Genomic DNA, 461,373 nt, shown 5'->3' with positions numbered 1-461,373 from the left:
CCGGCGCCGACGGCGAGCTTGCTCCCGTACAGCAGGCCGCGGCGGGGCACCGCCAGCAGGGCGGGGAGGACCGAACCGGAGTTGAACTCCTGCCCGAGCAGCAGTACCCCGAAGCAGACGAAGGTCGTCTGGAAGACCGCCAGGCCGTAGTGGATGCCGACGCTCGGGTCCTGGATGAGCAGCTCCTGGACGTCCCCGATCAGCGCGCAGACCAGGGCGCTCGCCAGGATGCCGAGCAGGGTGCCGGCCAGCGGGACGGACCAGGTGGTCCGCAGGGTGGTGATCTTCGTCCACTCGGCACGCAGTGCGGTGCCGGCGGTGACCGTCATGGTCTCTCCCAGGGTGTCGGGCGTCAGTCGGACCCGGCCCCGGGGTTCGTGGCCGGGGCCGGTGGGTCACCGGTGGGTCAGGCGTCGTGCCGGCGCAGCGAGCGCAGCCCGCCGTACGCCGCCGCCGCGGCCCAGAGCGCCATGATCAGCAGGCCGGTCCAGTGCCCGTAGTGGATGCCGGCGGTGTCCTGGTGGCGCAGCGCGTACTGGCCGGCCCGGTCGGGCAGGAACTGCGCCACCTCCTTCACCCCGGGGACGGCGACCAGCACGGTGCTGCCGAGGAAGACCAGCGGGGAGAGCAGGCCCATCGCCGCCGTCAGGTTGCGCAGCATGGCGGTGGCGCCGAGGCAGACGATCACCAGCAGCGGGTGGTAGAGCACGCCGGCGACGATGCTGCGGACGGTCGCCGGGGAGTCAAGCGCGAGGTTCACGTTGGCGCCGGCGGCGAGGTAGGCCCCGGCGGTCGAGAGCAGCCCCGCCAGCAGGCCGATCCCGCCGCCGAGCAGGAGCTTGGCGCCGAACAGCCGGCCGCGGGCGGGCACCGCCGTGAGCGAGCTGCGGATGGTGCCCGAGTTGTACTCCTGGCCGATCAGCAGGATCCCGAAGCAGGCCGCCGCCACCTGGCCGAAGTTGAGGCCGTAGTAGATGCCGACGCTCGGGTCCTCGGTGAGCGAGGAGTCCGTCGCGCCGTACGCGTCGTTCACGGCGTAGCCGATGCCGACGGTGATCAGCACGCCGATCAGCGGGGTGATCCAGAGCGAGCGCAGGGTGGTGAGCTTGGTCCACTCCGCGCGCAGGACGCTGCTCAGGCGCTGTGCGGGGGCGGTCGCCGGCCGACCGCCGAGGGTCGGACGGCTACCGGATGCCGTGGTCGTCATGCCGCCACCGCCCGGTACTCGACACTGGCGGCGGTCATCCGCATGAAAGCCTCCTCCAACGAGTCCCGCTGGACCGCGATCTCGTACAGCACCACACCGTTCGCGGCGGCCAGTGCGGCGATCCGCTCCGGCTCGGCGCCGGTGACCTCCCAGGCGCCGCCCTCGACGGGCTCGGCGGTGAGGCCGGCGCCGGGACCGCGCAGCAGGGCGGACAGCTTGTCCGGATCGACCGCGCGGACCCGGACCCGGGTCCGGCCGTGCCGGTCGATGAACTCCGCGGTGCTCGCGTCGGCGAGCAGCCGGCCGCGCCCGATCACCACCAGGTGGTCCGCGGTCAGCGCCATCTCCGTCATCAGGTGCGAGGAGACCAGCACCGCCCGGCCCTCGGCGGCCAGGCCGCGCAGCAGGGTGCGGATCCAGCGGATCCCCTCCGGGTCGAGGCCGTTGACCGGCTCGTCCAGCAGCAGCACCGGCGGGTCGCCGAGCAGGGCGCCGGCCACACCCAGCCGCTGGCGCATCCCCAGCGAGAAGCCCTTGATCCGCTTGCGGGCGACCTCGGCCAGCCCGACCTGGTCGAGCACCGCGTCCACCCGGGAGTCCGGCAGGCCGTTGCTGTGGGCCAGCCAGCGCAGGTGCCCCCGGGCGGTGCGCCCGCCGTGCACGGCGTGCGCGTCCAGCAGCGCGCCGACCTGGTGCAGCGGGTCCGCGAGTTCGCCGTACGGCCGCCCGCCGATCAGTGCCCGGCCCGCGGTGGGGCGGTCCAGGCCGAGGAGCATCCGCATGGTGGTGGTCTTGCCGGCCCCGTTGGGCCCGAGGAACCCGGTGACCACACCGGGCCGGACGCCGAAACTGAGGTCGTCGACGGCGAGGGTCTCCCCGTACGCCTTGCTGAGGCCCTGGACCTCGATCATGACTGCCTCCCCTGCTCGTTGGTGACAGGCTCCATTCGACCCGAGGCGGCCCGGGCGGCGGATCCCGCCGGGGAGGGGACCGGCCTCCCTCCCGGGAGGGAGGCCCGCGGCGGCCGTGGCCTGGCACGATGGCCGGGTGCCCAGGATCCTCGCGCCGCTGTTCGCCGCCGCCACCTACGCCCGGTGGTTCCACCTGCTGATCGGCATGATCTTCGCCGGGGTGGTGCTGATGGTCTACCCGGGCATCGAGGAGGGCATCGGCCTGCTCCCGGTGGTGACGCTCGCGGCGCTCTGCGACAGCGTGCTGCTCACCCTGGCGGCGCTGGTCCCGGCGATGCGGCGGGCCGAGGGCGTCCAGGCCAGGCTGCTGCTGATGCCGGACCGCGAGGAGGACATCGGGGTCGAGCGCTCCCGCACCTGGGCCGACCGGCGTCGCACCGCGGCCTGGCTGATCGCCCGGGTGGCCCTCGGCATGGCGGTCGGCCTGCTGACCGTGCACACGCTGACGGTGACCGTCCTGCTGGCCGGCGCCCCCGGCCGGCAGGAGCCGCTGGTGCTGTACCGGCACGCCCTGCCGGTGGGCGGCGACCTCTGGTACCCGCTGCTCGCCCCGCTGGTGCTGTTCGCCGCCGGCTGGCTGGTGGTGCTCGCCGGGCGGCTGCAACTGACCATGGCGGTAAGGCTGCTGGGCCCGTCGCCGACCGAGCGGCTGGCCGAGGCCGAGCTGCGGGCCGAGCGGCTGCTGGAGCGCAACCGGCTGGCCCGCGAGCTGCACGACTCGATCGGCCACGCCCTGACGGTGACCGTGCTGCAGGCCGGGGCGGCCCGTGAGGTCGGCGATCCGGCGTTCGTCGCCAAGGCCCTGGAGGTGATCGAGGAGACCGGCCGGCGGGCGATGGACGACCTGGAGCGCACCCTCGTCCTGCTGCGTGACACCCAGGGCGGCGCCGCCACCGAGCAGCCCGGCATCGAGCAGCTGCCGCAGCTCTTCGACGCGGCGCGGGCGGCCGGCAGTTCGGTCGAGGCCTGGATCGACGTCCCGCAGGGGCAGCTGCCCGGGGTACTGTCGCGCGAGACCTACCGGATCGTCCAGGAGGCCGTCACCAACCTGCTGCGGCACGCGCCGGGTGAGCCGATCACGGTGCGGATCGCCGTCCGGGACGGCAGGTTGGAGCTGCGCTGCGTCAACGCGACCGACGGCGGCGGCCGTTCGCGGGCGAGCGGCGGCAAGGGGCTGCGCGGGATCCGGGAGCGGGCCAGCCTGCTGGGCGGGGAGGCGACGGCCGCGCGGCAGGACGACGAGTGGGTGCTGGCGGTGCGGCTGCCACTGAGGTTGGGGGCGTGATGATCAAGATCCTGCTGGTCGACGACGAGGAGCTGGTCCGGGCCGGGCTGCGGGCCGTGCTGGAGGCGCAGGGCGACCTGACGGTGGTCGGCGAGGCCGGCGACGGCAGCCAGGTCCTGGGCCTGGCGCGGACGTTGCGGCCCGACGTGGTGCTGATGGACGTCCGGATGCCCGAGGTGGACGGGCTGACCGCGACCCGCACCCTGATCGAGGGCTGCCCGGAGCCGCCGAAGATCCTGGTGGTCACCACCTTCGAGAACGACGACTACGTGTACCAGGCGCTGCGGGCCGGCGCCGACGGGTTCCTGCTCAAGCGCTCCCGTCCGGCCGAGATCGCGCACGCGGTACGGCTGGTGGCGGCGGGGGAGTCGTTGCTGTTCCCGGCCGCGATCCGCCGGCTGGCGGCCGGCCAGGGCAACCGCCCGGCCCGGGAGGCGATGTCCCGCGCCGCGCTGACCGAGCGGGAGTCCGAAGTCCTGCGCCTGGTGGCGCGCGGGCTCTCCAACGGCGAGATCGCCGAGCGGCTGTTCCTCGGCGTGCAGACGGTGAAGACCCATGTCAGCAGCGTGCTGGGCAAGTTGGGTGCGCGGGACCGCACCCAGGCGGTGATCGCCGCGTACGAGTCCGGGTTCGTCTCGCCGGACGGGGACTGACCGGGGGCGGTCCGGCCTCCCGGGGCCGGGGCGCCGAAGGCCGTCGGCTCAGGCAGGGTAGGCGTGGGTCTGGGCCGCCTTGACCGAGGCCCAGACCGCGCTGCCCGGGGCGAGGTCCAGTTCGGCGGCGGCCGCCGGGGTGAGGTCGGCGGCCAGCGGGAGTTCGCCGGTGAGGTCGACCCGGACCTGGTCGCCGTGCAGGTCGAGACCGGCTACGCGCAGCTGCCAGACGTTGCGGGCACTCGACTCCGGCCGGGCCAGGTGCAGGGTGACGGCGGACGGCGGGAAGGCCACGAAGGCCGGGCCGGTGAGTTCCTCGGTGGTGGCGAGCACCGGACCGTCCGCGAGGGTGACCCGGCGGCCGTCGGCGGTGCCCTGGTAGAGGTTGAGGCCGACCAGCCGGGCGATGTAGTCGGTGCGGGGGTGGCGGGCGATCTCGGTGGGTGTACCGGCCTGCACCTGGCGGCCGTCCTCGATCACCACCAGCCGGTCGGCCAGCACCATCGCGTCCAGCGGGTCGTGCGTCACCAGCACCGCGACCGCCTCGAACTCGGCCAGGTGGCGTCGCAGTTGCGAGCGGACGTCGAGCCTGGTCCGGGCGTCCAGGGCGGCCAGCGGCTCGTCCAGCAGCAGCAGCCGCGGACGGACGGCGAGGGCCCGGGCCAGTGCCACCCGCTGGGCCTGGCCGCCGGAGAGACTGCCCGGCTTGGCGCCCGCGTGGTCGGCCAGCCCCATCCGCTCCAGCCAGCCGGCCGCCTCGGCGCGGGCCGCCTTCTTCGGGCGGCCCTGGCAGCGCGGTCCGAAGGCGACGTTGTCGAGGGCGCTCAGGTGCGGGAAGAGCAGGTAGTCCTGGAAGACCACGCCGACCGGGCGGTCCTCCGCCGGGGTGTGCAGGTGCTGCCCCGGGTCCTCCAGGGTCCGGCCGTCCAGGCGGAGCCGGCCGCCGGTCAGCGGCAGCAGGCCGGCCAGTGCGCGCAGTGCGGTGGATTTGCCGGCGCCGTTGGGGCCGAGCAGGGCTATCACCTCGCCGGGGGCTGCGGTGAGCGTCAGGTCGAGCCGGAATCCGGCCCGCTCGACCAGCAGCCGTGCGTCCAGGGCGGCTTCGGCGGTGCTGTCGGCCGTTCCGGCCGTTCCGTCCGTTCCGGTGGGGCCGGTGGGGCCGGTGGGGCCTTCGGCATCGGCGGGGCCCTGGGCCTCGGGCTGGTCGGGGGCGTGCTCGGCGCGGGATTTCATGGCGTGGGCGTCCAGGGGCTGCGGGGGAGGGCCGGGGCGGGTGCCGGTTCGGGAGCGGGAGTGGGAGTCTCCACCGGGGCGTGGGTGCGCGCCGGACGGCGCCCGGGCGGCCGGTCTCCCCTCCGTACCGTCGCCCCCGGCTCCGTCCGACGGCACGTCATGGGGTGGACATCCAGCGGTCCCGCAGGCCGACCAGCACCGCGACCGAGACCAGCAGCAGCACCAGGCTCAGCGCGATCGCGGCCTCCGGATCGCGTTCCATCGCCAGGTACACCGCGAGCGGCATGGTCTGGGTCTTGCCGGGGAAGTTGCCCGCGAAGGTGATCGTCGCGCCGAACTCGCCGAGCGCCCGGGCCCAGGCCAGCACGGCGCCCGCGCCGATGCCGGGCGCGATCAGCGGCAGGGTGACCCGGCGGAAGGCCGTCAGCCGGGAGGCGCCCAGGGTGGCGGCGGCCTCCTCGTAGCGCGGGTCGGCGGCGCGCAGCGCGCCCTCGACGCTGATCACCAGGAACGGCATCGCGACGAAGGCCTCGGCGAGCACCACCCCGGAGGTGTGGAACGGCAGGGTGATGCCGAAGGCGGAGTCCAGCCAGCGGCCGACGATGCCCCGGCGGCCGAGCACCAGCAGCAGCGCCACGCCGCCGACCACCGGCGGCAGCACCAGCGGCAGCGTCACCAGCGCCCGGACCAGCCGGCGGCCCGGGAACTCGGTGCGGGCGAGCAGCCAGGCGAGCGGGACGCCGAGCACCAACGACACCCCGGTGGCCGCCGTCGCGCAGAACAGCGAGAGCCGCAGCGCCTCCCACACCTCGGGGCTGGTGAGCTGCTGGGGCAGCGCGCTCCACGGCGCCCGTACCAGCAGTCCGACCAGCGGCAGCACCAGGAAGGCGAGGCCGAGCAGGGCGGGCAGCAGCAGGGTGACGGGCAGTCGCGGGGCGGCGCGCCGCCGGCGCGGGCGGCCCGGGGAGGGGCCGTCCGCGCCGACGGGGACCGACTGCGAGGTGGTGCGGGTGCTCACGGGGCCTGGAAGCCCGCCGCGGTCAGCACCTGCTTGGCCTCGGCCGACTGGATGTAGGCGACGAAGGCGGCGGCGCCGTCCTTGTTCGGCGCCTTGGCGAGCGCGGCGATCGGGTAGTCGTTGACGGCCTTCTCGGCCTCGGGGAAGTCCACGCCGTCGATCTTCGCGGCGTCGGCCTTCACATCGGTCCTGTAGACCAGCGAGGCGTCGACCTCGCCCAGCTCGACCTTGGTGAGCGCGCCCTTGACGTCCTGCTCCAGGGTGACCGGGGTGAGGTCGACGCCGGCCGCCTTGAGGGCGGTCACGGCCGCGGAGCCGCAGGGGACCTCCTTCGCGCAGAGCGCGACCTTCACACCGGGGGTGGTGAGGTCCTTGAGCGTGGCGACGTGCTTGGGGTTGCCCTTGGGCACGGCGATGGTCAGCGTGTTGCGGACGAAGTTGGCGGCGGCGCCGTTGACGCCGCCCGCGTCGCTGACGGTCTTCATGGTGCTGGTGCTGGCGGCGGCGAACACGTCGGCGGGGGCACCGGAGTTGATGCTCTGGGCCAGCGCGGAGCTGCCGCCGAAGTTGAACTTGACCTTGACGCCCGGGTAGTTCGCCTCGAACTTCTTGCCCAGCTCGGTGAAGGTGCCGGTGAGGGAGGCGGCCGCGAAGACGTTGACCTCGCCGGAGAGCTTGGGGGCCGCGGCGGCGGGGGCGGAGCCGGCCGGGGTGGTGGCGGCGTCGGCGCCGGTCTTTCCGCCGTCGCTGCCGCAGGCGGTGACCCCGAGGCTGAGAGCGAGGGCCGCTGCGGCAGCGACGGCGAGTCTGCGGGTGCTGGTGGTCATGAGGTGTTCCCCTCCTGGCGCGCCGGGAGGGGCGCGGGCTGCGAGTTCTGTGGGCGGACCGGTCCGTCGCGGCGGTGGGACGGAAGAGGGCGGCCCTCCGGGACCAGCTGGCGGCGGACATCATGCCTGCCGCAGGTGCGGTCCATACGGCGATCATACTGCCGCAAATGCGAGGGTCCCGTCCTCTGTTCCATCGCACAGGTGGGCGGCCAGCAGGGTTGCTGCCCGGCTGTGCGAAGCCTCAAACCCGCCCGTAACCCGGGGGCGGGGAAAACCCGTCGCCCTCGCGGCGCCGACCGGGGAGAGTGGTCGCGTTCGATCAACAGGCCCGGTCGTCGAGGTCCGGCGCTCGGCGTGCCCGGCCGGTGCCGGCGCCCGGCCGTCCCGTCCGGCGCCCCGACCGTCCGACCCAGGGGGAGGTCCCACCATGTCCACACTGAAGGTGACCGCTGAGCGGCTCACCATCCTCGAGCACCCGAACGCCGACGCCCTGGAGCTGGCGCAGGTCGGCCTGTACCGGGCGGTCGTCGCCAAGGGCGCCTACCGCACCGGCGAGTTGGCCCTCTACATACCCGAGCAGGCCGTCCTTCCCGCCGAGTTGATCGAGGAGCTGGGGCTGACCGGCCGGCTGGCCGGCTCGCGGGCCGACCGGGTGCGCGCGGTACGCCTGCGCGGCGAGCTCTCCCAGGGCATCGTCTGCCGGCCCGCCGCGCTGGCCGGGGCCGACCTGGCGGCCGCCGCCGAGCGGGGCGAGGACTTCGCCGAGGCCCTGGGCATCGTCAAGTGGGTGCCGCCGATCCCGACCTCGATGAGCGGTGAGGTCGAGCACGCGCCCGATCTGCTGCCCTGGGTCGACATCGAGAACCTCAAGCGGTTCCCGGACGTCTTCGAGCCGGGCGAGCCGGTCGTGCTGACCGAGAAGCTGCACGGCAGCTGCTGTCTGGTCACGTACCACGCCGCCACGGGGCAGGTGCAGGTCTCCTCGAAGGGGATCGGCGCACAGGGGCTGGCGCTCAAGGAGGACGAGCGGAACCTCTACTGGCGGGCGGTCCGGGCGCACGGCGTCCCGGCGGTCGCGGCCCGGATCGCGGAGCGGCTCGGGGCCGAGCGGGTCGGCGTCTTCGGCGAGGTCTTCGGCGCGGGCGTGCAGGACCTGACCTACGGCGAGTCCGGCCGGGCCGAGCTGCCCGGCTACGCGGCCTTCGACGTCTCGGCGCTGGTGGACGGGCAGCTGCGCTGGCTGAACGCCTCCGAACTGCTGGCCGGGGAGCTCCCGCTGGTACCCGAACTGTGGCGCGGCCCGTACGACGCGGCAACCGTGCTGGAGCTGGCCGAGGGCCGCGAGACGGTCTCCGGACGTGAGCTGCACCTGCGCGAGGGCGTGGTGGTCCGCCCGGTCACCGAGCGCTGGAGCCCGCTGCTGGGCAGCCGGGCGATCGCCAAGGTGGTCAGCGGCGCCTACCTGACCCGCAAGGGCGGCACCGAGTACGAGTGAGCGAGCCGCGGCGGACCGGCCCGCGCCCACGGGGGCGCGGGCCGGTCGGCGTGCGCTGGGCCGGTGCGCGGGCCCGAATTATGGCCCGCTCAGGGAAAACTTAAGGCGGCCGGGCTTGCTCCGGTGGGCCCGGAGGGTGCGGGAACGCCGGCGGGGATGCCCCCTGGGGGGTGGGGGCCGCGGCCGGGGATGCGAGGATCGTCTTCCGCCCCCGACGGCGGGACTCGACCGACCGGCCGCCCACCCACCCCGTGGCGGCCGGATGGGCACCGGACGAGACCCGCGCTGCGCACACCCCAGCAGCCTTCCCGGTTGGCGCTCCTCCCCTCTCCTTCCCTCAGGAGCGAAGCACCACCATGTCCCGTACCCTCATCTCCGCGTGCCCTCCCGCACCTTCGAGACCCCTCCTCGCGCCCTCCCGGGCGCTGGCCGCCCTGGGCGTCGGCGGCCTGTTGCTCTCCGGTTGCGGCAGCGACCCCGTCCCGGCCGAAGGCTCCGGTGCGGACCTCCGCGGCAAGCTCCCGGCGTCGATCAGGGCGGCCGGCGTCCTGAGGATCGGCTCGTACCTGAACTACGTGCCGGTCGACTTCAAGACCCCGGACGGCCGTCCGGCAGGTCTCGACCCGGATCTCGCCGACGCCCTCGCGGGCTACCTCGGCCTGCGGGCCGAGTTCGTCGACATGCCCTTCGACCAGCTCACCCCGGCGGTCCAGACGAAGCAGGTCGACCTGGCCATGTCGGCGGTCATCGACACCCGCCAGCGGCAGACCGGCACCGACGACGAAGGTCGGCAGGTCGACCCCGGGGTCGACTTCGTCGACTACTTCATGAGCGGCACCTCGATCGTGGTGAAGGCGGGCAACCCGGCCGGTGTCAACACGCTGGACAGCCTCTGCGGTCACACCGTCGCGGTGCAGCGCGGCACCCTCCAGGACGCGATCATGGGGCGGCAGACGGTGGCCTGCGCCAAGCTGGCCAAGCCGCTGCAGCTCCACTCGCTGACCAACGACGACCAGGCGCTCACCGAGGTCGGCAACGGCACGGCGGTGGCGGGCCTGAACGACTACCCGGTGGCGGTGTACAACACCACGGCTCCCGAGCGCGGCGGCAGGTTCCAGCTGACCAGCGGGCACTTCGTGCAGTCCGGCCCGTACGGGATCACGCTGGGCAAGGAGAACACGCGGCTGCGGGACGTGCTGGCCAGGACGCTGGACCAGTTGCTCCGCAACGGGACCTACGACAAGGTCCTGACCAAGTGGAACATCGGGCCGGGCGCGGTCTCCAGCGCGATCGTCAACGGCGGGCTCTGACCCCGGGGGCCGCCGGGGCGGGTGATCCCGGCGCCGGCGGCCCTTCGACGTCCCCATGCCCCGGGCCCGGACCTCGGGGGCCCGGGGCGGCCGCTGCGCGGAACTCCGGGGGCAGGGCCTTCGTGCCGCTTCGCCGGTGCTGCCTGGTCGCGATGCCTTGTCGGGGCCGGTCGGCGGGTGCCCGGCACCTGGGTGCCGGTCTGTCCGGGCTGTCCGGCCTGTTCGGGAGGGGTGCGGGCGTTTCGTCGGCCCGGGCCGTCCGGGGCGCGGCGCGGTGCCGCCCGCCGGGGCCGGCCCGCTGCTCGCACAGGAGGAAACCATTCGAGCACATGGCCCACGCGAATCGGGCAGCTTTTCACATCTTCACCGGACCATTTCCGGCCGCTCGGTAGCGTCCCTCGGACCCGAGACCGAAAGCGCACGTGCGGACGGCATATGTCGAACTGACATGTGACGACACGTCGTCAGGCGATCCGCCGCAGACCGCACGGTCGAGGGGAGCCCGGGAGCGCAGTGCTCGCCCCCGGGCCCGACCGGTCTACCGGAGGTCCCATGGGCACCATGCACCACTTCAGTTTCGGCTGGCTGACCCCCACGCTCTCCTACCTGATGGCCTGCGTCGGCGCCGCGCTCGGCCTGCGCTGCACCCTGAGGGCGCTCTCCGCCACCGGCGCCTCCCGCCGCAACTGGCTGCTCACCGCGGCCGCCGCGATCGGCTCCGGCATCTGGACCATGCACTTCGTCGCGATGTTCGGATTCACCGTGGACGGCAGCGAGCTGCGCTACAACGTGCCGCTGACCTTCCTGAGCCTGGTCGTCGCCGTGCTGGTCACCGGTCTCGGGGTGTTCGTGGTCGGCCACGGCCGCCACCGGGGCCGCTCGTTGCTGCTCGGCGGCCTCACCACCGGCCTCGGGGTCGCCGCGATGCACTACCTCGGGATGGCGGCCGTCCGCATCCACGGCGGCATCGCCTACGACCCGGGCACGGTCGGCCTCTCGGTGCTGATCGCGGTCGGCGCCGCCACCGTCGCCCTCTGGGCCGCCGTCACCATCCGCAACGTGGTCGCGGCCGGCGGCGCCTCGCTGGTGATGGGAATCGCGGTGACCTGCATGCACTACACCGGCATGGCCGCCGTGCACGTCCACATGGAGCCCGCCCGCACCGCCCTCGGCGGAGCCGCGCCGATGGAGTTCGTCTTCCCGCTGGCCGTCGGTCTCGGCTCCTTCCTCTTCCTCACCTCCGCCTTCGTCGCGCTCTCCCCGACCGTCCAGGAGCGCGCCGCCTACGCGGAGGCCACCGAGCTGACGATCGAGGAGTTCCACCCGGGGGAGCCGGCCGGCCACACCGCCGTCTGACCCCGCCGCCGCACCGTCCACCACCGTTTCCTCCGTTCGTCCGCTCCCCCCGGTACCGCCCGCCCCCAGGAAAGGTCCCGCCCCATGCGAGTACGCCGCGGATCGTCCCGCAGCGCCTCGGCACCCGCGCCGGGCGCCGCGCGCGGCCCCGCCCGGCCGCCTGCCGCCGGTACCCGACGCGGCGCCCACGCCGGCCCGCCCGCCGAGGAGTTCCTCCCCGAGGACGGTCACCCCGGCCCGCGGCGCACCGGCCTCGCCCGGCTGCGGCCCCGTACCGTCCGCGCCCGGATCCTCGCCCTGCTGATGGTCCCGGTGATCTCGGTGCTGGCCCTCTGGTCCTTCGCCAGCGTGACCACCGCACAGAGCGTCTGGGACCGGACCAGGCTCCTGGAGGTCAGGACCGGCCTGCTCACCCCGCTCTCGGAGGCCGTCGCCGGCCTGCAGGCCGAGCGGGCGGCGGCCGGCCGGCTGCTGGCGGCCCCGGGCGCCACCCGGGAGAGCGTCCTGCGCGAGGCCGCCGCCGGCACCGACGCGGCCGCCGCCCGCCTCACCTTCGGCCCCGCGTACAACCGGGCCGACGCCCTGGGACTGGGCACCGAGGCCGCCACCCGGCTGGACGCGCTCGGCGCCTCGGTCGCGGGCCTGCCCGACCTGCGGACCAGGGTGCTGGCCCGCACCGTGGGCTGGACCGAGGCGTACGCCGCGTACGGCTCCGCCGTCGACCAGGCCTTCGAGGTGGCCGGCGCGGTGTCCCGGCTGCAGCAGGACGGCGCGGACGCCTCCGACGCCCGGGTGCTGCTCGACCTCGCCCGCTCGCGCGAACTGCTCGCCCGCGAGGACGCCCTGCTGCGGGCCGGCCAGAGCGCCGGCACGCTGCCGGAGGACCAGCTGCGCGAGTTCTCCGGAGCGGTCTTCGCCCGGCGCCAGTTCGAGCGCGGTCCGGTCGCCGACCTGCGCCCCGCCGACCGGGCCGCCCTGCTCGCCGTCCTCGCCGGGCCCGACTCCAAGGACCTCACCGGGTACGAGGAGAAGGTCCGCGGCGCGCCCGACGGCCGCGCCGCCGTCGCCGCCGTCGACCCGGACCGCTGGTCGGTGGCCGCCGACGGCGTCGCCCGCGCCCTGCGGACGGTCGACGGCGACGCGGACCGCGCGGCCGGTGAGCGCCTCGACCCGTACGCCTTCGGCCTGTTCGGCTCGTCCGGTCTCGCGGTGCTGCTCGGGCTGGTCGCGGTGATCGCCTCGCTGCTGATCTCCGTGCAGATCGGGCGCGGCCTGGTCACCGAGCTGGTCGGGCTGCGCAACTCGGCCCTGGAGCTGGCCGGGCGCGGGCTGCCCGCCACCATGCGACGGCTGCGGGCCGGCGAGGAGATCGACATCGCGACGGAGGCACCGCTGCCGCCGCACGGCAGCGACGAGATCGGGCAGGTGCACGGCGCGCTGGGCAGCGTCCGGCGCGCCGCCGTCACCGCCGCCGTCGAACGGGCCGAGGTGCTCTCCGGCGTCTCCGGCGTCTTCGTGAACCTGGCCCGCCGCAGCCAGGTGCTGGTGCACCGCCAGCTGACCCTGCTGGACGCGATGGAGCGCCGCACCGACGACCCGGCCGAACTCGACGACCTGTTCCGCCTCGACCACCTCACCACCCGGATGCGCCGGCACGCCGAGGGCCTGATCATCCTCTCCGGCGCCGTCCCCGGCCGCGCCTGGCGCCGGCCCGTACCGCTGCTGGACGTCGTCCGGGCGGCCGTCGCCGAGGTGGAGGAGTACGCCCGGGTCGAGGTGCACCGGCTGCCGTTCGCGGCCCTCGCCGGCCCGGCCGTCGCGGACCTCACCCACCTGGTCGCCGAACTCGTCGAGAACGCCACCGGCTTCTCCCCGCCGCACACCAAGGTGCACGTCCGGGGCGAGCGGGTCGGCAACGGCTACGCGCTGGAGATCGAGGACCGCGGCCTGGGGATGGGCGCCGAGGCGCTGGCGGACGCCAATCGGCGGATCGCCGCCGCCGAGCAGTCCGACCTCTTCGACAGCGACCGGCTCGGGCTCTTCGTGGTCAGCCGGCTGGCCAGGCGCCAGAACGTCCGGGTCTCGCTCCGCCCGTCCGCCTACGGCGGCACCACCGCCGTGGTGCTGCTGCCGACCGCCCTGCTGGAGGAGCGGGCCGAGGACGGCCTCCCGGCCCACCGCCCCGCGACCGGTGGGCACCCCGCCCATGACCGCACCCGGCGCCGCGATCCCGCCCCCGGGCACGCCCCCGAGCCGGCCGGCGGCCATGCCCCCGGCGGCCGTACCCCCGGCGGGGCGCGGCCGGGCCGACCGGCGCCGCTGCGGCCCTTCGGCGCCCTGGGCGACGACCCGGGCATGCTGCGCCCGAGCCCGTTCCGGGCCGACGGCGCCCGCGCGGAGGTCCCGCCGCCCGCCGCGCCCGCCGCGGCGGGACCGGCCGCCCCCGCCGCCCTCCACCGGGCCGGGCCCGCGCAGCCCGACCGCCGACGGCCCGCGCCCGCCGTACCGCCAGGCTCTCCGCCGGCCGCCCGGCCGCCCGCCGACGGGGCCGTCCGCCCGCCCGCCCCAACCCCGTCCTCGGGCCCCGAGCCCGAGGACGGGGACGAGTTGCCCCGCCGGGTCCGGCAGGCCAGCCTCGCCCCCCAGCTGCGCGAGGCCCCCGCCCGGCCGCGCCGGGCCGCCGCGGGCCGGGCCGGCGCCGCCGGGAGCTCCGGCCGCAACCCGGAGGAGGCGCGGGCCGCGATGTCCGCCCTCCAGCAGGGCTGGGCCCGCGGTCGCGGGCCGGAGCGCCCCGCCACCCCCGACCGTCCGTCACCCCGAGGAGAGATCCGATGATCGGCACCACCCACCAGGCGGGCGGCCTGAACTGGCTGCTCGACGAGCTGGTCTCGCGGGTCCCGCAGGTCAGGTACGCCGTGATGCTGTCCGGCGACGGCCTGGCGATGGGCACCTCGGCCGGGCTGGGCCGGGAGGACGGCGAGCATCTCGCCGCCGTGGCCTCCGGCCTGCACAGCCTGGCCAAGGGCGCCGGCCGCCACTTCGAGGCCGGCGAGGTCCGGCAGACCATGGTCGAGCTGGAGCACGGCTTCCTGTTCGTGGCGGTCGCCGGTGAGAGCAGCTGCCTGGCCGTCTTCTCCGGCGCCGAGGCCGACCTCGGTCTGGTGGCGTACGAGATGGCCCGGCTGGTCCGCCGGGTCGGCGAGCACCTGTACGCGTCGCCGCGCGGCGCGGTCCGGGAGTGAGCCCGGTGCCGTACCCGCACCGCCGCCACGAACCGGGCCCCGGGAGCCCGCCCGCCGGCGCCGACCCCGCGGGCCCGCCCGGGGCGCAGCACCTCCGCTGGTACGACGACGCCGCCGGGCCGATGGTCCGCCCGTACGCGATGACCAAGGGCCGCACCAGGCCGGGCGGCCGCGAGTTCGACCTGATCGCGCTGGTCGTCAGCGACCTCGGGGCCGACGGCGGCCCCGACGGCCGGGAGCTCCCGGCCGGCCCCGAACAGGGCCTGATCCTGGACCTCTGCCGGGGCAACGCCCTCTCCGTGGCCGAGATCGCCGCCGATCTCGACCTGCCGCTCGGTGTCGTCCGGGTGCTGCTCGGCGACCTGCTGGACGCCGAGCTGATCCGGGTCAGCCGGCCCGTCCCGCCCGCCCTGCTCCCCGACGAGCACATCCTCCAGGAGGTCGTCAATGGACTCCGTGCGCTGTGAACCGGCCGGCCCCGGCCACCCCGACTCCCCGGTGCTGGCCCTGAAGATCCTGGTGGCCGGCGGCTTCGGGGTCGGCAAGACCACCCTGGTCGGCTCGGTCAGCGAGATCCGCCCGCTGCGCACCGAGGAGCGGCTCACCGAGGCCGGGCGGGGCGTCGACGACACCGGCGGGGTGGAGCAGAAGTCCACCACCACGGTGGCGATGGACTTCGGTCGGATCACCATCCGCGAGGGCCTGTCCGTCTACCTCTTCGGCACGCCCGGGCAGGACCGGTTCTGGTTCCTCTGGGACGAGCTGGCGCAGGGCGCGCTCGGCGCGGTCGTGCTGGCCGACACCCGGCGGCTGACCGACTGCTTCCCGGCGGTGGACTTCTTCGAGCACCGCGGCATCCCGTTCGTGGTGGCGGTCAACCGCTTCGCCGGCACCCGGGAGCACACCCCCGAGGAGGTCTCCCGGGCCCTCGACCTGGACCCGGACACCCCGGTGGTGATCTGCGACGCGCGGACCCGCAGCTCCGGCAAGCGGGTCCTGATCGACCTGGTCGAGCACGCCGGCAAGGTGCACGCGGCCAGGCTGCTGGCGGACGTCGCCCCGGGGGCCTGAGCCGGGCACCGGGCCGGGGCCCGGGCGGGCGGCGACGCACCGGTCTGACGTCGTGTCAGCTGATGGGGTCCGCCGCCACGTACCCTGCGAAAGGTGATCACGTACCTGGACCGCAGCCTGAACGCGCTGGCCGAGGCGGGCCGCTGGCCGGAGCTGCTCGGCATCTACCGGCAGGTCAGGGCCGCTGCCTCGGCCCGGGCGGGCGAGGCCGGCGCGGCCGCCGAGACCGCGCCGCTGGGCCACCTGATCGCGCACGGCGCGCCGCCCGAGGTGGCCGTCCGGCTGTTCGACGAGGACGGCGGGCCGGGCACCGCGGCCGGGGTCGGGGACCACGACTCCGGGCCGCTCTGGGAGGTGCTGGCCACCCGGCACTCCTGGCTGCGGCTGGCCCCGCTGCTCGGGCCGGCGCCGGTGCGGCGGCTGGTCGCGCACACCAGGGTGCTGGTCGGTGAGGACCTCTCGTACGGCGCGGAGCCCGACCCGGACGGCGTGCCGCTGGTGCTGGAGCCCTGGGAGGTGGCCGGCTGGGGCGACAGCGGCCGGGTCCGCGACTACCTGCGGGCCGGCGGCTCGCGCAGCTCCCTGCTGGCGCTGCCCGCCACCCGGGAGGGGCTCGGCCCGGTCGACCTGCCCGCCCGGCGCGAGCGGATCGCCGGCCAGCGGGCGACCAGGGAGTTCGCCGCGCTCGCCGACTGGGCCCAGGTGGCCTGCGTGCGCGGCGCGGCGCCGGACGCGGCCGCCCAGTACGCCCCGGCCCGCCGGGTGACCGGCGGATATGTGCCGTTCGCCGCCGCGTACCCGGTGCTCGTCCAGGCCGGGGCCGGGGTCCGGGCGCACGGGGTGGCCCGCGGCCGGCTGGTGGTCTGGCGGGCACTGGTCGCGATGACCGGCGCCGCCGGGCCCGACCGGGCCGAGGTGAACGCCCTGGTGGCCCGGCTGCGCTGCTTCACCTGGTGCGATCCGGCGGACGAGCTGCGCTACCTGCACGTCGCCCTGGAGGACCCGGCGACCGGCCTGAGCTGGGCGGTCAGCGGCGACGACGTGGAGTGAGGCGGCCCCCGGGCGGTCGACGTGGAGTCGGCGCCGGGGGTGACGAGCGGCCGCCGCCCGGTTCAGCCTGCCGGGCGGCGGCCGCGGACCCCGGCCCGGCCGCCGCCCGGGGGTGGGAGCCGGCGGCCGGATCGGGGAGCGCGGGGGCGGGTCAGGCCGTGAGCTTCTCCTGGCCGGGGGCGCTGCCCTGGACGGGCACCTGGGCCTGGGGGTCGGCGGCGTGGCTGTCGACCAGCGTCTGCTCGTCGAAGGGCAGCCGGCCGGCCAGCACCTCCCGGGCCCGGTCGTGGTCGATCTCCTTGGTCCAGTGGCCGATCAGCACGGTGGCGACGGCGTTCCCGGCGAAGTTGGTCAGCGCCCGGGCCTCGGACATGAAGCGGTCGATGCCGACGATCAGCCCGACGCCGTCCACCAGCTCCGGCTTGTGCGACTGCAGGCCGCCGGCCAGGGTGGCCAGGCCCGCGCCGGTGACGCCGGCCGCGCCCTTGCTGGCGATCACCATGAAGAGCAGCAGCGAGAGCTGCTGGCCGATCGACATCGGCTTGTCCATCGCCTCCGAGATGAAGATCGAGGCCATCGTCAGGTAGATCGCGGTGCCGTCCAGGTTGAAGCTGTAGCCGGTCGGCACGGTGATGCCGACGACCGGGCGGCTGACCCCGAGGTGCTCCATCTTGGCGATCAGTCGCGGCAGCGCGCTCTCCGAGGAGGAAGTGGAGAGGATCAGCAGGAACTCGCGCCCGAGGTAGCGCAGCAGGGCGAACACGTTCACCCCGGCGACCAGGCGCAGCAGCAGGCCGAGGACGACCACGACGAAGAGCGCGCAGGTCAGGTAGAAGCCGATCATGATGACGGCGAGGCTCTTCAGTGCGGCCGTGCCGGTGGCGCCGACCACCGCCGCCATCGCGCCGAAGGCGCCGATCGGGGCCGCCCACATGATCATCGACATCACCCGGAAGACCAGCCGCTGGACGTGCTCGACGCCGCGCAGCACCGGCGCGCCGGCGGCGCCCATCGCCTGCAGGGCGAAGCCGGCCAGCAGCGCGACCAGCAGGGTCTGCAGCACCTTGCCCTCGGTGAGGGCGGACAGCATGGTGGTCGGGATGATGCCGAGCAGGAAGTCGGTGGTGTTCTGGGCCTCGCCGGCGGCGGCCTGGGCGTGCGCGGCCTTGGTGAGGGCCTGGGTGAGGTGCAGGCCGGAGCCGGGCTCCAGGAGGTTGCCCACCACCAGGCCGATGCCCAGGGCGACGGTCGACATGGTGAGGAAGTAGCCGAGGGCGAGGCCGCCGACCCGGCCGACCTGGGCGGCCTTGGTGACCGAGCCGACGCCCAGCACGATGGTGCAGAAGATCACCGGGCTGATCATCATCTTGATGAGGTTGACGAAGCCCGTCCCGACCGGCTTCAGCTCCACCGCGAAGCCGGGCGCCAGCAGCCCGACCGCGATGCCCGCGACCACCGCCGCGATCACCGCGAGGTAGAGGTGGTGCGTGCGGTCCCGTCGTCTCCCGTTTCCTGCCCCGGCGATCGTCATCTGCGGCTCCTTCGCCCTGCTGTCCTGGCGGCCCCGGGTGGTGGGCCGCTCCGACTATGGGCGCCGCAGTGACCGGGGTCACGTTTACGTTCATAGAGTTCACGCCGGGCCCGGCACCCCGGGCCTGTCCCGTCCGCCGTCCGGCAGTGCACACTGGCTGGCATGTCCGCGCGCCCGCTCCCCTCCTCGCGCCGGCGGGTACGCAGCCTCGCCGGGCAGCTGTTCGTCGTCCAGATCGTGATCGTCGCGGCCGTGGTGGCCGGCGGCGCGGTGCTGGCGTACCTGTCCACCGCCAGCCGCGCCGAGGACGCCGCCCGCAACCAGGTCACGGCGGTGGCCCGCTCGGTCGCGGACTCGCCGTCCGTCCGCGAGGCCGCTGTCGGCCCCGACCCCTCCGCCGTGCTCCAGCCGTACGCGCAGCAGGTCGTGGCGCACACCGGCGTCTCGTTCGTCACCGTGATGGACACCCACGGCCTGCGCTGGACACACCCCGACCCGGCCCAGATCGGCAAACCCTTCCTCGGCCACATCGACCGGGCGCTCGCCGGGCAGACCTGGACCGAGACCTACGCCGGCACCCTCGGCCCGTCCGTCCGGGTGGTGACCCCGGTGCTGGACGCCGACCGGCAGGTGACCGGGCTGGTCAGCGTCGGCATCACGGTCCGCTCCATCAGCGACGAGCTGCGCGCCCCGCTGCTGGCCCTGGCCGGCGTCGCGCTGGCGGCCCTCGCGCTCGGCGGCCTCGGCAGCTACCTGGTCGGGGCCCGGCTGCGCCGGCACACCCACGGCATGGGCGCCGCCGAGCTGAGCCACCTGTACGAGTACCACCAGGCCACCCTGCACTCGGTGCGCGAGGGCCTGGTGCTGCTGGACCGCGCGCACCGGGTCGTGCTGTGCAACGACGCCGCCCGCGAACTGCTCGGCCTCGAAGGCGAGGTGGAGGGCCGCCCGATCGCCGGGCTGGACCTCCCCGAGTCGTTGGTGGCGGCCGTCCTCGGTCCGGAGCCGGCCCGGGACGAGGTGCACCTCACCGCGGAGCGGGTGGTGGTGCTGAACACCTCCGCCATCGGGGCCGGCCTCGGCAGCGTCATCACCCTTCGAGACCACACCGAACTCCAGGCGCTGACGGGCGAGTTGGACTCGGTGCGCGGGTTCACCGAGGCGCTCGGCGCACAGGCGCACGAGGCGGCCAACCGGCTGCACACCGTCGTCTCGCTGATCGAACTCGGCCGCCACGAACAGGCGGTGGAGTTCGCCACCGCCGAACTCGCCCTCGCCCAGCGGCTCACCGACCGGGTGGTGGCGGCCGTCGGCGAGCCGGTGCTGGCCGCGCTGCTGCTCGGCAAGGCCGCCCAGGCCGCCGAACGCGGCGTGGAACTCACCCTCACCGAGGACAGCCGGATCGACGACGGCGTGCTCCCGCCCGAACTGCCCGCCCGCGACCTGGTCACCCTGCTCGGCAACCTGCTCGACAACGCGGTCGACGCCGCCGTCGAGGGCGCGGCCGACCGCGCCGACGCACCCGAGGTCACCGTCACCGCGCGGGTGGAGGACGAGCGGCTGCTGCTGCGGGTCGCCGACACCGGCGACGGCATCGACCCGCGGGCCGTCGAGGACGTGTTCCGGCGCGGCTGGACCACCAAGAGCAGCGGGCACGGACTGGGCCTGGCCCTGGTCGCCCAGGCGGCCCGGCGCAACGGCGGCACCGTGGAGGTGGGGCGCGACCGCGGCGCCGTGCTCACCGTCCGGCTGCCGCTGCAGCGCGCGGGGGTGGCGGCCCGATGACCCGTCCCGCACCCCGCCCGATCGGCGTCCTGGTGGTCGAGGACGACCCGGTGGCCGCCGCCGCGCACGCCCTCCACGTCGACCGCGCGCCGGGCTTTCGGACCGTCGCCACCGCGCACACCTGCGCGGACGCGCTGCGCGCCCTCGACCGGGCCCGGGCCGCCGGCACCCCGCTCGACCTCGTCCTGCTCGACCTCCACCTGCCGGACGGGCACGGCCTGCAGCTCTGCCGCACCCTGCGGGCCGCCGGGCACCCGGCCGACATCATCGCCGTCACCTCGGCCCGCGAACTGGCGACCGTCCGGCAGGCCGTCTCGGCCGGAGTCGTCCAGTACCTGCTCAAGCCCTTCGGCGGCGCGGCCCTGCGGGACCGCCTGGAGCGCTACGCCCGGTACCGCGAGACGCTGGGCCGCAGCGGCGAAGCCATCGGCCAGGACGAGGTGGACCACGCCTTCGCCGTGCTGCGCACCACCGAGCGCAGCGCCCTGCCCAAGGGCCTCAGCGCCCCCACCCTGGACACCGTCGCAGGGGTGCTGCGCGGGGCGGACGCCGGCCTGTCCGCCGCCGCGGCGGGCACCGCGGCCGGGGTCTCCCGGATCACCGCCCGCCGCTACCTCGAACACCTCGTCGACACCGGCCTCGCCGACCGCGAACCCCAGTACGGCCAGGTCGGCCGCCCCGAGCTGTGCTACCGCTGGCGGGTCGGCGCCTCGGGCTGACCGGGCTCCGGCGGCATCGCCGCGGTGCCCAGCCGGTCCGGGGGCGCCGCCCCGAGGCTCAGCCGGTCCGGCGGCCCAGCGCGAGGTAGCGGTCGTCCTCGTCCGCGTACGAGGCCAGCTCCCAGCCGGCGGCGGCCAGCAGCGGCCGCAGGTTGGGCTCGGCGCGCAGGTCGTCCGGGGTGAGCTGGCGGCCGTGGCGGGCGGCCAGGGCCGCGCGGCCGACCGGGTGGAAGAGCGCCAGCAGGCCGCCGGGCCGGGTGACGCGGGCGAGTTCGCGCAGGGCCAGGGCCGGGGCCGGCAGGTGCGAGATCAGGCCGGCGGCGAACACCGCGTCGAAGGCGGCGTCCGGCAGCGGGAGTTCCGCGCAGTCGGCGAGCAGCAGGGTGGCCTGCGCGCGGTGGGCGGCGGCCTCGGCCAGCATCTCGGGGGTGACGTCCACGCCGGTGACGGCGCCGTCCGGCCCGACGGCCGCCCGCAGCGCGGGCAGCGCGCGGCCGGTGCCGCAGCCGGCGTCGAGGACGCGCTGCCCGGGCCGCAGGCCGAGTTCGGCCACCGCCGCGGCGTAGCGCGGCCCGTCGTCGGGGAATTTGGCGTCCCAGCCGGCCGCGCGGGCGCCGAAGAACTCGCGGGTGCGGGCGAGTTCGGCCTGGTGGGCGGTGCGGGCGAGGTCGTCGCCGGCCGGGCCCGGGCTGCCGGCGGTGTCGGCGGGCTGGTCGGTCGGCGTGCTGCGGTCGGTCCGCTCCGGCATCGGTGGCTCCCTCGGTGGTCCCGGGGTCAGGGTACCGAGCGGCCGTCGGACCGGTGCGGACCTCCGGGGAGCGACTTTCGGACGGACTTCCAAACGGGCCGTGACCTTCCGTCGGCCGGCTCGTTGGTCAGCGCGGCACGTCACTCGTACGGGTGATCCCCGGCCCCCGCCGCCGGTCGGACCGGCGTGATCCAGTAAAGTTAGGCTTACCTAACTTTATGGGAGCCTGCCTGTGACCGTCACCGTCGAGCCTGCCGAGCCCGCCGCTGCCGCGCCCGCCCCGGGGGACGCCGTGCTGCGCCGCCAGCGCATCCGCGAGTCGGCCGCCCGCACGTACGCCCGGTCCTTCCCGATCGTGCCGGTCCGCGCGAACGGGATGACCGTCGAGGGCGCCGACGGTCGCCGCTACCTCGACTGCCTCTCCGGCGCCGGCACCCTGGCACTCGGCCACAACCACCCGGTGGTGCTGGAGGCCATCCGCCGCACCCTCGACAGCGGCGCCCCGCTGCACCTGCTGGACCTCGCCGCCGCCGACAAGGACGACTTCACCGAAGCCCTCTTCGCCGGCCTCCCGCGCGGCTTCGGCGAGAGCTCCCGGGTGCACTTCTGCGGGCCGGCCGGCACCGACGCCGTCGAGGCCGCCCTCAAGCTCATGCAGACCGCCACCGGCCGGCGCGGCGCCCTCGCCTTCACCGGCGCCTACCACGGCATGACCGCCGGCGCCCTCGCGGTCACCGGCAACGTCGCCGTCAAGGCCCCACTGCCCGGCGGCGGCGAGGTCACCCGGCTGCCGTACCCGTACGACTACCGCTGCCCGTTCGGCGTCGGCGGCGCCGCCGGGGCCGAACTCTCCGCGACCTTCACCGAGCGGCTGCTGGACGACCCGGCCGGCGGGGTGGTCAAGCCCGCCGCGATGATCCTGGAGGCCGTGCAGGGCGAGGGCGGCGTGGTCCCCGCCCCCGACGGCTGGCTGCGCGAGATGCGCCGGATCACCGCCGAACGCGGCATCCCGCTGATCGTGGACGAGGTGCAGACCGGCGTCGGCCGCACCGGCGCCATGTGGGCCGTCGAGCACAGCGGGATCGAGCCGGACGCGATGGTGCTCTCCAAGGCCATCGGCGGCAGCCTGCCGCTGGCCGTGGTGGTCTACCGCGAGGAGTACGACGGTTGGCGGCCCGGCGCACACACCGGCACCTTCCGCGGCAACACCCTGGCGATGGCGGCCGGCGCCGCCACCATGCGCTTCGTCGCCCAGCAGGGGCTGGTGGAGCGGGCCGCCGTGGTCGGCGCCCGGATCACCGCCCGGCTGCGGGCGCTCGCCCAGGAGTTGCCGGTGATCGGCGACGTCCGGGGCCGGGGCCTGATGATCGGGGTCGAACTGGTCGACCCGGACGCCGAGGCGGACGCCTGCGGTTCGCGGCCGGCCGCCCCCGAGCTGGCCGTCCGGGTCCGCGAGGCCTGCTTGGCCCGCGGCCTGATCGTCGAACTCGGCGGCCGCCACGACGCCGTGCTGCGGCTGCTGCCGCCGCTGACCATCACCGACGAGCAGACCGAGGCGGTGCTCGAGCGGCTCGCCGACGCCGTCCGCGCGGCGGCCGCCGCCGGTCCCGGCGCGCTGCCCGGGGCCCGCCCGTGAGCGGCGGCGGGCCGGCCGGCGGCCCGCCCGGCCGGCGCGCGGGCCTCGAGCTCGCGGGTGTCGGCGGGGGCGGCGGTGGCGCTGCCGGGGGAGCGGCGAGTGCCGGCGCGGAGGGTGCCCGGCCCGGACCGGCCGCCCTCTCCGGCGGCGTCCACGGCCCGGAGGCGCTGCGCCCGCTGCTGGACACCGTGCTCGACGCGCTGGCGGCCGGCGCCGCCCGCCGGGACGGGCCGGTGCCCGCCGGCAGACCGGGCCCGCTCGCGGAGCAGGTGAGCGCCGAGTTCGCCCGCCCGGCGGCCGGCCCCGAAGCGCTGCGCCGGCTCACCGAACTCCTCGCGTACGGCAGTGCCGACCCCGCCGACCCGGCCTGCGCCGCCCACCTGCACTGCCCGCCGCTGGCCGTCGCCGTCGCCGCCGACCTCGCCGTCAGCGCCCTCAACCCCTCCCAGGACTCCTGGGACCAGGCCCCCGCCGCCACCGCCCTGGAAACGGCCCTGCTCGCCGAACTCGCCGCCCTGGTCGGCTTCGATCCCCGGGCGGCCACCGGGGTGCTCACCTCCGGCGGTACCGAGTCCAACCTGATGGGCCTGATGCTGGCCCGGGACCAGATCCTCGACGGCATCGTGGAGGTGGACGGGCTGCCGGCCGGCACCCGGCCGCTGATCTTCGCCTCGCGGGCCGCCCACTTCTCGGTCCAGCGTGCCGCCGCCCTGCTCGGGCTCGGCGAGCGTGCGGTGGTGGCCGTCCCGGTCGACCGCGACCTGCGGATGGACCCGGACGGGCTGGCCCGGGCGCTGGCCGAGGCCGTCTGGGAGGGCGCCACCCCGCTGGCCGTGGTCGCCACAGCGGGCACCACCGACACCGGCGCCGTCGACCCGCTGCACCGGGCCGCCGACCTCGCCGCCCGCTACGGCGCCTGGCTGCACGTGGACGCCGCGTACGGCGGCGGCGCCCTGCTCTCCGACCGGCTGGCCCCCCTGCTCGACGGGATCTCCCGGGCCGACTCGGTCTCGCTCGACTGGCACAAACTGGGCTGGCAGCCGGCGGCCGCCGGGGTCTTCCTGGCCCGGCGGTCCGAGACCTACGTGTCGCTGCTGCGCCGCGCCGTCTACCTCAACCCGGCCGACGACGAGGAGGCCGGCTACCCGAGCCTGCTCGGCCTCTCGCTGCGCACCACCCGCCGGGCCGACGCCTTCAAGCTGGCCGTCACCCTGCGCGCCCTGGGCCGGGCCGGCCTCGGCGCCCTGGTGGACGCCTGCCACGAGCTCGCCCTGGCCACCGCCGAGGCGGTCCGCGTCGAGCCCGCCCTGGAGCTGCACGGCGCGCCGATCCTCAGCACGGTGGTCTTCCGCTACCTCCCGGCCGGCCCCGGCCCGGCCGGCGGTGCCGGGGCCGGCCGGATCGACCCGGACCGGATCGGGGCCGAGGCCGACCGGGTCAACGCCGAGCTGCGCCGGCTGCTGCTGCGCGAGGGCCGGGCCGTCGTCGGCCGGACGGAACTCCCGGGCAGCGGCCCGGGGCGGGTGCGGCTCAAGCTGACCCTGCTCAACCCGCACACCACCGCGGAGCAGACGGCGGCCCTGCTGCACGAGGTGGTCCGGGCCGGCCGGGAGGTCGAGCGGGCCGGGGCGTGAGACCGAGCGGGACCTGAGCCGGCCCGTGGGCGGGTGGGTGCGCCGGCCGTCCGGACCACGGCTTCCCCCCACCGTGGGCATGGTCACGGAAATGCAGTCACCGCCCTTTCAGGGCAGTGAACTTGGAGGAATGTACACTGGTGCGCGCGATCGCCGGATGGGAATGCGCAAGCGACCCGGCCGACCTGCGGAAATGTCTCCGTAGACATACCAATACGGGGTCGTACAGGCTGATTCAGGTCACCGGCCGATCGAATTCCGCCAACCCCCGGACAGGCCTTGCGGACCGCCCGAACAACGGCGGTAACTTCTTGTAGTCGCCGCCACACCAGGAGCACACGGCTCCTCGGGACTAGCGGCACAAGGGGGATCCACCGCCCGCGCCCGCGTTCTCCCGGGCGCCGCGCACTTGCATTCGCGTGTGACCCCGCCCAGGCCGCCCCACCGGACGGTCCTCCGCTTCTCGGCCCACCCGCCTGCCCGGCGCCGCACCGCGCGCCCCGGCCGGCTTCGCGGTGCCGTCACCCGGGCCGGATCCCCTCACCCGAGCCGGTGAATTCGGATCCACCCGGGTCAACTCCGCCGAACCACGGCGGACTTCCTGCCCCCAGCCGGCGCATGGCCCCGCCATGCCCCGCACCACCTTTCAGAGCACCGTGATTCATTCCTGCGAGCGCGAAGGCCCCGGCATGAGCGAAACGCTCCTCAGCACCATCCCGACCATGTTCGAGGCACGGCCCTTCTCCCCCCGCTGCCAGGCGATCTGGCGGCGCGGCGACCATCTGCTCATCGGCGTCAGCCCGGGGAACAGCTATTTCGGACCTCAGCGGATCAGCGAACTCGTCAGCTGGTCGGCGGAGTTCTTCGCCGCCGTCGACATCGTCTACGCCGACCTGCACGTCGAGGCCCAGTACGAGGCTTTCGGCCACCCGCCCGAGCAGGCGCTGCGCCGGGCGGCCAAGGAGGTCAAGGCCACCGCCCGCCGGATCCGGCGCGGCGTCGAGGAGTCCGGCCGGCCGGACGTGGGCGTCCATCCGCTCTCCTCCTTCGCCGACGACCCGGTCTACCAGCGCCTGCACCTGTCCGTGCTGGAGGCGCTGCGCACCGACCCGGTGCTGAAGGAGGCGGCCGAGGGCATGGCCCGCACCTTCCTGACCGCCAGGCTGGGCGAGGGCCTGCCGCCGACCGAGGACCAACTGGCCGCCGGACTGCGGTACATCGCGGCCGAGCTGCCCTTCTTCCTGGACACCCCGGCGCTGCTCCGGGTGCCCACCTCGATCAGCTGCTACCACGTCCAACTCCCGCTCACCCCCGTCCTCTTCGGCCGGGACACCGGACTTCGGGCAACCGCCGGGCAGGGCTACGCGGTGGTCCGCCAGGCCGCCGTGGCGGGCGCCCTGCCGCACGCCGCCGGCTGACCCGCCGCCGGCCCGGCCGTCGACGAGTTCCACCCTCACCACACCCTCAGGAGTTCCGTTCCATGACCACGAGTGCCCAGCGCGAAGCGATCTTCCCCCTCTCCCGGCGCGGCGACGTCCTGCCCGCCGAGGCGACCCGGCTGCGTGAGGAGCAGCCGGTGGCCAAGGTCCGCACCATGACCGGGGACGAGGCCTGGCTGGTCAGCAGCTACGCCCTCGCCAAGCAGGTGCTGGAGGACGACCGCTTCAGCCTCAAGGACACCGCCAACCCCGGGGTGCCCCGGCAGTACGCGCTGACCATCCCGCCCGAGGTGGTCAACAACATGGGCAACATCAACAGCGCCGGCCTGCGCAACGCCGTGATGAAGACCCTCTCGCCGCGCGCCGACAAGGAGTTGGACGGCTGGCTGGAGGCCGAGGCGCACCGGCTGATCGACACCCTGGTCGCCCACGGCGCGCCCGGCGAACTGCGTGACGGCTTCACCGAGCCGTACTCGGCGGCCCTGCACTGCCGGCTGCTCGGCATACCCGTCGACGACTGGCGCCGGCTGATGTCCGGCATCGACCTCGCCTTCATCACCAGCCCGGTGCCCTTCGAGGGCTCCTCGCCCAACTGGTACAAGGATCTCGGCTACATGGTGGAGCGGCTCAACGCCGACCCCGGGCCGACCGAGGGCCTGCTCGGGCGGTTCGCCGCGCTGCGCCGCTCGCCCGACGTGTCGGACCAGGTCGACGACGAGCTGCTGGCCACCGTGGCGCTCTCGCTGTTCGGCGCCGGCGCCGTCTCCACCTCGGCCTTCCTGCTGCACGCGATCATCGCGCTGCTCCAGCAGCCGGAGCTGGCCGACCGGCTGCGGGCGGAGCCGGCCGTGATCGGCCGCGCGGTCGACGAGCTGCTGCGGGTCAACCTCTCGATCGGCGACGCGCTGCCCCGGCTGGCGCTGGCGGACGTCCGCCTCGGCGAGGTGCTGGTGAAGGAGGGTGAGCTGGTGCTGGTCCTGGTCGAGGGGGCCAACTTCGACCCGGAGGTGTTCCCGCACCCCGAGAAGATCGATTTCGACCGGGAGAGCAACCCGCATCTGGCCTTCGGCGCCGGCCGGCACTTCTGCCCGGCGTCCGCGCTCGGCCGTACCCACGCCGAGATCGCGCTGACGGCGCTGGTGGAGCGGCTGCCGGGGTTGCGGCCGGCCCTGCCGATCGAGCAGCTGGCCTGGCGTCCGGGCTTCATCAAGCGGCTGCCGGAGCGCCTGCCGGTGATCTGGTAGCCGCCGCGGGGCCGGGCCCGCTCCGGCCTGGGACGGGGGCCGGGCCCGGGTGCGCCGCAGGTCGGGGACCGGCCGGCCCGGTCAGGCCCTGATCGGCCCCCGGTGCGGGCGGGTGCCCGGTCGGGGGCCGCTCGGCGTCAGGCCCGTACGCCGAGCAGGATCTCGCGGGTCCGCTCCCAGGTGGCGGGGTCGGCGGCGACCAGCAGGCCGTCCTCGCCGCCCGGCGGGTCGGGCCGGTAGGTGGAGCCGTCCAGTCGGGCGGAGACGCCGCCGGCCTCGGTGACCAGCAGCGAGCCGGGCGCGTGGTCCCACGGCAGGGTCCGCCAGTAGAAGATGAACTCCTGCTCGCCGTCCGCGATCTGGGGGTACTCCACCCCGGCGGCGTGCCGGCCGGGGGTGACCTCGCCGAAGGCGGCCGCGTTGGCCTTCAGCCGCTCGCGCTCGGCGGGGTCGACGAAGCGGCTCTTCACCGAGCCGCGCCAGTCACCCGGCCGGGCCGAGGCGGGCGTACGAGTCAGCCGCTCGCCGTTGCGCCAGGCGCCGGAGCCCAGCTCGGCGGCGTACGCCGTCGCGGTCATCGGCTGCCAGATCCAGGCCGCGACGGTCTGCCCGGCGCGCACCAGCGAGGCCATCACCGCGAAGTCGGGGCGGCCGGCGATGAAGTTGGAGGTGCCGTCCACCGGGTCGACCAGCCAGACGGCGGGCTCGGAGTCCAGGGCGCGGGCCAGCTCCGGGTCGGCCGAGACGGCCTCCTCGCCCACCACGGGGACGGGCAGCAGCTCCCGCAGCCGCCGGGCGATGATCACCTCGGCCTCCCGGTCGGCGACGGTGACCACCTCGCCGGGGGCCTTCTCCATCACCTCACCGGCCGCCAGCGCCCGGAAGCGCGGCACGACCACCTCGGCGGACGCCTCGGCGAGGATCTCCGCCACCTTCTCCATCAGCACGTGCCGCTCCCTTCGCTGACACCACTCTCGCACGGCTGTGCCACGTGGACCTGCGGCAGCCCCCTCGGCACCGGGCGGCGGGCGGCGGTCCGTGACCGGCCGGTCACGGACCGGTCCCGGTCACCCGCCGGCGGGCCCGTCCCCGGCCGCAAGCGGCGCCACGGCGTCCGGCCCGGCCGCCGGACCGTCCAGGAAGTGGAACCCCGGGCGAGGGTGCATCAGGAACTCGTGGTGCGAGATGTTCCAGGCGTACGCGCCGGCCATCGCGAACAGCACCCGGTCCCCGCTGCGCAGCCCGTCCACCGGGGCCCGGTGTGCGAGGACGTCCTTCGGGGTGCAGAGCTGGCCGGCCAGGGTGGCCCGCCCGGTGGTGGCGGCCGGCCGCGGCCAGGGGTGGTCCCAGCCGGCCACCGGCAGCACGTCGAAGGGCTGGTCGTGGCCCCGGGTGGCCGGGGTGCGCAGGTGATGGGTGCCGCCGCGGACGACGGCGAAGTCCTCGCCGTGGCTCTGCTTCACGTCCAGCACCTCGGTGGCGTACCACCCGCAGTACGCGGTCAGGGCCCGGCCGGGTTCGATCCGAAGGGTCAGGCCCGGGTGACGGTCGAGCAGCTTCTCCAGGCCGGTCCCGAAGGCCGTCCAGTCGAAGCGGGCGGCCGGATCGGCGTAGTCCACCGCCATGCCGCCGCCGACGTTGACCTCCGCCAGCGGGAACCGGTGCCGCCGGGCGAACCGCACCGACCAGTCCACCACCTGCTCGGCCAGCTGCAGCTGGGCCGGCGCCCGCAGGCCGCTCGCCAGGTGGGCGTGCACGCCGTGCAGCCGCAGCTGCCGCCCGAGCGGTCCGGCGAGCAGGGCCGCGCACGCGTCGGCGCGCTCCGGGTCCAGCCCGAACGGGGTCGGCCGGCCGCCCATCGCCAGCGCGACCGAGTCCAGCGGGCCGGCGCCCACCGGCAGGTTCACCCGCAGCAGCACGTCGACCACCGCGCCGGGCGTGTCCGCCAGGGCGCCGGCGAGCCGGTGCAGCTCCTGCTCGCTCTCGACGTGCCAGCGGTGCACCCCCAGGCCCACGGCGTCGGCGATCTCGGCCGGCGTCTTGCCCGGCCCGCCGAAGGCCAGCGCCGCGCCGGGCACGGCCGCCCGGACGTGCGCCGACTCGCCGCCGCTGGAGACCTCGTAGCCGTCCACCGCGCCGCGCAGCGCGGCCAGGACGGCGGGCTCGGGATTGGCCTTCGCCGCGTAGTACAGCTCCACCGGGTGGGGCAGGGCGGCCCGGACCGTCGCCGCATGCTCCCGCAGCAGGGGCAGGTCGTAGACGTAGGCCGGCAGTTCGTCGGCGGTCAGGGCGGCGACGTGCTGGCGAACCAGGGGGGTGACGGTCATCGGGGCCTCCGGGGGCGGGAGAGGGCGGGGGCGTGCGCGGGCAGGCGGACGGCCGCCGCCGGTGCGGCCCGGAGGAGGTCGGCGCGGCGGGTCGCGGGCGGGCGGCCCTCGGCCCAGGGCCGGGCCGGCGCGCCGGGCCCGGATCCGCGCCCGGTGGCCGGGGCGGGCGCCGACCCGCCGAGCGGGGACGGCAGCCGGACGTAGCCCGCCTCGCGGTCCGCCTTGCGCTCCCAGCGGGTCAGCAGATTCGCCTTGGCGGGCAGCGGCACCCCCGCCAGCAGGGCGCTCAGCCGGGGCGGGCAGCCGTTCGCGTCGGCATGGGCCCGCAGGGCGGCGCGGACGCTCCCCCAGAGCGCGCCCTCCAGCTCCGGGTGCAGGTCGGCGATCGCGGCCAGCAGCTCGGCGACGTGGTTGACCAGCAGGCAGTACACCACCCGGTCCCAGCCGCGCTGCGGGTCGTAGGCCATCGGCCCGGCCACCTCCGGCGGCAACCGGGCGAGCAGCGCCGCGTTCTGCCCGGGGAGGAGCTTGGTGCCCTCCAGATCGCGGAAGAGCACCTGCACCGGGCGGCCGTCGCCGTCCACACCGATCAGCACGTTCTGCAGGTGCGGCTCCAGCACCACCCCGTGGTCGAAGTAGGCGGCCAGCACCGGCGGCAGCAGCAGCCGCAGGTACGTCCGCCACCAGTCCAGCGCGGCCGCCGGGCCGGCGCCGGCGAGCAGCCGGGCGATGTGCGCGGAGCTGGTCGGGTACTCGTCGGCCACGGCGGCCGCCAGCAGCGGGGTGACGCCGGGGCGCAGCACCCCCGCCAGGCCCTCCCGGACGATCAGCCCGAAGCCCTCGAACAGGGTGACGTCCGGCGTCCCGTCCGGCCCGGGCAGGGCCAGCGTGCGGAAGGCCGGCTCGCGGAGCACGGCCGCGTCCGGGAACCGCCCGGCCAGCTCGTCGAGCGCCGGGGCCAGCAGCCTGGTCAGCGCGACCGCGCCGGTCAGCTCGTACGCGGCGTTCTTGCGCAGGCAGTTGGTGATCCGGATGTTCAGGCTGAACTTGAGGAAGGCGCCCTCGCCGTACAGGGTGCGCACCGAGGCCGTCGGGGTGAACGGCGCGCCGCCGGTGCCGAGGTCCAGCACCTTGCCGCGCGCGAGGGCGGCCCGCAGTGCGGGGGCGCCGCGCAGCAGCTCGTACTGCCAGGGGTGTGCGGGCAGCAGCCGGTACCCGGCGGGGACTTCGCGCAGTCCGTCGAGCAGGTCGGTGACCGCCGGGTCCAGGCTCTCCTCGGCGAGCAGGTCGGCCCGCACCGCGAGGTGGCGCAGCGGGAAGGCGGCCCGGGCCTCCGGCGCGTACGCGGCCCAGGCGGCCCGGCCCTCCGAGCGCGACTTGGGCGCCGGGTGGAACCGGTGGCCGAACAGCAGGGCCTGCTCGGACTCCAGGTACCGGTCCCCGCCCGGTTCACCCCGCCCGGACAGCGCGTTGCTGACCCCCTCGTGGCTGGAGGCCAGCTGCTCGGCGAACTCCTCGTTGTCGACCCCGCTGCGCAGCGTCAGTTCCTGCCCGATGTGGCCGGCCAGCTCGCGCCAGTCCAACTCGGCCCAGCCGTCCCCCCGTTCCTCGCTGACCGGGCCGGTGAAGCGGTGGGCGCCGATCAGCGAGGTGCGTCGCAGGGCGACCCGCAGCAGCGTTCCCCGCCGGGGGAGCCGGATCAGCAGCCGGCCGTCGGCGACGGCGCTCTGCTGTTCGGGCCCGGAGACCTCGCGCAGCAGGCAGTTGAGCAGGGTGTGCGCCACCGCCTGATCGGCGGAGGGGAGTTCAGGGGTGTCGGGGGTGGGCGGCGGTACGGGCAACGGCATCAACGACTCCAGCGGGTGCGGGGGAGGAGGGTGGGCGCGGCCGCACCGGCGGCCACCACGGCGTCCCCGGAGGCCGGGGCGGGACCCGGCCGGGCAGTGCCGGGGAGCGGGGCAGGCGGGCGGCCACGGCCGGCCTCCGCGGTCGTCATCGTGGAGTCCCTTGCCGGCGCAGGTAGTTGGGGCCGCTGGTGTAGTGCTTGTTGATGTCGGCGGCGCCGGAGCGCTCCTTGCTGAGCAGCGTCCCCGCGGTGACCATGGCCTTGACCGGGAGCCGGTCGGCCTCCAGCACGGCGGCGCGGAGCGCGGCGCCGTCCGCGCCGAGCCGGTCGAGGGCCTCGGTGAGGCGCCTGCGCAGCAGGCCCAGCGAGGTCTCCAGCGGGGCCCGGCCGTGTGCGGCCAGGGCGAAGGCGAGGGAGGCCGCGCAGAGGTGGACGGTGATGGTGGTGAAGAGGTCGGTGAGCGGCCGGTCGCTGCTCCCGGTCATCCGGGGGTCGGCGAACTCGCCCGGCGGGGGGCCCAGTTCGCCGAGGGCGGCGGCGAGGCGGGGGCCGTTGACCCGCAGTCCGTCGTTGTCCTTGCAGAGCAGCCGCAGCCGGGTGGCGCCGCCGGCCCGGTCGAGGACCAGCGAGGTGTTCTGCTGGTGCGACTCCAGCGCCACGCCGTAGCGGAAGAGGGTGGTCTGCCAGTCCAGCAGCAGGGTGAGCAGGGCGTCGTAGAGCGCGAGCGGGTCGCCGTCGTAGAACCGGTCGGCGAGGTGGTCGAGGACGAGCCGGCCGCCCGGAGCGGTGGCCGCCAGCGCGGCCAGCGGGACGTTGACGGCCTCGTCCAGGCCGGCCGGCTGGCGGCGCAGCAGGACGGCCAGCAGCTCGTGGCCGCCCTCGGTCCAGGACTGTTCGTCGGCGTGCAGGACGGTGCCGGCGAACCGCGGCTCCCGGCCGATCACGGTCTCCAGCAGCCGCTGCCCGGCGGCTCCGTCGGGCAGCACGCCGGCCTTGATGGTGCGCCGGTTGCGCCGGCCGAGGGTGGCGGTGGCCAGCGGCAGCTTGAGGTGGCAGCGCGGGTCCCGGGCCACGGCGACGGTCCGCATCGACAGGGTGGGGACCACCTCCAGGTACGCCTTGCGGCCCGGTACGGCGAGGCCCGCCAGGCCGGCGGCGCGCAGGGCCTCGGCCAGCGGCGGGCCGGCGGTCAGCGGATGGACGGGCAGGGTGAGGTGGTCGCGGGGCAGTTCGGGCAGGCCGATGTCGGCGGGGGTGGGCCACCAGTCGGGCAGCGGCCGCGGGCCGGGGGGCTCGACCGTGCCGGGCGGCAGCGCGATCCAGTGCAGTTCGAAGGTGGGGTGGAACTCGGGTGCGTGGCCGACGAGTTCGTCCTCGGTCAGACCGGAGCGGCCACGGGCGGTGGGGTACACCGGGTGGTCCAGGTAGGCCGCCAGGGTGTCCTGGGCGAGGGCGGCGGCCGGACCCGTCCAGTCGGCCGGGTCGGCGCCGTACCGGGCGGCGAGGGCGGCCAGCACCCCGGGCCGGGCCCGGTCGTGCAGCTCCATGGTGGCCAGCGTCTGCCGGCACTCCTCGGCGAAGTCCTCGTGGCCGCCGCGGTCCTCGGGGTCGGCGAAGTCCCGCACCCGGGCCAGGACGGCCGCCAGTGAGGTGAGGCGGACGCCGTCGGCCTCCAGCAGCGGCAGCCGGGCGGCGTACTCGCACTGGAACCCGTCCTCGGCCACCGGCAGCAGCAGGGTGCCGGCGTCGAGGTCGAGGCGCAGCCAGCGGCCGTCGGCCCGGTCGGTCGGCACGCCGCGGGTCCGCAGCCCCAGCACGTCCTCGCGCAGCAGAGCCGAGAGCACCCGGAGGGTCAACTGCTGTTCGGTGTTCACGGTGTGATCTCCCACCGCTGGGCGGCGGCGAACCCGGCGGCGGCCTCGCGGAGCGCGGCGAGGTCCGGGCCGAGGGCCCAGATCAGGCCGAGGTAGTCGCGATTTGTGCGGTAGTGGGGGTGCCGCTCGCCGAGGGCCCGCAGCGGGCGGTAGGAGAGCTGGACGCCGCCGTCGACCAGCTCGGTCGGCCCGGGGGCGGCGGTGAGGGTGCCGGCCCGGTCGGCGCAGACGGCCAGGTTGTGGGCGTGCAGGTCGCCGCGGGCGCCGAGGTCGGCGGGCAGCCGCTCGCCGAGGTGGGTGCGCAGGACGAGTTCGAAGTAGGGGATGCCGAGCACCCGGGCCATCGCCAGGTCGGCCCGGTCGCCGATGGCCCGGTAGTTGACCTCGACGATCCTGGCCCGGCCGTCGGCCTGGACGATGAACTCGGTGTGGCAGGCGCCGAGTCCCACGCCGAGTTCGTCCAGCTGGACGAGCACCTGGTCGACCACGGCCTTCGGGTGGGCGTGGACGAACTCCAGCGCCTCCTCGATGAAGCCGGGCGGCTGGGAGACCCGGGTGCGGAACCCGCCGAGCACGTGCCTGGTCCGCCCGTCGCCGAGCGTCTCCAGCGTGTGCAGGTCGCCGACCAGGAACTCCTCGACCACCAGGGCTGCGCCGCTGCGCCGCTGCTGGATCTCGGTGCCGAGCCTGATCAGCGCGTCGAGGTCCTCGGCCAGCACGACGTCCTCGCTGGCCACGCCCTCCCGGGGCTTGACGATGCAGGGGAACGGGACGTCCAGGGCGGCGAGTTCGGCGATGTCCTGCCCCGGGGCCAGTTCGGCCGACCGGACCGCGTCCAGGCCGGAGGCGGTGAGGTGGCGGCGCAGCTCGGCCTTGTTCTTGGCCCGCAGGGTGGCCTTCCAGTCCTTGGCCGGGAGGCCGAAGTACCCGGCCGCCAGGGCGGCCTGGGTCTGCAGGTGGTCGCTGTTGGTGAAGACCGCGTCCGGTGCGTGGTGGCGGGAGATCCGGCTGACGACCTCGCGGAAGTCCTGGACCTGGCACTCCAGCACCTCGACCGGATGGGGGAGCGCCGTGCAGGCGGCGCGGTGGGCCTCGGCCGAGTCGGTGAGGACGGTGACGTCGAGCCCCAGTGCCGCGGCGGCCGGCAGGAAGCCCTCGGTGACCGAGTCGGTGGGGTTGAGGGCGAGCAGGTACAGCCGCATGAGGGGCGGTCCTCTCCGGTGACGGTGACGGTGACGGGGGCAGGGACGGTGGCAGGGGCAGGGGCAGGGACGGTGACAGGGGCAGGGGCGGCGGCAGGGGCAGGGGCAGGGACGGTGACAGGGGCAGGGGCGGCGGCGTACCGGGGTGTCCGGTCGGTCGGCGGGCACCGGTGCCGGTCCTCCACGGCCTGCCCGGACGGGGGAGGACCATGCCGCGTGCGGCCGGGCTCGTTCCCCGCCGGTCGGTGCCGCTCCGGTGCCGGTCCGCCGGGTCGGTCGGGTCGTGGGGGAGGTCACCGGGGCGGGGTCGCTGCCGCCGTTCCGCCCTCCGGCCGACCTGCCGGGACCGGGGGCGTGGGCCGGGCGGCTCTTCGGCACTCCGCGAGTCCCGGCCCCGGCTGATCATCTTTCAGCACGGGACGGAATCCTAGGTTAGGTGTGCCTAAGTGCGTCAAATCCGAGCCGCGCCGCCGGCCCGCCGGGGTGGTGGGTGATGCGCAGTCACTTTCTAGCTATAAGGTGAGCCTCACCTTAGTAGACTGTGCTCGATGCTTCTGGAGCCCCCATGCCCGACATGCGGTCGATCCGGCCCGGTGCCGTCGATCTGCCGGGCGGGACGTACCACCGTCTCGCCGCCCGGTGCCCCGCCCTGCGGGTCGAACTGACGACGGCTCAGGGCCCGGCCGCGACCCCCGGGCAGGACTGGGCCGGCATGGCCGACGTCGAGCTGCACCTCGATCGGCTGATCGCCGGCGAGGCCACCCGCATCCTGGCGGGCCACGACTGCACCCCGCGCGACCACGTCGCCGCCTCCCGGCTGCTGCACCACTACCTGTGGACCGTCTGCCTGCTCGTCAGCGGCCCCTGGTACCTGGAGCGCCGGGTGCCCCGGATCCGCCCGGAGGACGTCTGGATCGACCCCGTCGGCGGCGGCCTGGCGCTGCGCCCCGGCGACTTCGCCTGCCTGCCGGACGACCCCGCGGCCGGCCTGCCGGGAGCGCGGGTGCTGGCCGGCGAGGCCGAGCTGCGGGCCGAGCTGCGGGCGGTCGTCGCCGGCCACGTCACCCCGGTGCTCGCCGCCTTCCAGGCCCCCCTGAAGCGCGGCCCGCGCGCGCTGTGGGGCATGGTCACCGACGACCTGGTCTCCGGCGTCTGGTACCTGGGCCGGATGCTCGGCGAGGAGGGGGCCGCCGTCGCGGCCGCCACCGCGCTGCTCCCCGGTGACACCCCGCCCTTCCCCGGCGCCGCCGCGTTCCGCACCCTGCCGGGCACCGAGGGGCGGCTGCACCGGACCCGCACCCGGCTCGGCTGCTGCCTCTACTACACCGTCCGGCCCGCCGAGACCTGCCTCACCTGCCCGCGCACCGGCGACGCCGAACGGGTGCGGCGGCTGGAACTGCCCGTCCCCTGAGGCGCCGCCGGCCCGGCGGGCGCCCCACCGCTCAGGCGGTGGCCGGCTCCCGCTCGACGGCGGGCCCGGCCGGCGCGGCCGGTTCGGGGCGGCGTCGGTAGCGGCCCTCGGTGGCGGTCAGTCCGGCCAGCAGCAGGGCCGCCCCGGCGGCCAGCACGGTGACCCGGAACGGGGCGCCCGGCCCCCATCGCTCGGCGGCCCAGCCGCCGGCCAGTGTCCCCGCGGACTGCGCCAGGGTGATGCTGCTGACCAGCGCGGCCATCGCCTCGCCCAGCCGGCCGGCCGGGACGGTCCGCTCGACCAGCCCGAACATCGTGATCATCTGCGGTGCGACGGCCACCCCGACGCACCCGATGGCCGCTGTCAGCGCTGCCGTGGTGTGCCCCGCGACCAGCAGCAGCAGCGAGCCGGCGAACAGCAGCGCGGTGCCCGTCCGCAGCCGCAGCGGCAGGCCCAGTCGGGTCGGCAGGGCTGCGGTGGCCACCCCGGAGAAGGCGCTGGTGAATCCGAGGAACGCGTACAGCAGCCCGGCGGCCCCCGGCTGCCCGAGGGCTTCGGTGCTCGCCGTGACGCCGACCTGCAGCGAGCCGAAGCAGGCCCCGAGCAGGGCCATGCCGGCCAGCAGCAGGACGTAGGGGGTGGTCAGCAGCGGCTCCGCCGACCGGACCCGGCGGGTGTCCTCGCCGGGGGAGGCGCTCGGGTGCAGGGCGAACAGGGTGGCGCAGACGCCGACCAGCGCGGCGCCGAGCAGCAGGCCGGCCGCCGGGTCGGCGAAGGTGGCCAGCAGGCCGACCAGGGCCGGTCCTGTGGTGAAGCTGATCTCGTCGACGATCCCGTCCAGCGACATCATCGAGGAGGTCAACTCACGCTTCCCGCCGGCGAGTCGTACCCATCGGCTGCGCGAGAGCGGCCCCACCAGCGGCATCGACAGGCCGACCAGTGCGGCCGGTGCGATCTGCCAGCCGAGCGGCGCGTCCCGCTCGGACGCCAGCACCAGGGCCAGGATCGCCGCGGTGTTCAGCACGGCCGCGGCCAGCCCCACCGGCCGCTGGCCGCGGCGGTCCGCGAGCCGGCCGACCAGCGGGCCGCCGATGCCCTGGCCGATCGCCAGTGCCCCGGTCGCCGCCGAGCCGCGCCAGACGCTGCCGGTGTTGCCGGTCACCAGCAGCAGCGTCCCGATCGGGCACATCGCGTTCGGCAGTCGTCCGAGCAGCGACCAGAGCAGGACCCGCCGCCCGGTCAGCCCCACGGCCGACCTGAACTTCTCCACCACGGCCATCGATCACCCTCACCCGGGCCGGTCCGGGGCGCCCGCCTCCCCGTTCGCCGGCCCTACCAGGAACGGACCTGCGGGTGAGCCTCGACCGTACGGGCCGGTGGAACGGCACGGTAACCGTGTGATCACCCAGCGCGCTCGGCGGCGTACGGACGGTGCGGTTGGAGGACCGGCCAAGCGGGTGGTGCGTGCGGGCACCGAGCGGTCCGGCCGGGCAATCCGCGGACGATCCGGGGTGAACGTCGGGGGCCCGGCACCGTGCGCGCAGGGGGCGGGATCAGGGCGCGGGCGTTCCGGTCAGGTCCCGCCGGATCTGGTCGAGGATCAGGCCGGCGCCGGTGTAGCCGATGCCGAGCATCCAGAGGTTGTCGTCGACCTGGAAGGTCCGGTTGTTCCGAACCGCGTCGAGGTTCTTCCAGAGCGTCCCGCCGGTGATCTTCGCCTGGTCGGACTTGGCTGCGTCGCCGTACGTCGACCAGAAGATCACGTCGGCGGCGGCCCGGTCGACCTGCTCCGGGCTGATCTCCAGCGAGAAGCCGGTCCGGTCCTGGTCGGCGGGCCGGCCGAGGCCGAGGTCGTGCAGGATCGAGCCGACGAAGGTGTCGTTGAGGTACAGGCGGGTGGGGGAGCCGGCCAGGAAGCGCGCCACCTCGACCTTGACGCCCTTGGCCTTCTCCGGGCCGCCCAGGGCGGCGACCAGCGCCTGGGCCTTCGCCCGGTACCCGGCCTCGGTGGCCGTCGCCTCGTGTCGCCGCCCGAGGGCCTCGGCGTGCAGCCGGAAGTTCTCCTGCCAGGCCGGGCCGGTGGTCTTCGTCAGGACGGTCGGAGCGATCTTCGCCAGGTCCTCGTAGTGCTTGTCGTCCCGGGCCTGGCTGCTGAGGATCAGATCCGGCCGCAGGGCCGCGATCGCCTCCAGGTTCGGCGATCCGATGGTGCCGACCGGCTTGACGTCCTTGAGCCGCTCCGCCGGCAGGTAGCCGGGGAAGGGCGCGCCGGCCGCCGTCGTGGTGGCGCCCACGGGGGTGATGCCGAGGGTGATCGCGGAGTCCAGCGAGTCGGTGTCGAGGACGACCACCCGCGCCGGCCGGGCCGGGACGGTGCTCTCGCCGCGGGCGTGCCGGACGACGTGGGAGCCCCCGGTCGTGGCCGCCTCCCCGCCGGGGGCGGCCGGCGTGCCGGACCCGCAGCCGGCGAGGAGGAGGCCGCCCGCCAGCGCGACGGCGACGGCGGCGGAACGGTGGGGCGTACGGGACATCGCGCGGCTCCAGGGCTCGGGGGCGCTCGGCGGCGGGGGATGCCTGCCCACCCGTGCCGATCGCTACGCGCGGGTGGTGCCCCCGGCCCGGCCGTTCGTCCCCGTCAGGTGCCGGCCGCGCCGCCCGCCGGGGCGGCTCCCTCGCCGCCGTCCTGCCGTCGCCGGCGCAGCACCTCGTCGTACTCCGCATGCACCCGGTGGTCCAGCGCCAGCGCGAACTGGGCGTCCGCGACCGTCCGGGCCAGCGGGCGGATCCGCAGGATCTGCTCGGTCAGGTGGGCGGCCTCGCCCGGGGGCAGCGGCCGGTCGTCGGCGAGGGCGCCGAGCAGGTGCTCCCGGACCAGGCCGACGAACAGTTCGGCGATCGCGTCCACGTGTTCCTGGGTGCGGCGGCTGGCCTCCAGGACGACGGCGAGCGGGACGCCCTCGGCCACCAGGGCGGTGGTGGCGTCCATCAGCCGGCGGCTGATGTGGGTGATGCCGTCCGCCCGCACGGTGATGAAGCCCTGGGCGACCGACTCGGCGGTGTTGGCCTCGGTCAGCTGGTCGCCGAAGGCCGCGTCGAGTTCGTCCCAGTCCAGGTCGACCGGGGTCTCGTCGGACCATGGGGCGATGATCGCGGCCTCCAGGCCGATCAGTTCGGCGACGTCGCGCCCGCTCTCGCCGGCGCCGATCAGTTCGGCGATGCCGCCGAGGGTGTGGCCGCGCTCCAGCAGTTCGGCGATCACCCGCAGCCGGGCCAGGTGGGCCTCGCCGTACCAGGCGATCCGGCCCTCCTTGCGGGGCGGCTGGAGCAGCTTGCGCTCGCGGTAGAAGCGCAGGGTACGGGTGGTGATGCCGGCGGCCTCGGCCAGCTCCTCCACCCGGTACTCGCGCCGCGCTGTCGCCGCTGCTGCTGATCGGAGCTTCTCCACGGCGCTCAGCATAGGCGTGGAGGGGGTGGAACCGGCGCTGCCGGGCTTCTTCCATGAACTGTCAACAAGAGCTACCCTGCCAATCGTGCCAGTGATTACTGGCGCGGATTTAATGGACGTGCGCACCTTCACCCCCACCCTCAGGAGGGACGCCGCATGGCACCCACCCCCAAGCGCGCCGAGCCGACGGCGCCCGCCACGCCCCACGTGCGGGTCGCCGTGATCGGCTCCGGCTTCGGCGGCCTCGGCGCCGGCGTCCGCCTGCGCCGCGCCGGGATCACCGACTTCGTCATCCTGGAGCGCGCCGACTCGGTCGGCGGCACCTGGCGGGACAACAGCTACCCGGGCTGCGCCTGCGACGTGCCCTCGCACCTCTACTCCTTCTCCTTCGCGCCCAACCCCGAATGGCCGCGCAGCTTCTCCGGCCAGCCGGACATCCGCGCCTACCTGGAGAAGGTCACCGACGTCTTCGGCCTGCGCCCGCACCTGCGCTTCAACGCCGAGGTGACCGAGGCCCGCTGGGACGTCGAGCGGACCCACTGGCGGATCACCACCAGCGCCGGCCGATGGACCGCCGACGCGATCGTCTCCGCCGCCGGGCCGCTCGCCGACCCGCAGATCCCCGACCTGCCCGGCCTGGACACCTTCCCCGGCAAGGTGTTCCACACCTCCCGCTGGGACCACGACTACGACCTCGACGGCAAGCGCGTCGCCATGGTCGGCACCGGCGCCTCGGCCGCCCAGATCATCCCCGACATCCAGCCCAGGGCCGGCCGGCTGACGGTCTTCCAGCGCACCCCCGCCTGGGTGCTGCCGCGCCGCGACCGCGAGATCACCACCGCCGAGAAGTGGCTGCACGACCGGCTCCCGGTCACCGCCCAGCTCCGCCGCGGCGTCCTGTTCGCCCTGCGCGAGCTCCAGGTGGACGCCTTCGTCCGGCGCCCCGGCGCGCTGCGCCTGGTGCAGAAGATCGCCGAGCGGCACATCGCGGCCGGCGTCCTCGACCCGGCGCTGCGGGCCCGGCTGACCCCCGACTACCGGATCGGCTGCAAGCGCATCCTGCTGAGCAACACCTACTACCCGGCGCTGGCCGCCGCCAACACCGAGGTGGTCGCCACCGGCCTGTCGCAGGTGCGCGGCTCCACCCTGGTCGCTGCCGACGGCAGCGAGCACGAGGTGGACGCCATCGTCTTCGGCACCGGCTTCCACGTCACCGACATGCCCATCGGCGCCCGGGTGTTCGGCGCGGACGGCCGCAGCCTCGCCGAGGAGTGGAAGGAGGGCATGGAGGCGCTGCGCGGCTCCACCGTCCGGGGCTTCCCCAACCTGTTCTTCGTGATCGGCCCGAACACCGGCCTCGGCAACAGCTCGATGATCCTGATGATCGAGTCGCAGCTGAACTACCTGGTCGACGCTCTCACCACCCTGGAGTCCGTCGGGGCCACCGCGATGCAGCCCACCGCCCGCGCCCAGCGGCAGTGGAACCTCGCCCTGCAGCACCGGATGTCGCGCACGGTCTGGTCCACCGGCGGCTGCACCAGCTGGTACCAGGACGCGGGCGGCAAGAACACCGTGCTGTGGCCCGGATCCACCACCGGCTTCCGGCGGGCCACCCGCCGGGTCGACCTGGCCGAGTACGAGCTGATCAAGCGCACCGCCGCCGAGCCCGCCCCGCACGCCCAGGAGGTCCTCGCATGAGCCCCGCGATCCCCGCCGACTGCGTCCCGCCCACCCCCGTCGAGGAGTTGCGGATCCGCTCGGCGGACGGCACCGAACTGCACGCCGAGGTGCACGGCGACCCCGCCGCGCCGACCGTCCTGCTCGCCCACGGCTGGACCTGCTCGATCGCCTTCTGGGCCCCGGTGATCCGCCAACTCGCCGGTGAGTTCCGCCTGGTGGCGTACGACCAGCGCGGCCACGGCCGCAGCGACGTCCCGGCGGGCCGGGCCGGGTACGGCACCCGGGCGCTCGCCGACGACCTGGAGGCGGTGCTCACCCGGGTGGTCCCGGCGGGCGGGCGGGCGCTGCTCGCCGGCCACAGCATGGGCGGTATGACCATCATGGCCGCCGGCGACCGGGCCGAGGTGGCGAGCCGGACGGCCGCCGCCCTGCTGGTCAGCACCGGCGCGAGCGACCTGGTCGCCGAACTGCGGGTCGCGCCGGACGCCCTGCGCAGCCCCCGCCTGCGGCGCTTCCTGCACCAGCGGATCCTGAAGTCCCGGCTGCCGCTCGGACCGGTCACCGGAGTGAGCCGGGCGGTGCTCGGGTACGCCACCATGGGCCCGTCCTCGCCGGCCGGCCGGGTCGAGGCGATCGCCCGGATCGTGCACGCCTGCCCGACCCCCGTCCGCGCCCACTGGGCCGGGGTGCTGGGCGAGTTGGACGTCAGGGGCGGGCTGGCCGCACTGGCCGCGCCGACCGCCGTGATCGTCGGCACCGACGACCGGCTGACCCCGCCGGTGCTCGCGCACCGGATCGTCGCGGGCCTGCGCGACCCGCAGGGCCTGCTGCTGCTGCCCGGCACCGGGCACATGGCGCCGGTCGAGCGGCCGGCCGAGGTCGCCGCCGAGATCCGCCGTCTTGCCGTCGCCCACCTGGGCGCCCCCGCCGAGAGGAGCACCGCCGCATGAGCGCCGTCCCGCCGCTGTCCGCCCAGGTCGTCGTCGTCACCGGAGCCGCCCGCGGGGTCGGCGCGACCCTGGCCCGCAAGCTCGCCGCGCGGGGGGCCAAGGTCGCCCTGGTCGGCCTGGAGCCCGCCGAGCTGAAGGAGGCCGCCGCGCTCTGCGGGCCGGACGCCTCCTCCTGGGAGGCCGACGTCACCGACCTCGAGGCGCTGACCGCGACCGCCCGGGCGATCCAGGACCGCTACGGCCGGATCGACGCGGTGGTGGCCAACGCCGGCATCGCGATCGGCGGCCCGCTGCTGGACAGCGACCACCGGGCGTTCAGCCGGGTGATCGAGGTCAACCTGCTGGGCAGCGTCGCCACCGCCCGGGCCTTCCTGCCCGCGCTCGCCGGGAGCGGCGGCTACCTGCTGCAGATCGCCTCGCTGGCGGCGATGACCCCGGCGCCGCTGATGAGCGCCTACTGCGCCAGCAAGTCGGGGGTGGAGGCCTTCGCCCACGCGCTCCGCGCCGAGGTCGCCCACCAGGGCGTCAAGGTCGGTGTCGGGTACCTGAGCTGGACCGACACCGACATGGTGCGCGGGGCCGACCAGGACGTCGTGCTGCGGCAGATGCGCTCCCGGCTGCCCTGGCCGGCCAACAAGACCTACCCGCTCGATCCGGCGGTCGACCGCCTGGTGGCCGGCATCGCCCGCCGCTCGGCGCACGTCTACGCCCAGGCCTGGCTGCGCGCCATGCAGCCGGTCCGCTCGCTGCTGCCCGGTCTGATCGCGACCGTCGGGGCCCGTGACATCGCCAAGCTCGCCCCGCAGTTGAGGGCGACCGCGAGCACCCGGCTGCGCCCGGTCGGGGCCGGCGGGGAGGCCGACTCGGCGGCCCGCTCGGCCGGGACGGCGGGCGGGACGGAGTAGGGGGCGGGAGCGGTCCCGGGCGGGCGAAGGAGAGCGCCGGCCCGGGGCCGTCGTCCGTCCGGCGGACCGTCCGCTCCCGAAGTCCACGGGGGGCTTCGTCCCCGTACCCGGTGGGGGCCGACGCCCGGGTGACGGGCCGTCCGGCCCTGAAGTCCGCGGGCCGAGGCCCGGGTGACGGGCCGTCCGGCCCGACTCCTCGCGGGGCCGCCATGGCGCCGGGGATCGCTGCCGCGGTACGCCCACGAGCTGGGAAGCGGCCCGGATGTCGGTGTGTTCGGGCAGCGGAATCGGTACCGTCGGGGACATGACCACTGCCCTCATCACCGGCGCCACCGCCGGCATCGGCGCCGCGTTCGCCGTCAAGCTCGCCCGCGCCGGCCACAACGTCGTCCTGGTCGCCCGGGACACCGGCCGGCTGGCCGAGTACGCCGAGAAGCTGTCCGCCGAGTACGGTGTCGAGGCCGAGGCGCTCACCGCGGACCTGGCCACCGACGCCGGTATCGCCGCCGTCGAGGAGCGCCTCGCGGACCCGGCCCGGCCGGTGGACCTGCTGATCAACAACGCCGGCTTCGGCAACAAGGGCGCCTTCCTCACCGTGCCGCTGCAGGGCGATCTGGACATGCAGAAGGTGCACATCGAGGCCGTCCTGCGGCTGACCGCCGCCGCCCTGCCGGGGATGCGCGAGCGCCGGCTCGGCGGCGTGATCAACGTGGCCTCGGTGGCGGCCTTCCTGCCGCGCGGCACGTACGGGGCGAGCAAGGCCTGGGTGGTGAGCTTCACCCAGGGCGTCGCCCGTGACCTGGGCGACTCCGGGGTGCGGATGATGGCGCTCTGCCCGGGCTTCACCCGGACCGAGTTCCACCAGCGGGCCGGCATGGGCACCTCGGACATCCCCTCCTGGGGCTGGCTGTCGGCGGAGCGGGTGGTGAACGAGGCGATGCGCGACTTCGCCCGCGGCCGGTCGCTGTCCGTCCCCGGCAAGCGGTACAAGGCGGCGGTGGCGGTGGCCAGGCTGCTGCCGTCCGGCGCGCTCGGCGGGGTGTCCTCGAAGGCGGCGCGGACGTACGGCAAGGAGTGACGGCGGGCGCGGGGGCGGGCAGGGGCCGCGGTGCGGGGCGGGTGCGGGAGCGGGAGCGGAAGGAATAGATCAAGCCTCATTATTAGCTTCGCTAACTATGAGCTATTCTCTGTATGCTGGCTCCCCGCCCGCCCCACCACCCTGCCCGAAACATCTGGAGGTCGAGGCTTGAGGCCCGACAGCACCGGCTGGACCCCGCCCACCCGCCCCGAGAGCGAGCCGCCCCCGCCCAGGCAGCTGCGCCGCATCCTGGCGCTGTTCCGCCCGTACCGCGGCCGACTCGGGGTGGTCGGCCTGCTGGTCGCCGCCTCCGCCGTGGTCTCGGTGATCTCGCCCTTCCTGCTCCGCGCGGTACTCGACACCGCGATCCCGCAGGGCCGGACCGGCCTGCTCAGCCTGCTGGTGCTGGGCATGATCACGGCGGCCGTGGTGAACAGCATCTTCGGCGTCGTGCAGACCCTGCTGTCCACCACCGTCGGCCAGCGCGTCATGCACGACCTGCGGACCACGGTCTACGCTCACCTGCAGCGGATGTCCCTGGCCTTCTTCACCCGGACCAGGACCGGCGAGGTGCAGTCCAGGATCGCCAACGACATCGGCGGCATGCAGTCCACCGTGACCTCCACCGCCACCTCGCTGGTCTCCAACTTCACCTCCGTGGTCGCCTCCGTGGTCGCCATGCTGGCGCTGGACTGGCGGCTGACCGTGGTGTCGCTGCTGCTCCTGCCGCTCTTCGTCTGGATCAGCCGGCGGGTCGGCGGCGAGCGCAAGAAGATCACCACCGAGCGGCAGAAGCAGCTGGCGCTGATGTCCTCGGCGGTCCAGGAGTCGCTCTCGGTCAGCGGCATCCTGCTCGGCCGCACCATGGGGCGCTCCGACTCGCTGTCCCGCGAGTTCACCGAGCAGTCCGACCGGCTGGCCGACCTGGAGGTCCGCTCCAGCATGGCCGGCCGCTGGCGGATGAACGCCATCCAGATCGTGATGGCCGCGATGCCCGCGCTGATCTACTGGGCCGCCGGGCTGGCCCAGGCGGGCGGCGCCCCGATCGTCTCGGTCGGCACCCTGGTCGCCTTCGTCTCGCTGCAGCAGGGCCTCTTCCGGCCCACCATCAGTCTGCTCTCCACCGGCGTCCAGGTGCAGACCTCGCTGGCGCTGTTCCAGCGCATCTTCGAGTACCTGGACCTGCCGGTCGAGATCGCCGAGCCGGCCCGGCCCGTCCACCTGGAGCGGATCACCGGGGAGGTCCGCTTCGAGGGCGTCGACTTCCGCTACGACCCGGCCCAGGAGCGGCCCACGCTGGCCGGGATCGAGCTGAAGGTGCCGGCCGGCGGTTCGCTGGCGGTCGTCGGCGAGACCGGCTCGGGCAAGACCACGCTCAGCTACCTGGTGCCGAGGCTCTACGACGTCACCGGCGGGCGGGTCACCATCGACGGCACGGACGTGCGCGAGCTGTCCTTCGAGACACTCTCCCGCGCGGTCGGCGTGGTCTCCCAGGAGACCTACCTCTTCCACGCCTCGGTCGCCGACAACCTGCGCTTCGCCAAGCCGGACGCCACCGACGAGGAGCTGGTCGCGGCCGCCCGGGCGGCGCAGGTCCACGACATGATCGCGGGCCTGCCGGACGGCTACGACACCATGGTGGGCGAGCGCGGCTACCGCTTCTCGGGCGGTGAGAAGCAGCGTCTGGCGCTGGCCCGGACGATCCTGCGCAATCCGCCGGTGCTGATCCTGGACGAGGCGACCAGCGCCCTGGACAACCGGACCGAGCTGGCCGTCCAGCAGGCGATCGACGCGCTGGCCGCCGGCCGGACCACCATCACCGTCGCGCACCGGCTCTCCACGATCCGCTCCGCGGACCAGATCGTGGTGCTCGACCGGGGGGAGGTCGTCGAGCTGGGGACGCACGATCAGCTGGTGGAGGCCGGCGGGCGGTACGCCGCGCTGCTGCGGCGGGAGGGCCCGGTGGGGGCCCCGGAGCCGAGCGGGGCCGGCCACGGGTGAGGCCGGGCCCCGGCGCGGGCGTTCTGGCGAGGGCTCGCGGGCTCAGGCGGCCTTGGGGAGCTCGTTGTAGCTGGTCGCGACCTCCTGGCCGGACAGCTCCTGGATGGCCCGCATCACCTCGTCGGTGACCTGCCGGCGGGCCTGCGCCGAGCGGGCCTGGCCGTGCAGCTCGGCGAAGTGCAGCGGCTCGCCGAAACGGACGGTCACCTTGCGCACGCGCGGGATCCGCCGGCCGACCGGCAGGATCTCCTCCGGGCCCTCCAGCGCCACCGGCACCACGGGCACCCCGGCGGTCAGCGCCAGCCAGGCGACGCCGGTCTTGCCGCGGTACAGCCGGCCGTCCAGCGAGCGGGTGCCCTCGGGGTAGATGCCGAAGGCCTTGTCGTCCTCCAGGATCTCCAGCGCCGACTGCAGCGAGGCCTGCGCCGAGCGGTAGGTGCCGCGCTCGACCGCCACGGCGCCGATCGCCTCGAAGAAGCCCCGGGACAGCGCGCCCTTGAGGCCGGTGCCGGTGAAGTACTCGGCCTTGGCCAGGAAGTGCACCTGGCGCGGTGCGGTCAGCGGGATGACCACGCTGTCGATGAAGGACAGGTGGTTGCTGGCCAGGATCACCCCGCCCTTGCGCGGCACGTTCTCCAGACCCTCGATCACCGGCCGGTAGACCGCCCGCGCGAGGGGTTTCAGCACCAGCTTGGTGAGTAGGTTGATCATGGTCCCTCCCTGGACGAATGACCGGGCCGTGCACCCGGGAGTGAGCGTGCGGAGTATCGGCGCGTCGGCGGGCCGAGATCAGATCGCAGGGTACGACATCCACCCCGTGACCCGTCCACTCCCTCCGCCGCCCGGCCTGTCGCGCCGCGGGGCCGGTGACCGGCCCGGCAGTCACCGGCCGGGCCGGGGCCGGTGACTGCGGCCGTTCGCGCCAGGTGCCCGGCGCAGGGCCCGGAGGGCGGACCCAGGGGGCGGGGCGGCCCCGGCCGGGCGGGCCGGTACTGTACGCCAGTCAGCACCACCCACAGGAGGGGACTCATCCCATGGCAGACATCGAGGCGGCCCGCCAGGCCTTCGAGCGTTTCGACATCAACGGCGACGGCCTGATCTCGGCCGCCGAGTACTCCCGCGTCATGGCGGAGCTCGGCGACCCGCACGTCTCGATCGCGGTCGCCGAGTCCGTGATCAAGGCGGCCGACAGCAACAGCGACGGCCTGCTCTCCTTCGAGGAGTTCTGGGCCTCGCGTCAGCGCTGAGCCCGCGCGCGAGGGCCGGCCCCGGGTCTCCGGGGCCGGCCCTCGCGTCGTCCGGCGCCCCGCCGCCTCCCGGCCGACCCGTCAGGACAGGTCGGGTCACGGGTCAGGACGGGTCGGTCGGGAACACCCGGCGCACCACCCGCTCGGCCGCGCCGCCGTCGTCCCACGGACAGAACCGCTTGCGGAACCTCGCCCGGGAGTCCGGCTCCGAGTCGCCGGAGAGCAGGGCCCGGGTCAGCCCCTCCAGGTCCGTGGTCACCGCGCCCGGCCGCTCGGCGAACAGGTCGAAGTACACCCCGCGCACCTGCTGGTACTGCTCCCAGTCGGGCGCGTAGACGACCAGCGGCCGGTCCAGCACCGCGAAGTCGAACATCATCGACGAGTAGTCGGTGACCAGCACGTCCGCCGCCAGGTAGAGGTCCTCCACGGCCGGGTGCTTGGAGACGTCCTGGATCTCGGCCGCGTCCTCGCCGGCCAGCAGGTCGCCCGGCCCCCCGGTGAGGAAGTAGTGGGCCCGCACCAGCAGCGTGAAGTCGGGGCCCAGCCGCCGGGCCAGCTCGGCGACGTCCAGCGGCAGGAACGCGCCCTGGCCCTCCCGGTGCGTCGGCGCGTACAGCACGGCCGTGCGCCCCTCGGGCAGGCCGAAGCGCTCGCGCATCGCGGCCACCTCGGCGGGCGTGGTGTTGGCCAGCCGGTCGTTGCGGGGGTACCCGGTGTCGAGCATCTCGTAGCGGCCGGGGAAGGCCCGGGCGAAGTGCTCGCTGGTGTGCGGGTTGGGCGAGACCAGGTAGTCCCAGCGCGAGACCGCCTCGCGCAGCCGGTCGAAGTCCATCCCGTCGGCGGCCAACGGGTGGTCGCGCAGGTCCATGCCCATCATCTTCAGCGGCGTGCCGTGCTGGGTCTGCACGTGCACCGTGCCGGGCCGCTTCACCATCGTGTGCGGGAAGTTGACGTTGTTGACGAAGTACTTGGCGGTCGCCATCAGCTTCAGGTAGGCGGGCGTGTTGAGGATCACGTACGGCACCCCGGCGGGCAGGGTGGCGGCCTGCGCCCGGTTCTCCACCACCCAGACGCCCCGGATCCGCGGTGACAGTTCCTTCGCCTTCTCGTAGATCGCGGCGGGGTTGCAGCCGTACCCGCGGTGCCAGTAGGCCGCGTACACGGCCAGGTGCTCGTCCAGCGGCAGCCGGCGGAAGGCGTTGTACGCGGTGAAGCGGGCACTGCTGCGCACCCCGCGGCGGACCGCCGGGGCGACCGCCCTGGCGCCGCGCTTCAGCTCGCGCGGCAGCCGGCCGCCGCGGCGCAGCTCGTCGTACGCGAGCCGGGAGCCGCGGGCGGCGAGCCGGTACTGCAGGCCGCTCGCCCCGCCGGGGAAGCGGTAGCCGGCCGGGCGGTGGCGGGCGAAGTGCTCGGTCGTCCGGCGGAAGAACTCCTTGCGCAGGGCGACCGGGACCAGCCCGGGGGAGTCGTAGACGGTGAGCGCCTGCTTGACCGTCCGCTCGAAGACCAGGGTGCGCAGCGGGTCGGCGGCGTCGAGGCCGTGGCGGTCCAGGAAGGCGAAGATCGCGTCGTACTGGGCGAAGGCGTCCGCGTGCTTGGGCGAGGCGGTGCTGGTGATCGCGCCGGGCCGGCCGCGGCGGTAGTAGTAGCAGGCGCGGTCGAGGTAGCGCATCCGCCCGGCGGCGACCAGCGCGGGGTAGGTGACCGAGATGTCCTCGTAGAAGCCGCGGCCGAAGGCGACACCGAGGCCTAGCAGGAAGTCCCGGTGGAAGACCTTGTTCCAGACCGACATCACCGCGCGCAGCAGCGCCGGGTGCTCGCGCAGGGTGGCGCCGGCGACCAGGGGGGAGTCGGTGAGCAGGTGGCGCCAGGGGTTGGGCTCGGTGGAGTCGTCCGGGTAGACGTGGGTGAAGCCGGTCAGCAGGATGTCGGCCGGCGCGGCGCCTTCGCGCTCCCGCTCCAGTTCCCGCTCCAGCTCGGTGGTGATCGCGTCGAGCGATCCCTCGGGGAGCCAGTCGTCACTGTCCACGAACCAGACGTAGCGGCCGCTCGCCTCGGCCAGGCCGGCCTCGCGGGCGCCGCCGAGGCCCTGGTTCTCGGCCAGGTGCAGGACTCGCAGCCGGGGGTCGAGGGCCGCGTACTCGTCGAGGATCTCGCCGCAGCGGTCGGGGGACCGGTCGTCGACGGCGATCAGCTCGAACCGGCCGTCGTCGGGCCCGCCGAGGATCGAGTCCAGGCAGCGCGGGAGGAACCGCTCCACGCCGTGGACGGGCAGCACGATGCTGAGGAGGACTGTCACGCTCGTTGGCTCCGCGCTCCGCGAGAGGGCCCCGGCGCGATCCGGCCGGGCCCGGGATTGCTGGGCCGTGTCGGACACGGCCGGGGGGAGGTGCGGGCGGGTCCGTCGCCGGCCACCCGGCGAGCACACTCTACCCAGTACGGGGCGATGACCAGGAGTTCCGGGGAGGGGACTGTCGAGGGGCGCGAAGCGGCCGCCGGTGCCGCGCCCGTGCGAGGGCGGCACCAGCGGCCTGGTGGTGGTCCGGCCGACCCTCAGCGGCCGACCACCAATCCGTACACCGCGCCGAGCCGGGCCGCCGCAGCGTCGAGGCAGCCGGACAGTGACTCACCGCGGGTGTCGGAAGTTCCTTCACCTGTCGAATTCAATCGACCAGCCAGGGTGGTGCATCTCTCACCGTCCCTGCCGATACAGATATTGCTTGTAGGTTTCGGCCACGTCAATCCCCCTGATGTGTTCACTTTCCGAAGCTATAGTCCGAAACACAGACCGGCTGCCAGGGGTCGGTCACCCGCGGTCACCCCGGCCCGGCCGCTGCCCGGCCCGCACCCGCCCGCCCGGCTCCGCCCCCGATCCCCCTCCCGGCCTGGGAGGATCCCCTCCCCGCGGCTGCCGCCCCTGGGTCGCGCGCCCGGCGTGCAGTCGTCGGACCGGGCGCCGGGGCCCTCACGCCGGGTGGGCCCGTGTTCAGGTCGTGCACCACCACCGATGCGCAGTCGTGACCGGGGCGACAGCCCCTGGTGAGGCGTCAGTTGTCGTCGCACGATACGGTGGCGGAACACCAGGACGGTTGCGCGAAGGCCGTCTGTCACGGATAGTCTTCGCCTCACGGCCCTGGCGCCTCGTAGGGGTGGGAAACTGATGGAACACATGCAAGTGCGGACTCGGCCCCGGGTGCCGGCGATCCAGTGCGGTGTCGGCGCGACCGGCCGTCGGATCGACCACCACCTGGCCGTGCTCGGCGCGCCCGCACTCCCGGTGGCAGACGCCGCCGAGGCGCTCGGGCTGATAAGGGAGCTGACACCGCGCGGTGTCAGCACTCCGACCGCGCCGCGGCGCACCGCGCGAGTGTCGCTGCTGGCGCCACTGCGTCGGCTGCGACGAAGCCTCTTCGGCGGTCGCGGCTAGCCCGCGCCGACCGGAACCGACCCGATGGACCGCATTGGTCCGTCGGGTCTTTGGCGCGCCCGGCGGCGGTCGGCCCCAGCACCCCGCCCGGTGAGGAACCCCCGGCCCGGCGGCCCGGTCGGCACCGCACCGATCGGCAGGGCGGGTCCGAGGAGGGGGCCGGGCGGCGGGACGAAAGGCGTACGCGGCCGGTCGCCCGCCCGGCGCGCGAGCGGGGAGCCGGTGAAGGTTTCCGGAGCAGCTGCCCGTCCGGCGGGTCGCACGCCCCCGGTGGGTGAGGATGGCGCCATGGCGGACACCTTCCACACGCTGACCTTCGAGATCACCACCGGCAACCGCGAGGTCGCCCTCGACATCACCGAACACTGCGCGGTGTTCCTGAACGAGCACGCGGCCGGGCGGGACGGCCTGCTGAACGTGTTCGTGCCGCATGCCACGGCCGGCATCGCCGTCCTGGAGACCGGCGCCGGCAGCGACGACGACCTGCTGGCCACCCTGCGCGAACTGCTGCCGGCCGACGAACGCTGGCGCCACCGGCACGGCAGTGCCGGCCACGGACGCGACCATGTGGTGCCCGGGCTGGTCGCCCCGCACGCGACCCTGCCCGTGATCGGCGGCCAACTCGCCCTCGGCATCTGGCAGTCGGTGGTGCTGGTCGACACCAACCGCGACAACCCCCGGCGGACCGTCCGGCTCTCCTACCTCGGCTGAGCACCCCGGTGCCGGACCGCGCCACGGCCGTGCCACCCGGGCCCGGCCGCGGCGCGGTCCGGCGGCGCGGCGCCGGACCGGACCGCTACCGCGTCAACGGGCCCGTACCGCGGCCGCCACGGCGACCAGGTACCGCTCGATCGCCAGGTGCTGCAGCAGCAGGGCCACCGGGCGGCCCAGCCGGGCGTACCAGGCGCTCAGCCGGGAGAAGGCGGTCACCTCGAACCACACCTCGCCGTGCTCGTCCAGCGACACCACGAAGGACTCCTCCCCCCGCTCGGGATGGCCCGGCAGCGTCCCGTACGCGAAGCCGATCCGGTCCGGCTCGCGGACCGTCCAGACCACCCGGCAGGGGATCACCAGCCGGGGCAGCCGCAGGCCCGGCAGGGCGAGCCGGATCAGCACGGTCGCGCCCGGCTCGGCCGGAGCGTGCGGATGCACAGCGAAGCCCGTACCGAGCTGGCTGCCCCAGGCGAGCACGTACCGGCCGGCCCGCTCCAGCACCTCGGGGCCGTGGCCCAGGTGCACCCGGCGGCGCAGGTGGGCGTACCCGGGCGGCAGCGCGGCCTGCCGGGTCGCGCCGACCTCCGGGTAGCTGGGGGCGGTGGCACGGGCCGCCCGCAGGCGGCGGGAGAGGTCGGAGGGCATGGGGGCAACGCTAGCCCCGGGCCGGCGGGCGCCGACGGGCACCCTCGGGCCCCGGCCCCGGGCGGCCCCCGTCCGCATCGCGGTACGCCGGCCGGTGCCGCCTTGCCCCGCGCCGACCGGCCGGAGTAGGAAGGCGGCATGAGTGACGAGACCCAGCAGATCTGCGCCGTGCCGCCGGTCGACACCGTCCGGGCGTTGACCCACGACCCGGCGCTGACCGGCCCGCGGGCCGACTGCGTCCTGTGCGGCGAGCCCACCGAACTGCCCGCCGACCAGCCCGGCACCACCCTGTGCCCGGTCTGCGCCTGGCAGGAGGCCCAGCGGATCGCCTGCTCCGGCTGAGCGGCTGAGCGGCTGAGCGGCTGGGCCGTCGGGTCACCGAGCGGTCGGGTGGCTCGGCGGTGGGCCGGCGGGCCCGGTCGGTCGTAGCCCGGCATCAACCGATCGGCTGATGCCGGGTCGAGCGGGACGGGCGATGCCGGGGCCGGCCCCGCGGCGGGATTCTCGGTGCATGGCAATCATCGAGGTGAACGGGCTGCACAAGGCCTACGGCGGCCGGCCGGTGGTGGACGGGATCTCCTTCGAGGTCGAGGAGGGCGAGATCTTCGGCATCCTCGGACCGAACGGCGCGGGCAAGACCACGACCGTGGAGTGTGTCGAGGGGCTGCGGGCGCCCGACGCCGGCACCGTCCGGGTGGCCGGGCTGGACCCGATCGCCGACCACCGACGGGTGACCGAACTGCTCGGTGCCCAGCTGCAGGAGAGCGAGCTGCAGTCCGCGCTGACCGTCCGGGAGGCGCTGGAGCTCTACCGCGGCTGCTACCCGCGCCCGGCCGACTGGCGGCCGCTGGCCGAACGGCTCGGCCTCACCGCCCATCTGGACACCCGCTTCGGCAAGCTCTCCGGCGGCCGGCGGCAGCGGCTGTTCATCGCGCTCGCCCTGATCGGCAACCCCCGGGTCGTGGTGCTCGACGAGCTCACCACCGGACTGGACCCGCGGGCGCGGCGCGACACCTGGGAACTGATCGAGGACGTCCGGGACTCCGGGGTGACCGTCCTGCTGGTCACCCACTTCATGGCGGAGGCCCAGCGCCTCTGCGACCGGGTCGCCCTGCTCGGCGCCGGCCGGATCGTGGCGCTGGACACCCCGGCCGGCCTGATCGGCCGCAGTGCCGGGGCCACCGTGATCTCCTTCGTCCCCTCCCGCCCGCTCGACGACCAGGAGCTGGCAGGCCTTCCGGGGCTCACCGCCGTCGGGCACCAGGACGGCCGGATGGTCGTCACCGGCACCGACGAGACCGCCGACGCGACGGTCTCGCTGCTGGCCCGGCACGGGATCACCGCCAGGCACCTGCGGATCACCGACGCCACCCTCGACGACGCCTTCCTCGACCTCACCGCCCAGGAGGCCTGACATGACCGCCACCACGCCCGTCCTTCCCGCCCGGCCCGGCGCCGGGCCCGCCGTGCGGCCCTCCGCCGCCTGGCGGGCCGTACTGCGGGCCGAGGCCCGCCTGTTCGGCCGCGAGCCGCTCGCCCTCTTCTGGATCGTGCTCTTCCCCGCCCTGCTGGTGACGATCCTCGGCCTGATCCCGGCCTTCCGGCATCCGCAGGCCGAACTCGGCGGCCGCCGGGTGATCGACCTGTACGTGCCGGTGGCCGTGCTGCTCGCCCTGATCCTCGCCGGACTGCAGGCGATGCCGCCCGTGCTGGCCGGCTACCGGGAGCGCGGCATCCTGCGCCGGATGTCCACCACACCCGTCCGGCCGGGGGCGCTGCTGGCCGCGCAGATCCTCCTGCACGGCGCCGCCGCGCTGGGCTCGGCGGCGCTCTCGCTCGTCGTCGGCCGGCTCGCCTTCGGGGTGGCCCTCCCGCGGCAGGCGCCCGGGTACCTGCTGGCGCTGCTCCTCGCCGCCCTCGCCGCGCTCGGCGCCGGCGCGGGCGTGGCCGCACTCTCCCGGACCACCAAGATCGCAAGCGCGGTGGCCGGGGCGGTGACCTTCCCGATGATGTTCGGCGCCGGGGTCTGGATCCCGGTCCAGGCGATGCCGGCCCTGCTGCGCGGCATCGTCGGCTTCACCCCCTTCGGCGCCGGGGCCCAGGCCCTCGGGCAGGCGGCCGCCGGTGACTGGCCGAGCTGGTCGCACCTGGGCGTCATGGCACTCTGGGCGGTGGTGCTGACCAGCACCGCGTCCCGCTGGTTCCGGTGGGCGTAGCGCGGGGGAGGGACGGACGGATGGCGGTCGGGGTCGGGCTCGGGGGCGCCGGTACGGCGGCGGTGGAGCAGGGGTGGAACCGGTTCTTCCGGCGAGGGCCGTACGCCCTGCTGGGCACGGCGGTCCTGCTGGCCGTCGCCACCGGTCCGGTGCTGATGACCCGTGACGAAGGTGTCGCCGCCGGGGTGCTGGTCGCGGCAGCGCTGGGCCTGGAGCTGTGCTGGAGCCGCACGGCGCCGGGCCGGCCCGAGCACGCCCTCGCCGGCCGGCTCCACTACGCCGTCCGCCTGCTGCTCGCCTTCGTCCTCACCTGGCTGAACCCGTTCTTCGCCGTCTACGCCGTGCTCGGCTACTTCGACGCGGCCCGGCTGCTGCCCCGCCGGGCCGCCCGGCTCGGCGAGCTCGCCACCGCCGTGACCATGGCCGGCTCGCAGTCCGGCGGCCTGCCGCCCGCCACGGCGGAGAACTGGATCGCCTTCGGCGCGCTGTTCGCGCTCAACTCCTCGCTGGTCCTGGTCTTCGGCCGGCTGGCCGCCCGGGAGAAGGACAGTGCCAACGCCCAGGCGGCGGCCATCGCGGCACTGGAGCGGGCCAACGCCCGGCTGGAGCAGGCGCTCGCCGAGAACGCCGGCCTGCACGCCCAACTCCTCATCCAGGCCAGGGAGGCAGGTGTCGCCGACGAGCGCCGGCGGCTGGCCGCCGAGATCCACGACACCATCGCGCAGGGCCTGGCCGGCATCATCACCCAGCTCCAGGCGGGCGCCGAGAGCGCTGACCCGGCGGCCGCCCGCGCCCATGCCGAGCGGGCCGCCGCGCTCGCCCGGGAGAGCCTCGGCGAAGCCCGCCGCTCGGTGCACGACCTCTCGCCGGGGCCGCTGGAACTGGGCACCCTGCCGCAGGCCCTGGCCGGGATCACCGACGCCTGGGCCGGTACCACCGGGGTGCCCGCCACCTTCACCCTCACCGGCCGGCACGAACCGCTGCACCGGGAGGTCGAGGCCACCCTGCTGCGGATCGCCCAGGAGGCGCTGGCCAACGCCGGCCGGCACGCCCGGGCCGGCCGGGTCGGCGTCACCCTCTCCTACATGGACGACGAGGTGACGCTCGACGTACGGGACGACGGCTGCGGGTTCGACCCGCTCGCCCGGCCGGTGCGGCCGGAGCGGGGGCCGACCGGCGCGGCCCGGGTCGGCGGCTTCGGACTGGGCGGTATGCGGGCCCGGGCCGAATGGATCGCCGGCACCGTCGACATCGAGTCGGAGCCCGGCGGCGGGACGGCGATCTGCGCCCGCGTACCCTTGGTCCGCCATGGCTGAACACATCATCACCCTGCTGATCGTCGACGACCATCCGGTGGTCCGGGACGGGCTGCGCGGCATGTTCGCCGCCGCCGACGGCTTCGAGGTGCTGGGCGAGGCCGCCGACGGCGTCGAGGCGGTCGAGCTCGCCGGACAGCTGGACCCCGACGTGATCCTGATGGACCTTCGGATGCCCGGCGGCTCCGGCGTCGACGCGATCGCCGAACTGACCCGCCGTGCGGCGCGCGCCAGGGTGCTGGTGCTGACCACCTACGACACCGACTCCGACACCCTGCCGGCGATCGAGGCCGGCGCCACCGGCTATCTGCTCAAGGACGCCCCGCGGGACGAGCTGTTCGGCGCCGTCCGGGCGGCGGCGGAGGGACGGACGGTGCTGTCGCCCGCCGTCGCCTCACGGCTGGTCTCGCGGGTCAGATCGGCGGGCCACGACGCCCTGAGCGGCCGTGAGCGCGAGGTGCTGCGGCTGGTCGCCAAGGGCACCTCGAACCGCGCGATCGCCGGGGTGCTGTTCATCAGCGAGGCCACCGTCAAGACCCACCTGACCCACATCTACGGCAAGTTGGGTGTCGCCGACCGGGCCGCGGCGGTCGCCGTCGGGTACGACCGGGGGATCCTCGGCTGAACCCGGGCCGTCGGCCCGGGAGGCCTGCCGCCCGGCCCCGCCGGGCCTGTCGCCCCGGGCGTCAGGCGTCCTCCCGGCCCACCAGGGACAGGGTCGAACCGTGCCGGTTCTTCCTGACCAGCAACTGAGCGGGGATCCGGGCGCGCAGGTCGGCGACATGGCTGACGATGCCGACCGCCCGGTCGCGCTCGCGCAGGCCGTCCAGCACGTCCATCACCTCCTCCAGCGCTTGTTCGTCCAGCGTGCCGAAGCCCTCGTCGATGAAGAGGGTGTCCAGCGGCATCCCGCCGGCCTCGTCCGTCACCACGTCCGCCAGGCCCAACGCGAGCGCCAGAGAGGCGAAGAAGCTCTCACCGCCGGAGAGCGTCGCGGTGTCCCGCTCGGTGCCCGTCCAGGCGTCCACCACGCGCAGCGACAGGCCCGAGCGCTTGCCGCCGGACGTCCGGTCGTCGCTGTGCACCAGGGTGTACCGCCCACCCGACATCCGGACCAGCCGGTCGCTGGCCGCCGCCGCCACCTGCTCCAGCCGGGCCGCCAGGACGTACGACTCCAGCCGCATCCGCAGCCGGTTCTCGGTGGAGGTGCCGGCGGCCAGCGCGGCCAGCCGGCTGATCCGGGCGTAGCCGTCCAGCACCGGGGCCAGCGAGGCGGCCAGCTCGCCCAGCCGCAGCCCGATCCGGGCCAGGTCGGCGCAGCGATCGCGGGCGGCGTGCTGCGCCGCGGTGGCGCGTGCCAGCCGGTCGGTCGCGGTCTGCGCGGCCGACCGGGCGCCCGCCGGATCCGCCGGCGGGCGGGCGGCGGCCGCCACCAGCTCCGGGGTGGCGAGCAGTCGCTGGGCGGCCGACAGCTCGCTGTGGTGCCGCTCCAGCCGCTGCTGCAGCGCGGCGCGTTCGGCGGCCGGCAGCAGCACCGCGGCGGCCTCCCGCGCGCTCGGGAAGCCGGCCGCGACGGCGGCGCCGGCCAACTCCTGCTCGGCCTCCTTCAGCCGGGCGCCGGCCTGGGCGCCGGCCCGCGCGGCGGCCAGCAGCCCGGTCACCGACCGAGCCAGGGCCGCCAGCGCGGCGGCCCGCTCGGCCACCGACCCGGCCTCGCCGCGGGCGGCGGCCACCTGCTGGGCCAGCTCCTGCCGCTCGGTGCGCACGGACTCCAGCCGGGCCGTCCGGACGGCGCTCCGCTCGCCGGCCTCGCGCAGCCGGGACTGCTGCTCCGCCTGCTGCCGGGTGAGCCCCTCGATCCGCCCGGTCACCGCCCCGAGCGCGTCGGCCGCGCGCAGGGCCGCGCGGTGCTCCTCGGCCAGGGCGGCCAGCGCGGCGCCCAGCGCATCGGTGCTCTCCTCGCCGGCGGCGCCGGCCGCGGCCGCCTCCTGCACCCGCAGGGCGGTGAGGGACTGATCGGCGAGAGTCAGCTTCCGTTCGGCCTCGGCCTGTGCGGCCCTGGCCCGCTCCTCGTCCTCGGGGCGGACCTGGCCGCCGGCCGGCCGGGCCGGTGCCGGGTGCCCGGGGGAGCCGCAGACCCGGCAGGCTTCGCCGGCCCGCAGCTGGGCGGCCAGCTCGGCCGCCATGCCGGCCAGCCGGCGCTCGCGGACGTCCTGGCTCTGCTCGCGGGCGTCCAGGAAGCCGGCGTGCAGCCCCAGCCGCTGCTCCTCGGCCCGCCCGATCTCCTCGCGCAGCCCGTCCCGGCGGCGGGCGGCGCCGAGCCGGTCGGTGACCTCCGCCCTGCGGACGTCCAGCTGCTCGACCTTCGCCGCGGCGGCCCGGGCGGCGGACTGCTCCTCCTGCAGGGCGGTGAACCGGGCATCGAACCCGGCCAGCCACTCGGCGGCCTCCTCGGCCAGCTCCTCGGCGCGGCGCCGCTCCTCGTCCAGCGCCGCCTCCTCCCGGACCAGCTCGGCGCAGCGCCGCTCCTGGACCCCGGCGGCCTCCAGTCGCACCACTTCGGCGCGCAGCCGCAGCTCGGCCCGCGCCAGCTCCTCGGCCTCGGCCCGGGCCAGCAGCGGGCCGGAATCGGGCACCCCGGCCGGGTCGCTCGGGTCGCTCGGGTCGTTCGGGTCGTTCTGGGCGGCCGGTCCGGTCCCGGCCGGGAAGCGGCCCAGGTTCTCCCGGTGGCGGTGCTCCTCGCGCCGGGCGTCCTCGTGCGCCCGCACGGCCGCGTCCCGCAGGCGCAGCACGGCCTCCACCCCGACGGCGGCCTGCGCCGCCGCCAGCCGCTCACGCTCGCCCGCCAACGCGGACTCCTGTTCGGTCAGCCGGGCGGCCTGCAGCACGGCCTCGCGGTGGCGCCGCTGGTGTTCCGCCAGCTCGCCCGCCGCGGCCTGCCGGCGCTGCGCCTCCTGATGCCGCTCCCGGGCACCGGCCAGCGCGCTCTCCGCCACGGTGAGCTGCTCGGCGGCACCGCTGCGCAGGATCGCGGCCCAGCTGAGCACGCCGGCGGTGAGATCCGCCGAGGCACCCGGAGCGTCGTCCTCGGCGGGCACCCAGCCCGCGGCCGGCTCGGCCGCCGGGCCGGCCGCCTGCTCGGCCTTGCTGGCCAGGTCGCGCAGCCCGCGCCGGCCGGCCTGCACGGCGGCCTCCTGGGCCCGCCGCCGGTCGGCCAGCCAGCTCTCGACCTGCCCGAACCGCCGGGTGTCGAACAGCCGCCCGAGCAGCTCGGCCCGCTGGGCGGCGTCCGCGCGCAGGAAGCGGGCGAAGTCGCCCTGCGGCAGCAGGACCACCTGGCAGAACTGCTCGCGGCTCATCCCGACCAGGCGGTGGATCTCCTCCCCGGTCTCCTGGTGCGACTTGCTGCCGGCCCGCCAGCCGGGGGTGCCGTCGCCGGTGTCGGCCACCCACTCCCGCAGCAGGGTCTGGGCCCGCTCCTTGGTCAGCCCGCCCGCCTTGGTCTTCTTCGGGCGGAGCTGCTCGGGCTGCCGGATGATCTCCAGCCGGCGGCCGCCGAGGGTCAGCTCCAGCCGGACCTCGGTCAGCCGGTTCGGGTCGGCGTGGTCGCTGCGCAGCCGGTTGGCGGTACGGGCCCCCGGCACCTCGCCGTAGAGCGCGAAGCAGACCGCGTCCAGCACGCTGCTCTTCCCCGCGCCGGTGGCGCCGCGCAGCAGGAACAGGCCGCCGGAGGAGAGCGCGTCGAAGTCCACCCGCTCGGTGCCGGCGAACGGGCCGAAGGCGGTGACCGTCAGCTGGTGCAGTCTCATCGGGGCGGCTCCTGGCGGCGGTGGGGTGCGGGCCGGCCCGCGGGGGCGGTCATGGCTGGTCCGCCCGCCGGTCGGCGCTCTCGCGGGTGCTCTCGAAGCCCTCGCGCAGCCAGCGCAGCTCGGCGTCGTCCGGCTCGGTGCCGGGCCGGACGTGCCGCACGAAGCCCTCGGCGATCTCCAGGTCGGTCCGCCCGCGTACCCGGGACGCGTAGGACCGGGCCGGGCCGGACTCGGTCTCGTCCGGGTCGAAGAGCAGCTGGAGGGTGTGCGGGAAACGCCGGCGCAGCCGCTCCATCGGCTCGGCGGGGCGGCCCGGATCGGTCAGGGTGACCTGCACCCAGGACTGCTCGTGCCCGGCGTGGCGCGGGTCGGCGAGCAGCTCCTCCAGCCGCCCGCGCAGGCAGGCCAGCTCCCGGGGGACGGGCGTGTACGCCCGCTCGGCGGTCACCGAGCCGTCCGCCGCCAGGTCGACCAGCCACATCGACTTGCGGTGGTCCACCTCGGAGAAGGAGTAGGCGAGCGGGGAGCCGCTGTAGCGCACGTGCGGGGCCAGGGTCTGGCAGCCGTGCAGGTGGCCCAGGGCGGCGTAGTGCACCCCGTCGAACACCGACAGCGGCACGTTCGCCACCCCGCCGACCGCGATGTCGCGCTCGCTGTCGCTGGGCGCCCCGCCGGTCACGAAGGCGTGCGCCAGCACCACCGCGCGGGTGCCCGCCGGCCGGCCGGCCAGGTCCGCCCGGACCCGCTCCATGGCGGCGCCGAGGACGGCCGCGTGGCCCCCGCGCTCCAGGCCGAAACTCTCGCGGACCAACGCCGGTTCGAGGTACGGCAGCCCGTAGACCGCCACCGGGCCGTGCTCGTCGGCCAGCAGCACCGGGGTGGCGCAGCCGGCCGGGTCCGTCCGCAGGTGGATGCCGGCCCGGTCGATCAGGCCGGCGCCGACGCCCAGGCGCCGGGCCGAGTCGTGGTTGCCGCTGATGAAGACGGTGGGCACGCCGAGCGCGGCGAGCCGGTGCAGGGCCTGGTCGAAGAGGGCGACCGCCTCCAGCCCGGGCAGCGCCCGGTCGTACACGTCGCCGGCCACCAGTACGGCCTGGACACGCTCCGCCCGGACCACATCCACCAGCTGGTCGAGGAAGGCGCGCTGGGCGTCGTGCAGGCTCTCCCGGTGGAAGGAGCGCCCGAGGTGCCAGTCGGAGGTATGCAGCAGTCGCATGGTCCACGACCTTAACGGCAGGCACCGACAACTCGGGGCGGAACGGGCGGGACGCCTGTCCCACCAGCCTCACCGGCCTCCGCGTTCTGTCGCTCTCCGTCGATTGTCAGTGACACTGCGTATGGTCTCGAACTGTCGGACACCCGGGTCCTCCGGGCCGTCCGGCGACCGTGCCGCGCCCCGATCCGGCGGCACGGCCCGGGCGTGCAGCCCGGGTGGACCGAGGACAGAGGGAGGGCCATGTCCGAGCCCGTCCAGTACCGCCGGCACCTTGAAGACCGTTCGTGCCTCGAAGAGCCCCAGGACCGCGCCGAGCGCCAGGAGCGCGAGGAGCGCGAGGAGCGCGAAGCCCCCGAAGGCCCTCGCGCCACCCCCGGGAGCCGCCGTGCGCCGGTGGCCCCGCCCGCCGGGCGGCCCCGGCGGGCGGGGCCGGCGGGGCGGGAGCGCCGTGACCGACGACACGGCCCCGGTCTCGCCGACCGGGGCCCCGGCCGGCCCGCGGCCCGTGGCGGACAGCCGGAACACCCCCGGCACCCGAGAGGCGCCGGGCCGGGCGCGTACCCCGGGGCCGTCCGCCCCGGGGCCGTCCGCACCGGGCCCGGGCGGGGGCCGGCCGATCCCGGCTCCGGGCCCGGCGGTCCCGGCCCCCGCCCGCGCGGCCGGGGCGGGCCGCGCGGGGGCCCGCCGCCGCAGCCGGTCGCCCTCGCGGTGGCCGCCGACGCCACCGACTTCGCCTGCCTCAGCCGGTACGGGATGTTCGGCCGGGCCACCTTCGAGGCGTACCTGCGGCGGACCGAGGGCCAGCTGCGGGCGCTCCGCGGCCAGGGCCTGGAGGTGCACCTGAGAGTCCTCGAACCGGCCGACTTCGAGGACTTCTGCGAGGAGTTCGGCCTCGGCCCCGACGACCCGGTGGCCCGGGTCGCGTACGCCGCCGATCCGGAGCTGGCGGGGGAGCCGTTCGTGTACGCGGGCGAGCGCCTCGGCGAGCTGCTCCCGGTGCTGGTCGAGGACCACCGGGCCCGGGTCCGGATCTCGATCGCCTGCTCGGCGCTGCTGGCCGCCCTGGAGGAGGACGAGGAGGGGGAGTCGAGGCTCACGGTGGTGCTCGGCCACGTCTCGGAGCTCTACCTGGCGCTGGCGGCGGGCGCCGGCGAGGGCTGCCACCTGCTGACCCTGCGCACGCACGGACCGGAGGACGGCGAGGCGCTGACGGCGGCGGCCGAGGTCTGCGCCGAGGACGGGCGGCTGTTCGTCGGCGGTCGGGAGGCCGAGGCCTTCTGCGTGACGCTGGCGGCGGGCATCGCGGCCGACGGCGCCGGGGAGCTGCTGCTGCACAGCGTGCCGGCGGCGGGCCGCCCGCCCCTGGTGTGCGGCTGGCTGCTGGTGGCGGGGCGGCTGCGGCCGATGACGGTGCCGGAGGTGTTCGCGGCGCTGGCGGAGGACGCCGTACGGGGCGTCGGGCTGCCGCACGGCGTGGCCGCCCGACCCGGCTTCGCGCTCCCCGAGCGGCCGGCCGGCTGCCAGGTTCCCCGGCCGGGACCGAGCGCGGGGCCGAGCGCTGGTCCGAGCGCGGGGCCGAGGGCGTCCGCCCCGGACGGGGGCGACCCCGACCCGTACGGTCCGGGCCCGTACGGTCCGGGCCCGTACGGTCCGGGTGGGTCCGGCGCGGGCGGGTCCGGGGAGGCGGGTGGGGCCGGGGGCTGAGTCGGGGTCCGCAGCAGGCCGAGCACCGGGGGCCGGTGCTCGGCGCGGCCCGGGGGTCCGCGACGGGCGCCCGGGCACCCCGGGCTGCCCTCGCCCGGTCGCCCCCGCGGCGGTCCGTGCTCGCGGTCCGTGCTCGCGGTCCGTGCTCGCGGGCCGCCCCCGGCCGTCCGTGCTCGCCGTCCCGTGCGCGGTGGTCCGGGCCCTGCCGGGCGGGTCGTCGCAGTACGAGCCGGTCGTCGTCCTGCGGGTCGGGGGCGCCCAGGTGTCCTGGACGTGGCGCCAGGGTGGCCGGGCAGTGGAGTGGCGCGTACGCCACGCGGGAGCCGGGGGCTGTTCATCGACCGCCTGTTCGGGGAAGATTCGTGGAAGATCAACAGTCGGAGCGCGCGGCGGCCCCACCCCGCCCGCTCCGCAGGCCATGCAGCAGACCGGGCCGCCCGCCGGCAGCCGGCCGCGCGGCGGGCCCCGGCACCGGAGGGGGGACGAATGGGCCGCATCGAGTACAGCGTGGAGATCGCCGACCTGCTCGGTCGCGTACGGCGCCGGCCCCCCGCCGGCTGGCCCTGGCGGCCGGGCGAGTCGGTGCCGCCCGGGCTGCCCGTCAAGCAGTCCTGGGGCTGGCTGTTCGCGCCGGACGGCCGGGTGCTGACGCTGGTGAACCCCCGGGACGGCATCGTCAGCCTGCCCGGCGGCTCGCTGGAGCCCGAGGACGACGGCGACCCGGCGACGGCGCTGGCCCGGGAGGCGGGCGAGGAGGCGCAGGCCGTGATCGGCCCGCCGCACTACCTGGGCTACCTCTACGACCGGGTCGGGTCCGCGAACGGCGGGCACGAGTGCGCGCGGGTCCGGATGGCGGCGGCGCTGCGTGCCGTCGGGCCGACCGCACCCGACCCCGCCTCCGGGCGGCACTACCGGCGCCTGCTGGTCGCGCCGGGCCTCGCGGTGGAGCTGCTCGGCTGGGGTCCGACCGGTCTGCGCCAGGCGCGTGCCGCGGTCGCGGTGGCCGCCGCGCAGTTCGGTGTCCCCACGGCCGCCAACGAGACGATCGAGGAGCTGCCCGTCCTCGGCGGCCCGGTCTTCCCGCTCGGCGGCTGAGCCCCGGCCCGACCGGCCCCGAGCACCTGCCGGTGTGCTGAGCGTCGGCCGATGCCGCGGCACCTGACGTCCGGACAGCACCCGGGGCCCGGGCCCGAGTGGAAGGCGTGCCGGCCCGCACCGGCCCGACCGGCCCGCGCCGGCCCGCACCGCACCGGACCGGCCAGCACCCGACGGGCCCGCACCGGACCGGCCCGCACCGCGCCGGTCCGCACCCGACGGGCCCGCACTCCCACCCGTACTCCGCTCGGCCCGCCCGCGCGGGTGCCCTTCGACCCCCTCGCCCGCCCCGTCGCCCGGGCGCCTCGTCCGGCTTCCCGGGCCGCTCGGCCTGTCGGCCGCCTGCCGAGGAACCGCTCTTCCGTCCGGGTGACGACCGGGAGTTCGGGTTCCGGGCGGGCCGCCGGGCGGGCCCGGTCCGACGCGCCGTCCGGCCCGACCGCCTTGGTCGGTGGCTCTGAGCAGGGCATCTCCCCTGCCGGGTGGCCCAGTTCACCGAATGGCCATGAGACGGACCGTCAATATCTTTGGCATGACCGCTTCCACTGAACACTACCGCCTGGTATCACAACTGTGACCCTTGTCACTCACGTGGAGGTGCCATGCGCCCCGCTCGTGCAATGTCCGTCGCCACACTGGCGATTCTCCTCACCCTGGCCAGTCTTTTCGTGGCCTCACCCGCCAGTGCCGCGGGGGTGCGCTACGCCGCCCTCGGCGACTCCTACTCCGCCGGCGTAGGGGCCGGCAGCTACACGAGCGAGAGCGGTAGCTGCAAGCGCAGCACCAACTCGTACCCCTACCTCTGGAAGAACGCCCACGCGCCGTCGGCCTTCGCGTTCGTCGCCTGCTCGGGCGCCAGAACCGGTGACGTGCTGAACAACCAGCTGTCCGTCCTGGACGCGAACACCACGCTGGTCAGTATCAGCATCGGCGGCAACGACGCGGGCTTCGCCAGCACCATGCAGACCTGCGTGCTCGACGATGACACGGCCTGCCTGGCCGCGGTGGCCGCCGCCAAGAGCTACGCGACAAACACGCTGCCGGCCCAGCTCGACAACGTCTACGCCCAGATCCACGCCAAGGCGCCCAACGCCCACGTGGTCGTGCTCGGCTACCCGCACCTCTACAAGATCGGCGGCAGCTGCATCTTCGGGATCGGGGACACCAAGCGGGCAGCCATCAACAGTGCGGCGGACACCCTGGCCGACGTGACCGCCAAGCGGGCGGCGAACGCCGGCTTCAGCTACGCCGACGTGCGGAGCGCGTTCACCGGCCACGAGATCTGCTCCGGCGGGACGGTGTGGCTGAACAGCACGGTGCTCCCGGTCGACGAGAGCTACCACCCGAAGGCGGCCGGCCAGTCCGGGGGCTACCTCCCGGTGTTCTCCGCCGCGGCCTGACCCGGCGTGACCTGACCGGCCGCGGCCCGATCCGGCCCGCCCGTCAGGGCCTGCCGTGAAGAAGGTCCGACCGGCCGACAGGCCGGCCGTTGCACGATCCGGCCCCCGCCGGCCGTCCCTCCGCGGAGGAACGCGCCGACGGGGGCCGGGGCACGAAGCGGGCGGCCTCCCGGTGCGGGCGGCCGCCCGCCGTCAGTGCAGGTACTCGGTGAGTCCGGCCGGCCGCAGGCCGGCGGCCTGAGCCGCCGCCAGGGCCCGCTGCAGGTCCCCCGCGAGGGTGTCCGTGAAGTGCATCAGCACCACGTCACCGGCCTGCAGCGGCCCGCCGTGCCAGACGTTGGAGGCACCCCAGCTGAAGTCCGCGGTCGCCGTCACGACGGTGCGGATGCCGCAGTTGGCGGCGGCCTGCAGGGTGTCGGCGTTCCAGGCGAGGTAGGGCGGGCGGAACACCGTGGTGGGTGTCCCGTAGACGCGGGCGGCCGCGTCCCGGGCGTCGCAGATCTCGGCCTGCTGCTCGGCGAGCGGGAGCGTGGTCAGGTCCCGGTGCGAGACGGTGTGGTTCTGCACCGAGGAGCCCGGTACGGCGGTCACCCGCTTGAAGAAGTCGGGCTCGAAGCCGGACGGCATCGGCAGCGGGAACGCCGTGATCGGCAGCTTGTTCGCGGTGATGAACTGCTCCGCCTCCGGAGTGCGCTGCCAGCCGTCGTCGATGGTGAAGAAGACCACGTTGTCGCTGGTCGGCACGTTCCAGGTGGCCCGGGCGGGAGCCGGCGCCGGGCCGTCGACCTGTACGTCGTCCGCCCCGAACGGGCCCTGGCCGTACCAGCCGTGCAGGTAGAGCCGGACCGAGGAGGCGTCGGCGCCGGTGGTGAAGGTGGTGGTCAGCCGCTGCCACTGGCCGCCGGTGTTCTCCACCCAGGACGGCGCCACGTCGTGGCCGGTCCCGGTCGCGCCGAGGAACACGTACGCGCCGCGGACCCAGGCGGAGACCGTGTACGTGGTACCGGGAAGCACCGAGACGGTCTGGGCGCACTCACCGGTGGAGTCGCCGGTGGCCGGGACGACGGACAGCGCGGAGTCGCCGGTGTGCGCCTGCCCGGCGGATACGGTGGCCTCACCGGCGCCGCAGCTCCAGCCGGGGACCGCGCCCCAGTCGGCGAGCGGGAGGGCCGGGATCTCGAAGCCCGGGTTGGTGGCCAGGTTGACGGTGGGGGCGGGCTCGGCCGAGGCCTGGGCGGCGGGCGCCGCGAGTGCGAGGGCGGCGACGGCCGCGCTCGCGGCGCACGCCGCGAGACGACGCAGGGGTCTGGACACCGGAGTTCTCCTGTGTGGGGGATGCGCCCGGAAGGGGCGCGCGTAACAGGGGGACGCTCCCCGAGGGGTGGGAGCCGTGGCGTGCCGCACTCAGGCCGTGGCAAACAATGGACTGGACCAGACGGTCAGTCAAGAGCCGGACGCACGGCGTGATCGGGTGCCGGGCGGGAGGGCCGCCCGCCGGCCGGAACGGATCAACGGGCCCCCGGTGCTTCCACCGGCCGGTCCGCAGGCGGAGAATGAGGGGACGTCGTCCCGTAGGAGGTCAGGGTGTTCCGCCGCTGGTGGTTCATCGGCCTGCTGAGCGGCCGCGCGGAGGAGCGCCCGGTGCGCGGCGGGCGCGTCGCCAAGGAACGGCAGGAGCTGGCGCTCCGCGAGTGGGAGGTGCTCCGGGAGCGGCTGGCGGGGTTCGCCGCGGAGCGGGTCGCGACGGCGGGCGAGGTCTTCCGGGCCGCCGAGCTGGACCTGCCGCCCGAGGAGGGCGCGGCCCGGCGGGACTACCTCTGGGCGCTGGACGCCTACCAGGCCGCCGGGAAGCTGCTGGACGAGGCGGCCGACCTGCCCGACCTGACGGCGGCGGTGGTGCTGGCCGAGCGGGCCGTGGAGCGGCTCGCCGCCGCCCACGCCGCGCACGCCGGCCGCCGGCCCGGCCCGCCGGTGCTGCGCTGCTTCTACAACCCGCTGCACGGCGCCGTGCCGGGCGCCCCGCCCAAGCAGTCGAACCGGGCCCGCCGGCGTCCCCGGACGGGGGCCCGGGAGGCGGCGGCCGACCGCAGGCCCGCCTGCGCCGCCTGCCGCCGGGCGATCCTCGCGGGGCAACTCCCGGACGTCCTGCCGGCACTGCTCCCGGCCGGCGCCGCCGGGCGCCGCTCGCCGGGCGTGCTGGTGCCGTACTACACCGTCCCGCAGCAGTGGTCGCCGTGGTCCGCCACGGCCTGCGGCGCGTACGGCGAGGACGGGCCGGCCCTGGTACTGCGCGGGGAGCACCGCCGCCGGGCCCCGCAGGGCCGCCGCTTCGGCCCGGGCACCGCCCGCCGGCCGGACTGACCGGCCGTCCGCCCGGCCGTCCGCCCGTCCGTCGGCCTGTGCGTCCGTCCGCCGGACCGGCCCCCCGGACGACGGGCCTCGTCGGGTCGGTGACCGTGGGCGGTCGGCCGGCAGCGGACCGGTCCGTGACCGGTGTCCGGTCAGGGGTGGTCGGTCCCGCTCATCGCTGGCAGGTGAACGGCTGCCTTCCGGTGGCCTCGCAGACGGCCATCCCCGCGGCGAGCCGGATCGCGAGGGAGTTGCCGCTCCGGCCGAGTCGATCCGCCGCCGACTGCGCCTGGACCTTCGAGCTGAAGGAGAAGCAGTCAGGGTTCTGCACAATGACGTCGGCCGCCGATCGGGCCTTGAGCAGCCGCCGGGCATCGTCCTTGTCGAGCTTGATCCACTCCTCGACGAAGCCGTTCACCAGTTGGCTCGCCTCGGCGCAGGACGGCCCCGCGGAACTGGGCGTCCGTGCTCCGGCGGCGTACCCGCCGCCGGCCGGAGCGACGGCTCCGGCCGCGATCAGGGCGATGGTCCAAGGTCTCTCATGGAAGATCACGATAGGGTCGGCGCAAGGTCCGCAGACAGTGCTTTTCACGAACTGCCGCTCGGGACAGGCCACCTGGGGGAGCGATCGCCTGGGGACAGGTCATCTGGCGTTCGGTCACCTAGGGCGAGTACAGCTCCTCGATGTCCTCGGCGTACCGCTCGGTGATCGCCGCCCGGCGCAGCTTCAGCGAAGGGGTCATCAGGCCCAGTTCCAGGGTGAACTCGCGGGGGAGCAGCCGGAAGGCGCGGATCGACTCGGCCCGGGAGACGGCGGTGTTGGCGGCGGCCACGGCCCGCTGGATCTCGGCGTGCAGCTCCTCGTCGGCGAGGATGCCCCACTCGTCCAGCTGCTCGCGGCCGTGGGTCTTCAGCCAGTGCGCCAGGGCGGGCCCGTCCAGGGTGATCAGCGCCGCGACGTACGGTCGGTCGTCGCCGACCACCAGGCACTGGGAGACCAGCGGGTGGGCCTGGACCCGCTCCTCCAGGCTGCTCGGCGCGAGGTTCTTGCCGCTGCTGGTGACGATCAGGTCCTTCTTGCGGCCGACGATGCTGAGGTAGCCGTCCTCGTCGAGGTGGCCGAGGTCCCCGGTGGCCAGCCAGCCGTCGTAGAGCGCCTCGGCGGTACATCGCGGGTGGTTGAGGTAGCCGCCGAACACCATCGGGCCGCGCACCCACACCTCGCCGTCGTCGGCGATCGAGACCGCGGCGCCGGGCAGCGGGAGCCCCACCGTGCCGAACTTGGCCCGGCCGGGCGGGTTGGCGGTGACCGCCGCGGAGGTCTCGGTCAGGCCGTAGCCCTCGTAGAGGGTCATCCCGGCGCCGGCGAAGAAGAGTCCGAGGTCGCGGCTGAGGGTGGACCCTCCCGACATCAGGTTGCGGACCCGGCCGCCGAGCACCGCCCGCAGCCGCTGGTAGACCGTCCGGTCGTAGGCGGCGTGCCGCAGCCGCAGCCGGGGGCCCGGCCCCGGTCCGTGCCCGAGCGCCTTCTGCTCCCGGGCGGCGGCCCATTCGACGGCCACCCGGGCGGCCTGCTCGAAGAGTTCGGACCGGCCGGCCTCCTCGGCCGCCCGCCGGGCCTGCTGGTAGATCTTCTCCAGCATGTAGGGCACGGCGATCAGGACGCTGGGCCGGTAGCCGGCCAGCGCGGGCAGCAGGGCGTCGGTGCTGATCTCCGCCAGGTGCCCGAGCCGGATGCCGCCGCGGACGGCCGCGATCTGCGCGACCCGCCCGTACACGTGGGCCATCGGGAGGAAGAGCAGGGTGGAGGGCGGTTCGGAGCCGGAGTCGTGGAAGACCTCGTGCCAGCCGTCGAGCAGGGTGTCGGCCTCGACGGCCAGGTTGCCATGAGTGAGCAGGCAGCCCTTGGGGCGGCCGGTGGTGCCCGAGGTGTAGATGACGGTGGCGATGGTGTCGGGGGTGACGCCGAGGCGCTGGCGGTGCACCAGGGAGTCGGGCACGCCGCGGCCGTCCTCGGTGATGGCCCGTACGCAGTCCTGGTCGAGCTGCCAGATCCCGTTCAGGTCGGGCAGCGCGTCGCAGACCGCGCCGACGGTCATCGCGTGGTCCTCGTCCTCCACCACGCAGGCCACCGCCTGCGTCTCGGCGAGGATCCAGCGGACCTGCTCGGCGGCCGAGGTGGGGTAGACCGGGACGGAGATCGCGCCGATCGACCAGAGCGCGTAGTCGAAGAGGGTCCACTCGTAGCGGGTCCGGGACATCAGGGCGACCCGGTCGCCGTACCGCACGCCGCGGGTGAGCAGGCCCTTGGCGAGGGCGAGCACCTGGTCGCGGAAGTCGGCGGCGGTGACCTCGTGCCACTGCTCGGAGCCGGCCTCGCGGCGGGCCAGCTGGATCAGTCCGGGGGTGCGTTCGGCGGCGTCGTAGAGCGAGTCGGCGAGGCCGCCGGCGGCGGTGGCGGGCGCGGCGGTGCTGATGGACTCGCGCACGTTCCCCCCGATTTCCGTGACGGCTTCGCCTGCCGGGGCCCGAGCGGGCGTCCGGTGCGGCGGCGCTGTGGGACGGGCAGGTGGGAGCGAAGGTATCGGATTGCCGTGTCACTGCCCAGGGCTGTAGCGGTCATGGGACGAGATCGGCACCTACCGATGAGGAAAGTGCCTGAGCGGTCGGCGGCCGGGCGCGCACCGAGGGCGCCAATCGGACTTAGCGGATCATACGGACAACCGCCTGTCAACGACCGGTTCGACCCTCGAACGAATGGTCAGGGCGTAGTAGGCTCTCGCAAATCCCGCGGCCGGGTCCTCCGGCGGCCCTGCCTGCCCGAAACCGATCCTTGTCCGCGCCTGGCATTTCCCGACCGAGGACCCCATGCGTCTGCGCAGCAGCTCGATCCGCGCGAAGGTCATCGCGCTGCTCATGGTGCCCATCGTCGCGCTCACGGCCCTGTGGGTCTACGCGACCCTGGTCACCACCGGTGATGTTTGGACCCAGTTCGAGGTCAGCAGCAGTTACCAGAGCTTCGGCGTCACGGTCGACCAGTACGCGCACGACCTGCAGAACGAGCGCAGCGCCGCCGTCCTGAAGCTCGCCGACCCGCGCTCGCAACCCGCCGCCGAGGCCTTCGACAAGGCCCGCACCACCACCGACCGGGAGGCCCAGGCGCTGCACGCCAAGGTCGGCACCGCGCAGGCCCGCAAGCTGGACGGCACCCAGCAGGCCCGCTTCCGCGAAGTCCTGGCGAGCTACGACCAGGTGGTCGCGGTCCGTGACCACATCGAGCGCTCGATGGTCAGCTGGACGTACATCCTCGACCAGTACAGCGACCTGATCAAACCCACCTTCGCGTTCCGCTCGGCCTTCGTCAGCCGGCAGAGCGGCCAGCTGCCCCGGCAGGGCACCATCCTGATCGAACTGGTCCGGGCCCGCGAGTACCTCGCGCAGGAGGACGCGGCGATGGGCGGCCTGAGCGCCTCCACCGCCAAGATCAGCCCGCAGCAGTACCAGGCCGCGCTGGACGCCCTGCACAACCAGCGCGCCCTGTTCACCGTCTACATCGCCGAGCTCGAACCCGCCGACCGCACCGACTACGTCGGCCTGCGCAGCGGCGAGAACTGGTCCGCGCTGGAGCGCGCCGAACGGGACTTCACCAACGCCGCCGGCTACGAGCGGGTCGCCGAGGCCATCAACGGGGACGACTGGCGGGCCGTCGCCGACCGCGCGCTGAGCGACCTCGACGCGATCAACGCCCGGCTGGCGGGCGGCATCGACGCCCGCGCCGACTCCTACGCCATGGGCCTGCTCTGGCGCGGCGGCATCGCCGGCGCGATCGGCCTGGCCGCGATCGTGCTCTCCATCGTGATCTCCTACCGGATCGGCCGCGGCATGGCCCGGGAGATGATCGGCCTGCGCAACGCCGCCCACGAGCTGGCCGCCAACCGGCTGCCCTCGGTGATGCTCCGGCTGCGCCGGGGCGAGCCCGTCGACATCGCCGCCGAGACCCCCGAGCTGCAGTTCGGCCCGGCCGAGGCCGGCCAGGTCGGCCGGGCGATCAACGCCGTGCAGCGGGCCGCCGTCGAGGCGGCCGTCGAGCAGGCCGAACTGCGCCGCGGCGTCTCCGCGGTCTTCGTGAACCTGGCCCGCCGCAGCCAGGTGCTGCTGCACCGCCAGCTCACCCTGCTGGACACCATGGAGCGCCGCACCGAGGACCCGGCCGAGCTGGAGGACCTCTTCCGCCTCGACCACCTCACCACCCGCATGCGCCGGCACGCCGAGGGCCTGATCATCCTCTCCGGCGGCTCGCCGGGCCGCGCCTGGCGCAAGCCGGTGCGGATGGTCGACGTGGTCCGCGCCGCCGTCGGCGAGGTCGAGGACTACGCCCGGGTGATCGTCCGGCCGTTCCCGGGCACCGGGCTGCTCGGCAGCGCGGTCGCCGACGTCACCCACCTGATCGCCGAACTGGTCGAGAACGCGGCCGTGTTCTCGCCGCCGCAGACCCAGGTCACGGTGCAGGGCGAGGTGGTCGCCCACGGCTTCGCGCTGGAGATCGACGACCGCGGCCTCGGGCTGAGCAGCCAGGCCCTCGCCGAGATCAACCAGCGGCTCGCCGTGGAGCAGGAGTTCGACCTCGCGGACACCGACCGGCTGGGCCTGTTCGTGGTCAGCCGGCTGGCCCGCCGGCACGGCATCCGGGTGCACCTGCGGCCCTCGCCCTACGGCGGCACCACGGCCGTCGTACTGATCCCGCGCGAACTGCTCGCCGAGGCGCCGGACGTGATGTCGGAGCAGCCGGCCGCCCCCGTCCCGGTCCAGGCCCGGACGGCGCCCGCCGCCGGCGCCCGGCGCGGCCAGCGCGAGCTGGTCGCGGTGCCGGCCCTGGCCGAGACCGGACCGCACGGGCGCCACGCCGGCCCGGACTCCGCCACGGACGAGCCCGAGCAGGACGCCGGACGCCGGGGCGGCCCCCGCCCGTCGGTGGCCGAGCCCGCCCGCGAGCCGGGCGGCCTGCCGCGCCGCCGGGCCGGCGGTCCCGTCCTGGTACCCGCGCCCGCCCCCGACGGCTCGGGCCGCGGCCGGCACCGGCGCGACGAGGGCCCGCAGGGCCGCCCGGCCGGGGTGCCGGACAGCGGGCAGCCGGACGGTGGACAGTCGGGTGCCGGACAGTCGGGCGGTGCGCTGCCGGGCGGCGGACTGCTGCCGCGGCGGGTCCGCCAGGCGAATCTGGCCCCGCAGCTCAAGGAGGCCGCCCAGGCCCGGGCCGCGGCCGCGCCCGGTGCCGCGCCGGGCGAGCCCGCCCGCGAGCGTTCTCCCGAGGAGGCCCGGGCCACCTTCACCTCCTTCCAGCGAGGGTTCACCCGTGGCCGGGGCGACCGGGCCAGGCCCGGTTCGCTGACCGCCGTGCCGTCCCCCGCCGTGCCCGCGGCCCCGGTGGCGCCCTCCCCGGCGAGTCCCGCGCTCTTCGACCCCTGGGCCGGATCGAACCGTCGGGCCCTCACCCCCGGCCCCCGTCCGGCGGCGCTGCCCGCCGCCCCGGCCGGCCCGGCAGCCCTCACCGGCCGCCGCCCGGGAGCCTCCGCTTCGCTCGTCCCGCCCGAAGCTTCTGCACCACCCGGATCACCGTCACCATCCGCATCACCCTCACCGTCACCATCCGCATCATCCGCACCACCCGCTCCAGCGGAAGGAACTGATTCATGACCAGTACGACGCAGCCGTCCGGGGACCTCAACTGGCTCCTGGACGACCTCGTGGGACGGGTCGCGGCCCTGCGGCACGGCGTGATCCTCTCCAGCGACGGCCTGGCCACCGGTGCCTCCAGCGGCCTCGGCCGCGAGGACGCCGAGCACCTGGCCGCGGTCGCCGCGGGCTTCCACAGCCTGGCGAAGGGCGCCGGCCGGCACTTCCAGGTCGGCGGGGTCCGCCAGACCATGGTCGAACTCGACGAGGCCTTCCTCTTCATCACCGCCGCCGGCGACGGCAGTTGCCTCGCCGTGCTCAGCGAGGCCGAGGCCGACATCGGCCTGATCGCCTACGAGATGGCCCTGCTGGTCAAGCGGGTCGGCGAGCACCTGGCCGCCGAGCCCCGAACCGCGCCGCCCGGGAGATGACCGAAGCGATGACCGAGGGGACGGGCCAGGAGCCCGAGGAGGGCGCGTCCGCGCCGCGCCCGGCCGCGGACGTGCAGTGGTACGACGACGACGCCGGCCCGATGGTCCGGCTGTTCTCGATGACCAAGGGACGGGCCAGGCCCACCGAGGAGGGTCTGTTCGACCTGATCTCGATGATCGCGGCCACCGACCGGGCCGAGGACGACGAGGACGAAGCCGCCCTCGACCTGGAGCACCACCGCATTCTCACCTGGTGCCGGCGTGAGCCGCTCACCGTCGCCGAGCTGGGCTCGTACACCGACCTGCCGGTCAGCGTGGTGCGGGTGCTGCTCGGTGACCTGTACGACGCCGAGCTGATCACCGTCACCCGTCCCGTCCCGCTCGCCCAACTGCCGGACGAGCGCCTGCTCCGAGATGTGATCAATGGACTCCGTGCGCTCTGACCCCGCCACCTCCCGAGCGCAGTGGCCCGGCGGCCCGGCCGTCGCCCTCAAGATCCTCGTCGCGGGGGGCTTCGGCGCGGGCAAGACCACCCTGGTCGGGGCGGTCAGCGAGATCCGCCCGCTGCGCACCGAGGAGCAGATCAGCGAACTCAGCCGGACCGTCGACGACACCTCGGGGGTCGAGGCGAAGCGGACCACCACGGTGGCGATGGACTTCGGCCGGATCGACCTGCGCGAGGGCCTGGCGCTCTACCTGTTCGGCACCCCCGGCCAGGACCGGTTCTGGTTCGTCTGGGACGAGCTCGCCCAGGGCGCGCTCGGCGCGGTGGTGCTCGCCGACACCCGCCGGCTGGCCGACTGCTTCCCCTCCGTGGACTTCTTCGAGCAGCGCGGCATCCCCTTCCTGGTCGCCGTCAACTGCTTCGAGGGCACCGAGGTCTTCGCCCCCGAGGACGTCCGGGCGGCGCTCGACCTCGACCCGGGCGTACCGGTGCTGCTCTGCGACGCCCGCAGCCGTGAGGACGGCAAGAAGCTGCTGATCGCCCTGGTCGAGCACGCCGCCGACCGGCGGGCCGGGGCGGTCGTCCCGTCCGTATGACGGACTCCCGGGCGGTCGCACCGTCCGCATGACGGACCCCGGCGCCCGGCGGGTTGCCCTGCCGGGCCCCCGCGTGGAAGGCTCTGTACGGAAGGTTCCGCCCGCGGTGCGCGCGGCGGGGCCGGCCCGGCGCCGCGGCGGCGCCCGGCCCGTGACTCGGGGGGAGGGCAGTGCGATGACCGTTCAGCGGTCCCGTTCGACCGTGTCCACCCCGGTCACCCCCGCGCTGACCGTCCGCCGGTACATCGACCTGGCGCTGATCTGCAGCGCCTGCTGTCTGTAACCACCGCTGAACCCGCCCGACCGGAGCGGACCCGCGCGGCTCCCGCCGCCGGCGCTCCGGTGCCCGGTCGCGCCCGCATCGCGATGCGCACCCCTCTCTGACGATCAGTCAATGCCCTTCCATGCCCGTGCCGGTGCGACCCGGACCGAGGTGCGGCCGCTGCTGCGGGCCGCCGCCCGGCCGCGCCCGCCGCCGCCCCCGGTTCCCGCGGAGACCCCTGTGAAGTTCGCCCGTCCCGTTCTGGCCGCCACCGCCCTGCTGGCCGCCACCGCCTGCGGCGGCAATGCCGAGGCGGGCCCGGCCACCGCCCCCGCCGCCGGCTCCGCGACCGTCCAGCTGCGGCTCCCGGACCCCGGCAACGCCGGAGTGCTGGCCGTCGCCAAGAAGGACGGCTCGCTGGACCGGGCCCTGGCGGCCGTGCACGCCAAGGTCGCCTGGGCCGAGGCGCCGGCCGGTTTCGCCGAGGCCGCCGACGCGCTCAACTCCGGTCGGCTCGACGCCGCGCAGGGCAGCATCAGCACCGGGCTGCTGCCGCTCGCCGGCAAGCCCGGGTTCGAGCTGTTCGGCGCGGCGCAGCCCGATCCGATCGGGGAGGGCATCCTGGTCAAGAACAACTCCGGCATCAAGTCCGTCAAGGACCTGGCGGGCCGCAAGGTCGCGGTCGACGCCGGCGGCACCGGAGAGTACCTGCTGCTCCAGGCGCTGGCCAAGTACAAGGTGCCGGCCGAGCAGGTGCAGCGGGTGCGGCTGAGCCCGGAGCAGGCCCGCAGCCAGTTCGGGATCGGCGAGGTGGACGCCTGGGCCGCCGCCGGTGAGCCGGTGGTCACCGAACTCGCCCATGCCAGCGCCTACCTGGTGACCAGCGGCTTCGGCGCCGGCTCCGACAACTACCGGGTGTGGGCGGTCCGCAGCGAGCTCGCCCGGCAGCACCCCGAGGTGGTCAGGGCGCTCTACGACTACCTGCGCGAGGTGGACGGCAGGGCCCAGCGGGACCCGGCCGCCTACCTGAACGTCTTCACCAGCAGCGGGCCGGAGGCGGTGTCCGGGCGGGCCAAGGACGTCCGGGTCGACGTGGGCCGGGCCGCCGCCCCGCTCGGGCCCATCCAGGAGGCGGACGCCGTCCGGCTGGAGAAGGTGGCCCAGCTCTTCGCCGCCCAGCACGTCACCCCCTCGGTGGTCGACGTCCGCTCCCACCTCCTGGACGTGAACAGCCTTGCCGGGAGCGCCCGGTGACCGCCCCGGCGGCCGTCCGGACGAACGGTCCGGCGGGTGGATCGGCGGGTGGCCCCGGGGCCGGGACGCAGGGTCGATCGGCTCCGGTGCGGCGCAATCGTCCGTTCATCTGGTTGAATAGGGGCATGAACTCCGTCGTGGACAGCAGCCGAGGTCGCTTCGACCTTGAGCCGTTCTGGCCGTCCCGGCAGCCGCACCTGTTCGACCAGACGTGTCCGGGCTCGCCCAGCGCGTCCCGGCTCTCCGCCCGCTGACCTCCGGTCCAGCCCGGCAGCACGCCCCGGTCGACGCGCAGACGACATCCACCGTCAGTCACGCGCGAAAGTAGCGACACCATGTCTTCTTCCTCCACGGCCACCCTCTCCGTCCCCTCCGCGACCCCGCACCTGCGCGCGGTCCGCGCCGTCCAGCCCCCGGCCGCCGAGCGGTGGCACCCCACCGCGGCCCAGCAGCACGGCCCGCAGCACGCCGTGCCGCAGCTGCCGCCGCAGGGGCTGCTGACCGCCCTGCCGCAGGGCGCCACGGTCGTCGCCACCCTCCCGCAGTCCGCCCTGCCGCAGGGCCTGCTGGCCCAGTACGGCGTGCAGTTCGGCGCGGCCGGCAGCCACCCGATGGTCGGCTACCTGGTGCTCGTCCCCGCCGAGGCGGCGCCGGCCGCCGCCGGCCTCGCGCCCCAGGCGGCCGGTCCGGCGCCGTCGGCCACCCTCGCGTCCGCGCCGGACGGGGCGGACGGGGCGCAGCTCCCGGCCAAGCCCGCCGGGCAGGGCATCACCGTCGACACCGAGCGCCGGAACGCCTACGTGGACGGCAAGTTGCTCGACCTCACCTACCTGGAGTTCGAGCTGCTCGCGCACCTCACCGAGCACCCGCAGCGGGTGCACACCCGCGACCACCTGGTCTCCGCCGTCTGGGGCTACGGCCACGTCGGTGACGGCCGGACGGTGGACGTGCACGTCGCCCGGCTGCGCCGCAAGCTCGGACCTGCCTACCGCGACAGCATCGTGACGGTCCGTCGGGTCGGCTACAAGTACACGCCGGCGGCGTAGTTCCACGACAGCGAGCGGGTTGACCCCTCCCCTCCGGGGGCGGGGTCAACCCGCTCGCTGGTCCGGCGGCAGCAGGAGGACGGACAGCGCGCTCGCGCAGGTCCCGGCGTGGCCGAGGAACCAGGGCAGCCGCTCGTCGGTGAGCCGCTCGGGGGTGGAGCGGACGGCCAGCGCGAACCGGGCGTGGCCGGAGCGGTCCAGCACCGGCACGGCGACCGTCCGTACCCCGGTGGCGGACTCGCCGTCGTTGAGAGCGTGGCCGCTCTCCCGGACCAGCTCCAACTCCTTCAGCAGCAGCTCGGGTTCGGTGATGGTCCGGTCGGTGAAGGGCTCCAGCGGGCCGAGCTCCCCGGCGTTCGGCTCGCCCTGGCGCGGCCAGGCCAGCAGCACCTTGCCCAGCGCCGTGGAGTGCAGCGGGCGGCGCAGCCCGAGGCCGGTGTCCGGCCGGACGGAGGCACCGACCAGGATCACCGCGTGCGGGCCGCTGCGGATCGCCAGGTCGGCGGTGGCGCCGGTGCGCCGGGCGAGCAGGTCCAGCTCCGGGCCGGCCAGGTGCAGTCCCCGCTGGTGGAAGCTGAGTTGGCCCAGTTCGGCGACGGCCGGGCCGAGCCGGTAGCGGGCGGTCCGCTCGTCCTGGTCGAGGAATCCGGCGCCGACCAGGGTGCGGGCCAGGCGGTGCGCGGTGGAGACCGACAGGCCCGTCCGGCGGGCCAGGTCGGAGGCGCTGAGGTCGGGGCCGTTGTCGTGGAAACAGTGCAGCAGTCCGAGTGCGCGCTGCACGGCCTGCGCGCCCGTGGGGGGACTCTGGACGCCGACCGCCTCGGCCATGACACCTCGCGTTCTGTGCCGGACCCTTGCGGGGTACCGGAGTTGATGCCGGATGAGCTGATGGTCCCAGACTATGGCAGTCGGCCCTGCGCAATTGTGTCGCCGGTATGGCAATGGCATGGCTTTCATGAACAAGTGATCCCACGATGTGGAAAAGCTTGCTTCCTGCTCGTCGACCGTGGAACGCTCAGGGCACCGCGCCGGACACACCGCCGCGGCACCGCGCCGGACCTACCGCCGCGACCCCGACGCCCGAGCAGGAAGGAGCAGTGCCGTGACGACCCACCGGTGCAGCGCCCTCCCCGCGATCCGCGTCCGCCGTACCTGTTGTCTCTGACAACAGCCTTCCACCGCAGTGCACTTCACTGCCTCTCCGGCTTCACCGTCGCCGCGCCGTTCCTCGCCGCACCGTGACGCCCCGCCGCGTCCGCGCACCCCCTCCGATCCCAGGAAGGCACCACCGTGCCCAGCCCCGCCCCCGACACCCTCTGGTTCACCCGCTGCCCCGTCCCCACCGCCACCGGCATCGCCGCCGACCAGGGCCGGCTGGCCGAGGAGTTCGCCGCCGACGGCATCGCGGTCCGCTCCCTCCAGGACGCCCCGCCCGAGGTCGCCGCGGACCACCACTTCACCCACGCGCTCACCGGCCTGTTCCGTGAGGGCGGCAACGTCCCCGCGTTGTGGGCTCGTTCGCGCGGCGAGCGGACCAGGCTGATCGGCCTCACCTGGATCGAGGAGCGCCAGGTCGTGCTGGTCCGGGCCGGCAGCGGCATCGAGGGCCCGGCCGGGCTGCGCGGACTGCGGCTGGCCGTCCCACACCATGGGATCGGCATCGACTTCTGGCGGGCGATGGCGCTGGCCGGCTTCACCGGCGCGCTCTCGCTGGCCGGGCTCACCCTGGCCGACGCCACCCTGGTGGAGGTCCCCGCCGGCGAGGCCGGCGGACAGTGGTCCGCCGAACTCGCCGCGCTGCGGGCCGGAACGGTGGACGCGGTGTACGTGAAGGGCGCCCTCGCGGTCGAGGCGGCCCGCCGGATCGGCGCCGAGGTGGCGGTCGAGCTGGACGCCGCCCCCGACCGCCGGGCCCGGGTCAACAACGGCACCCCGCGGCCCGTCACCGTCCACCAGCGGCTGCTCGACGAACACCCCGACCTGGTGGTGCGGTTCCTCGCCGTGCTGCTCGAAGCCGCCGACTGGGCCGCCGGGAGTCCTGCCGAGGTGGCCCGGATCCTGCAGGCCGAGACCGGCGCCGGGGCCGAGGGGGTGGCCGGCGCGTACGCCGACGGCAGCCACCGCACCCTGCACCTCGACCTCTCCGAGGAGCGGCTCGGCCTGCTCGCCCAGCAGGAGCGCTTCCTGCACGGCCAGGGCTTCCTGGACGCCCCCGTCGACATCCGCGCCTGGACCGACCCCGAACCCCTCCGCGCGGCCCGCGCCCTGCGTGACCGCCGCCGCCCCGCCTCCGTCTGACGCCCGATCAGGAGACATCGCACCATGAAGACCCCCCGCCTCGTCCTCGCCGCCACCGCCCTGCTGGCCGTCGCCCCGCTCGCGGCCTGCGGCTCCTCCGCCGGGAGCGCCAAGGCCTCGGCCGACGGCAACGCCGCCGCCGACGTGGTGCTGCGGCTGCCCGACCCGGGCAACTCCGGCTTCCTCGCCCTCGGCAAGAAGGACGGTTCGCTGGACAGAGCGCTGGCCGCCGTCCACGCCAAGGTCGCCTGGACGGGCAGCGCCGGCCCGTTCGCGCCCGCCGCCCAGGCGCTCTCCGCCGACCAGCTCGACATCGCCCAGGGCTCGATCACCTCCGCGGTGGCCGCGCTCGGCCAGAAGCCGGGGTTCAAGCTGTTCGCCCAGACCGCTCCCGACGCGGTCGGCGAGGGGATCCTGGTGAAGAACGGCTCGCCGATCAAGAGCGTGCAGGACCTGGTCGGCAAGAAGGTCGCCGTCTCGCAGGGCGGCACCAGCGAGTACCTGCTGCTGAAGGCCCTCGAGAAGAACGGCATCCCGGCGGACAAGGTGGAGCGGGTCTACCTGCGCGCCGACCAGACGGCCGGGGTGTTCAACTCCGGCCAGGTGGACGCCTGGGCCACCTGGAACACCTTCTCCACCCCCGAGATCGCCAACGCCGGCGCGCACTTCCTGGTCAACGGCCAGGAGGTCGGCTCGGACAACTACGCGGTCTGGGCGGTCCGGGGCGGCTTCGCCGACAAGTACCCCGCGGTGGTCGGCGCCTTCTACGGCTACCTGCACGAGAACGGCCTGAAGGAGAAGGCCGACCCGGCCGCGTACCTCAACGTGGTCACCGACTCCGGCCCGACCGCCGTCACCCCGGCCGAGCGGGAGGTCGCGATCAACGTCACCAGGTCGGGGGCGACCGCCGACGTGATCACCGACGCGGACCTCGTCCGGTTCGGCACCGTCGCGCAGTTCTTCGCCGACCAGAAGGTCACCAAGTCGCTGATCGACGTGAAGCCCTACGTGCTCGACGTCGGCAAGCTCCCCGGCGGCGGCAAGTGACCGCCCCCGCCCCCGCTGCCGCCCCCGCGCGGACCACCGTGACCGCCCCCGCCCCGGACACCGCCGCCGCGCTGGCCGCCGGCCTGGTCGCCCCCCGCACCAGACTGCCCGCGCCCCGCCCCCGGCACCTCGCCCTGGTCCTGCGCACCCTGGGCCCGCTCGCCCTGCTCGGCACCTGGGCCCTGGCCTCCGCCACCGGCGCCCTCACCCAGGACGTGCTGGCCTCGCCCGGCCAGGTGGTCGAGGCGCTGGACGAGATCTGGCGCAACGGCCAGCTCACCGACGCGCTCGGCGTCTCCCTCACCCGGGCCGGCCTCGGCCTGCTGTTCGGCGCCGGCGCCGGCCTGGTGCTGGGGGTCGTCACCGGCTTCTTCCGGCTCGGCGAGGAACTGCTCGACTCGGCCGTCCAGGTGCTGCGGACGGTGCCCTTCCTGGCGCTGGTCCCGCTGTTCATGGTCTGGTTCGGCATCACCGAGACCGCGAAGATCGCCCTGATCGCGGTCGCCACCAGCTTCCCGATGTACGTCTCCACCTCCGGCGGCGTACGCAGCACCGACCGCAAGCTGATCGAGGCGGTCCGCAGCTTCGGTCTCGGCCGCTGGGCGATCGTGCGGACGGTGGTGCTGCCGGGCGCGCTGCCGGCCCTGCTGTCCGGCCTGCGGCTGTCCATGACCCTCAGCGTGATCGCGCTGATCGCCGCCGAGGAGATCAACTCCACCGAGGGCATCGGCTACCTGATGGCGCAGGCCCAGAACTTCTCCCGCACCGACATCCTCGCGGTCTGCATCCTGATCTACGGCGTGCTCGGCCTGCTGGCCGACGGTGTCGTCCGGGTGCTGGAGCGGGTGCTGATGCCCTGGCGGGCGCAAGGAGCGACCCGATGAGCCGTCCGACCGCCCCCGACCCCGGCGCCGCCACCCCCGACCACGGCGCCGCCACCCCGGCCGTCCACCTGCGCGGCCTGCGCCGCACCTTCGGCACCCGGCACGTCCTGGACGGTGTCGACCTGGACATCGCCCGCGGCGAGTTCGTCGCCCTGCTCGGCGCCAGCGGCACCGGCAAGACCACCCTGCTGCGGATCCTCGGCGCGCTGGACCGGGCCGACGCCGGCACCGTGCTCGTCCCGCCGGTCCGCACGGTGGTCTTCCAGGAGCCGCGTCTGGTGCCCTCGCAGCGGGTGCTCGCCAACGTCACGATCGGCCTGCCGCGCGGCGCCGCCTCCCGGGAGACCGGGGTGCGGGCCCTGGCCGAGGTCGGGCTGGACCGGCACGCCGACGCCTGGCCGGCCACCCTCTCCGGCGGCGAGGCCCAGCGGGTCGCGCTGGCCCGGGCCCTCGTCCGTGAGCCGCAACTGCTCCTGCTGGACGAGCCGTTCGCCGCCCTCGACGCGCTGACCCGGCTGAGGATGCAGGACCTGGTCGGCGAGCTGGTCCGCAAGCACCGCCCGGCCGTGCTGCTGGTCACCCACGACGTGGAGGAGGCGATCCGGCTCGCCGACCGGGTCGCGGTGCTCCGCGACGGCGCGCTCGTCACCGACGAGACCGTCGAGGTGGCCCGCCCGCGCGACTCCGCCGACCCGGCCTTCGCCGGCCTTCGCCGCCGGCTGCTCGCGGACCTCGGCGTCGAGCTGCCCGAGCCCGTGAGTCCCTGAGCCCCACCTCCGCCCGAAACCCCCCGCCCTCCCGTACTGAAGCCGGAGCGATCCCCATGACCGTCACCATCGGTGTCCACAGCAGCAACCCGTCCCTCTACCACCTCGCCCGCCTGGACTTCCTCGCCGAGGAATTGGCGCCGCTCGGTGAGAGCGGCGTCTTCCACCACTACACGGACGGCACCCGCACCGGCGCCCTGCTCGCCGACGGCACCATCGACCTCGGCGGCACCGGCTCCACCCCGCCGGTCACCGCCCAGGCCGCCGGCCACGACCTGGTCTACACGGCGGTCTCGGCGCCGCGCCCCGACCACGGCGCGCTGCTCGTCCTGGCCGACGGCCCGGTCACCGGTATCACCGGGCTCAAGGGCGGCACCGTCGTCCTCGGCATCGGCTCCTGGCAGACCCACCTGCTCGCCAAGGCGCTGCACGTCGAGGGCCTGTCGTACGCCGAGGACGTCCGGCCGGTCCGCCCGGCTCCCGGCTCCGACCCGGCCGCGCAGCTGCGGGCCGGCGAGATCGCCGGCTGGATCGCCCAGGGTGCCGAACTGGCGGCCGCGCTGCGGACCGGCGAGTTCCGCGTTCTGGTCCGTACCGGCGACGTGATCACCGACCGCTCGGTGTTCTTCGCCCGCCGCGACTTCGCCGAGGGCCGCCCCGACGTGGTCGCCGCGATCACCGCCGCGCTGGCCCGTGCCGACGCCTGGGTCGCGGCCAACCCCGCCGAGGCGGCCGCGATCGCCGCCGCCGACCTCGGGGGCAGCACCGAGGACTGGCTGACCGCCCTCACCGCACTGCCGTGGCGGCTGGAGCCCGCCACCGCCGCGTTCGTCGCCGAGCAGCAGGAGGCGGCCGACATCTTCCACGCTGTCGGTTTCATCGACCGGACGATCACCGTCGCGGACGCCCATCTCCCGGCGCTGGAGGCCCCCGTGGCCGCCGCGCTCGCGAAGGCGGTCTGACCGATGGCCTCCGAAGTCCTCTGGTACATCATCCCGCGCGAGGGCCACTACCCGTGGGAGCCGGCCGGCCGCCGCCCGGTCGACCTCGGCTACCTCCAGCAACTCGCCGGCACCGTCGACCGCCTGGGCTACACCGGCGCCCTGCTCGCCACCGACCTGTACGACGTCTGGACGCTCGGCAGCGCGCTGGCGGCCGCGACCAGCACCGGCTTCAAGCCGCTGCTCGCCGTCCACCCCGGCCTGGTGGCGCCCACCCTGCTGGCGAAGATGGCGCTGAGCTTCGACCACCTGCACGGCGGCCGGCTGCGCTTCAACGTGGTGAACGGGTCCACCGAGCAGCTGCGGGAGTACGGCCTGCACGTCGAGCACGACGACCGGTACCGGCTCAGTGCCGAGTACTGGTCGATCGTCAAGCGCCTCACCGCCGGTGAGGTCTTCGACCACAAGGGCGAGTTCTACGACCTGAGGAACGCCGGCGCGAGCCTGCGCGAACTCACCCCCGTCCAGCCCGGCGGCATCCCGCTCTGGTTCGGCGGCAGCTCACCGGCCGGCATCGAGATGGCCGCCGAGCACGTCGACGTCTACCTCACCTGGGGCGAACCGCCGCACCTGCTCAGGGAGAAGCTGGCGAAGGTCCGCGAGCGAGCCGCGGCGCACGGCCGCAGTCTGCGGATCGGACTGCGCCTGCACCTGATCGTCCGGGACACCGAGGACCAGGCCTGGGCGGCCGCCGACCGGCTGCTCGACGTCACCAGCCAGGCCACCTACGCCCGGCAGCTCGGCAACCGCGGCGGCGAGGACGGCGTCGGCTGGCAGCGGCAGTTCCGCCAGCACGGCGGCAAGGTCCCGGCGCACGCACGGGAGTTGGAGACCCACCCGAACCTCTGGCCGGGCATGAGCCTGTTCCGTCCGGGCCCCGGCACGGCCGTGGTCGGCAGCACCGCCCAAGTGGTGGAGCGGCTCCAGGAGTTCGAGTCGCTCGGCGTCGACACCTTCATCCTCTCCGGCAACCCGCTGCTGGAGGAGGCCCACCGGGTCGCCGAGACCGTCCTGCCCGCGCTGGGGATCAACCGGCGATGACGCTCGGCGCCGGCAGCGGGGGCCTGGGGCCGGCATGACCCGGGGGCCCGGCCCTGTCGTCCCGATTGATCGCCCTCATGGCGCACTCGTGCAGCAGGACCACGGACAGGACGCGTCCGACGTCCGGCCCGAGCCCCGTCGCCGCGTCCCGCACGGCCGTCGCCTCGGCGGTGATCACCGGGGCGGCCGCGGCCGGCTCGGGCGGCACGCCCGGGTCGTCCTCCGAGGCTCCGGGGGCGGCGAGCAGCCCGCTCGTACCGGTGGAGCATGCCGCGTGGAGCGTCTCCGACTGCCGGCTGAGCCGGGCTGACGGCGTGCCGGTCCTGCACGGCACGGTGTACGTGAACAACGAGGACCCCGACACGGCGCACACGTACACCACCGTGCTGGTGTTCGGGTCGGACTCCGACCGGCTCGCCGGCGACACGATCTACGTCGACGACGTGGAGCCGCTCCGGACGGGCAGGAACGAGGTGGCCGACCCGAACCCCTCGGCGTCCGTCGCCTCCGTGCCGGACGGCCCGGTGCCGTGCCGGATCACGGAGATCAGCGACCACGACACCGGGGCGTCCGTCCAGCAGTGAGCGGGACGTGCCGCGGTCAGCGGCTCAGGCGGTCGATCTCGGCCAGGTCCTCGGCCGACAGCGGGCCGCCCGCCAGGGCGTCGATGTTCTGGTCCAGCTGCCGGACGCTGCTGGCGCCGATGATCACCGAGACCACCCGCGGGTCACGCAGCACCCAGGCCAGGGCCAGCTGCGCCAGGCTCTGCCCGCGGCCCTCGGCCACCTTGTTGAGGGCCCGCAGCTGCTCCAGCTTCGAACCCGTCAGCGCCGCCTCCTTGAGGAAGTGGCCGACCGACATCCGGGAGCCGGCCGGCACCTCGCCACCGAGGTAGCGGTCGGTCAGCAGACCCTGGGCGAGCGGGGAGAAGGCGATCAGGCTGGTCTGCGTGTCGCCGACGGCGTCCAGCAAGCCCTCCTCCGGCGCCCGGTTCAGGATGGAGTAGCTCACCTGGTTGAGCAGCATCGGCGTGCCCAGCCCGCGCAGGATCGCCACCGCCTCCCGGTGCTGCTGCGCCGGGTAGTTGGAGATGCCCGCGTACAGCGCCCGGCCCGAGCGCACGGCGGTGTCCAGCGCCCCCATGGTCTCTTCCAGCGGGGTGTCGGGGTCGAAGCGGTGGGAGTAGAACACGTCGACGTAGTCGAGGCCCATCCGGTCGAGCGACTGGTCGAGGCTGGCCAGCAGGTACTTGCGGGAGCCGCCGTCGCCGTAGGGGCCCGGCCACATGTCGTAGCCCGCCTTGGAGGCGATGAACAGCTCGTCCCGGTACGGACGGAAGTCCTGGGCGAACAGGTAACCGAAGTTGCGCTCGGCGCTGCCGTACGGCGGGCCGTAGTTGTTGGCCAGGTCGAAGTGCGTGATGCCCCGGTCGAAGGCCCGGCGCAGCACCGCGCGCTGCACCTCCAGCGGCTGGGTGTCACCGAAGTTGTGCCACAGCCCCAGCGAGACGGCGGGCAGCTGCACACCGCTGTGCCCGGCACGGCGGTAGGTCATCGAGGTGTAGCGGTCGTCCGCGGCGAGGTAGGTCATGGCGCCATCCTGCCAGCTCCCGGCCCGGCGGGGGAGCACGTCCACGGCGGCGGCGCCGGTCCGCACGGGGCCCCGGGCCGGGCCGGGGACCAACGGCCCTGTCGCAGGCCCGGCCGGGCCCGTACCGTGGCAGCCAGCCCGTCGAGAGGACCCGCCATGACGCCGCCGCGCCCGGCCCGACCAGCCGCCGAACCCGGTGGTGCGGCCGGTGCGACCCGCGCCGCGGCCCGGCCGGACATCGCGACCCGCGCCGACCTCGAAACGCTGCTGCGCCGCTTCTACCTGGCGGCCTTCGCCGATCCGCTGATCGGCCCGTACTTCACCGAGATCGCCGGGCTGGACCTGGACGCGCACCTGCCGCACATCACCGACTTCTGGGAGAGCGCGCTGCTGCGCACCACCTCCTACCGCCGCAACGCCTTCACCCCGCACGCCGCGCTGCACGAGCACCGGCCGATGACCGCCGAGCACTTCGGACGCTGGGTGCAGCTGTGGACCGCCGCCGTGGACGGTCTGCACGCCGGCCCGGTGGCCGAGCGGGCCAAGGCCCAGGGCGAACGGATCGCCGTGAATCTGCTGCGCCGAACCTCCGGCGGGTCCACCGACGCCCCGGAGGGCGCCGGCGGCGGGTTCGTCCCGCTGTCGGCGGTGCTGCTGCGCAGCTGACAGCCGCGACGGGCGGCCCGGTGCCACCCGCCGGTGCTGCTCGGCGCGATCGCCGCCCGCACCTCGGCGATCCGGCTGTTCGCCACCGTCACGATGCTGAGCGTTCTCGACCCCGTCCGGGTCGCCGAGGACGACGCGATCCCCGGCGACTGCCGGGGCGCCGGTGCCCGGCAGGGCCGCCGGCCGTCGGAGGGCCGCCGCCGGGGGAAAATCGCCACCAAACACGCTGACGGTCCGTCAGGACGTGACGTACGCCTCACCGGGAGCATGTCGAGGCGGGAGTGACGGACGGTGTACGTGGGCAAAGCATCCCGGAGGGGGCCGTTCCGCTGCCGACGCGCGGCCGGCCCCGGGCCGTGGCCGCCGGGGGGCGGCGCACGGCCCTACGGGTGCCCGCCCGCCCGGACGGGTCCGGCCCGTCCGTACACCAGGTGATCCGCGAGCGGGCCGCCGGGCCCGTGCCGCGCGGTCCGGCGGGCGCCGGCCGGCCGCCGCAGGGGTGGGGCCCCGCCGCCCGGACGGAGCGGCACGGCTCCCGGAATCCGCCGGGAGGGTCCGGCGCGCCGTCGCATAGGCTGCTTCCCACGATGGTGCGGATAACGGTGCTGGGGTCCCTGGCTGCGGAGGTCGGCGGCGACCGGGTCGGTCTCGGTGGTCCGCGCCAGCGCGGTGTGCTCGCACAACTGCTCGCCGCCCGGGGCGAGGTCGTCCACGTCGACCGGATCATCGAGGACCTCTGGCAGGGCCGGCCGCCCGCCAAGGCCGCCGCCTCCGTCCAGGCGTACGTCTCCAACCTCCGCCGGCTGCTCGAACCCCGGCGCGGCCCGCGCGAACCCGCCCGGCTGCTGGTCAGCGAGCCGCCCGGCTACGCCCTCCGGCTGCCGGCCGGTTCGGTGGACGCCTGGCGCTTCGGGCAGCTGCTGGAGGAGGTCCGGGCGGAGCCCCGGGCCGGTGCCGCGCTCGCCCTGCTGGACGAGGCCCTGGCCCTCTGGCGGGGCGCCGCCTACGCCGAGTTCGCCGACGAGCCGTGGGCCGTCGGCGAGAGCGCCCGGCTGACCGAGCTGCGGCTCGCCGCCCGCGAGCACCGCACCGCCCTCGCCGTCCGGCTCGGCCGGCCCGACGAGGCCGCCGTCGAGGCCCGGGCCCTCACCGACGAGGACCCGCTGCGCGAGGAGGGCTGGCGGCTGCTCGCCCTCGCCCTCTGGCACACCGGCCGCCAGGCCGAGGCATTGGACGTGCTGCGCCGGGCCAGGGCTGTTCTGGCCGAGGAGCTGGGCCTGGATCCGGGGCCCGCCCTGGCCGGCCTGGAGTCCGCGATCCTCCAGCAGCGCACCGAGCTGCTGGGCACCGGGCCGCTGGGCACCGGGCCGCCGGGCGCCGAGCTGCTGGGCGCCGAGCTGCTGGGCGTCGCCAGGCCCGCCCAGGAGCAGGTCCAGGCTCAGGCCCGGGCTCAGGAACAGGCCTTGGCGCCCGCGGACCGCCGCCCGGTTCCGGCCGTGGTCGACCGCGCGGCCGCCGGACACTCGGTGGCCGACCGGCCGGTCCTCGGCGGGACGGTCCTCGGCGGGACGGTCTTCGGCGGTGGAGTCGTCGACGGTCTGCCCGGCCGTTGGGTCCCCGGCGGGCGGCCCGTGGAGCCGTGGCGGCCCACGCGGCCGCCGGCCGGCCCGCTCTTCGTCGGCCGCGAGGCCGAGCTGCTGGCACTGCGCCGGGCCGCCGCCGAGGCGGCCGGCGGCGGCCCGGCCGTCGCGATCGTCACCGGCGAGGCCGGGGCCGGCAAGTCCACCCTGCTCGCCCACCTGCACGCGGAACTGGCCGCCGCCGGCTGGCGGACGGCGAGCGGCCGCTGCCCGGAGAGCGAGGGCGCCCCGCCGGCCTGGGCCTGGACCGAGGCGCTGCGCGACCTTGCCCGTCAGGCGCCCCCGGACGGCGACCTGGCCGTGGCGCTGGCACCCGTCCTGGACCAGGGCCTGGGCCCGGACCCGGGCCCGTACGGGGACCGGGACCGCACCCCGGGCACCGTCCAGGCCTTCGCGGTGTCGGCGCCGACCGTCACGGGCAGTACCTCGGTGGCCGGAGCCGCCACCGGCCGGGACGACGTCCTGCGGCAGCCGGGCGGGTCCGTGGCCTTCCGTCCGCCCGGCGGCCTGTTCGCGGGTCGGCCGGGGGAGCCGGGCCCGGACCACCGGGGCCCGGACCACCGGGGCCCGGGTCACTCGGGCCGGGAGGCCGTCCGCACCCTCGGCACGCCCACGCCCACGCCCATGCCCGAAGCCCGCACGCCCCACGGCCGGCCGCTCACCACCCGGACGCCGGACGCCCGCACCGCGGAGAACCGCACCCCCTGGAGCCGCTCCGACGCCCTGGTCGGGCGGTTCCGGCTGCACCGGGCCGTCGGCGACTGGCTGCACCGGGCCGCCGCCGACCGGCCGGTGGCGATCGTGCTGGACGACCTGCACGCCGCCGACCGGGAGACCCGAGACCTGCTCACCGACCTGGCCGGCGGGCCGCCCACCCCCGGGCTGCTGCTGGTGCTGGCACACCGCCCCGGCGAGGGCGAACTCACCGACGCCCTGGCGGTCCTGGCCCGCCGCTCGCCGCACCGGATCCCGTTGGCCGGGCTCCGGGAGGCCGACGCGGGCCGCCTGATCGGCTCGGTCTGCGCGGCCGCCGTCGACCCGGGGACGGTGCACGCGCTGGCCGACCGGACCGGCGGCAACCCGTTCTACCTGCTGGAGAGCGCCCGGCTGCTGGCCCGTGAAGGGGCCCTGGTCGCCGTCCACGAGGTGCCGCAGGGTGTCCGGGACGTGCTGCGCCGCCGGTTCGACCGGCTGCCGCCGACCGCGGTGGCCGCCCTGCGGCTGGCCGCCGTGGTCGGCCGCGAGGCGGACGCCGAGGTGCTGCTGCGCGCCTCGGACGCCGACGAGGACGAGCTGCTCGAAGCGCTGGAGGCCGCCGTCGAGGGCGGCCTGCTGACCGAACCCCGGCCCGGCACCGTCCGGTTCAACCACGCCCTGGTCCGCGACACCCTGTACGCCGACCTCGGCGGACTGCGCCGGGCCCGGCTGCACGGCCGGGTCGCCGAGGCGCTGCGCGAGCTGCGTCCCGACCGGATCCAGGCCTTGGCGCACCACTACACCCAGGCCGCCACGAGTGCCACGGCCGGCCTGGCGGTCGACTACTGCGTCCGCGCGGCCGAGGCGGCCGAGCGCCGCTACGCCCACGAGACCTCCGCCGCGCTGCTCCGGCAGGCCCTGGACAGCTTCGACCGACTGCCCCCGGACGGCGGCGACCGTGAGGCCCGGCGCACCGCGCTGCTCGCCGACCTGCTGCGCGCCCAGGTGAGGATGGGCGCGGTGGCCGCCGCGACCGAGACCAAGGCGACCGCGCTGCGCCTGGCCCGCGAGGCCGGCCGCCACGACCTGCTGATCGACGCCTGGACGGCCTGGACCGAGCCCACCCCCTGGGTCACCCACCCGTACGGCAGCTTCGACCAGGCGGCCGTCGACTCGATCACCGCGCTGCTGGACCACCCCGGCATGCCGGCCGCCACCCGCTGCCGGCTGCTCGACGCGCTCACCTACGAACTCGACTGCTCCGGCCGCCCGGAGGGGTGGGAGGCGGCCGCCGAGGCACTGGCGATCGCCCGGGCCGAGGGCGACCCGCGGCTGCTCGCGATGGCGCTGGCCGCGCAGGCCCGGGTGCACGACTACGAACTCGCCTCCGACCTGCGCGGGGCGACGGCCGCCGAACTCGCCCGGGTGGCCACCGAGCACGACCTGCCGGCCTACCGCTGGCACGCCGAGTACCTGGCCTCCTCGGTGGCGGCGACCGCGGGCGACCTGCCGGCGCTGCGGGCCCATGTCGAGGCCGCCCGGGAGATCGCCGAGTCGTACGGGCTGGCCGAACTCCTCGACGTCGGCAACGGGCAGCTGGCCATGCTGGCCTCCGCCGCCGGCCGCACCGAGGAGGCGCAGCGGCTGTACGCCCTGACCGTGGCCGGACTGCGGGCCCGCGGCTCGGTGCACGCCGAGGGGTTCGCCGCGCTGGCCACCGTGGTGATGGCCCTGCAGGAGGGCCGGCTGGCCGCCCAGCTGCCGCTGATCGAGCACATGCGCACCGTCTACGGGGCGTTGGCCGCCGACATCCACGCGCTCGCCCTGGTCGCCCTCGGCCGGCCGGCCGAGGCCCGGGCGGCCCGCGCCGAGCCGACCGTCCTGCCGCCGGACTACTACCGTTCCCTGTTCCTCACCGTGCGGGCGATGGCCGTGATCGCGCTGGACGAGCGCGCGGAGGCGGCCGAGCTGATCGAGGACCTGCTCCCGCTGCGCGACCTGGTGGCGGGCAGCGCCAGCACCTCCATCGCACTCCGGCCGGTCGCCCAGTCGCTGGGTGAGCTGACCCTGCTGCTGGGCCGGCCGGAGGAGGCCGCCGGGCACTTCCGGCAGGCCGCCGCGGTGGCCCGGCGCTGGGAGTCGGCGGCCTGGACGGCGGAGGCCGAACGCGCGCTCGCGGAGCTCGGCCCGCTGCACTGACCCCGGCCGCCGCGTTCCCGCGCCGGCGTCCCCGCCGCCGTGTTCCGGACCCGCTGTTCCGGACCCGCTGTTCCGGACCCGCTGTTCTAGACGTACTGTCCCCGTCGCACTGTTCCGGGCGCGATGGTCCGAGCGCCCGGTTCCAAGCGCACCGACGACCGCTTGGAACCGGATCCCAAGCCGACTCCAAGCCGCCCCTGCCACGATCGGCGGGACTTCCGCACGGTGCCCCCGCAGCACTGCTCCTCGCGGCGCCGTCCCGAACCCGTACCTGCCGAAAGGCTCCTGATGTCCTCCCTCCTCGGCCGCCTCGGCGGCGCCGCGGCGGCCAGACCGTGGCGCACCCTGGTCGCCTGGCTGCTGCTCCTCACCGCGGCCTTCGCCCTCGCGCTCACCGTCGGCGGCACGCCGCGCGACTCCTACCGGGTGCCCGGCACCCGCTCGCAGGCCGGCGCCGATCTGCTGGCCGAGCGCTTCCCCGAGATGTCCGGGGCCGGGGCCCGGGTCGTGGTCCACGACCGCACCGGAGCCCGGGTGCCGGACGCGGTGCTGGGCGAGCTGGCCGGCCGGCTGGCCGGGCTGCGGGGCACCCCGATCGTGGCGCCGCCGGTGTTCTCGGAGTCCGGCGACACCGCGCTGATCGCCCTGACCTACCGGATACCCGTCACCTCCTTCGAGGGCTCGGAGGGCCTGGACGCGCTGCGCGCGGCCGCCGAGCCGGTCGAACACAGCGGCCTGCAGGTCGAGTTCGGCGGTCAGCTGCCGGAGAACTTCTCCGCGCCCTCGGGCACCGCCGAGGCGATCGGCATCGTCGCGGCCCTGATCATCCTGGTGCTCGCGCTCGGCACCGTGGTCTCGGCGGGTCTGCCGCTGATCGTCGCGCTGGCCGGCCTGGGCCTCGGCAGCGCGGTGATCTACCTGCTCGCCGCGGTCACCGACATCAGCGCCACCGCGCCCACCGTCGCCAGCATGGTCGGCCTCGGGGTCGGCATCGACTACGCGCTGCTGCTGGTCAGCCGCCATGTCGAGGGCCTGCGCAAGGGGCTGACCCCGCAGCGGGCCGCGGCCGAGGCGACCGCCACGGCCGGCTCCTCGGTGGTGGTGGCCGGCTCCACCGTCCTGGTGTCGCTGTTCGGCCTGAAGCTGGCCGGGCTGGCCACCTACTCCTCCTTCGGCTACGCGACCTTCGCGGTGGTCGGCGCGGTGATGCTGGCCTCGCTCACCCTTGTTCCGGCGCTCTGCTCGCTGGCCGGCCAACGGCTGCTGCGCCGGGCCGAGCGGCGCGGCGAGGGGAAGTCCGCCGCCGAGCCGGTCGGCCCGACCCGTACCGAGCGCTGGGCCCGGCTGATCGGCCGGCGGCCGGTGGCGGCGGCGCTGGCCTCGCTGGTGGTGATGCTGGCGCTGGCCGCGCCGATGCTGGCGATGCGCACCTGGCCGCAGGACGCCGGCATCCAGGCCGAGTCCAACACCACCCGCAAGGCGTACGACCTGGTGTCCGCCGGGTACGGGCCGGGCGCGAACGGGCCGCTGCTGGTCACGGTCGACCTGCGCAAGGTGGCGGCTGCCGAGCTTCCCGCGATCGCGGCCCGGCTGCAGGCCGATCCGGGTGTCGCGGCGGTGGCCCCGGCGCTGGTGAACGGCGCGGGGGACGCGGCCGTGGTCTCGGTCCAGCCGCGGACCGGCCCGCAGGACACCCGCACCCAGCAGCTGCTGGACCGGATGCGCTCCGGCCTGCTGCCGCAGGGCGCCGAGGTGACCGGGGTGGTGGCGGTCTTCTCCGACATCTCGGACCGGTTGGCGTCCCGGCTCTGGGTGGTGGTCCCGTTCGTGGTGGCGCTGTCGCTGATCCTGCTGACGCTGCTGTTCCGGGCGCCGGTGATCGCGGTGAAGGCGGCGGCGATGAACCTGCTCTCGGTGGCCGCCGCTTACGGCGTGATGACGGCGGTCTTCCAGACCGACGCGGGGGCGGAACTGCTCGGCCTGCCGCACTCGGTGCCGGTGTCCTCCTGGGTGCCGATCCTGATGTTCACGGTGCTGTTCGGCCTCTCGATGGACTACGAGGTCTTCCTGCTCTCCCGGGTCCGTGAGGACTGGCTGGCCACCGGGGACGCCCGCGGCAGCGTGGTGCGCGGGCTCTCCGCGACCGGCCGGGTGATCAGCAGCGCGGCGGCCATCATGGTGGCGGTCTTCATCGGGTTCGCGATCGACCCGGACGTGACCGTCAAGATGATGGGTGTCGGCATGGCGGCCGCCGTGCTGGTCGACGCGACGATCGTCCGGCTCGTCCTCGTCCCGGCGACGATGACCCTGCTCGGCCGCGCCAACTGGTGGCTGCCGGCCTGGCTGGACCGCCTGCTGCCCGAGCTGCGGATCGAGCACGGGGACGGCCCGGCGCCGGCAGTCAGGGAGCGCGAGCGGGTCGGCGTCTGAACCACATCCGTACGTACCGTCCGACGGTATGACGATCCCATCGCTTCAAGCTCACTGACACCGCTCCGGACGGACGACCGTCAGACGTGTGCCACCCGCCGGCCCCGCCGGCCGAGGGGGTCGCCGGCCCGTGGCCGGCGGCCCCCTGTCGCGTCCCGGAGCAAACGTCCCGGAACAAACGTCCCGGAGCAAAGGGGGTGGTCTTCTGTACCTACTGGTATGTACAGTGAGGTCATGGCAACCCAGGACCGGCTGATCGAGAGCACCCAGGAGCTCCTCTGGGAGCGCGGCTACATCGGCACCAGCCCCAAGGCGATCCAGCAGCGGGCCGGCGTCGGGCAGGGCAGCATGTACCACCACTTCGACGGCAAGCCCGACCTCGCGGCCGCCGCCCTGCGGCGCAGCGCCGAGGAGATGCGCGCCGTCGCCGAGGAGCGGCTGGCCGGGCCCGGCACCGCCTACCAGCGGATCGAGGCCTACCTGCTGCGCGAGCGCGTGGTGCTGCGCGGCTGCCGGATCGGCCGGATGGCGCAGGACCCGGAGGTGGTCGCCGACCCGCGGCTGCGCGCCCCGGTCGAGGAGACCTTCGACTGGCTGCGCGGCCGGATCGCCGAGGTGATCGCCGAGGGCCGGGCGGCCGGTGAGTTCGTCCCCGGGGCCGACCCGGCCGACACGGCGGCCGCCGTGGTCGCCGTCGTCCAGGGCGGCTACGTGCTGGCCCGGGCCGCCGACAGCCCCGAGCCGTTCCGGCAGGCCGTTCGCGGCGCCCTCGGCCTGCTCGCCGGCCTGAACGCGCCGGCCGGTCCCTGAGCCGCAGGCTCGTCGCACCCCGCGAGGCCGCCCGTCACCGCGGTCACCGCCGCGACCGCGGCCCCGCCGCATGCCAGCACCTCCCGACCGGAGAGACCACCGTGCACGCGATGCAGTACGAGATCACCCTGCCCGCCGACTACGACATGGAGATCATCCGCCAGCGGGTCGCCACCCGGGGCCACCTGATGGACGCCTACCCCGGGCTCGGCCTCAAGGCCTACCTGGTCCGCGAACGCGGCGACGGGAGCGGCTCGCCGGTGAACCAGTACGCGCCGTTCTACCTCTGGAACACCGCCGAGGGGATGAACAGCTTCCTCTGGGGGCCCGGCTTCCGGGGCATCGTCACCGACTTCGGCCGCCCGGTGGTCCGGCACTGGCTGGGCGCCGGGTTCCGCACCGGCCCCGCCGTGGCCGCCGTCCCGCTCACCGCCACCCGCCGCACCGAACGCATCCCCGAGGGCACCGACCCCGCCGAGGCGGTCGAACGCGCGCTCGCCGACCTGCCCGAGGACGAGGCGCTGCACAGCGCGGCCGTCGCCGTCGACCCCGGCCGCTGGGAGCTGCTGCGCACCGCCCTGTGGCGGGGGAGCGCCCCGGAGCGGCACGGCACCCGCTACCAGCTGCTGCACCTGTCCCGTCCGGGGCTCCACGACCTGCCGGCCGGCCGGCACTGGTGAAAGGACCTGACCCGATGACACTGCCCGACCTCACCCACGCCCCGCTGGACCGCGAGGCCGGCCACCGCCTGCTCGACGAGCTGGCCGGCCAGGACACCCAGGACAAGACCCTGCGCGGCCTGGACGAGCTGGCGCCCGGCTTTCCCGACTGGATCGTCACCAGTCTCTTCGGCGGCACCTACCAGCGCCCCGGCCTGGACCTGCGGGACCGCCAGCTGGTCAACCTCGCCGCACTGGCGACCCTCGGCGGCGTGGAACCGCAGCTCGCCGACCATGTCCGCAACAGCCTGCGGGTCGGGCTGACCCGGGAGCAGATCATCGAGGTGATGGTCCACCTGGCGCCGTACGTCGGGGTGCCCAAGGCACTGGCCGGCCTGCGGGTGGTCGCCGCCACCCTCGCGGAGGAGGCCCCGGGCACCGGGGCCGGCGCGTGAGCGCCGTCCGCACCGTGCTGGGGGACGTCGACCCGGCGCTGCTCGGCGTCTGCGACGCGCACGACCACCTCTTCCTCGCCTCCCCGCTGCTGCCCGGGCAGGAGCTGGACGACCCGGCGGCGGCCGGGACCGAACTGCGGGCCTTCGCCGCCGCCGGCGGCCGCGCCCTGGTGCAGTGGACCCCGTACGGGATGGGTCGCGGCGGGGCCGGGCTGGCCGGGCTCTCCCGGGCCACCGGCGTCCACCTGGTGGCGGCCACCGGGCTGCACCAGGACGTGCACTACGACCCGGCCGTGCTGCGGGGCCTGTCCGGGGTCGACGTCCTGGCCCGGTTGTTCACCGAGGAGCTGACGGTCGGTCTGCGGGCGGACGGCGGCGGGCCGGCGGCAGGGCCGAGCGGCGTACGGGCGGGCCTGATCAAGGTGGCCGGGGGGTTCCACGGCCTGGACGGGCACGCCCGCCGGGTGATGACGGCCGCCGCCGAGGCCCACCACGCCACCGGCGCGCCGATCGGCGTGCACCACGAACTCGGCACCGGCGCCCCCGACGTGCTGGACCTGCTGGTCGGCGGCCTCGGCGTGCCGCCGGCGCGGGTGATCCTCGGGCACCTCAACCGGTTTCCCGATCTGCGGCTGCACCGGCAGGTCGCGGAGTCGGGCGCCTTCCTCGCGCTCGACGGTCCGTCCCGGGCCAACCACGCCACCGACCACCACCTCTTCGACACCCTGGCCGCCCTGGTCGAGGCCGGCCACGCCGGTCAGCTGCTGCTCGGCGGCGACACCACCACCCGGGCCGCCCGGGGCGCGCCGGGGTCGGCCTTCCTGGTCGGCGGCCTGGCGGAGCGGATCACCCGGGAGTTCGGCGCCGACCTGACCGAGCGGCTGCTGGTGGCCAACCCGGCCCGGGCCTTCGCGGCCGACTGGGCCTGACCGGCCGGTGGCCGGTACCCCTTCAGGGGCCGGTGGGGCGTGGGGCCTTCACCCCGTGGACGGCCGCGTACTCGGCGGCCAGCCAGGGCCCCAGGTCGTCGATCAGTACGGTGAGCGCGGCCCGGTCGGCCGAGGGTCGGCGGGCCAGGTCGGCGGCCAGCCGCAGCTGCCCGGACCGCTCGGGGTAGTAGCGGCCGAACACCTCGGCGGAGATGTCGAGATCGCTGGTCCAGCCGCCCCAGCGCGGCATCACCAGCGTGAGGCCGGTCCGGACGACGCGCCGGCCCACGGCCCGGGCCAGCGTCCTGGTCTCGGCGTCGGTGCGGGCGGCGGCCAGCTGCTCGCGCCAGCGGGGGAGGAGACCGGCGAGATCGCCGTTGGTCTCGCGGGCGAGCAGCGAGGTCGGGCGGTAGCGCGGCAGCCCGGCGGCGAGGTCCTCGCCCAGCAGCGGGGTGCACAGGCAGGCGACGAACCAGCCGAGGTCGTGGCGTTCGAGCTCGCCGAGCAGGGTGTCCACGTCGAAGAGCAGGATCCCGGCGCCGTCGATCACGGGGTGGTCGGCGTCCAGCCCGGCCGCCAGCGCCGTGGCGTCGGCCCGGTCGGCGGCGGTGGGCGGCCGGCGCAGGGCGAGCAGCAGGTCGAGGTCGGAGACGCCGGGGGTGGCGGTGCCGCGCGGGACGCTGCCGTAGAGGTAGGCGCTGTGCAGCCGGGCCGGGCCGAACAGCGCCCCGATGCGGGCCCGGGCGTCGGCCACCACCCCGGCGAAGGCGGTCGGCACCCGGTCGAGGGAGCCCTCGCGGGCGATGTGGCCGTCCTCGTCGAGTCCTGGAGCAGTCATGCCCACACCTTGCCGGGCCCTGCCTGCCGGGCGCCAACGGGTTTCCGGGACGCCCGGCCGGACGGCCGCAGGGCCCGCCGCCGGGCCGCCTGACCGCTGCGCCCCACCCGCCCGACCCGCCTCCCCGTACGTGCCGACCTCCCCCGTGCCGCCCGGCCACCTCGCCGGCCGGGCGGCACCGTGCGCCACCTGCGGATTTCCGCCCGGCCGGAGGATAAACTCGATCATCGTGCCCGGCCCGGTCCGGTCGGCCCGTGGACCCGGGCCGACCCCGGGGGTGTCGTTGGGGCGGGGGTACGACTTCGATCGGGGAGCAAGTAGGACATGGGCCTGACAAGCCACAAGGTGCTGGCACTGAGCGTTCTGTTCGTCGTCCTGGTGACGGTGGGAACGGTCCGGATCTGGCCGAGATTCGCCCGGCCCACCTGGACGGCCGTGCTGGGCCGGCTCGGGACGATCATGGCGACCCAGCTCGCCCTGCTGGTGGTGATCGGCCTTCTCGCCAACAACTACTTCGCCTTCTACAGCAGCTGGGACGACCTGCTGGGCTCGGGGGACGACGGCCCGGTCACCATCCGGACGAAGCTCGACGCCGGCCGCGGCGACCGGGTGGAGCCGCTCGGGCGGGTCCCGGTCAAGGGCGGCGGGGCGGTCGGCCGCGAGCCCGGCCAGGCCGGGGAGATCCAGCAGGTGCGGATCCCCGGCGCCACCACCGGGCTCAGCACCGAGGGCTACGTCTACCTGCCGCCGCAGTACTTCCGGCCGGAGTACGCACACCGGACGTTCCCGGCCGTGATCGTCACCACCGGCTTCCCCGGTGACGCCCGGAACCTGGTGACCAGGCTCAACTACCCCGGGGCCGCGCTCAGGCTGCTGCAGAGCGGCCGGATGCAGCCGACCGTGCTGGTGATGATGCGCCCTTCGCCGGCGATGCCCGTGGACACCGAGTGCGAGGACGTCCCCGGCGGCCCGCAGTCCGACCGGTACTTCACCGAGGACGTCCCCCGGGCCGTCCTCGGCAGCTACCGGGTCTCCGCCGACCCGCAGGCCTGGGGGCTGATGGGCAACTCCACCGGCGGCTACTGCTCCCTCAAGCTGGCCATGCGTCACCCCGACGTGTTCCCGAGCGCGGTCTCGCTCTCCGGCTACTACCGCGCCGCCGAGGACGCCACCACCGGTGACCTGTTCCGGGGCAGTTCGCAGCGCCGGGACGACGCCGACCTGATCCGGCGGCTGAACCACCCGCCGCACCCGAGGGTCGCCGTGCTGCTTGCCGGAACCCGCGAGGGGGACGGTGACTACCGGCGGCAGACGGAGGAGTTCGTGGCCGCCGTCCGGGCGCCGATGAAGGTGTCGTTCAGCATGCTGAAGAGCGGCGGGCACAACTTCCAGACCTGGGAGCGGCTGCTGCCCTCCTCGCTGGAGTGGCTCTCCCAGCAGTTGAAGGTCCCGGCCGGGACGTGATGCCGTACGGGCCGGCCGGGCCGGGCTCGCTACGGCGCGATCGGCGCCAGGGTGCCGGTGTGCAGCTCGCCGACCCGGCCGCCCTCGCCCTCGTACGTCCAGAAGGCCCGGACGGTCAGCTCGGCGAGGTCCATCACATGGCTGACGGTGATGCCGCTCTGCTCGGTCCAGCTGACGAAGTACTGCTCCGGGCCCACCTGCGCCACGTGCAGGGCGACGTCCTCCCACTGCCCGGCCGACTCGCCGAGGCCCTCCCAGCGCAGACGCTTCCCGTCGGCCGAGTAGGCGTTGCGGAACTCGGCGCCGTTGTCGACCTGGAAGAGGTAGGTACGGCCGGCGAAGGCGGGCAGTGGCGCGGTCATGGCTGGGCTTGTCCTCGTCGTCTCGTGTCGGTGGGGCGCGACCGGTCACCCGGGCGCGCCCCACCAACCTATCCGACGGTGTCGGCCTTTCGGCCCTACTTCAGGTACGGGCCGTCCGTGCCGACCTTGCCCGGGGCGGTGTTCCTGCCGCCGAGGTCCAGCACGTACACCCGCAGGTTGCCCTTGCCGGGGGCGGCGACCGACAGGGTGCCGTTGGTGACGGTGCGGACGTCACCGCTGACGGCGTCCTTGTAGGTGCCGTTCGGGATCCCGGTGTACGTCGCCGCGTTGGTCACCGCGACCAGCGCGAACGAGTCGGTGCCGCTGGCCGCGTCGGTGTAGCGGCGCTTGAAGGCCATGTCACCCGACACGCCCGTGGTCGAGTACTGCCCCATCTGCAGGGCCGGCACCGCCCGGCGGATCTGGTTCAGCCGCTGCACCTGCTTGACCAGCGGCTGGGCCAGCGTGCCGGCGACCGCGCCGGAGGCGCCGGAGACCACCGAGAAGTCGGAGGCGGTCACCTCGCCCGCGATCTTGTCGCCGTAGTAGGCCCGCCCGGTGGTGGCCAGCGGGCAGGTCGGGCCGCAGTCGATCTGCTTCCCGGCCTGGAACTCGATCTCGGAGCCGTAGTACAGCGTCGGGATCCCGCGGAAGGTCCACATCAGCGCCATGTTCTCGGCCCACGCGTCGGTGCCGCCCGCGTACCGGGTGCTCGACTTGTTCGGCCCGAAGTCGTGGCTGTCGACGTAGACCACGTTGTACGTGGCGTCGTTGGTGGAGTCGTCCGAGTCCTTGCCGTTGTTGAAGGCGTTGGAGGCGTCACCGAAGTTCATGTGCATGCGCATGTCGATGATGTTCATGCCGCTGAACTGGCTCCTGTCCGGCGTGTGGTAGCTGTTCCCGTTGAGGAAGGCGTTGCTGGACGTGGGCTGGTTCGCGGTGCCCATGGTGTTCTCGTAGGTGAACTGGTCGAGTGCTGCCTGCACGTCGTCGGAGGTGTACTCCTTGCGCTCCTTCCAGGTGAAGAACTGCGCCGAGTGGTTCACCGAGCCGCGGTTCCACTTGTCGTTCACGAACGCGCCGACCTCGCCGAAGACGAAGAAGTCGGCCGCCTTGGCCGCCCCGAACTTCTGGTTGACCTCGCTGTAGATCGCCGGCAGGAAACGGCGGTTCCAGGTCACCCGGGGGATGTGCACGGCGGTGTCGATCCGGAACCCGTCCACGCCCATGTCGATGTACTTGTTGTACGCGCCGATCAGGTACTGCTGGACGACCGGGTTCTCGGTGTTGAAGTCGGCCAGGTCCTCGTGCAGCCAGCAGGAGCGCGAGTCCTCGCCCTCCCAGTTGCCGATCCAGCACTGGTGGTACAGCGCCTTCGGGAACATCCCCGACGTCGGGTTGGGCCACTGGCAGTTGTAGACCGTGTAGCCCTCGGCGCTCCTGCCCCCGGTCGGTACGCCCCAGTTGACGCAGGTGTTGCCGGCCGGCGCGGTGGTCGACCACATGTCGCCGTTGTAGTACGACTTGCCCGACACCGGGTCGACGGTCAGGCCGTCGTACTCGAAGCCCGCGTTCGGGGCGTCGTAGTACCAGCTCCACTGCGAGTCGCGGACGCCGTAGACGGTGGGCGTGAACAGGCCCTTGGCACCCCAGCGGGAGCTGTGGTTGTAGACCACGTCCTGGTAGATCTTGATGCCTTTGGCGTGCGCGGCGTTGATCAGGTCCTGGTACGAGGCGCCGGCCGACTCCAGCCGCGGGTCGACCTTGTAGAAGTCGTACCCGTGGTAACCGTGGTAGTCGTAGTCCGAGCGGTTCAGCACCACCGGCGTGATCCACATGGCGGAGAAGCCGAGTGCCTTGATGTAGTCCAGCTTCTGGACGACACCCTTGAAGTCGCCGCGGAACATCGGGTCGTTGTTGGCCGCGTTGCCCGACTTGACGTCCTGGCTGCCGCCCCGGTCGTTGCTGGTGTCACCGTCGTAGAAGCGGGCGGTGAGCAGGAAGTAGATCGGGTCCTTGCGCGGGTCCCCGCCGAGCGGGGTGCCGCCGGCGGCCGGCGGCGGCGCGGTACCGGTGGTGGCGCAGCCGGGCGCGCTCGCGGCGGACAGGTTCCCGGCCGCGTCCAGCGCCTTCACGGTCCAGCAGTAGTAGGTGGTCGCCTCCAGGTTGGCCTCGGAGTACACCGTGGACCCGGTGTTGACCACGGAGGTGCCCTTGGTGCCGCCGATCCGGGTGATCTGGTAGCCGGTGACGGCGGTGTTGTCGGTCGAGGCGTTCCAGGTCAGCACGACCGCCGTGGCGGTGGTGCTCGCGGTGACGGCGGCCGGCACGGTCGGGGCGGTGGTGTCCGGCACGACCGCGGCGCACGGGTCGGTGGCGGAGGTGGTCACCGTCCGGTCCTTGACCGTGTTGTTCCCGCTGCCCAGCGGGTAGTTGACGCCGTTGTTGTTGTCCCAGACGCCGTTGCCGTTGTTGAAGGTCGCCTGCCAGCCGGTGGCGGTGCCCAGGCTGACCGTCTTCTTGACCCAGCCGGCGCAGGCGGCGTCCATGCCGATGCCGGGGGCGGTGGTCCAGGTGCCGCCGGTGGACGCCCAGTGCAGGTTGACGGTGGTCCAGCCGACGCTGGTGGTGGAGTACCAGACGGTGGCCGAGGTGCCGGTGGGCGGCGTGGTCGCGGTCGCCGTCGCGGTGGGGCTCGCCGTGGCCGTGGCCGTCGGGGTCGTGGTCGCCGTGGCGGACGGCGAGGCGGTCGCGCTCGCGCTCGCGGAGGGGGAGGGCGACGGGGTCGGGTCGGTCGTGCCGCACGGGTCGCTGTGCGCGACCGCGCCGGCCTTGACGGTGATCGAGCCGGTGCCCAGCTGGTAGTTGGCACCGCCGTTGCTGTCCCAGGTGCCGGCGCCGTTGTTGAAGGTCGCCTGCCAGCTGGTGGCCGTCCCGAGCGCCACGGTCAGCTTCACCCAGCCGTCGCAGGCGGCCGTCATCCGGGTGCCCGGGGCGGTCGTCCAGCTGCCGCCGGCCGGGGCCCAGTGCAGGTAGTAGGCCGACCAGTTGGTGGTCGTGGTGGAGTAGAAGACGGTGGCCGAGGTGGGCGTGGCGTTCGCGCACGGGTCGGTGCTGCTCACCGCGCCGCCGGTCACCGCACTGACGCCGCTGCCCAGGGCGTAGTTGGCGCCGTTGTGGTTGTCCCAGGCGCCGGCGCCGTTGTTGAAGGTGGCGGCCAGGCCGGTGGCGGCGCCCAGGTCGACGGTCTTCTTGAACCAGCCGTCGCAGGCCGCGTCCATCGGGACGCCGGGCGAGGTGGTCCAACTGCCGCCGGTGGGGGCGTAGTGCAGGTCGACGGTGGACCAGCCGGACGTCGGCTTGTAGTAGACCGTGGCGGTGGTGGCCGCGTGGGCGCTGAGGGCGGGGATCAGAGTGGCGAGCAGGCCGGCGAGCACGGCCAGCACGGCGGCCAGTGGTCTGCGGTGCCGGTGACGTTCGCTGCGGCGGGGCGCATGGCGAATGAGGTCCACGACGGGACTCCTCGGGGCGGGCCGCCGGGTGGGGCGGCCGGTCGGGTGGGGGAGGAGCGCGCGGCCCGTGGGCAGCGTCGAGCGCCGCAAGATCTTGCAGGCGCTGCGCCGTTGGGGCTCTTCACCGCTGCCCTGTGGGGTGGGGAGGGCTTGCGGTGCTGCGATCCTGTCTTGCGCAAAGCTCTGCAAGATGTTTCAGGAGAGTACTCGTCCGTAAATCCGGCGTAAAGAGGTCCGGAGGCACCGGCTCCTCCGGGCCGGCCTCCTCGGGGCACGACGAAGCCGCCCGCACCCCGGGGTCGGGGTGCGGGCGGCGCTGTCGCGGTCGGCCGCCGTGGCCGGCGGCGTGAGGTCGGGGTGGGCTAGCAGCCGAAGTTGACCTTGCGGAAGGTCACGTAGTGATCGGCCGTGTAGTAGTCCTCGTGGTACACCTTGCCGGTGACCATCCGGCGCGCGCCTCTGGTCGAGGAGCCGGGCGTCTTGACGGTGTACTCGTGGTAGTAGCCGGTGCTCTGCGAGGGCAGCACGCCCTCCCGGTTCTGGAACACGATGCCGTCCTGCGAGTACGGGAACGGCCCGTTCGTCGCGATCAGGTTCAGGGTGTCCTTCGCCTGGCTCGGCAGGGCGGTGAGACAGACGCTGCCACTGACGGTGGCGTGCGCGTCCGCGGCGAACACGGCGGTCGGGGCCAGGGTGAGCAGGCCGACGGCGGCGACGGAGGCGGCGCGGGTCTTCAACGCGCGTAGAGTGTTTCGCATGGCAGCAGTCTGAAGCCCGCCCGGGCGCCCGCGGAAGGCGTCCGAGTACTCTGCGGCGACTCTTCATGTACGCGTAACTGCCGTAAAACCCGGCCGACTTCCGGCGTCCGCCGACCGGCCGGGCGTCCACTCCGTGCGCACCTGACGCACACCTTGGCGACACCCCCCTCCGGCCGGTTCGCCGCCCCGGGAGGTGTCAGCCGGCCCCCGGATAACCACCTGCGGGTCGCCCCGCCCCCGGGTTAGCGTGAGGGCAGCCCCGTCCGGGGGTCGGGAGTGAAGAGCGGAGGCCGGAGTTGAGGGCCGATCAGGTGCTGGTGTTCGATGCCGACGACACGTTGTGGGAGAACAACGTGGTCTTCGAGCGGGTGATCGCCGACTTCCTGGACTGGCTGGCGCATCCGGCCCTCGGCCGGGCCGAACTGCGCGCCGTCCTCGACGAGGTCCAGTCGGCCAACGCGGTCACCCACGGCTACGGCAGCCGGATGCTGGTCCGCAGTCTCCGCGACTGTGTCGGGCGGTTGCGCGGCCGGCCCGCCACGGCGTCCGAGATCGCCGAGATCGATGCCTTGGCCGCCGTGCTGATCAGCTTTCAGGTCGAGCCGGTCCCCGGGGCGGCCGAGACGCTGGCCCGTCTCGGTGAGCGTCACACGCTGCTGCTGCTCACCAAGGGTGACGCCGAGGAGCAGCGGCGGAAGATCGACTCCTCCGGGCTGGCGCGGTACTTCCGCGCGCTGGAGATCGTCCCCGAGAAGGACGAGGCCACCTACCGGCGGTTCGTCGCCTCGCACGGGATCGTGCCCGCCGACGGATGGATGATCGGCAACTCCCCGAAGTCGGACATCCTGCCTGCCCGCCGGGCCGGCCTGAACGCCGTCTTCATCCCCAACGACAACACCTGGGTGCTGGAGCACACCGAGCTGGACCCGGCCGACACCGGAGTGCTCCACCTGCGCAGTCTCACCGAGCTCCTCGACCACTTCTGAGCCGGTACCTGAATTCCGCACCCGCTGACGAAAGGCCCGACCCGATGAGCGATCCGATGTCCGCTCCCGCTCCCGCCCCCACCGTCTCCTGCGTCTTCGTCTGCCACGACGGCGCGGGGCGGGTGCTGCTGGCCCGGCGCGGCGCCGGGGCGCGGGACGAGCCGGGCACCTGGGACACCGGCGCGGGGGCGCTCGAGTTCGGCGAGACCTTCGAGGCCGCCGTGGCCCGCGAGGTCGAGGAGGAGTACACCGCCCCGGCCCTGGCGATCGAGACGATCGGGGTGCGCAACATCCTGCGCGCGGACCCGGCCTCGCACTGGGTCGCGGTGGTCTTCGCGGTGGAGGTGGACCCGGCCCGGGTGGCGATCGGTGAGCCGCACAAATTCGACGAACTGGGCTGGTTCGCGCCGGACGCGCTGCCCTCCCCGCAGCACTCGCAGCTCGCCCCGACGCTCGCGCTGTACCGCTCCGGCCGGGGCTGACACCGCTCGCGGGCCGTGGCCGGTATCCGGCCGGTCACTCGGGGACGATCGCGACCTCGAACGGCTGCCGGTTGTCGGACATGTCGGGGTCGTCCGGGCCGACCACCACGACCCGGCCCCCGGTCAGGGTGCTGGGAGCCGGGGTGTCCGCCCCGACCCGGACGGGCACCAGCGCGGTGGCGCTGCGCAGCGAGGACAGGCCGGGCGGGAACGGGCAGCGCACCCGGCGGCCGTCCTCGGAGACCTGGCACGACTCGGGGAAGAACGGCCCCTCGGCCCGGGTGCCGGCGGGCAGGACGACCAGCACGGTGAAGCCGGAGGCCGTCCGGTCCGGCCCGCCGTTGGTCACGAAGGCGTGCACGGTGGTGCTGCCGCCGGGGTGGACGGCCTCCGGATCGGCCCGTCCCACATGGAGGTCGGACACCGTCCGCCCCTGCTGGCCGCCGCCGTCCGGCGCCGTCCCCTCACGGCCGGTCCCGGCCCGGGCGGGGGCGCTCGCCGGGTGTCCGGCCGGCCGGTCGGCCGCGTCGCCCGCACCGTCGGCGCCGGCTCCGGTGCCCGCGAGTCCCGCCGCCGACGGCGAGCCCGCGCCCGCGCCGAGCGCCAGCACGGCGCAGGACGCCACCAGGAGTCTGCGTACCAAGCCTCGGGACAACGCCCTCACCCGCCTAATGCCTCACCGGCCCGTCACCGCGCGCGCCGCCTCGGCACAAGAGTGAACCGCCGGGCGGCGGCGGGCCGGGAAACACTCCGGTGCTGCTCGAACGAGTGAACGTCGGTGTCCGGCAGCTGCCGCCCGCCGAGCCCGCCCGGCCGGCCGCTCCGGCCGCTCCGGCCGAACCGGGCGGCTGGACGTCGCAGGCGGGGCGTCAGGGCCGGTCAGGGGGCCAGTACCTGGCCGAGCCTGGCCGCGATGTGCCGCATCACCGGTACCAGCGAGGCGCTGCCGGCCTGCTCCTCCAGCGCCCGGATGCGCGCCTCGGGCCCGGACACCGACAGGGCGGTGGGGGTCGGCGCGCCGGGGACGGCCACCGCGATGCAGCGGACGCCGATCTCCTGCTCCTGGTCGTCCACCACGTAGCCGCGTTCGCGTGCCTCGGCCAGGTGCGCCAGCAGCTGCTGCGGGTCGGTCAGGGTGTACGAGGTGTGCGCGGGAAGGGGGTTGGGGCCGAGCACGGCCCGGGCCTCGTCCTCCGGCAGCTGCGCCAGCAGCGCCTTGCCGACGCCGGTGCAGTGCGGCTGGACCCGCCGTCCGACCTCGGTGAACATCCGCATCGAGCGGCGGGACTGGACCTGCCCGACGTAGACCACCTCGCCGCCCTCCAGGACGGCCAGGTTGGCGGTCTCGCCGGTGGCCTCCATCAGTTCGGCCAGGTAGGGGCGGGCCCAGCTGCCGAGCAGCCGGCCGGCGGTCTCGCCGAGCCGGATCAGGCGGGGGCCGAGGGTGTACCGGCGGGTGGTGTCCTGGCGGACATATCCCTGCTGGACGAGGGTACGAACCAGGCGGTGGATGGTGGGCATGGGCAGGCCCGAGGAGGCCGAGAGTTCGCTGAGTGTCGCCACTCCGCCCGCGTCCGCCAGCGCCTCCAGCAGCTGAAAGGCGCGTTCGACGGACTGCACGCCGCCGCTCGCGCGGTCGGTGCCTGTCGTCGATGCTGTGTCGGGGGTCGCAACCACCGGCGTTCCCTTCGCTGTCGGGGGAGGAGTAGAGTCCCAGCGATCACCTCAACAAACCGTTGAAATTCTGTATCGCGGAAACTAGTCTCCACCTTACAGAATCAAACCCGCTACCACGCGGGTTCAGATCAAGGAAGTTCCCACCGGAGCTCCCTTCGCCAGGCTCAACCGTCCAAGGAGTGTCCTGCCCATGGCTACAGATCAGGGACCCGCCGGCGTTTCCACCGCCGCTCCGGTCGTCACTGTCGCCGGTCCGCGCGTCCCCCGCGCCGAGGAGGTGCTCACCCCGGAGGCGGTCGCCTTCGTGGTCGGCCTTCACCGCGCCTTCGAAGGTCGCCGACAGGAGCTCCTGACCCGACGAAAGAGCCGTCGAGCCGAGATCGCGAAGGCAGGCACGCTCGACTTCCTGCCCGGGACGGCCGAGATCCGGGCCGGTGACTGGAAGGTCGCCGAGGCGCCCCGCGCGCTGCAGGACCGCCGGGTCGAGATCACCGGCCCCACCGACCGCAAGATGGTCATCAACGCCCTCAACTCGGGCGCGCGGGTCTGGCTCGCCGACTTCGAGGACGCCACCTCCCCGACCTGGGAGAACGTGATCAGCGGGCAGGTCAACCTGATCGACGCCTACCTGGGCCGGATCGACTTCAGCACCGAGGCCGGCAAGTCGTACACCCTGAAGCCCGCCGCCGAACTGGCCACCGTCGTGGTCCGCCCCCGCGGCTGGCACCTCGACGAGAACCACCTGCTGGTCGACGGCAACCCGGTGGCCGGCGCCTTCCTCGACTTCGGCCTGTACTTCTTCCACAACGCCGCCCGGCTGATCGCCCGCGGCGCCGAGGACCCGAACTCCGGCCCGTACTTCTACCTGCCGAAGACCGAGAGCCACCTCGAGGCCCGGCTCTGGAACGACGTCTTCACCCACGCGCAGGCCGCCCTCGGCATCCCGCACGGCACCGTCCGCGCCACGGTGCTGATCGAGACGATCACCGCCGCGTTCGAGATGGACGAGATCCTCTACGAGCTGCGCGACCACGCCGCCGGCCTCAACGCGGGCCGCTGGGACTACCTGTTCTCGATCGTCAAGAACTTCCGCGACGCCGGCGAGCACTACATCCTGCCGGACCGCAACAGCGTCGGGATGGCCTCGCCCTTCATGGCCGCCTACACCCGCCTGCTTGTGCAGACCTGCCACAAGCGCGGTGCGCACGCCATCGGCGGCATGGCCGCCTTCATCCCGTCCCGCCGCGACCCCGAGGTCAACGCCGCCGCCCTGGAGAAGGTCAAGGCCGACAAGGACCGCGAGGCCGGCAACGGCTTCGACGGCTCCTGGGTGGCCCACCCGGACCTCGTCCCGGTCGCCCGCGCCTCCTTCGACGCGGTGCTCGGCGAGCGCCCCAACCAGAAGGACAACCCCGGGTCCCCCGAGGCCGTCACCCCGGCCGAGCTGCTCGACATCGCCGGCGCCGGCGGCAGCTGCACCCGGGCCGGCCTGCACAACGCCGTCCAGGTCGGGGTCCGATACATCGAGGCCTGGCTGCGCGGTCTCGGCGCGGTCGCGATCTTCAACATGATGGAGGACGCCGCCACCGCCGAGATCTCCCGCTCGCAGATCTGGCAGTGGATCCACAACGGCGTGGTGCTCGCGGACACCGGCGAGAAGGCCACCGCCGAGCTGGTCCGCCGGCTGGTGGCCGAGGAGCTCGCGGAGCTCCGTGCCGAGCTGGGCGACGAGGCGTACGCCGGTGGGCGCTGGAACGAGGCCGCCAGGCTCTTCGAACAGGTCTCCCTCGCGGAGGAGTTCGCGGACTTCCTCACCCTGCCCGCGCTTCCCCTGCTGGGCTGAGTCCCAATCTATCCAGCCGCGACCGGGCTGCCGCCTTCCAAGCTGTAGCACTGGTCGCGGGCATTGCTCCGTTCCGTACGGCGCGCGGATCCCTCGCGCCACCGCGTCCGGTACCTCCCCCGAAGGGGGTACCGGCGCGTCCGGTACCGGCGGCCCGCCGGGGGACCTCCGAGGTCGACCCGGCCGGGCCGTCCGGCATGTCCGGCCCCGCCGTCCCGGCGGCGCCAGGAGGAGGCCCTGATGGCCCGCATCTTCTTCAACGGCCAGGCGATGGCCGGCGGCCCGTTCCACGCCTCGGTGGCGGACGGCCTGATCGGCCCGGTCCGCACCGCGCCCGGCTACCGCTTCTTCTCGATCGGCGACGTCTGCCCCGGCCTGCTCCCGGCCCCGGGCACCGACACCGCGATCGACGGCGAGCTGTACGACATCACCCTGGAGCACCTCCGGGACGTGATCCTGCCCGGCGAGCCCCGTGAGCTGGAGCTGGGCGTCATCGAGCTGGCGGACGGCAGCGCCTGCCTGTCGATGCTGCTGGCCCGCGGTGAGCTGGAGCGCGGCGTCCACCGGGAGATCACCGGGTTCGGTGGCTGGCGCGCCTACCTGGCGACGCTCGGCCGCACGGTCTGACCGCTCCGGCCGACCCTCTCGGCCCGGCCCCGTCGGCGCGGCCCGGCCCGGCCCGGCCCGGCCCGGCCCGGCCCGGCCCGGTCCGGCGCGGCCCGGTCGGTCAGGCGGACGCCGCCGCCCCGGCCGCCCAGCCGCGCAAGGCGGCCAGCGCCTCCTCAGGCAGCCGGGGCCGCACCCGCCCGGCCAGCGCGAGCAGTTCGGCGGCGGGCACGGCGTCCCCGCCCGCGGCGGACCGGCCGTCGTCACGCCCGCCCGCGGCCCCCAACCACCGGGCCAGGCCGACGGTGTCCGTCCGGCCCTGGCGGGCCAGCCGGGGGTGCGGGTCGCCGGCGGCCAGCAGGGCGGCGCGCAACGCCGTGACCGTGTCGCGCCGGGCGAGCAGCCGGTAGGCGGCGCGTCGGACGGCCGGGCGCTCCGGGTCGGTGAGCAGCTCCCCGAGGAGTCCGGTCGGCAGGCTCGCGGCGCTCGGCAGCAGCGCGGTGGCGGCCTCCCGCACGACGGTCGCGGAGTTGTCCCGCAGCAGCCGCGTCAGCTCCGGCACCGGGACGGCCCCGAGCAGCCGCAGCGCACGCACCGCGCGGGCCCTGACCTGCGCCGCCGGGTGTCCCAGCAGCGCGGTGAGGGCGTCCGCGTCGGCCGGGCCGCCGACCTCGGCGAGCCCGTCGACCGCGGCCGGCGAGGGGGAGCCGGCGGCCACCGCCGCGCGGTAGTGGGCCGGCGCGTCCCCGCCGGCCCGGCGGACGGCCTCCCGGGCGAGCGCCCGGACCAGTGGTGACGGGTCGTCGAGGTGTCCCGCGGCCTCCTGCGCCAGCCCCGCCCGCACCAGGCCGGTCAGCCCGGTGACCCGCAGCCCTTGGTGCGTGCTGCCGGCCAGCCGGCGCAGGATCTCGTGCTGCTCCGTCCAGAGCGCCTCCCGGGCGACGGCCTCGGCCGCCCGCGCCCGCAGCCCGTGATCGGCGTCCAGCTCGGCGAACCGCAGCAGGTCACGTGCCTTGAGCCGGTGCGCCACGGCGTCCAGGGCGAACCGCCGTACCTCGGGCTGCGGCGCGTCGAGCAGCCGCTCGGCCACCGCCGCCGGGGCCCCGGCCGCCAGCAGGGTGCGCAGCTGGGCGAGTGCGAAGGAGCCGCGGTCGCGGCGCGCGGTGAGCAGCGCCGTCCGGACGGCCGGCGGGCCGGCCAGGTCCGGCCGCCGGTGCAGCAGCAGGGCAAGTCCCGCCCGGGCCTGGTCGCGGACCTGGGGCACCCAGTCGCCGGCCCGGAGCACCAGGAACGGCAGGAGTTCGGGTGAAGGGTCCGCGAGGATCCGCCGGACGGCCTGCTCGCGGACCCGCCCGTCGTGGTGCGAGGTCAACAGGGCCAGCGCGACGCCGTCCGCGGCGGCGACCGGCGGGTGCTCGTCCGGCCTGGTCCGGTGCTCCCGGCGCAGGTCGGCGTCCAGTCGTAGCAGCAGGGCCGGGTGCTCGGCGAGCAGTTCCAGGGCCGCGCCGGCCTGTCCGGCCTTCCCGGCCGCCCGTAGTGCCCCGGTCAGCTCCTCGAACGAGCGGTTGCCGCGCGCCCGGGCTCGCCGGATGCTGTCCTGCAGCCGGAGCAGGACATGGCCGCCGGGCCGCTTTCGGCCGAATCCGATCTTCATCGGCCCATCCTGGTCCGCCCGTGCCCGGCGGTGCCAGTGGGTTTCGCCAGGGCCGCCGCTGTCGGACCCACCGGGCAGGATGCCGGGCATGGACACCGACACCTTCTGGCGGTTGATCGGCGACGCCCGGGCCCGGGTGTACGACGAGGAGCAGCAGGTCGAGAACCTCACCGACCTGCTGGCCGCGCTGCCCCCGGCGGAGATCATCGCCTTCGCGCGGCTCTACTCGGAGTACCACGGCCGCGCGTACACCTGGCGGCTCTGGGCGGCCGGGTACGTCATCAACGGCGGCTGCAGCGACGACGGGTTCGACTACTTCCGCGACTGGCTGATCGCGCGCGGCCGGGCCTGCTACGAGCGGGCGCTGGCGGACCCGGACGGCCTGGCGGACCTGAGCTGGGACGGGAACCGGATCGCGGAGGCCGAGTCCTTCGGCTATGCGGCGCACGAGGCGTACGAGCGGGTCACCGGCACCGAGCTGCCGTACCCGGAGGTCACCGCCGGAACCGGGGGCACCGGTCCGGCGGGCGAGCCGTGGGAGGAGGAGGATCTCGCGTACCTGCTGCCGAGGCTGTCGGCCCGCTTCGGCTGACCGTCCGGCCGGCAGCACCGCCCGCCCCCGGGCACGCCACAGCCCCGGACCCTCGCCGTGGGTCCGGAGCTGCGTTCCGCGCGCCCCAGGGGGCTCACGGAGTCCGGGTCACGCACCGTCCCTGGGCGGACCCGGAGTCGCGGGGTCGCGGCCGCCGCCGGGCGGCGGCCGCGAGGGGAGGGCGGCTCAGCCGCGGGCGGCGAGGTCCTTGGCCGCGCGGGCGCAGGCCTGGGCGATCCGGTCCTCGTTGACGGTGGTCAGGATGCCCTTCTCGACGACCGGGTTGCCGTTGACCAGCAGCAGCGCCAGCGGCGGGAGGGCGCCCAGGGCGAGGGCGGCGACCGGGTCGGCGATCGAGGAGTGCATGATGCCGTCGATCTTCCAGAGCGCCAGGTCGGCGAGCTTGCCGACCTCGATCGAGCCGATCTCGCCCTGCCGGCCGAGCACCCGGGCGCCGCCCATGGTGCCCAGGCGCAGCGAGCTGCGGGCGGTCAGCGCGTCCGGGCGGCCGTGCAGACGGTTGATCAGCAGGGCGTTGCGCAGCTCGGTGCCGAGCTCGCCGGACTCGTTGGAGGCGGTGCCGTCCACGCCGAGGCCCACCGGCACGCCGGCCTTCAGCATGTCCGGGACGCGGGCGATGCCGGCCGCGAGGCGGGCGTTGGAGGACGGGCAGTGGGCTACGCCGGTGCCGGTCTCGGCGAACTTGGCGATGTCCGAGTCGTTCATGTGGACGCAGTGCGCCATCCAGACGTCCTCGCCCAGCCAGCCCGTCGACTCGAAGTAGTCGGTCGGGCCCATGCCGAACAGCTCCTTGCAGAACTGCTCCTCCTCGGCCGTCTCCGAGCCGTGGGTGTGCAGGCGCACGCCCTTGCGGCGGGCCAGCAGCGCGGCCTCGCGCATCAGTTCGGTGGAGACCGAGAACGGCGAACAGGGCGCGATGGCGATCTGCAGCATCGAGTCGAAGGAGGAGTCGTGGTAGCGGTCCACGGCGGCCTCGGAGGCGATCAGGATGTCCTCGGTCTTCTCGACCGCGTGGTCCGGCGGCAGGCCGCCGTCCTTCTTGCTGCGGTCCATCGAGCCGCGCAGCGCGGTGAAGCGCATGCCGAGCTCCTGGACGGCCTCGATCTCGGCACCGAGGATGTCGCCGCCGTCCTTCGGGAACACGTAGTGGTGGTCCGAGGCGGTGGTGCAGCCGGACTTGAGGAGCGCGGCGGCCGAGCCCTGGGCGGCGGCGTGCACGAGCTTGTCGTCGATCCGGGCCCAGGTCGGGTACAGCGCGACCAGCCAGTCGAACAGGATGTTGTCCTGGGCCAGGCCGCGGGTGATCCACTGGTAGAAGTGGTGGTGGGTGTTGACCAGGCCCGGGGTGATCAGGTGGCCCTCGCCGTTGACCCGGCGCACCACGTTGTCCAGCCACTGCGGGGCCGGGCCGTCACCGACCGACTCGATCCTGTTGCCGAGGACGACGACGTGCCCGCGGGCGTACTCGGTGTCGTTGGCGTCGACCGTGGCGACGGCGACGTTCTCGATGACGATCCGCTGGTCGGCGGGCGGGGGCTGGACTGCCATGGTGGGACTCCTATGGGGGGAGGACGGGAGGGGGAGCGGTACGCGCCGTGGCGGTTGTACCGCTCCGCCCGCCGGTCAGGACGGTGTCGCCGTCGGCGCCGTGGCTCCGGGCGTGTCGCCGGTGGTGGAGCGGCGGGCCGCTCCGGCGTGGTGGAAGAGCAGGTTGAGCAGGACGGCCATCACGCAGCCGGCCGAGATCCCCGAGTGCATCAGGGTCCGGACGGCCTCCGGGAAGGCGTCGTAGAACGTGGGTGCCGCGATCGGGATGATCCCGACCCCGAGCGAGACGGACACCAGGACGGTGTTCGCGCTGGACTCCATGCCGGCCTCCGCGAGGGTGCGGATGCCGCTCGCCGCGACCGTGCCGAAGAGCACGATCCCGGCGCCGCCCAGGACGGGCTGCGGTACCAGGGAGACCAGCGATCCGAGCACGGGGAAGAGCCCGAGCAGGATCAGGATGCCGCCGCCGGCCGCGACCACGAAGCGGCTGCGGATCCTGGTCAGTGCGACCAGCCCGATGTTCTGGGCGAAGGCGCTGGCCGCGAAGCCGTTGAAGACCGGGCTGATGGCGGTGGCCAGGCCGTCCGCCCGCAGGCCGGCGGCCAGGGTCTGCTCGTCGGCCTCACGGTCGACGATCTTCCCGAGGGCCAGCATGTCCGCGGTGGACTCGGTCATCGAGACCACCATCACGATGCAGAGCGAGACGATCGCCGCCGCGTCGAACATGGGGGCGCCGAAGTGGAACGGGGACGGGAGCGCGAAGACCTTCGCGTCCTGGACCGCGCCGAAGTCGGCCAGACCCAGCGGGAAGGCGAGCAGGGTACCGATCGCCAGGCCGACGAGCAGGGAGAGCTGCTGCCAGAAGCCCCGGAGCAGCCGGTTGCAGAGCACCACCGCGACGAGGGTGAACGCGGCGAGGCCGATGGCCCGCATCGAACCGAAACCGGGGGCGCCGGGAGCGCCGCCACGGGCCCAGTTCACCGCCACCGGCAGCAGCGAGACCCCGATGAGGGTGATCACGGTGCCTTGCACGACCGGTGGGAAGAATCTGATCAGTTTGCAGAAGTACGGTGCCGCGAGGAAGCACAGGAGCCCCGCGACGATCACCGCCCCGAAGATCACCGGAAGGGCGTCCTTCGGGCCGTGCTCCTCGGCTATCGCGATCATGGGCGCGACGCCGGCGAACGAGACGCCGTTCACGAACGGCATCCGGGCGCCGATCTTCCAGAAGCCCAGGGTCTGGAGCAGGGTGGCCAGTCCGGCGGTGAACAGGCTGGCCGAGATGAGCAGGGCGAGCTCGGCGGGGGAGAGTCCCACGCCGGCGCCGACGATGAGCGGGGGCGCGACTACGCCCGCGTACATCGCGGCGACGTGCTGGAGTCCGGTGGAGATGAGTCTCACCGGGGGCAGCAGCTCGTCCACGGGGTGGATCCCCGGGCCGGACGGTGTGCCGGATCGGGTCTGCGGCACACCGTCCGGACCCGTGGGTCTGTCAGGATTGGAACCGCCGTCTGTGGTGCTGTTGGTGCGGAATGCCATGTCGAGCCCCTCTTGTGCCCATGGCTCCCGGCGCGCCCGTGGCGCTGGAGACTGGCTGAACTCGCCTGGGCCGAGGGTGGGACGGCGGTGCAAGGATCCCTCGGCCGGCCTCTCCAGATCCCCGGGCCGGCCGCCGTGAGGCGAGCACGATCTCCGGTTGGTGGGGGTGGAGAAACAGCTGGTGCGGTTGAGCGGGGTACTGCGGTGACATGCGGTCCTGCGGGGTCCTGCGGTACTGCGGTGGCAGCCGGTGTCCTGGTCCGCCGCCCGGTACCGCCCGGCCGGGTGGGGCCGGAGGGTGCAGCGGTGCTGGGCGGGGGTCATGACGTCGGTACCGTCGGTGCGGGCGAGGTCAGGCGACCGGGATGACCGGGACGACGCCCTCGCGGTGCACGGTGCCTTCGATCAGGCCGTACATGCGGTCCGCGGCGTAGTACACCTCGTTGTCGTTCTTGAGGCCGAAGGGCGCCAGGTCGACGAGGAAGTGGTGCTTGTTGGGCAGCTCCAGGCGGACTTCGTCCACCTCGGAGCGGTTGTTGAGGACCCGGGTGCCCATCGAGTGCAGGGTCTGCTGCAGCGAGTAGGAGTAGGTCTCCGCGAACGCCTCCAGCATGTGCCGCCGTACGTGGGTGTACGAGCGGTTCCAGTTCGGCTGGGCCTCGTCGTCCTTGCCGGTGAAGCCGTACTTCCAGCGGGCCGTCACCTGGGTGGCGAGGATCCGGTCGTACGCCTCCTGGAGGGTGGTGTACTTGTCCTTGATGTAGCCCCAGAACTCCGAGTTGGTGGAGTTCATCACGACGAGGTCCTTGAGGCCCGAGATCACCTGGACGGTCTCACCGTCGTAGACGATCTCGCAGGTGCGGGTCTCGCCGCCGTTGCGGACGAACGAGTGGCCGACCTCCTCCGAGCCGATGAAGCGGGCGGAGTTGTCCGGGGTCTTGATCCGGTCCCAGGTGTACTCCTCGATCCGGATCCGGGCGCGGTGGATCGGCTCGTTGTTGTCCACGAAGTGCTTCGCCAGCGTGATGCCGAACTGCTCCGCCGACTCGATCCCGTACTCCTTCGCGAAGGCGAAGACGGTGTTCTTGGTGGTGTCGGTGGGCAGGCAGTTGGCGTTGGAGCCGGTGAGGTGGACGTCGTCGAGGTCGCCGGAGAGGGCGACCGAGACGTTCAGGTCCTTGATCTCGTGACGGGTGCTGTCACGGTAGACGCGGACGATGCGGTTCTCCGCCTTGCCGTACTGGTTCTGACCGAGCACGTGGGCCATGACGTGGCTCCCAATCAATCAAGCGGTCTAGCTTCCGCGGTAGACCGAGTATCCGAACGGGTTGAGCAGCAGCGGCACGTGGTAGTGGTGCTGCGCGGGCGCGACCGTGAAGACGATCGAGACCTCGGGGAAGAACGGCGCCTCGTCCGACTTCGCCGCGTAGTAGGCGGCGGTGTCGAAGAGGAGCCGGACGACCGAGCCCGCCTCCACGGCCGGCAGGTCCTTGGCCCGGCCGTCGGAGTCCGTGGCGGAGGTGCCGAGCACCTTCCAGCCACCCTCGGTGTGCAGTGCGAGCTCGACCGGGACACCCTCGGCCGGGTGGCCGAGGCTGGTGTCGAGCACATGCGTGGAGATGCCAGTCATGGGTGAATTGACCTTACTGATGGCAGGAGTGACATGCGGTCAGACGGGTGGTTCGTCCAACAGGCGGTTGATCCGGATGTCGTTGATCTTGCGCAGTTCGCCCCGGACGATCTCCGCCTCGGTGGCGGCGTCGTGGGGGAACCGCTCGCGGAGGGAGGCGAGCATGGTGGCCGCGGTGCGGCCGGTCGCGCAGATCAGGAAGACATGGCCGAACTTCGCCTCGTAGGCGTCGTTGGCCTCCTGCAGGTCGGCCAGGAGGGCGGTGTCGACGCCCTGGATGCCGGCCTGCTCGCGCTCGGAGGTGGCGTCGCCCGCCTTGGGCTTGCCGATCCGGGCGTGGCCCGCCATGGCGTCGGCGAGGTCGGGGACCGTCAGTGCGGCCATGGCCGCCGCGTTGGCGGCGAGCAGGGTCTTGACGTCGGACCAGGGCCGCGCCGCTGCGACGGCGGCGGCCCATCGGGGGCTGGAGCAGATCTCCAGCAGGGTCTTCTCCAGCTCGGCGGCCGGGGCGGCCTCCAGTGCCCGGAGGGCGCCGGTGGCTTCGTCCGGCGCCGGAGGGCTGGACGCTGGGGGGTGGTTGGTCACGGGTGGACCTCCTGAAGAGTGGTGCCACCCGCAAAAACTAGATCCACCACCCCCGGGCGTCAACACTTTGTTGAACGGTTGGTGGTTACGTTTTGATCCGCGCCCGATTGCCGGCCCGTTTCGTGTGCGATTCGCCAAGTGCGCCCGGGGTGTCCGGTGGACAAACTGGGTCAACCGGCGGGACTCGACTGGTCAGCCGGTGCCCGGCCCGGCCGGTGCGTTCGCTCAGCCGGACTTCGAACCGTCCTGGCGGTTGAGGTAGTTGTACACCGTGAAGCGGCTCACGCCGAGCGCGGCGGCAACCGTCTCCACGCCGTGTCGGACGGTGAACGCGCCGCGTTCCTCCAGCAGGGCGACGACCCGCTGCTTCTCCCAGCGGTCCAGTTCGTCCAGCGGGCGGCCGTCGAACTGGCGGGTCATCTCGGCCAGCAGGCGGTCCAGCGCACTGCTCAGGTGCGGCAGCCGTACGGCGATGGCCGGGGCGCCGTCCCACTCCAGCAGGACGTCGTCGGACTTGGCCTCGTCGACCGGTACCGGGGTCGCGCCGACCGCGTCGAGCAGCGGCTTTATCGCCGTGGCGAGCGGGTGTTCCAGTGCGTTGCTCACTGCGTACCCACTCCTTCCGGGGTCTTGTCGTCGTCGAGGACGCTCACCTGGACGGAGATCCGGGTCGCCCCGGCGTCCAGCGTCTCGCGCAGCAGCTTGGTGACGGCGTCCAGCACCTGCTGGGCCTCACCTTCGGCGCCGGTGCCGAAGGGGCCGACGGCGACGGCCAGGCCGGCCTCGTCGACCACTCGCCGGGCCGCCACCGCGTGCTCGGGAAACGTGTCCAGCTCGAACGGTTCTGTCGTGAACTCCACCATCAATCGCACCTGCTCACTGTAGCGAGCGGTGCGGCGAAGGGGAGGGGCTGGTCGATCGAACAGTCGGCGACCCGCCGGGCGGGGCACTTCGGTCCACTTCAACAAATTGTTGCGGCGGCCTTGACACTCGCTCGCTGCGGCGGACATGCTTCCACCAAGCAGAATCCCTCTTCCGGATCGTGGAAGTAGGGAAACATCCCCGGCGTCCGGTCGAAGGTCGGGGGAGACACGGAAGAAAGCGAAAGGTGATTGACGTGACTGCCGCCTCCCAGCACGCGTTTCTGAACGGACGCGCCACGGTCAACCTGTCGATCCTGTTCAGCGAGCTTCCGCTGCTGGAGCGCCCGGCCGCCGCCGCTGCCGCCGGCTTCACCGCCGCCGAGCTCTGGTGGCCCTTCGGCGCGGAGCACACCCCCGCCGAGGCCGAGCTGGACGCGCTCCGCAAGGCCTTCACCGACGCGGGTGTGCAGCTCACCGGCCTCAACTTCCTGGACGACCTCACCAAGGGCGCCCGCGGCACCGTCTCCGTCCCGGCCGAGAAGGAGCGCTTCCGCGAGAACATCGCGGTCAGCGTCTCGCTCGCCGAGTCGCTCGGCACCAAGGCGCTGAACGCCCTCTACGGCAACCGGGTCGAGGGCGTGGAGGCGGCCGAGCAGGACGAGCTCGCGTTGGAGAACCTGGTGCTCGCGGCCCGGGCCGCCCACGGCATCGGCGCGATCCTGCTGATCGAGGCCCTCAACAAGCCCGAGTCGCCGGACTACCCGCTGGTCACCGCGGCCGCCGCGGTCGAGATCGTCGACAAGGTGAACGCCGCGACCGGCCTCGGCAACGCCAAGTTCCTCGCGGACTTCTACCACCTGGCCAAGAACGGCGAGGACTTCGCCGCCGTCATCGACGCCTACGCCGACCGCTTCGGCCACGTGCAGATCGCCGACAACCCGGGCCGGGGCGAGCCCGGCACCGGCGACCTCGACTTCGAGGACCTCTTCGCCCGCCTCGCCGCCGCCGGCTACACCGGCCGCGTCGGCCTGGAGTACCGCCCCTCGACCGGCGTCAGCGCCGACAGCTTCGAGTGGCTGCCCCGCGAGCTGCGTGCCGCGAACTAAGGCCCGTCCGGGCGCAAGCCCTCCTCCTCCCACCCTCCCACGTACGAAGGAACGCGACGCATGAGCGCCTCCCGCAAGATCGCCTTCATCGGCCTCGGCATCATGGGCAGCCCGATGGCCGCCAACCTGGTCAAGGCCGGCCACACCGTCACCGGCTACAACCTCCAGCAGCCCGCGATCGACGCCCTGGTGGCGGCCGGCGGCAAGGGCGCGGCGAGCATCGCCGAGGCCGTGGCCGACGCCGAGGTCGTCATCACGATGGTCCCCGCCGACCCGCACGTCCTGCAGGTCATCCTCGGTGAGGGCGGTGTGCTGGAGAACGTCAAGGCCGGCACCCTGGTGATCGACATGTCCAGCATCACCCCGCAGACCTCGATCAAGGTCGCGGCCGCCGCCAAGGAGAAGGGCGTCCGCACCCTGGACGCACCGGTCTCCGGCGGCGAGGCCGGCGCCGTCGAGGCGGTGCTCTCGATCATGGTCGGTGGCGACGACGCCGCGGACTTCGCCGAGGCCAAGCCGATCTTCGACGCGCTCGGCACCACCGTGGTCCACGTCGGCCCGGCCGGCGCCGGCCAGACCGTCAAGGCCGCCAACCAGCTCATCGTGGCCGTCAACATCCAGGTCCTGGCCGAGGCCGTGGTCTTCCTGGAGAACGCCGGCGTCGACCTCGCCGCGGCGCTCGACGTCCTCGGCGGCGGCCTGGCCGGCTCGACCGTGCTGAACCGCAAGAAGGGCAACATGCTGAACCGCGAGTTCGCTCCCGGCTTCCGCATCGACCTGCACCACAAGGACATGGGCATCGTCACCGACGCCGCCCGCGCGGTGGGCGCGGCCCTGCCGGTCGGCGCCGTCGTCGCCCAGCTGGTCGCGTCCGCCCGGGCCAACGGCGACGGCTCGCTCGACCACTCCGCGCTGCTGCGCGGCGTCGAGCGCCTCTCCGGCCGCGCGGTGGCCTGAACCGCGGTGATCCACGGCTGAGCCCCGCGCTCGGCAGCAGTACCCCGGCCCGGGGGTGCGAACCCCCGGGCCCCACAGACTCCTCCTGGTGGCGTGTACCTATCCGGTCGTGCCCGCGCCATCAGGAGGCCAGGTCCGGTCGGCAGGAGGGCTGGGGCTCATCCGCCCCCTGCCGATCGTCCCAAGCCGGTGGCGCGCCTCCCTGTCGGGGGCACTTCGGTCGTGCCTGTGCGCGCCGCCCGGCCCCCTCCCTCGCCGAGGGGAGCCCCACTCGTACGTCGGAAGCGGGACGAGCGGGGAACGGCGGGGAGGGGGTCGCACCCCGGGTCGTGCACACGGCCCAAGGCCCCGGAGACCACGCAAGGCACCGAAGCAACAGACGGGCGCAGACTCGGATCATCCGGTCCGCCCGCGGATCAGCAGCCCGACCCGGAAGTGAGGCCCACGCCATGCCCGCCACCCCCACCCAGGGCCATGTCGTCGTCGCCCCCGACAAGTTCAAGGGCACGCTGGAGGGCGCCGAGGTCGCCGCCCGGATCGCGGCCGGCATCCGCCGCGGCGCCCCCGGCGTCGAGGTCCGCGAGCTGCCCGTCGCCGACGGCGGCGAGGGCACCCTGGCCGCCGCGCTGGCGGCCGGCTTCACCCGCGTCCCGGCCAAGGTGGCCGGCCCGACCGGCCTGCCGGTGGACGCCGCGATCGCCGTCAAGGGCGACACCGCCGTGGTCGAGCTGGCCCAGTCCTCCGGGCTGGCCCGGCTCCCCGGCGGGCGGACCGCGCCGCTGGCCGCCGGCTCCTACGGGGTCGGCCAGCTGATCGGCCGGGCCGTCTCGCTCGGCGCCAGGCGGATCGTGCTGGGCCTCGGCGGCAGCGCCTGCACCGACGGCGGCGCCGGCATGGTCCAGGCGCTCGGCGTCGGCCTGTACGACGCCGAGGGCGCGGAGCTCGCGCCCGGCGGGGCCGCGCTGCGCAGGCTGGCCCGGATCGACCTCGGGCCCCTCGCGGACTCGCTGACCGGGGTGGAGGTCGTGGTCGCCTGCGACGTCGACAACCCGCTGCTCGGCGCCCGTGGCGCGACGGCCGTGTACGGCCCGCAGAAGGGCGCCGACGCCGCGGACCTGCTGATCCTGGAGGAGGGCCTGACCCGCTTCGCCGACGTGGTCGGCGAGAGCACCGGGCGGGACTTCCGGGGCGCCCCCGGCGCCGGGGCCGCAGGCGGGGTCGGCTACGCCGCCCTGGCCCTGCTCGGCGCCACCATGCGGCCCGGCATCGAGCTGATGCTCGAACTGCTGGGCTTCGACGAGGCCGTGCGTGGGGCACGCCTCGTCGTGACAGGCGAGGGCTGCCTGGACGCGCAGACGCTCCATGGCAAGGCCCCCGCCGGCGTTGCCGCGGCGGCCACCCGGGCGGGGGTTCGGGTGGCCGCTGTGGCAGGGCGTCTGGAGCTGGCGGAGAACGAGTGGCGGGCGGCGGGGTTCGTCGCTGCGTACGCGCTCACCGCACTGGCCGAGCAGCCCGGCGACAGCATGACCAAGGCGGCGGAGCTGTCCGAGGTCGCGGGCGAGCGGCTGGCCGCCGCGTTGCTGGCCGGTTGATTCCCGGTTTCCTCGTAGTTTCCTACATTGACGTTTTGTTGAAGGCGGGCCTAGGCTCCGAACAATCGCAGCCAGCGGTGTGATGAGCAGACTTCAACTGCCGCCCCCACGGCCCCTGCCCGCCCTCAGCGACCCCTTCACCCCCCCCGTTCACCACCGCTCCCCCTTCGCCCCGAAGACGGTCCACCCGGAGGTCCCGATGCCCCTCAGCGAGACGCCGCACCCCGACGGCCCCGCGGTGATCCGCTCCCGCCGTGTCGTCCTCCCCGACGGCGAGCGTCCCGCTGACGTGCTGATCCAGGGCGGCCGGATCGAGCAGATCGCCGCCCACGGCTCGCTGCTCGCCGGCGACCAGCACCTCACCGACCTCGGCGACACCGCCCTGCTCCCCGGCCTGGTCGACACCCACGTCCACGTCAACGAGCCCGGCCGCACCGAGTGGGAGGGCTTCGCCACCGCCACCCGGGCCGCCGCCGCCGGCGGCGTCACCACCGTCATCGACATGCCGCTGAACTCCGTCCCGCCGACCACCACGGTCGCGGGCCTGGAGGCCAAGCGGAAGACCGCCGAGGGCCAGGCCTGGATCGACCTCGGGTTCTGGGGCGGCGCGATCCCCGGCAACACCGGCGACCTGGAGCCGCTGCACACCGCCGGCGTCTTCGGCTTCAAGAGCTTCCTGGCCCCCTCCGGTGTGGACGAGTTCCCGCACGTCGAGCCGGCCGACCTGGAGAGAGCCCTCACCGAGCAGGCCAGGATCGGTGCGCTGGCGATCATCCACGCCGAGGACCCGGCCGTCCTGGAGGCCGCCCCCCAGCAGCCCGGCGTGCACTACCGCGACTTCCTCGCCTCCCGCCCCGACGACGCGGAGACCACCGCCGTCGCCCGACTGCTCGACACCGCCCGCCGCACCGGCGCCCGGGTGCACATCCTGCACGTCTCCTCCGCCGCCGTGCTGCCGCTGCTGCGGCAGGCCCGCGCGGACGGCGTCCGGGTGACCGCCGAGACCTGCCCGCACTACCTCACCCTCGCGGCCGAGGAGGTGCCGGACGGCGACACCGCCTTCAAGTGCTGCCCGCCGATCCGCGACGAGTCCAACCGCGACGCCCTCTGGGCGGCCCTGGCCGCCGGTGAGTTCATCGCCGTCGTCTCCGACCACTCGCCGTCCACACCGGACCTCAAGCTGCTCAAGGAGTACGGCGGCAGCGGCGACTTCGCCGCCGCCTGGGGCGGCATCGCCTCCCTCCAGCTCGGCCTGCCGGCCATCTGGACCGAGGCCCGCAAGCGCGGCCACAGCCTCTCGGACGTGGTCCGCTGGATGTCCGCCGGGCCCGCCTCGCTGGTCGGCCTCACCGGCACCAAGGGCGCCATCGCGGTCGGGAACGACGCCGACCTGGTCGCCTTCGACCCGGACGGCGAGTTCGCCGTGCGCGCCGCCGCGCTGCACCACCGCAACCCCGTGACCCCGTACGCGGGCCGGACCCTGACCGGCGCCGTCCGCACCACCTGGCTCCGCGGCCGGGTGGTGGACGTGGACGGCGAGCCGTTCGGTCGTCAGATCACCCGTTCCTGAACCCTGGAGACTCAACCGATGAGCACCGACCGGACCCCGAGCGCTCCGTTCACCGAGCTGGTCAACCTGGCCTCCCGGCTGCTCGGCGCCGGCGTGGTCGCCACCAACGAGGACACCTTCGCCGACGCGGAGAACCTGCTGGTCGCCAAGCCCGCCGAGTTCCGCGCGCACACCTTCGGCCACAAGGGCCAGATCATGGACGGCTGGGAGAGCAAGCGCCGCCGCGGCGTCAGCGCCGAGCAGCCGCACCCCACCGACGAGGACCACGACTGGACGGTCGTCCGGCTCGGCGTCGGCGGCGTGATCCGCGGCGTGATCGTGGACACCGCGCACTTCACCGGTAACTACCCCGAGAGCGCCTCCGTCCAGGCCGCCTCGATCCCCGGCCACCCGTCCGTCGCGGAGCTCGACGCCGCCGAGTGGACCGACCTGGTGCCCCGCACGGCGCTCCGCGGCGACACCGCCCACGAGTTCGAGGTCACCGACGGGACCCGCTGGACCCACGTACGGCTGAACATCTGGCCGGACGGCGGAGTGGCCCGCCTGCGGGTGCACGGCGAGGTGCTCCCCGACCCGCGCGAGCTGGACGGCCTGACCTTCGACCTCGCCGCGCAGGAGTACGGCGGCGTCGCCGAGGCCGCCTCGGACCGCTACTTCTCCTCCCCGCACAACCTGAACGCTCCCGGTCGCGCCTCCGTCATGGGCGAGGGCTGGGAGACCCGGCGTCGGCGCGACAAGGCCAACGACTGGGTCCGGATCGCCCTGGCCGGGGGCGGCGAGGTCCTGGCCGCCGAGGTGGACACCACCCACTTCGTCGCCAACGCCCCCGGCTGGGCCGACCTGGTGGGCTACGACGCCTCCACCGGCGGCGACCCCTCCACCGACACCGACGGCTGGTTCCCCATCCTGCCGCGCACCCGGCTGCAGCCCGACACCCGGCACCGGCTGCGCCTGGACGCCGGCCGCCCGGTGACCCACGTACGGATCAACGTCTACCCGGACGGCGGCCTGGCCCGGCTGCGCCTGACCGGGAAGCTCACCGGGGCCGGCCGCGCCGCCCTCGCGCTGCGCTGGTTCAACGCACTTCCGGCCGACGAGGCCCGTGCGGCCCTCGTCGAGGCCGGTCTCGAGGCGGAGGAGGCCAGCGCGCTGACCGCCGCCCGCCCGCTCGCGGACGCCGCCGCGACCACCGCCGCCGTGTCCGCGCTCCAGCCGGCCGACGGCCCCGACGGCGAGCAGTCCTCGCGCCGCCGTTCGGCGATCTGGCGGCTGCTCGGCGTCTGACGCCCGGCCCGGCCCGGGGGTCCAGTCCCCGGGCCGGCCCGCCCGACCGACCGTCTCCGCCTTCTCCACGCAACGCCTTTAACGACCTGAAGGACCCTCTCATGTCCAAGATCCTGACCACGGAGGCCGGCGCCCCGGTCGCCGACAACCAGAACTCGGCCTCGGCCGGCGAGTACGGCCCGCTGCTCATCCAGGACCAGCAGCTCCTGGAGAAGCTCGCCCGCTTCAACCGCGAGCGCATCCCGGAGCGCGTGGTGCACGCCCGCGGCTCGGGCGCCTACGGCTACTTCGAGGTGACGGACGAGGTCTCGCAGTTCACCCGCGCGGACTTCCTCGCCGAGGTGGGCCGGCGTACCGAGGTCTTCCTGCGGTTCTCGACCGTGGCCGGCAACCTGGGCTCCTCCGACGCGGTCCGCGACCCGCGCGGCTTCGCGCTGAAGTTCTACACCGCCGAGGGCAACTACGACCTGGTCGGCAACAACACCCCGGTGTTCTTCATCAAGGACCCGATCAAGTTCCCCGACTTCATCCACTCGCAGAAGCGCGACCCGTTCACCGGCGTGCAGGAGGCGGACAACGTCTGGGACTTCTGGGCCCACTCGCCCGCCTCGACCCACCAGATCACCTGGCTCTTCGGCGACCGCGGCATCCCGGCCTCCTACCGCCACATGAACGGCTACGGCTCGCACACCTACCAGTGGGTCAACGAGGCCGGCGAGGCGTTCTGGGTGAAGTACCACTTCAAGACCAACCAGGGCATCCGCTCGCTGGACGGCGACCAGTCCGCCGAGGTGCTCGGGGCGGACGCCGACAGCCACCAGCGCGACCTGCACCAGGCCATCGAGCGCGGCGTGTTCCCGTCCTGGACCCTCTACGTCCAGCTGATGCCGGTCGCCGAGGCCGCCGACTACCGTTTCAACCCCTTCGACCTCACCAAGGTGTGGCCGCACGCGGACTACCCGCTGCAGAAGGTCGGCCGCCTGGTGCTGAACAAGAATCCGGAGAACGTCTTCGCCGACGTCGAGCAGTCCGCCTTCTCGCCGAACAACTTCGTCCCCGGCATCGGTCCCTCCCCGGACAAGATGCTCCAGGGCCGCCTGTTCGCCTACGCGGACGCCCAGCGCTACCGCCTCGGTGTCAACCACACCCTGCTCGCCGTGAACGCCCCCAAGGCGACCGAGGCGAACAACTACGGCCGTGACGGCCTCAGCGCTGTCAACAAGTCCGGCCGCGGCAAGAACTACGAGCCCAACTCGTACGACGGCCCGGCCCAGACCGACAACGCGCTCGCCGCGCCGGTCGCGCTGAACGGCTGGACCGGCACGTACACCACGCCGGCCCACACCAAGGACGACGACTTCTTCCAGGCCGGGGAGCTCTACCGGCTGATGTCGGCCGGCGAGAAGACCCGCCTGGTCAACAACATCGCGGGCTTCCTGGCCCAGGTCACCCGCGACGACATCGTCGAGAAGAACCTCGCCCACTTCCACGCGGCCGACGAGGAGTACGGCGCCCGCCTGGAGGCCGCCGTCGCCAAGCTCCGCGCGGGCGACGAGGGCTGATCCCGGCCCCTACCGACCAACCCTCCCAGGTCACCCGAGCCCGCACTCGGGTGACCCACGAAAGGCCTCTCCTCCCCGGGCAGTGGGGGAGAGGCCTTTCGCCTGCCCGGGATCGGCCGGGCGGAGCAGCCGCCGCGATAACCGTTCGAGCCCCGTTCACCTGCGCGGATATCCTCGGCCGATGACGACGACAGCACCCTCCTACCCCGTCAAGCCCCGCCCCGGCGACCGGGTCGCGGTGATCTCCCCCTCCTCCGGTCTGCCCGGGATCCTGCCGCTGCCCTACGAGTTGGGCCTGCGACGGCTCCGCGAGGAGTTCGACCTGGTGCCCGTGGAGTACCCGGCCACCCGGCGGATGGGCGCCACCGCGCAGGAGCGCGCCGCCGACATCCACGCGGCCTTCGCCGACCCGGACGTCAAGGCGGTGATCGCCAGCATCGGCGGCGACGACCAGATCACCGTGATCCCGCACCTCGACGCCGAGTTGATCCGGGCGAACCCCAAGCCCTTCTTCGGGTACAGCGACAACACCAACCTGCTGGCGTACCTCTGGAACCTCGGCATCGTCGGCTACCACGGCGGCACGGTGATGGTCGAGTTCGGCCGCCCGGGCGCGCTGGCCGGCCCGACCGCCGACTCGCTGCGGGCCGCGCTGTTCACCTCCGGGCCGTACGAGCTTCGCCCCGCCGAGGCCTTCACCGACCGGGGCGGCCGATGGGAGGACCCGCGCACCTTCGAGAAGGAGCCCGAACTGACCTCCGGCGACGGCTGGTTCTGGCACCGGCCGGACCAGGTGGTGGAGGGCGTCAGCTGGGGCGGCAACCTGGAGATCCTCGGCTGGCTGCTGATGGCCGACCGCGGCATCCGGGTGCCCGAGGCCTACGCCGGCTGCGTGCTCTTCCTGGAGACCTCGGAGGAGCAGCCGAACGCCGAGGAGGTGTACCGGATCCTGCGCAACATGGGGGAGCGGGGCCTGTTGCGGCAGTTCCCGGCGCTGCTGATGGGGCGGGCGAAGGCCTGGTCCCACGAGCAGCCGCTGGACGAGTCCGCGGGGGCGGCCTTCCGGGCCGCGCAGCGGGCCGCGGTACTGCGGGCGCTGGCGCAGTACGCGCCCGACACCCTGGCGGTGTTCGACGTCGATCTCGGCCACACCGACCCGCAGTTGGTGATCCCGTACGGCGGCCTGGTCCGGGTGGACGGCCCGGCCCGGCGGATCACCGTGACCTACTGAGCGGGCGGCTGCGCGTCCGGGGGCCGGCGGCAGCTGTGGGGGTGACGCGCTCTTGTGTGGCATATGCCACACACGTTGTGCGTATCACCTGCGCAAATATCTGCCGACCGGCCGTTACCGGCGCCCCCTGGTGGATAGGCTGGAGGAGTCGCGGCCGGTCCGCGCGGGGACATCGGAAGGGGACGTCATGCCGACACCAGCCCGGGGTCGTCAGGCCACGCTGGACCAGGGTGTCCCTGGTCCGTTCGGCTCCCTGCAACACGCGCTCAGGCTGCTGGAGGCGGTCGACCGCCACCCCGGCGGGGTCACCACCGCCGGCCTTGCCCGCGAGACCTCGCTCCCGCCCGGTGAGGTCCGCCGGCTGACCGAGTTCCTGGAGACCGAGGGCTACCTCCAGTACCAGGACGAGGCCTGGGTGCTCGGCGGCACCTTCGCCCTGCTCGGCCAGTACAACCGCGAGCAGCTGGTTCGCGTCCGGCTCAACCACAAACTCGCCGAACTGCGCGACGAGTTGGGCGCGGCGGTCTACTTCAGCCGCTACCACGAGGGCGAGCTGTCGGTGGAGGCGGTCGCCGCCGCCGACCACGCGCCCGCCGTCCAGGAGTGGGTGGACTTCCGGGCCACCGCGCACGCCAGTGCGATCGGCAAGTGCCTGCTCAGCCAGCTGGACCACGACTCCCGCCGGGACCACCTGTCCCGGCACCCCGTGGCCCGGCTCACCTCGCGGACCGTCGTCGACGCCGAACAGCTGATGCACCGTCTGGAGCGCCAGCCGGCCACCGTGCCGATGCTGGACATCCAGGAGTACGCCCTCGGCACGGTCTGCGCCGCCGTCCCCGTGATCGCCGGCAGCACGGTCGGCTGCCTGGCCACCTCGATGCCGGTCGACAACGTCCACCGGCTCAAGGCCGCCGCCGAACTCCTCGCGCACCGCGCGGCCCCGCTGATGCTCGCGATGGCGGTCTGACCGGGCATCCGTCCGGCCCGGTACGGGCGGGGTCGCCGCCCCTCCGCGCCGGGCCGCCGCCCCGCCACCGTGGGCCTGTCGGTGGCGTCCGGCATGATCGGCCCATGGTGGACAGGCGGCGGGCGGCAGCGGTGATCATCCGGGACGGGCACGTCCTCATGGTGCGGGAGCGCGGCCGGGGCCCGTCCGGCCGGCACGACGGGCACGAGTACTGGACGCTGCCGGGCGGCGGCATCGAGCCGGGGGAGTCCCCCGAGCAGGCGGTGGTCCGCGAGGTGGCCGAGGAGGTCGGCCTGGCGAGCCGCTCGGTGCGCCACCTCTACGACGCGCCCTACCCGTCGGGCTGGACGGCCTGCTTCGCGGTGGAGGTGGCGCCGGGTGAACCGCGCCTCGGCGTGGACCCCGGGCTCGACTGCGACTGCCCCCGGATGATCGGCCTCAGTTGGGTACCGCTGCCGCAGAGTTCGGCCTCCGAGGGCCTGATGGTGCCCACCCTGCTGATGGCCACGCCGGCGGGCGGGGCGGGGCCGGCGCGCTGAGCCGGTAGGGCTCCACCGCGGCGAGCCGGTACGGCCACCCGGCGGTTGTCACTCCAGGGTGTGAAGTCCCGTGCGTTCACCGTCAGGGCGGCGGCGGGCTCGCTAGGGTCGCGCTGACACGTCATCTGTGATCGACGGAGCGTGACGAGCCGAGGAGCAGTCATGACAGCGACCAGCCCGACCCGCCGCGCCGCCGTGCTCGCGCTGCTCGTCGGGCTCAGCGCCGCCTGGTCGGTGGCCGCGCCGCTGGCCCCGGGGGCGGCCGCGGCGGGAAAGGGCTGCGCCGTCGGGCCCGGTGGCAGGGGCGCGGCGCCCTTGGGCACGCGGGTCGAGGCGGGTGCCACGCGGTGGCCCGGCGGCGTCGTCCCGTACCGGATCGGCGCGGACGCGAAGTCGCTGGCGAAGGCCCTGGGCGGGGCGATGCGCGAGATCGAGGGGAATTCCTGCGTTCGCTTCGTCCGGGCCGAGCAGCAGCAGAACTGGATCCAGTTCGTCCGCGGCGAGGGCTGCTACTCGTACGTGGGCATGGTCGGCGGCCGGCAGAACTTCTCGCTCGGGGACGGCTGCGACTGGCACGGGACGGTCCTGCACGAGCTGATGCACGCCCTCGGGTTCTTCCACGAGCACATGCGCGGTGACCGCGACCAGCACCTCGTCCTTCACCTGGAGAACGTCGATCCCTCGCTGACGGCCCAGTTCGGCAAGGTCGGAACGGAGAACGAGGCCACCCTCGGCGCCTTCGACCAAGACTCGATCATGATCTACGGCTCGAAGTCCTTCAGTCGTAACGGCCGGCCGACCATGACCCGGTCGGACGGCGGGCTGCTCATCGACCCCTCTGCGCGGACGGGGCTCAGCAAGGGGGACGTCGGCAAGCTCAGGCGGCGCTACCCGCCGGCCTGACGGGACGGCGGCCTCGGTCCCCACCGCGGCGTTCGGGCCCCACCGGAGCTTTCGGGCCCCACCGGAGCTTTCGGGCCGCGACCCCCGGGCCGCGACCCCCGGGCCGCGACCCCGGACCCGCGCCGTCCGACAATGGTGGCGGGCCGGCCCACCGGCCCGCCCGGGCCGCCGCCGTGCTGGGCGCGTCCCGGTGCCGACCGTCCGGCCCGACCTCTGGAGCACCGCTTGTCCCAGCCCACGTACGACGACGTCACGGCGGCCGCCGAGCGGATCGCCGGCCTCATCCGGACCGCCCCGGTGCTGGCCGCCGAACCGGGCGGCGCCGGCGGCGCCGAGGTCTTCCTGGCGCTCGACTTCATCCAGCACAGCGGCAGTTTCAAGGACCGCGGCGCGGCGAACTTCGTGGCCGCGCACCTGGCCGACGGCAGCATGCCGGCGGCCGGCGTGGTGATCGCCTCCGGCGGCAACGCCGGGCTGGCCTGCGCCTGGGCCGCCAAGGCGCAGGGCGTGCCGGCCACCGTCTTCCTGCCCGCCACCGCGCCGCCGGTCAAGATCCGCAAGCTCCGCGGGTACGGCGCGGACGTCCGGCTGGCGGGCAGCGAGTACGCGGACGCGCTGGACGCCGCCCGCCTGTTCGCCGCCGAGTCCGGCGCGCTCTCCTCGCACGCCTACGACGACCCGTACATCGCGGCGGGGGCCGGCACGCTGCTGCCCGAGATCCTGGCCGCGGTGCCCGGGCTGGACACGGTGCTGGTGGCGGTGGGCGGCGGCGGCCTGTTCACCGGCCTGGCCGTGGCGGCCGCGGAGCACGGGGTGCGGGTGGTCGCGGTCGAGCCGGCCGGCTCCCGTGCGCTGAACGCCGCCGTCGCGGCCGGGAAGCCGGTCGACGTCCCGGTGGACTCCGTCGCGGCGGACTCGCTCGGGGCCCGCCGGGTCTCGGAGATGGCCCTCCACTGGGCCGGGCAGGTGCGGGCCGAGTCGGTGCTGGTGGAGGACGCCGCGATCGTCGCGGCCCGCCAAGGGCTCTGGGACGGCCACCGCCTGGCGGTGGAGCACGGCGGCGCCACCGCGCTGGCGGCCCTGCGCAGCGAGGTGTACCGCCCGGCGCCGGGTGAGCGGGTCGCCGTGGTCCTCTGCGGCGCGAACACCGACCCGGCCTCGCTGACCCGGCCTCGCTGACCTGGCCGGCGCGGCCGGACCGGCTCCGCTGAACTGTCCTGGCTGAACTGTCCTGGCGGGGCCGGCCTGGCGGGGCCGGCCAGGTGGAGCGGCCCCGACCGGCCCGGGCCCTCGGCGGGGCGGGCGCCGCCTCGCGCCGCTCCGCCGAGGTTTCCGGCCGGCCCCGGCCTCGAAGACTCTCTGCGGCGGCCGGCCCGGCTTATTAGACTCGATGTCGATAAGAGTGGTCGAAACCCTTGTCGCCCGCTCTACCCACGAGTAAGTTGCCCAGAGTCGAGCCGCCACCCGCAGGTCAGGAGGGCCCTCATGCCCCGTGCCACCCGTGCCGCCGCTGCCGTCCCCGCAGCACCCGCCCCAGCCGCCGGTACCACCCCCGCCCCCGTTCTGCGCAAAGCCGCCGCGCCCACCGTCCACGAGAACCTCGTCCTGGAACCCCGGGACGTCCGCTTCGACTGGTCGCAGCTGCCGCTGCACTGGATCCCGGACGAGCCGATGGCCACCCACACCATCAACGTGCTGCACCTGCTGCTGCCCGAGGGCGAGCGCTGGTTCGTCAAGGTGTTCAAGGAGGCGCTGCCGCTGATCACCGACGAGCAGCTGCGCGAGGAGGTGCTCGGCTTCATCGGCCAGGAGTCCATCCACGCCGAGGCCCACCAGGAGGTGCTCGACCACCTGCTCGCCCAGGGGCTCGACCCGCGCCCGTACGTCCGGCAGATCGCCTGGCTGTTCCAGCGGATCCTCGGCGAGCGCAGCGGGCTGGACCCGCGCCGGCGGCGCGAGAACATCATCGAGCGGGTGGCCTTCGTCGCCGCCATCGAGCACTTCACCGCCTTCCTCGGCGACTGGGCGCTCAACTCCCCGGGCCTGGACCGCGCCAAGGCCGACCCGACCATGCTCGACCTGCTGCGCTGGCACGGCGCCGAGGAGGTCGAGCACCGCAGCGTGGCGTACGACCTGATGGTCCACCTCGACCCGGGCTACCTGCGCCGGGTGCGCGGCATGGCGGTCTCCGGCCCGCTGCTGGTCCACCTCTGGGTGCGCGGCGTCCGCTTCCTGCTCGCTGCCGACCCCACCCTGGACGGGCGGATCCGCCCGACCTGGCGCGAGGCCCGGCAGATCGCCGGCCGCGGGATGCTGCCCGACCCGATCCGCTCGCTGCGCTCCGGCCTGCGCTACCTCAAGCGCGGCTACCACCCCACCCAGGAGGGCTCGTCCAGCCAGGCGCTCAGCTACCTGGCCACCTCCCCGGCGGCCCGCGCCGCCGCCGCCCACCACTGACCCGCCGCCAGGAGCCAGGAGAGCCGCCCCGGATGGACCTCAGCACCCCGCCCCCGGACCTGTACGGCCGCCCGCGCGCCGACCGCTTCATGCAGCGCGTCACCGCCTTCGGCGACCGGTACACCCCCGCCCTGGGCAGCCCGCTGCTGCGCCGCAACCCGCGCCGCCCGCCGGCCCGCCCCACCCCGCCGCTGCGCCTGGCGGTCACCGCCCGCCGGACGCTCGCCGAGGACGTCGTCGAGCTGCGCCTCGGCGACCCCGGCGGTGACGAACTGCCCGCCTGGCAGCCCGGCGCGCACATCCGGCTGCGGCTGCCCTCCGGCCGCGAGCGGCACTACTCGCTCTGCGGAGACCCGGCCGACCGCACCGGCTACCGGATCGCGGTGCGCCGGCTGCCCGGGGGCGGCGGCGGATCCGTCGAGATCCACGACGAGCTCGGCCCCGGCACCCGGCTGACCGTGCGCCGGCCCCGCAACGGGTTCGCCTTCTGCGCCGAGCCCGAGGTGCTGCTGCTGGCCGGCGGTGTGGGCATCACCCCGCTGCTGCCGATGGCCAGGGAGGCGCAGCGCCTCGGCCTGGACTGGCGGCTGGTGCACACCGGCCGCAGCGCCGCCACCATGCCCTTCACCGAGGAGCTGCTCGCTCTCGACCCGGACCGGGTGGAGATCCTCGACGACGAGCGGCACGGCGTCCCCTCCGGCGCCGGACTGCTCGCCCGGGCCGGCCGGGGCGCCGCCGTGTACTGCTGCGGTCCGGCGCCGATGCTGGCCGCCGTCCAGGGCGCGCTGGCGGGATCTGCCGCCCGCGCCCTGCACTTCGAGCGGTTCGGCGCGGCCCCCGTCCGGGACGGCCGGCCGTTCACGGTACGGCTCGGCGCGGACGGTCCGACGCTGGACGTCCCCGCCGACCGGTCGGCGCTGGACGTCGTCCTGGAGGCCCGCTCCGACCTGCCGTACTCCTGCCACCAGGGCTTCTGCGGCACCTGCCGGGTGCAGGTGCTGTCCGGCGCCCCCGAGCACCGCGACCGCCGGCTGACCGCCGAGGAGCGCGCCGCCGGCGCCCTGCTGCCCTGCGTCTCGCGCGCCGCCGAGGGCGAGACCCTCGTGCTGGACCTCTAGCGCCCCGCCCGCCCCGCCCGCCCCGACCGCCGCACCCGCCCCGCCCGCCCCGACCGCCGCACCCGCCGCACCCGCCCCGACCGCCGCACCCGCCGCACCCGCCCCGACCGCCGCACCCGCCGCACCCGCCCCGACCGCCGCACCCGCCCGGGCCCCGACCGGCCCGGGCCGGGCCGGCCCCCCGGAGCAGGCGCCCCCCGACGGCCCCGAAGGAACCCGCATGGCCCTTGCCACCGCCCCGCTGCCCGCCTTCCCCTTCACCGAGGCCGACCTCGGCCGGTTCCGGGAGACCCAGCAGCTCGCCTACCACTGCGCCGAAGAGGTCGCCGCCTGGATCGAACCCGGCGTCACCGAGCGCCAGGCCACCGCGAAGCTGCGCCGCTGCCTGGTCGCCGCCGGCGTCGAGGACTTCTTCCACGTCCCCTTCGCCTGGTTCGGCGACCGCACCGCCTTCCGGCACTTCCACACCCCGCTGCAGTTCTTCGCGGGCGGCCGCAAGCTCCAGGAGGGCATGCCGTACGTGCTGGACTGCGCGCCCGTGGTCGACGGCTACACCGCCGACATCGGGTACGGCGGCAAGGTCGGCGAGAACCCGCTCTGGGACCGCCTCGCCGCCGACCTACGGGTCTACCGCGAGCTGATCCTGCGCGAGGTGAAGGCCCGCAAGCCGCTGGACGAGGTGTACGCGGCGGTGGACGCGCAGATCGCCGCGCACGGCTACGACAACCGCCACCAGGTCTACCCGGGCCGGGTGATCGGCCACCAGGTGACCCGGACGACCGCCCGCGGCCCGGCCGGGGTGAACCTGTTCGGCTTCGGGGTGCGTACACTCCAGACGCTCGGACGCGAGCTGATCAGCGAACGCCTGCACGGCCGCTCCCCGCTCTGGGCGGACGGCCGGGCCTCCCGGCACGCGCCCACGCCCGGCCTGTGGGCGGTCGAGCCGCACATCGGCTTCCGGGAGGTGGGCATCAAGTTCGAGGAGCTGCTGGTGGTCACCGAAGACGACGCCTACTGGCTCGACGACGACCTGCCGCATGTGCGGCGCTGGAGCACCACTGCCGAGGAGGCCTCCCGATGACCCCCCGCCGCCGCACCGTGCACTCCGCCGACGGACTGCCGCTCGCCGTCTTCGAGCAGGGCGACCCGGCCGCGCCGACCGTCCTGATGGTGCACGGCTACCCCGACACCCACGCGGTCTGGGACGACGTCGCCGAGGACCTCGCCGCCGACCACCACGTGGTGCGCTACGACGTCCGCGGTGCGGGGGCCTCCGGCGTCCCGGCCGACCGGGACGGCTACCGCCTGGAACACCTCGCCGCCGACCTCTTCGCGGTCGCCGACGCGGTCAGCCCGGACCGCCCGGTGCACGTGCTCGCCCACGACTGGGGCTCGCTGCAGTCCTGGGAGGCCGTCACCGAGCCCGGCGCCGAGCGGCGGATCGCCTCGTACACCACGCTGTCCGGTCCGTGCCTGGACCACATGGGCTTCTGGCTGCGCGCCCGGTTCCGCCGGCCCACCCCCAGGCACCTGCGGCAGCTGCTCTCCCAGGGCCTGCACTCCTGGTACATCACCGCCTTCCACCTGCCGGTGCTGGCCCCCGCCACCTGGCGGTTCGGGCTGGCCCGGGCCTGGCCCCGGGTGCTGCGCGACCTGGAGGGCGTCGCCCCGCGCCCCGGCCACCCGCAGCCGACGCTGCGCCAGGACGCCGTGCGCGGGATCGAGCTGTACCGGGCCAACATGCGCCCCACCCTGCGCGCCCCCCGCGAGCGGCCCACCGAGGTGCCCGTCCAGCTGGTCACCCTGACCCGGGACCGCTACGTCGGGGTCGCGCTCTCGGAGGGCCTGGAGCGCTGGGTGCCGAACCTCACCCGGCGCTCGCTGAACGCCTCGCACTGGTCCGCACTGCTGGAGAAGGGGTCCGTCGTGGCCGGTCTGGTCCGTGAGTTCACCGCCCGTACCGGGGCCGGGCAGAAGGCCGGGCCGCCCGAGGACGGCCGCCTCGTCGTCGTCACCGGCGCCGGCAGCGGCATCGGCCGGGCCACCGCGCTGGCCTTCGCCGAGCTGGGCTCCCGGGTGGTGGTCTGCGACCTGGACCTCGAAGCCGCGACCCGTACCGCCGAACTCGCCTCGCTGATCGGTCCGGCCGCCCACGCCTACCGGGTGGACGTCAGCGACGGCGTGGCCGTCGACGCCTTCGCCAAGCAGGTCGCCGCCGACCACGGGGTGCCGGACGTGCTGGTCAACAACGCCGGCATCGGCCACTCCGGCACCTTCCTGCAGACCACCGAGCAGGAGTGGCAGCGCGTCCTGGACGTCAACCTGTGGGGCGTCATCCACGGCTGCCGCGCCTTCGGCACTCTGATGACCGAGCGCGGCGAGGGCGGTCACATCGTCAACCTCGCCTCGGCGGCCGCCTACCTGCCGTCCAAGCTGCTGGCCGCGTACGCCACCAGCAAGGCGGCCGTGCTGATGCTCTCGGACTGCCTGCGCGCCGAACTCGCCCCGGCCGGCATCGGCGTCAGCGCGATCTGCCCCGGCATCGTCAGCACCAACATCACCCGCACCACCACGTTCTCCGGCGTCACCGCCGACCAGCAGGCCGCCAAGCAGGAGCGCGCCTCCAAGCTGTACGCCCGCCGAGGCTTCCCGCCGGAGAAGGTCGCGGCCGAGATCGTCCGGGCCGTGCGCACCGGCAAGCCGGTCGTCCCGGTCACCTTCGAGGCCAAGGCCGCCCGCCTGCTGGGCCGGCTCTCCCCGGGGCTGCTGCGGCTGGCGGCCCGGCTGAACGTGGGCTGAGCGGTCGGGCCGGGAGTCCGGCGATATCAGATACGATGGATTTTGATATCGCCGCACCGGGGAGGTTCCCATGGCCCGTACCGTGATAGACGTCAACGACGACCTGCTGGCCGAGGCCGCCGAGATCTTCGGTACCACCACGAAGGTGGCGACGGTCAATGCGGCGCTGGAGGACGTGGTCAAGCGCCGCAAGCGAGCCTCGTTCCTGAACTGGCTGGCCGAGGGCGGGCTGCCGGACCTCACCGGTCCGGTCGACGGCTCGCCGGGGAGCGCGGGGGACCAGGCGGCGTGAGCGAGCGCTACCTGATCGACAAGTCCGCGCTCGCGCGCTATCCGAAGCCGGTGGTCCGAGCGGTTGTCGAGCCGCTCCACAACGCCGGGCTGCTCGCCGTCTGCGGGGCAGTCGAGCTGGAAATCCTGCACAGTTCCCGTTCAAGGGCTGATGCCGCACGGATCCGTGACGAGATGCGCGGCTTCGACTGGCTGCCGACACCGGACGAAGCGTGGGACCGCGCGCTGGATGTCCAGGCCGCGCTGGTCGGGACGGGCAACTGGCGCGCCCTCTCCCTGGCCGACCTGATCATCGCCGCGACCGCCGAGCGCCACGGCGTCGCGGTGCTGCACTACGACGGCGACTACGACATGATCACGGCAGTCACGGGCCAGCCCGCCCGGTGGGTCGTGCCCGCGGGTACGGCCGACTGAGATCACCGGCCCGGCGCGTGTCAGGGCAGGCTTGCGGGCCGGTGGTCTGTTACTCCTGATGGGCACTGTCAGCACGCCCGAAGGAGACCCCCATGGCCACCGGCACTGTGAAGTCGTACGAGGCGGGTCACGGCTACGGCCTGATCACCCCCGACGACGGGGGGCCGGACGTGACCCTCTACTACGACTCCGTGATCCGTACGGTCGCCGGCGCGCCGGGTGTCGACCAGCACGGCCAGGTTCTGACGGTGGGACAGCGGGTGAGCTACGAGGCCGCCGTGGAGGAGGGCCGCACGGTGGCCGAGCACGTCCGGCTGCTCTGATCGGGAGGCGGCTTCCGGGGCCGGTGCGGCGGGCCGGGGTCAGAAGGAGGCCCGGCCGAGGCGGTCGAGCCCGGTCGACAGGTCCTCGGCGTTCATGCACGGGTACACCTTGAGGTGCTGATGCCGGTCCTGCGGGAGGTCGGCTACCCGGAGTTCCCGGCGCTGGTCCTGCCGGCCCACAAGGTCGTGCTGTCCTGAGCGCCCGGCCCGCCGGAGGCGGGTACGGCACCGGCCCGGATCCGCACGAGGCGGGTCCGGGCCGGTTGCTGTCGTAGCCGGGCGGGTGGTTCAGGCCGCGTGCGAGCGGGCCTGCTCCTCCTGCGCGCGGGCCAGGTCGTGGTGGATCGGGCCGTCGCCGGCGGAGAGCGGGAGGCAGCTGCCGCCGCGCCGGTGGGCGACGATCTCGGCGGCCACCGAGACGGCGGTCTCCTCCGGGGTGCGGGCGCCGAGGTCCAGGCCGATCGGCGAGCGCAGCCGGCCGATCTCGGCGTCGGTCAGCCCGACCTCGCGCAGCCGGGCGTTGCGGTCGCGGTGGGTGCGGCGCGAGCCCATCGCGCCGACGAAGCCCACCGGCAGCCGCAGGGCGCGCTCCAGCAGGGGGATGTCGAACTTGGCGTCGTGGGTGAGCACGCACAGCACGGTGCGGCCGTCGATCCGGTCGAGCTGGGAGTCCAGGTAGCGGTGCGGCCAGTCGACCACGACCTCGTCGGCGTCGGGGAAGCGGCGGGCGGTGGCGAAGACCGGGCGGGCGTCGCAGACGGTGACGTGGTAGCCGAGGAACTTGCCGATCCGCACCACGGCGGCGGCGAAGTCGATGGCGCCGAAGACCAGCATCCGGGGCGCGGGGACGTACGACTCGACGAAGAAGGTGACGGTACCCAGCTCCTCCTCGTCGCAGGGGCGGCCGTCCAGGCCGAGGACCACCTTGCCGGTGCGGCCGGCGTCCAGCATGGCCCGGGCCTCGGCGACGGCGGCGCGCTCCAGGGCGCCGGTGGTGGTCGGGGCGGGGGAGAGCCTGCCGTGGTGGCTGTCCGCGGTGACGGCGACGGTGGCGCCGACCAGCGCGGCGGGGCCCTCGATCACCCGGGCCAGGGCGACCGGGGTGCCGGAGGCGATGTAGGTGATGCCGGCGTCCATCGCGGCGTCGGCGCCGGGGGTGATCGGCTGGACGAACACGTCCAGGATGCCGCCGCAGGTCAGACCCACCGCGAAGGCGTCCTCGTCGCTGTACCCGAAGCGTTCCAGCACCGGCTGCCCGGAGGCGACGGCCTCCTGGCACAGCTCGTACACGGCCCCCTCGACACATCCGCCGGACACGCTGCCGACGGCCTCGCCGGCGGCGTCGACGGCCAGCGCGGCTCCCGGGTCGCGCGGCGCGCTGCCGGAGACACCGACGACCGTGGCCACGGCGAAGGAGCGCCCGGACGCGTGCCAGGCCTGCAGCTGCTCGGCGATGTCTTGCATGTCGGAGGCTCCTTACACGGTGCAGGGGGCTTGTGAGGGTGCCGCCGGGCGGGGACGCGGTCCCCGCCCGGCGGCGGTGGCGCTAGTGGACGCCGAGCAGTTCCTTGACCGGACCGAGCGCGAAGTAGATCACGAAGACGGCGGTCAGGATCCACATCAGCGGCCCGGGCTCGCGCCACTTGCCGGTGCCGGTCTTGATGGCGACGTAGGAGATGACACCTGCGGCGACACCGGCGGTGATGTTGTACGTGAACGGCATCAGGACGCAGGTGAGGAAGGCCGGGATGGCGACCTCGCGGTCCGACCAGTCGATGTGCCTGGCCTGGCTCATCATCATCGAGCCGATGACGACCAGCGCGGCGGAGGCGACCTCGACCGGCACGATGCCGGCGATCGGGGAGAAGAAGAGCATCAGCGCGAAGAAGCTGCCGGTGACCAGCGAGGCGAGGCCGGTCCGGGCGCCGTCGCCGACACCGGTGGCGGACTCGACGAAGACCGTCTGGCCGCCGGCGCCCGCCACGCCACCGACCGCGCCGCCGGCGCCGTCGATGAACAGGGCCTTGGACAGGCCGGGCATCCGGCCCTGCCGGTCGGCGAGACCGGCCTCGGTACCGACGCCGATGATGGTGGCCATCGCGTCGAAGAAGCCCGCCAGGACCAGGGTGAAGACCGCGACCGAGGCGCTGATGGCGCCCATGCCCTGGCCGCCGAAGGCGCCGAACAGGTCGATGTCGCCGAAGAGGCCGAAGTTGGGTGCCGCGACCGGGCTGCCGGGCCACTCCGGGACCGAGCTGCTCCAGGTGTGCTCCGGGAGGTTCACCGTCGCGTTGACGACGAAGGCCACCACGGTGCCGCCGGCGATGCCGAGCAGGATCGCGCCGCGGACGTTGCGGGCCAGCAGGATGAAGATCGCGATCAGGGTGACCGAGAAGATCAGCACGGGCCAGCCGGCCAGTTCGCCGGCCGGGCCGAGCGAGACGGGCGGGCCGTACGGGTCCGGGCCGTGGTGGATGAAGCCCGACTTCACCAGGCCGATCAGCGCGACGAAGAGGCCGATGCCGATGGTGATCGCGTGCTTGAGCGGCAGCGGAATGCCGTTCATGATCTTCTCGCGGAGGCCGGAGACCACCAGCAGCACGATCATCAGACCGTAGATCACACAGAGGCCGAAAGCCTGTGGCCAGGTGGTGTGCGGCGCGACGATGGTGGAGAGCGCGCCGGAGACCGAGAGGCCGGCTGCGAGGGCCAGCGGGACGTTGCCGACCACACCCATCAGGATGGTGGTGACGGCGGCGGCCAGCGCGGTGGCGGTGGTCAGCTGCGCGTGATCCAGGTGCATGCCGTTCTTGTCGGCACCGCCGAGCAGGATCGGGTTCAGCAGCAGGATGTAGGCCATGGCCATGAAGGTGGTGAGGCCGCCGCGGAGCTCGTTCCCGAAGGTCGAGCCCCGGGCCGATATCTTGAAGTAGGCATCCATGGCGTTCTTCGGCTGTGCTGCCGGGGGCGGCGTGGTGGCGTCGTCCTCAGCGGGTCTTTCTTCAGTGGTACCTGGCTCCGTCGGGATCCGGGTCATGTCCACTCCCAAGGTTCATAGGGGGTTGGGGTGGGCGAGCCGACCTGGTGACCAGGCAGAGCTGGTGCAGGGGGACTGTTCGACTCACTGGGCGCACTCTGTGGCAGTGCCTGCGGTGCGTTGTTGCCCCGGCCGGAGGCCGGGGAGGTGGTGCGCACCGCTGCAGAACCCCGGCGTGGGAGAGGCAGCGGGAGAATGCGTTCACTGTGCTTCAGGTCGTGCATGGCGTTGCTCTTCGGTGCTGGCCGGCGCCGTGGGTGCCGGGTGTTGCTGCCCCGGGGCGACGGGGAAGACGGTCGCCGCCCCGGGGAGGATCGGGTACCGGGACTACAGCGTCCCGGTGATGTGCTCGGGCCGGACCGGGATCCGGTTGAGCGCCTTGCCGGTCGCCTGGCGGATCGCCGCGACGATGCACGGGGTGGCCGAGACGGTCGGGGCCTCGCCGACACCGCGCAGCCCGTACGGGGCGTTGGGGTCGGGGAGCTCCAGGATGTCCACCGGGATCGGCGGGGTGTCCAGGATGGTCGGGATCAGGTAGTCGGTGAAGGAGGCGTTGCGCACCTTGCCGTCCCGGACGATGATCTCCTCCATCACGGCGAGGCCCAGGGCCTGGGTGCAGCCGCCCTGGATCTGGCCGATCACGGACAGCGGGTTCAGCGCCTTGCCGACGTCCTGGGCGGCGGTCAGCTCGACCACCTTGACCAGGCCCAGCTCGACGTCCACGTCGACCACCGCGCGGTTGGCGCAGAAGGTGTACTGGACGTGGCCGAAGCCCTGCCCGGTCTCCTTGTCGAAGGGGACGGTCGGGCGGTGGTGGTGCTCGCGGGTCAGGTCGACGGCCTCGTCGCCGAGCAGGTCGACCAGCGGGATCAGCGCCCCCTGGGACTCGGAGACCACCTTTCCGCCGGCCAGCGTGAGGTCGTTCTGGGTCCAGCCGTAGCGCCGGCGGCCCTTCTCGATCACCGCCTGCTTGACCGCCTCGGCGGCGAGCTTCACCGCGCCACCGGTCATGTACGTCTGACGCGACGCGGAGGTGGAGCCGGCCGAGCCGACCTCGGTGTTCGCCGGGTGGATGGTCACCTGCTCGACCCCGAGCTCGGTGCGGGCGATCTGGGCGTGCACGGTGACGCCGCCCTGGCCGACCTCGGCCATCGCGGTGTGCACCATGGCGACCGGCTCGCCGCCGATGACCTCCAGGCGGACCCGGGCGGTGGAGTAGTCGTCGAAGCCCTCGGAGAAGCCGACGTTCTTGATGCCGACCGAGTAGCCGATGCCGCGGACGATGCCCTCGCCGTGCGAGGTGTTGGACAGCGCGCCCGGCAGGGTGCGGACGTCGACGTTCTCCAGGTCCAGCGGCGGCGGGAGCGGCATGTCCTTGACCCGCTGCAGCAGCTCGGCGACCGGGGCCGGCGAGTCGATGACCTGCCCGGTGGGCATGGAGTCGCCCTCGGACATCGCGTTCAGCTGGCGCAGCTCGACCGGGTCCATCCCCAGCTCGGCGGCGAGCTTGTCCATCTGCGACTCGTACGCGAACGCCGCCTGGACGGCGCCGAAGCCGCGCATCGCGCCGCAGGACGGGTTGTTGCTGTAGAGGGCGATGGCCTCCATCCGCACGTTCGGGATGTTGTACGGGCCGTGGCCGAGCGACGCGGCGTTGCCGACGACCGCGGGGGAGGCGGAGGCGTAGGCGCCGCCGTCCAGCACGATCCGGGCGTCGGCGAAGACCAGCTTGCCGTCGCGGGTGACGCCGTGCTCGTAGGTCATCTTCGCCGGGTGGCGGTGCACATGGCCGAAGAAGGATTCGTCACGGGCGTAGACGATCTTGACGGGCTTGCCGGTGCGCTGGGCGAGCAGGCTCGCGTGGATCTGCATCGACAGGTCCTCGCGGCCGCCGAAGGCGCCGCCGACACCGGCCAGCGTGAGGCGCACCTTCTCCTCCGGCAGGCCCAGCACGGGGGCCATCTGCTGGCGGTCCACGTGCAGCCACTGGGTGGCGACGTAGAGGTCGATGCCGCCGTCCTCGGCGGGCACGGCCAGGCCGGACTCCGGGCCGAGGAAGGCCTGGTCCTGCATGCCGACCTCGTAGTCGGACTTCACGATGACGTCGGCCAGCGCGCGGATCTCGTCCGTGACGCCGCCGCCGTGCACCAGCTTCTGGCTGTGGCAGATGTTGCCGTAGCCGTGCGACTTGAACTCGTGCGGCTCGTGGACGTAGCCGTACACCTCGGGGTTGAGGCACTGCTCCTCGGTGACGATCGGGGTCAGTACCTCGTACTCGACCTTGATCTTCTTCACCGCGCGGCGGGCCGTCTCCGGGTGGTCGGCCGCGACGATCGCGATCGCCTCACCGTGGTACCGGACCTTGTCGATGGCCAGCGCCGGCTGGTCCTGGATCTCCAGGCCGTAGAACTTGCTGCCCGGGATGTCGTCGTGGGTCAGCACCGCGTAGACGCCGGGGAGCTTCAGCGCCTCGGAGATGTCCACCGAGAGGATGTTGGCCCGGGGGTGCGGCGAGCGCAGCGCCATACCCCAGAGCATGTCCTCGTGCCACATGTCGGACGAGTAGGCGAACTCGCCCTTCACCTTGAGCGTGCCGTCCGGACGCAGCGGCGAGCCGCCGATGCCGTCCTTGCTGGCCTGCCGGATGTCCTGAAGGTTCTTCTGACCCTGGATGGTACGAGTACTCATTCGGAGGCCGCCTTCGCGCACTTGCGGGCGGAAGCGAGCCGCACCGCGTCCATGATCTTCTCGTAGCCGGTGCAGCGGCACAGGTTCCCCGAGAGGGCCTCACGGATGTCCGTGTCGCTCGGCTGCGCGTCGTTGTCCAGCAGCGCGTCGGTCTGCACCAGCAGGCCGGGGGTGCAGAAACCGCACTGCACGGCGCCGGCGTCGATGAACGCCTGCTGGACGAGGCCCAGCTCGCCGTTCTCGTCGGTCAGGCCCTCGACGGTGCGGACCTCGCGGCCCTGCACCTGGCCGGCCGCGACCAGACACGAACAGACCGGGGTGCCGTCCAGGTAGACCGTGCAGGACCCGCACTCGCCCTGCTCGCAGGCGTTCTTGGAGCCCGGCAGGCCGACCCGCTCGCGCAGCACGTAGAGAAGGCTCTCGCCCTCCCAGACGTCGTCCGCCTCCACGGGCTTGCCGTTGGCGGTGAATGTGACCCTCATGCCGCGCTCCTGATCTGCTTGCTGTAGTCGTTCCACGTCCAGGTGAGGGTCCGCCGGGCCATCACGGCCAGTGAGTGCCGGCGGTAGTCGGCGGTGCCCCGGACGTCGTCGATCGGGGAGGCGGCGGCCTTGACCAGCTCGCCGAAGCGCTGGGTGACCTCGGCGCCGAGCAGGTCGCCCGACTCCCACAGACCGCGCTCGGCGAGCACACCCTGCAGGTACTCCTCGGCCTCCACCGCGCGCCGCGGCGTGGGGGCGGCCGAACCGATGCCGGTGCCGACGGTGCCGTTCTTGGGGTGCAGCGCGAAGCCGAAGGCGCAGACCGCGATGACCATCGCGTTGCGGGTGCCGATCTTCGAGAACTGCTGCGGGCCGTCCGCCACGGGGATGTGGACGCGCCGGATCAGCTCGTCCTGCTCCATCGAGTTCCGCTTCACGCCGACGTAGAAGTCGTCGATCGCGATCAGCCGGGCACCACGGGCGTGCGAGGCGACCTCGACGAAGACGTCGCGGCCGGCCGCCAGCAGCGCGGGGTGGGCGTCACCGGCGGGGGAGGCCCCGCCCAGGTTGCCGCCCACGCCGCCGCGGTTGCGGATCTGCGGCGAGCCGACGGTGTGGGCCGCCAGCGCGAGGCCGGGCAGCGGCCCGGACAGCTCTTCGATGATCCGGGTGTACGGCACCGAGGCACCGAGCTGGACCACGTCGCCCGTGATCGCCCACTCCGTGAGCTCGGTGATGCGGTTGAGGTCGAGAATCGCGGATGGCCGGTGCACGTCGAAGTTCATCTCGACCATGACGTCCGTACCGCCCGAGATGGGCAGCGCGGTCGGGTACTCAGCCTTCGCCGCGAGTGCCTCGTCCCAGGTAGCGGGCCGAAGGAACTCCATGCGGGTGTCTCCTCAAGTCGTTGCCAGCTCGAACAACTGGGCACTGTGCCCGAGATCCCTCCCGACCCGCCCAGATGGGCGCGTCCGGACGGGTCTCGAAACCCCTGGTGTGTCGGACCTTGCTACCGTCTCGTTGCCGAAGCGTTGAGTCCTGGTCACCGGGGTGTGTCCGGCGGCGTGTGGCCAGTGAACCGCCGACGGACCACCCGAAGGCAGTCACCGATGGCATGAAGCCTTCGACGTGCTGCCGCCCGGCATCCTGTACGTTCCTCTAAGCTGGGCAATCGCCCAGCCCAGCGGTCGCAAGGCCGCTCTCTACGACCGTAATCCGGCCGTGATTGCGAAGCTACGGCCCCGTGACCCACGGGCGTGTTGATGCGTAACGCCGAGCACTGATGTTCGGGCACACTGTGAGCCCCGCAGGCGAGCCCGCCAGTCGCGCCCCCACCCTGCTCATGCCCCCACCCTCAGCCGAAGGAGTCTGCGGATGCGTGTCCGTGACCTGCTCGCCCCCGGAGCCCCGAGACTGCGGCTGCTCGCCGGTGAGGACGAACTCGACCGCCAGGTCAGCGGCGTCATGACCACGGACCTGCACGACCCCGGCCGCTACCTGCACGGCGGCGAACTGGTGCTCACCGGCATGCTCTGGCGCACCGCCCCCGAGGACTCCGAGCGCTTCGTGCGCACCCTGGCGGCCGGCGGCGCGGTGGCCCTCGCGGCGGGCGAGGCCGAGGTCGGCCCGGTGCCGGAGGACCTCGTCGAGGCCTGCCGCAGGCACCGGATGCCGCTGCTCGGCGTGCCCGACGACGTCGCCTTCGGCGCGGTCGCCGAGTTCATCGGCCGTCAGGTCTCCGCCGACCGCGCCGCCGACCTGTCCGCCCTGGTGGACCGGCACCGGCTGCTGGTCTCGGCGGCCGGCGGCGGCGGGCTGGACGCCGTCCTCGATCTGCTCGGCGGCGACCTGGACCTGGACTGCTGGGTGCTCACCCCGACCGGTGCGGTGATCGCGGGCCCCGCCGACCGGCTCACCGCCGAGGACCGCGACCAGCTCGTCCGGGCCCACCTCGGCGCCCAGCGCCAGCGCCGCCGGCCCCCGCACCGGGCCCGGATCGCCTCCGGCTCGTACTCGCTGCTCCCGGCGCCCGCCGTCCCCGGCTCCGAGGCCCCGCTCGCCGACTGGGTGCTCGCGGTGGCCGGCGACGTCACCGAGTGGACCGCCAAGCGCCAGCAGCTCGCCGAGAACCTCGCCCGGCTGGTCGCCGCCGAGCGCACCCGCCGCGACGAGGGCCGCCGGCTGCGCCGCCGCCTCGCCGACGAGGTGCTGACCCTGCTCCAGCGCGACGCCGACCCCTCCGAGATCAGCCGCACCCTGTACGCCTCCTCGGCGATGGCCGCCCGCTACGAGGGCCGCGAGCCCAAGCCGCAGGCCTCCGAGGGCTCCTGGCTGGTGGTCAGCGCCGAGGGCACCGGGCTGCCCGACGGCGCGGTGCGCTCGATCCTGGAGGAAGCTCTCACCGAGACCTCCGACCGGGCACTGGTGGCCGGCGGCGGGACGGGCGCGGTGGTCGTGCTGCCCGCCCCGGACACCGCGGTGCCCGCCGACGCGCTGCGCGACCTGCTCGCCCCGCTGGAGGCCGGCCTCGGCTCCGAGGGCCGGATCACCCTCGGCGTCTCCGCCCCCGCCCAGGAGGCCGGCGGCCTGCGCGGCGCCCTGGAGGAGGCCCGGCACGCCCGCCGGATCGCCGCCGCCCGGGTCGGCCGGGTCTGCGTGGCTGGCCCCGAGGAGCTGGCCTCGCACGTCCTGCTGCTGGCCGCCGTCCCGGACGAGGTCCGCCGGGCCTTCCGCAGCCGGCTGCTGGACAAGGTCATCGCGTACGACATCGAGCACCAGGCCGATCTGGTCCGCACCCTGGAGGCCTTCCTGCGCTCGGACGGCTCCTGGACGCGCTGCGCGGCCCAGCTGCACGTGCACGTGAACACCCTGCGGTACCGGATCGGCCGGATCGAGGAGCTGACCGGCCGTGACCTGTCCCGGCTGGAGGACCGGGTCGACTTCTACCTGGCGCTGGAACTGGCCTGACCGGCCGTCGGCCGGAGGAAGCGGGCACGCAGACGCCGTAGGCCCCCGGTGCGGGGGCCCTACGGCGTTCCGGGCGGGTGGCCCGGGCGGGTACGGGGACGGTTCAGGGCTGGACGGGGATCACACTGGTCAGCCACTCGAAGACGCCCGGGACCATCGGCTTCCAGACGTCACTGGCGTGCGGGCCGGTGGTCTCCACCGGCTGCACGGTGGTCGGCGCCTTGGCGGCGTCCCGGAGCGCGATCGCGTCCTCGAAGCCGTCGCCCTTGTTGCCGCTCAGGTACAGCGCGACCTTCGGGGGCTGGGCGGCCGCCCGGAGGATGTTGACCGGGTTGTTGGCCTCGCGCAGCTTCGGGTCCTGGCCGGCCAGCGACGCCTTCTCGGCGGCGGGGTCGTTGTAGCCGGAGAGGCTCACCCCGGCCCGGTAGCGGTTCGGGTGCGCGACGGCGAGCTTGGTGGCGCAGTGCGCGCCGGCGGAGTAGCCGGCCACCGCCCAGCGGTCGGGGGACGCGTCCACCCGGAAGTTGTCCATGATCATCTGGGGGACGTCCCGGGACAGCCAGGTCTCGGCGTTCGCCTTGCCCGGGACGTCGGTGCAGCCCGCGTCGACCTGGTTGCCCAGCAGCAGGGTGCGCGGCGAGACCAGGATGAACGGCGCCACCTTGCCCGCCGCCATCAGCGGCTTGAGCTGCTCGGAGACCTTGAGCGTGCCGTACCAGGTGCTGGAGGAACCGGGCCAGCCGGGGATGAGTTCGACCACCGGGAACTTCTTGTCCTTGTGGGCGGGGTCGTTGTACTGCGGCGGCAGCCAGACCAGCACCTCGCCGTCGATCCCGGAGAGCTGGCCCTTGAGCTCGGTGCGCTGCACGTCGCCGGGCACCTTGGGGTCGTCCACGTTCTTGAAGGACTGGACCACCTTCGCCGGCGGCTTGGCGGCGTCGTGGCCCGGCGTGGAGGCGCCCGGCGTCTCCAGCGGCGGCACCGAGGGCACCGCGCGGACGTGGTGCCCGGTACCGAGCAGGTCGTCCCAGCTGCCGTAGATCAGGTTGGCGTTGTTGACCATGACGAACACCATCGTCACGGCCGTGAACTGGCAGAAGAGCAGCATCGCGAGTCTGCTCAGGATCCGCAGCGGGCGAGGTCCGCGGACCTTCCCCCACAGCAGCAACGCGACCGTGATGGAGACCGGCACGAGGATGATCGTGCAGATGAGGAACGGTGTACCGAGCAGTTGCATCAAGTTCTCGTTATCCGGGTTGCAAGCCGCCCGGGCCCCGCTTGCCCGGTGCGCTCTCCAATGGGATGGGACGGCGTGGAACGGAAGATCGGTTGCCGGCGAATCTGTGGAAAACCTGAGAGGAACATCACATTTTCCTGATGATCCGCACTCACCCCGGACACAGTCTGCCATCCACGCGGGAGCAGTCACCCGATTCGCCCAGGGATCTCCAAGGAAAGCCCCCGAGCAGGCACGATACCGTTCGGGCGAGACGGGACCGGGCGAGGCGGTCCCGGCATTCGGACACCTGGCATCCCAGACTGGGGGACCGGGCGGCCCGGCCGGCGAAGCAGGAGAGACGCGACGATGACCCGATTCCCCCTCCGCCCGTTCTGCGCGGCGCTCGTGCTGACGGTGGCCCTCGCGGGCTGCAGCAGCACCGGGGGCAGACGCGCCGAGCAGGCCCGCAACCGGGCCGCGACGGCCGGCGGCGCGGTGGACACCCCCCGGTGGCGGGTCGCGATGGTCACCCACGCGGGGGCGGGGGACGCCTTCTGGGACATCGTGCGCAAGGGCGCCGAGCAGGCCGCGGCCAAGGACAACATCACCCTCCTCTACTCGAACGACGCGCAGACCCAGAACCAGGTCCAGCTGGTGCAGGCCGCCATCGACCAACGCGTCGACGGCCTCCTGGTCACGCTCGCCAAGGGGGACGCGCTCGGCCCGGTGCTGGCCAAGGCCGAGGCCGCGGGCATCCCGGTGATCAGCATCAACTCAGGCCAGGAGTTCTCCGCCCGGTTCGGCGCGCTCACCCACATCGGCCAGGACGAGACCGTCGCCGGCCAGGCGGCCGGCGCCGCCCTGGACACCCGGGGCCGCCGATCCGTCCTCTGCGTCATCCACGAGCAGGGCAACGTCGGTCAGGAGCAGCGCTGCGACGGCGCGCGGTCGAAGTTCGGCGGCCGGTTCCAGACCCTGTACGTGGACGGCGTCAACATGCCCGACGCCAAGGCCGCCATCTCCGCCAAGCTCCAGGCCGACCCGGCACTGGACACCGTGCTGACCCTCAGCGCCCCGGTGGCCGCCACCGGACTGCAGGCGATCCAGGACGCCCGCCGCCCGGTCGAGCTGGACACCTTCGACCTGGGCACCCAGGTGGTGGCCGGCCTGCAGGCCGGCACCGTGGGCTTCGCCGTCGACCAGCAGCCGTACCTGCAGGGCTACGAGGGCGTCGACCTGCTCTGGCTGTACCGCTACAACCTGGACGTCCTCGGCGGCGGCAAGCCGGTGCTGACCGGCCCGCAGGTGCTGACCAAGGACGACGCGGCCGCGCTCGCCCAGTACGTCGCGAGGGGGACCCGATGAGCACCTCGGCGCCGCCGCCCACCGACGTCCTGGCGACCGAGCGCCCGCCGGCCGTCCGACGGCTGCTGGGCCGCCCCGAGATCGGCGCGCTGATCGCGGCGGTGGCGGTGTTCCTGGTCTTCTCCGCGGTCGCCGACAGCTTCCTGCGGACCTCCTCCTTCGGCACCGTGCTGTACGCCGCCTCCACCATCGGGATCATGGCGGTGCCGGTCTCGCTGCTGATGATCGGCGGCGAGTTCGACCTGTCGGCCGGGGTCCTGGTGACCACCGCCGCGCTGACCTCCTCGATGGTCTCCTACCAGCTCACCGCCGTGACCTGGGTGGGGGTGCTGGTCTCGCTGCTGGTCGTGCTGGCCGTCAGCGCCTTCAACGGCTGGATGCTGAGCCGCACCCGGCTGCCCAGCTTCATCGTCACCCTCGGCACCTTCCTGATGCTGACCGGCGCCAACCTCGGCGTCACCAAGCTCGTCACCGGGACGGTCACCACCAGGCCGATCTCCGACATGGAGGGCTTCGCCTCCTGCCGGTGGCTGTTCGCCTCCGAGATCACCGTCGGCGGGCTGACCGTCAAGGCCACCGTCTGGTGGTGGCTGGGACTGCTGCTGGTCGGCAGCTGGGTGCTGCTGCGGACCGGCTTCGGCAACTGGATCTTCGCGGTGGGCGGCGACGCGGCCGCCGCCCGTGCGGTCGGCGTGCCGGTCGCCCGCACCAAGACCGTGCTCTACCTGGGCGTCGGCTTCTGTGCCTGGGTGCTCGGCCAGCACCTGCTGTTCTCCTTCGACACCGTGCAGTCCGGCGAAGGGGTCGGCAACGAGCTGATCTACATCGTGGCGGCCGTCATCGGCGGCTGCCTGATCACCGGCGGCTACGGCTCGGTGGCCGGCTCCGCGCTCGGCGCGCTGATCTTCGGCATGACCAGCAAGGGCATCGTGTACGCCGAGTGGAACCCCGACTGGTTCAAGTTCTTCCTCGGTGCGATGCTGCTGCTGGCCGCCCTGCTGAACGCCTGGGTACGCCGCCGGGTCGAACGGGGGACGAGCCGATGACCGGCCGTGAACTGCTGGCGCTGACCGCCGTGGGCAAGACCTACGGTTCCGTCCGCGCCCTCCAGGACGTCTCGCTGACCCTGCGTGAGGGTGAGATCAGCTGTGTGCTGGGCGACAACGGCGCCGGCAAGTCCACCCTGATCAAGATCATCGCCGGGCTGCACCAGCACGACGAGGGCAGTTACACCATCGCGGGGGAGGAGGTCCGCCTCGGCTCCCCCCGGCAGGCCCTGGACCGCGGCATCGCCACCGTCTACCAGGACCTCGCGGTCGTCCCGCTGATGCCGGTGTGGCGCAACTTCTTCCTCGGCTCGGAGCTGGGCCGGCTGCGCCTGGACACCGCCGCGATGCGGGCCACCACCCGCGAGGCACTGCTGCGGATGGGCATCGACCTGCACGACGTCGACCAGCCGATCGGCACCCTCTCCGGCGGGCAGCGCCAGTGCGTCGCCATCGCCCGGGCCGTGCACTTCGGTGCCAAGGTGCTGATCCTGGACGAGCCGACGGCCGCGCTGGGCGTCAAGCAGTCCGGGGCGGTGCTGAAATACGTGACGGCGGCCCGGGACGCCGGCCTCGGCGTCGTGCTGATCACCCACAACCCGCACCACGCCTACCTGGTCGGCGACCACTTCACCCTGCTGAAGCGGGGCAGGATGGCGGGCAGCCACCCGCGGGCCGAGATCGGCCTCGAACAGCTCACCACCGAGATGGCGGGCGGCTCCGACCTCGCGGAGCTCAGCCACGAACTGGCCCGCACCGACCCGAAGGAGCGTCCGCCGCAGTGACCAGCCCCCACGGCACCACCAGGCAGGCGGTCCTGCCCACCCTGCTCGGCCTCGGCCCGCGTGCCGAGCGCCGCCGCCGGGCCCTGCCGCCCGGCATCCTGCGACTGCCCACCATCGGGATCGACATCGGTGGCACCAAGGTGGTCGCCGGCGTGGTGGACGGCGAGGGCAAGGTCCTGGAGAAGCTGCGGGCCGACACCCCGGACAAGACCAAGAGCGCCAAGGTGGTCGAGGACGTCATCGTCGACCTGGTGCTGCGGCTCGCCGACCGGCACGACGTGCACGCGGTCGGCATCGGCGCGGCCGGCTGGGTCGACGCGGAGCGCTCGCGGGTGCTCTTCGCGCCGCACCTGAACTGGCGCAACGAGCCGCTCCAGGAGGCGCTCAGCGAGCGGCTGCGGTTCCCGGTGGTGGTCGAGAACGACGCCAACGCCGCCGCCTGGGCCGAGTGGCGGTTCGGCGCCGGCCGCGGCGAGGACCACATGGTGATGCTGACGCTGGGGACGGGCATCGGCGGCGCGGTGGTCCGGGACGGCTACGTGGACCGCGGCAAGTACGGACTGGCCGGCGAGTTCGGCCACATGCAGGTGGTGCCCGGCGGGCACCGCTGCCCGTGCGGCAACCGGGGCTGCTGGGAGCAGTACTCCTCCGGGAACGCGCTGGTGCGGGACGCCCGCGAGCTGGTCGCCGAGGAGTCGCCGGTGGTCGAGCCGCTGCTCGCGCTGGCCGGCGGGGCGATGGAGGGCATCACCGGCCCGCTGGTCACCGAGGCCGCCCGGGCGGGCGATCCGGTCGCCACCGAACTGCTCTACGAGGTCGGCACCTGGCTCGGCGTCGGGATCGCCAACCTGGCGGCCGCGCTGGACCCGGGGCGCTTCGTCATCGGCGGCGGCGTCTCGGAGGCCGGCGACCTGCTGCTCGGCCCGGCCCGGGAGGCCTTCAAGCGCACGCTGACCGGCCGGGGCTTCCGGCCGGAGGCGGCGGTCGTGCACGCGGCGCTGGGCAACGAGGCCGGGCTGGTCGGCGCGGCCGACCTCGCGCGGCAGGTGGCCCGCCGGTTCCGGACGATCAAGCGCCACCGGGTCGAGCGGGGCATCGAGACCTGAGCGGGCCGACCCCGCCGGTCAAGGTGGCGCCGGCGGCGGTGCGGTTCGGCGGGTGGCGCGGTCGGCGCCGGTGGCGCGATGCGCGCGGTTCGTCCGGGCGGTGGTGCGGGCCGGCTGTCCGGCCTGCCGGGCGGTGGTGCGGTGCGAGCCGGGTGGTGCGGCCGGGACGGGCGGTGCCGGTCCTGCGCTCCGCACGGTTCGCGGGCGGCGCCGCGTGCCGGTCGTACGGTTCCTGCTGTCCTGCTGTCCTGCTGTCCTGCCGTCCTGCCGTCCTGCCGTTTCGCTGTCGTGCTGTCGTGCTGTCCGTGCCGTCGTACGGTTCGTGCCGGTGGTGCGGGCGGGCCCGGCGGCCCGGCAGCCCTGGCGGCGGCCGGGCCGGGGCCGGCTCATCTGGCGGGGCGCCACATCCCGGGGGTCGGCTCGGCCGTCCGGCGGGACGGGTGGGTCCTGGGGGGCGTGCTGGGTCGGGCCCAGGGTCTTCTGGTCGTCATGGCGAATCCTCTCGGTGTGTTCATGCCATGACAATGACTACCAGGCGTGCCGCCGCACATGCAATGCGTGATGAGTGTGACGCAGGCTACTGGCCGAGATCAGGCGCCGCATTCCGGCCACCCCGCCCACCCTGCCCTGCCGTCCCGCCGGGCCGTCGCGCCCGACCGCTCCGCCCGGCCGGTTCGGTCGCCCCGCCGCGCGCCGTTCGGCCTGCCCCGCCGCGTCCGGCCCGGCCGGGCCGCCCGTCGCGGGGCCGCCGGCCGGCCCGGGTCGTCCGGCCGGGGCCGAGGCCCTGTTGTCCGGTACACCTCCACTGTGAAAGAACGGACCTGACGTCGTCTCAGGAGGTCCGTATGAGAGCCCTGGCCCGCATCGCCCCGCCGCTGCTGCTCGCCACCGCGCTGGTCTGTGCCTCGGTGGCGCCGGCCGGGGCGGCCGCCCCGCCGGCCAAGGTGCCGGAGGCCGTGGGCTACGGCGGCGCGGTCGCCAGCGTGGACGCGGACGCCACCGCGGCCGGCATCGAGGTCCTCCGCAAGGGCGGCAACGCCGTGGACGCGGCGGTCGCCACCGCCGCCGCGCTGGGTGTCACCGAGCCCTACTCGGCCGGAATCGGCGGGGGCGGCTACTTCGTCCACTACGACGCCGCCACCGGCCGGGTCTCCACCCTGGACGGCCGCGAGACGGCCTCCCGCACCGCCGACGACTCGCTCTTCCTGGTCGACGGCAAGCCGCTGGCCTTCGCCGACGCCGTCACCAGCGGCCTCTCCGTCGGGGTCCCCGGCACCTCGGCCACCTGGGAGAAGGCCCTTCAGCTCTGGGGCAGCCGCTCGCTCGGCGAGGTGCTGAAACCGGCCGAGCGGATCGCCGAGCAGGGCTTCACCGTCGACCGGACCTTCCGGGACCAGACGGCCGGCAACGAGGCCCGGTTCCGGGACTTCCCCGAGAGCGGCCGGCTCTTCCTGCCCGGCGGCAGCCTCCCCGAGGTCGGCTCCACCCTGCGCAACCCCGACCTGGCCGCCACCTACCGCCAGCTCGGCCGGGACGGCACCAAGGCGCTCTACCAGGGCCCGATCGGCGCCGACATCGTCCAGGCGCTGCAGCACCCGCCGGTCGACCCGGCGTCCGGGCGGGTGGCCAGGCCCGGCCGGGTGGACGCCGCCGACCTGGCGGCCTACCAGGTCGCCCAGCAGCGGCCCACCCACGTCCCGTATCGCGACTACGACGTGTACGGGATCGCGCCGTCCAGCTCCGGCGGCACCACCACCGGCGAGGCGCTCGGCATCCTGGAGGACGTCGGGCCCCCCGACGCGGACACCACCCAGTACTACCACCACTACCTGGAGGCCAGCCGGATCGCCTTCGCCGACCGCAACCGCTGGGTCGGCGACCCGCGCTTCTCCGACGTGCCCGCCGAGGAACTGCTCTCGCCGCGCTTCGCCGCCGCCCGGGCCTGCCTGATCAGCCCCGACCATGCGCTGACCAGCCCGCTGGCCCCCGGCGACCCGCGCCACCCGGCGTCCTGCGCGAGCTCCGGCCCGGCCGTCACCGAGACCTACGAGGGCCCGAGCACCACCCACCTGAGCGTCGCCGACCGGTGGGGCAACGTCGTCTCGTACACCCTGACGATCGAGCAGACCGGCGGCAGCGGCATCACCGTGCCGGGCCGCGGCTTCCTGCTCAACAACGAGCTGACCGACTTCTCCTTCACCCCCAACACCCCCGGTGTGCCGGACCCGAACCTGCCCGGCCCCGGCAAGCGGCCCCGCTCCTCCATCTCGCCGACGATCGTGCTGCGCGACGGCGAGCCCCTGCTGGCGGCCGGCTCGCCGGGCGGCGCCACGATCATCACCACCGTGCTGCAGGTGCTGCTGGGCCGGCTGGACCGAGGCCTCAGCCTGGAGCAGGCGATCGCCGCGCCCCGGGCCAGCCAGCGCAACAGCGCCGCGACCCAGGCCGAGCCGGCCTTCCTGGCACTGCCCGAGCGGGCCCGGCTGGAGGCGCTCGGGCACGTCTTCGCCGTCACCCCCGAGATCGGCGCCGCCACCGGCGTCGAGCGGCTGGCGGACGGGCGCTGGGTGGCGGCGGCCGAGCCGGTGCGGCGCGGCGGCGGCGCGGCGGCGGTGGTCCGGCCCTCGCGGTAGCCGCCTTGCCGGGTGGGGCCCGCCGCTGCGGCGGCCCCCACCTCCGGCTGCGGCCCGCTGTCGGTGCCTGCCGGTAGATTCGGGGTGGGCGTCCGCAACGACGCCCGCCCCTCGCCCGGGCCCCCGCGCCCGGGCCTTTGTCCGCCCCACCCGGGAAGGCCGCCAGCCGTGACCGTCCGCATCGCCACCTGGAACATCAACTCCGTCACCGCGCGGCTGCCCAAGCTGCTGGAGTGGCTGGAGAGCGCCGAGCCCGACGTGCTCTGCCTGCAGGAGCTCAAGTGCTCCACCGAGGCCTTCCCGCACGAGGCGGTCAAGGAGCTCGGCTACGATACGGCCGCGCACGGCACCGGCCGCTGGAACGGCGTCGCGATCCTCTCCCGGATCGGCCTGGACGACGTCGTGCGCGGGCTGCCCGAGCAGCCCGGCTACCTCGCCGACGACGCGCTGCTGGCCGACGTGGAGCCCCGCGCGATCGCCGCGACCTGCGGGCCGGTACGGGTCTGGTCGGTGTACGTGCCCAACGGCCGCGAGGTCGACCACGCGCACTACCGCTACAAGCTGGACTGGCTGGAGTCGCTGCGCCGGGCCGTCGTCGAGGACGCGGCCGGTGGGCGGCCCTTCGCCGTCCTCGGCGACTTCAACATCGCCCCCACCGACGACGACGTCTACGACGTCGCGGCCTTCGCCGGGCTGACCCATGTGACCCCGCCGGAGCGCGCCAGCCTGGGGAACCTGCGCGAGGCCGGCCTGCAGGACGTGGTGCCGCGCCCGCTGAAGTACGACCACCCGTACACCTACTGGGACTACCGCCAGCTGGCCTTCCCCAAGAACCGCGGCATGCGGATCGACCTCACGTACGGCAACAAGGCCTTCGCGGACGCGGTGACGGACAGCTACGTCGACCGCGAGGCGCGCAAGGGCAAGGGGACGTCCGACCACGCGCCGGTCGTCGTCGATCTGGACCTCTGAGCCGGGTCGCCGAGCGGGCCGTGGGGGCCGCCGTACCCGGTCGCGGAGCGTACCGGTGGCCCCCGAACGGTCCCGTGCGGTGGCCGCCCGGAGGGCCGCTGCCTACCGTGTGGGGTAACTGGGTGTAGTTGTCCGTTCACGTGGACACAGGAGTCCCCGACTGCGCCCGAGAATCCTGGAGGTTCCGGTATGCGCCCCACGCGTACGGCCGCCGCAGCTCTGACAGGCGCCACCCTGCTTCTCGCCCTCGCGGCCCCGGCGGCGCTGGCCAAGGACGGCGACCGGGCATCGGTCAGCCCGGCCCAGGCCGCGCCGGGTCAGAGCGTCACCGTCACGGTGTCCTGCGAGAAGAGCACCACCAAGACCATCACCGCCGAGTCGAGCGCCTTCGAGGGCGGGCCGGTCACCCTGACCCTCGGTTCGGACGGCCGGCACACCGGCTCGGCGAAGCTGGCGAACAAGCCCGGCGGCGACGCCAAGGTCGACGGGAAGTGCCCGGACGGCGCGACCTTCTCCACCACGGTCACGGTCACCACGGTGACCACCACCACCCCGACCCACGCGGCCAGCCAGGCGGTCACCGACTGGGTCACCTCCGAGGCCGGGCACGGCGGGCTGGTCGAGGAGCCGCACGGGGCCGTGAGTACCGGCCTGGGCGGATCGGTGGGCAGCAACCCGGCCGAGCTGGCCGGCGGCGCGGTCCTGGTGGCCGGCGGGGTGGGCGGCTTCCTGCTGCTGCGCCGCCGTTCCGCCTCCGACTCGGTCTGAGGCGGCGCGGCCCCGGCGCCCCCGGCCCTGCTCGTGCGCGCCCCCGGACCACCGGTCCGGGGGCGCGGCCGTGCGTCGGGCGCGGCGTCAGGCGGTGGCGGGCCGCGGCTCCCGGCCCGGCTCCTCCCGCAGGCCCGGCCCGTCCTGGCCGTCCGCGTCCTCGATGCCGTCCGGCCCGTCCTCCCGGTGGGCCCGCAGCGTGCCGCTCGCCAGCAGGTACTGGGCGACGATGTAGGTCGCCATGACCCAGAACTGGTGGCCCGGCAGCTCCCGCCAGTCGGCCAGCTGGGTGGCGATCAGGGTGTCGGAGAGCAGGAACAGCGCCCCGCCCAGGCCGGTGCGCCAGCCGAGCCGGGCCGAGGTGACGGCGGTCGAGGTGAGCAGCAGGCTGTACACCGCGACCGGGATCTTGAGGTCGCCCAGGCCCGGCCAGAGCTGGCTGATCATGACCGCCCAGGCCGCCGCGTAGGCCGCCGCCACGACGGCGGTCCGCCGCCGGTCGTCCAGCGCGCCGCGCCGCACGAACATGGTCACGTAGCAGACGTGCGCGGCCGCGAACGAGCCCATGCCGGCCAGGAAGGCGGTGTCGCCGCCCGCCTGCAGCAGGATGTCGCCGCCGGCGCTCAGCAGCAGGGCGGGCGCGAGCAGCTTGGGCGCGCGCTCGGTGCTCGCCAGGCTGTGCGCCGCCAGCAGCGGCATCAGCGCCGGCTTGGTGGCGTGCTGGAGCCCGGGGGAGTGGGTGAGGATCGCGCCCAGGTGCGCGACCGAGGTCGCGGCGAAGCCGGTGAGCAGGCCGCGGGCGGCGCGCAGGCGCCCGCCGACGGCGGCACGGGTCGTGGTGCTGAGGCTCATGCGGCGTTGCCCTCCGGGCGGTCGGGGCGGACCGGCTGCCAGCCGGGGCCCTTGGTGAGGTGGCGCAGGCGGTCCCGCCAGTTGTCGGCCGCCGTGAGGTCCCTGACGATCGAGGCGTACTCGTGGGTGGCGACCCGCAGCGGGTTGAAGGTGTCCAGATTCTTCGTCAGGCCGTAGACCGGCCTGGTGCTCTCCGCCGCGAAGGAGCCGAACATCCGGTCGAAGACGATCAGGATGCCGCCGAAGTTGCGGTCCAGGTAACCGCCCTGCGAGGCATGGTGCACCCGGTGGTGGGACGGCGTGTTGAAGACGAACTCGACCGGGCGCGGCAGCCGGCCGATCCGCTCGGTGTGGATCCAGAACTGGTACACCAGGTTGGCCGAGGAGCAGAACGCCAGCGCGGCGGGGTGGACGCCGGCCAGGATCATCGGGACGTAGAAGACCCAGCTGGTGGCGCTGGTCCAGGGCTGGCGCAGCGCCGTGGAGAGGTTGTAGTGCTTGCTGGAGTGGTGCACCACGTGACAGGCCCACAGGATCCGGACCACGTGGTGGCCGCGGTGCGACCAGTAGTAGCAGAAGTCCTGCGCCAGCAGCATCAGCGGCACCGTCCACCACAGGACGGGCACCCGGAGCGGGGTCAGCTCGTACAGCGCCGCGTACAGCGCCAGGATCGGGATCTTCCAGAGCGCGTCGAAGACCAGGCTGCCGATGCCCATGGTGAGGCTGGTCGTGGTGTCCCGCGGGCTGTAGCCCTGCTCGTCGTCGTCCGGAAGGAACCGGTAGCAGACGATCTCCAGGACGGTGAGCAGCACAAAGGCGGGTATCGACCACAGCACCACGTCGGGCAGGTTCGGCATGTCCGGCACCATAGGCGACGCCGGGCGCCCGGCGGAAGGGGTTGTTACCGGCGCGTAGCCCGAGGCGCGTCCGCCGGACAATTCGCGGCGTCGCCCGGTTGCTGCCACCGGCCGCCGCGCCCACCGACTAATCTGGTCCACGACATGGATCAGCAGGAGCACGCGGTCGGCACCGTCAGGGTGCCCGGCGGCACGTCGGACGGGCGCACGGGCGGGGCGGGGCGGGGCACCACCGACGCCTGCGTCGCCGTGCGCGACAACCGCCCTGACGAGGCACCGGGCGGGCTCCCCGGCGGGCGGCCGGCAGCCGGGCGGACCGCCGGCTACGCGGGCCTGGACGGGACCCCGGACCCAGGGCTGCTCCGCCTGGCCGGCTGGTTCGCCGAAGCCTCCGACGAAGGCGCCCACGACCTCTTCACCGCCGCCTTCGGCCTGTACGGCGCCCGGCACTTCGGCGCCCGGCACGGCGCGGCCGCCGCCGGCGCGCCGGCACCCGCCCCGGATGCGCCCGGGCCCGCCGAAGCCGTGAGCTGGTGGCACGGGCCGAGCGCCCTGGCCGAGGCCGCCCGGCCGGTCCGCGAGGCCCGGCCGCTGCCCGGCCCGCGCCGGTCCCGCCGCACCGCCGGCGCCGCGGTGGACGCCGCCGCCCCGGCCGCCGGCGGCCGCCGCGGCAAGCACCGCCGGCCCGAGCCCGCCCCGGCCCCCGCCGGACCGCAGGAGCGTTCGGCCGCCGCCGAGCGCCGGATCGCCGCCCGACTGCTGCTCGCCCACCCGCTGATCACGGCCGCCGGCCCGCACGGCGAGGGCTTCCCGCTGATCCGCCGTCACCGCGACTGGCTGACCGAACGGTTCGACGCCCTGCTGGGCTACCGCCTGGTGGTCGGCCCCTGGCACGCCCGCCTCGGCAAGGCCGGGCTGGGGCCCGGCGGTGCCCGCCGGCTGGAGCACCCCGGCAGCGGCACGCCGTTCACCCCCGGCGAGTACGCCCAGCTCGCCGTCGCGCTGTCCGTCCTGGTCGACGCCCCCGAGCGGCTGCCGCTCGGGCGGCTGGTCGCCGCCGTCCGTGCGGCCTCCCCGCCGCCGGCCGCCGGGCGCGGGCCGGGCCCCGAGGCCGATCTGGCCGGGGCGCTGCGGGTACTGACCGACTGGCAGGTGCTCAGCGCCACCGGCAGCGGCCTGGACACCCTCGACCCGACCACCGAACTGACCGTCGACCGGGAGCTCGCCCGCGCGCTGCCCGCCGGGCCGCCCGCACCGGCCGCCGACGCCGAGGACCTGGTCCGCCGGGCGGCCGAGACCGACCCCGGCACCGCCGTACGCCGCCGGCTCGCCGAGACCCCCGTCGTGCTCCACGACGACCTGGCCGGGGCCGAGCGGGCCTGGCTGGCCGAGCAGTGGCACACGGTGGCCGGGACCTTCGCCGAGTTCCTCGGGCTGGAGGCCGAACTGCGCACCGAGGGCGTGGCCCTGCTGGACCCCGCCGACGAGCTCACCGACCTCGCGCTGCCCGGCACCGGCACCCTCGCCCGGGCGGCCCTGCTGCTGGTGGAACGGCTGGTCGAGGAGCTGCGCCCGCTGCCCGGCGAGCCCACCGCGCCGGCGGTGCCGATACCCGACGCGCTGATAGACGGCGCCCTCGGCGACATCGCCGACGAGTACGGCCTGCGGGCCGGCTGGCGCCGCGACTACCTGGCCGACCGGACGGCGCTGCGCCGCGACGCGCTCGACCTGCTGGCCCGGATGGGCCTGATCGCGCCCACCCCGCGCGGCACCTACCCGCCCGGCTGGCTGCTGCGCGCCCCCGCCGCCCGCTACGCCCCGCAGGCGGAGCTGCTGCCCACGCCGGGCACCGGTCGGCACTCCCGCCGGGACGGCGCCGACGGCGCCGACGACGGGGAGCCGGCCGGCTACGGGGAGCTCGGGCCGTACGGGGATCCGGCGGAGTACGAGAACGCGGGGCTGTATCCGGTGCAGGAGCCTGGGCCGTGCCGGCCGTCCGAGGGGGTTGAACCGGCCGTCGGTGCGGTCCTGACGTCCGCCGTCCGGTCGGGCGGGGCGTCCGCGCAGGTGTCCGGCGGTGCGCCCGGGCGGGCGGAGCGGCCGGCCCGGGGCGGTCAGGTCGAAGCGGTCGTCCCGCCGGCCCGCGGGCCCGCCGAGCGGCCGCAGCAACTCCCGGCCTGAACCGGGCCGCCGGCCGCGGCCGGCAGCGGGCTCACCGCGCGGCGCTGGTGGCGGCGACCGAGTCGTGGCGGACGGTCTCGACGGTGGCGCCGACCCCCAGGGTGCCGAGCGCGACCGAGGCGGCGACCGCGGCGCAGGCGAGGAAGCGGCGGTGGCGCTTGGGGAGGGGGAAGCGCTGGTCCTGAGTGGTGGAGGACAGAGGCTGGGCGTTCATGTCAGAAAGCATGGCGGCGCACCGTTAAACGATGACTACAGGCGGGTGAAGTCTGGACGGGGGCCGGACGTCGGTGCAGTGCGCCCACCGGAAGGCGCCCGTCCGCCCCGCCCCGCCGTCCGTCCGCCCCGCCGGCCGGAGTGCGCCCCGCCGTCCGTCCGTCCCGCCGGCCGGAGTGCGCCCCCCCGGAAGCCCGTGCGGGTCGGGTCCCGTCGTACACCCCTTACGGTCACCGGTGATCGGGTAGTGTGGCGGCAGCCGGGAGTGACCCCGGTGCCCGCTCCGACCCACGGGGCGAACGGACGAAGGAGGTGGGACCCATCACCGCTGTGTCAGGTCGGGTGCTCCTTCCTCGCGACCGGGCGGTCCGACCGGTATAGGTGACCGCGGGAGCGCCCTTCGGCGTTCCGAAAGGTTTCACGTGTCGGCTCCAGCTTCCTTCCCGCCCTTCTCCGCCCTCGTCAGCAGGCTTCGCGCCGCCGGCTGTGTCTTCGCCGAGGACGAGGCACGGCTGCTCCTCTCCGCCGCCGCCACCCCGGCCGAACTCACCGCCATGGTGGAGCGCCGAGCCGCCGGGCTGCCGCTCGAACACGTCATCGGCTGGGCCGAGTTCTGCGGTCTGCGGATCGCCGTGGACGGCGGGGTCTTCGTCCCCCGCCGCCGTACCGAGTTCCTGATCGAACGGGCGGTCGCGCTGGCCCGGCCCGACGCCGTGGTGGTCGACCTGTGCTGCGGCTCCGGCGCGCTGGGCGCCGCGCTGGCCGCCGCCCTCGGCCCGGTCGACCTCCACGCCGCCGACATCGACCCCGCCGCGGTGCGCTGCGCCCGGCGCAACATCGCGGCGGCCGGCGGCACGGCCTACCAGGGGGACCTCTTCGACCCGCTGCCGGCGGCCCTGCGCGGCCGGGTCGACGTCCTGCTCGCCAACGTGCCGTACGTGCCCACCGAGGAGGTGGAGCTGCTGCCCGCCGAGGCCCGGCTGCACGAGGCGCGGGTGGCGCTCGACGGCGGTGCCGACGGGCTCGACGTGCTGCGCCGGGTGACCGCCGAGGCGGCGTCCTGGCTGGCCCCGGGCGGCCACCTGCTGTTCGAGACGGGCGAGCACCAGGTCCCCGAGGCACTGCACACCGTCGAGGCCGCCGGGTTGGTCGCGGAGGTGGCCGAGTGCGAGGAGCGCTACGCCGTCGTCGTGACGGGCACCCGGCCGGCTCCCCGGCGGTCCGGGCGGCCCGCGGACCGATGACGCCGTCGTCCCCCGCCGCCGGACACCCCGGGGCCGGCCGCCCGGCGGCGGGCGCGCCTCACCACGGGCGGCCGGCGCCCACCGGGTCGTCCCGGGCGGCGGCCGTCGCCCGGGGGATCACGGCGTGTCGTACGGGGTGAGCACCAGCCGCACCACGTCCTCCAACCGGCGCCGGGCGTCCCCCAGGGTCGTCCGGCCGGTCACCCAGGCCGTCAGCTCGCCCTGCCAGGCGTGGCCCACGATGTGCCGGACGAGGTCGCTCGCCGCCGTCGGCACCTCCGCCATCACCGCCTGCAGGGCGGCGTTGTCGGCCCGCGCCATGCCCTGCAGGGCCTCGCTGGCGAACGGATCGGTGGACGCCGCGACGGCCACCCGCAGCCGGGCCAGCTGCGGTTGGCGCTGGTAGGCGCGCATGCCGTGCCGGACGAAGCGCACCACCCGGTCCGTCGTCCCCAGCCCGCCGCGCGGCCCGCGCAGCTCCGCCACCAGGTCGGCCAGCAGCAGCCGGTGCCACTCGGCGATGGCGGCGGCCAGCAGGTGGTCCTTGGAGGAGAAGTAGCGGTACGCCGTGCCGAGGGCGACTCCGGACCGCTCGCAGACCTGCTTCATCTGCAACCGTTCGACGCCGATCTCGTTCACGAGGGCGAGCGCAGCGGCGATCAGGCTCTCGCGGCGTTCGAGTTGGCGTGGAGACATCGCCTCCACCGGCCGTGGTGACAGGTCAACCTTGGTCACCCGCACCATCATACGGGCCGGGGCGTTGCCGGAGTATGACGCGTGGAACCCCCGCGTGCTACCGCAGGCCGCGGCGGTCGCGGACCAGGGCCTCCTGGACGGCCGAGGCGACCAGCATCCCCTCCCGGTTGTAGAACTCGCCGTGGGAGAGGCCGCGCCCGTCGGAGGCCGAGGGGCTGCGCTGGGCGAACAGCAGCCACTCGTCGGCCCGGAACGGCCGGTGGAACCACATCGCGTGGTCCAGCGAGGCGAGGATCACCTCGGGCGGTTCGGTGCGCTGGAACCGGTGCGGCTGCAGGTGCAGGGTGGCGGTCGAGGCCAGCGTGAGGTCCGACAGGTAGGTGAGCGCGCACACCTGTAGCAGCTGGTCGTCGGGCGGCAGCGGGGTGCCGGCCCGGAGCCAGACGAACTGCTGCGGCACGCCCGGGACGGCGGGCGGCAGCCCGGGCGCGTCCGGCGGGATGAACCGCATCTGCAGGGTGCGGAACCCGTCCGCCCGGGCGTAGTCCTCCGGATCGGCCTGCTCCCAGAGCAGGAAGGGGTCCGGCAGGTCCTCGGGCGCGGGTACTGCCGGCATGGTGCGCTGGCGGCTCTCGGCCTGCTCGGGGTGCTTGAAGGAGGCCGAGAGCGTGAAGATCGCCTGGCCGCTCTGCAGGGCCGTCACCCGCCGGGTGGCGTACGAGAGTCCGTCGCGGACCCGGTCCACCTCGTAGTCGATCGGCCGGGTCGGGTCGCCCGGCCGCAGGAAGTAGCTGTGCAGGGAGTGCACCGCCCGCCCGTGGTCGATGGTCCGCCCGGCGGCGGTGAGCGCCTGCGCGGCGACCTGGCCGCCGAAGGCGCGCATCGGCGCCCCGGCGTGGCACCAGCCGCGGAACAGGTTCTTGTCCAGCTCTTCGATCTGCAGCAGTGCGGCGAACGGTCCGATGCCGCCGGTTGCCTGCGTCTGCTGCTCAGTGGGCTCGATCACCCGTTCATAGTGGCAGAAACGGGGTGTCCGGCGATGTGACCTGGGTTACCCGGACGGGCCGGCCGATGGTAGAACGCGTTCTTGTCGGACGCCTTGTCAGAGCCTGGCCCTAACGTTCCGGCCATGACGCAAGCCGTACAGGCGTACGCCTACCTCCGCCCGTCCGCCGTCCACGAGGGCGCCGGCGGGCGCCGCCTCGCCCTGGAGACCTCGGGCGGCGCCACCCCGCTGGGGGCGGCCGCCAACCCGCGCTTCTTCGCCGGGTTCCTGACCGCCCCCGCACCGGCCGCCGCCGCGCTGCTGGCCGTCGCCGACGTCGCGGCCGCCCGTTACCACCGGCCCCAGCTGCGAGCCTCGCTCGACCCGGTGGTCACCGCCAACGGCGACCGGCTGCGCTTCGAGTCCTTCTCCGGCTGCTGCGGCGTCTACGCCCGCCTGGACGTGCTGGCCGACGGCCTGGACGGCGACGAGATCGGCCACGGCACCACCAACGTCGACGTGAACAACCCGCTGCGCGAGTCGCTCGGCCGGATCGGCGCCACCGACCCGCTGCACCTGGCCGTCGGCCCCGACGCCCTGGAGGTCACCACCCTCGACGGGCCGCTGGTCGAGAAGAAGGTCCCGCTGCCGGACCGCTGGCTGCGCGGCTTCGCCGAGACCCAGGTGATCGCGGCCGGCCTCGACCTGCGCGCCGAACTCCCCGCCGCCGAGGCGGTGGCCTTCCTCCGGACGCTGCCCCGCACCGCCGGCGGCGGTGCGCAGTCCCGGGCCGTCCGCTGGGTGGTGCCCGCCGGGCGGACCCTGCGCCCCACCACCCGGCCGGTGCCCGGCGCCGTCTGCCTGCCCGGCCCCGAGCGGCTCGTCGCCCTGCAGCGGGTGCTGCGGCACGCGCGGGCCCTGCGGGTCTACGGCCCGCCCGGCGTCCGGGCCGCCGCGGCCGCCGCCTGGGAGGTGGTGCTGCCCGGCATGCGGCTCACCCTGACGCTGTCCCCGGACGCCGCCCGCGGCTTCTCCGGCGAGGGCGGCGTGCTCGGCGCGCTCGCCGCCGGCACCGAGCAGGACGCCGACCGGATCGCCGAACTGCTCGCCTGGGAGCCGCGGATCGAACCGGCCGACCTCGCTGAGCAGTCCGGCCTGCCGGTCGACCGGGTGCGGGCCGCGCTCACCCGACTCGGCACCGCCGGCCAGATCGGCTACGACAGCGCCGAGGCCGCCTACTTCCACCGGCAGTTGCCCTACGACTCGGGTCGCGCCGAGGCGCACAACCCCCGGTTGCGCGCCGCGCGGACGCTCGCCGCGGCCGGCGCCGTCCGGCTGGAGCCGGGCGGGACGCTCGCCACCGTGACGGTCGACGACCACCTCCAGCGGGTCAGGACGGACGAGAAGGGACAGGCGAGTTGCACATGCCTCTGGTGGGCCAGGTACCGCGGTGGGCGCGGGCCCTGCAAGCACGTGTTGGCCGTCGGCCTGGCCCGCGCGGCGGCGGACGGGCCGACGGCGACGGCGTCGGCAGCCACGGCGGCGGCAGTCACCACGTCGACGGAGAACGGGGCGGCCCGGTGAACCGGGGCGAGGAGCTGCGGCTCAAGGTGGCCCTGCGCGACACCCGTACCGCCGGGCAGAAGGTGGTCGACGCCTGCCGCGCCGGGGACGGCGCCGCGTTGCCCGGCCTGCTGGCCGGCATGGCACCCGCCGAGCGGCGGGCCTGCCTGCCCGAGCTGAAGGACCTGCGCAAGCGGGTGCGCCAGGAGTGGACCCCCGAGAGCGCGCGGATCCGGGAGGCGCTGCGGGTGGCGGGCGCCGGCTGTCACACCGCGCCGACGGCGGCCGCCGCGTGGATCGGCTCCGGCCAGCTCGCGGCCTGGGGAACCCGGGACAGGTCCGCGCTGGTCGAGGTGATCGAGCAGCAGCCCGCCGCCTGGCAGGCCACCGTGGTGGCCAGGCTCGCCGCCCGCGGCGCCGCCGCCTGGGGGTGGGACGACTACCCGGTGATCGAGTACCTGGTCCGCAGCACCGGCTGCCCGGTGCCGACCTCCGACGCTTTCGTCGACGGCTGGCTGCGGGACCGTACCTGGGGCGCCGACGGGAGCCGGCGCCGGGGCTCGCTGCTCGCCGTGCTGCGCGGGGACGACCTGCTGCCGGCCCTGCTGCCGAGGCTGTTCGAGCTCGCCGACGTCGCCGGCAGCCTGGCCCCGGCGCCGAACCGCAAGCCGGAGGACACCTGGCCCGGGGCGCTGGCCGAGCTGGCCCGGGCCGGCGAGCTGGACCGCGCCGAGCTGATCGGGCCCTGCGTCGCCCGGCTGGTGCGGGGCGGCCGCCCGAACGACCAACGGGCCTTCCTCGCCGTGCTGGAGGCGCTCGCGCCGACGGCGGAGGAGAACGCCCGCCACGCCCGCGACCACATGGCGATGCTCGACGGGCTGTCGACGGTCGCGGCCCGGGCCCAGCAGGTGCTGGCCGGCCTGGACGACAGCGGCCTGCTGGCGTCCGACCTGCTCGCCGAGGCCTCCGACGTGGTGCTGTTCCGCACCGAGAAGAAGCTGGTCCGGGCCCAGCTGGGCTGGCTGGACCGGGCCGCCCGCCGAGACCCGGCCCGGGCCGGGTCGGTGGTGCTGGCGACCGCCGCGGCCTTCGGGCACCCGGACACCGCGCTCCAGGAGCGCGCCCTGAACGTGGTCGCCCGGCACCTGCCGGCGGCCGGCCCGGCCGTGCTGCCCGACCTGCGCCTGGCCGCCGAGGCACTCAACCCGGTCCACCACGGGCGGGCCGCCGAACTGCTCGGCCTGGCGCTCCCGGCCCCGGCCGACACCCCGGCCGACCTGCTGCCGCCCGCGCCGGAGCCGCAGCCGCTGGCCGGGCCGCTCGCCACCCCGGCCGAGGTCGCCGAGGAGCTCTCCGCGGTGCTGGCCGGCGGGGCCGACGTGGCGGCCTTCGAGCGGGCCCTGGACGGCCTGGTCCGCCATGCCCACCAGGACCGGGAGGCCCTGGTCGAGGCCCTGCAGCCGGTGCTGCGGGTCCATCAGTGGCAGGGCGGGCGGCGGTGGGTCGACTGCGGCCCGTCGGACGTCCTGTACGTGGCGTCGGCCGTCGCCGGGCTCCTCCCGCCCCAGCGCCTCTGGGGCGCTCTGCACGGGCCGGATCGCTCCCCGCTGCGCGGTCACGCGAACAACACCGTGTTCGGGCGCTGGTTCGCGGCCCGGCTGGAGGAGGCCGCCTGGCAGGTCACCGCGACCCGGCCGCCGCTGCTGCTGGCCGTCCCGTCGGTGGCGACCGGCGCGCTGGACGCCGCCGAGCTGGTGGCCAGGGTGGCCGCCTACGAGGCCGCAGGTGCCCGGCCGGGCGAGGTGGACCTCTCCTGTGCGCTGCTGCGGGTGACGCCGACCGGTGACGCCGGGGTGCTGGCCGCGGCCGCCCGGCTGACCTCCCCGGCGGGCCGGCGGGTGGCCGCCTGGCTGCGGGCGGGAGGCTTGCCGGCGCAGCCGTCCGAGCGGGTCCGGTTCGCGCCGGGCCGGGGCGGCAAGCCGGAGCACCGCTACCAGGAGCGCTGGTGGGAGGGCCTGGTCCGGTACGAGGTCGCCCAGCCGGGGCCGCAGGTGCCCGAAGGGCCGGGCGGCGAGGGCCTGGCCGAGGAGTGCCTGGACCTGCTCGCGGCGACCGAGCCCGGTGTGCAGCGGGCCAGGAGCCAGACCGAGTGGAACTGGAACCCGACCCCGCACTGGCTCGCCGCGCTGCCGAACCACCGCGAGGAGCTGGCGGCCCGCCTGCTGGTCGGCTTCGCGGGCGCCGCCGACCGGGACGAGCGGGGCGCCCCGCAGCTGCTCCCGTATCTCGCCGAGGCGGACGGTCCGGCCGGGCCGGCGATGCACCTGGCGCTGGCCTACGGGCTGGCGGCGCGTCACGAGGAGGACCGCGCGGCGGCGGTGGACGCGCTGCTCGTGCTGGCGGCCCGGGGCGATCTGGACGGCGGCCTGCTCGGCGGGGAGCTGGCGGCGTTGGCGGGTGTCGGCGCCCTGAAGGTGAGCCGGCTGGCGCCGGCGCTGGCCGGGGCGGCCGCGACGGGTGCGTACGGGACGGTCTGGTCGGTGCTGGCCGGCGCGCTGCCGGGGCTGCTGGCGGGGGAGGCGCCCCGGGGGAGCGGCGAGCTGCTCGGTGTCGCGGCGGACTGCGCGCGGCGCTCCGGTGCCAGGGGCGCCGTCGCCGAGGTCACGGCGCTGGCCGCGCGGGGCGGGTCGAGCCGGCTGGTGCGCGAGGCACGGGCACTGCGGGAGGCGCTGGGGGAGGCGTGACCGGGGCCGTCCGGAGTGACGGCGTCTCAGGGTCACCGGCGGGGGCCGGTGGTGGCCGTACGGATTTAAGAACGGTCGTTCTTGACTGAGCGTTCTTGAACCCGTACGGTCTGAGGCATGGGAAGACCACGCGCTTTCGACGAGGACGAGGCCGTCCGGGCCGCAGCCGCGCTGTTCGCCGCCCGGGGGTACGAGGGCACCTCGGTGGACGACCTGGTCACCGGGCTCGGCGTCCACCGGGGCAGCCTCTACAAGGTGTTCGGCAGCAAGCGCGGCCTCTACCTGGCCGCCCTGCGCCGGCACCTGGACCAGGAAGTCCTCCCGGCGGTCGCCGCCCTCGCCACCGCCACCGATCTGGCCGGCCTGCTGACCGGGGCCGTCGCCGCCTACGACGGCGGTCCCGCGGCCGGGTTCCTGCTGCTGGCCGCCGCCGAGCGGGCACCGGCCGACCCGGAGGTCGCCGCGCTGGCGGAGGAGGGGCTGGCCGCCCTGGACGCGGCGGTCGCGGCCGTCCTCGGGGCGGGGGGAGCGCCGCCGGGGGAGCCGGCCGACGGCCTGGCCCGGATCCTCGGCGCGGCCGTCCTCGGACTGCGCCTGCGGGCCAGGGCCGCCGGCACCCCGCCGCCCGCCGAGGCCGTTCTCGGCTTCGCCGACCGCCTCGCCGCCACGCTGCCGCGACCGCCGTCCGAACCGCGGTAGGCACCGCGGGAGCACACCCGGCAGTGCCGCACCACCGTCACCACCCACCCGTAGCAGTACCGACAGAGGAGCGTTCCATGGCCCGTGTCAGCGTCACCGACGGCACCCTGGTGGTCGAGGTCGAGGGGATCGACAAGGTCTGGGCTCTGAAGAGCCGGCTGGAGATCCCGCTCGCCAACGTCCGGGGGGCGACGATCGACCCGGGGATCGTGCACGAGTCCAAGGGCATCAGGCTGCTCGGCACCCACATGCCCGGCCTGATCACCGCCGGCACCTTCCGGTCCCACGGCGACCGGGTCTTCTGGGACGTCAAGAACCCGGCGGGTACGATCGTCATCGAGCTCGCCGACGAGAACTACACCCGCCTGGTCCTCGAGGTCGCCGACCCGCGGGCGACCGTCCGGCTGATCGAGCAGGCCAAGCGCCCCGTCTGACCCCACGTCCGGCCGTTGCCCGGGACGGCCCGCCGGCGTGCGGGGCGCATCCGGTGCCCGGTCAGGTCGGGGGCGGTACCCGGGCACCCTGTCCAGAGTGGGCCGTCCCCACCGCCGAACCCCGCCCGGAGCACCTGTGCTGCACCTGCGACTGATCGTGCCCGCCGACCTGCGCAAGCCCGTCCGCGACCTGCTGGACGGCTCGGTCGGCGTGACCCACCTGATCACGCTGCCCGACGCGGCGGTTCGGCCCGCCGGTGACCTGGTGCTGTGCGACGTGGCCCGCGAGGCCGCCGACGAGGTGCTCGGGGCGCTCCGCGCGACCGGGATCACCGAGCGCGGCGCGATCGGCGTCGAGCAGGTCGAGCTGACCCTCTCGGCCGCCGCCGACGAGGCCGAGCGGCTGGCGCCGGGGGAGGGCGCCGACGCCCTGGTCTGGGAGGAGGTCTCCGAGATCACCCATGAGGAGTCCACCCTCACCGGCGTCTACCTGGCCTTTCTGGCCGTCGCCACCATGCTGGCGGCCTGCGGCGCGGTGCTCGACAGCGCGATCCTGGTGGTCGGCGCGATGGCGGTCGGGCCCGAGTTCGGCCCGCTGGCCGGGCTCTGCGTCGCACTCGTCCAGCGCCGGGCCAGGCCCGCGCTGCGCTCGCTCATGGCGCTGGTGGTGGGGTTCGCGCTGGCGATGGCCCTGACCGCCGGCTTCACGCTGCTGATGGACGCCCTGGGCCTGTTCAGCCACGAGGCCTTCGAGGCGGCGCGGCCCAACACCTCGTTCATCTGGAAGCCGGACGCGACGTCCTTCGTGGTGGCCTTCCTGGCGGGCATCGCCGGCCTGCTCTCCCTGACCTCGGCCAAGGCCGGGATGCTGGTCGGCGTCGCCATCTCGGTGACCACGGTGCCCGCCGCCGCCAACGCCGCGGTCGCCCTCGCCTACGACGACCTGGGGCAGTTCTGGGGTTCGACCACCCAGCTGGCGCTGAACACGGCCGGCATCCTGCTGGCGGGGATGCTGACCCTGACGGTCCAGCGGGGCGCCTGGTGGCTGACCCGGCGTCGGGGCCGCGCGGCGATGCGGCCGGGAGCCGGCGGCATCGGCGGCTGACCCACGGGCCGTCCGGCGGCATGTGGTCGCCGGCCCCGTCGCCCGTCGCCCGTCGCGCGACCTGCGGGCCGGCCGCGACGGCCGGGTGCGCCCCGGCGGGGCCGCGGCCGCCGGCCCGGCCCGGGCCCGGTGGTCCGAACGGCCGGGGCGGCTGATCCGGCCTCCCGTACGCCGGGGGATCGGCCGCCCCGGCGGGTCAGACGGTGACCCCGTCGCCCTCCGCCGCCGCGACCTGCGGTCCGGCGGCGACGGCGGGTGCGGCCTGCCCGGACTGTGCGGCCCGGGTGCCCTGCGGGGCCTGCGCGGCCCCGGTGACCTCGACGGCCGGGTCCTCGGCGGCGAGCGAGTCCGGGACGAGCAGGTCGGCGTCCGCGGGCATCGAGGCGACGGCCCGCCACCACAGTTTGAGCGCGGGCGGCTCGGCCGGCTCGAAGGGCTTGCCGGGCCGCGGCACGGCAAGCGTCGCGCCCAGCGCCTCGGCGGCCGCGACGCTGCGCTCGGGCGGCTCCTCCCACGGGTGCGGCGCGAGGTTGAAGGTGCACCAGTGGATCGGCAGCATGACGTCGCCGCCGAGGTCCAGGTGCGCCCGCACGCCCTCCTCCGGCGTCATGTGCACCTCGGGCCAGAAGTCGCTGTAGGCGCCGACCTGCATCATGGTGGCGTCGAACGGCCCGAGCCGCCGGCCGATCTCGGCGAAGCCGGGGAAGTAGCCGGTGTCGCCGCTGTGGAACACGCGGTGCCGCGGGCCGGCCACCACCCAGGACGCCCAGAGGAACAGCGGGCTGGTGCGCGGCCCCCGGCTGCAGTAGTGCCGGGCCGGGGTGGCGGTCAGGGTGAGCCCGGCGACCTCCGCCGACTCCCACCAGTCCAGTTCGACGATCCGCCCGACCGGGACCCCCCAGTGCTCCAGGTGCGCGCCGACGCCGAGCGGCACGGCGAAGGTCGCGCCGGTGCCGATCAGGGCCCGGATGGTCGCCATGTCCAGGTGGTCGTAGTGGTCGTGCGAGACCACCACCACGTCGACCGGGCCCAGTTCGGGGAGCGGGATCGGGACGGGGTGCAGCCGCTTGGGGCCGGTCCAGCCGAAGGGTGAGCAGCGCTCGCCCCAGACCGGGTCGAACAGCACCCGCCGGCCGTCCAGCTCGGCGAGCACGGTCGCGTGGCCCAGCCAGGTCAGCCGCAGTCCGGAGGCCGGCGGCTCGGCCAGCTCGACCGGCCGCAGCCGGTGCAGCGGCACTGCGGCGGCGGGCATCCGGCGGACCCGGTCGGCGGTCAGCTGGGCGTGGGTGACCTCCAGCGGTGACCTCTCGTACACCAGGCGGCGGGTCGGCACCGGATTGCGGAACGCGCCGTCCACGAATTGCGGTGAGCGGTGGATCCGGGCCAGTCGCTCACCGCGCGGGTCGGCACCGAAGGCCTCCGTCCGGATCTGGTGCCAGGCCGTGCGCGGCAGCCCGGACAACCGAGGAGGGGAGGAGAACTGCGAGGTCAGACCGGTGACGCGGGCGTACCACGGGAGGGAGCTGGGCACGGTACCTCCAAGGACGGGAGCATCCGGGCCGCACCGGCGGGGTTGCCGTCGTACGGCCGTCGTACGAGCGTCTATTGCCCAACTGTTGCGGTTCGAATACCGGCATGCCGAGGGGCGCACGACAGCGACGCGGGAGCCATTGCCGTACGACAACCATCTCGTCGGACCATACCGGCCGGGGGCGGCCCGGACCCGGTGGAACCGCCCGCGGGACGCCGTTCGGCGTACCGCCCGCCGAGGGCCGGACGGACCGGCCCCCGGGCGGCGGCGGGCCCCCCGGGGATCAGAGGTAGAAGCGGGTGATCGTCTCCGCGACGCAGTGCGGCTTGGCGCTCTCCTCGCTCACCACGGTGAACCGCACGACCGCCTGCACCCCGCCCGGCACCTCGGTGGCGGAGACCAGCTCGGCCGTCGCCCGCAGCGCCGTGCCGACCGGGACGGGCGCCGGGAACCGGACCTTCTCGGAGCCGTAGTTCAGCGCCATCCGGACGCCCTCGACGCCGTAGCACTCCTTGGCCAGCACCGGGATCAGCGAGAGCGTCAGGTAGCCGTGCGCGATGGTCGAGCCGAACGCGCTCTCCTTGGCGCGGGCCGGGTCGACGTGGATCCACTGGTGGTCGCCGGTGGCCTCCGCGAACAGGTCGATCCTGGCCTGGTCGACGGTGTGCCACTCGCTGGTGCCCAGCACGGTGCCGACGGCCGCGGTCAGGTCGGCGAGGGAGGCGAAGATCGTCAAGGTGCGCTCCAGGGGGCGGGGGTGCTCCGGGGTGGTGGGGCGGCCCGGGGCGCGCTGGGCGCGGGCCGCCGGTGCCTCCGCAGAGTATGCCTACTCACCGGTCACCTGTCAGCGCTGCTCCCCGCGGCGGCCCCGGCGGAGGCCGGCGCCTCGGCCCGGTCCTGCCGCCCGGCGCCTCCGTCCGGCCCTCGGCCCACGGCCCTCGGCCCACGGCCCCCTGCCCACGGCCCCCCTGCTCACGGCCCGGGCCCGGCGCCCCGCTCAGCTCTTCTGCAGCGACCGGCCGGGCGGCAGCTGCCGCCGGCCGCCGACCAGCTCCGGGAGGATCTGGACGAACATCGGCTCGGCGGCCTCGGCGTCGTCGTCCCAGGGGCGTGGACCTGTTCGCAGCAGCCGGTCGTGCAGCACCGGGTCGGACACCACCTGGGCCCGTCCGTGCACCAGTACGCTCCAGCCCGTCCGGGTCGCCGCGTCCAGCAGGTCGGCCTGGAAGGCGGCCACCGTGTCGTCCAGGGCCCGCCGGACGGTCGCCCCCTGCCGCAGGGCCAGCACCAGCAGGCCGTCCGCCGTGACCTCGAACGCCACCGGCAGCACGGCCGGCAGCGCGTGGGCGGTGTACACCACCCGCCCGACGGGCACGGTGCCGAGCAGGTGGAGACACTCCTCCTCGCTCAGCGACTCCACACGGTTGTCACGGTCCATGTGGTGAATGGTCCCCCTCCGGGCGGCCCCGCCATAGGGCCCATGGTCCCGGACCGCGGCCCGATCGGGCGGGTCCGGGCGCCCGTACCGCGTCCGTGGCCGGGGCGCCCCCGGGAGCGATTCGGGGCCGGATTGCGGACGCCGTCCTTCCGGCGGCTCCGGCGGCGGTAGCTTGGCGGCGGTACGGGGCATTCCGTACGCGGTACGGCGCAGCGGTCCCTGGTACGGCGGGGCCGGCAAGGAGGGGTGCGCGGATGGTCGGTGGAGTCGATCTGGTCGTGATCGGGGCGGACGGGGGGCCGGAGCGCAGCCACGGCGGCTCGGCCATGGCGGCGCAGGGGGCGCGGCTGCTGGCCGACGTGCTGCCCGGGATGTGCTTCGACGCCGGCGCCGCCGGCTGCCGGGTCACCCTGCTGGAGCCCGACGCGGACGCCAACCGGATGCTCACCGCCCTGCGCGGGGCGGCGCGGCGCGGCGGGCGGTGGCTGGTGGTCTGCCTGATCGGCCAGCTGGTGACCGACCCGAAGGGCCGCCGGCTGGCGCTGGTGACGGGCGGCAGTACGCCCGACAACGCGTACCGGCGCGGGCTGGCCTGGGACTGGGTGGTCAGCGCGATGGTCCACGGCGACCAGGAGGAGACCCTGCTGCTGGTGGACGCGGTCACCGACCGGGACACCTGGACGGCACTCGAACGCGGGGGCGGCGAGGACGGGGTGGGGGAACTGCTCAGCTACTCCCGGGTGCCGCTGTGGGGGCGGGTCTCGCGCCACTCGGGCGGCAGACGCGGCCGGACCGACGTCCTGCCGGGCGGCGAGGGCTCGTTCAGCCGGTCGCTGGTCCGGGTGCTGGAGCACGGGGTGCCGGGCGGACCGGCCGCGGTGGGCCCGCTGGAACTGCAGCCGGCCGTCCTCGCGCAGGTGGAGCAGGCCGAGGCGGCGGCCGGCCCGGCCCCGGCCCGGGTGCTCGTACCGCCGCAGGGGGGACGGTTGTTGATGCGCAATCGGGCGGCCGTGCGGGGCGCATTGGCCGGATTGTCGCTTTCCGAAGAACTGTTGGCCGTTCTGTGGCGAGAAAATGCCCCGACAGATCCGCCTTCCGCGTAAGGTCGGGGGGCCCGAGGTGTTGCCGTGATGGGCCGGTTTGGCGAAGAATCGATGCTCCGGCGGCAGACACAGCGGGGACAGCGGATTCTTATCGGCGACCGGTGGCCACGGACGGGGTCGGTCGCGACGAGGTGGGGCGATGCGGCAGCGCGGAAATGTGTTGCGTCCTGGGGCGGTTGGGGTTGGTGGGGCGGTATTGGTGGTGCTGCTGAGCTCCTGTGGGGCCAGTGGTGGTGCCGGTTCTGCTGATCGGCTCGGGACTTCCGCTCCCAGTGTTGCGGCAGTGACTCCGGTAACACCTTCGGGTGGTTCCGGCACGGACGGGATCGCACCGACCGAAGGGCCGGAAGGAGCCATCGGCCGCGCCGCTCTGAGGACGTATCAGGACTGGTGGGCGGCCCAGACGGAGGCCTTCGGGCGCTCCGATTCCGACGCTTCCCAGCTTGAGGCCTACTCGACCGGGAAGGCCCTCAGTGAAGCGGTGGCCAACCTCCACCAGTTGCACGAGGCGAAGCTGGTGATGATCGGAAGTCCACGCAATTCCCCGGTGGTGAAGGCCGTTGATCTGAAGGCCGATCCGCAGACCGCGGTCGTCGAGGACTGCCTGGATGTGACGGAGTGGCATCAGGCGGATGCCGCGACCCGTGCGACAAAGGATCCGCAGAAGCGCCTGACGCGGTACATCGCGACCGTTTCCCTGCGCAAGTCCGGAGCACGCTGGCTGATCGTGGAGTTCAAACGCGAGGTGGACCGAACATGCTGAAGTCTATTGGGCGATTGACGATTCGGGTGATGCTGGCCGCCGGGCTGCTGCTCACCCCGGCGGGCCCCGCCTGGGCGGAGGGCCCGGACGGTGATGTGCACCAGTGCGAGGTGACCACCATCTGCACCGATGTGCACGAACCGGGGACGGCGCCGAAACCCGGAACGACCGGCGGCACCGGTACGAACAACGGCGGTGGCGGCGTCCAGACCTGCACCTGGAACGGCGAGCAGTGGCCGTGCTGGGACAACGACCTGGGCTGGTTCGACAGTTCGAACGGCTGCTACTACCACCGCTCCAGCCCGCAGCCGCCCGCCGGCAGCAAGGACTGGGACGGCCACGACCCGGCGGACGGCGCCGTCTACGAGGTCAACTGCCGGCAGGCCGGCGGCGGGATGATGACGCAGAACCCCGTCTTCCTGGCGCAGGCCCCCGGCGGCCCGCCGCCGGACAACCCGGCCACCCTGGCCAAGGACGCCCGCGACCGGATCGTCTTCACCGCCCCGCAGCCGCACATCGCACCGGCCGACAAGGCCCTGGTCGGCCTGCCGGTCTGGCTCTGGTACGACTGGAGCGGCGCCGGGAAGGCCCCCCAGCCGGTGACGGTGAAGGGCAACTACATCTCGGTCACCGCCACGCCCTCCGTCCACCGGGTGATCTGGGACCTCGGCGACGGCCACACCGTGCAGTGCAAGGGGCCGGGCACCCCGTACCCGCCCGGCGCCACCGGTCCGTCCCCCGACTGCCCCTACCTGTTCACGGCCAGCTCCGCGCTCAAGGCCAACGGGACGTTCTCGGTGACCGTCACGGTGGAGTGGCAGACCGACTCGGTGATCGTCGGGGCGGGCACCAAGGTCGGCCAGCCGATCCTGCTGTCGACCACCAGCGCGCCGTTCGAGCTGAAGGTCGGCGAGGTCCAGGTGCTCAACTGACCACCGGCGCAGCGCGTCCCGGCAATTCCGTACCAGCACCGACCCGCACGAAAGGCCGAAGCCCGGTGGAGAACCGAACCTATCCGACGCCGGGCACCGGCACGGCCACGCTCGTGCCGGAGCCCGCGCGCGGCACCCCGCACACCCCGTCACGCACCCTGCGGGCGCGGCGCCGCCGGCCCGCCGTGCTGGCCATGGCGGTGGCCCTGATCGCGGCCGGCGGGCTGGGCGGCGCGGTGCTCTACACCAGCAGCGGCCAGCGGATCGCCGTCCTGGCGGTGGCTCATGACGTCCCGTTCGGGCAGGTGCTGACCGCGGACGACCTGGTGGTGGCCAGGATCGCCGGCGACCCGGCGATCAAGCCGCTGTCCGCCGCCGACCAGGCCCGGATCGTCGGGATGCGCGCCGCCACCGACCTCAAGCAGGGCGCGCTGCTGGTCAAGGCGGACCTCGCGCAGGCCCTGACCGTGCAGCCGGGCCAGCTGGTCGTCGGCATCGCGGCCAAGCGCACCCAGCTGCCGGCCACCAGGCTGCAACCGGGGGTGGCGGTCATCGTCGTGTCCACCCCCGACCCGGCCTCCGGCCAGGGCGGCGGTACCACCAGGACGCCCGAGGCGCTGGCGGCCGTGGTCACGGCGGTCGGCAAGGCCGACACGGACGGCAGCCAGGTGATCGACGTGGCGGTGGCGGCGGCCGAAGGCGTACGGCTGGCGTCCTGGGTGGCGAGTGCCAAGTTCCAGGTCGTGCTGGCCCCGCGCGGCGAGGCCGCGGCCGCCGCGCCGTCCGGGGCGGCGCCGTCCGCCCCCGCCGCGAGCGGCGCACCGGCCACCGGTGCCACGGCGGCCGCGCCGTCGGGGAGCGCGACGCAGAGGAGCGGCACCTGATGGCGGTGATCGCGGTCGTCGGCGGTCCTGGGGCGCCGGGCGCCACCACGGCGGCCCTCGCCCTGCTGCTCGCCTGGCCGTTGGAGCCCGGACGCAAGCTCCTGCTGGTCGAGTGCGACCCGGACGGCGGAGCCGTCCTCGCGGGCGCCCTGGAGGGCCGGGTGGAGGCCGTCTACGGACTGCGCAACCTGGCCGTCGCCGACCGGCGCGGACTGCTCGCCCAGACCCTCTGGGACCAGCTGATCGACCTCTCCCCGGAGGGCACCACCGACCGGCTGCTGCTGCCCGGCCTCACCGACCCCACCCAGGCCCCCGGTCTGGCGTACACCTGGGAGCCGCTGGTCGAGATGCTGCACGGCCTCGAACCGCAGGGATACGACGTGATCCTGGACCTCGGACGCTCCGGCGCCACCGGCCCCAGCGCGGTGCTGGCCCGCCGCGCCGACGTGGTCGTGGCCACCTTGCGGACCACCCTGCGCGGGCTCAGCGCCGCCCGCCCGCGACTCGCCGCACTGCGCGAGGACCTCGACCACGCCGGCAGCGGCGCGGACGCGCTCGGGCTGCTGCTGATCGCCGAGGGCCCCTACTCCGCCTCCGAGGTCTCGCGTGAGTTCGGCCTGCCCACCCTGGGCCTGCTGCCGCACGCGCCGCGGACGGCCCGGGTGCTGTCGGACGGCGGGGACAGCACCGACCGCCGGTTCGTCCGCTCCGAGCTGATGCGCACGGCCCGCTCGGCCGCGGACCAGATCCAGCTGCTCACCCGCAGCCGCCGGCGCCGGCTGGCGCCCGGCGGGTCGCCCGCGCAGGCCGCGGCCGCGCCGCTCGCCGCGGGCCGGCCGCCGGAGCCGCACGTCCCGAACGTCCCGCACGTCCCGCACGTCCCGCACGTCCCGCACGTCCCGAACGGGCAGGCGGCGTACGCCCGCCGCGTCCAGGAGCAGCCTGTCCAGGACCGGTCCGCCCAGGCCAGGTCCGCCGACGATCAGCCCGCCCAGGTCCGGCCGCCGGGGGCTCCGGTGCCGCCCGGACAGGGCCTCCCGGTGCCCGGAGGACTCCCGGTGGAACACCAACCCCCGCGCGGCTCCTGGCAGTCCGGCCCCACCGGCCATCCGCTGGCCTACCCGCAGCAGCCCGGACCGCCCACGTACGGGACCGCGCCGTACGGGACCGCGCCTTCGTACGGGGCCGCACCCTCCTACGGGGCGGCGCCGCTGGCCGGGCTGGCCCCGCAGCCGGCCGCGCCCGCGCCGTTCCCCGGGCAGCAGCCGTCGCCGGCGCACCCCCAGCAGGCGTACACCGAGCAGTCGTACGCCCAGCAGGCCCACCCCGCGCCGCAGTCCGGCGGCGGCCAGGCGTACGGCGGTCCGCAGTCGTCCGGTTCCCAGGCGTCCGGTTCCCAGGCGTACGGGGCGCAGCCCTCGGGGCCGCAGGCGTACCCGCAGAGCGGGCAGCCGTCCTGGCCCCAGCCCCCGCCGGGGTACTGGGCGCAGGAGCCGGCCGGGGCCCGGCCGCCGCAGGCGCCGTCCCCCCAGGGGCTCTCCCCGCTGACGCCGTCCGCCGTGACGCCGTCCGCCGCCGGCCGGGTGGAGCAGGGCGAGCCGGCCGACGCCGGTGAGCCCGGTGCCGGGCGGCCCGACGCCCCGCAGAGCCCCCAGTCGCAGGCCCCGCAGATCAAGTACGGGCAGGTGCTCCGTGCGCGGTAGCCCCCTGAACCAGCGGCCGCCCGCCGACCCCGCCGCCCTGCCGTGGGCGGCGCCGCTGCCCGGGCCCGGAGCTCCCGGCCTGCCCGGTCCGGCCGTGACCGGGCCCGTCCGGCCCGGCCCGGTGCCGGCCGGCGGCCACCCGGCGGCGGCCACCCCCACCGCCGTACCCTCGGCCCTGCCCTCGCTGGACAAGCGCGGCTCGGCCACCCCGCCCGCCGTCGACCCGCAGGTCGCGCGGGAGCTCAAGCGCCAGGTCGCGGCCGAACTGCACCAGCAGCTCACCCGGTTGGCGGCCACCTCCGGCACCGACGCGGACCGTGCCACCCGGCGCCAGCGCGGTCGGGCGCTGATCGAGGAGGCCGTCGCCCGGTGGTCCGACGCGTACGCCCAGACCCACGGCATCCCGCCCACCCGGGAGCAGGACCGCGCGCTCTCCGAAGCCGTGTTCGACCTGCTCTTCCGGGCCGGCCGGCTCCAGCCCTACCTGGACGACCCCGACATCGAGAACATCCTGATCAACGGCTGCGACGACGTCTGGATCTCGCGGGTCCACCAGCCGCTGCGCCAGGTGCCGCCGGTGGCCGACAGTGACGACGAACTCATCGAGCTGCTGCAGGACCTGGCCCGGCAGCACGGCGGCGGTGAGCGGAGCCTCTCGACCGCCAGCCCGACTCTGGCCCTGCGGCTGGAGGGCGGGATGCGCCTCCAGGCGATGACCGAGGTCACCCCGCGGCCCTACGTGGCGATCCGGCGCCACCGGGTGGCCTCCGCGACCCTCGCCGATCTGGTCCAACTCGGCACGGTGGACCCGACCCTGGCCTCCTTCCTGGCCGCCGCGATCCGGGCCAGGAAGAATGTGATGATCACCGGCACCCAGGGGGTCGGCAAGACCAGCCTGCTGCGCGCGATGGCCGCCGAGATCCCGCCGGACGAGCGGATCGGCACCCTGGAGTCGGAGTTCGAGCTCTGGCTGCACACCCTCGGCCACCTCCGCCAGGTCGTCCCGATGGAGGCCCGCGAGGGCAACGGGGAGCGCGTCGAAGGCCGGATGGCGGGCGAGCTGACGATCGGTGAACTCATCCCCGCCGCCCTGCGGATGACCCTGTCGCGGATCATCGTCGGCGAGGTCCGCTCCGGCGAGGTCGTCCCGATGCTGCGGGTGATGACCAACGGCGAGGGCGGCTCGATGTGCACCCTGCACGCCCGCGGCCCCCACATGGTGGTCGACCGGATCGCCGAACTGTGCCTGGAGTACGGCTCCCACATGACCGACAGCCTGGCGTACCGCCTGACCGCCAACGCGATCGACCTCATCGTGCACGTCACGATGGTCGACGAGACCGCCGTCGGCGGCCGCCGGCACCGGTTCGTCTCGCACGTCCTGGAGGTCGCCGGGCTCGGCGAGCACGGCCGGCCGGCGCTGAACACCGTGTTCGGGCCGCGCGCCGAGCAGGGCGAGCCCCGGGCCGTCCCGCACACCCAGCCGAACTGCCTGGACGACCTGCGCCGGGCCGGCTTCGACGCCTCGCTCCTGCAGTCCCGGTACGGGACCTGGGCCGCGCCCCTGCACCTGCGGATCGGCGGCGCCCGATGATGCTGCTCCTCGCCCTCTGCGGTCTGCTGGTGGCCGGCGGCCTGGTGGCCCTGGTGGTCGGCCTGCGCGGCGTCGACCCCGCCGAGGAGCCTGCCGGCACCCCGCCGCCGGGCCGCCTGCACGCCTTCTGGCACGGCGGGCCCGGCGCCGCCTCCCCCCGCGTCGCGCGACTGCGCCGGGTCCAGCTCCCGCTGGCGCTCGCCGGCGGCCCGCTCGGCTGGCTGTTCACCGGCATCCCGCTGGTCGCCCTGCTGATCCCGCTCGCGGTGTTCGGCCTGCCGTGGCTCTTCGACTCCACCCGGTCCGACACCCACCGGGTCGAGCAGTTGGAGGCGCTCGCCGAGTGGACCCAGCGGATCGCGGACGTGCTGCTGCTCGGCGTCGGCCTCAACCAGGCCATCGTCACCAGCCGCCGGACCGCGCCCGCCGCCCTGGAACCGGAGATCGCCGAACTCGCCGCCCGGCTGCAGTCCCGCTGGCGGCCCGAGGACGCGCTGCGGGCCTTCGCGGACAGCCTGGCCGACGCCACCGCCGACAAGGTGCTCGGCGCGCTGCTGCTGCGCTCCGGCGACAGCGGGCCCGGCCTGGCCCGGGCCCTCGCGGACCTCGCCGAATCGGTCCGGGAGGAGGTCCGCCAGCGCCGTTCCATCGAGGCCGACCGGGCCAAGCACCGCACCACCATCCGCTGGCTGGTGGGCATCATCCTGCTGGTCGTCGTGGTCGGCTCGTTCAACACCGGGTACACCGCGCCCTACAGCACCTTCGTCGGGCAGGTCGTGCTCGGCGTGCTCGCGGCGCTGTTCGTCGCGGTGATCGCCTGGATGCGCGCGCTGGCCGCGCACCCGCCGCTGGCCCGCATCCTGGAGCCCGACCGGCGCAGCAAGGCCGGCCGGCTCAGCACCGACCGCGACCCCGATGAGGCGGCCGCCGAATCCCTCGACCCGCTGTCCAAGGAGGCCCGGTGATCTCGCCCTGGCCGGTCCTGGCCGGTGCTCTCGCCGCCGGTGGAATCGCCCTGCTCGTCTCCGAACTGCGGCCGGCCGCACCGGATCTGGGCCAGGCCCTGGACCGACTGCACCGTACCCCAAGCGGTGGCCTGACGGAGGAACCGGAGGAGCCCCCGCGCTGGTTCGACCGGCTCGGCGCCGGCGCGATCGGCCTGCCCGGACTGCGCATCCCGCAGCGCGAACTGTCGCTGATCGGCCGCACCCCCGCCCGGTTCATGGCCCACAAGCTGCTGTTCGCCTTCCTCGGGCTGCTGCTGCCGGCCTACACCTCCGCGATGGCCGCGCTGGCGGACAGCGGCCTCCCGCTGGCCGTGCCGTTCGTCGTCGGGCCGCTGCTCGCCGGGCTGTTCTGGTTCGTCCCCGACGGCATCGTGCGCGGTGAGGCCAAGGAGGCCAGGACCGAGTACCTGCACGGCATCGCCACCTACCTGGAGCTCGTCGCCCTGGAACGCGCCGCCGACTGCGGCCCGGCCGAGGCGCTGCGCAGGGCCGCCGCGGTCGGCCGGGGCACCGTCTTCCGGCGCATCCGGGATGCTCTGGAGCGGGCCGCGACCGACCGGCTGCCGCCCTGGGACGGCCTGGACGCCCTCTCCGTCGAACTCGGCCTGACCCCCCTGCAGGACGTCGCCGACATCATGCGGATCTCCGGCACGGACGGCGCCGCGGTGTACGACACGCTGCGCGCCCGCGCCAAGAGCCTGCGCGGCGAACTCCTCGCCGAGGACCTGGCCCGCGCCAACACCGACAGCGAGCGGATGGTCGCCCCCGGCTCCGCGCTCACCCTGCTGATGACCACCCTGATCGTCTTCCCCGCGCTCTACCAGATGCTCAACCCGTCCTGACGGACCGGCGCGGTCCGATCCCCCCTCCCGTCCCCCGATCGACACCTGGAGTCCCGATGACCGCTCGACTTCGCCTACTGGCCGGTGCCCTGCTCCTGCCTTTCCTGCTGCCCCTTCAACTCGCCTCGATGCTGATGCACTACCGGGCCGGCCGGCTGCGCGCGGCCCGGGCCGCCGGCGACCGCGGCGCGATCAGCATCGAGCTGGCGCTGGCGGTGATCGCCCTGATGCTGATCGCCGGCGGTGTCATCGTCGCCATCAAGTCGCTCGCCTCCGACGTCACCAAGAAGATCCCCACCACGGACCCGGTGAAGTGATCCGAAGCCCGCGCCGCCCGCCGTCCGCCCCACCGCAGCGGGACCGGGGAGCGATGAGCCTCAGTCTGGCCGTCGTCTTCCCGGTCGTGCTGTTCCTCGTCATGCTCGTCGTGCAGGGATCGATGTGGTGGTACGCCCGACAGGTCGCCCTGGTCGCGGCCCGCGAGGGTGTGGACGCCGGGCGGCTGCAGGGCCCCGCCGCGGACGCGGTGAAGAACGACGCGGCGGTGCGCCAGGCGAAGGACTTCCTCGACCGGGAGGGGAGCGTCCTCGGCGGGTACTCGGTGAGCACGGACGGGAGCAGGCCGGAGCTGATCCAGGTCACCGTGGTGGTCACGCCGCGTTTCCTGATCCCCGGCGTCCCCACCCCGGACTTCACCCAGCACGCCTCCGCGCCGCGCGAGCGGTTCGTCCCGCGGCCGGGTGGCTCATGAGCAGCCCCCGCGGCCTTCGCGGCCGGCTGCCGTTCCGGCGGGGGCCGGCGGCCCGGCGCCGCCGTCCGGACGGGGGCAGTGCGGCCGTCGAGGCGGCGATCCTCGTCCCGGCCCTGCTCACCTTCATCCTGCTGGCGATCGCGGCGGGACGGATCCAGACGGCCGCCAGCACGGTGGAGGCGGCGGCGCGCGCGGCGGCGCGGACCGCCTCGATCACCCGCGAACCCGGCGCCGTCGACACCGCCGCCCGGGCCGCGGCCGACGACGTCCTGCGCCAGGACGGAGTGTCCTGCCAGCGATTGGACATCGACCTGCAGCGGCGCGCGCTGGAGACGCCGGCGGGCAACGTCGCCACCATGGTGGTGGTCGTGGCGTGCGAGATCAGCCTGCGCGACGTACTGGTGCCGGGGATGCCCGGCACCAAGAGTCTGCGCGGTGAGTTCACCTCGGTCGTCGACCGGTACCGAGGACAGTAGGCAGAAGTGTGTAGCGCACGTGGGGGTGGGGAAGCGATGCTCCGCAGACCGGAGAGACCGAGGAAGCCGGGGAGACCGGGTGGGCAGGCAGGTCAGGGTGTGCCGGGCCGCGAGCGGCGGACCGGGCCTTGGCGCGGCCGTCGCGGAGGCGGGCCGGACGTCGGCACCATCTCGCTGTTCGTCGCCGTGGTCGCCACGGGGTTCGTCACCGTCATCGGCATCGTGGTCGACGCCGGGGGCCGGCTGCGCGCGGTCGAGCGGACCGACGCCTGCGCGCAGGAGGCGGCCCGGGTGGCCGGCCAGCAGCTGGACGAGGCCGGCGTCCTGCAGGGCCAGGGGTTCAAGGTCCGCCAGGAGTACGTCCAGCGGGCCGCCGTCGCCTACCTGGGCACCTGCCACCTCGTCGGCGGCAGCGGCAGCGCCGAAATCGCCGACGGCGGAACCAGGGTGGTGGTCACGGTGAACGCCACCTACGAACCCGCCCTCCTCGACCTGGTGCCGAACGGCGGCTGGGGGATCACGGGCAGGGGCAGCGCACTCCTCGTCCACGGAGTCAAGGAAGCGGAGAACGGCTGATGGCCGCGCCACGTGCCAAGAACCACGCCCGTACGGACCGCCAGGCCCCGCCCGGCCGACGGCCGGCGCCCGCACCCCGCGGCCGACGCCGCGGCGGCGTCGGCGCGGTGGTCGGCGCCCTCGCGGCGCTGCTCACCCTGGCCGTCCTGCTGGCCGGCCTCCCGGCCCTGCTGCTGTACGGCACCGCGGCCGTCGCCGGGATGGGCGATTTCGCACCCGACGGCCTCGGGCAGGCCCTCACCAGCCCCGACGACGGGCGGCTGTTCCTGTGGCTGCTGGTCCTGGTCGGCTGGCTCGGCTGGGCCTGCTTCGCGTTCTCCGTCCTGCTGGAGATCCCGGCGCAGCTGCGCGGCCGGATCGCCCGCCGGATCCCGGCCTTCGGCTGGAGCCAGCGGATCGCCGCCGGACTCGTGGGGTCGGTGATCGCCCTGCTGCCGGTGGCCGGTTCGGCCTTCGCCGCCACTCCCGACCGGTCCCAGGCCGTGCTCTCCGCACCGCAGTTGACGGCCGGGCCGCAGTACGCGGCGCTGCCGGCCGCGCAGGCCGCACCGGCGTTGGCGCCGGCGGCCGAGCAGCAGGCCGGCTACACCGTGCGGGACAGCCGGCCCGCCGACAGCCTCTGGTCGATCGCGGAGCGCCAGCTCGGCTCCGGTTCGCGCTGGACCGAGATCGCCAAACTCAACGACGGCCGGGTGATGGACGATTCCGGCCTGCGCTTCGACGCGGACCGGCCGATCCAGCCCGGCTGGAAGCTGCTGATGCCGGCCGACGCCAAGCCGGACCAGGAGTCGCCGGCGGCGACCCCGGCCCCGCCGGCGCCCGCGCCGCCGGGGGCGGAGAACCCCCAGCCCGCCGGCGGGCGGGACGCGAAGGTCACCGTCGCCGAGGGGGACACCCTCTCCGCCATCGCCCAGCGGGAGTTGGGGAGCGCCGAGGCCTGGCCGCAGCTCTTCGAGGCGAACAAGGGCGTGCAGGCTCCCGACGGCGAGCGGCTGAGCGACCCGGACGAGGTCGTGCCGGGCATGGTCCTGGCGGTACCGGGCGTGCCCGAGCCCGCTCCCACCCAGACACCCACCCAGACACCCGCCCAGACACCCGCCCAGGCACCGGAGTTGGAGACCGCGCCCACCCCGCAGGCGCCCGCCCCGGCGCCCCCGGCCCCGGTCACGCCGGCCCCCGCCACCCCCGCGGCCGAGGCCCCGCCGGCCCCGGCCCCCGCGAGCCCCGCTCCTGCCACCGCGAGCCCGGCGGCCGAGGCCCCGAGCGCGCCGGCCCACGCCCCGGCCACCGGTACGGACCCGAAGCAGGCGCAGGCGCCGAGCGACGACTACACCGTCGCCCTCGCCGCCTCGACGGTCAGCGTCCTGCTCGCCGCGATCATGATCGGTACGGTGGCCCGCCGCCGTGGCGGCCAGCAGCGCGCCCGCCGCCCGCGCCACCGGGTCGCCCTGCCCGCCGCCCCGGCCGCCGCCTTCGAGGCCGAACTGAAGGCACGACAGGACGCCACCGGGCTGGACCTGCTCAACCGCGCCCTGCGCACGATGGCCCGCAACACCGTCCGGTCCGGCAAGCGGCTGCCCGCCCTGGTCGCGGCCCGGGTCACCCCCGGACGCACCGTCGAACTGCACCTCTCCGCGCCCGCCACCCCCATCGCGCCGTTCCGGGCCGCGCACGCGGCCAACGTCTGGTGGTGCCCGGAGGACGCCTCCGACCTGCTCTCGGCCGGCCAGGCCGGCAAGACCGCCGCGCCGTACCCGGCGCTGGTCACCCTCGGCACGTCCCCGGACGGGTCGGTGGTGCTCGCGGACCTGGAGACCGTCCGGCTGCTGCACCTCTCGGGGCACCCCGACGACGCCCGCGACGTGCTGCGCACCCTCGCGCTCGAACTGGCCCACAGCCCGTTGGCCGACCGGCTCCACCTCCATCTCGTCGATCTCGCCGAGGAGTTGCCGATCTCCGGCCCGGCGGCCGAGCGGGTCCACCGCCACCCGAGCCTGGAGGCCGCCCTGACGGCGCTGGGCCCGCGGACCGCCAAGGCCCGCGCCACCCTGGTGGCCGCCGACGCCACCAGCCCCCGGGACGCCCGCAGCCGCGGCGCCGCCGACGAGTCCTGGATCCCGGAGATCGTGCTCTGCGCCCAGCAGCCCGGCGGCAACATCCCCGCCGAGCTGGGCCGGCTGCTCGACGCCCGGCCGCGGACCTGCGTCGCGGTGATCACCCGGGCCCCGGAGCGCGGCACCGGCCCGGTCGCCCGGTGGACACTGCCGAGCACCGGCCACACCACCCTGCCGGGCCTGCATCTCGGCGTGGAGCTCCAGCGTCTGACCGGCCACCAGTACGACCAGGTCTCGGAGCTCCTGCGCTCCTCCTGCGACGAGACCCAGCACCCGGCGCCGGCCTGGACGATCGACGGCCCGGGCATCGACCTCGAACCGACCGAACTGCCCCTGCCGGTGCCGGTGCTGGTCGCCGTCGGGGCCGGCTCCGGCGAGGCCGCCGCCGGTCCGCGCCTGCTGGCCCGGGTGATCGGCACCGGCGCCAGCCCGTTCGCCGGCACCGACCCGGCCGCACCGCTGGCCGCCGGCCCCACCTCGCCCGTCGTACCGCAGGCCGCCGTGCCGCCCGGCCCGGGCCGGGCCTTCGCGCCGGGGGCGCCCGTCCCCCCGGGACCGGGCAGCCGGGCCGGGATCAACGGCCGGGGTCTGCGGGTCAGCAACGCCGTTTCCCCGCCCGCCGGTTCGCCGGTGCCCGCCCAGGGCGGAGGCCCGGCACCGACCGCCGGGCCCAGGTTCGACAAGACGCCCCCGGTCCAGCCGGTCGTCCCCGTGCCGCCCGCGGCCACGAACCCCGCGACCCCCGCGAGCCCCGCAGTCTCCGGGCCGCCGACGGCTCCAGGGGCCTCCGCGGCACCGGAGGCCCCCACGGCGCAGCTGCCCGGCCCCGGAGCGTACCCGGCCGCCGCGCTGCCGCCCACCGTGCCGGCGGCCCCGGCCGGTCCGGGCGTCCCGCCGGCCGAGCCGGAACCGGCGCCCACGCACGACCCGGCGCCCGCACCCGCCGCCTCCGAGCCGCACACCCCCGCGCGCCCGGCCCCCGGCTCGGTCCGCTCCGACGCCGACGACCTGCTGGCCATCCTCCGCTCGCCGGAGGCCCACGCCACCCGCACCGCGCCCCGGATCCGCCTGCTGGGCCCGGCCGACGTCCTCGGCGCGAGCGGCCCCGCCGAACCCGCAGCGCTGCTGCGGCTCACCGAGCTGGCCGCCTACCTGGCGCTGCGCCCGGGTGCCGACCACAGCGCCCTCGACCACGACCTGCACCCGGGCGCCGCGCACCTCGACCCGCACCCCGCGGGCGACCACGGGGACGGCCCGAGCACCCCGCTGCCGGCCAAACTCGCCGACCTGGCGGGCTGGTTCGGCAGTTCGCCGGACGGCCGCGCCTTCCTGCGGACGGACACGGCCGAGGGGTACGCCTTCGCCCCGACGGTCACCTGCGACTGGGACGAGTTCCGCAGCCTCTACCGCCGGGGGATGCGCAGCACCAGCGCCACCGCCGACGCGGCGCTCGCCCACGCGCTGGCCCTGGTCCGGGGCGCGCCGTTCGCCGAGGCACCGCCGGCCGCCTTCGGCTGGGCGGAGGCGGAGCGCCAGGACATGATCGCCGCGATCGTGGACACCGCGCACGAACTCGCCGCCCGCCGCCTCCAGTACGGCGACCACCGCAGTGCCGAGGCAGCGGTCTTCCGGGGCCTGGCGGTCGCCCCGGACGTCGAACTCCTGCACCGGGACCTGTTCTACGCGTACGCCTCGGCCGGCGCCCGGGACCAGCTGGTCCGCGCGGTCAACCGCCTCGACGCCCTCAGCCGCCGGACCGGCCGGGAGCTCGACGCCGACACGGTGGCGCTGCTCCGGGACCTGCTCTCGGGGTCGTGACGGCGGGGCGGACCCACCCGGCCGGCGCGGGGGAGCGGTGCGGCGCCCGCCGTCCGGCCGGGTGGGTCCGCCGGCCGCACCCTCGCGGCCGGCGGGCGGACCGGCTCTGAGATGGTCGTGCGCATGACCGACACCACCACCGCGCGCGTCGTCACCGACGTGCTCCAGCCCCGGAACGTCCTGCTCGCCGGAATGCCCGCCATCGGCCTCGCGGCCGCCGGGGACTGGACCGGCGCCCCGTGGGGCCTGCTCGGCGCGCTCTGCACCGGGATCGTCCCGGCCTCCTACATCGAGTGGGAGCGCCGGCGGGGCACCTGGGGCGACCGCCATGTGGTGGACCGCACCCAGCGGGCGCCGATCTTCCTGGTCATCCTCGGCTCGATCGGCGCCGGGGCCGCGGTGATGACCGCCGCCGGCGCCCCTGGCGGGATCCTGGTCGCGATGCTGGCGCTCTGGGCGATGACCGTCGTGCTGCTGGCGGTGAACACCGTCTGGAAGATCAGCGTGGACTGCGCGGTGGCCTCCGCCGTGGTCGGGATGCTGGCCGTCGTCCACTCGCCCTGGTGGCTCGCCGGGTACGCGGCGGTCGCCGCCGTCTGCTGGACCAGGGTGGCGCTCCAGTACCACTCGGTCGCCCAGACCGCGGCGGGCACGGGCCTGGGCGTGGCGGCCGCCGCCGCGGTGCTCGGGCTGCTCTGACGCCGCGTCCGCCCAGGGCCTGGCGTGTCGGCCGGCGCACTGCCCGTCCCGTCCGCCGTCGCGGCGTATCGTCTCGGCCGTGGCCCGGTGCGGACCGGCGAACCCGGTCGTGGTGCGACGAAAGCGGCCGCGGGCGCCGGGGCGGCGGGTCGCGATCCCCCGACCCCCGACAGCCCCGACAGCCCTGACAGCCCCGACAGCCCCGACAGCCCTGACAGCCCCGACAGCCCCGACAGCCCCGACAGCCCTGGCGAAGGCCGTGATGAGAAAGATCGTCCTGTTCACCTCGGTCTCCCTCGACGGCTTCTTCGAGGGGCCGAACCGGGAGATCGACTGGCACCTCGTCGACGACGAGCTGCACCGTCACTTCAACGAGCAGCTCAAGGTGATGGGCGCCTTCCTGGAAGGGCGCGTCACCTACGAACTGATGGCCGGCTACTGGCCGACCGCGGACGCCGACCCCGCGCTGAGCGCCCCGATGGCGGAGTTCGCCGCGATCTGGCGGGGCATGCCCAAGATCGTTTTCTCCCGGACGCTGCAGCGGGCCGACCCGAACACCACCATCCGCCGGGAGGTGACGGTCGAGCAGATCAGGGCGCTCAAGGCGGAGCCGGGCGGGGACCTGGTCATCGGCGGCGCCGACCTCGCCGCGGAGTTCGTCCGGCTGGGCCTGATCGACGAGTACCGGATCTACGTCCACCCGGTCGTCATCGGGCAGGGCCGGCGGTTCATCCAGGATCCGGGCCACCGGATCGGGCTCGAGCTGATCGACACCCGGACCTTCGGCAACGGCGTCGTGCTGCTGCACTACCGGACGGCCGACGGGCCCGCACCCGGGTGACCCTCGCGAGCGCCCGTCCGGACCCCGGCCCGCGGGACTCGGGGGCACACCGGCCGGGCCCGGCCTGCGCCATCGCCCACCCGGCCTGGATCGGTCGAGCCCGGACGCCGTAGGGTGGCGCAACGGGAGTGGTGGACGACCGGCACCACGGTGGACGGGCTGACGCCGCGGCAGCGGCGGGGCGGGGTGGTGACCAGCGGTGTCGGACGCAACAGTGATGCCCGGCGGTCCGGACGGTCCGGGAGGCGGCCCGTGGGCCGGCGGCCCGGCCTCCGTGGAGGAGACCACGAGGATGCCGGCATTCACGGACGACGACGATTCGGCGATGGAGCAGACGGCCCGGATGCCCCGGTTCGGCGCCGCCGGGCCGGAGGCCGTCGAGGCCCCGCCGGCCGCCGCACCCGCCGGCCCCTTCGACGCGCCGGGCCCGTTCGACGCGCGGAACCCTTTCGACGCGCCGAATCCCTTTGACGCGCCGGGCCCGTTCGACGGCCCCGCCCGGACGGTCCGGCAGGGCCCGTTCGACCAGGCGCCGGAGTCGGCCGGCGTGCCCGGACAGTTCCAGCCGCAGCAGTTCCAGCCGCAGACCCAGCAGCCGGGACTGCCGGGGCAGGCCCCGCCGCCCCCGGCCGCGCCACCCGTCCAGCCGTCCACCGGGTGGACGGTGACGATCCCGGTCATCAACCCGGCGTCGCTGCCGGGTCCGGCGGGCGCTTCCGGTCCCGTACCCGCGCCCGGTCCCGTACCCGCGCCCGGTCCCGTACCCGCGCAAGGCCCGGGGCCCGGGCACGGACCCGTCCCGCCGCCCGGGCCCGTCCTCGCACCGGGACCGGTGCCCGGCGCACCCGCGCCTGCGGGCGGACCGGTGGCCGGCCCCGCTCCCTGGTCCAACGGGCCGGTGCCGTCGTCGGCGCCCGCTGGCCTCGGCGCCGCGCCGCGCGGCCGGATCCTCGTCATCGAGGGCGGCTACGGCACGTCAGGCCGGCGGTCCTGGGGCCGCGGTGGCGCCAACCAGGCGCCCGTCCTGTCGGCGATGCTGGCGGCCGTGTCGCCGCAGATGCTGCTCGCGGCGGACGCCGTGGACGCGGTGCACCTGCCGGGGGCCAACGATCCGCAGACCGTGCTCGCCCACCTGCGGGCCGCCTCCCGGCACCCCGGCCCGCTCCTGGTGCACCTCGGCGGCCACCTGGTGGCCGACAAGCGCGGCGGTCAGCTGTACCTGACGCTGCGTGACTCCAAGCCCGGCTCGGTACGCCAGGACGGGCTGTCCTGGCAGGCCGTGGCCACCGAGCTCCAGCACCGTCCGCGGGACTGGCAGACCCTGGTGATCGCCGACCTGAGCGCGGACCAGCAGGCCTGGCCGCAGCTGCAGACCCAGATCTCGCCGCTCACCGACGGCATCCCGCTGTGGGCGGTGGTCAGCCCGGACCCGGAGCAGATCGGCACCTTCACCCGGGCCCTGATCGAGGCCCTGCACGGCGGCCGGCCCGGCGCCGACGCGGTGCTGGCGCCCGAGCAACTGCGCCAGCAGGTCTACTCGGTGCTGCGCCCGGACGTGGTGATCCTCAGCTCGCACGCCCCCGACCGGCCGGTGTTCCGCAACACCGCCCGCCGGACGGAGAACGCCCCGGCGATCGACGCGATGGCCTACGAGGGCCCGCGCCCGGTCGCCGTCCAGCCGCGCCCGGGGGGCCGCCGGGACACTCCCGTGCCGCCCGCCGCCGGGGCGTCCCCCGGCTCCCTGCCGGCGGCGTCCCCCGGGGCCGCGCCGTCCGCGCCGCTGCCCGCGCCGACGGCCCGGGTCCGACTGGACAAGCCGCTCCCCGAGCAGGCCGGGGTGCCCGCGAGCACCCCGCGGGTCCTCCTGGACAAGCCCGGTACCCGGCCCGGCCCGCTCGACGCCCCGGCGGCCGGGCCGGTCGTCAGCCTGAGCAAGGGGGACGCTCCGCCGGTGGCCCCGGCCGAGGCCCGGCCGGTGACGCTCCGGAAGAAGACCACCTGGGCGCCCGAGGATGCCCCGGCCCCGGCCGGTTCCGCCCCGGACGTTCCCACCACGGACACCCTGGCTACGGACGTCCCGGGCACCGAGGCCCCGGCCGCGGAAGCCCTCGTAACGCCGGCCGCCGTGCCGGAGCCTGCCCCGGAAGCCACCATGGAGCCCGAACCCGCCGAACCCGAGCCGGTGGCCGCCCTGTCCGCCGAGGCCCCGCCGGTGGCGGACGACACCCCCGAACCCGCCGCCCGTCCGGTCACCCTGGCCAAGCGCGGGCCCGGCGCCGTCCTGCTGGAGGCGTTGTCGGCCGCGGCCGAGCCGGTGTCCGAGACCGCCTCGCCCTGGGCCGCGGTGGCCGTCGACCCGGCGGTGACGGCTCAGCCGACCCTGACCGGGCTGGCCGTACCCCCGCCGGAGCCCGCGTCGGCACCGCAGAACTCGCTCTGGGGCACGCCGGTGTCCGAGGCCGCCGCCGAAGCCCCCGCCGCGCCGGAGGCGGTCCGGGTAACCCCGCAGGCAGCGGCCGGGCCCGCCGCCGGGCCTGAGGCCCTCGCCGAGGACCGCCCCGCCCCGCCGGACGACTACCGCGAGGCGATCGGCCGGATCGTCCGCAGCGCCGAGGCCGGCGAGCACACGGTCGCGGCCGAGCTCGCGCTGACCCTGGAGGAGCTGACGGTGGCCGTGCACGGGCCGACCTCGGCGCCGGCGCTGCAGGTTCGTCAGGTGCGGGCGCACGTGTCCCGGCTGGCGGGCCGGCCCGGCGAGGCCGCCGACCTGTACCGCGCGGTGGCGCTGGTACTGCTGCGGGCGCAGGGTGCGGACCATCCGGAGACCCAGCAGGCCGCGACCAACGCCGAAGCCTGCTGGCGGGCGATCCCGGACCGCACCGAGGCGCTCAAGGTGGCACCGGAGATCATCGAGCTCCGGGCCTACCTACCGGGCCCGGACGGCCGCAAGCTGCGCGCCGCCGAGCGCTACCTGGCCCAGCTGGCCGCGTCGCCCGCCGAGTGATCGCAGCCGGGCGGGCCGGGGCGGGGCCGCCCGGCGAGCTCGCCCCCGGCCGCACGAGGGCCCGGCCGGGCGGCGCGGAGCCACCCGGCCGGGCCGGTCGTACGGTGCGCCGCACCGTCGTACGAGGTGCCGCGCCGTGACGGGCGGGGTCAGCGCCCGGCGAGGGCGTGCACGAAGCGCGTCGCGTCGATGGTGCCCAGGCCCGAGGCGAGGTCGTAGCCCTTGGCGGCCTGGTAGCCGGTGACGGTGTCCCAGGAGTTGTCGCCCGCCGCCACGTCGACGATGCCGCTGAACTGCTGCGGGAGGAGCGCCAGCCCGTACAGTCGCGGGCCCAGCTGGCCGAGCCGGTGTCCGGCGAGCTGGGCGGCCAGGGCGACCACGCCGGAGAAGATCGGGGTGGCCTCGCTGGTGCCGCCGGTGAGGTGCCAGCCGACCCGTGTCGGGTCGTAGGACTCGTAGGTCCAGGCCGCGCCGTCGACGGCCGCGCTCATGCTGATGTCGGGCGTGCCCCGGTGGTTTCCGGTGACCTTGGCGACGCCGGTCTGGTACCAGGGGCGCGCGAAGACGCCGGACGCGCCGCCGCCGGCCGCGCCGTAGTCGTCGTGCCAGACCTGGTCCGGCGCGGTGCGCCTGCCGTTGTCGTCCAGGGTCAGCTGGGTGCCGCCGACCGAGGTGACCAGCGGGTCCGAGGACGGCCAGGAGTTGACCTTGTACGGGTAGAGGTTCTCGCCGTCGGCCTGGTAGTCGGTCGCGCCGGCGTCGCCGGAGGCGGCCAGCACGGTGACGTCGTGCGCCGCGGCGTACTGGAAGGCGTACCGCAGGTCGGTGAGCGACGTGAAGTCGCCCTTGTCGTACCCGGGGAAGGTGTTCTCGGTGGCGCCGAAGCTCTGCGAGATCACGTCGGCCTTCCCGGTCTTGATCAGCGCCTTCTCGGCGTCCATCATCTCGGGCAGGCCGGTGACGCCCTCGGTCTCGGCGACGCCGGTCTCGACCAGGATGATGTGGGCGTCGGGGGCGACGGCATGGGCGTACTCGACGTCCAGGGTGCTCTCGCCGGCCCAGCCGGTGTGGTCGGCGTTGGTCGGGTCGAAGGGCGGGACCTGGCCCCACTTCACCACCTCGACCTGGGTGTCGGGGATGCCCCACTGCTGGTCGAAGACCTCCAGGTCGTGCTGGATGGTCGGTGAGCCGAAGGAGTCCACGATCACGATCGTCCGGCCCTTGCCGGTGATGCCCTGCCGGTAGAGCGGGTCCAGGTTGTACGCGGCGCGGTACTGCAGCGGGGAGTAGCAGTGGATGCCGATCTCGGTGACGCATTGCGAGGTCGGCAGCGGGGCGACCCGGCCGGCGGCGCTGATGTGGCCGGTGGAGGCGGGGCGTACGTGCGGGGACTGCCGGTGCCCGGTGGCCGGCCCGGCGGCGAGGCCGGTCGCTCCGGCGCCGCCGGTACTGAGGGCGGTGGCCCCGACGGCGAGCAGCGCGAGGGCGCGAACGGTGGCGGAGCGGCGGGTGCCCGCGGTGGCGGGGGAGGTGCCCATGGAACTCCTTGGGACGGAGGGTCCGGCCTGCTGAGGTCGGTCCGGCCATCCCATCGATCAGAACATGATCATGCCATAGTCATTTGGTACTCCTGGCATGACCGCTCCAGGCCACCGGACTAGGTAAAGGCTGGCCCCGGGTTCGGTCATGGACCACCGGGACCAGCCATTTGTGTGACAGTCAGGCCGACGTACTGTCATGTCGACAAGTAGTCACACCCCTCAGTCGCCGCGCCTCCGACGGCAGGTGTCAGCGCGCCCCGCCGTTGACGTACAGGGTCTGGCCGCTCACGTACGAGGCCTCCTCGCTCGCCAGGAACGCCACCACCGCGGCGATCTCCTCCGGCTGCCCGACCCGGCGCAGCGGCGTCCGGGCCGAGACCTCCGCCTGGTGGTCCTCGGGGGTGGCACCGACCCGCTCCGCGCTGGCCGCCGTCATCGAGGTGGCGATGTAGCCGGGCGCCACCGCGTTCACGTTGATGTTGTACGGGCCCAGCTCGATCGCCAGGGTGGCGGTCAGGCCCTGGATGCCGGCCTTGGCGGCGGCGTAGTTCGCCTGGCCCCGGGCGCCCAGCGCCGAGCGCGAGCTGAGCGAGACGATCTTGCCGTACTTCTGCCGGACCATGTACGCCTGCGCGGCCTGGGCGCAGTTGAACGCACTGGTCAGATTGACCGACAGGACGGCGTCCCAGTCCGCCTTCGGCATCCGGAAGAAGAGGTTGTCGCGGGTGATCCCGGCGTTGTTCACCAGGATGTGCAGCCCGCCCAGCTCCTCCACGACCCGCGCGAAGACCGCCTCCACCGCCTCGTGGTCCACCACGTCGCAGCCGTACGCCCGGGCGGTGCCGCCCTTGGCGGTGATCACGTCGACGGTGGCCTGGGCGCGCTCGGCGGTCAGGTCGACCACGGCGACCGTCGCACCCTCCTCGGCCAGCCGCAGTGCGGTGGCCGCGCCGATGCCCTGGGCCGCGCCGGTGACGACGGCGACCTTGTCCGAGAACCTGCTCATGCGCTGATACTCCTTCAGACGGATTCGACGAGTACGGCGGTGCCCTGGCCGACACCCACGCACATGGTGGCGAGGCCCCGCCGGGCCCCGGTGCGGCGCATCCGGTGCAGCAGGGTGGTGAGGATCCGGGCGCCGGATCCCCCCAGCGGGTGGCCGAGCGCGATCGCCCCGCCGGACGGGTTCACCAGCTCGGGGTCGAAGCCCAGCTCGTCCACGCAGGCCAGTGCCTGCGCGGCGAAGGCCTCGTTGAACTCCGCCTCCTGGACGTCCCGCACGCTCCAGCCCAGCCGGTCGAGCACCTTGCGGGTGGCCGGCACCGGCCCGATCCCCATCACATCCGGATGCACCCCGGCGGAGGCCCCGGCGGCGTACCGGCCGAGCGGCTCCAGGCCCAGCTCCTCCAGCACCTGCTCGCTGACCAGCAGCAGCGCCGCCGCGCCGTCGTTCATGGGGGAGGCGTTGCCGGCGGTGACCGTCCCGCCGTCCCGGAACACCGGCTTCAGCTTGGCGAGCCGCTCCAGGGAGGAGTCCTCCCGGATGCTCTCGTCCTGGCCGACCGTCACACCGTCCGGGCGGACGACGGGCAGCAGTTCGGCGTCGAAGTGGCCGTCCTTGCGCGCGGCGGCGGCCCGCCGGTGGCTGCGCAGTGCGAAGGCGTCCTGCCGCTCGCGGCTGATCCCGTACCGGCTCGCGACCTCCTCGGCGGTCTCGCCCATGCTCAGCACGCCGTGCAGCTCGTGCATCCGGGGGTTGGTGATCCGCCAGCCGAGCCGGGTGTCGAAGGTCTCCAGCTTGTGCGGCAGCGCCTCGTCCGGGCGGGGCAGTACGAACGGCGCGCGGCTCATCGACTCGCAGCCGCCCGCGACGACGATCTCCGCCTCGCCCGAGCCGATCGCCCGGGCCGCCGTGCTGACGGCCTCCAGCCCGGAGGCGCAGAGCCGGTTGACCGTCGCACCGGGGACCGTCTCGGGCAGCCCGGCCAGCAGGACGGCCATCCGGGCGGCGTTGCGGTTGTCCTCGCCGGCCTGGTTGGCGGCGCCCCAGTAGACGTCGTCGATCCGGGCCGGGTCGAGAGCGGGCACGTCGGCCAGCAGGCCGCGCAGCACGGCGGCCGACAGGTCGTCGGGCCGGACGGTGGACAGGGCGCCGCGCAGCCGCCCGATGGGGGTGCGGCGGGCGGCGGCGAAGTAGACAGGACGCACTTCGTCGGGCTCCTCTACGTCGGAGGGTCGGGGGGTCGGGGGTGGCGGTGATGAGGCCGCGGTGATGAGGTCGCGGTGATGAGGGTCGCGGTGATGAGAGGGAGAACGGGCCGGGCGTCAGAAGGCGTTGACACCGGTGAGCGAGCGTCCGATCAGCAGCTTGTGGATCTGGCTGGTGCCCTCGTACAGGGTCATCACCCGGGCGTCCCGGAGGTACTTGCCGACCGGGTACTCGTCGATGAAGCCGTACCCGCCGAAGACCTGCAGCGCGTTGTTGGCGGCCCGCACGGCGGCCTCACTGGCGAACAGCTTGGCGACCGAGGACTCGGTGCCGAAGGGCAGCCCGCGCTCGATGTGGTCGGCCACCCGCCAGGTGAGCAGCCGGGCCGCCTCCAGGTCCACCGCGATGTCCGAGAGCAGCTCCTGGACCAGCTGGTGCGAGGCGATCGGCCGGCCGAACTGCTCGCGTTCGGCGGCGTACTTCACGGCCGCCTCCAGGCAGGCCCGGGCGATCCCGACGCAGCCGGCCGCCACCGACATCCGGCCCTTGGCCAGGGCTGCCATCGCCACCGTGAAGCCCTTGCCCTCGGCGCCGAGCCGGGCGCTGTCCGGCACCCGGACGGCGTCGAAGGTGAGTTCGGCGGTGGCCTGGCCGCGCAGTCCGAGCTTGCCGTGGATCTCGGTGCGGGTGAATCCGGGCAGGTCGGTCGGGACGAGGAAGGCGGTGATCCCCTTGTGACCGGCCTGCTCCGGGTCGTCGCCGCCGGTGCGGGCGAAGACCAGGGCGACGTCGGCCCACGTCCCGTTGGTGATGAACATCTTGGAGCCGCTGATCAGCCAGTCTCCCCCGCTCTCCGAGCCGGAGGTGCCCCCACGCCGGTCGCGGACCGCCCGGGTGGTCAGGTTGGCGGCGTCCGAACCGGTGCCGGGTTCGGTCAGGGCGAAGCAGCCGAGGGCCTGGCCCGAGGTGAGCGCGGGCAGCCAGTGCCGCTTCTGCTCCTCGGTCCCGTACGCGTTCACGGACTTGGCGACCAGGCCGAGGGTGACCGAGACGATGCCGCGCACGGCGGAGTCCCCCCGGCCCAGCTCCTCCAGGACCAGGCAGTACGCCAGGTGGTCGCCGCCGCTGCCGCCGTACTCCTCGGGGATGGTCAGCCCCAGGAAGCCGACCTCGGCCAGCTTCTTGACGATCGAGCGGTCCACCGACTCGGCGCGGTCCCAGGCGGCGGCGTACGGCACGATCTCGCGGTCGGTGAAGCTTGCGGCGAGTGCGCGGACGGCGCTCTGCTCCTCGGTGAGCTCCAGGTTCATGGGGGCGTCCATCCGTTAAACTAGCGGTGCAAGTTTTTCGGACTCTAACCCGCCCCGGCCGATCTGTGAAGGGCCGCCTGCGAGAATGACCGCCCTGGGCGTGCCCGCCCACCCGACCGGAGGAATCGACGATGGCCCGCCCGCGCACGCCACTGCTCAGCCGCGACCGCATCGTCGCGGCAGCTCTCGCGCTGGCCGACGCCGAGGGCCTGGACGCACTGTCCACCCGCCGGCTGGCCACCGAACTCTCGGTCAGCGGCCCCTCCCTCTACAACCACTTCGCCACCAAGGACGAACTGCTCGACGCGGTGGTCGACTCGGTGATGGGCGAGGTGGACCTCTCGATGTTCGGTCCGGCCGGCCCGGCCGACGCCGCCCCGGACTGGCGCACCGCACTGCGCGACTGGGCCCGCTCCTACCGCGCGGCCCTGGCCGCCCACCCCAGCATCGTCCCCGTCCTCGCCCAGGGCCCGGGCCGCCGGCCGAACGCGCTGCGCCTCGCCGACGCCGTCTTCGGCTGTCTGGTCGACGCCGGCTGGCCGCGCGGCCAGGCCACCCGGATCGGCGCCCTGATGCGCTACTTCGTCACCGGCTCCGCGCTCGCCTCGTTCGCCGCCGGGTTCCCCGAGGACGCCGGCCTGTACGCGGCCGAGTACCCGCACCTCGGCGAGGCCCACCTGCTCGCCGAGCACCGCCGCTCGATCGACGAGGGAGCCTTCGAAACCGGCCTGGAGGCCCTGCTCGACGGCCTCGAACTGCGCTACCTGCGCACCGTCCACCCCGGTCCCGGTCCCGGTGCCGGTGCCGGCCAGGTCTGACGCCGACCGGGCCCGCCCGGCCGGGCACCCGCGCCGCTCACCACGGCTCACGGGCCAGGAAGGCCGGCCGCAGCGACGGGTCCACCGGGTCGTAGTAGCGGTGGTACACCGGCGTCAGCCCGCCCGACACCGGCGGGACGATCCAGCTCCAGTCCGCCGGGGTGGGCCGCCCGAGCCGCTTCTCCTGCGCGATGTGCCTGAGGAACCGCTCCGACTCGGTGTGGTGGTCCGCCATGGTCACCCCGGCCTCCTGGAACGAGTGCAGCACCGCCACGTTCAGCTCCACCAGCGCCCGGTCGCGCCAGAGCGTCCGCTCGCTGGAGGTGTCCAGCCCGAGCCGCCCGGCGACCTCCGCCAGCAGGTTGTAGCGGTCCGCGTCCGCCAGGTTGCGGGCCCCGATCTCGGTGCCCATGTACCAGCCGTTGAACGGCGCCGTCGGGTACCGCACCCCGCCGATCTCCAAGGTCATGTCACTGATCGCGGGCACCGCGTACCACCGCAGGTCCAGCTCCGCGAACCACCCGTGGTCCGGGTGGGTCAGCCGCACCTCCAGGGCGGCGTCGTCCGGCACCTCGTACCACTCCGGCCGGGCCCCGGCACGCTCCTGCACCAGCAGCGGCAGCACCTCGAACGGCTCCCCGCCGCACTTCCACCCGAGGTCACGGGCCCGCGCGGCCAGCTGCGCCCCGGCCGGGTCGCCCGTCCAGCCGCCACCGGGCGCCGGGTGACCCGCGTACCGGACGAGCTGCTGGTTGACGATCCGGGGCGCCGGGCGGCCCGGCCGGTCGGGGGCGAACACCGAGACCACCGGCCGGATCCGGCCGCCGTTGGTGGCCAGCCGCAGATGCTCGAAGCACTGCTCGGCGATGTCGTCGGCGGAGGAGAGTCGGCGCAGGTCGCGCACCACCAGGCTGCGCCAGTACAGCCGCCCGATGCAGCGCGCGGCGTTCCGCCAGGCCAGCCGGGCGCCGAAGGCCAGCTCCTCGGGCGTGTGCTCGTACGTCCCGGTCCGGTCGATCTCGTCCAGCACCTGGCGCAGCCGCGGGCCGGGGCCGCCGGCTCCCGGCCGCTCCTGGTGGAACTGCCGGACGAAGTCGGCCGCCTGCCGGGGGTCGGTGAACGCGGCGGGCCGTGCGGTGGGCGGGGCGGCCGGCGCGGTCACGACGGGTCCGCCCGCGGCCGGTCCGGCCATGGACGGACCCGTCGTCGGCGAGGTGCCGGCGACCGGTGCGGTGTGGCCGTACGGGCAGGCGCCCGTCGGTACGGGTCTGCGGGTGCGAAGCCGGTTGAAGATCAAGAATCATCCCTCCCAGGCCTTCAGGAGTACCGGATGTGTGTACCCGGCCGCAGAGAGTGAACGAATCGGCCCCCGCTCCCGGCGAATGACGCTAGGGTGCGGGGGCCGTGGCGGCGCCCGCCCCCGGCCGGGGTGCCCGGTCGGAGCGGGCGGGCGCGTGCTGCGGAGGGCGGGTCAGCCCATGTCCTCCAGGCGGACGCCCTTGGTCTCCTTCATGAACCTGGCCACGAAGAACACCGACCCGGCCGCGAAGAGCGCGTAGGCCAGGTACGTCGCGGAGAGGTTCCAGCCCGCCATCGACGGGAAGGACACCGTGATCGCCCAGTTGGCGATCCACTGGGCCGAGGCGGCCACCGAGAGCGCCGCGGCCCGGATCCGGTTGGGGAACATCTCGCCGAGCATCACCCAGACGACCACACCCCAGGACATCGCGAAGAACAGCACGAAGGCGTTGGCGGCGACCAGTGCCACGGTGCCCTGCAGGTCGGGCAGGGCGACGTCGTCGCCGCTGCCGGTGGCCGAGGAGAACGCCCAGGCGCAGGCGCCCAGCGAGAGCGCCATGCCGACCGAGCCGACCAGGGCGAGCGGCTTGCGGCCGATCCGGTCGACCAGCAGGATCGCGATCACCGTGCCGACGATGTTGATGATCGAGCTGGAGAAGCTGATCAGCAGCGAGTTGCTCTGGTCGATACCGACGGACTGCCAGAGGATCGACGAGTAGTAGAAGATCACGTTGATGCCGACCAGCTGCTGGAAGACCGACAGGCCGATGCCGGTCCAGACGATCGGCAGCAGGCCGAAGCGGCCACCCAGCAGGTCCTTGAAGCGGGGCCGGTGGTCGGAGGCGATCAGGCCCTGGATCTCGGCGATCCGGGCGTCGGTGTCCGCGGCCGGGCCCTCGACCTCCTTGAGCACCTCGCGGGCCTCGTCGAGCCGGCCGGCCGAGATCAGGAAGCGCGGGGACTCCGGGATCATCGAGGAGAGCACGAAGTAGACGACGGCGGGGACGGCGCAGACGCCGAGCATCCACTGCCAGGCCTCCAGGCCGAGCAGCTGTCCCCGGGTGTCACCGCCGGCCGACTCCGTCAGCACCCAGTTGACCAGCTGCGAGATGGCGATGCCGAGCACGATCGCGGCCTGCTGGAAGGAGGCGAGCCGCCCCCGGTAGCGGGTCGGCGCCACCTCGGCGATGTAGGTCGGCGCGATCACCGAGGCGATGCCGATCGCCGCACCGCCCAGGACCCGCCACAGGGCGAGGTCCCAGGCGGCGAACGGCACCATCGAGCCGACGGCGCTGATCCCGAAGAGGACCGCGCCCGCCTTCATCACCCTGATCCGTCCGTAGCGGTCGGCGAAGCGGCCGGCCAGCGCCGCGCCGACCGCCGAGCCGAGCAGTGCGGAGGAGACGATCAGGCCGGTCACGCCGTCGCCGACACCGAACCTTTCCTGGATGCCGGAGACGGCGCCGTTGATCACGGAGCTGTCGTAGCCGAACAGGAACCCGCCGAGCGCGGCGGCGGCGGTGATGAAGACGACGAAGCCGAGGCGGTCGGGGGCCGGGGCCGAAGCCTCCGGGGCCCGGCCGGGCCGGGCTGACGACTGGGTGGCGGTCACGGAATCTCTCTCCCGGTGCTCAACACTGAGCCTGCATAGCATGAACGCTTTGCGGCCGGGTTGCCGCAACGCGCGTTCAAGATATGTTCGTATGAATCGAAACGGCAAGCTCAAACTGGGATGGACTCGGCATCCCTACATTCAGGTGTTGAACATAAGGGGCCGACTACACCGGCTCGGCCAGTGAAAGCCCGAACCTGCCGGCCTCGTCTGTCCACCATTGGGAGAGCCGAAACCCGGCCGCCGCCAGCTCGTCCGCGACCCGCTCCCGGCGGAACTTCGCCGACACCTCCGTACGCAGCTCCTCGCCGGCCTCGAAGTGCACCGGCAGGTCCAGTGCGGGAATCTTCACGGTCTGGGTGCGCAGCGAGCGCAGCCGCATCTCGATCCACTCCTGCTCGGCGTCCCAGCGCGCCACGTGCTCGAACGCCGCCGGGTCGAAGTCGGCCGCCAGCTCCCGGTTCAGCACGTTCAGCACGTTCTTGTTGAACTCCGCCGTCACCCCGGCCGAGTCGTCGTACGCCGCGACCAGCACCGCCGGGTCCTTCACCAGGTCGGTGCCCAGCAGCAGCGAGTCGCCGTGGTCCACCATGCCGCGCAGGGTGGTCAGGAACTCCGCCCGCTCCGGCGGCAGCAGGTTCCCGAGCGTCCCCCCGAGGAAGGCCACCAGCCGCGGCCCGCCGTCCGGCGGCAGCCCGGGCCCGGCGGTGAAGTCGGACAGCACCGCGCGCACCGTGAGCTCCGGGTACTCCTCGGCCAGCGCCTGCCCGGCTGCGGTCAGCGCGCTCTCGCTCACGTCCACCGGCACATAGGTCTCCAGCGTGCCCAGCTCGTGCAGCGCGTCCAGCAGCAGGCGGGTCTTCTCCGAGGAGCCGGAGCCCAGCTCGACCAGCGTCCGGGCCTTGGAGGCGGCCGCGATCTCACCGGCCCGCTCGGTCAGGATGGCCCGCTCGGCCCGGGTCGGGTAGTACTCGGGCAGCCGGGTGATCTCCTCGAAGAGCTCGCTGCCCCGGGCGTCGTAGAACCATTTCGGCGGCAGCCACTTCGGTTCGGAGGTCAGGCCGTGCTGCACGTCGTGGCGCAGCGCCTGGCTGAAGTGGTCGGCGGGCAGCAGACGGGTGAGATCGAAGGCGTGCATGGTGGTTCGTCCTCTCGGGTCCGACGTGTGGGTGCGGGTGCGGGTGTGGGGGCAGGTGCGGATCTGCGCGGATGGAGGCGCGTCGGCGGGATGCCGGGGTGCGGGGCGGCCGGGACGCCCGGACGGGACCGGTGCGCCGGGATCCGCGCCCCGGGTGGGTGCTCAGAGCGGGCGTACGGTCACGCCCTCCGTGGTCGCCAGGACCAGGGAGCGGTCCGGGACGGGAGCCCAGTCGGGACCGTCGTCGGCGGGCTCCGAGGCGAGCAGCACGCTGTGGCCCGGGCGGCTGCGCCGGAACAGCGTGTCGCCGTAGGTGGTGGCGGCGATGGTGGCGCCGTCCGTCAGCAGCAGGTTCAGCCGGGCGTCCGTGCAGGCGGCGATGTCCTGGACGGTCGCGGCCAGCGCCTCGCCGGGGCCCGCGCCGGCTCTCAGCCGGTGCAGCACCAGCGCCCAGACCAGGGCGGAGTCGCTGCGGGCCTCCAAGGAGAGCAGTTCGGCCGGCGGCAGCAGGGCGGCGACCGCGTCGAGCTTGTCCGGCCAGCCCTGGACGACGCCGTTGTGGCTGAACAGCCAGCCGTCGGCGCCGAAGGGCGCGGCCGCGGCCTCGCCGGCCGCGCAGCCCTCGGTCGCGGAGCGGACGGCCGCCAGCACCGCGCGGCTGCGCACCACCCGGGTGAGGTCGGCGAACGACGGATCGGCCCAGATCGGCCCGTCCCGGCGGTAGCGGGCCGGCACCGGGTCGCCGTCCGCGTACCAGCCGACCCCGAAGCCATCGACGTTCATCGTGCCGTACCGCTGCATCCTGGGCGCCCAGGACTGCCGGTGGAGCCCGAACGGCGGCTCGCTGATGAGTTCGCGCAGGGCCACGGGCGCGCCGAGGTAGGCGAGATGGCGGCACATCAGCGCACCTCCGGGTGACGGGCCGGCGGGCCCGCCCGGTCCGGCGTGCGGTTCGGCGTGTGGTCCGGCGTGCGGTCCGGACCGTGGTGCCCGGCCTGCCGAACGGCCCGCTGCGGGGCCCGTCGGGTCGCTCGCCGGCGTGCTCCGGCTCGCGCGGGCATCAGCGGTGCTCCGGGTCGCGGGCGGTGCGGAACCCGGCGAAGATCTGCCGCCGGATCGGGTAGTCCCAGTTCCGGAACGTCCCCCGGCAGGCGACCGGGGCGACCGCGAAGCAGCCGCCGCGCAGCACCTTGTACTCCGGGCCGAAGAACACCTCCGAGTACTCCTTGTACGGCCAGGCCCGGAACCCCGGGTACGGCCGGAAGTCGCTCGCCGTCCACTCCCAGACGTCGCCCATCAACTGCCGTACACCGTACGGGGAGGCGCCGGCCGGGTAGCTGCCCACGGGCGCCGGGCGCAGGTGGCGCTGGCCGAGGTTGGCGTGCTCCGGCCCGGGGGCCTGGTCGCCCCAGGGGTAGCGGCGCGAGCGGCCGGCGACCGGGTCGTGCCGGGCGGCCTTCTCCCACTCGGCCTCGGTGGGCAGCCGCCGCCCGGCCCACCGGGCGTACGCGTCCGCCTCGTACCAACTGACGTGCAGTACCGGCTCGTCGCCGGGGACGGGTTCGAGGACGCTGAAGCGGCGGCGCAGCCACTGGCCGCCGTCCCGGCTCCAGAACAGCGGGGCGACCAGGCCGGCCCGGGTCCGGTGCTCCCAGCCCTCGGGCGTCCACCAGCGGGGCTCCTGGTAGCCGCCGTCGGCGATGAACCGCTGGTAGGCGGCGTTGGAGACGGGGGTGGTGTCCAGCAGGAAGTCGTCCAACTCGACGTCATGGGACGGGCGTTCGTTGTCCAGTGCCCAGGGCTCGGTGTCGGTGCCCATCCGGAACGGCCCACCGGGGACGAGTACTTCGGCGGGCAGGCCGGCGGCGTCGGCCGGGGCCGGCGGGGGCGCCGGTGCGGTCAGCGCCGCCGGGCCCTGCCTTAGCTGATGTGTGATCAGCATGGTTTCGTCGTGCTGCTGTTCGTGCTGGGCCACCATGCCGAAGGCGAAGCCGTCGGTCAGCAGCGGCGGGCCCTCCAGGGGGCTCGCGGCGAGCAGGTCCAGCACCCGCCCGCGTACCTCGTGCGCGTACGCCCGGGCCTCGTGCGGCGGGAGCAGCGGCAGGCTGGGCCGCTCGGCCCGGGGGTGCTCGAAGGCGTCGTAGAGCGGGTCGATCTCCGGGTGCATGGGGTCGCGGCCGCCGACGTTGCGCAGCAGCCAGAGCTCCTCCTGGTTGCCGATGTGCGCGAGGTCCCAGACCAGCGGTGACATCAACGGCGAGTGCTGGGCGGTGAGATCGGGCTCCTCGACGCAGTCGGTGAGGGCCGCGGTGCGGGCGCGGGCGGCGATCAGCTCGGTGGCGATCAGCTCGCGCAGGTCCTCGGTGCCGGGGGAGCCCGGGCTTGTGGGAGTGCTGCCGTCGGGTGTCGCGGTACCGAGCGTCCTGGTGCCGGGGTCAGTGTCGTGGTTCAGCACGGTGCGGCCTCCGGGGGTGAGAGTCGGGTGCCGGAGCGCAGGGCGTCCAGCTGGTCGTCCGCCGGGCAGCGGCCGCGGGCCGGGTAGCGGTCGGCGAACTCGGCCACGGCGCTGCGCAGTCGGGCGGCTCCTTCGAGCCTGCCCAGGGCTGCGTCGGCGGCTGCGAAGCAGGCCAGGGCGGCGCGGCGCAACTGCGGGTCGCCGACCGCCTGGGTGGCCGCGCGCTGCCAGACCGGGCTCCGCGGCGGGGGCGTGCCGTCGGCGGCGGCCAGGGGTTCGAGGGCGGCCAGGGCCGCGTCGGCGGCCACCGGGTCGTCGAACAGCGCGCCGGTCAGCGCGGCGGGCACCACCCAGCCGTCGCCGGGCTGCGCGTCGATCATCCGCAGTTCCAGGTGACCGCGGGGCCGGACCGGCGGGAAGAGCGTGGTGCGGTGGTAGTCGAGGTCGGCCCAGGTCGGCGGCCGGTCGCCGGCGCCGCGCAGCCAGTCCCGGAAGGTCAGGCCGGCGGGCGCGGTCCAGGGCTGTCCGTCCGGCCGTCGGATGCAGAGCACCTCGGCGTCCAGCACGTACGAGGCCCAGGCGGCCCGCGGGTCCCCGCCGTCCGTTCCGGGGGCGAGGGTGCGGCTCGGGTCCATCCGGGACCACACGGTCTGCCGGGTGGACCGGTGACCGGTCGGCTTGCCGTCCAGCAGAGGGGAGTTGGCGAAGGCCGCGACCAGGACCGGTCCGAGCAGGTGCGCCAGCCGCCAGCGGTCGCGCAGTGCGTGCGGGCCCAGTTCGGAGCCGGCGTCCACGCAGACCTGGACGGAGGCGGTGCCGGTCATCATGATCCGGCCCCACGGGCCGCCCCGGTCGAAGAATCGTTCCATCGCCAGATAGCGGGGATGTTCCAGGACCATCCGGCGGTCGCGGTCCAGGGGGTCGGTGCCGGTGCCGGTGAGCCGCAGGCCCTGCGCGGCGAAGGCGGACCGCAGGACGGCGAGGTCTCGCCGGGTCTCCTCGACACAGGAGCCGAGGCTGTCGGCGGGCGGGGAGCTGAGCTCGACCTGCCCGCCTGGTTCCAGGGTGATCAGCGACCCTGAGGGAAGTACCTGGCCGGGTTGTGCCTGGCCGTCGGGGTGCGGCGGCAGCGAATCCAGGGCGGCGGCCACGCGTTCAGATGTGACAGTCGCCTCGGGACATCGGTCGTCATGGACGAACCACTCCACCTCCACCCCGACCAGCCGAGGCGGACCGATCTTGAAACAGACACCGGCCATATGACTCTCGGCCGTCGACTCCGTCAGCGGGGACACCGCCTGCGGGGCCTGTGTGCTCGGTCGGGACCGGGAGCCCGCTCGGGACTGCGGAGCGGACCCGGCGCCCGGCGCCGACGACTGCTGCGCGGCCTGCGGCAACTGCTCGGCGTCCGGTTGGACCGATGGGCGGTTCGGGCGAACAGGTATCACCGGACTCACCATCCTCGGGGTTCACGATTGCGGCCCGGTCTTCCTGCCCAGTCTGCTACGGGGCATGCGGATCCGCCGTGCAAAGTTCCGATGAACGGGTGTCCATGCAGGTCAGAGGGCACGTAGTCGGGCCTCCACGGTCGCCAGCAAGGGGGTGGGGAGGGCGTAGTTGAGGCGCAACTGCCCAATCCCGGCCTCGCCGAAACCTGTGCCCTCGGAGAGCTCCAGCCCGCACCGCTCCAGCAACGCGACCCGCGCGCCCTCGGCGGGCAGTCCGAGCTTCCCGGCGTCCAGCCAGAGCAGGTAGGAGGACTGCGGGCGGGAGACCACCGCGCTGCCGAGCACCCCGGTGAGCCGCTCCCGGGCCCCGACCAGATGGCGCAGCAGCGCGTCCAGCCACGGACCGCCGTGCTGCAGGGCGGCCTGCTGGACGGTCTGCTCCAGCAGGCCGCCCTCCCAGAGCCCGAAACCGGCCATCAGCCCGGTCAGCCTGCTGCGCAGGGCCGGATCCGGGACGAGCGCGAAGCAACTGGGGATCCCGGAGGTGTTGAAGGTCTTGCCGACCGAGTTGAGGGTCACCGTGTGCCGCGCCAGGTCACCCGCCGCGACCACCGCCACCGGGTGCCGAAGGCCGTGGTCCGGGTGAAGCAGGTCGCCGTGCACCTCGTCGGAGAGCAGCACCCCGCCCGACCCGGCCGCCCGGCCCGCGCCGCCTCCCCCGGGGCCGGTCGTCCCGCCGTCGGCGGCGGCCTCGGCCAGGGCGCGGATCTCGGAGGGGGTCCAGACCCGGCCGGACGGGTTGTGCGGGTTGCTCAGGACGATCGCCCCCGGCCGCCGGCGGGCGAACTCCTCGGTCGGCAGCCGGTAGCCGTCGCCCTCGAGGGACAGCGCGATCTCCTGGTACGGCAGGCCGGCCGCCCCGCAGATCTCGGCGAATCCGGCCCACTCGGGGGTGGGGATCAGCACCGGCCCGGTCGGCGCGATCGCCTCCAGCAGCAGCCGCAGCGCGGTGCGGGGACTGAACGGCAGCAGCAGCACCCAGTCCGGGTCGACCGCCACGTCGTGCCGGTCCCGGTACCACTGCGAGACGAGTTCGCGTCCGCCCGGGTCGCAGAGCGTGTAGCCGTACGCGCGGTGGGCCGCCCGGGCGGCCAGCGCCTCGGCGACGGCCGGTGGCCCGGGAAGGTCCATGTCGGCCAGGCCCAGGGCGATCACCCCGTCCTGGGCCGCCCCGGCCCGGGCCCACTTGATGCTGCCGGTGCCGGTGCGGTCGAAGGGCCGGTCGAACTCCGCCCCGGGGTACGGGTCTGCGGCGGGGCGCGGTTCCAACTCGGACCTCCAGGGCTGGGCGGGTACGGGCGGCTCGCTGTCACGCTAACGCGGGTGGGGGAGGGGCGGGGGTGACTTGCGGGGCGCGGGGCGCGGGGCGCGGGGCGCGGGGCGGGTGTCGGGTGTCGGTGGGTGTCGTCCGTCAGCGGTCAGCTGTTTGTCGTCAGCTGAAATCTGAAATCTGAAATCTGTCAGCCGTCATCTGCTCTTCGTCATTCGTCATCTGCCATTCGCTATCTGTCATCCCACCGCCGCTTGCCGTCGTCCGCAGCTCTGGCCTGGCGGTCCGCCGGCGGGCGAGTGGGCCGGGCCCGGAGCGGGCATGCCCTGGTCCGGGTGTGCGGCCGGCCGGCCGGCCGGGGCGGGCCCGGGGGCGGCGGTGCGGCGGTGCTCGACGTGGTCGAGGTGGTGCTTCTCGGGGGTATCGCCCTGGTGGCAGTCGCCGGTACGGTCCTGTTCCTGGCGCTGATCGTGGACACGATCCGGAAGAAGTGCGTGCTGGCCAAGGGAGTTCGGGCCACCGCGCGATGCTTCGGCGTCCACCGGCCCGAAAGTCCGCCCGGCACTCGCCCTCACTCGACCGTCCTCACCGAAGCCGTCGGCCCGCACCGCTCCTCGGCCTCGTCCGGACGCGGCTCAGAGCCGCATCAGACCGGCCGCCGTCGGGCGGAACCCGCAACGGGCGTAGAAGGATTCGAGGTGGGGCTCGTAGTCGACGTGCAGCCAGTGCGCGCCGAGTGCCCGGGCCTCGGCCGCCGCGGCGCGCACCAGTCGCGAGCCGAGTCCGGCGCGCTGCTCGTCGGGGTGGACCGTGGTGTCCAGCACGAAGGCGTGCGCCCCGCCGTCGCCGACCACGTTGACGTACCCGACCAGCCGTCCGGCCCGGTGCAGGGTGACCCAGGTCAGGCTGCGTGCCAGCAGGGGTTCGAAGGAGGTGGTTCGGTGCTCTGTCCAGGCCGCCGTGAACAGCTCATTGAGGGCCTCGTCCGTCAGGCCGGGCCGGATGGTGAGAGCAAGATCGTCGATGGTCATGCGACCAGGCTTTCATCCGCTCGCGACCGTTGTCCGCGCGGCCTGCGGGATGCGTGGGCGTCAGGGGTCAGGGGGCAGGCGTCAGGCGTCAGGGGTCAGTACCCGGCCACGGCTGCCAGGTGCGCGCGCAGACCGCGTTCGCCGCCGCGCATCATGGCCGCGTGGTTGGCCAGAAAGACCGGCCGGGCGGGGACGGCCAGCAGGCGCAGCAGGGGTTTGCCCAGCCGGGCCTCCTCCTCGAACAGCACCCGGGTGCCGACGGGTTGAGCGGTGACCGTCCAGCGTGACCAGCCGACCAGGTCGCCCGTCATCCGGGCCTCCAGGACGCCGGCGGTCTCGTCCTGCCGGGCGGCGTGGACGGTGAAGACCAGCCGGTAGGGGAGCAGTGACCGGACGACGAGTTCGCCGGCGTCGTCGGCCGTCGGCCGGACCGTACGGACCTGGGGCCACCAGCGGGGGTACCCGGCGACATCCGTCAGCACGGTCAGCACGGGGCCGGGTGAGGAGTCGAACTGCCAAGCACTGCTGAGGCGGTAGGTGCTGAGATCCATCCGTGACCCCCTGAGTCGTGACGCCGTCCGTCCGGGCGCGCCGCGCGCCTGGAGGGTTGCCGGCTCGGTCCGGGCAGCCCGTACCGGGAGCCTTCCGGCCGTGTGCACGCCCGAGGGCCTGCCTTCGCGGGCGACCTGCCCCCGGCCCGGCCGCCCGGCCGAACCCTCCCGCCCGGGCTACCCGTTCGGGACGCCCGGCAACCCGGCCCAGGCGCCGGAGCCGTCCGGGGGAGGGCCCCTCCGAGACCCTCTCCGCAACAACCTCCGGGTCCACTTCCGGGCCGATTGCCGGGCCGACTTCGGGCCCGAGCCGGGCCCGATCCCGGGCTTGTGCCCCACCCGTCGCCGCCCCGCTCCGGCCTCGTTCCCACCCCCCTCCCGGGCGGCTTCCGCGCTGCTCGTGGGCCCAATGCTCCGGGAGCGCTCCCACGATTGACACGTCAACGCGAGCCGGTGTGGGCGGGGTTGTCGAATCGTCGAAATCAGTCCTAGACCTTGACGGAGCAGTTGCCCCATGGCTTTATATGCCGTGAGGAACGGGATGCCCTCCGACTTCGCCCCCCGATTGTGGGAGCGCTCCCACTCATTTCCCCCTGGATCCCCCCCACCCGAAAGGATCCAAGAAGTGTCAGCACAGCTCCTCCGCCGGCTCAGAACTGCCGCCGCCGCCGTCGCGCTCAGCGCCACCGCGGTCATGCCGATCGCCTTCGCGAACCAGGCCCAGGCCGCCACCAAGGTGGACAACCCGTACGTGGGTGCCGGGGTTTACGTGAACCCGGAGTGGTCCGCCCTCGCCGCCGCCGAGCCCGGTGGCACCGCGGTCTCCAACCAGCCGACCGCGGTCTGGCTGGACCGGATCGCCGCCATCAACGGCTCCAGCACGTCCATGGGCCTGCGCGCCCACCTGAACGCCGCCGTGGCGCAGGCCGCCGGCAAGCCGTACGTCGTGCAGCTCGTGGTCTACGACCTGCCCGGCCGTGACTGTGCGGCCCTTGCGTCCAACGGTGAGCTCGGCCCGACCGACCTGCCGCGTTACAAGAGCGAGTTCATCGACCCGATCGCCGCGATCCTGGCCGACCCGGCCTACGCGAACCTGCGCATCGTGACGACCATCGAGATCGACTCGCTGCCGAACCTCATCACCAACGCCGGTGGCACCGCCACGGCGACCGCCAACTGCGACGTGATGAAGGCCAACGGCAACTACGTCAACGGCGTCGGCTACGCACTGAACAAGCTCGGTGCCATCTCGAACGTCTACAACTACATCGACGCCGGTCACCACGGCTGGCTGGGCTGGGACTCCAACCTCCAGCCGACGATCGACCTGCTGAAGACGGCCGCCACCTCCTCCGGCAGCACCGTCGCCAACGTGCACGGCTTCATCGTCAACACCGCCAACTACTCGGCGCTGAAGGAGCCCAACTTCACGATCGACGACGTGGTCGGCGGCCAGCCGATCCGCGCCACCTCGAAGTGGGTCGACTGGAACCGCTACGTCGACGAGCAGTCCTACGCCGTCGCGTTCCGCCAGAAGGCCGCCGCGTCCGGCTTCGACAGCAACATCGGCATGCTGATCGACACCTCGCGCAACGGCTGGGGCGGCGCCAACCGTCCGACCGGCCCCGGCCCGACGACCAGCGGTGACGCCTACGTCAACGGTGGCCGCATCGACCGCCGCTTCCAGGCCGGCAACTGGTGCAACCAGTCCGGTGCCGGTCTCGGCGAGCGTCCGACGGCGGCCCCGGCCGCCGGCATCGACGCCTACGTCTGGGTGAAGCCTCCGGGCGAGTCCGACGGCGCCAGCAAGGAGATCGCGAACGACCAGGGCAAGGGCTTCGACCGGATGTGCGACCCGACCTACACGGGCAACGCGCGCAACGGCAACCAGATGTCCGGCGCCCTGCCGGACGCGCCGCTGGCCGGTGCCTGGTTCTCCGCCCAGTTCCGCGAGCTGCTGAAGAACGCGTACCCGCCGGTCACCGGCGGCACCAGCGACACCGTCGCCCCGTCCGCGCCGTCCGCGCTGGTCTCGACCGGCACCACCTCGGCGAGCGTCTCGCTCTCCTGGGCGGCTTCGACCGACAACGTCGGCGTCACCGGCTACGACATCTACCGCGGCGCCACCAAGGTCGGCTCCTCCACCTCCACCACCTTCACCGACAGCGGCCTGACCGCCTCGACGGCGTACAGCTACACGGTGAAGGCGAAGGACGCGGCGGGCAACGTCTCGGCGGCCTCCAACAGCGTGACCGCCACCACCGCCGCGGGCACCGGTGACACCGTCGCCCCGACGGCGCCCTCGGCGCTGGTCTCCACCGGCACCACCTCGGCGAGCGTCTCGCTCTCCTGGGGCGCTTCGACCGACAACGTCGGCGTCACCGGCTACGACATCTACCGCGGCGCCACCAAGGTCGGCTCCTCCACCTCCACCACCTACACCGACAGCGGCCTGACCGCCTCGACGGCGTACAGCTACACGGTGAAGGCGAAGGACGCGGCGGGCAACGTCTCGGCGGCCTCCAACAGCGTCACGGTCACCACCGCCTCGACGGGTGGCACGGGCAACCTGGGCTGCACCGCGACCTACACGGTCAGCAGTGACTGGGGCGCCGGCTTCAACGCCGACGTGACGGTCAAGAACACCGGCACCACCGCCACCAGCCACTGGAAGGTCACCTGGAACTTCGGTGGCAACCAGCAGATCACCAACCTCTGGAACGGCAACAAGACCCAGACCGGTGCCGCTGTCAGCGTGACCGACGCGGGCTACAACGGGGCGCTCGCCGCCGGTGCCACCGCCGGCTTCGGCTTCGGCGCCAGCTACTCCGGCAGCAACCCGGTCCCGACGCTCACCTGCACCGCGAGCTGACGCACCACCCCGGCGGCCGACTCCCGGTGCACCACCGGTGAACGACCGTCCGACCTCCCGGCCGGCCCCGATCTCCCGGGGCCGGCCGGACCTCGTTCCGCCGAGGGGCGCCCCCGGCCCGTTTCCGCCGGGGGCGCCGCAGGGGTGAGGCGGTCAGTCCCCGGGGGCCGGCTCGGCCAGCGTGAAGGCCGTGTTCACCAGCGCGACATGGGTGAACGCCTGGGGCATGTTGCCCAGTTGGCGGCCCTCCACCGGGTCCCACTCCTCGGCGAGCAGACCGAGGTCGTTGGCCAGCGCCACCACCCGGGTGAACAACTCCCTCGCCTCGTCCCGGCGTCCGGTCGCCACCAGGGCGTCCGCCAGCCAGAACGAGCAGGCGAGGAAGGCGCCTTCGCCGCCGGGCAGCCCGTCCGCCCGCACCGGCCCGCCCGCCGTCACGGACCCGTCCGGCCCGTCCGCCCCGGCCCGCCCGGCCGCCTGCCCGCCGTGATGGCCGGACCGCAGCCCGTTGTACCGCCGGACGAAGCCGCCGTGGTCGAGCCCGGCCCGGACGGCGTCCACCGTGCGGACCACCCGCGGGTCGTCCGGCGGCAGGAACCCGCTCTTCACCACGAACAACGTGGCCGCGTCCAACTCCTGTCCGCCGTAGTGCTGGACGAAGGTGCCGCGGCGCCGGTCGTAGCCGTTGGCGCAGACGTCGGCGTGGACGGCGTCCCGCATCGCGCGCCAGCGCTCGACGGGAGCGGGCAGCCCGGTGGCCTCGGCCAGCCGTACCGCGCGGTCGGCGGCGACCCAGGCCATCACCTTGGAGTGGACGAAGTGGCGGCGGGTGCTGCGGAACTCCCAGAGGCCCTCGTCCGGCTCCTGCCAGTGCTGCTCCAGGTAGCCCATCAGGGCCCGCAGCAGGCCCCAGACGTGCCGTTCCATCGGGATGCCGGCCAGCAGCGCCAGATGGAGGGTGTCCACCACCTCTCCGTAGACGTCCAGTTGGAGCTGCGCGACGGCCGCGTTGCCGAACCGGACGGGCCGGGAGCCCTCGTAGCCGGGCAGCCAGCGGGCCTCCGTCTCGGTGACCACGCGCTCGCCGGCGACGCCGTACATGGTCTGCAAGTCGCGCGGGTCGCCGGCGATGGCCCGCAGCAGCCACTGGCGCCAGGCCGCGGCCTCCTCGCGGAACCCGCCGCGCAGCAGGGCGGAGAGCGTCATGCTGGAGTCGCGCAGCCAGCAGAACCGGTAGTCCCAGTTGCGGGTGCCGCCGATCAGCTCGGGCAGCGCGGCGGTGGGCGCGGCGACGATGCCGCCGGTCGGCGCGTAGGCGAGCGCCTTGAGGGTGATCAGGGAGCGCAGCACGGGGTCGCGCCATTCGCCCCGGTAGCGGAAGCTGCCGGCCCAGTCCTGCCAGCGTCCGAGGGTGGCGGCCAGCGCCTGGTCGGGGTCGGTGTTCGGGGTGCTCTGCAGGTGGGAGGGCTGCCAGGTGAGCAGGAAGGCGACCCGGCGCCCGGCGGTGACGGTGAAGTCGGAGACGGTGGTGCCGTCCGCGCCGTAGGTGTGCACCCCGGGGGGTACCCGTAACCAGGCGGAGTCGGGGCCCGCGACGGCCACCCGGTGGTGCCCGGTGCGGCGCACCCAGGGGTCGATGCGGCCGTAGTTGAAGCTCAGTCGCAGTTCGCCGCGCATCTCGACGCTGCCGGTGAGGCCCTCGACGATCCGCACCAGCCGGGGGACCTTGTCGCGGTGCGGCATGAAGTCGGTGACCCGGACGCTGCCGGTGGCGGTCTGCCACTCGGACTCCAGGACGAGGCTGTCGCCGCGGTACTTGCGCGAACCGCACGGCCCGGCGCCGGCGGGTGCGAGCCGCCAGCTGCCGTGGTGCTGTTCGCCGAGCAGCGCGGCGAAGCAGCTGGGGGAGTCGAACCGGGGCAGGCAGAGCCAGTCGACCGATCCGTCCCGTCCGATCAGGGCGGCGGTCTGCAGGTCGCCGATCAGGGCGTAGTCCTCAATCCGTCCACTCATCGGTGCTATTATCCGGCCCTCCGCCTGCCCCGGCAGGCCGGGAGCCTCCAGTTGCACCCGTTCGGCGTGCGGAGGATGATCTTCTGTGCCTGTTGTCTCCTCCGAGCCGGATATAGCCGGGAAACTAAAGGGGTACCGCCATGCGGCGACCGGACTGGGTACCGGCTGGAACAGACCTGGACAAGCCCAACGCGGCCAGGGTCTACGACTACTACCTGGGCGGCTCGCACAACTTCGAGGTCGACCGCGAGATGGCGCGCAAGGCGATGGCCCTCTGGCCGGACCTTCCGATGATCATGCGGTCGAACCGGGCCTTCCTGCGCCGCGCGGTCCAGTTCGTGGCCGAGGCCGGCATCTCCCGGTTCCTGGACATCGGCTCCGGCATCCCGACCTTCGGCGCGGTGCACGAGGTGGCCAGGGCGATCCGCCCCGGTGCCGAGGTGGTCTACGTGGACCGCGACCCGGTCGCGGTCGCGCACAGCAGGCTGCTGCTGGAGCACGACCCGCTCAGCCACGTCGTCCAGGCGGACCTGCGCGAGCCGGAGGACGTGCTGTCCCGGCCCGAGGTGCAGCAGCTGCTCGCCGCCGGTGAGCCGGTCGCGGTGCTGCTGGTCGCGGTGCTGCACTTCGTCACCGATGCGGAGGACCCGTGGCGTTCGGTGTCGGTGCTGCGGGACGCGCTCCCGCCGGGCAGTGCGCTGGTGCTCTCGCACGCCTCGCTGGAGGGCCGGCCGGACCAGGCGGAGGACCACCAGGCCCTGTACCGGATGACGCCGACTCCGCTGACGATGCGTACGCACGACCAGATCGTCTCGCTCTTCGAGGGCTTCGAACTGGTCGAGCCCGGGGTGGTGTACCTGCCGCAGTGGCACCCGGAGAACCCCGCGAGCGTCGGCGAGAACCCGGAGCGGATGACCGGCATGGCGGGTGTGGGGCTCCGGCCGTGAGCGCCGAGCCGGCGGAGGCGGAGGCGGCCCGGTTCCGCGAGGACTGGGCCGGGCTGCTGGCGTCCGGGCACGGCGCGGCCGTGCACCCCGGCATCCTGCACCGTCTGGTGGCCCGCACCGCCGGCCTGCTGCACCGGGCCCGGCGCGAGGACCCGTTCGAGGTGTCCTTCGCCGAGCAGGCGGGTGCCCTGCTGGTGGACGCCCACTTCACCGACCCGTCGGTGCTGGCCCGCGCGATCGCCCTGCTGCACCGCCAGCCGGACGGCAACGGGCGCGGCCCGGCGGTCTGCGGTGCGTTCGCGGCCGGCTGGGCGGCGGCGCTGCGCGAGCGCACCCTGCGTGAGCAGGAGGCGATCCGGACGGCCGCCGACAGTGCCCGCAAGGATGCCGAGAAGGCCCTGCGGGCCTCGGAGGCCCGGTTCCGCGCGCTGTTCGAGAGCGCGGCGATCGGCATCGGCATCGGTGACACCGAGGGCAACATCCTGGCGGTCAACAAGGCCCTCCAGGAGATCTTCGGCGCGAGTCCGGAGGACCTCCAGGGTCACAAGGTCAACGAGTTGGTCCACCCGGAGGACACCCCCGGGGTCTGGGAGGCGTACGCGGACCTGGTCAGCGGCAAGCGCGAGTACCTGCAGTTCGACAAGCCGTACTACCGCCGCGACGGCGAGGTGGTCTGGACCCAGCTGACCGTCTCGCTGATCCGCGACGACGACGGCGCCCCGCAGTACCAGGTGGCGATGCTGGAGGACATCACCGACCGCTACCGCCTGCAGGAGCGGCTGCGTCACCAGGCGACCCACGACTCGCTCACCGGCCTGCCGAACCGGGCGGCCTTCTTCGAGCGGCTGGAGAAGATCTTCGAGGAGCCGGAGCCGGGGGCCAGGTTCGGCCTCTGCTACGTCGACCTGGACGGCTTCAAGGTGGTCAACGACAGCCTCGGCCACGAGACCGGGGACCAGCTGCTGACCGCCGTGGCGGACCGGCTGAAGGCCGCGCTGACCCCGCTCGGGCACCTGGTGGCCCGGCTCGGTGGCGACGAGTTCGTGGTGCTGCTGGAGAACTGCCGGGGCGAGCAGGAGGCCGTCGCCGCTGCCAAGACGGTGCTCAACGCGCTGGACGGCCCGGTGCACATCGGCGACCACCGGCTGGCGGTCGGTGCCAGCGTCGGCGTGCTGGAGCGCCGGGTCGCCACCACCACCCCGGGCGCGGCCGTCCGGGCCGCCGACCTCACGCTCTACCGCGCCAAGGAGGCCGGGCGCGGGCGCTGGACGCTCTTCGACCCGAAGGAGACCGCGCGGGCGGTGAGCCGCTACGCGGTGTCGGTGCGGATGCCGGCCGCGCTGGACCGGGGCGAGTTCTTCATCGACTACCAGCCGCTGCACGCGCTGGCCGACGGCTCGCTGGCCGCGGTCGAGGCGCTGGTGCGCTGGCGGCACCCGCAGTTGGGCGTGCTGGGACCGGACGAGTTCGTGGCGACGGCCGAGGAGACCGGCCTGATCATGCCGCTGGGCCGCTGGGTGCTGGAGCAGGCGTGCGGTCAGGCGGCCGACTGGGAGAGGCGGTTCGGTGCCGCGGCGCCGCAGATGAACGTCAACCTGGCGGTCCGTCAGGCCCGCAACGCCGGCCTGGTGGGCGATGTCGGACGGATCCTGCAGTCCACCGGCCTGGACCCGGGCCGGCTGCAGCTGGAGATCACCGAGAGCACCGTGGTGGGCCCCGAGGACGAGGCGCTGAAGACCCTGCACAAGCTGGTCGACATGGGCGTCTCGCTGGCCATCGACGACTTCGGCACCGGCTGGTCCAACCTCGCGTACCTGCGGGACCTGCCGGTCTCCGGGCTGAAGATCGCCGGCTCCTTCGTGGGGGACCTGCACGACCCGCGCAAGGACGAGCCGACCGGGTGGCGGATCGTCAGCGGCCTGGTGTCCCTGGCGCACACCCTCGGTCTGACGGTGACGGCGGAGGGCGTGGAGACCCGCGGCGACGCCGACCGGCTGCGCTCGATCGGGTGCGACTGGGCGCAGGGCTGGCACTTCGGCCGGCCGGTGCGCCCGGCGGAGATCGCCCGCCGGATCGCCGAGGGCGGCCCGCCCAGGTAGCCCGGCGACGGCCCGCCCGCCCGGGTGCGGCGGGCTCCGGGGCCTGGGCGCCGGGGTCGTGGCCGGGCCCCACCGGTACCCGGGGTCCCGGTGCGGGCCGGCACGGGCGCGGGCTCCTGGGGCCTCGCCGGACGCCCGTCAAGAAAATACGGACAAATCGGTTCAAATCCCTTGACTTGCCCTCGGGTTCATGGGCACGATGAAGCCCTGGCACCGCACCCCGTGCGGAGAGCACATTGGCCAGTTCTGGTAAGTCCGGCGCCTCGGCGCCCACGCAGTACCGGCGCTCCGGCGCCCCAGCGGACCGGCACTCCGCAACTCGCGCCCAGCACACGTCACGCGGACACAGCTCCGGCGCACGTCAGGCCGGAAGAGACCGCGTCACCGGCAGTAGCCGGCGCGCAGTACGTCACGAGCCGCGCAGTACTTCACGAGCGGAACGGCCGCGTTCGGCGGCCCGCCCGTCGTGATCCGCGCACCGCCCTCCCGTCCGGGGGATTTCCACCCGGGCCGCGCCCTGCCGACAGCCACAGCGGGCGCCCGCTCCGTCACGACCGGTACGCCAAGGACACCGGCGTAACCCGTCGCCTCCCGAGAGGCAGCCTTCGATGAGTACCACCCTGCCCCCTGACGCCCCTCCCCACCCGGCCGACGACGGCCGGCCGAGCCGGCGGGCGAGCGACCGTGTGAGCAGCCGCCGCCCCCTGCGCAGGTCGACCGACCCGGTCAGCAGCCGGCGGCCGATGCGCCGTTCCGGCGACACCGTCGCCACCACCCACACCGTGAGCCTGGTCATCCCGGCCCGGGACGAGGCCCGCAACATCCCCTGGGTGTTCGAGCAGATCCCCCGCTGCGTCGACGAGGTCCTGCTGGTCGACGGCGCGTCCGTCGACGCGACGATCACGGTGGCGAGACGCTGCCTGCCGACCGTCCGCAGCGTCAAGCAGAGCGCCCCCGGCAAGGGCAACGCCCTGCGCTCCGGCTTCGCGGCCGCCACCGGCGAGTACATCGTCATGATGGACGCCGACGGCTCCATGTGGCCCGGCGAGATCCCTCACTACCTGCACTTCCTCGACAACGGCTACGACTTCGTCAAGGGCTCGCGCTGCATCGCCGGCGGCGGCTCGCTGGACCTCACCAGGATCCGCTCGCTCGGCAACCGGGCCCTGCTCGCGGTCGTCAACCGGCTGTACGACAGCAAGCTGACCGACCTGTGCTACGGATACTGCGCCTTCCGCCGCGAGTTCCTGGACGAACTGAACCTGCGCTCCTCGGGCTTCGAGATCGAGGCCGAGATGATCGCGCACGCTCTGCGCTCCGGCCTGCGCATCGCCGAGGTGCCGAGCCTCGAACTTCCCCGCCGCAGTGGTCGCTCACACCTGCACGCCGTCTCCGACGGCCGAAGGGTACTGCGGACCCTGCTCGCCGAGCGCCCCGGCGCCCGGTCCGCGGCGCCCCTTGCCGTGGGGGAGGGATGATGAATGGCTCCGACCGGCGCACCGCAGCGGCCTGCCCCTGCCCAGTCGCCCGCGACTCGCTCTACACCCCCGTTCGGATCGTCGAACTGGACCTGGACGAACCGAGTGGGCTGCGCCCGCCGGGGGGCTCCGGCGCCGTCGACCCGGAAGGCCGCGTGTTGGCGTTGGTGCGGCTGCACGGACACCCGCTCGGCATGGTGAAAGCCACCGGCGCGCACGGCGACCTCGCCGGGCTGCGCCGGGCGCTGGTCGATGCCGCCCATCGCGAGCTGCGGGTACCCGCCCGGTCCGACCGGACACCGGCCGCGATGACCCCGGCACCGTTCACCGCACCCTCCGTGTCCCGGCCCCCGGCCGCGGCACCCCGACCGGCCGAGGCGGCCGGACAGACCACCGCGACACCCGCGGCGCGCCCGGGTCGGGCCGGCCGCGCCCGGGTGCCGGCGGACCCGCCCCTGATCAGCGTCATCGTCGCCACCCACAACCGGGAAGGCATGCTGCGGCAATGTCTCGACTCCCTGCTGCGGAACGGCTATCCGCACGTCGAGATCATCGTCGTGGACAACGCCCCTGCGAGCGACGCCGCCGAAACGCTGGTCCGCGGGCGGTACCCGGGCCTGGTCCGCTACCTGCGCGAGCCGGTGGCGGGCCTGGCCCGGGCCCACAACTGCGGCCTCGCCGCGGCCCACGGCGAACTGTGCGCCTTCACCGACGACGACACCCTCGCCGACCCGGCCTGGCTCACCTCGCTGGCCGCGGCCTTCGCCGCCGACCGCCGGATCGGGTGCGTCACCGGCCTGATCCTGCCGGCCGAGCTGGAGACCGAGGCGCAGGCCGCCCTGGAGAACCACGGCGGCTTCGGCAAGGGCTTCGCCGCCCGGACGTGGTCGCTCACCGACCGCCGCCACGAGGCGCTCTTCCCGTTCGCGGCCGGCCGGTTCGGCTCCGGCGCCAACATGGCCTTCCGGACCGCCGAACTGCGCGCCATCGGCGGGTTCGACCCCGCCACCGGCACCGGGACGCCCGCCCACGGCGGTGACGACCTGCTCGCCTTCTTCCGGATGCTGGTCGCCGGCCACACCCTCGCCTACGCGCCCGACGCGCTGATCTGGCACCGCCACCGGCGCACCATGGACGCCCTGCCCGCCCAGGCCTTCGGCTACGGCGCCGGCTTCGGCGCCTACCTGGCCGCCGCCCTCACCCATGAACCCGCCATGCTGCCGGCGCTGCTGCGCAGGATGCCGCAGGGCCTCGGCCTCGCGGCCGGCCGCGTCCGCAGCAGGCCCGCCACCGGAGGCAGGCCCTCCCTGCGCCTCGCCCGGCTGGAGATCCAGGGCCTGGTGTACGGGCCCGTCGGCTACCTGCGCAGCGTCTGGAAGCAGCGCGGCGCCCGAGCAGAGAGTTGTCCGTGATGTCTGACCGCAATGGCAGCCCGACCCCCGCGCTGGCCCGGATCGTCGAACTCGACCTGGACGAGCCGAGCGGGCTGCGTCCGCCCGGTGCCTGCGGCACCGTCGAGCCGGCCGGCCCGGTGCTGGCGCTGGTGCGCTCCAAGGGGCACCCGATCGGACTGGTCTCGGGGCACGGTGCGGCCGGCGACCCGGCCGGCCTGCGCCGGGCCCTGGTCGAGGCCGCCCTGCGCGATCTCCCCGACCCCGACCGCCCCGACCCCGACCGCCGCGTCCCCGACCGCCCCGACCCCGACCGCCGCGTCCCCGACCGCGCTGTCCCCGACCGCCGCGTTCCCGACCGCCGCGGCGGGCCCGCCTCCGCGGCGGTGCCCCCGGCGGCGCCCCCGGCGACGGACCGGCGACCGCTGGTCAGCGTGATCGTCTGTACCCGGAACCGGACCGAGATGCTCCGGCGGAGCCTGGACTCGGTGGTCCGGACGGCCTACCCCAGGGCCGAGATCATCGTGGTCGACAACGCGCCGACCGGCGACGCCACCGAGCAACTGGTCCGCTCCCGGTACGCGGACCGGATCCGCTACGTCCGCGAGCCGGTGCCCGGGCTGTCCTGGGCCCGCAACCGGGGGCTGGCCGAGGCCCGCGGCGAGATCTGCGCCTTCACCGACGACGACGCCATCGCCGACCCGCACTGGGTCGACGCCGTGGTGGAGACCTTCCGCCAGGACGCGGCCGTCGGCTGTGTGACCGGGCTGGTCCTGGCCGCCGAGCTGGAGACCGAGGCCCAGGTCCTGCTGGAGCAGTACGGCAGCTCCTCCCGCGGCTACGCCGCCCAGAGCTGGTCGCTGCGCGACGCGCCGGACGACCCGCTGGTCAGGTTCTCGGTCGGCCGTTTCGGCTGCGGCGCCAACATGGCCTTCCGCACCGACGTGCTCCGGGAGTTCGGCGGCTTCGACACGGCGACCGGCGCCGGCACCCCCGCCCGCGGCGGGGAGGACCTGCTGGCCTTCCTGCACGTGCTGAGCAGCGGCCGCACCGTGGTCTACCAGCCCGACGCGATCGTCTGGCACCGCCACCGGCGCACCATGGAGGCCCTCACCACCCAGGTCTTCAACTTCGGGGTGGGGTACGGGGCCTTCCTGGCCGCCGCGGTCGCCCGCGAGCCCGGCCTGGTGGTCGAGCTGGTGCGGCGGCTGCCCCGCGGGGTCTGGAAGTGGCAGGCCGCCCGGCGCCGCCACGTACAGTCCGCGCCGTCCGCCCGGACCGTCCAGCGGCGGCTCGGCCACCTGGAGTTCGGCGGCCTGCTCTGCGGCCCGTTCGCCTACCTGTTCAGCCTCTGGAGGCAGCACGGCCTGCAGCCGGGGGAGTGGCCGTGATGTCCGTCCTCACCGCCCGGCGCACCGCCGTGGCACGGCCGTGCTCCTGCCCGCAGCCACTGCCCTGCCAGTGCTCGTACGCCACCCTGCTCCGGGCCCGCGTCAAGGCCGTCCGGGTGACCGGCCGCGGGGAGCCCCTGCTGCGCAACGGCCACATCCTGGCGGCCAGTTCGCTGCTGGCGGCGGGCCTCGGCTCGATGTTCTGGATCCTCGCCACCCGCTCGTACAGTGCCGAGACGGTCGGCCGCAGCTTCGCCGCGCTCGCCGCCGCCTCCTTCCTCTCCACGCTGGGCAGCCTCAACCTCGGGGACGTCCTGGTGCGGTTCGTGCCGACCGCCGGCCGGCACACCCGCCGGCTGGTCCTGCGCTGCTACATCACCAGTGCCGTGTTCAGCGCGCTGGCGGCCGGCGCCTTCCTGCTGCTGATCCCGATGATCGCCCCGGGCCTGGGATACCTGCGCGAGCCGGTGATGGCCGCCGCCTTCATGGCGGCGACGGCCGGCTACGCGCTGTTCGTCCTGCAGGACGGCGCCCTCACCGGACTGCGCCGCACCGGCTGGGTCCTGGGCGAGAACGCCCTGTTCGCGGTGGCGAAGTCGGCACTGCTGGCCCTGTGCGCCGCGCTGGCCGTGGGCACCGGCATCCTGGTCTCCTGGTCCGTGGCGCTGGTGATCTCGATCCTGCTGACCAACCTGGTGCTGTTCGGGCGGGCGATGCCCGCGCGGCGGCGGTCCGAGGAGTCCGGGGGAGCGCCGCCCCAGCGGGTCGCGCGGTACGCCACCGCCGACTACGTCGGCAACCTGTGCAGCGTCGCGACCTACAGCATCGTGCCGCTGCTGGTCCTCAACCATCTCGGCGCCGGGCAGAGCGCGTACTACTCGCTCTCCTTCATCATCGCCGACACCCTGTACGTGGCCGCGTTCAGCATGGGCCACTCGCTGGTCGTCGAGGGGGCCGACGCCCCCGAGCGGCTGGTTGAGCTGGCCCGGCACATGCTGCGCCACTCCGGCCTGCTGCTGGCGGGCGCGGTCGCCGTGGTGGTGGCCGCCGCCCCGTGGATCCTCGGACTCTTCGGCCCGGACTACGCCTCGCACGGCACCACCGTGCTGCGCCTGATGGTGCTCGCCGCCGTGCCCAACGCGGTGCTGAGCGTGGCCATCCAGGTGGCCCGGGTACGCCGGTCGGTGACCTGGATGATCGGGCTGCGGCTGGCCTTCGCCGTCGTGGTGATCAGCCTGGCCGCGGGCCTGCTGCCGGTACTGGGCCTCACCGGGGTCGGCCTCGCCTGGCTGGCCGCCGAATGCGCCCTCGCCGTTCCCCTGCTGCTGACGCTGCGGCGCTGGCTGCCCCTCGCGACCCGGAGGCCGACGTGACCGCCTCAGCCGAACCCACCCTGTCCGTCGTCATCTGCGCCTACACCCTGGACCGCTGGGACGACCTGTGCGCCGCGGTCGCCTCCGTCCGCGCCCAGCACCCGCCGCCCGCCGAACTGCTGCTGGTGATCGACCACTGTCCCGCGCTGGAGCGCCGGGCGGCCGCACTGCCGGCCCGGGTGCTCGCCAACGCCGGCCCCAAGGGCCTCTCCGGGGCCCGCAACACCGGTATGGCGGCCGCCTCCGGCGAGGTGGTGGCCTTCCTGGACGACGACGCCGTCGCCGCCCCCGACTGGACGGTCCGGCTGCTGGCCGGCTACCGCGACCCGGCCGTGCTCGGGGTCGGTGGCCTGGTCGAGCCGTGGTGGGAGAGCGGCCGCCCCGGCTGGTTCCCGCCCGAGTTCGACTGGGTGGTCGGCTGCTCGTACCGCGGACTCCCCGAACATGCCTGCGCCGTCAGGAACTTCATCGGCGCCAACATGTCCTTCCGGCGCGCCGAGGCACTCGCCGCCGGAGGGTTCCGCACCGAACTCGGCCGGGTCGGCACCAGGCCGCTCGGCTGCGAGGAGACCGAGCTGTGCCTGCGGATCGCCGCCCGCAGCCCGGCCGCCCTGCTGCGCCACGAACCCGGCGCGGTGGTCCGCCACCACGTCCCGCCGGCCCGCACCAGCTGGGCGTACTTCCGGGCCCGCTGCTACGCCGAGGGCCGTTCCAAGGCCGTGGTGGCACGGCTGGCCGGCGCCCGCCCCGCGCTCTCCAGCGAACGCGGCTACCTGCTGCACACGCTGCCCGCCGCGATCGCCCGCGGTCTCGGCCGGGGCGAGCTGCGGAGCGTCGGGGCGTCCCTGGCGGGCGCCGGGACCACCGCCTTCGGGTACGCGCTCGGCCGGCTGGCCCGGCCGGTGCCGCCCCCGGGCCGGTCCGGCCGCACCGCCCGGCCCGCCACCGCCGGGTCACGGAGCCAGTGAGGAGTGTTGATCATGATGGCCGTGCCGGTCTTCCTCTACCACTCGGTGTCGGACGACCCGCCGTCGTGGATCGCGCCCTTCACCGTGACCCCACGCGTCTTCCGGGAGCAGCTCGACCGGATCACGGACAGCGGCCTGTCGGTGGTACCCCTGCGCCGACTGGTCTCCGCCCTCCACGGCGGACCACCGCTGCCGCCCGGCTCGGCCGTCCTGACCTTCGACGACGGCTTCGCCGACTTCTACTGGACGGTCGCGCCGGTCCTCGCCGACCTGGGCATGCCGGCCACCCTCTACATCACCGTCGGGGCCGTCCACCCGCCCGGCGGGCAGCCCACCGGCAGCCTGCTCCCGCCCGCCCGGATGCTGAACTGGCGCCAGGTCACCATGCTGGACGCCGTCGGCATCGAGATCGGCGGCCACTCCCAGACCCACGCCCAGCTGGACACCGTCCACGCCCGGCAGAGCGCCGACGAGGTCGTCGGCAGCAAACGCCGGCTGGAGGAGGCGCTCGGCCACGAGGCCACGGCCTTCGCCTACCCGCACGGCTACTCCAGCCCCGCGCTGCGCACCAAGGTGCGCCAGGCCGGGTGGACGTCGGCGACCGCGGTGGGCAACAGGTTCAGCTCGAACGCGGACGACCCGATGCGGATCTCCCGCCTGATGGTCCGCAACGACACCCCGCCGGCCGTGTTCCGCGACTGGGCCGCGGGCCGCGGCGCCGGTGTGGCACCGGCCCCCGAACGCCTGGCGACCAAGGGCTGGCGGACCTACCGGCGGCTGCGGGCCGCGCTGGGCAGCCCGGTCGGCGGACCGGAGTTGCTGTGATGGACACCGTGCGAGACCCGTCACCGTGTGGCGGCCATCCCGAGGAGGCAGTCGGATGATTGAGCAGCAGATCACCGACACGCCGCGCCCGCCCACCCGCCGGGCCCGCCGCTCAGGCCCGGCCGTGCGGCCCGTCCGCCCGACCCTCCGGCAGCGGCTCACCGGCCCCGGCGGGCCGGGCCGGGCCGGCTGGGCGGTTCGCGCGCCGCTGCCGATCGCGATGATCCTCTGGCTGCTGGCGCTGCGCGGCGCCCGCCTCGACCGGATGGGCGACCTGGGACTGCTCCAGGCGCTCCCGCTGCCGTTCTGGCTGGGCCTGGTGGTCATCACCGTCGGCTTCGTCGCCGTGCTGCGCGACCAGAAGCTGCCGCAGCGCTGGCCGGCCGCCTACGTGCTGGGCCTGATCGCGATGGTGCACGCCACCCCCAGCGTGCTCTACCCGACCCTGCGGTACGCCTGGGCCTGGAAGCACATCGCCATCGTCGACGCCGTGATGCGGCACAACGGCACCGTCCCGAACGCCCACGAGCTGGACATCTACAACCGGTGGCCCGGCTTCTTCGACCTGAACGCGCTGTTCCTGCGGGCGACCGGCCTGCACTCGGCGCTCGGCTACGCCTCCTGGTACCCGGTGCTGGCCAACGTCCTGCTGATCGGCCCGCTGCTGCTGATCTACCGCTCGCTCACCAAGGACCGGCGCCTGGTCTGGGGCGGGGTCTGGCTGTACTTCGCGACCTCCTGGGTCGGGCAGGACTACTTCGCGCCCCAGGCCTTCGCCTACTTCCTGTTCCTGATCGTGATCGGGCTGGTCCTGCGCCAACTGGCGGCCCGGCGCGCGGCGGCCAAGTCCCCGGCGGCCAAGTCCCCGGGAGCCGAGCCCCCGGCGGCCAAGTCCCCGGCGGTCGAGTCCCCGGGAGCCGAACCTTCGACCGTCGAATCCCCGGGAGGCGGGGCGCCGGGCGCGCGGGCCCTGACGCTGCTCGCCGACGCCCCCTCCCGCGGCGGCTGGCGGCTCGCCCCGTTCGGGCTGCTGCTGGTACTCATCGGGGCCATCGTCACCTCACACCCGCTGACGCCGATGATGCTGATCAGCTTCCTGCTGCTGCTCGCACTGCCCCGGGCCAACCGCGCGGTGGTGCTGCCGGTGCTGGCCGCCGCGGCCGGCATGACCCTGCTCTGGGACGCCACCGTGGCACGCCCGTACCTCGCGTCGAACATCAGCGCCCTGGTCGGCGCGCTCTCCTCGCCGGACCGCAACGCGGTGTCGGGTTTCGCCGGGCTGGCCGCCGCGGCGCCGGCCCAGGTGATGGCCTCCTGGGTGGACCGCGGACTGACCGCCACCGTCCTGCTGTTGGCCTTCGCGGCGGTGCTGCGCCGCCGCTGGCGCCGGACGCCGCTGCCGCTGCTCCTGCTGGCACCGTTCCCGCTGCTCCTGGCCAACCCGTACGGCGGCGAGATGATCTTCCGGGCCTACCTCTTCGCCCTGCCGGCCGCCGCCTTCCTGATCGCCACCCTGATCGTCCGGACGCCGCGCTTCCCCCGGACCGGGACAGTGGTCCGTTCGGTGGTGCTGCTGGCCCTGCTCGCCGGGACGCTCTGCGGCTACTACAGCAAGGAAGCCATCAACTACTTCACCCCGCAGGAGGTCGCCGCCGGTCAGTACCTCGCCGAGAACGCGCCGCCCGGCTCCCAGATCGTGGTCCTCACCGCGGACCTGCCCGGGTTCGAAATGCGCTACGAGCAACGGGTGCGCACCGTGCTGGCCCAACAGAGCGTCGCCGACCGGCAGGCCCTGCTGGCCGACCCGGCCTCCACGTTGGAGAGCACGATGTCCGACCCCCGGGTGGTCGGCCCCTCCTTCCTGGTGCTGACCCGGGCCCAGGCCGCCGAGTGCGAGCTGACCGGGGTCTTCCCGGCGGACACCCTCGGGAAGGTGCGGCTCGCGGCGTCCGACATGTCGACCCTGCGACCGGTCTTCGCCAACCACGACGCCGTGGTGTACCGCCACGTGACGCCGGTGGCCGGCACCGGCCTGTTCGCCGCCCGTCCCCGGTGAGGTGGGCACAGTGGCCGGCAGGTGGGCACAGTGATGAGGTGGGCACAGTGATGAGGAAACCGCCGTGGATCACCCCGCGCGGGGTGCTCGCCCTCTCCGGCTGGGCGGCCCTCGCGGCCACCCGGCTGCCGGTCGCCGACCCGTTGCGGGTCGCGCTGACCACCGCCTTCCTGCTGTTCTGCCCGGGCCTCGCCCTGGTGCTGCGGGCCCGGCCCACGCCGGGGCCGCTGGCCGCCTGGCCCGGCCGGTCGGCCGCGGCCGCCCTGGTGGTGGCGCTGAGCACCTCGGCGGCACTGCTGGTGGCGGTGGTGTTCTTCCTGGGCGGTGTGTTCACCGTGGCCCGGGCGCTGGCCGTGCTGGCGGCGCTGACCACGGCGCTGGTGCTGCTGCCGCGCCGCCACCGGACCGCCCCCGAGCAGGTGCGGCGGCCCTCCAAGCCACCCCCGACGGAGGCCGGGGCGGTGCGGCCGCCCCCGCCTGCGGCCGCCCCGCCCGGCCCTGGCCGCCGGACGGCGCAGCGACGGGCCGGCGGCCTGCTGGTCGCCGTCCTGCTCCTGTCCGGCACGGCCTGCGGCGGCGCCCTCGGCAGCTCCGGGCGGCCGCTGACCGCGGACCCCGAGCCGTCCGGCACCCCCGGGACGGCCCAGGCGCCCGTCCTCACCGACCAGCCGGTGGCCCCCGGCCCCTGGCACCAGGTCTTCCGGGACGACTTCGACGGGACGGTGCTGAATTCGGCCGACTGGGTGACCTGCTACGACTGGGTGCTCGGCGGCGGCTGCACCAACGCGGGCAACGGCGAGGAGGAGTGGTACCAGCCCGGCCAGGTCGGGGTCGCCGACGGCGTCCTCACCCTGAACGCCCTGCGCGGCAAGCAGCACGGCAGCGACGGCCGGACGTACCCCTGGGCCTCCGGCATGGTCAGCACCGGCCGTGACTCGTACGACAGTCAGCCCCGCCACACCTTCACCTACGGTTACTTCGCCGCGGCCATCAACGTTCCGGCGGAGCCAGCCGGGTTCTTCCCGGCCTTCTGGCTGATTCCCGCCGAGACCCGCGGCACCCCGCCGGAGCTGGACATCGCCGAGTTCCCCAACAGCAACCAGTCCGTGAACATGAATCTGCACTGGCGTACCCCCGACGGCAACGACGCGCACGTGGGACGCTTCTTCGGGCCGGCGGACTTCGCCTCGGGATACCACGTCTTCGCGTTGGACTGGGAGCCGGACTCGGTCACCTGGTACGTCGACGGGGTACAAAGGTTCCAGGTGACCGATGCCTCGCAGGTCCCGAACGTCGCGATGGAGCTGGTCATCAATCTCGCGGTGGGGTACCTCCAGTCACCGCCGCCCACCGTCGACTCCGCCCAGCTCCACGTCCAGTGGGTCGGGGTCTGGCAGCACTGAGAGACCCGAGGAGACGCCGGCATGGGACGCAGCGGACCAGCCCTCGACCCCGAGGTCCCCGTGCTCGCGGTCAAAGTGGGGCGCTACCCGCAGACACCGAGCCACCTCGGTGCGGTGCGCTCGTTCGGTCGGCTCGGCGTGCCCGTCTACGCCATGGTCGAGGACCGGTTCACCCCGACGGCCGTCTCCCGCTACCTGACCGGGGCCTTCGTACGGCCCAGCACCGGGCGGGAGCCCCCCGAGGAACTGCTGGCGGCCATCGTGGCCGCCGGCCGGGCGATCGGCCGGCCCAGCGTGGTGGTGGCCACCGACGACGAGTCCGCCGTCCTGCTCGCCGAGCACCGCGAGGAGCTGGCCCCGTACTTCCTGCTGCCGCCGGTGCCGGCCGCGCTGCCCCGCCGGCTCGCCAACAAGGTGGACCTGCACGCGATCTGCCAGGACGCCGGCGTGCCCACGCCGCACGCCTGCGCCCCGGCGGACCGGGCCGGCCTGGTCGAGGCGGGCCGTCGCTGGGGGTACCCGCTGGTGCTGAAGAACCTGGAGCCGTTCACCCGGCTGCGCCACCCGGTGGTCGGCCACACCACGGTGATCAGGGACGAGGCGGAGCTGCTCGCCGCCTGGGCCCGGGCCGCGCCCGCCGACGGCCGGGCCTCCGTCCTCGCCCAGGAGTACCTGCCGGCGGCGCAGGCGGAGGACTGGATCACCCACCTGTGCTGCGGGCCGGACGGCGAGCCGCTGGTGCTCTTCACCGGCCGCAAACTGCGCTCCTGGCCGCCCGGGCGGGGCGTCACCGCGCGGGCCCGCGCCTGTCCCAACCCGGAGCTGGCCGAGCTGGCGGCCCGGCTCTGCCGGCGGATCGGCTACCGCGGCGTCGCCGACCTGGACTGGCGGCTGGACCTCCGCGACGGCCGCTACAAACTGGTCGACTTCAACCCGCGGACGGGCGCGCAGTTCCGCCTCTTCGAGACGGAGGACGGGGTGGACGTGGTGCGCGCCCTGCACCTCTCGCTCACCGGGCGCCCGGTGCCCCCGGGAGCCCAGCTGTCGCGCAGCTTCGGGGTGGGGCAGATCGACCTGCTGTCGGTGCTGGCCACCTCCTGGGGGGAGCGCCGCCCGCCGCGTGACGTCTGGCCCCGCCGGACCACCGAGCGGGCCTGGCTCTGCCGGGACGATCTCGCGCCCTCGGTCGCGGAGGTGGCCCGGTTCGGCTGCTCCGTGGCACGGGTGCTGGCCGGGAGCGTCCGCCGGAGCTGAACCGCCCCCGGCCCCTCACCCGCGTGCCGGCTCCCGCGCGCCAGGGGCGCCGCTTCGGTCAGCGCCCCTGCGCGGCGGCGATCCCCCGGCTGGTCCGGCCGGCGGCGAAGGCGGTGCCGCAGACGAAGCGCAGGACCGGCCCGAAGGTGTCGGCCGCCGAGAGCCCGGTGAAGTACAGCCCGGGGACGGAGGACTCGAAGCTGGCGGAGAGCCGTGGTGCGCCGCCGTTCCCCCGGCGCACGGCCCGGCGCAGTCCCTGGTCCAGGATGTCGAGCCGGTCGATGTCGACCCCGTACCCGGTGGCGGCCAGCACATGGTCGGCCTCCAGGGTCTCGCTCCGCCCGCCCGGCCCCTGGAGGCCGAGCCGCAGCTGCCCGTCGGCCTGCTCGACCGAGCGGATCGTGCACCCGGTCAGCACCGGCACCCGGCCCTCGACGCGGTCCCGCAGCCACCAGGCCCCGGACGGGCCGAGCACCGTGCGCACCAGGTGCGCCCGGGTGCTGTCCGGCAGGTACGGGAAGGCGTGCGGGGCGCGGCTGAAGGCCACGTGCGACCAGCCGGGGCCGAGGTTGGAGCCGGGCTTGGCCAACCGCCGGGGCAGCCCGCGGTCACCGCTGAGGTCGCTCTCGGGCGGGGTGCCGAACAGCACCTGCCCCGTCCTGGCGACCACGGTCGCCGTCGCGCCGGCCTCGGTCAGCAGCGCGGCGCTCTCCAGCGCGGACTGGCCGGCGCCGATCACCGCGACGCGCTGACCGGCGAAGGCGGTCAGGTCGGCGTGGTCGCAGGTGTGCGAGGCCAGGCCGAGGTCGAGGAGCGGGGCCAGTTCGGCCGGCACCCGGGCGTACGGGCGCAGTCCGGTGGCCATCACCACCGCGTTGCTGGTGTAGCTCTCGCCGCCTTGGAGGGAGACCTGGAACCCGTCGCGCCGGTACTCCACGCGGGTCACCACGGCGCGCTCGACCTCCGGCACGCAGCGCCGCTGGAACCACTCGCCGTAGCGGATGAACTCCTCGACCGGGATCGGGTACCTGTCGCCGACCGGCGGTTGCCCCTGCCCGGCCCGGAAGTCGCTCAGGCGGTGGGTGCCGTCCGGGTCGGAGATGTTCGAGGCGCGCGGGGTGGACTTCAGGTACATCCCGCGCGGCATCCAGGCCCGCCAGCCGTCCATCGGCTCGCCCAGCACTCGGGCGGGTACCCGGTGGGCGCGCAGGTGGGCGGCGGTGGCGAGGCCGTACGGTCCGGCGCCGATCACGGTGACCGGTACGGCGGCCGGGCCGGTCACGTCGGTCGTCCGGGGCGCCGCAGGCCCGGGGTGGGCAGGATCCGGTGGTGCACCGGCATCAGGTGTCCTCCTTCTGCGGAAGCCCCCAGACCAGAGTGCACCGCCCGGCGGCCCCCGGCATCCAGGGCCGCTCGGCGCCCTGGATGCCGGGTCAGCCGACCAGGCTCGGCAGGTCGATGGAGTGGCCGGTGCGCTCGACCTTGGCCCGGAGGTAGCGGACGTTGCTCTCGGACAGGTGCACGCCGGTCGGCACCCGCAGCCCCACCTCGACGCCGAGCGCGGACAGCTGGGCCGCCTTGTCGGGGTTGTTGCTGAGCAGGTCGATCGCGGGGGCGCCGAGGGCGGCCAGCATCTGCGCGGCGGCCGTGTAGTCCCGGCCGTCCTCGGGCAGGCCGAGGGCGGTGTTGGCGTCGTAGGTGTCCAGGCCGGCGTCCTGCAGGGCGTAGGCGTCCAGCTTGTTGTAGAGGCCTATGCCGCGGCCTTCCTGGCGCAGGTAGAGCAGGTACCCGCCGGCCTCGCTGATCCGCTCGACGGACTCGCGCAGCTGCGGCCCGCAGTCGCAGCGGTCGGAGCCGAACACGTCGCCGGTGAGGCACTCGGAGTGCAGCCGCACCAGCGGGGTGCCGCGCACCTCGCCGAGGGCGAGCGCCAGGTGCTCGGCGCCGTCGGTGAGGCCGTGGAAGGTGAAGACCTCGGCGTCGGCGTGGTAGCCGTCGGGGAAGGTCAGCGGGATGCGCACGCGAGAGCGCACGGTGGCGGTGCCGTGCTGCGGCATGCCGGGCCTCCGATGCTGCGGTGGGTGGTCCGGAGGGCGGGAAGGCCGGATCCGAACGGGTGGACGAGGATCGACCGTACCTCGTAGTTCCAATTTGAACAACTCCCTTCCGGGGCTGCCGTCACGTTCGGCCCAGCAGCCCCGCGCCACCCGGCCCGCCCCGCCGCATTCTGTGGAAGGGCGCATCCCCGAGGGTCGGGGACCGACCGCCCACCCGGACCGCCCGAGAGGAACGCGGACAGATGAAGCAGACCGAAGTGACCGTCGGAGCACCCAGCTGGGCCGAGATCACCACCGCGGACCCGGCGGCCGCCAAAGCCTTCTACGGCGAACTCTTCGGCTGGCGCGCCGAGACCGACCCGCGTCCGGAGGCCGGCGGCTACACCGTCATGCACCTGGGCGACGTCGCGGCCGCCGGCCTCAGCCCGCTGTACGGGCCCGCGCAGCGCACCGCGTGGACGGTCTCGTTCGCCGTCGAGGACGCCGACGCCATCGTCGCCCGGGTCACCGCCGCCGGCGGGCAGGTGTTGATGGAGCCCATGGAGGTGCTCGACATCGGCCGGTTCGCGGTGGTCGCCGACCCGTCCGGCGCGGCCTTCTCGCTCTGGCAGGCCCGCACCTTCGCCGGCGCCGGCGTCTTCAACGACCCGGGCGCCCTCGGCTGGGTCGAACTGCTTACCCGCGACACCGGGGGAGCCGAGGCGTTCTACCCCGCGGTCTTCGGCTGGACGATCAACGTCGTCGAGTCCTACACCCAGTGGGGCCTGGACGGCGCCGACTTCGGCGGGATGCTCGCGATGGGCGAGCAGTTCCCGCCCGACCTGCCGCCGCACTGGCTGCCCTACTTCGCCGTCGCGGACGTGGACGGCACCGCGGCCCGGGCCGCCACCCTCGGCGGGGAGGTCCTGATGCCGGCCACCTCGGTGCCGGCGGGCCCGCGGATCGCCGTCCTCAAGGACCCGCAGGGGGCCGCGTTCGGCGTCTACCGGGCAGGCACCGGGGGCTGATCCGCGCCGGCGACCGGCGCGGCCGGCCCGGCGCCGCCCGCCGGCCGCCGCCGGGTCCGCAGCGCGAGGACGCCGGCCGCGGCCGTCACGGCCACCGCGGTCAGCGGCACCACGTCGCCGATCCGGTCGTACACCGTGCGCTCCTGCGGGGCGGCCAGGGCCAGGCGCACCGTCAGCGCGCCGGTGCGGTCGGTGCCGAGCCGGGCCAGCTCCCGGCCCTGGGAGTCGAAGGCCGCCGAGACCCCGGTGAGCGAGGCCTGGACGACCGGGCGCCCGGTCTCGGCGGCCCGCAGCGCGCCCAGCGAGACGTGCTGCTCGGGCGCCCAGGTGTGCTGGAAGGTGGAGGTCGAGGACTGGTAGACCAGCACCCTGGCCCCCTCGTTCGCGGCGGCCCTGGACATGTCGGGGAAGGCCGATTCGAAGCAGATCAGCGCGCCCACCGGCAGCGGCGCGCCCGCCCGGTCGGTGACCGGCAGGACGTGGAACGCGGTGCCCGGGGCCCGGTTCTCGCCGGCGGCGCGGCTGACGCCGGCGATCCAGCCCAGCGCCGGCCGCAGCGGGATGTACTCGCCGAACGGCACCAGCCGGATCTTCCGGTACCGGTCGACGATGCCGTCCGGGTCGATCAGCACGGTGTCCTTGGAGATCCGCCCGTCGGCCTTGCGGGCGTCCTCGCCGGCCAGCAACTGGGCGCCGGTGGCCGCCGACAGCCCGCGCAGGGCGGCGAGCGTGGCCGTGTCGCGGTCCAGGTCGGCGGTGGTGCTGCTCTCGCCCCAGACCACCAGGTCCAGCGGCTGCCCGGCCAGCGCGGCGGTCGCCCGGACACTGGCGTCCAGCCGCTGCCCGGCGTCCTCGACCACCCCCGGCTGGATCAGCGCGACCGTCGCGGACCCCTCCGGCGCCGGCGCCGTCCGCAGTGCGAACAGCAACGGGCCGGCCAGCAGGACGGCGGCGGCGGCGCCCACCGCCAGCGCGCGGACCGGCCGGCGCCGGGCGCACAGCAGCACCGTGACCGCCGTGTTGACGGCCACCACGGCGGCGCTGACCAGCCAGATCCCGCCGACCGAGGCCAGCGCGAGCACCGCCGGGTGCTGCCACTGGGTCGCGCCCAGCAGCGCCCAGGGGCCGCCCAGCACATGCCAGGAGCGCGCGAACTCGGTGGTCACCCAGACCGCCGGGACGACCACCAGCGCGGCCAGCGCCCGGCGCGCGGTCACCGGCGGGCGCAGCAGCCGCCACACCGCCAGGCCGACCGCGCCCTGCAGGGCGCCGAAGAGCAGCGCGAGCGGCAGCAGCCCCGGGCCGATCGAGGGGATCAGCCAGTACATCGCGGTGAGGATGAAGCCGGCGCCGAACCACCAGCCCCGGACGGCCGCCTCCCGGGCGCCCGGGGACCGCTGCATCAGCAGCAGGCCGGGGACCAGACAGACCCAGGCCAGACCGCCCAGCCCGGCGGCCGGGAAGCACAGCACCGGGACGGCTCCGGCGACCAGTGAGGCGTAGCGAGGGGGCTGGGTCAGGGCGGCTCGGAGTGACATCCTCCGATTGTCCGCTTCGGTGCGTAATGTCACCAGGCCACGCGACCGGTGACGGTCGAAGAGTTTCACCCCGCCCGCCTGCCCGCGTTTTTGCCGGGGCATGCCCGGGCCGCCCGTCCTGCGGCAGGACGGGGGCGTCCTTCGGCAGGACGGGCGCGGCGGCGCGCTCAGGCCGCCGGGCCCTCCTGCGGGCCGGCCGCCTCCGGCCTGGCAGCCTCCGGGCCGGCCACGGTGATCGCCACCTTGCCGCGGGCGTGACCCCCGGCGAGATACCGGACGGCCCGGGGGACTTCGTCCAACCGGAAGGTCCGGTCGAGCAGCGGGGTGACCCGGCCCGCCTCGATCAGCCCGGCCAGCACACCCAGGTCGGCCCGGCCCGGTACGGCGAGCAGGCCACGCAGTCGTTGGCGGACGAAGGGCGAGAGCAGCAGCGCCCGGAGTGCCCGGTCGGTGCCGCCCAGCCACCGGCCGTCGTGCTCCCCGCCGACGATCACCAGCGTCCCCCGCGGGGTCAGCGCGCGCCGCAGCCGTGACAGCGGGCGGTTGCCCGCCGTGTCGACGATCAGGTCGTAGCGCCGCGGCCCGTCGGTGAAGTCCTCGCGGGTGTAGTCGCTGACGTGGTCGGCGCCGAGCGAGCGGACCAGCTCCGCCTTCGCGGGGCCGCACACCCCGGTGACCTCCGCGCCGAAGGCCTTGGCCAGCTGCACCGCGAACGACCCCACCCCGCCGGCCGCGCCGATCACCAGGACCTGCTGTCCCGCCCGCACCCGCCCGGCGTCGCGCAGCGCCCGCAGGGCGGTGACCGCGGACACCGGGACGACGGCCGCCTGTTCGAAGGTCAGGTTCGCCGGCTTCGGCGCGCAGCGCTCCGGCCGGACCAGGGCGTACTCGGCGAAGGAGCCCGCGCCGGTGCCGAACACCTCGTCGCCGACCCGGAGGTCCCGCACGCCGGGGCCGGTCGCCGCGACCCGCCCCGCGACGTCCAGGCCGCGGGTGCGCACCCGCGGGGCGCGGAGCCCGACGCCGAGCCGCACCAGGTAGGGAAGTCCGGTCGTCAGGTGCCGGACGCCGGGGTCGACACCGGCCGCGCGCACCCGCAGCAGGACCTCGCCGGGGCCGGGCACCGGCCGCTGGACGTCCCGCAGTTCCAGTACCTCGGGCGGGCCGTACCGGTCCTGGACGACGGCTTTCACGAGGGGTCTCCTTCACTGCCCGGCCCGGCGGCCGGCTGGTGGTCCGGGTACTGGAAGACGTCGTCGAGCGGGACGGCGAAGGCCCGGGCGATCTGGAAGGCCATCTCCAGCGAGGGGGAGTAGCGGCCCTGCTCGATGGCGATCACGGTCTGGCGGGTGACGCCGATCCGGGCCGCCAGCTCCGCCTGGGTCATCTCCCCGTGGGTGAACCGCAGGGCGCGGATCACGTTGGTGACCTTGGTCGGCTTCACCATCCGGGGAGCCCCCGGCGGTAGGCGACGATCTTGGCGGCGGAGCCGAGCACGGCGGACAGGACGAAGGCGAGGTACGTCGCGTTGGCGATCCAGAACGGGTCCGTCCGGGCCAGCGCCATGCCGAGCGCCGCCACCCCGCCGAGCACCACGAAGGACTGGCCGACGCGTTCGCCGAAGCGGTAGATCTCGCGGTCCCGCTGGTCCTTGCCGCCGCAGTCCTCGCGGGTGGTGGCCGCGGCCGCGATGTTGAGCACGACGGTGGCCACCACCGAGGCGGCGACGCTCCACAGCAGCGCGGCCGCGTACGGCACTTCGGCGAGCGGCGTGCCGTCGGCGGCGCCGAGGACGGCGGTGAGGTACGCGGCGTAGGCCGCGACGGTCACCACGCCCATGATCCATACGCGTTTCTCTTCGAGTGGCATGCCATCAATGTAAAGAATCCCAGACATCATGTCTATGTTCTTTGACATCCGACCTCGGCGGCCCCGGTGCGGTGGAGGAGGGCGCCGGACGCCGCCACGAAACAGGGCTGCCCCGACCGTGACGGTCGGGGCAGCCCTGCGGGACGGGGGCGGGGGCGGATCAGCCCTCGCCCTCCAGGTCGCCCTCGGTCTCCAGGAAGGCCGCCTGCAGTTGCTCGATCAGCTCCGGGTCGGGCTCGGCCCACAGGCCACGGCTCGCCGCCTCCAGCAGCCGCTCGCTGATCCCGTGCAGCGCCCAGGGGTTGGCGCCGGCCAGGAACTCCCGGTTGGTGGGGTCGAGCACGTACTCCTGGGTGAGCTTCTCGTACATCCAGTCGGCCACCACACCGGTGGTGGCGTCGTAGCCGAACAGGTAGTCGACGGTCGCCGCCATCTCGAAGGCGCCCTTGTAGCCGTGCCGGCGCATCGCCTCCATCCAGCGCGGGTTGACCACCCGGGCACGGAAGACTCGGGCCGCTTCCTCGGTGAGGGTGCGGGTGCGGACGGTCTCCGGGCGGGTCGAGTCGCCGATGTACGCCGTCGGGGCCTTCCCGGTGAGCGCCCGGACGGTGGCCACCATGCCGCCGTGGTACTGGAAGTAGTCGTCCGAGTCGGCGATGTCGTGCTCGCGGGTGTCGGTGTTCTTCGCCGCCACGGTGATCCGCTTGTACGCCGTCTCCATCTCCTCGCGGGCCGGGCGGCCCCCGAGGTCGCGGCCGTAGGCGTAGCCGCCCCAGACCGTGTAGACCTCGGCCAGGTCGGCGTCGGTGCGCCAGTCCCGGCTGTCGATCAGCTGGAGCAGGCCGGCGCCGTAGGTGCCCGGACGGGAGCCGAACACCCGGACGGTGGCCTTGCGCTCGTCGCCGTGCACCGCGAGGTCGGCCTGGACGTGCGCCCGGACGTAGTTCTGCTCGTCCGCCTCCTCCTGGCGGGCGGCCAGGCGCACCGCGTCGTCCAGCAGGTTGACCACATGCGGGAACGCGTCCCGGAAGAAGCCCGAGATGCGCAGCGTCACGTCGATCCGCGGCCGGCCGAGCTCGGCCAGGTCGATCGCCTCCAGGCCGGTGACCCGGCGCGAGGCGTCGTCCCAGACCGGGCGCACGCCGAGCAGTGCGAAGGCCTCCGCGATGTCGTCGCCGGCCGTGCGCATCGCGCTGGTCCCCCAGAGCGAGAGGCCGACCGAGGACGGGAACGCGCCGTCGTTGTCCGCCTGGTAACGCTCCACCAGCGAGGCGGCCAGCGCCTGGCCGGTCTCCCAGGCGAGCCGGCTGGGCACCGCCTTCGGGTCGACGGAGTAGAAGTTGCGGCCGGTCGGCAGCACGTTGACCAGCCCGCGCAGCGGCGAGCCGGACGGCCCGGCCTTGACGAAGCCGCCGCCCAGCGCGTGCAGCACCGCGTCCAGCTCGTCGGTGGTCGCGGCGAGCCGCGGGACGAGCTGGCGGGCCCCGAAGTCCAGCACCTCGGCGACGGCCGGCGGCAGCCCGGCGGCGACCTTCTCGACCGCCTCCGGCGCCCAGTCCTCGGCCTCCATCGCCTCGACCAGCTCGCGGGCCTTCGCCTCGGCCGCGTCGGTGGCGCCCAGCTTCAGCGCCGCCTCGTCCAGGCCGAGCGCCTCGCGCAGGCCGGGCAGCGCGGCGACGCCGCCCCAGATCTGCCGGGCCCGCAGGATGGCCAGCACGATGTTGACCCGGTCGACGCCGGCCGGGGCCTGGCCCAGCACGTGCAGGCCGTCCCGGATCTGGGCGTCCTTCACCTCGCAGAGCCAGCCGTCGACGTGCAGCAGGAAGTCGTCGAAGCCGTCGTCCTCGGGACGCTCGTCCAGGCCGAGGTCGTGGTCGAGCCGGGCGGCCTGGATCAGCGTCCAGATCTGGGCGCGGACGGCCGGCAGCTTGGCCGGGTCCATCGCGGCGATGTTGGCGTGCTCGTCGAGCAACTGCTCCAGCCGGGCGATGTCGCCGTAGCTCTCGGCGCGCGCCATCGGCGGCACCAGGTGGTCGACCAGGGTGGCGTGCGCGCGGCGCTTGGCCTGGGTGCCCTCGCCCGGGTCGTTCACCAGGAAGGGGTAGACCAGCGGCAGGTCGCCGAGCGCGGCGTCCGGGCCGCACTCCGCGGACAGCGCCGCGGTCTTGCCGGGCAGCCACTCCAGGTTGCCGTGCTTGCCGAGGTGGACGACCGCGTCGGCGCCGAAGCCGCCGTCCTCCTGGGCGGCCGCGATCCAGCGGTAGGCGGCCAGGTAGTGGTGCGAGGGCGGCAGGTCGGGGTCGTGGTAGATCGCGACCGGGTTCTCGCCGAAGCCGCGCGGCGGCTGGATCAGCACCAGCAGGTTGCCGGCCCGCAGCGCCGCCAGCACGATGTCGCCGTCGGGGTTCCTGCTGCGGTCCACGTACAGCTCGCCCGGGGCCGGGCCCCAGTGCCGCTCGACCTCCTCGCGCAGGCCGGCCGGCAGCTCGGCGTACCAGCGGCGGTAGTCCGCGGCGGGGATCCGGACGGGGTTGCGGGCGAGCTGGTCCTCCGTCAGCCAGTCCTGGTCGTAGCCGCCGGCCGCGATCAGGGCGTGGATCAGCGCGTCACCCTCGTGCGAGTCGTCGCCGTCGGCGGCCGGCGCCAGGCCGGGCAGCGCGTCCGGGCCGTCCAGCGGGCCGAGGTCCATGCCCTCCTCGCGCAGCCGGGACAGCAGGCGCACCGCGCTGGCCGGGGTGTCCAGGCCGACCGCGTTGCCGACCCGGGCGTGCTTGGTCGGGTACGCGGAGAGCACCAGCGCGAGCCGGCGCTCGGCGGCCGGGATGTGCCGCAGGCGGGCGTGCCGCACCGCGATGCCGGCCACCCGGGCGGCCCGCTCGGGGTCGGCGGCGTAGACGGTCAGGCCGTCCTCGTCCAGCTCCTTGAAGGAGAACGGGACGGTGATCAGGCGGCCGTCGAACTCGGGGACGGCGACCTGGGTGGCGGTGTCCAGCGGGGACAGGCCGTCGTCGCTGGCCTCCCAGGCGGCGCGCGACCAGGTCAGGCAGAGCGCCTGGAGGATCGGGCGGTCCAGCGCGGCCAGCGCGCCCGCGTCCCAGGCCTCCTCGTCGCCGCCGGCCGAGGCGTCGGCGGGGCGGGTGCCGCCGGCCGCCAGCACGGTGGTGACGATCGCGTCGGCCTGCCCCAGCTCGGCCAGCAGTTCGGGCTCGGCGCCGCGCAGCGAGGAGCAGAACAGCGGGCGGGGGCGGGCGCCCTTGTCCTCGATCGCCCGGCAGAGCGTCTCGACGAAGGCGGTGTTGCCGCTCATGTGGTGGGCGCGGTAGTAGAGCACCGCGATCACCGGGCCGTCGGCGTTCTCCGCCGTCGCGGTGCGCTCCAGCGGCCCCCACTCGGGCGCGGAGGCGGGCGCGGCGAAGCCGTGGCCGGTGAGCAGCACGGTGTCGGAGAGGAAGGCGCCGAGCTCGGCGAGGTTCGCCGGGCCGCCGTGCGCGAGGTAGGCGTGCGCCTCGGCGGCGATGCCGGCCGGGACGGTGGACAGCTCCATCAGCTGGGCGTCCGGGGCCTGCTCGCCGGTCAGCACGATCACCGGGCGGGGGCCGGCCAGCAGCGCGTCCAGGCCCTCCTGCCAGGCGCGGCGCCCGCCGAGCAGCCGGACCACCACCAGGTCGGTGCCCTCCACCAGCGCGGGGAGGTCGGTGGCGGTGAGCCGGGCGGGGTTGCCGAGGCGGAAGCCGACCGGGCCCTCGGACGCGCGGGCGCTCAGCAGGTCGGTGTCGGAGGTCGACAGAAGCAGGATCATGCGAAGGCCCTCCCGGCCTCGATGGCGGGCAGGGTCACGAGCACGGGTGTCGGCGCGGGTCCGGGCCCGGTCAGGGGCACGGCGCCCGGCGCGGGCAGGAGCCCGGGCGCAGGCATGCGGCAGCGCATAGGTCGAGCCTTCCTCGGGGTCCGCGCCCCGTGGGGGATCCCCGGCCGTCGGGCCGGGGGGATCGGGACGGCAGGAGTTCCTGGCTCCCACGGTCGGTGAACCGTGGTCACAGTGGCGGGACCGCACCGGGTTTTCACCGGTTTCCTCCCCTTTGCGCCGTCTCTGGCGTGAGCGGACCCCGAAGGATCCGCCCGGGAGCATAGTAGGGGCTGGGGGTGATCCACGGGACAGAGTCCCCGGCCGGATCCTGGGTATGCTCGCGGCCATGTCACCCTCACCCGACCTCGCAGGACCGGGCCCCGGCGTGCCCGACCGGGCGCGCGGGGACGCGTGTCCGGGGGCCCTTCGCCTACACACCGCCGACGACGGCGCGCTCGCCCGAGTCCGGCTGCCCGGCGGTCTGCTGACGGTCGGTCAGGTTCTCGCGCTGGCCGACGCGGCCGAGCAGCTCGGGGACGCGCAGCTGGAGACCACCTCGCGCGGCAACGTCCAACTGCGCGGCCTCCCCGAGGGCTGCGGGCAGGACCTCGGCGCCCGGTTGCGGGCCGCCGGCCTGCTGCCCTCCGACCGGCACGAGCGGGTCCGCAACATCGTCGCCTCGCCGCTCGCCGGCGTCGACGGCAACGGGCATGCGGACGTGACCACTTGGGCCCGCGAACTGGACGCCGCCCTGTGCGCCGCGGACTGGTCCACCGGGCTGTCCGGCCGCTTCCTGTTCGCCCTCGACGACGGCCGCGGCGACGTCGCCGGGCTCGACGCCGATGTGACATTGATCGCAAGCCCCGACGGCCAGGCACTCCTGCGCCTCGGGCGTGCCACCACCGGGCCGCGGGTGCCGGCCGGGCAGGCCGTCGCCACCGCGCTGCGCGCCGCCGAAGACTTCCTCACGCTGCTGCGCGAGAGCGGCACCAAGGCCTGGCGGATCCGCGAGGCCGACCCGGACGGCACCCGGCTGACGCCGCCCGGGACCGTCCTCGTCCCGCTGCCCGCCCTGCCGGGAGCGCTGCCGCAGGCCGGCCCGGTGACCGGACCGGACGGACGGCACGGCCTCTCGGTCGGACTGCCGTTCGGACGCGCCGGCGTCGCGCAGTGGCGGCTGCTCGCGGCGGCCGCCACCGACGGCGCCGGCGAACTGCGGGTGACCCCCTGGCGCGGTGCGGTGCTCCCCGGCCTCGACCCCGCCCGGTCGCCCGGGTGGGCCGACCGGCTGGCCGCCGCCGGCCTCGGACTCGACCCGCACTCCCCGTGGGAACGCGCCATGGCCTGCACCGGCACCCCCGGCTGCGCCAAGTCCCTGGCGGACGTCCGCGGTGACGCGGCCCACGCCCTCGCGACCGCCGGCCCCGGTGCCGGCGGCCTGCTGCCCGTGCACTGGTCGGGCTGCGAGCGGCGCTGCGGGCATCCGGCGGGCGAGTGGGTGGACGTGCTCGCCACGCCGGACGGATACCGGGTGGCCGTCCGCCGCCCGGACGTCACGTCCACCGACCAAGCAACGACAACGCAACAGATGGCCGACGCAGTGGCCCGGGCCCGGAGGACCAAGTGATCGAGTACGAGAAGGACGGGGCGGCGATCTACCGCGAGTCCTTTGCCACCATCCGGGCCGAGGTCGACCTTGCGGGCCTGCCCGCCGACGTCTCGCAGGTCGTGGTGCGCATGATCCACGCGTGCGGCATGACCGACCTGGTCGAGGACCTGCTGTGGTCCCCGGGCGTGGTGGCGGACGCGCGCAGGGCGCTGCGCGCCGGCGCGCCGATCCTCTGCGACGTGTCGATGGTCGCCAGCGGGGTGACCCGCAAGCGGCTGCCCGCCGACAACGAGGTGATCTGCACCCTCTCCGACCCCTCGGTCCCCGAGCTGGCGAAGAAGATGGGCAACACCCGCAGCGCCGCCGCCATGGAGCTGTGGCTGCCCCGGCTGGAGGGCGCGGTGGTCGCCGTGGGCAACGCGCCGACCTCGCTGTTCCGGCTGCTGGAGCTGATCGAGGCGGGGGCGCCGCGCCCGGCCGCCGTGATCGGCGTCCCGGTCGGCTTCATCGGCGCCGCCGAGTCCAAGCAGGCCCTGGCCGAGCATCCCTCCCGGCTGGAGCACCTGGTGGTCCGCGGCCGGCGCGGCGGCAGCGCGATGGCCGCCGCCGCCATCAACGCGATTGCGAGTGAAGAAGAGTGACGGACAGTCAGGCAACCATAGGTGGCACCGGGCGCCTCTACGGCGTCGGCCTGGGCCCCGGCGACCCGTCGCTGGTCACCGTCCGCGCCGCCGAACTCATCGGCAAGGCGGACGTGGTGGCGTACCACAGTGCCCGGCACGGCCGCTCGATCGCCCGCTCCATCGCCGAGCGGTACCTGACGGAAGGTCAGATCGAGGAGAAGCTGGTCTACCCGCTGACCGTCGAGACCACCGACCACCCCGGCGGTTACCGCGGCGCGATCGACGAGTTCTACGAGGAGGCCGCCGCCAGGCTGGCCGCCCACCTGGACGCCGGCCGCGACGTGGTGGTGCTCGCCGAGGGCGACCCGCTCTTCTACGGCTCCTACCAGCACATGCACAAGCGCCTCGCGCACCGATACCCGACCGAGGTGGTGCCCGGCGTGACCTCGGTCAGCGCCGCCGCCGCCCGGCTCGGCCGCCCGCTGGTGGAGGCCGAGGAGGTGCTGACCATCCTGCCCGGCACCCTGCCGGAGGAGGAGCTGGCGGCCCGGCTGGCCTCCACCGACTCGGCCGTGATCATGAAGCTCGGCCGGACCTTCCCCACCGTGCGCCGCGCCCTGGAGCGGGCCGGCCGGCTGGAGGACGCCCAGTACGTCGAGCGCGCCACCATGGCCGCCGAGCGGACGGCCCCGCTGGCCGAGGTCGACCCGGACACCGTCCCGTACTTCTCGGTGGCCGTACTGCCCAGCCGGATCGACCGGCCCGTCCCGGCCCCCGTGCCGGGCGAGGGCGAGGTGGTGGTGGTCGGCACCGGCCCCGCCGGGCCGCTCTGGCTCACCCCGGAGGCCCGCGGCGCCCTCGCCGGCGCCACCGACCTGGTCGGCTACACCACCTACCTGGACCGCGTGCCGGTCCGCGCCGGCCAGCAGCGGCACGGCTCGGACAACAAGGTGGAGGCCGAACGGGCCGAGTTCGCCCTCGACCTGGCCCGGCGCGGCCACCGGGTGGCCGTGGTCTCCTCCGGCGACCCCGGCGTCTTCGCGATGGCCACCGCCGTCCTGGAGGCCGCCGGCGCCGACCCGTACCGCTCGGTGCCCGTCCGGGTGCTGCCCGGCATGACCGCCGCGCACGCCGCCGCCTCCCGGGTCGGCGCGCCGCTCGGTCACGACTACGCGGTGGTCTCGCTCTCCGACCGGCTCAAGCCCTGGACGGCGATCGCCCGCCGGCTGCGCGCCGCCGCCGAGGCCGATCTGGTGCTGGCGCTCTACAACCCCGGTTCGAAGAGCCGCACCACGCAGGTCGGGCTGGCCCGCGACCTGCTGCTCGAACACCGCGCCCCGGAGACGCCCGTGGTGATGGCCCGGGACGTCGGCGGCCCCACCGAGCGGGTGCGGACCGTCCGGCTGGCCGATCTGGACCCGGCCGAGGTCGACATGCGGACCCTGCTGCTGATCGGCTCCTCGCAGACCCGGATCGTCGAACGCGACAACGGCACCGAGGTCGTCTGGACCCCGCGCCGCTACCCCGAGGACTGACGAAGGTGGCGCGGCACCGGCTCCGGGTATGTTCCGGGGCCGGTGCCGCGCCCGTCCGGTTGTCCGTACCGCGCGCGCCCTCTAGCGGGCCGTGGCAGGGAAGTTGAGCCGCATCACGGCGTCGAAGGCGACGTCGGGCAGCAGCCGCCGCGCGCCCATGGTGGCCCGCGCCAGCGTGCCGATGGCGTACCGGGCCCGGGGGCGGGCCGTGGTGGCCGCCCGGACGATGACCTTGGTCGCGGCCTCGGCCGGCACCGCGCCGCTCCGCCGGTTGAAGGTCCGGTTGGCGTACATGTCGGCGAGTTCGGCGCGGAACCGGCCGTAAGGGTCCTGCTCGTCGTGGGCCGCGCCGCCCCGCATGGTGTCCACCGCCGTGCCGGCGAAATCGGTGATGGTCGGGCCGGGCTGGACCACCACGACCTTCACCCCGAACGGCGCGACCTCCAGCCGCAGCGAGTCGCTGATCGCCTCCACCGCGTGCTTGCTGGCGTGGTAGAAGGCGCCGCCGGGCGGGCTGAAACGGCCGCCCATGGACGAGATGTTGACGATCCGTCCGCTCCCGGCGCGGCGCATTGCGGGCAGCACCAGCTGGGTCATCCGGACCAGCCCGAAGACGTTGGTCTCGAACTGCCGGCGCACCTCGTCGGGGGTGGCCAGCTCGACCGGCAGGTGCAGTCCGTACGCGGCGTTGTTGACCAGGATGTCCACGGCGCCGCGCTCGGCCTCGATCCGCGCGACGGCGGCCGCCATCGACTCCTCGTCGGTGACGTCCAGGGGGAGGGTGGCGAGGCCCTCGGCCGCCAGGTCGGCGAGCGTCTCGGGGCGCCGGGCGGTGGCGTACACCTGGTGGCCCAGCCGGTGCAGGGCGAGCGCGGTGCGGCGGCCCATGCCGGTGGAACAGCCGGTGATCAGGACGGTCTGCGGTCGGGCGGGGGTGCTCACGAGTCGGCCTTTCGGTGCAGGAGGTCCCAGACGGCGTCTTCCGCCACCTTGAGGGACGCGGGGGAGAGTTTGCCGATGCCGCCGGGGCGCAGGTGCTTGACCAGCCCGGTGAACGCGCCGATGGCGAGGGCGACCAGCTGCTGCGGGTCGCCGTCGCGGAGCTCGCCGGAGCGCTGGCCGCGCTCGATGAAGTCGCAGGCGACCCGGTCGACCTCGGCGGCCAGCGCCTGGCTCTCCGGGGCGAGGAAGGTGTCGTGCTGCTGGTGCTCCAGGAACACGAACGCGTCGTGGGAGCTGCCCGCGTAGCGGGTGAAACCCAGCCAGAACCGGCCGAACTCCTCGCGGACGGAGTGCACCGGCCCGCCCTCGACCAGCGCGTCGTTCAGCTGGTCGAGCAGGCCGCGCTTGGCGTACTGGAAGGCCGCGTTGCCGAGCGCCTCCTTGCTGGGGAAGTACCGGTAGATGCTGCCGACGCCGACCCCGGCCCGCTGGGCGACGGCGGGCATCTGGGTGCCTTCGTAGGTGCGCTCGGCGAAGAGGGAGAGCGCGCTGTCCAGGAGCTGCTGGGCGATGTCGGTTTTTCTGGGCACGGAATGAATGTTCATTCCGCTTAGGTCCGATGTCAAGCACCGACGGCGTCCGGGGGTGCGGCAGGCCGCCGAAGCGGTCCGCCGCACCCCCGGAAGGCAGGCCGGTCGTGCGGGCTCCTACAGGGCGGCGTCCCCGTGTCCGTGCGCGTCCCCGGGTCCGTCCCCGTGCCCGCCGTCGTCTCCGACCTCGGGCAGGCCCAGGTGGCCGCGCAGGGTCGCCGACGTGTACGCCGTCCGGAACAGGCCGCGCCGCTGGAGCTCCGGCACCAGGCCGTCCACCAGCGCGTCGAGGTCCTCGGCGAGCAGGGCCGGCCGCAGTCGGAACCCGTCCGCCCCGCCGTCGCGGAACCACTCCTCCAGGCGGTCCGCCAGTCCGGCCGGGGAGCCGGCGAACACGGCGGCGTCGCTGGTGAAGGGCTCGCCGTCGAGGGCGTCCAGGTCCGCCAGCCGCTCCTGCGCGGCCGCCTCGGTGCCCGCCAGCACCACGTTCAGGTCCGCGAACACCCGGAAGGACCGGTCCGCCCGGCCGGCCTCCTTGCGCAGCCCGTCCAGTTCCTCTCGGATCTCCAGCAGGCCGGCGGTGTCCGCCGGCGTGACGAAGGCGACCTCGGCGTGCCGGGCCACCAGGCGGTAGGGGATGGTGGCGTGCCCGAGGATCGCGATCACCGGTCGGCCCTGCGGCGGGCGGGGGACCCGGGCGCTGCCGGTGGCCCGCACATGGACGCCGTCGAAGTCCGCCGGGCGGATCAGCGCCTCGTCCACGAACCGCCCGCCCGCCAGGTCGCCGAGCAGCGCACCGGGCGCCCAGCTGTCCCAGTAGCCCAGCACTGCCCGGGTGAACTCGTCCGCCTCGTCGAAGAGTTCGATGAACAGCGGCCCGCCCTCGGGCTCCAGCGCCAGCTTCTGCTGCTCGGGCGTGACGTCCACCCGGGGCCGCCAGCCGGCCCGTCCGGCGCTCAGGTGGTCCAGGGTCGCGATCCGGTCCGCCACCTCGCCCGGGAGGCGGCCGGTCAGGCCGGTCGGCACCAGCCCGATCCTGCTGGTCGCCGCGGCCGCCACCGCCAGCACCTGGGCCGCCTCCAGCCGGCCGTGCGCCCGCCCCTCCCGCCGGGCGTGGATCGGCCGGGAGTCGTCCAGCGTGACGAAGTCCAGCAGCCCCTCCTCGGCCCGCCGCACCGCGTCCAGGTGCAGCGCGGCGGAGCCGAAGGCCGACTGCGGGGTGCGGGCGGTGCGCCGCCAGGCGGCCGGGTGGGCCCCGAACCCGTCCAGGGATACGGCGAGATGCAGCTGGCGTCCGACGGTCATGGTCACTCCCGGGTGCTTCGCGGTGACGGACCGTCCGCCCCCGTCCCAGCGTGGCGGTGGAGTACGAACGTTGTGCTGCGACTGTGTGAACCATGCCCGGCGCCGGGCCGGGTGGCGCCCCCCGGGCCCGAGCGTTCCCACGGCCTTGCCGTCCGGCAGGCCCGTGATCACCGGCGGGCGGTGGCCGAGCGGGAGCATCCGCAGCCATGGCCGGCCGTCCCGGGTGCGGGGGCGTGCACCGCGCGCCGGCCGCCTACCGGGACCCAGCTGGGACGATCGGCGGCCGACAGGGGAACATGGACGGTGGCGGCCACCCCGGCCGCGGTGCGGGCGACAGGGCTGGTGAAGGGACGGGTGGCGTCGATGGGAGCGTCCACTGGCTGGGTGCGGGGCGACGCGGCCGGGGTGGCCGGGGTGGCCGGGCCGCCGCCGGCCGGGGTTCGCCGGGCGGCGGTCCCGACCGCGAGGGGCACCCGTGGCTGAGCTCGGCGGCCGGGCGGCCCAGCTGAGGAGCAGCGGGCTGCGGCACGGCTGGACGACCGGCGCCTGCGCGACCGCGGCCACCAAGGCCGCGTACACGGCGCTGCTCACCGGGGCCTTTCCGGACCCGGTGACGATCACCCTCCCGAAGGGCCAGCAACCGGCGTTCGCGCTCGCGGTGGAGGAGTTGACGGTCGGTCAGGCGATGGCGGGGGTGGTGAAGGACGCCGGGGACGACCCGGACGTCACCCACGGCGCGCTGATCCGCTCGACCGTACGCCGGGGCGAGCCGGGCAGCGGGGTGGTGTTCCGGGCCGGGCCCGGGGTGGGGACGGTCACCAAGGCCGGGCTGCCGCTGCCGGTGGGGGAGCCGGCGGTCAACCCGGTGCCCCGGCAGATGATGCGGGACGCCGTCGCGGAGGTGGCGGCGGCCCACGGGGGCAGCGGCGACTTGGTGGTGGAGCTCTCGGTCGACCACGGCGAGGAGATCGCCCGTTCCACCTGGAACCCCCGGCTCGGCATCCTGGGCGGCCTGTCGATCCTGGGCACCACCGGCATCGTGGTGCCCTACTCCTGCTCGGCGTGGATCGACAGCATCCGGCGCGGGGTGGACGTCGCCCGGGCCGCCGGGCGGACGCACGTGGCCGGCTGCACCGGTTCGACGTCGGAGAAGGTCGCCGTCGCCGTGCACGGGCTGCCCGAGGACGCGCTGCTGGACATGGGCGACTTCGCCGGCGCGGTGCTCAAGTACCTGAAGCGCCACCCGGTGCCCCGGCTGACCATCGCGGGCGGGTTCGCCAAGCTCTCCAAGCTGGCCGCCGGGCACCTGGACCTGCACTCGGCCCGCTCCCAGGTCGACAAGGGCTACCTGGCGGGCCTGGCCCGCGAGGGCGGTGCCGGGCCGGAGCTGGTCCGGGCCGTCGCCGATGCCAACACCGCGCTGGAGGCGATCCAGCTCTGCCGGGCGGCCGGTGTGCCGCTCGGCGACCTGGTGGCCCGGGCGGCCCGGGCCACCGCGCTGGGGGTGCTGGTCGGCTCGCCGGTCGCCGTCGACGTGATCTGCATCGACCGGGCGGGCACCGTCGTCGGCCGCGCCGACCCGCTGGGCCCGGCCGCCGGGGGCTCCTGACCGGCGCGGCTACCGCGCCAGCGCGGGCCGGGCCGGGTCGTGTTCCGTGCCCGTACGGCGCCGTACCCGCGGGCTCCTGGGCACCGCCGCGCCGGTCGTCGGCCCGGGCCACGGGAACCGCGTCCCGCTCCGTGCCGTCCGGACCCGGGCGAAGCGCCGGGCGAACCTGCCCGCGCCGGGATCCGTACCGGGTTCCGCCCCGCCGTTGCGGTCGGGGCCGGCGGCGGGGCGGGGGATCGCGGCGGGCCGGCGGGCCGCCGCGCAGGCGGGGGGCGCGGTGCCGGGCGGTACGGCGAGGTGCGCCCAGGCGGCCTTGTGGTGCGGGAACTCCAGGAACCCCCAGCGCAGGGCCAGGGTGTCGACGATGTGCAGGCCCCGGCCGGACTCCTGGTCCTCGCCGGCCGCCGGCGGGCCGTCGGGGTACTGCCGGGAGCGGTCGTGGACCTCGACGGCGAGTATCCCGGGCCCGTGGAGCCGCAGGTGGATGTGGACCTCGGAGCCCCCGCCGTGCCGGATGGCGTTCGTCACCAGCTCGGTGACGACGAGTTCGAGGTCGGTGGTGTCCTCGATCGGGATGCCGAGAGCGCGGACCTCGGCCACGGCCCTGGCCCGCACGCCCGCGACTTCCCGCGGGGCGGACGGGACCGCCCAGGTGGCTCGGGGGAGGAAGGAGATGTCTGCTGAATCGGACATGGCGGTCCTTCGTACGGCGATCGGGCGGCGGTTGCTCCACGGGTCCGACGGGTGCCGGGTGAGGTCGGGGGGGCCTCGGTCCAGGCGGTGGGGACACTTTTCAGTGAAGCCATGATCTCTAGAGAAGTCAATAACCTCTCTAGAGAAATGGCCGGTTCGGGATGCGCAGCACCGATAGCAGGCCGAGCGGTGCCGCCCTAGGATGTCTAGAGAGGAAGCGAGGAATCGAACCCATGGCCAACTCGGACAACCGTCGGCAGCCCAAGTACCAGCAGATCGCCGATGCCCTCAAAGAGGCCGTCAGGACCGGCGAGTACGCGCCCGGCGACCGCCTCCCCGGCGAGAACGACCTCATGGCCACCTACGAGGTGGCGCGGATGACGGCCCGTCAGGCCCTGGGTGTGCTGCAGAGCGAGGGGATCGCGGAGGCCCGCAAGGGGGTGGGCGTTTTCGTCCGGGTCTTCCAGCCGCTGCGGCGGCAGGGCATCAAGCGGCTGTCCGCAGGGCAGTGGGGTTCGGGACGTTCGATCTGGTCCGCCGACATAGCGGAGCGCGTCCTGGTGGTGGACCAGGTGAACGTGGCGGAGTCGACGGCGCCGGCCCGGGTGGCCGAGGTGCTCGGGGTGGACCCGGCGCGTCCGGTCTGCGTCCGCAGCCGCCGGTTCGTGCTCGACGGCAAGCCCGTCCTGCTGTCCAACTCCTACCTCCCGGTGGACCTGGTCGCCCGCTCGGCGATAACCGAGGAGGACACCGGACCGGGCGGCACCTACGCCCGGCTCGCCGAACTCGGCCACAAGCCCGTGCACTTCCGCGAGGAGATCCGGTCCCGGATGCCCTCCCAGGACGAGGCGGACCGGCTGCGCCTCTCCGCCGGCACCCCCGTGATGCTGATCTGCCGCACCGCGTTCGCCGAGGACGGCCGGGCCGTCGAGGTGAACGAGATGACGCTCGACTCCGCCTCGTACGTGCTGGAGTACGACTTCGACGCCTGAGCGCCCGCGGGCTGCTCCTGCGGCCCCACGGCCCGGCACCGGCCCCACGGCCGCCCCGGCCCCCGCCAGGCCCCGTCCACGCGAAAGGTCCCGCGGACCGTCGCCAGGACGGTCCGCGGGACCTCTCACTCATACGCTTGCGGGCCCCCGCGGGGACTCGTGCCGGCCCGGGGTCAGCCCAGGGTCGCGACGGCCTCGTTGAAGGTCGCCGACGGACGCATCACGGCCGCCGCCTTGGCGGGGTCGGGCTGGTAGTAGCCACCCAGGTCGGTCGCCGAACCCTGGACCGCGATCAGCTCGGCGACGATGGTCTGCTCCTGCTCGGTGAGCGTCTTGGCGAGTGCCGAGAACGCCTCCGCGAGCTGGGTGTCGTCGCTCTGCTTGGCCAGCTCCTGGGCCCAGTAGAGAGCCAGGTAGAAGTGGCTGCCGCGGTTGTCGATGCCACCGAGGCGGCGGCTCGGCGACTTGTCCTCCTCCAGGAAGCTGCCGGTGGCCCGGTCCAGCGTGTCGGCGAGGACCTGGGCGCGGGCGTTGCCCGTGGTCTGCGCGAGGTGCTCGAAGCTGACGGCCAGCGCGAGGAACTCGCCCAGGCTGTCCCAGCGGAGGTAGTTCTCCTTGACCAGCTGCTGGACGTGCTTCGGGGCGGAGCCGCCGGCGCCGGTCTCGAAGAGGCCGCCGCCGTTGATCAGCGGGACGACCGAGAGCATCTTGGCGCTGGTGCCCAGCTCCAGGATCGGGAACAGGTCGGTGAGGTAGTCGCGCAGCACGTTGCCGGTCACCGAGATGGTGTCCTCGCCGCGGCGGATGCGCTCCAGCGAGAAGGCGGTGGCCTTCTCCGGCGACAGGATCTCGATCTGCAGCCCGTCGGTGTCGTGCTCCGGCAGGTACGCGTTGACCTTGGCGATCAGGTTGGCGTCGTGGGCGCGGCTCTCGTCCAGCCAGAACACCGTCGGGTTGCCGGTGGCGCGGGCGCGGTTGACGGCGAGCTTCACCCAGTCGCGGATCGGCACGTCCTTGGTCTGGCACATGCGGAACACGTCGCCGGCGTCGACCGGCTGCTCCAGCACGACCTCGCCGGCGCCGTCCAGGACCCGGACCGTGCCGGCGGCGGCGATCTCGAAGGTCTTGTCGTGGCTGCCGTACTCCTCGGCCGCCTGCGCCATCAGGCCGACGTTCGGCACCGAACCCATGGTGGCCGGGTCGTAGGCGCCGTTGGCGCGGCAGTCGTCGATGACGACCTGGTAGATGCCCGCGTAGCTGCTGTCGGGGATGACGGCGAGGGTGTCGGCCTCCTTGCCGTCCGGGCCCCACATGTGGCCGGAGGTGCGGATCATGGCCGGCATCGACGCGTCGACGATGACGTCGCTCGGGACGTGCAGGTTGGTGATGCCGCGGTCCGAGTCGACCATCGCGAGGGCCGGGCCCTCGGCGAGCTCGGCGTCGAACGAGGCCTTGATCTCGGCGCCCTGGGCCAGCGAGTCCAGGCCCTTCAGGATGCCGCCGAGGCCGTCGTTCGGGCTCAGGCCGGCCGCCGCGAGCACCTCGCCGTACTGGGCGAAGGTCTTCGGGAAGAAGGCGCGCACCACGTGGCCGAAGATGATCGGGTCGGAGACCTTCATCATGGTGGCCTTGAGGTGCACCGAGAACAGCACACCCTCGCTCTTGGCGCGGGCGACCTGGGCGGCGAAGAACTCGCGCAGCGCGGCGACGCGCATGACGGAGGCGTCCACGACCTCACCGGCGAGGACCGGGACCGACTCGCGCAGCACGGTGGTGGTGCCGTCGGCGGCCGCCAGCTCGATCCGCAGCGCGCCGGCCTCGGCGATCACGACGGACTTCTCGGTGGAGCGGAAGTCGTCGGCGCTCATGTGGGCGACGTTCGTCTTCGACTCGGGCGTCCAGGCACCCATGCGGTGCGGGTGCGCCTTGGCGTAGTTCTTCACCGAGGCGGGCGCGCGGCGGTCGGAGTTGCCCTCGCGCAGCACCGGGTTGACGGCGCTGCCCTTGACCTTGTCGTACCGGGCGCGGACGTCGCGGTCCTCGTCGGTCTTCGGGTCGTCCGGGTAGTCCGGCAGCGCGTAGCCCTGCGCCTGCAGCTCCGCGACCGCGGCCTTCAGCTGCGGTACGGAGGCCGAGATGTTCGGCAGCTTGATGATGTTGGCCTCGGGCGTCTTGGCGAGCTCGCCGAGCTCGGCGAGCGCGTTGTCGATGCGCTGGCCCTCCTCAAGACGCTCCGGGAAGCTGGCGATGATGCGCCCGGCCAGGGAGATGTCGCGCGTCTCCACGCTGACGCCCGCCGTCGAGGCGTAGGCCTGGACCACCGGCAGGAACGAATACGTTGCCAGGGCCGGGGCCTCGTCGGTGTGCGTATAGATGATGGTCGAGTCAGTCACCGTTACTCCGCTTCACGTCTACAACGTCTCGATATCAAGATATCTCGTGCCTGCCCCTCTCCGACACCCAACCCCCGTGTCGAGCGACGGCGAACCGGCCGCCGCCGGCGGCCGGGCGCCGGCCGGGGCGCCCCCGTTCCCAGGGTGACCTGCTCGCGGCCGGTGCGCCGCTCGGCGGCGCCGGGCGGGACGGACCCGCGCCGTGGGCGCGGCCGGGTCGCGGGGCGAGTCCGTCCCGGCGGCGGGTGAACGGTGGAGTGCCGGAGTGCCGGGGTGCCGGAGTGCCGGAGTGCCGCGGCGCCGCTCAGCGGGCGTCGGCCGGCGCGGTGCGGGTGCTCCCGGCCCGGGTACCTGCGGCCGCCGGTGCTGCGGCTGCCGGGGCCGGGGCCGGCCCGCCGTGCGGGCGGGGGACGGGCAGGGCGTGCGGGCGCCGCCCGGCCAGGCGGCAGCCGAGGCAGTCGGGATGGCCCTGGCGGGCGGCGGTGTCACGGGTGCGCCAGTCGCGGCGGCCGGCGGGGCGGGGGCCGGTGGGCTTGCCCCGGCCGGCCAGGTGCAGCAGCCAGGTGGCGAGGGCGGCAAGGACGAGGACCGCGCCGCCGGCCCGGAGGCCGGCGGGGGAGCCGGCGACGAAGGCCAGGCCCATGACGGTGCTGCCGGCGATGGTCAGGGCGCTGCCGGTCCAGCCGGCGACGGTGTGGCCCATGTCGTGGTCGCCGTGTGTGGACATGTCGACTCCTGGGATGGCGTGGTGATGGGGAGGGGGTGGGGCAGGCGGGGGCGCCCCCGGACAGTGGTGCGGCGGGTGTGCGGGTGCGCCGGCCGGGGAGAATGGGGGCCGGGAGACAAATTATCTCACGAGCTAAGTAGCTTAGATCGTAAGGGGAATCTCTGTGGAGGGCAAGGAGCGCCCGGAGGCGACGGCCGCGCAGGCGCTGTACGCGATGGACCGGATGATCGCGCTGGCCCAGTTCGGGCAGCAGGACATCGCGGGGCGGCTCGGGCTGAACGTCACCGACCTCACCTGCCTCGGCTTCGTCATCGAGGCCGCCCTGGCCGGCGAGTCGCTCACGGCGGGGGACCTGGCCGAGCGGGCCCGGCTGACCACCGGCGCCGTGACCGGCGTGCTCAACCGGCTGGAGAAGGCGGACTACACCCGCCGGGAGGCGGACCCCAAGGACCGCCGCCGGGTCCGGGTGGCGATGGAGGACACCGCGCAGGCCCGCATCATGGCGGTCTACGGCCCGTTCTACGAGCGGCTGGGCGCCCTGTTCGGCGACTACACCCCCGACGAGACCGCCGTACTGGCGGACTGGTTCACCCGCGCCAAGGCCGCGATGCAGCTCTCGCTGGACGAGATCAGGGAGGGCGGGGCGGCGCCCGGCGTCTGACCGCCGGCGCGGCACGGCACGGCGCGCCGGGCGCCCTGGTCAGCGGATCGGCCCGCCGCCGGTCAGTCGGTCGGCCCGCCCTCCGTCAGCCAGGCGACCGCCGCCGCCACGTCCTCGGCCACCGGTACGCCGCCCGGCAGCTCCGGGCGGCGGACGATCACCACCGGGAGGCCCAGCTCGCGGGCGGCGGTGAGCTTGGGGGCGGTGGCGGCGCCGCCGCTGTCCTTGGTGACCAGGACGTCGATGCGGTGCTCACGCAGCAGGGCCCGCTCGTCCGCGAGCGTGAACGGACCACGGGCCAGCAGGACTTCGGTGTGCGCGGGCAGCGGCTCCGCGGGCGGGTCGACCGAGCGGGCCAGGAAGCGCAGCGCGTCCAGGCCGGCGAAGGCGGCCATGCCCTGGCGGCCGGTGGTGAGGAAGACCCGGCGGCCGAGGGCGGGCAGCGCGGCCGCGGCCTCGGGCAGCGAGGCCACCGGGTGCCAGCGGTCCCCCTCGGCGGGGCTCCAGCCGGGGCGCCGCAGGGCGAGCAGCGGCACGCCTGCGGCGGCGGCCGCCTCGGCGGCGTTGCGCGACATCACCTCGGCGAACGGATGGGTGGCGTCCACCAGGGCGTCGATGCGCTCGGCGCGCAGCCAGTCGGCGAGGCCCTCCGCGCCGCCGAAGCCGCCGATCCGCACCTGTCCGGCGGGCAGCCGCGGCTCGGCCACCCGTCCGGCCAGCGAACTCGTCACCAGCCGGCCCGGGTCGGCGGCCGGCCCGGTGGCCAGCGCCGCCGCCAGCAGGCGGGCCTCGGTGGTGCCGCCGAGGATCAGCACCCGGCGCGGCGCGGGGCGGACGGGGCCGGCCGCGGCGGGGTGTGCGCAGGCCTGGCCGGCCCCGGCGGCGTCGGACCGGGGCATCAGGCGCCGCAGGCCTCGTGCGGGCGCTCGCGCCCGGCCGAGTAGAGGTGGCTGTCGCGGAACTGCTCGGCGCCCAGCGTCCGGCCGACCAGGATGACGGCCGTGCGCACCACGCCGGCGGCCTTGACCTGGCCGGCGATGTCGGCGAGCGTGCCGCGCAGCACCAGCTCGTCCGGCCGGCTGGCCATCGCGACGACGGCGGCCGGGCAGTCGGCGCCGTAGTGCGGCAGCAGCTCCTCGACCACGTCGTCCACGTACCCGGCGGCCAGGTGCAGCACCAGCAGGGCGCGGCTGCGGCCGAGCGTCGCGAGGTCCTCGCCCTCGGGCATCGGGGTGGCGCGCTTGGCGACCCGGGTCAGGATCACGGTCTGGCCGACGGTCGGCACGGTCAGCTCGCGCTTGAGCGCGGCGGCGGCCGCGGCGAACGCGGGGACGCCGGGGACCACCTCGTACGGGATGCCCGCCGCGTCCAGCCGGCGCATCTGCTCGGCGACGGCGCTGAACACGGACGGGTCGCCGGAGTGCAGCCGGGCGACGTCCTGGCCGGCCTCGTGGGCGGCGGTGATCTCGGCGACGATCTGGTCGAGGGTCAGCTGGGCGGTGTCGACCAGCCGGGCGTCCGGCGGGCATTCGGCGAGCAGTTCCCGGGGGACGAGGCTGCCGGCGTAGAGGCAGACCCCGCAGCGGGCCAGGGTCCGGGCCCCGCGCACGGTGATCAGGTCGGCGGCGCCGGGGCCGGCCCCGATGAAGTGGACGGTCATGAGGGGCTCCTACTGAACGGCGGGCGGCTGCGTCGGGAGGGACGGCTGCGTCGGGCGGGACGACGGGGCGGGCGGTGGGTCGGCCGGGAGGTCGGCCGGGAGGCCGGACGGCTTGACGGCGGACCACTGGGTGACGGGCATCGCCTGCCGCCAGCCGGTGAAGCCGCCCACCGGTACGGCGTGCGCGACGGCCAGCCGCAACAGCTCGCCACCGTGGCGGCGGTACCACTCGGTGAGCAGCGCCTCGGACTCCAGCGTGACGGTGTTGGCGACCAGCCGGCCGCCCGGCGGCAGCGCCGCCCAGCAGGCCTCCAGCAGACCGGGGACGGTGAGCCCGCCGCCGATGAACACGGCGTCGGGGACGGGGAGCCCGTCGAGGGCGGCGGGCGCCGGGCCGGTGACCACCCGCAGTCCGGGCACGCCGAGGGCGGCCGCGTTCCGGGTGATCCGGCCGGCCCGGACGGGGTCGCGTTCGATGCTGACGGCGCGGCAGTCGCGGTGCGCGCGCAGCCACTCGACGGCGATCGAACCGGAGCCGCCGCCGACGTCCCAGAGCAGTTCCCCGGGGGCGGGGGCGAGCGTGGCGAGGGTGGCGGCCCGGACGTGGCGCTTGGTCAGCTGGCCGTCGCTCTCGTACCGGGAGTCCGGCAGGCCCGGCACCACCGAGGTGCGGACGCCGTCGCCGGCGCAGTCGACCGCGATCAGGTTGAGCGGGTCGCCGGGCGGGTGCGGCCAGCCGTCGGCGGCGCCGTCCAGCTGCCGCTCGGCCGGGCCGCCGAGCTGTTCCAGCACCCGCAGCCGGCTGGCGCCGAAGCCGCGCGCGGTCAGCAGGGCGGCGACCGCCGCCGGGGTCGTCGCGTCGGCGCTGAGCACCAGCAGCCGGCGGCCGGGGTGGAGGGCCAGGGTGAGGCTGTCGAGCGGGCGGCCGACCAGGCTGACCACCTCGGTGGCCTCGAGCGGCCAGCCGAGCCGCGCGCAGGCGTGGCTGACCGAGGAGGGGTGCGGCAGGACGCGCAGCCGGTCGGCGCCGACCGTCTCGGCGAGCGTGCGGCCGATGCCGAAGAACATCGGGTCGCCGCTGGCCAGCACGCAGATCCGGCGGTCCTGGTGGGCGGCGAGCAGCCCGGCGACGGCGGGGCGCAGCGGAGAGGGCCAGCGGACCCGCTCGGCGGTGGCCTCGGCGGGCAGCAGGTCGAGCTGGCGCGGGCCGCCGATCACCACCTCGGCCTCGCGCAGGGCCTGCCGGGAGGTGTCGGCCAGGCCCGGCCAGCCGTCGGCGCCGATCCCGACGACGGTGATCGGGCGGCCCGCCGGCGCCGGGGCAGGGACGGTGGCCAACAGGTACTCCTCGCAGGTCCGGAAGGGGGCAGCGGCAGCCTACCCGGCGCTTCGCGCCCTGGTCGCGGGGCCCGTGGCCGCCGGCACGGGTGGAGGGCCGCGGTGCCGCCGGTGGCACCCGGGCGGGAGCGGGGGGCGAGGGCCGGTTCCGCCTCGGGACCGGCGGCGCCCGGGGCGACGCCGGGCAGGGACGGGACTGCTGGGTTAGGTTCGGCGAGGGGGTACCTCGGCACGTGACGGAGGACACCATGCCCGACTCAGCGGTTCCGTACACCACCAGCAACGCCGGCGTCCCGGTGCCGAGCGACGAGCACTCGCTCACGGTGGGACGGGACGGCCCGATCCTGCTGCACGACCACTACCTGATCGAGAAGATGGCCCAGTTCAACCGGGAGCGGGTGCCCGAGCGGGTGGTGCACGCCAAGGGCTCCGGGGCGTACGGCGTCTTCGAGGTGTCGGAGGACGTCAGCCGCTGGACGAAGGCGAAGCTCTTCCAGCCCGGCCGGCGGACCGAGCTGCTGGCACGGTTCTCGACCGTCGCGGGCGAGCAGGGCAGCCCGGACACCTGGCGCGACCCGCGCGGCTTCGCGTTGAAGTTCTACACCGAGGACGGCAACTACGACCTGGTGGGCAACAACACCCCGGTCTTCTTCGTCCGCGACACGATCAAGTTCCAGGACTTCATCCGCTCGCAGAAGCGGCGGCCGGACAACGGGCTGCGCGACCACGACATGCAGTGGGACTTCTGGACCCTGTCGCCCGAGTCGGCGCACCAGGTCACCTGGTTGATGGGCGACCGCGGCATCCCGAAGTCGTACCGTCACATGAACGGCTACGGCTCGCACACCTACATGTGGATCAACGCGGACGGCGAGCGGTTCTGGGTCAAGTACCACTTCAAGACCGACCAGGGCGTCGACTTCCTCACCCAGGAGGAGGCCGACCGGCTCGCCGGCAGCGACCCCGACCTGCACCGGCAGGACCTGTACGACGCGATCGACCGCGGCGAGCTCCCGTCCTGGACGCTGTACGTGCAGGTGATGCCCTTCGAGGCGGCCGCGGGCTACCGGTTCAACCCCTTCGACCTGACCAAGGTGTGGCCGCACGGTGATTTCCCGCTGGTCAAGGTCGGCCGGATGACCCTCAACCGCAACCCCGAGGACTTCTTCGTCCACATCGAGCAGGCCGCCTTCGAGCCGTCCAACCTGGTGCCCGGCATCAGCGTCTCGCCCGACAAGATGCTGCTCGGGCGGATCTTCTCCTACCCCGACACCCACCGGTACCGGATCGGCCCCAACTACGCGCAGCTGCCGCCGAACCGCCCGCACGTGCCGGTCCACTCGTACGCCAAGGACGGGCCGATGCGCTTCGACCCGAGCCGGGCGGGGGCGCCGTACGCGCCGAACTCCTACGGCGGCCCGGCCGCGGCGGCGGACCGCTTCGACGACCCGTCGGCCGGCTGGCGGACCGGGGGCGAGATGGTCCGTGAGGCGTACGGCCTGCACCCGGAGGACGACGACTGGGGCCAGGCGGGCACCATGGTCCGCGAGGTGCTGGACGACGCCGCCCGCGACCGGCTGGTCTCCAACATCGTCGGGCACCTGCTCGCGGGCGTGAGCGAGCCGGTGCTGGCGCGCGCCGTGCAGTACTGGCGCAACGTCGACAAGGATCTCGGCGACCGGGTGGCCGCCGGGGTCCGTACGGCGTGAGCGGCGGGCCGCCGGCCGGGTGACCGGCCCGGTGGCGGGCACCCGCGGCGGGTCCGGGTCCTGATCCGGACCCGCCGCCCGGCTGCGTGGGGCGGGCCGGCGGCGGACCGGTCAGCGCCGCGTCCAGTCGCCCGAGTCGATCGGCGCGGGGCCCGACCGCAGGCGGGCCGCGGTGCGCGGGCCGGCGAGGTAGACCCAGGCCTCGGCCTGGCCGTCGGCGGTCCGCACCGCCCGGCGCAGCCGGACGTACTCGCCGGAGCCGTCCGGCCGGCAGTCCTCCAGCCGGTCGAGGCCGGCCAGCACGGACGGGTACCCGGCCGGGAACACCGTCACCAACTCGCCGACCACCTGCCGGTCGGGGTCGGGGACGGCGTACGGGAAGCCGGGGCCCTCGTACAGGGCGGCGCCGGGCAGCACGGCGGGGCGGACGGCGGCGCAGAGCCCGTCCAGGTGTGCGGCGTGGTTGCGGCCGCCCGTTCGGAGTGTGCCGTACACGAAGAACGGAAGCTGGGCGGGGTCGGCGGGCACGGTTCGGGCCTCCTGGGGGCGTGCGTGGGGCGGGTGCGGGGAGGGGCCCACGGTAGCTCCGGCCGGGCCGGGCCGGATACCCACTGGCGCCAGGGGCCGATGGTGCGGTGTCATGGCGGGGTTCGTACAGCAGCGTCCCAGGGAGACACCCATGACAGCTCCGGCCCCGCAGAGACCCTCGGACGCCCCGGACGGCCCCGGCACCCCGGGCAGCGCCGACGGGACGGGAGGGCCCGGTCCGGCGGCGGGAGCCGTGGTCGAGGACGCCGTCGTCGAAGCGGTCGCCGGGCAGACCGCCGCCGTGAAGACCGTCGCCGTGAAGACCGTCGCTGTGAAGACCGCCGGCGGGCAGGCCGCCGCCGGGACGGCGAAGCCGCCCGCCGACCGGCCCCGGATCAGCGGCGCGGTCTGGGGCGCGCTCGCCATCGTCTACGTGCTCTGGGGATCCACCTACCTGGCGATCCGGATCACCATCGAGACCATGCCGACCTTCCTCTCGGCCGGCTCGCGGGCCCTCACCGCCGGACTGCTGCTGCTCGGCCTGGTCGCCTGGCGCCAGGGCCCGGCCGCCGTCCGGGTGACCGGGCGCCAGCTCCGGTCCGCCGCCCTGGTCGGCGTGCTGCTGCTGACCGGCGGCAACGGCCTGGTGGTGCTCGGCGAGCACTCCATCCCGTCCGGGCTGGCCGCCCTGCTGGTCGCGATCGTCCCGCTCTGGATGGTGCTGCTGCCGATCGCGTTCGGCGGCGCCCGCCCGCGCCCGGCCGCGCTCGGCGGGGTGCTGCTCGGACTGGCCGGCCTCGCCGTCCTCTCCTCCCCGGCCTTCGGCGGGGACATCGCGATCGGCGGGGTGATCTCCGTGGTGGCGGCGACCCTCACCTGGGCGGCCGGCTCCTTCGCCGCCCGCCGGATCGACATGCCGCGCAACGCCTTCGCGGCCAGCGCCTACCAGATGATCGCCGGCGGCATCGCCAGCCTGCTGGTCGCGCTGGGCCGCGGCGAGCAGCACGGCTTCGACCCCGCGCAGGTCTCCGGGCGGTCCTGGCTGGCCCTCGCCTACCTGGTGGTCTTCGGCTCGCTGGTGGCCTTCACCGCGTACGCCTGGCTGCTCCAGTCGGCGCCGCTGACGCTGGTCGCCACCTACGCCTACGTCAACCCGGTGGTGGCGGTGCTGCTCGGCTGGCTGGTCCTCTCCGAGCCGCTGACCGGGCCGATCCTGCTGGGTGGCGCGATTGTGGTGGCGGCCGTGTGTGTGGTCGTCAGCACCGAACGAAGGCGCTGAGCGGCGGCGCCGAGCGACGGCGCGGGTGAGCTCGGCCCCGACGCCCGGTGAGCGGGACGGACGCCCCGGCGGGTGCGCGGCCCGGTCAGCGCCCCCGGCGGGCGGCGGGCAGCAGGGCCGCCCGCCGCCAGCGGTACTCCGACCGGTGGTCGATGATCCCGAGCTCGGTGAAGAACTGCACGGCCTTGCGGGCCCACTCGGCCTTGGTCTGCTGCCAGTGCGGGTTCGCGGCGGCCGCCTGCCGGGCGGCCCTCGGGTCCAGACCTGCCAGCGCGTACACCCGGGGGTGGATCACCTCGGCGACCGACTGCTGCGCCAGCAGGCCGAGCGCCTGCCGGAACAGCGCCCGCCGAGGGGCGCTCAGTGCGGCCCAGCGACGCTCCAACTCCGGCTTGGCGTAACCGATGTGGCGGGCCTCCTCGATCACGTGGATCCGGGCCACCGAGCGGGCCAGCGGCTGCAGGCTCTCGTCCCGCATCATCTCGCGTTGCAGGGCGTCGGTGAACTCCTCCACGAAGATCGCGCCGGCGAAGGTCATGGTGGTGTCGTTGATCAGGAAGTGCAGCCGGCCGAGCCGCTGCGCCCGGCGGGTCGGCCGGGCGGACGGGTAGCCGGTCTTGGTCAGGTAGCGCGCGAACATGGTCGAGTGCCGGCACTCGTCGGCGACCTCGGTCAGCGCGTACTGCGCGTGCTTGGTGGTCAGGTCGCTCTCGTAGACGTGCCGGACCAGGCCCTCCATCAGGATCAGTTCGAACCAGATGCCCGCCGATATGGTGCTGGCCAGCTCGTGGACGCTCAGCTGGGCCCGCTGCCGGTGCGTCATGGAGTCCCAGAGCGGCGTCCCGTACAGCGACACGCGGTGCGGCGGGATCGCGAACTGGTCCGGGTCCAGCGGTGCGTCCCAGTCGATCTCGGTGAGCGGGTCGTGCGAGTGCTTGGCGGAGACCCGCAGCAGGCGCTCGGCGTTCAGTTCGCGCTCGGTCGTGGCGGTGGCGGTGGCGGTGGCGGTGGCGGCGGTGGCGGTGGTGGCGGTGGCGGCGGCGGTGGTGGCGGCGGCGCGATCGGTCATCGGTCGGCTCCCGTGGGGATGGCGGTGAGGGTGGGGGTGGCGCTCATCGGCCCGGCCCGCTGCCGGGGCGGTCCGGGGGCATCGGGTGGCCCAGGGCTCGCAGGGCGAAGCCCGACAGGGCCGGGACGAGCGCCTCGGCCGGCCCGCCGTCGGCCAGCGGGCCGACCAGGGCCTCGCCGACGGCGCCGACCAGGGCGGCCGCGGTGAGCTGCGGATCCTGCGGGGGCAGCCGGCCGGCGGCCACGCCCTCGGCGATCAGACCGGCGATCAGGTCCCGGAAGGCCAGCCGGAAGACCAGCCGCTGGGCGTCCACCTCGGGATCGACCGGCTCGGCGAGCAGGGCGAAGGCCAGCCGCGGCGCCCGGAGCGCCCGGCCCGCGAAGGTGCCGATCACCGAGGCCACCTGGGCCGGCAGGTCACCGTCGAACGCGGCGGCCGCGCGTACCGCCGCCACCTCGCGGCCGACCACCTCGCGGAACAGTTCGGCCACCAGCTCCGCCTTGTTGGGGAAGCACCGGTAGACGCTGCCGGTGGCGATCCCCGCGCGTTGCGCGACGGCGGCCACCGAGCAGGCGGCGTAGCCGTGTTCGGAGAGCAGTGCGGTGGCGGCGGCGAGTACGGAGGCACGCTGGGCGTCGAGCCGGGCCTGGGCGGCCGGGGTCCTGCGATAGACCATGGCAAGAAGTGAAGCAGTGATTCAGTGCCTCATCAATACTCCTGCACGGCCCGGTCCGAGGGCGGCCCCCGGCACCGCCCGGCCCGGCGGCCGGCCTCCCGGGACCACCTGCGCGGCCGCCGGCCGGGTCGGTCCGGCGGCGCCCGTCCCGCATGGTGAACCCTCCGCCGCGCGCCCCGGCGCACTGTTACGATCCCGGTGAGCCGCGACTGGCGCGACAGAGATGGAATCAACCATCGGGAAGCGGCTCCGTGTCTCACGTTGTCGCCGTGCGCCTGGGCCGTCCGAACCGAGCGAGGAGACCCACCTTGCCTGCCCAGGCCCCCGAGAACGCCGCCCCGCACACCATCGCGTCGCCCGCCGCCAACACCGCCTTCCGCAACGCCCTGGACGTCGTACGCCAGGTCGAGCCGCGGATCGCCGACGCCATCGGCGCCGAGGTCGAGGACCAGCGCGCCTCCCTCAAGCTGATCGCCAGCGAGAACTACGCCTCGCCCGCCGTGCTGCTCGCGATGGGCAACTGGTTCAGCGACAAGTACGCCGAGGGCACCGTCGGCCGCCGCTTCTACGCCGGCTGCCGCAACGTCGACACCGTCGAGGCGCTCGCCGCCGAGCACGCCCGCGAGCTCTTCGGCGCCCAGCACGCCTACGTCCAGCCGCACTCCGGCATCGACGCCAACCTGGTCGCCTTCTGGGCGGTGCTCTCCCAGCGGGTGGAGAGCCCGGCCCTGGCCCGCGCCCAGGCCCGGCACGTCAACGACCTCACCGAGCAGGACTGGGCGCAGCTGCGCCAGGAGCTCGGCAACCAGCGGATGCTGGGCATGTCCCTGGACACCGGCGGCCACCTCACCCACGGCTTCCGGCCCAACATCTCCGGCAAGATGTTCGAGCAGCGCAGCTACGGCACCGACCCGGCCACCGGCCTGATCGACTACGACGCGCTGCGCGCCACCGCCCGCGAGTTCCGCCCGCTGATCCTGGTGGCCGGCTACTCGGCGTACCCGCGGCTGGTGAACTTCCGTCTGATGCGCGAGATCGCGGACGAGGTCGGCGCCACCCTGATGGTCGACATGGCGCACTTCGCCGGCCTGGTCGCGGGCAAGGTGCTGACCGGCGACTTCGACCCGGTACCGCACGCGCAGATCGTCACCACCACGACCCACAAGTCGCTGCGCGGCCCGCGCGGCGGCATGGTGCTCTGCGAGTCGGAGCTGGCCGAGCACGTCGACCGGGGCTGCCCGATGGTGCTCGGCGGCCCGCTCTCGCACGTGATGGCCGCCAAGGCCGTGGCGTTCGCCGAGGCCCGCCGCCCCGAGTTCCAGGACTACGCCCGCCGGGTCGTCGAGAACGCCTCGGCGCTCGCCGAGGGCCTGCTGCGGCGCGGCGGCAAGCTGGTCACCGGCGGTACGGACAACCACCTGGTGCTCGCCGACGTCTCCGGCTACGGCCTGACCGGCCGCCAGGCGGAGGCGGCGCTGCTCGACGCGGGCATCGTCACCAACCGCAACGCCGTCCCGCAGGACCCGAACGGCGCCTGGTACACCTCCGGTGTCCGCCTCGGCACCCCGGCCCTGACCACCCGTGGCCTGGGCGTCGCGGAGATGGACGAGATCGCCGGCCTGATCGACACCGTGCTGCGCGGCACCACCCCGGTCACCGCCGCCTCCGGCGCGCCGTCCAAGGCCCAGTACGCGCTGGACGCGGCGCTGCGCGAGGGCGTCGCCAAGCGCTCCGCCGACCTGCTGGCGGGCTTCCCGCTGTACCCGGGCATCGACCTGGCCTGAGCCGGTCGGGTGCCCCGGCCGGCGTCGGCCGGGGCACCCGTGCCCCTACCGGGTGCGGTCCGGTCCCCGCCTGGCCCCGCCGGGCCCCGCCGTTCCCCGCCGGGCGTCCGTTCCCCGCCGGCCCTGCCGGGTGTCCCTTCCCCGCCGGGCCCCGCCGGGCGTCCGTTCCCCGCTGCCCGGGCGGGTGTTCCCGAGCTCCTGCGGACGGTCCGTGACGGCAGTCCACCGGGGCCGGAACCGGTCGCCGTCGACCCTCCCCCGGACGGACCTCGCTGCTCCCGGCCCGTCGGGCACCAGTTCGCCCCGACGACGGCACCTCTGCGGGACGAGCTGCTCCGGCAGCGGCAGACCGGCGTCCCCCCGACGGGCGCGCACCCGGTCGCTCCGGGCCACGGGCCGGCTGGGCGGTCGCGGGCCGGGGCCCACGCGCGGGCGTCGAAGACTCAGGGTGCTGGGCGACGTCGGTCGAACAGTCGATGCGTCAGGCGTGCGGGCCGATCGCCCGTCCGTCCGTCAGGAAAGCCGGCCCCTACCAGGTTTACCGGGACCGGGTCACGTGCAGGCAGAGCGCGGTGGACGGCACGGTGCGTCCGATTCGCCCCGTATTCCTGCGCACTCTTGACAGATTTGGCGCCCGTCAGTCTACTTTCGGTCACTGGTATGGACCCAACCCCACATAGGTCTAGACCAATAGCAGTCGACTTCACCAGCGCCACTCGTCCTCAAGGAGTCAGCAGTGAAGAAGTCGTACCACCGCCCCGCCGGACTGCTCGCCATCCTCGGATTAGCCCTGGCCGGGTTGATCGGAACCACCGGACCGCAAGCACACGCGGCCGCGTCGCCGCCCCGGACGATCCCCGCCCTCCAGCAGTGGACGCCGGGCACCGGCACCTCCTACACCTTCGGCCCGACCTCACACATCGTCGTCGACAGCACCTATGCCAGCCAACTCGCCGCCAGCTCAGCGACTTTGGCGGACGACGTCAAACAGCTGACCGGCGTCACCGTGGCGCAGACGACCGGTACCGCCGGATCCGTCGCGGCGGGCGACATCTTCCTGACGCTCGGATCGACCGACACCGGTCTCGGCGCCGAGGGCTACTCGCTGTCCGTCGGCACCTCGATCAAGGTCCAGGCCGCCACGGACGCCGGGGCGTTCTACGGCACCCGGACGGTCCTGCAACTGCTCAAGCAGTCCGCCACCGTCCCGGCCGGTACGGCCCGCGACTGGTCCTCCTACGCCGAGCGCGGCCTGATGGTCGATGCCGGGCGCAAGTACTTCTCGGTGTCCTGGCTGCAGAACCAGATCAAGGACATGGCCTACCTCAAGCTCAACTACCTCCACCTGCACCTGTCCGACAACCTCGGTTTCCGGCTGGAGAGTGCGACCCACCCGGAGATCGTCTCGGCACAGCACTACAGCAAGCAGGAGATCACCGACCTGATCGCCTTCGCCGCGAAGTACCACGTCACCGTCGTCTCGGAGCTGGACATGCCCGGGCACATGGACACCATCCTGGCGGCCCACCCCGAGCTCAAGCTCAGGGCCGCCGACGGCAGCACCCCGGACGGCGGGAACATCGACCTGTCCAACCCGGCGTCGTACCAGCTGATGAAGGACCTGATCACCGAGTACCTGCCGCTGTTCCCGAGCGGCTACTGGCACCTGGGCGCCGACGAGTACGGCGCCGACTACGCCCGCTACCCGCAACTGGCCGCCTACGCCAAGCAGCAGTACGGGGCCTCCGCCAAGCCCAAGGACGTGTTCTACGGGTTCATCCGCTGGGCCGACGCCGTCGTGCGCGGCGCCGGCAAGGCGATGCGGGTCTGGAACGACGGCATCGCCTCCGGCGACGGCACGATTGCGGTGGCCGCCGACATCACCGTCGACTACTGGTACACCTACGGCCTGACCCCCCAGCAGCTCGTCACCGCCGGTCACCGGGTGCAGAACGGCTCGTGGACCCCGACCTACTACGTGCTCGGCGGGGCGAAGCCCGACACGGCCTACATGTACGAGCAGTGGAACCCCGGCATCTTCCAGGGCGGCGCCACCCTGACCGACCCCTCCAAGAACCTGGGGTCGACCCTGCACGTCTGGTGCGACAACCCCAACGCCGAGACCGAGAACCAGATCGCGGGCGGCATCATGGACCCGCTGCGCGACCTGGCCCAGCAGACCTGGGGATCTCCCAAGCCGGTCTCGACGTTCAGCGCCTTCCAAGCGGTCATCGCCGCGATCGGACACGCCCCCGGCTGGCCCGCCGACGTGGCCGGCGGCGATCTGGCCCTGAACCGGCCGACCACCGCGTCCTCCACGGAGACCGCCGACTTCCCCGCCGGCAACGCCACCGACGGCAGCTACGGCAGGCGCTGGTCCAGCCAGTACGCCGACCCGCAGTGGCTGCAGGTCGACCTCGGCGCCACGACCGGCATCGGCGAGGTGAAGCTGACCTGGGAGAACGCCTACGCCAAGGCCTACCAGATCCAGACCTCCAACGACGGGGCCACCTGGACGACCATCTACTCCACCACCACCGGCACCGGCGGCGTCAACGACCTGACCGGGCTCAGCGGCTCGGGCCGGTACATCCGGATGAACGCGACCCAGCGCGCCACCACCTACGGCTACTCCCTGTGGGAGTTCGAGGTCTACGGCGCCACGCACCCGAACCCGAACCTCGCCCTCGGGCGGCCGGCCACCGCGTCCAGCACCGAGTCGAACATCGCCACGCTGGGCCCCTCCTCCGCCGTGGACGGCGGCAACACCACCCGTTGGGCCAGCAACTACACCGACCCGCAGTGGCTGCAGGTCGACCTCGGTGCGACCTACAGCATCGGCGAGGTGAAGCTGACCTGGGAGAACGCCTACGCCAAGGCCTACCAGATCCAGGTCTCCAACGACGGGGCCACCTGGACCACCATCTACTCCACCACCACCGGCGCCGGCGGCGTCGACGACCTCACCGGGCTCAGCGGCTCGGGCCGGTACGTCCGGATGTACGGAACCCAGCGCGGCACCAGCTGGGGCTACTCCCTGTGGGAGTTCGAGGTCCACGGCGGGTAGCCGCCGGCACCGCTGATCCACTGTGCCCGGCCCGGCCCCTTCCTGGAACGGCGGTTGCCACGACCGACCTTCCGGGGGCGGGCCGGCGCCCGGGCCGCCTCCCCGGACACCCCGCGACCCGGCTGCCGACGGGAGCACCGCCGGCCGCCCTTTCGGGAGGCCGGCGGTGCTCGTGGGGCGGCGGCGGATCCGACGGGTCCTGGTCTAGTAGGCCGGCCGGGGCTCCGGATTCCCGTACGACGGGACGAGGGACAGCGGGAGCCCGGCGTCCAGCAGCGGGCCGTAGTCGAACCAGCCGACCAGCGCGGCTCCCTCGGGCGTTCCCGCGCTCCGGTCGGCGAAGGCGGCGGGCGCGGTGGAGGCCAGGGCGAGGGCGGCCGCGCCGAGGACGGTCAGCAGGCCGCGCAGCCGTACGCGCGGGGGGACGGGAATTCGAACGGGCAGTCGCATGGTGGTACTTCCTCACACCCGGGCGGCCGAGCCGGACAGTGGCGCTCGGTGCGGCCATGCTGTCAGCGGCCCGCTGCCGGGCGGCCGCGCGCCGCCGGGGGTGTCACCCGGACGACGCACCGACACCGCCCGGACGACGCACCGACACTGTCCGGCCAGCGGCGGGGCACCGCCCGGTCCGACCGTCCGGGAGTCCTGTCGGTGCCGGACGCTACAGTCGGCCGGGTGTGCGAAGACGACCGGCCGGGCGGCCCCGGATGACCGCGCCCGAGCCCCGTCCGCTGCCGGGCGATCCGGGCCCGCCCTACGGCGACCTGCTCGACCTGCTGCGCCGGCGGCCGGAGGCGGCGCCCGGCGTGCTCCTGGCCGCCGACCGGGCGCGTGAGGAGGGCAACTGGGCGTACGCCACCGTGGACGGCGGCCTGCCCGGGGTGCGGCTGCGGATCCCGTGGCAGGCGCCGGGGCTGCCGCCCGGCGAACTGCAGCTGGACTTCGCCCAGGACGAGCGCTTCCCCGAGCCGCCCGTCCTGACGGCGGTGCCCAGGGGCGACGGCGGCGCCCCGGCGGTGGTCCGGACAGCGAGCCGGGCCCTCTCGCTGGCCTGGAAGCTCCGCTGGCTGCACACCGATGCCACCGTCGACGGCCGGCCGCAGGCGAAGGACCTGTACGACGCCGTCCTGCTGGCGGAGGACGGGCGTACCGCGCTGCCGCCCCGCCTCCTGCGGACGGTCCTCGGACCCACCCGGGCCCGGGCCCCCGAGAACTTCCGGCCGGAGACCCTGCGCGTACGGGAGGAGGACTGGGCGGCGTTCCGCGCGGACCACCCCTGGCTGCGGGGCCCGGCGGAGCGGTGGCTGGACCGGCTCGGCACCGCCCTGGCCCCGGTGCTCGCCGGCCCTGACCGGCTCGTGATCCCAGGTCAGGGCCGGGGGACGGCCTAGAACACCACCAGCGAGCGGCCACCCCGGCCCGCCGCCATCCGGTCGAAGGCGGCCGGGATCTCGTCCAGGGTGATCCGGTCGGTGATCAGCGACTCCAGGTCGAGGCGGCCGGCCCGGACGTGCTCCGCGAGCACCGGGACGTCCTTGACCGGGTCGCTGTTGCCGTAGACGCAGGCGCTGAGGGTGCGGGCGAAGTAGAAGACCTCCAGTGCGGAGAAGGAGACCAGGTCGTCCTTGCCGCCGATGCCGACCACCGTGGTGCGCCCGCCGCGCCGGGTGGCGGACCAGGCGGTGCGGATGGTGCTCGCCCGGCCGGCGCACTCGAAGGCGTGGTCGGCGCCGTGGCCGCCGGTCAGCTGCCGTACCCCCTTGGCGGTCCGCTCGTCGGAGAGCAGGAAGTCGGTCGCGCCGTGGCGGCGGGCCAGCTCCTCCTTCTCGGGGGTCACGTCCACCGCGACGATCGGGCCGGCGCCGGCGATCCGGGCGGCCTGCAGCACGGCGAGTCCCACCCCGCCGAGGCCGATCACCACCACCGACTCCCCGGCCCGGACCCGGGCCGCGTTGTGCACCGCGCCGTAGCCGGTGAGCACGGCGCAGCCGAGCAGTGCGGCGGCGGCCAGCGGCACGCCGTCCGGCAGCGGGATCAGGGCGCGTTCGGCGACCAGTGTCTCCTCGGCGAAGGCGGCGACGCCGAGACCCGGGTGGACGCCGGTGCCGTCGGAGAGTGCCGCGTACGGCTGGGTGGAGGCGCCGGCGGAGTTCTCGCACAGCCACGGCTCGCCCAGCGCGCAGAGGTGGCAGGTGCCGCACGCGGGTGCCCAGTTGAGGACGACGGCGTCGCCGGGGCGTACCGAGGTGACGCCCTCCCCGACGGCCGTCACGGTGCCGGAGCCCTCGTGGCCGAGGACCACCGGGGTCGCGGCCCGCAGCAGGCCGGTGGCCAGCGACAGGTCGGAGTGGCAGACGCCGGCGGCGGCGAGCTTCACCCGGACCTGGCCGGGGCCGGGGGCGGGCAGGTCGATCTCGACCAGCTCCAGCGGGCGGCCGGGGGCGGTGAGCAGGGCGGCGCGGACCATGGGTCCTCCTCGGATTTCGTCGGGCCGGGGGAGGCCGGGGCGGGGGAGTGGTGGTGGGCCGGCCGGCGGGTCAGAACTGCAGCGACTTCGGCTGGAGGAACTCCTCCAGGCCGTGCCGCCCCAGCTCCCGGCCGAGGCCGGAGCCCTTCCAGCCGCCGAAGGGGGCCAGCGGGTTGAAGCGCCCGCCGTTGATGTCGACCTGGCCGGTGTCCATCCGCCGGGCGAAGGCGACGGCGGTCTCCTCGTCGGCCGCCCAGACGCTGCCGGCCAGGCCGTACCGGGTGCCGTTGGCGATCTCCAGGGCGTGCTCCTCGTCGCGGTAGCCGAGGATCGAGAGTACCGGCCCGAAGATCTCCTCCTGGGCGACGGCCATCCCGGGCGTGACGTCGGCCAGCACGGTCGGGCGGACGTAGAAGCCGGTGTCCAGGCCCTCGGGGGCCTCCGGGCCGCCGGCCACCAGCCGGGCGCCCTCGGCCAGCGCGCCGCGGATGTGGCCGCGGACCCGCTCGCGCTGGCCGGCGCTGACCACCGGGCCGAGCCTGGTCGCCGGATCCGTCGGATCGCCGGGCAGGTACTTGGCGGCGGCCTTGGCGGCGATCGCGACCGCCTCCTCGTACTGGTCCTGGTGCACCAGCAGCCGGGTCCAGGCGCTGCAGGTCTGGCCGGAGTTGGCGAAGACGTTGCCGACGTTGACGTTCACCGCGCGCGCCAGGTCGGCGCCGGGCAGCACCACGTTGGCGGACTTGCCGCCCAGCTCCAGGGCGACCCGCTTGATGCCGCGCCCGGCGGTCTCGGCGACGGTCCGGCCGACGGCGGTGGAGCCGGTGAAGGAGACCAGGTCGACGTCCGGGTGGCCGGCGAGAGCGGCGCCGGCGACCGGGCCGAGGCCGGTCACCAGGTTGAACACCCCGGCCGGGAAGCCGGCCCCGTGCACCAGCCGGGCGAACAGCCGGGCCACCAGCGGGGTGTCCTCGGCGGGCTTGAGGACGACGGTGCAGCCGGCCGCGAGGGCGGGCACCACCTTGGCGACGATCTGGTGCAGCGGGTAGTTCCAGGGGGTGATCGCGGCGACCACGCCGACGGGCTCCGCGAACACGGTCGAGTTGCCGGTCCGCTCCTGGAACTCGTACCCGGCCAGGATGCCGAGGTAGGAGTCGGCGACGGCGAGCGGCAGTCCGGCCTGGACACCGGTGGCGAAGCCGATCGGGCAGCCGAGTTCGGCGACCACCGTCGCGGCGATCTCGCCCTGGGCGGCGGCCAGGCCGTCCCGCAGCCGGGTCAGCGGGGCCAGGCGCTGCTCGGGGGTGGTGGCACCCCAGCCGCGGGCGGCGGCCCGGGCCGCGGCCACGGCGGCGTCGACGTCGGCGGGGCCGCCGGCCGGGACGGTGGCGAGGACCTGTTCGGTGGCCGGGTTCAGCACCGGCAGGGAGTCGGCGGTGAGGGCAGGACGCCAGGCTCCGTCGATGTACTGGTCGGTGTGCTGCGGCACGAGGGGGTCCTTTCCTGGGCCGGCCCGGCCGGTGCCGCACCGTGCATAACTAGCGATGCTAGTTAACGCCGCCCGGTACCGGTGGCGCAAGGGTCCTCCGCCGTCGGCGGCTGCTCGGCCTGGCGCTGGCCGCCGCGGTCGGGGCCGGATCGGGCGGGCTGCTGCTCCGACTCGCCGGGCTGCCGGTGCACATCGCCTGGCCCGGCGTGCTGATGACGGCGGGCACGGCCGCCGCGGCCGTGCTGGGCGTCACCGTGCTGACGCTGCCGGTGCTGTTCCGGATGGCGCGGCCGGACGGGCTCCGCTTCGAGTGAGCCGGCCGGAGGGGTCGGGACGGCCCGGGCGGGTGGTGACACCCTGCCCGGGCCGTCCCGCGTCCGGTGCCCCGGCCGGCGGTGCCCCGGCCGGCGGTGCCCGGGCGTCAGGCCGTCGGCTGGACGTCGCCGACCGTCACCGTCCGGCCGCCGGCGCCACTGGTCAGGTCGCCCGGCGGGATGCCCGGGTGGTGCCGGGAGGCGTCCTGGTCCGTGGCCGGCGCGGGGTGGCCGGGGTCGGCGAGCGAGATCCGGGACACGATCCGGTAGCGGTCGCCCCGGTACAGCGAGTGCACGTACTCCACCGGCCGTCCCGTTCCGTCGGTGGTCAGCCGCTCGAAGAGCAGCGCGGGGGAGAGCACGGGGACGGCGAGCAGCCGCGCCTCCCGCTCGCTGGTGACGGTCGGTTCGATGGACTGGACGGCCTGGTGCACCTGGATGCCGTGCTGGTCCCGGAGGAGTTCGTAGAAGTCACCGGATTCCATGTCCGCCGGTGTCAGGCCCGGTACCAGGGCGGCGGGTACGTGCAGGTGCTCGATCGCCATCGGTTCGCCGTCGACCAGCCGAAGTCTGGCGATGTAGACGATTTCGGCGGCGGGCGAGATGTGCAGTTTCCGGCCGACCCGGGCGCCGGCCTGGATGACGGAGAACTCCAGCACCCGGCTGGCCCAGCTGCCGGCTGCGCGCGGCAGGACGAACGCGCTGTCCTCGCCGGCCATCGCCAGTTCCTGGGTGATCTTGGCCGGTGCGACGAACATGCCCCGGCCGTGCTCGCGCACGATCAGCCCGGTGGTGACGAGTTCGTCCACCGCCGCCCGCAGGGTCGGCCGGGAGACCCCGAGTTGTTCGCACAGGGCCCGTTCGGAGGGGATCGGGTCGCCGGCGGCCTGCGATTCGACGAGATTCCTGAGGTAGTCGCGGACTCGCGTGCGCTTGAGAACGGGACCGGAGTCCTCGGCGCCCATGGACTGATCTCCTTTTCCTGCGGTCGGATATATGACCAGCCGAGACTAGCCAGATGTTGACCAGTTTGCCAGTGTCCGGTGGCCGGTGGGAGTGCATTTCCGGTGTTGTGGGCCGCTGGGGCCCGGGTTCGGGGTCGTCGGAGCCTCATTGACCAGGTGCTGACCAGTTGAACCGGTTACCCGGATGCTTCCAGGAGAAGCGGCCCGTCCGTAGGTCTTGACGCGCCAAGTGGTCCATGCCACCTTCTCTTACCAGTGCCGCTCCAGTCGGCAACTGGTAAGTTCCACTCGCTCCCCTTCGAGGTGACCTCCTCCATGAGACCCCCCGCGCCCTCCCGCTCGCGCTCCGTCGCCGCCCTCGCCACGGCCGCCGTGCTGGCCCTCACCGGCCTCACCGCCTGCTCCTCGTCCGCCGACGGCGGTTCCGGCGGCTCCGACGCCGCCGCGCCGTCCCGGCTGACGGTCTGGATCATGCGGGACAGCGTCTCCGACGGCTTCCTCCAGCGCTTCCGGGCCGACTACGAGAACACCCACGCGGGCACCACCCTGGACATCCAGATCCAGGAGTGGGACGGCATCGGGCAGAAGATCACCAGCGCGCTGGCCAGCAAGGACGCCCCGGACGTCATCGAGGTGGGCAACACCCAGGTCGCGCAGTACGCGGCCAGCGGCGGCGTCAAGGACCTCACCGACAAGGTCACCGACCTCCAGGGCGGCGACTGGATCCCGGGCCTGGCCGAACCCGGGAAGATCGACGGCAAGCAGTACGGCATCCCCTGGTACGCCGCCAACCGGGTCGTCATCTACAACAAGGACCTCTTCGCCCAGGCCGGCATCACCAGCGCGCCGAAGACCCGTGACGAGTGGATCGCCGACACCACCAAGCTCAACACCGGTGGCAACGACGGCATCTACCTCACCGGCCAGACCTGGTACGCGCTGGCCGGCTTCGTCTGGGACGAGGGCGGCGACCTGGCGGCCAAGGGGGCCGACGGCAAGTGGAAGGGCACCCTGGACACCCCGCAGGCCAAGGCCGGGATCGACTTCTACCAGAAGCTCCAGGCCCTCGGCAGCGGCCCGAAGGACTCCGACGAGGCCAAGCCGCTGCAGGCCGAGGTGTTCGCCAAGGGCAGGAGCGCACAGGTCATCTCCACCCCCGGCGGCGCGGCCGCGATCATCAAGGCCAACCCCGCGCTCAAGGACAAGCTCGGCTTCTTCCCGATCCCCGGCAAGACCGCGGACAAGCCCGGCGCGGTCTTCACCGGCGGCTCCGACCTGGTGATCCCCGAGTCCTCCAAGCACCAGAGCGCCGCGTACGAGGTGGTCAAGGCACTGGCCGGCGAGAAGTGGCAGGCGGACATGGCCAAGGAGATGAGCTACGTCCCCAACCGGACCTCGCTGGCCGGCGTGCTCTCCGGCAACGAGGGCGCTTCGGCGATGGCCGCCGGTGCGGTGAACGGCCACGCCACCCCCAACTCCCCGAACTGGGCCGCGGTCGAGGCGAACAACCCGATCAAGCAGTACATGACCCAGGTGCTCACCGGGGCCGATCCGTCCGCCGCGGGCCGGTCCGCCACCGAGTCCATCACCAAGGCCCTCAACAGCACCTCCTGACGGGAGTCACGCCGTGCTCACCGCACCCCAGGCCGACACCCGGCCGGCCGCCCCGGCGGCGCCCCCGCCCGTGCGGCGCCCGGCCCGGCGCGGCCGCCTCGCCGCCGCCTGGCCGTACCTGCTGATCGCCCCGACGCTCGTGGGCACGGCGTTCCTGCTGCTCTACCCCGTCGCCCGGAACCTGCTGATGTCCGTGCAGCACTTCCGGATGGCCGAACTCATCCGTGGCAACGCCGAGTTCGTGGGCCTCGCCAACTACACCCAGGTGCTCGGCGACCCCGACTTCTGGACGGTGACCGGCCGCACCCTGTGGTGGACGGCCCTCAACACCGGCCTGATCATGCTCTTCGGCACCCTGACCGCCCTGATGCTCAAGGCACTCGGCCGGCGGATGCGGCTGGCCGTGATGAGCGGGCTCGTCCTCACCTGGGCGACCCCGGTGATCGCCGCCACCACCATCTTCCAATGGCTCTTCCAGTCCCGCTTCGGGGTGGTCAACTGGGCCCTGGACGCGCTCGGGTTCCACTCCTTCCAGAACTACGCCTGGTTCGCGCACCGCGGCTCGACCTTCTTCATCCTGGTCGCCCTGATCGTCTGGCAGTCCGTCCCGTTCGCCGCCCTCACCCTGTACGGCGGCCTCACCACCATCCCCGCCGAACTGTACGAGGCGGCCCGGTTGGACGGCGCCGGCGCCTGGCAGACCTTCCGCCTGGTCACCTTCCCGGTGCTGCGGCCGCTGTTCGCGCTGGTCACCTCGCTGGAGGTGATCTGGTGCTTCAAGTGCTTCGCCCAGATCTGGGTGATCAGCCAGGGCGGGCCGGGGGACGCCACCACCACCCTGCCGGTCTACGCCTTCCAGATCGCGCAGTCCCTGCACAAGTACGACCTGGGCTCCGCCGTCTCGACCCTGACCGTGGCGATCCTGGCCGCCGCCCTGGTGTTCAACCTGCGCCGGATGTTCCGCCAGGAAGGAGAAGCCCTGTGAACCACCCGCCGAGCCGGGCGCTGCGCCGCGTCCCGCTGAACCTCGCGGCCCTGGCCGTGCTCGCCCTCTCGGCCTTCCCGGTGTACTGGATGGCGATCACCGCCCTCAAGCCCACCGCCGACATCCAGGCCGACACCCCCACCTTCCTGCCGCTGCACCCGACGCTGGAGCACTTCCGGACGGCCGTCCACGCCGAGGGGTTCGCCACCTTCTGGCGCAACAGCCTGCTGGTCACCTGCGGCGCGGTGCTGATGTCCCTGCTGGTGGCGCTCTGCGCGGCCTTCGCGGTCGGACGGCTGCGCTGGCGCGGGCGGCGGGCCTTCATCCTGATGGTCTTCGTCGCCCAGATGGCGCCCTGGGAGGCGCTGCTGATCCCGATGTACGTGATCGCCCGCGACACCGACATGCTCGACAGCCTCACCATGCTCACCCTGGTCTACTTCATGACCACGCTGCCCTTCACCATCGTGACCCTGCGCGGATTCCTCGCCGCCGTCCCGGTGGAGCTGGAGGAGTCCGCCCAGGTGGACGGCTGCAGCCGGGCCGGCGCCTTCCGCCGGATCACCCTGCCGCTGCTTGCCCCGGGCCTGCTCTCCACCTCGCTGTTCGGCTTCATCACGGCGTGGAACGAGTTCGCCTTCGCCAACACCCTGATCATCAAGAACCAGGACGCCCGCACCCTGCCGGTCTGGCTCTCCTCCTTCGCCAACGTCTTCGGGACGGACTGGGGCGCCACCATGGCCGCCTCCTCGCTCTTCATGCTCCCCGTCCTGCTGGTCTTCCTCGTCCTGCAGAACAAGGTCACCTCCGGAATGACCGCCGGCGCCGTCAAGGGCTGACCGCGCCCCCGCCCCCTCCCCAGGAGACCCATCGTGATCATTCCGAAGCCCGCCCGCCTGCTCCGCGGCCCCGGCGACTTCACCCTCGGCCCGGCCGGCACCCTCCGGGCCGACGGCGAGGCCCGCGCCGCCGCCGACCTGCTGCGCACCCTGCTCGCCCCCGCCACCGGCCTGCCGCTGGCACCGGCCGGCGCCGGCGAGGAGGCCGCCGTCGAGCTGTCCCTCGACCCCGCCGACGCGGCGCTCGGCGAGGAGGGCTACCACCTGCGGGTCACCCCGGACGGCGTCCGGCTGCGCGCCGCCCGCCCCGCCGGACTGCTGCACGGCGTCCAGACCCTGCGCCAACTGCTGCCCCCCGAGGCACTCCTGGACCGCCCGGCCCCCGAGGTGAGCTGGCGGATCCCCTGCCTGGAGACCACCGACGTGCCCAGGTACCCGTGGCGCGGCGTGATGGTCGACGTGGCCCGGCACTTCCAGCCGCTGCCGTTCCTGCTGCGCACCGTCGACCTGCTGGCCTTCCACAAGCTGAACGTGCTGCACCTGCACCTCACCGACGACCAGGGCTGGCGGATGCCGAGCAGCGCCTACCCGCTGCTCACCGAGATCGGCTCGGTCCGGGCCCGCTCGATGCTCGGGCAGGCCGGCAGCACCCGCTACGACGATCGCCCGCACGGCGGCTCGTACACCGTCGCGGAACTGCGCCGACTGGTCCGGTACGCGGCGGAGCGCGGGGTGACCGTGGTGCCCGAGATCGAGATGCCGGGCCACGCCCGGGCCGCGCTGGCCGCCTACCCGCACCTGGGCAACGTGCCCGGCCGCCGGCTGGACGTCTGGACCGACTGGGGCGTGTGCGAGAACGTCCTCGGCGTCCACGACGAGGTGCTGGAGTTCTGCCGTACCGTCCTCGGCGAGGTGCTCGACGTCTTCCCCTCGCCGTACATCCACATCGGCGGGGACGAATGCCCGACCACCGAGTGGGAGCACAGCCCGGCCGCCCGCCGCCGCGCCGCGGAGCTCGGGCTGGCCGCGCCCAAGGAACTGCACGGGTGGTTCCTCGGCCGGATCGGCGAGTTCCTGGTCGAGCGCGGCCGCCGCCCGCTGTGCTGGGCCGAGGACAGCTCCTGCGGGGTGCCGCCCGAGTTCACCGTGATGCCCTGGCGCGACGGCGACCACGGCCTGGCCGCCGCCCGCCGGGGCCACGACGTGGTGATGGCGCCCCACCGCTCCACCTACCTCGACTACCCGCAGTCGGACGCGCCGACCGAGCCGCTCGGCCAGGCCGGCGAGATCGTCGACCTGCGGGCCGTCCACGACAACGAGCCGGCCCCCGCGCACTGGGAGCCCGCCGCGACCGCCCGGGTGCTGGGCACCCAGGCGCAGTTGTGGAGCGAGTTCATCACCACCGCCGAGCAGGCCGACTACCTGGCCTTCCCCCGGCTCTGCGCGCTGGCCGACCGCGCGTGGAACCCGTCCAGCGACTGGACCACCGACTTCCTGCCCGCCCTGCGCGACCACGGGCCCCGCCTGCACGCGCTGGGGATCAACCGCACCACCACCCCGCGGTGACCGGGACCGGTACCGGTCACACCGCTCGCACCACCCCCGTAGTAATCCCGCACAGCCCCCACTCTGAAGGGATCACCGTGTCAGCACGACTCCGCATACCCGCCCGTGCCCGGACGGCGATGGCAGTCTGCACGGCCGCCGGCCTGGCCTGCGCCGCGCTGGTGACCGTCCCGGCCTCGGCCGCGACGGACTCGCTCACCGCGCAGTACCGCACCAGCGCCGGCGGTGCCACCGCCGACCAGTCCGAGCCGTGGCTGGAGATCACCAACACCGGCACCACCAACGTGCCGCTCGCCGGCGTGACGCTGCGGTACTACTTCAAGTCCGACGGCCCGAACGTGACGTACCGCTACGCCTGCTCCTGGGCGGTAAAGGGCTGCGGCAACATCACCGGCACCTTCGGCACCCTGGCCAACCCCACGGCCACGGCCGACCGCTACCTGGAGATCGGCTTCACCGCCGGCGCCGGCTCGCTCGCCCCCGGCCAGAACACCGGCGACATGCAGCTGCGCTTCTACCGCTCGGACTGGCAGACCCTGACCCAGTCCGACGACTACTCCTTCAACGGCACGCAGACCACGTACGCCAACGCGCCCAAGGTCACCCTGCAGCGCGGTGGCGCCGTGCTCTGGGGCACCGCCCCGGCCGGCAACGACCCCACCACCCCGCCGACCACGCCCCCCACCACCCCGCCGACCACGCCGCCGGTCGACCCCAACGCACCGGCGCTGTTCGACGACTTCAACTACAGCGCCAGCGGCGACCCGGCCGTCCAGGCGCACGGCTGGACGGTCAAGTCCGGCCAGGGCGGCCCCGGGGTGCCCGGAGCCACCTGGTCACCGCAGGACATCACGTTCCAGTCCTCCGGCGGCAACAGCATCATGAACATGCGGCTGACCACGGACGGCACCGCCGCCGGCACCAAGGAGACCGAACTCCAGACCACCGCGCGCAAGTTCAAGAACGGCACCTACGCCGCACGGGTCAAGTTCAACGACACCCCGACCGGCGGCCCCGACGGCGACCACGTCAACCAGACCTTCTTCACCTTCACCCCGCTCAACGCGCCGATGGACCCGAACTACAGCGAGCAGGACTTCGAGTACCTGCCGAACGGCGGCTGGGGCGAGCAGAGCAACATCATGTACAGCACGTCCTGGGAGACCTACAACCCGGACCCGTGGAACGCCGTCAACGCCCACGTGGAGAGCCGGCAGTCCTACGACGGCTGGCACGACCTGCAGCTCACCGTCGACAACACCAGCATCACCTACTACATCGACGGCCAGGTCTTCGGCACCCACGGCGAGCCGTACCTGCCCGAGACGCCGCAGTGGATCGACTTCAACCACTGGCTGATCGACCTCAACGGCCAGACCAGCAGCACCCCGCGGTCGTACAACGAGCAGGTCGACTACGTGTACTTCATCAAGGACCAGGTGCTCAGCCCGGCCCAGGTGACCTCCAAGGTGGCCGGCTACCGCTCGGCCGGCACGACCTTCACCGACACCGTCCCCGGCAGCTGACCCGACAGCTCACCAGGCCCCTCGAGGGCCGTCCCGCTCCTGCCCTGCTCCCGGCCGTCGTACGCGGCCGGGAGCAGGGCGCGTGCTACGGGGTGACGAGGTAGCGGCCGACCATGCCGCCCGTCATGTGGTGGGTGACGTGGCAGTGGTAGATCCAGTCACCCGGGTTGTCCTCGGTGTACTCGATGGTCAGGGTGGTGGACGGTCCGATGATCTGCGAGTCCACCCAGCCCTGGTAGCCCTGCCGGCTGCGCCAGCGGTGCCCGTGGATGTGGAAGACGTGGAACTCCTCGCCCAGGCAGGCGATCCGCCACCGCACCCGGTCGCCGACCTTCGCCGTGCAGGTGGGGGTGTTGTCCACGAACGCCCGGCCGTTGAACATGTTGAGGCCCTGGCCGAGCGAGCGGGCCGAGCGCCGGTTCAGGTCGTGCAGGAAGATAACGAACTCCCGGTCCACCGACGGCGTCTGCTGGTCGGTCACCACCAGGATGCCGAACAGGCCGAGTTCGGCGCCGATCTCCATCACCATGCTGCCGTGGCCGTCGTTCTGGCCCGCGGCCGTCCCGTCGTCCTGACCGGTCCCGTGGCCGTCGTCCTGGCCGCCCTGGTGACCGGGATGCTGCGCGTCGCCGGCCCCACCGCCCGGCGTCCCGTCCTCGCCGCCCTGCTGGCCGCCGTCCTGGCCGCCCTCGTGCCCGGGGTGCTGCGCGCCGTCGTGGTCCCCCGGGTCCCCGCCGCCCGGGTGCCGCGGCTGCTCCTGGTGCGTGGCGGCGCCCGGGTGTCCGGCAGCGCCGTCCGGGCCGGCCGCGCCCTCGCGCTGCCGGTCGCCCTCCTGCTCCGGCCCGCTCTGCCGGGGCTGCGAGCGAGACGCCCGCGCCCGGGCCGCGGCGTCGGCCGCCGCGCCCGCGGAGGGGTCGGCCCCCGGCGGGGTCTGCGGCAACGAGTGGTCGTGGTACGGCCAGGTACCGACCGAACTCGGGTGGCAGTACCAGGTGTACGTGAAGCTCTCGCCGTACGGCACGGCGCTGCCGGCCCGCTTCTCGTCGTCGGCCAGCCAGCCGCCGTCGTTGTCGCGGTCGTACATCACGCCGTGCGGGTGCATGCTGTGCGGCCAGCGGTAGTGCTCGTCGTTGTTGCGGAAGTGCACCCGGAGCACGTCGCCGGCCTCGGCGCGCAGCACCGGTCCGGGGATGCCGGAGTTGGCCCCGATGCCGTCCGGGCCGAGGTCCGGGTCGAGCGGGCTCTCCCAGCCGGCGGTGTAGGCGCGGTAGCCCAGCGCCCAGAAGGTGGTCTGCTCGGGGGTGAAGGGCCGGCCCATCATGGCGTCCGTGCCGTTGGGTACCGCGTTGTGCTCGAAGGACTCCGCCTGGATCCAGAACTCCCTCACCCGGCCGTTCGGTTCGAACTTGGGGAGCGCGAAGGGGTCACCGCCGGGGGCGGCCGGTGCGTCCGCCCGGGCGACCCGTGGCGGCAGCAGCGCCGCCGGACCCGCCAGGGCGGCGACGGTACCACCGCCGACCAGCCCGCGGATCATGCTCCGGCGGCCGGGCTCGCGGTTCTCTTCTCGCATGAGGTCCTCTCGACGGGCAGCGGCCCCGACGGGGCCGTCTCTGCTGCCGGCCGGGGAGGCCGGCATTCCCTGTCCCGGAGACTAGGCACAGCCGGGACGCCGATCCCGGCAGCCGCCGTCGTAGGGTCCCTCGGTCGGCGCAGCCCCGTTGCGCCGCCCGGAGCCGAATCCCGCCGTCCGGGTTTCGGCCGCCCCGGCCCGGGTCGGGCCGGCGCCCGGAGCCGGTGCCTGCGACTCCCGGTCCGCGATCCCCGCCCGACGGCGGCCGCCGTCCCGCCGCGGAGCCCGGATCCCCGCCGCAGGCGCGCCAGGCGGGCGGCGGTTCCCGGCCCCGCCGGCGCTGCGGCCCTGGTGCGGGGGCTGCCGTAGCCGTTCTCAAACCGCTTTCAAACCGGAGGCGAACCAGGAGGGAAGAGGATCGGTCTGTAGCCGGCCCGGCTGCGCCTCGAAGGGAGCGATTCGCGTGCATCTGCAGGACATCCTGAGGTTGAGGCCGATCCCGGCCGCCGCGGTCTACTTCGGTCTCACCCGGAGGTGCCCGCTGCACTGCAGCCACTGCTCCACCGAGTCGTTGATGGACAGTGAGCAGTTCCCGGCCAGGATGTTCCTGCGTTTCGCGGAGACCTTCACTCCGGAGAACCGGCCCGAGCTCACCCTGATGTCCGGCGGCGAGGCGCTGCTGCGCCCGGGGCTGGTGCGCGACATCGCGGACCGGGCGCGGGCGGTCGGCTCGCGCAGCTACGTGCTGTCCGGGCTGTACTTCGCGCAGAAGCCCCGGATCCCCAAGCCGGTCCGGGCCGCCATCGAGGCGGTCGACCACTTCTCCGCCAGCACCGACCGGTTCCACGAGGAGGAGGTGCCCCGGGCGGCGGTCTTCCGGGTGCTGCACGAGCTGCTGGACGATGGCAAGGACGTCAGCCTGCAGATCACCGGCGAGGGTCCGGACGACCCGTACCTGGCCGACATCACCGCCGCCGTCCGCCGGGAGTTCGCCGACCGGGTGCCGATGCTGGTGGTGCCGCTGTCCCCGGTGGGCCGCGCCCGGGAGTGGATGGAGACCCGCCCGCAGGCCGCCTACCCCGCCACCGCCGCGCCCTGCACGCTGGCCTGCTGGCCCGTCATCGGCTTCAACGGCCAGGTGACCTCGTGCGGCAACCAGGACGTGATGGACGGCAAGGTGCCGCTGCCCGCCCACCTCTTCCTCGGTCACATCGCCCGGGACGACTGGGACACCGTCAAGCGCAAGGCCCTGGAGTCCCCGATGGTGGGGGCGATCCGCACCTACGGTCCGGAGTACCTGGCGGAGCGCTTCGGGGGGCAGGACGGCTGCGACGGCTACTGCCAGACCTGCTGGAAGCTCTCCACCACGCCGGGGGTGAAGGAGGGGGTGCAGGCGCTGACCCTGCTGCCGTCCACCATCGCCGTCCGGGACGCGGTGGAGAAGGTCTCGGTGGACGCCGGCCCGCTGGGCTTCGCACGCCGCTTCGGGGTGCCCGGCTACGCCGACCTGATCACCCTCGGGGACACCCCGCCGCGGACCCCGGCCGGGCACCGCGACGCCTCCCGGCAGGACCTCGCATGGACCGGCTGACCCACGCGGAGATCAACCGCATCCGGCAGACCCGCGGCGCCACCGCCCTGCTCTTCATCACCGACCGCTGCCCGGTCGGCTGCGGCCACTGCTCGGTGGACTCCCGGCCGGACAGCCCCCGGATCACCGACTTCGACCTCTTCGAGCAGATCGTCGACCGGCTCAGCGCCGACCCGCTGCGCACCATGATCGGCGTTTCCGGCGGCGAGCCCTTCGTCGAGCGACGGGGCCTCACGTACGCCGCCCGGCGGATCACCGAGGCGGGCAAGGACCTGGTCGTCTACACCAGCGGCGTCTGGGGCCGGGCCGCCGACCCGCCGCGCTGGATCCACGAGGTGCTGGCGCGCTGCCGCTGCGTCTACCTCAGCACCGACGCCTACCACGAGGCCGGCACCGGCCCCGAGCGCTTCACCGGCGCGGCCCGCACGATCGCCGGCCACGACCTGCCGATCGTCGTCCAGGTGGTCGACCAGGGCGACGCGCTCGGGCGGGCCGAGGAACTGCTCGTCCAGGCCTTCGGCGCCGGCTGGGCCCGGTACGCCGAACTGGTCGCGACCCAGGGGCTCCCGCACGGACGCGGTGCGGCGATCTTCGAGCGCCCCCAGCGGGTGCCCGGGCGGGCCCTCGGCGCCTGCGAACTGGTGATCTCACCGGTGATCCGCTACGACGGCCGGGTCACCGCCTGCTGCAACGAGACCGTCCTGATGGGCGGCGGGCCGGCCGCGCTGCGGCGGGACTGCGCCAGCGGCGAGGAGGTCGGCCGCGCCGTGGAGGAGCTCCAGCAGAACCCGCTCTACCGTGCGATGGGCACGGCCGGCGGCGGAGCGCTGACCGCGCACCCGCGCTTCACCGATCTGGCGGACCGCGAGTTCGCCGACATCTGCGGGCTCTGCTGGGCGATGACCAGGCGGGTCGTCCCCGAGCAGGACGACCTGCTGCTCAGCGCGATCGACCTGGTGGGAAGGGGAGCGCATCGATGAGTACCGTCACACCGCCCGCGCGGCCGGCCACCGCGGCCGGGCCGTCCGGCGCCGCCCGCGGCAACAGCGAGCTGGTCCGGGCCAAGATCGGGCTGCTGATGCCCGGCTTCTCCGCCCTCACCTCGCGACTGTGGACCTCCCCGTCGGTGGCCGAGCTCTACCCGCGCTACCTGCGGCTGCTGCACACCGCCATCCGCGCCACCGTGCCGCTGATGGAGCTGGCCCTGGAACGGTCCGAGGCGCTCGCCTCCGCCGACCCGGTGGCGGCCGGCCTGGTCGGCTACCTGACCAAGCACCGGCGCGAGGAGCGCGGCCACGACGACTGGGTGCGGGAGGATCTGGCGGCGATCGGCCAGGACCCGGACACCCTGCTGAGCGCGATGCCCGGCACGGCCGTGGCCAACCTGGTCGGCGCGCAGTACTACTGGATCCGCCACCACCACCCGGTCTGCCTGCTCGGCCACATCGCCGTGCTGGAGGGCTACCCGCCGTCGCCGCAGCTCACCGGCTACCTGCGGGAGCGCACCGGCTACCCGGTCGAGGGGTTCCGGACGCTGCACCGGCACGCCACCCTCGACGTCCGGCACCGCGACGAACTCCTCTGCCTCCTGGACGAGTTGCCGCTCGGCCCGGAGCACCACACGGCGATCGGGGTGAGCGCCCTGCACACCCTGCAGACCACCACCGTCCTCTTCGAGGAACTGCTCGCCACCGTGCCCGAGGCCCCGCCCGCGCCCGTCGCGGGCACCGGCCCCGCCGCCCGGCCGGTCTGACCGGGAGGCGGCCGCGATGCCCCGATCCGGATTCCTGTCCGCACTGAACCACCGTCAGTACCGGCTGCTCTTCGGCGGCCAGCTGCTCTCCAGCTTCGGCGACTGGATCGACTTCGTCGCGCTGATCTCCCTGGTGGCCTACCAGTGGCAGGCCGGCGCGGGCGGTCTGGCCGTGGTCTCGGCGGCGGCCGCCGTCCCGTGGATGCTGGTGGCGCCCTTCGCCGGGGTCTGGGCCGACCGGCTCCCGCAGAAGCAGGTGATGATCGGCTGCGATCTGGCCCGGGCCGCCCTGGTGCTCGGCTACCTGCTGGCGCCGAACCTCCCGGTGCTGGTGGTGCTGGTGGTCGCCAAGGTGGCGGTCAGCACGCTGTTCGTGCCGGCCCAGCAGTCGACCGTCACCCTGGTGGTGCCGAAGTCGGCGCTGCTGGCGGCGAATTCGCTCAGCGGCTTCGTCACCCAGGTCTGCAAGATCGCCGGACCGGCGCTGGGCGGTGTGCTGCTCGCCGTGACCAGCCCGCAGGGCGCCTTCGTGGTGGACGCCGCGACCTTCCTGCTCTCGGCCCTGATCCTGTCCCGGCTCCGGCTGCCGGCCCGCTCGCGGGGCCGCGCCGAACCGGCCGCCGGGGACACGTACCAGGACACCGCGGCCGAACCGGCCGGCCGGACCGGCTTCCGCCACGAACTGCGCGAGGGCATCACCTTCGTGCTCGGCAACCGGGTCCTGCTGATCGCGATCGGCAGCCTCTCCGCCACCATCTTCCTGGTCCTGGCCTTCGACACCCTCTCACCGCTGGTCCTGGTGCAGCTCGGGATCTCCAAGTCCCTGTACGGACCGGCCATCGCGGCGGTCGCCGCCGGCGCGGTCGCCGGGACGGTCCTGGTCGGCCAGTGGGGGCAGCGCTGGAACGCCTTCACCCTGCTGGCCACCTCGCAGGCGGCCACCGGCGTCCTGATCGCCCTGATCGGCGCCGCGGTGCTGACCGGCTTCCGGATGGCCCCGCCGCTCTGGCTGCCGGTGGCGGTCGGGATCGGGCTCTGCTCCACCGGGATCCTGGTGGTCTTCCTCTACCTGGTGCAGCGGGCCACGCCGCAGGAGCTGATGGGGCGGGTCAGCACGGTGGTGAACATCGTGCCCACGGTGCTGCAGATCTCGGCACCGCTGGTCGGGGCCGCCCTGGCGGTCTGGATCGGCCTGGGCTGGGTGCTGGCCGGCGCCGGCACCGGACTGGCCGTCCTGGGCGCGGTGTTCCTCCGGCTGCGACCGGCGGACGTGGACGGGCCGGCGGACGACCCGGGGGACGACCCCGGTGCCGCGGACGGTACCGGGCCGGTCCCCGCGGACGACGCCGGCGAGGCCCCCGGGCCGGCCGGTACCCCTGACCCGCCCGGAACCCCTGAACCAGCCGGCGCCCCCGAGGCGGCCGGCACCCCCGAAAGGCCCGCGCTGGCGGGCTCCGCAGACGACGCGAGGCCGGGCCGACCGGTCGGGCCGGGGCGTCAGTACGGATCACGGAAGAAGGTAGACATGGCGAACGAGTCGGTCGAGGCCCTGGCGGCGAACGGCCACAGCTTCGAGGGGGCGAGCGAGGAGCAGCTGGCGGTGATCGCCAACCTGTCCCCGGAGGAGGTCGAGGTCATCAACTCGATCAAGTCGCGCCTGGACGGCGAGGTCGCGGCCCACTCGGTGGCGCCCCCGAGCGACACCGTCGGCGGCCTCGTCTGGTAGTGCCCGCCGGTGACCGCGGCGCCGGGGTGGTGGTGCGGCAGGGGGTCTGCCGCACCACCGTCCGGCCCCGGTCGCTCCCGGTGCGCCACGAACAACCGTAGGACATGCCGAACCTGTGACGTCGTCAGGTACCTCACGAGAAGGAGAACGGACATGGCATTCGACTCGATTGCGGCTCTCGCCGCGAGCGGCCACAGCTTCGAGGGGGCGAGCGAGGAGCAGCTGGCGGTGATCGCCCACCTGTCCCCGGAGGAGGTCGAGGTCATCAACTCGATCAAGTCCCGGCTGGACGGCGACGTGGCCGCCCACAGCCAGGACTCCAACACCACCGGCGGAGTGGTCTGGTAACCGATCCGTCGGCAAGCGGTCGTACCGGCGCGGGCCCCGCGGCCCGCGCCGGTACGGCACCCCCGGAGTGAGAAAGGAACGGGCCGACCATGGACGACGCCCTCCAAGCCCCCGACATCGCCGACGCTCCCGAGGCACCCGGCACCCCCGACGCCCCGCTCGACGTGCTGGCCGCGTCGGGCTTCCCGATCGACGAGCTGACCGACGGCCAGCGCGCGGTGCTGGCAGCCCTGTCGGCCGACGAGGTCGCGGTGCTCGCCGGCGTCGGCCTGCGGCTGGCGGAGGCCGGCCCGGAGGTGCAGGCGCACCTGATGGTGGGCGGGCTCTTCTTCTGAGGGCTGTGCCTGCCGGCCCGGAACCCCCGATCCCCGAGATCCCGTCCGTCCGCTCGACGTCCCGCCCCTTCCCGACACCCGCCCCTTCCCGACACCCGCCGCCCGCCCGCCCCTCGCGTGCGGCCGTCCGGGCCCAGACCCTCAGGAGGGCGACCATGGAGTGCCCCTCGTGCACCGGGCAGAACGCGCCGGGCGCCCGCTTCTGCATGGCCTGCGGACGCCCGCTGGAGGCGGCGGCCCGGCCCGTCCGCGCCCGGCGCACCGTCACCGTGGTCTTCGCCGACCTGGCCGGCTCGACCGAGCTGGCCGAGCGACTGGACCCGGAGGCGCTGCGCGAGGTCATGCTGCGCTACTACACCTTGATGCGCGACTGCCTGGAGCACCACGGCGGCACCGTCGAGAAATTCATCGGCGACGCCGTGATGGCGGTCTTCGGGGTGCCCCGGGTGCGTGAGGACGACGTCCTGCGGGGCGTCCGGGCCGCCTGGGACATGCAGCAGGCGATGGACGAGCTCAACGCCGGCCTGGACCCCGCGCTGCGGGTGCGACTGCGGCTGCGGATCGGGGTGAACACCGGTGAGGTGCTCTGGTCCCGGGAGTTCGGCGACGGTCATGCGATGGTCTCCGGCGACACCGTCAACGTCGCGGCCCGGCTCGAACAGCACGCCCCCGACGGCGGGATCCTGCTGGGCACGGTCAGCCACCGGGTGGCCGCGCCCGAGATCACCGCGGAGCCGGTCGAACCGCTCACCGTGAAGGGGAAGTCCCGGCCGCTGGCGGTCTGGCGGCTGACCGGCGTGCAGCCGGACCCGCAGGCCGCCGCCCGGCCCGGCAGCGCCCGGCTGATCGGCCGCCGCGACGAGCTGCACCAGCTGGAGCTGGCCCGCGAACGCTCCGTCACCCAGCGTGGCTGCCACCTGTTCACCCTGCTCGGCGATCCGGGCGTGGGCAAGTCCCGGCTGGTGGCCGAGTTCCTCGCCGGGCTGCGCGAGGGCGGCGGCGCGGTCGCGGTCAGCCGCTGCCACCCGTACGGCGGCGCCGGCTCCCTGCAGACGCTGGCGGAGCTGCTGCGGCAGGCGATGGGCGCACTCCCGGGCGGCCCCGCCGACGGGGCGGAGCCCGCCGGTCCCGCCGGTCCCGCCGCCGAACGGGCCGCGCTGCGCGCGCTGCTGGACGGCCAGGAGGGTGCCCCGGCCGCCGTGGCGCTGCTGGGAGCCGTGCTGGACGGGACGGGCGCCGCGACCGAGGACACCTTCTGGGCCACCGGCCTGCTGCTCCAGGCACTGGGCGAGGTACGGCCCGTGACCCTGGTCTTCGACGACCTGCAGTGGGCGCAGCCGACCCTGCTGGACCTGATCGACCATCTGGCGGACTGGACGGCCGGCGCCCCGCTGCTGCTGCTCTGCCTGGCCCGGCTCGACCTGCTGGACGTCCGCCCGGGCTGGGGCGGGGCGAAGCTGTCGGCGACCTCCCTGGTGCTGGGCCCGCTGTCGCCGGCCGATTGCGAGGAGCTGGTCGGATCCTGCGCCGAGGTGACGGCGCACAGCGAGGCCGGCACCGTCCGCCGGGTCGCGGCGGCGGCCGAGGGCAACCCGCTCTTCGCCGAGCAGCTGGTCGCCGTGCTGGCGGACGGTGGCACGGCGGACGAACTGCCGCCGACCGTCCAGGCCCTGCTGGAGGCCCGGCTCGACCGCCTGCCGCGGGCCGAGCGCGAGGTGCTGGAGCACGCCTCGGTGATCGGACGCGAGTTCACCGTCCCGGGCCTGCGGGACGTCGGCCTGCAGGACACCGCCCTGCGGGACGACGCCCCGAGTGAGGACGTCCCGAGTGAGGGCGCCCCGAGTGACGGCGCCCGGGCCGGCGCCGGGGAGCAGCGGGACCAGCTGGCGCCCGTCCTGCAGGCGCTGCTGCGCCGGCGGCTGGTCGAGCCGGCCGGGCGGCGGCCCGGCACCGCCGGGTACCGCTTCGTCCACCTGCTGGTCCGCGAGGTCTGCTACGCGGGCCTGCCCAAGCGCCGCCGGGCGGCCCTGCACGAGGCGTACGCCGGCCGGCTGGCCGCCGACGAGCCGGTCCGCCACGAGCTGGTGGGCCGCCACCTCGCGGAGGCCCACCGCCACCACCGGGACCTCGGCTCCGACCGGCAGGGGCTGGCCCGGCTGGGTGCGGGCGCGGCGCGGCACCTGCTGACGGCGGGGGAGCGGGCACTGGCCCGCGGCGAGTGCTCCTGGGCCGCCGAACTCCTCTCCCAGGCCGCGGACCTGGCGCAGCCCGGCACCCCGGACCGCAGTGCGGCCCGGCTCCGGCTGGCCGAGGCGCTGATCGCCACCGGGGCGGCCGGACCGGCCCGCGACCTGCTGCTCGGACTGCTGGCGGAGGCGCCCGCCGGCCAGGCCGGTTCCGCCCTCGCCGACACGGCCGGTTCCGCCCTCCCGGGCCGGTCCGCGACCGGCGTCCCCGACCCGGCCGGTTGCGCCCTCCCCGGCCCCTGCGCGACTACCGGGTCCGGTCCCGCCGGGTCCGCCGCCGAGGTCGAGCCCGACCCGTGCCCGGCGGCCCACGCCCGGCTGCACCTGGCCTACCTGGCCGTCCCCGAGACCGGCCTGGAGCCCCTGGTCGAGACCGCCCGCGAGCTGCTGCCCGTCTTCACCGCGGCCGCCGACGAACTCGGCCAGTCCCGGGCCAGGCTCTACGTGGCGCACGGCCGGCAGGCCCGTGGCCGCTACGTCGAGGCGGCCGGCCACTTCGAGGCCGCCCTGGCCAGCGGCGGCCGGGCCGGCGCGGTGCTGGAACAGGCGACCGCCCTCGGCGGGCTCGCCGTCACCCTCTGGCTCGGCCCGGAGCCGGTGCCCGCCGCCGTCGCCCGCTGCCGGGAGCTGCTGGCCGGGCACGCGGCGGGCCGCCGGGCCGTCCGGGCTGCGCTCTGCTGCCCGCTGGCGGTCCTGCTGGCCATGGGCGGCGACTTCACCGAAGCCCGGGCCCTGGTGGCCGAGGCCGAACGGATCGCGGAGGACCTCGGGGTGGCGGTGCCGCAGGCGGCGATCCAGACCTTCGGCGGACTGGTGGAGGCGCTGGCCGGCTCGCCCGCCGCCGCCGAGGAGCGGCTGCGCCGGGCCTGCGCGCTCGCCGTGGCCTCCGGCGACCCGGACACCCACGCCACGGCCGCCGACACCCTGGCCGCGCTGCTGCTCGACCAGGGGCGGCACGCCGAGGCCGAGACCCTGGCGGACGCCGTCCGGGCCGGGGCCGGCGACTCACCCCTCCAACGGGCCGAGCACCAGGCCGTCCGGGCCCGGCTGGCGGCCGCCGCAGGGCAGCACGACCGGGCCGCCGACCTGGCGGCGGAGGCCGTGCGGCTCGCCGAGAGCACCGACTCCCCGGTCGGGCGGGCCCAGGCGCTGCTCAACCGGGCGACCGTACTGCTGGCGGTCGGCGACCCGGTGCACGCGCGGACGGTGGCCGACCGGGCCGAGCGGGCCTTCACCGGCAAGGGCCACCTGGTCGGCGCCCGGCGGGCGGCCCTCCTGCGGGACGGCGGCCAGCGATGACCACCCCGCACTGGAAGTCCCCCGGTGGTGAACCGCTCACCTGGCGGCTCACCGACCTGGCCGACGTCCCGCTCACCCTCGACAGCCGCTGGCCGGGCCCCGCCCTGCCGCCCCAGCCGCTCGCCACCGCCACCGGAACCGGCGCCGGCGTCCGGGTCTGCGTGCTCGACAGCGGCGTGATGCCGGACCACCCGCAGGTCGGCCGGCTCGACGGGTCCTTCGCCGTCCGCACCGGCCCGGACGGGCAGCAGGTGGTGGAGGTGGACGAGATCGGCGACACCTGCGGCCACGGCACGGCCTGCGCCGGCATCATCCGCTCGCTGGCACCGGACTGCGAACTGGTCAGCCTGCGGGTGCTCGGCTCCGGCCTCTCCGGCACCGGGGAGGCCCTGCTGGCCGGCCTGCGCTGGGCGGTGGAGCAGCGCTTCGACGTGATCAACATGAGCCTGTCCACGACCAAACGGGACTTCGTGCTGCGACTGCACCAACTCGCCGACTCCGCCTACTTCGCCGGCTCGCTGCTGGTCGCCTCCGCGCACAACCTGCGGGTGGAGAGCTTCCCCTGGCGGTTCTCCTCGGTGGTCTCGGTGGGCAGCCACGACCTGCCCGACCCGCTGCACCTGCTCTACAACCCGGTGCCCCCGGTGGAGTTCTTCGCCCGGGGCGTCGAAGTCCCGGTCGCCTGGCTGGAGGGCGGCACCCGCCGCTGCACCGGCAACAGCTTCGCGACCCCGCACGTGGCCGGCCTCTGCGCCCGGATCCTGGGCAACCATCCGGGGCTGACGCCCTTCCAGGTCAAGAGCCTGCTGCATCTCACCTCGGCGAACGTCAGGAGAGCCCCATGAACCGCCAGGACGTGCTCGCCACGGCCCTCGCCGTCACCGATTCCGACACCGGGCACCGGGAGTTGCTGCAGTCCGTGGTGGAGGCGGCCCGCGGCGTCTTCGGCGCCCGCGCCGCCTCGATCATCGGGCTGGACCCCGGCACCGAGGAACTCGTCTTCGAGGCGGTCTCGGGGGAGGGCGAGGACTTCCTGGTCGGCAACCGGTTCCCGGCCGCCCGGGGCATCGCCGGCTGGGTCCTGGTGTCCGCCGAGCCGGTGATCGTCGACGACCTCGCGCAGAGCCCGGTCTTCGACCGCGACATCGCCGAGTCCACCCGGTACGTGCCGGACGCCCTGATGGCGGCGCCGCTGCTGCACGGCGACCGGGTGCTCGGGGTGCTGGAGGTGCTGGACCGCGACGTCCGGCGGCAGTCCGCGCTGCGCGACCTGGACTGGCTCGGCCTGTTCGCGGCCCAGGCGGCCGCCGCCCTCGCGACGGTGCAACGCGCCCGCAGCGCCCGGCAGGTGCTGCACGGCGAGGGCTCCGCCGAGCTGACCGAGGTGGTCGCCCTCGTCCAGGCCTTCACCGCCCTGCCGGCCGAACGGCGGGACGCCGGCCGCAGGCTGCTCCAGGCGCTCACCGAGGCGCTCGCGGCCCGGCCCTGAGAAGCCGCGCCGACCCCGGGTGCGGCCGCCCGGGGCGGTCCCGGCTGTGGTGGGTGGGGCGGCCGTGCCCTGGTGTTCCCGCCGGTGCGGGCAGCCGCACACCACGCTGCGCAGCCCGTTGACGACATACCGTCAGGCCGCAATGATGACAGGCCGGTTGACGCGCCCAGGGGTGGGGCGCGCACGGACCGTTCCATGCCCGGGGAGGGATCGCCATGGAGTTCAGCGTGCTCGGACCGCTCGAAGTGCACGTCGGTGAAACTCTCGTGGATCTGGGATCGGGCAAACTCCGCTTCCTGCTCGCGGCCCTGCTCTGCCGGGCCAACACCACGGTGTCGACGCCGCGCCTCACCGAGGCCCTGTGGTGGGGGAACCCGCCGCGCACGGCCGCGAAGAACCTGCAGGTGAACGTCCACTACCTGCGCAAGGCGCTGGTCAGTCCCGGCGACGGGCCGCGGGTGCTCAGCCGCCCCGGCGGCTACCTGCTCTCCGCCGCGCCGGAGGAGGTCGACCTGGCCCGCTTCGAGGCGCTCGCCGCCGAGGGGACGGCCGCCGCCCGCCGGGGCGAGCCGGAGCAGGCCGACCGGCTGTTCCAGCGCGCCCTGACGCTCTGGCGCGGACACCCCTTCGACGGCATGGAGCGCTCGCCGCTGGTCCAGCAGGAGAGCGTACGGCTGGCCGAACGGCGCCTGGCCGTCGCGGAGATGGCGATCGACGTCCGGCTCGGCCTCGGCCAGTACTTCGAGGCGCTGGCCGACCTGGACGCCCTGGTGGAGGTCCACCCCTACCGGGAGCGGCTGCGGGCCCAGCAGATGATCGCGCTCTACCGCACCGGCCGCCAGGTGGAGGCGCTGATGGTCTTCGACGCCGTCCGCCGGCTGCTGGCCGAGGAGCTCGGGCTGCAGCCCGGAGCCGTCCTGCAGCGCCTCCAGCAGGCCGTCATCGAGGGCCGCGGTGAGGTCGGTCTGCCGGGACTGGCCGGGCGGCCGCGGGCTATCCAACTGAGGGGCAGTACGAGCCAGTTACCCCCGGGCCTGGCGGACTTCGTCGGGCGGCGGGAGGCCTCGGCGCGACTGCGCGAGATCCTGCACCCCGAGGAGGACGGACCGGCCCAGAGACCCGCCGACTGGACTCTCGCGGTCGTCTCGGGGCCCGGCGGCGCCGGCAAGTCGACCCTGCTCAACAGCGTGGCCCGGACCGCCGGGGACCACTTCTCCGGCGGCCTGCTCTACCACGACCTGCGCGCGCCCGACGGCACCCCGCGCGACCCCGCCGACGCGCTGGCCGGCCTGCTGCGGGCGACCGGCCTGCCCAGCGAGGACGTCCCCGTGCCGGTGGCGGACCGGATCCGGCTCTACCGCGAACGGCTGCACGGCCGGCGGATCCTCGTCCTGCTCGACAACGCCCTGGACGAGGCCCAGATCCGCCCGCTGCTGCCCACCACCGGCTCCTGCGCCACCCTGGTGACCAGCTGCTCGCGGCTCTCCGGCCTCACCGGCGCGCAGCTGGTGGAGATCGGCGGGTTCAGCCCCGAGGAGGGCATCGAGCTGCTCGGGCGGATCGCCGGCCGGCGCCGGGTGGCGGCCGAGCCGGAGTCCGCCGCCCGGATCCTGCGGGCCTGCGGGTTCCTGCCGCTGGCCGTCCGGATCGCCGGCACCCGGTTGGCCACCCGCCCGCACTGGAGCCTGGCCCGGCTGGCCGGCCTGCTGGACGGTCCGCTCTGCCTGGACGAGCTCTCGGTCGGCGACCTGGACCTGCGGACCTGCCTGCTCCGCAGCCACTACGGCACCCATCCGGACGACCTGCGGTTCACCGCCCTGCTCGGCGGCCTGCCCGCCTTCGGCTTCACCCTGGAGCAGGCGGCCGCCCTGCTGGACCTCGGGCCGCGCCAGGCTGACGACCTGCTCGACCGCCTCTGCGACCGCCGACTGGTGGTCCGGGACCAGCCCGGCTACGGCGCCCCCGCCCGGTACCGGGTGCCGCCGGTGGTCGGCCGGTTCGCCTCGGAGCAGGACCCGGAACGGGCCACGGCCGGCCCGGAGGCCTCCCTGTCGGGCCGGGTCCGCGACCACTCGATCCTCTGACCGTCCCACCGGTACGCCGCGCGGCGGTCCCTTCGCCCGAGCGGGCCCCGCCGGGCCGGGTCCCGGGTACGCCGGAGGTCGTCCCAGGTCAGAGCGGGCCGGGCCCGGCGTCCGCCCCCGCGCCGCGCGACTCGACGAAGTCCTTGAAGTGCTGGAGGCCGTCGATGGCCTGGCGGTGCACGAAGCCGAGCTTGTCGCCGACGGTCTCGACCAGTCCGTGCGGGTCGTGCGCGAGCTGCAGCATCACCTTGGTCCGGGCGTCGTCCAGCCGGTGGAAGGTGATCACACCCGCCTGGTGCAGGTCACCGGACACGGTGGTCCAGGCGATCCGCTCGTCCGGGATCTGCTCGGTGATCCTGGCGTCGAACTCCCGGGTGCTTCCGCCGACCCTGACCACCCAGTGGGTCAGCTCGGGGGACGTCCGGTCGATCCGCTCGACGCCCGGCATGAACCTCGGGAAGTCCTCGAACCGGGTCCACCGGCGGTAGGCCACGGAGACGGGGACGGCCACTTCGATCGATTCCTCTACCTGTGTCACCGGGTTCACTCCGATCGGGAGGGGAGGGGGCTGTCCGGCGCCTGCCCGCTCCCCGCGCAGTCATGCCGGGGTGCTCCGCCGTCGTCCACGGCCGCTGTCGTCCACCGCTGTCGTCCGCCGCCGAAGATGGCGCCGGGGAGTTTGCAATTCCCTTTCGGTGCAAGGCGACAGGGCATGAGAGGACTATTCGTCGCAGTGAGAGTGCTCGCCAACGCCGCCGTCGCCGTCCTGGTCGTCTGGATCCTGCTGCGCCTGCTCGGCGCCAACACCGGCAACCCGGTGGTGCACTGGATCGAGCAGGCCGCCGACTGGCTGGCCGCCTGGTCCCGTGGCATCTTCCAGGTCGCCGGGACCACCCTCCAGCTGGTGCTGGACTACGGGCTCGCCGCCCTGGTGTACGGGGTGGTGGGGAACCTCGGCGCCCGCCGGGAGTGGACCTGACGGCCCAACCACGGACCTCCACCGCTGCGTGCACCCGCGTTTCGGCGGCATGATCGAGGGGAGACGCAGGTCGGTCCCGCCGGTCCGCCGAGCCGACCGGTCCGGCCCAGTCACCCGGTCCGTCCAGTCGCACCTGTTCGCCACCGCGTCCCGCCGCCGAAGGCGTGGGTCGCCCGACGTAAGGCCGCAGCCATGACCAACTTCGTCATCTCGTTGCCCGGTACCTTCAAGCAGGAGCTCACCCAGGCCGCGAAAGCGCAGCTGCTCGGCGCGCTGCGGGGGGCCGACCCGCAGGAGGTCGGGTCGGACCCCCAGGACCTCGACATGCTCACCCTGAACGACGGCGGGCCCACCTTCACCCTCCGGCTGGAGGTGACGGCCGAGGACAGTCGCGGCGCCGAGCGGGAGGCCCTCGCCATGGCCTCCCGGGCCCTGGCCGAGGCCGGCTTCCAGGGCGACGCCGCCCTGCTGGGGCAGCCCGCCATCACCTCCATCGACACTTCCGCCGACTCGGCGTGACCGGGCGGCGGACGGACGGGGCGGCCCGGGGCCCCGGGCCGGAACGCCGCCGCTCCGACTGTCAGCCCGTCCGGTCCCGTCCGGTCCCGTCCCGTCCCGGACCGGCCGGCTGGCCCGCTGCCGGCCCCGCCGGAACGTGCCGGGCCCTGACGCGGCGCCGCAGCTCCGCGGCGGCGCCGGCCGGCCGGTCCGCGGGGGCCGGGCGGGTCGCGGGCCGCAGGACTCCGGGCGTGGCTTGCCCTGGAGTGCACTCGAACGGGAATGATGCGCAGTGGCCCGGTCCACCGGCTCCCCGGGCCGGCTCCCTCCCGCGTCGCTGACTCCCCGCGCCGCGCGTGTCACTCCTCCGAAGGCGGGTTCCCCATGACCACCAGCACCGTTCTGATCACCGGCACGTCCACCGGCATCGGCCTGGAGGCGGCCGTCGCCGCGGCCAGGGCCGGCTGGCGCACGGTCGCGACGATGCGCGACACGGCCAAGGCCGACGCCCTGCGCGCCGCCGCCGCGGCGGCCGGAGTGGCCGACCTGGTCGAGATCCGGCGGCTGGACGTGACCGACCCCGACTCGGTGGCGGCCTGCGTGGCCGCGGTGGTGGCCGATCACGGCGCCCTGCACGCGGTGATCAACAACGCCGGCGCGGGCCATGTCGGCACGCTGGAGGTGGACGGCGTGGACGTCGCCCGGCGGGTCATGGAGGTCAACTTCTTCGGGGTGCTGAACGTGACGGCCGCCGCGATGCCGCACCTGCGCGCGGCGGGCGGCCGGCTGATCGCCGTCACCAGCGTCGGCGGGGTCGTGGGCCAGCCGTTCAACGAGGCGTACTGCGCGGCCAAGTTCGCGGTGGAGGGCTACCTGGAGTCGTTGACCCCGGTGGCCGCCACGGTCGGGGTGAGCGTCACGGTGGTGGAGCCGGCCGCCGTCGCGAGCGAGTTCGTGGCCAACGTCGGCGTGCCCGACGACCGCTCCGAGCTGCTGGAGCGGATGGGCCCCTACACCCCGGCGCTGGAGGCCTACCTGGCCCGGACCGCCGGCGCCTTCGCCAACGCCCAGTCCGCCGCGGACGCCGCCGCGGCCGTGGTCGCCGTGCTCACCGCCGAGCACCCCGTCCCGCGGGTGCAGACCTCCGACGCGGCCCGCGCCTTCATCGCCGGGAAGCTGGCCGACCCGGACGGCACCCGGGTGGTCGGCACCACCAGCACTTGGGTCGCCTGAGTGGGCGTGGGCGCGGTCGCGGGTGCCGGGCCCGGGCCGGTGCCCCGGCCCGGCACCCGGGGTCTCAGGCCGGGAAGCGGTCGATGTTCTGCTCCGCCCAGGCCCGGATGCCGGCCAGCGGCTCGGCGGCGCTGCGGCCCAGATCGGTGAGGGCGTACTCGACGTGCAGCGGCACCGCCGGGTAGATGGTGCGGGTCAGCAGGGCGGAGTCCTCCAGCCGGCGCAGGGTCTGGGTGAGTACCTTGGGACTCACCCCCTCCAGCAGTCGCTGGAGTTCGCCGAACCGCAGCGGGCCGCTCTCCAGGGCGCCGATGGTGAGGGCGCTCCACTTGTTGGCCAGCAGGGCGAGGATGTCCCGGCAGGGGCACAGGGCGGCGTAGACATCGTGCCGGTCATGGGTGCCGGTAGCGCAGCTGGTGGCCAAGAGATCGCTCCTTCAACGTGCTGACGTGCATTGCTTCCCAATCGATAGTAGCTGCCCTTGCGGGTTACTACGGTCTTCCGCGTAGCGTCGGCGCCAGAACAGCGAGACCGGCGGACGAGTCCGGCCGCCGCCAGTGAAGGAGCCCCACCGTGACCCGACCCACCGACGCACCGACCATGCGCGCCGTGACCCAGAACGCCTTCGGCGGCCCCGAGGTGCTGACCGTCACCGACCTGCCGCGCCCGGTGCCCCTGCCCACCGAAGTCCTGGTCCGGGTGGTCTCCGCCGGGGTCAACCCCGTGGACTGGAAGACCCGGGCCGGCGGCGGCATGGCCGGGGTACTCGGCGAGCCGCCGTTCGTCCTCGGCTGGGACGTCTCCGGCGTGGTCGAGGAGGTCGGCTTCGGCGTCCATACCCTCGCCGTCGGCGACGAGGTCTACGGGATGCCCTGGTTCCCGCGTGCGGCCGGCGCGTACGCCGAGTACGTGACCGCCCCCGCCCGTCAGTTCGCCCGCAAGCCCGCCGGCCTCGGCCACGACGAGGCCGCCGCCCTGCCGCTGGCCGCGCTCACCGCCTGGCAGATCCTGGTCGACACCGCCGGGGTCACGGCGGGGCAGCGCGTCCTGGTCCACGCCGCGGGCGGCGGGGTCGGCCACTTCGCCGTCCAGATCGCCAAGCACCTGGGCGCCCATGTGACCGGCACGGCGGGCGCGGCCAAGCACGCCTGGCTGCGCGAGCTGGGCGCCGACGAGGTCGTCGACTACACCAGCACCCGGTTCGAGAAGGAGATCTCCGACATCGACGTGGTGGTGGACCTGGTCGGCGACGAGCACGATGCCACCAGCACCCGCTCGCTCTCGGTGCTGCGCCCCGGCGGCCTGCTGGTGGCCGTGCCGTCGGGCGTCTCGCCCGCCCTGGCCGAGGAGGCACAGGCCCGTGGCGTCCGGGTCGCGCCCTTCCTGGTGGAGCCGGACGGCGCCGGTCTCACCGCTCTCGCCGGGCTGGTCGAGCAGGGCCGGCTCGGGGTGGAGGTGGCCGCCGTGTTCCCGCTGGAGGAGGCGGCCCAGGCCCACCGCGAGCTCGCCGAGGGACGTACCCGCGGCAAGATCGTCCTGCGGGTGGCGCACTGACCTCCCGCCCCGGCGGGCCGGAGGGCGGGTGGGTGGGCACCGCGGCGCGGGCGGGAGCGGTGGCCGGACGGCGCTCGGCAGCCACCCGCGCGCGGTGCCCCGCGCTGGCGTGCTCCGGGTGGCCCGAAGCCCCCGGAGCCGACCTTCCCGCGCCGCCGCACGGGGATCGCCCGGCCGGGACCCGCCGTCCGGGATCATGCGCCGACCGTGCCACGACCAGCCTTTCGAGTGGTCCCGCCGGGCTCTCGGCCGTCCACGCGGCTCCTGCTCGCATGCTGTGACGGCCGGGCGCCCGCGCACGCTGCCCCGGCCGTCGGCGAGGGGGAGGCGCGAGATGGCGAGGGGGAGGCACGAGATGGCGAGGGCGAGAGCCGGGAGCGGCGCGGGGAGCCGGCTGCGGCCGGCCGTCGTGGCGTCCGTCGCCGCGGTGATGCTGAGCGTCCCGGTGGGCGCGGCGCACGCCGCCGACCCGGCCGGCTGCTCCCGTACGGTCGGCGCCGACGGCGACGCCGTCGTCTGCGAGCGGGGCATCCCGCGGGGAGCCACCCTGACCGGCACCGACAAGGGCAAGGACACCATCACCGTGCACGGCGGCGTCGCCGGCACCCTGGTGCTCGGCCACAGCGACACCACCCTGGTGATCACCGGCGCCCCTGGTGCCCGGGGCGCGGACGGGCCCCGGGGCAGCGACGCCGGCGGCTTCTTCGACTTCGACGGGGCGAACGACGGCGAGGACGGCAGCCCCGGCGGCAGCGGCGGGGCGGGCGTGACGCCCACCGGCTCCGTCCGGCTCGGGGCCGGCATCAACACCGTCATCATCAGCGGCGGGAACGGCGGCGACGGGGGAGGAGGCGGTGGCGGCGGCCACGCGGACAGCGGCTGGGACCTCGGTGGCGGCGACGGCGGGGACGGGGGCGTCGGCGGTGACGGCGCCCCCGGCAACGCGGGCGAGCTGGTGCACGGCAGCGGCCAGGACACCGTCACGATCACCGGCGGAAACGGCGGCCGGGGTGGGAACGCCGGCGCCGGCGGCGCCGACCACACCCACCGGCGGCCCGGGCACGACGGCGACGGCGGGAACGGCGGTGACGCCGCCCCCGGCAACAGCAGGTCGATCAACCAGGCGGGCGGCGCGAACACCAGGCTCCCGGGCAGCATCACCCTCGGGGTCACCGGCGGCACCCCCGGCGCGGGCGGGACGGGCAACGGCGACTCCCACGCGCCCGGCGGGTCGGCGGCCGGCGGCAACGGCGGGCCGATCACCCTCGGCCGGGGCTCGGTGAGCGTACGGGGACAGTCCGGCGGCAACGGCAACACCAGCACCATCACCATGATCGGCACCGGTGAGCACACGGTGCGGGCCGTCGGGGCGGGCGGCAACTCGGGCACCCTCATCGGCTCCGACAGCGGCAGCACCACCATCGAGGTGACCGGCGAGTCGGCGGCGGGGAACACCGGCCGGATCAAGGGCGCCTCCGGCACCGGCACGGCCACGGTCACGGTCACCGGCGGCACCTCCCGGACGTACGACGGCGACCTGGGGGCGCCCGGCAACAGCGGCACCGTGGCCGGCGGCCCCGGCCCCGACTCCCTCACCGTCCGTGGCGGCAGCGGATCCCGCGGCGGGGCCGCCAACACCGGTACGGTCCAGGGCGACGCCGGCCGGGACACCGTCAGCCTGATCGACGGCGCCGGGGCGCCGCCAATGTCGCCGCCGCCAACGTCGCTGCCGCCAACGTCGCCGACGGCGCGAGGCTCGACGGCGGGGAGGGGCCCGATGCGGTGACGGTCTCCGGCGTCGCCACCGGGCAGGGCGGCCCCGCCGGTACCGGCCACGTCGACGAGGGTGGGACCGCCGGCGCCGCTGGCTGCGCCCCGGTGGGCGGCGGCGCCGGTCAGGTCGTCAACTATCTTCTGACACAAGCGCCCTGATTCCGGCCCGCCGATCGATACCCTCCGTCACCGCGGTCCGTCCCAGGCCGGCCGCGAGCACCTCTGCCACCTCGCGGCGCCCCCGGCGGTGCGGCAGCATGGGAAGTGATCGCCCAGCGGCCGGGGCCCGGAGGAGCCCGCCGCCGACTGCTCGGCCGACGGCGCTGCGGCCGGTCCGCGTAATCCCCAAGGAGCGCATGATGACGACGAAGCAGCAGATCTACACCCTGGAGGACACCGCCTTCTTCGAGGCCGTCAAGGCCGCCTTCGCCCAGCACCCCGAGGCCAAGGGTCGCTACGCCCTCGCCAGCCTCGCGCTGGAGCACTCGATGGACATCGACTTCGCGAAGAAGAGCGGGTTCTCCCGCGCCGAGGACGGCCGGATCATCACCGAGTTCGTGGACCGCGAGGCCTCGGCGATCGAGTCGACCAGCCATCGGACCTGTCGGAAGTGGGACGCCGACGGCGACTGCCTCGACTGGTGGGAGCCGCCGATCTGAACCGATCGCGGGAGTCGGTGGTGGCAAGGGCAGCACCAGGTCGGGTGCTCGCCCGTGGCCCGTCGGCCGAAGGCCTCGGCGTCACGGATCCGGCGTACCGTCCACCGGTGCTCCCGTCATTGGCCTCGCCAGATGTTGTCGAAGGCCGCGTCCTCGACGGTTCGCCGCTGCCGTACGGCCTCCAGCTCCATCACCGCGTCACCGACGGCGGCGAGCACCGTCTCGACCGCGCCGTCGTAGCCGCCCGAGGCGCCGTCCGAGGCCTCGTCCGTATGCTCCTGCCGGAACCCGGCGGCGGCCACCAGGCCGGCGAGGACGGGATCCCCCGATGCCCAGCGGGCGTCCGCGCGCCGGCGGGCGGGCGAATCGACCAGCACCGTCCGGCCGGTCCGGACCGGAATCCGGCGGCCGCGTTCCCGGACGATGCCACCCTCCGCCTCCAGGGCGGCCAGATACGCCGAGGACAGACCGCGGCCCCGGCGCCAGAGCCAGTCCTCGACCGATTCGTAGGGAGCCTGCCGGACGAGCGACGAGGCGGCCTCGGCCAACAGGCGGTCGGCCACCGGCCGGCGGTCGCCGGGCACGATCAGGGCACCGTCCAGCGCCAGGGCCCGGGCGTCCAGCAGATCGATCAGCTCGGCTCCGGCGAGGGCGAGCGACAGGTCGCCGGGGCTGACGGGAGGGCTGGACACCGCGTCCAGGGAGGTGAGCAGCAGGTCCTGCGCTGTGGTCATGAACGGCTCCCCACGTCGGAGGTATCGGCGCCGGTACGCCGTCGGCCGGCCGGGGCGGGTTCGACCGCGGCTCCGGTTCCTGCGCCGGCGCGGACACCTGGGCAGTGCCCCGGACAGGGGATACCCCCGGGTGATCGACTGTAGTCCGGCCGCGTCCGGGGCGATCGGTCCGAACCGGGCGCTTTCCGCCGGCCAGGACGGCCCGGCGTACTGGCCGCCGTCCAGGCCGTGGCCGGTCGGTGGCTGTCCAGGAATCCTGACCTGCGGCCCCGACCTGCGGGTCGGGACAGCAAAAAAAGTGCCGGTTGAGAAGGATCTCAACCGGCACTTTTGCTGATTCCCGAGGGAATCGTTCTGTGTCCGAGGGGGGACTTGAACCCCCACGCCCGATAAAGGGCACTAGCACCTCAAGCTAGCGCGTCTGCCATTCCGCCACCCGGACGGGGTGTACCGCTCGTCCTCGCTGCTCCGTGCCGCGCTGACTTGATAACTGTAGCAAAGATCGGCTTCTGGTCCCAAAAACGGCCGGTCCGGAGGTTTGGAACGGCTCGGGGCCTTGTGATCCGGGGGTTCTCCTTGGGGAGGGGCGATCGCTGGGAGAGGATGGGCGGGCCGTGCCCGCACGACCCCGGGCCCGGTTCCGGGGTGGCGCGGACCGCTCCCGGGCAGGTGAGAGACGACGAGGAGTGACCGTGAGCGACTCGAAGGCGGATCGGGTGGCCGGCCCGAAGGTGACGGGCGAGTCGGAGGTCGCGGAGATCTGTCGCGACCTGATCCGGATCGACACCAGCAACTACGGCGACGGCTCCGGGCCCGGGGAGCGCAAGGCGGCCGAGTACGTCGCCGAGCAGCTCGCCGAGTTCGGGCTGGAGCCGCAGATCTTCGAGTCGGCCAAGGGGCGGGCCTCGACGGTCGTCCGGATCGAGGGGGAGGACCGCTCCCGGCCCGGCCTGCTGATCCACGGCCACACCGACGTGGTGCCGGCCAACGCCGCCGACTGGACCTACGACCCGTTCGCCGGCGAGATCGCCGACGGCTGCGTCTGGGGGCGCGGCGCGGTCGACATGAAGGACATGGACGCGATGACCCTCGCGGTCGTCCGCGACCGGCTCCGCACGGGCCGCAAGCCCCCGCGCGACCTGGTGCTGGCCTTCGTCGCCGACGAGGAGGCGGGCGGCACCTACGGCGCGCGCTACCTGGTCGACAAGCACCCCGGCCTGTTCGAGGGCGTGACCGAGGCGATCGGCGAGGTCGGCGGCTTCTCCTTCACCGTCAACGACCAGGTGCGGCTGTACCTGGTGGAGACGGCCGAGAAGGGCATGCACTGGATGCGCCTCACGGTCGAGGGCCGGGCCGGGCACGGCTCGATGGAGAACGACGACAACGCCATCACCGAGCTGTGCGAGGCGGTGGCCCGGCTCGGGCGGCACAAGTTCCCGCTGCGGATCACCAAGACCGTCCGGGCCTTCCTCGACGAGCTCTCCGACGCGCTGGGCGTCGAGCTCGACCCGGAGAACATGGACGAGACGCTCCGGGTGCTCGGCGGCATCGCCAAGATGATCGGCACCACGCTGCGCAACACCGCCCAGCCGACCATGCTCGGCGCCGGCTACAAGGTCAACGTCATTCCCGGTCAGGCGACCGCGCACGTGGACGGGCGCTTCCTGCCCGGCTACGAGGAGGAGTTCCTGGCCGACCTGGACCGGGTGCTCGGTCCGCGGGTGAAGCGCGAGAGCCTGCACTCGGACAAGGCGATCGAGACCGGCTTCGACGGGGCGCTGGTGGAGGCCATGCAGCTGGCGCTGAAGGCGGAGGACCCGATCGCGCGGGCCGTGCCGTACTGCCTCTCCGGCGGTACTGACGCGAAGTCGTTCCAGGACCTCGGGATCCGCTGCTTCGGCTTCGCGCCGCTGCAGCTGCCGCCGGACCTGGACTTCGCCGGGATGTTCCACGGCGTGGACGAGCGGGTGCCGGTGGACGGGCTGAAGTTCGGCGTCCGGGTGCTCGACCGGTTCATCGACGCCTGCTGACCCCACACCTGTCGCGTGCCGGTGCACGCGGCTGACCCCACACCTGTCGCGTGCCGGTGCACGCGGCTGACCCCACACCTGTCGCGTGCCGGTGCACGCGGCTGACCCCACACCTGTCGCGTGCCGGTGCACGCGGCTGACCCCACACCTGTCGCGTGCCGGTGCACGCGGTGAGCGGCCCGTCCCCGAAGCCGGGAGGCGGGCCGTTCGCATTGTCCTGACGAATGATTTGGTACGGGTGCGGAGAGATCAAGAGAAACGATTCTCCGCCGGGAATTCGTGTCGGTCATCCGTGCTAGACATCACCGTTGCGAGTGAATGGCGACACCCGTCCGTACCTCGCCGGACGGACCCTCGTTCATCCCTGTGCAACCCGCTGAAAGGGTTGTGACATCAACAGGAGGAACGATGAACGTCAAGAAGCTCGCCGCTGTCGCCGCCGCCACCGGTGGTCTGGTCCTCGCCGGTGCGGGCATGGCCGCCGCGCACGGTGGCGCCAGTGCCCAGGGTGTCGCGGCCGGTTCGCCGGGCGTGCTGTCGGGCAACCTGATCCAGGTGCCGGTCCACGTGCCCGTCAACGTGTGCGGCAACACCGTCAGCGTCATCGGCCTGCTCAACCCGGCGTTCGGCAACAGCTGCGCCAACATCTGAGCGTGACGCCCGGGGCCGCCGGCCAGGAAGCCGGCCGGGCCCCGGGTCGTCCGACGATCAACGTGCCCCCGGGCTGCGGACGACCGCGCCCGGGGGCACGTCTTTATGCCGGTTTCAGGTTGTCCGCCAGAGTGCCATCGCCCGATCGGGTGAAGCAACGCCGTTCGGCTCAACCTTTGGCCCGGCCCCTCGTTGTCCCGTGTGCAGCCGAAGGTGTAGTCGGCAATTCGGTAATTCCGACTTTCAACACGTCTTCTCAACACGTCAGGGGAAAGTATGAGGAATGTAGCCAAGAAGGGGCTCCTCACGGCCGTGGCCACCGGCAGTGTGCTGGCCTCGACCGCCGGCTACGCCTACGCGAGTGCCGAGGCCCACGGGGGCGCGGTCAACTCGCCGGGGGTGGGATCCGGGAACTCCGTTCAGGTCCCGGTGGACGTCCCGGTCAACGCCTGCGGCAACACCGTGGACGTGATCGGCCTGCTCAACCCGGCCTTCGGCAACCGGTGCGCCAACGCCGACGGCCACGGCCACGCGGCCCAGGCCGCCCAGGCCCACAGCGCCTCCGAGCCCGGCCGTTCCGCGGCGGCCGGTGCCCCCGGCCAGTCCGCGCCCGGCCAGTCCGCCCCCGCCAAGTCGGCACCCGCCCACTCCGAGCCGGCGCACCCGGCCGGCCAGCGGCCCGGCGGCTACGACGCCTCGGGCATCTCGGGCGGCGGCGCGTCCGCCTCGGGTACGACGGCCGGTTCGCCCGGGGTGCTCTCGGGCAACAACGCGGCTGTCCCGGTGAGCATCCCGGTGAACGCCTGCGGGAACTCGGCCAACGTCGTGGGGGCCGCCAACCCGGCCTTCGGGAACTCCTGCGGCAACGTGTCGGTGCCCACCCCGCCGGCCGTCACGGAGGAGGAGTGCCCGCCGGAGGAGACCGGCTCCACCCCGCCGAAGGAGACCCCGGGCACCCCGCGGGCCGGTGGCCCCGCCGAGGCTCCGCCCGTGGTCCAGGCCGTCGCGCCGGCCGCCCCGGTCGTCCCGGCCCAGGCCACCGCCCCGCAGCTGGCGTCCACCGGTGCCGGCGGCGTCGAGATGCTCGGTGCGGCCGGGCTCGCGGCCCTGCTCGGTGGCGGCGTCCTCTACCGCCGTGCCCGGGCCGGCGTCCGCTGACCCTGCGCACGCCTCGCGCGCCCGAAGCCGCTCGCAGCGGCCTTGGGCGCGCGGTCATGCGTGCGGGCGGGCGTTCCGGTGGACGGAGGCCCGGGGAGTCGGGGGCGTGAGGTGCGCCGACGGCCGGGCGGCCGTGCGCACGCATCACCACCGCAGGGCGGTCAGCACCGAGGGGCGGTCGCCCGGCTTCGGACGGTCACCAGCTCCGGATCTGCCGGATGATCTTTCGGCGCAGCAGCACGGTGCGGCTCCCGTCGGGGAAGAGCCGTAGCCGGTCCAACTCCCAGTGCCCGTACTCGGCGTGCTCGGTGAGCAGTTGCCTGGCCGCGTTTCGGGTGGTGCCGCGCGGCATGCGCAGTGACTGGTACTCGTACTCCGGCTGCCGAACCAGCTTCGGTGGGGTCAAGACTTTCCTCCTGGGGACGCCTTCGGGCAAGCCTAAGGCCTGCCTCCGACAACCGGGCCAGGCTTTTTCGGCCGGGCCCACCTCCGGTCACCTGCCGTCACGGGCGTAACGGCGGCCCGTCACACTGACAGATCATCAGTTCCGCTGCTCCTGTTGACGGAATACCCCGATCCGGAGGCCGGGAAGCGGGTTCGCCCCGCTCCGGGCGGGCGTGGCGGTGCCGTGGACGGCCGTCACAGAACCACACGGATCGGACATCAGGGGGGAAGTTGCGGTGAAAACGCGGGTGTAGGTGACAACCGCTGTGCGTCGCGGCCCCGGGGGGAGATAGCGTCTGCACCATGTCTGATGCCGCGCAGCCAACCATTGCCGAGGTACGCGCCGCCGCCGAGGCGGTCAAGGCCGCCATCGACCGTCATCTGGAAGCGGTGTCCAGCCCCACCGCAGGGGACGATCCCGCCGTGTTCGCCGCCTACGAGCAGCTCGCGTCGGCGGCCATCGTGTACGACCAGCTCCTCTACGAGGTCTACGACGAGGTGACGCCCTTCGAGGTCCCCGGGGACGAGGGTCCGGGTGCCTACAGCGGCCCTGACCAGCCCGAGGCGATCAGCGTGCTGATCCGCCGCGACTACCACATCGCCGATCCGAAGCGGCTGCGCGCCCAGGCCGAGCGCTTGGACAGCACGCTCACGCCGGGAGGCGGCGGCGCGGGTGGCGTGAACGCGGCGATCGGGGTCCTGTTCGGCGAGTTCGAGCCGGACGAGATCGCCGCCCGGAGCGAGGAGTTCGGCCTGGAGGAGGGCGACTCCACGCTCTGGGTCTCGGCCGCCGAGCCGACCGACCCGGGGGAGTGGCTGCCGGAGCCCTTCGAGAACGCCGACCCGCAGCTGCTGATCTGCCGCTTCGACGTCAGCGAGGTGTACGACGACGAGGAGTCCGAGGAGTGACGGCGGCGACGAGACCCACGGGCTGAACCGCCCGACGAGCCTCAGGGCCTGCGAGCCCGTTCGGACCTGAACCCGGGCGATGCCGGAGCAACTGCTCCGGCATCGCCCGGTGCCGTTGGGGCGTCCGGGCCCGGCCCGGCCGCCCCGGGCTCGCGCACCGGACCGCCGGCCCGTCCGTCCCGGGCCGGGTCGGCGGTCCGGCCTCGGGGCCAAGCCCTAGTAGGCGGGCTCGGCGTTCTCGGCCAGGATCGTGCGCAGCCGGGTGGTGCGGGGCCGGGCCGGCCGCTCGGCGACGGCCTGCGGCAGGGCAGGGCCTGCCGCGTGCACCACGGAGAGGTGCCGCTCGGCCCGCCCGAAGGCGGTGTAGACCCACTGCCTGGTCAGCCCGGCGCCGGCGTCGTCCGGGAGCACCACGACCGCCCCGGGCCAGCGCCGGCCGACGGCCTGATGGACGGTCAGGGCCCAGCCGTGCCGCAGCTTGGCGGCATCGGCGGGGGCGACCGTGCTGCGGGTGCCGTCGGCGAGCTCCAGGTGCAGGCCGGTGGCGTCGCCGTCCAGCACCCGGCCGGGGCGGATCACGCCCGGGGCGGGGGAGTGGACCACCCGGTCGCCCGGGTCGAACCCGCCGAACCTGCCCGGGCCCGGGTTCAGCCGGGCCTTGGCGGCGGCGTTCAGCGCCCGGGTGCCGGCGCTGCCGCCGTGCCCGGGGGTCAGCAGGACGACCTGCTCGGAGGGGATGCCGAGGGCCCGCGGGATGGAGTCGGTCAGCAGCTGGACGGCGCGGTGGACGGCTTCGCCGCCGTCCTTGGCGGTGAGGATCACCACCTCCTTGTCGGGCGCGTCGACGGGCTGCAGCTCGCCGATGCCGACGGCCGACACCAGCTCGCCGATCGGCCCGAAGTCGGGCGTCCGGGAGGCGACCGCCGGGCAGACCTTGGCGGCCAGCAGATCGGCGAAGAACCGGCCCGGCCCGGCCGACCAGAGCTGGCCGGGGTCGCCGCTGAGCACCAGGCGGGTGCCGTCGGCCAGCGACTCCAACAGGGTGGCGGCCAGTTCGGCGTCCAGCAGCGGCGCGTCCAGCACGACCAGCAGGTCGAGCGCGAGGGTGCCGTCGCCGGCCCGGCCGGGGCCGGCGGTGCCGGAGAGCAGGTCGGCCAGGGTCGCGATGTCCGGGGCGGCCCCGGCGGGGAGCAGTCCGGCCAGGCTCTGCCGGCCCTGGTCGGTCCAGGTGGCGGCCCAGGCGCGCAGCCCGAGCCCCTGCGCGGCGTGCAGCAGTGCGGCCGCCTCGCCCCGGGAGGCCTCGCCGCCGGTGTGGGTGACCAGCGCGCTGCCGGCGACGGCCCTGACGAGTGCGGTGGCCGAGGAGGAGGGCGCTGCCGTGGCGGCCGCCTCCCAGGCGGCCGGGCCGGGGGCGGGGGCCGGGGACGAGGTCTCGGCGGTCGCTGCCGGCTCCGCCCCGGTGTCGGAGGGCTCGTCCCCGGTGTCGGAGGGTTCCGACCCGGCGTCCGAGGGCTCGTCCGCGAGGCCCGAAGGCTCGGCGCCCGTCGGGTCCGGCTCGGCGGCCTGCGCGTCCTCTCCCGGGACGAAGGTGGACATCACCCGGACCAGGCCGTCCGCCAGGCTCTCCTCCGCCAGGGCGAGCCGCTCCAGCGCGAGCAGGGTCCGGGTCGGCGGCTCGTCGTCCTCCTCGGAGCCGGCGGCCGCGGCGCGGGCCTCCGGGCCGGTGAGCTCGTCCTGGAACGGCATCACCAGGCCGTCGACCACGACCGCCTGGAGGGCGGCGGCGGGCTCCGGCAGGCCGAGCCGTTCCAGCCCGGCGGCGACCTCGCCGATCTCCACGGCCGAGTCCCCGCGCAGCGCGGCCTGCTCCAGCAGCCACGGCACCAGGGCGCCGGCGCGGCGCTGGTCGCCCGGGCCGGCCTCGGCGCCGAGCAGGCCGCGCGCGAAGCCGTCCGCCTGCTCGGGGCGGACGCCGGGCAGGGCGAGGACGGCCCAGGGGTCGGCCCGCAGCAGCTCGGCCGCGCCCTCGCCGAGCTGGGCCACGGCCGCGTCGGCGAAGTCGGCGGGGGCGCCGCCGGCCGTCAGGACCTCGGCCGCGGCCCGCAGGGCCTGAGCCCGCTGCTCGTCCGGCTGGTGGGCCCGCCGGGCGGCCGCTTCGGGAGCGGTGCCCGGGGTGGTGCCGTCGGCGGCCGGGGCCGCCGTCCGCAGGTCCGGTCCGGTGGTGGCCTGCTGCCCGATCGCCCGGATCGCCTCCGCGAGCGCGGCGACGGTGTCGGTACGGGCGGTGGCGGAGGCCGGGCCGGCCTCGTCCGCCCGGCCGTCGTCCGCCCGGCCGTGGGCCGGGGCGCCGTTCGTCCCGTTGTCCTGGCCGGGGGTGCCGTCCGCCCGGCCGCCGTCGGCGGGGCCGCCCGGAGCGCTGTTCTCTGTGTCGCTCACCATTCGCTCCAAAGGGGTACGCCACTGCTGGGCAGTGGGGCGGCCGCCACCCTCGGGGGTGGCGGCCGCGGCCGGTCGTCGTCGTGGGAGCGGGCGGGCACCGGGCCGGGACGTCCGGGCAGGGCCCGGGACACCGGCCCGAGCCGTCTCCTGCGGTTCACGCGCCCGGCGGGAACCGTCGGAAACGGCCTAGAGCTCGCTCCACTCGTGGTCGGGGTAGCGGTGGACCGGCGCCGAGATGTCGTCGAGCGCACCGCGGATCTCATCCGGAAGCGTAAGCGCCTCCACCGACAGCGCCGCCCGCAGCTGGAGCACGGTCCGCGCCCCGATCAGGGCCCCCGTCACCCCGGGGCGGTCCCGGACCCAGGCGAGGGCCACCGCCAGCGGGCTGCTGGCGAGTCCGTCGGCCGCGGTCGCGACCGCGTCGACGATCCGGCGTGAGCGGTCGTCCAGGTAGGGCTGGACGAAGCCGGAGAGGTAGGGGGAGGCCGCGCGGGAGTCCTGCGGCACGGCGTGCCGGTACTTGCCGGTGAGGACGCCGCGTCCGAGCGGGGAGGAGGCCAGCAGGCCGACGCCGGCGTCCAGCGCGGCGGGCAGCACCTCGCGTTCGATGCCGCGCTGCAGCAGCGAGTACTCCATCTGTGTCCCGGCCAGCGGTACCCGGGCGGGGTCGGCGCTCTGCCGGGCGGCGGCCTTGGCGAGCTGCCAGCCGCTGTAGTTGGAGACGCCGACGTACCGGGCCCGTCCGGAGCTGACGGCGATGTCGAGGGCGTGCAGGGTTTCGTCGGTGGGGGTGTCCGGGTCGAAGGCGTGGACCTGCCAGAGGTCGACGTAGTCGGTGCCGAGCCGGCGCAGCGAGCCGTCGAGTGCGGCCAGCAGGTGGCCGCGGGAGGTGTCGAAGCGGCGGTCCGAGTCGGGCACGCTGCCGGCCTTGGTGGCGATCACGAGTTCGGAGCGGGGGATCAGGTTGTCGGTGAGGCGGGAGAGCAGGTACTCGGCGCCGCCGTCCGCGTACACGTCGGCGGTGTCCACCAGGTTGCCGCCGGCGTCGACGAACTCCTTGAGCTGTTCGGCCGCCTCGTGCTCGTCGGTGTCCCGGCCCCAGGTCATGGTGCCGAGACCGAGCCTGGAGACCCGCAGCCCGGTACGGCCGAGGTGTCGCTTTTCCATCGGTCAGGCCCTCCGCTGGCTGGTAAACGTGCTGGTGGGGTGAGGCATCCCCACGTCGGCTGAGCGTAGCGGCCACCGCCCGGGCAGGTGCGCAGACCCGCAGAACGGCAGGTGGGGCGGACGACACGCCGGTGTGACGCGCACCACAGCTACCGGCCAGTAGCATTGGGCCGCGCGGCGCGGCTAGGCTCGACGGCGTGCGCGCGGCGCCCACCACCCCTGGACGCCGCGCCGCGCGCGGAACCTCTACGGAAGGCTTGGCACCCACATGCGACTCGGCATCAACCTCGGCTACTGGGGACTCGGCATGGACGCCGACAACATCGCGGTCGCCCAGGAGGCCGACCGCCTGGGCTACTCGGTCTGCTGGGCCGCCGAGGCCTACGGCTCCGACGCCGCGACCGTCCTCAGCTACGTCGCCGCGAAGACCGAGCGGATCGACGTCGGCTCGGCGATCTTCCAGATCCCCGCCCGCACCCCCGCCATGACGGCGATGACCGCCGCCACCCTCGACACCCTCTCGGGCGGCCGCTTCCGCCTCGGCCTGGGCGTCTCCGGCCCGCAGGTCTCCGAGGGCTGGTACGGCGTGAAGTTCGACAAGCCGCTGGCCCGCACCCGGGAGTACGTGGAGATCATCCGCAAGGCGATGTCCCGCGAGCGCCTGGTGCACGAGGGCGCCAGCTGGACGCTGCCGCTGCCCGGCGGACCCGGCAAGCCGCTGAAGCTCACCGTGCACCCCGTCCGCGAGCACATCCCGCTGTACATCGCCGCCATCGGCCCGAAGAACCTGGAGCAGACCGGCGAGATCGCCGACGGCTGGCTCGGCATCTTCTTCGCCCCCGAGCACGCCGCGCTCTCCCTGGAGCCGCTGAAGGCCGGCCGCGCCAAGGTCGGGCAGACCCTGGACGGCTTCGACCTCTGCCCGACCGTGACCATCTCGGTCGGCGAGGACGTCAAGGCCGCGGCGGACAGCCAGCGCTCCTACGCCGCCCTCTACATCGGCGGCATGGGCAGCAAGGACAAGAACTTCTACAACCAGCTGACCCGTCGGATGGGCTACGAGCAGGCCGCCGACGAGATCCAGGAGAAGTACCTCGCCAAGGACTACGCCGGCGCCGCCGCGGCCGTCCCGCACGACCTGATCGACGCCACCTCGCTGCTCGGCGACACCGCCCGGATCGCGGACCGGATGCAGGCCTACGCGGACGCCGGCGTCACCACCCTGACGCTGGCCCCGGCCGGGTTCACCCTGGAGGAGCGCGTCCTGGCGCTGCGCACCGGCGTGCAGGCGCTGGAGCGCGCCGGCCTGGCTGAGTAGGCGCCGCCGCGGGGGTCCCGGACGCGCCGGGGCCCCACGGACGGCAGACCCTCAGAGCCAGCCGCTCCGCTTGAAGACCCGGTGCAGCACCACGCAGGTCACGGTCATCAGCAGCAGCACCCCCGGGTAGCCCCAGCGCTGGTGCAGCTCCGGCATGTGCTCGAAGTTCATCCCGTACACGCCGGCGATCAGGGTCGGCACGGCGGCCAGCGCCGCCCAGGCGGAGATCTTCCGCATGTCGCTGTTCTGCTGCACGCTGACCTGCGCCAGGTTGGCGCTCAGGATGTCGGTGAGCAGCCGGTCCATGCCGTCCACCTGCTCGTTGGCGCGGGACAGGTGGTCCGCGACGTCCCGCAGGTACGGCAGCGCCTCGGCCGTCACGAAGGGCTCGCCGCCCCGGCCCAGGCGCAGCAGCGGCTCCTGCAGCGGGCCGGTGGCCCGCCGCATGGTCACCAGCTGGCGCTTGTAGCCGTAGATCCGCTCCGCCGCGTCGCCGGACGGGCGCCCGGGGGCGAAGACGTCCGCCTCCAGCTCGTCCAGCTCGCCCTCCAGGGCGACCACGACGTCCAGGTAGCCGTCCACCACCGTGTCGCAGACCGAGTGCAGCACGGCGCCCGGGCCGTGCCGCAGGATCTCCGGCTGCTTCTCCAGCTGGGCGCGCAGCTCCCGCAGCGGGCTGTCCGCGCCGTGCCGTACGGTCATCACGAAGGCGTCGCCGACGAAGATCATGATCTCGCCGGTGCTGACCGCCTGGGTGCCGTCCCGGTGGCCGACCGTCTTGAGCGCCATGAAGAGCGAGTCCTGGTAGGCCTCCAGCTTGGGCCGCTGGTGGGCGCTGACGGCGTCCTCGACCGCCAGCGGGTGCAACCCGAACTCCTCGCTGACCAGGTCCAGCTCGGCCGTGGTCGGCTCGTGGAGCCCTATCCAGAGGAAGCTGTCACCGGCCGCCCGGGCGGCCGCCAGGGCGTCGGAGTAGTCCTCCGGCCCCTCGACGCGGTGCCCGTCGCGGTAGGTGGCGCAATCGACGATCATGCGGGACATTGTCGCGCCGAACGGGGCGCGCCGGAATCCGGTCCGCCGAAAGCTCACCGCGTCGTCACAGCACCGGCGCGACGCCGTCCGCCCGCGGCTGGCCCCGGGGCCTGGCCCGGCTGCTGCCCGGGCTGGTGGACCAGCACCCTGTGCCGGGCCGCCGGAGCCAGGCCGTACGCTTGGCCCCATGCCCACCCTGCTGCTCGTCCGCCACGGCCGCTCCACCGCGAACACGGCCGGAATCCTGGCCGGTTGGACCCCCGGTGTGGAACTCGACGACACCGGCCGGGTCCAGGCCGCCGCGCTGGCCGGGCGCCTGACCGGCGTCCCGATCGCGCAGGCCGTCAGCAGCCCGCTGGAGCGCTGCCGGCAGACCCTGGAGCCGCTGCTCGCCGGGCGTCCCGAACTGCCCCGGCCGGCCCTGGACGAGCGCCTCGGGGAGTGCCACTACGGCGAGTGGACCGGCCGCCCGCTGGCCGAGCTGGCCGGCGAACCGCTCTGGCGCACCGTGCAGGACCACGCCGCGGCCGCGGCCTTCCCCGGCGGGGAGTCGCTGCGCGAACTCAGCCACCGGACGGTCACGGCCGTCCGCGAGTGGAACGAGAAGGTCGCCGTCGAGCACGGCGACGACGCGGTCTGGATCGCCTGCTCGCACGGCGACGTCATCAAGGCGGTGATCGCCGACGCGCTGGGCCTGCACCTGGACCACTTCCAGCGGATCAACGTCGAGCCGTGCTCGGTCACCGCGATCCGCTACACCCCGCAGCGCCCGTTCCTGCTGCGGATGGGGGACACCGGTGACCTCTCCTCGCTGGGCCCCCGGCCCGGTCGGGCGGACGCCCCGGCGGGCGACGCCGTGGTCGGCGGCGACACCGGCGCGAGCTGACCCGGCCCGCCGGGCTGCGGCCTCCCGCCCCGGGCCCGGCGCCCAGGCCGTAGGGTGACACTCGGGCCCCGTTCGCACGACGGCCCGGCGGGTACCGCGGCCAGTACCACCCGGTGCCGGTCTCCCGTACGACGACGACAGAACGATCCGGAGCGAGAGCGTGTCCCGTCAGGTCTTCTTCTACGACCAGCCCGAACGGTTCGTGGCCGGTACCGTCGGCCAGCCCGGCGCCCGGGCGTTCTACCTGCAGGCCAGCGCCCGAGGCCGGATCACCAGCGTGCTGCTGGAGAAGACCCAGGTCGCGGCGCTCGCCGAGCGGATCGAGGAGGTCCTCGACGAGGCCCTGCGGCGCGGCGGCGACGCCGACATCCCGGCCCGGGCCCCCGGCGACCTGATCGACACCGCCCCGCTCGACCTCCCGCTGGAGCAGGAGTTCCGGGTCGGCACGATGGCCCTGGCCTGGGACAGTGTCGACTCCTGCCTGGTGGTCGAGGCGCAGGCGGTGGTCGAGGGCGAGGCCGAGGACGAGGAGGACGGCGCCGAGCAGGTCTTCGAGGACGACGAGAACGGCCCCGACATGCTGCGGGTGCGACTCAGCGGCACGATGGCCAGGGCGTTCGCCAAGCGGGCGCTGGACCTGGTCGCCGCCGGCCGCAAGCCCTGCCCGTTCTGCAACCTCCCGCTCGACCCCGAGGGCCACCTGTGCCCCCGCGCGAACGGGTACCGGCGCTGAACGCGGACGCGTCGGCGGACCAGGAGGCAGCTGTGGCCGAGCCCGAGCGCGAGCCGGGGGAGGCGGCCGTCCCCGACGCGGACCCGGTGGCCGGCGCGGCGCTGGCCGCCGACGCCCCGGCCGCCCTGCGGCTGCTGCGCGAGGGCGCGCTCACCCTGCACGGCCGGCTGACCGACGCCTCCAACGCCGCCCTCTACTGCTCGGTGACCCTGGACGGCGTCACCGCCCAGTGCGTCTACAAGCCGGTCGCCGGCGAGCGCCCGCTCTGGGACTTCCCGGACGGCACGCTGGCCGGGCGCGAGGTCGCCGCGTACGAGGTGTCCGCCGCCGCCGGCTGGGCGCTGATCCCGCCCACCCTGCTGCGCGAGGGCCCGCACGGCCCCGGCATGGTCCAGCTCTGGGTCGAGCCGGACCCGGACGCCGCGCCGCTGCTCGCGCTGCAGGATCCGGCGGGCCCGGAGGACGGCTGGCTGCCGATCGTCCGGGCCGACGTCGGCGGGGGCCGCACCGCGCTGCTGGTGCACCCCGACGACGCCCGGCTGCGCCGGCTCGCGGTGCTGGACGCGGTGCTCAACAACGCCGACCGCAAGGGCGGCCATCTGATCCCCGCCGCCGACGGCCGGATCTACGGCATCGACCACGGAGTCACCTTCGCCGTGCCGGGCAAGCTGCGGACCCTGCTCTGGGGCTGGGCCGGCACCCCGCTGCCCCAGGAGGCGCTGGACGTCCTCGGCCGCCTCGCCGCGGACTTCGACGGTGCTCTCGGCGAGCGCCTCGCCCCGCACCTCACCCGGGCCGAGATCACCGCCGCCGGCGACCGGACGGCCGCACTGATCCGCAGCGCGGCGCACCCGCTGCCGTCCGAGGACTGGCCCTCCATTCCCTGGCCGCCGATCTAGGCCGGCTCCGGCGACCGGGCTCCGGTCAACCGCCCGCGAGCGCCGCCAGCTTGAGGAGCGTGCTCCCGCAGCTGCCTGCCCTGCTGGGCGGCGGGAAGGGCGCGGCGGCCTTGATCGGCCGGTGCGGTGCCGTGACGGCTCGCGACAGGGTGGCCACGAAGACGGTGGCCACCTCCCTGGCCGCTCCCTCCATGTTCCGGCAGGTCTGCTCGGCGGCGCCGCCGACGAGCTCCCCGGTGGGCACCCACCTGGTGGTGGCGTACCAGTAGCCGAAGTCGGTCAGTTTATTGGTCAGGGCGGTCACCAGCGCCGTGCTGTTGGTGATCCCGGCCGGTCCGACGGTGGCTCCGACGGCGGTGGCGAAGCCGACGGCGCGTTTGGTCCACCCCGGCGAGGTGGCCGGCAGCAGGTAGGCCTTGAGCGCGTCACCGACCGTGCCGGAGCCGAACACGGGTACGCCGCCCGGGGTCGCCCCGGCCGCCACCAGGTACGCGGCCGCGTCGCCCTCCAGGTTGTCGGTGACGCCGTAGTCCGACGTGGGGTTGTCGAAGACGTGCTGGACGCTCGCGGTGGGGTCCTTGACCCGGCGGCGGGCGAGGTTGGCGGCCCCGCCGCCCAGGTCGCCCAGCCAGGTCACCACCTCCAGGCCGGTACCCCCTTCGGGGAAGACCAGGGTCCGGGTGCGGCCGGCGCGGGTCTCCAGCCCGATGAGCAGGTGGCCCAGGTCGACCGAGCGTGTGCCGTCGCGCAGGCTCTGCGAGTCCTTGAGATCCTTCAGCACACCGGTCTTCCCGAAGGCGGGCCGCGGATCGGCGGGGGAGTGGCCGGTGTAGGTGACGAAACCGGCGTTGCGGATCACCGCGCCCGGCACCGACCTCCGGCTCTCCACCTCGTAGTCCAGGGACCAGGTCGTGCCGTAGAAGACGCCGCGCAGCATCGCCAGCCGCTCCTGGACGTCCGTCCGTCCGGCCTTGGTCAACAGTGCCTCGGCCTTGGCGACCAGGGCCACGGCGGCGGCGAAGGAGCCGGCTTTGGTCATGTTCCCTCCGTAAGGGTTGCGGGGTCAGGCGATGGACGGGAGATCGGAGGTCATCGCGATGTCGGTGCCGGAGGTGGGCGTGTACTCGTTCCACTCGGCGATGAGCGCGCCCTTCTCCCCCGGCTGCAGGACCGCGAACGGCGCCGTGGTGCCCCGGTGGGCGAACTGCACCCGCTCCACGGTGATCTGCGTCTGGCTGGGGATCGCGACGATCCGCACCGACTCCTGGACGTGCCGGTCGTCCTCGGTGTCGAGGACGACCGGAAGCCCGACCACGAACCCGGTGGAGCGTTCGACCGTGAAGGTGACCGGGTTCGGGCTCGGCACGAGGTTCGCGGCGGAGGTCGTGTAGACCGCGTCCTGCAGCCGGGCGGCCGTCCGGCCCGGGTTGGCCGGCGGGATCCCGGGGTAGTTGCGGTCGTCGTACGCCGCGATCTCCTGCGCGATCGACAGGTAGGCCGGGGGGATCTCCGCGCCCGGTGAACCCCCCTCGGCGAAGCGCATCCAGCGCTCCTCCCAGCCCTTGCGCACGGTCAGGACGATCCGGGCGCTTCCCGCGCGCAGGAACGCCTGCCGGTTGGCGTCCGGGTGGCGCAGCTCGCGGACGAAGCGCCAGCTCGGCGGGACGTCCCAGAAGTACGAGTACAGGAACGTGACGACGTTCTCCCACTCGATCGCCTGGTTGATGAAGCGGACCAGCTCCTCGTGCCGGCGCAGCAGCGTCCACCGGTCCTGGTCGAGGCCGGGCGCCGCCCCGTCGAAGCCGATGCCGTGGGCCAGGTCCACGCCGGCGGCCTGGAAGGCGGCGAGTACTTCGTCCGGCATGAAGGCGAAGCCGGGGCCGAGGATGAAGCGCAGCACGCTCTTCATGATCTCGTCGTTCTCCTCGCGCCGGAGGGTTAGCGTGTCGACGCCGGCCAGCTTCTCCTCGATCGCCAGGATCTGCGCGGCGATGTCCTGCTGACGCGCGAAGTACTGGGCCTGCGCGGCGTCGTGAAGGGCGGTCCAGACTTCGGCCCGCCACTGCTCGACGGTCTCCTGGGTCAGCTCGCAGAAGGCGTTGAGTCCCACGAAGACCTGGTCGGAGTGGTGGAAGAAGCAGGTGACCTTCTGGTGGCCGGTGTGTCCGTGCAGGAAGGGCACCGTGGGGGTGGCCATCAGGGTCTGGTCGCGGATGACCAGTGCGCCGGTCAGGTTGTTCCACTCGGGCCGGATCACCGTGCCGATCACGTCGAAGTTCAGCTTGTTGTCGTCGCCGTCCTGCTTGCCGATGTGCGCGTCGAGCACGATCTCGCGGATGCGGGCCGTGCCGGGGACGTCGAATTCCAGATCGAGGAACCACCAGCCCCCGTTCGTCCCCACGTGCGCGCTCGCCGGCACCGGTGCCGGATCGACCGGGTACGTCCGTACCGTCGCCCCGTACCGGTCGGCGAGCCAGCGGTACCTCGGTACGCCGGGGTCACCGGGCCCGGCGGGGTTCCCGTCCGGGCCGACCGGCGCCGTCGTGACGTCGGAGGGCTTGACCGTGAACTCGAACTGTCCCTGCTGGGCGCGCAGCGCCTCCAGCTCGGCGTAGGCGCGGCGCATCGCGGCGCCCGGCTCGGGCACGACGATGTCGTAGGTGAGCCGCAGTCCGTAGCGGTACAGCCGCACCCGCCACTTGCGCATCAGGCTGAAGTAGTCGACCCGTACCGGCTGCGGTGAGGCGTTGCGAAGGATCCGGGTGGACACCTCCGAGGTACCCGTCTCCGTCCTGGTGGAGATGGTGACCTTGTGCTCGCGCCGGGAGCGGGAGGAGGCCCGGGCGGTCGTGGTCCGGGCGTGCTTGATGCTCTCCGTCGCGGACTTGGAACCGGAGTCCTGGGCGGTGAAGCCGCTGGTGCTCGAACCCGAGATGACCGGGATGCCGCCCTGGACCGTCCCGGTGATGTTGAACTGGTTCGAGTGCTGGCTCTGCGAGCCGGTCGACTGCGAGAGGTCGGTGTTGTCGGTCACCCCGGTCTCGCTGACCTCCTCCAGCGAGTCGGTCACGATGGTGGTGAACTCCTTCGAGGTGACCGACCATTCGGTGTGCGTCACGGCGGTCTCCTCGCCGGGCGCCATCGGGATCGTGGCGACCAGCTCGCCGCGTTCGATGCCGTTCGGCACCATCTCGATCCGTTCCAGGTTCAGCAGGCCCACCGGCGGCGTCGCCGCCGTGCCGAGTCCTTTCAGCGCGACCAGCACGGAGTTGAGCGCCCGGGCGGGCAGGTCGGTCCCGGCCGCCGAGGGTCCGTCCTGGGCCTGCCGGAGCAGGTCGGTGCGCACCTCGGCGAGTGCGCCCGCGAACGCCTCCAGCTCGGCCGCGGGGATCGTGGCGACGGTGGCGATGTCCGGTTCCAGCGCCGGCACCAGCGGGTCCTCGAAGGCGGCGAGCACCTCGAAGGTCCTGGCGGAGACGGGGGTTCCGGCCTTCGGCGGGCCGCCCGGAGCGGCCCGCAGGCGGTCCGCGACCCGTTCGCCGTCGCCGTGCGACAGTGCCAGCTGCCGCACGGCGACGTACTTGACCAGGCCGCCGGCGGGCCCGCCGGCAGGCGCCCTGTCGGACCCCCCGGTGCTCTCCGGGGGTGTGACGTCGACCGGGACCAAGGTGCCTTTCAGCACCTCGCGCGCGGAGCCTTCCAGCAGCGGCGGCGCGGACTGGGGAAAGGGCAGGGCGGACTCGGGCACGGGGGCTTCCTTTCAGTACCGAATGGTCCTGACGGGAAAGGTAGGGCACGAACATGTTGCGGGTGGAGGTCCTCCACCCGGCGCATCGGGGGCACTTCGGGCGGCGCCGGTCGCGTGGCTCCGGAGTGCGCCGTACAGGTCCATGGCCGGCGCGGACCGGCCCCCGCACGCCCCCGTGGAGTCGGCCCGACGTGGGCCCGGGGAGGCATCCGCACCCTGGACGGCGCGCCGCGCAGGGCCCAGACTGCACCGGTGGATCGTCCAGGAACCGGCCGGACCGGCGAGCGCGGGGCGGCGGGCCGCCGCCCGCAGGAGGCCGTGCCGCGGCACGACCTGGAGGTGCCCGCCCCGAACGTCCTCCCCTTCGCCATCGGCTCCTTCGACACCATCGGGCCGCTCTCCCGCGCCGCGTTCCCGCACCGGCACTCCTTCTACGAGATGGTGTACGTCACCGGCGGCCGGGGCGCCCACGTGCTGGACCTCGCGCACTGGCCGCTGCGGCCCCCGCACCTGTGCGTGATCACGCCCGGACAGGTGCACCACTGGGACGGCGCCGAGGAGCTCAGCGGCTTCGTCGCGCTGTTCAACGAGGACTTCCTCGACCATCCCGAGGACGCCGCCGTGCTGCGGCTGCTCGCCGGCAGTCCATGGCTGAACCCGGGGGCGGAGGCCGGCGGCCTGGCCGCGCTCTTCGCCGAGCTGGAGCGCGAGTACCGCGCGGCGCTGCCGGGCTGCGCCGGGGTGCTGCGCGCCTATCTGCACATCCTGGTGGTGCGGGCGGGCCGGGCGCTGGCCCCGGGGACTCCGCAGGCGGCGGGCCGGGCGGCCGAGTTGGCGTCCCGGTTCACCCGGCTGATCGCGACCGAGGGTCCGGTGGAGCGGCAGGTGGCCTGGTATGCGAGGGAGTTGGGCGTCTCGGTGGGGCACCTGCACAGCCTGGTCAAGGAGGCGACCGGCCGCACGCCGGGTCAGCTGATCCGGGGAAGGCTGGCTCTGGAGGCCAAACGGCTGCTGCTGAAAACCGATCTGACGGTCCGGCAGATCGCCCGGGAGGCGGGCTTCGCCGACCCGGCGTACTTCTGCCGGTTCTTCCGGCGGGAGACCGGGGTGACGCCGGGGGAGTTCCGGTCCGGCGGTGCAGAAAAGCACCACGATCCCCGGATCGCGTCCATCGCCGCCCCGCCGGCCCGCCCGTAGGTTGGCTGCAGCTCCCCACCGCGGCCCGACCGCGGTGCCGCCGGGCGGCGCCGTGAGGCCCGCCGGGTGCGCCGTACGGCGCGGGCCACCGCCGGGCTCCTTGCCTGACATGCGCATGCCGTAGGCCTGCGACACACCATCCCACCACCCGAAGGAGTCGGTGCATGTCCCCCACAGACGCCCGCGACCCCCGAGACACCGCGACAGGAACCGAGGCCTCCACCCACCCGGGCCCGGCCGACCGCCGGATCAGCCGTAAGACCGTCCTGAAGGCCGCCGTGCTGGCCGGCGCCACCCCGCTGCTGCTCGGCGGCGGCGCCGCCCTCGCCCGGGACCTCGGCCCCGGCGGCGGACCGCTGGACCTCACCCCCGAATGCGACGACGGCGACCACCCGACCATCGAGCAGACCGAGGGCCCCTACTTCAAGCCGAACTCGCCGCTGCGCACCTCCCTGGTGACCGCGGGCACCCCGGGCACGCCGCTGACCGTGAGCGGGTACGTCTTCGGCCGGGCCTGCCTGCCCGTCGCCGGCGCCCTGCTCGACTTCTGGCAGGCCGACGTGAACGGGAACTACGACAACGTCGGGTTCACCTTCCGTGGCCACCAGTTCACCAACGCCCAGGGCGCGTTCAGCCTGACCACCATCGTCCCCGGCCTCTACCCCGGCCGGACCAGGCACATCCATGTGAAGGTCCAGGCGCCGGGCCGGCCGATCCTCACCACCCAGCTGTACTTCCCGGGGGAGCCGCGCAACAGCAGCGACACGATCTACGACCCGGCGCTGCTGATGACCGTGCAGCAGGTCGGCTCGGGCAAGCTCGGCAGCTTCGACTTCGTGCTGGACCTGCCGCAGACGCCGTCCCCCTCGGGCAGCCCGAGCGCCACCCCCACCGTCACCCCCACCAGCGCCTCGCCGCGGCCCACCCAGAGCCCGACCTCCCAGCCGTCCGGCAGCTGGCAGGCCGGCACCACGTACGCGACCGGCGACCGGGTCACCTACGGCGGGGTCGGCTACCGCTGCCTCCAGGGACACACCGCCATGACCGGCTGGGAGCCGCCGAACGTCCCGGCGCTCTGGCAGCGGACCTGACGCCGCCCGGGCGGGCCGGCGCCGCCGGCGGTCCGTCCCGTCCCGCATGACCGCCCGGCGGCGGCCCGCCGGCAGGTGCCCCACAGCCTGCCGGCCGGACCGCCGCCGGGCCCCGGCAGCAGAGGCCGGTCGGTCCGCGAACGGATTCCGGCCGATCTTGCGTACTGGTTAGGCTTTCAAATGATCGCAAGGTTAGAGTCGTTCCCATGCATGCCTGGCCCGCCTCCGAGGTTCCCGCCCTGCCTGGTCAGGGGCTCCCCCTGCGTATCCACGACACCGCCGCGGGCGGTATCCGGGAGGTGGTGCCGCAGGACGGCACCGCCCGGATCTACGTCTGCGGCATCACCCCCTACGACGCGACCCACATCGGCCACGCCGCCACCTACAACACCTTCGACCTGGTGCAGCGCGTCTGGAAGGACGCCGGCCACGACGTCCTCTACGTCCAGAACGTCACCGACGTGGACGACCCGCTGCTGGTCCGCGCCGTCGAGACCGGCATGGACTGGGTGGCCCTCGCCGAGCGCGAGACCGCGCTGTTCCGCGAGGACATGACGGCCCTGCGGATGCTGCCGCCGGCCCACTACATCGGCGCCGTCGAGTCGATCCCGTGGATCGTGCCGCTGGTGAAGAAGCTGCTGGCGAGCGGCGCCGCGTACGACCTGGACGGCGACATCTACTTCTCGGTCGAGTCGGACCCGCGCTTCGGCGAGGTCTCCGGGCTCACCCGGGACGAGATGCGGCCGGTTTTCGCCGAGCGCGGCGGGGACCCGGACCGCCCGGGCAAGAAGCACCCGCTGGACGCCCTGCTCTGGCTGGCCGCCCGGCCCGGTGAGCCCGCCTGGGACACCGAGCTCGGCCACGGCCGGCCCGGCTGGCACATCGAGTGCGTCGCCATCGCCCTCGAGTACCTCGGCATGTCCTTCGACATCCAGGGCGGCGGCAGCGACCTGTCCTTCCCGCACCACGAGATGGGCGCCTCGCACGCCCAGGTCGCCACCGGCGAGCACCCCTACGCCCAGGCGTACGTGCACGCGGGCATGGTCGCCCTGGACGGGCACAAGATGTCCAAGTCCCGCGGCAACCTGGTCTTCGTCTCCACCCTGCGCCGCGAGGGCGTGGACCCGGCGGCGATCCGGCTGGCCCTGCTCGGCCACCACTACCGCTCCGACTGGGAGTGGACCAAGGCCACCCTGGACGAGGCCCTGGAGCGGCTGGCGCGCTGGCGCGCGGCCGTCTCGCGTCCTGACGGCCCGTCGGCCGAGGGCCTGCTCGCCGAGGTGCGGGCGGCGCTGGCCGAGGACCTGGACACGCCCACCGCGCTGGCCGCGGTGGACCGCTGGGCCGAGCGTCAGGAGGCCGACGGCGGCAGCGACATCACCGCCCCCGGACTGGTCTCGCGCACCGTCGACGCCCTGCTCGGCGTCGCGCTGTAGGAAAGGCCGGGTCCGCGGCCCCGGCGACATGCCGAAGGGGCGTCAGGAGAGGGCGGTTTCTAGGGGTCGTTGCAACACGTGGTCGTTTTGATCAGGCCGCGAGCAGTTTATGCAGGCGCTCGGCTGGGGTTTCCCAGCCGAGCGTTTTGCGTGGGCGGCCGTTGAGCTCGGCGGCGACGGCGACCAGGTGCTCAGGGCTGTGGGCGGACAGGTCGGTGCCCTTGGGGAAGTACTGCCGCAGAAGCCCGTTCGTGTTCTCGTTCGAGCCGCGTTGCCAAGGGCTGGCCGGGTCACAGAAGTAGACCGGGACGCCGGTGGCGACGGTGAACGAGCCGTGGGCGGCCATCTCCGAGCCTTGGTCCCAGGTCAGTGACCTGACCAGGTGGCCGGGCAGGGTTCGGACGGTGTCCACGAGCGCGTCGCGGACGTGTTCGGCGGTGCGGCCGTTCGGCAGGTGCAGGAGCACCACATAGCGGGTGGCCCGTTCAACGAGAGTGCCGATCGCGGATCCGCTGTCCTTGCCGATGATCAGTCGGGTAGCCGGGGCCCATTACTGGGACCCCGGCCCCCTCAGAACCGTGCAAGCAGCTTTCACCGCACACGGCTCAAGCAAGCCCCGTGGGCTCGCGGGCAGGCGAAGGTGCGGGACGTGTCGGCTCGGCGGCTCCGTTCCGCCGTTGACACTGGGTGTGGAGGAGACGGATTCGTTGATCGCCCGGCGTGCTCCCGCCCAGGAACGCGACGTACTGCTTGGAGATCGCCTTCCTGATGACGGCCCGCCACGTCTCCCACTCCTGGGGGCTTCGCGGCGGGTGGTCGGCGTGCAGCAGGAGCCCTCCGCAGGCTGGGCAGCGACCGTGCTGGGCCTGAAGCAGGCGCATGGTCATACCGTCCACCGGCAGAGGTGGTCCCTTGCGGCGCCGCTCGGCCCAGTACGGCTCCAGGGCAGGGTCATCCGGAGACGCCCTGCCCTTGACCAACTGGTGCCGGACGATCTTCGTCCAGGAGAACTTGAGTAGGTAGGCGCCGCTGTCGCGGTCGCCGAACACCCACCGGTCCTTCCTGGACTTGTTGAACCGGCCGAAGTACTTGCTGGAGACCCAGTGCTTCGGCTTGTTCGGGTGGCTGTGCTTGGCCCACTTGTAGGCGAGCGTCCACATGTAGTTGTCCAGCGCCGTGAAGACCTCGCTGGACACCACCGTCCGGTAGTAGGCCGACCAGCCCCGCACGATGGGGTTGATCTTCTTGAGCACGGCCGCAGCGTTGGCCCCTCGCAGGGCCAACATCTCGGCGTGCAGCTGTTCCCGGATCCGTCGTTGCGCCGCTGTGCTCGGCTTGATCAGCAGTTTGCCGTGATACCGGCGGACGTTGAACCCCAGGAAGTCGAACCCGCTCTCCGCGTGGACGATGCGTGTCTTGTCCTCGTGGAAGGCGAGTCCTCTGGGCGTCAGCCATGCGGCCAGCCGTTCCTTGACCAGTTCGGCCTGCTCACGGCTGGTGCATATCGCGACAAAGTCGTCTGCGTACCGCACCAGCACGGGGCTTCCGCTCTGCGCACTGCCGGCGTCTCGGCCGGCGGTGAAGTAGCGGACCCCTGCGGCTTCCTCCATCCCGTGCAGGGCCACGTTGAAGAGCAACGGGCTGATCACCCCGCCCTGCGGAGTTCCCTCCTCGGTCGGGGCGAACCGACCTTTGTCCACGACCCCGGCCTTCAGCCACTGCCGGACCAGTCCCCGGGCGGGGAAGGTGCCGAGCGCGGCCATCAGCCGGGCGTGGTCGATACGGTCGAACGCCGCCGTCAGGTCCGCGTCGAGCACCCACACACGCTGCGGGTTCTTCCCGTTGAGCGTGGAGTAGATGGCCCCGATCGCGTCGTGACAGCCGCGGCCGGGCCGGAAGCCGTACGACTTCGGCTCGAACCGCGCTTCCCACTCGGGTTCCAGTGCGCCCAGTGCCACAGCTTGAAGGCACCGGTCGACGATCACGGGAATCCCGAGGCCGCGCTTCTTCGTGGTCCCTGGTTTCGGGATGAACACCCGCTTGACGGGCTGGGGAGTCCAGGGTCGGGCCCGGTGCTGGACCCAGTGGGCCAGCGCGGCCTTCGACTGGGGAAGCAGTACCACCTTCCCGTCGACTCCCGCCGTCGCGCGTCCTGCGTTGATCTCCGTGACCCGCCGCACACTCAAGAGCGTGTTCGAACGGGACCGGAGCATCAGCTTCTGCAAGTTGCGGACCTTCTTCAGGTCCCCTGCCTGCGATGCCGTGAAGATTCTCTGCCGCAGACGCCGTACGTCCTCCTCGGCGCGGCGCCAGTTGACCGACGCCCAGTCCAGGCCTTCGCCCTCAGGTCCGTTCACCGTCGCGGCAGCAGCCGGGACGGTCTGGACCGCTCCGTCCGCATCCGTGTTGGTGTCCAACTTGTCCCTCGGTTCCGTCGTCTTCGTCCAGTGAGTCCGCACAGGCTCACCCGGCCCACGTCAGCACCCTTTCGGGTCCAGGCAGCAGCCTGTATCCGGACGGTTATGCGAGGCGATCGACGGAGAGGCCGATCATGCTGCCCCGGGTTCCCGTTTCCTTTCGGCTTCCGGCATTGGCTTCTTGGGCCATCCTGTTCCCGCTGGGGAGTTGAGCCTTCCTCACGGTCGGCCGACCGAGCCACGCAGGCTCGGACCCCAACGGGGTTTCCACGTTCCACACGAGTGAGATACGACCGGGGTGGGTGCTCTCTTTACCCCGAGGCGGCGGTGTCCACCTGGCCGGAGTGACCTCTACCGGCCAGCGCCTGCCGCTTCTCAGCGGCCAGCCATGCACCCCGCTGGTGCTTTCCATCGGCGGGGCTTGGGATCACGAGGCATCAACGAGAGTTCACTTGCGTTCACCCGTCCGGTCTTCCCCTTGCCGGTAACTTCCGGATGGAACGGAAGTCCTTGGGCTTTCCCCTGAGCTTCGCACCACGCCGTTACCGGCATCGCACGTCAAGGGTGGGGACGGGTCATACGGACACGGACCCGTGACTGCAATTACGGCCTCATCAGCCGCCCCTCCAATCGGTCAGTCCACTCAAACTCGTGCAGCTTCGTGTCGCACGGTCGCCTTCCCAGTGGCCGGGCACGGCCCGGTCCTCGGCCTCGGCGGGACGCTCGCTGATCATGACCATGGGGGTGGCGAACCTGGGCTGGCGGCAGGTGGCCTGGCGGTGCGGCTTGCGCCAGGTGCGTCCCGATCGCAGGGCTTTGGCCAGCTCCCGGCGCAACTCGCCCCGGCCCTGGACGTAGAGGGCCTGGTAGACCGTTTCGTGGACCACGTGCATCTCCGGCCGCTCGGGAAAGGTGTCCCGCAGAGCCTGGCAGATCTGCTCCGGACTCCACTTCCGGTCCAGATGGTCCTGGATGAAGTTCCGCAGCTCGGTGTTCTCGGCGATCTTCCCCGGTTTGGGGCGGGGCCGGCGGCCGTCCGCCCGGGCCTGGGCGGCGTACGGCCGGTATGCCCCGCTCTCCTGGTGGCGGTTGCGGCGGATCTCCCGGCTGACGGTTGACGGGCTGCGGCCCAGCTCGACCGCGATCTCGCGGATCGTAGCCCGCTCCCTGAGCCGGTCGGCGATATGGATGCGGTCACTCTCGCGCAGGTACCGCGAAGCGCCGGGAGGCGCTGCTGCCGCGCGAAGCGGCAGCAGCGCCGTTCTCTGCTTCCCTGTGGGCTTTCGCCCGTTACGCCACTTCTGGCCGGTCCGTTCGTCGATCCCGACGATCCGGCAGGCCTCCCTGTTGCTGTAGCCCTGCTGCATGAGCCGGGAGTATGCCTCTCGCTCCCGACTCAGCTTTCGAGGACCCTGAGGCGTCCTGTCCGCGCGGATCTCGAAGTCCATCGCATCCCCTGCACTGGGATGTTGCAACGACTCCTAGAACCCAAGGAGATCCTGACGCCCCTTCGGCATGGTCCGGCGCCGCGGTGCGCGGCTCATTCCTCGGTGCCCGCCTCGGGCCCGTCCTCGCCGGTCTTGGTGTCGGTGGCACCGGTCTCCGGCTCGGCCGGACGCTCTGCGGTGGCGTGCCCGGCGACCGGCTTCTCGCCGGTCGGGCCGAGGTTCTCCCGGCGGCGCAGGTAGCGCTCGAACTCGCGGGCGATGGCGTCGCCGGACGCCTCCGGGAGCTCGGCGGTGTCCTGGGCCTCCTCCAGCTGCTGGACGTACTCGGCCACCTCGCTGTCCTCGGCGGCGAGCTGGTCCACCCCGAGCTGCCAGGCGCGGGAGTCCTCGCCGAGCTCGCCCGGCGGGATCCGCAGGTCGAGCAGGTCCTCCAGCTTGTTGAGCAGCGCCAGGGTGGCCTTGGGGTTCGGCGGCTGCGCGACGTAGTGCGGCACGGCCGCCCAGAGCGTCACGGCCGGCACCCCGGCGTGGGTGCAGGCCTCCTGGAGCACGCCGACGATCCCGGTCGGGCCCTCGTAGCGGCTCTCCTCCAGGTCGAGGGTGCGGGCCAGGTCGGGGTCGGAGGTGACCCCGCTGACGGGCACCGGACGGCTGTGCGGGGTGTCGCCGAGCAGCGCGCCCAGGATCACCACCAGCTCCACGCCCAGCTCGTGGGCGAAGCCGAGCAGCTCGTTGCAGTACGAGCGCCAGCGCATGCTGGGCTCGATGCCGCGGACGAGCACCAGGTCCCTGGTCTTCGGCTCGGTGACCCGGACGACCGACAGCCGGGTGGTCGGCCAGGTGATCCGGCGGACGCCGCCGTCCAGCCAGACCGTCGGCCGGTTCACCTGGAAGTCGTAGTAGTCCTCCGCGTCCAGGGCGGCGAACACCTTCCCGCTCCAGGTCTCGTCCAGATGCGCCACGGCCGCCGAGGCGGCGTCACCGGCGTCGTTCCAGCCTTCGAAGGCGCACACCATCACCGGGTCGATCAACTCGGGAACATCTTCCAGCTCGATCACCCAGCGTCTCCCTCCGGTCGGTCGGTGGCCGCGCCCGGCCCTCCAGGGCCTGCAAGGGCGCCGATGGCCGGCTGCCGACTGTTGAACCTCTTCCACCCATGGGGCCGCTCGCCCCATGGTCCCTACCTGCCCAGCCTACGGGCTTTGATGCGCGCGGCAGGTGCCCGACGACAGGCGGGTGGGGTCAGTTTGCGCGACCGGCGGGCATCGATCCAACCGATATCCGGCCAGCTCCGCGCCCGGGCGGCCCGGGTTGGCGGGCTGCTCGGGGTCGGGTCGGTGTTTGCAAAATTTCGCAAGGAAATTGCGCTTTTCGTCGTATACTCGCAAGCATGACACGACGACTTGCTCAGGTGGCCCAGAAGGTCGGGGTGAGCGAAGCCACGGTCAGCCGTGTGCTGAACGAGAAGCCCGGCGTCTCGGAGGCGACCAGGGCCGCAGTGCTGACGGCCCTCGACGTGCTCGGCTACGAGCGGCCCACCCAGCTCCGCGGCGAGCGGGCCCGGCTGGTCGGCCTGGTGCTCCCCGAGCTGCAGAACCCGATCTTCCCGGCCTTCGCCGAGGTGGTCGGCGGGGCGCTGGCGGGCCAGGGCTTCACCCCGGTGCTCTGCACCCAGACGGCCGGCGGTGTCTCCGAGGCCGACTACGTCGACCTGCTGCTGGAGCAGCACGTCTCCGGCGTCGTCTTCTTCGGCGGCCTCTACGCCCAGCAGGACGCCCCGCACGAGCACTACGACCGGCTCGCCGAGCGCAGCCTGCCCACCGTGCTGCTGAACGCGGCGATCGACGACCTGGACTTCCCCCGGGTCTCCTGCGACGACGCGGTGGCGGTCGAGCAGGCCATCGGCCACCTCAAGCAGCTCGGCCACCGGCGGATCGGCATGGTGCTCGGCCCGGCCGACCACATGCCGTCCCGGCGCAAGCTGGCCGCCGCCCGGGCCGCCGCCGAGCGGGCCGGCCTGGAGCTGCCGGACGAATTGGTCGAGCGCGCGCTGTTCAGCCTGGAGGGCGGCCAGGCCGCGACCACCCGGCTGCTGCGCCAGGACGTCACCGGCATCGTCTGCGCGAGCGACCCGCTGGCGCTCGGCGCGGTCCGCGCGGTGCGCCGGGCCGGCCTCTCGGTGCCGGACGACGTGTCGGTGATCGGCTACGACGACTCCGCGTTCATGACCTGCACCGACCCGCCGCTGACCACCGTGCGCCAGCCGATCGAGGCGATGGGGCGGGCCGCCGTCGAGCTGCTGGCGGGGGAGATCGCGGGCGTCAAGGTCACCCATGACGAGCTGCTCTTCGAGCCCGAGCTGGTGGTGCGCGGCTCCACGGCGCCGGCCCGGGTCAGGGTCTGAGCCACACCGCGGCCGGCTCGCGTGGCGGACGGCAGGTGCGCAGGCGGTCGGTGATCGGGCGGTCGGTGATCGGGCGGTCGGTGATCGGGCGGTGCGTGATCAGGTGGTCCGTGATCGGGCGGTGCCTGGTCGGGCGGTGAAGGAGGGCGGGTGCCGAGGCGCCCGCCCTCCTTCGCGTGTGCGGAATCAGGCGCCCGGCCATCGGCGGGTTGCGCGTTCCGGTGGTGATCATGCGGGGTCCTGCCGGCCCGGCTCCTGCTCCTGCGGCACCCGGGCCCGGTCCGTGCCCCCGCGGCCGGGCGCGGCGCGATGATGGAGGCAGGGGGGTGGACGGCAGACGAGGAGCCGGGCCGATGAGAAGGCCGCTGATCGCCCTTGCCGCGGTGGTCGTGACCGGTGCGACGGTGTTCGCGCTCGGCCGCTGCCTGCCGCTGAAGCACACGGCCCGCAGGTCGCTGGAGGTGCACCGGCCGCCCGAGGCGGTCTGGGACGCCCTCACCGACATCGACGGCTACCCCCGCTGGCGGCCCGGCCTGACCCGGGTCGAGCGGCTCGCCGACGAGCGGGGCCGGATCCGCTGGCGCGAGTACGAGGGCCACGGCGACGTCGCCTACGAGCTGGTGGACGCCACCCCGCCGCTGCGGCTGGTCACCGCGATCGCCGATCCCCGCCTGCCGTTCGGCGGCAGCTGGACGTACGAGCTCACGCCCTGGCCGGGCGGCTGTACCGTGACCATCGTCGAGCGCGGCGAGATCCGCAGCCCCCTCTTCCGCGTCGTCGCGCGCTTCGTGACCGGCTACACGGCCCAGTTGGAGCGCTACCTCACCGCGCTGGCGGCGCACCTGGGGGAGGGTGCGCCGGGGGAGTGACCCGGAACACCCGCCGGCCGATGGTGTTCATGGACACCTGTCCATAAACTATGGACAGGTGTCCATCAGGGCGCCCTGAAGCTGTTCCCGAAAAGGCGGTGAGTGGTCGTGCAGACCCTCGCGAACGTGCTGGTCGGCCTGGTGGCCGCGCTCCATGGCTGGATCCTGGTACTGGAGATGTTCCTCTGGGAGCGTCGGCCCGGCCGCGAACTCTCCGGCTTCGACACCGACATGGCCCGGGCCACCGCGCCGCTCGCCGCCAACCAGGGCCTCTACAACGGCTTCCTCGCGGCCGGCCTGGTCTGGGGCCTGATCGCCGCCGACCCCACCGGATACCGTGTGCAGGTGTTCTTCCTGAGCTGCGTCGTCGTCGCGGGCCTCTACGGCGCCGCCACCGCCAACCGGCGGATCCTCTTCGCCCAGGCCCTGCCCGGCGCGGTCGCGCTGACGGCCGTCCTGGTCGCCGGATGACGGAGCCCCGCCCGCCGGCCGACCCGCGTGCGACCCGCACCCGGGAGAGACTGCGCCAGGCCCTGCTCGCCGAGTGCGCGGAGCGCCCGCTCGCCGAGGTCAGTGTCTCCGCCGTGGTCCGCCGGGCGGGGCTCGGCCGGGCCACCTACTACCTCCACTACGAGGACCTCCAGGCCCTCGCGGTGGACGCCTGCGCCGAGGTCGTCCGGCAGGCGGTGGACGCCCTGCACGCCTGGCGCGGCCTGCCGGACCCGGCCGCGCCGCCGCCCGCCCTCGCCGCCTTCTTCGCCGACGCGGCCCGCCACGCGGCCCTCTACCGCAGCCTGCTGCTGCCCGGCGGCAGCGGCCCGCTGGGCGAACTGCTCCACCAGGAGCTCCGGGAGCGCAGCCGCAGCGAACGCGAGCTGGCCGGCGCCCCGCAAGCCGGGCTGGTCGCCTCGGCCGTCGCCGCCGCCTTCACCGGCGTGCTCGCCGACTGGCTGCACGGGAGCGTCGAGGGGGCGCCGGAGGCCGTCGCCGGCGAGGTCTGGCGGCTGCTGATCGCCCTGCACCGCGCGGTGCGCTGAGCCGTTCGGGCCGGCCCACCGCCATGCGGCGGGCCGGTCCGGGGCGCGGTTCGCTCAGTCGGCCCAGCCGCGCCGGTACGCCGACCAGTGCTCGGGGGTGGCTGCGAAGTCCACGTACAGCGCCACGCCGAAGGCCTGCCGGTCGGGCGCCTCCCGCCCGAGGCCGAGCCGGACGCCGCGTACGGCACCCGCCACCGTCTCCGCCGAGCCGTAGTGGCCCGGCTTGTCCTCCCAGAAGAACGGCAGGCCCATCAGCAGGTCCACCTGCGGCGGGGTGACCTCCAGGGCCAGCACGGTCTGCTGGGCCACGTACCCGCCGTACAGCGACTCCACCGGCAGGCCGGTGTCGTAGGACATCACGGCGATCTGGTCGACCCGGCGGGCGGTCTCGGCGAAGTACGCCTGCGACCACCACTTGCCGTGACCGGTCAGGCCGGTGCTCACCACGTGCAGGCCGGGCAGCGGGTCGATCTGCGGCGCGGCCACCGACAGTGCCGCGCCGCGCGCCGCCGTGACGGCCCGCACCTGGTCGAGCAGGGCCAGCCAGCCGGCCGAGTCGGGGCGGATCGGCTCCATGTCGAAGTGGACGCCGTCGAAGCCGGCGTCCAGCACCTGGCGCGCCGAGGCGGTGACCCGGTCCCGGGAGGGGGCGTCCTCCAGGTCGAGCCCGGCCTTCTCCGGCTTCACCACGTCGCCCAGCCAGGACTGCACCCGTACCCCCGGCAGCGACCGGTGCACGGCCTCGACCAACCAGGCGGCCCGGGGGTACAGCGCGGCCGGCAGGCTGCCGTCGTGCTCCAGCGGACCGGTGTGCACGTAGAGGTCGCGGATGCCGGTGCCGGCCAGCTGTCGACCCAGCGCGGCCACGTCGGCGTCACTCTTCCGGCCGTCCACCCAGGCATGTCCCAGCCAGACCGCGTCCCGGCCCCGGGTACGGGCCTCGTCGGCGGGCTCACCCACGTACTGCAGCCGCAGCGCCAGGGCCGCCGAGCCCACCGGGAGCACCGGCACGGCCAGCGCCACCAGCGCGCAGAGCAGGATCCGGCGTCCTCGTGACAGCCGCCGCCAGCGGTTCCGCGCGGCCCCCGCCGCGTGTCGCAGGCGTACGCCGAACGACTTCATTTCTGTTCCCCCGTCTTGATCGAACGCTCAGGATACGAAACGGTCGCCGGTCCGAAGGCCCGGACGGATACCCTGGCCAGGTGCCTCCCCGACCGCGGGGAGCGCAAAGCCGACAGCCGTCGCACCCAGGGAGAAGCCCCATGGCCACTGCAGCCACCCCGTCCACCGTCCAGCAGGAGCGCGCGAGCGCTCTGCGTGAAGCCCTCGCCACCCGGGTCGTGGTGGCGGACGGCGCGATGGGCACCATGCTCCAGGCACAGGACCCGACGCTGGAGGACTTCCAGGACCTGGAGGGCTGCAACGAAGTCCTCAACATCACCCGCCCCGACATCGTGCGCTCCGTCCACGAGGCGTACTTCGCGGTGGGCGTGGACTGCGTGGAGACCAACACGTTCGGCGCCAACCTCTCCGCCCTCGGCGAGTACGACATTCCCGAGCGGATCTTCGAGCTGTCCGAGGCCGGTGCCCGGATCGCCCGTGAGGTGGCCGACTCCTACCAGGACGGACGCACCCGGTGGGTGCTCGGTTCGATCGGTCCGGGCACCAAGTTGCCCACCCTCGGCCACATCCCCTACGCGACCGTGCGCGACGGCTTCCGGCTGAACGCGGCCGGCCTGATCGCGGGCGGCGCCGACGCGCTCCTGGTCGAGACCAGCCAGGACCTGCTGCAGACCAAGGCCGCGATCCTGGGCAGCAAGCAGGCACTGGCCGACGCCGGTCTGGACCTGCCGCTGATCGTGCAGGTCACGGTGGAGACCACCGGCACCATGCTGCTCGGCTCGGAGATCGGCGCCGCGCTGACCGCGCTGGAGCCGCTGGGCGTCGACTACATCGGCCTGAACTGCGCCACCGGCCCCGCCGAGATGAGCGAGCACCTGCGCTACCTGGCGAAGAACGCCCGGATCGGCCTGTCCTGCATGCCGAACGCCGGCCTGCCGGTGCTGGGCAAGGACGGCGCGCACTACCCGCTGTCCCCGGCCGAGCTGGCCGACGCGCACGACACCTTCACCCGCGAGTACGGCCTCTCGCTGGTCGGCGGCTGCTGCGGCACCACCCCCGAGCACCTGCGCCAGGTGGTCGAGCGGGTGCGCGGACGCGAGATCACCCCGCGCGACCCGCAGCCCGAGCCGTCCGCCTCCTCGCTCTACCAGTCGGTGCCGTTCCGCCAGGACACCTCCTACCTGGCGATCGGCGAGCGGACCAACGCCAACGGCTCCAAGAAGTTCCGCGACTCGATGCTGGCCGGCGACTGGCAGGCCTGCGTGGAGATCGCCCGCGAGCAGATCCGGGACGGCTCCCACCTGCTGGACCTCTGCGTCGACTACGTCGGCCGCGACGGTGTCGCCGACATGAAGGAGATCGCCGGCCGGCTGGCGACCGCCTCCACCCTGCCGATCGTGCTGGACTCCACCGAGACGGACGTGCTCCGGGCCGGCCTCGAGATGCTCGGCGGCCGCGCCCTGCTGAACTCGGTGAACTACGAGGACGGCGACGGCCCGGACACCCGCTTCGGCAAGGTCGCCGCGCTGGCCCGCGAGCACGGCGCCGGCCTGGTCGCGCTGACCATCGACGAGGAGGGCCAGGCCCGCACCGCCGAGAAGAAGGTCGCGATCGCCGAGCGGCTGATCGAGCAGCTGGGTCGCGAGTACGGCGTCGCGGAGCACGACATCCTGGTCGACTGCCTGGCCTTCACCCTGGGCACCGGGCAGGAGGAGTCCCGCCGGGACGGCATCGAGACCATCGAGGCGATCCGGGAGCTGAAGCGCCGGCACCCGGCCGTGCAGACCACGCTCGGCCTGTCCAACATCTCCTTCGGCCTCTCCCCGGCCGCCCGGCAGGTGATCAACTCGGTCTTCCTGCACGAGTGCGTCGAGGCCGGCCTGGACTCGGCGATCGTGCACGCCTCCAAGATCCTGCCGATGGCGCGGATCCCCGAGGAGCGGCGCAAGGTCGCGCTCGACCTGGTCTACGACCGGCGGTCCGAGGGCTACGACCCGCTGCAGCGGCTGCTGGAGCTGTTCGAGGGCGTCTCGGCGGCGTCCAGTGCCGCCTCCAAGGCCGAGGAGCTGGCGGCGCTGCCGCTGGAGGAGCGGCTGCAGCGCCGGATCATCGACGGCGAGCGCAAGGGCCTGGAGGCGGACCTCGACGAGGCGCTGGCCGAGCGCCCGGCCCTGGAGATCGTCAACAGCACCCTGCTGGCCGGCATGAAGGTGGTCGGCGAGCTGTTCGGCTCCGGCCAGATGCAGCTGCCGTTCGTGCTCCAGTCCGCGGAGGTCATGAAGACCGCCGTCGCCCACCTGGAGCCGCACATGGAGAAGTCCGACGACGAGGGCAAGGGCACCATCGTGCTGGCCACCGTCAAGGGCGACGTCCACGACATCGGCAAGAACCTGGTCGACATCATCCTGTCGAACAACGGCTACACCGTCGTGAACCTGGGCATCAAGCAGCCCGTCTCGGCGATCCTGGACGCCGCCCAGGAGCACCGGGCCGACGTGATCGGGATGTCCGGCCTGCTGGTGAAGTCCACCGTGATCATGAAGGAGAACCTCCAGGAGCTGAACCAGCGCAAGCTGGCGGCGGACTTCCCGGTGATCCTCGGCGGCGCCGCCCTGACCCGGGCCTACGTCGAGCAGGACCTGCACGAGATCTACGAGGGCGAGGTCCGCTACGCCCGGGACGCGTTCGAGGGCCTGCGGCTGATGGACGCGCTGATCGCGGTCAAGCGCGGCGTGCCCGGTGCGACCCTGCCGGAGCTGAAGCAGCGCCGGCACGCCCGGGTCGAGATCGTGGAGGAGCCCGAGGAGAACCTGGGCCAGATCCGCTCCGACGTCGCGATCGACAACCGGGTGCCCGAGCCGCCGTTCTGGGGCGACCGGATCGTCAAGGGCATCCCGTTCGCGGACTACGCCTCCTGGCTGGACGAGGACGCGCTGTTCAAGGGCCAGTGGGGCCTGAAGGCGGCGCGCACGGGCGAGGGCCCCTCGTACGAGGAGCTGGTGGAGACCGAGGGCCGGCCGCGGCTGCGGATGTGGCTGGACCGGCTGCAGACCGAGGGCTGGCTGGAGGCGGCCGTGGTCTACGGCTACTACCCGGCCGCGTCCAAGGGCGACGACCTGCTGGTCTACAACGAGGACGGCAGCGAGCACACCCGGTTCACCTTCCCGCGCCAGCGGCGCGGGCGCCGGCTCTGCCTGGCGGACTTCTTCCGCCCGGAGGAGTCCGGCGAGAAGGACGTGCTCGGCCTGCAGGTGGTCACCATGGGCAACCGGATCTCCGAGGCCGCCAACGAGCTGTTCAAGGCCGACGCCTACCGCGACTACCTGGAGCTGCACGGCCTGTCGGTGCAGCTGGCCGAGGCGCTGGCCGAGTTCTGGCACGCCCGGGTCCGCTTCGAGCTGGGCTTCTCCGGCGAGGACCCGCAGGACGTCAAGGACATGTTCGCGCTGAAGTACCGCGGCGCGCGGTTCTCCCTCGGCTACGGGGCCTGCCCGGAGCTGGAGGACCGTGCCAAGATCGCCGAGTTGCTGAAGCCGGAGCGGATCGGCGTGGTGCTGTCCGAGGAGTTCCAGCTCCACCCGGAGCAGTCCACGGACGCGATCGTCATCCACCACCCGGAGGCGAAGTACTTCAACGCGCGCTGATCCCGGGAGCCGGGCGCCGGCCGCCGCGGCCCTTCGACGCGCGGTAACCCGGATGTCGCACAGCGTTCGCCGCATTTCGGCGCGGGCGGCGTATCCTGGATCATCCTGAACGGGCCGGTCCGCTCACCAGCGGGCCGGCCTGTGCCATCCCCGGAGGCAGATCCGGGTGTGCGCGAACGGAAGGACTCCGCCCATGACGACCATCTCCACCGCCGCCCGCGCCCTCGACCACGGCAACGGGCAAGGCCTCCAGGCGGTGCTGCTGGACATGGACGGGACGCTGGTCGACACCGAGGACTTCTGGTGGCAGGCGGAGGTCTCGCTCTTCGCCGAACTGGGCTACGTGCTGGACGAGAACGACCGGGCGCACGTGGTCGGCGGCCCGATGAGCCGGGTGATCGACTACCTGCTCTCCAGCACCGGCGTCGACCTCGCGCCGGCCGACCTCACCACGTTGATCAACCAGCGGTTCGTGGACCTGCTGGGCGGTGGGGTGCCGTTGATGCCGGGCGCCGAGCGGCTGCTCAACACGCTGGCCGCGCACGGCGTCCCGGCGGCCCTGGTGTCGGCCTCGCACCGGCACATCATCGACATCGTGCTGGCCACCCTCGGTGCCCACCACTTCGCCTTCTCGCTCGCGGGGGACGAGGTGCCGCGCACCAAGCCGCACCCGGACCCGTACCTGGAGGCGGTCCGCCGGTTCGGCGCGGAGCCGGCCCGCTGCGTGGTGGTGGAGGACGCCCCGACCGGGGTGCGGTCCGCCGAGGCGGCCGGCTGCCCGGTGATCGCGGTGCCGTCGGTGGCGGTCATCGAGCCGGCTCCCGGCCGGCTGGTGCTGCCCTCCCTGGAGCACGTCGACCTGGAGCTGCTGCGCTCGCTGGTGGCCTCGCGGGTCTGACGGCGAGAAGTGGCGGGGCGGGCGGGCGCGACCTCCTCGGCGTGGTGGCCGCCTGACGGTGCGCCGGTCGGAGCGGCCGGGCGGTGCGCCGGCCGCCCCGGTGGAACTGCCGGCGGGGGCGGTGGGGCGCTGCCCGTTCGGACCTGGCCGGACCTGCCACGCGCCGGGCCGGCCGGCCGTCGACGGTGCGACCGTGCCGGTACGACCGTTGGGGCGCGACTGTCCCGATCTGACGGTTTCAGTGTGATTGTCGTCTCATTGTCAACTCCTGGTACCGGCCGGTAACTCGTGCCGGCCGGTAGGACGCGGTCGCCATCCGGGGAGAAAACGGGCATTGCCTGACAACTCGTCGGTTCGGATGCGGCCACCGGGCGAATGGGAGTTCGATCAGGCCCTGCACGGGTGGGGGCGATCCCCGGCCGATGTGGCACGCTACTTCCGATCGATTCCCCTCAGCGGTCGCCCCCAGCCGGACAACCATCCCGGCCGGCCGACCGCTGTCGCCCCACACCCTCATGTCGCGCGCCACCACCGAAGACGGGCAACCCCGTCGGGCCTGTGGGTGCGCGGCACCCGGCCGCACCGGCGCACTCCCGATCGGGAGCGGCAGCGCGGAGGCCACCGGCACACACCGCCGGCCGCACCGAGAAGGACGCCACCCGCATGACTTCAGCTCAACGACTGGCAGCGCTCACCTGTGCCGGACTCGTCGCCACCACCGTCGCGGGCTGCGGCTCCGTCACCAAGGCCGTCACCGGTTCGGACCCGGGCGGGGCGATCGTGATGGGCACCACCAGCGTCACCAACGTGCTGGACCCGGCCGGCGCCTACGACAACGGCTCCTGGCTGCTGCTGCACAACACCTTCCAGTCGCTGCTGAAGTTCCCCGCCGGCAGCTCCGCGCCGAGCCCGGACGCCGCGCAGTCCTGTGAGTTCACCGGGGCCGACGCCACCACCTACCACTGCACCCTGCGGTCCGGCCTGAAGTTCTCCAACGGCCACCCGCTCACCGCCCAGGACGTGGTCTTCTCCATCGAGCGGATGAAGAAGATCGCCGACGACAACGGCCCGTCCTCGCTGCTCGACTCCATCAAGTCGGTGGAGGCCAAGGGCGACACCGAGGTGACCTTCCAGCTCAGCCAGCCGGACGCGGTGCTGCCGGCCAAGCTGGCCAGCTCGGCCGGTGCGATCGTCGACCACCAGGTCTTCCCGGCCGACAAGCTGCTGCCCAACGACAAGCTGGTGGGCTCCGGCCCGTACAAGATCGACAGCCTGGAGACGATGGCCGCGGACGGCGGCACCAAGGTGCCCGGCAAGGTCACCCTGGTCGCCAACGACCAGTTCGGCGGCGACGAGAAGCTGCGGAACAAGAAGTTCACCCTGCGGTACTTCCTCAAGGGATCGGACCTCAAGACCGCCCTCGACACCGGCGAGGTGGACCTCACCGACAACAGCCTCGACCCGGGCGCGGGAGCCCAGTACCTGGCGGACCAGCAGGCCGGCAAGACGGCCGTCCAGGTCGCCGACGGTGACAGCTCCGAGACCCGCTACCTGGCCTTCAACACCAAGGACGCGGTCACCGGCAACCCCGCGGTGCGCCAGGCCGTCGCCCAGCTGCTGGACCGCAAGGTGCTGGCCCGCGACGTCTACGCCCGCACCGTCCAGCCGCTCTACTCGGTGGTCCCCGCCGGGGTGGCCGGTCACAACACCGCCTTCTTCGACAAGTACGGCGACCCGGACGTGGCGAAGGCCAAGCAGATCCTGACCGCGGCCAAGGTGGCCCTGCCGGTCAAGCTGAGCCTGACCTGGTCCCGGGCCCGGGCCGAGGGTGCCGAGTCCGCCGAGATGAAGAAGCAGCTGGAGGCCAGCGGCCTCTTCCAGGTGACGGTCACCCAGGAGGCGGACTGGGAGAAGTTCAAGAAGGGCTGGAAGGCCGGCAGCTACCAGGCCTACACGATCGGCTGGACGGCCGACTACCCGGACCCGGACAACTTCGTCGCCCCGCTGGTCGTCGACGGCGGCGCCTACCACACCGGCTGGAACGACCCCCGGATCAGCGACAAGCTGCTGCCGGAGAGCCTGCGGCAGGTCGACCGGGCCGCCGCGGGTGCCGTCTTCGCGCAGATGCAGAACATCACCGCCGAGGGCGTCCCGCTGATCCCGATCTTCCAGGCGAAGTCCTTCTACGCCTTCCGCTCCAACATCACGGGTGTGGAGTCCACGGTCGACACCACCGGCGTGTTCCGGTTCTGGGAGATCGGCCGCAGCAAGTAGCAGGGCCGCGGCCCCGCAGACCGGTGGCCCGTCCGCCCCTCCTGGTGCAAGGGGGCGGACGGGCCACCCTCATGTCCGGGCCACCCTCGTGCCCGGGCCACGGGCCTGACGCGCGGTCGGGCCGGGCACCCGTCGGCGCCCGGCCCCCTGCAAGCCCGTCCTACAGTGCGCCGGGGCGCACCAGCCCGCTCTCGTAGGCGTACACCGCCGCCTGCACCCGGTCGCGCAGCTGAAGCTTGGTCAGTACATGGCCGACGTGGGTCTTCACCGTGGTCTCGCTGACGAAGAGTTCGGCCGCGATCTCGGCGTTCGACAGGCCTCGGGCGACCAGCCGGAGCACCTCCAGCTCACGCTCCGTCAGCGCGGTGAGGGCCTGCGGCGGAGCCTCGTCCCCGGACGGGAGCTTGGTGGCGTACATGTCCAGCAGCCGGCGGGTGATGCTCGGGGCGAGCATCGCGGCGCCGTCGGCGACCACCCGGATCGCCTGCACCAGCTCCTCGGCCGGGACGTCCTTGAGCAGGAAGCCGCTGGCCCCCGCCCGGAGCGCCTCGACCACGTACTCGTCCAGGTCGAAGGTGGTCAGCACCAGGACCTTGGCCGGGCCGTCACGGCCGGGGCCGGCGATCCGGCGGGTGGCCTCGACACCGTCCATCCGGGGCATCCGGATGTCCATCAGCACCACGTCGGGCTGCAGCGCCCGGACCTGGTCCAGCGCCTGCTGGCCGTCGCCGGCCTCGCCGACCACCACCAGGTCGGACTCGGCCTCCAGGATCATCCGGAAGCCGGTACGCAGCAGTGGCTGGTCGTCGACCAGCAGCACTCGGATCGTCACCTAGGACTCCTTGCTCAGGTGCTCGTTCGACCCCTGCGGCGCCGGGGCGGCGGGGTCGTCCTCGTCGGATCGGGTGGCCGGCCCGGCCGGGGCCGCCGGGGTGGGCAGGTCGACCGTGGCCGCCGTGGCCTCCGGGGCGGTCGCGGAGCCGTCCCGCGCGGCCGGTACGCCCGCCGCCGGCGGGCCGGTCAGCGGGAGCGGGTACGGCGGGGGAGTGCCGCCGAACTCCGGGCAGCTCGCCTTGTGGTCGCACCAGTCGCAGAGCCGGTTCCTGGTGGCCGGGAACTCGCCGGTGGCCACCGCCTGCGAGATGGTCTCCCAGAGCGCCATCAGCTTGCGCTCCACCGCGCGCAGGTCCGCCTCGTCCGGGTCGTACGACACCACGTCGCCGCCCCCGCCCAGGTAGACCAGCTGCAGCCGCTTGGGGATCACGCCCTTCCAGCGCCACACCACCAGGGCGTAGAACTTCATCTGGAACATGGCCTTGCCCTCGAAGTCCCGCGAAGGCGCCCGGCCGGTCTTGTAGTCGACCAGCCGCACCTCACCGGTCGGCGCGACGTCCACCCGGTCGATGTAGCCGCGCAGCAGCAGGCCCGACTCCAGCGCCGTCTCCACGTACAGCTCGCGCTCGACGGGGTGCAGCCGGGTCGGGTCCTCCAGCCGGAACCACTGGCCGATCAGCTTCTCGGCGTCCGCCAGCCAGCGGGTCAGCGCGGCGCCGTCCGGCTCCGCGGCGCCGCCCTCGCCGCCGCCGAACAGGCCGGCCAGCTCCGGGCGCTCGCCGAGCAGCCGCTCCCACTGCGGGCGCAGCAGGCCGAGCGCCCGCTCGTGGGTCCGCTCCGCGGCGGGACTGTCGAAGAGCCGTTCCAGGACGGCGTGGACGAGGGTGCCGCGGGTGGCGGCGGAACTCGGCGGTTCGGGCAGCTTGTCGATCACCCGGAGGCGGTAGAGCAGCGGACAGGTCAGGAAGTCCCCCGCACGCGACGGGGACAGCCCGGTCGGGGGCGCGGCCCGGCGGGCCGGCGCCTCGACGGTCGGGCCGTGGTCGGTCTGGTGCATGCCCCGACCCTATGGCCCAGCGCTGTCATTCCGCTGCCACGGCGCTGACACGGCGGGCGCTGGGGAGGGCCGGATACGGGTATGAAACCTCCAGGAGGGGCGGGCGCCGGATTCCGCCGGAGATCACGTAGCGTGGGCGGACGGCGCGGCCACGACGGGGACGACGAGCTGAAGGGACACCGGTGAGCGACACCAGGGGGCAGCAGACCTCCGAACAGCCACCGCCCGGCGGGGCACCCGGCGAGGGCACGCCCCCGGCCGGCGGGCCCGGGCCGCGCGGCGGCATCCTGATGGGCCGCCCGTTCGGCGTGCCGGTCTACGTCACCCCGTCCTGGTTCGTCATCGCCGCGCTGATCACCTGGATCTTCGGCGGGCAGCTCGCCCGGGTCCTGCCGGATCTGGGCGCCACCCGCTACCTGGTCGCGCTGTCCTTCGCGATCGCCTTCTACGCCTCGGTCCTGGTGCACGAGCTGGCGCACACCCTGGTCGCGCTGCGCTACAAGCTCGGGGTGCGCCGGATCCAGCTGCAGTTCCTCGGCGGCATCTCGGAGATCGAGAACGAGGCGCAGACCCCGGCCCGGGAGTTCTGGCTGGCCTTCGTCGGGCCGCTGCTCTCCGTGGTGCTCGGCGGGGTCTTCCTGGCGGCCGGCCGGCTGGTGGAGCTCTCCAGCGTCCCGGGCGTGCTGCTGGCCGGGCTGATGGTCAGCAACTTCGTGGTCGCCGTGTTCAACCTGCTGCCCGGCCTGCCGCTGGACGGCGGCCGGATGCTGCGCGCCGTCGTCTGGGGCCTGACCGGCCGCCCGATGGCCGGCACCGTGGCGGCCTCCTGGGCCGGGCGGGCGCTGGCCGTCGCGGTCCTGATCGGCCTGCCGCTGTTCAGCGCCTCGCGGGACGGCGGCGGGCGCACCGGCACCGACACCCTCATCGACGCGGCGCTCGCCGCGATCCTGGCCGCGATCATCTGGAACGGCGCGGTCGGGGGCCTGCGCGGCGCCCGGCTGAAGGAGGCGCTGCCGGGCCTGCGGGTGCGGGAGCTGGCCCGCCGGGTCGTCCCGGTCACCGCCGACACACCGCTGGGCGAGGCGCTGCGCCGGGCCCGCGAGGCCGGGGCGGGCGCCGTCCTGGTGGTGGACGGGCTGGGCGCGCCGATCGCCCTGGTCCGGGAGTCCGCGGTGCGGGCGGTGCCCGAGCACCGCCGTCCGTGGATCGCGGTGGGCGCCCTCGCCCGGGACCTGGAGCCCGGCCTGCGGCTGCCGGCCGACCTGGCCGGCGAGGACCTGCTGAGAGCCCTGCGGGCGACCCCGGCCAGCGAGTACCTGGTGGTCGAGCCGGACGGGTCCGCGTACGGGGTGCTGGCGCTGACCGACATCGAGCAGCGGCTCAGCAGGGCCGTCGCGGGCCGCTGAGGAGCGCCTGCGGCCAGTTCCGGCCGGGGTGACGGCGAGGGGCCGGAAGAGGTGCCCGGAGCGGCCGGGCGGCCCCGCCGCGCCGCCGGCGTGACCACAGTGATCACTGTGGTCGGTGGGACGGCTGTCAGCCCTTAGAATTGTCCGCATGTCCGAACCGACCGGTGCCACCCGCCGACGCGGGCCCTTCCAGGTCGGGGACCAGGTCCAGCTGACCGACCCCAAGGGCCGCCACTACACGTTCACGCTCCAGGCCGGGAACCAGTTCCACACCCACAAGGGTGCGTTCCCCCACGACGAGCTGATCGGCGCCCCCGAGGGCACGGTCGTGCGCACCACGGGTAACGTCCCGTACCTCGCGCTGCGCCCCCTGCTCCCCGACTACGTCCTGTCCATGCCCCGCGGCGCCGCCGTGATCTACCCCAAGGACGCGGGGCAGATCCTGGCGATGGCCGACATCTTCGCCGGTGCCCGCGTGGTCGAGGCCGGCGTCGGCTCCGGCGCGCTCAGCACCTACCTGCTGCGTGCCGTCGGCGACACCGGCCTGCTGGCCTCCTACGAGCGCCGCCAGGACTTCGCGGACATCGCCAAGGGCAATGTCGAGCGCTACTTCGGCGGGCCGCACCCGGCCTGGAAGCTCACCGTCGGTGACCTCCAGGACAACCTGGTCGAGGCCGACGTCGACCGCGTGATCCTCGACATGCTGGCCCCCTGGGAGTGCCTGGACGTCGCCTCCAAGGCGCTCGTCCCCGGCGGTCTGATCTGCTGCTACGTGGCCACCACCACGCAGATGTCGAAGACCGTCGAGGCGCTGCGCGACCACGGCACCTTCACCGAGCCGCAGGCCTGGGAGACCATGGTCCGCACCTGGCACCTGGAGGGTCTGGCCGTCCGCCCGGACCACCGCATGATCGGCCACACCGGCTTCCTGCTCACCTCCCGCCGCCTCGCCGACGGCGTCGAGCCGCCGCTGCGCCGCCGCCGCCCCTCCAAGGGCTCGTACGGCGAGGACTACGACAACGGGTCCACCGAGCAGAGCCTGCAGGAGCGGGCCGCCGCCCGCGCCGCCGCCAAGGCCACCAGCACGGACGCGCCCGGCGCGCCCGATCTCGGCTGACCGCAGGAACACCACGGCGACACCACCGCGAGGGGCGTTGCGAGGGGCTCAGGCCCCACGCAACGCCCCTCGCGTCGTCGCAGGTGGGGCGGGCACCGGTGGCCGTCCGACCCCCCGTCCGGGCCGCCGGGGGCGTGTGGGAGGATGCTCGCTCACAGACACCCGCCGTACCCGGCGAGGGCACCGTACCGGTGGAGGGGAACTCCTGGTGGAAGCAGCGGTCGGGACGGCGAACGCCGAGGGGACGACCGGGGGAGGTGCCCGGCCGCCGGCCGGGCCGGGGCATGCCCGTCCCGGCGTCAAGCACTGGGCGGTGGTGGCCGCGGGCTGCGCCGCGGTGGTGGCCGGGGCGTTCGCGGCCGGGCCGGCCTCCGGGACGCCCGGGCCGATACGCCCGGCCCCCAGGGCCCTGCCGGCCGCCGAGGCACCCGATCCGGCGAAGGCCGAACTGCCCCTCGACTGCGGACCCTTCCCGGTGAAGGTGTCGGTGCACTTCGGCGCCGACCTCGGCGACGGTAAGCCGGGCACGGTGGCCGCCGCGCACTGCGACGCCGAGAACGGCACCCCGCCCGACGCGGTCTTCCTGCTCGGCCCCGGCCAGGACGGCCGGCCCGTGGTGCTCGCCACCCTGCTCTCGGAGCAGGAGAACCTGACGGTCAGCAGGCTGACCCTGCGCAGCGACGGTGTCATCACCGGTCACGCCCAGGGCTACTCCTCCGACGACGTCCCGCGGTTCAGCCCGGACGTCTCACTCGACCTCACCTGGGCCCGCCAGGGCGGCCGCTGGACCCGCACCCAGACCCCGGCCCCGCCGGCCCAGGCCTGACAGCCCCAACCCCGTCCGGCCCGCCCGCGGCAGAACCCCCGGGCGGGCCCACGCAGCGACCCGAAGCCCGGCCATCCCGCTCACATCCAGCGCCCTCGGCCCGCGGGATTCACCACCGCGAGCCCGCCAAGGGCCCGCCCTCGCCGCCGTCCGGGCGACCCGCCACCGCTGTGACGTGCGGCAGCCCACCACCGCGAGCGGGCCGAAGGGCCGCGCCGGTGCCCCGCCCCCGTAAGGGCGCCCCCGGCCATTGCTGTGACGTGCGGCAGCCCACTGCCGCGAGCGAGCCGGCCCGGAGGCGAGCCGAGCCCCAACAAATCAGTCAGCCTCCGGCCCGTACACCTCGACCCGGTCCGCCACCCGGCGTACATGGATGCAGTCGCCGGGGCACTCCTTGGCCGAGTCCACCACGTCCTGAAGCAGGGTCAGCGGCACGGGTGCCGTGTCGCCCGGCTGCTGGCGCAGCTCGTCGTCCGCGCCCTTCACGTAGGCGAGGCCGTCGATGTCGAGCTCGAAGACCTCCGGCGCGTACTGCACACAGATGCCGTCGCCGGTGCAGAGATCCTGGTCGATCCACACCTCCAGCGGCTCGCCCGCTGCCGTCGCCTCACCGGTCACCGACATGTCTCCTGCCGTTCTGTCCCGAGTCGCCCCGTAATCAGGGGCAATCCCGCCATTCGTACAACGATCCGACCGGCACTCGTGGTCGCGATCGGATATCGACTCGCTCGACGATACATCTGGTCCGCTTTGGGCGGTGCGCGGTGGGTATCTCTTAAAGCAGAGGGGAAGCACGCGAGGGCGAAGATCGGACACGCCCGTTCCATCTTTCTTGATCTAGGGGTTTACATACCCCTGGTCCCAGGTAGGGTCTGGAAGCGTCCAGCTCCCCGGAGGAGGTGAGGACCGTGGCAGCCCACGATGACGACTACAACCGCAGCCCTGGCAGGCCCGCTCGTGGTTCCGACGAGGCCGCTCAGGTCTCGTACCTCGAGCAGGAAATCGCTGTCCTGCGCCGCAAGCTCGCCGACTCGCCGCGCAATTCGAGAATCCTCGAAGAGCGGATCGTCGAGCTCCAGACCAACCTGGCCGGTGCGACCGCCCAGAACGAACGGCTCGCCTCCACCCTTCGGGAGGCCCGCGACCAGATCGTGGCCCTCAAGGAGGAAGTGGACAGGCTGGCTCAGCCCCCCGCCGGATTCGGGACCTTCCTCACCCAGAACGAGGACGGCACCGCAGACATCTTCACCGGCGGTCGCAAGCTGCGCGTCAACGTCAGCCCGAGCATCGAGCTCGACGAGCTGCGCCGCGGCCAGGAGGTGATGCTCAACGAGGCCCTCAACATCGTGGACGCGATGGCCTTCGAGAGCATCGGCGACATCGTCACCCTCAAGGAAGTCCTCGAGGACGGCGAGCGCGCCCTGGTCACCGGGCACACCGACGAGGAGCGGGTGGTCCGGCTCGCCGAACCGCTGCGCGACATCACCCTGCGGTCCGGCGACGCCCTCCTGCTGGAGCCCCGCTCCGGCTACGTCTACGAGGTCGTCCCCAAGTCGGAGGTCGAGGACCTGGTCCTCGAGGAGGTCCCCGACATCGACTACCGGCAGATCGGCGGTCTGGCCAACCAGATCGAGCAGATCCGCGACGCGGTCGAACTGCCCTACCTGCACGCCGACCTGTTCAAGGAGTACGAGCTCCGGCCGCCGAAGGGCGTCCTGCTCTACGGCCCTCCCGGCTGTGGCAAGACGCTGATCGCCAAGGCGGTGGCGAACTCGCTCGCCAAGAAGGTCGCCGAGGTCACCGGCCGCCCGCAGGGGAAGAGCTACTTCCTCAACATCAAGGGCCCCGAGCTCCTCAACAAGTACGTCGGCGAGACCGAGCGGCAGATCCGCCTGGTCTTCCAGCGGGCCCGTGAGAAGGCCAGCGAGGGCACGCCCGTCATCGTCTTCTTCGACGAGATGGAGTCGCTCTTCCGTACCCGCGGCTCGGGTGTCAGCTCGGACGTGGAGAACACCATCGTCCCGCAGCTGCTGGCCGAGATCGACGGTGTGGAGGGCCTGGAGAACGTCATCGTGATCGGTGCCTCGAACCGTGAGGACATGATCGACCCGGCGATCCTGCGGCCCGGCCGGCTGGACGTCAAGATCAAGATCGAGCGTCCGGACGCCGAGGCGGCCAAGGACATCTTCTCGAAGTACCTCAAGGACTCGCTGCCCTTCCACCCGGACGACCTCAAGGAGCACGACGGCTCGGTGGACTCCACCGTGGCGGCGATGATCCAGGCGGTGGTCGAGCGGATGTACACCGAGACCGAGGAGAACCGCTTCCTGGAGGTCACCTACGCCAACGGTGACAAGGAGGTCCTGTACTTCAAGGACTTCAACTCCGGCGCCATGATCCAGAACATCGTGGACCGGGCGAAGAAGATGGCCATCAAGGACTTCCTCGACCACGGCCAGCGCGGCCTTCGCGTCTCCCACCTGCTCGCCGCCTGTGTGGACGAGTTCAAGGAGAACGAGGACCTGCCCAACACCACCAACCCGGACGACTGGGCCCGCATCTCCGGCAAGAAGGGCGAGCGGATCGTCTTCATCCGCACGCTCGTCACCGGCAAGCAGGGCGCCGAGTCCGGCCGCTCCATCGACACCGTGGCCAACACGGGGCAGTACCTCTAACCAGGTCCATCCCCGTTCCGCCGACCCCGTCCGGCTGTGGCGCCTCGCGGCCCCGCAGCCGGACGGCGCGTCTCAGGGCCGGCCTGTCGGTGCGGCGTTCTAGGCTCTACCCACCGTTCGCGGGCGTCCGGCCCGGGAGGGTGCTGTTCAGCGGTACGTCAGTGCGTTCCGCCCGTGGGGGGCGGCGCACAGGGCAAGGAGGGCCGCATGACCGTACGGCGCGTGATGGGGATCGAGACCGAGTACGGAATCTCCGTACCCGGGCACCCGAACGCCAACGCCATGCTCACCTCGTCCCAGATCGTCAACGCGTACGCGGCGGCGATGCACCGGGCTCGGCGGGCCCGCTGGGACTTCGAGGAGGAGAATCCGCTGCGTGACGCCCGGGGCTTCGACCTCGCGCGGGACGTCGCCGACGCCAGCCAGCTGACCGACGAGGACATCGGTCTGGCCAACATCATCCTCACCAACGGGGCCCGGTTCTACGTGGACCACGCCCACCCCGAGTACAGCTCGCCCGAGGTCACCAACCCGCGCGACGCCGTGCTCTGGGACAAGGCCGGCGAGCGGATCATGGCGGCCGCCGCGGCGCGCGCCCTGGAACTGCCCAACGGGCAGACCATCCACCTGTACAAGAACAACACCGACAACAAGGGCGCCTCCTACGGCACCCACGAGAACTACCTGATGAAGCGGTCGACGCCGTTCGCCGACATCGTCCGCCACCTCACCCCGTTCTTCGTCTCCCGCCAGGTGGTCACCGGCGCCGGCCGGGTGGGCCTGGGTCAGGACGGCTCGGTGCACGGCTTCCAGCTCAGCCAGCGCGCCGACTACTTCGAGGTCGAGGTCGGCCTGGAGACGACCCTCAAGCGCCCGATCATCAACACCCGCGACGAACCGCACGCCGACGCCGAGAAGTACCGCCGGCTGCACGTGATCATCGGGGACGCCAACCTCTCCGAGATCTCCACCTACCTCAAGCTGGGCACCACCGCGCTGGTCCTGTCGATGATCGAGGACGCCTTCATCGCCTCCGACCTGGCCGTCGACCAGCCCGTGCGGACCCTGCACCGGGTCTCCCACGACTCCACCCTGAAGCACCTGATCACGCTGCGCAGCGGGCGCCGGCTGACCGCCGTCCAGCTCCAGATGGAGTACTGCGAGCTGGCCAGGAAGTACGTCGAGGACCGCTTCGGCAACGACGCGGACGAGCAGACCGTGGACGTGCTGGCCCGCTGGGAGGACGTCCTCGGGCGGCTGGAGCGCGATCCGATGAGCCTGTCCAGGCAGCTGGACTGGGTGGCCAAGAAGGAGATCCTGGAGGGCTACCGCGCCCGTGACGGGGTCGGCTGGGACAGCTCCCGGCTGCAGCTGGTCGACCTGCAGTACAGCGACGTCCGGGCCGAGAAGGGCCTCTACAACCGTCTGGTGGCCCGTGGGCGGTTCGAACGGCTGGTCACCGAGGAAGAGGTCCAGCGGGCGGCCGCCAAGCCCCCGGAGGACACCAGGGCGTACTTCCGCGGCCGCTGCCTGGAGCAGTACGCCGAGCACGTCGCGGCGGCCTCCTGGGACTCGGTGATCTTCGACCTCCCCGGCCGGGACTCGCTCCAGCGGGTGCCGACCCTGGAGCCCCTGCGCGGGACGCGCAACCACGTCAAGGAGCTGCTGGACCGCTGTCGCACGGCCGAGGACCTGGTCCGGGTGCTCTCCGGCGACCGCGGCCAGGCCGGCACCTGAACGGCCCGCCGGCCGAGTCCGGCCCGTTCGCCCGGTAACTTTTCGATCACCACGGGTGAACGCCTCCTGAATGGGAATCATCCGGGGGAGCGCCGGACGTTGGACAGGAAGCGCCACATGCAAACCGGGAGCGATTCCCGCACCCGGTGTATAGGGTCGACGCAGTGGTGAAGACCCAGGAACACCAAGCCGTGCCAGACGAGTGAGCGGGGTGAGGGAAATGGCGGACAAGGACACCGGTGGCGGCCAGCAGCGGGCGAACCGTGCCTCCGAGGAGGTCGAGGAGCAGGCTGTCGAGGCGCAGAATTCCGAGGAGCTCCAGGAGCGCCAGGAAAAGCTGAGCGACGACGTCGACGCGGTCCTGGACGAAATCGACGAGGTCCTTGAGTCGAATGCCGAGGATTTCGTGCGGCAATTCGTCCAGAAGGGCGGCCAGTAGCGGCCCGGGCGCAGTCGGGAGGCCGGTCCGGAGCCTGCTGGAAGAGCGGCCCGGGCCATTCGCGGAATTCACGGTTGCGACCGCCGAGGGCGGGCGGGCGGCGTCGGCCTCCCGTCCGTCCGGGTCCGCCCCCGCCACAGGTGGATAGTGATCGCCAGGCGGGTAGGGTGCGGGCAGCGCGCGCTTCAAGCTACCTGGAAGGAATCGTGTGGAAGCCAACACTCGTGGCACCGGGCGTCTACCGGCTGCCTTCCTGACCCCCGGGTCCTCCTCGTTCATGGACTTCCTGGCGGAGTACTCGCCGGAGCTGATCCCCGGTCGCCGCAGCCTCCCGGAGGGGCTGACCATCGAGGCGCCGCACGGGACGACGATCGTCTCGGCGGTCTTCGACGGCGGTGTGGTGATCGCCGGTGACCGCCGCGCCACCATGGGCAACGTGATCGCCCAGCGCGACATCGAGAAGGTCTTCCCGGCCGACGAGTACAGCGCGGTCGGCATCGCCGGCACCGCCGGCCTCGCCGTCGAGATGGTGCGGCTCTTCCAGCTGGAGCTGGAGCACTACGAGAAGATCGAGGGCACCGTGCTCTCCCTGGAGGGCAAGGCCAACCGGCTCACCACGATGATCCGCGGCAACCTCGGGATGGCCATGCAGGGCCTGGCGGTCGTCCCGCTCTTCGCCGGCTACGACCAGGACCTCGACCGCGGCCGGATCTTCACCTACGACGTCACCGGCGGCCGCTCCGAGGAGCGCGGCTTCGCCGCCACCGGCTCGGGCTCGGTGTTCGCCCGGGGCTCGATGAAGAAGCTCTACCGCGAGGGCCTCTCCTCGCAGCAGGCCTCCATGCTGGTCGTCCAGGCGCTCTACGACGCCGCCGACGACGACTCCGCGACCGGTGGGCCCGACCTGGCCCGCAAGATCTTCCCGATCGTCTCGCTGATCACCGAGGACGGCTTCCGCAGGCTGTCCGAGTCCGAGGTCTCCGGCATCGCGCACTCGATCACCGACCAGCGGCTGGAGCACCCCAACGGTCCGCAGGCACCGCTGATCTAGCCCCTCCGCCCGATCCACCTCCCGACCCTCCCTCCCCGCCCCCGGGCCGGAGGGAGGTCCTGACAGAAGGGGACGACCGCCGGTGTCGACACCGTTCTACGTCTCGCCTCAGCAGGCCATGGCGGACCGCGCGGAGTACGCCCGCAAGGGCATCGCGCGCGGCCGTAGCGTGGTCGTGCTCACCTACGCCGACGGCATCGTCTTCGTCGCCGAGAACACCTCGCGGGCCCTGCACAAGGTGTCCGAGATCTACGACAAGATCGCCTTCGCGGCCGTCGGCCGCTACAACGAGTTCGAGAACCTGCGCATCGGCGGCGTCCGCTACGCCGACCTGCGCGGCTACTCCTACGACCGGGCCGACGTGACGGCCAGGGGCCTGGCCAACGTCTACGCCCAGACGCTGGGCACCATCTTCTCCTCCGTCGGGGAGAAGCCCTACGAGGTCGAACTGATCGTCGCCGAGGTCGGCAAGACCCCCGACGACGACCAGATCTACCGACTCACCCCCGACGGTTCGGTGGTGGACGAGCAGAACAGCGTCGTGGTCGGCGGCAACGCCGACTCCATCGGCAACTACCTGGGGCAGCGCCACCAGGTCGGCCTGAGCCTCACCGAGGCCCTCAAGCTGGCCGTGGACTCGCTCGCCAGGGACCCGAACGGCGGCTCCCCGCGCACCCTGACGCCGGAACAGCTGGAGGTCGCGGTCCTCGACCGCCAGCGCTTCCAGCAGCGCAAGTTCAAGCGGATCCTCGGCAGCCAGCTCGGCCGGCTGCTCGACGGGGACCAGTCCGCGGAGGCGGACGACGAGGACAAGCCGGCGGCGACGTCGGAGTAGGCCTCGTGAGTGAATCCCGTACGGTCGGCCGCACGGCCGTACGGGATTCCGTGCCCCTACGGTGAATCGACGTCACATCCATGGTCCGACCAGGCCGGTCGTGAACGGATTGCCACCGTGGAGGCGGTTTCGGACAGCTCCAATCAGAGAATGGATGCCTCATGGACCGCCGAATTTTCGGGCTGGAGAACGAGTACGGCGTCACGTGTACGTTCCGGGGACAACGACGTCTGTCTCCGGACGAGGTGGCCAGGTACCTCTTCCGCCGCGTAGTTTCCTGGGGCCGCAGCAGCAATGTCTTCCTGCGCAACGGTGCACGGCTCTACCTCGACGTCGGATCGCACCCCGAGTACGCCACCCCCGAGTGCGACGAGGTCACCGAACTGGTGACGCACGACAAGGCGGGCGAGCGCATCCTCGAGGGCCTCCTGGTGGACGCCGAACGGCGGCTGCACGAGGAGGGCATCGCCGGCGACGTGTACCTCTTCAAGAACAACACCGACTCCGCCGGGAATTCCTACGGCTGCCACGAGAACTACCTGGTGGCCCGGCACGGCGAGTTCTCGCGGCTCTCCGACGTGCTGATCCCGTTCCTGGTGACCCGCCAGCTGATCTGCGGCGCCGGCAAGGTGCTGCAGACCCCGCGCGGCGCGGTCTACTGCGTCAGCCAGCGGGCCGAGCACATCTGGGAGGGCGTCAGCTCGGCGACCACCCGCTCCCGCCCGATCATCAACACCCGCGACGAACCGCACGCCGACGCCGAGCGCTACCGCCGGCTGCACGTCATCGTCGGCGACTCGAACATGTCGGAGACCACCACCCTGCTCAAGGTGGGCGCGACCGACCTCGTGCTGCGCCTGATCGAGGCCGGCGTGGTGCTGCGCGACCTGACGCTGGAGAACCCGATCCGGGCGATCCGCGAGGTCAGCCACGACCTGACCGGCACGCACCAGGTCCGGCTCGCCAACGGCCGGGAGGCCAGCGCGCTGGACATCCAGGAGGAGTACTACTCCAAGGCGCTGGAGTTCGCGGACCGCAAGGGCATCAACACCGGGACGATCGCCCGGGTGCTGGAGCTCTGGGGCCGCACCCTGGAGGCCATCCGCACCGAGGACCTCGCGAGGGTCGGCAACGAGATCGACTGGATCATGAAGTACCGGCTGATCGAGCGGTACCGCGAGAAGCACCAGATGAGCATGTCCAACCCGCGGGTGGCGCAGATCGACCTCGCCTACCACGACATCCACCGCCGCCGCGGCCTGTTCTACCTGCTGCAGGGCAAGGGCCAGGCCGAGCGGGTGACCACCGACCTCAAGACCTTCGAGGCCAAGTCCGTCCCGCCGCAGACCACCCGGGCCCGGCTGCGCGGCGACTTCATCCGCCGGGCGCAGGAGCAGCGCCGCGACTTCACCGTCGACTGGGTGCACCTGAAGCTGAACGACCAGGCGCAGCGCACCGTCCTGTGCAAGGACCCGTTCCGTTCCGTGGACGAGCGGGTGGAGAAGCTGATCGCCGGCATGTGACCCGGACGGCCCGGACGGCCCGCACCCCGACACCCGGGGGTGCGGGCCGTCCGGTGCGCGGGGCCGGTGCGCGGGGCCGGCGCGCGGGGCCGGTGTGTGGGGCCGGGGCCGGCCGGCCCTGAGCGGCCGGCGAGCCCCGGAGTGCGCGGTGTGACGTGGGAGGGTGCCCCGTGTCGCCTACCGGGGCGGGGTGCGGTCTCGGCATACGCTGTCGGAGGATGTCCGAACAGCTGCACTTGACCGACAGTTAGGAACACCGTGCGTCGCACCGCCGGTTTGCTCGTAGTCCTGCCCCTGACGTTGCTGCTGGCCTGCAGCAGCAACGCGAAGGCGCCGGCCGAGGTGTCGCCCTCGGCGTCGAGCGCCGCGCCGACGGTGCCGGCCCCGGTGGACGAGGCCGCGCCGATGCCGACCGTCGAGGGGGCCTTCGGCAGCAAGGCCGTCATCACGATCCCGGCCGGGCAGCCCAGCGGCCAGTTCGTGATCAAGACGCTCAGCGAGGGTGACCGCCAGACGGTCAGCAAGGGCGACTGGGTGACGGTGAACTACTCCGCCAAGGACTGGACGACCGGCAAGGACCTGCCGAGCTCCTACGACACCGGCGGCAAGCCGCAGCTGTTCCAGGCCGGCAGCGGCCAGCTGGTGCCCGCCTTCGACCAGGCCGTGGTCGGGAAGAAGGTCGGCAGCCGGATCCTGGTGGTGGCCCCGCCGGCCGCCGCGTTCGGCAGCCAGGGCAACACCACGCTGGGCGTGGCGCCGGGCGACACGGTGGTGTTCGTGCTGGACATCGCCGAGGCCCTGCCGCAGGACTCCACCCTCTCCGGCACGATGACCCAGGCGCCGCCGACCTCCCCGCAGGTCAAGGACAACGGCAAGGCCGCCCCGACGATCACCATCCCGCCCGGTCAGGCACCCCCCACCGACCTCCAGCAGTTCGTGCTGATCAAGGGCGAGGGCAAGCAGGTGCAGTCCGGCCAGACCCTGGTGGTCCAGTACACCGGCGTGCTGTGGAGCAACGGCCAGCAGTTCGACTCCTCCTGGAGCCACGGCGGCGCGCAGGCCCTGCAGGTCGGGACCAAGAGCCTGATCGAGGGCTGGGACAAGGGCCTGGTCGGCCAGACGGTCGGCAGCCGGGTGATGCTCGTGGTGCCGCCCGCCCTGGGCTACAAGGACCAGGCGCAGGGCGCGGTGCCGGCGAACTCCACCCTGGTGTTCGTGATCGACATCCTGGAGGCGGTCTGACGGACGGGCCGCTCGGCTCGTACGCTTGGCGGACGCTCGTACACCAGACGCGCCCGTCCTCATACTGACCTGTCATACTGCTGCCCTCCCGCACTGTGGTGGCCAGGGCTTCCGGGTGCGGCGGCAGTACGGCAGGATCTCGGCGATCAGCAAGCCGGCCGGTAGGCCTCGAAGACCTGGTGAGATGGATGGGGAGTCATGTCTGAGAAAGCGTCGAGCCCGGGTGGGCCCGGCACCGCGAACGGCGGCTCCGCCGGCGACCCGACGGACTCGCGTCCGGGCGGGCCGCTGCCCGGCGACGGCGAGTCGATCGTGGTTCCGCCGTCGATCCTGAAGCAGCAGGCCGGCTGGGGCAGCCCCGGCGACGCGCCGCGGCCGAAGAGCGGCACCAAGACGGACGAGGCCCCGCAGATCTTCGCCTCGAACGTGCGCCGCCAGGACACCTCCGAGGCCGGGTACTACGAGAACCCGCCCAGCGTGGGCAAGCTCGGCCTGATCCTGGGCACCGTGCTGGCCGTGCTGCTGGCCGGCAGCGCGGTGACGCTCTACCTGGTGAACCGCGACGGCAAGACCTCGGCCGCCTCCACCCCGGTGGACGCCGCGCCGAGCGCCGCCCCGACCCCCACCGCCGACCCGGTGCCGCCGATCAAGGACACCGCCAAGGTGCTCCCGACGGTCACCGGCGACTTCGGCAAGAAGGCGGTCATCACCACGCCCGCCGAGGCCGCCGACGGCAGCTTCGTCGTGAAGGTCCTCTCCGAGGGCAGCGGCCCGGTCGTCGAGAAGAGCTCCTGGACCTCGGTCGACTACACCGCCAAGGACTGGACCACCGGCAAGGACATCCCCAGCTCGTACGACGAGAAGGGCAAGCCGCAGATCTTCCAGGCCGGCACCGACGCGCTGATCCCGGCGCTCGACCAGGCCGTCGTCGGCAAGAAGGCCGGCAGCCGCGTCCTGGTGGTGGCCCCGCCGGCCGCCGCCTTCGGTGCGCAGGGCAACACCAGCATGTCGATCGGCGCGAAGGACAACCTGGTCTTCGTGATCGACATCCAGCGGGTGAACGCCCCCGACGCCGTCGTCAGCGGCACGGTCACCCCGCCGCCCGCGGACTTCCCGCAGGTGAAGGACAACGGCAAGAAGGCCGCCGAGATCACCCCGGTCAAGGGCGCGGCGGAGCCGACCGAGCTCAAGAGCCACGTCCTGATCCAGGGCACCGGCCCCAAGGTCGAGTCGGGCGAGAAGGTCCTCGTCCAGTACACCGGCGCGCTCTGGAAGGACGGCAAGAAGTTCGACTCCTCGCTCGACAAGGGCCAGGCGTTCTCCTTCTCCGTCGGCGGCGGCCAGGTCATCGAGGGCTGGGACAAGGGCCTGCAGGGCGTGGCCGTCGGCAGCCGGGTCGAGCTGGTGATTCCCGCCTCGCTCGGTTACAAGGACCAGGCGCAGGGTGACATTCCGGCCAACTCCACCCTGGTCTTCGTGGTCGACGTGCTCGACGCGGGTGTGGGCTGACCCTCCTTCGGGTGACAATGGAACGTGAATGACCTTCGAGCGAGGCCGCGTGGCCTGCGCTCGGGCGGGCGGCGGGCGCCCGTACCGTGGTTCCGGAAGGAACAGCGGTGCGGGTACCTGCCGCTCCGTCGTGTACGTAACGAACCGTGAGAAGAGGCAGTTGTGAGCAAGCCCGAGATCGACTTCCCCGTTGGCGACCCGCCCACCGAGCTGCAGATCCGTGACATCACGGTCGGCGACGGTGCCGAGGCCAAGCCGGGCCAGGTCGTCGAGGTGCACTACGTCGGTGTCTCGTTCAGCACCGGCGAGGAGTTCGACGCGAGCTGGAACCGTGGCTCGTCGTTCAAGTTCCCGCTCGGTGGCGGCCGCGTCATCAAGGGCTGGGACCAGGGCGTCGTCGGCATGAAGGTCGGTGGCCGGCGCGAGCTGACCATCCCCGCGCACCTCGCCTACGGCAACCAGTCGCCGAGCCCGCTGATCAAGGCCGGCGAGACGCTGATCTTCGTCGTCGACCTGCTCGGCGTCTGAGACCCGCTCGTCCGATCGGCACGCCGATCGCGTGGCACCACGGGCCGTACCCCCGCCAAGGGGGTACGGCCCGGCTGCTTTTTGGGCGCCCGCTCTCCCTCCTTGCCCACCATCGGGCAGGAGGGGCGCAACCGGGGCCCTCCGATCCGGTGCCGACGGTCGTCGCTTCGTCAGTCGCTTCGTCAGTCGCTTCGCTCCCTCCCGCGCTCCTCTCCCCCCAGCCTCCGGCCGGGAGGTGCCCCATGTCGGCACCGGCGCGCCCCTTCGGCTCGGGACGCGGCCGTAGGGGGCCGGGTCAAGGCGTACCGTTCGGGGCTTGGGGTCGGGGAAGGCCGTTCGGGTTCGGTCAAGGCGGGTTCGGGGCTTGGGGCATCCGGGGGGTTCGGGGTCCGGGCAGGCTCTAGGGGGCCGGTCAGGGTGGCGGGGTGGCCCGTGAGCAGGCCTCGGCTTTCGCCGACGGTGGCGGTACCGGTACGGTCGGGGCGCCGGGTACACGGATTCCCGGTGGGCGCAACCCCGCGCACGGCGCGGCACACCGGAAGGGTCAGCGATGGCGATCGCCAAGGCAGAGCGGCTGATGAATCTCGCCCTGTGCCTGATGAACACCAGACGACCGCTCTCCAAGAAGGAGCTGCGGGAGTCCGTCGAGGCCTACCGCGAGGCGTGGCAGAACGGCAGCGAGGACGCCTTCAACCGGATGTTCGAGCGGGACAAGGACGACCTGCGCGAACTCGGCCTGGTCATCGACGTCGACGAGAACTCGCTGGACGGCGAGCTCGGCTACCTCGCCCGCGCCGACCGCAACCGGCTGCCCGAGATCGCGCTCGACGCCGAGGAGGCCGCGGCGCTGACCCTGGTCGCCAGGGTGTGGCAGCAGGCCAAGATGTCCGGCGCGGCCAGCGGCGCCCTGCAGAAGCTGCGGGCGGCCGGCGTCCCGTTCGCCGAGGCCGAGACGCACAGTGCCCTGGAGCCGCGGATCCCCGCCCGCGAGGCCGCCTTCGAACCGCTGCTGACCGCCGCCCGGGACCGCCGCCCGGTCACCTTCGAGTACCGCAAGGCCGGTGGCGCCGCCGCCGAGCAGCGCGCCGTCGAGCCGTGGGCCCTGGAGTGCTGGCGCGGGCACTGGTACCTGGCCGGCTGGGACCGCGACCGTCAGGACGCCCGGGTGTTCCGGCTCAGCCGGATCACCGGCAAGGTCCGCTCCCGCTCGGGCGCCTTCACCGGGGACGTCCCCGAGCACGTGGACGTCCGCGCGTACGTCGCCACCTTCGCCGGCGAGGGCGCCACCGCCACCGCGACCGTCCGGCTGCGCCGCGGGGCGGGTTTCCCGCTGCGCACCAAGGCGTTGGACACCCGCCGGGTGGACGAGCACTGGGACGAGCTGGAGATCCCGTACGGCTACGGGCTGGGCGCCCACCTCGCCGAGTTCGGCCCGGACCTGGTGGTGCTGGGCCCGGACGACCTGCGGGCCGACGTGATCGACCGGCTGCGCGCGGTGGCCGGACTGGAAGCGACCGCGGCCGTGACCCTGACCGGCGCCGCGACCGAGGGAGCACAGGCATGAGCAACGCCATCGACCAGACCCGCCGGATGCTCTCCCTGGTCACCTACCTGCGGGAGCGCCCCGGCGCCGAGGTGGCCGAGGTCGCCCGTGCCTTCGGGATCACCGAGCGCGAGCTGATCGGCGACCTCAACGTGCTGCCGATGTGCGGCACCAGCTTCCGCGGCGGCGACCTGCTCGACATCGACACCGACGGCGACCGGATCTGGTGGCACAACGTCGACGACGTGGCCCAGCCGCTGCGGCTGGCCGCCGACGAGGCCACCGCGCTGCTGGTCGCCGCCCGCGCCGTGGCGGGGCTGCCGGGCCTGCGCGAGCGCGACCGGGAGGCGCTCACCCGGGCCGTCGCCAAGATCGAGAACGCGGCGGGTGACAGCGCCGAGGGCAGCGCCCGGGTCGGCGTCACCTTCGAGGCGGAGAGCCACGTCTTCGCCGACATCGACCGGGCGCTCAGCGAGGGCCGCCGGCTGTGGCTGCGCTACTACTCGCACGGCCGCGGCGGGATGACCGAGCGCGAGGTCGACCCGATCCGCCTGGTCACCGAGGGCCACACCTACCTGGAGGCCTGGTGCCGGGTCTCCGAGGACCGGCGGATGTTCCGGCTCGACCGGGTGGCCGAGATCAAGGTGCTGGACACCCCGTCCGACCCGCCCCGGCTGGAGCCCCGCGACCTCTCCGGCGGGCTGGTCAACCCGTCCGCCGACGACCCCGAAGTGGTGGTCGAGGTCGGCCCCGGCGGGCGCTGGGTGGCCGAGTACTACACCCACGACTCGGCGCAGGAGCTGCCCGACGGCGGACTGCGGATCACCCTGCGCAGCGCCGATCCGTCCGGGCTGCGCCCGCTGGCGATGCGCCTCGGCCGGGACGGCCGGATCGTCTCGCCGCCCGAGCTCGCGGAGCAGGCCGCGGCGGCCGCCCTGGAGGCGCTGGCGGGTTACCCGGAAGGGCGGGCCTGACGGTGGAGCCGGGTACCAGGTTCAAGGTCTACTGCTCGGACTGCCGGGAGAAGGTGGAGCTGCCCGCGGAGGAGTTCCGGCTGACCCTCGGCCGGACCCCGGCGCAGTCGAGCTACAGCTTCAGCTGCCCGTCCTGCGGGGCGGGGGTCCGCAAGCCCGCGGGCGAGAAGATCGTCGAGGCGCTGACCCGGGCCGGCGTGCGCACCATGCGGCTGGTCCCGGCGGAGGGGTGACGCGGGGGTGCGTCGGGCAGGGCCTAGGCTTGGCGTCATGTCGTGGACCCTCGTCGCCGTCGTCCTGCTCGCCACCGCCGGGCTGCTGGTGCTCGGCGTCCTCGCCGGCCGGCTCTGGCTCGATGTGAGGGTGCTGGCCCGCGAGGTGGACACCGCGTCGCGGGCGCTGGCCGAGGCGGCCGGCGACCTGGGCGCGGCGGGCCGGGTCGGCTGAGTCTTCACCTGCTCGTGGCCCGGGGGGACTGCTCGGGGAGCGGGCGGCGGGTTACCCTCTGACCGTGGCTCCCGACCTTTCGGCGGGACCCCTCCCCGACAGTGCGCGGCGGTGATCCCGCCGCCGCGGAGAAGAAGGTGGTCGAGCATGCGGATCTCGCCGATCGCGATCCTGGTGGTCGTGGTGCTCGCAATTCTGCTCTTCGGCGCCAAGCGGCTGCCCGACCTGGCACGTTCACTGGGTCAGTCGATGCGGATCCTGAAGAGCGAGACCAAGGCCATGCGCGCCGAGGGCGGTGACGCCGGCGCCCCCGCGCCGCAGGACGCCCCCGCGCCCAGGACCATCAAGGCCGCCCCGGGCGCCCCCGGACCGTCGCGGCCGGTGACGGAGGAGCAGCCGTCGCAGGAGACCACGCAGCCGCGATGAGCCGGCGCGCGACCAGTGGAGCCCGCCGCCCGGCGGGCTTCGACGCACAAGTTGAGGACCGGGGTTGAGCAAGTCTTCCAAGGCGCTGAAGGCGCCCAAGGACTCCGAGGGGCGGATGGCCCTCGCCGACCACCTCCGCGAGCTGCGGAACCGGGTGGTGAAGTCGGTCCTGGCGATCGTGGTCCTCACGATCGTCGCGCTGATCTACCACAAGCAGATCGAGACCTTCCTGCTCAAGCCGCTGCCGCAGTGCACCGTGGACACGGCGGCGCAGTACAAGGGCAAGTGCGCGCAGGTCTCCAACATCGGCCTCACGTCGGGCTTCACCTGGATGCTGCAGGTCGCCCTGACGGCCGGTGTGGTCGGGGCCGTGCCGATCTGGCTCTACCAGGTGTGGGCCTTCGTGGTGCCCGGGCTGCACAAGCACGAGCGCAAGTACACGATGATCTTCATGGCCTGCGGCGCCCCGCTGTTCCTCGCCGGCGCCGTCTGCGCCTTCCTGCTGCTGCCGACCACGGTCGAGGTGCTGATCTCGTTCACCCCGAACGGGACGACCCCGATCCTGCCGCCGAACGACTACTTCAACATCGCCACCCGGATGGTGCTGGTCTTCGGCTTCGCCTTCGAGTTCCCGCTGCTGCTGGTGATGCTCAACCTCATCGGCATGGTCAGTGGCCGGCGGCTGCTCGGCTGGTGGCGCGGCATGATCATGGGCATCACGGTGTTCGCGGCCTTCGCGACGCCGAGCGCGGACCCGCTGAGCATGCTGGCGCTGGCCGCGCCGATCTGGGCGCTGTACTTCGTCGCCGTGGGTGTCGCGATGCTCAACGACCGTCGCAAGGCCCGTCGCAACCCGGACGCCGGGCTGGACGACGAGGAGGCCTCGGCGCTGGACCTCTCGGTCGACGCCGTCGCCCTCCCGGGCCCGGTGGAGGCCTCGGCCGCGCCGCTGGCCGGCGCGCCGGTGCCCGCCGCCCGCCGGGAGCAGCTGGACGACATCACCTGATCCGCCCGGGTCGGTCAGCCTGAGCCCCGGTCCGCCGTCACCGGCGGGCCGGGGCTTTCGCGTGTCCGGCGGCTTCGGCGCCCTGGTGGCGGGCCCGGGCGGCCACGGCGGGACACCCTTGGCAGCGCGCAAGCAATGTGACATATTACTGATGTGAAGAGAGCCCCCCTGGACGTCGTCGTGGTCGGCGCCGGAGTCGTCGGCGCCGCCTGCGCGTACTACGCGACCCTGGCCGGCCTGCGGGTCGCCGTCGTCGACCGCGGCCCGGTCGCCGGCGGCACCACCGGCGCCGGCGAGGGCAACCTGCTGGTCTCCGACAAGGAGCCCGGCCCCGAACTCGACCTCGCGTTGCTCAGCACCCGGCTCTGGCACGAACTCGCCGCCACCCTCGGCCCGGCCGTCGAGTACGAGCCCAAGGGCGGCCTGGTGGTCGCCGCCGACCAGCGCCGGCTGGACGCCCTGCGGACCTTCGCCGCCGGGCAGACGGCGGCCGGCGTGACGGCCGTCGAAGTCCCCGCCGACGCCCTGCGGGAGCTCGAACCGCACCTCGCCCCCGGTCTGGCCGGCGGCTTCCACTACCCGCAGGACGCCCAGGTCCAGCCCGCCCTGGCCGCCGCCCACCTGCTGCGCGCGGCCCGCGAGGCCGGCGCCGAACTGCGGCTCGGCGAGACCGTACGGGCGGTGCGCACCGGGCCCGGCGGCGAGGTGCGCGGCGTCGGCACCGACCGGGGCGAGCTGGTCGCGCCCGCCGTCGTCAACGCGGCCGGCACCTGGGGCGGCGAGCTGGCGGCGCTGGCGGGTGTGGCGCTGCCGGTGCTGCCCCGGCGGGGCTTCGTCCTGGTCACCGAGCCGTTGCCGAGGATCGTCCGGCACAAGGTCTACGCCGCCGACTACGTCGCGGACGTCGCCAGCGGCTCGGCCGCCCTGCAGACCTCGGCCGTGGTCGAGGGCACCCCCGCCGGACCGGTGCTGATCGGCGCCAGCCGCGAGCGGGTGGGGTTCGACCGGACGCTCTCGGTCGAGGTGCTGCGGCGGCTGGCCGCGCAGGCGGCGCAGCTGTTCCCCGTCCTCGCCGACGTGTCGGTGCTGCGCGCCTACCGGGGCTTCCGCCCCTACCTGCCCGATCACCTGCCGGCCGTCGGCGCCGATCCCCGGGTGCCCGGACTCCATCACGCCTGCGGCCACGAGGGTGCCGGCATCGGCCTGGCCCCGGCCACCGGCCTGCTGATCAGCCGCCAGCTGACCGGGAAGCCGACGGGGTTCGACCTCACGCCGTTCCGGGCCGACCGCTTCCCCGGGGCGGTCTGAACCCCCCCACCCTTGTACGCCTCCATCCGAACGCCCCGCCCGCACCCGACCGGAACGGAAGTCCGCCGTGCGCCGAACCCCCGCCGCCCTGGTCAGGGCGCAGCCCCGGCCCGCCCACACCATCGAGTTCGACGGCCGTCCGATCCCCGCCCTGCCCGGGCAGAGCATCGCCGCCGCCCTCTGGGCCGAAGGCATCCTCGCCTGGCGCACCACCCGGGTCGGCGGCCGGCCGCGCGGAGCCTTCTGCGGCATCGGCGTCTGCTTCGACTGCCTGGCCACCGTCAACGGCCGCCCCAACCAGCGGACCTGCCTGCTGCCGGCCGGCCCGGGCGACACCGTCACCACCCAGGAGGGCCACGGTCGTGCCGACCTCGCCGTCTGAGCCCGCCGCGGGCTACGACCTCGCCGTGATCGGCGCCGGCCCGGCCGGGCTGGCCGCCGCCGTCACCGCGGCCGACCTCGGGCTGCGCTGCGCCCTGCTCGACGCCGGGCCCCGCACCGGCGGCCAGTACTACCGGCACCCGGCGCCCGCGCTCGGCGCCACCCGCCCCGAGCGGCTGCACCACGGCTGGCGCCGCTACACCGCGCTGGCCGGCCGGCTCGCCGCCCACACCCTGGCCGGCCGGGTGGACCACCTCGCCGAGCACCAGGTCTGGACGGCCGAGCGGGCCGACGGCTGGCTGCTGCACGCCACCGTCGGCCCGGCGGCGGAGCGGCCCGCGACCGTGCGGGCCCGGGCCGTGCTGCTCGCCACCGGCGCGTACGAGCGGCAGCTGCCGTTCCCCGGCTGGACGCTGCCGGGGGTGGTCACGGCCGGCGGCGCGCAGGCGATGCTCAAGTCCGGCCTGGTGCTGCCGGGCCGCCGGATCGTGCTGGCCGGCAGTGGCCCGCTGCTGCTGGCGGGGGCCTCCTCGCTGGTGGGCGCCGGCGCCGAGGTGCCGGTGGTGGCCGAGGCCGCCGACTACCTCGGCTACGCCCGCCGACCGGGGGTGCCGGCCGCCGTTCCCGGCAAGCTGGCCGAGGGGGCGGTGCACGCGGCCGCGCTGCTGCGCCACCGGGTGCGGCTGCTGCGCCGCACGGCGGTGGTGGAGGCACACGGCACCGACCGGGTCACCGGCGTCACGCTGGCCCGGCTGGACCGGGACTGGCGGCCGCTGCCGGGCACCGAGCGGCGGATCGCCTGCGACGCGCTGGCGGTCGGCCACGGCCTGCTGCCGCAGATCGAGCTGGCCACCGAGCTGGGGGCCGAGACCCGCCGGACCCCCGACGGCGCGTTCGCGCTGCGGGTGGACGCCCGCCAGCGCACCAGCCTGCCCGGGTTCTGGGCGGCCGGCGAGACCTGCGGGGTCGGCGGGGCGGATCTCGCCCTGGCCGAGGGGGAGCTGGCCGCGTACGCGGTCGCCGGCCGCCCCCCGGCGGCGGGGCTGACGGGTCGGCGGGCCCGGCTGCGGGCCTTCGCCGAGCTGATGGCCGCCGCGCACCGGCCGGGCCCGGGCTGGCCGGGCTGGCTGCGGCCGGACACCGAGGTCTGCCGCTGCGAGGAGGTCACCGCGGGGCGGATCGGCGAGGCGGTGGACGGGCTCGGCGCGGGTGACGCCCGGACGGTCAAGCTGCTGACCAGGGCCGGGATGGGCTGGTGCCAGGGCCGGATGTGCGGTGCCGCGGTGGCCTGCCTCTCGGGCGGCGCGGCCGGCGGGCCCGACAGCCGGCCGCTGGCCGTGCCGGTGCCGCTCGGGCAGCTCGGGCAGCTCGAGCGATCCCCTCGGCCCGATCAGCCCGGTCGGCCCGATCAGCCCGATCAGCCCGATCGGCCCGGCCGGTCGGCCCGGCCCCGGAGTTGAGACCCGCCGCGGCGGACCCTTGTCATCGACTGCGTCCGCTAATAAAATGTCACACCTCACCAAGGAGTAATGCCGTGTCCAACACCCCGCACGACACCGCCCGCCCCTGGCGCGGAATCATGGTCGCCACCACGACCCCGCTGCGCGCCGACCTCTCCGTCGACTACGACGCCTACGCCGAGCACGTGCGCCGGCTGATCGACGCCGGCTGCGACGGCGTCGTCCCCAACGGTTCGCTCGGCGAGTACCAGACCCTCACCGCGGAGGAGCGGGCCCGGATCGTCACCACCGCCGTCGAGGCGGCCGGCGACGGGGCCCGGGTGATGCCGGGCGTCGCCGCGTACGGCAGCGCGGAGTCCCGCCGCTGGACGGAGCAGGCCGCCGAGGCCGGCGCCGGGTCCGTGCTGCTGCTGCCGCCCAACGCCTACCGGGCCGACCACGCCACCGTCCGGGCCCACTACGCCGAGGTGGCCGCGGCCGGCCTGCCGGTGGTCGCGTACAACAACCCGTTCGACACCAAGGTCGACCTGGTGCCCGCCCTGCTGGCCCAGCTGCACGGCGAGGGTTCGATCGTGGCCGTCAAGGAGTTCAGCGGCGACGTCCGGCGGGCGTACGAGATCGCCGAGCTGGCCCCCGGCCTCGACCTGCTGGCCGGCGCCGACGACGTCCTGCTGGAGCTCGCCCTGGCCGGCGCCGTCGGCTGGATCGCCGGCTACCCCAACGCCCTCCCCGAGGCCTCGGTGGCGCTCTACCGCGCCGCCCTGGCCCAGGACCTGGACACCGCGCTGCCGCTCTACAAGGCCCTGCACCCGCTGCTGCGCTGGGACTCCAGGACCGAGTTCGTGCAGGCCATCAAGCTCTCCATGGACATCGCCGGACTGCCCGGCGGTCCGACCCGGCCGCCGCGCGGGCCGCTCCCGCCGGAGACCGAGGCCGCCGTCCGGGCCGCCACCGAGAAGGCCCTGGCCGAGGGGCTCGGCTAGCCGCCGGCCTGCCCGGTCCCGCCCGGCCCGCGGGCCGGCTGCGACGGCAGCCGGCCCGGCGTCCGCCCACCCTCACCCCACGGGAGCCCACCATGCGCAGCCGCCACGTCTTCCACGCCGTCGACTCCCACACCGAAGGCATGCCGACCCGGGTCGTCACCGGCGGGTTCGGTGTCGTCCCCGGCGCCACCATGGCCGAGCGCCGGGTCCACTTCCAGCAGCACCTCGACCACTTCCGCACCCTGCTGATGTACGAGCCGCGCGGCCACGCCGCGATGAGCGGCGCCGTTCTGCAGCCGCCCACCCGGCCGGACGCCGACTTCGGCGTGCTCTTCATCGAGGTCTCCGGGCTGCTGCCGATGTGCGGCCACGGCACCATCGGCGTCGCCACGGTGCTGGTCGAGACCGGCATGGTCGAGGTGGTCGAGCCGGTCACCACCGTCCGCCTGGACACCCCGGCGGGGCTGGTCGTCGCCGAGGTGCGGGTCGAGGACGGCGCCGCCGTCGCGGTGACGATCCGCAACGTCCCCTCGTACGCCGTCGCCCTCGACCGCAAGGCCGAGGTGCCCGGGTACGGCACGGTCGGCTACGACCTCGCCTACGGCGGCAACTTCTACGCCGTACTGCCGCTCGCCGAGTTCGGACTGCCCTTCGAACGCGAGCGCAAGGAGGACATCCTGGCCGCCGGGCTCGCCCTGATGGACGTCATCAACGCGGAGCCGCCGGTCCACCCGGAGGACCCGTCGATCCGGGGCTGCCACCACGTCCAGCTGCTCGCCCCCGGCTCCACCGCCGAGCACTCCCGGCACGCCATGGCCATCCATCCGGGCTGGTTCGACCGCTCGCCCTGCGGCACCGGCACCTCCGCCCGGATGGCCCAGCTGCACGCCCGCGGCGAACTGCCGATCGGGCGGGACTTCCGCAACGACTCCTTCATCGGCACCAGCTTCACCGGCCGCCTGGTGGGGGAGACCACGGTGGCCGGCCTGCCCGCGGTGGTGCCCACCGTCACCGGCCGGGCCTGGATCACCGGCACCGCGCAGTACTTCCTCGACCCGAGTGATCCCTTCCCCGCCGGCTTCCTGCTCTGAGCACCGCCCCGGCCGCCCCCGGTCCCCAGCTCCGAAAGGCCCCGTCGTGACCGTCACCTCCCGCAACCCCGCCGACCCCGCCGACCTGGTGATCAGCGTCCCGGCCCCGGGCGCCCTGGGCGTCGCGGCCGCCGCCGCCCGGGCCCGCGACGCCGCCCGCGACTGGGCGGCGGCCGGCGCCGCCGCCCGCTCGGCCGCCCTCACCCGGGCGGCCGCGGCGGTGGAGGCACACGCGGACGAACTCACCGCGCTGGTCGTCCGCGAGGTCGGCAAGCCGGCCGCCGAGGCCCGCGGCGAGGTCGCCAGGACCGCCGCGATCTGGCGCTACTACGCCCAGACGCCGTACGCGCCCACCGGCGCCGTGCACGAGCCCGCCGCCGGCCGCGGGATGCTGCTCACCCGCCGCCGCCCGTACGGTGTGGCCGGGCTGATCACCCCGTGGAACTTCCCGCTGGCGATCCCCGCCTGGAAGGCCGCCCCCGCGCTCGCGGCCGGCAACACCGTGCTGCTCAAGCCCGCGCCCGAGGCCACCGCCTGCGCCCTGCGGCTGGCCGAACTCGCCGGCCTGCCCGACGGGGTGCTGACGGTGGTGCCGGGCGGCGCCGAGGAGGGCGAGGCGCTGGTCCGGGCCGCCGACGTGGTCTCGTTCACCGGCTCCACCGCCGTCGGCCGGGCCGTGGTGCACGCCGCCACCGAACGGGGCATCCCCGTCCAGGCCGAGCTGGGCGGGCTGAACGCAGCCCTGGTGCTGCCCGACGCCGACATCGAGCAGGCCGCCGCTCACCTGGCCGCCGCCATCGCCGGCTACGCGGGCCAGAAGTGCACCGCCACCAGCCGGGTGATCGCGGTCGGCGGCGCGTACGGGCCGCTGCGCGAGGCGCTCGCCAAGGCGCTCACCGCCCTCGCCGAGCCGGCCGCGCTGGAGAGCGTCTGCGGCCCGCTGATCTCGGCCGCCGCCCGGGAGCGGCTGACCGGCGCGATCGGGTCGGCCCGGGAACAGGGCGCCACCGTGCTGGCCGGCGCCGGAGTCCCGGAGCGGGACGGCTGGTACCTCGAACCCGCCCTGCTGGCGGACGTCCCGGCCGGGCACCCGCTGCGCACCGAGGAGTTCTTCGGCCCGGTCGCCGTCCTGCTGCCGGCGGCCGGCCTCGACGAGGCCCTGGAGCTGGCCAACGACACCCGGCACAGCCTCGCCACCTCCGTCCACACCCGGGACCTCGACACCGCGCTGGCCGCCGCGGACCGTTTGGAGGCCGGCATGATCCGGATCAACGCCCCCTCCAGCGGCGTCGACTTCCACCTGCCGTTCGGCGGCACCGGCGCCGCGATCCACGGCGACCGCGAGCAGGGCCAGGCCGCGCTGGACTTCTACACCGTCAGCCGGACCGTCACCCTGCTGCCGTCGGAGGCGTCCTGATGGCCGGCCAGGATCCCCCAAAGGTGCTCCCCGGCGAGGTCGGGACCGTCGACTACCACTGCGCGGGGGAGCCGTTCCGGATCGTCACCACGGGCCTGCCGGCCGTGCCCGGGGACAACGTCGCCGAACGCCGCGCCTTCGCGCTCGGCCCCGGCGGCTCGGACACGCCCCGGACCGGCGCACTGGACACCGTCCGACAGCTGCTCGGCCGCGAGCCGCGCGGGCACGCCGGCATGTACGGCGGCTTCGTCGTGCCGCCGGACGACGAGGGGGCCCACCTGGGCGTGCTCTTCTGGCACAAGGACGGCTACTCGACCGCCTGCGGGCACGGCACCATCGCGCTCGGCGCCTGGGCGGTCGACTCCGGCCTCGTCCCGGCCCCGGCGGACGGGCGGGCCACGGTCCGGATCGATGTGCCGTCCGGGCGGGTCACCGCCACCGTCCACCGCGCGGGCGGGCGCACCACCGCGGTCACCTTCCACAACGTGCCGGCCCTGGTCACCGCGTCGAAGCTGCCGGTCGCCACCTCGCGCGGCACCGTCGAGGTCTCGGTGGCGCACGCCGGCGCCTGCTACGCGGCCGTCCCGGCGGCCGCGCTCGGCCTCGCCGTCACCCCCGCCCTGCTCCCCGAGCTCACCGCCGCCGGCCGGGAGATCCGGGCCGCCCTGGCCGGCGAGGACGCCACCCGGCACCCGGGCGACCCGCGGCTGTCCGGCGTCTACGGCGTGATCCTCTTCGACGAGCTGCCGGACACCCCGGCCGGCCCGGCCCAGCGCAACGTCACCGTCTTCGCGGACGGCCAGATCGACCGGTCCCCGTGCGGCTCCGGCACCTCCGCCCGGCTGGCCGTGCTCGCCGCCGAGGGCCGGATCGCGCCCGGGGAGGAGTTGCGCCACGAATCGGTGATCGGCACGGTGTTCACAGGCCGCCTCGCGGGCGACCACCCGGACGGACTGCTCACGGAGGTCACCGGCACCGCCCACCGCACCGGCGAGCACCGCTTCGTCCTGGACCCGCACGACGCTCTCGGAACGGGATTCCTGCTGCCATGACCCACCGCCGATGACCGCCCGCCGCCCCGACGCGCCCGTCACCGCCGCCGCCCCGCTCACCCCGGCCGAGGCCGCGGACGCGATCGAACGCGTGCTGGCCGAGGGGCTCGACCCCGAGGACTGCCCGCCCCGGACGGGCGTACCCGTGCCGGCCGGGGAGCTGCTGCTGATGCCCGCCGCCTCCGCCGGGTACGCGGGCGTCAAGATCGCGGGCGTCGCCCCGGCCAACCCGGCCCGCGGCCTGCCCCGGATCACCGGCAGCTACCTGCTGCTGGACGGGCCCACCCTCCGGCCGCTCGCCCTGTACGACGGCGCGGCCCTGACCGCGCTGCGCACCCCGGCGGTCACCGCCGTCGCGCTGCGCCGCCTCGCCGTCCCGGGGGCGGCGCACCTGGTGCTGTTCGGCGCCGGCCCGCAGGCGTACGGGCACCTGGACGCGCTGCTGGCGATCCGGCCGCTGACCCGGGTCACCGTGGTGGCCCGCAGTGCCGGGCCGGCCGAGGCGCTGGTCCGGTACGCCCAGGGGCTCGGCCCGGCCGCGGCCACCGGCACGCCGGAGGCGGTCGCCGAGGCGGACCTGGTGGTCTGCTGCACCACGGCGCGCACCCCGTTGTTCGACGGCGCGCTGCTGCCGGCGCACGCCGCGGTCGCCGCGGTCGGCTCCCACGAGCCGGACGCCCGGGAGGTGGACACCGCGCTGGTCCGCCGGTCGGAGCTGTACGTGGAGGCGCGGGCCGCCGCCGGGCGGGAGGCGGGTGACCTGCTGCTGGCGGGGGTGGACGTCGGATCGCCCCACAACCTGGCGGAGCTGGTGCGGGGGAAGGCGCCCGTGCCCGGGGACCGGCCGCGCTTCTTCAAGAGCGTCGGCCAGGCCTGGGAGGACCTGGCGGTGGCGGCCGAGATGTACCGGCGAGGCGGCGGGGCGCTCTGATCGGGACGGTCCGGCGCCCGTGCCGGCCGAGGCGTTGTGGCGGGCGGCGGCCGCTGCCACGATGGGGCGGGCGCCCGCAGGTCCGGATGCCGGAATGTTGTACATCACACGTAACGTGACATTGTACAATGGTGTCCTGCGACCAGCCGGAGGAACACCATGGCCGACCTCAAACCCCGCAACCTGATCTCCGTCCAGGAGCGGCTGCGCGACCAGGTCGCCCACGCCCTGCGGGCCGCCCTGATCTCCGGCGAGCTGCGCCCCGGCGTCGTCTACTCGGCCCCCGCGCTCGCCGCCGACTTCGGCGTCTCCGCCACCCCCGTCCGCGAGGCGATGCTCGACCTGGCCCGCGAAGGGCTGGTCGAGGCCGTCCGCAACAAGGGGTTCCGGGTCACCGAACTCACCGAGGGCGACCTCGACGACTTCACCGAGATCCGCGCCCTGATCGAGGTGCCGACCGTCGGCCGGGTCACCCGCACGGCCACCCCCGAGCAGCTGGAGCTGCTGCGCCCTGCCGCCCAGGCCATCGTCGACGCCGCCGGACGGCACGACCTGATCGGCTACCTGGAGGCGGACCGCCAGTTCCACCTCGACCTGCTCGGCCTGGCCGGCAACGCCCGCCTGGTCGAGGTGGTCGGCGACCTCCGCAAGAGATCCCGCCTCTACGGCCTCACCCGCCTCGACGAGCGCGGCGAGCTGGTCTCCTCCGCCGAGGAGCACCTGGAGCTGCTCGACCTGATGATCTCCGGCGACGCGGACGCCGCCGAGGAGTGCATGTCCCGCCACCTCGGCCACGTCCGCTCGCTCTGGGCCGAGGGCCGCGCGGACGCCGAGGAGGAGCGCCCCGCGCTGCGGCTCCGGGCGCGCTGACGACACCCGTCCGGGTGAGGCCGGGGGAGAAGTCCCCGAACGCGTCGCCCGCCCTACGATGATGGTCCCGACATCGGCAGCCAGGAGGAACTCCATGTCCGCCGCAGCAGTGGAACAGCCCTTCGAGCAGCCGACGCTGCTCGAAGCGGCCGACCTGATCTCCGACCAGCTGGTCGGGTACCGGGTCGAGATCATCGGGAGCCAGATCGCCGTGACGCCGCCGCCCGATGCTCCTCACAGCCGGTCGCTGACCAACATCATGGTCCCGTTTCTGGCGGCCGGCCTTCACGGCGAGGAGACACAGGTGCTCCAGGGCATCGGGATCCGGTTGCCGGACGGCCCGTCGGACTACGCCATTCCGGACCTGGCCGTGGTGGACGGGGACATCGACGAACACCACGTCGAGAACAACTGCTACGACCCAGCGGTCTTCCGGCTCGTTCTGGAGGTCACCTCGCAGAACCACAGCTCCGACCTGAAGGTGAAGCCCGCCGCGTACGCCAGCGCCGGCGTCCCGGTCTACGTGATCGTCGACCGGAGGAACCGAAAGGTCATGGTGCTCACCGACCCGTCGGACGGCGAGTACCGCCTCCACGCGGTGCACCACCCCGGGCAGTCCTTCGAGCTCCCGGCGTCCCTCGGCGCGCCGGTGAAGCTCTCCGTCGACACCGTGCTCGGCCCGGAGAAGTAGCGCCGCTCCTCCCGGAGTCCCCCGGCCGGAGAACCGGTCGGGGGACTCCGCCGTCATACGCCGGCCGGTACGGTCAGCCGCCCGTCGCGCACCTCGGCGACCTGGTCGACGGCGGTCAGGTGGGTGCGGTCGTGGGTGACCAGCACGGTGGCGGTGGCCCGGCGGTGGGTGAGGCCGGTGATCAGCTCGATCACCGCCGCGCCGCGTTCGTGGTCCAGGGCGCTGGTCGGCTCGTCCACCAGCAGCACGGTCGGCTCGTTCATCAGCGCGCGGGCGATGTTCACCCGCTGACGCTGGCCGCCGGAGAGCTGGTGCGGGCGCCGGCCGGCCAGATCCGGCAGGCCGACCGCCGCCAGCAGCTCCAGCGCCCGGGCGCGGGCCGCGCGCGGGGAGCGGCCGTCCAGATGGGCCATCACCTGGAGCTGCTCGGCGGCGGTCAGCGAAGGCAGCAGGTTGGGCTGCTGGAACACGATGCCGATCCGCTGCCGGCGCAAGGCGCTCAGCCCGGCGCGGTCCAGGCCACCGGTGTCCACGCCGTCCAGCACGACCCGCCCGCGGTCCGGGGCGATCAGGGTGGCGGCCACCGCCAGCAGGCTGGACTTCCCCGAGCCGGACGGGCCGACCACCGCGGTGACCGTGCCCGCCGGGACGTCCAGCGACACGTCGTCCAGGGCGGTCAGCCGGCCGTCGCCGTCCGGGTAGGTGAGGGTGATGTTCGCGAGCTGCAGGCTCATCGGGCGCTCCCCAGGGCGGTCAGCGGGTCGACGGAGGTGATGCGGCGGATCGAGAGCCCGGCGCCGAGCGCGCCGAGGCCGGTCATCACGGCGGCAGGGACCAGGACGGTCGGCGGGTCCAGCACGAACGGCACGGCGGACCCGACGGCCGCGCCCACCCCGACCGCGATCGCGGTGCCCACGGCGGTGCCCACCACCAGGAGCAGCACGGCCTGGCCGAGCGCGTCCCGCAGCAGGTAGCCGGTGGAGGCGCCGAGCGCCTTCAGGACGGCGACGTCACCGCTGCGCTGGATCGTCCAGACGGTGAAGAAGGCGCCCACGACCAGGGCCGAGATGGCGAACAGGAAGCCCCGCATCAGCTGCAGCGAGCCGTTCTCGGAGGTGTAGGAGCCGATCGCGGCGAGCGAGTCGTCCGGGGTGAGCGCCTCGGTGGCGAACTGCCGGTCGGCGTCGGCGAGGCCGCCGGCCGAGGAGAGCGACAGGGCGATCACCGTGGCGTGCTCGCCGGAGCCGGAGCCGGAGCCGGAGCCGGAGTCGGAGCCGGTGGCGGGGGCGGTGGCGGTGGCGGGGGGAGCGACCAGCTGCCAGTCGGCCAGGCTGGTCCAGACGACCGGGAGGTGGCTGAACGCGGCGTCGCCCGAGACGGCGGCGACGGTCAACTGACGGCCCGCCAGGGTGAGGGTGGAGCCCGCCCGGACGTCCAGGTCCTCGGCGGCGGTCGCGGACAGCACCACCCGGCCCGGGGCCAGCAGGTCGCCGCTCGGTGCCAGCGCCGAGCCGGCCGGGACCCCGAAGGCGGAGAGCGCGGCGGTGCGCGTCCCGGCGGCGGCCTTGGCGGTGCTGATGCCCAGCGGCTCGGCCGACCTTACGCCGGGGACGGCGGCCCAGCCGTCCCACTGCCGGGGGGTCACCTGCGAGTCGGTGAAGGAGAGCTTCTGCCCGTCGGCGGGGGCCGAGAAGACCAGCCGGTCGGCGGGCAGGCCGGTGATCGCGGAGACGTTCTGCCGGCCCAGCCCGGCGGTCAGGCCGGAGAGCAGGCCCACCAGCACGGTGATCAGTACGATGACGGTCCCCATCAGGGCGAACCGCCCCTTGGCGAACCCCAGGTCCCTCCGGGCGACGAACACGACGGGCCTTTCCCTCGGCAGCGGGTTGACGCTCACCAATCTCCCCGGGGAGCCTGGACTCCGGCATCGCACCGGGGATTGGATCCTCCGCATCGAAGGACACAACCGCAGGTCAACCTTTCGATTGATGCCCGGCCCCGGCGCGGGCGCCTAGCCTGGAGGGATGGCGACCGACCGTTCACTCACCCCCGTCGCCGCCGTGCTCCGGATCTGTCTGCACCTGCTGGTGGCCGGCCTGCTCGCGCTGGCCGTGGCCCGCTCCACCGTCCACAGCTCCCGGCCGGCGGCCGTCACCGCCGCGGCCCTCACGATGGGCGCCGTCTACGCGGCCGGCCCGCTGCTCGGCGCCGTCCGCCGCTCGCGGACCGGCGCCGCCGTATGGCTCGCCGCGCTGAGCGCGGCCTGGCTGGTCCTGCTGGCCCTCACCCAGGACGGCGTCTGGCTCGCCTTCCCGCTGTACTTCCTCCAGCTGCACCTGCTCGGGCGCCGCACCGGGCTGATCGCGGTCGGCCTGACCACCGCGGCGGCCGTCCTCGGCTTCGCCGGGCACCAGCACCGCTTCGACCTGGCCGCGGCCATCGGGCCGACCCTCGGCGCGGCCGTCGCCACCGCCACCGTGCTCGGCTACCAGGCCCTCTACCGGGAGAGCGAGGAGCGCCGGCGGCTGATCGACGAGCTGAGCGCCGCCCGCGCCGACCTGGCCGCCGCCCACCACACCGCCGGCGTGCTGGCCGAGCGGGAGCGCCTTGCCCGGGAGATCCACGACACCCTGGCGCAGAGCCTGTCCAGCATCCAACTGCTGCTGCGGGCCGCCGGCCGGGCGCTGCCCGAGCGCACCGAGGCCGCCGCCGGGTACGTGGAACAGGCCCGGCAGGCCGCGCAGGACAACCTCGCCGAGGCCCGCCGCTTCGTCCGCGCGCTCACCCCGCCGGACCTGGACGGTTCCTCGCTGCCTGCCGCGCTGGAGCGGCTCTGCGCCACCACCGCCGAGCACAGCGGCGTGCCGGTCCGGTTCCATCTCTCCGGCGACCCGGCGCCGCTGCCCGGGCCGCACGAGGTGGCGCTGCTGCGGATCGCCCAGTCGGCGCTGGCGAACACCGTCCGGCACGCACGGGCCTCGCACGCCGAGGTCACCCTGAGCTACATGGACTCCGAGGTCGCCCTGGACGTCTTCGACGACGGGACCGGCTTCGACCCGGCCGCCGTGCCCGCGCCCGGCACCGGCGACGCCGGGTTCGGCCTGCCCGCGATGCGGGCCCGGGCCCGCGCCCTCGGCGGCACCTTCACGGTGGAGTCCGCCCCCGGCCAGGGCACCGCGCTGGCCGTCCTGCTGCCCGAACCGGCCGAGGAGGACGCATGAGCGACCCCGCCCGACCCGCCGTCCCGCCGGACCCGCCCGGCAGTACCCCGCCCGGCAGTGCCCCGGCCGCGCCGATCCGGCTGCTCCTCGCCGACGACCATCCGGTGGTGCGGGCCGGGTTGCGGGCCGTCCTGGAGGGCGAGGCCGACTTCGTCGTGGTCGCGGAGGCGGCCACCGCCGAGCAGGCCGTCCAGCTGGCCGCCCGGCCGGACGTCGACGTGGTGCTGATGGACCTGCAGTTCGGCCGCGGCATGAACGGCGCCCAGGCCACCGCCGCGATCACCGCCCGGCCCGGCGCCCCCCGGGTGCTGATCGTCACCACCTACGACACCGACGCCGACACGGTGCCGGCGCTGGAGGCGGGCGCCACCGGCTACCTGCTGAAGGACGCGCCGCCGGAGGAGCTGGCGCAGGCGGTCCGGGCCGCCGCCGCCGGCCGCTCCGCCCTGGCCGCCACGGTCGCCGACCGCCTGCTGGAGCGGATGCGTACGCCTTCGGCCGCGCTCAGCGCCCGCGAGACCGAAGTCCTCGGACTGGTCGCCGCCGGGCTGACCAACCAGCAGATCAGCCAGCAGCTGCACCTCAGCCAGGCGACCGTGAAGTCCCACCTGGTGCACATCTACACCAAGCTCGGGGTGGACTCGCGGACGGCCGCGGTCCGGGCGGCCACCACCCGCGGGCTGATCCGGCGCGGGGACCGCTGAGCGACCGCCGGGGCGGCCCGGAGCGGCCCGGGTCGCCCCGGACGGCCCCGGGGACGGATCCTGGAGCCGTCGGGGTCCGCCCGGTCCGCCTGGCCAGGTCGGTCAGGTATGTGAGGTCGGTCAGGACGGTTCGTGCGCGGCGAGGTAGCCGCGCCAACCGCCGTACCCGGTGATGTCCTCGGCGCCGGCCAGGGCGGCCGGCTCGCAGAGGAACCCCGCGACCCGGCTGCCGTCGGCGAGGCGGACGGAGCCGATCGCCATCGGCTCGGGCAGGGCGGCGGTCAGCGCGCCGAGGCCGGCCGCCGGCAGCTCCCAGACCTCGGCCTCGACCGACGCCCCGCCGGACGGCACCCGGACCAGGCCGGGCTTGGCGGGGACGGTGTCCAGAGCGTACAGGCGGTAGTCCGGTGCCGTCCGGGTGGTGGTGGCCAAGGTGGCTCCCAGTGCCAGCAGTTGGCCGTTCAGGGGCTGGCCGGTGAGGTGCGCCCCGAGCACCGCGAGCCGGACTGCCGGCGGCCCGGTCGGAGCTGCTGCCGAAGCGGCGGCCGGCGCCGGGGGAGCGGCGAGCAGCCGGGCCAGGACGGCCAGCCGGGACTCGGTGTGCGGGCGGCCGATCAGCATCACCCCGAACGGCAGGCCCCGGACCTGCCCGGCCGGCACCGCGAGGGCGCAGAGCCCCAGCAGATTGGTCGAGTTGGTGAACCGGCCGAGCCGACTGTTGGCCCCCACCGGGTCGGCGGCGACCTCCGCCAGCGTCGGGTGGCCCGGCGTGGTGGGCAGCAACAGGGCGTCCGCCTCGCCGAGTTCGGCCAGGGCGACGTCCCGCAGCCGGGCCAGCACCGCCAGGTCGCGGTACAGCCGGTGCGCCGGGATGTCCCGGCCGGCCGTGATGATCCCGCGCACCACCGGGTCGAGATCGGCCGCGTCGCCCTGCCTCTCGATGAACTCGCCCACCGCGTCGTAGCGTTCGGCCACGAAGGCACCCTCGTAGAGCATCCTCGCCACCGCGCCGAACGGTGCCAGGTCGATGTCCCGGAGGTCGGCGCCGGCGGCCGCGAGCCGATCCGCGGCGGCCGTGTACGCGGCCCCCCACCCCTCGTCCAGTTCCCCGAGCCGGTCGAGCGCGGGCACCGCGACCCGCCAGGGTCCCGGCCGCCGCGGCGCCGGGCCGACCGGTACGGGGTCGGCGATGATCCCGTACGCGAGTTCGGCCGCGTCGACGGACCGGGCGAACACCGAGACGCAGTCCAGGCTGCGGCAGGCCGGGACCACGCCGGTGGTGGGCACCACGCCGCCGGTCGGCTTGAGCCCGACGATGCCGTTGAAGGCGGCGGGCACCCGGCCGGAGCCCGCCGTGTCCGTCCCGAGTGCCAGGTCGACCAGGCCCAGGGCGACCGCGACCGCCGAACCGGAGCTGGAGCCGCCCGCCACCCGGGCCGGGTCGACGGCGCCCCGCACCGCGCCGTACGGGCTGCGGGTGCCGACCAGGCCGGTGGCGAACTGGTCGAGGTTGGTGGTGCCGAGCGGCACCGAGCCGCCCGCCCGCAGCCGGGCCACCGCGGGGGCGTCCGCCTCGGGCAGGCGGGCGAAGGACGGGCAGCCGGCGGTGGTCGGCAGACCGGTCAGGTCGATGTTGCCCTTCACCGCGAACACCGTCCCCGCCAGCGGCAGGTAGGCGCCGGCGGCCCGGCGGGCGTCCACCTCGGCGGCCTCACGCTCCGCCTCCTCCTGCGGCCGCAGACCGATCCACACCTCGGGCCGGTCCGCCTCGGCGATCCGCCGGTACGCCTCGCGCACCCGCCGCAGGGCGCCGCCGCCCGCCGGCTCCGCCTTCGCCCTGGTCGCCGTCACGCCGCCACCTCCGCGGGGACGCCGGCCAGCACGACCAGCGGGGAGCCAGCCTCCACCTGGTCGCCCGGTCCCACCAGCAGCTCCGCCACCACGCCGTCCCGCGCGGCGAACACCGGGGACTCCATCTTCATCGCCTCCAAGGCCATCAACTGCTGCCCCTGGCGGACGCTTTCGCCCGCCCTGACATCCACCTTCCAGACACAGGCGATGAACTCGGCCTCCACCACGGCCCCGCCGGGCGGCGCGACGACCTGCCGGACCGGCCCCGGCGCCGCGGCGGCGGCACTCTCGGCGCGGTCGAACTCGCCCGCCTCCTCCCAGGCCTGGCGCTCGGCGCCGAAGGCGGCGGCCTGCACGGCCCGGAAGTCCTCGATCGGGCCGGCGTTCTCCGCGAGGAAACGCAGATGGTCGGCGAGCGCGAACTCGCCCTCCTCCACTTTCAGTTCCAGCCGCCCGGCGGCCATGTCGGCCCGCATCTCCAGCAGTTCCTCCGCCGACACCGGGTACCACCGGATCCGGTCGAAGAACCGCAGCAGCCAGGGCGCGCCCGGCGTGAACGGGCCGCGCTGCTGCCAGCCGGACCACATCTGCACCGTCCGCCCGACGAACTGGTACCCGCCCGGGCCCTCCATCCCGTACACGCACAGGTAGGCGCCGCCGATGCCGACCGAGTTCTCGGCCGTCCAGGTGCGGGCCGGGTTGTACTTGGTGGTGACCAGCCGGTGCCGGGGGTCGAGCGGGGTGGCGACCGGTGCGCCCAGGTAGACGTCGCCGAGGCCCAGCACCAGGTACTCGGCGTCGAAGACCGTCCGGTACACGTCCTCGACCGACTCCAGGCCGTTGATCCGGCGGATGAACTCGATGTTCCACGGGCACCACGGGGCGTCGTCCCGCACGCCCGCCATGTAGCGGGTGATCGCCTCGCGGGTCGCCGGGTCGTCCCAGGAGAGCGGCAGGTGGACCGTCCGGCTGGGCACCCGCAGCTGGCCGGTGGCGGGCAGGGCGGCCTCGATCTCCCGTACCAGCGCCAGCAGTCGGGGGACGGGCAGGACGTCGGGGTCGGTGTGCACCTGCAGCGAGCGGATCCCCGGGGTGAGGCCCAGCATGCCGGCCGGCTGCGCGGCGGCGAGCCGTTCGGCCAGCGCGTGCACCCGCATCCGCAGGGCCAGGTCCAGCTGCATCGGCCCGTACTCGACCAGCAGGTTGTCGTCGCCGCTGCGCCGGTAGGTGACGCTCGGCCGGTCCGCCGTCGCGGGCAGCCGGCCCAGCACGCCGCCGTCGGTGATCGGCGCGCGGGAGGGCGCGGGCGCCGCGGCGGGGGAGCTGCGCAGGTCGGCGGCGGCGTCCAGGGTGACCGGGACGAAGCGCACGGTGTCGCCCGGGCGCAGCTGCCCGAGCTTCCAGCGCTGTCCGGTGACCACGGTGGCCGGGCAGACGAACCCGCCGAGCGAGGGGCCGTCCGGGCCGAGCAGGACGGGCATGTCGCCGGTGTAGTCGACGGCCCCGACCGAGTACGGGGTGTCGTGGATGTTGGAGGGGTGCAGCCCGGCCTCGCCGCCGTCGGTCCGCGCCCAGGCGGGCTTGGGGCCGACCAGCCGCACACCGGTGCGGGCACTGTTGAAGTGCACCTTCCAGTCGGCCGCGTAGAACGTCTCCACGTCCTGCTCGGTGAAGAACTCCGGTGCGGCGTGCGGGCCTTCGGCGGCCGGCAGCTCCCAGAGCGTGCCGAACTCCGGGCGCTCGGCGGGTGGCACGGGGGCGAAGTCCGGGTGCGGGCCACCGGTACCGCCGTGCAGCACGTCGCCGGCCCGCAGCGCCCGGCCGCCGTGGCCGCCGAACTTGCCGAGGGTGAAGGTGGCCGCACTGCCGAGGAATCGGGGGACGTCCAGGCCGCCCGCGAGCAGCAGGTAGGTGCGCAGGCCGGGGCCGGGCGGGGCGGCCAGGTCCAGCACGGCGCCGGCCGGCACCAGCACCGGCTCCCATTGCGGGACGGGCCGGTCGTCCACCGTGACGGCGGCGGGGGCGCCGGTCACGCAGACCCAGGTCGGACGGGTGAACCGCAGCGCCGGGCCCTGCAGGGTGCATTCGAGGCCGGGCAGGCCCTCGGGGTTGCCGAGCGCCCGGTTGCCGAGCCGGAACGACAGGTCGTCCATCGGCCCGCAGGGCGGCACCCCGACGTGCCAGTACCCGGTGCGGCCGGGCCAGTCCTGGACCGAGGTCAGGGTGCCGGCCCGCACCACCTCGATCCGGGGCGTGGGGTCGGTGACGCCGGCGAGCGTGCCGGTGTGGTGCGCGGCGGCGCGGACGGCCCCGACGGACGGGACGGCGCGCAGCAGGCCGAGGTTGGTCTCGATGCCCTCGATCCTGGTGCCGGCCAACGCGGTGGTGAGTTCGGCCAGCGCGGCGTCGCGGTCGGTGCCGTGCACGATCACCTTGGCGAGCATCGGGTCGTAGGAGGTGGTGACCTCGGTGCCGGTCTCCACCCAGGCGTCGACCCGGGTGCTCGCGGGGAAGGCCACCTCGGTGAGCAGACCGGCACTGGGCCGGTGGTCGCGGCTCGGGTCCTCGGCGTAGATCCGGGCCTCGACGGCGTGGCCGACCGGCGGGCCGACCTCGCGGACCACCCCGGTGTCGCCCTGGGCCAGGCGCAGCATCCACTCCACCAGGTCGACGCCGTGCACCGCCTCGGTGACCGGATGCTCCACCTGCAGCCGGGTGTTGACCTCCAGGAAGTAGGCCTCCTCGCGGACCGCGTCGTAGACGTACTCGACCGTGCCGGCCGACCGGTAGTCCACCCCGGCGCACAGCGCCCGCGCGGAGTCGGCCAGTTGGCGGCGGACGTGATCGGGCAGGCCCGGCGCGGGGGCCTCCTCCAGCACCTTCTGGTTGCGGCGCTGGAGCGAGCAGTCCCGGTCGCCGAGGGTGACGACCCGGCCGGTGCCGTCGCCGAAGACCTGCACCTCGACGTGCCGGGCCTGCTCCACCAGCCGCTCCAGGAACACCCCGGCCGTGGAGAAGCTGGCGGCGGCGACCCGCTGCACCCGCTCCCAGGCGCCGGCCAGTTCGGCGGCCGAGCGGCAGGCCTGCATGCCGATCCCGCCACCGCCGCCGGTCGCCTTGAGCATCACCGGGTAGCCGATCGACTCGGCGGCGACCAGGGCGTCGTCCAGGCCGGGGAGCAGTCCGGTGCCGGGCAGCAGCGGGACGCCGGCGGCCTCGGCGGCGGCCCGGGCGGTGTGCTTGGCCCCGAACACCTCCAGCTGCTGCGGGGTCGGCCCGACGAAGGACAGGCCGGCGGCCTCGACCCGGCGGGCGAATCCGGCGTCCTCGGAGAGGAACCCGTAGCCGGGGTGCACCGCGCCGGCTCCGCTGTCCAGCGCCGCGCCCAGCACCAGATCGGCCCGGAGGTAGCTGTCCTTGGCGGGGGCCGGGCCGAGCCGCACGGCGTGGTCGGCGAGCCGGACGTGCGGCGCCGAGCGGTCGGGGTCGGAGAACACCGCGACCGTCCGCAGGCCCAGCCGGCGGGCGGTGCGGATGATCCGGACGGCGATCTCGCCCCGGTTGGCGATCAGCAGGGTGTCGTAGGTCATCGGCTCAGTCCTCGCTGATCGTCATCTGGACCGGCGTCGGGTCGAAGCCGTTGCACGGGTTGTTGATCTGCGGGCAGTTCGAGACCAGGACGAGGACGTCGGTCTCGGCCCGCAGGACGACCCGCAGGCCGGGCGAGGAGAGGCCGTCCACGATGCCGAGGGTGCCGTCGGGCTCGACCGGCACGTTCATGTACCAGTTGATGTTGCTCACCAGGTCACGCTTGCCCAGGCCCCAACGGGACCCCTCGGCCAGGAAGTTCTCCACACAGGCGTGCTGGGACCAGGTGTGGTGGCCGTAGCGCAGGGTGTTGGACTCCTTGGAGCAGGCGCCGCCGACGGTGTCGTGCCGGCCGCAGTCGTCGGCCAGCACCGTCATCATTGGGGTGTGCTCGTCGGACAGCAGCACACTGCCCTTGCCGAGGAACAGCGAGCCCTGGGCCTGCAGGGTGTCGGGGGCGCTGTACCGGACGGCGGTGTCGTGCGCGTCGTAGAGGAGGCAGTCGACCGCCTGGTTGCCGCCGAGGTCGGTGATGGTGAGCAGCTGACCGCGCCGCACGATCGCCGACCAGCCGGCGCGGGCGGGGACCAGCTGGTCCAGGACGACGGTGGTCATCGTGCCTCCAGGGCGGTGAAGTTGGCGGCGTCGGTGTTGAGGAAGGCGCGGTGCGCCTCGGGGGTGGCGGTGCGCAGCGGGTCCCCGGGGCCGGTGCGGCGGCCCGGGACGGCGCGGACGGTGAGCGGGGTGCAGTGGTAGTCGGGGCGCGGGTCCAGCGGGTGCGCGGTGTTGGCGATCAGGACGGTGAGCGGCTGCTCGGCCCGCAGGGTGACCCGGGCGCCGGGGGCGGCCGCGCCGGTCGGGGTGAGGGCGCCGTCGGGCTCGGCCCGGACGCCCTTGAAGAAGGAGACGGCGGGTGGGAGGTCTCGGGGGGTGAGGCCGTGCTTGGCCGCGGCGAGCTTGAACAGTTCACGGCCGGCGGGGGAGGGGCCGTGGGCGCTGCCGTCCCCGTACCGGGCGGTGTTGCGGGCGGCGGCGGAGGTGCCGGTCAGGGTGTCGTGCCGGCCCGAGGTGTCCTCGGTGAGGGTGGCGAGCACCCGGCCCTGGTCGGAGAGGAGCAGGCTGCCGGCGGCGAGGTAGGCGTTCCACTGGACCTTGACGGTGTCGGCGGCGTTGAGCCGCTCCCAGGGGCGCCCGGTGACGTACAGCAGCAGGTGGGCGCAGGCGTCGCCCTCGGTGTCGGTGAGGGTGAGCTCGGTGCCGGCCGGCACGGTGAGGTGGGTGTAGTTGCCGCCGGCCACCGTCTCCGCCCACAGGGTGCCTTCCGGGGGCGGCAGTTGGGGCATGCATTCGACGACCCTGCCGTGCTGGGCCCGGGCGTGGGCGCGGGCGGCCACGGTGGTGGCCGTGGATGTCTGGGGGGTGGTCACGGCGCCTCCTGGGCTGCTGCCGGGGTTTCTGTCGCGTGACAGAAATTAGGTGCGCCGGAGGTCGCCGCCGTTGCCCGCGCGTTTCACGGCGGTTACCGTCCCCTCACCGTCCGGGGCCTGTGCGAGGATCATGCTGTGCCCGCCAACCGAGGAACCCCGCCCCGCGTCGGACGCCCCCGTGCGCAAGGCCCGTCGGCCAGTGAACTGACGCCCCGCGCCGAGGTGTTGGCGGCGGCGGCCGAACTCTTCACGGTCAACGGCTATGCGGCCACCACCACCCGCGCGGTGGCCGAGCGCGCCGGACTGCGGCAGGCCTCGCTCTACCACTACTTCACCGGCAAGGACGACATCCTCGCCACCCTGCTGGAGAGCACCGTCGAGCCCTCGCTGACCTTCGCGGGCAGCCTGATCGGCGCCTTCGGGGAGCTCGACGAGGACGCGGCGGCCGCCGGACTCTGGGCGCTCGCCGCCTTCGACGCGGAACTGCTCTTCGGCGGGCTCTACAACCTCGGCGCGCTGTACCAGCTGCCCGAGGTCCGCGGCGAACGCTTCGCCGGATTCCGCCGCTCCCGGGGGGAGTTGAAGGCCGCGTACGGCACCCTGTTGACCCGGCTGGACGGAGCCGGCGACCCGGCGCTGCGTACCGACCTGCTGCTCGGACTGGTCGAGGGCGGTGTGGCGGTGGCCCGGGAGACCGGGGGCCGGCAGCCGCGGGAGGTGGGCGAGGCGGTGGCCGACGCCGCCCTGCGGCTGGCCGGCCGGATGGCCGGGCAGATCACTGCCGCGCGCACGGCAGCGGCCCGGCTCCGGCCCGCCTGAACCAGGCGGGGCGGAGCCGGGCCGGGCCCGGGAACGGTGACGGCGCACCCGGCGCCGGGGGCGTCCTCGGTGTCGGCGTGCCGGGGCGGCGGTCGGGTCAGCGCCGGCGCAGCCGGTAGGCGGCGCCGGCCGCCAGCGCGCCCGCCAGGAACAGCAGGCTGAACCACTGCAGGTACCAGTGGCCGCCCGCCGGGTCGTACACGGCGGCGCGCGGCCAGGCCAGGTTCACCGTCATCGCCACGCCGTACAGCAGGGCGAGGACGTTCACCGGCAGGCCCCAGCGGCCCAGGCTGAACAACGGCTTGCCGTGCTCGTCCCGTTCGCCGTCGGTGCCGATCGGCAGCCCGCGCAGGCGGCGCCGCAGCATCGCCCCCACCACCAGCGCGTACGCGGTGTACACCAGCACGATGCAGGTGGTCTCCAGGGCCAGGAACGCGGACGGCGCCAGCAGGTTGACCAGCAGGAACCCGATCGCGAGCCCGCCGGTCACCAGTGCGGGCAGGTGCGGGGTGCCGGTGCGCGGGGAGACCGCCGCCAGGCGGTGGCAGAACGGGAGGACGCCGTCCCTGGCCATCGAGAAGAGCATCCGGGCGCCGGCGGTCTGCATCGCCAGCGTGCCGACGCAGACGGCCACCGCGACGTCGGCGAGCAGCAGCCGGCCGGGGAGGTCGCCGAGCGTGCTGGTCAGCACGTACGACAGGCCCTCGGTGGCGAGCCGTCCGTCGGTGAGGTCGGGGGCCGCCAGCAGGGCGCCGAGGATCAGCAGGCCGCCGCCGAGGCCGGCGGCGGCGAGGGCGAGCAGGATGGTCCGGGGGGCGGTGCGGCGCGGTGCGCGGGTCTCCTCGGACATCTCGCCGGCGCTGTCGAAGCCGATCATCACGTACGCGGCGGTGAACGAGCCGACCAGGAACAGCCAGAGGTAGCCGCCCTGCCTGCCGGTGTGCAGCACCACGGTCGGGGTGCGCTCGCTGTGCGTGAACAGCAGGACGGCGATGAGCGCGATGCCGGTCAGTTCGGCCGTGACGCCGACGCTGTTGATCACCGACATCAGCCGGATGCCGATCACGTTGACCAGCGTGGTGACGGCGATCAGCGCGGCGCCGAGCAGGACGGCGTTGGCGGCGCCGGTGCTCGTGGTCAGCGCCGGGTCCCCGCCGAGGAGTTGGAAGCCGGGCCAGACGGCGGGCAGCACCACCTGCAGGGCCAGGGCGGCGGCGGTGACCACCACGATCTGCCCGATCACCATCAGCCAGCCGGTGAACCAGCCGTAGGTGGCGTTGGCCAACCGGGTCGCCCACTGGTAGATCGAGCCGGAGATCGGGTAGCGGGCGGCGAGTTCGGCGAAGCAGGCGGCCACCAGCAGTTGGCCGCCGAGGACCAGCGGCCAGCTCCAGAAGAAGGCCGGCCCGGCGAAGCCGTAGCCGAAGGAGAAGAGCTGGAAGACCGTGGTCAGGACCGAGATGAAGGAGAACCCGGCCGCGAAGGAGGCGAACCTCCCCATGGTGCGGTGCAGTTGCTGGGGGTAGCCGAACTCGGTGAGGGACCGGTCGCCGGCCGTTGCGGCGCTGTGCGGGCCGTCGGTGCGGGGTTCGCCGGCCTTGTCGGGCGGCGCGAGGGAAGGGCTGGTGGTCATCGGGCACCGGCTTTCCACGGGGGCGGGGAGGCGAGCGGCCGCACAGTTTCTGTCGGCTGACAGAAATGTGGGGCCGGTCGGCTTCCCCCGCATTGCCCGTCGGTTGCCGCAATGTTGCCTTGTGCTCACCGCCCGGCCGGGTCACGACTGCGGCGCGAAGTCCGGATCGTGGCCCGTGGCCCGGGACCGCCCGCCGGGCCGGTGCCCGGACAGGCGGCCGGGCCGCAGCGCGGAGGTCGCTGCGGCCCGGGAGGGGACGGTCAGTTGGCGGCGGAGGCGGTGGACGGTGCCGGCAGCTCCAGCCCGTCCGCCGCACTGCCGGCCTCGGGGCCGGGGCCGGTGCCGGCGTCGGGGTTGGCCGCAGGGCCGGTGACCGGTCCGGTCATCGGCTCCGCCCCGGCGGCCCCGCTGCCCGCCCGGCGCCGGGCGAACCACTCGGCGGCCGGCTGGGTCCACCGGGCCGTGAGCGGCCCGATGATGACGAGCAGCAGGACGTACGCGGTGGCCAGCGGCCCCAGGTCCGGCTCGATGCCGGCCGTGACGGCCAGTCCGGCGATGACGATGGAGAACTCGCCGCGGGCGACCAGCGCGCCGCCCGCCCGCCAACGGCCCCCGCTGCCGATGCCCGCCCGGCGGGCCGCCCAGTACCCGGTGGCGATCTTGGTGAACACGGTCACCACGGCCAGCGCGAGGGCGGGCAGCAGCACCGGCGGGATGCTCTCCGGGCTGGTGTTGAGGCCGAAGAAGACGAAGAACACGGCCGCGAAGAGGTCCCGCAGCGGGCTCAGCAGCGAATGCGCGCCCTCGGCCGCCTCGCCCGAGAGGGCGATCCCGACCAGGAAGGCGCCGACCGCGGCCGAGACCTGCAACTGCTGGGCGATGCCCGCCACCAGCAGGGTGAGGCCGAGGACGACGAGCAGCAGCTTCTCCGGGTCGTCGTGCGAGACGAACCGGGAGATCAGCCGCCCGTAGCGGAGCGCGACGAAGAGCACGGCGCCGGCCGTGACCAGCGCGACGGCCAGCGTGATGCTGCCGGCGAGCAGGCCCGCGCCGGCCAGCAGCGCGGTGAGGATCGGCAGGTAGAGGGCCATCGAGAGGTCCTCCAGCACCAGGATGCTGAGGATCACCGGGGTCTCCCGGTTGCCCAGCCGGCCGAGGTCGCCGAGCACCTTGGCGATCACGCCGGAGGAGGATATCCAGGTCACGCCGGCGAGCACCACGGCGGCCACCGGGCCCCAGCCGAGCAGCAGGGCCATCCCCGCTCCGGGCAGCGCGTTCAGTGCGAAGTCGACGGCGCCGGCCGGGTACTGGGCTTTGAGGTTGGTGACCAGGTCGGCGGCGGTGTACTCCAGGCCCAGCATCAGCAGCAGCAGGACCACGCCGATCTCGGCGCCGGTCGCGACGAACTCCTCGCTCGCGGCGAGCGGCAGCAGGCCGCCGTGGCCGAAGGCCAGGCCGCCCAGCAGGTACAGCGGGATCGGCGAGAGCCCGTACCGGCCGGCTATCCGGCCGAGCAGTCCGAGGACCAGGATGATCGCGCCCAGTTCGATGAAGACGGAAGCGCTGTGCATCCGATCACTCCCTTCCCAGAATGGCGGCCGCGGCGTCGACGCCTTCGCGGGTACCGATGACGATCAGGGTGTCGCCCCCGGCCAGCCGGAATTCCGGCGTGGGGGACGGGACGGCTCCGGTGCGGCGCAGCACGGCGACGATCGAGGCACCGGTCGCGGTGCGCATCCGGGTCTCGCCGAGCAGCCGGCCGTTCCAGTACGAGACACCGCTCAGCGGGATCCGTTCGGCGATCAGCCCGAGGTCGGTGGTGTGCAGCAGGGCCGTGCTGTGCGGGGCCGGGCGCAGCGCGTCGACCAGGGCGGCCGACTCGCCCTCGCTCAGGTGCAGGCTGTGCGCGCAGGCGTCGGGGTCGTCGGCCCGGTAGAGGTTGAGGCTGCGTGAGCCGTCCCGGTGGGCGATGACCGAGAGGTGCCGCTGTTCTCGGGTGGTGAAGTCGTACTGGACGCCGACGCCGGGCAGGCTGGTCGTCCGGACGCGGGGGATCGGCACGGCTGGTGTCCTCTCGTCAGGGCTTCTCGGGGCGGGGCCCGGCCGGTGCCGGGAGCGGCGGCCGGGCGACGGGGCCCAGGGGGTGCGGCCCGCCGCGGCGCGGCCGCCGGCGTGCGGCAGGCCCTGGGCGAAGAGTAATGCAATAGTAAAGTCTCCGGGTGTCGTCCCAGGTCCGGACGGCTGCGGGCGGTGGCTGCGGCGGGTGCTGAGCGAGGGTCGGCCCGCGGCTCGCGCCACCCCCGCCGTTCGCCTGCGGCGGGCAGGATCTAGAGTGGGCGTACACGTCCGATCGGCGCTGCGGCGGCGCCGGGACACGGAGGAGTGAGCGGATGCCGGTGCGACTCGACCAGCTGGCCGTCCCCGTCATCGCCGCGCCGATGGCCGGCGGCGCCTCGACCCCGGCGCTGGTCGCCGCGGTCGACGCGGCCGGCGGCCTAGGATTCCTGGCCGCCGGGTACCTCGGAGCCGCGGCGATCGGCGAGCAGATCACCCGGACGCGCGAACTGACGGACCGTCTGTTCGGCGTCAACCTCTTCGTGCCGGCCGCGCCCGGCGACCTCGCCGCCGTCGACGCGTACCGGGAGCTGCTGCGGCCGGAGGCCGAGCGGTACGGCGTCCGGCTGCCCGCCGCCGTCCCCGACGACCGCGACGACTGGGACGCCAAGATCGCGGCCCTGCTCGCCGATCCCGTCCCCGTGGTCTCGTACACCTTCGGACTGCCCTCGCCCGAGGTGGCCCGCGCGCTGCGCGCCGCCGGCACGCTGCAGATCGGCACCGTGACCACCGCCGCCGAGGCCCGCCTCGCCGCCGCGGCGGGGATGGACGCGCTCTGCGTCCAGGGCCCGGAGGCGGGCGGCCACCGGGCCACCTTCGCGGTCGCCGACCGGCCCGGGGTCCTGCCGCTGGCCCAACTGCTGCGCGAGGTAAGCACGGTGACTGACCTGCCGCTGATCGCCGCCGGCGGGATCGGGGACGGCCCCGCGGTGGCCGCCGCCCTGCGGGCCGGAGCCGTCGCCGTCCAACTCGGCACCGCCTACCTGCGCGCCGACGAGTCGGGGGCGTCCGCCGCCCACCGCGCGGCCCTCGTGGACGGCCGCTTCACCGGGACGGTGGTCACCCGGGCCTTCACCGGCCGCCCGGCGCGCGGCCTGCGGAACGCGTTCATCGACCGGTACGAGCGCCACGCCCCGGCGGCCTACCCCGCCGTCCACCGGCTGACCCGGCCGCTGCGGGCCGCGGCCGCCGCGCACGGTGACGCCGAGGGGATGCACCTGTGGGCCGGCACCGCGCACCGGCTCGCCCGGACCGGCCCGACGGCGGAGATCACCCGGGAGCTGTGGCGGGAGGCTCGGTCGGCCCCGGGCGGGTCGGCCGCCGAGGGTGCCACCGGCGCGGGCTCCTCCCCCGAAGGGCCTGTCACGGGGCGGTAGGGCGCGCTCTTCCGGCGGAGTCGTCGCCGGACGTCGTCGGACTGACCTCACCCCGGCCCGGCGCCGCCGCCTCGACGATGCGTGAGCGCGGGGCGTGCGGGGCGGGGCGTGGCATCCCCCCGGGAGGGTGGATCTGCGGCGGGCGGGGAGTTGACCGTACAAGGGAGAACGGAGGTGTCGTTGCGGCGCGGGGACCGGACGGTCAGGGTCGCCTGACCGCAGCTCGGGCCGGGTGTGGCGGCCGGGCGCCGCGGGGCCGCTCCGCCGAGGGCCCCGCTGCGCCCGCGCGTGCGGCCGGGGTCAGCCCAGCAGGGTGCCCATCCACTCCTCGATGCCGGCCACCGAGCGCGGCAGGGCGCCGGACATCAGCCGGGCCCCGTCGGCGGTGACGACCAGGTCGTCCTCGATCCGGATGCCGAGGCCGCGCAGCTCCAGGGGCAGGGTCTCGTCGTCCGGCTGGAGGTAGAGGCCGGGTTCGACGGTGAGGACCTGGCCCTCCTCCAGGACGCCGTCGAGGTAGGTGTCGGCGCGGGCCTGTGCGCAGTCGTGCACGTCCATGCCGAGCATGTGGCCGCTGCCGCAGAGGGTGTAGCGGCGGTGCAGGCCGCTGTCCTCCCGCAGGGACTGCCCGGCGGGTATCCGGAGCACGCCCCAGTCGGCGAGGCCCTCGGCGATCACCTCCATCGCGGCCCGGTGGAAGTCGCGGAAGGAGGCGCCGGGGCGCAGGGCCGCGATGCCGGCGTCCTGTGCGGCGAGGACCAGTTCGTACGCCTGGCGCTGTACGGGGGAGAAGGTGCCGCTCAGCGGGAGGGTCCGGGTGACGTCGGCGGTGTAGAGCGTGTCGGTCTCCACCCCGGCGTCCAGCAGCAGGAGTTGGGCGGGGTCGAGGCGGCCGTCGTTGCGCGTCCAGTGCAGGACGCAGGCGTGTGCGCCGGCGGCTGCGATGGTGTCGTAGCCGGTGCCGTTGCCCTCGGCGCGGGCCCGCAGGTTGAAGGTGCCCTCGATCCAGCGTTCGCCGCGCGGGTGGCGCAGGGCGGCGGGCAGGGCCCGCACGGCGTCCTCGAAGCCGGCGACCGTGTGGTCGACGGCGAGTTGGAGCTGCTCCACCTCCCAGGCGTCCTTGACCAGGCGCAGTTCGGACAGGACGGCGGCGAGCCGGGCGTCGGCCTGCCGGTCCGCGCCGGAGCCGGGGCGTCCGGTGGCGCTGTCCAGGGCGGGGTCGACACCGGCCAGGACGCGGGTGGCGGGCTTCGGGCCGGTCAGCAGCTTGGCCAGGTCGTCGAGGTGCTCGGTGCGCAGGCCGGTGAGGCGGGCGGCCTCGGCGAGGTCGGGGCGGCGGCCGACCCAGAACTCGCCGTAGCGGCGGTCGCGGTAGAACTCGGAGCCGGCGGCGCCGTGGCCCGCGCTGCGCGGGGAGCGGGGGCGCAGGTACAGCACCGGTTCGTGGCCCTCCGGGCCGGCGGGCTCCAGTACCAGGACGTGGCCGACCTGGTCCTCGCCGGTGAGGCCGGTCAGCCAGGCGTAGCCGGTGTGCGGGCGGAAGCGGTAGTCGTCGTCGTTGCTGCGGACCTTCAACTCGCCCGCGGGGACGATGATCCGCTCGCCGGGGAAGGCCGCGGAGAGCCGGGCGCGGCGGGCCGGGGTGTGGTCGTGGGCGGGCACCCGCAGGTCGGCCGGGAGCGGGGTGGCGGCCCAGGCGGTGGCCATGAAGGCGTCCAGGGCGGGGGAGACGGGCAGGTCGTGGCTGCCGGTGTTGAGCCGGGGCGGGCGGGCGTCGGTCATCGGGGCGGCTCCTTGCCGGTGGGCTGAATCGGGACAAAGGGTGCGTGCGGGGCGGAAGTTGGGGCGGCGGCCGGATACAGCTCGGTAACGGGACGCACCATCCCTTGCCAGTGCAATTTCACATTACTATGTTACGGGTCACATCGCGGAGCGGCTAGACCTCGAAGGGTCGCCCTCCCGGCGGGCCCCGGATCAGCCCCGGGGTGAACCACGGGCCGCAAGTCCGGCCCCCCATTGCGGAGTTGCACATGAACAGGCGCACCCATGCCGCCCTCGCGGCGGCGATCGCAGCGACCCTCACCCTCGGCCTCGGGGCCTGCGACACCAAGGCCGCCGACGACAAGGACGGCGCCGGCGCCGCGGGAGGCAGCACCAAGGCCCCCGGCGCCGCGTCCGGCACGATCGTCGGCGGCACGCCCGTCCGGGGCGGCACCCTCACGGTGCTCTCCAACCAGGACTTCGCCCACCTCGACCCGGCCCGCAACTGGACCATGCCCAACATGGACTTCGGCATCCGGCTGCTCTACCGCACCCTGGTGACCTTCAAGGCCGAGCCCGGCGCGGCCGGCAGCGAACTCGTCCCAGACCTCGCCACCGACCTCGGCCGCCCCTCCGACGGCGGCCGGACCTGGACCTTCACCCTCAAGGAGGGCGTCAAGTACGAGGACGGCAGCCCGGTGAGGGCCGCCGACGTCAAGTACAACGTCGAGCGCTCCTTCGCCCCCGACCTCACCGGCGGCCCCGACTACGCCGCCCAGTACCTCGACGGGACCGAGGGCTACAAGGGCCCGCTGACCGGCCAGCACCTGGCCTCGGTCGAGACGCCGGACGAGCGGACCGTCGTCTTCCACCTCAAGCGCCCGGTCGCCGAGTTCTCCTACACCGCCACCCTGCCGACCTTCTCGCCGGTGCCGCAGGCCCAGGAGAAGGGCGCCCAGTACGACCTGCGGCCGTTCTCCTCCGGCCCGTACAAGATCGAGGCGTACGACCGGGGCAAGCAGCTCACGCTGGTCCGCAACACCAACTGGGACCAGGCCACCGACAGCGTCCGCAAGGCCTACCCGGACCGGATCGTCTTCGTCCAGGGGCTGAAGGGCGGCCAGGTCGACGACCGGCTGATCGCCAGCGAGGGCGCCGACGCCTCCGCCGTCGAGTGGCCGATGATGCGGCCCGAGTCGGCGGCCAAGGTGCTGCCGAAGGCGGATGTGAAGTCCCGGCTGGTGGCCGAGATGACCGGCTGCACCGAGATGCTCTACCTGAACAACGCCAAGGCGCCGTTCGACGACCCGAAGGTCCGCGAGGCGATGATGTACGCCGTCGACAAGGACGCCCAGGTCACCTCGTTCGGGGGCCCGGCGCTGACCGACATCGCCACCTCCTTCCTGCCGCCCGCGCTGACCAACGGCGTCCGGGCCGACCCGCTGCGGATCGCCCCGGTCGGCGACCCCGCCAAGGCCAAGGAACTGCTGGCCGCGGCCGGCAAGTCGGACCTCAAGGTCAGCCTGACCGTCTCCACCGGGGACAAGACCCGCGGCGAGGCGCTCCAGCAGTCGCTGGCCAAGGCCGGCATCCAGGTCACCATCAACACCGCCGACCCCTCCGTCTACTACGACACCATCGGCGACACCAGGAACGCCCCCGACCTCTCGGTCACCGGCTGGTGCCCCGACTACCCCTCCGGTGCGACCTTCCTGCCGTTCGTCTTCGACGGCCGCACCATCAAGGAGAAGGGCAACCAGGGCAACTACAGCCAGTTCCGCGACCAGGCGACGATGGACCGGATGGACGAGATCGCCAGGATGTCGGACGTCAAGGAGGCCAACGCCGCCTGGCTCCAGCTCGACCAGGACCTGATGAAGAAGTCCCCGGCCGTGCCGCTGCTCTGGCAGCGCCGCCCGCTGCTGGTCGGCACCAACATCGCCGGCGCCTTCGGCCACCCCGTGTGGACCGGCATGTTCGACTTCGCCACGATCGGCCTCAAGGACCCCGCCAAGGGCCAGGGCTGAGGGCCGGCCGCGATGACCACCGCAACCGATCCCGCGACCACGGCCGGGGCCGCCACGGCGCCCGCCGGCCGCGGCCCCTGGCGACTGGTCCTGGACCAGCTGCTGGCCCGGCGGGCCGCCAGGTTCGGCCTGCTGACGGTCGCCCTGCTGGCCGGCCTCGCCACGCTGGCCACCCCGCTGAGCGCGCTGGGCGGCTGGACCCCCGAGGAGTTCGACCGGAGCGCGATCGACCCCTACCTCGGCGGGCTGCCGCTCGGCGCCGCCGGCGGCATCGGCCCCGACCACTGGCTGGGCGTGGAGCCCGTCACCGGCCGCGACCTGTTCGCCCGGGTCCTGCACGGCGGCCAGGTGTCGCTGCTGATCGCCTTCACCGCCACCGCCGTCGTGGTGGTCGCCGGCACCCTGGCCGGCGTGGCGGCCGGCTACTTCGGCGGCCGTACCGACGCCGTGCTCTCCCGGATCATGGACCTGACCATGTCCTTCCCCTCGCTGATCTTCATGATCTCGATGATGGCGGTCGCCAAGGACGTCAACCGGGTGCTGCTGATGACGACCGTGATCGGCCTCTTCGGCTGGCCCGGCATCGCCCGGGTGGTGCGCGGCCAGACCCTCTCGCTGAAGCACCGCGAGTACGTCGACGCCGCCAAGGTCGGCGGCGCCGGCTCCTGGCGGATCCTGACCCGGGAGATCCTGCCCGGGGTCGCCGGCCCGGTCATCGCCTACACCACGCTGCTCGTCCCCGGCATGATCAGCACCGAGGCCGCCCTCAGCTACCTGGGCGTGGGCGTGCGCCCGCCGACCCCGTCCTGGGGCCAGATGATCGCCGAGAGCATCAACTTCTACGAGACCGACCCGGCGTACTTCCTGATCCCGACCTTCTTCCTGTTCCTCGCCGTGCTCGCGTTCACCCTGCTCGGCGACGCCCTGCGCGACATCCTCGACCCCCGGGGAGGCCGGTCGTGACCCGCTACCTCCTGCGGCGGCTGCTCGGCGTGGCCGGCATCCTGCTCGCCGTCTGCGCCATCACCTTCAGCATCTTCTACCTGCTCCCCAACGATCCGGCGGCCGCCGCCTGCGGCAAGACCTGCAGCCCCGAGCGGCTGGTCGAGGTCAGGGCGGCGATGGGCCTCGACCGGTCCGTCCCCTCGCAGTTCGCGGCCTACCTGACCGGGATCTTCGCCGGCCGCGACTACGGCAGCGGCGCAGGAGCTCTGCACTGCGCCTTCCCGTGCCTCGGCTACTCGTACGAGTACTCGATGCCGGTCTGGAGCCTGCTCGCCGACCGGCTGCCGGTCTCCTTCTCGCTCGCCGTCGGCGCGGCGCTGCTCTGGCTGGTCCTCGGCCTGGGCGCCGGTGTCACCTCGGCGCTGCGCAAGGGGAGCCTGACCGACCGTTCGCTGATGGTGGCCTCGGTGGCCGCCGCCTCCCTGCCGGTCTACTTCACCTCGGTGATGCTGATCTGGGGCGTGGTGCGCGGCGCCGGCCTGCTCCCGTACCCGGCGTACACCGCCTTCACCGACGACCCGTTCGGCTGGGCGTCCAACCTGCTGCTGCCGTGGCTCGCGCTGGCCCTGCTCTACGCCGCGATGTACGCCCGGCAGAGCCGCAACTCGATGATCGAGACGATGGCCGAACCGTACATCCGAACCGCCCGCGCCAAGGGCCTGCCGGCCCGCACGGTGACCGTCAAGCACGGGATGCGGGCCGGGATGACGCCGATCCTGACCATCTTCGGGATGGACCTCGGCGGGCTGCTGGCCGGCGCCGTGATCACCGAGTCGATCTTCGGCCTGCCGGGCGTCGGACGGCTCTTCTACGACGCGCTGGTCCGCTCCGACCAGCCGGTGATCCTCGGCGTGACCCTGCTCGCCGCCTTCTTCATCGTCGTGGCGAACCTGCTGGTCGACGTCCTCTACGCCTACGTCGACCCGAGAGTGAGGTACTGACCGTGAGCCCTCTGCTGGAGGTCCGCGACCTCAAGGTCGCCTTCGACACCCCGCGCGGCACCGTCCGGGCCGTGGACGGCATCGGCTTCACCGTCGAGGCCGGCCGCACGCTGGGCCTGGTCGGCGAGTCCGGGTCCGGCAAGTCCGTCACCTCGCTGGCCGTGATGGGGCTGCACCGGGGCGCGGCCGTCACCGGCTCGGTCCGGCTGGACGGCCGGGAGCTGTGCGGCCTGACCGAGCGGCAGCTCAACACCGTCCGCGGCCGCCGGCTCGCGATGATCTTCCAGGACCCGCTGTCCGGCCTGCACCCCTTCTGGACCGTGGGCGAGCAGATCGCCGAGCACTACCGGGTGCACTTCCAGGCCTCCCGCCGGGCCGGCCGCCGGCGCGCGGTGGAGATGCTCGCCGAGGTCGGCATCCCCGAACCGGCCCGCCGGGTGGACGAGTACCCGCACCAGTTCTCCGGCGGTATGCGCCAGCGCGTCATGATCGCCATGGCCCTGGCCTGCGAACCCGACCTGCTGATCGCCGACGAGCCCACCACCGCCCTGGACGTCACCGTCCAGGCCCAGATCCTCGACCTGATCGCCCGGATCCAGCAGGACCGCGGCCTCGGCGTCGTGATGATCACCCACGACCTGGGGGTGGTCGCCCGGGTCGCCCACGAGGTGCTCGTCATGTACGGCGGCCGGGCCGCCGAACAGGCCCCCGTGGACCAGCTGTTCAGCCACCCCGCGCACCCGTACACCCGGGGTCTGCTCGACTCGCTGCCCCGGCTGGACGACCCCGACGACGCCCCGCTGCGCGCCATCCCCGGCAACCCGCCCTCGCTGATCGCCCCCGCGCCCGGCTGCGCGTACGCGCCCCGCTGCGCCCGTACCGCCGGCGCGAGCGCCGCCGAGCACGCCCGCTGCCTGGCCGAGCGCCCCATCCTCGGGCCGCTCGCCCTCCCCGGGCCGTCGGCCGTCCCGGAGCCGGCCGCAGCGCCGACGCCGGCGGCCGGACCGGCGGGCGGCCGGCTGGCCGCCTGTCACCTGCCGCTCGTCCCGGAAGGAGCCCACCCATGAGTGCCCTGCTCTCCGTCCGCGACCTGGTCAAGACCTTCCCCGGCCGGCGCGGCCGCACCGGCCGGGCCGGGCCGCCCGTCCGCGCCGTCGACGGCGTCGGCTTCGACCTCGGGGCCGGCGAGACCCTCGGCCTGGTCGGCGAGTCCGGCTGCGGGAAGTCCACCACCGGCCGCATGATCGTCCGGCTGCTCGACCCCACCGAGGGCAGCATCACCTTCGACGGCCACGACATCGGCCGGCTCGGCCCCGCCGGGCTGCGCCCCTACCGCAAACACCTCCAGATGGTCTTCCAGGACCCGCACTCCTCGCTCAACCCCCGGCAGACCGTGGCCAGGATCATCTCCGAACCCCTGCTCGTGCAGGGCGCCTCGGCCGCCGACGCCCGCCGGCGGGCCGCCGAACTGATGGACCTGGTCGGCCTCGTCCCCGAGCAACTGGACCGCTACCCGCACGAGTTCTCCGGCGGCCAGGCCCAGCGGATCGGCATCGCCCGCGCGCTCGCCACCTCGCCCCGGCTGGTGGTCGCCGACGAGCCGGTCTCCGCCCTGGACGTCTCCGTCCAGGCCCAGGTGGTCAACCTGATGGAGCGCCTGCAGCGCGAACTCGGACTCGCCTACCTCTTCATCGCCCACGACCTCTCGGTGGTCAAGCGGGTCTGCGACCGGGTCGCGGTGATGTACCTCGGCCGGATCGTCGAGATCGGGGACAAGCACGAGGTGTACGGGAGCCCGGCGCACCCCTACACCAAGGCGCTGCTCTCGGCCGTCCCGCTGCCCGACCCGGCGGCCGAACGCGCCCGGGAGCGGATCGTGCTGCTCGGCGACCCGCCCAGCCCGGCCGACCCGCCGACCGGCTGCACCTTCCACCCGCGCTGCCCCAAGGCGCAGGAGCGCTGCCGCACCGAACAGCCGCTGCTCCGGATCGCCGGGCCGGGTGCCCGGCAGGCGGCCTGCCACTTCCCCGAGGCCTGACCCGGCGGCGGGCCCGCGGCCGCCCCCGCGCGGCCGCCCCGCCCGCCGCCGCCCCTTCAACGTTCCCCACGAGTACCGCCGTACCACGAGCGCCACCGCATCAATGCCCGACGAGCACCACGAGCACCGCCGCACCACGAGCACCACCGCATCAATGCCCGACGAGCACCACGAGTACCGCCGCACCACGAGCGCCACCGCACCGAACCAACCCCCACTCCTCCCACACCCCAGGAGCACAGGTGCCAACTCACAGCACCGCACGTCGAGTTCTGCTGGCCGCCACCCTGGCCGCGACGCTCACCCTGCCGGCCCTGCAGAGCGCACAGGCGGCCACCCCCGCCGGCCCCACGGCGCCCGCACCCGTCACCACCCCCGCCCCGGCGCCGGTCACCGGCACCACGCCCGACCCGACCGCCTACGACGAGGTCGACCACCTCGGTACCGCCACCGCGAAGTCCGGCGGGGCGGCCCCCGCCCCCGGCGGCGGCTCGCTCGGCGACTCGCCCGTCCCCGGCCTGCTCCCGGACCGGGTCGGCGCGCCCGCCCCGATCGCCCCTGCCCCGACAGCCGCGCCCGCCATCGCCGCCACCGCCGCGACCGCGGCCGGCGTCCCGTGCACGCTGGACGGGATGACCGGCCTCGGCCCCGGCCAGTTGGCCGACTTCCTCACCGACCCGGCGGTCACCGTCGACGGCTGCGTCCGGAACTTCCTCTGGACCTGGGACGCCCGCTACGCCACCACCATGGACGACGCCCATGTGCAGGCCGTCGCCCAGCGCATCACCCAGCTCGCCGGCGCCGCCGACGGCGGCAGCGCCGAACGCTTCTACACCCTCTGGACCTACCTGCACGCCACGGTCTACTTCGACTTCAACCACACCGAGATCGACGTCACCGACGCCGCCACCCTCGCGGCCGTCCAGCAGGCCGTCGCCGCGTACTCGGCGTACGCCCACGCCTTCGACGACACCGAATCGGCCGGCGCGACCGTCCGGGAGATGACCATCACCGCGGGCAGCGTGGGCCTGCGCCAGCAGAACCTCGCGCTGGTGAAGCGGATCCTGGCCAAGTTCGGCCCCGGCACCGCGGTGGCGGACAGTGCGGCCTGGGGCACGGCCGGCCTGGCCGCGCTGAACGTCAACTACCTCGGCATCTACAACGGCGACCAGGCCTTCACCGCGGTGGTCGCCGCCGACGCCGACTACCGCGCCGCGTTCCGGGCCTTCGCCGGCCACGGCCACCTGAAGGGCACCAAGAACGCCTGGATGGCCCGTGACGCGATGGGGGAGTACGGCAGGTTCGGCCAGATAGCCCCGCTCAGGACCGCCGTGGTCGCCGAGCTCGGCACCCTGCTCGACACCGCCAAGGCCGCCTTCGGCGCCTTCTCCGACCCCTGGGTCAAGCTGGTCGGCTGGGCCAACTACTACCAGGTCTGCGCGCAGTTCAACGTCTGCACCGACCAGATCGAGGCCCAGCTCTTCCCGCAGACCTACCGCTACGACAACGGCGCCGTCGAGGTGCACACCGCCCTCGACCGGGCCACCGTCGACCAGATGTACTACGCGAGCAAGCAGGTCAAGACGCAGTTCTTCCGCGTCCTGGGCACCGACGTCCCGCTGGCCGGGGACACCAACTCCACGCTGCACATCCACCTGTACGCCTCGCGCGCCGACTACGAGGTCTACCACCCGCTGCTCACCGGCTACGGCACCAACAACGGCGGCATCTACATCGAGAACGGCGCCACCTTCTACACCTACCAGCGCCGGGTGCCGCAGGACTCCACCCTCACCCTGGAGGAGCTGTTCCGCCACGAGTACACCCACTACCTCAACGGGCGCTGGGCGGTACCGGGTTACTTCGGCGACCCGCGCTGGTACTCGGGCGACCTGACCACCGCGATGGACGAGGGCACGGCCGAGTTCTTCGACGGCTCGACCCGTGACCAGGGCATCCTGGTCCGCAAGTCGCTGGTGGCCAAGCTGGCGAAGGACGAGGCCGCCGGCATCCCGCGGATGACCGTGAACGCGCTGCTCCACGCGACCTACGACGACACCCCGGCGTTCCACTTCTACAACTACGCCGGGACGTTCTTCGAGTACCTCTGGCAGCAACACCCCTCACTGCTACGGGAGATGTACGGCTACCAGCGTGCCGACGACCCGGCGGGCTTCGACGCCTGGCGCGGCCGGGTCGGCGCGGACGCCGCGATCCGGGCCGGCTACAGCGCCTTCCTGGACGACCGGATCCGGGCGGTGGACAGCCTCTACGTGCCCAGCACCGCCTTCACGCCGAACGGTTCGCTGAAGTTCGCCTACGCCTCCGAGGTGCGGTCCGCCTTCGCCGCCGCCACCGGTGCCACGCCGAACTGCAAGGACAACGGTGACTGGGCGAACAAGCCGATGCGCTTCGTCTGCACCGGTCAGGTGACCGCCAACCTCGCCGACTCGGGCAGCGCGGACCAGGTGTTCAAGGACATGTCCGACACGGTCGACTACTTCATCCTGACCCGGACCAAGGGCGTCGCCAACAACCTGGACGACATGAACTGCAGCTTCGGCAAGGTCGACATCTGGCCCACCGGCCGGGCCGGCACCGCCGACTACACCTGCGAGGGCCCGCTGCGGCGGTAGTCCGGACGGCACGACCGACAACTCCGGTCGGGCGCGGCGGGGAACCTTCCACGAGGGCCGCGCCCGGCCGGGCTCCATCCCCACGCCCGTCCCACGCCCGTCCCACGCCCGTCCCACGCCCGTCCCACGAGCGCCCTCACCGGGTGCCCGCGGGGCGGGCGTTCACGTGGGCCGGCCCGCGTCACCGCCCGAGCCCCGCCAGGTACTCGCGGATCAGCGACCCGCCGTCGGCCGGTGCAACCAGCGCGACATGGTGGTCGGGGCGGACCAGCACCAGCGCGTCCCCGGTGATCCCGTACGCGCGCCGGGCGTGGCCGTCGGTGTCCAGCAGAACGTCCGCTCCCTCCGGAGCGGCCGGGCCGTCCTGGGTCGCGTCGACCGCGACCGCGCGCACCTCCGGGCCCCGCCCGGCCAGCGCGGCCCGGGCGTTGGGGCCGAAGCCGAGCAGGGTGAACCGGCCCCCGGCGAACAGCTCGTACAGCCGGACGGGCGCGCCGCCGGGCCGGTGGCCGGGGGCGTCCGGGGCGCGGTCCCCGGGGCGCGGTCCGTCGCCGGTGGCGTCCGGGGCCCCGCCGGACAGGCTGCTCCACCGGTAGTGGATGCCCAGGCCGCGCAGGTCCGGGGTGGCGACGGCCTCCACGCCCACCCCGGGCACCCGGACGGCCTCCATCACCTTGGCCAGCGCGGTGGTGCTCAGGTCCAGTGCCACCGCGGCGACCGGGAGCCGCTCCTCCTGGTAACTGTCGAGCAGGGCGTCGCCGGCCCGGCCGGCCAGCACGCGGGCGAGCTTCCAGCCGAGGTTCCAGGCGTCCTGGATACCGGTGTTCATCCCCAGCCCGCCCGCGAACGGGTGCACATGGGCGGCGTCGCCGGCCAGGAACACCCGTCCGGCGCGGTAGCTCTCGGCGAGCCGGACGTTGGACCGCCAGGTGGAGAGCCAGCTGGCGTTGCGCAGCCGAACGCCGGGCATCCGGGCGAAGCGGTCGAACAGCCGCTGGAAGCCCTCCAGGGTGGGCGGCACCGGGCGGCCGTCGGGGCCGAGTTCGGGGGTGGCCTGGAGCTGCCACACCGGCGTGCCCTCGAACGGGCAGAGCAGGACGGCCCCGTCCTGGTCGAACCACTGGTGCCAGACGGTCGGGTCGAGGTCGCCCTCGACCTCGACGTCCCCGCAGAACATCGTCCGGTCCTCGTCGGTGCTGCCCTCGAAGGCCACCCCGAGCTGGTGCCGGACGTTGCTGCGGGCGCCGTCGCAGCCGACCAGGTAGTCGGCCGTGACCCGCCGGCCGTCGGCGAGGTCGGCCCGTACCCCGTGCTCGTCCTGGGTGAACCGGGCCAGCTCGGCCCCGGTCTCGACGGTCACGCCGTACTCGGCCAGGCGCTCGCGCAGCAGCTCCTCGGTCCGCCACTGCGGGATGGACAGCGCGGTCCCGTACCGGGCCTCCGGGCTCGGGACCACATCGGCGGAGGGGTCGGTGTCGGAGACGTGCTCCCCGGCGAAGTACTTGCGGAACACCAGCCCGGTGCGGCCGGCGGCGGCCAGCCGCTCGCCGAGCCCCAGGTCGGCGAGCACCTCCAGGCTGCGCGGGTTGAGTGCCTTGCCGCGTGAGATCCGGTGGTGGGCGGGGGACTTGTCGATCACGCGGACGCCGACGCCCTGGCGGGCGAGGCTGCAGGCGAGGGTGAGTCCGGTCGGGCCGGCGCCCACGATCAGTACGGCGGTCATGTCGTGCTTCCCCACTTCCGATGGTGTCGTGCTGCTCCCGGTGGCCGGTCGGCCCGGTGCCCCACCCATGAAAGTGCAACCGAGGAAGATATGCAACCTGGTAACGAATCTTCCCGGGTTGTGATGCTGGACTATGCTGGGCCCATGACTGAGACCGGAGGTCTGCGGACCCTGAAGAAGGAACGCACCCGTCAGGCCCTCGCCGACGTTGCGATCTCGCTGTTCCTCGCCAAGGGCTTCGAGCAGGTCTCGGTCGCCGAGATCGCCGCCGCGGCCGAGGTGTCCAAGCCGACGCTGTTCCGCTACTTCGCCAGCAAGGAGGACCTGGTCCTGCACCGCTTCGCCGACCACCTCGGCGAAGCCGCCCGGGTGGTGCTCGCCCGGCCGGCCGGGCAGCCGCCGCTGACGGCGCTGCGCCGGCACTTCCTCGACCGGCTGGCCGAGCAGGACCCGGCGACCGGCCACTGCGACCACCCCGACGTGCTCGCCTTCCAGCGGCTGGTCTACGAGACCCGCAGTCTCAGCTCCCACCTGCGCGACTTCCTCGCCGCCGACACCGAGGCGCTGGCCGAGGCCCTCGCCGGCGCCGTCACCGGCCGGGGCGAGCTGGCGCCACGCCTGATCGCCGCCCAGTACGTCGCCGTGCGCCAGGAACTCACCTGGCACAACTGGACCAGGCTCGCACCCGGCGTCACCGCCGACGAGGCCTACCCGCAGGCCGTCGCCGAGGCGGAGCTGGCCTTCGGCCTGCTCGGCACCGGCGCCGCCGGCCTCGGGTACGGCCCCGGCTGACCGGTCGGCCGGCCCGCGGAGCGCCACCGGACCCGGACGCGCGAGGGCCCCGGCCCGCCGGTGGGCGGGGCCGGGGCCTGGTGGCCGCCGTCCGTCAGGTCATGACGGTCAGGCGGCCGGGCCGACCTTCACGGTGGTCAGCCGGCCGTCGCGGGTCTCGCGGACGACCTCGATCCTGGTGTTGGTGTCCGGCACCTTGACGCCGAGCTCCGGGTTGGCCGGGTCGCTGTACACGCCGGTGCGGTCGTTGAAGACCGGCACCGCGGGCTCGGCGGCGAACCTGGTGGCCACACCCGCGCTGTGCAGTGTGAAGGCCGTGGTGGGCCTCAGCGAGAACGGCGCGTCGTAGCTCTGCGCGCGGCCGTTGACCAGGCTGCCGCTGCCGAAGCGGATCGACGCGGGGTGCGCGTCGACCGGCAGGATCAGCCCGCCGCCCAGGTGGTCCCTGGTGTTGTTGTCCGCGTAGCCGGTGTCCCAGAGCCAGATCAGCACCCCCTCCTGGTACGGGTAGGTGTCGATCACGCCGGCCTTGCCGGCCACGCCGGAGTACCCGAAGTTGTACGGGCCGGTCTTCAGGAAGGCGCCGTAGCCGACGTAGCGGCGGTTCTCCACCAGGTACGCGCGGGGGTGCTCGCGGACGGCGTCCTTACCGTTCACCACGCCGAACCCGGTGCTGGTCCAGCCCTGGCCGCCGCTCTCGGCGCCGTCCTCGACGAGGGTGGTGCCGCCCGCCGTGATCCGGACGGCGTCGATCAGTACACCCTTGCCGTGGGTGTTGCCGTCCGAGGTCGCGTGGAAGCGGACCCGGGCCGCCCGGCCGAGGTAGGCGTCCAGCGGGATGTGCAGCTGGGTCCAGCCGGCCGAGGTGCCGCTCAGGCCCGGGGTGCGGGCGGGGGTGTCGCCGATGGGCGTGCCGTTCACCGTGCCGGGCAGCGGCCGCCAGGTCCGGCCGTCGTCCGTGGAGGCCTCGACCGTGAGGAAGTCGTAGTCCTGCTCGATGTCGTACCAGGCGGCGGCGTCCAGCGCGGCCGGGCCGCCGCCGCCGGTCAGGTCGACCGTGCGGCCGAGGGAGGCGTCCAGGTTGTCGCCGGTGTCGCTCCACCACTGGGCGGCGCCCTGGTAGGGCTCGGCCAGCGTGGTGGTGGTCCGCCCCGGCGGCAGGTGCACCAGGACGGCCTGCGCCTGGTCGGTGTTGTAGCCGCTGACGCCGAGCGCGTGGCTGGACCTGGTGCCGGCCTGGGCCTCGTCGTAGTTGAGCCAGCCGAACTGCAGCTTGCTCCAGGCGTCGAGGTCGCCCGGGTACTCGCCGGTGGTGTTGCGGCCCTTGCCCAGGTAGGAGGCGGAGGACATCAGCGACCAGAAGCTGACGGCGTTCTCGCCGCCGGTGGTCGGGTAGAGGTCCGGCAGGCCCAGGTTGTGGCCGAACTCGTGGGCGAACAGGCCGACTCCGCTGTTCTCGCCCGCCTGCACGTAGTCGTAGACGTACAGGCCGGTGTCCCCGACCGGGGTGCCGCCGATCCGGTTGCCCGCCGGGCCGGTCTGCCCGGCCGGGTCGGGGAACTCCCAACTGCGGTGCGCCCACAGGGCGTCCGCACCCTGGGCGCCGCCGCCCCAGGTCTCGTCCACGCCCGCGTGCACCACCACGACGTTGTCGAGGTAGCCGTCCGGCTCCTCGAAGTTCCCGTCCTTGTCGTGGTCGTAGCGGTCGTAGACGTCGTACTGGGCCAGTTCGGCGGTGATGTCCGCCGCGCTGCGGCCCTTGGCGCTCTCGCCGTCGTACCAGGCCTTGGTGGCGTCCCGGACGAACTCCTGCGTCTGGGTCCAGGCGCCGCTGCCCTGCGGGCCCTTGTTGCTGCCGTACCGGGCCTCGTTGTACGGGACGGTCACCCAGTCGCTGACGGTGCCGTCGAGGTCGTACCGGCCCGAGGACTGGGTGCGGTAGTAGGCGCGCATCGAGTTGGCGCCGGGCGCGTCGTCGAAGAACATCCGCTGGTAGTAGTCGCGGCCGAAGTCGCTCTTCCAGAGGGTGTGGGTGTCGCTGCCGTCCGGCTGCGGGATCCGGTTGTGCAGGGGCCCCGGCGTGCCGCCGTAGCGCGGCTGCCCGTTGTACAGGGTCGAGTCGTCGACCTGGTCGCCGAACTGGGCCAGGATGACGAAGACTTTGTCCTTGCGCTGCTGCGCGAGCTGGACGTAGTCGTTGCCGACCTTGACCTTCGCGGGCGCCCGGCCGTCCGAAGTGCGGGCGACGGCGCCCTTGTTGAGCTGTTCCAGCGCCTTGGTGCGCAGCGACTGCCGCTCGCGCTCCTGCGGCGCGAGCGGTTGGGCGGGGGCTTCGGTGCCCTCGGTGCCCTGGGCGGCGGCGAGGGCGGGTACGGGCTGCGGGGGTGCGGCCTGGGCGGGGGTGCCGAGGAGGGTGGCCGCTGTGGCGCCGGTGGTGAGCGCCGCCGCGAGTATCGCGGACAGTCTGCGCAACTGACCGGTCCTTTCCGGACGGTGGTGGTCGGGGGAGGGCGGTCCGGCGGGCCGGCCGGGGGAACGGGCGGGAGGCGGGCAGACCAGGTGAAGGGTTGTAATATTTCACATGTCATGGGTCACACGGAAGACCTGAGGGGGCGGCACCTCCGGTCGTGGACGAACCCACCCGCCGGTGCGGCCGGGCACCGCGAAGTCCCGCAAGCCCGCCCCGGGCCGGGCCCCCGGCCGTAGGCTGCCCGGCATGACTGCTGAGCCCTTCGAGCTGGTGATCTTCGACTGCGACGGCGTACTCGTCGACAGTGAACGGATAGCGGTGCAGGTGGACGCCCGGGTCTTCGCCGACCTGGGCTGCGCGTTCACCGAGGCGGAGATCGTCGAACGGCTGGTCGGCTCGTCCACCGAGGCCTGGCGGGCCGCCGTGGAGGAGCGGCTCGGCCGGCCGCTGGAGGAGGGCTGGGAGGAGCCCTACCACTCCTGGTACCGGGACGCGCTCGACGCCCGGCTCACCGTCGTGGACGGGATCACCGAGGCACTGGACGCGCTCACGCTCCCGTCCTGCGTGGCGTCCAACGGCGGGCACGGCTCGATCGGGCGCAATCTGGCCCGCACCGGGTTGTTCGAGCGGTTCGCGGGCCGGATCTTCAGCGCCGAGGACGTCCCCCGGGGCAAGCCGGAGCCCGACCTCTTCCTGCACGCGGCCCGGGCCATGGGGGCCGACCCCGCCCGCTGCGCGGTGGTGGAGGACAGCGCCTACGGGGTGCGGGCCGCCCGGGCGGCCGGGATGCGGGCCTTCGGGTACGCGGGGGGTCTGACGCCGGCCGCCCGGTTGGCGGGCGCGGGCACCGTGGTCTTCGACGACATGCGGAAGCTGCCCGGACTGCTGGCCGCGACTGCCTGAGCCGCGACGACCTGAGAAGCGATCCGCGTTGCGGCTCCCTCGGCCTGGGCGGGGCGGGGCGGGGCAGCGGGCGGGGCCTGCCGCCGGTGTCCGGTGGCCGATCCGGGCCGTCAGTCGGCCGCGCGCAGTTCGGCGAGCAGGGTGCCCTGCTTGGCCAGCAGCAGGGTGAGGATCCGGCGGGCGCACCTGAGCAGGTCGGCGACGTCCCCGCCGGCCAGGGCGTACACCACCGTCGAGCCCTCGCGGCTGGCCGTCACGATTCCGGAGCGGCGCAGCACCGCGAGCTGCTGGGAGAGGCTGGAGGGCTCGATGTCGAGGTCCGCGAGCAGTTCGCGGACGGGTGTGGGGCCGGCCTGGAGCAGTTCCAGCACCCGGATGCGGGTGGGGTGGCCGAGCATCCGGAAGAACTCGGCCTTCGCCTGGTAGAGGGGTGCGGCCACGTCTCTGCCCTCCTGCTGCCGCGGGGTCTGGCCGGGTGCGGCCGGGGTGTCCGGCGCCCTTTGCTGCCGGGCCGGTGCCGCCGGGTCAGATCTCCAGCCCGGCCTCGATCCGCTTCAGGTGGTGGCGGGCCATCGCCAGGTTGGCGCGGTTGCGGTTGAGCGCGAGGTACAGGAACAGGCCGCGGCCGTTCTGCGTCGCCAGCGGCCGGACCAGGTGGTACTGGTTGGTGAGGCTGACCAGGATGTCCTCGATCTCGTTGTCGTGCAGGTTGAGCATCTCCATGGTGCGCATCTTGGCGCGGACCATGTCGGTGTTGCCGGCGGCCGCGACGTTGAGGTCGAGTTCGGCGCCGTCGCCGAGGCTGCCGAGGGCCATGCCGCTGCCGTAGTCGACCAGTGCGACGCCGATCGCGCCCTCGATGGTCATGGCTTCCTTGAGGGACGTCTCCAGATTCGCCATCGCGATCCTCCTGTGGGGGCGGTGCCCGTGCCGGTCCGGCGGGGCTGCTGGGAACAGACTGTAGGGAGATCGTTACCGTCCGGACGGGGGTTGACCGGAGGTGATCGAAGCTGGTCGCCAGCCGTTCGCAAGGTGATCATCCGGCGATCGATTGAAGACATTTGCAACTAGGAATCTGCTAGCGAGGCGCCCGCATCGATCGCCGCGCCCTCCCCGCCGTCGGCCCCGCCGTCCGCCTCTGAATCCGTCCCGTGATCCGCCCCGGCCCGCTCGCCGCCCCGCTCCTGCGCCCGCGTCCGACCCGCGTCCGACCTGCGTCCGACCTGCGTCCGACCTGCGTCCGACCCGGGTCCGACCCGCGTCCGACCCGCCGCCGGGCCCGCCCCCGGCCCCCGCCGGGACCCTCCGCGCGGCCCCGCTCCGCACCCGCCCCGCCACCCGGCCGGCCACCCGCCCCGGGACTGCGGAAAAACGGTGCTATTGATGTCAGCCCTGACGGGTAATCTCTGGCTGAGATGCTCGATCACCACATCAACCACACCCCCCGCCGCGCCCCGTCGCCGGTCAGCACCGGCCCGGCTCCGCAGCCGCAGGCGTCGCCGTCTGCGCCCCCGTTCCGCCCGTCCGGGCCCCAGCCCCACGGGACGAAGCAGTCCTACGGGAAGAAGAGGTGACGCAGATGACCAGCACCCCCCAGCGTTCCGAGGACGAGGAACTCAGCCCCGCCGAGGCCTACGCGGCCTTCCGCCGGCGTGCCAAGGAGCAGGCCACCGCCCTCTACGGGTTCCAGCAGCTCTACGACTTCCCGCTGGACGACTTCCAGATCCAGGCCTGTGAGGCCCTGGAGGCCGGCGAAGGCGTCCTGGTCGCCGCGCCCACCGGCTCCGGCAAGACCATCGTCGGCGAGTTCGCCGTGCACCTGGCCCTCCAGGGCGGCCGCAAGTGCTTCTACACCACGCCGATCAAGGCCCTGTCCAACCAGAAGTACGGCGACCTGGTCAAGCGCTACGGCGCCGACAAGGTGGGCCTGCTCACCGGTGACAACACCGTCAACGGCGACGCGCCGGTGGTGGTGATGACCACCGAGGTGCTCCGCAACATGCTCTACGCGGGTTCGCAGACCCTGAACGGCCTCGGCTACGTGGTGATGGACGAGGTCCACTACCTCGCCGACCGGTTCCGCGGCGCGGTCTGGGAGGAAGTGATCATCCACCTGCCGGAGTCGGTCACCCTGGTCTCGCTGTCCGCGACGGTCTCCAACGCCGAGGAGTTCGGCGACTGGCTGGACACCGTGCGCGGCGGCACCAAGGTGATCGTCTCCGAGCACCGCCCGGTCCCGCTCTGGCAGCACGTGATGGCCGGCAACCGGATGTACGACCTGTTCGCCAACCCGGACCGCGACGGCCGCCCCAAGGACGCCCCGCGCAACCCGGCCAAGCTGGTCAACCCCGAACTCGTCCGGCTGGCCCGCTCCGAGCTGGCCGCGAACCCCCGCGGCGACCGCTTCGCCAAGGGCCGAGGCCGGTCCATGCCCACCGGCCGCCCGGGCCGGATCTGGACCCCGGGCCGGGTGGACGTCATCGACCGCCTCGACTCCGAGGGCCTGCTCCCGGCCATCACCTTCATCTTCAGCCGGGCCGGCTGCGAGGCCGCCGTCCAGCAGTGCCTCAGCTCCGGCCTGCGCCTCAACAAGGACTCCGACCGGGCCCAGGTCCGGGGCATCGTCGAGGAGCGCTGCGCCGACATCCCCGACGAGGACCTGCACGTCCTCGGCTACTTCGAGTGGCTGGACGGCCTGGAGCGCGGCATCGCCGCCCACCACGCCGGCATGCTGCCGCGGTTCAAGGAGGTGGTCGAGGAGCTGTTCGTGAAGGGCCTGGTCAAGGCCGTCTTCGCGACCGAGACGCTGGCGCTGGGCATCAACATGCCCGCCCGCTCGGTGGTGATGGAGAAGCTGGTCAAGTGGAACGGCGAGACCCACGCCGACATCACCCCCGGCGAGTACACCCAGCTCACCGGCCGGGCCGGCCGGCGCGGCATCGACATCGAGGGCCACGCCGTGGTGCTCTGGCAGCGCGGCCTGGACCCGGAGGCGCTGGCCGGCCTGGCCGGCACCCGCACCTACCCGCTGAAGTCCTCGTTCCGGCCGTCCTACAACATGGCCGTCAACCTGGTCTCCCAGTTCGGCCGGCACCGCTCGCGCGAACTGCTGGAGACGTCCTTCGCGCAGTTCCAGGCGGACCGCTCGGTGGTCGGCATCGCCAAGCAGGTCCAGCGCAACGAGGAGGGCCTGGACGGCTACCGCGAGTCGATGACCTGCCACCTCGGCGACTTCGACGAGTACATGTCGCTGCGCCGCTCGCTCAAGGACCGCGAGAACGACCTCGCCCGCGAGGGCAGCGGCCAGCGCCGGGCCGCCGCGATCGAGTCGATCGAGCAGCTCAAGCCGGGCGACGTCATCCACGTGCCGACCGGCAAGTTCGCCGGCCTCGCCCTGGTCCTCGACCCGGGCCTGCCGCCGGTCAGCCGTTCGCCGCGCACCCACCGCCACCCCGACTACCAGGACGGGCCGCGCCCGGTGGTGCTCACCTCCGAGCGGCAGGTCAAGCGGCTCGCGATGATCGACTTCCCGCACCCGGTGACGGCGGTCGACCGGATGAAGATCCCCAAGTCCTTCAACCCGCGCAGCCCGCAGTCCCGCCGGGACCTCGCCTCCGCGCTGCGGACCAAGGCCGGCCACCTGGAGCCCGAGCGGTTCCGTCGGGGCCGGGCGGCCGCCGCCGACGATCCCGAGATCACCCGGCTGCGCACCGAGCTGCGCCAGCACCCCTGCCACGGCTGCGACGAGCGCGAGGACCACGCCCGCTGGGCCGAGCGCTACCACCGCCTGCACCGGGACACCGACCTGCTGGAGCGCAAGATGCGCTCGCGCACCCACACCATCGCCCGCACCTTCGACCGGGTCTGCGGCCTGCTCACCGACCTCGGCTACCTGGAGGGCGACACCGTCACGCCGGACGGCAAGCGCCTCGGCCGGCTCTACGGCGAGCTCGACCTGCTGGCCTCCGAGTGCATCCGCGAGGGCGTCTGGAAGGACCTCGCCGCGGCCGAACTCGCCGCCTGCGCATCCGCGTTGGTGTACGAGTCCCGGCAGGCCGACGACGCCGCCGCCCCCCGGGTCCCGGAGGGTAACGCCAAGGAGGCGCTCGGCCGGATGGTCCGGATCTGGGGCCACCTGGACGCCCTGGAGGAGCAGCACCGGATCAACACCGCCGAGGGCGTCGGCCAGCGCGAGCCCGACCTCGGCTTCGCCTGGGTCGCCTACCGCTGGTCGCTCGGCCACAACCTGGACTCGGTCCTGCGGGACGCCGAGATGCCGGCCGGCGACTTCGTCCGCTGGACGAAGCAGCTGATCGACGTCCTCGGCCAGATCCAGGATGCGGCCGGCGAGGACGCCAAGCTGCGCGGCACCGCCCGCAAGGCGGTGGACAGCCTGCGCCGCGGCATCATCGCCTACTCCTCGGTGGGCTGACCCGGCGGACGACGAAGGGGGCCCGGCCGCTGGGCGTTTCCAGCGGCCGGCCCCCCTTTCGCGTGCGTGCTCAGCCCGCCAGGACGCCGAGCACCCGCTCCAGCGAACTGCCCAGGCCCCAGCGGGCGGACAGCTCCTCCAGGGTCATCGGGTCCAGCGGCTCGCGCGGCAGGGCCGGGTCGAAGTCCGGCAGCGGTGCGTCGGTGGCGACCCGGACGACGGTGGGGGCGACGTCCAGGTAGGCCGCGCCCTCGATGATGTTCTTGCGCCGGGCCGGGGTGAGCCGGGAGCGGGTGTCGAGCGCGGCGGCGCGGATGCCCGCCAGGTCGCCGTACTCGTGGATGAGCTGGGCCGCGGTCTTCTCGCCGATGCCCTTGACGCCCGGCAGGCCGTCGCTCGGGTCCCCGCGCAGGGCGGCCATGTCGGCGTACCGGTCGCCGCGCACGCCGTACTTCTCCAGCAGCAGTTTGTCGTCGGTGACCTGCAGGTTGCCCATCCCCTTGACCGGGTAGAGCACCTGGACCGGCCGGGCGTCGTCCACCAGCTGGAAGAGGTCGCGGTCCCCGGTGACGATCTGCACGGGGCCCGTCCCCCGGGCGGTCAGGGTGCCGATCACGTCGTCCGCCTCGTAGCCGGGCGAGCCGACCCGGGCGATCCCGAGCGCGTCCAGCACCTGCTCGATCACCGGCACCTGCGGCGCCAGCGTGTCCGGGATCTCCTCCTCGCCGTCGGCCCCGGCCTCGGCGAGCCGGTGCGTCTTGTACGAGGGCACCAGGTCGACCCGCCACTGCGGGCGCCAGTCGGCGTCCATGCAGGCGACCAACTGGTCGGGGCGGTGGTCCTGGACCAGCCTGGCGATGAAGTCCAGCAGCCCCCGGACGGCGTTCACCGGCTCACCGGCGGGGGACTTCAGGGAGTCCGGCACGCCGTAGTAGGCCCGGAAGTACAGGCTGGCGGAGTCCAGCAGCATCAGTCGCGGTTCGGTCACAGCTCCGATCATGCCGTACCCGGCGGACAGTTCGGCGGCAACGGCCACTTCCGGCGGGCCGCCGGCCCGCCGATGGCTCACCGTCGGGCCTCGGGGCAACCCATGCGGTGATGATGGCCCACCCGATGCTCGAACGGGGTGAGTTGGCGCGCCCGCACGCGCCCCGTGGGCAGCAGGGCGTAGCCGTTCACCGTTCGGCCACGGCCGCCCGACTCCACCCCCTCCCGATCGTCGACCCGGCCGATCATCCCCTCCTGGACGAGCTCACCGAGCACCGCCTTGAGGTCCTTGCGGCTCAGGCAGTCGCAGAACAGGCCCTTCAGCTCGGCCGGGGCCAGGGTGCCGTCCCGCAGCAGCGCCGCCAGAACGATCATGCCCAGGTGCGAGGGCCGGCGGCCACGGCGGACGGGCCGATCCGCGTCGGCGGTGCCCGGAGGCACGGGCGCCGGCGGCTCCGGCCGGGTGCGCACGGAAACGGCGCCCGGAGCCGGAGCGTCCCACGGACGGGGATCGTCGGCGGCGCTGAACACTGCGAGCTCACGTCCGTAGCCGACGGCCAGCACACCGTCCGACAGCGCGAGCGCAGCGACGGAGTCCGGCAGTGTCAGGACAGTGTGGACCGCGCCTGTCAGGGCGTCCCAGAAGTGCACCGTGTTGTCCGGACCGGCCGCGACGACCACCGCCGCGGCCCCGGACCTGCCCACCGCCAATCCGGTCAATGGGCCTTCGACCTGGCCGATCACGCAGTACGGTCGGCCACTGTCGACGTCCCGGACACTGATGGTCCCGGTCGCGTCGTGGAAGGCCACCAGGGTCCCGTGCGGAGTGTCGCCGGCGGCCATCCGGGTGATGCCGTGACGGCTGCCGCGCAGTTCCTTGCGCAGTCGGCCGGTGCCGAGGTCCCACACTTTGACGGAGCCCGAGCGGGAGCCGGTGAACAGCAGGGCCCGGGTCCGGACCCGGGCGGTGCAGAGGGCCGACACACCGCGTTCCGCGCCGAACTCGCCGTGGCGGGCCGGCCCGCCGGTCAGGCCGTGCACCTGGACGAGCCCGTCGGCGGTCAGGGCGACCACCACGGGAGTGCGCCTGCTTCCACCGGCGGCCAGGGCCCGAGCCGGCGCCCCCAGTCGGGCCTTCCAGCAGGTTGCCCCGGTGTCGGTCCGGCGCGCGGTGAGTCGGCCGTCCGCCGTCGCGGCGACGGCCACCGCGCCCGTCCGGGTCTCGCCCAGTCCGACGTGCAGCACTGCACTCTCGCCGGTCGTGTAGCCGCGGAAGGCCCAGTCCTCCGACGGTGTGATCAGCCGCAGCCGGTGGTCCGCGCAGCCGGTGGCGATCTGGACCCGCCCGTCGGCCCGACCGACCGCGAGGGCGTCGATCCGCTGTGGATGGTGGGCCCCTCTGCTGCGGGCGCGCGGGTCGTCGAGTGCCCAGAGCCGGGCGGTTGCGTCGTCGCCGCAGCTCACCGCGACCGGGTGGCCGGCGATGTCGGTCACCTCGACGTCCCGCACCGGCCCTGTGTGGGCGGTGTAGCTTCCCAGTTGCCGGCCGGTGGCCGGGCTCCAGCTCCTGAGGGTCTCGTCGGCGGAGGCGGACAGCACGACATGGTTGTCGAGGCCGGACAGGTCCTGGCCGGCCCCGGCGCGGTTCGTGGCGGTCCCCGACCGGGTCAGGTCCTCCGCCCGCAGAGGGACCGATGTCCGGGCGGATCTGTCGACGTACGCGGTGAGGGCGGTCACCTCCTTGTGATGGCCGACCATCCGGTGGATCAACCGTCCGGTCCTGAGGTCCCAGAGCCGCAGGACGCCGTCCGCGCCGCCGGTGACGGCGTACGACTCGAAGCCGGTGTCCAGGACGGTGAGCGTGAGCAGGTCGCCGGGGCGGGCGTTCAGCTGGGCGGTCTCCTCGCCGTCGGTGAGATCCCACACCCGGCCGGTGCCGTCCTCGCAGGCGGCGACCACCGTGGCCCGGCCGTCCACCTGGGCGCAGGCCAGGCCGGTCACCGTGGTCGCACCGACCGGCAGCACCAGCCGGACCAGGCCCGACGGGAGGTCGAGAACGAGGACGGCACCGTCGCCGGGGACCACCAGGAACGAGCCGTCGTCGGTGGTCCCGTGGACCGGCGGGCAGAGCACCCGCGGTACGGAGCCGACCAGGAACCGGCGCCACCCGGTGTCGGGCCGCCAGAGCACGGCCGTGCCGTCCGCACCCGTGCTGACCACGAGACCCGCGCCTTCGCCGGGCGTCGCCGCATCGTCGAGGAGCAGCAGCCCGGTGACGGCCCCGGTGTGCGCGAACAGTTGTGCTCGGGGCTTGCCGGTTCGCAGGTTCCAGCAGGCGACGGTGCCCTGACGGTCGGCTGTCACCGCGATGCGTGCGTCGTCGGCCCCGCCGATCGCCACCGCCGTCAGTGGGGCCGGGTGTCCACGCAGGGCGCCGTTGAAGGCGCCGGGGCCCAGGACCCAGAACCGCGCCGTGTGGTCGTCCCCGACGGTCACGGCGACGCTGCGGCCGTCCAGCTTCCCGACCGCGACCGCCCGTACCGCCCGCTCGTGCGAGGTGAGGGAGGTCAGCAGGGCCGGGCTGATGTTGCCGGCCGTCGACCATCGGCACTGCCAGGCCTCCGGCGCGCTCCGCGGCGGGTGGTACAGCCGAGAGCTGATCTCTGTCAGCTCGTGGCGGACCGCGTCCACCGCGAGGACCTGACGGCGCGCCTGCGGATCGGCGTCGACGTGCCGGTGCAGCGATGCGAGGTAGACCGGCATGGTGTGCTGCCGGGCCCGGGCCTCGGGGTTGGAGCCGAAGGCCAGTACGGACCGGGGATCCGCGTGGACGAGGAACTCCCAGTCCTGGAAGAGCTCGAAGACGCCTCCCGCCTCGGCTGCGTGCTCCGCGGCGTGGCGCAGAAGGTAGGGCGACGCCCGTTCCCACTGCGTGGTGCCCGCCTTGGTCACGGGCGCCAGCAGGCGGGCGAGGACGCGCTGCGCGAGGGTGGGGCCCGGGTCGTCCCCGTCGGTAGTCCCGGCGTGTGTCGGCGAACCCACCTCGATCTTCTCCTGCCTCACACCGTGGCCAGCAGCCGTGCGAGCTGCGGGGCCTTGAGGTAGTTCGCCGCCTTGTGGAAATCGAAGGCGTGGATGAGGTCGTGCCGGTCGCTCTCGACACCCGTGAAGCAGCGGGAGACACCTTTGGCGGGAATGGCCACCAGGTCGCCCGGGTCGGCGAGGTTGGCCCATCGCCGAGCCCGTTCGGGCCGCGAGCCGAAGCCCCCGACAGGAGCCGGCGTGAGCCGATGGAAGATCGCCTTGGGCGCGGCGAGGGGCGAACCCAGCGTCACCCAGAGCGGAACGGCAGGACCCTGGTGGCCGTGCAGCGTCTCGTACGCCACCACGCTGCCCAGCGAGTGCGCGATCAGGACGTCCGGTCGGTGACGCTCGATCGCCTCGGTCAGCCGGTTCTGGACCTGCTCACGGGCCGGTCCCACGGTCAGGTAACGGGCCACCTCCCGTACCAGGCGGCCCATGAGCCACTCCAGCACCCGCGGGTTGCAGGCTTGGGAGGCCGCGATGTCGGCGATCTCCGCGCGGAGGAACGCGGTGAGGCGCCCCTGCGGAACGCGGTCGCCGGCAGCTTGACGGGCGGGGAGGAACAGCCGTAGCAGCTCCTCCTCCTCGGCTGACATGTCGTCGAGCTCGCTGTCGTCCCCCTGCCGGCCGGGCGCTCTCAGCAGGTCCGCGTAGTAGACGGTCTCGACTTCCCAGGCTCGGCCGGCTCGGTCCGCCCCCGCCGCCAGTTGCTTGGCCCAGATCGACGAGAGCTGTTCGGTGGCGGTCTCCGGGCTTTCGCCGGGGCGGTAGTTGCCGATGCCGTGAATTCCCAGAATCCTCATAAGCTCCCCTGATGGGTGTGTGGAAGGTGGGGTGCCGCCTTGAGGTGGTCGGCGAGCCCTTGGTGGAAGAGCCGGAACAGTGTGGAGCCGTCAAGCTCCACGCCCGTGCGCAGATAGAAGCGGCCCGCTTCGAGCAGTAGCCGGACGTTGTCATCGGTGACCCCCGGGTCGAACTCCGGAGCGACGGCTGTGATGGCGTCGATGGGGAATCCCTCCCCCTTGGACCAGGCGACGGTGGCGAGGACGGCGCGCAGCCGCGAACTGTCCGGGTGGAGGCTGAGTTCGAGCTCCAGGACCTCGGGCAGGGTCCGGGGCACCCGCTCACCGAGCCTGACGGCCTCCTCCGTGCTCCGTGGCGCCTCCAGCGATTCCAGCGCCCGCCCGAAGATCTGCGCCACCAGGAAAGGACCCCATTGGCGATGACGCTCGGCATCCCCCGCGAGGGTGGCCGCGATCGTTCGCGCGAGGACGCCGCGCACGGTCCGCCGATCAGGTTCCCGATAGGCGGGGAGGTCGGCAAGGCGCCAGGAGATGTGTTGTGCGAGGTCGGCCCCGAGCTCCGCCGGCGGCACATCGTCCAGATCGATGAGCACACCCCGCCTGCGGGCAAGGCCGAGCAGTTCCCCGAACCGGGCGCCCCTGCGGGTGCCGACCAGCAACCGGCAGGCGGCGCTGCCGTCCGGCCGCACCGCCTTTGCCAACGGAATCAGCAGGCGATCGACCATGTCCGACGGAAGATCGGCCTCGTCCAAGGCGTCGAAGACGAGGGCTGGCGCCTGCGGCAGCGCGCACACCGCCTCGATCAGCTCGGAAGCCGTGCGCAACTCCGCACGGGGCTCCGGCCACCACTGGGTGGACAGCGAGGCCAGGACGTCGTCGAGGCTGCGCCCCCTGGCATGGATTGCCGCCAGCAGCGGATTGGGTGAGGGGGTCCCGTCGGGATGTTGCGCGGCCAAGTGGGCACGGATGTCCGGCGCCGCCGCGACGATCTGCAGATGGCCGGCGCACACCAGCGCGCCCAGGAGGGCGGACTTCCCGGCGCCCGGCGCGCCGGTGACGACCCGCAGCCCTTCCGAGGAGACACCGTCGAGCCAGGGCGCCAGTTCGGCCAGTTGCGCACGTCGTCCGACGAAATGCTTCCCCACGCGGTCGATGAAATGCTCCGCTGCCAGATCGGCGACGAATGCGCGGATAGGCGGTCCGAGGGCCCGCAACCGTTGTGTGCGGGGATCGTCGCGCCAGTTCGGATTGGGGAAGAACGGGAGTTCCGGCAGGGGCTGTGAGGTGTCCACCTTGGTGGTGTGGATGCGCTGTCGGCCGCCCGACAGCTCCAGCCGCTGCTGGATGGCCCGGGTCACCCGGTCCCACCGGACGAACCGCAGGGACTCGGAGGTGTCCAGCCCGTTCTTCGCGATTTCCTCCAGCACCTCGGCCACGGCGGTGCTGAAGAGCCCGTCATAAGTCGGCTCGTCCGGTCCCGTGGCGGCGATCACCCAGGCGTGCAGTTCGGCCTCCTGCACCTGGGTGAGGTGGCCGATCCGGGCCGCCCGACCGGCCCGGCACAGGTCGACGACGAAGAGCGTCGGCCGGGGGCGCCGGTGGGCGTGGCGGATCCAGTCGGTCACGTTCGTGCCGAACCCGGCGTCGCCGCACGAGGGCACCATGCACAACTGCTCCGAGTCCTCGGCCTGCCGCGACCGCGCGCCGTCGGCCAGCGAGGTGGTGCCGTGAGAGATGACGTGGACGATGCCGGTGCCGTCCTGGAGGGCGTCGTCCCAGCTCCGCAGGACGGTCCGGCGGTCCGGGTTCAGCACCGGTCGGACCTGGAAGGACAGGTTCTTGTAGGCCGCTTCGAGGCGGGGCATCAGGTCTGCCACGAAGGGTAGTTCCTCCCAACCCTGCTGGCCGGGAGCCGGTTCCTCATCCTCCGGCACGGCGGCCGCGAAGGTCCGGACGCCCATCAGCAGGACAGAATCTGACTCGCCCGGACCGCCCGCCATACGCTGCTCCGATCCCTCCGCCCGCCCCGGTTCCTCGCAGCCGCTCGGAGCCGGAGCTGCGAGGGAGGCCACGAGGAGAATAGTCCAGGGGACCGGCTCCTACGATCGGCTCCGTGTCGCCCAGGGTGGGGCAACCACCCCGCTGGTCGGTCGTCCGGCCTGGACGTCCCGCCCACTGACCGGGCGCGGCCCGGCGTGGATCTGACGGGAGCTCAGTGCTCGTGCGGACCGCTGCGGTGGACCGGGCCGTGCGTGTCGCCGCAGTGGTCGTCCAGGACGGTCGTGCCGGCCGGGGTGATCTGCAGCAGCTGCTGGTCGTCGTCCTCGCCGAGGTGGTCGACCTGGAGGGTCGCGTGGGTGATCCGGTAGGTCTCGCGCAGCTGGCGCTGCAGGCCCCGCCGTACCGCGTGGCAGTCGCCGCCGGGCGCGACCAGGATGTGGGCGGAGAGCGCCGGCTGGCCGGAGGTGATCTCCCAGATGTGCAGGTCGTGGATCTCCACCACCAGGTCGGCGGCGACCATCCGGTCCGCCACCTCGTCCGGGTCGATGCCGGCCGGCGCCGCCTCCAGGAAGATCCGCCCGGAGTCGCGGACCAGCCCGATGCCGGCCCGCAGCATCAGTGCCACCACGACCAGCGAGGCGATCGCGTCGGCCTGGACGAAACCGGTGGTCAGCATGATCACGCCGGCCACCGCCGTGGCGACGAACGCGTACAGGTCGGTCAGCACGTGCTGGAAGGCGCCCTCGACGTTCAGCGAGGTGCGGTTGGCCTTGGACATGCACCAGGTCGCGCCGATGTTGACCACGATGCCGACCAGCGCCGTCACCAGCACCAGCGAACCGGTCACCTCCGGCGGGTCGATCAGCCGGCGCACCGCCTCGTAGCCGAGCCAGGCCGAGAGCACCAGCAGCGTGACGCCGTTGGCCTGAGCGGACAGGATCTCGGCCCGCTTCAGTCCGTACGTGTAGCCGCCCCGGGCCGGGCGGGCGGCGAGCCGCATCGCGACCAGCGCGAGGACGATCGAGGCGGCGTCGGTGAGCATGTGCGCGGCGTCCGAGATCAGCGCCAGCGAATGGGCGGCGAAGCCGACCACCACCTCGCCCGCCATGAACACCACGATCAGGCCCAGTGCGCCGAGCAGCCAGCGGCGGTCGGCGTCGGCGGCCACTCCGTGCGAGTGCCCGCCGTGCCCGCCGTGCCCGCCGTGGTCCCCGTGCGGCTGCTCGCCCGATCGGCGGCCGTCGTGGCCGTGGGCGTCATGGCTGTGCTCGTGGACGGCCATCGAGATCCTCTCCTGGACGCTCAGCGGTGGGGTCTGGCAGCCCCGCACCCGAAGTGAACCGCAGATCGGACGAAGATCCAAAGCCTGCACTGGTGACCGTTGTCGTTGCCGTCGAGCTGTTCCCACCGGCTCTGCCCACCCTCCTGTTCACCCGGGTGTTCACCCTGGCGTTCGCCTTGGTCCGATAGGGTCGCGCCGCCCTGTCGACGGGGCCGGGCGAGCAAGGTGAGGTACCGGTGGAGCACGGCGACCAGGTCCGGTTGCGGACGATCGCGCGGGAGTGGGGCCGGATCGGCCTGGCCGGGTTCGGCGGTCCGCCCGCCCACATCCTGCTGCTGCGGCGGCTCTGCGTGGAGCGTCGCGGCTGGTTGAGCCCGGCCGAGTTCGAGGACGGCATCGCGACCACCAATCTGCTGCCCGGCCCGGCCTCCACCCAGCTGGCGATCTTCACCGCCTGGCGTCTGCGCGGCACCGCCGGCGCGCTGGTCGGTGGGATCTGCTTCATCGCGCCGGGTCTGGTGCTGATCCTGGCGCTCTCCGCGCTGTTCCTGGCCGGCCACCCGCCGCTCTGGGTGCTGGGCGCCGCGGCCGGCGCGGGCGCGGCGGTGCCCGCCGTCGCGGTGCAGGCCGCCGCCGCCCTGGTGCCGGGCAGCCGCGGGCGGGCGGCCGCGGTCGGTGCCGCGGCCGGTGGCACGGGCCACGTGCGCGGCGGGCGGGCGCGCTGGTACGGGTACGCGCTGGCGGGCGCCGGTGCGGCCGTCCTCACCGGGCCCTGGCTGGTGCTGGTCCTGCTGGCGGCGGGCCTGGCCGAGGTCGCGGCCCGCTCCCGCGGCCGGCGCGCGCCCCTGCCCGGACCGCCGGCCGGGACCGCCCGGGACGGCGCCGAAGGGGTCGGACCGGACGACGCGGGGGAGGCCGGCGGCCCGGCCCCCGGCGGCGGTGGCCGCCGTCGGGGCGCGCTCCCGCTGCTGACGGCGGTGCCCGCGCTGGGCGGCCTCGGCGGCCTCGGCGCGCTGGCGTGGGTGGCGTTCAAGGTCGGCGCGCTCTCGTACGGGGGCGGTTTCGTGATCATCCCGTTGATGCGGGACGACGCGGTGCACCGCTACCACTGGATGACGGACGGTCAGTTCCTCAACGCCGTGGCCCTGGGTCAGGTCACTCCCGGGCCGGTCGTGCACACCGTTTCGGCCGTCGGGTACGCGGCGGCCGGGACCTTCGGCGGGCTGCTCGCGGCGGCGGTGGCGTTCGGGCCCTCGTTCCTGTTCGTGATTCTCGGTGCGCGCCACTTCGGCCGGCTCCGGGCGGACCGGCGGGTGCAGGACTTCCTCACCGGCGCCGGTCCGGCCGTGGTCGGTGCGATCGCCGGTTCGGCCCTGCCGCTCGCCGCCTCGCTGGCGCACGGTTGGCAGTGGGCTGTGCTGGCGGTCGTGCTGCTCCGGCTGACGGTGGCCCGTGGCGGTGCCGTCGGGGCCCTGCTGGCCGCCGGTGGGCTGGGCGTGGTGGCTGCCCTGGCCGGCCTGCCGGTGACCTGACCCGCCCGGCCGCCCGGCCGCCCGGCCAGGTCCGGCCGGGCGGCCGGGGCAGGGAAGGGTTGGCCCCCGGTCAGGCCCGGGCCGGTCAGGTCGGGCCCGGTCAGGTCGGGCCCGGTCAAGTCGGGGGAGCGGTCAGCCGCCCACCCGGACCGGAGCCACCGCGCCCGTCGCCGCGCCCGATGCCGCGGCGGCCGTGGCGACCGCCTCGGCCGCGGAGCCCAGCAGGTCCAGCGGTTCCAGCGGCATCGTCCGGGCGGCCGTCGCGGCCCGGACCAGCGCCTGCATCACCCGCAGGTCGTCGCCCTGCTCCGGGTGCCACTGCACGCCGAGGGTGAAGCCCGGCCCCTCGATCGCCTCGATCGTCCCGTCGGGGGCCAGCGCGCCGACCCGCAGCCCCTCGCCCAGCCGGTCCACGGCCTGGTGGTGGAAGGTCGGCACGGTCAGCTCGGTCTCGGGGAAGAGGTCGCCGAGCAGGGTGCCCGGCACCGGCCGGACCGGATGGGCGCCGTACGCGCCGGGCGAACCCGCGTGCACGTCGGGGTCGACCACGTCCGGCAGGTGCTGCAGCAGCGAGCCGCCGCACACCACGTTGAGCAGCTGCATGCCCCGGCAGATGCCGAGCAGCGGCAGCCCGGAGGCCAGCGCGGCCCGGACGAGGGCGGTCTCCCAGTGGTCCCGTTCGGGGGCGTCCGCCTCGGTGAGCGGGTGCGGCGACTGTCCGTAGTACGCCGGGTCCATGTCGGGGCCGCCGGAGATGACCAGCGCGTCCAGCCGGGCGAGCACCTCCGGCGCGCGCTCCGGCGCGTCCGGTGGCAGCAGCACCGCCACACCGCCCGCGTCCCGGACGAACGCCGTGTAGCGCTCGGGCACCAGGGCGACCCGTCGGCTCCGCCAGTTGCTCCAGCTCACGTCGACCAGGTAGGTGCTGACGCCGATGAAAGGCCTGCGATCCATGGCGGGAATTCTCCACCAGCCACCCTCGGTATCTCCTCAACCACGCCGCGCGGCGCGCCAAGGCCGCCCGCCCTCCCCGGGCGGGCCGTCGGCAGGCCGTACGGTTCGCTGAGACCCGCGCCGCACCGAGGAGCAGGAGCCCCGATGTCCGACACCCCGGTCTGCCGCCGCCTGGTCGGACGGACGGCGGTGGTCACCGGCGCGGGCGGCGGGATCGGTCTCGCGGCCGCCCGCCGGCTCGCCGCCGAGGGGGCCGAGGTGGTCTGCGCGGATCTCGACGAGCGGGCCGGCGCGGCCGCGGCGCGACAGGTCGGCGGGCTCTTCGTGCACACCGACGTCACCGACCCGGCCATGGTCGAGGCGCTCTTCGACGAGGCCTACGAGACCTTCGGCGGCATCGACGTGGCCTTCCACAACGCCGGGGGCCGGCCGCCCGGGGACGGCTCGATCCTCACCACCGACCTGGACGCCTGGCGCCGGGTGCAGGAGGCCGACCTCACCTCGGTGTTCCTCTGCTGCCGGGCCGTACTGCCCTACATGCGCCGGCACGGGCGCGGATCCATCATCAACGCCGCCGGGTTCGGAGCCCTCCCGGGCGCCGAGGGCCCGGCGGTCTCGGCGGTCGCGGCCCAGGGCGGGGTGGTGGCGCTGTCGCGCGAGCTGGGGGTGCGGTTCGCCCGCGAGGGGATCCGGGTGAACGCGCTCCTGCCGGGCCCGGTCGGCAGCCCGCAGCTGCAGGAGCCGTCCGCCGAGGACCTGGACGAGGCGGCCCGCCGGCTGCCGCACGTCCCGCTCGGCCGCTTCGCGGCACCGGAGGAGATCGCGGCCGCCGTCGCCTTCCTGGCGAGTGACGACTCCTCGTTCGTCACGGCGAGCGAATTCCCGGTGGACGGCGGGGTCTCCGGTGCCCGCGGCGCCCCGCTCCGGCGCCCGGGAATCGGCTGACCGCAGGGCCGGAAAGGGCTCTGAGCGGGCCCCGGCGCGGGTTCTCACCGTAATCTCATCCAGAACCGGCGAATAGGCCGTTCTGCTGATATCGCGTTTATCCGCCGCCGTTTAGATTCTTCGACGTGAGCGAGACGATTCCCGCCGGGTGGTACCCGGATCCCCAGGACACCACCAGTGACCCCCGGCCGCAGCGCTGGTGGGACGGCAAGGCCTGGACCGCCGGCACCCGCCCGGTGCCCTCGGACGCGCCCGCGCCCGCGCCCGCGGAGGCCGACCCGGCCTCGGACACACCCGCCGGCCCGGACGCCCCCGGTGCCCCGGACGCGCCGGCCGCCTCCGACCCGACCGGATCCCCGGACGCGCCGGCCGCCTCCGACCCGACCGGATCCCCGGACGCGCCGGCCGCCGGTGCCGAGGAGGAGCCCCGGGTGCTGGAGGGCGAGGTGCTGCAGAACGGTGCCTCCGTCCGCTACCCCGAGCTCCCGCCGCCGATCGGGGCGGTGCCGGGCGGGGCGGCCCCGAGCGGCCGGAAGGGCTTCCGCAAGCCGTCCCGGGCGGTCGTCGTGGCGGCGTCCGTCGCGGCGCTGCTGGGTCTGGCGGTCGGCTCCGGGGTCACCTTCCTCGCGGTGGGCGGCCATTCGGAGACCCGCGCGGCCCACCGCGACGGCAAGAACTTCCTCTTCAACGGGGAGAACGGCCCCCGCGGCGGCGTGCCGGGCCAGAACGGGCGCAACGGCCAGGGCGTCCCCAACATCCCGGGGCAGAACGGCCAGGGCGGGAACGGCCAGGGCGTCCCCAACCTGCCGGGGCAGAACGGCCAGGGCCAGAACGGCGGTCGAGGCGGCGGCAACGGTTCCGACGACGGCGCCTCCGCCGGGACGGCCGCCGACCTGGTCAACCGGATCACCCTGCCGATCCCGTCCGGCTGGGAAGGCGGCACCGTCGCCGGCGGCTACGCCGGGCTGACCATCGGCTCCTACACCTGCGCCGGCACCGACAGCGACACCTGCTCGCTCGGCGGCGCGGTCACCAGCCGGATCGAGGGCACCGACGCACAGGCGGCGGCCAAGGCCGACATCGCCAAGGCGGCCCAGGAGTCCTACGGGGACAGCCCGTCCCACGAGGAGCTGAAGTCGGAGGCGGTGAAGGTGGCCGGCCGCGACGGCTACCTCGTCCGCTGGAAGGTGAAGGCGGCCAAGGGCAGCGACGGGTACGTCGAGACGGTGGTCTTCCCCACCGCGGACGGCAAGGCCCTGACCGCCCTGCACCTCGGCTTCGACGTCGACCCCAAGGCGCCGGACCTGGCCCTGATGGACACCATCGTGAAGGGCGTCGCGGAGTACACCGGCAAGGCCCTGCCGGGCGGCGCCGGCGACGGCACCACCACCTGACGCACCGCGCCCGACACATCGCGGCCCGACACACCGCCCGGGCCGTGCGAACGGCAGAACGGCCGGCCCGCTCCCCGAAGTACGGGAGCGGGCCGGCCGTCCGGCGTCCGCCGTCGGCGCTGTGCGGCCGGTGCCCGAAGGCCGGCGGTCAGGCCGAGGCGCGGGCCGCGTCGGCGCGGCGGCGGCGCAGCACCAGCGCACCCCAGCCGGCGCCGACCGCGACGGCGCCGGCCAGCATCAGCGGGCCGGCCTGGGAGGTGCCGCCGACGGCGGCGGCCTGAGCCTGGACGGCGGGCGCGTCCGGCGCGGTGTCGCCGCCGTGGCCGTAGTGGTCGACGGTGGACTTCGCCGCGGCCGCGGCGATCTGCTGGTCCGACGGGGCGGCCGGGGCGGCGGCCAGCTTCGGCTGCGCGGAGGGGAAGTCCACGTCCGAGCAGCTGTAGAACGCCTCGGGGCTGTCGCTGCGCTGCCAGGTCATGTAGAGCAGCTGGCGGCCGGTGCGCTGCGGCAGGTTGCCGGTGAAGTTGTAGAAGCCGTCGGTCGCGGTCCGGGTCACCTGGGTCTGCGCGACCGGGGTCGGGTCGAGGTCGGACCACTTCAGCGGCTTGGTCGGGTCGTAGCCGGCCTTGGTGATGTAGACGGTCATCAGGCCGATGTGCGCGGCGGTGACCCGGAACTTGAAGTTGTACGGCCCCGCCGCGACGGCGGTGGCCGGCCAGTCGGTGCGGGCCATGTCGAGGGCCTTGTACTTGTCGCGGTTGGCCGAGCAGAGCTTGCCGTCCGGGATGAGCGCCTGGTGCTGGCCGTTGGCGTTGGCGATGTTGACCTCGTTCCAGTCGTAGAGCGGCTGGGTGCCGCTCTGTGCGACGAGGTCCTTGCACACCTGGGACTGGGGGTGCTCGGGGCCTTCGGCGAAACAGGCCGCCACTCGGCTGACCGGGTTGGACATCGAGCCGTGCGCGCCGGCGGTGCCGGCCGAGGTGAGGGCGGTGAGCAGCACGGTGGATCCGACGACGCCGAGCGCGAGGGCTCTGCGGTGGAGCGACATGGGGACTCCTTGACGGTGCTTCGGGGTCGAACGATGTGGGGGACGGGCACGTCTGCCCGAGGTCGCGACCTCGGCCCGAGCGTATGATTGGTCTGGACCAGGTGGCAATAGCCCGGCGCTGGACAGTTTCTGACGGTTGGTCGCCGCTGGCGGCAGCAGGCCGCCGGGCCGGGTCGGGCCGTACGGCGGGCGGCGGTCCGCGCCGGGGGGCTGGGTCGGCGTGGCCCGATGGGCTGCCGGTCGGTCCAGCAACACGCCTGCTGGGGAACGGAGTTGTCGATTCCGTCGATCCTCGGGCCGAGGCGGGCGAGGCAGCCGCCCGGCGGCCCGGCGGCCGGCGCCGGGTGCGGGCGGGGTCGGGCGGCGGCCCGCCGGTACGGCGTCCGCGCGGTTCCCGCTTGAGGTCCTCTTAAGGGCCGTCTGAGGGCGAATTCAGATTGTCCGGCGGCCCCGTGGTACAGCCGTCCACCGGGAAGCCGGCCACATCGGCGTCGTCGCCACCGACGTCCCCGACGCCCCGGTCTCCGCCTCCACGACAGCCCCCGTCCCCTCGCCGGGGCGCACCCGCACCACGGTGGAGCAACGGCGCCGCGCGGGGCCGGTGGGTCAGAGGAAGGTCTTCCCCTCGCCCCGGTAGGTCGGCACGCTGCGCACCACCTGGTCACCCTCGATCAGGTGCAGCTCGGCGAACCGCTCGCACAACTCGCCCGCCTTGGCGTGCCGGAACCACACCCGGTCGCCGATCAGCAGGTCGTCGGCCGCCGCGCCGAGCAGCGGTGTCTGCACCTCGCCCGCGCCCTCCATCGGGTCGTAGGACAGCCCGGTGGGCAGGTACGGGACGGGGGAGCGGTCCGCGCCCGCGGGGCCGGAGGCGGGGTAGCCGCCGCCGAGCACCGTCACCACCCCCAGGCCGGGGCGGCGCACCACCGGCTGGGCGAACAGTGCGGCCGGCCGGCCCTGGAACGCGCGGTAGTTGTCGAACAGTCGCGGCACGTACAGGCCGGACCCGGCCGCCACCTCGGTCACCGCCCGCTCGGCGACGGTGGACTCGACACTGCCCGTCCCGCCCCCGTTGACGAACTCCAGGTCCGCGACCTCCCGCAGCCGGCGTACCACCGCGGCCCGGCGCGTGGCCAGTTCGGTGCGCGCCTTGGCCTGCATCAGCCGGATCATCCGCGAGCGCAGCGGACGCCCCGCGACGCTGTCGCCGACACCCGCGATGTGCCCCTCGTAGGCCATCAGGCCGACCACCCGGAACCCCGGGCGCCGCTGCACCAGTTCGGCGAGCGCGCCCAGCTCGTCGGGAGTGCGCAGCGGCGATCGCCGGGCGCCGACCCGGACCTTGCCGCCGAGGAGTTCCAGCGAGGTGTCCAGCTCCAGGCAGACCCGGACCTCCTGGTTGCCACCGCGGGACCGGTCGATCAGGTCGAGCTGGGCCGGGTCGTCCACCAGGACGGTCACCGCGCCGGCGAGTGCGGCGTCGGCGGTCAGTTCGGCGTAGCCGGCCCGGTCGGCGGACGGGTAGGCGAGCAGGATGTCGTCGAAGCCGGCGCGGGCCAGCCAGAGCGACTCCTCCAGCGTGAAGCTCATGATCCCGGCGAAGCCGTCCCGGGTCAGGACCCGCTCCAGCAGTGCCCGGCAGCGCACCGACTTGCTGGCCACCCGGACGGGCTTGCCGGCCGCCCGGCGCACCAGGTCGTCGGCGTTGGCGTCGAAGGCGGCCAGGTCGACGATCGCGACGGGGGCGTCCAGGTGCGCGGTGGCCCGGTCGTAGCGGGCGCGGTCGGCGGCGGGTGACGGCCGGGTCGGCCCCGGGCTCGCGGGCGCGGCGGTACGGGCGGGGGCTTCGGGCTTGGCCATGGCCGCAGACTGCCACACCGGGCCTACCGGTGGGTAGGGCCGTGGGGCGGTCAATCCGCGCCGCCTGGGACCAGTGCTTCCACCGCCGCCACGGCCACCGACTCGACCAGGGCGATGCCGCTCTCCTCGGTGCTGTTCCCGTCCGAGAGCACGGCCACCAGCAGGTCGCGCCCGTCGCGGGTGACCAGGCCGATGCTGTTGACCGCCCAGAGGCCGTCGGTGCTGCGGGACAGCCAGCCGTTCTTGAGCTTCGCCGCGCCGTCCGGGTCGGCCGCGGCGGAGACGCCCCAGTCCTGGCCGTCCGCTATCAGGCTCATCAGGTCCTGCAGGTAGCCGCGGTCGTCGGCGTCGAGCGGCGAGTCCGCGGTGAAGATCACCCGGAGCAGCCGGAGCTGGTCCTCGGTCGTGGTGGTGGTCAGGCCCCAGTAGCCGTCGCGGCCGGCCGTCGTCCGGGTCAGGCCGAAGGCCCGGTTGGCCTCGTCGAGCCCGTCCGCCCCGCCGATCGCCTGGTAGAGCTCGCTGGCGGCGTCGTTGTCGCTCTGCTCGATCATCGACTCGGCCAGGGTCCGCTGCGCGGCCGGGAGAGCGGTGTCGGTCTGCCGGAGCAGGGCCGCCAGGATGTCCGCCTTCACGATGCTGGCGGTGACGAAGGCGTGGCCGCCGGCGCCGCTCGTCCCGTCGTCGTCCGCGTCGGCCCCGGGAGTGGCGCCGTCCGGCCCGGGCAGCTGCGAGCCGGCGGTGACGCCGGAGTCGAGGTCCAGTACCGACACCGCCACCGCGCCCTCCGCGTCGGCCCCGGCGTCGGCCACCGCCTCCCCGACCGTCCGGGCGGCCCGGGCGCTCGCCTCGGGCAGGGCGGCGGCCGTCGCGGACGGACTGCCGCTGTCCCCGATGGGGGCGGTGGCGGCCGGGCGGGCCACCAGTTGCCCGCCGCCCGTCCCGAGCGACAGCGCGACCGCGGTGGCGACCGCCGCCAGCAGCGTGAACAGGCCGGTCCGCAGCGGTCGGTGCCGTCGCCGGCGGGCGCGGTGTCGGGGGCTCATGTCTCCATGGTGGCGCTCGCGGCTGGGGGAAGCATGAGTTCGCCGTGAACGCATGCTGAGAGAGCCGACCGGGTCGTGGCATAGGCTCGCCGGGTGGACCGCAAGAACATTCCGAACCCAGGTTTCGCCGACGACGACGGCACCGCCGACCCCGCCCTCAGCCGGGCGCTCGACCGCTGGTCGCGGGGCGCGTCCGCGGAGCGGCCGGACCCGTTCGCCGACCGGGAGGTGCTGGCCGCGCTGAGGCCCAGCCGTCTGATGGTCCCGATCGTGGCCCTGCTGGGCGAGGTGGAGACCGACGAGCGCGGCCTGCGGCACGAGAAGACCAGCGACATGGCCGTCCCCGTCATCGAGGCCGCCGACGGCCGGCGGGCGCTGCCGGCCTTCACCTCGTTGGAGGCCCTGGCCCGCTGGCGCGCGGACGCCCGGCCGGCGCCGGTGGCGGCGCCGCAGGCCGTCCTGGCGGCGTACGCGGAGCGGGCGGACACCCTGCTGATCGATCCGGCGGGTCCGGTGACGTACCGGCTGTCAGGTGCCCGGATGCGGGCCGTGGCGGAGAACCGGGAGTACCTGCCGCCGCCGGCCGACCCGGAGGTGCGCGAGGCCGTGCGCCGGGTGCTGGCGGCGGAGCCGGCGGTGGACGCCGGGTATCTGGGCGCGGGCGGGGAGGGGGACGGGACGCTGGCGCTGGTGCTCGCCCCGGACACCGCCGAGGGCGAGCTGCGCGGCACGGTCGACCGGCTGGTCGCGGCGCTGGTCGGCGACCCGGTGCTGCGGGTGCGCCTGGACCGCGGGCTGGAGCTGGCGCTGCTGCGCGCGGAGCTGCCGCAGGAGCCCCTCTACCGGCGCTGAGCGGCCCGGCCGGCGCCGGCCGGCCGACGACCCGGTGCCGCCACCCGGCGTGGAACGCTCCCGGACGTGCCGATGCCCCCGAGCGAACCGCTCGGGGGCATCGGGGCGTCCGGGCCGGGCGTCGCTCAGGAGTAGACGGGCCCGGTGAACTTCTCGCCGGGGCCGGCGCCCGGGGCGTCCGGCACCAGGGAGGCCTCGCGGAAGGCCAGCTGGAGCGAGCGCAGGCCGTCCCGCAGCGGCGCGGCATGGAAGTTGCTGATCTCGGGGGCGCCCGCCGTCACCAGGCCGGCCAGCGCGGTGATCAGCTTGCGGGCCTCGTCGAGGTCCTTGTCCGCGGCGCCGCCCTCGGCGAGACCGCACTTCACGGCGGCCGCGCTCATCAGGTGCACCGCCACGGTGGTGATCACCTCGACCGCCGGGACCTCGGCGATGTCACGGGTGAGGTCGTCGAAGCCGATCGCCCCTTCGTCCTCGGAGGCGTTGGTGTCGGTGGGCTCGCTGCTCAAGGGGGACTCACTCCGTCGTGCCGGTGTACGTACACCAGGGAGCGTACAAGGGGCCGCGCGGGACTCGCGCGGGCCGGGGTGGCGCCCGGCGGGTGCCCCGGGGCGGACCAGGAGGAGGCCCGGCGCGGCGCGTGCGGGCTGCCGGGGGAGGGCGGAATACCCATGACCGGGCAAACGCTGTATGCTTCGAGACTGACCGGCCAGGAACCCGCGAGGGTCCCCGGCCAGCAAGTGGAGGCTCCACCCAGGAGGCCCGAGAGGGCAACCGCGAAAGTCTCCCACCTGATCGGCCTCGCGGTCGACGGGTCCCGGTCCGCGACGTACGCCGCAAGGCGCACAGTCGCCAGCAGCGTCCCTCACCAGGGCGTCGCCCCCGGATGTGTGGAGCCCCGCTTGCACCGAGCGGGGCTTTTTTCGTGTCGCGGTGCGTGCAGCCAACCAGCAAGTGGGCAGCGCAGCACGAATGAAGCCCCGCCCAGTGGTCGAGTTCACTACGTGCGACCGCCGTCCGACGGCCGCATCGGAAAAGGTGCAACCGAGGAGGCCCCATCAGCACCGAGCCCCGCATCAACGACCGGATTCGCGTCCCCGAGGTGCGACTCGTCGGTCCCAGCGGCGAGCAGGTCGGCATCGTGCCGCTTGCCAAGGCGCTGGAGCTTGCGCAGGAGTACGACCTCGACCTCGTCGAGGTCGCGGCGACCGCCCGGCCGCCGGTGTGCAAGCTCATGGACTACGGCAAGTTCAAGTACGAGTCGGCCATGAAGGCCCGTGAGGCGCGCAAGAACCAGGCGCACACGGTCATCAAGGAGATGAAGCTCCGGCCGAAGATCGACCCGCACGACTATGACACCAAGAAGGGTCACGTCGTTCGGTTCCTCAAGCAGGGCGACAAGGTCAAGATCACGATCATGTTCCGCGGTCGTGAGCAGTCGCGCCCCGAGCTGGGCTTCCGACTGCTGCAGCGGCTGGCGAACGACGTCCAGGACCTGGGCTTCGTGGAGTCCTCGGCCAAGCAGGACGGCCGTAACATGATCATGGTGCTTGGCCCGCACAAGAAGAAGACCGAGGCGATGGCCGAGGCCCGCGCGATCGCGGACGCCCGTAAGGCCGAGCGTCAGGGCCGCAACACCGGCCCCGACGCCGCCGCGGACGACGACGCAGCGCTTGAGGCCGAGAACGCCGCAGCCGAGGCGGAGGCCGACGAGGCCGACGACGCCGAGGACGCGGACGAGACCGACGCCGAGGTCGAGCAGCCGACCGAGGTCTCCCAGGACGCCTGAGCCCCAGGGCTCGGGACCGTCCGGGAGGACCGGTCACCAAGGTGGCGGGGCACCCGCCCGGCCACCACAGATCAATCCAGTCCCTGCCCGCGCGGCACCACCGCGCGGGCAGGAACGGGACCGACGAGGAGAGACGGCGACATGCCGAAGCAAAAGACGCACAGCGGCGCCAGCAAGCGCTTCAAGATCAGCGGCTCCGGGAAGGTGCTGCGCGAGCGTGCCGGCCGTCGCCACCTGCTCGAGCACAAGCCCTCGACCCTGACCCGCAAGCTCGCCGGGACGGTCGTGGTGGCTCCGGCCGATGTCAAGAAGGTCAAGAAGCTTCTCGGCAAGTGATCCCCTTCCCACGGCCACGCCGTGGGACCGGCTGATCCTTCCCGACCCATTCGAATGACGGACCACGTGAAGTAGTCCGTGGTCCAACCCAAGGAGTAATGAAGTGGCACGCGTCAAGCGGGCAGTAAACGCCCACAAGAAGCGCCGGGTCATCCTCGAGCGGGCCAGCGGTTACCGCGGCCAGCGGTCGCGCCTGTACCGCAAGGCCAAGGAGCAGGTCACCCACTCGCTCGTTTACAACTACAACGACCGCAAGAAGCGCAAGGGCGACTTCCGTCAGCTCTGGATCCAGCGCATCAACGCTGCGGCTCGTGCCAACGGCATCACCTACAACCGCTTCGTGCAGGGTCTGAAGGCTGCCAACGTCGAGATCGACCGCAAGATGCTGGCCGACCTGGCCGTCAACGACCCGGCCGTCTTCGCGTCGCTCGTCGAGGTGGCCCAGAAGGCGCTGCCGACCGACGTCAACGCCCCCCGGGCCGCCGCCGACGCCGCCTGATCCTCCCGGATCAGGTGCCCCGGCACCGCGTAGCTCACCGATCGGACCCGCAGGCACGCTCCTGCGGGTCCGATTCGCATTCACCCGAGGCCGCACCGGGGCCCGGCGCTGCCCGCGGGCGGGCGACCCCCGCCCGCAGACCGGGCCGCCGAAGGGGCGTCCGACCGCATCCGACGGCGCCCGCCCGCCCGGCGCGCGCCTCCCACGGCAACCCCTGCCCGGAGACGAGACCATGCAGAGCACCGACATCCCCCTGCTGACCTCCTTGCGCTCGCCCCGCGTCGTCGCCGCCCGCCGGCTGGCCAAGCGCAACCAGCGCACCAAGGAGCGCCGCTTCCTCGCCGAGGGCCCGCAGGCCGTCCGCGAGGCCGTCGCGTACGGGCAGCTGCCGGGCACGTCCGAGCATGCGGTGGTCGAGATCTACCTCACCCAGGAGGCCGCGGACCGGCACGCCGACATCGTCGACGCCGCCCGCGCCGAAGGACTCCCGCTGCTCACCGCGACCGACGAAGTGATCGCCGAGATCTGCGACACCGTCACCCCGCAGGGCATCGTCGCGCTCTGCCGCTTCATCGACACCCCCTTCGAGGACGTGCTGCGTGCCCGGCCCCGGCTGGTCGCCGTGCTGGCCCACGTCCGCGACCCCGGCAACGCCGGCACCGTGCTGCGGACCGCCGACGCGGCCGGCGCGGACGCGGTGGTGCTCACCGACGCCTCCGTGGACCTGTACAACCCCAAGGCCGTCCGGGCCTCGGTCGGCAGCCTCTTCCACCTCCCGGTCGCCGTCGGCGTCCCGGTCGAGGAGGCCGTCGCACGGCTCCGCGAGGCCGGCGTGCGGGTGCTCGCCGCCGACGGCGCGGGGGAGCGCGACCTCGACCAGGAGCTCGACGAGGGCACCCTGGGCGCGCCCGGCGCATGGGTGTTCGGCAACGAGGCCTGGGGTCTGCCGGAGGAGACCCGCGCGCTCACCGACGAGGTGGTGCGCGTGCCCATCCACGGGCACGCCGAGAGCCTCAACCTCGCCACGGCCGCCGCCGTCTGCCTCTATGCCTCCGCCCGGGCCCAGCGCTCGCCCGGAGGGTGTCGCGCACAGGGGTAGGGACGCTAGGGTCACTCCGGTGGGGGGAAGTACACGGTGGGTAATCGGGGAGGACACCCATGGCCGGCAGCGGGGCAGAGCTCGATCCGGACGACCTGCCCGACGGGCTGGTGATCGCGGGCGCCGACGGCCGGGTGGAGTGCTTCAACAGCGCCGCCACCCGCCTCACCGGCATCGCCCCGGGCGCCGCCCTCGGCAGCCCGCTGGCGGCCGCGCTCCCGCTGGAGGACCTCGACGGGCGCCGCTGGTGGCAGCTCACCGACCCGTACGGCGGGCTGGCCACCCGCACCGGCCAGCCCGAACGCAACCTGCTGCTGCCCGGCGGCCGTGAGGTGCTGGTCTCCGCCCGGTACGTGCGGGAGCACCCGTGCGGGCCGCTGCTGCGGGTGGTGATCGCGCTGCGCGGCACCGAGGAACGCCGCCGCACCGAGCGCAGCCACGCCGAGCTGATCGCCACCGTCGCGCACGAGCTGCGCTCCCCGCTCACCAGCGTCAAGGGGTTCACCGCGACCCTGCTGGCCAAGTGGGAGCGGTTCACCGACGGCCAGAAGCGCCTGATGCTGGAGACGGTGGACGCGGACGCCGACCGGGTCACCCGGCTGATCGCCGAACTGCTGGACATCTCCCGGATCGACGCCGGTCGGCTGGAGGTCCGCAAGCAGGTGGTCGACCTCGCGGCGGCCGTGCGCCGGCACGTGGACGGCAAGGTCGCGGCCGGTATCCCGGAGGAGCGCTTCGACATCCGGATCACCGAGCCGCTCACCCAGCTCTGGGCCGACCCCGACAAGGTCGACCAGGTCCTGGGCAACCTGCTGGAAAATGCCGTGCGGCACGGCGAGGGAACTGTCACGATCGAGGTGGCACCGGCCAAGGAGGTCGTCGAGGCACCCGTCTGGGAGCGCCCCGGCACCCCACCCCGAGTCCTGGAAGGCACAGCGGTCACCGTGAGCGACGAAGGCGGAGGCATCCCCGAGGAGTCGATGCCGCGCGTCTTCACCCGCTTCTGGCGCGGCAGTAAGCGCGGCGGCACCGGCCTCGGCCTCTACATCGTCAAGGGCATCGTCGAGGCCCACGGCGGCTCGATCCGGGTCGACCGCGCGCCCGGCGGCGGCGCCCGGTTCCGATTTATCCTGCCCGCCGGCATCCCCGACTTCATGCTCTGACCGAGCCCCGGGGCCCCGCCGGCGGGCGCCCCGAAGCCCCCCGCCGGGCCATCCCATCCAGGGCCGCCTCCCACCCCGCCATTTTCGAACCCTCCCGCACCCCCGGCACCGCGAGCGAGCCGAAGGGGCGCGCCGGTGCCGAAAGGGAGAAGGGCCAAGATCCCGACGTAGGGGGGATCGCAGTGCCCGCCGACCGTCGGCACCGGACGAGAAGCGCCCCGGAGGCGAGCCGAGCCCATCAGGGGGCCGACTACACTCGACCCTTGGCGTCGTATGGGACGCCCGGCGCGGCCGAGCCGCGGACACCCACCCTCCACCTGCGGGGAGCGGCTGCCCGTGCCCCGGCCACGTCGGGCGTACCGCAGAGGCGGAACCAGCCACCTTTACCTGAGCACGGACGAGCAGGAGCACGGGAAAGATAGAGATGTCGGCACCCAATAAGTCGTACGACCCGGTAGAGGTCGAGGCACTCAAGCCCGAAGAGGTCGAGCACGCCAGGGACGAGGCCCTCGCGGCCTTCGCCGCGGCCGGCTCCCTCGACGAGCTCAAGCAGGCCAAGGTCGCCCACACCGGCGACCGCTCCGCACTGTCCCTCGCCAACCGCGAGATCGGCGCCCTCCCGCCGCACGCCAAGGCGGCGGCGGGCAAGCTGATCGGCCAGGCCCGGGGCGCTGTCAACCAGGCCCTGGCCCGGCGGCAGACCGAGCTGGAGGCGGAGCGCGACGCCCGCGTGCTGGTCGAGGAGGCGGTGGACGTCACCCTGCCGTTCGACCGTGCCCCGCGCGGCGCCCGGCACCCGCTCACCACCCTCGCGGAGCGCATCGAGGACACCTTCGTCGCGATGGGCTACGAGGTCGCCGAGGGCCCCGAGGTCGAGGCGGAGTGGCTCAACTTCGACGCCCTCAACCTGGGCCCGGACCACCCCGCCCGGTCGATGCAGGACACCTTCTTCGTCCAGGCCCCGGACGGCTCCGCCGACTCCGGCGTGGTGCTGCGCACCCAGACCTCCCCGGTCCAGATCCGCAGCATGCTCGACCGCGAGCCCCCGGTCTACGTGATCTGCCCCGGCCGGGTCTACCGGACGGACGAGCTGGACGCCACCCACACCCCGGTGTTCCGGCAGCTGGAGGGCCTGGCGGTGGACGAGGGGATCACCTTCGCCGACCTCAAGGGCACCATCGAACTGCTGGTCGCCAAGCTCATCGGCGACGGCCTGGAGCTGCGCTGGCGGCCCTCGTACTTCCCGTTCACCGAGCCGAGCGCCGAGATCGACCTGCAGTGCTTCGTCTGCCGGGGCGAGAGCATCGGCAACCCGGACCGCCCCTGCCGCACCTGCTCCTCCGAGGGCTGGATCGAGCTCGGCGGCTGCGGCGTGGTCAACCCGCGCGTCCTGATCGCCGCCGGTGTCGACCCGAACCGCTACAGCGGGTTCGCCTTCGGCCTCGGTCTGGAGCGAATCCTGATGAACCGCCACAGCGTCGCCGACATGCGCGACATGGTCGAGGGTGACGTGCGCTTCACCCTCCCGTTCGGGATGGAGATCTGATGCGCGTCCCGCTTTCCTGGCTGCGTGAGTACGTCGACCTGCCGGCGGGCGAGACCGGCCGCGACGTGGCGGCCCGGCTGGTCCGCGCCGGCCTCGAGGTCGAGACCGTCGAGCAGCTCAACGGCGACCTCAAGGGCCCGCTGGTGGTCGGCCAGGTGCTGTCCATCGAGGAGCTCTCCGGCTTCAAGAAGCCGATCCGGCACTGCTTCGTCAACGTCGGCGACGCCAACGGCACCGGCGAGCCGCAGGAGATCGTCTGCGGCGCGACCAACTTCGCCGTCGGCGACAAGGTCGTCGTCGTGCTGCCGGGCGCCGTGCTGCCCGGTCCCTTCCCGATCGCCGCGCGGCAGACCTACGGCCACACCTCGGCCGGCATGATCTGCTCCGCCCGCGAGCTCGGCATGGGCGACGACCACAACGGCATCATCGTGCTCCCGCCGGAGTACGAGCCCGGCACCGACGCGATCGAGCTGCTCCAGCTGGTCGACGAGGTGCTGGACATCGCGGTCACCCCCGACCGCGGCTACTGCCTCTCGATGCGCGGTGTCGCCCGCGAGGCCGCCGCCGCGTACGGTCTGCCGCTCGCCGACCCGGCGCTGCTGGACGTGCCGCCGGCCAACAGCTACGGCTACCTGGTGAAGGTCGCCGACCCGGTGGGCTGCGACCGTTTCGTCGCCCGCACGGTCGTCGGCATCGACCCGGGGGCCAAGTCGCCGATCTGGCTGCAGCGCCGTCTGCAGAAGGCCGGCATCCGCCCGATCTCGCTGACCGTCGACATCACGAACTACGTGATGCTGGAGGTCGGCCAGCCCCTGCACGCCTACGACCGGGGCCGCGTCGACGGCCCGATCCAGGTCCGCCGGGCGCAGGAGGGCGAGATCCTCACCACTCTCGACGGCGTCAAGCGCAAGCTGTCCGCCGAGGACCTGCTGATCTGCGACAACTCCGGCCCGATCGGCCTGGCCGGTGTCATGGGCGGGGCCAGCACCGAGATCCTCGACGCCGTCCTGGACCCGGAGACCGGCGAGTCCAGCGGCTCCACCGAGGTGATCATCGAGGCGGCGCACTTCGACTCCGTCTCGGTCGCCCGCACCGCCAAGCGCCACAAGCTGCCCTCCGAGGCGTCCAAGCGCTTCGAGCGCGGCGTCGACCCGGAGGCCGCCCGCGCCGCCGCCCAGCGCGCCGTGGACCTGCTGGTCCTGATCGCCGGGGGCACCGCCGAGGCCGGGGTCACCGACATCGCGGCCCCGCACCCGCTGCGCACCATCACCATCCCGGCGGACCTGCCCGACCGGGTCGCCGGCACCGTGTACGGCCGTGAGACGGTCGCCCGGCGCCTGCAGGAGGTGGGCTGCTCCGTCGCGGGCGCCGACGTCCTGGAGGTCACCCCGCCGACCTGGCGCCCCGACCTCACCGACCCGTACGACCTCGCCGAGGAGGTCATCCGCCTGGAGGGGTACGACAACGTCCCCGCCCGGATGCCCACCGTGCCGCCGGGCAAGGGCCTGACCGAGGCCCAGCGGATGCACCGCCGGGTCGGCGTCGCGCTCGCCGCCGCCGGCTACGTCGAGGTCAACAACTACCCGTTCGTCGGCGAGGCCGCCTTCGACGCGCTCGGCCTGGAGAAGGACGACCGCCGCCGCCGTACGGTGAAGCTGGTCAACCCGCTCAACGAGGAGGAGCCGGCGCTGCGCACCACGCTGCTGCCGGGCCTGCTCGGGGCGCTGCGCCGCAACGTCGGCCGCGGCAACACCGACCTGGCGATCTTCGAGACGGGCACCGTCTTCCTGCCGAAGGACGAGCTGTCGGTCGCGCCGCGCCCGGCCGTGGACCGCCGCCCGACCGCGGCGGAGCTCGCCGAGCTGAACGCCGCCCTGCCCGACCAGCCGCGCCGGGTCGCCGTCGCGCTGGCCGGCGAGCGGCTGCCCCACGGCTGGTGGGGCAAGGGTGCGCAGGCCGGCTGGGCGGACGCCGTCGAGGCGGCCCGTACGGTGGCCCGCGCCGCCGGCGTCGAGCTGACCGTCCGCCAGGGCCAGCTGATGCCCTGGCACCCGGGCCGCTGCGCCGAGCTGCTGGTCGCGGGCACCGACCGGGTGGTCGGCCACGCGGGTGAGCTGCACCCGCGGGTGGTCAAGGCGCTCGGCCTGCCGGACCGCACCAGCGCGATGCAGATCGACCTCGACCTGCTGACCGCCGACGGCGCCGAGCGGGTCACCGGCCCGACGGTGTCCGCCTACCCGGTGGCCACCCAGGACGTCGCCCTGATCGTCGACTCCGCCGTGCCGGCCGCCGAGGTCGAGGCCGCGCTGCGGGCCGGCGCGGGCGAGCTGCTGGAGGCCATTCGGCTGTTCGACGTCTTCACCGGCGAGCAGGTCGGCGAGGGCAAGAAGTCGCTCGCGTACGCGCTGCGCTTCCGGGCCACCGACCGGACGCTGACCGCCGACGAGGCGACGGCGGCCCGTGAGGCGGCGGTCGCCGAGGCCGTGGCCCGTACGGGAGCCGCACTGCGCGGAGTCTGAGGCAACTGCTGGCAGGGGCCCCGCCCCCGGACCGTTCGCGGTCCGGGGGCGGGGCCTTTCGCATGCGCCGGGCGGCATCTGGCAGGTTCACGCCATGATGAGAAGGGGTCTCGATGGCGGAGGTCGGCCGCCCGGCCGCCCGCCACCCCTCCTGGCTGTCCTGAGCTGCGCTTTCCTGTGGCCGCGGGCGTGAGGGGCCGGTCCGGCGCCGGGGTTGCGCACAGAAGTTCTCCGCAAGGCCCTTGCGGTGCGGGGGAGATGAGCGCTTGAATCAGTTAGGAAAGTTTCCTAACGAGAGCAGTCGGGCACCCCCATGCCCGCGCCTCCATCTCCCCCCGGTGCGCCGGTACCTCCGACGGCGCAGACAGAAGACGGAGCGTCACATGAAGCCCCAGAACCGGACCGTTCGGATAGCCCTCGCCGCGATCCTGGTCGCCGCGCCGGCCAGCATCGCCGCCGCGAGCGTCAGCCACGCGGCCGCCACGGCCACCGTCGTGTCCGCCGCCGCGGTCGGCCTCGACGACGCGCACAAGAAGGACATCGCCATGCAGCTGGTGTCCAGCGCGGAGAACTCCTCGCTGGACTGGAAGGCACAGTACAAGTACATCGAGGACATCGGTGATGGCCGCGGCTACACCGCGGGCATCATCGGCTTCTGCTCCGGCACCGGCGACATGCTCGACCTGGTCCAGCACTACACCGACATCAAGCCGGGCAACGTCCTGGCCAAGTACCTCCCCGCCCTGAAGAAGGTCAACGGCACCGAGTCGCACACCGGCCTCGGCACCGCCTTCGAGAAGGACTGGGCCACCGCGGCCAAGGACACCGTCTTCCAGGCCGCCCAGAACGACGAGCGCGACCGCGTCTACTTCACCCCCGCGGTCAGCCAGGCCAAGGCCGACGGCCTGCGCGCGCTGGGCCAGTTCGCCTACTACGACGCCATCGTGATGCACGGCCCCGGCACCGACTCGGTCAGCTTCGGCGGCATCCGCAAGGCCGCCATGAAGAAGGCCAAGACCCCCGCCCAGGGCGGCGACGAGACCACCTACCTCAACGCCTTCCTGGACGCCCGCAAGGCCGCCATGAAGACCGAGGAGGCGCACTCCGACACCAGCCGCGTCGACACCGAGCAGCGGGTCTTCCTCAACGCCAAGAACTTCGACCTGAACCCGCCGCTCAAGTGGAAGGTCTACGGCGACAGCTACGCCATCAACAGCTGAGCCCGACGGCTGTGACGCGGGGGCGGTCCGGACGGGCCGCCCCCGCGGTCGTTCCCGGCGCGGGAGCCCGGTCGCCGCAGGCGGTCGGATATTCGAACGACAGAACGACGCCGCGACTGGTAGCTTCCTGAGCGTGGCAAAGCTGAATCAGATCATCGCCGTCGAAAAGGGCGTCAAGTCCAAGTCCTTCCAAGAGTTGACGCAGGCTCACCAGAGCCTGCAGAAGCCCGCTCTGCTGGCCGGGATCTCCCGGACGTACCAGCCCAAGGACGAGGAGGGCGAGCAGCTGCCGCCCGAGTCGACCCGGGTGCAGGCCCAGGCCGAGGACATCCTGCGGACCACCGCCACCACCCTCACCCGGCTGTTCGACGTCACGGCGACCAAGGACTGGGCGAACTGCTCGGCCCGCGCCGACGTCGTGCTGGAGGGCCGTACGCTGCTGGCCGACGTGCCCGTCACGTACCTGCTCTTCCTGGAGAAGCAGCTCACCGACCTGCACACCTTCGTCCGCAAGCTGCCGGTGCTGGACGCCTCCGAGGCCTGGAGCCTGGACGCCTCCACCGACGCCTGGAAGACCGACCCGGTGCGCACCATCCGCACCAAGAAGGTCCCGCGCAACCATGTGAAGGCCGAGGCGACCGAGAAGCACCCGGCCCAGGTCGAGGTCTACTACGAGGACATCCCGGTCGGTTACTGGACGACCGTGAAGTTCTCCGGCGCCCTGCCGGCCCGCCGGGTGAACGAGCTGGTCGAGCGGGTGGAGAAGCTCCGCCAGGCCGTGCAGTTCGCCCGCGAGGAGGCCAACGGCACCGAGGTCACCGACCAGCGGGTCGGCGAAGCGGTGTTCGGCTACCTGTTCGGGTAGCCCCCATGAACCCCCCTCGTTGAGCGCGAGGGGTGCGCGAAAGCGCAAAGCTGAAACTGACGTTGAAGCTGAAGAAGGGGTGCGGTGGAGGTTCGAATCCTCCCCCCGGCACGACACGCCGGGGTGGCCCAAGGGTAGAGGCAGCCCCGATCAGACTCAGATTCTCGCTCAAGTCTCAGTATTCGCCGCCGAGCGCCAGATCGACCGAGGGTGGACCAAAAGCATCGGATGCGGGTTCAAGTCCCGTCTGTGCCTCTCCATGGCACGGTAGTTCAAAGGCAGAGCACGACGCTATGAGAATGATCCACCGCTCTTAAACGTGCTGGCGCAAGCAATTGGGTGGCAGCGAGGGGCTCGGGAGCCGGATACCGCTCCCGGGTCCCGTCACCATGTCCGGGGCCGGCGCGCGACCATGCCCGAGCAGGCCCCACCAGGACCGTTCAGGAGTCCTCAGGACCGCCGCCCCGTCCGGGACCGTTCCCGCCGTTCGGGAGCACAGGTCCCGTAGCCCCTCGGTGCGTTCGTCAGGCCGCCCGCGGGGTCGGCGGCAGGCGCACCACCCGCACCCCCGCAGGGCCGATTCACGGCCGATCTCCACGCCCGCTCCCCGGCGGCCCGTCGACGGAACGCCGAAGCGGCCCGGCCGGACCTCGAAGGTCCGGCCGGGCCGCTTGCGTCCGCGCGGGCCCGCCGGAGGCGGGGTGGAGCGGGATCGCAGGTCAGGCGCTGGCGGTGTAGTCGTAGAAGCCGCGGCCGGACTTGCGGCCGAGCAGGCCCGCGTCGACCATCCGGGAGAGCAGCGGGGGAGCGGCGTACAGCGGCTCCTTGTACTCGTCGTACATCGACTCGGCGATCGAGACGATGGTGTCCAGGCCGATCAGGTCGCACAGGCGCAGCGGCCCCATCGGGTGGGCGCAGCCGGCCTCCATGCCCTTGTCGATGTCGGACGCGGTGGCCACGCCGGACTCGAACATCCGCACCGCGGAGAGCAGGTACGGAACCAGCAGGGCGTTGACCACGAAGCCGGCCCGGTCGCGGGCCCGGATCGGCTCCTTGCCGAGCACCTGGACGGCGAAGGCCTCGGCCCGGGCGGTGGTCTCGGTGGAGGTGGTCAGGGTGGGGATGACCTCGACCAGCTTCTGCACCGGCGCCGGGTTGAAGAAGTGCAGGCCGATGACCTGCTCCGGGCGCGAGGTACTGGCGGCCAGCTTCACGATCGGGATCGAGGAGGTGTTGGAGGCGAGGATGGCGTCCCGGCGCTCGACCACCTGGTCCAGCGTCTGGAAGATCTTGACCTTGATGTCCTCGCGCTCCGCGACGGCCTCGACCACCAGGTCGCGGTCGGCGAAGTCGGCCAGGTCGGTGGTGAACGCCAGCCGGGAGAGGGCGTCGTCGCGCTGCTCGACGGTCAGCTTGCCGCGGGTGACCGCCGTCTCCAGGGAGTTGGTCAGCCTGGTCCGGCCGAGCTCCAGAGCCTCGTTGCTCGCCTCCGCGACCAGGACCTCCAGCCCGGCCCGGGCGAACACCTCGGCGATGCCCGAACCCATGAGACCGCAGCCGATCACTCCGACGCGCGCGATGTCGCTCACTCACTTGCCCTTCGGTGGTGCTGGGGTGCCCAGCGTCCTGTTCAGCGGGCCGCCCACCGGGTGTTGTGGCCCGGTGCGCCGCCCCGACGACGGTACTACCCCGAACAGCGGCGTGAGCCACCCGCTCCGGCACTGGGCCGATCGGATGAGATGGATCACGTCCGACCGGGTGGCTGGCGGTGCGCCGAAGGCCGCGGCGGCACAATGCGGTGACGCCGAGGAGGGAGCAGGGATGCCGACGGGATCGCTGGTGGGCCAGGTCGCGCTGATCACGGGGGCGGGCCGGGGCATCGGCCGGGAGCTCGCCGTCGGCCTCGCGGCGGAGGGCATGTCGGTGGGGCTGCTCGGCCGCACCCAGCAGACCCTGATCGACACCCTCAAGGAGTGCGCCCGGCACGGCGCCCGGGGCGTCGCGGTGACCGCGGACGTCACCAGGTTCGGTGCGGTCCGTGAGGCTGTGCGGGTGGTGGAGCGCGACCTCGGGCCGGTCGACCTGCTGATCAACAACGCCGGTCAGGTCGACCGCGCCGAGGTGCCGGTCTGGGAGGCCGACCCCGCCCAGTGGTGGCAGGTGGTGGAGACCAACCTGCGCGGCCCCTTCAACATGCTGCGCGGCGTGCTGCCCGGCATGGTCGAGCGGCGGCGCGGCCGGGTGGTCAACCTCAACTCCGGCTTCGCGCTGCGCCCGGACGGCAACTACAGCGCGTACGCCACCTCCAAGGGCGCGCTGCTGCAGCTCTCCGACAACATCGCCGACTCGCTCGCGGCCCACCGGGTGGTGGTGCTGGACATCAGCCCCGGGGCGGTGGCGACCGACATGACCGCCGGGATGCCCATGTTCAAGGACATGAAGACCTGGGGGAGCATCCCGTACATGGTGGCCGTCACGGTCGACGCGGCGCGCGGGCGGTTCGACGCGCTGCACGGCCGGTTCATCCACGTCGGGCGGGACAACCTGGAGGAGCTGGTCACCCGGGCCGAGGCGATCCGCGAGTCGGACGCCCGGACGCTGCGGCTGCGCCCGTACGGCCCGGACGACCCGGTCGCCTGAGCGCCGGCGGGAGGCTTCCGACCGGTCGGTGAGCAGCCGTCAGCCGGTCGCGTCGGCCAGCAGGGACGCCAGTTCGGCGTCGGTCAGGCTGCCGGCGGCGCGGCCGGTGCGGGCGAACTCCGCCGCGAGCCGCTGCAGGGCCTCGTTGGCCGGCGCCGGGATCCCGTGCAGGCGGGCGAGCAGGACGATCTCGCCGCTCAGGTAGTCGGTCTCGATCGACCCGGTGCCCCGGGCCAGGCTCTGCCAGGACGAGCCGCCGGTCGCCCGCCCGCCTTCCCGCGGCACCTGGCGGACCAGCTCCCCGTTGGCCCGGGCCTGCTCCTGCGGGTCCTCGTGCCCGATGCCGGCGGCGGCCAGCACGGCCCGGCCCTCGGCGACGACCTGCCGCAGGAGGGTCGAGCGCGGGCCGTCCGACCCGGGGCCGGCCACGGCGGTGAGCGCGTTGGAGAGGTTCCCGAGCAGCTTGGCGTACTTCCAGCGCATCACGTCCGGGCTGACCGGCGCCCCGAACAGGGACTTCTCCAGGTCGGCCGCGATCGCCCGGGTGGTCGCGTCGGCGCCGGCCGGGTAGCGGCCCAGCCGCAGGACCCCGCTCAGCGGGGCGCCGAGGCAGCTCACCCGGCCGGGCTCCAGATGGGTGGCGGGCAGCCAGACGCACATCGCCTGGACGTCCCGGAACAGCCGCAGGGCGAGCCGTTCGTTCTCCACCCCGTTCTGCGCGCAGACCAGCGGGAGCCGCTCGGCGGCGGTGCCGCCGCCCTCGACCGGCCGGGGTGCCCAGGCGGCCAGGGCCGCCGCGGTGTCCTGGGTCTTGACGGCGAGCACCAGGACGTCGCCGGGCCGCAGTTCGACGCCGGAGGGTCCGTCCACGGCCGGTACGGCGAGGGTCCGGGTGCCCTCCGGGGTGGTGAAGGCCAGGCCCTCGGCCCGCAGCGCCGCCAGGTGCGCCCCGCGGGCGACCAGGACGACCTCGTGACCGCTCTCGAACAGCCGGGCGCCGATCGTGCCGCCGACGGCCCCTGCCCCGATGATGACGTAGCGCATGGGCCGAGCATCGCATGCCGGCACCGGGCGCGGAGGCCGTTGCCGGGCACCGGCCTCGACGCCCGCTACGCGCAGAGCTGGCTGGCCGTCACCGGACTCAGGCCGGCCTTGCCCAGTCCGTCCAGGATGGTGGGCAGCGCCTCGATCGTGCAGGGGTGCCCCATGTGCAGCGCCACCACCGAACCGGGCCGGACGGCGGTGAGCACCCGTCGTTGCAGGGTGTCCGCGCTGGGGTCGTTGTAGTCGCGCGGGTCCACGTCGAAGGAGAGCACGTGCTCGTACCCGACCAGCCGGGCCTGCTCGCGCACCATGGGGGAGGCGTACTGGGCGGCGGAGGGGCGGAACCAGCGGCCGATCGAGCCGGTCAGCCGCTGCAGCCGCTCGGCGCACTCGGCGATCTCGGCGTGCGCCTGGTCGGGGCTCATCGCGGTGATGTTCTGGTGGTTCTGGGTGTGGTTGCCGAGCTCGTGGCCGCCGTCCAGCACCCGTCGGGCCATCTGCGGCTGCTGGTCGAGCCAGCTGCCGACGACCATCACGGTCAGCCGTACGCCGCGCTGCTCGGCGACCTCCAGCAGCGTGGTGGCGAGCCGGGGGTCGCCGGAGCCGTGGAAGGTGAGCGCGACCTGCCGGCGGTCCCGGGGGCCGTTGACCACTTCCACCGGGGTGCCGGGCGCGAGCGGCGCCGGTGCGGGCGGCGAGGGCACCGCGGGCTCCGGCGTGGCGGGCCCGGCCGGCTCCGGCGGGGTGGGCCGGGCGGAGGTCACCGGGTCCAGGGGAGGGTCGACCGGTTCGGCCGAGGGCGGGCCGTCGGCCCGCACCGTGAGGTCGGACGGATCCGACCGGCGGGTGGCGTGGGCGCTCCCGCACGCGGCCAGCGTCCCGCCGAAGGCGGTCAGGGCGGCGAGTCCGGCGGTGGTGCGCAGCATCGTGCGTCGGTCGGCAGTCATCGGGCACCAGCATAGGTATGACGGATTATCGGGGCGATTCGAGCGGCCGGGCCGTCCCCGTGTGCGGGCTCCCTCACATTGGATAGCATCGCGGCGGCACGGGGTTCGGATCGCTAGGGGGCGTACGGAATGAACGAGGACGTGGCACGGGGCGCGGCCGGGGGCGACACGGCGCGCGACCGCTCCGGTGAGCCGGCCCAGGACGACACCGGCACCGGGGGCTCGGCGGCGGGCGGCGGCTGGCAGTGGGCGCGGTCCGAGGACTGGCAGCCCCCGACCGAGCTGAACACCGAGGTGCCGCACCCGGCCCGGATGTACGACTACTACCTGGGCGGCAAGGACAACTTCGAGGCGGACCGCCGGGCGGCCGAGGCGGCCGTCACGGCCTACCCGGCGCTGCCGCTGGCGGCCCGCACCAACCGTGCCTTCCTCGGCCGGGCGGTCACCTTCGCCGCCGGCCGGGGCATCCGCCAGTTCCTCGACATCGGCACCGGCATCCCGGCCGTCGGCTCCACCACCGAGGTGGCCCACCGGGTCGCCCCGGACGCCCGGGTGGTCTACGTGGACAACGACCCGATCGTGGCCACCCACGCCCGGGCGCTGCTGGCGGGCCACCGGGCCGGCCACACCACGGTGCTGCAGGCCGACCTCCGGGACCCGGCCGCGATCCTCGGGGACCCCGGGCTGAAGCAGGCCATCGACCTGGCCGAGCCGGTGGCGCTGATGCTGGTCGCCGTCCTGCACTTCGTCCAGGACGAGGAGGGGGTCGACGAGATCGTCGCCACCCTGCGCGACGCGCTCGCCCCCGGCAGCGCGCTGATCCTCTCGCACGCCAGCCCGGACTTCGTGCCGAAGCAGACGGCGGACGCCAGCACCCGGATCTACAGCCGGGCCAGCGCTCCGCTGGTGCTGCGCGAGCGGGCCCGGGTGGAGAGCTTCTTCGGCGACTTCGAGCATGTCGAGCCCGGTCTGGTGCAGCTGCCGCTCTGGCGCGCCGGCGGGGACGAGCTGCCGGAGGGCTGGCAGCAGGTCTCGGCGTACGCGGGCGTGGCCTTCAAGGCCTGAGCCCGCGGTGCTCCGGGACCGCCCGCCGGCCGTCCCGGGCCTGATTGCGAACCTGGTCCCTGATCTGGTCCCTGATCTGGTCCCGGACCTGGTCAGGGAGCGTCCCCGGGCCGGCGCCCCGGGCGCCCGCGGACGGCCCCGGCCGGGGGGAAATTCCGGTGACGGCGGTTCGTCCGCGTGCTAGTTTCCGGAACCATGAACCCGCTGGACGAGACCGAGATCCGCACGTCCTTCGTCAACTGCTCCAAGGGCGAGGCCCGCAGGCTCAACCTCCCCAAGGGCCTGGCCGAACTGCCCTGGGACGCCCTGGACTTCCTGGGCTGGCGCGACCCGGGCGCACCGGACCGCAGCTACCTGGTCGCCGAGCGGGACGGGCGGCCGGTCGGTGTCACGCTTCGGGTGCCCAACGTCCGCCGGAGCCTGACCAGGACGAACGTCTGCTCGTTCTGCATCGCCACACACGCGGGCTCCGGCGTCTCGCTGCTCACCGCCCGGCGGGCCGGCGCGGCCGGCCGGCAGGGCAACTCGGTCGGCACCTACATGTGCGCCGACCTGGCCTGCTCGCTCTACCTGCGCGGCCTCAAGAGGTCGGCGCTGGTCAGCCGGCCCGAGGAGTCGCTCACGCTGGACGAGCAGATCGCCCGGATCGTCACCAACGTGGACCGCTTCCTGGACCAGGTCCTCGAAGCGGGCGTGCCCGCCTGAGCGGCTCGCCTCCCCGCCTCCCCGCCTCCCCGGCGGGGCGCAGGCCGGCGCCGGTCACCAGCCGCGCAGCTGCTCGATGTCCCGCCGGTCGCGCTTGGTCGGCCGGCCGGTGCCGCGGTCACGTTCACCCGTCGGCGCCCCGCTCTCCGCAGGCGGCGGCGGGCTGTTGTCGACGAAGCACTCGGCCGCCACCGGCGCCCCGACCCGCTTGCGGACCACCTGCGAAACCACCACGACCCGCTCGCGCCCGTCCTGGCGCAGCCGGACCTCGTCCCCCGCCCGGACGCTGTGCGCCGGTTTCACCCGCTCACCGTTCACCCGCACGTGCCCGGCCCGGCAGGCGGCCGCCGCCAGTGATCGCGTCTTGGTGAGCCGCACGGACCAGACCCAGCTGTCCACCCGTACGCTCCCCTCGTCAGGAGCCATGCCACCACTCTAGAGCGGCCCGACGCCGTTCCGGGGCCTCGCCCGCGCGGGAGCGGGGGCGGGGCCGGGTGCTGCCCCGACGGCGGCCGGTAGCCTGCCGCAATGAACCGGACACAGCGCGCGGCCGGAGCGGTCGTCGGCTCGGCGGTCGGCGACGCACTGGGCGCCCCTTACGAGTTCGGGCCCGCCGGGGCCTTCTCCGCCCGCTTCCCGCCCGAGGCCGGAGCCGGCGCGATGCGCAGCGGCGGCGGCTGGGACACCGGCGAGGCCACCGACGACACGCAGATGGCCGTGCATCTCGCCGAATCCCTGGTGGAGTGCGGGGGCCTCGACCTGCCGGACGTCTTCGACCGGTTCCGCCGCTGGGCGGCCGACGACCCGAAGGACATCGGCCTGCAGACCGAGGACGTCCTCACCAGCGGCATGCCCTGGGACCAGGCCGCCGCGGTGCACTTCCAGGTCAACCTCCGCGCGGCGGGCAACGGTTCGCTGATGCGGGCGGCCGGCTCCGCCGTGTACTTCGCGCCGGCGGGGCAGGCCGCCGGCATGGACGCGGCGCGCCGGATCGCGGCTCTCACCCACGGCGACCGCGCCGCTTGGGAGGGCACCGCCGTCCTGCACGAACTCGTCCGGGTGGCGCTGACCGGCGCCGACCCGCTCGGGGCCCTGCCGGAGACCCTGGAGCTGGTGGACAGCGAGCACCGCGAGCGGTACGCGACCGTGCTCGCCCCGCACTGGCACCCCGGCCTGGCGACCGAGTTCAACGGCGCGGTCCGGCCCTGCCTCGGCTCCGCCCTCCGGGCCCTGCGCAGCACCTCCTCCTTCCCGGGCGCGCTGCGCGCGGCGGTGGACGTGGGCGGGGACACCGACACGGTCGCCGCCGTGACCGGTGCCCTCGCGGGCGCCCGCTACGGGTTCGACGCGATCCCGGCGCACTGGACGGAGCCGCTGCACGTGCCGCTGCCGGGCTCCGGCGGCCGGGTGCTGCGGCTGCCCGAGCTGCTCTCGCCGGCGAGGCGGCTGCAGGAGGGGCCGCCCTCGCGGTAGGGCGGTGCCCGTGGTGCGGGTCAGTGCTCCTGGATCACCGAGAGGATGTTCCCCGCCGGGTCCGTGAACCAGGCGATGTCCGGGCCCGCCTCGCGGTAGATGCCCCGCTCGTCCGCCTCCAGCCCGGGGTAGCGCTCGAACCGGACGCCGCGCCGGCCGAGCTCGTCGACCGCCGCCTCGATGTCCTCCACCGGGAAGTTGAGGACGGTGAAGGTGGCCGGGGTGTGCTCGGGTTTGGGATAGATCAGCACGTCGGCGCCGCTGCCCAGGTGCAGGCGCAGCAGCCCGTCGGCCTCGGTGAGGTCGACGCCCAGAGTTTCGGCGTAGAAGCCTCTGGCCTTGTCGATGTCGTCCACGGCGAAGCCGCTGAACGCCTTGCTCCGACCGAACATGGCTCTACTCCTCGTCGGGCCCGGCCCGTGACGTGGTCGGCGGACCGGGCGGTCGGCCTGTCCCTCCATGGTCTGCCCGCGCGGGGAGCGGCGCAGTCCGGCGCGGCCGCCCGGCGGGCGGCGGGTCCGTCGCCCCCGGCGGGGTGAAGCGGGGTCGGGAGACGGCTGCCCGGCCCTAGGCTGGGGGCGGGAGCGTGATCACCGGGGGAGGGGCTCCGGGCAGGCTTCTTGCATGAATGTTCCGTGCTGCGTATATTCATGCCAAGTCCTAGGAGGGAACGTCATGGCATTGCGAGTCGCCGTCGCCGGAGCGAGTGGTTATGCGGGCGGTGAGGTCCTGCGCCTGCTGCTCGGTCACCCGGAGGTCGAGATCGGTGCGCTGACCGGCGGCTCCAACGCCGGGACGAGACTCGGACTCCTGCAACCGCACCTGCTGCCGCTCGCCGACCGCGTCCTGGAGCCCACCACGCCCGAGGTGCTGGCGGGGCACGACGTGGTCTTCCTCGGCCTGCCGCACGGCCGGTCCGCCGCCGTCGCCCAGGCACTGGGCGAGGACGTCCTGGTGGTCGACTGCGGTGCCGACTTCCGCCTGAAGGCCTCGGCGGACTGGGAGCAGTTCTACGGCTCCGCGCACGCCGGCACCTGGCCCTACGGCCTGCCCGAGCTGCCCGGCCACCGGGCCGCGCTCAAGGGCAGCAACCGGATCGCCGTCCCCGGCTGCTACCCGACGGCCGTCTCGCTGGCGCTCTTCCCGGCGTACGCCGCGCAGCTGGTCGAGCCCGAGGCGGTCATCGTCGCGGCCTCCGGCACCTCCGGCGCGGGCAAGGCCGCCAAGACGCACCTGCTCGGCAGCGAGGTGATGGGCAACGTCAGCGCGTACGGCGTCGGCGGCGCCCACCGGCACACCCCCGAGATGTCGCAGAACCTCACCCCGGTCGCGGGTGAGCCCGTCACGGTCTCCTTCACGCCGACCCTCGTCCCGATGCCCCGGGGCATCCTCGCCACCTGCAGTGCCAAGGCGAAGCCCGGCGTGACGGCCGGGGCCGTCCGTGCCGCGTACGCCGAGGCCTTCGCGGACGAGCCCTTCGTGCACCTGCTGCCCGAGGGGAGCTGGCCGCAGACCAGTTCGGTCTACGGCTCCAACGCCGCGCTGGTCCAGGTCGCCCTGGACGAGCACGCCGGGCGGGTCATCGCGATCAGTGCGATCGACAACCTGGTGAAGGGCACCGCCGGCGGCGCGGTGCAGAGCATGAACATCGCCCTCGGCCTGCCGGAAGAGCTGGGCCTGCCCCTGAACGGAGTCGCACCGTGACGAACAACCCCACCATCGGCGTCACGGCGGCCAAGGGGTTCCGCGCCGCCGGCGTCACCGCCGGGATCAAGGCCTCCGGTACGCCGGACCTCGCCCTCGTGGTCAACGACGGGCCGTCGCTGGCCGCCGCCGGCGTCTTCACCTCCAACCGGGTCAAGGCCGCGCCGGTGCTCTGGTCCGAGCAGGTCCTCAAGGGCGGCCGGCTCTCCGCCGTGGTGCTCAACTCCGGCGGCGCCAACGCCTGCACCGGCCCGCTGGGGTTCCAGGACACCCACGCCACCGCCGAGAAGGTCGCCGAGGAGCTCAAGGTCAACGCCGGCGAGGTCGCGGTCGCGTCCACCGGACTGATCGGCCTGCGGCTGCCGATGGACCTGCTGCTCCCCGGCGTCGAGCAGGCCGCCCGGGCCCTGAGCGAGGACGGCGGGGAGGCCGCCGCCGTCGCCATCAAGACCACCGACACCGTGCACAAGACCGCGCAGGTCACCAGCCCGGCCGGCTGGACGGTGGGCGGCATGGCCAAGGGCGCGGGCATGCTGGCGCCGGGTCTGGCGACCATGCTGGTCGTCCTCACCACGGACGCCGACGTCGACAGCGCCGGCCTGGACACCGCGCTGCGCGCCGCCACCCGCACCACCTTCGACCGGGTGGACTCCGACGGCTGCATGTCCACCAACGACACCGTGCTGCTGCTGGCCTCCGGCGCCGCCGGGACGGCCCCGGACGCCGCCGAGTTCGCCGAGGCCGTCCGCGCGGTCTGCGCCGACCTGGCCCGGCAGCTGATCGGCGACGCCGAGGGCGCCAGCAAGGACATCCGGATCGACATCACCGGCGCGGCCACCGAGGACGAGGCCGTCGACGTCGCCCGGGTGGTGGCCCGCAACAACCTGCTGAAGTGCGCCCTCCACGGTGAGGACCCGAACTGGGGCCGGGTGCTGGCCGCCATCGGCACCACCTCGGCGGCCTTCGACCCGAACCGTCTGGACGTCGCCATCAACGGGATCTGGGTCTGCAAGGACGGCAGCGTCGGCGAGGACCGCGACCTGGTGGACATGAGCGGCCGCGACGTGGTCATCACCGCCGACCTCAACGCCGGCCAGGCCTCCGCCACGGTGTGGACCAACGACCTCACCGCCGACTACGTGCACGAGAACAGCGCCTACTCGACCTGAGCCCGCCGGCCCCGGGGGCGGCCTTGCACCGCCCCCGCCCGAACCCACCACCGAGTCGGAGACGTACACCGTGCAGATCGCACCCAAGGGTGAACAGGCCCGCAACAACACCGCGTTGCCCAAGGCCCTCACCCTCATCGAGGCGCTCCCGTGGCTGGAGCGCTTCCACGGCAAGACCGTCGTCATCAAGTTCGGCGGCAACGCCATGGTCGACGAGGAGCTCAAGGCGGCCTTCGCCCAGGACGTGGTGTTCCTGCGCTACGCGGGCCTGCACCCGGTGGTCGTGCACGGCGGCGGCCCCCAGATCAGCGCCCAACTGGACAAGCTGGGACTGGAGTCCAGCTTCACCAACGGCCTGCGGGTGACCACCCCGGAGACCATGGACGTGGTCCGGATGGTGCTCGCCGGCCAGGTCCAGCGCGAGCTGGTCGGGATGCTCAACGACCACGGCCCGTTCGCGGTCGGCATGACCGGCGAGGACGCGCACACCATGACGGCGGTCAAGCGCTACGCCCTGGTCGACGGCGAGCACGTCGACATCGGCCTGGTCGGCGACATCGTCAACATCGAGGCCGGCGCGGTGAAGGCACTGATCGGGGACGGCCGGATCCCGGTGATCTCCTCGATCGCCCGCGGCACCGACGGCCACGTCTACAACATCAACGCGGACACCGCGGCCTCCGCCCTGGCGGTGGCGCTGGGCGCCGAGATGCTGGTCGTGCTGACCGACGTCGAGGGCCTGTACGCCGACTGGCCGAACTCCGACGACGTGATCAGCCAGCTCAGCGCGACCGAGCTGGAGTCCCTGCTGCCGGACCTCGCCAGCGGCATGCTGCCCAAGATGGAGGGCTGCCTGAACGCCGTCCGCTCCGGGGTCGGCACCGCCCGCGTGCTGGACGGCAGGGTGCAGCACTCGCTGCTGCTTGAGATCTTTACCGATGAGGGCATCGGCACGATGGTCGTGCCGGACGACGACATGATGGTGACCGGGGGACTGGCATGAGCGGCAACGAGCAGCTGACCGGGCGGTGGCAGCACGCCCTGATGAACAACTACGGCACCCCGCGGATCCCGCTGGTGCGCGGCGAGGGCGCCCGGCTCTGGGACGCCGACGGCAAGCAGTACACCGACTTCATCGGCGGCATCGCGGTCAACGCCCTCGGCACCGCCCACCCGGCGATCGTGGCGGCCGTGACCGAGCAGATCTCCTCGCTCGGCCACATCTCCAACCTGTTCCTCGCCGAGCCCACGGTGAAGCTCGCCGAGCGGCTGATCGAGCTCTCCGGGCGGGACGGACGGGTGTTCTTCTCGAACTCCGGCGCCGAGGCCAACGAGGCCGCGTTCAAGATCAGCCGGCTGACCGGGCGCACCCACCTGGTCTCCCTGCAGGGCGCCTTCCACGGCCGGACGATGGGCGCCCTCGCGCTCACCGCCCAGCCCGCCAAGCAGGACCCGTTCCGCCCGCTGCCCGGCGACGTCACCCACGTCCCGTTCGGTGACGTCGAGGCGCTGCGCGCCGCCGTCACCACCGACACCGCCGCCGTCTTCCTGGAGCCGATCCAGGGCGAGAACGGCGCGATCCCGCTGCCGGACGGCTACCTCAGGGCCGCCCGCGAGATCACCCGCGCCACCGGCACCCTGCTGATCCTGGACGAGATCCAGACCGGCATCGGCCGGGCCGGCCACTGGTTCGCCCACCAGGCCTTCGAGGGCGTGGAGCCGGACGTCGTCACCCTGGCCAAGGGCCTCGGCGGCGGCCTGCCGATCGGCGCCACGCTGGCCTTCGGCCCGGCCGCCGACCTGCTGCAGCCCGGCAACCACGGGACCACCTTCGGCGGCAACCCGGTGGTCTGCGCGGCCGCGCTGGCCGTCCTGGACACCATCGAGTCCGAGGGCCTGCTGGAGCACGTCCGCAAGCTGGGCGACCGGCTGCGCACGGGCATCGAGGCGATCGGGGACCCGCTGGTCTCGCACGTGCGGGGCGCCGGCCTGCTGCTCGGCATCGTGCTGACCGAGCCGGTGGCGGCCAAGATCCAGGCCGCCGCGCAGGAGGCCGGGTTCCTGGTCAACGCCGCGGTGCCGGACGCGGTGCGCCTCGCGCCGCCGCTGGTGCTGACCGAGCAGGACGCCGACGCGTTCCTCGCCGCACTGCCCGCGATCCTGCGGTCGGTGAACGAGAGCGCCCCGCCCGCCGACGGCCGCGCGTAGTCCGGGAGAATCATTCATATGACCGCACCCCACTCCGGCCAGCCCGCCGCCGGGCCGACGTCACAGGTCCCGCAGACCCGTGCCGCGCGCCACCGGCGGATCGTGGACCTGTTGACCCGTCAGCCCGTGCGCTCGCAGAGCCAGCTCGCCAAGCTGCTCGCCGACGACGGACTGGTGGTCACCCAGGCCACTCTCTCGCGGGACCTGGACGAGCTGGGCGCGGTGAAGATCCGCAACCGGGACGGCGCGCTCATCTACGCCGTCCCGGCCGAGGGCGGCGACCGTACGCCGCGCGCGCCGATGGGGGAGTCGGCCAGCGAGGGCCGGATGGCCCGGCTGGCCGGCGAGCTGATGGTCTCGGCCACCGCCTCGGGCAACCTCGTGGTGCTGCGCACGCCGCCCGGGGCGGCGCAGTTCCTCGCCTCGGCGATCGACCAGGCCGAGGTTTTCGAGATCATCGGTACCATCGCCGGCGACGACACCGTGCTGCTGATCAGCCGTGATCCGGCCGGTGGCCAGGCGCTCGCCGACCACCTGATGCAGCTGGCCCAGGCCAAGGCGCAGTAGCGGCACGCCCTGCCCGGCCGCACCGGGCCCGCGCCCGTCCGTCGCACCGGTGGACGGGCGCGGGTGTCCCGTCATTGCCCCTTTCCCGAACCGCACCGGCATCGCCCTCCGGCCGGTGTTTTGAAATCCATACGGACTCATGCATACTTATGCCTAGCACCGCATGGGACCGGCCCCCGGTGGACCCGCTCAGTCCGGAGTCCGCCGCCGCACCCCGCGTACCGCACACCCCGTTCGCACAGTTGTGAAGGAGAAAGCCGTGACCGAGCGCGTCGTACTCGCCTATTCGGGCGGTCTGGACACGTCCGTCTGCATCGGCTGGATCGCCGAGGAGACCGGCGCCGAGGTCATCGCCGTCGCGGTCGACGTCGGCCAGGGTGGCGAGGACCTGGACGCGATCCGCCAGCGGGCGCTGGACTGCGGCGCCGTCGAGGCCGAGGTGGCCGACGCCCGCGAGGAGTTCGCGGACGAGTACTGCCTCCCCGCCCTCAAGGCCAACGCCCTCTACCAGGGCCAGTACCCGCTGGTCTCCGCGCTGTCGCGGCCGGCCATCGTCAAGCACCTGGTCGCCGCCGCGCAGAAGCACGGCGCCACCACCGTCGCCCACGGCTGCACCGGCAAGGGCAACGACCAGGTCCGCTTCGAGGTCGGCATCCAGTCGCTGGCCCCCGAGCTGAAGTGCATCGCCCCGGTCCGCGACTACGCGATGACCCGTGACAAGGCGATCGCCTTCGCCGAGGCGAAGAACCTCCCGATCGTCACCACCAAGAAGAACCCGTACTCGATCGACCAGAACGTCTTCGGGCGGGCCGTCGAGACCGGCTTCCTGGAGGACATCTGGAACGCCCCGATCGAGGACGTCTACGAGTACACCCAGGACCCGGCCGCCCCGCGTGAGGCCGACACCGTCGTCATCACCTTCGAGGCGGGCGTCCCGGTCGCGATCGACGGCCGCAAGGTGACGGTGCTGCAGGCCGTCGAGGAGCTCAACAAGCGCGCCGGCGCCCAGGGTGTCGGCCGGCTCGACATGGTCGAGGACCGCCTGGTCGGCATCAAGTCCCGCGAGATCTACGAGGCCCCCGGCGCGATCGCCCTGATCACCGCCCACCAGGCCCTGGAGAACGTCACCGTCGAGCGCGAGCTGGCCCGCTACAAGCGGCAGGTCGAGCAGCGCTGGGCCGAGCTGGTCTACGACGGCCTGTGGTTCTCCCCGCTCAAGCGGGCCCTGGACGGCTTCATCAACGAGGCCAACCAGCACGTCTCCGGCGAGATCCGGCTCGTCCTGCACGGCGGCCGGGCCGTCGTCAACGGCCGCAAGTCGGACCAGTCGCTGTACGACTTCAACCTGGCGACCTACGACACCGGCGACACCTTCGACCAGTCGATGTCCAAGGGCTTCATCGAGATCTTCGGCCTCTCCTCGAAGATCGCGGCCCGCCGCGACCTCGCCTGAGCGACCCCGCTCGCACGGTCCCGGCTGCGCCCCGCAGCCGGGACCTCCCGCTACCCGTACCCGTAAGCCCAGCAAGGAGCCCACGCGATGTCGTCCGAACCGACCGCAGACGTCCGACTCTGGGGCGCACGCTTCGCCGACGGCCCCTCCGAGGCGCTGGCCAAGCTCTCCGCCTCGGTGCACTTCGACTGGCGGCTCGCGCCGTACGACATCGCCGGCTCCAAGGCGCACGCCCGGGTCCTGCACAAGGCCGGGCTGCTGAGCGACGAGGAGCTGGCCGGCATGCTGGCCGGCCTGGACGAGCTGCTGGCCGACGTCGAGTCCGGCGCCTTCACCGGCACCATCGCCGACGAGGACGTGCACACCGCCCTGGAGCGCGGGCTGCTGGAGCGGCTCGGGGCCGACCTCGGCGGCAAGCTGCGGGCCGGGCGCTCGCGCAACGACCAGATCGCCACGCTGTTCCGGATGTACCTGCGCGACCACGCGAAGATCATCGGCGGTCTGGTGCTGGATCTCCAGCACGCCCTGGTCGGCCTCGCCGAGGCGCACCCCGACACCGCGATGCCGGGCCGCACCCACCTGCAGCACGCCCAGCCGGTGCTCTTCGCGCACCACGTGCTCGCGCACGTCCAGGCCCTCGGCCGGGACGCCGAGCGGCTGCGCCAGTGGGACACCCGCACCGCCGTCTCCCCGTACGGCTCCGGCGCGCTGGCCGGCTCCTCGCTCGGGCTGGACCCGGAGGCGGTCGCCGCCGAGCTGGGCTTCGAGCGCGGTTCGGTCGGCAACTCGATCGACGGCACCGCCTCGCGCGACTTCGTCGCGGAGTTCGCCTTCGTGACGGCGATGATCGGCATCAACCTCTCCCGGATCGCGGAGGAGGTGATCATCTGGAACACCAAGGAGTTCGGCTTCATCACGCTGCACGACGCCTTCTCCACCGGGTCCTCGATCATGCCGCAGAAGAAGAACCCGGACATCGCGGAGCTGGCGCGTGGCAAGTCCGGCCGCCTGATCGGCAACCTGACCGGGCTGCTCGCCACTCTCAAGGCGCTGCCGCTGGCCTACAACCGGGACCTCCAGGAGGACAAGGAGCCGGTCTTCGACTCCTGCGACACCCTCGAGGTCCTGCTGCCGGCCTTCACCGGCATGATGGCCACCCTCACCGTGCACCGGGAGCGTCTGGAGGAGCTGGCCCCCGCCGGGTTCTCGCTGGCCACCGACATCGCCGAGTGGCTGGTCAAGCAGGGCGTGCCGTTCCGGGTCGCGCACGAGGTCGCCGGCGCCTGCGTCAAGGTCTGCGAGGGCCAGGGCATCGAGCTGTCCGACCTGACGGACGAGCAGTTCGCCGCGATCTCCGAGCACCTGACGCCCGAGGTCCGCTCGGTGCTCAACGTGCACGGTGCGATCGCCTCCCGCAACGGCCGGGGCGGCACCGCGCCGTCCGCCGTCGCGGTCCAGCTGGCCGAGCTCAAGGCCGACCTGGCCCTCCAGCAGGAGTGGACCCAGGGCTGACGCCCCGACCGGAGGGGGCGTGACGGGTGACCGTCGCGCCCCCTCCGTGCTGTTCCCGTCCCGGTCGCGGGCCGGCCCGGCCGTGTCCGGACGGGCCCGCCGCCGGTAGTACACGGTGTGTATGCCGACCGACCCGCCGTCACCCGTCCGTCCGCGCCCCCGATCGCGCCCCGCGCGGGCCGCCCGTCCGCGCCCCCGTCCAGTCCCGCGCCCCCGTCCAGTCCCGGGTCTGCGTACGGTCCCGTGCCCCCGCGCGGCATCGGGTCCACGCCGGGTCCTCCGCTCCCCGCCGTGCTTCCGGTGGTGGGGCTGCGTCCCGCCGTGGCCCCGTTCGTCGCCGTGCTGGCCCGCCGCCACCGGCTGGACGCCGAGGATCTGGAGCAGTCCGTCTGGCTGCTGGTATGCGAGCGCGCCGCCGCCGGCCGGCTGCCGGGTGACGTCCGCTCCTGGTTGCGCTCGCTGGCCCTGCGCGAGTGCCGGCGCCTCACCCGGACGGCCGAGCGGGAGCGCCTCGCCGCCGGGCGTGCGGCCTGCCCCGCGCCCGCCCCCTCGGCGGAGGAGGAGGTGCTCGCCGAGCGGGGCCGGCGCGCCCTGTGGGCGGCCGTCGCCGCCCTGCCCGGCCGCTGTCCCGGGCTGCTCGCCGCGCTCGCCGACGCGCCCGGGCTCACCTACGGTGACCTGGCGGGCCTGCTCGGAATTCCGCGCGGCAGCATCGGCCCCACCCGCTCCCGCTGCCTGTCCTGTCTGCGCACGGTGCTGCACGGCCTGCGGACGTGATGCTCGACACGTCGGGCGTCCGGGAGGTTGAGAGAAGCTGACGCCGGGGTAGAGCGGTGGCGAACGCACCTCTTGACGGTGACGCGATCACACGGATACTGAGCGTGAGCGCGGCCCGGCCCGGCGGGCTGTGGTGCATCCTGCCGGGCTGATACGTTCGTGCGCCATACCCCGGTCAGGACCGATCCCCGGCCGGGTACATCTCCGGCAGAGCATCCGGTGCGACACCCTCGAACCCGCGCGCCGGAGAACAACGATGGGGAGGCCCCTGTACATGGGCATGAGTGTGATCATCTCGGTTGCGGACAAGGAAGACGCGGAGCAGATCCTCAAGCTCCAGTACCTCGGCTACCAGAGCGAGGCGGAGCTGTACGGCGACTGGGGCATCGAGCCCCTGACGCAGACCCTGGAGAGCCTGCGCACCGAGCTGGCCGAGCGGCACGTGCTGGTCGCCCGGCTCGGCGACGAGGTCGTCGGGACCGTCCGCGGCCGGGTCGACGAGGGCGGTGTCGGCCGGATAGGGCGTCTGGTGGTCCACCCCCGGATGCAGCGCCACGGCCTGGGCGGCCGGCTGCTGGACGCGATGGAGCGGCGCCTGCTGGAGGACGGGTCGGTGCAGGTCTTCCGTCTCTTCACCGGCCACCGCAGCCTCGGCAACCTGCGCCTCTACGCCCGGCAGGGTTACCGGCAGACCGGCGTCGAGACGATCGGCGGCGAGCTGACCTACGTCGCGCTGGAGAAGCCGGCGCACAGCGAGCTGGCCGCCTCCGCCTGAGGTCTCCCCGGCGCCCGGGTCCGGTCACGTGCGTGACAGGACCCGGGCGCTTCTGTGCTTGGCAGCAAAGGGTCGTGTCCGCATTCCGGACTTGGAGTCCTGATATCTGGGACTCATTCGATTGATCTGATTTACTGGCTCTCATGACTGCGACGACGAAATGGACCCCCACCGGCACCATGCCGGCAGGTGAGAGTGCCATGTGCCGTCGAATGTGTCACCGCTGAGGGCCACTGTCCTCCCCGGCCTCCGGCCGGTGGTAGCCCCCTCCTCGCGCCCCGAAGCGAGAACCCCGGCCGCTCCTGTCGTGGAGCGCCGCCGTGCCCGCCCGTCCCACCGCCCGCCCGGGCGGGAGCCCTGCTGCCGTTGACCCGTGCGGGTCACGCCCCCGCGCGGGCCGCCCGTGCAGCCGCAAGGATCAAGGGATGGCAGGTCCGGAAACACCCTCATCGGCGCGTCGCCGCCCGTCCCCGGCCGAGACCCGGCCGGGTGGTTCGACGACGTCCGCCCCCGACCCACGGAAGCAGCTGTGATCACCACCACGGACCTCACGAAGGTCTACCGCTCGCAAGGCCGCGAGGTGACCGCCCTGGCCGGCGTCGACCTGCACGTCCGCGAGGGCGAGGTCTACGGAGTCGTCGGCACCAGCGGCGCAGGCAAGAGCACACTCATCCGCTGCGTGAACATGCTGGAGCGCCCCAGCTCCGGCACCGTCACCGTCGACGGCCTGGACCTCACCGCCCTCGGCGGTCACGAGCAGCGCGCCGGCAGCGCCCTGCGCGAGGCCCGGCGGCGGATCGGCATGGTCTTCCAGCACTTCAACCTGCTCGCCTCGCGGACCGCCCAGGAGAACGTCGAACTCCCGCTGGAGATCATCGGCCTGGACCGCTCCCAGCGTCGCCGCAAGGCCGCCGAACTGCTCGACCTGGTCGGCCTCGCCGACAAGGCCCGCAGCTACCCCGGCCAGCTCTCCGGCGGCCAGAAGCAGCGCGTCGGCATCGCCCGCGCCCTGGCCGGCGACCCCAAGGTGCTGCTCTCCGACGAGGCGACCTCCGCCCTCGACCCCGAGACCACCCGCTCCATCCTCAAGCTGCTGCGCGACCTCAACCAGCAGCTCGGGCTCACCGTCCTGCTGATCACCCACGAGATGGACGTCATCAAGTCCGTCTGCGACTCGGCGGCCCTGATGCGCGGCGGCCGGGTGGTCGAGTCCGGCGCACTCACCGACCTGCTCGCCACCCCCGGCTCCGAGCTCGCCCGCGAGCTCTTCCCGCTCAGCGAGTTCGCCTCCGGGCACGCCGGCCGGACGGTGCTGGAGATCACCTTCCAGGGCGACAGCTCCGCCCGGCCCTTCGTCTCGCAGCTCGCCCGCACCTACCAGATCGACATCAACATCCTCGGCGCGGCCGTCGAGACCATCGCCGGCCGGATGGTCGGCCGGATGCGCGTCGAACTGCCCGGCGCCCACCAGGACAACGTGGTGCCGATCGGCTTCCTGCGCGAGCAGGGCCTGCAGGTGGACGTGCTCGACGCGGCGGACGGAGTGGTGGCATGACCTGGGACCAGATGCAGGAACTGCTGTGGCCCGCCACCTGGGAGACCCTCCAGATGGTCGGCGTGGCCTCGGTGGGCACCATCCTGATCGGCCTGCCGGTCGGCGTCCTGCTGGTACTCACCGACCGCGGCGGACTGCTGCAGAACGTGCCGGTCAACCGGGTGCTCGGCGCCGTGGTGAACATCGGCCGCGCGCTGCCGTTCATCATCCTGATGGTCGCCCTGCAAGGCGTCACCAAGGCGATCGCCGGGACGACCATCGGCTGGCAGGCGGCCACCGTCCCGCTGACCATCGGCGCCATCCCCTTCTTCGCACGCCTGGTCGAGACCGCGGTGCGCGAGGTCGACGGCGGCCTGGTCGAGGCCGTCCAGTCGATGGGCGGCAGCACCGGGACGATCGTCCGCAAGACCCTGCTGCCGGAGTCGCTGCCCTCGCTGATCGCCTCCGTCACCACCACCGTCATCGCGCTGATCGGCTTCTCCGCGATGGCCGGCGTGGTGGGCGGCGGCGGACTCGGCGACCTCGCCGTCCGCTACGGCTACCTGCGCTTCGAGACCGGCTTCATGTGGGTGATCATCGCCGAGCTGGTGGTCATCGTCACCGCCGTCCAGCTGGCCGGCGACCACGCCGCCCGACGGCTCACCCACCGCGGCCGCGCCACCGGCCGGCCCTGGTCGCGCAGGAATGCCGCGGACTCCTCCTCGGGCGACCTCGTCGCCCCCCACTGACCGCACCGCCGCCCGATCCCCGGACGGCCTCCCCGCATCACGCAGAAAGGCACTTTTCGTGCGCAACGTTCTGAAGACCACCACCGTCCTCGCCACCGCCGGCCTGGCCCTCTCGCTCGCCGCCTGCGGCAGCGACAGCTCCTCCTCGGCCGGGTCCGACCCGGACAAGGCCCTGGTGGTCGTCGCCAGCCCCACCCCGCACGCCCAGATCCTGGACTTCGTCAAGAAGAACCTGGCCGACAAGGCCGGGCTCAAGCTCGACGTGAAGGTGGTCACCGACTACGTGACCCCCAACACCGCGGTGCAGGACGGCTCGGCCGACGCCAACTACTTCCAGCACGTCCCGTACCTGGAGGACTTCAACAAGAAGCAGGGCACCGACATCGTCTCCGTCGAGCCGGTGCACCTGGAGCCGCTGGGCCTCTACTCCAAGAAGGTCAAGGCGGTCGGCGACCTCAAGGACGGCGCCCAGGTCGGCGTGCCCAACGACGCCACCAACGAGGGCCGGGCGCTCAAGCTGCTCGCCGACAACAACGTCATCACCCTCAAGAGCGGCGCCGGCACCACCGCCACCGTCCAGGACATCGCGTCCAACCCGAAGAACCTCAAGTTCAAGGAGCTGGAGGCGGCCCAGCTGCCCCGCTCGCTGGACGACCTGGACGCCGCCGTCATCAACGGGAACTACGCGCTCGACTCGGGCCTGAAGCCCGCCAGCGACGCCATCGTGGTGGAGAAGGCCGAGGGCAACCCGTACGCCAACATCCTCGCCGTGAAGAAGGGCAAGGAGAGCGACCCGCGGGTCAAGAAGCTCGCCGAGCTGCTGCACTCCGCCGAGGTCAAGAAGTACATCGACGACACCTTCCAGGGCTCCGTCACCCCGGCCTTCTGACCGGCCCGACGAAGATTCCGCGCACGGCCCGACCGGGCCCCCGCCGCACCTCGGCGGGGGCCCGGTCGGGCAGTATCGGGGGGCGACGGTATGACGGACGGCCTTTCTGACGTACCGTCGTGCGGTCCGTGCACCGCGTGACACCCGGGTCCCGGTGGGGCGTACGGTGTGTCCACGACCCGGCGAGGAGAGACGGCATGGCAGCGAGCTTCCCCGAGACCGCCATCAGCACCGAACGGTTGCTGCTGCGCCCCCTTGAGGTCGGCGACGCCCCAGCCCTGGCCGAGCTGATGGCCGACGAGCTGGTGCACGCCTGGACGGACCTCCCGCAGCCCTTCACCGAGGACCTCGCCGTCCGGTGGGCCACCGCCCTCGCCCCCGCCCACCGGGCCGAGGGGCACGGCATCGTCTTCACCGTCACCGAGCACCTCACCCAGCGGGTGGTCGGCCTGGTCGAGCTGCGGCACACCGACTGGCGGCTGCGCGCCACCGAGATCTGCTACGTCACCGCCCCCTGGGCGCGCGGCGAGGGCTATGCCGGGGAGGCCGTTCTCGGCGTCGCCCAGTGGCTCTTCGAGGACCGCGGCTTCCAGCGCCTGGAGATGCGCACGGCGGCCGGCAACACCGCCGCCCAGCAGGTCGCGCAGAAGGTCGGCTGCATCAGTGAGGGCGTGCTGCGCAGCGCCTGGATAGTACGCGAGCGCGAGTTCCTCACCGCCGGCGCCGACGACGCGGGCGAGAGCCGCAGCGACCTCATCCTCTGGAGCCTGCTCCCCGAGGACATGGAGGAGGTACCGCCGGCGCCCGACCCGCGGGCCGGGCGGTACGTCCTGCGGGACTGACCCGCGCCGGCCGCCCCCGCCGAGGGGGACATGTGTGCGAGTTGTCGCCGACGGGGTGCGCGCACCGGGTAGCCTCTGCTCCTGGACGGACCCGGCCGGGTCCCGGTGGCCCGCGGGCCACCCCGTTCCGCGCAGTGCCCAGAGTCGAGGAGAACAGCCGCAGATGGCTGACCGGATCACGGTCATCGGGTGGGACGGCACACCGCTGACCGAGGCCGCCGGTGCGGCCCTCGCGGCGGCGACCCTGGTGGCCGGGGCGCCCTACCAGCTCAAGGCGCTCCCGGTACCGGCCGGCGCCGAGCGGATCGCCCTCGGCAGCGTGCAGCTGGCGGCCCGTCGGATCGCCGAGCACCGGGGCGCGGCCGTCGTCGTCGCCGAGGGCGACCCCGGGTTCTTCGGCGTCGTCCGCACCCTGCGCCGCCCCGAGTACGGGCTCGAACTGGAGGTGCTGCCCGCCGTCTCCTCGGTGGCCGCCGCCTTCGCCCGCGCCGGCATGCCCTGGGAGGACGCCCAGGTGGTCAGCGCGCACGGCGGCCGGCTGCGCCGGGCCGCCAACATCTGCCGCGCCCACCCCAAGGTCGCGGTGCTCACCGCCGCCGGCGCCGGCCCCAGCGAGCTGGCCCTGATGCTCCGCGGCGTGCACCGCACCTTCGTGGTCTGCGAGGGGCTCGGCACCCCCGACGAGGACGTCACCGTGCTCACCTCCGACCGGGTCGCCGACCACCTCTGGCGGGACCCGAACGTGGTGCTGGTGATCGGTGGCAACGGCCCGCAGGCCGCGGCCGGCGAGGCGGCCGGCTGGCTGGCCGGGCGCCCGGTGGGATTCCCCGGCGCGGAACGCGGCTGGGCGCTGCCCGCCGACGCCTACGCCGGCGCCGGGCGCGCGGGGGAGGGCGGGAGCGGATCGGACGCACTCCCCGCGCACGTCCGCGCGCTGGTGCTCGCGCGGCTGGGCGCCGCCCCGGGCGACCTGGTCTGGGCGGTGGGCGCCGGCAGCGGCGCGCTCGCCGTGGAGGTGGCGCGTTTCGGGGCGGCCGTCGTCGCGCTGGAGGCGGACAGCTCCGCCTGCGCGCGGATCGCCGTCAACGCGCGCCGCTTCGGCGTCGAGGTGGAGATCGTGCACGGCGCCGGCCCGCAGGCGCTGGGCGGTCTGCCCGAACCGGACGCCGCAGTGGTCGAGAGCGGCGGGGCGGAGGCGGTGCGGGCGGTGCTGGCCCGCCGCCCGGAGCGGATCGTCGCCGTCGCCCGCACCTTCGCGGAGGCCGAGGAGATCCGCGAGGCCATCGCGGGCGCCGGCTACCGGGCCGAGGGCGCACTGCTGCAGTCGACGCCCCTGCAGTCGACGGCGACCCGGCCGGCCGCGGCCAGGAGCGGCTCGTTCGTGCCCGCCCCACCTCGTTCGGGCCTGCCCGGACCGGTACTGGCGAAGGAGCAGGCCGGCGCGGCGGCCGGGCTGGTGCTCGGCGCGGGGACGCAGACGGTGCTGCTCTGGGGCGAGCAGGGGGCCTGATCCGGCCGGAGGGCGGTGATCCCGGTCGCATCCGGACACGGATTCGAGAGGTGACCGCCCCAGGCCGGTAGTGTGGCGTCCTGGGTGGCCGTGGCAGCCGCACCATGCCCGATCTGGTGCGTTTGTCGCCTTTTTGACGTGGTGCAACCCGCTGTGGCTCGAAGCGTGGGCAATTCGACGGGTCGCGTGCCGGACCGGGAGAATGCCGTAGGGTCCGGTGCGATCGTGCCGGTTGCCCAGGGTTGTCGTTATTTCAGATGGCGCACCACTCCTGACGGGTGGGGCGCAGGCCGGGGTGCCGCAGCGCGCCGGAGATCAACGGCCGCAGCGCCCCAGGCGCGGCGGCCGCGAGTGGTTGAGGGGCGGGCCGGAACCTGGCCCGGCTCGTGAGCGGATGTGGGCGCTGCGGTCGGTGATCGCGTCGCCAAGGGCGCGGCAGCGGCCTGGAAGGAGCTTTGACATGACCGATGGCGGCCACGTCCCCAGCGAGGGACTGCCGGAGCACCTGCTCGCCGGGTCCCACCCGGCCGGCCGGCCGGAGGGCATCGCGGTACCCGTCGCCCCCGTACCGGGAGCGGCGGACCAGGGCATCCCCGGCTTCCCCGTCCAGGCGGCCCCGGCGCACGCGCACGGCGCGACGCTCCACGGCGCGCCCCCGCACGGCGCCGTCCCGCCCGGGGGCGAGGGCCTGCTCCAGCGCCCGGGCTTCACCTTCCTGGACCAGCCCGACGCCCAGGACGGGCTCGACGACGAGGACGACGTGCTGCTGATGCCGGGCCCCCAGGGCTCCTGGGGCGAGCCCCTCGTACACATCCCGGCCGAGCCGTCGGCACCGGTCGCCGAGGCGCCGGTCGGGGTGGACACCGTCGCCCTGCGCCCCCTCGGCGAGCAGCACCCCGAGCCCGCGGCCGAGCCGGCCCGCTCATCCGTCGGGACTCCGGTCGAGCCCTCCTGGCCGCCGCTCGCGCCGCCGGTGATGGCCGCACCGGCCCCCCAGGACCTGGCCGCGCCCGCACTGCTGGCCGCCGCCCAGGCCGGCCCCGCGCTCGCCGGCGCCGAGCCGGCGGCGGACCCGGCCGTGGCCGCGCCCGCCGCGGCTCCGCTGCAGGGCCAGGACCAGCTGACGGCGGTTCAGCAGCCCCGCCGCCCCCTGCACGCCGGCCCGCCGATCCCGGACCCGTCGCTGATGACCGGCCATGTCCCGGTCCGTTCGCTCGCCGACCGCGGCCCGTCCCAGGGCAGCACCCCGGCGCACGGCGTACGCATCGTCGCCCCGGTCGAGCAGCCGCCGGCCGCCGCGCCCGTCGCCGTCCGGCCGCCGGTGGCGCAGGCCGTCCCGGTGGCGGACGCTCCCGTGCCGGAGACCCCCGCCGTGGCGGCTCCCGCCGTGGAGGTGCCCGCCCCGGCGTCGGAGCAGGCGCCCCCGCCGGAGCAGGAAGCGCCGCAGGCCCCGGCCGAAGCCGTGGTCCCGCAGCCGTCCGCGAACGTGGCGGTCGAGCCCGCGCAGGCCCCGGCCGCCGTGGCCGAGCCCGCCCAGGCCCAGCCGCCGGTCGCGGCGCAGGCGCTGGTCGAGGCGCAGCCCGTCGCAGAGGTGCAGCCGTCCGTCGAGGCGCAGCCGGAGGCCCGGCCCGAGCCGGTCGCCGAGGTCGCGCCCGCCGTCGAGCCGCAGCCGCAGCCGGTGGCGGCGCCCGCACAGCCGAGAGGTCGGATCTCGGCCTTCCTGGCCGCGCCCACGCCGCACGGCCTGCCCACCGTCGAGGCCCAGCCCGTGGTCGAGCAGGCGGCGGCCGAGGTCGCCCCGCAGCAGGTCGCCCCGCAGGAGGCCGCCCCCGAGCAGCCGGCGGCGGAGCGGTCCGTCCCTGAGCATGCCGTTGCGGCGGAACTCGTGACCGAGCAGCCCGTCGCCGAGCAGCCCGTCGCGGAGCAACCGGTCGTCGCGGATCAGGCCGAGCCCGCGGTGAGCCAGCAGGAGCAGCCCCAGCGGTCGGCGCAGCCCGAGGACGGGCAGCCGCAACCGGCCGCCGAGGCCACCGCGGCCGTGGAAGCTGTGGACGCGGTGACCGTCGCGGACGGGGCCGAGGCCGTCACCGCGCCGCCCGGGACGGCCGCCGCCCCCGAGACGGCAGCCGGCACCGGCGACATGCCCTCCGGCCGGCCGGTCGACGCCCCCGCCACCGAACCGCAGGCCGTGGACGCGGCGCCGGCACCGGAGGGCGCCGCCGACCCGGCCCAGGTGCAGCTCCACGAGCAGGCCCCGGCCGAGCAGCCCGGGCCGTCCCAGGAGCAGCCGCCGGCCCAGCCCGAGGCACCGGTCGACCCGCAGGCGCAGTACGAGCAGCAGACCCCGGAGCAGCCCCGGGCCGAGGCCGCCCCTGAGCCCGAGGAGGGCACCGCCATCGCCGACCGCACCGACCCCGCCGCCTCCGTAGCCGACCCCGCCGTCGACCCGGCCGCCGCCGTCGACCCCGTCGGCGCCGATGCGGCCGCCGCCTCCGCGGCCGTGGTCGAGCCGGAGCCGCCGGCCCCCGCGGGCCCGCGGGGGCCGGCCGCCGAGGGCTTCGACGACGCCGGCCGGGCCGCCGTGCACCAGGTGATCCGGGAGCGCCGCGACATCCGCAACGGCTTCCGCCCGGACCCGATCCCGCACGAGGTGCTGATCCGCGTCCTGGAGGCGGCCCACACCGCGCCGAGCGTCGGCTACTCCCAGCCCTGGGACTTCGTGGTCATCCGCTCGGCGAAGACCCGCCGCAAGATGCACGAGCTGGCGGAGCGCCAGCGGGTGGCCTACGCCGACTCGCTCCCCAAGGGCCGGGCCAAGCAGTTCAAGGAAATCAAGATCGAGGCCATCCTCGACACCCCGGTGAACATCGTGGTCACCGCCGACCGCACCCGCGGCGGCCGGCACACGCTGGGCCGGCACACCCAGCCGCAGATGGCCCCCTACTCGGCGGCGCTGGCGGTGGAGAACCTCTGGCTGGCGGCGCGTGCCGAGGGCCTGGGCGTCGGCTGGGTGAGCTTCTTCGACGAGGACGAGATGGTCCGCGAGCTCGGCCTGCCCGAGCACCTGGAGGTCGTCGCGTACCTGTGCGTGGGGTACGTCGACTCCTTCCCGGAGGAGCCCGAGCTGCAGCAGCAGGGCTGGGCGAAGAAGCGCCCGCTGTCCTGGGTGGTCCACGAGGAGCAGTACGGCAACCGGGCGCTGCCCGGCGAGGAGCCGCACAGCCTGCTCGCCGACACCCTGCGGGGGATCCGGCCGCTGGACGCCAAGGCGCTCGGTGAGGCCTGGGACCGCCAGAAGCGGATGACCAAGCCGGCCGGCTCGCTCGGCATGCTGGAGATCATCTCGGCCCAGCTCTGCGGCCTGTCCCGCAAGTGCCCGCCGCCGATCCCCGAGCCCGGCTGCGTGGCGATCTTCGCCGGTGACCACGGGGTGCACGCCCAGGGCGTCAGCCCCTGGCCGCAGGAGGTCACCGCCCAGATGGTGGCCAACTTCCTGGCCGGCGGCGCGGTGATCAACTCCTTCGCCAAGCAGATCGGCACCGAGGTCGTCGTCGTCGACGTCGGCGTGAAGACCGAGCTGCCGGACGCGATCCAGTCCGGCCGCACCACCGGCCTGCTGCCGCGCAAGGTCAAGCCCGGCACCGACGACATGACCCAGGGCCCGGCGATGAGCCGGGAGGAGGCACTGAAGGCGATCGAGGTCGGCATCGAGACCGCCCGCGACCTGGTGGCGGCCGGCAACAAGGTGCTGATCACCGGCGACATGGGGATCGGCAACACCACCGCCTCCGCCGCGCTGATCTCGGTGTTCGCCGGCCTCGACCCGGCCGAGGTCACCGGCCGCGGCACCGGCATCGACGACGCGATGCACGCCCACAAGATCGAGGTGATCCGCGCCGCGCTGGCCCTGCACCAGCCCGACCCGAGCGACCCGATCGGCGTCCTCGCGGCCGTCGGCGGCCTGGAGCACGCGGCCCTGGCCGGGTTCATGCTCGGCGCCGCCTCGCTGCGCACCCCGGTCGTCCTGGACGGCGTCATCGCCGGCTCGGCGGCGCTGGCCGCCAAGGCGATCGCCCCCGAGGTGCTGGCGGCCTGCATCGCCGGCCACCGGTCCGCCGAGCCCGGCCACCAGGCCGCGCTGGCCAAGCTCGGCCTGCGTCCGCTGATCGACCTGGACCTGCGCCTCGGCGAGGGCACCGGCGCGCTGCTGGCGCTCCCGCTGGTGCAGAGTGCGGCCCGTTCGATGCACGATGTAGCCACGTTCGACTCCGCCGGGGTCACCGAGAAGGCCTGACCCGGACGCAGTCCCCCGTACCCGGCCCGAGGGCGCGCCGGGTACGGGGCCCGTCGCCGTACCCGAAAACCCTCCCTCCCACCCAGGAGCCCCGACCATGACCGCGCCCACCCCAGCGCCCAACCCGCACCCCGGCACCGAGGGCCGCACC

General features: G+C 74.2%; 387 protein-coding genes, 1 tRNA gene, 3 pseudogenes and 2 riboswitches (2 of these 393 only partly in view). Of the genes and pseudogenes, 250 read left to right on the top strand and 141 right to left on the bottom strand.

Annotation, left to right across the window (positions count from 1 at the left end):
• The 3 genes from OG689_RS10110 to OG689_RS10100 all read right to left on the bottom strand — a co-directional run.
• Positions 1-329: the beginning of a hypothetical protein gene (locus tag OG689_RS10110; RefSeq protein ID WP_266319521.1), read on the bottom strand. Its footprint begins 421 nt before the window's first position; 329 of the gene's 750 nt are visible here — the first part of the coding sequence; it begins with the start codon at positions 327-329; its stop codon lies beyond the left edge, outside the window.
• A 77-nt stretch (positions 330-406) separates the two neighbouring features.
• Positions 407-1,207, bottom strand: a complete 801-nt coding sequence (locus tag OG689_RS10105; RefSeq protein WP_266319520.1) for a hypothetical protein — start codon at positions 1,205-1,207, stop codon at positions 407-409.
• Positions 1,204-2,118 carry an ATP-binding cassette domain-containing protein gene (locus OG689_RS10100; RefSeq protein WP_266319518.1) on the bottom strand — a complete coding sequence of 305 codons (915 nt, stop codon included), beginning with the start codon at positions 2,116-2,118 and terminating at the stop codon, positions 1,204-1,206. Before OG689_RS10100 ends, OG689_RS10105 begins: the two co-directional genes overlap by 4 nt.
• A 136-nt stretch (positions 2,119-2,254) precedes the next feature.
• Between OG689_RS10100 and OG689_RS10095 the strand changes: the two genes are divergently transcribed.
• A complete protein-coding gene (locus OG689_RS10095) occupies positions 2,255-3,463 on the top strand; it encodes a histidine kinase (protein WP_266319517.1) in 1,209 nt (402 codons plus the stop codon).
• Positions 3,460-4,116, top strand: coding sequence for a response regulator transcription factor (locus tag OG689_RS10090; protein ID WP_266319516.1), 657 nt, complete (start codon positions 3,460-3,462; stop codon positions 4,114-4,116). The genes OG689_RS10095 and OG689_RS10090 overlap by 4 nt, the downstream gene beginning before the upstream one ends.
• A 48-nt stretch (positions 4,117-4,164) precedes the next feature.
• On the opposite strand, the gene OG689_RS10085 is transcribed toward OG689_RS10090, so the two are convergent.
• The 3 genes from OG689_RS10085 to modA all read right to left on the bottom strand — a co-directional run bounded on the left by OG689_RS10085 (position 4,165) and on the right by modA (position 7,194).
• A complete protein-coding gene (locus OG689_RS10085; RefSeq protein WP_266319515.1) occupies positions 4,165-5,349 on the bottom strand; it encodes an ABC transporter ATP-binding protein in 1,185 nt (394 codons plus the stop codon).
• A gap of 157 nt (positions 5,350-5,506) precedes the next feature.
• A complete protein-coding gene (locus OG689_RS10080) occupies positions 5,507-6,367 on the bottom strand; it encodes an ABC transporter permease (RefSeq protein WP_266319514.1) in 861 nt (286 codons plus the stop codon).
• On the bottom strand, positions 6,364-7,194 hold the full coding sequence (gene modA / locus OG689_RS10075; protein ID WP_266319513.1) for a molybdate ABC transporter substrate-binding protein: 831 nt from the start codon (positions 7,192-7,194) through the stop codon (positions 6,364-6,366). The genes OG689_RS10080 and modA overlap by 4 nt, the downstream gene beginning before the upstream one ends.
• A 427-nt stretch (positions 7,195-7,621) precedes the next feature.
• Here modA and OG689_RS10070 point away from each other — a divergent pair, with 427 nt between their 5' ends.
• From OG689_RS10070 to OG689_RS10035, 8 genes are all read left to right on the top strand, one after another.
• Entirely contained in the window at positions 7,622-8,689 is a 1,068-nt protein-coding gene (locus OG689_RS10070; RefSeq protein ID WP_266319512.1) for an RNA ligase (ATP), read from the top strand.
• A 356-nt stretch (positions 8,690-9,045) separates the two neighbouring features.
• A complete protein-coding gene (locus OG689_RS10065; RefSeq protein ID WP_266319510.1) occupies positions 9,046-9,999 on the top strand; it encodes an ABC transporter substrate-binding protein in 954 nt (317 codons plus the stop codon).
• 552 nt (positions 10,000-10,551) lie between these two features.
• The gene (locus OG689_RS10060) at positions 10,552-11,355 is read left to right on the top strand and encodes an MHYT domain-containing protein (protein ID WP_266319509.1); all 804 of its coding nucleotides are present in this window, start codon (positions 10,552-10,554) and stop codon (positions 11,353-11,355) included.
• Between the two features lie 84 nt (positions 11,356-11,439).
• Positions 11,440-14,190 (top strand): nitrate- and nitrite sensing domain-containing protein, encoded by a 2,751-nt coding sequence (locus OG689_RS10055; RefSeq protein WP_266319508.1) that lies wholly within the window; start codon positions 11,440-11,442, stop codon positions 14,188-14,190.
• Complete coding sequence (locus OG689_RS10050) at positions 14,187-14,597, top strand: roadblock/LC7 domain-containing protein (protein ID WP_073922677.1); 411 nt, start codon at positions 14,187-14,189, stop codon at positions 14,595-14,597. The genes OG689_RS10055 and OG689_RS10050 overlap by 4 nt, the downstream gene beginning before the upstream one ends.
• A 122-nt stretch (positions 14,598-14,719) precedes the next feature.
• Positions 14,720-15,064, top strand: coding sequence for a DUF742 domain-containing protein (locus OG689_RS10045; protein ID WP_266326999.1), 345 nt, complete (start codon positions 14,720-14,722; stop codon positions 15,062-15,064).
• Positions 15,045-15,668 carry an ATP/GTP-binding protein gene (locus OG689_RS10040; protein WP_266319507.1) on the top strand — a complete coding sequence of 208 codons (624 nt, stop codon included), beginning with the start codon at positions 15,045-15,047 and terminating at the stop codon, positions 15,666-15,668. The genes OG689_RS10045 and OG689_RS10040 overlap by 20 nt, the downstream gene beginning before the upstream one ends.
• A gap of 93 nt (positions 15,669-15,761) precedes the next feature.
• On the top strand, positions 15,762-16,718 hold the full coding sequence (locus OG689_RS10035) for a hypothetical protein (RefSeq protein ID WP_266319506.1): 957 nt from the start codon (positions 15,762-15,764) through the stop codon (positions 16,716-16,718).
• 151 nt (positions 16,719-16,869) lie between these two features.
• Here the strand turns inward: OG689_RS10035 and OG689_RS10030 are convergent, their stop codons facing one another.
• Positions 16,870-18,249: a cation:dicarboxylase symporter family transporter gene (locus tag OG689_RS10030; protein WP_266319505.1), complete on the bottom strand. Its 1,380-nt coding sequence runs from the start codon at positions 18,247-18,249 to the stop codon at positions 16,870-16,872.
• A 162-nt stretch (positions 18,250-18,411) separates the two neighbouring features.
• Between OG689_RS10030 and OG689_RS10025 the strand changes: the two genes are divergently transcribed.
• On the top strand, positions 18,412-20,034 hold the full coding sequence (locus OG689_RS10025; protein ID WP_266319504.1) for a sensor histidine kinase: 1,623 nt from the start codon (positions 18,412-18,414) through the stop codon (positions 20,032-20,034).
• Positions 20,031-20,753 carry a response regulator gene (locus OG689_RS10020; RefSeq protein ID WP_266319502.1) on the top strand — a complete coding sequence of 241 codons (723 nt, stop codon included), beginning with the start codon at positions 20,031-20,033 and terminating at the stop codon, positions 20,751-20,753. Before OG689_RS10025 ends, OG689_RS10020 begins: the two co-directional genes overlap by 4 nt.
• A gap of 58 nt (positions 20,754-20,811) precedes the next feature.
• Here OG689_RS10020 and OG689_RS10015 read toward each other — a convergent pair whose 3' ends face one another.
• Positions 20,812-21,501 carry a methyltransferase domain-containing protein gene (locus tag OG689_RS10015; RefSeq protein ID WP_266319501.1) on the bottom strand — a complete coding sequence of 230 codons (690 nt, stop codon included), beginning with the start codon at positions 21,499-21,501 and terminating at the stop codon, positions 20,812-20,814.
• 232 nt (positions 21,502-21,733) lie between these two features.
• Between OG689_RS10015 and OG689_RS10010 the strand changes: the two genes are divergently transcribed.
• The 4 genes from OG689_RS10010 to OG689_RS09995 all read left to right on the top strand — a co-directional run bounded on the left by OG689_RS10010 (position 21,734) and on the right by OG689_RS09995 (position 27,454).
• On the top strand, positions 21,734-23,137 hold the full coding sequence (locus tag OG689_RS10010; RefSeq protein WP_266319500.1) for a diaminobutyrate--2-oxoglutarate transaminase family protein: 1,404 nt from the start codon (positions 21,734-21,736) through the stop codon (positions 23,135-23,137).
• Complete coding sequence (locus OG689_RS10005; protein ID WP_266319499.1) at positions 23,134-24,771, top strand: pyridoxal-dependent decarboxylase; 1,638 nt, start codon at positions 23,134-23,136, stop codon at positions 24,769-24,771. The genes OG689_RS10010 and OG689_RS10005 overlap by 4 nt, the downstream gene beginning before the upstream one ends.
• Positions 24,772-25,460: 689 nt before the next feature.
• A complete protein-coding gene (locus OG689_RS10000; protein WP_266319498.1) occupies positions 25,461-26,189 on the top strand; it encodes a tRNA-dependent cyclodipeptide synthase in 729 nt (242 codons plus the stop codon).
• Positions 26,190-26,251: 62 nt separating this feature from the next.
• Positions 26,252-27,454, top strand: a complete 1,203-nt coding sequence (locus tag OG689_RS09995) for a cytochrome P450 (protein ID WP_266319496.1) — start codon at positions 26,252-26,254, stop codon at positions 27,452-27,454.
• A 137-nt stretch (positions 27,455-27,591) separates the two neighbouring features.
• Here the strand turns inward: OG689_RS09995 and OG689_RS09990 are convergent, their stop codons facing one another.
• The 5 genes from OG689_RS09990 to OG689_RS09970 form a co-directional block, all read right to left on the bottom strand.
• Positions 27,592-28,395 (bottom strand): inositol monophosphatase, encoded by an 804-nt coding sequence (locus tag OG689_RS09990; protein WP_266326997.1) that lies wholly within the window; start codon positions 28,393-28,395, stop codon positions 27,592-27,594.
• Positions 28,396-28,521: 126 nt separating this feature from the next.
• Entirely contained in the window at positions 28,522-29,781 is a 1,260-nt protein-coding gene (locus OG689_RS09985; protein WP_266319495.1) for a type III PLP-dependent enzyme, read from the bottom strand.
• Positions 29,778-31,628, bottom strand: a complete 1,851-nt coding sequence (locus OG689_RS09980; protein WP_266319494.1) for an IucA/IucC family protein — start codon at positions 31,626-31,628, stop codon at positions 29,778-29,780. The genes OG689_RS09985 and OG689_RS09980 overlap by 4 nt, the downstream gene beginning before the upstream one ends.
• Positions 31,629-31,773: 145 nt before the next feature.
• Positions 31,774-33,501 (bottom strand): IucA/IucC family protein, encoded by a 1,728-nt coding sequence (locus OG689_RS09975; protein WP_266319493.1) that lies wholly within the window; start codon positions 33,499-33,501, stop codon positions 31,774-31,776.
• Positions 33,498-34,703: a siderophore biosynthesis protein gene (locus tag OG689_RS09970; protein ID WP_266319492.1), complete on the bottom strand. Its 1,206-nt coding sequence runs from the start codon at positions 34,701-34,703 to the stop codon at positions 33,498-33,500. Before OG689_RS09970 ends, OG689_RS09975 begins: the two co-directional genes overlap by 4 nt.
• A 565-nt stretch (positions 34,704-35,268) precedes the next feature.
• Here OG689_RS09970 and OG689_RS09965 point away from each other — a divergent pair.
• Complete coding sequence (locus OG689_RS09965; protein WP_266319491.1) at positions 35,269-36,114, top strand: (2Fe-2S)-binding protein; 846 nt, start codon at positions 35,269-35,271, stop codon at positions 36,112-36,114.
• Positions 36,115-36,145: 31 nt separating this feature from the next.
• On the opposite strand, the gene OG689_RS09960 is transcribed toward OG689_RS09965, so the two are convergent.
• The 3 genes from OG689_RS09960 to OG689_RS09950 form a co-directional block, all read right to left on the bottom strand.
• Positions 36,146-37,393, bottom strand: coding sequence for an MFS transporter (locus OG689_RS09960; protein ID WP_266319490.1), 1,248 nt, complete (start codon positions 37,391-37,393; stop codon positions 36,146-36,148).
• A gap of 274 nt (positions 37,394-37,667) precedes the next feature.
• Positions 37,668-38,645 (bottom strand): iron-siderophore ABC transporter substrate-binding protein, encoded by a 978-nt coding sequence (locus tag OG689_RS09955; protein ID WP_266319489.1) that lies wholly within the window; start codon positions 38,643-38,645, stop codon positions 37,668-37,670.
• 104 nt (positions 38,646-38,749) lie between these two features.
• Positions 38,750-39,559, bottom strand: a complete 810-nt coding sequence (locus OG689_RS09950; protein ID WP_266319488.1) for a MerR family transcriptional regulator — start codon at positions 39,557-39,559, stop codon at positions 38,750-38,752.
• Positions 39,560-39,715: 156 nt separating this feature from the next.
• On the opposite strand from OG689_RS09950, the gene OG689_RS09945 reads away from it, so the two are divergent.
• The 5 genes from OG689_RS09945 (at position 39,716) to OG689_RS09925 (ending at position 46,173) form a co-directional block, all read left to right on the top strand.
• Positions 39,716-41,257: an NAD(P)/FAD-dependent oxidoreductase gene (locus OG689_RS09945; protein WP_266319486.1), complete on the top strand. Its 1,542-nt coding sequence runs from the start codon at positions 39,716-39,718 to the stop codon at positions 41,255-41,257.
• The gene (locus OG689_RS09940) at positions 41,254-42,189 is read left to right on the top strand and encodes an alpha/beta fold hydrolase (RefSeq protein WP_266319485.1); all 936 of its coding nucleotides are present in this window, start codon (positions 41,254-41,256) and stop codon (positions 42,187-42,189) included. Before OG689_RS09945 ends, OG689_RS09940 begins: the two co-directional genes overlap by 4 nt.
• Positions 42,186-43,094, top strand: a complete 909-nt coding sequence (locus OG689_RS09935; RefSeq protein WP_266319484.1) for an SDR family oxidoreductase — start codon at positions 42,186-42,188, stop codon at positions 43,092-43,094. The genes OG689_RS09940 and OG689_RS09935 overlap by 4 nt, the downstream gene beginning before the upstream one ends.
• Positions 43,095-43,398: 304 nt before the next feature.
• Entirely contained in the window at positions 43,399-44,172 is a 774-nt protein-coding gene (locus OG689_RS09930) for an SDR family oxidoreductase (protein ID WP_266319482.1), read from the top strand.
• A 168-nt stretch (positions 44,173-44,340) separates the two neighbouring features.
• A complete protein-coding gene (locus tag OG689_RS09925) occupies positions 44,341-46,173 on the top strand; it encodes an ABC transporter ATP-binding protein (RefSeq protein WP_266319480.1) in 1,833 nt (610 codons plus the stop codon).
• A 42-nt stretch (positions 46,174-46,215) separates the two neighbouring features.
• On the opposite strand, the gene OG689_RS09920 is transcribed toward OG689_RS09925, so the two are convergent.
• Positions 46,216-46,884, bottom strand: coding sequence for a lysophospholipid acyltransferase family protein (locus OG689_RS09920; protein ID WP_266319479.1), 669 nt, complete (start codon positions 46,882-46,884; stop codon positions 46,216-46,218).
• Between the two features lie 323 nt (positions 46,885-47,207).
• Here OG689_RS09920 and OG689_RS09915 point away from each other — a divergent pair, with 323 nt between their 5' ends.
• Positions 47,208-47,420, top strand: coding sequence for an EF-hand domain-containing protein (locus tag OG689_RS09915; protein ID WP_073922655.1), 213 nt, complete (start codon positions 47,208-47,210; stop codon positions 47,418-47,420).
• Positions 47,421-47,523: 103 nt separating this feature from the next.
• Here the strand turns inward: OG689_RS09915 and OG689_RS09910 are convergent, their stop codons facing one another.
• On the bottom strand, positions 47,524-49,719 hold the full coding sequence (locus OG689_RS09910; protein ID WP_266319478.1) for a CDP-glycerol glycerophosphotransferase family protein: 2,196 nt from the start codon (positions 49,717-49,719) through the stop codon (positions 47,524-47,526).
• Positions 49,720-50,580: 861 nt separating this feature from the next.
• Here OG689_RS09910 and OG689_RS09905 point away from each other — a divergent pair.
• Positions 50,581-50,847 (top strand): hypothetical protein, encoded by a 267-nt coding sequence (locus OG689_RS09905; RefSeq protein WP_266319476.1) that lies wholly within the window; start codon positions 50,581-50,583, stop codon positions 50,845-50,847.
• Between the two features lie 288 nt (positions 50,848-51,135).
• On the top strand, positions 51,136-51,558 hold the full coding sequence (locus tag OG689_RS09900) for a YjbQ family protein (protein ID WP_266319475.1): 423 nt from the start codon (positions 51,136-51,138) through the stop codon (positions 51,556-51,558).
• 93 nt (positions 51,559-51,651) lie between these two features.
• Here OG689_RS09900 and OG689_RS09895 read toward each other — a convergent pair whose 3' ends face one another.
• Positions 51,652-52,206, bottom strand: a complete 555-nt coding sequence (locus OG689_RS09895; RefSeq protein WP_266319473.1) for a DUF1990 domain-containing protein — start codon at positions 52,204-52,206, stop codon at positions 51,652-51,654.
• Positions 52,207-52,344: 138 nt separating this feature from the next.
• Between OG689_RS09895 and OG689_RS09890 the strand changes: the two genes are divergently transcribed.
• The 5 genes from OG689_RS09890 (at position 52,345) to OG689_RS09870 (ending at position 56,363) form a co-directional block, all read left to right on the top strand.
• Complete coding sequence (locus OG689_RS09890; protein WP_073922650.1) at positions 52,345-52,548, top strand: hypothetical protein; 204 nt, start codon at positions 52,345-52,347, stop codon at positions 52,546-52,548.
• Positions 52,549-52,717: 169 nt separating this feature from the next.
• On the top strand, positions 52,718-53,620 hold the full coding sequence (locus OG689_RS09885) for an ABC transporter ATP-binding protein (RefSeq protein ID WP_266319471.1): 903 nt from the start codon (positions 52,718-52,720) through the stop codon (positions 53,618-53,620).
• A gap of 1 nt (position 53,621) precedes the next feature.
• Positions 53,622-54,422 carry an ABC transporter permease gene (locus OG689_RS09880; protein ID WP_266319469.1) on the top strand — a complete coding sequence of 267 codons (801 nt, stop codon included), beginning with the start codon at positions 53,622-53,624 and terminating at the stop codon, positions 54,420-54,422.
• A 20-nt stretch (positions 54,423-54,442) separates the two neighbouring features.
• Positions 54,443-55,738, top strand: coding sequence for a sensor histidine kinase (locus tag OG689_RS09875; protein ID WP_266319467.1), 1,296 nt, complete (start codon positions 54,443-54,445; stop codon positions 55,736-55,738).
• Positions 55,731-56,363: a response regulator transcription factor gene (locus OG689_RS09870; RefSeq protein ID WP_323189269.1), complete on the top strand. Its 633-nt coding sequence runs from the start codon at positions 55,731-55,733 to the stop codon at positions 56,361-56,363. The genes OG689_RS09875 and OG689_RS09870 overlap by 8 nt, the downstream gene beginning before the upstream one ends.
• Before the next feature lie 61 nt (positions 56,364-56,424).
• Here the strand turns inward: OG689_RS09870 and OG689_RS09865 are convergent, their stop codons facing one another.
• Positions 56,425-59,547: an SMC family ATPase gene (locus OG689_RS09865; protein ID WP_266319465.1), complete on the bottom strand. Its 3,123-nt coding sequence runs from the start codon at positions 59,545-59,547 to the stop codon at positions 56,425-56,427.
• Positions 59,548-59,596: 49 nt separating this feature from the next.
• Positions 59,597-60,763: an exonuclease SbcCD subunit D gene (locus tag OG689_RS09860; RefSeq protein WP_266319463.1), complete on the bottom strand. Its 1,167-nt coding sequence runs from the start codon at positions 60,761-60,763 to the stop codon at positions 59,597-59,599.
• Between the two features lie 708 nt (positions 60,764-61,471).
• Between OG689_RS09860 and OG689_RS09855 the strand changes: the two genes are divergently transcribed.
• From OG689_RS09855 to OG689_RS09845, 3 genes are all read left to right on the top strand, one after another.
• Positions 61,472-62,467, top strand: coding sequence for a hypothetical protein (locus OG689_RS09855; protein WP_266319462.1), 996 nt, complete (start codon positions 61,472-61,474; stop codon positions 62,465-62,467).
• A gap of 486 nt (positions 62,468-62,953) precedes the next feature.
• Positions 62,954-63,562 carry a hypothetical protein gene (locus OG689_RS09850; RefSeq protein ID WP_266319460.1) on the top strand — a complete coding sequence of 203 codons (609 nt, stop codon included), beginning with the start codon at positions 62,954-62,956 and terminating at the stop codon, positions 63,560-63,562.
• A 620-nt stretch (positions 63,563-64,182) separates the two neighbouring features.
• Complete coding sequence (locus OG689_RS09845; protein ID WP_266319458.1) at positions 64,183-64,962, top strand: SGNH/GDSL hydrolase family protein; 780 nt, start codon at positions 64,183-64,185, stop codon at positions 64,960-64,962.
• A gap of 192 nt (positions 64,963-65,154) precedes the next feature.
• Here the strand turns inward: OG689_RS09845 and OG689_RS09840 are convergent, their stop codons facing one another.
• Positions 65,155-66,276, bottom strand: coding sequence for a polysaccharide deacetylase family protein (locus tag OG689_RS09840; protein WP_266319456.1), 1,122 nt, complete (start codon positions 66,274-66,276; stop codon positions 65,155-65,157).
• 270 nt (positions 66,277-66,546) lie between these two features.
• On the opposite strand from OG689_RS09840, the gene OG689_RS09835 reads away from it, so the two are divergent.
• On the top strand, positions 66,547-67,323 hold the full coding sequence (locus tag OG689_RS09835; RefSeq protein WP_266319454.1) for a hypothetical protein: 777 nt from the start codon (positions 66,547-66,549) through the stop codon (positions 67,321-67,323).
• A 160-nt stretch (positions 67,324-67,483) separates the two neighbouring features.
• Here the strand turns inward: OG689_RS09835 and OG689_RS09830 are convergent, their stop codons facing one another.
• On the bottom strand, positions 67,484-67,864 hold the full coding sequence (locus OG689_RS09830) for a hypothetical protein (protein WP_266319452.1): 381 nt from the start codon (positions 67,862-67,864) through the stop codon (positions 67,484-67,486).
• 109 nt (positions 67,865-67,973) lie between these two features.
• Positions 67,974-69,800 (bottom strand): AMP-dependent synthetase/ligase, encoded by a 1,827-nt coding sequence (locus OG689_RS09825; protein WP_266319450.1) that lies wholly within the window; start codon positions 69,798-69,800, stop codon positions 67,974-67,976.
• A gap of 379 nt (positions 69,801-70,179) precedes the next feature.
• On the opposite strand from OG689_RS09825, the gene OG689_RS09820 reads away from it, so the two are divergent.
• The 7 genes from OG689_RS09820 to OG689_RS09790 all read left to right on the top strand — a co-directional run bounded on the left by OG689_RS09820 (position 70,180) and on the right by OG689_RS09790 (position 77,018).
• Complete coding sequence (locus OG689_RS09820) at positions 70,180-73,005, top strand: nitrate- and nitrite sensing domain-containing protein (RefSeq protein ID WP_266319448.1); 2,826 nt, start codon at positions 70,180-70,182, stop codon at positions 73,003-73,005.
• Positions 73,002-73,415, top strand: coding sequence for a roadblock/LC7 domain-containing protein (locus OG689_RS09815; protein WP_073922637.1), 414 nt, complete (start codon positions 73,002-73,004; stop codon positions 73,413-73,415). The genes OG689_RS09820 and OG689_RS09815 overlap by 4 nt, the downstream gene beginning before the upstream one ends.
• A 101-nt stretch (positions 73,416-73,516) precedes the next feature.
• On the top strand, positions 73,517-73,858 hold the full coding sequence (locus OG689_RS09810; RefSeq protein WP_266326993.1) for a DUF742 domain-containing protein: 342 nt from the start codon (positions 73,517-73,519) through the stop codon (positions 73,856-73,858).
• Complete coding sequence (locus OG689_RS09805; protein WP_266319443.1) at positions 73,839-74,456, top strand: ATP/GTP-binding protein; 618 nt, start codon at positions 73,839-73,841, stop codon at positions 74,454-74,456. The genes OG689_RS09810 and OG689_RS09805 overlap by 20 nt, the downstream gene beginning before the upstream one ends.
• Before the next feature lie 394 nt (positions 74,457-74,850).
• Positions 74,851-75,972 carry an ABC transporter substrate-binding protein gene (locus OG689_RS09800; protein WP_266319441.1) on the top strand — a complete coding sequence of 374 codons (1,122 nt, stop codon included), beginning with the start codon at positions 74,851-74,853 and terminating at the stop codon, positions 75,970-75,972.
• A gap of 125 nt (positions 75,973-76,097) precedes the next feature.
• Positions 76,098-76,226 (top strand): hypothetical protein, encoded by a 129-nt coding sequence (locus OG689_RS09795; RefSeq protein WP_266319439.1) that lies wholly within the window; start codon positions 76,098-76,100, stop codon positions 76,224-76,226.
• 81 nt (positions 76,227-76,307) lie between these two features.
• Positions 76,308-77,018 (top strand): winged helix-turn-helix domain-containing protein, encoded by a 711-nt coding sequence (locus OG689_RS09790; RefSeq protein ID WP_266319437.1) that lies wholly within the window; start codon positions 76,308-76,310, stop codon positions 77,016-77,018.
• A gap of 45 nt (positions 77,019-77,063) precedes the next feature.
• On the opposite strand, the gene OG689_RS09785 is transcribed toward OG689_RS09790, so the two are convergent.
• A complete protein-coding gene (locus OG689_RS09785; protein WP_266319435.1) occupies positions 77,064-77,846 on the bottom strand; it encodes an IclR family transcriptional regulator in 783 nt (260 codons plus the stop codon).
• 462 nt (positions 77,847-78,308) lie between these two features.
• Between OG689_RS09785 and OG689_RS09780 the strand changes: the two genes are divergently transcribed.
• The 6 genes from OG689_RS09780 to OG689_RS09755 are packed head-to-tail and all read left to right on the top strand — an operon-like array spanning position 78,309 to position 84,056.
• A complete protein-coding gene (locus OG689_RS09780) occupies positions 78,309-79,316 on the top strand; it encodes an ABC transporter substrate-binding protein (protein ID WP_266319432.1) in 1,008 nt (335 codons plus the stop codon).
• A 24-nt stretch (positions 79,317-79,340) separates the two neighbouring features.
• Positions 79,341-80,363, top strand: coding sequence for an NrtA/SsuA/CpmA family ABC transporter substrate-binding protein (locus OG689_RS09775; RefSeq protein WP_266319430.1), 1,023 nt, complete (start codon positions 79,341-79,343; stop codon positions 80,361-80,363).
• Between the two features lie 38 nt (positions 80,364-80,401).
• A complete protein-coding gene (locus OG689_RS09770; protein WP_266326991.1) occupies positions 80,402-81,247 on the top strand; it encodes an ABC transporter permease in 846 nt (281 codons plus the stop codon).
• Positions 81,244-82,014 (top strand): ABC transporter ATP-binding protein, encoded by a 771-nt coding sequence (locus OG689_RS09765; protein ID WP_266319428.1) that lies wholly within the window; start codon positions 81,244-81,246, stop codon positions 82,012-82,014. The genes OG689_RS09770 and OG689_RS09765 overlap by 4 nt, the downstream gene beginning before the upstream one ends.
• A 56-nt stretch (positions 82,015-82,070) precedes the next feature.
• Positions 82,071-82,976: an ABC transporter substrate-binding protein gene (locus OG689_RS09760; RefSeq protein ID WP_266319426.1), complete on the top strand. Its 906-nt coding sequence runs from the start codon at positions 82,071-82,073 to the stop codon at positions 82,974-82,976.
• A 3-nt stretch (positions 82,977-82,979) separates the two neighbouring features.
• Positions 82,980-84,056: an LLM class flavin-dependent oxidoreductase gene (locus OG689_RS09755; protein ID WP_266319425.1), complete on the top strand. Its 1,077-nt coding sequence runs from the start codon at positions 82,980-82,982 to the stop codon at positions 84,054-84,056.
• Here the strand turns inward: OG689_RS09755 and OG689_RS09750 are convergent.
• Positions 84,043-84,264, bottom strand: a complete 222-nt coding sequence (locus tag OG689_RS09750) for a hypothetical protein (protein WP_266319424.1) — start codon at positions 84,262-84,264, stop codon at positions 84,043-84,045. The genes OG689_RS09755 and OG689_RS09750 overlap by 14 nt on opposite strands.
• A 52-nt stretch (positions 84,265-84,316) precedes the next feature.
• Here OG689_RS09750 and OG689_RS09745 point away from each other — a divergent pair, with 52 nt between their 5' ends.
• Entirely contained in the window at positions 84,317-84,640 is a 324-nt protein-coding gene (locus OG689_RS09745; protein ID WP_266319422.1) for a hypothetical protein, read from the top strand.
• A 16-nt stretch (positions 84,641-84,656) separates the two neighbouring features.
• Here OG689_RS09745 and OG689_RS09740 read toward each other — a convergent pair whose 3' ends face one another.
• The gene (locus tag OG689_RS09740; RefSeq protein WP_266319421.1) at positions 84,657-85,646 is read right to left on the bottom strand and encodes an aldo/keto reductase; all 990 of its coding nucleotides are present in this window, start codon (positions 85,644-85,646) and stop codon (positions 84,657-84,659) included.
• A gap of 156 nt (positions 85,647-85,802) precedes the next feature.
• Between OG689_RS09740 and OG689_RS09735 the strand changes: the two genes are divergently transcribed.
• From OG689_RS09735 to OG689_RS09700, 8 genes and pseudogenes are all read left to right on the top strand, one after another.
• Positions 85,803-86,312: a group III truncated hemoglobin gene (locus OG689_RS09735; RefSeq protein ID WP_266319419.1), complete on the top strand. Its 510-nt coding sequence runs from the start codon at positions 85,803-85,805 to the stop codon at positions 86,310-86,312.
• A gap of 27 nt (positions 86,313-86,339) precedes the next feature.
• Positions 86,340-86,450: pseudogene (locus OG689_RS09730) on the top strand (LLM class flavin-dependent oxidoreductase); the annotation flags it as partial.
• Positions 86,451-86,899: 449 nt separating this feature from the next.
• Complete coding sequence (locus OG689_RS09725; protein WP_266319417.1) at positions 86,900-90,847, top strand: BTAD domain-containing putative transcriptional regulator; 3,948 nt, start codon at positions 86,900-86,902, stop codon at positions 90,845-90,847.
• Positions 90,848-91,135: 288 nt separating this feature from the next.
• Complete coding sequence (locus OG689_RS09720; protein WP_266319415.1) at positions 91,136-93,277, top strand: MMPL family transporter; 2,142 nt, start codon at positions 91,136-91,138, stop codon at positions 93,275-93,277.
• Positions 93,278-93,511: 234 nt separating this feature from the next.
• Complete coding sequence (locus OG689_RS09715; RefSeq protein WP_266319414.1) at positions 93,512-94,087, top strand: TetR/AcrR family transcriptional regulator; 576 nt, start codon at positions 93,512-93,514, stop codon at positions 94,085-94,087.
• 101 nt (positions 94,088-94,188) lie between these two features.
• Entirely contained in the window at positions 94,189-94,767 is a 579-nt protein-coding gene (locus tag OG689_RS09710; protein ID WP_266319412.1) for a DUF4865 family protein, read from the top strand.
• Between the two features lie 14 nt (positions 94,768-94,781).
• Positions 94,782-95,201 (top strand): carboxymuconolactone decarboxylase family protein, encoded by a 420-nt coding sequence (locus tag OG689_RS09705; RefSeq protein WP_266319410.1) that lies wholly within the window; start codon positions 94,782-94,784, stop codon positions 95,199-95,201.
• Positions 95,198-96,130, top strand: coding sequence for a phosphotriesterase (locus tag OG689_RS09700; protein ID WP_266319408.1), 933 nt, complete (start codon positions 95,198-95,200; stop codon positions 96,128-96,130). The genes OG689_RS09705 and OG689_RS09700 overlap by 4 nt, the downstream gene beginning before the upstream one ends.
• A gap of 22 nt (positions 96,131-96,152) precedes the next feature.
• Here OG689_RS09700 and OG689_RS09695 read toward each other — a convergent pair whose 3' ends face one another.
• On the bottom strand, positions 96,153-96,968 hold the full coding sequence (locus tag OG689_RS09695; RefSeq protein ID WP_266319406.1) for a nucleotidyltransferase domain-containing protein: 816 nt from the start codon (positions 96,966-96,968) through the stop codon (positions 96,153-96,155).
• 324 nt (positions 96,969-97,292) lie between these two features.
• Here OG689_RS09695 and OG689_RS09690 point away from each other — a divergent pair, with 324 nt between their 5' ends.
• A complete protein-coding gene (locus OG689_RS09690) occupies positions 97,293-98,432 on the top strand; it encodes an alpha/beta hydrolase-fold protein (RefSeq protein ID WP_266319404.1) in 1,140 nt (379 codons plus the stop codon).
• Between the two features lie 29 nt (positions 98,433-98,461).
• On the opposite strand, the gene OG689_RS09685 is transcribed toward OG689_RS09690, so the two are convergent.
• From OG689_RS09685 to OG689_RS09675, 3 genes are all read right to left on the bottom strand, one after another.
• Positions 98,462-98,794 (bottom strand): hypothetical protein, encoded by a 333-nt coding sequence (locus OG689_RS09685; RefSeq protein WP_073921753.1) that lies wholly within the window; start codon positions 98,792-98,794, stop codon positions 98,462-98,464.
• 95 nt (positions 98,795-98,889) lie between these two features.
• Positions 98,890-102,306 (bottom strand): carbohydrate binding domain-containing protein, encoded by a 3,417-nt coding sequence (locus OG689_RS09680; protein ID WP_266319402.1) that lies wholly within the window; start codon positions 102,304-102,306, stop codon positions 98,890-98,892.
• A gap of 362 nt (positions 102,307-102,668) precedes the next feature.
• Complete coding sequence (locus OG689_RS09675) at positions 102,669-103,064, bottom strand: ribonuclease (RefSeq protein ID WP_266319400.1); 396 nt, start codon at positions 103,062-103,064, stop codon at positions 102,669-102,671.
• 296 nt (positions 103,065-103,360) lie between these two features.
• Here OG689_RS09675 and OG689_RS09670 point away from each other — a divergent pair, with 296 nt between their 5' ends.
• Together OG689_RS09670 and OG689_RS09665 are read left to right on the top strand one after the other, a co-directional pair.
• Positions 103,361-104,050, top strand: a complete 690-nt coding sequence (locus tag OG689_RS09670) for an HAD family hydrolase (protein WP_266319398.1) — start codon at positions 103,361-103,363, stop codon at positions 104,048-104,050.
• A gap of 56 nt (positions 104,051-104,106) precedes the next feature.
• The gene (locus OG689_RS09665) at positions 104,107-104,532 is read left to right on the top strand and encodes an NUDIX domain-containing protein (protein WP_266319396.1); all 426 of its coding nucleotides are present in this window, start codon (positions 104,107-104,109) and stop codon (positions 104,530-104,532) included.
• Between the two features lie 34 nt (positions 104,533-104,566).
• Here OG689_RS09665 and OG689_RS09660 read toward each other — a convergent pair whose 3' ends face one another.
• Both OG689_RS09660 and OG689_RS09655 read right to left on the bottom strand, forming a co-directional pair.
• Positions 104,567-105,175 carry a hypothetical protein gene (locus OG689_RS09660; protein WP_266319395.1) on the bottom strand — a complete coding sequence of 203 codons (609 nt, stop codon included), beginning with the start codon at positions 105,173-105,175 and terminating at the stop codon, positions 104,567-104,569.
• A 236-nt stretch (positions 105,176-105,411) separates the two neighbouring features.
• Positions 105,412-106,209, bottom strand: coding sequence for an IclR family transcriptional regulator (locus OG689_RS09655; RefSeq protein WP_266319393.1), 798 nt, complete (start codon positions 106,207-106,209; stop codon positions 105,412-105,414).
• A 190-nt stretch (positions 106,210-106,399) separates the two neighbouring features.
• On the opposite strand from OG689_RS09655, the gene aceB reads away from it, so the two are divergent.
• Together aceB and OG689_RS09645 are read left to right on the top strand one after the other, a co-directional pair.
• Positions 106,400-108,052 carry a malate synthase A gene (gene aceB, locus OG689_RS09650; protein WP_266319391.1) on the top strand — a complete coding sequence of 551 codons (1,653 nt, stop codon included), beginning with the start codon at positions 106,400-106,402 and terminating at the stop codon, positions 108,050-108,052.
• Between the two features lie 240 nt (positions 108,053-108,292).
• Positions 108,293-108,679 (top strand): gamma-glutamylcyclotransferase, encoded by a 387-nt coding sequence (locus OG689_RS09645; protein ID WP_266319389.1) that lies wholly within the window; start codon positions 108,293-108,295, stop codon positions 108,677-108,679.
• A gap of 100 nt (positions 108,680-108,779) precedes the next feature.
• Here OG689_RS09645 and OG689_RS09640 read toward each other — a convergent pair whose 3' ends face one another.
• Positions 108,780-110,312 carry a HEAT repeat domain-containing protein gene (locus OG689_RS09640; RefSeq protein WP_266319387.1) on the bottom strand — a complete coding sequence of 511 codons (1,533 nt, stop codon included), beginning with the start codon at positions 110,310-110,312 and terminating at the stop codon, positions 108,780-108,782.
• Between the two features lie 88 nt (positions 110,313-110,400).
• Here OG689_RS09640 and OG689_RS09635 point away from each other — a divergent pair, with 88 nt between their 5' ends.
• The gene (locus OG689_RS09635) at positions 110,401-110,904 is read left to right on the top strand and encodes a DUF4240 domain-containing protein (protein ID WP_266319385.1); all 504 of its coding nucleotides are present in this window, start codon (positions 110,401-110,403) and stop codon (positions 110,902-110,904) included.
• Between the two features lie 186 nt (positions 110,905-111,090).
• On the opposite strand, the gene OG689_RS09630 is transcribed toward OG689_RS09635, so the two are convergent.
• From OG689_RS09630 to OG689_RS09600, 7 genes are all read right to left on the bottom strand, one after another.
• Positions 111,091-112,473 carry an 8-oxoguanine deaminase gene (locus tag OG689_RS09630; RefSeq protein ID WP_266319383.1) on the bottom strand — a complete coding sequence of 461 codons (1,383 nt, stop codon included), beginning with the start codon at positions 112,471-112,473 and terminating at the stop codon, positions 111,091-111,093.
• Positions 112,474-112,548: 75 nt separating this feature from the next.
• Positions 112,549-113,943 (bottom strand): nucleobase:cation symporter-2 family protein, encoded by a 1,395-nt coding sequence (locus OG689_RS09625; protein ID WP_266319381.1) that lies wholly within the window; start codon positions 113,941-113,943, stop codon positions 112,549-112,551.
• A gap of 421 nt (positions 113,944-114,364) precedes the next feature.
• On the bottom strand, positions 114,365-115,279 hold the full coding sequence (gene pucL, locus OG689_RS09620; RefSeq protein WP_266319379.1) for a factor-independent urate hydroxylase: 915 nt from the start codon (positions 115,277-115,279) through the stop codon (positions 114,365-114,367).
• A 27-nt stretch (positions 115,280-115,306) separates the two neighbouring features.
• Entirely contained in the window at positions 115,307-115,642 is a 336-nt protein-coding gene (gene uraH / locus OG689_RS09615; RefSeq protein WP_266319377.1) for a hydroxyisourate hydrolase, read from the bottom strand.
• Positions 115,643-115,681: 39 nt separating this feature from the next.
• Entirely contained in the window at positions 115,682-116,227 is a 546-nt protein-coding gene (gene uraD / locus OG689_RS09610; protein ID WP_266319375.1) for a 2-oxo-4-hydroxy-4-carboxy-5-ureidoimidazoline decarboxylase, read from the bottom strand.
• Between the two features lie 225 nt (positions 116,228-116,452).
• Positions 116,453-116,833, bottom strand: coding sequence for a helix-turn-helix domain-containing protein (locus OG689_RS09605; RefSeq protein WP_266319373.1), 381 nt, complete (start codon positions 116,831-116,833; stop codon positions 116,453-116,455).
• Positions 116,830-117,099, bottom strand: a complete 270-nt coding sequence (locus tag OG689_RS09600; RefSeq protein ID WP_266319371.1) for a thiamine-binding protein — start codon at positions 117,097-117,099, stop codon at positions 116,830-116,832. Before OG689_RS09600 ends, OG689_RS09605 begins: the two co-directional genes overlap by 4 nt.
• A gap of 236 nt (positions 117,100-117,335) precedes the next feature.
• Between OG689_RS09600 and OG689_RS09595 the strand changes: the two genes are divergently transcribed.
• From OG689_RS09595 to OG689_RS09510, 18 genes are all read left to right on the top strand, one after another.
• Positions 117,336-118,196, top strand: a complete 861-nt coding sequence (locus OG689_RS09595; RefSeq protein WP_266319369.1) for a TIM barrel protein — start codon at positions 117,336-117,338, stop codon at positions 118,194-118,196.
• 60 nt (positions 118,197-118,256) lie between these two features.
• Positions 118,257-119,153: a 2-hydroxy-3-oxopropionate reductase gene (locus OG689_RS09590; RefSeq protein WP_266319367.1), complete on the top strand. Its 897-nt coding sequence runs from the start codon at positions 118,257-118,259 to the stop codon at positions 119,151-119,153.
• Between the two features lie 449 nt (positions 119,154-119,602).
• Entirely contained in the window at positions 119,603-120,745 is a 1,143-nt protein-coding gene (locus OG689_RS09585; protein ID WP_266319365.1) for a glycerate kinase, read from the top strand.
• A gap of 199 nt (positions 120,746-120,944) precedes the next feature.
• Entirely contained in the window at positions 120,945-122,315 is a 1,371-nt protein-coding gene (gene allB, locus OG689_RS09580) for an allantoinase AllB (RefSeq protein WP_266319363.1), read from the top strand.
• Between the two features lie 18 nt (positions 122,316-122,333).
• Complete coding sequence (gene alc / locus OG689_RS09575; protein ID WP_266319361.1) at positions 122,334-123,599, top strand: allantoicase; 1,266 nt, start codon at positions 122,334-122,336, stop codon at positions 123,597-123,599.
• A 101-nt stretch (positions 123,600-123,700) separates the two neighbouring features.
• Positions 123,701-125,161, top strand: coding sequence for a catalase (locus OG689_RS09570; RefSeq protein WP_266319360.1), 1,461 nt, complete (start codon positions 123,701-123,703; stop codon positions 125,159-125,161).
• Between the two features lie 181 nt (positions 125,162-125,342).
• Entirely contained in the window at positions 125,343-126,392 is a 1,050-nt protein-coding gene (locus tag OG689_RS09565) for a S66 peptidase family protein (protein WP_266319358.1), read from the top strand.
• A gap of 187 nt (positions 126,393-126,579) precedes the next feature.
• Positions 126,580-127,359: an IclR family transcriptional regulator C-terminal domain-containing protein gene (locus OG689_RS09560; protein ID WP_266319356.1), complete on the top strand. Its 780-nt coding sequence runs from the start codon at positions 126,580-126,582 to the stop codon at positions 127,357-127,359.
• Between the two features lie 104 nt (positions 127,360-127,463).
• Positions 127,464-127,898 carry an NUDIX hydrolase gene (locus tag OG689_RS09555; RefSeq protein WP_266319354.1) on the top strand — a complete coding sequence of 145 codons (435 nt, stop codon included), beginning with the start codon at positions 127,464-127,466 and terminating at the stop codon, positions 127,896-127,898.
• A 162-nt stretch (positions 127,899-128,060) separates the two neighbouring features.
• Positions 128,061-128,801 carry a M12 family metallopeptidase gene (locus OG689_RS09550; protein WP_266319353.1) on the top strand — a complete coding sequence of 247 codons (741 nt, stop codon included), beginning with the start codon at positions 128,061-128,063 and terminating at the stop codon, positions 128,799-128,801.
• A 225-nt stretch (positions 128,802-129,026) separates the two neighbouring features.
• A complete protein-coding gene (locus tag OG689_RS09545) occupies positions 129,027-129,980 on the top strand; it encodes a threonine/serine dehydratase (protein ID WP_266319351.1) in 954 nt (317 codons plus the stop codon).
• Positions 129,981-130,286: 306 nt separating this feature from the next.
• Complete coding sequence (locus tag OG689_RS09540) at positions 130,287-131,258, top strand: metal-dependent hydrolase (protein ID WP_266319349.1); 972 nt, start codon at positions 130,287-130,289, stop codon at positions 131,256-131,258.
• Between the two features lie 32 nt (positions 131,259-131,290).
• Positions 131,291-132,376, top strand: coding sequence for a PDR/VanB family oxidoreductase (locus OG689_RS09535; RefSeq protein ID WP_266319347.1), 1,086 nt, complete (start codon positions 131,291-131,293; stop codon positions 132,374-132,376).
• A 220-nt stretch (positions 132,377-132,596) separates the two neighbouring features.
• Positions 132,597-133,457, top strand: coding sequence for a M24 family metallopeptidase (locus OG689_RS09530; protein WP_266319346.1), 861 nt, complete (start codon positions 132,597-132,599; stop codon positions 133,455-133,457).
• On the top strand, positions 133,454-135,175 hold the full coding sequence (locus OG689_RS09525; RefSeq protein WP_266319344.1) for an SDR family oxidoreductase: 1,722 nt from the start codon (positions 133,454-133,456) through the stop codon (positions 135,173-135,175). The genes OG689_RS09530 and OG689_RS09525 overlap by 4 nt, the downstream gene beginning before the upstream one ends.
• 70 nt (positions 135,176-135,245) lie before the next feature.
• Complete coding sequence (locus OG689_RS09520; protein WP_266319342.1) at positions 135,246-135,467, top strand: type II toxin-antitoxin system VapB family antitoxin; 222 nt, start codon at positions 135,246-135,248, stop codon at positions 135,465-135,467.
• The gene (locus OG689_RS09515; protein ID WP_266319340.1) at positions 135,464-135,880 is read left to right on the top strand and encodes a PIN domain nuclease; all 417 of its coding nucleotides are present in this window, start codon (positions 135,464-135,466) and stop codon (positions 135,878-135,880) included. The genes OG689_RS09520 and OG689_RS09515 overlap by 4 nt, the downstream gene beginning before the upstream one ends.
• Positions 135,881-135,972: 92 nt before the next feature.
• Positions 135,973-136,203 carry a cold shock domain-containing protein gene (locus OG689_RS09510; RefSeq protein WP_266319339.1) on the top strand — a complete coding sequence of 77 codons (231 nt, stop codon included), beginning with the start codon at positions 135,973-135,975 and terminating at the stop codon, positions 136,201-136,203.
• Positions 136,204-136,242: 39 nt separating this feature from the next.
• On the opposite strand, the gene OG689_RS09505 is transcribed toward OG689_RS09510, so the two are convergent.
• From OG689_RS09505 to OG689_RS09480, 6 genes are all read right to left on the bottom strand, one after another.
• Positions 136,243-136,383, bottom strand: coding sequence for a hypothetical protein (locus tag OG689_RS09505; RefSeq protein ID WP_266319338.1), 141 nt, complete (start codon positions 136,381-136,383; stop codon positions 136,243-136,245).
• 108 nt (positions 136,384-136,491) lie between these two features.
• A complete protein-coding gene (locus tag OG689_RS09500; protein WP_266319336.1) occupies positions 136,492-137,667 on the bottom strand; it encodes an XdhC/CoxI family protein in 1,176 nt (391 codons plus the stop codon).
• An 82-nt stretch (positions 137,668-137,749) separates the two neighbouring features.
• Positions 137,750-139,240 carry an NCS2 family permease gene (locus OG689_RS09495; protein ID WP_266319334.1) on the bottom strand — a complete coding sequence of 497 codons (1,491 nt, stop codon included), beginning with the start codon at positions 139,238-139,240 and terminating at the stop codon, positions 137,750-137,752.
• Positions 139,241-139,567: 327 nt separating this feature from the next.
• A complete protein-coding gene (gene pucD / locus OG689_RS09490; protein ID WP_266319332.1) occupies positions 139,568-141,928 on the bottom strand; it encodes a xanthine dehydrogenase subunit D in 2,361 nt (786 codons plus the stop codon).
• Complete coding sequence (locus OG689_RS09485; RefSeq protein ID WP_191287959.1) at positions 141,925-142,410, bottom strand: (2Fe-2S)-binding protein; 486 nt, start codon at positions 142,408-142,410, stop codon at positions 141,925-141,927. Before OG689_RS09485 ends, pucD begins: the two co-directional genes overlap by 4 nt.
• Entirely contained in the window at positions 142,407-143,297 is an 891-nt protein-coding gene (locus OG689_RS09480) for an FAD binding domain-containing protein (protein ID WP_266319329.1), read from the bottom strand. The genes OG689_RS09485 and OG689_RS09480 overlap by 4 nt, the downstream gene beginning before the upstream one ends.
• A gap of 487 nt (positions 143,298-143,784) precedes the next feature.
• Between OG689_RS09480 and OG689_RS09475 the strand changes: the two genes are divergently transcribed.
• Positions 143,785-145,377: a PucR family transcriptional regulator gene (locus OG689_RS09475; protein WP_266319327.1), complete on the top strand. Its 1,593-nt coding sequence runs from the start codon at positions 143,785-143,787 to the stop codon at positions 145,375-145,377.
• A gap of 103 nt (positions 145,378-145,480) precedes the next feature.
• Here the strand turns inward: OG689_RS09475 and OG689_RS09470 are convergent, their stop codons facing one another.
• Positions 145,481-146,614 carry an alpha/beta hydrolase-fold protein gene (locus OG689_RS09470; RefSeq protein WP_266319326.1) on the bottom strand — a complete coding sequence of 378 codons (1,134 nt, stop codon included), beginning with the start codon at positions 146,612-146,614 and terminating at the stop codon, positions 145,481-145,483.
• A gap of 348 nt (positions 146,615-146,962) precedes the next feature.
• On the opposite strand from OG689_RS09470, the gene OG689_RS09465 reads away from it, so the two are divergent.
• The 7 genes from OG689_RS09465 to OG689_RS09435 all read left to right on the top strand — a co-directional run bounded on the left by OG689_RS09465 (position 146,963) and on the right by OG689_RS09435 (position 155,271).
• Positions 146,963-147,961 (top strand): substrate-binding domain-containing protein, encoded by a 999-nt coding sequence (locus OG689_RS09465; RefSeq protein WP_266319324.1) that lies wholly within the window; start codon positions 146,963-146,965, stop codon positions 147,959-147,961.
• Entirely contained in the window at positions 147,958-149,007 is a 1,050-nt protein-coding gene (locus OG689_RS09460; protein WP_266319322.1) for an ABC transporter permease, read from the top strand. The genes OG689_RS09465 and OG689_RS09460 overlap by 4 nt, the downstream gene beginning before the upstream one ends.
• Positions 149,004-149,792, top strand: a complete 789-nt coding sequence (locus tag OG689_RS09455; RefSeq protein ID WP_266319320.1) for an ATP-binding cassette domain-containing protein — start codon at positions 149,004-149,006, stop codon at positions 149,790-149,792. Before OG689_RS09460 ends, OG689_RS09455 begins: the two co-directional genes overlap by 4 nt.
• A 41-nt stretch (positions 149,793-149,833) precedes the next feature.
• Positions 149,834-150,898 (top strand): ROK family glucokinase, encoded by a 1,065-nt coding sequence (locus tag OG689_RS09450; RefSeq protein ID WP_266326989.1) that lies wholly within the window; start codon positions 149,834-149,836, stop codon positions 150,896-150,898.
• A gap of 845 nt (positions 150,899-151,743) precedes the next feature.
• Positions 151,744-153,531, top strand: a complete 1,788-nt coding sequence (ggt, locus tag OG689_RS09445; protein WP_266319318.1) for a gamma-glutamyltransferase — start codon at positions 151,744-151,746, stop codon at positions 153,529-153,531.
• A 168-nt stretch (positions 153,532-153,699) separates the two neighbouring features.
• Positions 153,700-154,503: an exodeoxyribonuclease III gene (locus OG689_RS09440; RefSeq protein ID WP_266319317.1), complete on the top strand. Its 804-nt coding sequence runs from the start codon at positions 153,700-153,702 to the stop codon at positions 154,501-154,503.
• A gap of 189 nt (positions 154,504-154,692) precedes the next feature.
• A complete protein-coding gene (locus tag OG689_RS09435; protein WP_266319316.1) occupies positions 154,693-155,271 on the top strand; it encodes a hypothetical protein in 579 nt (192 codons plus the stop codon).
• Between the two features lie 87 nt (positions 155,272-155,358).
• On the opposite strand, the gene OG689_RS09430 is transcribed toward OG689_RS09435, so the two are convergent.
• Positions 155,359-156,123 carry a lysoplasmalogenase gene (locus tag OG689_RS09430; RefSeq protein WP_266319315.1) on the bottom strand — a complete coding sequence of 255 codons (765 nt, stop codon included), beginning with the start codon at positions 156,121-156,123 and terminating at the stop codon, positions 155,359-155,361.
• On the bottom strand, positions 156,120-156,980 hold the full coding sequence (locus OG689_RS09425; RefSeq protein WP_266319314.1) for a sterol desaturase family protein: 861 nt from the start codon (positions 156,978-156,980) through the stop codon (positions 156,120-156,122). Before OG689_RS09425 ends, OG689_RS09430 begins: the two co-directional genes overlap by 4 nt.
• Before the next feature lie 144 nt (positions 156,981-157,124).
• On the opposite strand from OG689_RS09425, the gene OG689_RS09420 reads away from it, so the two are divergent.
• Positions 157,125-159,161 (top strand): DUF2398 family protein, encoded by a 2,037-nt coding sequence (locus OG689_RS09420; protein ID WP_266319313.1) that lies wholly within the window; start codon positions 157,125-157,127, stop codon positions 159,159-159,161.
• Between the two features lie 31 nt (positions 159,162-159,192).
• On the opposite strand, the gene OG689_RS09415 is transcribed toward OG689_RS09420, so the two are convergent.
• On the bottom strand, positions 159,193-159,375 hold the full coding sequence (locus tag OG689_RS09415; RefSeq protein ID WP_266319312.1) for a hypothetical protein: 183 nt from the start codon (positions 159,373-159,375) through the stop codon (positions 159,193-159,195).
• Between the two features lie 421 nt (positions 159,376-159,796).
• On the opposite strand from OG689_RS09415, the gene OG689_RS09410 reads away from it, so the two are divergent.
• Positions 159,797-160,618, top strand: a complete 822-nt coding sequence (locus tag OG689_RS09410) for a putative protein N(5)-glutamine methyltransferase (RefSeq protein ID WP_266319311.1) — start codon at positions 159,797-159,799, stop codon at positions 160,616-160,618.
• A gap of 117 nt (positions 160,619-160,735) precedes the next feature.
• On the opposite strand, the gene OG689_RS09405 is transcribed toward OG689_RS09410, so the two are convergent.
• Entirely contained in the window at positions 160,736-161,353 is a 618-nt protein-coding gene (locus tag OG689_RS09405) for a TetR/AcrR family transcriptional regulator (RefSeq protein WP_073921707.1), read from the bottom strand.
• Positions 161,354-161,411: 58 nt separating this feature from the next.
• Positions 161,412-162,320: an acyl-CoA thioesterase II gene (locus tag OG689_RS09400; protein ID WP_266319310.1), complete on the bottom strand. Its 909-nt coding sequence runs from the start codon at positions 162,318-162,320 to the stop codon at positions 161,412-161,414.
• A gap of 123 nt (positions 162,321-162,443) precedes the next feature.
• On the opposite strand from OG689_RS09400, the gene OG689_RS09395 reads away from it, so the two are divergent.
• The 5 genes from OG689_RS09395 to OG689_RS09375 all read left to right on the top strand — a co-directional run bounded on the left by OG689_RS09395 (position 162,444) and on the right by OG689_RS09375 (position 168,844).
• Entirely contained in the window at positions 162,444-163,883 is a 1,440-nt protein-coding gene (locus OG689_RS09395; RefSeq protein WP_266319309.1) for an SWIM zinc finger family protein, read from the top strand.
• Positions 163,880-166,606, top strand: coding sequence for a DUF6493 family protein (locus tag OG689_RS09390; RefSeq protein ID WP_266319308.1), 2,727 nt, complete (start codon positions 163,880-163,882; stop codon positions 166,604-166,606). The genes OG689_RS09395 and OG689_RS09390 overlap by 4 nt, the downstream gene beginning before the upstream one ends.
• A 117-nt stretch (positions 166,607-166,723) precedes the next feature.
• Positions 166,724-167,305: a TetR/AcrR family transcriptional regulator gene (locus OG689_RS09385; protein ID WP_266319306.1), complete on the top strand. Its 582-nt coding sequence runs from the start codon at positions 166,724-166,726 to the stop codon at positions 167,303-167,305.
• A gap of 77 nt (positions 167,306-167,382) precedes the next feature.
• Positions 167,383-167,739, top strand: coding sequence for a hypothetical protein (locus OG689_RS09380; protein ID WP_266319305.1), 357 nt, complete (start codon positions 167,383-167,385; stop codon positions 167,737-167,739).
• A gap of 136 nt (positions 167,740-167,875) precedes the next feature.
• Positions 167,876-168,844, top strand: a complete 969-nt coding sequence (locus OG689_RS09375; RefSeq protein WP_266319304.1) for a DUF389 domain-containing protein — start codon at positions 167,876-167,878, stop codon at positions 168,842-168,844.
• Between the two features lie 196 nt (positions 168,845-169,040).
• On the opposite strand, the gene OG689_RS09370 is transcribed toward OG689_RS09375, so the two are convergent.
• The 3 genes from OG689_RS09370 to OG689_RS09360 form a co-directional block, all read right to left on the bottom strand.
• Positions 169,041-170,306 carry an MBL fold metallo-hydrolase gene (locus tag OG689_RS09370; RefSeq protein WP_266326987.1) on the bottom strand — a complete coding sequence of 422 codons (1,266 nt, stop codon included), beginning with the start codon at positions 170,304-170,306 and terminating at the stop codon, positions 169,041-169,043.
• Between the two features lie 352 nt (positions 170,307-170,658).
• Positions 170,659-171,111 (bottom strand): MaoC family dehydratase, encoded by a 453-nt coding sequence (locus tag OG689_RS09365; RefSeq protein WP_266319303.1) that lies wholly within the window; start codon positions 171,109-171,111, stop codon positions 170,659-170,661.
• Between the two features lie 261 nt (positions 171,112-171,372).
• The gene (locus OG689_RS09360; RefSeq protein ID WP_266319301.1) at positions 171,373-171,813 is read right to left on the bottom strand and encodes a pyridoxamine 5'-phosphate oxidase family protein; all 441 of its coding nucleotides are present in this window, start codon (positions 171,811-171,813) and stop codon (positions 171,373-171,375) included.
• Between the two features lie 254 nt (positions 171,814-172,067).
• Here OG689_RS09360 and OG689_RS09355 point away from each other — a divergent pair, with 254 nt between their 5' ends.
• From OG689_RS09355 to OG689_RS09280, 16 genes are all read left to right on the top strand, one after another.
• The gene (locus OG689_RS09355; RefSeq protein WP_266319300.1) at positions 172,068-172,916 is read left to right on the top strand and encodes a hypothetical protein; all 849 of its coding nucleotides are present in this window, start codon (positions 172,068-172,070) and stop codon (positions 172,914-172,916) included.
• 283 nt (positions 172,917-173,199) lie between these two features.
• The gene (locus OG689_RS09350; RefSeq protein WP_266319298.1) at positions 173,200-173,679 is read left to right on the top strand and encodes a hypothetical protein; all 480 of its coding nucleotides are present in this window, start codon (positions 173,200-173,202) and stop codon (positions 173,677-173,679) included.
• Entirely contained in the window at positions 173,673-174,611 is a 939-nt protein-coding gene (locus OG689_RS09345) for a hypothetical protein (protein ID WP_266319296.1), read from the top strand. The genes OG689_RS09350 and OG689_RS09345 overlap by 7 nt, the downstream gene beginning before the upstream one ends.
• Before the next feature lie 65 nt (positions 174,612-174,676).
• Entirely contained in the window at positions 174,677-175,495 is an 819-nt protein-coding gene (locus tag OG689_RS09340) for an SAF domain-containing protein (protein ID WP_266319295.1), read from the top strand.
• Positions 175,495-177,198, top strand: coding sequence for a hypothetical protein (locus OG689_RS09335; protein WP_266319294.1), 1,704 nt, complete (start codon positions 175,495-175,497; stop codon positions 177,196-177,198). Before OG689_RS09340 ends, OG689_RS09335 begins: the two co-directional genes overlap by 1 nt.
• Positions 177,188-178,792, top strand: a complete 1,605-nt coding sequence (locus OG689_RS09330) for a CpaF/VirB11 family protein (RefSeq protein ID WP_266319292.1) — start codon at positions 177,188-177,190, stop codon at positions 178,790-178,792. Before OG689_RS09335 ends, OG689_RS09330 begins: the two co-directional genes overlap by 11 nt.
• Positions 178,789-179,757, top strand: a complete 969-nt coding sequence (locus OG689_RS09325) for a type II secretion system F family protein (protein WP_266319291.1) — start codon at positions 178,789-178,791, stop codon at positions 179,755-179,757. Before OG689_RS09330 ends, OG689_RS09325 begins: the two co-directional genes overlap by 4 nt.
• A complete protein-coding gene (locus OG689_RS09320; RefSeq protein ID WP_266319289.1) occupies positions 179,754-180,641 on the top strand; it encodes a hypothetical protein in 888 nt (295 codons plus the stop codon). The genes OG689_RS09325 and OG689_RS09320 overlap by 4 nt, the downstream gene beginning before the upstream one ends.
• Positions 180,642-180,697: 56 nt before the next feature.
• Positions 180,698-180,958 carry a hypothetical protein gene (locus tag OG689_RS09315; RefSeq protein ID WP_266319288.1) on the top strand — a complete coding sequence of 87 codons (261 nt, stop codon included), beginning with the start codon at positions 180,698-180,700 and terminating at the stop codon, positions 180,956-180,958.
• 53 nt (positions 180,959-181,011) lie between these two features.
• Entirely contained in the window at positions 181,012-181,392 is a 381-nt protein-coding gene (locus OG689_RS09310; protein ID WP_266319286.1) for a TadE/TadG family type IV pilus assembly protein, read from the top strand.
• A complete protein-coding gene (locus tag OG689_RS09305; protein WP_266319285.1) occupies positions 181,389-181,868 on the top strand; it encodes a TadE family protein in 480 nt (159 codons plus the stop codon). Before OG689_RS09310 ends, OG689_RS09305 begins: the two co-directional genes overlap by 4 nt.
• Positions 181,869-181,967: 99 nt before the next feature.
• Positions 181,968-182,444 carry a hypothetical protein gene (locus OG689_RS09300; RefSeq protein ID WP_266319283.1) on the top strand — a complete coding sequence of 159 codons (477 nt, stop codon included), beginning with the start codon at positions 181,968-181,970 and terminating at the stop codon, positions 182,442-182,444.
• On the top strand, positions 182,444-186,376 hold the full coding sequence (locus tag OG689_RS09295; RefSeq protein ID WP_266319282.1) for a LysM peptidoglycan-binding domain-containing protein: 3,933 nt from the start codon (positions 182,444-182,446) through the stop codon (positions 186,374-186,376). The genes OG689_RS09300 and OG689_RS09295 overlap by 1 nt, the downstream gene beginning before the upstream one ends.
• A 123-nt stretch (positions 186,377-186,499) precedes the next feature.
• Positions 186,500-187,075 (top strand): hypothetical protein, encoded by a 576-nt coding sequence (locus tag OG689_RS09290; protein WP_266319280.1) that lies wholly within the window; start codon positions 186,500-186,502, stop codon positions 187,073-187,075.
• 262 nt (positions 187,076-187,337) lie between these two features.
• Positions 187,338-187,916, top strand: a complete 579-nt coding sequence (locus OG689_RS09285; protein WP_266319279.1) for a dihydrofolate reductase family protein — start codon at positions 187,338-187,340, stop codon at positions 187,914-187,916.
• A gap of 292 nt (positions 187,917-188,208) precedes the next feature.
• Positions 188,209-190,920, top strand: a complete 2,712-nt coding sequence (locus OG689_RS09280) for a hypothetical protein (protein ID WP_266319278.1) — start codon at positions 188,209-188,211, stop codon at positions 190,918-190,920.
• A 149-nt stretch (positions 190,921-191,069) separates the two neighbouring features.
• Here the strand turns inward: OG689_RS09280 and OG689_RS09275 are convergent, their stop codons facing one another.
• From OG689_RS09275 to OG689_RS09260, 4 genes are all read right to left on the bottom strand, one after another.
• Entirely contained in the window at positions 191,070-192,458 is a 1,389-nt protein-coding gene (locus OG689_RS09275; RefSeq protein ID WP_266319276.1) for a S53 family peptidase, read from the bottom strand.
• Positions 192,459-192,708: 250 nt separating this feature from the next.
• Complete coding sequence (gene fabG / locus OG689_RS09270) at positions 192,709-193,467, bottom strand: 3-oxoacyl-ACP reductase FabG (protein ID WP_266319275.1); 759 nt, start codon at positions 193,465-193,467, stop codon at positions 192,709-192,711.
• 14 nt (positions 193,468-193,481) lie between these two features.
• The gene (locus OG689_RS09265; protein WP_266319274.1) at positions 193,482-194,669 is read right to left on the bottom strand and encodes an acetyl-CoA C-acyltransferase; all 1,188 of its coding nucleotides are present in this window, start codon (positions 194,667-194,669) and stop codon (positions 193,482-193,484) included.
• Positions 194,670-194,786: 117 nt separating this feature from the next.
• On the bottom strand, positions 194,787-195,980 hold the full coding sequence (locus tag OG689_RS09260) for an acyl-CoA dehydrogenase family protein (RefSeq protein WP_266326985.1): 1,194 nt from the start codon (positions 195,978-195,980) through the stop codon (positions 194,787-194,789).
• A gap of 131 nt (positions 195,981-196,111) precedes the next feature.
• Between OG689_RS09260 and OG689_RS09255 the strand changes: the two genes are divergently transcribed.
• Positions 196,112-196,798: a TetR/AcrR family transcriptional regulator gene (locus OG689_RS09255; RefSeq protein ID WP_266319273.1), complete on the top strand. Its 687-nt coding sequence runs from the start codon at positions 196,112-196,114 to the stop codon at positions 196,796-196,798.
• Positions 196,799-196,835: 37 nt separating this feature from the next.
• On the opposite strand, the gene OG689_RS09250 is transcribed toward OG689_RS09255, so the two are convergent.
• From OG689_RS09250 to OG689_RS09210, 9 genes are all read right to left on the bottom strand, one after another.
• Entirely contained in the window at positions 196,836-198,095 is a 1,260-nt protein-coding gene (locus OG689_RS09250) for a nitric oxide synthase oxygenase (RefSeq protein WP_266319272.1), read from the bottom strand.
• Between the two features lie 174 nt (positions 198,096-198,269).
• The gene (locus OG689_RS09245; protein WP_266319270.1) at positions 198,270-199,709 is read right to left on the bottom strand and encodes a sugar porter family MFS transporter; all 1,440 of its coding nucleotides are present in this window, start codon (positions 199,707-199,709) and stop codon (positions 198,270-198,272) included.
• Between the two features lie 166 nt (positions 199,710-199,875).
• On the bottom strand, positions 199,876-200,847 hold the full coding sequence (gene egtD / locus OG689_RS09240; RefSeq protein WP_266319269.1) for an L-histidine N(alpha)-methyltransferase: 972 nt from the start codon (positions 200,845-200,847) through the stop codon (positions 199,876-199,878).
• 162 nt (positions 200,848-201,009) lie between these two features.
• Complete coding sequence (gene egtC, locus OG689_RS09235; RefSeq protein ID WP_266319268.1) at positions 201,010-201,747, bottom strand: ergothioneine biosynthesis protein EgtC; 738 nt, start codon at positions 201,745-201,747, stop codon at positions 201,010-201,012.
• A gap of 160 nt (positions 201,748-201,907) precedes the next feature.
• Positions 201,908-203,203, bottom strand: coding sequence for an ergothioneine biosynthesis protein EgtB (gene egtB / locus OG689_RS09230; protein WP_266326983.1), 1,296 nt, complete (start codon positions 203,201-203,203; stop codon positions 201,908-201,910).
• A 92-nt stretch (positions 203,204-203,295) separates the two neighbouring features.
• The gene (egtA, locus tag OG689_RS09225; RefSeq protein WP_266319266.1) at positions 203,296-204,561 is read right to left on the bottom strand and encodes an ergothioneine biosynthesis glutamate--cysteine ligase EgtA; all 1,266 of its coding nucleotides are present in this window, start codon (positions 204,559-204,561) and stop codon (positions 203,296-203,298) included.
• 300 nt (positions 204,562-204,861) lie between these two features.
• Positions 204,862-206,079 carry an aminotransferase class I/II-fold pyridoxal phosphate-dependent enzyme gene (locus OG689_RS09220; protein WP_266319264.1) on the bottom strand — a complete coding sequence of 406 codons (1,218 nt, stop codon included), beginning with the start codon at positions 206,077-206,079 and terminating at the stop codon, positions 204,862-204,864.
• 636 nt (positions 206,080-206,715) lie between these two features.
• Positions 206,716-207,111, bottom strand: a complete 396-nt coding sequence (locus OG689_RS09215) for a GNAT family N-acetyltransferase (RefSeq protein WP_266319262.1) — start codon at positions 207,109-207,111, stop codon at positions 206,716-206,718.
• Positions 207,112-207,206: 95 nt separating this feature from the next.
• Positions 207,207-207,662 carry an SRPBCC family protein gene (locus OG689_RS09210; RefSeq protein WP_266319260.1) on the bottom strand — a complete coding sequence of 152 codons (456 nt, stop codon included), beginning with the start codon at positions 207,660-207,662 and terminating at the stop codon, positions 207,207-207,209.
• Positions 207,663-208,356: 694 nt separating this feature from the next.
• Between OG689_RS09210 and OG689_RS09205 the strand changes: the two genes are divergently transcribed.
• A complete protein-coding gene (locus tag OG689_RS09205) occupies positions 208,357-210,534 on the top strand; it encodes a glycoside hydrolase family 6 protein (protein ID WP_266326981.1) in 2,178 nt (725 codons plus the stop codon).
• A 153-nt stretch (positions 210,535-210,687) separates the two neighbouring features.
• Here OG689_RS09205 and OG689_RS09200 read toward each other — a convergent pair whose 3' ends face one another.
• Positions 210,688-212,547 carry a glycoside hydrolase family 15 protein gene (locus tag OG689_RS09200; RefSeq protein WP_266319259.1) on the bottom strand — a complete coding sequence of 620 codons (1,860 nt, stop codon included), beginning with the start codon at positions 212,545-212,547 and terminating at the stop codon, positions 210,688-210,690.
• Positions 212,548-212,687: 140 nt separating this feature from the next.
• On the opposite strand from OG689_RS09200, the gene OG689_RS09195 reads away from it, so the two are divergent.
• The 11 genes from OG689_RS09195 to OG689_RS09145 all read left to right on the top strand — a co-directional run bounded on the left by OG689_RS09195 (position 212,688) and on the right by OG689_RS09145 (position 227,732).
• Positions 212,688-213,494 (top strand): SAM-dependent methyltransferase, encoded by an 807-nt coding sequence (locus OG689_RS09195; protein ID WP_266319257.1) that lies wholly within the window; start codon positions 212,688-212,690, stop codon positions 213,492-213,494.
• Positions 213,491-215,593, top strand: a complete 2,103-nt coding sequence (locus tag OG689_RS09190) for an EAL domain-containing protein (RefSeq protein WP_266319255.1) — start codon at positions 213,491-213,493, stop codon at positions 215,591-215,593. Before OG689_RS09195 ends, OG689_RS09190 begins: the two co-directional genes overlap by 4 nt.
• A gap of 608 nt (positions 215,594-216,201) precedes the next feature.
• Complete coding sequence (locus OG689_RS09185) at positions 216,202-217,071, top strand: glycosyltransferase family 2 protein (protein WP_266319253.1); 870 nt, start codon at positions 216,202-216,204, stop codon at positions 217,069-217,071.
• Positions 217,071-218,483 (top strand): glycosyltransferase, encoded by a 1,413-nt coding sequence (locus tag OG689_RS09180; protein WP_266319251.1) that lies wholly within the window; start codon positions 217,071-217,073, stop codon positions 218,481-218,483. The genes OG689_RS09185 and OG689_RS09180 overlap by 1 nt, the downstream gene beginning before the upstream one ends.
• Positions 218,483-219,853 (top strand): glycosyltransferase family 2 protein, encoded by a 1,371-nt coding sequence (locus tag OG689_RS09175; RefSeq protein ID WP_266319249.1) that lies wholly within the window; start codon positions 218,483-218,485, stop codon positions 219,851-219,853. Before OG689_RS09180 ends, OG689_RS09175 begins: the two co-directional genes overlap by 1 nt.
• Positions 219,853-221,226, top strand: a complete 1,374-nt coding sequence (locus tag OG689_RS09170; RefSeq protein WP_266319248.1) for a hypothetical protein — start codon at positions 219,853-219,855, stop codon at positions 221,224-221,226. Before OG689_RS09175 ends, OG689_RS09170 begins: the two co-directional genes overlap by 1 nt.
• Positions 221,223-222,194 carry a glycosyltransferase family 2 protein gene (locus OG689_RS09165; RefSeq protein WP_266319246.1) on the top strand — a complete coding sequence of 324 codons (972 nt, stop codon included), beginning with the start codon at positions 221,223-221,225 and terminating at the stop codon, positions 222,192-222,194. The genes OG689_RS09170 and OG689_RS09165 overlap by 4 nt, the downstream gene beginning before the upstream one ends.
• A gap of 12 nt (positions 222,195-222,206) precedes the next feature.
• Positions 222,207-223,019, top strand: a complete 813-nt coding sequence (locus OG689_RS09160) for a polysaccharide deacetylase family protein (RefSeq protein ID WP_266319245.1) — start codon at positions 222,207-222,209, stop codon at positions 223,017-223,019.
• Positions 223,020-223,074: 55 nt separating this feature from the next.
• Complete coding sequence (locus OG689_RS09155) at positions 223,075-225,075, top strand: glycosyltransferase (RefSeq protein WP_266319243.1); 2,001 nt, start codon at positions 223,075-223,077, stop codon at positions 225,073-225,075.
• A gap of 50 nt (positions 225,076-225,125) precedes the next feature.
• Positions 225,126-226,478, top strand: a complete 1,353-nt coding sequence (locus tag OG689_RS09150; RefSeq protein WP_266319241.1) for a glycoside hydrolase family 16 protein — start codon at positions 225,126-225,128, stop codon at positions 226,476-226,478.
• A gap of 21 nt (positions 226,479-226,499) precedes the next feature.
• Positions 226,500-227,732: an ATP-grasp domain-containing protein gene (locus OG689_RS09145; RefSeq protein ID WP_266319239.1), complete on the top strand. Its 1,233-nt coding sequence runs from the start codon at positions 226,500-226,502 to the stop codon at positions 227,730-227,732.
• Positions 227,733-227,790: 58 nt separating this feature from the next.
• Here OG689_RS09145 and OG689_RS09140 read toward each other — a convergent pair whose 3' ends face one another.
• Together OG689_RS09140 and ribA are read right to left on the bottom strand one after the other, a co-directional pair.
• Positions 227,791-229,014 carry an NAD(P)-binding domain-containing protein gene (locus OG689_RS09140; protein ID WP_266319237.1) on the bottom strand — a complete coding sequence of 408 codons (1,224 nt, stop codon included), beginning with the start codon at positions 229,012-229,014 and terminating at the stop codon, positions 227,791-227,793.
• Between the two features lie 151 nt (positions 229,015-229,165).
• Positions 229,166-229,789 (bottom strand): GTP cyclohydrolase II, encoded by a 624-nt coding sequence (ribA, locus tag OG689_RS09135; RefSeq protein WP_266319235.1) that lies wholly within the window; start codon positions 229,787-229,789, stop codon positions 229,166-229,168.
• 242 nt (positions 229,790-230,031) lie between these two features.
• Between ribA and OG689_RS09130 the strand changes: the two genes are divergently transcribed.
• On the top strand, positions 230,032-230,796 hold the full coding sequence (locus tag OG689_RS09130) for a VOC family protein (protein ID WP_266319233.1): 765 nt from the start codon (positions 230,032-230,034) through the stop codon (positions 230,794-230,796).
• Here OG689_RS09130 and lnt read toward each other — a convergent pair.
• The 5 genes from lnt to cobN all read right to left on the bottom strand — a co-directional run bounded on the left by lnt (position 230,772) and on the right by cobN (position 238,002).
• Entirely contained in the window at positions 230,772-232,334 is a 1,563-nt protein-coding gene (gene lnt / locus OG689_RS09125) for an apolipoprotein N-acyltransferase (RefSeq protein ID WP_266319231.1), read from the bottom strand. The genes OG689_RS09130 and lnt overlap by 25 nt on opposite strands.
• A 167-nt stretch (positions 232,335-232,501) precedes the next feature.
• Positions 232,502-233,527, bottom strand: coding sequence for an NAD(P)-dependent alcohol dehydrogenase (locus OG689_RS09120; RefSeq protein ID WP_266319229.1), 1,026 nt, complete (start codon positions 233,525-233,527; stop codon positions 232,502-232,504).
• Positions 233,524-233,721: a helix-turn-helix transcriptional regulator gene (locus OG689_RS09115; protein WP_323189378.1), complete on the bottom strand. Its 198-nt coding sequence runs from the start codon at positions 233,719-233,721 to the stop codon at positions 233,524-233,526. Before OG689_RS09115 ends, OG689_RS09120 begins: the two co-directional genes overlap by 4 nt.
• Positions 233,722-233,774: 53 nt before the next feature.
• Positions 233,775-234,203 carry a hypothetical protein gene (locus OG689_RS09110; RefSeq protein ID WP_266319225.1) on the bottom strand — a complete coding sequence of 143 codons (429 nt, stop codon included), beginning with the start codon at positions 234,201-234,203 and terminating at the stop codon, positions 233,775-233,777.
• Positions 234,204-234,363: 160 nt separating this feature from the next.
• Positions 234,364-238,002, bottom strand: coding sequence for a cobaltochelatase subunit CobN (gene cobN / locus OG689_RS09105; protein ID WP_266319223.1), 3,639 nt, complete (start codon positions 238,000-238,002; stop codon positions 234,364-234,366).
• A 179-nt stretch (positions 238,003-238,181) separates the two neighbouring features.
• Positions 238,182-238,307, bottom strand: a riboswitch (cobalamin riboswitch).
• Positions 238,308-238,396: 89 nt separating this feature from the next.
• On the opposite strand from cobN, the gene cobG reads away from it, so the two are divergent.
• The 3 genes from cobG to OG689_RS09090 are packed head-to-tail and all read left to right on the top strand — an operon-like array spanning position 238,397 to position 241,817.
• Positions 238,397-239,677 carry a precorrin-3B synthase gene (gene cobG, locus OG689_RS09100; RefSeq protein ID WP_266319221.1) on the top strand — a complete coding sequence of 427 codons (1,281 nt, stop codon included), beginning with the start codon at positions 238,397-238,399 and terminating at the stop codon, positions 239,675-239,677.
• Entirely contained in the window at positions 239,674-240,300 is a 627-nt protein-coding gene (locus OG689_RS09095; protein WP_266319220.1) for a precorrin-8X methylmutase, read from the top strand. Before cobG ends, OG689_RS09095 begins: the two co-directional genes overlap by 4 nt.
• Complete coding sequence (locus OG689_RS09090; protein ID WP_266319219.1) at positions 240,297-241,817, top strand: precorrin-2 C(20)-methyltransferase; 1,521 nt, start codon at positions 240,297-240,299, stop codon at positions 241,815-241,817. Before OG689_RS09095 ends, OG689_RS09090 begins: the two co-directional genes overlap by 4 nt.
• An 81-nt stretch (positions 241,818-241,898) precedes the next feature.
• On the opposite strand, the gene OG689_RS09085 is transcribed toward OG689_RS09090, so the two are convergent.
• The 3 genes from OG689_RS09085 to OG689_RS09075 form a co-directional block, all read right to left on the bottom strand.
• Entirely contained in the window at positions 241,899-242,759 is an 861-nt protein-coding gene (locus OG689_RS09085; RefSeq protein ID WP_266319217.1) for an SDR family NAD(P)-dependent oxidoreductase, read from the bottom strand.
• Positions 242,756-243,349: a TetR/AcrR family transcriptional regulator gene (locus OG689_RS09080; protein WP_266319216.1), complete on the bottom strand. Its 594-nt coding sequence runs from the start codon at positions 243,347-243,349 to the stop codon at positions 242,756-242,758. The genes OG689_RS09085 and OG689_RS09080 overlap by 4 nt, the downstream gene beginning before the upstream one ends.
• A gap of 117 nt (positions 243,350-243,466) precedes the next feature.
• Positions 243,467-244,654 carry an LLM class flavin-dependent oxidoreductase gene (locus OG689_RS09075; protein WP_266319215.1) on the bottom strand — a complete coding sequence of 396 codons (1,188 nt, stop codon included), beginning with the start codon at positions 244,652-244,654 and terminating at the stop codon, positions 243,467-243,469.
• Positions 244,655-245,129: 475 nt separating this feature from the next.
• Here OG689_RS09075 and OG689_RS09070 point away from each other — a divergent pair, with 475 nt between their 5' ends.
• Positions 245,130-246,263 (top strand): cobalt-precorrin-5B (C(1))-methyltransferase, encoded by a 1,134-nt coding sequence (locus OG689_RS09070; protein ID WP_266319214.1) that lies wholly within the window; start codon positions 245,130-245,132, stop codon positions 246,261-246,263.
• Between the two features lie 9 nt (positions 246,264-246,272).
• Here the strand turns inward: OG689_RS09070 and OG689_RS09065 are convergent, their stop codons facing one another.
• Entirely contained in the window at positions 246,273-246,956 is a 684-nt protein-coding gene (locus OG689_RS09065) for an ATP-binding protein (protein ID WP_266319213.1), read from the bottom strand.
• A 233-nt stretch (positions 246,957-247,189) separates the two neighbouring features.
• Here OG689_RS09065 and OG689_RS09060 point away from each other — a divergent pair, with 233 nt between their 5' ends.
• On the top strand, positions 247,190-247,948 hold the full coding sequence (locus tag OG689_RS09060; RefSeq protein WP_266319212.1) for a GntR family transcriptional regulator: 759 nt from the start codon (positions 247,190-247,192) through the stop codon (positions 247,946-247,948).
• Positions 247,949-248,121: 173 nt separating this feature from the next.
• On the opposite strand, the gene OG689_RS09055 is transcribed toward OG689_RS09060, so the two are convergent.
• Both OG689_RS09055 and OG689_RS09050 read right to left on the bottom strand, forming a co-directional pair.
• Positions 248,122-250,341 carry an NADP-dependent isocitrate dehydrogenase gene (locus OG689_RS09055; protein ID WP_266319211.1) on the bottom strand — a complete coding sequence of 740 codons (2,220 nt, stop codon included), beginning with the start codon at positions 250,339-250,341 and terminating at the stop codon, positions 248,122-248,124.
• A gap of 304 nt (positions 250,342-250,645) precedes the next feature.
• A complete protein-coding gene (locus tag OG689_RS09050) occupies positions 250,646-251,068 on the bottom strand; it encodes an HGxxPAAW family protein (protein WP_266319209.1) in 423 nt (140 codons plus the stop codon).
• A gap of 163 nt (positions 251,069-251,231) precedes the next feature.
• Here OG689_RS09050 and OG689_RS09045 point away from each other — a divergent pair, with 163 nt between their 5' ends.
• Positions 251,232-251,729 (top strand): MarR family transcriptional regulator, encoded by a 498-nt coding sequence (locus OG689_RS09045; RefSeq protein ID WP_266319208.1) that lies wholly within the window; start codon positions 251,232-251,234, stop codon positions 251,727-251,729.
• A gap of 62 nt (positions 251,730-251,791) precedes the next feature.
• On the opposite strand, the gene OG689_RS09040 is transcribed toward OG689_RS09045, so the two are convergent.
• From OG689_RS09040 to cbiE (OG689_RS09030), 3 genes are read right to left on the bottom strand one after another with little or no spacing between them, the layout of a single operon-like run.
• The gene (locus OG689_RS09040; RefSeq protein ID WP_266319206.1) at positions 251,792-252,628 is read right to left on the bottom strand and encodes a cobalt-precorrin-6A reductase; all 837 of its coding nucleotides are present in this window, start codon (positions 252,626-252,628) and stop codon (positions 251,792-251,794) included.
• Positions 252,628-253,389 (bottom strand): precorrin-4 C(11)-methyltransferase, encoded by a 762-nt coding sequence (gene cobM / locus OG689_RS09035; protein ID WP_266319205.1) that lies wholly within the window; start codon positions 253,387-253,389, stop codon positions 252,628-252,630. The genes OG689_RS09040 and cobM overlap by 1 nt, the downstream gene beginning before the upstream one ends.
• A 9-nt stretch (positions 253,390-253,398) precedes the next feature.
• Positions 253,399-254,727 carry a precorrin-6y C5,15-methyltransferase (decarboxylating) subunit CbiE gene (gene cbiE, locus OG689_RS09030; RefSeq protein WP_266319203.1) on the bottom strand — a complete coding sequence of 443 codons (1,329 nt, stop codon included), beginning with the start codon at positions 254,725-254,727 and terminating at the stop codon, positions 253,399-253,401.
• Positions 254,728-254,975: 248 nt separating this feature from the next.
• Here cbiE (OG689_RS09030) and OG689_RS09025 point away from each other — a divergent pair, with 248 nt between their 5' ends.
• On the top strand, positions 254,976-256,436 hold the full coding sequence (locus OG689_RS09025) for a catalase (RefSeq protein WP_266319202.1): 1,461 nt from the start codon (positions 254,976-254,978) through the stop codon (positions 256,434-256,436).
• A 111-nt stretch (positions 256,437-256,547) separates the two neighbouring features.
• Here the strand turns inward: OG689_RS09025 and OG689_RS09020 are convergent, their stop codons facing one another.
• Complete coding sequence (locus OG689_RS09020; RefSeq protein WP_266319200.1) at positions 256,548-256,964, bottom strand: gamma-glutamylcyclotransferase family protein; 417 nt, start codon at positions 256,962-256,964, stop codon at positions 256,548-256,550.
• Between the two features lie 151 nt (positions 256,965-257,115).
• On the opposite strand from OG689_RS09020, the gene OG689_RS09015 reads away from it, so the two are divergent.
• On the top strand, positions 257,116-258,243 hold the full coding sequence (locus tag OG689_RS09015) for an EamA family transporter (RefSeq protein ID WP_323189268.1): 1,128 nt from the start codon (positions 257,116-257,118) through the stop codon (positions 258,241-258,243).
• 85 nt (positions 258,244-258,328) lie between these two features.
• Here the strand turns inward: OG689_RS09015 and OG689_RS09010 are convergent, their stop codons facing one another.
• Both OG689_RS09010 and OG689_RS09005 read right to left on the bottom strand, forming a co-directional pair.
• Positions 258,329-259,312: a diiron oxygenase gene (locus OG689_RS09010; RefSeq protein WP_266319199.1), complete on the bottom strand. Its 984-nt coding sequence runs from the start codon at positions 259,310-259,312 to the stop codon at positions 258,329-258,331.
• Between the two features lie 43 nt (positions 259,313-259,355).
• Complete coding sequence (locus tag OG689_RS09005; protein ID WP_266319198.1) at positions 259,356-259,988, bottom strand: TetR/AcrR family transcriptional regulator; 633 nt, start codon at positions 259,986-259,988, stop codon at positions 259,356-259,358.
• A gap of 195 nt (positions 259,989-260,183) precedes the next feature.
• Positions 260,184-260,276, top strand: a riboswitch (ZMP/ZTP riboswitch).
• A 20-nt stretch (positions 260,277-260,296) separates the two neighbouring features.
• Here OG689_RS09005 and OG689_RS09000 point away from each other — a divergent pair.
• Together OG689_RS09000 and OG689_RS08995 are read left to right on the top strand one after the other, a co-directional pair.
• Positions 260,297-261,772 carry a glycine hydroxymethyltransferase gene (locus OG689_RS09000; RefSeq protein WP_323189267.1) on the top strand — a complete coding sequence of 492 codons (1,476 nt, stop codon included), beginning with the start codon at positions 260,297-260,299 and terminating at the stop codon, positions 261,770-261,772.
• A 736-nt stretch (positions 261,773-262,508) separates the two neighbouring features.
• Complete coding sequence (locus OG689_RS08995; RefSeq protein ID WP_266319197.1) at positions 262,509-264,839, top strand: discoidin domain-containing protein; 2,331 nt, start codon at positions 262,509-262,511, stop codon at positions 264,837-264,839.
• A gap of 204 nt (positions 264,840-265,043) precedes the next feature.
• On the opposite strand, the gene OG689_RS08990 is transcribed toward OG689_RS08995, so the two are convergent.
• Positions 265,044-265,289, bottom strand: a complete 246-nt coding sequence (locus tag OG689_RS08990) for a hypothetical protein (RefSeq protein ID WP_266319195.1) — start codon at positions 265,287-265,289, stop codon at positions 265,044-265,046.
• Between the two features lie 257 nt (positions 265,290-265,546).
• Here OG689_RS08990 and OG689_RS08985 point away from each other — a divergent pair, with 257 nt between their 5' ends.
• The gene (locus tag OG689_RS08985; protein WP_266319194.1) at positions 265,547-266,230 is read left to right on the top strand and encodes a nucleotidyl transferase AbiEii/AbiGii toxin family protein; all 684 of its coding nucleotides are present in this window, start codon (positions 265,547-265,549) and stop codon (positions 266,228-266,230) included.
• On the opposite strand, the gene OG689_RS08980 is transcribed toward OG689_RS08985, so the two are convergent.
• Positions 266,227-267,306 carry a zinc-binding dehydrogenase gene (locus OG689_RS08980; RefSeq protein WP_266319192.1) on the bottom strand — a complete coding sequence of 360 codons (1,080 nt, stop codon included), beginning with the start codon at positions 267,304-267,306 and terminating at the stop codon, positions 266,227-266,229. The two genes, OG689_RS08985 and OG689_RS08980, sit on opposite strands and share 4 nt — an antisense overlap.
• A gap of 70 nt (positions 267,307-267,376) precedes the next feature.
• Complete coding sequence (locus OG689_RS08975) at positions 267,377-268,795, bottom strand: aldehyde dehydrogenase family protein (protein WP_266319191.1); 1,419 nt, start codon at positions 268,793-268,795, stop codon at positions 267,377-267,379.
• 185 nt (positions 268,796-268,980) lie between these two features.
• Here OG689_RS08975 and OG689_RS08970 point away from each other — a divergent pair, with 185 nt between their 5' ends.
• Entirely contained in the window at positions 268,981-269,109 is a 129-nt protein-coding gene (locus tag OG689_RS08970) for a hypothetical protein (RefSeq protein WP_266319190.1), read from the top strand.
• Positions 269,110-269,216: 107 nt separating this feature from the next.
• On the opposite strand, the gene OG689_RS08965 is transcribed toward OG689_RS08970, so the two are convergent.
• Positions 269,217-270,074 carry a GntR family transcriptional regulator gene (locus OG689_RS08965; RefSeq protein WP_266319189.1) on the bottom strand — a complete coding sequence of 286 codons (858 nt, stop codon included), beginning with the start codon at positions 270,072-270,074 and terminating at the stop codon, positions 269,217-269,219.
• A 315-nt stretch (positions 270,075-270,389) separates the two neighbouring features.
• Here OG689_RS08965 and OG689_RS08960 point away from each other — a divergent pair, with 315 nt between their 5' ends.
• The 5 genes from OG689_RS08960 to OG689_RS08940 all read left to right on the top strand — a co-directional run bounded on the left by OG689_RS08960 (position 270,390) and on the right by OG689_RS08940 (position 276,604).
• Complete coding sequence (locus OG689_RS08960; protein WP_266319188.1) at positions 270,390-271,688, top strand: extracellular solute-binding protein; 1,299 nt, start codon at positions 270,390-270,392, stop codon at positions 271,686-271,688.
• Between the two features lie 70 nt (positions 271,689-271,758).
• Positions 271,759-272,673 carry a carbohydrate ABC transporter permease gene (locus OG689_RS08955; RefSeq protein ID WP_266326975.1) on the top strand — a complete coding sequence of 305 codons (915 nt, stop codon included), beginning with the start codon at positions 271,759-271,761 and terminating at the stop codon, positions 272,671-272,673.
• A complete protein-coding gene (locus tag OG689_RS08950; RefSeq protein ID WP_266319186.1) occupies positions 272,670-273,512 on the top strand; it encodes a carbohydrate ABC transporter permease in 843 nt (280 codons plus the stop codon). Before OG689_RS08955 ends, OG689_RS08950 begins: the two co-directional genes overlap by 4 nt.
• A 33-nt stretch (positions 273,513-273,545) precedes the next feature.
• The gene (locus tag OG689_RS08945) at positions 273,546-275,078 is read left to right on the top strand and encodes a beta-N-acetylhexosaminidase (RefSeq protein ID WP_266319184.1); all 1,533 of its coding nucleotides are present in this window, start codon (positions 273,546-273,548) and stop codon (positions 275,076-275,078) included.
• A 119-nt stretch (positions 275,079-275,197) separates the two neighbouring features.
• Complete coding sequence (locus OG689_RS08940; RefSeq protein ID WP_266319182.1) at positions 275,198-276,604, top strand: cellulose binding domain-containing protein; 1,407 nt, start codon at positions 275,198-275,200, stop codon at positions 276,602-276,604.
• An 85-nt stretch (positions 276,605-276,689) separates the two neighbouring features.
• Here the strand turns inward: OG689_RS08940 and OG689_RS08935 are convergent, their stop codons facing one another.
• Positions 276,690-278,174: a multicopper oxidase domain-containing protein gene (locus OG689_RS08935; RefSeq protein WP_266319181.1), complete on the bottom strand. Its 1,485-nt coding sequence runs from the start codon at positions 278,172-278,174 to the stop codon at positions 276,690-276,692.
• A gap of 463 nt (positions 278,175-278,637) precedes the next feature.
• Between OG689_RS08935 and OG689_RS08930 the strand changes: the two genes are divergently transcribed.
• The 10 genes from OG689_RS08930 to OG689_RS08885 all read left to right on the top strand — a co-directional run bounded on the left by OG689_RS08930 (position 278,638) and on the right by OG689_RS08885 (position 291,045).
• A complete protein-coding gene (locus OG689_RS08930; protein ID WP_266319180.1) occupies positions 278,638-279,765 on the top strand; it encodes a radical SAM protein in 1,128 nt (375 codons plus the stop codon).
• Complete coding sequence (locus OG689_RS08925; RefSeq protein WP_266319179.1) at positions 279,753-280,745, top strand: radical SAM protein; 993 nt, start codon at positions 279,753-279,755, stop codon at positions 280,743-280,745. The genes OG689_RS08930 and OG689_RS08925 overlap by 13 nt, the downstream gene beginning before the upstream one ends.
• Entirely contained in the window at positions 280,742-281,518 is a 777-nt protein-coding gene (locus OG689_RS08920; protein WP_266319177.1) for an iron-containing redox enzyme family protein, read from the top strand. Before OG689_RS08925 ends, OG689_RS08920 begins: the two co-directional genes overlap by 4 nt.
• A gap of 16 nt (positions 281,519-281,534) precedes the next feature.
• On the top strand, positions 281,535-283,244 hold the full coding sequence (locus tag OG689_RS08915) for an MFS transporter (protein ID WP_266319175.1): 1,710 nt from the start codon (positions 281,535-281,537) through the stop codon (positions 283,242-283,244).
• A gap of 153 nt (positions 283,245-283,397) precedes the next feature.
• Positions 283,398-283,592: an aroma-sacti cluster domain-containing protein gene (locus tag OG689_RS08910; RefSeq protein ID WP_073921629.1), complete on the top strand. Its 195-nt coding sequence runs from the start codon at positions 283,398-283,400 to the stop codon at positions 283,590-283,592.
• 89 nt (positions 283,593-283,681) lie between these two features.
• A complete protein-coding gene (locus tag OG689_RS08905; protein ID WP_266319173.1) occupies positions 283,682-283,927 on the top strand; it encodes an aroma-sacti cluster domain-containing protein in 246 nt (81 codons plus the stop codon).
• 155 nt (positions 283,928-284,082) lie between these two features.
• Complete coding sequence (locus OG689_RS08900) at positions 284,083-287,472, top strand: adenylate/guanylate cyclase domain-containing protein (RefSeq protein WP_266319172.1); 3,390 nt, start codon at positions 284,083-284,085, stop codon at positions 287,470-287,472.
• Positions 287,469-288,317, top strand: a complete 849-nt coding sequence (locus tag OG689_RS08895; RefSeq protein WP_266319171.1) for a S8 family serine peptidase — start codon at positions 287,469-287,471, stop codon at positions 288,315-288,317. The genes OG689_RS08900 and OG689_RS08895 overlap by 4 nt, the downstream gene beginning before the upstream one ends.
• Positions 288,314-288,961, top strand: coding sequence for a GAF domain-containing protein (locus tag OG689_RS08890; protein ID WP_266319169.1), 648 nt, complete (start codon positions 288,314-288,316; stop codon positions 288,959-288,961). Before OG689_RS08895 ends, OG689_RS08890 begins: the two co-directional genes overlap by 4 nt.
• Positions 288,962-289,176: 215 nt before the next feature.
• A complete protein-coding gene (locus OG689_RS08885; RefSeq protein WP_266319168.1) occupies positions 289,177-291,045 on the top strand; it encodes an AfsR/SARP family transcriptional regulator in 1,869 nt (622 codons plus the stop codon).
• An 88-nt stretch (positions 291,046-291,133) separates the two neighbouring features.
• Here OG689_RS08885 and OG689_RS08880 read toward each other — a convergent pair whose 3' ends face one another.
• Positions 291,134-291,583, bottom strand: coding sequence for an SRPBCC family protein (locus OG689_RS08880; RefSeq protein WP_266319167.1), 450 nt, complete (start codon positions 291,581-291,583; stop codon positions 291,134-291,136).
• Between the two features lie 174 nt (positions 291,584-291,757).
• On the opposite strand from OG689_RS08880, the gene OG689_RS08875 reads away from it, so the two are divergent.
• From OG689_RS08875 to OG689_RS08865, 3 genes are all read left to right on the top strand, one after another.
• The gene (locus OG689_RS08875) at positions 291,758-292,024 is read left to right on the top strand and encodes a hypothetical protein (protein ID WP_266319166.1); all 267 of its coding nucleotides are present in this window, start codon (positions 291,758-291,760) and stop codon (positions 292,022-292,024) included.
• A gap of 192 nt (positions 292,025-292,216) precedes the next feature.
• Entirely contained in the window at positions 292,217-292,543 is a 327-nt protein-coding gene (locus tag OG689_RS08870) for a hypothetical protein (RefSeq protein ID WP_266319164.1), read from the top strand.
• Between the two features lie 363 nt (positions 292,544-292,906).
• Entirely contained in the window at positions 292,907-293,755 is an 849-nt protein-coding gene (locus OG689_RS08865) for an SDR family NAD(P)-dependent oxidoreductase (RefSeq protein ID WP_266319163.1), read from the top strand.
• A 64-nt stretch (positions 293,756-293,819) separates the two neighbouring features.
• Here OG689_RS08865 and OG689_RS08860 read toward each other — a convergent pair whose 3' ends face one another.
• Complete coding sequence (locus OG689_RS08860) at positions 293,820-294,179, bottom strand: helix-turn-helix domain-containing protein (RefSeq protein ID WP_266319161.1); 360 nt, start codon at positions 294,177-294,179, stop codon at positions 293,820-293,822.
• A gap of 176 nt (positions 294,180-294,355) precedes the next feature.
• On the opposite strand from OG689_RS08860, the gene OG689_RS08855 reads away from it, so the two are divergent.
• From OG689_RS08855 to OG689_RS08845, 3 genes are all read left to right on the top strand, one after another.
• A complete protein-coding gene (locus tag OG689_RS08855; protein ID WP_266326973.1) occupies positions 294,356-295,309 on the top strand; it encodes an NADP-dependent oxidoreductase in 954 nt (317 codons plus the stop codon).
• 355 nt (positions 295,310-295,664) lie between these two features.
• Positions 295,665-297,095 (top strand): hypothetical protein, encoded by a 1,431-nt coding sequence (locus OG689_RS08850; RefSeq protein ID WP_266319160.1) that lies wholly within the window; start codon positions 295,665-295,667, stop codon positions 297,093-297,095.
• Positions 297,096-297,441: 346 nt separating this feature from the next.
• On the top strand, positions 297,442-297,741 hold the full coding sequence (locus OG689_RS08845; RefSeq protein WP_266319159.1) for a hypothetical protein: 300 nt from the start codon (positions 297,442-297,444) through the stop codon (positions 297,739-297,741).
• A gap of 116 nt (positions 297,742-297,857) precedes the next feature.
• On the opposite strand, the gene OG689_RS08840 is transcribed toward OG689_RS08845, so the two are convergent.
• A complete protein-coding gene (locus OG689_RS08840; RefSeq protein WP_266319157.1) occupies positions 297,858-298,475 on the bottom strand; it encodes a GPP34 family phosphoprotein in 618 nt (205 codons plus the stop codon).
• 357 nt (positions 298,476-298,832) lie between these two features.
• Positions 298,833-298,917: transfer RNA gene (locus OG689_RS08835), tRNA-Leu, on the bottom strand.
• 250 nt (positions 298,918-299,167) lie between these two features.
• On the opposite strand from OG689_RS08835, the gene OG689_RS08830 reads away from it, so the two are divergent.
• The 3 genes from OG689_RS08830 (at position 299,168) to OG689_RS44770 (ending at position 302,314) form a co-directional block, all read left to right on the top strand.
• Positions 299,168-300,505 carry a M20/M25/M40 family metallo-hydrolase gene (locus OG689_RS08830; protein ID WP_266319155.1) on the top strand — a complete coding sequence of 446 codons (1,338 nt, stop codon included), beginning with the start codon at positions 299,168-299,170 and terminating at the stop codon, positions 300,503-300,505.
• A 408-nt stretch (positions 300,506-300,913) separates the two neighbouring features.
• The gene (locus tag OG689_RS08825) at positions 300,914-301,156 is read left to right on the top strand and encodes a chaplin (protein WP_073921616.1); all 243 of its coding nucleotides are present in this window, start codon (positions 300,914-300,916) and stop codon (positions 301,154-301,156) included.
• Between the two features lie 276 nt (positions 301,157-301,432).
• Entirely contained in the window at positions 301,433-302,314 is an 882-nt protein-coding gene (locus OG689_RS44770; RefSeq protein WP_323189266.1) for a chaplin, read from the top strand.
• Between the two features lie 196 nt (positions 302,315-302,510).
• Here OG689_RS44770 and OG689_RS08810 read toward each other — a convergent pair whose 3' ends face one another.
• Positions 302,511-302,705, bottom strand: a complete 195-nt coding sequence (locus tag OG689_RS08810) for a DUF5703 family protein (protein WP_266326971.1) — start codon at positions 302,703-302,705, stop codon at positions 302,511-302,513.
• A gap of 356 nt (positions 302,706-303,061) precedes the next feature.
• On the opposite strand from OG689_RS08810, the gene OG689_RS08805 reads away from it, so the two are divergent.
• Positions 303,062-303,667 (top strand): hypothetical protein, encoded by a 606-nt coding sequence (locus OG689_RS08805; RefSeq protein WP_266319152.1) that lies wholly within the window; start codon positions 303,062-303,064, stop codon positions 303,665-303,667.
• Positions 303,668-303,883: 216 nt separating this feature from the next.
• Here OG689_RS08805 and OG689_RS08800 read toward each other — a convergent pair whose 3' ends face one another.
• Both OG689_RS08800 and OG689_RS08795 read right to left on the bottom strand, forming a co-directional pair.
• Entirely contained in the window at positions 303,884-306,103 is a 2,220-nt protein-coding gene (locus OG689_RS08800; RefSeq protein WP_266319150.1) for an ATP-binding domain-containing protein, read from the bottom strand.
• Positions 306,104-306,292: 189 nt separating this feature from the next.
• Positions 306,293-307,273, bottom strand: a complete 981-nt coding sequence (locus OG689_RS08795; protein WP_266319148.1) for an aldo/keto reductase — start codon at positions 307,271-307,273, stop codon at positions 306,293-306,295.
• 268 nt (positions 307,274-307,541) lie between these two features.
• On the opposite strand from OG689_RS08795, the gene OG689_RS08790 reads away from it, so the two are divergent.
• Complete coding sequence (locus tag OG689_RS08790; protein ID WP_266319146.1) at positions 307,542-308,591, top strand: LLM class F420-dependent oxidoreductase; 1,050 nt, start codon at positions 307,542-307,544, stop codon at positions 308,589-308,591.
• 51 nt (positions 308,592-308,642) lie between these two features.
• Here OG689_RS08790 and corA read toward each other — a convergent pair whose 3' ends face one another.
• Positions 308,643-309,632, bottom strand: coding sequence for a magnesium/cobalt transporter CorA (corA, locus tag OG689_RS08785; RefSeq protein WP_266319145.1), 990 nt, complete (start codon positions 309,630-309,632; stop codon positions 308,643-308,645).
• 178 nt (positions 309,633-309,810) lie between these two features.
• Between corA and OG689_RS08780 the strand changes: the two genes are divergently transcribed.
• From OG689_RS08780 to OG689_RS08770, 3 genes are all read left to right on the top strand, one after another.
• Positions 309,811-310,509, top strand: a complete 699-nt coding sequence (locus OG689_RS08780; RefSeq protein ID WP_266319144.1) for a histidine phosphatase family protein — start codon at positions 309,811-309,813, stop codon at positions 310,507-310,509.
• Positions 310,510-310,669: 160 nt separating this feature from the next.
• A complete protein-coding gene (locus tag OG689_RS08775; protein ID WP_266319142.1) occupies positions 310,670-311,242 on the top strand; it encodes a DUF3090 domain-containing protein in 573 nt (190 codons plus the stop codon).
• A 101-nt stretch (positions 311,243-311,343) separates the two neighbouring features.
• Complete coding sequence (locus tag OG689_RS08770; RefSeq protein WP_266326969.1) at positions 311,344-312,141, top strand: SCO1664 family protein; 798 nt, start codon at positions 311,344-311,346, stop codon at positions 312,139-312,141.
• Between the two features lie 25 nt (positions 312,142-312,166).
• Here OG689_RS08770 and OG689_RS08765 read toward each other — a convergent pair whose 3' ends face one another.
• A complete protein-coding gene (locus OG689_RS08765) occupies positions 312,167-313,180 on the bottom strand; it encodes a hypothetical protein (protein ID WP_266319140.1) in 1,014 nt (337 codons plus the stop codon).
• Between the two features lie 24 nt (positions 313,181-313,204).
• On the bottom strand, positions 313,205-315,889 hold the full coding sequence (locus OG689_RS08760) for a hypothetical protein (RefSeq protein WP_266319138.1): 2,685 nt from the start codon (positions 315,887-315,889) through the stop codon (positions 313,205-313,207).
• Positions 315,890-316,207: 318 nt separating this feature from the next.
• Here OG689_RS08760 and OG689_RS08755 point away from each other — a divergent pair, with 318 nt between their 5' ends.
• The 3 genes from OG689_RS08755 to mshC all read left to right on the top strand — a co-directional run bounded on the left by OG689_RS08755 (position 316,208) and on the right by mshC (position 319,613).
• A complete protein-coding gene (locus OG689_RS08755; protein WP_266326967.1) occupies positions 316,208-317,086 on the top strand; it encodes a helix-turn-helix domain-containing protein in 879 nt (292 codons plus the stop codon).
• 164 nt (positions 317,087-317,250) lie between these two features.
• Entirely contained in the window at positions 317,251-318,177 is a 927-nt protein-coding gene (locus tag OG689_RS08750; RefSeq protein ID WP_266319137.1) for a carbohydrate-binding protein, read from the top strand.
• 206 nt (positions 318,178-318,383) lie between these two features.
• The gene (gene mshC, locus OG689_RS08745; protein ID WP_266319135.1) at positions 318,384-319,613 is read left to right on the top strand and encodes a cysteine--1-D-myo-inosityl 2-amino-2-deoxy-alpha-D-glucopyranoside ligase; all 1,230 of its coding nucleotides are present in this window, start codon (positions 318,384-318,386) and stop codon (positions 319,611-319,613) included.
• Positions 319,614-319,704: 91 nt separating this feature from the next.
• Here mshC and OG689_RS08740 read toward each other — a convergent pair.
• The 4 genes and pseudogenes from OG689_RS08740 to OG689_RS08725 form a co-directional block, all read right to left on the bottom strand.
• Positions 319,705-320,145: pseudogene (locus OG689_RS08740) on the bottom strand (IS30 family transposase); the annotation flags it as partial.
• A 73-nt stretch (positions 320,146-320,218) separates the two neighbouring features.
• Positions 320,219-322,030, bottom strand: coding sequence for a group II intron reverse transcriptase/maturase (gene ltrA / locus OG689_RS08735; protein WP_323189265.1), 1,812 nt, complete (start codon positions 322,028-322,030; stop codon positions 320,219-320,221).
• Positions 322,031-322,701: 671 nt separating this feature from the next.
• Positions 322,702-323,478: pseudogene (locus OG689_RS08730) on the bottom strand (IS30 family transposase); the annotation flags it as partial.
• 92 nt (positions 323,479-323,570) lie between these two features.
• On the bottom strand, positions 323,571-324,536 hold the full coding sequence (locus tag OG689_RS08725; protein WP_266319134.1) for a PAC2 family protein: 966 nt from the start codon (positions 324,534-324,536) through the stop codon (positions 323,571-323,573).
• Between the two features lie 332 nt (positions 324,537-324,868).
• Between OG689_RS08725 and OG689_RS08720 the strand changes: the two genes are divergently transcribed.
• The 4 genes from OG689_RS08720 to OG689_RS08705 all read left to right on the top strand — a co-directional run bounded on the left by OG689_RS08720 (position 324,869) and on the right by OG689_RS08705 (position 327,788).
• Positions 324,869-325,882, top strand: coding sequence for a LacI family DNA-binding transcriptional regulator (locus OG689_RS08720; protein WP_073921603.1), 1,014 nt, complete (start codon positions 324,869-324,871; stop codon positions 325,880-325,882).
• Positions 325,883-326,235: 353 nt separating this feature from the next.
• Entirely contained in the window at positions 326,236-326,751 is a 516-nt protein-coding gene (locus OG689_RS08715) for an SRPBCC family protein (RefSeq protein ID WP_266319132.1), read from the top strand.
• 108 nt (positions 326,752-326,859) lie between these two features.
• Positions 326,860-327,222 carry a DUF1304 domain-containing protein gene (locus OG689_RS08710; protein ID WP_266319130.1) on the top strand — a complete coding sequence of 121 codons (363 nt, stop codon included), beginning with the start codon at positions 326,860-326,862 and terminating at the stop codon, positions 327,220-327,222.
• The gene (locus OG689_RS08705; RefSeq protein WP_266319128.1) at positions 327,219-327,788 is read left to right on the top strand and encodes a TetR/AcrR family transcriptional regulator; all 570 of its coding nucleotides are present in this window, start codon (positions 327,219-327,221) and stop codon (positions 327,786-327,788) included. Before OG689_RS08710 ends, OG689_RS08705 begins: the two co-directional genes overlap by 4 nt.
• Before the next feature lie 54 nt (positions 327,789-327,842).
• On the opposite strand, the gene OG689_RS08700 is transcribed toward OG689_RS08705, so the two are convergent.
• Complete coding sequence (locus OG689_RS08700; RefSeq protein ID WP_266319127.1) at positions 327,843-328,910, bottom strand: glycosyl hydrolase family 18 protein; 1,068 nt, start codon at positions 328,908-328,910, stop codon at positions 327,843-327,845.
• Between the two features lie 140 nt (positions 328,911-329,050).
• On the opposite strand from OG689_RS08700, the gene metH reads away from it, so the two are divergent.
• The 3 genes from metH to OG689_RS08685 all read left to right on the top strand — a co-directional run bounded on the left by metH (position 329,051) and on the right by OG689_RS08685 (position 335,726).
• Entirely contained in the window at positions 329,051-332,554 is a 3,504-nt protein-coding gene (metH, locus tag OG689_RS08695) for a methionine synthase (protein WP_266319125.1), read from the top strand.
• Between the two features lie 193 nt (positions 332,555-332,747).
• On the top strand, positions 332,748-333,452 hold the full coding sequence (locus OG689_RS08690) for an HAD family phosphatase (RefSeq protein WP_266319124.1): 705 nt from the start codon (positions 332,748-332,750) through the stop codon (positions 333,450-333,452).
• Positions 333,453-334,115: 663 nt separating this feature from the next.
• Positions 334,116-335,726, top strand: coding sequence for an ABC transporter substrate-binding protein (locus OG689_RS08685; RefSeq protein WP_266319123.1), 1,611 nt, complete (start codon positions 334,116-334,118; stop codon positions 335,724-335,726).
• Positions 335,727-335,886: 160 nt separating this feature from the next.
• On the opposite strand, the gene OG689_RS08680 is transcribed toward OG689_RS08685, so the two are convergent.
• Both OG689_RS08680 and OG689_RS08675 read right to left on the bottom strand, forming a co-directional pair.
• Positions 335,887-336,558, bottom strand: coding sequence for a response regulator transcription factor (locus OG689_RS08680; RefSeq protein WP_073921596.1), 672 nt, complete (start codon positions 336,556-336,558; stop codon positions 335,887-335,889).
• Positions 336,559-337,617: a PD-(D/E)XK nuclease family protein gene (locus OG689_RS08675; RefSeq protein ID WP_266319122.1), complete on the bottom strand. Its 1,059-nt coding sequence runs from the start codon at positions 337,615-337,617 to the stop codon at positions 336,559-336,561. It lies immediately after the preceding gene.
• A 182-nt stretch (positions 337,618-337,799) separates the two neighbouring features.
• Here OG689_RS08675 and OG689_RS08670 point away from each other — a divergent pair, with 182 nt between their 5' ends.
• The 3 genes from OG689_RS08670 (at position 337,800) to OG689_RS08660 (ending at position 340,966) form a co-directional block, all read left to right on the top strand.
• Positions 337,800-339,023: a site-2 protease family protein gene (locus OG689_RS08670; protein ID WP_266319121.1), complete on the top strand. Its 1,224-nt coding sequence runs from the start codon at positions 337,800-337,802 to the stop codon at positions 339,021-339,023.
• A 148-nt stretch (positions 339,024-339,171) separates the two neighbouring features.
• A complete protein-coding gene (locus tag OG689_RS08665) occupies positions 339,172-340,140 on the top strand; it encodes a tRNA (adenine-N1)-methyltransferase (protein ID WP_266319120.1) in 969 nt (322 codons plus the stop codon).
• 208 nt (positions 340,141-340,348) lie between these two features.
• The gene (locus tag OG689_RS08660) at positions 340,349-340,966 is read left to right on the top strand and encodes a hypothetical protein (protein WP_266319118.1); all 618 of its coding nucleotides are present in this window, start codon (positions 340,349-340,351) and stop codon (positions 340,964-340,966) included.
• A gap of 318 nt (positions 340,967-341,284) precedes the next feature.
• Here OG689_RS08660 and OG689_RS08655 read toward each other — a convergent pair whose 3' ends face one another.
• Complete coding sequence (locus tag OG689_RS08655) at positions 341,285-341,590, bottom strand: ferredoxin (RefSeq protein ID WP_266319117.1); 306 nt, start codon at positions 341,588-341,590, stop codon at positions 341,285-341,287.
• A 284-nt stretch (positions 341,591-341,874) separates the two neighbouring features.
• Between OG689_RS08655 and arc the strand changes: the two genes are divergently transcribed.
• From arc to OG689_RS08530, 25 genes are all read left to right on the top strand, one after another.
• Positions 341,875-343,641, top strand: coding sequence for a proteasome ATPase (gene arc, locus OG689_RS08650; protein ID WP_266319115.1), 1,767 nt, complete (start codon positions 341,875-341,877; stop codon positions 343,639-343,641).
• 207 nt (positions 343,642-343,848) lie between these two features.
• Positions 343,849-345,378: a depupylase/deamidase Dop gene (gene dop / locus OG689_RS08645; protein ID WP_266319114.1), complete on the top strand. Its 1,530-nt coding sequence runs from the start codon at positions 343,849-343,851 to the stop codon at positions 345,376-345,378.
• Positions 345,379-345,598: 220 nt separating this feature from the next.
• On the top strand, positions 345,599-345,817 hold the full coding sequence (locus OG689_RS08640; RefSeq protein ID WP_266319112.1) for a ubiquitin-like protein Pup: 219 nt from the start codon (positions 345,599-345,601) through the stop codon (positions 345,815-345,817).
• Positions 345,818-346,025: 208 nt separating this feature from the next.
• A complete protein-coding gene (gene prcB, locus OG689_RS08635) occupies positions 346,026-346,868 on the top strand; it encodes a proteasome subunit beta (protein ID WP_266319110.1) in 843 nt (280 codons plus the stop codon).
• 82 nt (positions 346,869-346,950) lie between these two features.
• Complete coding sequence (gene prcA, locus OG689_RS08630) at positions 346,951-347,703, top strand: proteasome subunit alpha (protein ID WP_266319109.1); 753 nt, start codon at positions 346,951-346,953, stop codon at positions 347,701-347,703.
• Between the two features lie 161 nt (positions 347,704-347,864).
• Positions 347,865-349,226, top strand: coding sequence for a Pup--protein ligase (pafA, locus tag OG689_RS08625; RefSeq protein WP_266319108.1), 1,362 nt, complete (start codon positions 347,865-347,867; stop codon positions 349,224-349,226).
• A 276-nt stretch (positions 349,227-349,502) separates the two neighbouring features.
• Entirely contained in the window at positions 349,503-350,468 is a 966-nt protein-coding gene (locus tag OG689_RS08620; RefSeq protein ID WP_266319107.1) for an FKBP-type peptidyl-prolyl cis-trans isomerase, read from the top strand.
• 198 nt (positions 350,469-350,666) lie between these two features.
• Positions 350,667-351,977 (top strand): FKBP-type peptidyl-prolyl cis-trans isomerase, encoded by a 1,311-nt coding sequence (locus OG689_RS08615; protein WP_266319106.1) that lies wholly within the window; start codon positions 350,667-350,669, stop codon positions 351,975-351,977.
• Positions 351,978-352,139: 162 nt separating this feature from the next.
• Entirely contained in the window at positions 352,140-352,505 is a 366-nt protein-coding gene (locus OG689_RS08610) for an FKBP-type peptidyl-prolyl cis-trans isomerase (protein WP_266319105.1), read from the top strand.
• Between the two features lie 550 nt (positions 352,506-353,055).
• Positions 353,056-354,069, top strand: coding sequence for a WYL domain-containing protein (locus OG689_RS08605; protein WP_266319104.1), 1,014 nt, complete (start codon positions 353,056-353,058; stop codon positions 354,067-354,069).
• Positions 354,066-355,022, top strand: a complete 957-nt coding sequence (locus OG689_RS08600; RefSeq protein WP_266319103.1) for a WYL domain-containing protein — start codon at positions 354,066-354,068, stop codon at positions 355,020-355,022. The genes OG689_RS08605 and OG689_RS08600 overlap by 4 nt, the downstream gene beginning before the upstream one ends.
• Positions 355,023-355,024: 2 nt before the next feature.
• Positions 355,025-355,255, top strand: a complete 231-nt coding sequence (locus tag OG689_RS08595) for a hypothetical protein (RefSeq protein WP_266319102.1) — start codon at positions 355,025-355,027, stop codon at positions 355,253-355,255.
• Between the two features lie 37 nt (positions 355,256-355,292).
• On the top strand, positions 355,293-355,469 hold the full coding sequence (locus OG689_RS08590) for a hypothetical protein (RefSeq protein WP_266319100.1): 177 nt from the start codon (positions 355,293-355,295) through the stop codon (positions 355,467-355,469).
• Positions 355,470-355,616: 147 nt separating this feature from the next.
• A complete protein-coding gene (gene tatA, locus OG689_RS08585; RefSeq protein ID WP_266319099.1) occupies positions 355,617-355,895 on the top strand; it encodes a Sec-independent protein translocase subunit TatA in 279 nt (92 codons plus the stop codon).
• Positions 355,896-355,959: 64 nt separating this feature from the next.
• Positions 355,960-356,901, top strand: a complete 942-nt coding sequence (gene tatC / locus OG689_RS08580; protein ID WP_266319098.1) for a twin-arginine translocase subunit TatC — start codon at positions 355,960-355,962, stop codon at positions 356,899-356,901.
• A 153-nt stretch (positions 356,902-357,054) separates the two neighbouring features.
• Positions 357,055-358,209: an FAD-binding oxidoreductase gene (locus OG689_RS08575; protein ID WP_266319096.1), complete on the top strand. Its 1,155-nt coding sequence runs from the start codon at positions 357,055-357,057 to the stop codon at positions 358,207-358,209.
• Positions 358,210-358,276: 67 nt separating this feature from the next.
• A complete protein-coding gene (locus OG689_RS08570) occupies positions 358,277-358,591 on the top strand; it encodes a (2Fe-2S)-binding protein (protein ID WP_266319094.1) in 315 nt (104 codons plus the stop codon).
• Complete coding sequence (locus OG689_RS08565) at positions 358,572-360,050, top strand: NAD(P)/FAD-dependent oxidoreductase (RefSeq protein ID WP_266319092.1); 1,479 nt, start codon at positions 358,572-358,574, stop codon at positions 360,048-360,050. Before OG689_RS08570 ends, OG689_RS08565 begins: the two co-directional genes overlap by 20 nt.
• A 74-nt stretch (positions 360,051-360,124) precedes the next feature.
• Positions 360,125-361,033: a dihydrodipicolinate synthase family protein gene (locus tag OG689_RS08560; RefSeq protein WP_266319091.1), complete on the top strand. Its 909-nt coding sequence runs from the start codon at positions 360,125-360,127 to the stop codon at positions 361,031-361,033.
• A 92-nt stretch (positions 361,034-361,125) separates the two neighbouring features.
• Positions 361,126-362,124, top strand: a complete 999-nt coding sequence (locus OG689_RS08555) for a proline racemase family protein (protein WP_266319090.1) — start codon at positions 361,126-361,128, stop codon at positions 362,122-362,124.
• A 46-nt stretch (positions 362,125-362,170) separates the two neighbouring features.
• Positions 362,171-363,541, top strand: a complete 1,371-nt coding sequence (locus tag OG689_RS08550) for an aldehyde dehydrogenase family protein (protein WP_266319088.1) — start codon at positions 362,171-362,173, stop codon at positions 363,539-363,541.
• A complete protein-coding gene (locus tag OG689_RS08545; RefSeq protein WP_266319087.1) occupies positions 363,541-364,593 on the top strand; it encodes a proline racemase family protein in 1,053 nt (350 codons plus the stop codon). The genes OG689_RS08550 and OG689_RS08545 overlap by 1 nt, the downstream gene beginning before the upstream one ends.
• Positions 364,594-364,603: 10 nt before the next feature.
• On the top strand, positions 364,604-365,524 hold the full coding sequence (locus tag OG689_RS08540; RefSeq protein ID WP_266319086.1) for an ornithine cyclodeaminase family protein: 921 nt from the start codon (positions 364,604-364,606) through the stop codon (positions 365,522-365,524).
• A 159-nt stretch (positions 365,525-365,683) separates the two neighbouring features.
• Complete coding sequence (locus OG689_RS08535) at positions 365,684-366,394, top strand: GntR family transcriptional regulator (protein ID WP_266319085.1); 711 nt, start codon at positions 365,684-365,686, stop codon at positions 366,392-366,394.
• A gap of 94 nt (positions 366,395-366,488) precedes the next feature.
• Complete coding sequence (locus OG689_RS08530) at positions 366,489-367,085, top strand: Uma2 family endonuclease (RefSeq protein WP_266319084.1); 597 nt, start codon at positions 366,489-366,491, stop codon at positions 367,083-367,085.
• Positions 367,086-367,138: 53 nt separating this feature from the next.
• Here the strand turns inward: OG689_RS08530 and OG689_RS08525 are convergent, their stop codons facing one another.
• Positions 367,139-367,819 (bottom strand): ABC transporter ATP-binding protein, encoded by a 681-nt coding sequence (locus OG689_RS08525; RefSeq protein ID WP_266319082.1) that lies wholly within the window; start codon positions 367,817-367,819, stop codon positions 367,139-367,141.
• Positions 367,816-368,946 carry an ABC transporter permease gene (locus OG689_RS08520; RefSeq protein WP_266326963.1) on the bottom strand — a complete coding sequence of 377 codons (1,131 nt, stop codon included), beginning with the start codon at positions 368,944-368,946 and terminating at the stop codon, positions 367,816-367,818. Before OG689_RS08520 ends, OG689_RS08525 begins: the two co-directional genes overlap by 4 nt.
• 163 nt (positions 368,947-369,109) lie before the next feature.
• On the opposite strand from OG689_RS08520, the gene OG689_RS08515 reads away from it, so the two are divergent.
• On the top strand, positions 369,110-370,306 hold the full coding sequence (locus OG689_RS08515) for a sensor histidine kinase (RefSeq protein ID WP_266319081.1): 1,197 nt from the start codon (positions 369,110-369,112) through the stop codon (positions 370,304-370,306).
• On the top strand, positions 370,303-371,010 hold the full coding sequence (locus OG689_RS08510) for a response regulator transcription factor (protein ID WP_266319079.1): 708 nt from the start codon (positions 370,303-370,305) through the stop codon (positions 371,008-371,010). The genes OG689_RS08515 and OG689_RS08510 overlap by 4 nt, the downstream gene beginning before the upstream one ends.
• 120 nt (positions 371,011-371,130) lie before the next feature.
• Here OG689_RS08510 and atzF read toward each other — a convergent pair whose 3' ends face one another.
• The 4 genes from atzF to OG689_RS08490 are packed head-to-tail and all read right to left on the bottom strand — an operon-like array spanning position 371,131 to position 377,876.
• The gene (atzF, locus tag OG689_RS08505) at positions 371,131-372,861 is read right to left on the bottom strand and encodes an allophanate hydrolase (RefSeq protein WP_266319077.1); all 1,731 of its coding nucleotides are present in this window, start codon (positions 372,859-372,861) and stop codon (positions 371,131-371,133) included.
• Positions 372,858-376,451 carry an urea carboxylase gene (uca, locus tag OG689_RS08500; protein WP_266319076.1) on the bottom strand — a complete coding sequence of 1,198 codons (3,594 nt, stop codon included), beginning with the start codon at positions 376,449-376,451 and terminating at the stop codon, positions 372,858-372,860. The genes atzF and uca overlap by 4 nt, the downstream gene beginning before the upstream one ends.
• A 4-nt stretch (positions 376,452-376,455) precedes the next feature.
• Positions 376,456-377,064, bottom strand: coding sequence for an urea amidolyase associated protein UAAP2 (locus OG689_RS08495; RefSeq protein WP_266319074.1), 609 nt, complete (start codon positions 377,062-377,064; stop codon positions 376,456-376,458).
• A complete protein-coding gene (locus OG689_RS08490; RefSeq protein ID WP_266319072.1) occupies positions 377,061-377,876 on the bottom strand; it encodes an urea amidolyase associated protein UAAP1 in 816 nt (271 codons plus the stop codon). The genes OG689_RS08495 and OG689_RS08490 overlap by 4 nt, the downstream gene beginning before the upstream one ends.
• A gap of 135 nt (positions 377,877-378,011) precedes the next feature.
• Here OG689_RS08490 and OG689_RS08485 point away from each other — a divergent pair, with 135 nt between their 5' ends.
• Positions 378,012-378,695: a TetR/AcrR family transcriptional regulator gene (locus tag OG689_RS08485; RefSeq protein WP_266319070.1), complete on the top strand. Its 684-nt coding sequence runs from the start codon at positions 378,012-378,014 to the stop codon at positions 378,693-378,695.
• 97 nt (positions 378,696-378,792) lie between these two features.
• On the opposite strand, the gene OG689_RS08480 is transcribed toward OG689_RS08485, so the two are convergent.
• The 3 genes from OG689_RS08480 to OG689_RS08470 form a co-directional block, all read right to left on the bottom strand.
• On the bottom strand, positions 378,793-380,328 hold the full coding sequence (locus OG689_RS08480) for an amino acid permease (RefSeq protein WP_266319069.1): 1,536 nt from the start codon (positions 380,326-380,328) through the stop codon (positions 378,793-378,795).
• A gap of 260 nt (positions 380,329-380,588) precedes the next feature.
• Positions 380,589-381,899 (bottom strand): cation:proton antiporter, encoded by a 1,311-nt coding sequence (locus tag OG689_RS08475; protein WP_266319068.1) that lies wholly within the window; start codon positions 381,897-381,899, stop codon positions 380,589-380,591.
• A gap of 4 nt (positions 381,900-381,903) precedes the next feature.
• Positions 381,904-382,389: a TrkA C-terminal domain-containing protein gene (locus OG689_RS08470; protein ID WP_266319067.1), complete on the bottom strand. Its 486-nt coding sequence runs from the start codon at positions 382,387-382,389 to the stop codon at positions 381,904-381,906.
• A 329-nt stretch (positions 382,390-382,718) separates the two neighbouring features.
• On the opposite strand from OG689_RS08470, the gene OG689_RS08465 reads away from it, so the two are divergent.
• Entirely contained in the window at positions 382,719-383,819 is a 1,101-nt protein-coding gene (locus tag OG689_RS08465; RefSeq protein WP_266319066.1) for a nitronate monooxygenase, read from the top strand.
• Between the two features lie 300 nt (positions 383,820-384,119).
• Here OG689_RS08465 and OG689_RS08460 read toward each other — a convergent pair whose 3' ends face one another.
• On the bottom strand, positions 384,120-385,601 hold the full coding sequence (locus tag OG689_RS08460; RefSeq protein WP_266319065.1) for an aminopeptidase P family protein: 1,482 nt from the start codon (positions 385,599-385,601) through the stop codon (positions 384,120-384,122).
• A gap of 248 nt (positions 385,602-385,849) precedes the next feature.
• Between OG689_RS08460 and OG689_RS08455 the strand changes: the two genes are divergently transcribed.
• The 6 genes from OG689_RS08455 to OG689_RS08430 all read left to right on the top strand — a co-directional run bounded on the left by OG689_RS08455 (position 385,850) and on the right by OG689_RS08430 (position 394,227).
• Positions 385,850-387,607 carry an ABC transporter substrate-binding protein gene (locus OG689_RS08455; RefSeq protein WP_266319063.1) on the top strand — a complete coding sequence of 586 codons (1,758 nt, stop codon included), beginning with the start codon at positions 385,850-385,852 and terminating at the stop codon, positions 387,605-387,607.
• Between the two features lie 12 nt (positions 387,608-387,619).
• The gene (locus OG689_RS08450) at positions 387,620-388,570 is read left to right on the top strand and encodes an ABC transporter permease (protein WP_266319061.1); all 951 of its coding nucleotides are present in this window, start codon (positions 387,620-387,622) and stop codon (positions 388,568-388,570) included.
• On the top strand, positions 388,567-389,553 hold the full coding sequence (locus OG689_RS08445; protein ID WP_266319059.1) for an ABC transporter permease: 987 nt from the start codon (positions 388,567-388,569) through the stop codon (positions 389,551-389,553). The genes OG689_RS08450 and OG689_RS08445 overlap by 4 nt, the downstream gene beginning before the upstream one ends.
• A complete protein-coding gene (locus OG689_RS08440) occupies positions 389,550-390,620 on the top strand; it encodes an ABC transporter ATP-binding protein (protein ID WP_266326961.1) in 1,071 nt (356 codons plus the stop codon). The genes OG689_RS08445 and OG689_RS08440 overlap by 4 nt, the downstream gene beginning before the upstream one ends.
• Entirely contained in the window at positions 390,617-391,591 is a 975-nt protein-coding gene (locus OG689_RS08435; RefSeq protein WP_266319057.1) for an ABC transporter ATP-binding protein, read from the top strand. Before OG689_RS08440 ends, OG689_RS08435 begins: the two co-directional genes overlap by 4 nt.
• Positions 391,592-391,833: 242 nt before the next feature.
• Positions 391,834-394,227 (top strand): collagenase, encoded by a 2,394-nt coding sequence (locus tag OG689_RS08430; RefSeq protein ID WP_266319055.1) that lies wholly within the window; start codon positions 391,834-391,836, stop codon positions 394,225-394,227.
• Between the two features lie 181 nt (positions 394,228-394,408).
• Here the strand turns inward: OG689_RS08430 and OG689_RS08425 are convergent, their stop codons facing one another.
• On the bottom strand, positions 394,409-395,950 hold the full coding sequence (locus tag OG689_RS08425; RefSeq protein ID WP_266319054.1) for an FAD-dependent monooxygenase: 1,542 nt from the start codon (positions 395,948-395,950) through the stop codon (positions 394,409-394,411).
• 144 nt (positions 395,951-396,094) lie between these two features.
• On the opposite strand from OG689_RS08425, the gene OG689_RS08420 reads away from it, so the two are divergent.
• Positions 396,095-396,742: a TetR/AcrR family transcriptional regulator gene (locus OG689_RS08420; protein WP_266319053.1), complete on the top strand. Its 648-nt coding sequence runs from the start codon at positions 396,095-396,097 to the stop codon at positions 396,740-396,742.
• 108 nt (positions 396,743-396,850) lie between these two features.
• Here the strand turns inward: OG689_RS08420 and OG689_RS08415 are convergent, their stop codons facing one another.
• A complete protein-coding gene (locus OG689_RS08415) occupies positions 396,851-399,214 on the bottom strand; it encodes an immune inhibitor A domain-containing protein (RefSeq protein WP_266319052.1) in 2,364 nt (787 codons plus the stop codon).
• A gap of 244 nt (positions 399,215-399,458) precedes the next feature.
• Between OG689_RS08415 and OG689_RS08410 the strand changes: the two genes are divergently transcribed.
• On the top strand, positions 399,459-400,115 hold the full coding sequence (locus OG689_RS08410) for an HAD-IA family hydrolase (protein ID WP_266319050.1): 657 nt from the start codon (positions 399,459-399,461) through the stop codon (positions 400,113-400,115).
• 110 nt (positions 400,116-400,225) lie between these two features.
• Here OG689_RS08410 and OG689_RS08405 read toward each other — a convergent pair whose 3' ends face one another.
• Both OG689_RS08405 and OG689_RS08400 read right to left on the bottom strand, forming a co-directional pair.
• Entirely contained in the window at positions 400,226-400,555 is a 330-nt protein-coding gene (locus OG689_RS08405) for a metalloregulator ArsR/SmtB family transcription factor (protein WP_266319048.1), read from the bottom strand.
• An 85-nt stretch (positions 400,556-400,640) separates the two neighbouring features.
• Positions 400,641-401,015 (bottom strand): hypothetical protein, encoded by a 375-nt coding sequence (locus OG689_RS08400; RefSeq protein ID WP_266319047.1) that lies wholly within the window; start codon positions 401,013-401,015, stop codon positions 400,641-400,643.
• Positions 401,016-401,694: 679 nt separating this feature from the next.
• Here OG689_RS08400 and OG689_RS08395 point away from each other — a divergent pair.
• Positions 401,695-404,547 carry a DEAD/DEAH box helicase gene (locus tag OG689_RS08395; RefSeq protein WP_266319045.1) on the top strand — a complete coding sequence of 951 codons (2,853 nt, stop codon included), beginning with the start codon at positions 401,695-401,697 and terminating at the stop codon, positions 404,545-404,547.
• Between the two features lie 70 nt (positions 404,548-404,617).
• Here the strand turns inward: OG689_RS08395 and OG689_RS08390 are convergent, their stop codons facing one another.
• The 5 genes from OG689_RS08390 to OG689_RS08370 all read right to left on the bottom strand — a co-directional run bounded on the left by OG689_RS08390 (position 404,618) and on the right by OG689_RS08370 (position 412,704).
• Positions 404,618-405,547, bottom strand: a complete 930-nt coding sequence (locus tag OG689_RS08390) for a 5'-3' exonuclease (protein ID WP_266319043.1) — start codon at positions 405,545-405,547, stop codon at positions 404,618-404,620.
• A gap of 65 nt (positions 405,548-405,612) precedes the next feature.
• Positions 405,613-408,576: a hypothetical protein gene (locus OG689_RS08385; RefSeq protein ID WP_266319042.1), complete on the bottom strand. Its 2,964-nt coding sequence runs from the start codon at positions 408,574-408,576 to the stop codon at positions 405,613-405,615.
• A 17-nt stretch (positions 408,577-408,593) separates the two neighbouring features.
• Positions 408,594-409,421 (bottom strand): serine peptidase, encoded by an 828-nt coding sequence (locus OG689_RS08380; protein WP_266319041.1) that lies wholly within the window; start codon positions 409,419-409,421, stop codon positions 408,594-408,596.
• Positions 409,418-411,298 carry an AAA family ATPase gene (locus OG689_RS08375; RefSeq protein WP_266319040.1) on the bottom strand — a complete coding sequence of 627 codons (1,881 nt, stop codon included), beginning with the start codon at positions 411,296-411,298 and terminating at the stop codon, positions 409,418-409,420. The genes OG689_RS08380 and OG689_RS08375 overlap by 4 nt, the downstream gene beginning before the upstream one ends.
• A 335-nt stretch (positions 411,299-411,633) precedes the next feature.
• A complete protein-coding gene (locus tag OG689_RS08370) occupies positions 411,634-412,704 on the bottom strand; it encodes a cation diffusion facilitator family transporter (protein WP_266319038.1) in 1,071 nt (356 codons plus the stop codon).
• Between the two features lie 236 nt (positions 412,705-412,940).
• Here OG689_RS08370 and OG689_RS08365 point away from each other — a divergent pair, with 236 nt between their 5' ends.
• The gene (locus OG689_RS08365) at positions 412,941-414,236 is read left to right on the top strand and encodes a chromate transporter (protein WP_266319036.1); all 1,296 of its coding nucleotides are present in this window, start codon (positions 412,941-412,943) and stop codon (positions 414,234-414,236) included.
• A 132-nt stretch (positions 414,237-414,368) separates the two neighbouring features.
• On the opposite strand, the gene OG689_RS08360 is transcribed toward OG689_RS08365, so the two are convergent.
• The gene (locus OG689_RS08360) at positions 414,369-415,190 is read right to left on the bottom strand and encodes a gamma-glutamyl-gamma-aminobutyrate hydrolase family protein (protein ID WP_323189264.1); all 822 of its coding nucleotides are present in this window, start codon (positions 415,188-415,190) and stop codon (positions 414,369-414,371) included.
• A gap of 144 nt (positions 415,191-415,334) precedes the next feature.
• Between OG689_RS08360 and OG689_RS08355 the strand changes: the two genes are divergently transcribed.
• Both OG689_RS08355 and OG689_RS08350 read left to right on the top strand, forming a co-directional pair.
• Positions 415,335-416,135 (top strand): SDR family oxidoreductase, encoded by an 801-nt coding sequence (locus OG689_RS08355; protein WP_266319035.1) that lies wholly within the window; start codon positions 415,335-415,337, stop codon positions 416,133-416,135.
• Positions 416,136-416,260: 125 nt separating this feature from the next.
• A complete protein-coding gene (locus tag OG689_RS08350) occupies positions 416,261-417,529 on the top strand; it encodes a DUF2510 domain-containing protein (protein WP_266319033.1) in 1,269 nt (422 codons plus the stop codon).
• A gap of 148 nt (positions 417,530-417,677) precedes the next feature.
• Here the strand turns inward: OG689_RS08350 and OG689_RS08345 are convergent, their stop codons facing one another.
• The 3 genes from OG689_RS08345 to OG689_RS08335 all read right to left on the bottom strand — a co-directional run bounded on the left by OG689_RS08345 (position 417,678) and on the right by OG689_RS08335 (position 421,480).
• Positions 417,678-418,577, bottom strand: coding sequence for a lytic polysaccharide monooxygenase (locus OG689_RS08345; protein ID WP_266319032.1), 900 nt, complete (start codon positions 418,575-418,577; stop codon positions 417,678-417,680).
• A 606-nt stretch (positions 418,578-419,183) separates the two neighbouring features.
• Positions 419,184-420,437: an amino acid deaminase/aldolase gene (locus OG689_RS08340; protein WP_266319031.1), complete on the bottom strand. Its 1,254-nt coding sequence runs from the start codon at positions 420,435-420,437 to the stop codon at positions 419,184-419,186.
• Positions 420,438-420,487: 50 nt separating this feature from the next.
• Positions 420,488-421,480, bottom strand: a complete 993-nt coding sequence (locus OG689_RS08335; RefSeq protein WP_266319029.1) for a serine hydrolase — start codon at positions 421,478-421,480, stop codon at positions 420,488-420,490.
• Positions 421,481-421,573: 93 nt separating this feature from the next.
• On the opposite strand from OG689_RS08335, the gene OG689_RS08330 reads away from it, so the two are divergent.
• Positions 421,574-422,332, top strand: a complete 759-nt coding sequence (locus tag OG689_RS08330) for an SseB family protein (RefSeq protein ID WP_266319028.1) — start codon at positions 421,574-421,576, stop codon at positions 422,330-422,332.
• Positions 422,333-422,457: 125 nt separating this feature from the next.
• On the opposite strand, the gene OG689_RS08325 is transcribed toward OG689_RS08330, so the two are convergent.
• A complete protein-coding gene (locus OG689_RS08325) occupies positions 422,458-422,838 on the bottom strand; it encodes a DUF1844 domain-containing protein (protein WP_266319026.1) in 381 nt (126 codons plus the stop codon).
• Positions 422,839-423,386: 548 nt separating this feature from the next.
• Between OG689_RS08325 and infC the strand changes: the two genes are divergently transcribed.
• From infC to OG689_RS08280, 9 genes are all read left to right on the top strand, one after another.
• A complete protein-coding gene (gene infC, locus OG689_RS08320) occupies positions 423,387-424,118 on the top strand; it encodes a translation initiation factor IF-3 (RefSeq protein WP_190212543.1) in 732 nt (243 codons plus the stop codon).
• Between the two features lie 141 nt (positions 424,119-424,259).
• A complete protein-coding gene (rpmI, locus tag OG689_RS08315) occupies positions 424,260-424,454 on the top strand; it encodes a 50S ribosomal protein L35 (RefSeq protein ID WP_266319025.1) in 195 nt (64 codons plus the stop codon).
• Between the two features lie 103 nt (positions 424,455-424,557).
• Positions 424,558-424,953, top strand: coding sequence for a 50S ribosomal protein L20 (gene rplT / locus OG689_RS08310; RefSeq protein ID WP_073921538.1), 396 nt, complete (start codon positions 424,558-424,560; stop codon positions 424,951-424,953).
• 232 nt (positions 424,954-425,185) lie between these two features.
• On the top strand, positions 425,186-426,052 hold the full coding sequence (locus tag OG689_RS08305; protein WP_266319024.1) for an RNA methyltransferase: 867 nt from the start codon (positions 425,186-425,188) through the stop codon (positions 426,050-426,052).
• 59 nt (positions 426,053-426,111) lie between these two features.
• Complete coding sequence (locus OG689_RS08300) at positions 426,112-427,215, top strand: PAS domain-containing sensor histidine kinase (RefSeq protein WP_266319023.1); 1,104 nt, start codon at positions 426,112-426,114, stop codon at positions 427,213-427,215.
• A gap of 424 nt (positions 427,216-427,639) precedes the next feature.
• Positions 427,640-428,761 carry a phenylalanine--tRNA ligase subunit alpha gene (gene pheS, locus OG689_RS08295; RefSeq protein ID WP_266319021.1) on the top strand — a complete coding sequence of 374 codons (1,122 nt, stop codon included), beginning with the start codon at positions 427,640-427,642 and terminating at the stop codon, positions 428,759-428,761.
• Positions 428,761-431,280, top strand: a complete 2,520-nt coding sequence (gene pheT / locus OG689_RS08290) for a phenylalanine--tRNA ligase subunit beta (RefSeq protein WP_266319020.1) — start codon at positions 428,761-428,763, stop codon at positions 431,278-431,280. Before pheS ends, pheT begins: the two co-directional genes overlap by 1 nt.
• 383 nt (positions 431,281-431,663) lie before the next feature.
• On the top strand, positions 431,664-432,500 hold the full coding sequence (locus OG689_RS08285) for a chitosanase (RefSeq protein WP_266319018.1): 837 nt from the start codon (positions 431,664-431,666) through the stop codon (positions 432,498-432,500).
• 133 nt (positions 432,501-432,633) lie between these two features.
• Positions 432,634-433,365 carry a hypothetical protein gene (locus OG689_RS08280; protein ID WP_190212522.1) on the top strand — a complete coding sequence of 244 codons (732 nt, stop codon included), beginning with the start codon at positions 432,634-432,636 and terminating at the stop codon, positions 433,363-433,365.
• Positions 433,366-434,084: 719 nt separating this feature from the next.
• On the opposite strand, the gene OG689_RS08275 is transcribed toward OG689_RS08280, so the two are convergent.
• The gene (locus tag OG689_RS08275; protein WP_266319017.1) at positions 434,085-434,954 is read right to left on the bottom strand and encodes a 3-hydroxybutyryl-CoA dehydrogenase; all 870 of its coding nucleotides are present in this window, start codon (positions 434,952-434,954) and stop codon (positions 434,085-434,087) included.
• A 232-nt stretch (positions 434,955-435,186) separates the two neighbouring features.
• On the opposite strand from OG689_RS08275, the gene OG689_RS08270 reads away from it, so the two are divergent.
• Positions 435,187-436,005 (top strand): SDR family oxidoreductase, encoded by an 819-nt coding sequence (locus OG689_RS08270; RefSeq protein ID WP_266319015.1) that lies wholly within the window; start codon positions 435,187-435,189, stop codon positions 436,003-436,005.
• A gap of 39 nt (positions 436,006-436,044) precedes the next feature.
• Here the strand turns inward: OG689_RS08270 and OG689_RS08265 are convergent, their stop codons facing one another.
• Positions 436,045-437,049, bottom strand: a complete 1,005-nt coding sequence (locus OG689_RS08265; protein ID WP_266319013.1) for a 2-dehydropantoate 2-reductase N-terminal domain-containing protein — start codon at positions 437,047-437,049, stop codon at positions 436,045-436,047.
• Between the two features lie 65 nt (positions 437,050-437,114).
• Positions 437,115-437,996: a polysaccharide deacetylase family protein gene (locus OG689_RS08260; RefSeq protein WP_266319011.1), complete on the bottom strand. Its 882-nt coding sequence runs from the start codon at positions 437,994-437,996 to the stop codon at positions 437,115-437,117.
• A 129-nt stretch (positions 437,997-438,125) separates the two neighbouring features.
• Between OG689_RS08260 and OG689_RS08255 the strand changes: the two genes are divergently transcribed.
• Entirely contained in the window at positions 438,126-439,061 is a 936-nt protein-coding gene (locus OG689_RS08255; RefSeq protein WP_266319010.1) for an SAM-dependent methyltransferase, read from the top strand.
• Between the two features lie 195 nt (positions 439,062-439,256).
• Positions 439,257-439,766, top strand: a complete 510-nt coding sequence (locus OG689_RS08250; RefSeq protein WP_266319009.1) for an FBP domain-containing protein — start codon at positions 439,257-439,259, stop codon at positions 439,764-439,766.
• 54 nt (positions 439,767-439,820) lie between these two features.
• Here OG689_RS08250 and OG689_RS08245 read toward each other — a convergent pair whose 3' ends face one another.
• Complete coding sequence (locus tag OG689_RS08245) at positions 439,821-440,192, bottom strand: RNA-binding S4 domain-containing protein (protein ID WP_266319008.1); 372 nt, start codon at positions 440,190-440,192, stop codon at positions 439,821-439,823.
• Between the two features lie 102 nt (positions 440,193-440,294).
• On the opposite strand from OG689_RS08245, the gene OG689_RS08240 reads away from it, so the two are divergent.
• The gene (locus OG689_RS08240) at positions 440,295-441,239 is read left to right on the top strand and encodes an ADP-ribosylglycohydrolase family protein (protein ID WP_266319006.1); all 945 of its coding nucleotides are present in this window, start codon (positions 440,295-440,297) and stop codon (positions 441,237-441,239) included.
• A 20-nt stretch (positions 441,240-441,259) separates the two neighbouring features.
• On the opposite strand, the gene OG689_RS08235 is transcribed toward OG689_RS08240, so the two are convergent.
• Positions 441,260-441,631, bottom strand: coding sequence for a VOC family protein (locus OG689_RS08235; RefSeq protein ID WP_266319004.1), 372 nt, complete (start codon positions 441,629-441,631; stop codon positions 441,260-441,262).
• Positions 441,632-441,914: 283 nt separating this feature from the next.
• On the opposite strand from OG689_RS08235, the gene argC reads away from it, so the two are divergent.
• The 16 genes from argC to cobA all read left to right on the top strand — a co-directional run.
• The gene (gene argC / locus OG689_RS08230) at positions 441,915-442,943 is read left to right on the top strand and encodes an N-acetyl-gamma-glutamyl-phosphate reductase (protein ID WP_266319002.1); all 1,029 of its coding nucleotides are present in this window, start codon (positions 441,915-441,917) and stop codon (positions 442,941-442,943) included.
• Positions 442,944-442,957: 14 nt separating this feature from the next.
• The gene (gene argJ / locus OG689_RS08225; RefSeq protein WP_266326958.1) at positions 442,958-444,112 is read left to right on the top strand and encodes a bifunctional glutamate N-acetyltransferase/amino-acid acetyltransferase ArgJ; all 1,155 of its coding nucleotides are present in this window, start codon (positions 442,958-442,960) and stop codon (positions 444,110-444,112) included.
• Between the two features lie 70 nt (positions 444,113-444,182).
• Positions 444,183-445,115 (top strand): acetylglutamate kinase, encoded by a 933-nt coding sequence (gene argB / locus OG689_RS08220; protein ID WP_266319000.1) that lies wholly within the window; start codon positions 444,183-444,185, stop codon positions 445,113-445,115.
• Positions 445,112-446,320, top strand: a complete 1,209-nt coding sequence (locus OG689_RS08215; protein WP_266318999.1) for an acetylornithine transaminase — start codon at positions 445,112-445,114, stop codon at positions 446,318-446,320. Before argB ends, OG689_RS08215 begins: the two co-directional genes overlap by 4 nt.
• A gap of 18 nt (positions 446,321-446,338) precedes the next feature.
• Positions 446,339-446,887, top strand: coding sequence for an arginine repressor (locus tag OG689_RS08210; protein WP_073921522.1), 549 nt, complete (start codon positions 446,339-446,341; stop codon positions 446,885-446,887).
• Between the two features lie 259 nt (positions 446,888-447,146).
• Positions 447,147-448,340: an argininosuccinate synthase gene (locus OG689_RS08205; protein WP_266318997.1), complete on the top strand. Its 1,194-nt coding sequence runs from the start codon at positions 447,147-447,149 to the stop codon at positions 448,338-448,340.
• Positions 448,341-448,427: 87 nt separating this feature from the next.
• The gene (gene argH, locus OG689_RS08200; protein ID WP_266318996.1) at positions 448,428-449,852 is read left to right on the top strand and encodes an argininosuccinate lyase; all 1,425 of its coding nucleotides are present in this window, start codon (positions 448,428-448,430) and stop codon (positions 449,850-449,852) included.
• Positions 449,853-450,143: 291 nt separating this feature from the next.
• A complete protein-coding gene (locus OG689_RS08195; RefSeq protein WP_266318994.1) occupies positions 450,144-450,629 on the top strand; it encodes a sigma-70 family RNA polymerase sigma factor in 486 nt (161 codons plus the stop codon).
• Between the two features lie 274 nt (positions 450,630-450,903).
• Positions 450,904-451,404 carry a GNAT family N-acetyltransferase gene (locus tag OG689_RS08190; RefSeq protein ID WP_266318993.1) on the top strand — a complete coding sequence of 167 codons (501 nt, stop codon included), beginning with the start codon at positions 450,904-450,906 and terminating at the stop codon, positions 451,402-451,404.
• Positions 451,405-451,933: 529 nt separating this feature from the next.
• Positions 451,934-452,959, top strand: coding sequence for an ATP-binding cassette domain-containing protein (locus OG689_RS08185; protein WP_266318992.1), 1,026 nt, complete (start codon positions 451,934-451,936; stop codon positions 452,957-452,959).
• Positions 452,956-453,687, top strand: coding sequence for a methionine ABC transporter permease (locus tag OG689_RS08180; RefSeq protein ID WP_266318990.1), 732 nt, complete (start codon positions 452,956-452,958; stop codon positions 453,685-453,687). The genes OG689_RS08185 and OG689_RS08180 overlap by 4 nt, the downstream gene beginning before the upstream one ends.
• 58 nt (positions 453,688-453,745) lie before the next feature.
• A complete protein-coding gene (locus tag OG689_RS08175; protein ID WP_266318989.1) occupies positions 453,746-454,576 on the top strand; it encodes a MetQ/NlpA family ABC transporter substrate-binding protein in 831 nt (276 codons plus the stop codon).
• 197 nt (positions 454,577-454,773) lie between these two features.
• On the top strand, positions 454,774-455,418 hold the full coding sequence (locus tag OG689_RS08170; RefSeq protein ID WP_266318988.1) for a GNAT family N-acetyltransferase: 645 nt from the start codon (positions 454,774-454,776) through the stop codon (positions 455,416-455,418).
• Positions 455,419-455,581: 163 nt separating this feature from the next.
• Positions 455,582-456,928 (top strand): precorrin-6y C5,15-methyltransferase (decarboxylating) subunit CbiE, encoded by a 1,347-nt coding sequence (cbiE, locus tag OG689_RS08165; RefSeq protein WP_266318986.1) that lies wholly within the window; start codon positions 455,582-455,584, stop codon positions 456,926-456,928.
• 460 nt (positions 456,929-457,388) lie between these two features.
• A complete protein-coding gene (gene cobT / locus OG689_RS08160; RefSeq protein ID WP_266318985.1) occupies positions 457,389-461,222 on the top strand; it encodes a nicotinate-nucleotide--dimethylbenzimidazole phosphoribosyltransferase in 3,834 nt (1,277 codons plus the stop codon).
• A gap of 97 nt (positions 461,223-461,319) precedes the next feature.
• Positions 461,320-461,373 carry the beginning of a uroporphyrinogen-III C-methyltransferase gene (gene cobA / locus OG689_RS08155; RefSeq protein WP_266318984.1) on the top strand. 1,203 nt of this gene lie beyond the right edge of the window, so 54 of the gene's 1,257 nt are visible here — the first part of the coding sequence; the start codon lies at positions 461,320-461,322; the stop codon falls past the right edge of the window.

Origin of the sequence: Kitasatospora sp. NBC_00240, assembly GCF_026342405.1 — a bacterium.
Taxonomy (GTDB): Bacteria; Actinomycetota; Actinomycetes; order Streptomycetales; family Streptomycetaceae; genus Kitasatospora.
The sequence above is the reverse complement of the archived record's forward strand: the minus strand, read 5'-3'. Positions and strand labels throughout refer to the sequence as shown.

Excerpts from the sequence above, each read along its gene's own strand:
- OG689_RS09585 (WP_266319365.1), top strand. The coding sequence starts at position 119,603 with ATGCCCGCCACCCCCACCCAGGGCCATGTCGTCGTCGCCCCCGACAAG.
- OG689_RS09890 (WP_073922650.1), top strand. The coding sequence starts at position 52,345 with ATGAGTGACGAGACCCAGCAGATCTGCGCCGTGCCGCCGGTCGACACC.
- OG689_RS08765 (WP_266319140.1), bottom strand. The coding sequence starts at position 313,180 with ATGACCAAAGCCGGCTCCTTCGCCGCCGCCGTGGCCCTGGTCGCCAAG.
- OG689_RS08210 (WP_073921522.1), top strand. The coding sequence starts at position 446,339 with ATGACCGCACCCCACTCCGGCCAGCCCGCCGCCGGGCCGACGTCACAG.
- OG689_RS08685 (WP_266319123.1), top strand. The coding sequence starts at position 334,116 with ATGACTTCAGCTCAACGACTGGCAGCGCTCACCTGTGCCGGACTCGTC.
- OG689_RS08180 (WP_266318990.1), top strand. The coding sequence starts at position 452,956 with ATGACCTGGGACCAGATGCAGGAACTGCTGTGGCCCGCCACCTGGGAG.
- OG689_RS09200 (WP_266319259.1), bottom strand. The coding sequence starts at position 212,547 with ATGAGTGGACGGATTGAGGACTACGCCCTGATCGGCGACCTGCAGACC.
- OG689_RS09905 (WP_266319476.1), top strand. The coding sequence starts at position 50,581 with ATGGAACACATGCAAGTGCGGACTCGGCCCCGGGTGCCGGCGATCCAG.
- OG689_RS09960 (WP_266319490.1), bottom strand. The coding sequence starts at position 37,393 with ATGGCCGTGGTGGAGAAGTTCAGGTCGGCCGTGGGGCTGACCGGGCGG.
- OG689_RS09675 (WP_266319400.1), bottom strand. The coding sequence starts at position 103,064 with ATGCGAAACACTCTACGCGCGTTGAAGACCCGCGCCGCCTCCGTCGCC.
- OG689_RS09150 (WP_266319241.1), top strand. The coding sequence starts at position 225,126 with ATGAGGAAACCGCCGTGGATCACCCCGCGCGGGGTGCTCGCCCTCTCC.
- OG689_RS09995 (WP_266319496.1), top strand. The coding sequence starts at position 26,252 with ATGACCACGAGTGCCCAGCGCGAAGCGATCTTCCCCCTCTCCCGGCGC.
- OG689_RS08615 (WP_266319106.1), top strand. The coding sequence starts at position 350,667 with ATGTCTGAGAAAGCGTCGAGCCCGGGTGGGCCCGGCACCGCGAACGGC.
- OG689_RS08875 (WP_266319166.1), top strand. The coding sequence starts at position 291,758 with ATGAGAGGACTATTCGTCGCAGTGAGAGTGCTCGCCAACGCCGCCGTC.
- OG689_RS09430 (WP_266319315.1), bottom strand. The coding sequence starts at position 156,123 with ATGAGCCTCAGCACCACGACCCGTGCCGCCGTCGGCGGGCGCCTGCGC.
- pucD (WP_266319332.1), bottom strand. The coding sequence starts at position 141,928 with ATGAGTACTCGTACCATCCAGGGTCAGAAGAACCTTCAGGACATCCGG.
- OG689_RS08825 (WP_073921616.1), top strand. The coding sequence starts at position 300,914 with ATGAACGTCAAGAAGCTCGCCGCTGTCGCCGCCGCCACCGGTGGTCTG.
- OG689_RS09050 (WP_266319209.1), bottom strand. The coding sequence starts at position 251,068 with ATGTCCACACACGGCGACCACGACATGGGCCACACCGTCGCCGGCTGG.
- OG689_RS09850 (WP_266319460.1), top strand. The coding sequence starts at position 62,954 with ATGGGCCGCATCGAGTACAGCGTGGAGATCGCCGACCTGCTCGGTCGC.
- OG689_RS09310 (WP_266319286.1), top strand. The coding sequence starts at position 181,012 with ATGAGCCTCAGTCTGGCCGTCGTCTTCCCGGTCGTGCTGTTCCTCGTC.
- OG689_RS08600 (WP_266319103.1), top strand. The coding sequence starts at position 354,066 with ATGAGCAACGCCATCGACCAGACCCGCCGGATGCTCTCCCTGGTCACC.
- OG689_RS09590 (WP_266319367.1), top strand. The coding sequence starts at position 118,257 with ATGAGCGCCTCCCGCAAGATCGCCTTCATCGGCCTCGGCATCATGGGC.
- OG689_RS08250 (WP_266319009.1), top strand. The coding sequence starts at position 439,257 with ATGAACCCGCTGGACGAGACCGAGATCCGCACGTCCTTCGTCAACTGC.
- argC (WP_266319002.1), top strand. The coding sequence starts at position 441,915 with ATGGCATTGCGAGTCGCCGTCGCCGGAGCGAGTGGTTATGCGGGCGGT.
- OG689_RS09560 (WP_266319356.1), top strand. The coding sequence starts at position 126,580 with ATGCCGACACCAGCCCGGGGTCGTCAGGCCACGCTGGACCAGGGTGTC.
- OG689_RS08690 (WP_266319124.1), top strand. The coding sequence starts at position 332,748 with ATGACGACCATCTCCACCGCCGCCCGCGCCCTCGACCACGGCAACGGG.
- OG689_RS08705 (WP_266319128.1), top strand. The coding sequence starts at position 327,219 with ATGACGGAGCCCCGCCCGCCGGCCGACCCGCGTGCGACCCGCACCCGG.
- OG689_RS09965 (WP_266319491.1), top strand. The coding sequence starts at position 35,269 with ATGCCCGACATGCGGTCGATCCGGCCCGGTGCCGTCGATCTGCCGGGC.
- OG689_RS08920 (WP_266319177.1), top strand. The coding sequence starts at position 280,742 with ATGAGTACCGTCACACCGCCCGCGCGGCCGGCCACCGCGGCCGGGCCG.
- OG689_RS08340 (WP_266319031.1), bottom strand. The coding sequence starts at position 420,437 with ATGGCCAAGCCCGAAGCCCCCGCCCGTACCGCCGCGCCCGCGAGCCCG.
- OG689_RS09315 (WP_266319288.1), top strand. The coding sequence starts at position 180,698 with ATGACCGCTCGACTTCGCCTACTGGCCGGTGCCCTGCTCCTGCCTTTC.
- pafA (WP_266319108.1), top strand. The coding sequence starts at position 347,865 with ATGGACCGCCGAATTTTCGGGCTGGAGAACGAGTACGGCGTCACGTGT.
- OG689_RS08555 (WP_266319090.1), top strand. The coding sequence starts at position 361,126 with ATGCGCAGCCGCCACGTCTTCCACGCCGTCGACTCCCACACCGAAGGC.
- OG689_RS09565 (WP_266319358.1), top strand. The coding sequence starts at position 125,343 with ATGACGACGACAGCACCCTCCTACCCCGTCAAGCCCCGCCCCGGCGAC.
- OG689_RS08870 (WP_266319164.1), top strand. The coding sequence starts at position 292,217 with ATGACCAACTTCGTCATCTCGTTGCCCGGTACCTTCAAGCAGGAGCTC.
- OG689_RS09765 (WP_266319428.1), top strand. The coding sequence starts at position 81,244 with ATGAGCCGTCCGACCGCCCCCGACCCCGGCGCCGCCACCCCCGACCAC.
- OG689_RS08590 (WP_266319100.1), top strand. The coding sequence starts at position 355,293 with ATGTCGTGGACCCTCGTCGCCGTCGTCCTGCTCGCCACCGCCGGGCTG.
- rpmI (WP_266319025.1), top strand. The coding sequence starts at position 424,260 with ATGCCGAAGCAAAAGACGCACAGCGGCGCCAGCAAGCGCTTCAAGATC.
- OG689_RS08190 (WP_266318993.1), top strand. The coding sequence starts at position 450,904 with ATGGGCATGAGTGTGATCATCTCGGTTGCGGACAAGGAAGACGCGGAG.
- OG689_RS09260 (WP_266326985.1), bottom strand. The coding sequence starts at position 195,980 with ATGAACCTGGAGCTCACCGAGGAGCAGAGCGCCGTCCGCGCACTCGCC.
- OG689_RS09160 (WP_266319245.1), top strand. The coding sequence starts at position 222,207 with ATGATGGCCGTGCCGGTCTTCCTCTACCACTCGGTGTCGGACGACCCG.
- OG689_RS08985 (WP_266319194.1), top strand. The coding sequence starts at position 265,547 with ATGACCGCGCCCGAGCCCCGTCCGCTGCCGGGCGATCCGGGCCCGCCC.
- OG689_RS08890 (WP_266319169.1), top strand. The coding sequence starts at position 288,314 with ATGAACCGCCAGGACGTGCTCGCCACGGCCCTCGCCGTCACCGATTCC.
- OG689_RS09195 (WP_266319257.1), top strand. The coding sequence starts at position 212,688 with ATGCGGCGACCGGACTGGGTACCGGCTGGAACAGACCTGGACAAGCCC.
- OG689_RS09935 (WP_266319484.1), top strand. The coding sequence starts at position 42,186 with ATGAGCGCCGTCCCGCCGCTGTCCGCCCAGGTCGTCGTCGTCACCGGA.
- egtA (WP_266319266.1), bottom strand. The coding sequence starts at position 204,561 with ATGGCCGGTGTCTGTTTCAAGATCGGTCCGCCTCGGCTGGTCGGGGTG.
- OG689_RS09465 (WP_266319324.1), top strand. The coding sequence starts at position 146,963 with ATGACCCGATTCCCCCTCCGCCCGTTCTGCGCGGCGCTCGTGCTGACG.
- OG689_RS08665 (WP_266319120.1), top strand. The coding sequence starts at position 339,172 with ATGTCCGAACCGACCGGTGCCACCCGCCGACGCGGGCCCTTCCAGGTC.
- OG689_RS09500 (WP_266319336.1), bottom strand. The coding sequence starts at position 137,667 with ATGCAAGACATCGCCGAGCAGCTGCAGGCCTGGCACGCGTCCGGGCGC.
- OG689_RS09740 (WP_266319421.1), bottom strand. The coding sequence starts at position 85,646 with ATGACCTACCTCGCCGCGGACGACCGCTACACCTCGATGACCTACCGC.
- OG689_RS08370 (WP_266319038.1), bottom strand. The coding sequence starts at position 412,704 with ATGGCCGTCCACGAGCACAGCCATGACGCCCACGGCCACGACGGCCGC.
- allB (WP_266319363.1), top strand. The coding sequence starts at position 120,945 with ATGCCCCTCAGCGAGACGCCGCACCCCGACGGCCCCGCGGTGATCCGC.
- OG689_RS09940 (WP_266319485.1), top strand. The coding sequence starts at position 41,254 with ATGAGCCCCGCGATCCCCGCCGACTGCGTCCCGCCCACCCCCGTCGAG.
- OG689_RS08285 (WP_266319018.1), top strand. The coding sequence starts at position 431,664 with ATGAAGCCCCAGAACCGGACCGTTCGGATAGCCCTCGCCGCGATCCTG.
- OG689_RS08540 (WP_266319086.1), top strand. The coding sequence starts at position 364,604 with ATGACCGCCCGCCGCCCCGACGCGCCCGTCACCGCCGCCGCCCCGCTC.
- OG689_RS09720 (WP_266319415.1), top strand. The coding sequence starts at position 91,136 with ATGTCCTCCCTCCTCGGCCGCCTCGGCGGCGCCGCGGCGGCCAGACCG.
- mshC (WP_266319135.1), top strand. The coding sequence starts at position 318,384 with ATGCATGCCTGGCCCGCCTCCGAGGTTCCCGCCCTGCCTGGTCAGGGG.
- OG689_RS09900 (WP_266319475.1), top strand. The coding sequence starts at position 51,136 with ATGGCGGACACCTTCCACACGCTGACCTTCGAGATCACCACCGGCAAC.
- OG689_RS08380 (WP_266319041.1), bottom strand. The coding sequence starts at position 409,421 with ATGAGGATTCTGGGAATTCACGGCATCGGCAACTACCGCCCCGGCGAA.
- OG689_RS09760 (WP_266319426.1), top strand. The coding sequence starts at position 82,071 with ATGACCGTCACCATCGGTGTCCACAGCAGCAACCCGTCCCTCTACCAC.
- OG689_RS09630 (WP_266319383.1), bottom strand. The coding sequence starts at position 112,473 with ATGGCAGTCCAGCCCCCGCCCGCCGACCAGCGGATCGTCATCGAGAAC.
- OG689_RS09555 (WP_266319354.1), top strand. The coding sequence starts at position 127,464 with ATGGTGGACAGGCGGCGGGCGGCAGCGGTGATCATCCGGGACGGGCAC.
- OG689_RS10085 (WP_266319515.1), bottom strand. The coding sequence starts at position 5,349 with ATGAAATCCCGCGCCGAGCACGCCCCCGACCAGCCCGAGGCCCAGGGC.
- OG689_RS09180 (WP_266319251.1), top strand. The coding sequence starts at position 217,071 with ATGAATGGCTCCGACCGGCGCACCGCAGCGGCCTGCCCCTGCCCAGTC.
- OG689_RS09870 (WP_323189269.1), top strand. The coding sequence starts at position 55,731 with ATGGCTGAACACATCATCACCCTGCTGATCGTCGACGACCATCCGGTG.
- OG689_RS08885 (WP_266319168.1), top strand. The coding sequence starts at position 289,177 with ATGGAGTTCAGCGTGCTCGGACCGCTCGAAGTGCACGTCGGTGAAACT.
- OG689_RS09820 (WP_266319448.1), top strand. The coding sequence starts at position 70,180 with ATGCGTCTGCGCAGCAGCTCGATCCGCGCGAAGGTCATCGCGCTGCTC.
- OG689_RS09695 (WP_266319406.1), bottom strand. The coding sequence starts at position 96,968 with ATGACTGCTCCAGGACTCGACGAGGACGGCCACATCGCCCGCGAGGGC.
- OG689_RS09550 (WP_266319353.1), top strand. The coding sequence starts at position 128,061 with ATGACAGCGACCAGCCCGACCCGCCGCGCCGCCGTGCTCGCGCTGCTC.
- OG689_RS08530 (WP_266319084.1), top strand. The coding sequence starts at position 366,489 with ATGTCCGCCGCAGCAGTGGAACAGCCCTTCGAGCAGCCGACGCTGCTC.
- OG689_RS08265 (WP_266319013.1), bottom strand. The coding sequence starts at position 437,049 with ATGCGCTACGTCATCATCGGGGCAGGGGCCGTCGGCGGCACGATCGGC.
- OG689_RS08535 (WP_266319085.1), top strand. The coding sequence starts at position 365,684 with ATGGCCGACCTCAAACCCCGCAACCTGATCTCCGTCCAGGAGCGGCTG.
- OG689_RS09345 (WP_266319296.1), top strand. The coding sequence starts at position 173,673 with ATGCTGAAGTCTATTGGGCGATTGACGATTCGGGTGATGCTGGCCGCC.
- OG689_RS10030 (WP_266319505.1), bottom strand. The coding sequence starts at position 18,249 with ATGACGATCGCCGGGGCAGGAAACGGGAGACGACGGGACCGCACGCAC.
- OG689_RS09715 (WP_266319414.1), top strand. The coding sequence starts at position 93,512 with ATGGCAACCCAGGACCGGCTGATCGAGAGCACCCAGGAGCTCCTCTGG.
- OG689_RS09460 (WP_266319322.1), top strand. The coding sequence starts at position 147,958 with ATGAGCACCTCGGCGCCGCCGCCCACCGACGTCCTGGCGACCGAGCGC.
- OG689_RS10100 (WP_266319518.1), bottom strand. The coding sequence starts at position 2,118 with ATGATCGAGGTCCAGGGCCTCAGCAAGGCGTACGGGGAGACCCTCGCC.
- OG689_RS09075 (WP_266319215.1), bottom strand. The coding sequence starts at position 244,654 with ATGACCGTCGGACGCCAGCTGCATCTCGCCGTATCCCTGGACGGGTTC.
- OG689_RS08495 (WP_266319074.1), bottom strand. The coding sequence starts at position 377,064 with ATGACCACCGTCGTCCTGGACCAGCTGGTCCCCGCCCGCGCCGGCTGG.
- OG689_RS09645 (WP_266319389.1), top strand. The coding sequence starts at position 108,293 with ATGGCCCGCATCTTCTTCAACGGCCAGGCGATGGCCGGCGGCCCGTTC.
- OG689_RS10000 (WP_266319498.1), top strand. The coding sequence starts at position 25,461 with ATGAGCGAAACGCTCCTCAGCACCATCCCGACCATGTTCGAGGCACGG.
- modA (WP_266319513.1), bottom strand. The coding sequence starts at position 7,194 with ATGACCACCAGCACCCGCAGACTCGCCGTCGCTGCCGCAGCGGCCCTC.
- OG689_RS09040 (WP_266319206.1), bottom strand. The coding sequence starts at position 252,628 with ATGCCCCGGTCCGACGCCGCCGGGGCCGGCCAGGCCTGCGCACACCCC.
- egtD (WP_266319269.1), bottom strand. The coding sequence starts at position 200,847 with ATGCACGCCTTCGATCTCACCCGTCTGCTGCCCGCCGACCACTTCAGC.
- OG689_RS09470 (WP_266319326.1), bottom strand. The coding sequence starts at position 146,614 with ATGCAACTGCTCGGTACACCGTTCCTCATCTGCACGATCATCCTCGTG.
- OG689_RS08545 (WP_266319087.1), top strand. The coding sequence starts at position 363,541 with ATGGCCGGCCAGGATCCCCCAAAGGTGCTCCCCGGCGAGGTCGGGACC.
- OG689_RS09255 (WP_266319273.1), top strand. The coding sequence starts at position 196,112 with ATGGCCCGCCCGCGCACGCCACTGCTCAGCCGCGACCGCATCGTCGCG.
- OG689_RS09845 (WP_266319458.1), top strand. The coding sequence starts at position 64,183 with ATGTCCGTCGCCACACTGGCGATTCTCCTCACCCTGGCCAGTCTTTTC.
- OG689_RS09290 (WP_266319280.1), top strand. The coding sequence starts at position 186,500 with ATGACCGACACCACCACCGCGCGCGTCGTCACCGACGTGCTCCAGCCC.
- OG689_RS08700 (WP_266319127.1), bottom strand. The coding sequence starts at position 328,910 with ATGAAGTCGTTCGGCGTACGCCTGCGACACGCGGCGGGGGCCGCGCGG.
- OG689_RS08900 (WP_266319172.1), top strand. The coding sequence starts at position 284,083 with ATGGAGTGCCCCTCGTGCACCGGGCAGAACGCGCCGGGCGCCCGCTTC.
- OG689_RS08300 (WP_266319023.1), top strand. The coding sequence starts at position 426,112 with ATGGCCGGCAGCGGGGCAGAGCTCGATCCGGACGACCTGCCCGACGGG.
- OG689_RS09295 (WP_266319282.1), top strand. The coding sequence starts at position 182,444 with ATGGCCGCGCCACGTGCCAAGAACCACGCCCGTACGGACCGCCAGGCC.
- alc (WP_266319361.1), top strand. The coding sequence starts at position 122,334 with ATGAGCACCGACCGGACCCCGAGCGCTCCGTTCACCGAGCTGGTCAAC.
- OG689_RS09485 (WP_191287959.1), bottom strand. The coding sequence starts at position 142,410 with ATGAGGGTCACATTCACCGCCAACGGCAAGCCCGTGGAGGCGGACGAC.
- OG689_RS09640 (WP_266319387.1), bottom strand. The coding sequence starts at position 110,312 with ATGAAGATCGGATTCGGCCGAAAGCGGCCCGGCGGCCATGTCCTGCTC.
- OG689_RS08510 (WP_266319079.1), top strand. The coding sequence starts at position 370,303 with ATGAGCGACCCCGCCCGACCCGCCGTCCCGCCGGACCCGCCCGGCAGT.
- OG689_RS08605 (WP_266319104.1), top strand. The coding sequence starts at position 353,056 with ATGGCGATCGCCAAGGCAGAGCGGCTGATGAATCTCGCCCTGTGCCTG.
- OG689_RS08335 (WP_266319029.1), bottom strand. The coding sequence starts at position 421,480 with ATGAGCCCCCGACACCGCGCCCGCCGGCGACGGCACCGACCGCTGCGG.
- cbiE (WP_266318986.1), top strand. The coding sequence starts at position 455,582 with ATGGCTGACCGGATCACGGTCATCGGGTGGGACGGCACACCGCTGACC.
- OG689_RS09005 (WP_266319198.1), bottom strand. The coding sequence starts at position 259,988 with ATGGTCTATCGCAGGACCCCGGCCGCCCAGGCCCGGCTCGACGCCCAG.
- OG689_RS09525 (WP_266319344.1), top strand. The coding sequence starts at position 133,454 with ATGACCCCCCGCCGCCGCACCGTGCACTCCGCCGACGGACTGCCGCTC.
- OG689_RS10070 (WP_266319512.1), top strand. The coding sequence starts at position 7,622 with ATGTCCACACTGAAGGTGACCGCTGAGCGGCTCACCATCCTCGAGCAC.
- OG689_RS08910 (WP_073921629.1), top strand. The coding sequence starts at position 283,398 with ATGGCATTCGACTCGATTGCGGCTCTCGCCGCGAGCGGCCACAGCTTC.
- uraH (WP_266319377.1), bottom strand. The coding sequence starts at position 115,642 with ATGACTGGCATCTCCACGCATGTGCTCGACACCAGCCTCGGCCACCCG.
- cobN (WP_266319223.1), bottom strand. The coding sequence starts at position 238,002 with ATGATCCTGCTTCTGTCGACCTCCGACACCGACCTGCTGAGCGCCCGC.
- OG689_RS09380 (WP_266319305.1), top strand. The coding sequence starts at position 167,383 with ATGGCCCGTGTCAGCGTCACCGACGGCACCCTGGTGGTCGAGGTCGAG.
- OG689_RS09010 (WP_266319199.1), bottom strand. The coding sequence starts at position 259,312 with ATGACCGATCGCGCCGCCGCCACCACCGCCGCCGCCACCGCCACCACC.
- OG689_RS10045 (WP_266326999.1), top strand. The coding sequence starts at position 14,720 with ATGGTCCGCCCGTACGCGATGACCAAGGGCCGCACCAGGCCGGGCGGC.
- OG689_RS09775 (WP_266319430.1), top strand. The coding sequence starts at position 79,341 with ATGAAGACCCCCCGCCTCGTCCTCGCCGCCACCGCCCTGCTGGCCGTC.
- OG689_RS08245 (WP_266319008.1), bottom strand. The coding sequence starts at position 440,192 with ATGGCTCCTGACGAGGGGAGCGTACGGGTGGACAGCTGGGTCTGGTCC.
- OG689_RS09945 (WP_266319486.1), top strand. The coding sequence starts at position 39,716 with ATGGCACCCACCCCCAAGCGCGCCGAGCCGACGGCGCCCGCCACGCCC.
- lnt (WP_266319231.1), bottom strand. The coding sequence starts at position 232,334 with ATGTCACTCCGAGCCGCCCTGACCCAGCCCCCTCGCTACGCCTCACTG.
- OG689_RS09535 (WP_266319347.1), top strand. The coding sequence starts at position 131,291 with ATGGACCTCAGCACCCCGCCCCCGGACCTGTACGGCCGCCCGCGCGCC.
- pheT (WP_266319020.1), top strand. The coding sequence starts at position 428,761 with ATGCGCGTCCCGCTTTCCTGGCTGCGTGAGTACGTCGACCTGCCGGCG.
- OG689_RS08425 (WP_266319054.1), bottom strand. The coding sequence starts at position 395,950 with ATGACCGCCGTACTGATCGTGGGCGCCGGCCCGACCGGACTCACCCTC.
- OG689_RS08960 (WP_266319188.1), top strand. The coding sequence starts at position 270,390 with ATGAGACCCCCCGCGCCCTCCCGCTCGCGCTCCGTCGCCGCCCTCGCC.
- OG689_RS08395 (WP_266319045.1), top strand. The coding sequence starts at position 401,695 with ATGACCAGCACCCCCCAGCGTTCCGAGGACGAGGAACTCAGCCCCGCC.
- OG689_RS09705 (WP_266319410.1), top strand. The coding sequence starts at position 94,782 with ATGACACTGCCCGACCTCACCCACGCCCCGCTGGACCGCGAGGCCGGC.
- OG689_RS09455 (WP_266319320.1), top strand. The coding sequence starts at position 149,004 with ATGACCGGCCGTGAACTGCTGGCGCTGACCGCCGTGGGCAAGACCTAC.
- pheS (WP_266319021.1), top strand. The coding sequence starts at position 427,640 with ATGTCGGCACCCAATAAGTCGTACGACCCGGTAGAGGTCGAGGCACTC.
- aceB (WP_266319391.1), top strand. The coding sequence starts at position 106,400 with ATGGCTACAGATCAGGGACCCGCCGGCGTTTCCACCGCCGCTCCGGTC.
- tatA (WP_266319099.1), top strand. The coding sequence starts at position 355,617 with ATGCGGATCTCGCCGATCGCGATCCTGGTGGTCGTGGTGCTCGCAATT.
- OG689_RS09955 (WP_266319489.1), bottom strand. The coding sequence starts at position 38,645 with ATGTCCCGTACGCCCCACCGTTCCGCCGCCGTCGCCGTCGCGCTGGCG.
- OG689_RS09185 (WP_266319253.1), top strand. The coding sequence starts at position 216,202 with ATGAGTACCACCCTGCCCCCTGACGCCCCTCCCCACCCGGCCGACGAC.
- OG689_RS09130 (WP_266319233.1), top strand. The coding sequence starts at position 230,032 with ATGAAGCAGACCGAAGTGACCGTCGGAGCACCCAGCTGGGCCGAGATC.
- OG689_RS08980 (WP_266319192.1), bottom strand. The coding sequence starts at position 267,306 with ATGGTCCGCGCCGCCCTGCTCACCGCCCCCGGCCGCCCGCTGGAGCTG.
- OG689_RS09060 (WP_266319212.1), top strand. The coding sequence starts at position 247,190 with ATGGCCAACTCGGACAACCGTCGGCAGCCCAAGTACCAGCAGATCGCC.
- OG689_RS08795 (WP_266319148.1), bottom strand. The coding sequence starts at position 307,273 with ATGGAAAAGCGACACCTCGGCCGTACCGGGCTGCGGGTCTCCAGGCTC.
- OG689_RS08475 (WP_266319068.1), bottom strand. The coding sequence starts at position 381,899 with ATGCACAGCGCTTCCGTCTTCATCGAACTGGGCGCGATCATCCTGGTC.
- pucL (WP_266319379.1), bottom strand. The coding sequence starts at position 115,279 with ATGGCCCACGTGCTCGGTCAGAACCAGTACGGCAAGGCGGAGAACCGC.
- OG689_RS09920 (WP_266319479.1), bottom strand. The coding sequence starts at position 46,884 with ATGATCAACCTACTCACCAAGCTGGTGCTGAAACCCCTCGCGCGGGCG.
- OG689_RS09895 (WP_266319473.1), bottom strand. The coding sequence starts at position 52,206 with ATGCCCTCCGACCTCTCCCGCCGCCTGCGGGCGGCCCGTGCCACCGCC.
- OG689_RS09810 (WP_266326993.1), top strand. The coding sequence starts at position 73,517 with ATGGTCCGGCTGTTCTCGATGACCAAGGGACGGGCCAGGCCCACCGAG.
- OG689_RS08850 (WP_266319160.1), top strand. The coding sequence starts at position 295,665 with ATGGCGAGGGCGAGAGCCGGGAGCGGCGCGGGGAGCCGGCTGCGGCCG.
- OG689_RS09665 (WP_266319396.1), top strand. The coding sequence starts at position 104,107 with ATGTCCGCTCCCGCTCCCGCCCCCACCGTCTCCTGCGTCTTCGTCTGC.
- OG689_RS09510 (WP_266319339.1), top strand. The coding sequence starts at position 135,973 with ATGGCCACCGGCACTGTGAAGTCGTACGAGGCGGGTCACGGCTACGGC.
- OG689_RS08790 (WP_266319146.1), top strand. The coding sequence starts at position 307,542 with ATGCGACTCGGCATCAACCTCGGCTACTGGGGACTCGGCATGGACGCC.
- OG689_RS08805 (WP_266319152.1), top strand. The coding sequence starts at position 303,062 with ATGTCTGATGCCGCGCAGCCAACCATTGCCGAGGTACGCGCCGCCGCC.
- OG689_RS09785 (WP_266319435.1), bottom strand. The coding sequence starts at position 77,846 with ATGGCCGAGGCGGTCGGCGTCCAGAGTCCCCCCACGGGCGCGCAGGCC.
- OG689_RS09520 (WP_266319342.1), top strand. The coding sequence starts at position 135,246 with ATGGCCCGTACCGTGATAGACGTCAACGACGACCTGCTGGCCGAGGCC.
- OG689_RS08170 (WP_266318988.1), top strand. The coding sequence starts at position 454,774 with ATGGCAGCGAGCTTCCCCGAGACCGCCATCAGCACCGAACGGTTGCTG.
- OG689_RS09025 (WP_266319202.1), top strand. The coding sequence starts at position 254,976 with ATGCCCGACTCAGCGGTTCCGTACACCACCAGCAACGCCGGCGTCCCG.
- OG689_RS08855 (WP_266326973.1), top strand. The coding sequence starts at position 294,356 with ATGCGCGCCGTGACCCAGAACGCCTTCGGCGGCCCCGAGGTGCTGACC.
- OG689_RS08270 (WP_266319015.1), top strand. The coding sequence starts at position 435,187 with ATGCCGACGGGATCGCTGGTGGGCCAGGTCGCGCTGATCACGGGGGCG.
- OG689_RS09970 (WP_266319492.1), bottom strand. The coding sequence starts at position 34,703 with ATGCGGCTGTACCTGCTCGCCCTCAACCCCACCGACTCGGTCACCGAG.
- OG689_RS10055 (WP_266319508.1), top strand. The coding sequence starts at position 11,440 with ATGCGAGTACGCCGCGGATCGTCCCGCAGCGCCTCGGCACCCGCGCCG.
- OG689_RS08235 (WP_266319004.1), bottom strand. The coding sequence starts at position 441,631 with ATGTTCGGTCGGAGCAAGGCGTTCAGCGGCTTCGCCGTGGACGACATC.
- OG689_RS09325 (WP_266319291.1), top strand. The coding sequence starts at position 178,789 with ATGATGCTGCTCCTCGCCCTCTGCGGTCTGCTGGTGGCCGGCGGCCTG.
- cobT (WP_266318985.1), top strand. The coding sequence starts at position 457,389 with ATGACCGATGGCGGCCACGTCCCCAGCGAGGGACTGCCGGAGCACCTG.
- OG689_RS08240 (WP_266319006.1), top strand. The coding sequence starts at position 440,295 with ATGAACCGGACACAGCGCGCGGCCGGAGCGGTCGTCGGCTCGGCGGTC.
- OG689_RS08480 (WP_266319069.1), bottom strand. The coding sequence starts at position 380,328 with ATGACCACCAGCCCTTCCCTCGCGCCGCCCGACAAGGCCGGCGAACCC.
- OG689_RS10020 (WP_266319502.1), top strand. The coding sequence starts at position 20,031 with ATGACCCGTCCCGCACCCCGCCCGATCGGCGTCCTGGTGGTCGAGGAC.
- OG689_RS09210 (WP_266319260.1), bottom strand. The coding sequence starts at position 207,662 with ATGGATCTCAGCACCTACCGCCTCAGCAGTGCTTGGCAGTTCGACTCC.
- OG689_RS10050 (WP_073922677.1), top strand. The coding sequence starts at position 14,187 with ATGATCGGCACCACCCACCAGGCGGGCGGCCTGAACTGGCTGCTCGAC.
- OG689_RS44770 (WP_323189266.1), top strand. The coding sequence starts at position 301,433 with ATGAGGAATGTAGCCAAGAAGGGGCTCCTCACGGCCGTGGCCACCGGC.
- cobG (WP_266319221.1), top strand. The coding sequence starts at position 238,397 with ATGTCACCCTCACCCGACCTCGCAGGACCGGGCCCCGGCGTGCCCGAC.
- corA (WP_266319145.1), bottom strand. The coding sequence starts at position 309,632 with ATGTCCCGCATGATCGTCGATTGCGCCACCTACCGCGACGGGCACCGC.
- OG689_RS08640 (WP_266319112.1), top strand. The coding sequence starts at position 345,599 with ATGGCGGACAAGGACACCGGTGGCGGCCAGCAGCGGGCGAACCGTGCC.
- OG689_RS09815 (WP_073922637.1), top strand. The coding sequence starts at position 73,002 with ATGACCAGTACGACGCAGCCGTCCGGGGACCTCAACTGGCTCCTGGAC.
- OG689_RS09175 (WP_266319249.1), top strand. The coding sequence starts at position 218,483 with ATGTCTGACCGCAATGGCAGCCCGACCCCCGCGCTGGCCCGGATCGTC.
- OG689_RS08940 (WP_266319182.1), top strand. The coding sequence starts at position 275,198 with ATGGCAGTCTGCACGGCCGCCGGCCTGGCCTGCGCCGCGCTGGTGACC.
- metH (WP_266319125.1), top strand. The coding sequence starts at position 329,051 with ATGGCCACTGCAGCCACCCCGTCCACCGTCCAGCAGGAGCGCGCGAGC.
- OG689_RS09110 (WP_266319225.1), bottom strand. The coding sequence starts at position 234,203 with ATGCCACTCGAAGAGAAACGCGTATGGATCATGGGCGTGGTGACCGTC.
- OG689_RS09015 (WP_323189268.1), top strand. The coding sequence starts at position 257,116 with ATGACAGCTCCGGCCCCGCAGAGACCCTCGGACGCCCCGGACGGCCCC.
- OG689_RS08935 (WP_266319181.1), bottom strand. The coding sequence starts at position 278,174 with ATGCGAGAAGAGAACCGCGAGCCCGGCCGCCGGAGCATGATCCGCGGG.
- OG689_RS09395 (WP_266319309.1), top strand. The coding sequence starts at position 162,444 with ATGACGCAAGCCGTACAGGCGTACGCCTACCTCCGCCCGTCCGCCGTC.
- OG689_RS09795 (WP_266319439.1), top strand. The coding sequence starts at position 76,098 with ATGAACTCCGTCGTGGACAGCAGCCGAGGTCGCTTCGACCTTGAGCCG.
- OG689_RS09335 (WP_266319294.1), top strand. The coding sequence starts at position 175,495 with ATGGCGGTGATCGCGGTCGTCGGCGGTCCTGGGGCGCCGGGCGCCACC.
- OG689_RS09865 (WP_266319465.1), bottom strand. The coding sequence starts at position 59,547 with ATGAGACTGCACCAGCTGACGGTCACCGCCTTCGGCCCGTTCGCCGGC.
- OG689_RS09990 (WP_266326997.1), bottom strand. The coding sequence starts at position 28,395 with ATGGAGAAGGTGGCGGAGATCCTCGCCGAGGCGTCCGCCGAGGTGGTC.
- ggt (WP_266319318.1), top strand. The coding sequence starts at position 151,744 with ATGAGAGCCCTGGCCCGCATCGCCCCGCCGCTGCTGCTCGCCACCGCG.
- OG689_RS09435 (WP_266319316.1), top strand. The coding sequence starts at position 154,693 with ATGCGCCCCACGCGTACGGCCGCCGCAGCTCTGACAGGCGCCACCCTG.
- OG689_RS08675 (WP_266319122.1), bottom strand. The coding sequence starts at position 337,617 with ATGCACCAGACCGACCACGGCCCGACCGTCGAGGCGCCGGCCCGCCGG.
- OG689_RS10060 (WP_266319509.1), top strand. The coding sequence starts at position 10,552 with ATGGGCACCATGCACCACTTCAGTTTCGGCTGGCTGACCCCCACGCTC.
- argH (WP_266318996.1), top strand. The coding sequence starts at position 448,428 with ATGTCGTCCGAACCGACCGCAGACGTCCGACTCTGGGGCGCACGCTTC.
- OG689_RS09215 (WP_266319262.1), bottom strand. The coding sequence starts at position 207,111 with ATGACCATCGACGATCTTGCTCTCACCATCCGGCCCGGCCTGACGGAC.
- OG689_RS10105 (WP_266319520.1), bottom strand. The coding sequence starts at position 1,207 with ATGACGACCACGGCATCCGGTAGCCGTCCGACCCTCGGCGGTCGGCCG.
- OG689_RS10040 (WP_266319507.1), top strand. The coding sequence starts at position 15,045 with ATGGACTCCGTGCGCTGTGAACCGGCCGGCCCCGGCCACCCCGACTCC.
- OG689_RS09685 (WP_073921753.1), bottom strand. The coding sequence starts at position 98,794 with ATGACCGCGCCACTGCCCGCCTTCGCCGGCCGTACCTACCTCTTCCAG.
- OG689_RS09860 (WP_266319463.1), bottom strand. The coding sequence starts at position 60,763 with ATGCGACTGCTGCATACCTCCGACTGGCACCTCGGGCGCTCCTTCCAC.
- OG689_RS08840 (WP_266319157.1), bottom strand. The coding sequence starts at position 298,475 with ATGACCACAGCGCAGGACCTGCTGCTCACCTCCCTGGACGCGGTGTCC.
- OG689_RS09280 (WP_266319278.1), top strand. The coding sequence starts at position 188,209 with ATGCCGGCATTCACGGACGACGACGATTCGGCGATGGAGCAGACGGCC.
- OG689_RS08845 (WP_266319159.1), top strand. The coding sequence starts at position 297,442 with ATGACGACGAAGCAGCAGATCTACACCCTGGAGGACACCGCCTTCTTC.
- OG689_RS09690 (WP_266319404.1), top strand. The coding sequence starts at position 97,293 with ATGGGCCTGACAAGCCACAAGGTGCTGGCACTGAGCGTTCTGTTCGTC.
- OG689_RS08435 (WP_266319057.1), top strand. The coding sequence starts at position 390,617 with ATGAGTGCCCTGCTCTCCGTCCGCGACCTGGTCAAGACCTTCCCCGGC.
- OG689_RS09480 (WP_266319329.1), bottom strand. The coding sequence starts at position 143,297 with ATGGAGTTCCTTCGGCCCGCTACCTGGGACGAGGCACTCGCGGCGAAG.
- OG689_RS08400 (WP_266319047.1), bottom strand. The coding sequence starts at position 401,015 with ATGGCGAATCTGGAGACGTCCCTCAAGGAAGCCATGACCATCGAGGGC.
- OG689_RS09635 (WP_266319385.1), top strand. The coding sequence starts at position 110,401 with ATGGACACCGACACCTTCTGGCGGTTGATCGGCGACGCCCGGGCCCGG.
- OG689_RS09115 (WP_323189378.1), bottom strand. The coding sequence starts at position 233,721 with ATGACCCAGGCGGAGCTGGCGGCCCGGATCGGCGTCACCCGCCAGACC.
- OG689_RS08345 (WP_266319032.1), bottom strand. The coding sequence starts at position 418,577 with ATGTCGCTCCACCGCAGAGCCCTCGCGCTCGGCGTCGTCGGATCCACC.
- OG689_RS08455 (WP_266319063.1), top strand. The coding sequence starts at position 385,850 with ATGAACAGGCGCACCCATGCCGCCCTCGCGGCGGCGATCGCAGCGACC.
- OG689_RS08905 (WP_266319173.1), top strand. The coding sequence starts at position 283,682 with ATGGACGACGCCCTCCAAGCCCCCGACATCGCCGACGCTCCCGAGGCA.
- OG689_RS08515 (WP_266319081.1), top strand. The coding sequence starts at position 369,110 with ATGGCGACCGACCGTTCACTCACCCCCGTCGCCGCCGTGCTCCGGATC.
- egtC (WP_266319268.1), bottom strand. The coding sequence starts at position 201,747 with ATGTGCCGCCATCTCGCCTACCTCGGCGCGCCCGTGGCCCTGCGCGAA.
- OG689_RS09530 (WP_266319346.1), top strand. The coding sequence starts at position 132,597 with ATGGCCCTTGCCACCGCCCCGCTGCCCGCCTTCCCCTTCACCGAGGCC.
- OG689_RS09735 (WP_266319419.1), top strand. The coding sequence starts at position 85,803 with ATGACGCCGCCGCGCCCGGCCCGACCAGCCGCCGAACCCGGTGGTGCG.
- OG689_RS10015 (WP_266319501.1), bottom strand. The coding sequence starts at position 21,501 with ATGCCGGAGCGGACCGACCGCAGCACGCCGACCGACCAGCCCGCCGAC.
- dop (WP_266319114.1), top strand. The coding sequence starts at position 343,849 with ATGACCGTACGGCGCGTGATGGGGATCGAGACCGAGTACGGAATCTCC.
- OG689_RS09875 (WP_266319467.1), top strand. The coding sequence starts at position 54,443 with ATGGCGGTCGGGGTCGGGCTCGGGGGCGCCGGTACGGCGGCGGTGGAG.
- OG689_RS09415 (WP_266319312.1), bottom strand. The coding sequence starts at position 159,375 with ATGAACGCCCAGCCTCTGTCCTCCACCACTCAGGACCAGCGCTTCCCC.
- OG689_RS08895 (WP_266319171.1), top strand. The coding sequence starts at position 287,469 with ATGACCACCCCGCACTGGAAGTCCCCCGGTGGTGAACCGCTCACCTGG.
- OG689_RS09170 (WP_266319248.1), top strand. The coding sequence starts at position 219,853 with ATGTCCGTCCTCACCGCCCGGCGCACCGCCGTGGCACGGCCGTGCTCC.
- OG689_RS08465 (WP_266319066.1), top strand. The coding sequence starts at position 382,719 with ATGCCGGTGCGACTCGACCAGCTGGCCGTCCCCGTCATCGCCGCGCCG.
- OG689_RS08750 (WP_266319137.1), top strand. The coding sequence starts at position 317,251 with ATGTCCCCCACAGACGCCCGCGACCCCCGAGACACCGCGACAGGAACC.
- OG689_RS08390 (WP_266319043.1), bottom strand. The coding sequence starts at position 405,547 with ATGATCGGAGCTGTGACCGAACCGCGACTGATGCTGCTGGACTCCGCC.
- fabG (WP_266319275.1), bottom strand. The coding sequence starts at position 193,467 with ATGAGCAGGTTCTCGGACAAGGTCGCCGTCGTCACCGGCGCGGCCCAG.
- OG689_RS08260 (WP_266319011.1), bottom strand. The coding sequence starts at position 437,996 with ATGACTGCCGACCGACGCACGATGCTGCGCACCACCGCCGGACTCGCC.
- OG689_RS09385 (WP_266319306.1), top strand. The coding sequence starts at position 166,724 with ATGGGAAGACCACGCGCTTTCGACGAGGACGAGGCCGTCCGGGCCGCA.
- OG689_RS09880 (WP_266319469.1), top strand. The coding sequence starts at position 53,622 with ATGACCGCCACCACGCCCGTCCTTCCCGCCCGGCCCGGCGCCGGGCCC.
- OG689_RS09155 (WP_266319243.1), top strand. The coding sequence starts at position 223,075 with ATGATTGAGCAGCAGATCACCGACACGCCGCGCCCGCCCACCCGCCGG.
- OG689_RS10025 (WP_266319504.1), top strand. The coding sequence starts at position 18,412 with ATGTCCGCGCGCCCGCTCCCCTCCTCGCGCCGGCGGGTACGCAGCCTC.
- OG689_RS08410 (WP_266319050.1), top strand. The coding sequence starts at position 399,459 with ATGACTGCTGAGCCCTTCGAGCTGGTGATCTTCGACTGCGACGGCGTA.
- OG689_RS08360 (WP_323189264.1), bottom strand. The coding sequence starts at position 415,190 with ATGGATCGCAGGCCTTTCATCGGCGTCAGCACCTACCTGGTCGACGTG.
- OG689_RS09495 (WP_266319334.1), bottom strand. The coding sequence starts at position 139,240 with ATGACCCGGATCCCGACGGAGCCAGGTACCACTGAAGAAAGACCCGCT.
- OG689_RS09980 (WP_266319494.1), bottom strand. The coding sequence starts at position 31,628 with ATGCCGTTGCCCGTACCGCCGCCCACCCCCGACACCCCTGAACTCCCC.
- OG689_RS09800 (WP_266319441.1), top strand. The coding sequence starts at position 74,851 with ATGCCCTTCCATGCCCGTGCCGGTGCGACCCGGACCGAGGTGCGGCCG.
- OG689_RS09360 (WP_266319301.1), bottom strand. The coding sequence starts at position 171,813 with ATGGACCGTGACAACCGTGTGGAGTCGCTGAGCGAGGAGGAGTGTCTC.
- OG689_RS08305 (WP_266319024.1), top strand. The coding sequence starts at position 425,186 with ATGCAGAGCACCGACATCCCCCTGCTGACCTCCTTGCGCTCGCCCCGC.
- OG689_RS09275 (WP_266319276.1), bottom strand. The coding sequence starts at position 192,458 with ATGGGCACCTCCCCCGCCACCGCGGGCACCCGCCGCTCCGCCACCGTT.
- OG689_RS09305 (WP_266319285.1), top strand. The coding sequence starts at position 181,389 with ATGAGCAGCCCCCGCGGCCTTCGCGGCCGGCTGCCGTTCCGGCGGGGG.
- OG689_RS09425 (WP_266319314.1), bottom strand. The coding sequence starts at position 156,980 with ATGCCGAACCTGCCCGACGTGGTGCTGTGGTCGATACCCGCCTTTGTG.
- ribA (WP_266319235.1), bottom strand. The coding sequence starts at position 229,789 with ATGCCGCAGCACGGCACCGCCACCGTGCGCTCTCGCGTGCGCATCCCG.
- OG689_RS08865 (WP_266319163.1), top strand. The coding sequence starts at position 292,907 with ATGACCACCAGCACCGTTCTGATCACCGGCACGTCCACCGGCATCGGC.
- OG689_RS08420 (WP_266319053.1), top strand. The coding sequence starts at position 396,095 with ATGACTGAGACCGGAGGTCTGCGGACCCTGAAGAAGGAACGCACCCGT.
- OG689_RS09540 (WP_266319349.1), top strand. The coding sequence starts at position 130,287 with ATGCCCCGTGCCACCCGTGCCGCCGCTGCCGTCCCCGCAGCACCCGCC.
- OG689_RS08355 (WP_266319035.1), top strand. The coding sequence starts at position 415,335 with ATGTCCGACACCCCGGTCTGCCGCCGCCTGGTCGGACGGACGGCGGTG.
- OG689_RS08780 (WP_266319144.1), top strand. The coding sequence starts at position 309,811 with ATGCCCACCCTGCTGCTCGTCCGCCACGGCCGCTCCACCGCGAACACG.
- OG689_RS09420 (WP_266319313.1), top strand. The coding sequence starts at position 157,125 with ATGGATCAGCAGGAGCACGCGGTCGGCACCGTCAGGGTGCCCGGCGGC.
- OG689_RS09145 (WP_266319239.1), top strand. The coding sequence starts at position 226,500 with ATGGGACGCAGCGGACCAGCCCTCGACCCCGAGGTCCCCGTGCTCGCG.
- cobM (WP_266319205.1), bottom strand. The coding sequence starts at position 253,389 with ATGACCGTCCACTTCATCGGGGCCGGCCCCGGCGCCGCCGACCTGATC.
- OG689_RS09805 (WP_266319443.1), top strand. The coding sequence starts at position 73,839 with ATGGACTCCGTGCGCTCTGACCCCGCCACCTCCCGAGCGCAGTGGCCC.
- OG689_RS08450 (WP_266319061.1), top strand. The coding sequence starts at position 387,620 with ATGACCACCGCAACCGATCCCGCGACCACGGCCGGGGCCGCCACGGCG.
- OG689_RS08990 (WP_266319195.1), bottom strand. The coding sequence starts at position 265,289 with ATGCGACTGCCCGTTCGAATTCCCGTCCCCCCGCGCGTACGGCTGCGC.
- OG689_RS08255 (WP_266319010.1), top strand. The coding sequence starts at position 438,126 with ATGAACGAGGACGTGGCACGGGGCGCGGCCGGGGGCGACACGGCGCGC.
- OG689_RS08915 (WP_266319175.1), top strand. The coding sequence starts at position 281,535 with ATGCCCCGATCCGGATTCCTGTCCGCACTGAACCACCGTCAGTACCGG.
- OG689_RS09790 (WP_266319437.1), top strand. The coding sequence starts at position 76,308 with ATGTCTTCTTCCTCCACGGCCACCCTCTCCGTCCCCTCCGCGACCCCG.
- OG689_RS09915 (WP_073922655.1), top strand. The coding sequence starts at position 47,208 with ATGGCAGACATCGAGGCGGCCCGCCAGGCCTTCGAGCGTTTCGACATC.
- OG689_RS08215 (WP_266318999.1), top strand. The coding sequence starts at position 445,112 with ATGAGCGGCAACGAGCAGCTGACCGGGCGGTGGCAGCACGCCCTGATG.
- OG689_RS09885 (WP_266319471.1), top strand. The coding sequence starts at position 52,718 with ATGGCAATCATCGAGGTGAACGGGCTGCACAAGGCCTACGGCGGCCGG.
- OG689_RS09355 (WP_266319300.1), top strand. The coding sequence starts at position 172,068 with ATGGTCGGTGGAGTCGATCTGGTCGTGATCGGGGCGGACGGGGGGCCG.
- OG689_RS09985 (WP_266319495.1), bottom strand. The coding sequence starts at position 29,781 with ATGACCGTCACCCCCCTGGTTCGCCAGCACGTCGCCGCCCTGACCGCC.
- OG689_RS08460 (WP_266319065.1), bottom strand. The coding sequence starts at position 385,601 with ATGACCGACGCCCGCCCGCCCCGGCTCAACACCGGCAGCCACGACCTG.
- OG689_RS08965 (WP_266319189.1), bottom strand. The coding sequence starts at position 270,074 with ATGGGCGCCGAGGACTCCGGTCCCGTTCTCAAGCGCACGCGAGTCCGC.
- OG689_RS09755 (WP_266319425.1), top strand. The coding sequence starts at position 82,980 with ATGGCCTCCGAAGTCCTCTGGTACATCATCCCGCGCGAGGGCCACTAC.
- OG689_RS09930 (WP_266319482.1), top strand. The coding sequence starts at position 43,399 with ATGACCACTGCCCTCATCACCGGCGCCACCGCCGGCATCGGCGCCGCG.
- OG689_RS09570 (WP_266319360.1), top strand. The coding sequence starts at position 123,701 with ATGTCCAAGATCCTGACCACGGAGGCCGGCGCCCCGGTCGCCGACAAC.
- OG689_RS08655 (WP_266319117.1), bottom strand. The coding sequence starts at position 341,590 with ATGTCGGTGACCGGTGAGGCGACGGCAGCGGGCGAGCCGCTGGAGGTG.
- OG689_RS08720 (WP_073921603.1), top strand. The coding sequence starts at position 324,869 with ATGACACGACGACTTGCTCAGGTGGCCCAGAAGGTCGGGGTGAGCGAA.
- OG689_RS08925 (WP_266319179.1), top strand. The coding sequence starts at position 279,753 with ATGGACCGGCTGACCCACGCGGAGATCAACCGCATCCGGCAGACCCGC.
- OG689_RS09475 (WP_266319327.1), top strand. The coding sequence starts at position 143,785 with ATGCGTGTCCGTGACCTGCTCGCCCCCGGAGCCCCGAGACTGCGGCTG.
- OG689_RS09285 (WP_266319279.1), top strand. The coding sequence starts at position 187,338 with ATGAGAAAGATCGTCCTGTTCACCTCGGTCTCCCTCGACGGCTTCTTC.
- uca (WP_266319076.1), bottom strand. The coding sequence starts at position 376,451 with ATGACCTACGACACCCTGCTGATCGCCAACCGGGGCGAGATCGCCGTC.
- OG689_RS08715 (WP_266319132.1), top strand. The coding sequence starts at position 326,236 with ATGAGAAGGCCGCTGATCGCCCTTGCCGCGGTGGTCGTGACCGGTGCG.
- OG689_RS09725 (WP_266319417.1), top strand. The coding sequence starts at position 86,900 with ATGGTGCGGATAACGGTGCTGGGGTCCCTGGCTGCGGAGGTCGGCGGC.
- OG689_RS08525 (WP_266319082.1), bottom strand. The coding sequence starts at position 367,819 with ATGAGCCTGCAGCTCGCGAACATCACCCTCACCTACCCGGACGGCGAC.
- OG689_RS10065 (WP_266319510.1), top strand. The coding sequence starts at position 9,046 with ATGTCCCGTACCCTCATCTCCGCGTGCCCTCCCGCACCTTCGAGACCC.
- OG689_RS09205 (WP_266326981.1), top strand. The coding sequence starts at position 208,357 with ATGCCGATCGCCTTCGCGAACCAGGCCCAGGCCGCCACCAAGGTGGAC.
- OG689_RS09065 (WP_266319213.1), bottom strand. The coding sequence starts at position 246,956 with ATGTCCGATTCAGCAGACATCTCCTTCCTCCCCCGAGCCACCTGGGCG.